The sequence below is a fragment of the Fictibacillus sp. b24 genome (genome assembly GCF_030348825.1).
Lineage (GTDB): Bacteria > Bacillota > Bacilli > Bacillales > Fictibacillaceae > Fictibacillus.
This window is the reverse complement of sequence record NZ_JAUCES010000005.1, coordinates 2,363,777-2,823,541: the sequence shown is the minus strand read 5'-3', so window position 1 is coordinate 2,823,541 and position 459,765 is coordinate 2,363,777. Positions and strand designations below refer to the sequence as shown.

Annotated in this window: 506 protein-coding genes, 2 pseudogenes, 6 riboswitches and 4 other annotated features (2 of these 518 only partly in view); of the genes and pseudogenes, 341 read left to right on the top strand and 167 right to left on the bottom strand. The window is 39.0% G+C overall.

From position 1 onward, the window contains the following. The 13 genes from QUF49_RS14730 to QUF49_RS14670 form a co-directional block, all read left to right on the top strand. Window positions 1-142, top strand: partial view of a DinB family protein gene (locus tag QUF49_RS14730; RefSeq protein ID WP_289496400.1) — the 3' end only. 353 nt of this gene lie to the left of the window's left edge; 142 of the gene's 495 nt are visible here — the last part of the coding sequence; its start codon lies off the left edge, out of view; the stop codon is at window positions 140-142. Window positions 143-472: 330 nt separating this feature from the next. Beyond that, window positions 473-859 (top strand): DUF1259 domain-containing protein, encoded by a 387-nt coding sequence (locus tag QUF49_RS14725; protein ID WP_289496399.1) that lies wholly within the window; start codon window positions 473-475, stop codon window positions 857-859. Between the two features lie 574 nt (window positions 860-1,433). Then, a complete protein-coding gene (locus tag QUF49_RS14720; protein WP_289496398.1) occupies window positions 1,434-1,979 on the top strand; it encodes an SMI1/KNR4 family protein in 546 nt (181 codons plus the stop codon). A 288-nt stretch (window positions 1,980-2,267) separates the two neighbouring features. Further along, window positions 2,268-2,786: a hypothetical protein gene (locus QUF49_RS14715; RefSeq protein ID WP_289496397.1), complete on the top strand. Its 519-nt coding sequence runs from the start codon at window positions 2,268-2,270 to the stop codon at window positions 2,784-2,786. Between the two features lie 70 nt (window positions 2,787-2,856). Further along, a complete protein-coding gene (locus QUF49_RS14710) occupies window positions 2,857-3,249 on the top strand; it encodes a hypothetical protein (RefSeq protein ID WP_289496396.1) in 393 nt (130 codons plus the stop codon). Between the two features lie 198 nt (window positions 3,250-3,447). Beyond that, entirely contained in the window at window positions 3,448-3,912 is a 465-nt protein-coding gene (locus QUF49_RS14705) for a GNAT family N-acetyltransferase (protein WP_289496395.1), read from the top strand. Window positions 3,913-4,035: 123 nt separating this feature from the next. Beyond that, window positions 4,036-4,530, top strand: a complete 495-nt coding sequence (locus QUF49_RS14700; RefSeq protein ID WP_289496394.1) for a hypothetical protein — start codon at window positions 4,036-4,038, stop codon at window positions 4,528-4,530. Between the two features lie 33 nt (window positions 4,531-4,563). Beyond that, a complete protein-coding gene (locus tag QUF49_RS14695; RefSeq protein WP_289496393.1) occupies window positions 4,564-4,731 on the top strand; it encodes a hypothetical protein in 168 nt (55 codons plus the stop codon). Continuing rightward, window positions 4,728-5,246, top strand: coding sequence for a hypothetical protein (locus QUF49_RS14690; RefSeq protein WP_289496392.1), 519 nt, complete (start codon window positions 4,728-4,730; stop codon window positions 5,244-5,246). The genes QUF49_RS14695 and QUF49_RS14690 overlap by 4 nt, the downstream gene beginning before the upstream one ends. 138 nt (window positions 5,247-5,384) lie before the next feature. Next, window positions 5,385-5,600 carry a cyclase gene (locus QUF49_RS14685; RefSeq protein WP_289496391.1) on the top strand — a complete coding sequence of 72 codons (216 nt, stop codon included), beginning with the start codon at window positions 5,385-5,387 and terminating at the stop codon, window positions 5,598-5,600. A gap of 373 nt (window positions 5,601-5,973) precedes the next feature. Continuing rightward, window positions 5,974-6,507, top strand: coding sequence for a peptide ABC transporter substrate-binding protein (locus tag QUF49_RS14680; RefSeq protein WP_289496390.1), 534 nt, complete (start codon window positions 5,974-5,976; stop codon window positions 6,505-6,507). 35 nt (window positions 6,508-6,542) lie between these two features. After that, window positions 6,543-6,794 carry a hypothetical protein gene (locus QUF49_RS14675; RefSeq protein WP_289496388.1) on the top strand — a complete coding sequence of 84 codons (252 nt, stop codon included), beginning with the start codon at window positions 6,543-6,545 and terminating at the stop codon, window positions 6,792-6,794. A gap of 329 nt (window positions 6,795-7,123) precedes the next feature. Continuing rightward, window positions 7,124-7,573, top strand: a complete 450-nt coding sequence (locus QUF49_RS14670; RefSeq protein WP_289496387.1) for a GNAT family N-acetyltransferase — start codon at window positions 7,124-7,126, stop codon at window positions 7,571-7,573. Between the two features lie 108 nt (window positions 7,574-7,681). Here QUF49_RS14670 and QUF49_RS14665 read toward each other — a convergent pair whose 3' ends face one another. Both QUF49_RS14665 and QUF49_RS14660 read right to left on the bottom strand, forming a co-directional pair. Continuing rightward, a complete protein-coding gene (locus tag QUF49_RS14665; protein ID WP_289496386.1) occupies window positions 7,682-8,029 on the bottom strand; it encodes a DUF4260 domain-containing protein in 348 nt (115 codons plus the stop codon). Further along, complete coding sequence (locus tag QUF49_RS14660; RefSeq protein ID WP_289496385.1) at window positions 8,022-8,777, bottom strand: CPBP family intramembrane glutamic endopeptidase; 756 nt, start codon at window positions 8,775-8,777, stop codon at window positions 8,022-8,024. The genes QUF49_RS14665 and QUF49_RS14660 overlap by 8 nt, the downstream gene beginning before the upstream one ends. A 286-nt stretch (window positions 8,778-9,063) precedes the next feature. Between QUF49_RS14660 and QUF49_RS14655 the strand changes: the two genes are divergently transcribed. The 4 genes from QUF49_RS14655 to QUF49_RS14640 all read left to right on the top strand — a co-directional run bounded on the left by QUF49_RS14655 (window position 9,064) and on the right by QUF49_RS14640 (window position 13,799). Next, window positions 9,064-10,521, top strand: a complete 1,458-nt coding sequence (locus QUF49_RS14655; RefSeq protein ID WP_289496384.1) for a protein adenylyltransferase SelO — start codon at window positions 9,064-9,066, stop codon at window positions 10,519-10,521. Window positions 10,522-10,818: 297 nt separating this feature from the next. After that, window positions 10,819-12,729, top strand: a complete 1,911-nt coding sequence (locus QUF49_RS14650; RefSeq protein WP_289497669.1) for an LTA synthase family protein — start codon at window positions 10,819-10,821, stop codon at window positions 12,727-12,729. Between the two features lie 538 nt (window positions 12,730-13,267). Then, window positions 13,268-13,480, top strand: coding sequence for a hypothetical protein (locus QUF49_RS14645; protein WP_289496383.1), 213 nt, complete (start codon window positions 13,268-13,270; stop codon window positions 13,478-13,480). Between the two features lie 28 nt (window positions 13,481-13,508). Beyond that, window positions 13,509-13,799 (top strand): hypothetical protein, encoded by a 291-nt coding sequence (locus QUF49_RS14640; protein WP_289496382.1) that lies wholly within the window; start codon window positions 13,509-13,511, stop codon window positions 13,797-13,799. A 62-nt stretch (window positions 13,800-13,861) separates the two neighbouring features. Here the strand turns inward: QUF49_RS14640 and QUF49_RS14635 are convergent, their stop codons facing one another. Then, entirely contained in the window at window positions 13,862-14,764 is a 903-nt protein-coding gene (locus tag QUF49_RS14635) for a DMT family transporter (protein WP_289496380.1), read from the bottom strand. Between the two features lie 126 nt (window positions 14,765-14,890). Here QUF49_RS14635 and QUF49_RS14630 point away from each other — a divergent pair, with 126 nt between their 5' ends. Beyond that, complete coding sequence (locus QUF49_RS14630; RefSeq protein WP_289496379.1) at window positions 14,891-15,760, top strand: LysR family transcriptional regulator; 870 nt, start codon at window positions 14,891-14,893, stop codon at window positions 15,758-15,760. Window positions 15,761-15,797: 37 nt separating this feature from the next. On the opposite strand, the gene QUF49_RS14625 is transcribed toward QUF49_RS14630, so the two are convergent. Next, window positions 15,798-15,944 carry a hypothetical protein gene (locus QUF49_RS14625; RefSeq protein ID WP_289496378.1) on the bottom strand — a complete coding sequence of 49 codons (147 nt, stop codon included), beginning with the start codon at window positions 15,942-15,944 and terminating at the stop codon, window positions 15,798-15,800. 120 nt (window positions 15,945-16,064) lie between these two features. Here QUF49_RS14625 and QUF49_RS14620 point away from each other — a divergent pair, with 120 nt between their 5' ends. The 13 genes from QUF49_RS14620 (at window position 16,065) to QUF49_RS14560 (ending at window position 25,659) form a co-directional block, all read left to right on the top strand. Next, window positions 16,065-16,493: an Imm63 family immunity protein gene (locus QUF49_RS14620; RefSeq protein WP_289496377.1), complete on the top strand. Its 429-nt coding sequence runs from the start codon at window positions 16,065-16,067 to the stop codon at window positions 16,491-16,493. Continuing rightward, window positions 16,477-16,944 carry a hypothetical protein gene (locus QUF49_RS14615; protein WP_289496376.1) on the top strand — a complete coding sequence of 156 codons (468 nt, stop codon included), beginning with the start codon at window positions 16,477-16,479 and terminating at the stop codon, window positions 16,942-16,944. The genes QUF49_RS14620 and QUF49_RS14615 overlap by 17 nt, the downstream gene beginning before the upstream one ends. Before the next feature lie 50 nt (window positions 16,945-16,994). Next, on the top strand, window positions 16,995-17,456 hold the full coding sequence (locus tag QUF49_RS14610; protein WP_289496375.1) for a GNAT family N-acetyltransferase: 462 nt from the start codon (window positions 16,995-16,997) through the stop codon (window positions 17,454-17,456). Between the two features lie 38 nt (window positions 17,457-17,494). After that, window positions 17,495-17,740: a hypothetical protein gene (locus tag QUF49_RS14605; RefSeq protein ID WP_289496374.1), complete on the top strand. Its 246-nt coding sequence runs from the start codon at window positions 17,495-17,497 to the stop codon at window positions 17,738-17,740. A 241-nt stretch (window positions 17,741-17,981) separates the two neighbouring features. After that, window positions 17,982-19,331 (top strand): S8 family serine peptidase, encoded by a 1,350-nt coding sequence (locus QUF49_RS14600; RefSeq protein ID WP_289496373.1) that lies wholly within the window; start codon window positions 17,982-17,984, stop codon window positions 19,329-19,331. Between the two features lie 213 nt (window positions 19,332-19,544). Beyond that, complete coding sequence (locus QUF49_RS14595; protein ID WP_289496372.1) at window positions 19,545-20,075, top strand: RNA polymerase sigma factor; 531 nt, start codon at window positions 19,545-19,547, stop codon at window positions 20,073-20,075. Beyond that, a complete protein-coding gene (locus QUF49_RS14590) occupies window positions 20,056-21,138 on the top strand; it encodes a hypothetical protein (RefSeq protein ID WP_289496371.1) in 1,083 nt (360 codons plus the stop codon). The genes QUF49_RS14595 and QUF49_RS14590 overlap by 20 nt, the downstream gene beginning before the upstream one ends. 87 nt (window positions 21,139-21,225) lie before the next feature. Then, complete coding sequence (gene pheA / locus QUF49_RS14585; protein WP_289496370.1) at window positions 21,226-22,050, top strand: prephenate dehydratase; 825 nt, start codon at window positions 21,226-21,228, stop codon at window positions 22,048-22,050. A 208-nt stretch (window positions 22,051-22,258) separates the two neighbouring features. Then, window positions 22,259-22,831 carry a histidine phosphatase family protein gene (locus tag QUF49_RS14580; RefSeq protein WP_289496369.1) on the top strand — a complete coding sequence of 191 codons (573 nt, stop codon included), beginning with the start codon at window positions 22,259-22,261 and terminating at the stop codon, window positions 22,829-22,831. A 24-nt stretch (window positions 22,832-22,855) separates the two neighbouring features. Next, window positions 22,856-23,611, top strand: a complete 756-nt coding sequence (locus QUF49_RS14575; protein WP_289496368.1) for a hypothetical protein — start codon at window positions 22,856-22,858, stop codon at window positions 23,609-23,611. 132 nt (window positions 23,612-23,743) lie between these two features. Then, a complete protein-coding gene (locus QUF49_RS14570; protein WP_289496367.1) occupies window positions 23,744-24,226 on the top strand; it encodes an NUDIX hydrolase in 483 nt (160 codons plus the stop codon). Between the two features lie 182 nt (window positions 24,227-24,408). Beyond that, a complete protein-coding gene (locus QUF49_RS14565) occupies window positions 24,409-25,014 on the top strand; it encodes a YdcF family protein (RefSeq protein ID WP_289496366.1) in 606 nt (201 codons plus the stop codon). A 363-nt stretch (window positions 25,015-25,377) separates the two neighbouring features. Beyond that, the gene (locus QUF49_RS14560; protein WP_289496365.1) at window positions 25,378-25,659 is read left to right on the top strand and encodes a hypothetical protein; all 282 of its coding nucleotides are present in this window, start codon (window positions 25,378-25,380) and stop codon (window positions 25,657-25,659) included. Between the two features lie 106 nt (window positions 25,660-25,765). Here the strand turns inward: QUF49_RS14560 and QUF49_RS14555 are convergent, their stop codons facing one another. Then, window positions 25,766-26,128: a hypothetical protein gene (locus QUF49_RS14555; protein ID WP_289496364.1), complete on the bottom strand. Its 363-nt coding sequence runs from the start codon at window positions 26,126-26,128 to the stop codon at window positions 25,766-25,768. A gap of 156 nt (window positions 26,129-26,284) precedes the next feature. Between QUF49_RS14555 and QUF49_RS14550 the strand changes: the two genes are divergently transcribed. Both QUF49_RS14550 and QUF49_RS14545 read left to right on the top strand, forming a co-directional pair. Continuing rightward, a complete protein-coding gene (locus QUF49_RS14550) occupies window positions 26,285-27,175 on the top strand; it encodes a hypothetical protein (protein WP_289496363.1) in 891 nt (296 codons plus the stop codon). 65 nt (window positions 27,176-27,240) lie between these two features. Next, complete coding sequence (locus QUF49_RS14545) at window positions 27,241-27,444, top strand: hypothetical protein (RefSeq protein WP_289496362.1); 204 nt, start codon at window positions 27,241-27,243, stop codon at window positions 27,442-27,444. 330 nt (window positions 27,445-27,774) lie between these two features. Here the strand turns inward: QUF49_RS14545 and QUF49_RS14540 are convergent, their stop codons facing one another. Beyond that, window positions 27,775-28,491: a hypothetical protein gene (locus QUF49_RS14540; RefSeq protein WP_289496361.1), complete on the bottom strand. Its 717-nt coding sequence runs from the start codon at window positions 28,489-28,491 to the stop codon at window positions 27,775-27,777. 166 nt (window positions 28,492-28,657) lie between these two features. On the opposite strand from QUF49_RS14540, the gene QUF49_RS14535 reads away from it, so the two are divergent. Together QUF49_RS14535 and QUF49_RS14530 are read left to right on the top strand one after the other, a co-directional pair. Then, on the top strand, window positions 28,658-29,413 hold the full coding sequence (locus QUF49_RS14535) for an alpha/beta hydrolase (RefSeq protein WP_289496360.1): 756 nt from the start codon (window positions 28,658-28,660) through the stop codon (window positions 29,411-29,413). Between the two features lie 195 nt (window positions 29,414-29,608). Further along, complete coding sequence (locus QUF49_RS14530) at window positions 29,609-30,373, top strand: sporulation protein (protein WP_289496359.1); 765 nt, start codon at window positions 29,609-29,611, stop codon at window positions 30,371-30,373. Window positions 30,374-30,517: 144 nt separating this feature from the next. Here the strand turns inward: QUF49_RS14530 and QUF49_RS14525 are convergent, their stop codons facing one another. Next, window positions 30,518-31,171: a DsbA family oxidoreductase gene (locus QUF49_RS14525; protein ID WP_289497668.1), complete on the bottom strand. Its 654-nt coding sequence runs from the start codon at window positions 31,169-31,171 to the stop codon at window positions 30,518-30,520. A gap of 249 nt (window positions 31,172-31,420) precedes the next feature. On the opposite strand from QUF49_RS14525, the gene QUF49_RS14520 reads away from it, so the two are divergent. The 13 genes from QUF49_RS14520 to QUF49_RS14460 all read left to right on the top strand — a co-directional run bounded on the left by QUF49_RS14520 (window position 31,421) and on the right by QUF49_RS14460 (window position 41,164). Further along, window positions 31,421-31,786: a hypothetical protein gene (locus tag QUF49_RS14520; RefSeq protein WP_289496358.1), complete on the top strand. Its 366-nt coding sequence runs from the start codon at window positions 31,421-31,423 to the stop codon at window positions 31,784-31,786. Between the two features lie 288 nt (window positions 31,787-32,074). Further along, window positions 32,075-32,767: a response regulator transcription factor gene (locus QUF49_RS14515; RefSeq protein ID WP_289496357.1), complete on the top strand. Its 693-nt coding sequence runs from the start codon at window positions 32,075-32,077 to the stop codon at window positions 32,765-32,767. Beyond that, complete coding sequence (locus QUF49_RS14510; protein ID WP_289496356.1) at window positions 32,745-34,949, top strand: sensor histidine kinase; 2,205 nt, start codon at window positions 32,745-32,747, stop codon at window positions 34,947-34,949. Before QUF49_RS14515 ends, QUF49_RS14510 begins: the two co-directional genes overlap by 23 nt. 349 nt (window positions 34,950-35,298) lie before the next feature. Continuing rightward, window positions 35,299-36,117 (top strand): STAS domain-containing protein, encoded by an 819-nt coding sequence (locus QUF49_RS14505; RefSeq protein WP_289496354.1) that lies wholly within the window; start codon window positions 35,299-35,301, stop codon window positions 36,115-36,117. A gap of 135 nt (window positions 36,118-36,252) precedes the next feature. After that, a complete protein-coding gene (locus QUF49_RS14500; RefSeq protein WP_289496353.1) occupies window positions 36,253-36,708 on the top strand; it encodes a hypothetical protein in 456 nt (151 codons plus the stop codon). Between the two features lie 250 nt (window positions 36,709-36,958). After that, window positions 36,959-37,723, top strand: a complete 765-nt coding sequence (locus QUF49_RS14495) for a DUF695 domain-containing protein (protein WP_289496352.1) — start codon at window positions 36,959-36,961, stop codon at window positions 37,721-37,723. Between the two features lie 6 nt (window positions 37,724-37,729). After that, entirely contained in the window at window positions 37,730-38,245 is a 516-nt protein-coding gene (locus QUF49_RS14490) for a DUF2199 domain-containing protein (protein ID WP_289496351.1), read from the top strand. Window positions 38,246-38,374: 129 nt separating this feature from the next. Then, the gene (locus tag QUF49_RS14485; protein ID WP_289496350.1) at window positions 38,375-38,812 is read left to right on the top strand and encodes a VOC family protein; all 438 of its coding nucleotides are present in this window, start codon (window positions 38,375-38,377) and stop codon (window positions 38,810-38,812) included. Window positions 38,813-38,861: 49 nt separating this feature from the next. After that, complete coding sequence (locus QUF49_RS14480; protein WP_289496349.1) at window positions 38,862-39,305, top strand: GNAT family N-acetyltransferase; 444 nt, start codon at window positions 38,862-38,864, stop codon at window positions 39,303-39,305. Window positions 39,306-39,383: 78 nt separating this feature from the next. Beyond that, complete coding sequence (locus QUF49_RS14475) at window positions 39,384-39,815, top strand: hypothetical protein (RefSeq protein ID WP_289496348.1); 432 nt, start codon at window positions 39,384-39,386, stop codon at window positions 39,813-39,815. A gap of 284 nt (window positions 39,816-40,099) precedes the next feature. After that, on the top strand, window positions 40,100-40,465 hold the full coding sequence (locus QUF49_RS14470) for a DUF2089 domain-containing protein (RefSeq protein ID WP_289496347.1): 366 nt from the start codon (window positions 40,100-40,102) through the stop codon (window positions 40,463-40,465). Window positions 40,466-40,477: 12 nt separating this feature from the next. Continuing rightward, window positions 40,478-40,870, top strand: coding sequence for an SHOCT-like domain-containing protein (locus QUF49_RS14465; RefSeq protein ID WP_289496346.1), 393 nt, complete (start codon window positions 40,478-40,480; stop codon window positions 40,868-40,870). Window positions 40,871-40,882: 12 nt separating this feature from the next. After that, entirely contained in the window at window positions 40,883-41,164 is a 282-nt protein-coding gene (locus QUF49_RS14460) for a hypothetical protein (protein ID WP_289496345.1), read from the top strand. Window positions 41,165-41,227: 63 nt separating this feature from the next. Here QUF49_RS14460 and QUF49_RS14455 read toward each other — a convergent pair whose 3' ends face one another. Continuing rightward, window positions 41,228-42,214, bottom strand: a complete 987-nt coding sequence (locus QUF49_RS14455; RefSeq protein ID WP_289496344.1) for a Gfo/Idh/MocA family protein — start codon at window positions 42,212-42,214, stop codon at window positions 41,228-41,230. 177 nt (window positions 42,215-42,391) lie between these two features. On the opposite strand from QUF49_RS14455, the gene QUF49_RS14450 reads away from it, so the two are divergent. After that, a complete protein-coding gene (locus QUF49_RS14450) occupies window positions 42,392-42,535 on the top strand; it encodes a hypothetical protein (protein WP_289496343.1) in 144 nt (47 codons plus the stop codon). Window positions 42,536-42,594: 59 nt separating this feature from the next. Here the strand turns inward: QUF49_RS14450 and QUF49_RS14445 are convergent, their stop codons facing one another. Together QUF49_RS14445 and QUF49_RS14440 are read right to left on the bottom strand one after the other, a co-directional pair. Continuing rightward, window positions 42,595-43,242 (bottom strand): hypothetical protein, encoded by a 648-nt coding sequence (locus tag QUF49_RS14445; RefSeq protein ID WP_289496341.1) that lies wholly within the window; start codon window positions 43,240-43,242, stop codon window positions 42,595-42,597. 49 nt (window positions 43,243-43,291) lie between these two features. Next, complete coding sequence (locus QUF49_RS14440; protein ID WP_289496340.1) at window positions 43,292-43,978, bottom strand: CPBP family intramembrane glutamic endopeptidase; 687 nt, start codon at window positions 43,976-43,978, stop codon at window positions 43,292-43,294. 87 nt (window positions 43,979-44,065) lie between these two features. Here QUF49_RS14440 and QUF49_RS14435 point away from each other — a divergent pair, with 87 nt between their 5' ends. Further along, window positions 44,066-44,827 carry a MerR family transcriptional regulator gene (locus QUF49_RS14435; RefSeq protein ID WP_289496339.1) on the top strand — a complete coding sequence of 254 codons (762 nt, stop codon included), beginning with the start codon at window positions 44,066-44,068 and terminating at the stop codon, window positions 44,825-44,827. Window positions 44,828-44,905: 78 nt separating this feature from the next. Then, window positions 44,906-45,391 (top strand): hypothetical protein, encoded by a 486-nt coding sequence (locus QUF49_RS14430; protein ID WP_289496338.1) that lies wholly within the window; start codon window positions 44,906-44,908, stop codon window positions 45,389-45,391. Between the two features lie 49 nt (window positions 45,392-45,440). Here QUF49_RS14430 and QUF49_RS14425 read toward each other — a convergent pair whose 3' ends face one another. Further along, the gene (locus QUF49_RS14425; RefSeq protein ID WP_289496337.1) at window positions 45,441-45,674 is read right to left on the bottom strand and encodes a hypothetical protein; all 234 of its coding nucleotides are present in this window, start codon (window positions 45,672-45,674) and stop codon (window positions 45,441-45,443) included. Window positions 45,675-45,748: 74 nt separating this feature from the next. Between QUF49_RS14425 and QUF49_RS14420 the strand changes: the two genes are divergently transcribed. Beyond that, a complete protein-coding gene (locus QUF49_RS14420) occupies window positions 45,749-46,588 on the top strand; it encodes an alpha/beta fold hydrolase (protein WP_289496336.1) in 840 nt (279 codons plus the stop codon). 37 nt (window positions 46,589-46,625) lie between these two features. Here QUF49_RS14420 and QUF49_RS14415 read toward each other — a convergent pair whose 3' ends face one another. Then, on the bottom strand, window positions 46,626-47,306 hold the full coding sequence (locus tag QUF49_RS14415) for a GIY-YIG nuclease family protein (RefSeq protein ID WP_289496335.1): 681 nt from the start codon (window positions 47,304-47,306) through the stop codon (window positions 46,626-46,628). Between the two features lie 345 nt (window positions 47,307-47,651). Between QUF49_RS14415 and QUF49_RS14410 the strand changes: the two genes are divergently transcribed. The 5 genes from QUF49_RS14410 (at window position 47,652) to QUF49_RS14390 (ending at window position 58,619) form a co-directional block, all read left to right on the top strand. Beyond that, the gene (locus QUF49_RS14410) at window positions 47,652-51,431 is read left to right on the top strand and encodes an AAA domain-containing protein (RefSeq protein WP_289496333.1); all 3,780 of its coding nucleotides are present in this window, start codon (window positions 47,652-47,654) and stop codon (window positions 51,429-51,431) included. A 272-nt stretch (window positions 51,432-51,703) separates the two neighbouring features. Next, window positions 51,704-52,909, top strand: coding sequence for a YHYH domain-containing protein (locus QUF49_RS14405; protein WP_289496332.1), 1,206 nt, complete (start codon window positions 51,704-51,706; stop codon window positions 52,907-52,909). Window positions 52,910-52,921: 12 nt separating this feature from the next. Further along, window positions 52,922-53,536 carry a PH domain-containing protein gene (locus QUF49_RS14400; RefSeq protein WP_289496331.1) on the top strand — a complete coding sequence of 205 codons (615 nt, stop codon included), beginning with the start codon at window positions 52,922-52,924 and terminating at the stop codon, window positions 53,534-53,536. Between the two features lie 123 nt (window positions 53,537-53,659). Further along, window positions 53,660-56,170, top strand: coding sequence for an McrB family protein (locus QUF49_RS14395; RefSeq protein ID WP_289496330.1), 2,511 nt, complete (start codon window positions 53,660-53,662; stop codon window positions 56,168-56,170). Next, window positions 56,139-58,619, top strand: coding sequence for a restriction endonuclease-like protein (locus QUF49_RS14390; protein ID WP_289496329.1), 2,481 nt, complete (start codon window positions 56,139-56,141; stop codon window positions 58,617-58,619). The genes QUF49_RS14395 and QUF49_RS14390 overlap by 32 nt, the downstream gene beginning before the upstream one ends. Before the next feature lie 40 nt (window positions 58,620-58,659). Here the strand turns inward: QUF49_RS14390 and QUF49_RS14385 are convergent, their stop codons facing one another. Both QUF49_RS14385 and QUF49_RS14380 read right to left on the bottom strand, forming a co-directional pair. After that, window positions 58,660-58,986: an ArsR/SmtB family transcription factor gene (locus QUF49_RS14385; RefSeq protein ID WP_289496327.1), complete on the bottom strand. Its 327-nt coding sequence runs from the start codon at window positions 58,984-58,986 to the stop codon at window positions 58,660-58,662. Then, the gene (locus tag QUF49_RS14380) at window positions 58,987-59,406 is read right to left on the bottom strand and encodes an SRPBCC family protein (RefSeq protein WP_289496325.1); all 420 of its coding nucleotides are present in this window, start codon (window positions 59,404-59,406) and stop codon (window positions 58,987-58,989) included. A 149-nt stretch (window positions 59,407-59,555) separates the two neighbouring features. Between QUF49_RS14380 and QUF49_RS14375 the strand changes: the two genes are divergently transcribed. The 13 genes from QUF49_RS14375 to QUF49_RS14315 all read left to right on the top strand — a co-directional run bounded on the left by QUF49_RS14375 (window position 59,556) and on the right by QUF49_RS14315 (window position 68,643). Beyond that, the gene (locus tag QUF49_RS14375) at window positions 59,556-60,260 is read left to right on the top strand and encodes an LptM family lipoprotein (protein WP_289496324.1); all 705 of its coding nucleotides are present in this window, start codon (window positions 59,556-59,558) and stop codon (window positions 60,258-60,260) included. 16 nt (window positions 60,261-60,276) lie between these two features. Then, entirely contained in the window at window positions 60,277-61,107 is an 831-nt protein-coding gene (locus tag QUF49_RS14370; RefSeq protein WP_289496322.1) for a nucleotidyltransferase domain-containing protein, read from the top strand. A 30-nt stretch (window positions 61,108-61,137) separates the two neighbouring features. Next, entirely contained in the window at window positions 61,138-61,446 is a 309-nt protein-coding gene (locus QUF49_RS14365) for a hypothetical protein (protein WP_289496321.1), read from the top strand. A gap of 88 nt (window positions 61,447-61,534) precedes the next feature. Next, on the top strand, window positions 61,535-62,050 hold the full coding sequence (locus QUF49_RS14360) for a GNAT family N-acetyltransferase (RefSeq protein ID WP_289496319.1): 516 nt from the start codon (window positions 61,535-61,537) through the stop codon (window positions 62,048-62,050). 357 nt (window positions 62,051-62,407) lie between these two features. Continuing rightward, window positions 62,408-63,010 (top strand): GNAT family N-acetyltransferase, encoded by a 603-nt coding sequence (locus QUF49_RS14355; protein WP_289496317.1) that lies wholly within the window; start codon window positions 62,408-62,410, stop codon window positions 63,008-63,010. 21 nt (window positions 63,011-63,031) lie between these two features. Further along, the gene (locus QUF49_RS14350) at window positions 63,032-63,679 is read left to right on the top strand and encodes a uridine kinase family protein (protein WP_289496316.1); all 648 of its coding nucleotides are present in this window, start codon (window positions 63,032-63,034) and stop codon (window positions 63,677-63,679) included. Window positions 63,680-63,919: 240 nt separating this feature from the next. Further along, window positions 63,920-64,639, top strand: a complete 720-nt coding sequence (locus QUF49_RS14345) for a phosphotransferase enzyme family protein (RefSeq protein ID WP_289496315.1) — start codon at window positions 63,920-63,922, stop codon at window positions 64,637-64,639. 91 nt (window positions 64,640-64,730) lie between these two features. Continuing rightward, window positions 64,731-65,120, top strand: a complete 390-nt coding sequence (locus tag QUF49_RS14340) for a hypothetical protein (protein WP_289496314.1) — start codon at window positions 64,731-64,733, stop codon at window positions 65,118-65,120. 148 nt (window positions 65,121-65,268) lie between these two features. Continuing rightward, on the top strand, window positions 65,269-66,057 hold the full coding sequence (locus QUF49_RS14335) for a GNAT family N-acetyltransferase (RefSeq protein ID WP_289496313.1): 789 nt from the start codon (window positions 65,269-65,271) through the stop codon (window positions 66,055-66,057). Window positions 66,058-66,171: 114 nt separating this feature from the next. Continuing rightward, window positions 66,172-67,020, top strand: coding sequence for a fructosamine kinase family protein (locus QUF49_RS14330; protein WP_289496311.1), 849 nt, complete (start codon window positions 66,172-66,174; stop codon window positions 67,018-67,020). 127 nt (window positions 67,021-67,147) lie between these two features. After that, window positions 67,148-67,645 (top strand): DinB family protein, encoded by a 498-nt coding sequence (locus QUF49_RS14325; RefSeq protein ID WP_289496310.1) that lies wholly within the window; start codon window positions 67,148-67,150, stop codon window positions 67,643-67,645. Window positions 67,646-67,904: 259 nt separating this feature from the next. Continuing rightward, entirely contained in the window at window positions 67,905-68,381 is a 477-nt protein-coding gene (locus QUF49_RS14320; protein ID WP_289497667.1) for a DinB family protein, read from the top strand. A gap of 91 nt (window positions 68,382-68,472) precedes the next feature. After that, window positions 68,473-68,643 carry an imidazoleglycerol-phosphate dehydratase gene (locus QUF49_RS14315; RefSeq protein WP_289496309.1) on the top strand — a complete coding sequence of 57 codons (171 nt, stop codon included), beginning with the start codon at window positions 68,473-68,475 and terminating at the stop codon, window positions 68,641-68,643. A 67-nt stretch (window positions 68,644-68,710) separates the two neighbouring features. Here the strand turns inward: QUF49_RS14315 and QUF49_RS14310 are convergent, their stop codons facing one another. Next, the gene (locus QUF49_RS14310) at window positions 68,711-69,154 is read right to left on the bottom strand and encodes a hypothetical protein (protein WP_289496308.1); all 444 of its coding nucleotides are present in this window, start codon (window positions 69,152-69,154) and stop codon (window positions 68,711-68,713) included. Window positions 69,155-69,416: 262 nt separating this feature from the next. Between QUF49_RS14310 and QUF49_RS14305 the strand changes: the two genes are divergently transcribed. Beyond that, window positions 69,417-69,761 (top strand): hypothetical protein, encoded by a 345-nt coding sequence (locus QUF49_RS14305; protein WP_289496307.1) that lies wholly within the window; start codon window positions 69,417-69,419, stop codon window positions 69,759-69,761. 97 nt (window positions 69,762-69,858) lie between these two features. Here QUF49_RS14305 and QUF49_RS14300 read toward each other — a convergent pair whose 3' ends face one another. The 4 genes from QUF49_RS14300 to QUF49_RS14285 form a co-directional block, all read right to left on the bottom strand. Then, window positions 69,859-71,412 carry a SagB family peptide dehydrogenase gene (locus QUF49_RS14300; RefSeq protein ID WP_289496306.1) on the bottom strand — a complete coding sequence of 518 codons (1,554 nt, stop codon included), beginning with the start codon at window positions 71,410-71,412 and terminating at the stop codon, window positions 69,859-69,861. 25 nt (window positions 71,413-71,437) lie between these two features. Next, window positions 71,438-73,384: a TOMM precursor leader peptide-binding protein gene (locus tag QUF49_RS14295; protein WP_289496305.1), complete on the bottom strand. Its 1,947-nt coding sequence runs from the start codon at window positions 73,382-73,384 to the stop codon at window positions 71,438-71,440. Then, the gene (locus QUF49_RS14290; RefSeq protein ID WP_289496304.1) at window positions 73,381-75,267 is read right to left on the bottom strand and encodes a bacteriocin maturation protein; all 1,887 of its coding nucleotides are present in this window, start codon (window positions 75,265-75,267) and stop codon (window positions 73,381-73,383) included. Before QUF49_RS14290 ends, QUF49_RS14295 begins: the two co-directional genes overlap by 4 nt. Window positions 75,268-75,548: 281 nt before the next feature. After that, a complete protein-coding gene (locus QUF49_RS14285; RefSeq protein WP_289496303.1) occupies window positions 75,549-75,848 on the bottom strand; it encodes a hypothetical protein in 300 nt (99 codons plus the stop codon). Window positions 75,849-76,180: 332 nt separating this feature from the next. Between QUF49_RS14285 and QUF49_RS14280 the strand changes: the two genes are divergently transcribed. The 6 genes from QUF49_RS14280 (at window position 76,181) to QUF49_RS14255 (ending at window position 81,580) form a co-directional block, all read left to right on the top strand. Continuing rightward, a complete protein-coding gene (locus tag QUF49_RS14280; protein ID WP_289496302.1) occupies window positions 76,181-76,729 on the top strand; it encodes an SMI1/KNR4 family protein in 549 nt (182 codons plus the stop codon). A gap of 177 nt (window positions 76,730-76,906) precedes the next feature. Next, window positions 76,907-77,422 (top strand): SRPBCC domain-containing protein, encoded by a 516-nt coding sequence (locus QUF49_RS14275; protein WP_289496301.1) that lies wholly within the window; start codon window positions 76,907-76,909, stop codon window positions 77,420-77,422. A 329-nt stretch (window positions 77,423-77,751) separates the two neighbouring features. Next, window positions 77,752-78,840: an ATP-binding protein gene (locus tag QUF49_RS14270; RefSeq protein WP_289496299.1), complete on the top strand. Its 1,089-nt coding sequence runs from the start codon at window positions 77,752-77,754 to the stop codon at window positions 78,838-78,840. 144 nt (window positions 78,841-78,984) lie between these two features. Then, a complete protein-coding gene (locus QUF49_RS14265) occupies window positions 78,985-79,731 on the top strand; it encodes a GNAT family N-acetyltransferase (protein WP_289496298.1) in 747 nt (248 codons plus the stop codon). Window positions 79,732-79,995: 264 nt separating this feature from the next. After that, window positions 79,996-80,871: an aldo/keto reductase gene (locus QUF49_RS14260; protein ID WP_289496297.1), complete on the top strand. Its 876-nt coding sequence runs from the start codon at window positions 79,996-79,998 to the stop codon at window positions 80,869-80,871. A 169-nt stretch (window positions 80,872-81,040) separates the two neighbouring features. Then, a complete protein-coding gene (locus QUF49_RS14255; RefSeq protein ID WP_289496295.1) occupies window positions 81,041-81,580 on the top strand; it encodes an AAA family ATPase in 540 nt (179 codons plus the stop codon). A gap of 367 nt (window positions 81,581-81,947) precedes the next feature. Here the strand turns inward: QUF49_RS14255 and QUF49_RS14250 are convergent, their stop codons facing one another. The 8 genes from QUF49_RS14250 to QUF49_RS14215 form a co-directional block, all read right to left on the bottom strand. Then, window positions 81,948-82,640, bottom strand: coding sequence for a mechanosensitive ion channel family protein (locus QUF49_RS14250; RefSeq protein ID WP_289496293.1), 693 nt, complete (start codon window positions 82,638-82,640; stop codon window positions 81,948-81,950). Further along, on the bottom strand, window positions 82,641-82,790 hold the full coding sequence (locus QUF49_RS14245; RefSeq protein ID WP_289496292.1) for a hypothetical protein: 150 nt from the start codon (window positions 82,788-82,790) through the stop codon (window positions 82,641-82,643). Window positions 82,791-83,363: 573 nt separating this feature from the next. After that, window positions 83,364-84,512 carry a Ger(x)C family spore germination protein gene (locus QUF49_RS14240; RefSeq protein WP_289496291.1) on the bottom strand — a complete coding sequence of 383 codons (1,149 nt, stop codon included), beginning with the start codon at window positions 84,510-84,512 and terminating at the stop codon, window positions 83,364-83,366. Further along, window positions 84,509-85,600: a GerAB/ArcD/ProY family transporter gene (locus QUF49_RS14235; protein ID WP_425590470.1), complete on the bottom strand. Its 1,092-nt coding sequence runs from the start codon at window positions 85,598-85,600 to the stop codon at window positions 84,509-84,511. The genes QUF49_RS14240 and QUF49_RS14235 overlap by 4 nt, the downstream gene beginning before the upstream one ends. A gap of 42 nt (window positions 85,601-85,642) precedes the next feature. Then, window positions 85,643-87,181: a spore germination protein gene (locus QUF49_RS14230; protein ID WP_289496289.1), complete on the bottom strand. Its 1,539-nt coding sequence runs from the start codon at window positions 87,179-87,181 to the stop codon at window positions 85,643-85,645. Window positions 87,182-87,188: 7 nt separating this feature from the next. Then, entirely contained in the window at window positions 87,189-87,314 is a 126-nt protein-coding gene (locus tag QUF49_RS14225) for a hypothetical protein (protein WP_289496288.1), read from the bottom strand. A gap of 272 nt (window positions 87,315-87,586) precedes the next feature. Then, a complete protein-coding gene (locus tag QUF49_RS14220; RefSeq protein WP_289496287.1) occupies window positions 87,587-87,808 on the bottom strand; it encodes a helix-turn-helix domain-containing protein in 222 nt (73 codons plus the stop codon). 10 nt (window positions 87,809-87,818) lie between these two features. After that, window positions 87,819-88,310 carry a DUF2975 domain-containing protein gene (locus QUF49_RS14215; protein ID WP_289496286.1) on the bottom strand — a complete coding sequence of 164 codons (492 nt, stop codon included), beginning with the start codon at window positions 88,308-88,310 and terminating at the stop codon, window positions 87,819-87,821. A gap of 241 nt (window positions 88,311-88,551) precedes the next feature. Between QUF49_RS14215 and QUF49_RS14210 the strand changes: the two genes are divergently transcribed. From QUF49_RS14210 to QUF49_RS14195, 4 genes are all read left to right on the top strand, one after another. Beyond that, window positions 88,552-88,770 (top strand): hypothetical protein, encoded by a 219-nt coding sequence (locus tag QUF49_RS14210; protein ID WP_289496285.1) that lies wholly within the window; start codon window positions 88,552-88,554, stop codon window positions 88,768-88,770. Window positions 88,771-88,810: 40 nt separating this feature from the next. Further along, window positions 88,811-89,629 (top strand): MBL fold metallo-hydrolase, encoded by an 819-nt coding sequence (locus QUF49_RS14205; protein ID WP_289496284.1) that lies wholly within the window; start codon window positions 88,811-88,813, stop codon window positions 89,627-89,629. Between the two features lie 150 nt (window positions 89,630-89,779). Then, a complete protein-coding gene (locus QUF49_RS14200) occupies window positions 89,780-90,154 on the top strand; it encodes a YciI family protein (RefSeq protein WP_289496283.1) in 375 nt (124 codons plus the stop codon). A gap of 16 nt (window positions 90,155-90,170) precedes the next feature. Next, entirely contained in the window at window positions 90,171-90,656 is a 486-nt protein-coding gene (locus tag QUF49_RS14195; RefSeq protein ID WP_353958309.1) for a DinB family protein, read from the top strand. Window positions 90,657-90,740: 84 nt separating this feature from the next. Here QUF49_RS14195 and QUF49_RS14190 read toward each other — a convergent pair whose 3' ends face one another. Then, entirely contained in the window at window positions 90,741-91,601 is an 861-nt protein-coding gene (locus QUF49_RS14190; RefSeq protein ID WP_289496282.1) for a TVP38/TMEM64 family protein, read from the bottom strand. 489 nt (window positions 91,602-92,090) lie between these two features. Here QUF49_RS14190 and QUF49_RS14185 point away from each other — a divergent pair, with 489 nt between their 5' ends. From QUF49_RS14185 to QUF49_RS14165, 5 genes are all read left to right on the top strand, one after another. Further along, the gene (locus QUF49_RS14185) at window positions 92,091-92,456 is read left to right on the top strand and encodes a YunG family protein (protein ID WP_289496281.1); all 366 of its coding nucleotides are present in this window, start codon (window positions 92,091-92,093) and stop codon (window positions 92,454-92,456) included. Between the two features lie 86 nt (window positions 92,457-92,542). Continuing rightward, window positions 92,543-92,857 (top strand): hypothetical protein, encoded by a 315-nt coding sequence (locus QUF49_RS14180; RefSeq protein WP_289496280.1) that lies wholly within the window; start codon window positions 92,543-92,545, stop codon window positions 92,855-92,857. A 249-nt stretch (window positions 92,858-93,106) separates the two neighbouring features. After that, a complete protein-coding gene (locus tag QUF49_RS14175) occupies window positions 93,107-93,637 on the top strand; it encodes a competence protein ComK (protein WP_289496279.1) in 531 nt (176 codons plus the stop codon). 269 nt (window positions 93,638-93,906) lie between these two features. After that, the gene (locus QUF49_RS14170; RefSeq protein ID WP_289496278.1) at window positions 93,907-94,653 is read left to right on the top strand and encodes a class I SAM-dependent methyltransferase; all 747 of its coding nucleotides are present in this window, start codon (window positions 93,907-93,909) and stop codon (window positions 94,651-94,653) included. Window positions 94,654-94,679: 26 nt separating this feature from the next. Continuing rightward, window positions 94,680-95,462 carry a class I SAM-dependent methyltransferase gene (locus QUF49_RS14165; RefSeq protein WP_289497665.1) on the top strand — a complete coding sequence of 261 codons (783 nt, stop codon included), beginning with the start codon at window positions 94,680-94,682 and terminating at the stop codon, window positions 95,460-95,462. A 258-nt stretch (window positions 95,463-95,720) separates the two neighbouring features. Here QUF49_RS14165 and QUF49_RS14160 read toward each other — a convergent pair whose 3' ends face one another. Both QUF49_RS14160 and QUF49_RS14155 read right to left on the bottom strand, forming a co-directional pair. Next, complete coding sequence (locus QUF49_RS14160) at window positions 95,721-95,891, bottom strand: hypothetical protein (protein ID WP_289496277.1); 171 nt, start codon at window positions 95,889-95,891, stop codon at window positions 95,721-95,723. Between the two features lie 4 nt (window positions 95,892-95,895). Further along, window positions 95,896-96,444 carry a GNAT family N-acetyltransferase gene (locus QUF49_RS14155; RefSeq protein ID WP_289496276.1) on the bottom strand — a complete coding sequence of 183 codons (549 nt, stop codon included), beginning with the start codon at window positions 96,442-96,444 and terminating at the stop codon, window positions 95,896-95,898. Window positions 96,445-96,548: 104 nt separating this feature from the next. On the opposite strand from QUF49_RS14155, the gene QUF49_RS14150 reads away from it, so the two are divergent. The 3 genes from QUF49_RS14150 (at window position 96,549) to QUF49_RS14140 (ending at window position 99,144) form a co-directional block, all read left to right on the top strand. Further along, a complete protein-coding gene (locus QUF49_RS14150; RefSeq protein WP_289496275.1) occupies window positions 96,549-97,970 on the top strand; it encodes a bifunctional metallophosphatase/5'-nucleotidase in 1,422 nt (473 codons plus the stop codon). Then, window positions 97,948-98,505, top strand: a complete 558-nt coding sequence (locus tag QUF49_RS14145; RefSeq protein WP_289496274.1) for a class I SAM-dependent methyltransferase — start codon at window positions 97,948-97,950, stop codon at window positions 98,503-98,505. Before QUF49_RS14150 ends, QUF49_RS14145 begins: the two co-directional genes overlap by 23 nt. A gap of 126 nt (window positions 98,506-98,631) precedes the next feature. Beyond that, complete coding sequence (locus QUF49_RS14140; protein ID WP_289496273.1) at window positions 98,632-99,144, top strand: hypothetical protein; 513 nt, start codon at window positions 98,632-98,634, stop codon at window positions 99,142-99,144. 344 nt (window positions 99,145-99,488) lie between these two features. On the opposite strand, the gene QUF49_RS14135 is transcribed toward QUF49_RS14140, so the two are convergent. Genes QUF49_RS14135 through QUF49_RS14125 form a run of 3 tightly spaced genes read right to left on the bottom strand, consistent with a single transcriptional unit; the run spans window position 99,489 to window position 103,179 of the window. Next, a complete protein-coding gene (locus QUF49_RS14135; RefSeq protein ID WP_289496272.1) occupies window positions 99,489-100,568 on the bottom strand; it encodes a Ger(x)C family spore germination protein in 1,080 nt (359 codons plus the stop codon). Further along, window positions 100,561-101,655 carry a GerAB/ArcD/ProY family transporter gene (locus QUF49_RS14130; RefSeq protein ID WP_289496271.1) on the bottom strand — a complete coding sequence of 365 codons (1,095 nt, stop codon included), beginning with the start codon at window positions 101,653-101,655 and terminating at the stop codon, window positions 100,561-100,563. Before QUF49_RS14130 ends, QUF49_RS14135 begins: the two co-directional genes overlap by 8 nt. 15 nt (window positions 101,656-101,670) lie before the next feature. Then, window positions 101,671-103,179, bottom strand: a complete 1,509-nt coding sequence (locus QUF49_RS14125; protein ID WP_425590469.1) for a spore germination protein — start codon at window positions 103,177-103,179, stop codon at window positions 101,671-101,673. A gap of 234 nt (window positions 103,180-103,413) precedes the next feature. Further along, a riboswitch (SAM riboswitch) is annotated at window positions 103,414-103,530 on the top strand. Window positions 103,531-103,657: 127 nt separating this feature from the next. Here QUF49_RS14125 and QUF49_RS14120 point away from each other — a divergent pair. From QUF49_RS14120 to modB, 3 genes are all read left to right on the top strand, one after another. Continuing rightward, window positions 103,658-104,482 carry a MetQ/NlpA family ABC transporter substrate-binding protein gene (locus tag QUF49_RS14120; RefSeq protein WP_289496269.1) on the top strand — a complete coding sequence of 275 codons (825 nt, stop codon included), beginning with the start codon at window positions 103,658-103,660 and terminating at the stop codon, window positions 104,480-104,482. A 161-nt stretch (window positions 104,483-104,643) separates the two neighbouring features. Continuing rightward, entirely contained in the window at window positions 104,644-105,438 is a 795-nt protein-coding gene (gene modA / locus QUF49_RS14115) for a molybdate ABC transporter substrate-binding protein (protein WP_425590499.1), read from the top strand. Further along, entirely contained in the window at window positions 105,439-106,095 is a 657-nt protein-coding gene (modB, locus tag QUF49_RS14110; RefSeq protein WP_289496267.1) for a molybdate ABC transporter permease subunit, read from the top strand. A gap of 4 nt (window positions 106,096-106,099) precedes the next feature. Here the strand turns inward: modB and QUF49_RS14105 are convergent, their stop codons facing one another. Continuing rightward, window positions 106,100-106,675, bottom strand: a complete 576-nt coding sequence (locus tag QUF49_RS14105; RefSeq protein ID WP_289496266.1) for a hypothetical protein — start codon at window positions 106,673-106,675, stop codon at window positions 106,100-106,102. A gap of 127 nt (window positions 106,676-106,802) precedes the next feature. On the opposite strand from QUF49_RS14105, the gene QUF49_RS14100 reads away from it, so the two are divergent. From QUF49_RS14100 to tyrS, 3 genes are all read left to right on the top strand, one after another. Beyond that, the gene (locus QUF49_RS14100) at window positions 106,803-107,912 is read left to right on the top strand and encodes a DUF3626 domain-containing protein (protein WP_289496265.1); all 1,110 of its coding nucleotides are present in this window, start codon (window positions 106,803-106,805) and stop codon (window positions 107,910-107,912) included. 97 nt (window positions 107,913-108,009) lie between these two features. Beyond that, window positions 108,010-108,522 (top strand): MarR family transcriptional regulator, encoded by a 513-nt coding sequence (locus QUF49_RS14095; RefSeq protein WP_289497663.1) that lies wholly within the window; start codon window positions 108,010-108,012, stop codon window positions 108,520-108,522. An 8-nt stretch (window positions 108,523-108,530) separates the two neighbouring features. Beyond that, window positions 108,531-108,763 (top strand) — a binding site (T-box leader). Between the two features lie 464 nt (window positions 108,764-109,227). Beyond that, the gene (gene tyrS, locus QUF49_RS14090; protein WP_289496264.1) at window positions 109,228-110,472 is read left to right on the top strand and encodes a tyrosine--tRNA ligase; all 1,245 of its coding nucleotides are present in this window, start codon (window positions 109,228-109,230) and stop codon (window positions 110,470-110,472) included. A gap of 79 nt (window positions 110,473-110,551) precedes the next feature. Here tyrS and QUF49_RS14085 read toward each other — a convergent pair whose 3' ends face one another. Both QUF49_RS14085 and QUF49_RS14080 read right to left on the bottom strand, forming a co-directional pair. Beyond that, a complete protein-coding gene (locus QUF49_RS14085; RefSeq protein ID WP_289496262.1) occupies window positions 110,552-111,475 on the bottom strand; it encodes a S66 peptidase family protein in 924 nt (307 codons plus the stop codon). A 117-nt stretch (window positions 111,476-111,592) separates the two neighbouring features. Beyond that, complete coding sequence (locus QUF49_RS14080; RefSeq protein WP_289496261.1) at window positions 111,593-112,672, bottom strand: nitric oxide synthase oxygenase; 1,080 nt, start codon at window positions 112,670-112,672, stop codon at window positions 111,593-111,595. A 109-nt stretch (window positions 112,673-112,781) separates the two neighbouring features. Between QUF49_RS14080 and QUF49_RS14075 the strand changes: the two genes are divergently transcribed. The 3 genes from QUF49_RS14075 to QUF49_RS14065 are packed head-to-tail and all read left to right on the top strand — an operon-like array spanning window position 112,782 to window position 114,313. Then, window positions 112,782-113,261 (top strand): NUDIX hydrolase, encoded by a 480-nt coding sequence (locus QUF49_RS14075; RefSeq protein WP_289496260.1) that lies wholly within the window; start codon window positions 112,782-112,784, stop codon window positions 113,259-113,261. 57 nt (window positions 113,262-113,318) lie between these two features. After that, the gene (locus tag QUF49_RS14070; RefSeq protein ID WP_289496259.1) at window positions 113,319-113,771 is read left to right on the top strand and encodes an HIT family protein; all 453 of its coding nucleotides are present in this window, start codon (window positions 113,319-113,321) and stop codon (window positions 113,769-113,771) included. Beyond that, the gene (locus QUF49_RS14065; protein ID WP_289497662.1) at window positions 113,771-114,313 is read left to right on the top strand and encodes a GNAT family N-acetyltransferase; all 543 of its coding nucleotides are present in this window, start codon (window positions 113,771-113,773) and stop codon (window positions 114,311-114,313) included. The genes QUF49_RS14070 and QUF49_RS14065 overlap by 1 nt, the downstream gene beginning before the upstream one ends. A gap of 18 nt (window positions 114,314-114,331) precedes the next feature. Here the strand turns inward: QUF49_RS14065 and QUF49_RS14060 are convergent, their stop codons facing one another. Further along, complete coding sequence (locus QUF49_RS14060) at window positions 114,332-114,592, bottom strand: hypothetical protein (protein ID WP_289496258.1); 261 nt, start codon at window positions 114,590-114,592, stop codon at window positions 114,332-114,334. A gap of 245 nt (window positions 114,593-114,837) precedes the next feature. Continuing rightward, a riboswitch (purine riboswitch) is annotated at window positions 114,838-114,941 on the top strand. Window positions 114,942-115,099: 158 nt separating this feature from the next. Between QUF49_RS14060 and QUF49_RS14055 the strand changes: the two genes are divergently transcribed. Together QUF49_RS14055 and QUF49_RS14050 are read left to right on the top strand one after the other, a co-directional pair. Next, window positions 115,100-115,963, top strand: coding sequence for a 5'-methylthioadenosine/S-adenosylhomocysteine nucleosidase (locus QUF49_RS14055; RefSeq protein ID WP_289496257.1), 864 nt, complete (start codon window positions 115,100-115,102; stop codon window positions 115,961-115,963). Window positions 115,964-116,327: 364 nt separating this feature from the next. Next, on the top strand, window positions 116,328-116,690 hold the full coding sequence (locus tag QUF49_RS14050; RefSeq protein ID WP_289496256.1) for a group I truncated hemoglobin: 363 nt from the start codon (window positions 116,328-116,330) through the stop codon (window positions 116,688-116,690). Window positions 116,691-116,733: 43 nt separating this feature from the next. Here QUF49_RS14050 and cyoE read toward each other — a convergent pair whose 3' ends face one another. Beyond that, window positions 116,734-117,648 carry a heme o synthase gene (gene cyoE, locus QUF49_RS14045; protein WP_289496255.1) on the bottom strand — a complete coding sequence of 305 codons (915 nt, stop codon included), beginning with the start codon at window positions 117,646-117,648 and terminating at the stop codon, window positions 116,734-116,736. Between the two features lie 738 nt (window positions 117,649-118,386). Here cyoE and QUF49_RS14040 point away from each other — a divergent pair. The 5 genes from QUF49_RS14040 to QUF49_RS14020 are packed head-to-tail and all read left to right on the top strand — an operon-like array spanning window position 118,387 to window position 120,673. Next, entirely contained in the window at window positions 118,387-118,905 is a 519-nt protein-coding gene (locus QUF49_RS14040; protein WP_289496254.1) for a GNAT family N-acetyltransferase, read from the top strand. A 12-nt stretch (window positions 118,906-118,917) separates the two neighbouring features. Beyond that, a complete protein-coding gene (locus tag QUF49_RS14035) occupies window positions 118,918-119,121 on the top strand; it encodes a helix-hairpin-helix domain-containing protein (protein ID WP_289496253.1) in 204 nt (67 codons plus the stop codon). A 34-nt stretch (window positions 119,122-119,155) separates the two neighbouring features. Next, window positions 119,156-120,085, top strand: coding sequence for a GNAT family N-acetyltransferase (locus QUF49_RS14030; RefSeq protein ID WP_289496252.1), 930 nt, complete (start codon window positions 119,156-119,158; stop codon window positions 120,083-120,085). A 13-nt stretch (window positions 120,086-120,098) separates the two neighbouring features. Next, window positions 120,099-120,422: a hypothetical protein gene (locus tag QUF49_RS14025; protein ID WP_289496251.1), complete on the top strand. Its 324-nt coding sequence runs from the start codon at window positions 120,099-120,101 to the stop codon at window positions 120,420-120,422. Then, the gene (locus QUF49_RS14020) at window positions 120,419-120,673 is read left to right on the top strand and encodes a hypothetical protein (protein WP_289496249.1); all 255 of its coding nucleotides are present in this window, start codon (window positions 120,419-120,421) and stop codon (window positions 120,671-120,673) included. Before QUF49_RS14025 ends, QUF49_RS14020 begins: the two co-directional genes overlap by 4 nt. 40 nt (window positions 120,674-120,713) lie before the next feature. Here QUF49_RS14020 and QUF49_RS14015 read toward each other — a convergent pair whose 3' ends face one another. Together QUF49_RS14015 and QUF49_RS14010 are read right to left on the bottom strand one after the other, a co-directional pair. Next, the gene (locus QUF49_RS14015) at window positions 120,714-121,025 is read right to left on the bottom strand and encodes a hypothetical protein (protein WP_289496248.1); all 312 of its coding nucleotides are present in this window, start codon (window positions 121,023-121,025) and stop codon (window positions 120,714-120,716) included. Next, complete coding sequence (locus QUF49_RS14010) at window positions 121,022-121,456, bottom strand: NUDIX hydrolase (protein ID WP_289496247.1); 435 nt, start codon at window positions 121,454-121,456, stop codon at window positions 121,022-121,024. Before QUF49_RS14010 ends, QUF49_RS14015 begins: the two co-directional genes overlap by 4 nt. Window positions 121,457-121,542: 86 nt before the next feature. Between QUF49_RS14010 and QUF49_RS14005 the strand changes: the two genes are divergently transcribed. Both QUF49_RS14005 and QUF49_RS14000 read left to right on the top strand, forming a co-directional pair. Beyond that, complete coding sequence (locus QUF49_RS14005; protein WP_289496246.1) at window positions 121,543-122,103, top strand: AAA family ATPase; 561 nt, start codon at window positions 121,543-121,545, stop codon at window positions 122,101-122,103. A gap of 166 nt (window positions 122,104-122,269) precedes the next feature. Further along, complete coding sequence (locus QUF49_RS14000; RefSeq protein WP_289496245.1) at window positions 122,270-123,490, top strand: MFS transporter; 1,221 nt, start codon at window positions 122,270-122,272, stop codon at window positions 123,488-123,490. A gap of 45 nt (window positions 123,491-123,535) precedes the next feature. On the opposite strand, the gene QUF49_RS13995 is transcribed toward QUF49_RS14000, so the two are convergent. Next, on the bottom strand, window positions 123,536-124,471 hold the full coding sequence (locus QUF49_RS13995; protein ID WP_289496244.1) for a sigma-70 family RNA polymerase sigma factor: 936 nt from the start codon (window positions 124,469-124,471) through the stop codon (window positions 123,536-123,538). A gap of 159 nt (window positions 124,472-124,630) precedes the next feature. Between QUF49_RS13995 and QUF49_RS13990 the strand changes: the two genes are divergently transcribed. The 9 genes from QUF49_RS13990 (at window position 124,631) to QUF49_RS13950 (ending at window position 129,975) form a co-directional block, all read left to right on the top strand. Continuing rightward, window positions 124,631-125,404, top strand: coding sequence for a serine hydrolase (locus QUF49_RS13990; protein ID WP_289496243.1), 774 nt, complete (start codon window positions 124,631-124,633; stop codon window positions 125,402-125,404). Between the two features lie 12 nt (window positions 125,405-125,416). After that, window positions 125,417-126,328 (top strand): aminoglycoside phosphotransferase family protein, encoded by a 912-nt coding sequence (locus QUF49_RS13985; protein WP_289496241.1) that lies wholly within the window; start codon window positions 125,417-125,419, stop codon window positions 126,326-126,328. Between the two features lie 103 nt (window positions 126,329-126,431). Continuing rightward, window positions 126,432-126,680: a hypothetical protein gene (locus QUF49_RS13980; RefSeq protein WP_289496240.1), complete on the top strand. Its 249-nt coding sequence runs from the start codon at window positions 126,432-126,434 to the stop codon at window positions 126,678-126,680. Beyond that, complete coding sequence (locus QUF49_RS13975) at window positions 126,673-126,936, top strand: type II toxin-antitoxin system RelE family toxin (protein ID WP_289496239.1); 264 nt, start codon at window positions 126,673-126,675, stop codon at window positions 126,934-126,936. Before QUF49_RS13980 ends, QUF49_RS13975 begins: the two co-directional genes overlap by 8 nt. Before the next feature lie 170 nt (window positions 126,937-127,106). Then, window positions 127,107-127,391 (top strand): hypothetical protein, encoded by a 285-nt coding sequence (locus QUF49_RS13970; protein WP_289496238.1) that lies wholly within the window; start codon window positions 127,107-127,109, stop codon window positions 127,389-127,391. Window positions 127,392-127,687: 296 nt separating this feature from the next. Continuing rightward, on the top strand, window positions 127,688-128,062 hold the full coding sequence (locus QUF49_RS13965) for a DUF5662 family protein (protein WP_289496237.1): 375 nt from the start codon (window positions 127,688-127,690) through the stop codon (window positions 128,060-128,062). Window positions 128,063-128,145: 83 nt separating this feature from the next. Further along, window positions 128,146-128,643, top strand: coding sequence for a sigma-70 family RNA polymerase sigma factor (locus QUF49_RS13960; protein WP_289496236.1), 498 nt, complete (start codon window positions 128,146-128,148; stop codon window positions 128,641-128,643). Further along, on the top strand, window positions 128,636-129,679 hold the full coding sequence (locus QUF49_RS13955) for an anti-sigma factor (RefSeq protein ID WP_289496235.1): 1,044 nt from the start codon (window positions 128,636-128,638) through the stop codon (window positions 129,677-129,679). Before QUF49_RS13960 ends, QUF49_RS13955 begins: the two co-directional genes overlap by 8 nt. Beyond that, the gene (locus QUF49_RS13950; protein WP_289496234.1) at window positions 129,664-129,975 is read left to right on the top strand and encodes a hypothetical protein; all 312 of its coding nucleotides are present in this window, start codon (window positions 129,664-129,666) and stop codon (window positions 129,973-129,975) included. The genes QUF49_RS13955 and QUF49_RS13950 overlap by 16 nt, the downstream gene beginning before the upstream one ends. Before the next feature lie 46 nt (window positions 129,976-130,021). Here QUF49_RS13950 and QUF49_RS13945 read toward each other — a convergent pair whose 3' ends face one another. Beyond that, entirely contained in the window at window positions 130,022-131,677 is a 1,656-nt protein-coding gene (locus tag QUF49_RS13945; RefSeq protein ID WP_289496233.1) for an ABC transporter substrate-binding protein, read from the bottom strand. A 103-nt stretch (window positions 131,678-131,780) separates the two neighbouring features. Between QUF49_RS13945 and QUF49_RS13940 the strand changes: the two genes are divergently transcribed. Continuing rightward, window positions 131,781-133,046 (top strand): MDR family MFS transporter, encoded by a 1,266-nt coding sequence (locus QUF49_RS13940; RefSeq protein ID WP_289496232.1) that lies wholly within the window; start codon window positions 131,781-131,783, stop codon window positions 133,044-133,046. 176 nt (window positions 133,047-133,222) lie between these two features. Here QUF49_RS13940 and QUF49_RS13935 read toward each other — a convergent pair whose 3' ends face one another. Further along, the gene (locus QUF49_RS13935; RefSeq protein ID WP_289496231.1) at window positions 133,223-133,540 is read right to left on the bottom strand and encodes a hypothetical protein; all 318 of its coding nucleotides are present in this window, start codon (window positions 133,538-133,540) and stop codon (window positions 133,223-133,225) included. A 178-nt stretch (window positions 133,541-133,718) separates the two neighbouring features. On the opposite strand from QUF49_RS13935, the gene QUF49_RS13930 reads away from it, so the two are divergent. The 9 genes from QUF49_RS13930 (at window position 133,719) to QUF49_RS13890 (ending at window position 141,360) form a co-directional block, all read left to right on the top strand. Further along, entirely contained in the window at window positions 133,719-134,438 is a 720-nt protein-coding gene (locus QUF49_RS13930) for a hypothetical protein (RefSeq protein WP_289496230.1), read from the top strand. 28 nt (window positions 134,439-134,466) lie between these two features. Beyond that, on the top strand, window positions 134,467-134,757 hold the full coding sequence (locus tag QUF49_RS13925) for a hypothetical protein (protein ID WP_289496229.1): 291 nt from the start codon (window positions 134,467-134,469) through the stop codon (window positions 134,755-134,757). A 16-nt stretch (window positions 134,758-134,773) separates the two neighbouring features. Continuing rightward, the gene (locus tag QUF49_RS13920; RefSeq protein ID WP_289496228.1) at window positions 134,774-135,400 is read left to right on the top strand and encodes a pyridoxamine 5'-phosphate oxidase family protein; all 627 of its coding nucleotides are present in this window, start codon (window positions 134,774-134,776) and stop codon (window positions 135,398-135,400) included. Window positions 135,401-135,911: 511 nt separating this feature from the next. Further along, window positions 135,912-138,089 (top strand): FUSC family protein, encoded by a 2,178-nt coding sequence (locus QUF49_RS13915; protein ID WP_289496226.1) that lies wholly within the window; start codon window positions 135,912-135,914, stop codon window positions 138,087-138,089. Between the two features lie 59 nt (window positions 138,090-138,148). Then, a complete protein-coding gene (locus QUF49_RS13910) occupies window positions 138,149-138,682 on the top strand; it encodes a dihydrofolate reductase family protein (protein WP_289496225.1) in 534 nt (177 codons plus the stop codon). A 118-nt stretch (window positions 138,683-138,800) separates the two neighbouring features. Further along, the gene (locus tag QUF49_RS13905) at window positions 138,801-139,313 is read left to right on the top strand and encodes a GNAT family N-acetyltransferase (protein ID WP_289496224.1); all 513 of its coding nucleotides are present in this window, start codon (window positions 138,801-138,803) and stop codon (window positions 139,311-139,313) included. 1 nt (window position 139,314) lies between these two features. Continuing rightward, window positions 139,315-139,734 carry a flavoprotein gene (locus QUF49_RS13900; protein WP_289496223.1) on the top strand — a complete coding sequence of 140 codons (420 nt, stop codon included), beginning with the start codon at window positions 139,315-139,317 and terminating at the stop codon, window positions 139,732-139,734. A gap of 107 nt (window positions 139,735-139,841) precedes the next feature. Continuing rightward, window positions 139,842-140,068 (top strand) — a binding site (T-box leader). A 40-nt stretch (window positions 140,069-140,108) separates the two neighbouring features. Then, complete coding sequence (locus tag QUF49_RS13895; protein ID WP_289496222.1) at window positions 140,109-140,570, top strand: HIT family protein; 462 nt, start codon at window positions 140,109-140,111, stop codon at window positions 140,568-140,570. Beyond that, window positions 140,557-141,360 (top strand): protein phosphatase 2C domain-containing protein, encoded by an 804-nt coding sequence (locus tag QUF49_RS13890; protein ID WP_353958308.1) that lies wholly within the window; start codon window positions 140,557-140,559, stop codon window positions 141,358-141,360. The genes QUF49_RS13895 and QUF49_RS13890 overlap by 14 nt, the downstream gene beginning before the upstream one ends. Window positions 141,361-141,393: 33 nt before the next feature. On the opposite strand, the gene QUF49_RS13885 is transcribed toward QUF49_RS13890, so the two are convergent. Next, window positions 141,394-141,765 (bottom strand): cyclic-phosphate processing receiver domain-containing protein, encoded by a 372-nt coding sequence (locus QUF49_RS13885; RefSeq protein WP_289496221.1) that lies wholly within the window; start codon window positions 141,763-141,765, stop codon window positions 141,394-141,396. A 292-nt stretch (window positions 141,766-142,057) separates the two neighbouring features. Here QUF49_RS13885 and QUF49_RS13880 point away from each other — a divergent pair, with 292 nt between their 5' ends. The 5 genes from QUF49_RS13880 to QUF49_RS13860 are packed head-to-tail and all read left to right on the top strand — an operon-like array spanning window position 142,058 to window position 144,155. Further along, complete coding sequence (locus tag QUF49_RS13880; protein WP_289496220.1) at window positions 142,058-142,303, top strand: hypothetical protein; 246 nt, start codon at window positions 142,058-142,060, stop codon at window positions 142,301-142,303. An 18-nt stretch (window positions 142,304-142,321) separates the two neighbouring features. Beyond that, on the top strand, window positions 142,322-142,654 hold the full coding sequence (locus QUF49_RS13875) for a DUF1835 domain-containing protein (protein ID WP_289496219.1): 333 nt from the start codon (window positions 142,322-142,324) through the stop codon (window positions 142,652-142,654). Continuing rightward, window positions 142,570-143,160 (top strand): DUF3658 domain-containing protein, encoded by a 591-nt coding sequence (locus QUF49_RS13870; protein WP_353958326.1) that lies wholly within the window; start codon window positions 142,570-142,572, stop codon window positions 143,158-143,160. Before QUF49_RS13875 ends, QUF49_RS13870 begins: the two co-directional genes overlap by 85 nt. 48 nt (window positions 143,161-143,208) lie before the next feature. After that, the gene (locus QUF49_RS13865; RefSeq protein WP_289496217.1) at window positions 143,209-143,775 is read left to right on the top strand and encodes a GNAT family N-acetyltransferase; all 567 of its coding nucleotides are present in this window, start codon (window positions 143,209-143,211) and stop codon (window positions 143,773-143,775) included. Next, a complete protein-coding gene (locus QUF49_RS13860) occupies window positions 143,775-144,155 on the top strand; it encodes a hypothetical protein (protein ID WP_289496216.1) in 381 nt (126 codons plus the stop codon). Before QUF49_RS13865 ends, QUF49_RS13860 begins: the two co-directional genes overlap by 1 nt. On the opposite strand, the gene QUF49_RS13855 is transcribed toward QUF49_RS13860, so the two are convergent. Then, window positions 144,148-145,098 carry a nuclease-related domain-containing protein gene (locus QUF49_RS13855; protein ID WP_289496214.1) on the bottom strand — a complete coding sequence of 317 codons (951 nt, stop codon included), beginning with the start codon at window positions 145,096-145,098 and terminating at the stop codon, window positions 144,148-144,150. The genes QUF49_RS13860 and QUF49_RS13855 overlap by 8 nt on opposite strands. 266 nt (window positions 145,099-145,364) lie before the next feature. Here QUF49_RS13855 and QUF49_RS13850 point away from each other — a divergent pair, with 266 nt between their 5' ends. The 4 genes from QUF49_RS13850 to QUF49_RS13835 all read left to right on the top strand — a co-directional run bounded on the left by QUF49_RS13850 (window position 145,365) and on the right by QUF49_RS13835 (window position 147,670). Beyond that, complete coding sequence (locus tag QUF49_RS13850; RefSeq protein ID WP_289496213.1) at window positions 145,365-145,517, top strand: DUF3934 family protein; 153 nt, start codon at window positions 145,365-145,367, stop codon at window positions 145,515-145,517. Between the two features lie 128 nt (window positions 145,518-145,645). Then, on the top strand, window positions 145,646-146,041 hold the full coding sequence (locus tag QUF49_RS13845) for a hypothetical protein (protein ID WP_289496212.1): 396 nt from the start codon (window positions 145,646-145,648) through the stop codon (window positions 146,039-146,041). Window positions 146,042-146,464: 423 nt separating this feature from the next. Then, the gene (locus tag QUF49_RS13840; protein ID WP_289496211.1) at window positions 146,465-146,917 is read left to right on the top strand and encodes a hypothetical protein; all 453 of its coding nucleotides are present in this window, start codon (window positions 146,465-146,467) and stop codon (window positions 146,915-146,917) included. A gap of 3 nt (window positions 146,918-146,920) precedes the next feature. Next, complete coding sequence (locus QUF49_RS13835) at window positions 146,921-147,670, top strand: hypothetical protein (RefSeq protein WP_289496210.1); 750 nt, start codon at window positions 146,921-146,923, stop codon at window positions 147,668-147,670. 41 nt (window positions 147,671-147,711) lie between these two features. Here the strand turns inward: QUF49_RS13835 and cphA are convergent, their stop codons facing one another. Both cphA and QUF49_RS13825 read right to left on the bottom strand, forming a co-directional pair. After that, a complete protein-coding gene (gene cphA, locus QUF49_RS13830) occupies window positions 147,712-150,339 on the bottom strand; it encodes a cyanophycin synthetase (protein ID WP_289496209.1) in 2,628 nt (875 codons plus the stop codon). A 15-nt stretch (window positions 150,340-150,354) separates the two neighbouring features. After that, window positions 150,355-151,149: a cyanophycinase gene (locus QUF49_RS13825; protein ID WP_289496208.1), complete on the bottom strand. Its 795-nt coding sequence runs from the start codon at window positions 151,147-151,149 to the stop codon at window positions 150,355-150,357. Window positions 151,150-151,422: 273 nt separating this feature from the next. Between QUF49_RS13825 and QUF49_RS13820 the strand changes: the two genes are divergently transcribed. From QUF49_RS13820 to QUF49_RS13805, 4 genes are all read left to right on the top strand, one after another. Next, window positions 151,423-151,917: a competence protein ComK gene (locus QUF49_RS13820; RefSeq protein ID WP_289496207.1), complete on the top strand. Its 495-nt coding sequence runs from the start codon at window positions 151,423-151,425 to the stop codon at window positions 151,915-151,917. Between the two features lie 121 nt (window positions 151,918-152,038). Then, window positions 152,039-152,365, top strand: coding sequence for a hypothetical protein (locus QUF49_RS13815; RefSeq protein ID WP_289496206.1), 327 nt, complete (start codon window positions 152,039-152,041; stop codon window positions 152,363-152,365). Window positions 152,366-152,671: 306 nt separating this feature from the next. Then, window positions 152,672-152,953, top strand: coding sequence for a hypothetical protein (locus QUF49_RS13810; protein WP_289496205.1), 282 nt, complete (start codon window positions 152,672-152,674; stop codon window positions 152,951-152,953). Between the two features lie 58 nt (window positions 152,954-153,011). Next, window positions 153,012-153,485 carry a hypothetical protein gene (locus QUF49_RS13805; protein ID WP_289496204.1) on the top strand — a complete coding sequence of 158 codons (474 nt, stop codon included), beginning with the start codon at window positions 153,012-153,014 and terminating at the stop codon, window positions 153,483-153,485. A 229-nt stretch (window positions 153,486-153,714) separates the two neighbouring features. On the opposite strand, the gene QUF49_RS13800 is transcribed toward QUF49_RS13805, so the two are convergent. The 4 genes from QUF49_RS13800 to QUF49_RS13785 all read right to left on the bottom strand — a co-directional run bounded on the left by QUF49_RS13800 (window position 153,715) and on the right by QUF49_RS13785 (window position 158,658). Next, entirely contained in the window at window positions 153,715-155,154 is a 1,440-nt protein-coding gene (locus tag QUF49_RS13800; RefSeq protein ID WP_289496203.1) for a sodium:solute symporter, read from the bottom strand. Between the two features lie 44 nt (window positions 155,155-155,198). After that, on the bottom strand, window positions 155,199-156,542 hold the full coding sequence (locus QUF49_RS13795) for an aspartate aminotransferase family protein (RefSeq protein ID WP_289496202.1): 1,344 nt from the start codon (window positions 156,540-156,542) through the stop codon (window positions 155,199-155,201). Window positions 156,543-156,627: 85 nt separating this feature from the next. Beyond that, entirely contained in the window at window positions 156,628-158,004 is a 1,377-nt protein-coding gene (locus QUF49_RS13790; protein WP_289496201.1) for a sigma-54 interaction domain-containing protein, read from the bottom strand. A gap of 231 nt (window positions 158,005-158,235) precedes the next feature. After that, the gene (locus tag QUF49_RS13785; protein WP_289496200.1) at window positions 158,236-158,658 is read right to left on the bottom strand and encodes an organic hydroperoxide resistance protein; all 423 of its coding nucleotides are present in this window, start codon (window positions 158,656-158,658) and stop codon (window positions 158,236-158,238) included. 155 nt (window positions 158,659-158,813) lie between these two features. Here QUF49_RS13785 and QUF49_RS13780 point away from each other — a divergent pair, with 155 nt between their 5' ends. The 4 genes from QUF49_RS13780 to QUF49_RS13765 all read left to right on the top strand — a co-directional run bounded on the left by QUF49_RS13780 (window position 158,814) and on the right by QUF49_RS13765 (window position 163,082). Continuing rightward, entirely contained in the window at window positions 158,814-159,260 is a 447-nt protein-coding gene (locus QUF49_RS13780; protein ID WP_289496199.1) for a MarR family winged helix-turn-helix transcriptional regulator, read from the top strand. 106 nt (window positions 159,261-159,366) lie between these two features. Then, complete coding sequence (locus QUF49_RS13775) at window positions 159,367-160,884, top strand: spore germination protein (RefSeq protein WP_289496198.1); 1,518 nt, start codon at window positions 159,367-159,369, stop codon at window positions 160,882-160,884. 15 nt (window positions 160,885-160,899) lie between these two features. Then, window positions 160,900-161,997: a GerAB/ArcD/ProY family transporter gene (locus tag QUF49_RS13770; protein ID WP_289496197.1), complete on the top strand. Its 1,098-nt coding sequence runs from the start codon at window positions 160,900-160,902 to the stop codon at window positions 161,995-161,997. Next, a complete protein-coding gene (locus QUF49_RS13765; RefSeq protein WP_289496196.1) occupies window positions 161,949-163,082 on the top strand; it encodes a Ger(x)C family spore germination protein in 1,134 nt (377 codons plus the stop codon). The genes QUF49_RS13770 and QUF49_RS13765 overlap by 49 nt, the downstream gene beginning before the upstream one ends. Window positions 163,083-163,126: 44 nt before the next feature. Here the strand turns inward: QUF49_RS13765 and QUF49_RS13760 are convergent, their stop codons facing one another. Both QUF49_RS13760 and QUF49_RS13755 read right to left on the bottom strand, forming a co-directional pair. Next, window positions 163,127-164,311 (bottom strand): DHH family phosphoesterase, encoded by a 1,185-nt coding sequence (locus QUF49_RS13760; RefSeq protein ID WP_289496195.1) that lies wholly within the window; start codon window positions 164,309-164,311, stop codon window positions 163,127-163,129. Between the two features lie 76 nt (window positions 164,312-164,387). Further along, window positions 164,388-165,629: a helix-turn-helix domain-containing protein gene (locus QUF49_RS13755; RefSeq protein WP_289496194.1), complete on the bottom strand. Its 1,242-nt coding sequence runs from the start codon at window positions 165,627-165,629 to the stop codon at window positions 164,388-164,390. Between the two features lie 358 nt (window positions 165,630-165,987). Here QUF49_RS13755 and QUF49_RS13750 point away from each other — a divergent pair, with 358 nt between their 5' ends. The 3 genes from QUF49_RS13750 (at window position 165,988) to QUF49_RS13740 (ending at window position 171,257) form a co-directional block, all read left to right on the top strand. Then, window positions 165,988-169,422, top strand: a complete 3,435-nt coding sequence (locus QUF49_RS13750) for a S8 family serine peptidase (protein ID WP_289496193.1) — start codon at window positions 165,988-165,990, stop codon at window positions 169,420-169,422. Between the two features lie 251 nt (window positions 169,423-169,673). Further along, the gene (locus tag QUF49_RS13745; protein ID WP_289496192.1) at window positions 169,674-170,960 is read left to right on the top strand and encodes an MFS transporter; all 1,287 of its coding nucleotides are present in this window, start codon (window positions 169,674-169,676) and stop codon (window positions 170,958-170,960) included. 51 nt (window positions 170,961-171,011) lie between these two features. Further along, window positions 171,012-171,257, top strand: coding sequence for a hypothetical protein (locus QUF49_RS13740; RefSeq protein ID WP_289496191.1), 246 nt, complete (start codon window positions 171,012-171,014; stop codon window positions 171,255-171,257). A 162-nt stretch (window positions 171,258-171,419) separates the two neighbouring features. Here QUF49_RS13740 and QUF49_RS13735 read toward each other — a convergent pair whose 3' ends face one another. The 3 genes from QUF49_RS13735 to QUF49_RS13725 form a co-directional block, all read right to left on the bottom strand. Next, window positions 171,420-172,832 carry a sensor histidine kinase gene (locus tag QUF49_RS13735; protein ID WP_289497660.1) on the bottom strand — a complete coding sequence of 471 codons (1,413 nt, stop codon included), beginning with the start codon at window positions 172,830-172,832 and terminating at the stop codon, window positions 171,420-171,422. Beyond that, the gene (locus QUF49_RS13730; RefSeq protein WP_289496190.1) at window positions 172,822-173,508 is read right to left on the bottom strand and encodes a response regulator transcription factor; all 687 of its coding nucleotides are present in this window, start codon (window positions 173,506-173,508) and stop codon (window positions 172,822-172,824) included. The genes QUF49_RS13735 and QUF49_RS13730 overlap by 11 nt, the downstream gene beginning before the upstream one ends. Before the next feature lie 72 nt (window positions 173,509-173,580). After that, window positions 173,581-174,633: a hypothetical protein gene (locus tag QUF49_RS13725; RefSeq protein ID WP_289496189.1), complete on the bottom strand. Its 1,053-nt coding sequence runs from the start codon at window positions 174,631-174,633 to the stop codon at window positions 173,581-173,583. Window positions 174,634-174,952: 319 nt separating this feature from the next. On the opposite strand from QUF49_RS13725, the gene QUF49_RS13720 reads away from it, so the two are divergent. Next, a complete protein-coding gene (locus QUF49_RS13720) occupies window positions 174,953-176,110 on the top strand; it encodes an acyl-CoA dehydrogenase family protein (RefSeq protein WP_289496188.1) in 1,158 nt (385 codons plus the stop codon). Between the two features lie 141 nt (window positions 176,111-176,251). Here the strand turns inward: QUF49_RS13720 and QUF49_RS13715 are convergent, their stop codons facing one another. Beyond that, entirely contained in the window at window positions 176,252-176,644 is a 393-nt protein-coding gene (locus QUF49_RS13715) for a glyoxalase superfamily protein (RefSeq protein WP_289496187.1), read from the bottom strand. Window positions 176,645-176,786: 142 nt separating this feature from the next. Here QUF49_RS13715 and QUF49_RS13710 point away from each other — a divergent pair, with 142 nt between their 5' ends. Further along, entirely contained in the window at window positions 176,787-177,218 is a 432-nt protein-coding gene (locus QUF49_RS13710) for a VOC family protein (RefSeq protein ID WP_289496186.1), read from the top strand. Continuing rightward, complete coding sequence (locus QUF49_RS13705) at window positions 177,215-177,502, top strand: hypothetical protein (protein WP_289496185.1); 288 nt, start codon at window positions 177,215-177,217, stop codon at window positions 177,500-177,502. The genes QUF49_RS13710 and QUF49_RS13705 overlap by 4 nt, the downstream gene beginning before the upstream one ends. Window positions 177,503-177,595: 93 nt before the next feature. On the opposite strand, the gene QUF49_RS13700 is transcribed toward QUF49_RS13705, so the two are convergent. Continuing rightward, window positions 177,596-177,742, bottom strand: a complete 147-nt coding sequence (locus tag QUF49_RS13700; RefSeq protein ID WP_289496184.1) for a hypothetical protein — start codon at window positions 177,740-177,742, stop codon at window positions 177,596-177,598. A 7-nt stretch (window positions 177,743-177,749) separates the two neighbouring features. On the opposite strand from QUF49_RS13700, the gene QUF49_RS13695 reads away from it, so the two are divergent. After that, complete coding sequence (locus QUF49_RS13695) at window positions 177,750-177,971, top strand: hypothetical protein (protein ID WP_289496183.1); 222 nt, start codon at window positions 177,750-177,752, stop codon at window positions 177,969-177,971. Window positions 177,972-178,013: 42 nt separating this feature from the next. Here the strand turns inward: QUF49_RS13695 and QUF49_RS13690 are convergent, their stop codons facing one another. The 5 genes from QUF49_RS13690 to QUF49_RS13670 all read right to left on the bottom strand — a co-directional run bounded on the left by QUF49_RS13690 (window position 178,014) and on the right by QUF49_RS13670 (window position 181,641). After that, window positions 178,014-178,670: a TetR/AcrR family transcriptional regulator gene (locus tag QUF49_RS13690; protein WP_289496182.1), complete on the bottom strand. Its 657-nt coding sequence runs from the start codon at window positions 178,668-178,670 to the stop codon at window positions 178,014-178,016. Window positions 178,671-178,739: 69 nt separating this feature from the next. After that, a complete protein-coding gene (locus QUF49_RS13685; RefSeq protein ID WP_289496181.1) occupies window positions 178,740-179,777 on the bottom strand; it encodes an ABC transporter permease in 1,038 nt (345 codons plus the stop codon). After that, window positions 179,767-180,495, bottom strand: coding sequence for an ABC transporter ATP-binding protein (locus tag QUF49_RS13680; protein ID WP_289496180.1), 729 nt, complete (start codon window positions 180,493-180,495; stop codon window positions 179,767-179,769). Before QUF49_RS13680 ends, QUF49_RS13685 begins: the two co-directional genes overlap by 11 nt. Window positions 180,496-180,645: 150 nt before the next feature. After that, window positions 180,646-181,158: a DoxX family membrane protein gene (locus tag QUF49_RS13675; protein WP_289496179.1), complete on the bottom strand. Its 513-nt coding sequence runs from the start codon at window positions 181,156-181,158 to the stop codon at window positions 180,646-180,648. 39 nt (window positions 181,159-181,197) lie between these two features. Further along, window positions 181,198-181,641 (bottom strand): universal stress protein, encoded by a 444-nt coding sequence (locus tag QUF49_RS13670; RefSeq protein WP_289496178.1) that lies wholly within the window; start codon window positions 181,639-181,641, stop codon window positions 181,198-181,200. Window positions 181,642-181,902: 261 nt separating this feature from the next. On the opposite strand from QUF49_RS13670, the gene QUF49_RS13665 reads away from it, so the two are divergent. Both QUF49_RS13665 and QUF49_RS13660 read left to right on the top strand, forming a co-directional pair. Beyond that, on the top strand, window positions 181,903-182,667 hold the full coding sequence (locus QUF49_RS13665) for a class I SAM-dependent methyltransferase (protein WP_289496177.1): 765 nt from the start codon (window positions 181,903-181,905) through the stop codon (window positions 182,665-182,667). Between the two features lie 124 nt (window positions 182,668-182,791). Further along, a complete protein-coding gene (locus tag QUF49_RS13660; RefSeq protein ID WP_289496176.1) occupies window positions 182,792-183,661 on the top strand; it encodes an STAS domain-containing protein in 870 nt (289 codons plus the stop codon). Window positions 183,662-183,715: 54 nt separating this feature from the next. Here QUF49_RS13660 and QUF49_RS13655 read toward each other — a convergent pair whose 3' ends face one another. Continuing rightward, the gene (locus QUF49_RS13655) at window positions 183,716-184,147 is read right to left on the bottom strand and encodes a DUF4395 domain-containing protein (protein ID WP_289496175.1); all 432 of its coding nucleotides are present in this window, start codon (window positions 184,145-184,147) and stop codon (window positions 183,716-183,718) included. A gap of 144 nt (window positions 184,148-184,291) precedes the next feature. Between QUF49_RS13655 and QUF49_RS13650 the strand changes: the two genes are divergently transcribed. Beyond that, window positions 184,292-184,741 carry a PaaI family thioesterase gene (locus QUF49_RS13650; RefSeq protein ID WP_289496174.1) on the top strand — a complete coding sequence of 150 codons (450 nt, stop codon included), beginning with the start codon at window positions 184,292-184,294 and terminating at the stop codon, window positions 184,739-184,741. Between the two features lie 107 nt (window positions 184,742-184,848). Here the strand turns inward: QUF49_RS13650 and QUF49_RS13645 are convergent, their stop codons facing one another. Further along, entirely contained in the window at window positions 184,849-185,343 is a 495-nt protein-coding gene (locus QUF49_RS13645) for a peroxiredoxin family protein (RefSeq protein ID WP_289496173.1), read from the bottom strand. A gap of 306 nt (window positions 185,344-185,649) precedes the next feature. Here QUF49_RS13645 and QUF49_RS13640 point away from each other — a divergent pair, with 306 nt between their 5' ends. The 4 genes from QUF49_RS13640 to QUF49_RS13625 all read left to right on the top strand — a co-directional run bounded on the left by QUF49_RS13640 (window position 185,650) and on the right by QUF49_RS13625 (window position 189,690). Beyond that, on the top strand, window positions 185,650-186,810 hold the full coding sequence (locus QUF49_RS13640) for a S8 family peptidase (protein WP_289496172.1): 1,161 nt from the start codon (window positions 185,650-185,652) through the stop codon (window positions 186,808-186,810). A 365-nt stretch (window positions 186,811-187,175) separates the two neighbouring features. Next, window positions 187,176-188,177 (top strand): S8 family peptidase, encoded by a 1,002-nt coding sequence (locus QUF49_RS13635; protein WP_289496171.1) that lies wholly within the window; start codon window positions 187,176-187,178, stop codon window positions 188,175-188,177. Window positions 188,178-188,217: 40 nt separating this feature from the next. Then, complete coding sequence (locus QUF49_RS13630; RefSeq protein WP_289496169.1) at window positions 188,218-188,388, top strand: hypothetical protein; 171 nt, start codon at window positions 188,218-188,220, stop codon at window positions 188,386-188,388. Window positions 188,389-188,577: 189 nt separating this feature from the next. Next, on the top strand, window positions 188,578-189,690 hold the full coding sequence (locus QUF49_RS13625) for an MBL fold metallo-hydrolase (RefSeq protein WP_289496168.1): 1,113 nt from the start codon (window positions 188,578-188,580) through the stop codon (window positions 189,688-189,690). A gap of 43 nt (window positions 189,691-189,733) precedes the next feature. Here QUF49_RS13625 and QUF49_RS13620 read toward each other — a convergent pair whose 3' ends face one another. Beyond that, window positions 189,734-190,246, bottom strand: a complete 513-nt coding sequence (locus QUF49_RS13620; protein ID WP_353958307.1) for a cupin domain-containing protein — start codon at window positions 190,244-190,246, stop codon at window positions 189,734-189,736. Between the two features lie 418 nt (window positions 190,247-190,664). Between QUF49_RS13620 and QUF49_RS13615 the strand changes: the two genes are divergently transcribed. After that, entirely contained in the window at window positions 190,665-191,240 is a 576-nt protein-coding gene (locus tag QUF49_RS13615) for a thioredoxin family protein (RefSeq protein WP_289496167.1), read from the top strand. A gap of 63 nt (window positions 191,241-191,303) precedes the next feature. Beyond that, complete coding sequence (locus QUF49_RS13610; RefSeq protein WP_289496166.1) at window positions 191,304-192,224, top strand: CobW family GTP-binding protein; 921 nt, start codon at window positions 191,304-191,306, stop codon at window positions 192,222-192,224. Window positions 192,225-192,790: 566 nt separating this feature from the next. On the opposite strand, the gene QUF49_RS13605 is transcribed toward QUF49_RS13610, so the two are convergent. After that, complete coding sequence (locus QUF49_RS13605) at window positions 192,791-193,213, bottom strand: hypothetical protein (RefSeq protein ID WP_289496165.1); 423 nt, start codon at window positions 193,211-193,213, stop codon at window positions 192,791-192,793. Window positions 193,214-193,301: 88 nt separating this feature from the next. Between QUF49_RS13605 and QUF49_RS13600 the strand changes: the two genes are divergently transcribed. The 3 genes from QUF49_RS13600 to QUF49_RS13590 are packed head-to-tail and all read left to right on the top strand — an operon-like array spanning window position 193,302 to window position 194,701. Beyond that, the gene (locus QUF49_RS13600; RefSeq protein ID WP_289496164.1) at window positions 193,302-193,913 is read left to right on the top strand and encodes a GyrI-like domain-containing protein; all 612 of its coding nucleotides are present in this window, start codon (window positions 193,302-193,304) and stop codon (window positions 193,911-193,913) included. A gap of 9 nt (window positions 193,914-193,922) precedes the next feature. Further along, on the top strand, window positions 193,923-194,486 hold the full coding sequence (locus QUF49_RS13595) for a hypothetical protein (RefSeq protein WP_289496163.1): 564 nt from the start codon (window positions 193,923-193,925) through the stop codon (window positions 194,484-194,486). Window positions 194,487-194,515: 29 nt separating this feature from the next. Further along, window positions 194,516-194,701 (top strand): hypothetical protein, encoded by a 186-nt coding sequence (locus tag QUF49_RS13590; RefSeq protein WP_289496162.1) that lies wholly within the window; start codon window positions 194,516-194,518, stop codon window positions 194,699-194,701. 9 nt (window positions 194,702-194,710) lie between these two features. On the opposite strand, the gene QUF49_RS13585 is transcribed toward QUF49_RS13590, so the two are convergent. After that, window positions 194,711-195,391 (bottom strand): haloacid dehalogenase type II, encoded by a 681-nt coding sequence (locus QUF49_RS13585; RefSeq protein ID WP_425590468.1) that lies wholly within the window; start codon window positions 195,389-195,391, stop codon window positions 194,711-194,713. Window positions 195,392-195,517: 126 nt separating this feature from the next. Between QUF49_RS13585 and QUF49_RS13580 the strand changes: the two genes are divergently transcribed. The 12 genes from QUF49_RS13580 (at window position 195,518) to QUF49_RS13525 (ending at window position 207,467) form a co-directional block, all read left to right on the top strand. Further along, window positions 195,518-195,856 (top strand): LapA family protein, encoded by a 339-nt coding sequence (locus QUF49_RS13580; RefSeq protein ID WP_289496161.1) that lies wholly within the window; start codon window positions 195,518-195,520, stop codon window positions 195,854-195,856. Between the two features lie 157 nt (window positions 195,857-196,013). Beyond that, entirely contained in the window at window positions 196,014-197,792 is a 1,779-nt protein-coding gene (locus QUF49_RS13575; protein WP_289496158.1) for an HYR domain-containing protein, read from the top strand. Beyond that, complete coding sequence (locus QUF49_RS13570) at window positions 197,785-197,910, top strand: hypothetical protein (protein WP_289496157.1); 126 nt, start codon at window positions 197,785-197,787, stop codon at window positions 197,908-197,910. The genes QUF49_RS13575 and QUF49_RS13570 overlap by 8 nt, the downstream gene beginning before the upstream one ends. Window positions 197,911-198,062: 152 nt before the next feature. Then, window positions 198,063-199,079, top strand: a complete 1,017-nt coding sequence (locus QUF49_RS13565) for a LacI family DNA-binding transcriptional regulator (RefSeq protein WP_289496156.1) — start codon at window positions 198,063-198,065, stop codon at window positions 199,077-199,079. A gap of 83 nt (window positions 199,080-199,162) precedes the next feature. Further along, window positions 199,163-201,253 (top strand): amylo-alpha-1,6-glucosidase, encoded by a 2,091-nt coding sequence (locus QUF49_RS13560; protein WP_289496155.1) that lies wholly within the window; start codon window positions 199,163-199,165, stop codon window positions 201,251-201,253. A gap of 43 nt (window positions 201,254-201,296) precedes the next feature. Continuing rightward, on the top strand, window positions 201,297-202,550 hold the full coding sequence (locus QUF49_RS13555) for an ABC transporter substrate-binding protein (RefSeq protein ID WP_289496154.1): 1,254 nt from the start codon (window positions 201,297-201,299) through the stop codon (window positions 202,548-202,550). Between the two features lie 29 nt (window positions 202,551-202,579). Then, window positions 202,580-203,470 carry a carbohydrate ABC transporter permease gene (locus QUF49_RS13550; protein WP_289497657.1) on the top strand — a complete coding sequence of 297 codons (891 nt, stop codon included), beginning with the start codon at window positions 202,580-202,582 and terminating at the stop codon, window positions 203,468-203,470. A 12-nt stretch (window positions 203,471-203,482) separates the two neighbouring features. After that, the gene (locus QUF49_RS13545; protein ID WP_066236831.1) at window positions 203,483-204,307 is read left to right on the top strand and encodes a carbohydrate ABC transporter permease; all 825 of its coding nucleotides are present in this window, start codon (window positions 203,483-203,485) and stop codon (window positions 204,305-204,307) included. A 319-nt stretch (window positions 204,308-204,626) separates the two neighbouring features. Continuing rightward, complete coding sequence (locus QUF49_RS13540) at window positions 204,627-205,229, top strand: biotin transporter BioY (RefSeq protein WP_289496153.1); 603 nt, start codon at window positions 204,627-204,629, stop codon at window positions 205,227-205,229. 15 nt (window positions 205,230-205,244) lie between these two features. After that, the gene (bioB, locus tag QUF49_RS13535; protein ID WP_289496152.1) at window positions 205,245-206,231 is read left to right on the top strand and encodes a biotin synthase BioB; all 987 of its coding nucleotides are present in this window, start codon (window positions 205,245-205,247) and stop codon (window positions 206,229-206,231) included. Between the two features lie 80 nt (window positions 206,232-206,311). Beyond that, window positions 206,312-207,157, top strand: coding sequence for a mechanosensitive ion channel family protein (locus tag QUF49_RS13530; RefSeq protein ID WP_425590467.1), 846 nt, complete (start codon window positions 206,312-206,314; stop codon window positions 207,155-207,157). A gap of 151 nt (window positions 207,158-207,308) precedes the next feature. Further along, window positions 207,309-207,467 (top strand): hypothetical protein, encoded by a 159-nt coding sequence (locus QUF49_RS13525; protein WP_289496151.1) that lies wholly within the window; start codon window positions 207,309-207,311, stop codon window positions 207,465-207,467. Between the two features lie 33 nt (window positions 207,468-207,500). Here QUF49_RS13525 and QUF49_RS13520 read toward each other — a convergent pair whose 3' ends face one another. Next, window positions 207,501-208,991: a potassium/proton antiporter gene (locus QUF49_RS13520; RefSeq protein WP_289496150.1), complete on the bottom strand. Its 1,491-nt coding sequence runs from the start codon at window positions 208,989-208,991 to the stop codon at window positions 207,501-207,503. A gap of 249 nt (window positions 208,992-209,240) precedes the next feature. Between QUF49_RS13520 and QUF49_RS13515 the strand changes: the two genes are divergently transcribed. Further along, complete coding sequence (locus tag QUF49_RS13515; RefSeq protein ID WP_231868358.1) at window positions 209,241-209,405, top strand: Fur-regulated basic protein FbpA; 165 nt, start codon at window positions 209,241-209,243, stop codon at window positions 209,403-209,405. 500 nt (window positions 209,406-209,905) lie between these two features. On the opposite strand, the gene QUF49_RS13510 is transcribed toward QUF49_RS13515, so the two are convergent. Further along, window positions 209,906-211,312, bottom strand: a complete 1,407-nt coding sequence (locus tag QUF49_RS13510; RefSeq protein ID WP_289496148.1) for an alanine/glycine:cation symporter family protein — start codon at window positions 211,310-211,312, stop codon at window positions 209,906-209,908. Between the two features lie 354 nt (window positions 211,313-211,666). Here QUF49_RS13510 and QUF49_RS13505 point away from each other — a divergent pair, with 354 nt between their 5' ends. Beyond that, a complete protein-coding gene (locus QUF49_RS13505) occupies window positions 211,667-212,167 on the top strand; it encodes a class I SAM-dependent methyltransferase (RefSeq protein WP_289496147.1) in 501 nt (166 codons plus the stop codon). Window positions 212,168-212,213: 46 nt separating this feature from the next. On the opposite strand, the gene QUF49_RS13500 is transcribed toward QUF49_RS13505, so the two are convergent. Both QUF49_RS13500 and QUF49_RS13495 read right to left on the bottom strand, forming a co-directional pair. Then, window positions 212,214-212,567 (bottom strand): DUF2512 family protein, encoded by a 354-nt coding sequence (locus QUF49_RS13500; RefSeq protein ID WP_289496146.1) that lies wholly within the window; start codon window positions 212,565-212,567, stop codon window positions 212,214-212,216. Window positions 212,568-212,580: 13 nt separating this feature from the next. After that, a complete protein-coding gene (locus QUF49_RS13495; protein ID WP_289496145.1) occupies window positions 212,581-212,730 on the bottom strand; it encodes a hypothetical protein in 150 nt (49 codons plus the stop codon). Window positions 212,731-212,885: 155 nt separating this feature from the next. Here QUF49_RS13495 and QUF49_RS13490 point away from each other — a divergent pair, with 155 nt between their 5' ends. From QUF49_RS13490 to QUF49_RS13475, 4 genes are all read left to right on the top strand, one after another. Next, window positions 212,886-213,122, top strand: coding sequence for a hypothetical protein (locus QUF49_RS13490; protein WP_289496144.1), 237 nt, complete (start codon window positions 212,886-212,888; stop codon window positions 213,120-213,122). 101 nt (window positions 213,123-213,223) lie between these two features. Next, the gene (locus QUF49_RS13485; RefSeq protein ID WP_289496143.1) at window positions 213,224-213,985 is read left to right on the top strand and encodes a Nif3-like dinuclear metal center hexameric protein; all 762 of its coding nucleotides are present in this window, start codon (window positions 213,224-213,226) and stop codon (window positions 213,983-213,985) included. A gap of 150 nt (window positions 213,986-214,135) precedes the next feature. Continuing rightward, the gene (locus tag QUF49_RS13480; protein WP_289496142.1) at window positions 214,136-214,696 is read left to right on the top strand and encodes a tyrosine-type recombinase/integrase; all 561 of its coding nucleotides are present in this window, start codon (window positions 214,136-214,138) and stop codon (window positions 214,694-214,696) included. Between the two features lie 27 nt (window positions 214,697-214,723). Further along, window positions 214,724-215,632, top strand: a complete 909-nt coding sequence (locus tag QUF49_RS13475) for a YitT family protein (RefSeq protein ID WP_289496141.1) — start codon at window positions 214,724-214,726, stop codon at window positions 215,630-215,632. A 52-nt stretch (window positions 215,633-215,684) separates the two neighbouring features. On the opposite strand, the gene QUF49_RS13470 is transcribed toward QUF49_RS13475, so the two are convergent. From QUF49_RS13470 to QUF49_RS13460, 3 genes are read right to left on the bottom strand one after another with little or no spacing between them, the layout of a single operon-like run. Then, the gene (locus tag QUF49_RS13470) at window positions 215,685-216,224 is read right to left on the bottom strand and encodes an HAD-IIIA family hydrolase (protein ID WP_289497655.1); all 540 of its coding nucleotides are present in this window, start codon (window positions 216,222-216,224) and stop codon (window positions 215,685-215,687) included. A 12-nt stretch (window positions 216,225-216,236) separates the two neighbouring features. Beyond that, window positions 216,237-216,662: a PH domain-containing protein gene (locus QUF49_RS13465; protein ID WP_289496140.1), complete on the bottom strand. Its 426-nt coding sequence runs from the start codon at window positions 216,660-216,662 to the stop codon at window positions 216,237-216,239. A 5-nt stretch (window positions 216,663-216,667) separates the two neighbouring features. After that, window positions 216,668-216,925, bottom strand: coding sequence for a hypothetical protein (locus QUF49_RS13460; RefSeq protein WP_289496139.1), 258 nt, complete (start codon window positions 216,923-216,925; stop codon window positions 216,668-216,670). Between the two features lie 398 nt (window positions 216,926-217,323). Between QUF49_RS13460 and QUF49_RS13455 the strand changes: the two genes are divergently transcribed. Next, entirely contained in the window at window positions 217,324-219,003 is a 1,680-nt protein-coding gene (locus QUF49_RS13455) for a hypothetical protein (protein ID WP_289496138.1), read from the top strand. 49 nt (window positions 219,004-219,052) lie between these two features. Here QUF49_RS13455 and QUF49_RS13450 read toward each other — a convergent pair whose 3' ends face one another. Then, window positions 219,053-220,072 carry an NlpC/P60 family protein gene (locus tag QUF49_RS13450; protein ID WP_289496136.1) on the bottom strand — a complete coding sequence of 340 codons (1,020 nt, stop codon included), beginning with the start codon at window positions 220,070-220,072 and terminating at the stop codon, window positions 219,053-219,055. Between the two features lie 900 nt (window positions 220,073-220,972). After that, window positions 220,973-221,516: pseudogene (locus QUF49_RS20845) on the bottom strand (site-2 protease family protein); the annotation flags it as partial. 196 nt (window positions 221,517-221,712) lie between these two features. Between QUF49_RS20845 and QUF49_RS13440 the strand changes: the two are divergent. After that, window positions 221,713-222,129 carry a hypothetical protein gene (locus QUF49_RS13440; protein ID WP_289496135.1) on the top strand — a complete coding sequence of 139 codons (417 nt, stop codon included), beginning with the start codon at window positions 221,713-221,715 and terminating at the stop codon, window positions 222,127-222,129. A gap of 37 nt (window positions 222,130-222,166) precedes the next feature. Here the strand turns inward: QUF49_RS13440 and QUF49_RS13435 are convergent, their stop codons facing one another. From QUF49_RS13435 to QUF49_RS13425, 3 genes are all read right to left on the bottom strand, one after another. Further along, on the bottom strand, window positions 222,167-222,529 hold the full coding sequence (locus QUF49_RS13435; RefSeq protein WP_289496134.1) for a hypothetical protein: 363 nt from the start codon (window positions 222,527-222,529) through the stop codon (window positions 222,167-222,169). Between the two features lie 442 nt (window positions 222,530-222,971). Beyond that, the gene (locus QUF49_RS13430; RefSeq protein ID WP_289496132.1) at window positions 222,972-223,532 is read right to left on the bottom strand and encodes a GNAT family N-acetyltransferase; all 561 of its coding nucleotides are present in this window, start codon (window positions 223,530-223,532) and stop codon (window positions 222,972-222,974) included. A 15-nt stretch (window positions 223,533-223,547) separates the two neighbouring features. Beyond that, window positions 223,548-225,044, bottom strand: a complete 1,497-nt coding sequence (locus QUF49_RS13425; protein WP_289496131.1) for an HD domain-containing phosphohydrolase — start codon at window positions 225,042-225,044, stop codon at window positions 223,548-223,550. A gap of 333 nt (window positions 225,045-225,377) precedes the next feature. Here QUF49_RS13425 and QUF49_RS13420 point away from each other — a divergent pair, with 333 nt between their 5' ends. Further along, complete coding sequence (locus QUF49_RS13420; RefSeq protein WP_289496130.1) at window positions 225,378-226,106, top strand: TraR/DksA C4-type zinc finger protein; 729 nt, start codon at window positions 225,378-225,380, stop codon at window positions 226,104-226,106. A gap of 53 nt (window positions 226,107-226,159) precedes the next feature. On the opposite strand, the gene QUF49_RS13415 is transcribed toward QUF49_RS13420, so the two are convergent. Continuing rightward, the gene (locus tag QUF49_RS13415) at window positions 226,160-226,789 is read right to left on the bottom strand and encodes a LysE family transporter (protein WP_289496129.1); all 630 of its coding nucleotides are present in this window, start codon (window positions 226,787-226,789) and stop codon (window positions 226,160-226,162) included. A 144-nt stretch (window positions 226,790-226,933) separates the two neighbouring features. On the opposite strand from QUF49_RS13415, the gene QUF49_RS13410 reads away from it, so the two are divergent. The 3 genes from QUF49_RS13410 to QUF49_RS13400 all read left to right on the top strand — a co-directional run bounded on the left by QUF49_RS13410 (window position 226,934) and on the right by QUF49_RS13400 (window position 228,754). Continuing rightward, a complete protein-coding gene (locus QUF49_RS13410; RefSeq protein ID WP_289496128.1) occupies window positions 226,934-227,509 on the top strand; it encodes an isochorismatase family protein in 576 nt (191 codons plus the stop codon). Between the two features lie 117 nt (window positions 227,510-227,626). Beyond that, window positions 227,627-227,860 (top strand): hypothetical protein, encoded by a 234-nt coding sequence (locus tag QUF49_RS13405; RefSeq protein WP_289496127.1) that lies wholly within the window; start codon window positions 227,627-227,629, stop codon window positions 227,858-227,860. 378 nt (window positions 227,861-228,238) lie between these two features. After that, window positions 228,239-228,754: a GrpB family protein gene (locus QUF49_RS13400; RefSeq protein WP_289496126.1), complete on the top strand. Its 516-nt coding sequence runs from the start codon at window positions 228,239-228,241 to the stop codon at window positions 228,752-228,754. Window positions 228,755-228,957: 203 nt separating this feature from the next. On the opposite strand, the gene QUF49_RS13395 is transcribed toward QUF49_RS13400, so the two are convergent. Continuing rightward, window positions 228,958-229,506, bottom strand: a complete 549-nt coding sequence (locus QUF49_RS13395) for a DUF402 domain-containing protein (protein ID WP_289496125.1) — start codon at window positions 229,504-229,506, stop codon at window positions 228,958-228,960. Between the two features lie 115 nt (window positions 229,507-229,621). Here QUF49_RS13395 and QUF49_RS13390 point away from each other — a divergent pair, with 115 nt between their 5' ends. Further along, window positions 229,622-230,017: a hypothetical protein gene (locus tag QUF49_RS13390; protein ID WP_289496122.1), complete on the top strand. Its 396-nt coding sequence runs from the start codon at window positions 229,622-229,624 to the stop codon at window positions 230,015-230,017. Continuing rightward, window positions 230,018-230,899, top strand: a complete 882-nt coding sequence (locus QUF49_RS13385) for an alpha/beta fold hydrolase (RefSeq protein WP_289496120.1) — start codon at window positions 230,018-230,020, stop codon at window positions 230,897-230,899. It abuts the gene before it with no gap. Between the two features lie 42 nt (window positions 230,900-230,941). Here QUF49_RS13385 and QUF49_RS13380 read toward each other — a convergent pair whose 3' ends face one another. After that, entirely contained in the window at window positions 230,942-232,231 is a 1,290-nt protein-coding gene (locus QUF49_RS13380) for a purine/pyrimidine permease (RefSeq protein WP_289496118.1), read from the bottom strand. A 551-nt stretch (window positions 232,232-232,782) separates the two neighbouring features. On the opposite strand from QUF49_RS13380, the gene QUF49_RS13375 reads away from it, so the two are divergent. Then, window positions 232,783-233,040, top strand: coding sequence for a hypothetical protein (locus QUF49_RS13375; RefSeq protein ID WP_289496116.1), 258 nt, complete (start codon window positions 232,783-232,785; stop codon window positions 233,038-233,040). Further along, a complete protein-coding gene (locus QUF49_RS13370) occupies window positions 233,037-233,294 on the top strand; it encodes a flagellar biosynthesis anti-sigma factor FlgM (protein ID WP_289496114.1) in 258 nt (85 codons plus the stop codon). The genes QUF49_RS13375 and QUF49_RS13370 overlap by 4 nt, the downstream gene beginning before the upstream one ends. 5 nt (window positions 233,295-233,299) lie before the next feature. On the opposite strand, the gene QUF49_RS13365 is transcribed toward QUF49_RS13370, so the two are convergent. Continuing rightward, window positions 233,300-233,710, bottom strand: a complete 411-nt coding sequence (locus QUF49_RS13365) for a phage holin family protein (protein ID WP_289496113.1) — start codon at window positions 233,708-233,710, stop codon at window positions 233,300-233,302. Window positions 233,711-233,916: 206 nt separating this feature from the next. Between QUF49_RS13365 and QUF49_RS13360 the strand changes: the two genes are divergently transcribed. The 7 genes from QUF49_RS13360 (at window position 233,917) to QUF49_RS13330 (ending at window position 240,084) form a co-directional block, all read left to right on the top strand. Further along, window positions 233,917-234,198, top strand: coding sequence for a hypothetical protein (locus QUF49_RS13360; RefSeq protein ID WP_289496112.1), 282 nt, complete (start codon window positions 233,917-233,919; stop codon window positions 234,196-234,198). A 180-nt stretch (window positions 234,199-234,378) separates the two neighbouring features. Continuing rightward, a complete protein-coding gene (locus QUF49_RS13355) occupies window positions 234,379-235,488 on the top strand; it encodes a GGDEF domain-containing protein (protein WP_289496111.1) in 1,110 nt (369 codons plus the stop codon). Between the two features lie 104 nt (window positions 235,489-235,592). Further along, on the top strand, window positions 235,593-236,627 hold the full coding sequence (locus tag QUF49_RS13350) for a YkvI family membrane protein (RefSeq protein WP_289496110.1): 1,035 nt from the start codon (window positions 235,593-235,595) through the stop codon (window positions 236,625-236,627). 66 nt (window positions 236,628-236,693) lie between these two features. Next, a complete protein-coding gene (locus QUF49_RS13345; protein WP_289496109.1) occupies window positions 236,694-237,017 on the top strand; it encodes a nucleoside triphosphate pyrophosphohydrolase in 324 nt (107 codons plus the stop codon). 375 nt (window positions 237,018-237,392) lie between these two features. Continuing rightward, on the top strand, window positions 237,393-238,181 hold the full coding sequence (locus QUF49_RS13340) for a DeoR/GlpR family DNA-binding transcription regulator (RefSeq protein ID WP_289496108.1): 789 nt from the start codon (window positions 237,393-237,395) through the stop codon (window positions 238,179-238,181). Window positions 238,182-238,340: 159 nt separating this feature from the next. Further along, the gene (locus QUF49_RS13335) at window positions 238,341-238,523 is read left to right on the top strand and encodes a hypothetical protein (protein ID WP_289496106.1); all 183 of its coding nucleotides are present in this window, start codon (window positions 238,341-238,343) and stop codon (window positions 238,521-238,523) included. Window positions 238,524-238,761: 238 nt separating this feature from the next. Beyond that, window positions 238,762-240,084, top strand: a complete 1,323-nt coding sequence (locus QUF49_RS13330) for an APC family permease (protein ID WP_289496105.1) — start codon at window positions 238,762-238,764, stop codon at window positions 240,082-240,084. A gap of 70 nt (window positions 240,085-240,154) precedes the next feature. On the opposite strand, the gene QUF49_RS13325 is transcribed toward QUF49_RS13330, so the two are convergent. Further along, window positions 240,155-241,192: an SEC-C domain-containing protein gene (locus QUF49_RS13325; protein WP_289496104.1), complete on the bottom strand. Its 1,038-nt coding sequence runs from the start codon at window positions 241,190-241,192 to the stop codon at window positions 240,155-240,157. 194 nt (window positions 241,193-241,386) lie between these two features. Between QUF49_RS13325 and QUF49_RS13320 the strand changes: the two genes are divergently transcribed. Beyond that, window positions 241,387-242,301, top strand: a complete 915-nt coding sequence (locus tag QUF49_RS13320) for a DUF4349 domain-containing protein (protein ID WP_289496103.1) — start codon at window positions 241,387-241,389, stop codon at window positions 242,299-242,301. A 138-nt stretch (window positions 242,302-242,439) separates the two neighbouring features. Here the strand turns inward: QUF49_RS13320 and QUF49_RS13315 are convergent, their stop codons facing one another. Then, window positions 242,440-242,670: an IDEAL domain-containing protein gene (locus tag QUF49_RS13315; RefSeq protein WP_289496102.1), complete on the bottom strand. Its 231-nt coding sequence runs from the start codon at window positions 242,668-242,670 to the stop codon at window positions 242,440-242,442. Window positions 242,671-243,042: 372 nt separating this feature from the next. After that, window positions 243,043-243,151, top strand: a riboswitch (TPP riboswitch). Window positions 243,152-243,259: 108 nt separating this feature from the next. Here QUF49_RS13315 and thiD point away from each other — a divergent pair. The 9 genes from thiD to QUF49_RS13270 all read left to right on the top strand — a co-directional run bounded on the left by thiD (window position 243,260) and on the right by QUF49_RS13270 (window position 249,553). Further along, window positions 243,260-244,072 carry a bifunctional hydroxymethylpyrimidine kinase/phosphomethylpyrimidine kinase gene (thiD, locus tag QUF49_RS13310; RefSeq protein ID WP_289497654.1) on the top strand — a complete coding sequence of 271 codons (813 nt, stop codon included), beginning with the start codon at window positions 243,260-243,262 and terminating at the stop codon, window positions 244,070-244,072. Further along, window positions 244,059-244,961, top strand: a complete 903-nt coding sequence (gene thiM, locus QUF49_RS13305; RefSeq protein WP_289496101.1) for a hydroxyethylthiazole kinase — start codon at window positions 244,059-244,061, stop codon at window positions 244,959-244,961. Before thiD ends, thiM begins: the two co-directional genes overlap by 14 nt. Continuing rightward, window positions 244,958-245,632, top strand: a complete 675-nt coding sequence (gene thiE / locus QUF49_RS13300) for a thiamine phosphate synthase (RefSeq protein WP_289496100.1) — start codon at window positions 244,958-244,960, stop codon at window positions 245,630-245,632. The genes thiM and thiE overlap by 4 nt, the downstream gene beginning before the upstream one ends. 6 nt (window positions 245,633-245,638) lie before the next feature. Next, window positions 245,639-246,151, top strand: coding sequence for an energy coupling factor transporter S component ThiW (thiW, locus tag QUF49_RS13295; protein ID WP_289497653.1), 513 nt, complete (start codon window positions 245,639-245,641; stop codon window positions 246,149-246,151). Between the two features lie 69 nt (window positions 246,152-246,220). Beyond that, window positions 246,221-246,463, top strand: coding sequence for a hypothetical protein (locus QUF49_RS13290; protein ID WP_289496099.1), 243 nt, complete (start codon window positions 246,221-246,223; stop codon window positions 246,461-246,463). 189 nt (window positions 246,464-246,652) lie between these two features. Continuing rightward, window positions 246,653-247,237: a winged helix-turn-helix domain-containing protein gene (locus tag QUF49_RS13285; RefSeq protein WP_289496098.1), complete on the top strand. Its 585-nt coding sequence runs from the start codon at window positions 246,653-246,655 to the stop codon at window positions 247,235-247,237. Continuing rightward, window positions 247,234-247,446 carry a hypothetical protein gene (locus QUF49_RS13280; RefSeq protein ID WP_289496097.1) on the top strand — a complete coding sequence of 71 codons (213 nt, stop codon included), beginning with the start codon at window positions 247,234-247,236 and terminating at the stop codon, window positions 247,444-247,446. Before QUF49_RS13285 ends, QUF49_RS13280 begins: the two co-directional genes overlap by 4 nt. Window positions 247,447-247,462: 16 nt before the next feature. After that, entirely contained in the window at window positions 247,463-248,044 is a 582-nt protein-coding gene (gene clpP / locus QUF49_RS13275) for an ATP-dependent Clp endopeptidase proteolytic subunit ClpP (protein ID WP_289496096.1), read from the top strand. A 270-nt stretch (window positions 248,045-248,314) separates the two neighbouring features. Next, complete coding sequence (locus QUF49_RS13270) at window positions 248,315-249,553, top strand: MFS transporter (protein ID WP_289496095.1); 1,239 nt, start codon at window positions 248,315-248,317, stop codon at window positions 249,551-249,553. 127 nt (window positions 249,554-249,680) lie between these two features. Here the strand turns inward: QUF49_RS13270 and QUF49_RS13265 are convergent, their stop codons facing one another. Both QUF49_RS13265 and QUF49_RS13260 read right to left on the bottom strand, forming a co-directional pair. After that, complete coding sequence (locus QUF49_RS13265; RefSeq protein WP_289496093.1) at window positions 249,681-250,544, bottom strand: DUF1206 domain-containing protein; 864 nt, start codon at window positions 250,542-250,544, stop codon at window positions 249,681-249,683. Between the two features lie 10 nt (window positions 250,545-250,554). Next, the gene (locus QUF49_RS13260) at window positions 250,555-251,643 is read right to left on the bottom strand and encodes an AI-2E family transporter (RefSeq protein WP_289496092.1); all 1,089 of its coding nucleotides are present in this window, start codon (window positions 251,641-251,643) and stop codon (window positions 250,555-250,557) included. Window positions 251,644-251,796: 153 nt separating this feature from the next. On the opposite strand from QUF49_RS13260, the gene QUF49_RS13255 reads away from it, so the two are divergent. The 5 genes from QUF49_RS13255 (at window position 251,797) to QUF49_RS13235 (ending at window position 257,071) form a co-directional block, all read left to right on the top strand. After that, complete coding sequence (locus tag QUF49_RS13255) at window positions 251,797-252,813, top strand: LacI family DNA-binding transcriptional regulator (protein ID WP_289496091.1); 1,017 nt, start codon at window positions 251,797-251,799, stop codon at window positions 252,811-252,813. A 90-nt stretch (window positions 252,814-252,903) separates the two neighbouring features. Continuing rightward, entirely contained in the window at window positions 252,904-253,626 is a 723-nt protein-coding gene (locus QUF49_RS13250; protein ID WP_289496090.1) for a ThuA domain-containing protein, read from the top strand. A gap of 388 nt (window positions 253,627-254,014) precedes the next feature. Next, complete coding sequence (locus tag QUF49_RS13245) at window positions 254,015-255,049, top strand: Gfo/Idh/MocA family protein (RefSeq protein ID WP_289496089.1); 1,035 nt, start codon at window positions 254,015-254,017, stop codon at window positions 255,047-255,049. Then, on the top strand, window positions 255,046-256,101 hold the full coding sequence (locus tag QUF49_RS13240) for a Gfo/Idh/MocA family protein (protein ID WP_289496088.1): 1,056 nt from the start codon (window positions 255,046-255,048) through the stop codon (window positions 256,099-256,101). Before QUF49_RS13245 ends, QUF49_RS13240 begins: the two co-directional genes overlap by 4 nt. 1 nt (window position 256,102) lies before the next feature. Continuing rightward, complete coding sequence (locus QUF49_RS13235; protein WP_289496087.1) at window positions 256,103-257,071, top strand: sugar phosphate isomerase/epimerase family protein; 969 nt, start codon at window positions 256,103-256,105, stop codon at window positions 257,069-257,071. Between the two features lie 134 nt (window positions 257,072-257,205). On the opposite strand, the gene QUF49_RS13230 is transcribed toward QUF49_RS13235, so the two are convergent. After that, window positions 257,206-258,609: a LysM peptidoglycan-binding domain-containing protein gene (locus QUF49_RS13230; RefSeq protein ID WP_289496086.1), complete on the bottom strand. Its 1,404-nt coding sequence runs from the start codon at window positions 258,607-258,609 to the stop codon at window positions 257,206-257,208. 211 nt (window positions 258,610-258,820) lie between these two features. Further along, window positions 258,821-259,044, top strand: a binding site (T-box leader). 46 nt (window positions 259,045-259,090) lie between these two features. Here QUF49_RS13230 and proS point away from each other — a divergent pair. Together proS and QUF49_RS13220 are read left to right on the top strand one after the other, a co-directional pair. Beyond that, window positions 259,091-260,521 (top strand): proline--tRNA ligase, encoded by a 1,431-nt coding sequence (gene proS, locus QUF49_RS13225; RefSeq protein ID WP_289496085.1) that lies wholly within the window; start codon window positions 259,091-259,093, stop codon window positions 260,519-260,521. Window positions 260,522-260,643: 122 nt separating this feature from the next. Then, complete coding sequence (locus QUF49_RS13220; RefSeq protein WP_289496084.1) at window positions 260,644-261,897, top strand: dicarboxylate/amino acid:cation symporter; 1,254 nt, start codon at window positions 260,644-260,646, stop codon at window positions 261,895-261,897. Between the two features lie 134 nt (window positions 261,898-262,031). On the opposite strand, the gene QUF49_RS13215 is transcribed toward QUF49_RS13220, so the two are convergent. From QUF49_RS13215 to QUF49_RS13200, 4 genes are all read right to left on the bottom strand, one after another. Then, window positions 262,032-263,030: an inorganic phosphate transporter gene (locus tag QUF49_RS13215; RefSeq protein ID WP_289496083.1), complete on the bottom strand. Its 999-nt coding sequence runs from the start codon at window positions 263,028-263,030 to the stop codon at window positions 262,032-262,034. 12 nt (window positions 263,031-263,042) lie between these two features. Further along, on the bottom strand, window positions 263,043-263,660 hold the full coding sequence (locus QUF49_RS13210) for a DUF47 domain-containing protein (RefSeq protein WP_289496082.1): 618 nt from the start codon (window positions 263,658-263,660) through the stop codon (window positions 263,043-263,045). A 311-nt stretch (window positions 263,661-263,971) separates the two neighbouring features. Next, on the bottom strand, window positions 263,972-264,418 hold the full coding sequence (locus QUF49_RS13205) for an NUDIX hydrolase (protein WP_289496081.1): 447 nt from the start codon (window positions 264,416-264,418) through the stop codon (window positions 263,972-263,974). A gap of 44 nt (window positions 264,419-264,462) precedes the next feature. Next, window positions 264,463-265,047 (bottom strand): TetR/AcrR family transcriptional regulator, encoded by a 585-nt coding sequence (locus QUF49_RS13200; protein ID WP_289496080.1) that lies wholly within the window; start codon window positions 265,045-265,047, stop codon window positions 264,463-264,465. A 144-nt stretch (window positions 265,048-265,191) separates the two neighbouring features. Here QUF49_RS13200 and QUF49_RS13195 point away from each other — a divergent pair, with 144 nt between their 5' ends. From QUF49_RS13195 to QUF49_RS13185, 3 genes are all read left to right on the top strand, one after another. Then, window positions 265,192-266,079 (top strand): ABC transporter ATP-binding protein, encoded by an 888-nt coding sequence (locus QUF49_RS13195; RefSeq protein WP_289496079.1) that lies wholly within the window; start codon window positions 265,192-265,194, stop codon window positions 266,077-266,079. Further along, on the top strand, window positions 266,076-266,882 hold the full coding sequence (locus tag QUF49_RS13190; RefSeq protein WP_289496078.1) for an ABC transporter permease: 807 nt from the start codon (window positions 266,076-266,078) through the stop codon (window positions 266,880-266,882). The genes QUF49_RS13195 and QUF49_RS13190 overlap by 4 nt, the downstream gene beginning before the upstream one ends. A 202-nt stretch (window positions 266,883-267,084) precedes the next feature. Then, window positions 267,085-268,956 carry a heavy metal translocating P-type ATPase gene (locus QUF49_RS13185; protein ID WP_289496077.1) on the top strand — a complete coding sequence of 624 codons (1,872 nt, stop codon included), beginning with the start codon at window positions 267,085-267,087 and terminating at the stop codon, window positions 268,954-268,956. A gap of 50 nt (window positions 268,957-269,006) precedes the next feature. Here the strand turns inward: QUF49_RS13185 and QUF49_RS13180 are convergent, their stop codons facing one another. From QUF49_RS13180 to QUF49_RS13170, 3 genes are all read right to left on the bottom strand, one after another. Beyond that, the gene (locus tag QUF49_RS13180) at window positions 269,007-269,594 is read right to left on the bottom strand and encodes a YtxH domain-containing protein (protein WP_289496076.1); all 588 of its coding nucleotides are present in this window, start codon (window positions 269,592-269,594) and stop codon (window positions 269,007-269,009) included. Between the two features lie 148 nt (window positions 269,595-269,742). After that, on the bottom strand, window positions 269,743-269,931 hold the full coding sequence (locus QUF49_RS13175) for a cold-shock protein (RefSeq protein ID WP_066236983.1): 189 nt from the start codon (window positions 269,929-269,931) through the stop codon (window positions 269,743-269,745). Between the two features lie 67 nt (window positions 269,932-269,998). After that, a complete protein-coding gene (locus tag QUF49_RS13170) occupies window positions 269,999-270,952 on the bottom strand; it encodes a helix-turn-helix transcriptional regulator (protein ID WP_289496075.1) in 954 nt (317 codons plus the stop codon). A gap of 348 nt (window positions 270,953-271,300) precedes the next feature. Between QUF49_RS13170 and QUF49_RS13165 the strand changes: the two genes are divergently transcribed. Further along, window positions 271,301-271,465, top strand: coding sequence for a hypothetical protein (locus tag QUF49_RS13165; protein ID WP_289496074.1), 165 nt, complete (start codon window positions 271,301-271,303; stop codon window positions 271,463-271,465). Between the two features lie 96 nt (window positions 271,466-271,561). Here the strand turns inward: QUF49_RS13165 and QUF49_RS13160 are convergent, their stop codons facing one another. After that, window positions 271,562-272,005: a MarR family winged helix-turn-helix transcriptional regulator gene (locus QUF49_RS13160; protein WP_289496073.1), complete on the bottom strand. Its 444-nt coding sequence runs from the start codon at window positions 272,003-272,005 to the stop codon at window positions 271,562-271,564. Window positions 272,006-272,231: 226 nt separating this feature from the next. Here QUF49_RS13160 and QUF49_RS13155 point away from each other — a divergent pair, with 226 nt between their 5' ends. The 6 genes from QUF49_RS13155 to QUF49_RS13130 all read left to right on the top strand — a co-directional run bounded on the left by QUF49_RS13155 (window position 272,232) and on the right by QUF49_RS13130 (window position 279,276). Further along, a complete protein-coding gene (locus QUF49_RS13155; RefSeq protein WP_289496072.1) occupies window positions 272,232-273,074 on the top strand; it encodes a DegV family protein in 843 nt (280 codons plus the stop codon). Window positions 273,075-273,383: 309 nt separating this feature from the next. After that, window positions 273,384-274,280, top strand: coding sequence for a phosphogluconate dehydrogenase (NAD(+)-dependent, decarboxylating) (gene gnd / locus QUF49_RS13150; protein WP_289496071.1), 897 nt, complete (start codon window positions 273,384-273,386; stop codon window positions 274,278-274,280). 111 nt (window positions 274,281-274,391) lie between these two features. Further along, on the top strand, window positions 274,392-274,910 hold the full coding sequence (locus QUF49_RS13145) for an acyl-CoA thioesterase (protein WP_289496069.1): 519 nt from the start codon (window positions 274,392-274,394) through the stop codon (window positions 274,908-274,910). Window positions 274,911-275,258: 348 nt separating this feature from the next. Continuing rightward, window positions 275,259-276,929, top strand: a complete 1,671-nt coding sequence (locus QUF49_RS13140; protein ID WP_289496068.1) for a spore germination protein — start codon at window positions 275,259-275,261, stop codon at window positions 276,927-276,929. Next, window positions 276,926-278,146, top strand: a complete 1,221-nt coding sequence (locus QUF49_RS13135; RefSeq protein ID WP_289496067.1) for a Ger(x)C family spore germination protein — start codon at window positions 276,926-276,928, stop codon at window positions 278,144-278,146. Before QUF49_RS13140 ends, QUF49_RS13135 begins: the two co-directional genes overlap by 4 nt. Next, window positions 278,143-279,276, top strand: a complete 1,134-nt coding sequence (locus tag QUF49_RS13130) for a GerAB/ArcD/ProY family transporter (protein ID WP_289496066.1) — start codon at window positions 278,143-278,145, stop codon at window positions 279,274-279,276. The genes QUF49_RS13135 and QUF49_RS13130 overlap by 4 nt, the downstream gene beginning before the upstream one ends. Here the strand turns inward: QUF49_RS13130 and QUF49_RS13125 are convergent. Continuing rightward, a complete protein-coding gene (locus QUF49_RS13125) occupies window positions 279,236-279,466 on the bottom strand; it encodes a hypothetical protein (protein WP_289496065.1) in 231 nt (76 codons plus the stop codon). The two genes, QUF49_RS13130 and QUF49_RS13125, sit on opposite strands and share 41 nt — an antisense overlap. Window positions 279,467-279,539: 73 nt before the next feature. On the opposite strand from QUF49_RS13125, the gene QUF49_RS13120 reads away from it, so the two are divergent. Together QUF49_RS13120 and QUF49_RS13115 are read left to right on the top strand one after the other, a co-directional pair. After that, complete coding sequence (locus QUF49_RS13120) at window positions 279,540-280,178, top strand: SOS response-associated peptidase (protein ID WP_289496063.1); 639 nt, start codon at window positions 279,540-279,542, stop codon at window positions 280,176-280,178. A 215-nt stretch (window positions 280,179-280,393) separates the two neighbouring features. After that, a complete protein-coding gene (locus QUF49_RS13115; protein ID WP_289496061.1) occupies window positions 280,394-282,820 on the top strand; it encodes a DUF6359 domain-containing protein in 2,427 nt (808 codons plus the stop codon). Between the two features lie 235 nt (window positions 282,821-283,055). Here the strand turns inward: QUF49_RS13115 and QUF49_RS13110 are convergent, their stop codons facing one another. Then, entirely contained in the window at window positions 283,056-283,259 is a 204-nt protein-coding gene (locus tag QUF49_RS13110) for an alpha/beta-type small acid-soluble spore protein (RefSeq protein ID WP_289496060.1), read from the bottom strand. A gap of 337 nt (window positions 283,260-283,596) precedes the next feature. Between QUF49_RS13110 and QUF49_RS13105 the strand changes: the two genes are divergently transcribed. The 5 genes from QUF49_RS13105 to QUF49_RS13085 all read left to right on the top strand — a co-directional run bounded on the left by QUF49_RS13105 (window position 283,597) and on the right by QUF49_RS13085 (window position 288,701). Beyond that, window positions 283,597-284,535: an EamA family transporter gene (locus QUF49_RS13105; RefSeq protein ID WP_289496059.1), complete on the top strand. Its 939-nt coding sequence runs from the start codon at window positions 283,597-283,599 to the stop codon at window positions 284,533-284,535. Between the two features lie 73 nt (window positions 284,536-284,608). Next, window positions 284,609-285,385 (top strand): Cof-type HAD-IIB family hydrolase, encoded by a 777-nt coding sequence (locus QUF49_RS13100; RefSeq protein WP_289496058.1) that lies wholly within the window; start codon window positions 284,609-284,611, stop codon window positions 285,383-285,385. Window positions 285,386-285,673: 288 nt separating this feature from the next. Next, a complete protein-coding gene (locus QUF49_RS13095; RefSeq protein ID WP_289496057.1) occupies window positions 285,674-287,281 on the top strand; it encodes an SH3 domain-containing protein in 1,608 nt (535 codons plus the stop codon). Between the two features lie 263 nt (window positions 287,282-287,544). Then, on the top strand, window positions 287,545-288,402 hold the full coding sequence (locus QUF49_RS13090) for a patatin-like phospholipase family protein (protein WP_289496056.1): 858 nt from the start codon (window positions 287,545-287,547) through the stop codon (window positions 288,400-288,402). A 176-nt stretch (window positions 288,403-288,578) separates the two neighbouring features. Further along, window positions 288,579-288,701, top strand: a complete 123-nt coding sequence (locus QUF49_RS13085; protein WP_289496055.1) for a hypothetical protein — start codon at window positions 288,579-288,581, stop codon at window positions 288,699-288,701. Window positions 288,702-288,786: 85 nt separating this feature from the next. Here QUF49_RS13085 and QUF49_RS13080 read toward each other — a convergent pair whose 3' ends face one another. Genes QUF49_RS13080 through QUF49_RS13070 form a run of 3 tightly spaced genes read right to left on the bottom strand, consistent with a single transcriptional unit; the run spans window position 288,787 to window position 291,303 of the window. Next, window positions 288,787-289,755, bottom strand: coding sequence for an ABC transporter ATP-binding protein (locus tag QUF49_RS13080; protein WP_289496054.1), 969 nt, complete (start codon window positions 289,753-289,755; stop codon window positions 288,787-288,789). Window positions 289,756-289,767: 12 nt separating this feature from the next. Next, on the bottom strand, window positions 289,768-290,553 hold the full coding sequence (locus QUF49_RS13075; RefSeq protein WP_289496053.1) for an ABC transporter permease: 786 nt from the start codon (window positions 290,551-290,553) through the stop codon (window positions 289,768-289,770). A 3-nt stretch (window positions 290,554-290,556) separates the two neighbouring features. Further along, window positions 290,557-291,303: an ABC transporter permease gene (locus tag QUF49_RS13070; RefSeq protein ID WP_289496052.1), complete on the bottom strand. Its 747-nt coding sequence runs from the start codon at window positions 291,301-291,303 to the stop codon at window positions 290,557-290,559. 127 nt (window positions 291,304-291,430) lie between these two features. Here QUF49_RS13070 and QUF49_RS13065 point away from each other — a divergent pair, with 127 nt between their 5' ends. The 3 genes from QUF49_RS13065 (at window position 291,431) to QUF49_RS13055 (ending at window position 294,996) form a co-directional block, all read left to right on the top strand. Beyond that, the gene (locus QUF49_RS13065) at window positions 291,431-292,486 is read left to right on the top strand and encodes an EAL domain-containing protein (protein WP_289496051.1); all 1,056 of its coding nucleotides are present in this window, start codon (window positions 291,431-291,433) and stop codon (window positions 292,484-292,486) included. Window positions 292,487-292,630: 144 nt separating this feature from the next. Then, window positions 292,631-294,721 carry a peptidoglycan D,D-transpeptidase FtsI family protein gene (locus tag QUF49_RS13060; protein ID WP_289496050.1) on the top strand — a complete coding sequence of 697 codons (2,091 nt, stop codon included), beginning with the start codon at window positions 292,631-292,633 and terminating at the stop codon, window positions 294,719-294,721. 101 nt (window positions 294,722-294,822) lie between these two features. After that, entirely contained in the window at window positions 294,823-294,996 is a 174-nt protein-coding gene (locus QUF49_RS13055; RefSeq protein WP_289496049.1) for a hypothetical protein, read from the top strand. A gap of 30 nt (window positions 294,997-295,026) precedes the next feature. On the opposite strand, the gene QUF49_RS13050 is transcribed toward QUF49_RS13055, so the two are convergent. Further along, complete coding sequence (locus tag QUF49_RS13050; protein WP_082820548.1) at window positions 295,027-295,113, bottom strand: YjcZ family sporulation protein; 87 nt, start codon at window positions 295,111-295,113, stop codon at window positions 295,027-295,029. A 221-nt stretch (window positions 295,114-295,334) separates the two neighbouring features. Here QUF49_RS13050 and QUF49_RS13045 point away from each other — a divergent pair, with 221 nt between their 5' ends. From QUF49_RS13045 to QUF49_RS13035, 3 genes are all read left to right on the top strand, one after another. After that, the gene (locus QUF49_RS13045; RefSeq protein ID WP_289496048.1) at window positions 295,335-295,871 is read left to right on the top strand and encodes a copper resistance CopC family protein; all 537 of its coding nucleotides are present in this window, start codon (window positions 295,335-295,337) and stop codon (window positions 295,869-295,871) included. A 185-nt stretch (window positions 295,872-296,056) separates the two neighbouring features. Further along, complete coding sequence (locus QUF49_RS13040) at window positions 296,057-297,820, top strand: ABC transporter ATP-binding protein (protein WP_289497652.1); 1,764 nt, start codon at window positions 296,057-296,059, stop codon at window positions 297,818-297,820. After that, complete coding sequence (locus QUF49_RS13035; RefSeq protein ID WP_289496047.1) at window positions 297,820-299,631, top strand: ABC transporter ATP-binding protein; 1,812 nt, start codon at window positions 297,820-297,822, stop codon at window positions 299,629-299,631. The genes QUF49_RS13040 and QUF49_RS13035 overlap by 1 nt, the downstream gene beginning before the upstream one ends. A gap of 34 nt (window positions 299,632-299,665) precedes the next feature. Here the strand turns inward: QUF49_RS13035 and QUF49_RS13030 are convergent, their stop codons facing one another. Continuing rightward, the gene (locus QUF49_RS13030) at window positions 299,666-300,640 is read right to left on the bottom strand and encodes a metal ABC transporter solute-binding protein, Zn/Mn family (RefSeq protein WP_289496046.1); all 975 of its coding nucleotides are present in this window, start codon (window positions 300,638-300,640) and stop codon (window positions 299,666-299,668) included. A gap of 287 nt (window positions 300,641-300,927) precedes the next feature. Between QUF49_RS13030 and QUF49_RS13025 the strand changes: the two genes are divergently transcribed. The 4 genes from QUF49_RS13025 to QUF49_RS20810 all read left to right on the top strand — a co-directional run bounded on the left by QUF49_RS13025 (window position 300,928) and on the right by QUF49_RS20810 (window position 302,979). Further along, complete coding sequence (locus QUF49_RS13025; protein WP_289496045.1) at window positions 300,928-301,350, top strand: CBS domain-containing protein; 423 nt, start codon at window positions 300,928-300,930, stop codon at window positions 301,348-301,350. A 280-nt stretch (window positions 301,351-301,630) separates the two neighbouring features. Next, the gene (locus QUF49_RS13020) at window positions 301,631-302,215 is read left to right on the top strand and encodes a DedA family protein (protein WP_289496044.1); all 585 of its coding nucleotides are present in this window, start codon (window positions 301,631-301,633) and stop codon (window positions 302,213-302,215) included. A gap of 157 nt (window positions 302,216-302,372) precedes the next feature. After that, window positions 302,373-302,567, top strand: coding sequence for a hypothetical protein (locus QUF49_RS13015; protein WP_289496043.1), 195 nt, complete (start codon window positions 302,373-302,375; stop codon window positions 302,565-302,567). 130 nt (window positions 302,568-302,697) lie between these two features. Continuing rightward, window positions 302,698-302,979 (top strand): HesB-like (seleno)protein, encoded by a 282-nt coding sequence (locus QUF49_RS20810; protein ID WP_353958325.1) that lies wholly within the window; start codon window positions 302,698-302,700, stop codon window positions 302,977-302,979. A 51-nt stretch (window positions 302,980-303,030) separates the two neighbouring features. Here QUF49_RS20810 and QUF49_RS13010 read toward each other — a convergent pair whose 3' ends face one another. Next, entirely contained in the window at window positions 303,031-303,744 is a 714-nt protein-coding gene (locus tag QUF49_RS13010; RefSeq protein WP_289496042.1) for a thermonuclease family protein, read from the bottom strand. 124 nt (window positions 303,745-303,868) lie between these two features. Between QUF49_RS13010 and QUF49_RS13005 the strand changes: the two genes are divergently transcribed. From QUF49_RS13005 to QUF49_RS12995, 3 genes and pseudogenes are all read left to right on the top strand, one after another. Further along, window positions 303,869-304,051: a hypothetical protein gene (locus QUF49_RS13005; protein WP_289496041.1), complete on the top strand. Its 183-nt coding sequence runs from the start codon at window positions 303,869-303,871 to the stop codon at window positions 304,049-304,051. A gap of 15 nt (window positions 304,052-304,066) precedes the next feature. After that, window positions 304,067-304,384: pseudogene (locus QUF49_RS13000) on the top strand (redoxin domain-containing protein); the annotation flags it as partial. A 112-nt stretch (window positions 304,385-304,496) separates the two neighbouring features. Then, on the top strand, window positions 304,497-304,859 hold the full coding sequence (locus tag QUF49_RS12995) for a cupredoxin domain-containing protein (RefSeq protein ID WP_289496040.1): 363 nt from the start codon (window positions 304,497-304,499) through the stop codon (window positions 304,857-304,859). 45 nt (window positions 304,860-304,904) lie between these two features. Here the strand turns inward: QUF49_RS12995 and QUF49_RS12990 are convergent, their stop codons facing one another. The 6 genes from QUF49_RS12990 to QUF49_RS12965 all read right to left on the bottom strand — a co-directional run bounded on the left by QUF49_RS12990 (window position 304,905) and on the right by QUF49_RS12965 (window position 309,630). Beyond that, window positions 304,905-305,630, bottom strand: coding sequence for a hypothetical protein (locus tag QUF49_RS12990; RefSeq protein WP_289496039.1), 726 nt, complete (start codon window positions 305,628-305,630; stop codon window positions 304,905-304,907). A gap of 15 nt (window positions 305,631-305,645) precedes the next feature. After that, a complete protein-coding gene (locus QUF49_RS12985; RefSeq protein WP_289496038.1) occupies window positions 305,646-305,930 on the bottom strand; it encodes a hypothetical protein in 285 nt (94 codons plus the stop codon). Window positions 305,931-306,020: 90 nt separating this feature from the next. Then, the gene (locus QUF49_RS12980) at window positions 306,021-306,779 is read right to left on the bottom strand and encodes an IucA/IucC family C-terminal-domain containing protein (protein WP_289496037.1); all 759 of its coding nucleotides are present in this window, start codon (window positions 306,777-306,779) and stop codon (window positions 306,021-306,023) included. Continuing rightward, window positions 306,754-307,572, bottom strand: a complete 819-nt coding sequence (locus tag QUF49_RS12975) for an ABC transporter ATP-binding protein (RefSeq protein ID WP_289496036.1) — start codon at window positions 307,570-307,572, stop codon at window positions 306,754-306,756. The genes QUF49_RS12980 and QUF49_RS12975 overlap by 26 nt, the downstream gene beginning before the upstream one ends. Window positions 307,573-307,588: 16 nt before the next feature. Further along, window positions 307,589-308,632 (bottom strand): FecCD family ABC transporter permease, encoded by a 1,044-nt coding sequence (locus tag QUF49_RS12970; RefSeq protein WP_289496035.1) that lies wholly within the window; start codon window positions 308,630-308,632, stop codon window positions 307,589-307,591. Beyond that, window positions 308,629-309,630, bottom strand: coding sequence for a FecCD family ABC transporter permease (locus tag QUF49_RS12965; protein WP_425590498.1), 1,002 nt, complete (start codon window positions 309,628-309,630; stop codon window positions 308,629-308,631). Before QUF49_RS12965 ends, QUF49_RS12970 begins: the two co-directional genes overlap by 4 nt. Before the next feature lie 197 nt (window positions 309,631-309,827). On the opposite strand from QUF49_RS12965, the gene QUF49_RS12960 reads away from it, so the two are divergent. Beyond that, on the top strand, window positions 309,828-310,787 hold the full coding sequence (locus QUF49_RS12960) for an ABC transporter substrate-binding protein (protein ID WP_289496033.1): 960 nt from the start codon (window positions 309,828-309,830) through the stop codon (window positions 310,785-310,787). A 63-nt stretch (window positions 310,788-310,850) separates the two neighbouring features. Here the strand turns inward: QUF49_RS12960 and QUF49_RS12955 are convergent, their stop codons facing one another. Next, the gene (locus QUF49_RS12955; protein WP_289496032.1) at window positions 310,851-311,000 is read right to left on the bottom strand and encodes a hypothetical protein; all 150 of its coding nucleotides are present in this window, start codon (window positions 310,998-311,000) and stop codon (window positions 310,851-310,853) included. Between the two features lie 357 nt (window positions 311,001-311,357). On the opposite strand from QUF49_RS12955, the gene QUF49_RS12950 reads away from it, so the two are divergent. The 5 genes from QUF49_RS12950 (at window position 311,358) to QUF49_RS12930 (ending at window position 315,219) form a co-directional block, all read left to right on the top strand. Then, a complete protein-coding gene (locus tag QUF49_RS12950; RefSeq protein ID WP_289496031.1) occupies window positions 311,358-312,581 on the top strand; it encodes an MFS transporter in 1,224 nt (407 codons plus the stop codon). Window positions 312,582-312,687: 106 nt separating this feature from the next. Further along, window positions 312,688-313,110 carry a DUF1992 domain-containing protein gene (locus tag QUF49_RS12945; RefSeq protein ID WP_289496030.1) on the top strand — a complete coding sequence of 141 codons (423 nt, stop codon included), beginning with the start codon at window positions 312,688-312,690 and terminating at the stop codon, window positions 313,108-313,110. 11 nt (window positions 313,111-313,121) lie between these two features. After that, complete coding sequence (locus QUF49_RS12940; protein WP_289496029.1) at window positions 313,122-313,496, top strand: cupin domain-containing protein; 375 nt, start codon at window positions 313,122-313,124, stop codon at window positions 313,494-313,496. A 91-nt stretch (window positions 313,497-313,587) separates the two neighbouring features. Next, a complete protein-coding gene (locus QUF49_RS12935) occupies window positions 313,588-314,523 on the top strand; it encodes a magnesium transporter CorA family protein (protein WP_289496028.1) in 936 nt (311 codons plus the stop codon). A 363-nt stretch (window positions 314,524-314,886) separates the two neighbouring features. After that, on the top strand, window positions 314,887-315,219 hold the full coding sequence (locus QUF49_RS12930; RefSeq protein WP_289496027.1) for a hydrolase: 333 nt from the start codon (window positions 314,887-314,889) through the stop codon (window positions 315,217-315,219). A gap of 17 nt (window positions 315,220-315,236) precedes the next feature. Here QUF49_RS12930 and QUF49_RS12925 read toward each other — a convergent pair whose 3' ends face one another. Together QUF49_RS12925 and QUF49_RS12920 are read right to left on the bottom strand one after the other, a co-directional pair. Then, window positions 315,237-315,452 carry a hypothetical protein gene (locus QUF49_RS12925; protein ID WP_289496026.1) on the bottom strand — a complete coding sequence of 72 codons (216 nt, stop codon included), beginning with the start codon at window positions 315,450-315,452 and terminating at the stop codon, window positions 315,237-315,239. Between the two features lie 44 nt (window positions 315,453-315,496). Continuing rightward, a complete protein-coding gene (locus tag QUF49_RS12920) occupies window positions 315,497-316,156 on the bottom strand; it encodes a deoxynucleoside kinase (RefSeq protein ID WP_289497651.1) in 660 nt (219 codons plus the stop codon). A gap of 167 nt (window positions 316,157-316,323) precedes the next feature. Here QUF49_RS12920 and QUF49_RS12915 point away from each other — a divergent pair, with 167 nt between their 5' ends. The 4 genes from QUF49_RS12915 (at window position 316,324) to QUF49_RS12900 (ending at window position 319,657) form a co-directional block, all read left to right on the top strand. Further along, on the top strand, window positions 316,324-316,812 hold the full coding sequence (locus tag QUF49_RS12915) for an NUDIX hydrolase (protein ID WP_289496025.1): 489 nt from the start codon (window positions 316,324-316,326) through the stop codon (window positions 316,810-316,812). 15 nt (window positions 316,813-316,827) lie between these two features. Then, a complete protein-coding gene (locus QUF49_RS12910) occupies window positions 316,828-317,460 on the top strand; it encodes a DsbA family oxidoreductase (protein WP_289496024.1) in 633 nt (210 codons plus the stop codon). Between the two features lie 580 nt (window positions 317,461-318,040). Beyond that, the gene (locus QUF49_RS12905; RefSeq protein ID WP_289496023.1) at window positions 318,041-319,264 is read left to right on the top strand and encodes an MDR family MFS transporter; all 1,224 of its coding nucleotides are present in this window, start codon (window positions 318,041-318,043) and stop codon (window positions 319,262-319,264) included. An 18-nt stretch (window positions 319,265-319,282) separates the two neighbouring features. Continuing rightward, window positions 319,283-319,657, top strand: coding sequence for a VOC family protein (locus QUF49_RS12900; RefSeq protein WP_289496022.1), 375 nt, complete (start codon window positions 319,283-319,285; stop codon window positions 319,655-319,657). Between the two features lie 105 nt (window positions 319,658-319,762). Here the strand turns inward: QUF49_RS12900 and QUF49_RS12895 are convergent, their stop codons facing one another. Continuing rightward, a complete protein-coding gene (locus tag QUF49_RS12895; protein WP_289496021.1) occupies window positions 319,763-320,098 on the bottom strand; it encodes a toprim domain-containing protein in 336 nt (111 codons plus the stop codon). A gap of 184 nt (window positions 320,099-320,282) precedes the next feature. Between QUF49_RS12895 and QUF49_RS12890 the strand changes: the two genes are divergently transcribed. Both QUF49_RS12890 and QUF49_RS12885 read left to right on the top strand, forming a co-directional pair. Further along, the gene (locus tag QUF49_RS12890) at window positions 320,283-321,311 is read left to right on the top strand and encodes a hypothetical protein (RefSeq protein ID WP_289496020.1); all 1,029 of its coding nucleotides are present in this window, start codon (window positions 320,283-320,285) and stop codon (window positions 321,309-321,311) included. A gap of 326 nt (window positions 321,312-321,637) precedes the next feature. After that, the gene (locus tag QUF49_RS12885; protein ID WP_289496019.1) at window positions 321,638-322,039 is read left to right on the top strand and encodes a hypothetical protein; all 402 of its coding nucleotides are present in this window, start codon (window positions 321,638-321,640) and stop codon (window positions 322,037-322,039) included. 26 nt (window positions 322,040-322,065) lie between these two features. On the opposite strand, the gene QUF49_RS12880 is transcribed toward QUF49_RS12885, so the two are convergent. Beyond that, the gene (locus QUF49_RS12880; protein ID WP_289497650.1) at window positions 322,066-322,542 is read right to left on the bottom strand and encodes an NUDIX domain-containing protein; all 477 of its coding nucleotides are present in this window, start codon (window positions 322,540-322,542) and stop codon (window positions 322,066-322,068) included. A 79-nt stretch (window positions 322,543-322,621) separates the two neighbouring features. Beyond that, window positions 322,622-324,097, bottom strand: coding sequence for a methyl-accepting chemotaxis protein (locus QUF49_RS12875; RefSeq protein ID WP_289496018.1), 1,476 nt, complete (start codon window positions 324,095-324,097; stop codon window positions 322,622-322,624). A 134-nt stretch (window positions 324,098-324,231) separates the two neighbouring features. On the opposite strand from QUF49_RS12875, the gene QUF49_RS12870 reads away from it, so the two are divergent. After that, window positions 324,232-325,107 carry a hypothetical protein gene (locus QUF49_RS12870; protein ID WP_289496017.1) on the top strand — a complete coding sequence of 292 codons (876 nt, stop codon included), beginning with the start codon at window positions 324,232-324,234 and terminating at the stop codon, window positions 325,105-325,107. Here QUF49_RS12870 and QUF49_RS12865 read toward each other — a convergent pair. After that, window positions 325,088-325,267: a hypothetical protein gene (locus QUF49_RS12865; RefSeq protein ID WP_289497723.1), complete on the bottom strand. Its 180-nt coding sequence runs from the start codon at window positions 325,265-325,267 to the stop codon at window positions 325,088-325,090. The two genes, QUF49_RS12870 and QUF49_RS12865, sit on opposite strands and share 20 nt — an antisense overlap. A 131-nt stretch (window positions 325,268-325,398) precedes the next feature. Between QUF49_RS12865 and QUF49_RS12860 the strand changes: the two genes are divergently transcribed. After that, entirely contained in the window at window positions 325,399-325,551 is a 153-nt protein-coding gene (locus QUF49_RS12860; RefSeq protein WP_289496016.1) for a hypothetical protein, read from the top strand. Window positions 325,552-325,646: 95 nt separating this feature from the next. On the opposite strand, the gene cspD is transcribed toward QUF49_RS12860, so the two are convergent. Then, a complete protein-coding gene (gene cspD, locus QUF49_RS12855; protein ID WP_066237152.1) occupies window positions 325,647-325,847 on the bottom strand; it encodes a cold-shock protein CspD in 201 nt (66 codons plus the stop codon). Window positions 325,848-326,043: 196 nt separating this feature from the next. Next, the gene (locus tag QUF49_RS12850) at window positions 326,044-326,334 is read right to left on the bottom strand and encodes a late competence development ComFB family protein (protein WP_066237155.1); all 291 of its coding nucleotides are present in this window, start codon (window positions 326,332-326,334) and stop codon (window positions 326,044-326,046) included. A gap of 211 nt (window positions 326,335-326,545) precedes the next feature. Here QUF49_RS12850 and QUF49_RS12845 point away from each other — a divergent pair, with 211 nt between their 5' ends. Genes QUF49_RS12845 through hpaD form a run of 6 tightly spaced genes read left to right on the top strand, consistent with a single transcriptional unit; the run spans window position 326,546 to window position 332,919 of the window. Beyond that, complete coding sequence (locus tag QUF49_RS12845) at window positions 326,546-327,226, top strand: GntR family transcriptional regulator (protein ID WP_289496015.1); 681 nt, start codon at window positions 326,546-326,548, stop codon at window positions 327,224-327,226. After that, on the top strand, window positions 327,223-328,146 hold the full coding sequence (gene hpaI, locus QUF49_RS12840; RefSeq protein ID WP_289496014.1) for a 2,4-dihydroxyhept-2-ene-1,7-dioic acid aldolase: 924 nt from the start codon (window positions 327,223-327,225) through the stop codon (window positions 328,144-328,146). Before QUF49_RS12845 ends, hpaI begins: the two co-directional genes overlap by 4 nt. Continuing rightward, window positions 328,147-328,938, top strand: a complete 792-nt coding sequence (locus QUF49_RS12835; protein WP_289496013.1) for a fumarylacetoacetate hydrolase family protein — start codon at window positions 328,147-328,149, stop codon at window positions 328,936-328,938. Next, on the top strand, window positions 328,922-330,436 hold the full coding sequence (gene hpaE / locus QUF49_RS12830; protein WP_289496012.1) for a 5-carboxymethyl-2-hydroxymuconate semialdehyde dehydrogenase: 1,515 nt from the start codon (window positions 328,922-328,924) through the stop codon (window positions 330,434-330,436). Before QUF49_RS12835 ends, hpaE begins: the two co-directional genes overlap by 17 nt. Window positions 330,437-330,448: 12 nt before the next feature. Continuing rightward, window positions 330,449-331,924 (top strand): 4-hydroxyphenylacetate 3-monooxygenase, oxygenase component, encoded by a 1,476-nt coding sequence (gene hpaB, locus QUF49_RS12825; RefSeq protein WP_289496011.1) that lies wholly within the window; start codon window positions 330,449-330,451, stop codon window positions 331,922-331,924. 11 nt (window positions 331,925-331,935) lie between these two features. Then, entirely contained in the window at window positions 331,936-332,919 is a 984-nt protein-coding gene (hpaD, locus tag QUF49_RS12820) for a 3,4-dihydroxyphenylacetate 2,3-dioxygenase (RefSeq protein ID WP_289496010.1), read from the top strand. A gap of 168 nt (window positions 332,920-333,087) precedes the next feature. Here the strand turns inward: hpaD and QUF49_RS12815 are convergent, their stop codons facing one another. Then, window positions 333,088-335,154, bottom strand: coding sequence for a sigma 54-interacting transcriptional regulator (locus QUF49_RS12815; RefSeq protein ID WP_289496009.1), 2,067 nt, complete (start codon window positions 335,152-335,154; stop codon window positions 333,088-333,090). Window positions 335,155-335,327: 173 nt separating this feature from the next. On the opposite strand from QUF49_RS12815, the gene yfcC reads away from it, so the two are divergent. From yfcC to QUF49_RS12755, 12 genes are all read left to right on the top strand, one after another. After that, window positions 335,328-336,830: a putative basic amino acid antiporter YfcC gene (gene yfcC / locus QUF49_RS12810; RefSeq protein ID WP_289496008.1), complete on the top strand. Its 1,503-nt coding sequence runs from the start codon at window positions 335,328-335,330 to the stop codon at window positions 336,828-336,830. Between the two features lie 31 nt (window positions 336,831-336,861). Continuing rightward, window positions 336,862-338,034, top strand: coding sequence for a beta-aspartyl-peptidase (gene iadA, locus QUF49_RS12805; RefSeq protein ID WP_289496007.1), 1,173 nt, complete (start codon window positions 336,862-336,864; stop codon window positions 338,032-338,034). Between the two features lie 96 nt (window positions 338,035-338,130). Next, the gene (locus tag QUF49_RS12800; protein ID WP_289496006.1) at window positions 338,131-338,586 is read left to right on the top strand and encodes a pyridoxamine 5'-phosphate oxidase family protein; all 456 of its coding nucleotides are present in this window, start codon (window positions 338,131-338,133) and stop codon (window positions 338,584-338,586) included. A gap of 115 nt (window positions 338,587-338,701) precedes the next feature. Continuing rightward, the gene (locus tag QUF49_RS12795; protein WP_289496005.1) at window positions 338,702-339,088 is read left to right on the top strand and encodes a hypothetical protein; all 387 of its coding nucleotides are present in this window, start codon (window positions 338,702-338,704) and stop codon (window positions 339,086-339,088) included. A 121-nt stretch (window positions 339,089-339,209) separates the two neighbouring features. Beyond that, complete coding sequence (locus QUF49_RS12790; RefSeq protein ID WP_289496004.1) at window positions 339,210-339,815, top strand: TVP38/TMEM64 family protein; 606 nt, start codon at window positions 339,210-339,212, stop codon at window positions 339,813-339,815. A gap of 92 nt (window positions 339,816-339,907) precedes the next feature. After that, window positions 339,908-340,657 (top strand): type I methionyl aminopeptidase, encoded by a 750-nt coding sequence (gene map, locus QUF49_RS12785; protein ID WP_289496003.1) that lies wholly within the window; start codon window positions 339,908-339,910, stop codon window positions 340,655-340,657. Window positions 340,658-340,815: 158 nt separating this feature from the next. Continuing rightward, window positions 340,816-341,217, top strand: coding sequence for a DoxX family protein (locus tag QUF49_RS12780; RefSeq protein WP_289496002.1), 402 nt, complete (start codon window positions 340,816-340,818; stop codon window positions 341,215-341,217). Between the two features lie 174 nt (window positions 341,218-341,391). Continuing rightward, window positions 341,392-342,750, top strand: coding sequence for a magnesium transporter (mgtE, locus tag QUF49_RS12775; protein WP_289496000.1), 1,359 nt, complete (start codon window positions 341,392-341,394; stop codon window positions 342,748-342,750). 252 nt (window positions 342,751-343,002) lie between these two features. Continuing rightward, window positions 343,003-344,823 (top strand): GAF domain-containing sensor histidine kinase, encoded by a 1,821-nt coding sequence (locus QUF49_RS12770; RefSeq protein ID WP_289495999.1) that lies wholly within the window; start codon window positions 343,003-343,005, stop codon window positions 344,821-344,823. A 1-nt stretch (window position 344,824) separates the two neighbouring features. Beyond that, on the top strand, window positions 344,825-345,463 hold the full coding sequence (locus QUF49_RS12765) for a response regulator (protein WP_289495998.1): 639 nt from the start codon (window positions 344,825-344,827) through the stop codon (window positions 345,461-345,463). A gap of 128 nt (window positions 345,464-345,591) precedes the next feature. Continuing rightward, the gene (locus QUF49_RS12760; RefSeq protein ID WP_289495997.1) at window positions 345,592-346,419 is read left to right on the top strand and encodes a GNAT family N-acetyltransferase; all 828 of its coding nucleotides are present in this window, start codon (window positions 345,592-345,594) and stop codon (window positions 346,417-346,419) included. 74 nt (window positions 346,420-346,493) lie between these two features. Further along, entirely contained in the window at window positions 346,494-346,727 is a 234-nt protein-coding gene (locus QUF49_RS12755) for a hypothetical protein (RefSeq protein ID WP_289495996.1), read from the top strand. Window positions 346,728-346,839: 112 nt separating this feature from the next. Here the strand turns inward: QUF49_RS12755 and QUF49_RS12750 are convergent, their stop codons facing one another. Beyond that, entirely contained in the window at window positions 346,840-348,456 is a 1,617-nt protein-coding gene (locus QUF49_RS12750) for an MDR family MFS transporter (RefSeq protein ID WP_289495995.1), read from the bottom strand. Between the two features lie 71 nt (window positions 348,457-348,527). Then, window positions 348,528-348,965: a MarR family winged helix-turn-helix transcriptional regulator gene (locus tag QUF49_RS12745; protein WP_289495993.1), complete on the bottom strand. Its 438-nt coding sequence runs from the start codon at window positions 348,963-348,965 to the stop codon at window positions 348,528-348,530. Window positions 348,966-349,393: 428 nt separating this feature from the next. On the opposite strand from QUF49_RS12745, the gene QUF49_RS12740 reads away from it, so the two are divergent. Further along, a complete protein-coding gene (locus tag QUF49_RS12740; RefSeq protein WP_289495992.1) occupies window positions 349,394-349,522 on the top strand; it encodes a hypothetical protein in 129 nt (42 codons plus the stop codon). A gap of 42 nt (window positions 349,523-349,564) precedes the next feature. After that, window positions 349,565-350,221, top strand: a complete 657-nt coding sequence (locus QUF49_RS12735) for an N-acetylmuramoyl-L-alanine amidase (protein WP_289495991.1) — start codon at window positions 349,565-349,567, stop codon at window positions 350,219-350,221. Here QUF49_RS12735 and QUF49_RS12730 read toward each other — a convergent pair. Then, complete coding sequence (locus QUF49_RS12730) at window positions 350,218-350,580, bottom strand: DUF2243 domain-containing protein (RefSeq protein WP_289495990.1); 363 nt, start codon at window positions 350,578-350,580, stop codon at window positions 350,218-350,220. The genes QUF49_RS12735 and QUF49_RS12730 overlap by 4 nt on opposite strands. Before the next feature lie 133 nt (window positions 350,581-350,713). On the opposite strand from QUF49_RS12730, the gene QUF49_RS12725 reads away from it, so the two are divergent. The 10 genes from QUF49_RS12725 (at window position 350,714) to QUF49_RS12680 (ending at window position 368,338) form a co-directional block, all read left to right on the top strand. Then, entirely contained in the window at window positions 350,714-351,544 is an 831-nt protein-coding gene (locus QUF49_RS12725; RefSeq protein WP_289495989.1) for an STAS domain-containing protein, read from the top strand. Window positions 351,545-351,866: 322 nt separating this feature from the next. After that, window positions 351,867-352,226: a hypothetical protein gene (locus QUF49_RS12720; protein WP_289495988.1), complete on the top strand. Its 360-nt coding sequence runs from the start codon at window positions 351,867-351,869 to the stop codon at window positions 352,224-352,226. 96 nt (window positions 352,227-352,322) lie between these two features. Beyond that, window positions 352,323-352,970, top strand: a complete 648-nt coding sequence (locus tag QUF49_RS12715; protein ID WP_289495987.1) for a serine/threonine protein kinase — start codon at window positions 352,323-352,325, stop codon at window positions 352,968-352,970. 78 nt (window positions 352,971-353,048) lie between these two features. Next, window positions 353,049-353,138: riboswitch (cyclic di-GMP riboswitch) on the top strand. Window positions 353,139-353,457: 319 nt separating this feature from the next. Beyond that, window positions 353,458-354,402 (top strand): GGDEF domain-containing protein, encoded by a 945-nt coding sequence (locus QUF49_RS12710; RefSeq protein WP_289495986.1) that lies wholly within the window; start codon window positions 353,458-353,460, stop codon window positions 354,400-354,402. 90 nt (window positions 354,403-354,492) lie between these two features. Then, a complete protein-coding gene (locus QUF49_RS12705) occupies window positions 354,493-355,566 on the top strand; it encodes a GGDEF domain-containing protein (RefSeq protein WP_289495985.1) in 1,074 nt (357 codons plus the stop codon). Between the two features lie 490 nt (window positions 355,567-356,056). Then, window positions 356,057-356,212, top strand: a complete 156-nt coding sequence (locus tag QUF49_RS12700) for a hypothetical protein (RefSeq protein ID WP_289495984.1) — start codon at window positions 356,057-356,059, stop codon at window positions 356,210-356,212. Window positions 356,213-356,502: 290 nt separating this feature from the next. Further along, window positions 356,503-360,006 carry a helicase-exonuclease AddAB subunit AddB gene (gene addB, locus QUF49_RS12695; protein WP_289495983.1) on the top strand — a complete coding sequence of 1,168 codons (3,504 nt, stop codon included), beginning with the start codon at window positions 356,503-356,505 and terminating at the stop codon, window positions 360,004-360,006. Beyond that, on the top strand, window positions 360,003-363,743 hold the full coding sequence (addA, locus tag QUF49_RS12690; RefSeq protein WP_289495982.1) for a helicase-exonuclease AddAB subunit AddA: 3,741 nt from the start codon (window positions 360,003-360,005) through the stop codon (window positions 363,741-363,743). The genes addB and addA overlap by 4 nt, the downstream gene beginning before the upstream one ends. Before the next feature lie 15 nt (window positions 363,744-363,758). Continuing rightward, window positions 363,759-364,940 carry an exonuclease SbcCD subunit D gene (locus tag QUF49_RS12685; RefSeq protein ID WP_289495981.1) on the top strand — a complete coding sequence of 394 codons (1,182 nt, stop codon included), beginning with the start codon at window positions 363,759-363,761 and terminating at the stop codon, window positions 364,938-364,940. Next, a complete protein-coding gene (locus tag QUF49_RS12680) occupies window positions 364,937-368,338 on the top strand; it encodes an AAA family ATPase (protein WP_289495980.1) in 3,402 nt (1,133 codons plus the stop codon). Before QUF49_RS12685 ends, QUF49_RS12680 begins: the two co-directional genes overlap by 4 nt. Before the next feature lie 408 nt (window positions 368,339-368,746). Here the strand turns inward: QUF49_RS12680 and QUF49_RS12675 are convergent, their stop codons facing one another. From QUF49_RS12675 to QUF49_RS12665, 3 genes are read right to left on the bottom strand one after another with little or no spacing between them, the layout of a single operon-like run. Beyond that, the gene (locus tag QUF49_RS12675) at window positions 368,747-369,877 is read right to left on the bottom strand and encodes a Ger(x)C family spore germination protein (RefSeq protein ID WP_289495979.1); all 1,131 of its coding nucleotides are present in this window, start codon (window positions 369,875-369,877) and stop codon (window positions 368,747-368,749) included. After that, on the bottom strand, window positions 369,874-370,968 hold the full coding sequence (locus QUF49_RS12670) for a GerAB/ArcD/ProY family transporter (protein WP_289495978.1): 1,095 nt from the start codon (window positions 370,966-370,968) through the stop codon (window positions 369,874-369,876). The genes QUF49_RS12675 and QUF49_RS12670 overlap by 4 nt, the downstream gene beginning before the upstream one ends. Next, on the bottom strand, window positions 370,965-372,524 hold the full coding sequence (locus QUF49_RS12665; RefSeq protein ID WP_289495976.1) for a spore germination protein: 1,560 nt from the start codon (window positions 372,522-372,524) through the stop codon (window positions 370,965-370,967). Before QUF49_RS12665 ends, QUF49_RS12670 begins: the two co-directional genes overlap by 4 nt. 163 nt (window positions 372,525-372,687) lie before the next feature. Here QUF49_RS12665 and QUF49_RS12660 point away from each other — a divergent pair, with 163 nt between their 5' ends. Both QUF49_RS12660 and QUF49_RS12655 read left to right on the top strand, forming a co-directional pair. Then, on the top strand, window positions 372,688-373,359 hold the full coding sequence (locus QUF49_RS12660; protein WP_289495975.1) for a hypothetical protein: 672 nt from the start codon (window positions 372,688-372,690) through the stop codon (window positions 373,357-373,359). A 15-nt stretch (window positions 373,360-373,374) separates the two neighbouring features. Next, window positions 373,375-374,451: an efflux RND transporter periplasmic adaptor subunit gene (locus QUF49_RS12655; RefSeq protein ID WP_289495974.1), complete on the top strand. Its 1,077-nt coding sequence runs from the start codon at window positions 373,375-373,377 to the stop codon at window positions 374,449-374,451. Window positions 374,452-374,978: 527 nt separating this feature from the next. Here the strand turns inward: QUF49_RS12655 and QUF49_RS12650 are convergent. Then, window positions 374,979-376,733 carry a B12-binding domain-containing radical SAM protein gene (locus QUF49_RS12650; RefSeq protein WP_289495973.1) on the bottom strand — a complete coding sequence of 585 codons (1,755 nt, stop codon included), beginning with the start codon at window positions 376,731-376,733 and terminating at the stop codon, window positions 374,979-374,981. Window positions 376,734-376,923: 190 nt separating this feature from the next. On the opposite strand from QUF49_RS12650, the gene QUF49_RS12645 reads away from it, so the two are divergent. Genes QUF49_RS12645 through QUF49_RS12635 form a run of 3 tightly spaced genes read left to right on the top strand, consistent with a single transcriptional unit; the run spans window position 376,924 to window position 380,088 of the window. After that, window positions 376,924-377,808 carry a fumarylacetoacetate hydrolase family protein gene (locus QUF49_RS12645; RefSeq protein WP_289495972.1) on the top strand — a complete coding sequence of 295 codons (885 nt, stop codon included), beginning with the start codon at window positions 376,924-376,926 and terminating at the stop codon, window positions 377,806-377,808. 36 nt (window positions 377,809-377,844) lie between these two features. Continuing rightward, a complete protein-coding gene (locus QUF49_RS12640) occupies window positions 377,845-379,269 on the top strand; it encodes an NAD-dependent succinate-semialdehyde dehydrogenase (protein WP_289495971.1) in 1,425 nt (474 codons plus the stop codon). Between the two features lie 30 nt (window positions 379,270-379,299). Then, window positions 379,300-380,088, top strand: coding sequence for an SDR family oxidoreductase (locus QUF49_RS12635; RefSeq protein ID WP_289495970.1), 789 nt, complete (start codon window positions 379,300-379,302; stop codon window positions 380,086-380,088). Between the two features lie 318 nt (window positions 380,089-380,406). Here the strand turns inward: QUF49_RS12635 and QUF49_RS12630 are convergent, their stop codons facing one another. After that, window positions 380,407-381,615: an ornithine--oxo-acid transaminase gene (locus QUF49_RS12630; RefSeq protein WP_289495969.1), complete on the bottom strand. Its 1,209-nt coding sequence runs from the start codon at window positions 381,613-381,615 to the stop codon at window positions 380,407-380,409. 147 nt (window positions 381,616-381,762) lie between these two features. Here QUF49_RS12630 and QUF49_RS12625 point away from each other — a divergent pair, with 147 nt between their 5' ends. From QUF49_RS12625 to QUF49_RS12615, 3 genes are all read left to right on the top strand, one after another. Then, a complete protein-coding gene (locus QUF49_RS12625) occupies window positions 381,763-382,119 on the top strand; it encodes a YisL family protein (RefSeq protein WP_289495968.1) in 357 nt (118 codons plus the stop codon). A 152-nt stretch (window positions 382,120-382,271) separates the two neighbouring features. Then, complete coding sequence (locus tag QUF49_RS12620) at window positions 382,272-385,226, top strand: bifunctional diguanylate cyclase/phosphodiesterase (RefSeq protein WP_289495967.1); 2,955 nt, start codon at window positions 382,272-382,274, stop codon at window positions 385,224-385,226. Window positions 385,227-385,259: 33 nt separating this feature from the next. After that, window positions 385,260-386,617, top strand: a protein-coding gene (locus QUF49_RS12615) for an IS3 family transposase (protein WP_289495501.1) whose coding sequence is annotated in 2 segments (ribosomal slippage) — window positions 385,260-385,728 and window positions 385,728-386,617 — 1,359 coding nt in all. Because the reading frame shifts where the segments join, the coding sequence is not laid out codon by codon here. A gap of 346 nt (window positions 386,618-386,963) precedes the next feature. On the opposite strand, the gene QUF49_RS12610 is transcribed toward QUF49_RS12615, so the two are convergent. The 7 genes from QUF49_RS12610 to QUF49_RS12580 all read right to left on the bottom strand — a co-directional run bounded on the left by QUF49_RS12610 (window position 386,964) and on the right by QUF49_RS12580 (window position 394,262). Next, the gene (locus QUF49_RS12610) at window positions 386,964-388,001 is read right to left on the bottom strand and encodes an ABC transporter permease (protein ID WP_289495966.1); all 1,038 of its coding nucleotides are present in this window, start codon (window positions 387,999-388,001) and stop codon (window positions 386,964-386,966) included. After that, window positions 387,982-389,520 (bottom strand): sugar ABC transporter ATP-binding protein, encoded by a 1,539-nt coding sequence (locus QUF49_RS12605; RefSeq protein WP_289495965.1) that lies wholly within the window; start codon window positions 389,518-389,520, stop codon window positions 387,982-387,984. The genes QUF49_RS12610 and QUF49_RS12605 overlap by 20 nt, the downstream gene beginning before the upstream one ends. Continuing rightward, the gene (locus QUF49_RS12600; RefSeq protein WP_289495964.1) at window positions 389,487-390,620 is read right to left on the bottom strand and encodes a sugar ABC transporter substrate-binding protein; all 1,134 of its coding nucleotides are present in this window, start codon (window positions 390,618-390,620) and stop codon (window positions 389,487-389,489) included. Before QUF49_RS12600 ends, QUF49_RS12605 begins: the two co-directional genes overlap by 34 nt. After that, entirely contained in the window at window positions 390,617-391,672 is a 1,056-nt protein-coding gene (mtnA, locus tag QUF49_RS12595) for an S-methyl-5-thioribose-1-phosphate isomerase (RefSeq protein ID WP_289495963.1), read from the bottom strand. Before mtnA ends, QUF49_RS12600 begins: the two co-directional genes overlap by 4 nt. Window positions 391,673-391,675: 3 nt before the next feature. Beyond that, window positions 391,676-392,893, bottom strand: a complete 1,218-nt coding sequence (mtnK, locus tag QUF49_RS12590) for an S-methyl-5-thioribose kinase (protein WP_289495962.1) — start codon at window positions 392,891-392,893, stop codon at window positions 391,676-391,678. After that, the gene (locus QUF49_RS12585; RefSeq protein WP_289495961.1) at window positions 392,865-393,041 is read right to left on the bottom strand and encodes a hypothetical protein; all 177 of its coding nucleotides are present in this window, start codon (window positions 393,039-393,041) and stop codon (window positions 392,865-392,867) included. Before QUF49_RS12585 ends, mtnK begins: the two co-directional genes overlap by 29 nt. A 168-nt stretch (window positions 393,042-393,209) precedes the next feature. After that, a riboswitch (SAM riboswitch) is annotated at window positions 393,210-393,376 on the bottom strand. 103 nt (window positions 393,377-393,479) lie between these two features. Continuing rightward, a complete protein-coding gene (locus QUF49_RS12580) occupies window positions 393,480-394,262 on the bottom strand; it encodes a carbon-nitrogen family hydrolase (RefSeq protein ID WP_289495960.1) in 783 nt (260 codons plus the stop codon). Window positions 394,263-394,368: 106 nt separating this feature from the next. Here QUF49_RS12580 and QUF49_RS12575 point away from each other — a divergent pair, with 106 nt between their 5' ends. The 6 genes from QUF49_RS12575 (at window position 394,369) to QUF49_RS12550 (ending at window position 399,218) form a co-directional block, all read left to right on the top strand. Beyond that, window positions 394,369-395,535, top strand: a complete 1,167-nt coding sequence (locus QUF49_RS12575) for a pyridoxal phosphate-dependent aminotransferase (protein ID WP_289495957.1) — start codon at window positions 394,369-394,371, stop codon at window positions 395,533-395,535. A 202-nt stretch (window positions 395,536-395,737) separates the two neighbouring features. Continuing rightward, window positions 395,738-395,911: a hypothetical protein gene (locus tag QUF49_RS12570; RefSeq protein WP_289495956.1), complete on the top strand. Its 174-nt coding sequence runs from the start codon at window positions 395,738-395,740 to the stop codon at window positions 395,909-395,911. Window positions 395,912-395,933: 22 nt separating this feature from the next. Continuing rightward, a riboswitch (SAM riboswitch) is annotated at window positions 395,934-396,055 on the top strand. A 77-nt stretch (window positions 396,056-396,132) separates the two neighbouring features. Further along, window positions 396,133-397,374, top strand: coding sequence for a 2,3-diketo-5-methylthiopentyl-1-phosphate enolase (locus QUF49_RS12565; RefSeq protein WP_289495955.1), 1,242 nt, complete (start codon window positions 396,133-396,135; stop codon window positions 397,372-397,374). Further along, entirely contained in the window at window positions 397,371-398,042 is a 672-nt protein-coding gene (locus QUF49_RS12560; RefSeq protein WP_289495954.1) for a 2-hydroxy-3-keto-5-methylthiopentenyl-1-phosphate phosphatase, read from the top strand. Before QUF49_RS12565 ends, QUF49_RS12560 begins: the two co-directional genes overlap by 4 nt. Continuing rightward, window positions 398,039-398,704: a methylthioribulose 1-phosphate dehydratase gene (locus QUF49_RS12555; RefSeq protein WP_289495953.1), complete on the top strand. Its 666-nt coding sequence runs from the start codon at window positions 398,039-398,041 to the stop codon at window positions 398,702-398,704. The genes QUF49_RS12560 and QUF49_RS12555 overlap by 4 nt, the downstream gene beginning before the upstream one ends. Beyond that, entirely contained in the window at window positions 398,682-399,218 is a 537-nt protein-coding gene (locus QUF49_RS12550; protein ID WP_289495952.1) for a 1,2-dihydroxy-3-keto-5-methylthiopentene dioxygenase, read from the top strand. Before QUF49_RS12555 ends, QUF49_RS12550 begins: the two co-directional genes overlap by 23 nt. 338 nt (window positions 399,219-399,556) lie before the next feature. Here the strand turns inward: QUF49_RS12550 and QUF49_RS12545 are convergent, their stop codons facing one another. Then, window positions 399,557-400,645, bottom strand: a complete 1,089-nt coding sequence (locus QUF49_RS12545) for an AI-2E family transporter (RefSeq protein WP_289495951.1) — start codon at window positions 400,643-400,645, stop codon at window positions 399,557-399,559. A gap of 159 nt (window positions 400,646-400,804) precedes the next feature. On the opposite strand from QUF49_RS12545, the gene asnB reads away from it, so the two are divergent. Beyond that, a complete protein-coding gene (gene asnB / locus QUF49_RS12540; RefSeq protein ID WP_289497649.1) occupies window positions 400,805-402,652 on the top strand; it encodes an asparagine synthase (glutamine-hydrolyzing) in 1,848 nt (615 codons plus the stop codon). A 42-nt stretch (window positions 402,653-402,694) separates the two neighbouring features. Here the strand turns inward: asnB and QUF49_RS12535 are convergent, their stop codons facing one another. The 3 genes from QUF49_RS12535 to QUF49_RS12525 all read right to left on the bottom strand — a co-directional run bounded on the left by QUF49_RS12535 (window position 402,695) and on the right by QUF49_RS12525 (window position 406,105). Further along, complete coding sequence (locus QUF49_RS12535) at window positions 402,695-404,050, bottom strand: MATE family efflux transporter (RefSeq protein ID WP_289495950.1); 1,356 nt, start codon at window positions 404,048-404,050, stop codon at window positions 402,695-402,697. A gap of 84 nt (window positions 404,051-404,134) precedes the next feature. Beyond that, complete coding sequence (locus QUF49_RS12530) at window positions 404,135-404,290, bottom strand: hypothetical protein (RefSeq protein WP_289495949.1); 156 nt, start codon at window positions 404,288-404,290, stop codon at window positions 404,135-404,137. A 90-nt stretch (window positions 404,291-404,380) separates the two neighbouring features. Then, window positions 404,381-406,105, bottom strand: a complete 1,725-nt coding sequence (locus QUF49_RS12525) for a glycoside hydrolase family 13 protein (RefSeq protein WP_425590466.1) — start codon at window positions 406,103-406,105, stop codon at window positions 404,381-404,383. A gap of 342 nt (window positions 406,106-406,447) precedes the next feature. Here QUF49_RS12525 and QUF49_RS12520 point away from each other — a divergent pair, with 342 nt between their 5' ends. The 6 genes from QUF49_RS12520 to QUF49_RS12495 all read left to right on the top strand — a co-directional run bounded on the left by QUF49_RS12520 (window position 406,448) and on the right by QUF49_RS12495 (window position 413,139). Then, on the top strand, window positions 406,448-407,713 hold the full coding sequence (locus tag QUF49_RS12520; protein WP_289495948.1) for an extracellular solute-binding protein: 1,266 nt from the start codon (window positions 406,448-406,450) through the stop codon (window positions 407,711-407,713). A 153-nt stretch (window positions 407,714-407,866) separates the two neighbouring features. Continuing rightward, entirely contained in the window at window positions 407,867-409,129 is a 1,263-nt protein-coding gene (locus tag QUF49_RS12515) for a sugar ABC transporter permease (RefSeq protein ID WP_289495947.1), read from the top strand. 1 nt (window position 409,130) lies between these two features. Next, window positions 409,131-409,967, top strand: a complete 837-nt coding sequence (locus QUF49_RS12510; RefSeq protein ID WP_066246030.1) for a sugar ABC transporter permease — start codon at window positions 409,131-409,133, stop codon at window positions 409,965-409,967. Between the two features lie 30 nt (window positions 409,968-409,997). Then, a complete protein-coding gene (locus QUF49_RS12505; RefSeq protein WP_289495946.1) occupies window positions 409,998-411,524 on the top strand; it encodes an alpha-amylase family glycosyl hydrolase in 1,527 nt (508 codons plus the stop codon). Between the two features lie 296 nt (window positions 411,525-411,820). Then, on the top strand, window positions 411,821-412,843 hold the full coding sequence (locus QUF49_RS12500; RefSeq protein ID WP_289495945.1) for a LacI family DNA-binding transcriptional regulator: 1,023 nt from the start codon (window positions 411,821-411,823) through the stop codon (window positions 412,841-412,843). Window positions 412,844-413,004: 161 nt separating this feature from the next. Beyond that, complete coding sequence (locus QUF49_RS12495) at window positions 413,005-413,139, top strand: hypothetical protein (RefSeq protein ID WP_289495944.1); 135 nt, start codon at window positions 413,005-413,007, stop codon at window positions 413,137-413,139. A gap of 63 nt (window positions 413,140-413,202) precedes the next feature. Here QUF49_RS12495 and ligD read toward each other — a convergent pair whose 3' ends face one another. Genes ligD through QUF49_RS12480 form a run of 3 tightly spaced genes read right to left on the bottom strand, consistent with a single transcriptional unit; the run spans window position 413,203 to window position 415,936 of the window. Continuing rightward, complete coding sequence (gene ligD, locus QUF49_RS12490) at window positions 413,203-414,123, bottom strand: non-homologous end-joining DNA ligase (protein ID WP_289495943.1); 921 nt, start codon at window positions 414,121-414,123, stop codon at window positions 413,203-413,205. After that, window positions 414,096-415,058, bottom strand: a complete 963-nt coding sequence (locus QUF49_RS12485; RefSeq protein ID WP_289495942.1) for an RNA ligase family protein — start codon at window positions 415,056-415,058, stop codon at window positions 414,096-414,098. Before QUF49_RS12485 ends, ligD begins: the two co-directional genes overlap by 28 nt. Beyond that, window positions 415,055-415,936, bottom strand: a complete 882-nt coding sequence (locus QUF49_RS12480) for a Ku protein (protein WP_289495941.1) — start codon at window positions 415,934-415,936, stop codon at window positions 415,055-415,057. Before QUF49_RS12480 ends, QUF49_RS12485 begins: the two co-directional genes overlap by 4 nt. Before the next feature lie 153 nt (window positions 415,937-416,089). Here QUF49_RS12480 and QUF49_RS12475 point away from each other — a divergent pair, with 153 nt between their 5' ends. Continuing rightward, window positions 416,090-417,232 (top strand): histidine kinase N-terminal domain-containing protein, encoded by a 1,143-nt coding sequence (locus tag QUF49_RS12475; protein ID WP_289495940.1) that lies wholly within the window; start codon window positions 416,090-416,092, stop codon window positions 417,230-417,232. A 58-nt stretch (window positions 417,233-417,290) separates the two neighbouring features. Here the strand turns inward: QUF49_RS12475 and QUF49_RS12470 are convergent, their stop codons facing one another. Beyond that, complete coding sequence (locus tag QUF49_RS12470) at window positions 417,291-417,428, bottom strand: hypothetical protein (RefSeq protein ID WP_289495938.1); 138 nt, start codon at window positions 417,426-417,428, stop codon at window positions 417,291-417,293. A gap of 56 nt (window positions 417,429-417,484) precedes the next feature. Beyond that, window positions 417,485-418,348 carry a DegV family protein gene (locus QUF49_RS12465; RefSeq protein ID WP_353958305.1) on the bottom strand — a complete coding sequence of 288 codons (864 nt, stop codon included), beginning with the start codon at window positions 418,346-418,348 and terminating at the stop codon, window positions 417,485-417,487. A gap of 157 nt (window positions 418,349-418,505) precedes the next feature. Here QUF49_RS12465 and QUF49_RS12460 point away from each other — a divergent pair, with 157 nt between their 5' ends. Next, a complete protein-coding gene (locus QUF49_RS12460) occupies window positions 418,506-419,372 on the top strand; it encodes a YitT family protein (protein ID WP_289495937.1) in 867 nt (288 codons plus the stop codon). Window positions 419,373-419,513: 141 nt separating this feature from the next. Beyond that, window positions 419,514-420,329, top strand: a complete 816-nt coding sequence (locus tag QUF49_RS12455) for a BsuPI-related putative proteinase inhibitor (RefSeq protein ID WP_289495936.1) — start codon at window positions 419,514-419,516, stop codon at window positions 420,327-420,329. 72 nt (window positions 420,330-420,401) lie between these two features. Here QUF49_RS12455 and QUF49_RS12450 read toward each other — a convergent pair whose 3' ends face one another. Then, window positions 420,402-420,662, bottom strand: a complete 261-nt coding sequence (locus QUF49_RS12450; RefSeq protein ID WP_289495935.1) for a NifU N-terminal domain-containing protein — start codon at window positions 420,660-420,662, stop codon at window positions 420,402-420,404. A gap of 27 nt (window positions 420,663-420,689) precedes the next feature. Further along, entirely contained in the window at window positions 420,690-421,142 is a 453-nt protein-coding gene (locus QUF49_RS12445) for a GNAT family N-acetyltransferase (RefSeq protein ID WP_289495934.1), read from the bottom strand. A 145-nt stretch (window positions 421,143-421,287) separates the two neighbouring features. On the opposite strand from QUF49_RS12445, the gene QUF49_RS12440 reads away from it, so the two are divergent. Next, window positions 421,288-421,875: a GDSL-type esterase/lipase family protein gene (locus QUF49_RS12440; protein WP_289495933.1), complete on the top strand. Its 588-nt coding sequence runs from the start codon at window positions 421,288-421,290 to the stop codon at window positions 421,873-421,875. Between the two features lie 28 nt (window positions 421,876-421,903). Here the strand turns inward: QUF49_RS12440 and QUF49_RS20840 are convergent, their stop codons facing one another. The 3 genes from QUF49_RS20840 to QUF49_RS12425 all read right to left on the bottom strand — a co-directional run bounded on the left by QUF49_RS20840 (window position 421,904) and on the right by QUF49_RS12425 (window position 423,596). Next, window positions 421,904-422,308: a DUF3813 domain-containing protein gene (locus QUF49_RS20840; protein WP_425590465.1), complete on the bottom strand. Its 405-nt coding sequence runs from the start codon at window positions 422,306-422,308 to the stop codon at window positions 421,904-421,906. A 2-nt stretch (window positions 422,309-422,310) separates the two neighbouring features. After that, window positions 422,311-422,454, bottom strand: a complete 144-nt coding sequence (locus tag QUF49_RS12430) for a hypothetical protein (protein WP_289495932.1) — start codon at window positions 422,452-422,454, stop codon at window positions 422,311-422,313. A gap of 329 nt (window positions 422,455-422,783) precedes the next feature. Next, complete coding sequence (locus QUF49_RS12425; RefSeq protein WP_289495931.1) at window positions 422,784-423,596, bottom strand: Cof-type HAD-IIB family hydrolase; 813 nt, start codon at window positions 423,594-423,596, stop codon at window positions 422,784-422,786. 144 nt (window positions 423,597-423,740) lie between these two features. Between QUF49_RS12425 and QUF49_RS12420 the strand changes: the two genes are divergently transcribed. After that, complete coding sequence (locus QUF49_RS12420) at window positions 423,741-424,514, top strand: alpha/beta fold hydrolase (RefSeq protein ID WP_289495930.1); 774 nt, start codon at window positions 423,741-423,743, stop codon at window positions 424,512-424,514. 3 nt (window positions 424,515-424,517) lie between these two features. Here the strand turns inward: QUF49_RS12420 and QUF49_RS12415 are convergent, their stop codons facing one another. Continuing rightward, entirely contained in the window at window positions 424,518-424,709 is a 192-nt protein-coding gene (locus tag QUF49_RS12415; RefSeq protein WP_137789879.1) for a hypothetical protein, read from the bottom strand. Between the two features lie 106 nt (window positions 424,710-424,815). Between QUF49_RS12415 and QUF49_RS12410 the strand changes: the two genes are divergently transcribed. Genes QUF49_RS12410 through moaD form a run of 4 tightly spaced genes read left to right on the top strand, consistent with a single transcriptional unit; the run spans window position 424,816 to window position 427,302 of the window. Beyond that, on the top strand, window positions 424,816-426,135 hold the full coding sequence (locus QUF49_RS12410) for a molybdopterin molybdotransferase MoeA (RefSeq protein ID WP_289495929.1): 1,320 nt from the start codon (window positions 424,816-424,818) through the stop codon (window positions 426,133-426,135). Further along, a complete protein-coding gene (gene mobB / locus QUF49_RS12405; protein ID WP_289495928.1) occupies window positions 426,069-426,605 on the top strand; it encodes a molybdopterin-guanine dinucleotide biosynthesis protein B in 537 nt (178 codons plus the stop codon). Before QUF49_RS12410 ends, mobB begins: the two co-directional genes overlap by 67 nt. Beyond that, complete coding sequence (locus tag QUF49_RS12400; RefSeq protein WP_289495927.1) at window positions 426,602-427,063, top strand: molybdenum cofactor biosynthesis protein MoaE; 462 nt, start codon at window positions 426,602-426,604, stop codon at window positions 427,061-427,063. Before mobB ends, QUF49_RS12400 begins: the two co-directional genes overlap by 4 nt. Continuing rightward, complete coding sequence (gene moaD / locus QUF49_RS12395) at window positions 427,063-427,302, top strand: molybdopterin converting factor subunit 1 (RefSeq protein WP_289495926.1); 240 nt, start codon at window positions 427,063-427,065, stop codon at window positions 427,300-427,302. Before QUF49_RS12400 ends, moaD begins: the two co-directional genes overlap by 1 nt. A gap of 25 nt (window positions 427,303-427,327) precedes the next feature. On the opposite strand, the gene QUF49_RS12390 is transcribed toward moaD, so the two are convergent. After that, a complete protein-coding gene (locus QUF49_RS12390) occupies window positions 427,328-427,459 on the bottom strand; it encodes a hypothetical protein (protein WP_289495925.1) in 132 nt (43 codons plus the stop codon). A gap of 237 nt (window positions 427,460-427,696) precedes the next feature. Further along, on the bottom strand, window positions 427,697-427,990 hold the full coding sequence (locus tag QUF49_RS12385; RefSeq protein ID WP_289495924.1) for an HNH endonuclease: 294 nt from the start codon (window positions 427,988-427,990) through the stop codon (window positions 427,697-427,699). Between the two features lie 89 nt (window positions 427,991-428,079). Here QUF49_RS12385 and QUF49_RS12380 point away from each other — a divergent pair, with 89 nt between their 5' ends. Both QUF49_RS12380 and QUF49_RS12375 read left to right on the top strand, forming a co-directional pair. Further along, window positions 428,080-428,403, top strand: coding sequence for a hypothetical protein (locus tag QUF49_RS12380; protein WP_289495923.1), 324 nt, complete (start codon window positions 428,080-428,082; stop codon window positions 428,401-428,403). An 89-nt stretch (window positions 428,404-428,492) separates the two neighbouring features. Next, window positions 428,493-428,672, top strand: a complete 180-nt coding sequence (locus QUF49_RS12375) for a YjzC family protein (protein ID WP_289495922.1) — start codon at window positions 428,493-428,495, stop codon at window positions 428,670-428,672. 37 nt (window positions 428,673-428,709) lie between these two features. Here QUF49_RS12375 and QUF49_RS12370 read toward each other — a convergent pair whose 3' ends face one another. Further along, complete coding sequence (locus tag QUF49_RS12370; RefSeq protein ID WP_289495921.1) at window positions 428,710-428,889, bottom strand: YjzD family protein; 180 nt, start codon at window positions 428,887-428,889, stop codon at window positions 428,710-428,712. Between the two features lie 417 nt (window positions 428,890-429,306). Between QUF49_RS12370 and QUF49_RS12365 the strand changes: the two genes are divergently transcribed. The 3 genes from QUF49_RS12365 (at window position 429,307) to QUF49_RS12355 (ending at window position 431,619) form a co-directional block, all read left to right on the top strand. Beyond that, window positions 429,307-430,047: an alpha/beta hydrolase gene (locus tag QUF49_RS12365; RefSeq protein ID WP_289495920.1), complete on the top strand. Its 741-nt coding sequence runs from the start codon at window positions 429,307-429,309 to the stop codon at window positions 430,045-430,047. Window positions 430,048-430,161: 114 nt separating this feature from the next. Further along, complete coding sequence (locus QUF49_RS12360; protein ID WP_289495919.1) at window positions 430,162-431,073, top strand: NAD-dependent epimerase/dehydratase family protein; 912 nt, start codon at window positions 430,162-430,164, stop codon at window positions 431,071-431,073. Window positions 431,074-431,439: 366 nt separating this feature from the next. Further along, window positions 431,440-431,619, top strand: coding sequence for a ComZ family protein (locus QUF49_RS12355; protein ID WP_066246004.1), 180 nt, complete (start codon window positions 431,440-431,442; stop codon window positions 431,617-431,619). A gap of 37 nt (window positions 431,620-431,656) precedes the next feature. Here QUF49_RS12355 and QUF49_RS12350 read toward each other — a convergent pair whose 3' ends face one another. Then, complete coding sequence (locus tag QUF49_RS12350) at window positions 431,657-431,959, bottom strand: YppG family protein (RefSeq protein ID WP_289495918.1); 303 nt, start codon at window positions 431,957-431,959, stop codon at window positions 431,657-431,659. A 191-nt stretch (window positions 431,960-432,150) separates the two neighbouring features. Between QUF49_RS12350 and QUF49_RS12345 the strand changes: the two genes are divergently transcribed. The 3 genes from QUF49_RS12345 to QUF49_RS12335 all read left to right on the top strand — a co-directional run bounded on the left by QUF49_RS12345 (window position 432,151) and on the right by QUF49_RS12335 (window position 435,248). Then, window positions 432,151-433,083 (top strand): beta-ketoacyl-ACP synthase III, encoded by a 933-nt coding sequence (locus QUF49_RS12345; protein ID WP_289495917.1) that lies wholly within the window; start codon window positions 432,151-432,153, stop codon window positions 433,081-433,083. A 41-nt stretch (window positions 433,084-433,124) separates the two neighbouring features. Next, window positions 433,125-434,363: a beta-ketoacyl-ACP synthase II gene (fabF, locus tag QUF49_RS12340; RefSeq protein WP_289495916.1), complete on the top strand. Its 1,239-nt coding sequence runs from the start codon at window positions 433,125-433,127 to the stop codon at window positions 434,361-434,363. A gap of 138 nt (window positions 434,364-434,501) precedes the next feature. Then, window positions 434,502-435,248, top strand: a complete 747-nt coding sequence (locus tag QUF49_RS12335; protein WP_289495915.1) for a YjbA family protein — start codon at window positions 434,502-434,504, stop codon at window positions 435,246-435,248. 550 nt (window positions 435,249-435,798) lie between these two features. On the opposite strand, the gene trpS is transcribed toward QUF49_RS12335, so the two are convergent. Further along, window positions 435,799-436,788 carry a tryptophan--tRNA ligase gene (gene trpS / locus QUF49_RS12330; RefSeq protein WP_289495914.1) on the bottom strand — a complete coding sequence of 330 codons (990 nt, stop codon included), beginning with the start codon at window positions 436,786-436,788 and terminating at the stop codon, window positions 435,799-435,801. 58 nt (window positions 436,789-436,846) lie between these two features. Then, window positions 436,847-437,095: a binding site (T-box leader), on the bottom strand. A 27-nt stretch (window positions 437,096-437,122) separates the two neighbouring features. Further along, complete coding sequence (locus QUF49_RS12325; RefSeq protein ID WP_289497647.1) at window positions 437,123-437,494, bottom strand: DUF3899 domain-containing protein; 372 nt, start codon at window positions 437,492-437,494, stop codon at window positions 437,123-437,125. Window positions 437,495-437,924: 430 nt separating this feature from the next. Between QUF49_RS12325 and QUF49_RS12320 the strand changes: the two genes are divergently transcribed. The 6 genes from QUF49_RS12320 (at window position 437,925) to QUF49_RS12295 (ending at window position 444,829) form a co-directional block, all read left to right on the top strand. Next, window positions 437,925-439,616 carry a peptide ABC transporter substrate-binding protein gene (locus tag QUF49_RS12320; protein ID WP_289495913.1) on the top strand — a complete coding sequence of 564 codons (1,692 nt, stop codon included), beginning with the start codon at window positions 437,925-437,927 and terminating at the stop codon, window positions 439,614-439,616. A gap of 233 nt (window positions 439,617-439,849) precedes the next feature. Beyond that, window positions 439,850-440,779 (top strand): oligopeptide ABC transporter permease, encoded by a 930-nt coding sequence (opp3b, locus tag QUF49_RS12315; RefSeq protein WP_289495912.1) that lies wholly within the window; start codon window positions 439,850-439,852, stop codon window positions 440,777-440,779. Continuing rightward, entirely contained in the window at window positions 440,773-441,801 is a 1,029-nt protein-coding gene (gene opp3C, locus QUF49_RS12310) for an oligopeptide ABC transporter permease (RefSeq protein WP_394604804.1), read from the top strand. The genes opp3b and opp3C overlap by 7 nt, the downstream gene beginning before the upstream one ends. A gap of 15 nt (window positions 441,802-441,816) precedes the next feature. Beyond that, window positions 441,817-442,836: an ABC transporter ATP-binding protein gene (locus tag QUF49_RS12305; RefSeq protein WP_289495910.1), complete on the top strand. Its 1,020-nt coding sequence runs from the start codon at window positions 441,817-441,819 to the stop codon at window positions 442,834-442,836. Beyond that, on the top strand, window positions 442,836-443,834 hold the full coding sequence (locus QUF49_RS12300) for an ABC transporter ATP-binding protein (RefSeq protein ID WP_289495909.1): 999 nt from the start codon (window positions 442,836-442,838) through the stop codon (window positions 443,832-443,834). The genes QUF49_RS12305 and QUF49_RS12300 overlap by 1 nt, the downstream gene beginning before the upstream one ends. 143 nt (window positions 443,835-443,977) lie before the next feature. Beyond that, on the top strand, window positions 443,978-444,829 hold the full coding sequence (locus QUF49_RS12295; protein ID WP_289495908.1) for a DegV family protein: 852 nt from the start codon (window positions 443,978-443,980) through the stop codon (window positions 444,827-444,829). Window positions 444,830-444,862: 33 nt separating this feature from the next. On the opposite strand, the gene QUF49_RS12290 is transcribed toward QUF49_RS12295, so the two are convergent. From QUF49_RS12290 to QUF49_RS12280, 3 genes are all read right to left on the bottom strand, one after another. Beyond that, window positions 444,863-445,402, bottom strand: a complete 540-nt coding sequence (locus QUF49_RS12290; protein WP_289495907.1) for an HD domain-containing protein — start codon at window positions 445,400-445,402, stop codon at window positions 444,863-444,865. 124 nt (window positions 445,403-445,526) lie between these two features. Further along, window positions 445,527-447,287: a UbiD family decarboxylase gene (locus QUF49_RS12285; RefSeq protein WP_289495906.1), complete on the bottom strand. Its 1,761-nt coding sequence runs from the start codon at window positions 447,285-447,287 to the stop codon at window positions 445,527-445,529. 95 nt (window positions 447,288-447,382) lie between these two features. Beyond that, a complete protein-coding gene (locus tag QUF49_RS12280; protein ID WP_289495905.1) occupies window positions 447,383-447,562 on the bottom strand; it encodes a hypothetical protein in 180 nt (59 codons plus the stop codon). Window positions 447,563-447,691: 129 nt separating this feature from the next. Between QUF49_RS12280 and QUF49_RS12275 the strand changes: the two genes are divergently transcribed. The 3 genes from QUF49_RS12275 (at window position 447,692) to spxA (ending at window position 449,147) form a co-directional block, all read left to right on the top strand. After that, the gene (locus QUF49_RS12275) at window positions 447,692-448,306 is read left to right on the top strand and encodes a GNAT family N-acetyltransferase (RefSeq protein WP_289495904.1); all 615 of its coding nucleotides are present in this window, start codon (window positions 447,692-447,694) and stop codon (window positions 448,304-448,306) included. A 36-nt stretch (window positions 448,307-448,342) separates the two neighbouring features. Then, window positions 448,343-448,477, top strand: coding sequence for a hypothetical protein (locus tag QUF49_RS12270; protein WP_289495903.1), 135 nt, complete (start codon window positions 448,343-448,345; stop codon window positions 448,475-448,477). Window positions 448,478-448,748: 271 nt separating this feature from the next. Then, window positions 448,749-449,147, top strand: coding sequence for a transcriptional regulator SpxA (spxA, locus tag QUF49_RS12265; RefSeq protein WP_066245987.1), 399 nt, complete (start codon window positions 448,749-448,751; stop codon window positions 449,145-449,147). On the opposite strand, the gene QUF49_RS12260 is transcribed toward spxA, so the two are convergent. Both QUF49_RS12260 and QUF49_RS12255 read right to left on the bottom strand, forming a co-directional pair. Next, window positions 449,111-449,344, bottom strand: a complete 234-nt coding sequence (locus QUF49_RS12260; protein WP_289495902.1) for a hypothetical protein — start codon at window positions 449,342-449,344, stop codon at window positions 449,111-449,113. The genes spxA and QUF49_RS12260 overlap by 37 nt on opposite strands. 105 nt (window positions 449,345-449,449) lie before the next feature. Further along, the gene (locus QUF49_RS12255; RefSeq protein ID WP_289495901.1) at window positions 449,450-450,118 is read right to left on the bottom strand and encodes a TerC family protein; all 669 of its coding nucleotides are present in this window, start codon (window positions 450,116-450,118) and stop codon (window positions 449,450-449,452) included. A 321-nt stretch (window positions 450,119-450,439) separates the two neighbouring features. On the opposite strand from QUF49_RS12255, the gene mecA reads away from it, so the two are divergent. The 3 genes from mecA to pepF all read left to right on the top strand — a co-directional run bounded on the left by mecA (window position 450,440) and on the right by pepF (window position 454,352). Continuing rightward, the gene (gene mecA / locus QUF49_RS12250; protein WP_289495900.1) at window positions 450,440-451,108 is read left to right on the top strand and encodes an adaptor protein MecA; all 669 of its coding nucleotides are present in this window, start codon (window positions 450,440-450,442) and stop codon (window positions 451,106-451,108) included. Between the two features lie 154 nt (window positions 451,109-451,262). Further along, on the top strand, window positions 451,263-452,438 hold the full coding sequence (locus QUF49_RS12245; RefSeq protein ID WP_289495899.1) for a competence protein CoiA: 1,176 nt from the start codon (window positions 451,263-451,265) through the stop codon (window positions 452,436-452,438). A 96-nt stretch (window positions 452,439-452,534) separates the two neighbouring features. Continuing rightward, the gene (gene pepF, locus QUF49_RS12240; RefSeq protein WP_289495898.1) at window positions 452,535-454,352 is read left to right on the top strand and encodes an oligoendopeptidase F; all 1,818 of its coding nucleotides are present in this window, start codon (window positions 452,535-452,537) and stop codon (window positions 454,350-454,352) included. A 50-nt stretch (window positions 454,353-454,402) separates the two neighbouring features. On the opposite strand, the gene QUF49_RS12235 is transcribed toward pepF, so the two are convergent. The 5 genes from QUF49_RS12235 to QUF49_RS12215 all read right to left on the bottom strand — a co-directional run bounded on the left by QUF49_RS12235 (window position 454,403) and on the right by QUF49_RS12215 (window position 457,648). Beyond that, window positions 454,403-454,579 (bottom strand): hypothetical protein, encoded by a 177-nt coding sequence (locus QUF49_RS12235; protein WP_289495897.1) that lies wholly within the window; start codon window positions 454,577-454,579, stop codon window positions 454,403-454,405. Window positions 454,580-454,683: 104 nt separating this feature from the next. Beyond that, entirely contained in the window at window positions 454,684-455,586 is a 903-nt protein-coding gene (locus QUF49_RS12230) for a ClpXP adapter SpxH family protein (RefSeq protein WP_289495896.1), read from the bottom strand. Continuing rightward, window positions 455,570-455,983 carry a globin gene (locus QUF49_RS12225; protein ID WP_289495895.1) on the bottom strand — a complete coding sequence of 138 codons (414 nt, stop codon included), beginning with the start codon at window positions 455,981-455,983 and terminating at the stop codon, window positions 455,570-455,572. The genes QUF49_RS12230 and QUF49_RS12225 overlap by 17 nt, the downstream gene beginning before the upstream one ends. A 130-nt stretch (window positions 455,984-456,113) precedes the next feature. Then, window positions 456,114-456,782, bottom strand: coding sequence for a lytic transglycosylase domain-containing protein (locus QUF49_RS12220; RefSeq protein WP_289495894.1), 669 nt, complete (start codon window positions 456,780-456,782; stop codon window positions 456,114-456,116). Window positions 456,783-457,060: 278 nt separating this feature from the next. Further along, window positions 457,061-457,648, bottom strand: a complete 588-nt coding sequence (locus tag QUF49_RS12215) for a CYTH domain-containing protein (RefSeq protein WP_289495893.1) — start codon at window positions 457,646-457,648, stop codon at window positions 457,061-457,063. A gap of 260 nt (window positions 457,649-457,908) precedes the next feature. Here QUF49_RS12215 and QUF49_RS12210 point away from each other — a divergent pair, with 260 nt between their 5' ends. The 3 genes in view from QUF49_RS12210 to QUF49_RS12200 are tightly spaced (at most 14 nt apart) and all read left to right on the top strand, a layout consistent with a single transcriptional unit that may run on beyond the window. Further along, window positions 457,909-458,517 carry a hypothetical protein gene (locus tag QUF49_RS12210; RefSeq protein ID WP_289495892.1) on the top strand — a complete coding sequence of 203 codons (609 nt, stop codon included), beginning with the start codon at window positions 457,909-457,911 and terminating at the stop codon, window positions 458,515-458,517. Further along, window positions 458,514-459,161 carry a GTP pyrophosphokinase gene (locus tag QUF49_RS12205; RefSeq protein WP_289495891.1) on the top strand — a complete coding sequence of 216 codons (648 nt, stop codon included), beginning with the start codon at window positions 458,514-458,516 and terminating at the stop codon, window positions 459,159-459,161. The genes QUF49_RS12210 and QUF49_RS12205 overlap by 4 nt, the downstream gene beginning before the upstream one ends. Before the next feature lie 14 nt (window positions 459,162-459,175). Next, window positions 459,176-459,765, top strand: the 5' portion of a protein-coding gene (locus tag QUF49_RS12200; RefSeq protein WP_289495890.1) for an NAD kinase. The gene runs 205 nt beyond the window's last position; the window shows 590 of its 795 coding nt (coding positions 1-590); its start codon is at window positions 459,176-459,178; the stop codon falls past the right edge of the window.

Genomic DNA, 459,765 nt, shown 5'->3' with positions numbered 1-459,765 from the left:
AGATTTAGATGAAAAAGGATTTCCACATCCTATATTCGGAGACATCAGCTTGAAGCAATGGATTCCATTCGTAGGATATCACGAACAACGTCATATCCTGCAGATCAAAGAAGTGAAAGAAAAGTTGGGTATTAAACTTTAAAAATTATTAGTAACGAGAGGCTGTCCTGAATTTTGGGGCAGCCCTTCTTTTTTGAGAGACGGATAACAATCAACAGCTGATTTTAACGGTTAGCCCTTATTTTATTCTACAAACGGTCCAGATCGTGGATAATGAGATTGTACATATGGCAAAATACGCTACGATTTTTTTATATTTAAAGTTTTTGATGTGAAAAATCACTTTCAGCACTTGGTTTATATCATTCCGTTCTTAGTTTAACAAAATCTTTTTTGTGAACGATTAGATTAATGTCCATTTCGAATCAATTCACTCTTTCATAACCTAATAGTGATAGGAGTGAATAATTTTATGAAGATGAATGAAGAATCAACTTGTCAACAGTTTGCAAGAATTATCGGTGGACAAGCTGGATTCGCAGGTGGAAAATGTGTGGCAACAATAAGTCGAGAAGATATTAATGCGACTATCATGGGAAAACAATTTAGAGTTACAACTTCTTTCTCATACGAATCTAGAGATCAAAGTGGAAGAGCTTTATGTCTAGGTAGGGTAGCACTCTTGCAAAAAGAAGTAGCGGAATTTGTTAGTGCAATTATTAATCAAGGAATAGAAGTTTCGTCAATACACAACGAGTGGTTGTTTGATGACCCAAATTTGATTTACGTTAATATTGAAGATGTTGATGATCCACTGAATTTTGCAATGAAAGTCAAAAGAGCGTTAAGATTTCTTTAATCGTATAGTTAGAAAATGCGCTTTTACGAGATACAGCTAACAGATTTGCATAGCTCAAAAGGACGAGCAGTTTTCCAATAGTATTTAATAAAATCATAAAGTAAATGGCCAGATATTTTGACTGATGTTATTAAACAAAAAACAGAACACTTAATAGAAGAATTCTCTATCTTCCACAAACGGATACTTTTACGAAAAACGTCCAGACAATCTCTTTTGAGGGAGAAACCGAGAAAAAACAACCCAAATTGCATAGTAATTAGCACTATGAATCGCAGCGTAATTCGTTGCGATTTTTTATTGGTATATAAGTGTTTTGGTTAAAAAACACCACTTTTATCACCTTAATTAGCGCTTCAATTCGCACACGTTTTAGCAAGATGACATTAACTATTGTCACGCTGCGTTTTGGAATGCGAATTCACCTTTCAAATGACCTACCATTTTTAGCAGAAAAGGATTAAAAGACAGCTCAATCGAATAAATAATAAGACAAAAAATATACAAACTCATATTAAACAAACGTGCAGGATTGTGGAAGAATAAAAAACTTGCCAATAAAAAGGAGAAATCAATGTTTGAATTTTTGGGTCAAGTACTAAACAAAATGCATGATGATAAAAAAAAATTAAAAACAAACACTGTCCTGTATGGGCACTTAGAAGAAGGACGTTGGCATACACATTTACAACCTCCATTACATAATGAAGATATTACTAAGTTTGAAGAGGAGTCAAAACGAGAATTCCCTGCTGAATATAAAGAGTTTTTGGCATTTAATAATGGGTGTTATTTGTTTGATATATTGAGAATTGCAGGTAAAGAAGCAGATACTTACAAGGGTTTAAGCATAGAAGAGGAAGGTCATTTAGCTTTTGATTTAAACACTATGGACAATTTATACAGAAGCAAAAGGACTCCTACGACCCACTTCATTTTCGCTGACTCATTGGTAAAAAACGCTTATTATGTAATTGATTCTGAGATGAGAATTTTAGAAATAGAAGTTAGAACAAAAAAAGTTATTAACTCATATGAAGATCTTAAGTCTTTTCTTAATGAAATTCTCATAGAAGGAAAAAGAAATATCAATGATGGAATATACTATGAATTTAAGTAAATAAATTATATGCTATTTATTCAACTATCGGGTGCGATTGCTGAAGAACAATGGCTTATTTTTTTTATTTTTCACCTCTAATGAATTTTAAAATATTATATGTTTTATTCCTTTTATAAAAGCGGTTTAATTCTAATATGTTTTGAACAGTAACAACAGAATTCCGAAAGCTGTGAAAAGAGGTGTTACTGAGAAGTGCCGTATAATAAAATGATTTTCACTAGTTTGTTCGTAATATTCCTTATAGCAGGTTGCCAATTACAAGGAAATAACTCGGTAAATATCAAGATGAAAAGTGAAGCAGAACTAAAAGAAATACTGGATACATATACTTTTAATGATTACAAAAAAGTCTTTCATAACGCCATATCTGAGGCGGAAAAAATGGCAGATGGTGATGAACAGCTTAACAAATGGCTCATTCGAACACTCGTTCAGGAAAAGTTGTATTATGAGACAGAGTTAACTGAGAAACAAGCTGTACACCTAGCAAAAATTGCGATAGATGAGGATAAAGTATGGAAAATGATCGCCAAAGAGAAATATGGAATCACCGCTACAGAGGAAGAAGTGGACCAATTTATTAATGCTGGACCAGATCAAAGTGATTTGCCTCAACACCTAGCTTATGCAGATGTTTTAGGATTATCGCTTGCTCAGCTTAATCATCAACTCGACCGCGACCTATACGAAAAGAACGTGATGTGGTTAAAACTGAAACCAAAGCTAGAAAAGAAGTATGGAGTGTCATCCAATAACGCACTCGTGGAAAAGTATGAGAGTGAAGTGAAGAAGAAAGTAAATTGACGTGGTCATTTCTTTAAGTAGGTGAAGTGCACCGAGTGCCATTGCACAATTAAGAGCTAAAGGAAGCTGAATGCGCATGATATACAATCAAGTTGATTTTACTCCTGAACTAAAAATGGAAATCAGAGAAAGAGAACAGGAACTGAAGAAACTACTTGAAACGGTACTAGGTGAGTTTCATACAAATGTTCGAATGAAAATAGAGGGAAGTTATGACCAAGATGGAGAAGATCCTTTTCAGCCAGACTATTGCAGTTCAATTTCATTAGGACTGAGTGATGAAACAAACGAACTCATAGATTTATATACCATAAAAATTTGGGAATGCGAACGTACTCTTTTGGGAATTGTTGTTTCAAAAAACATCCCAGGAAGCAAAGTGAAGGGTGAGCTTTTGGATGAATCGGGGGAAGAGATTAAAGAAGAAATGAGAGAATTTATAATGGAGCTTATTGAAGATTAATAGGATACTACCACATGGATTTTTATGGTAAAATTACATGTGTTGAAGGAGGATTGAAGATGTCGAAGAACTTTATGTGCGTACCATGGAGACCATGAGTAAACGAAGGTGTTTATTCATGATAATAGATTTTAATAAAATACCTCTGTTTACTCCTTTCTATTGATTGATTCGGAAAAAAGAATGGAGAGAGATAGAATGATAAAATTATGCAAAGTTAACGAAGCAGAGTTTAAAAGATATATGGATTTTATGATTCCTGATTATGCTCAAGACATTACGAAGAACTTTGATTTACCAATGGAGCAAGCGTTAGAAGAATCTGAAATGATGATGAATGACATGTTTAAGGATGGTTTAGCTACGGAAGGGCAATATTTGTACAATATAGTAGACGCCAATTCAAATGAAAAAGTAGGACTTCTTTGGTACAGTATCATTTCTGAAATCAACCAAGCTTACTTATATCACATCTTAATTGATGAGGCCAAAAGAGGCCTAGGGTATGGAAGTAAGACGTTAGAAAAGCTTCAAGAAATTCTCAAGAATTCTGGTGTAAAGTCGATTGGATTAAGTGTGTTCGGAAAGAATGACGGCGCATATCGATTATATAAGAAACTAGGATATTCAAATACGAGAATATCCATGGAGAAAATTCTATAAGTTTATCATTTAGTAAAAAGACGTACTTCATATGAATGCGTCTTTTTTTTGCTGCGATATCAAAATAAAAGGTACAGGAATTAAATTCCAAAATACCGAATATAGAGAAGCAGGGGGAATGACATGAAAAAATTAATGGGTCTTTTATTATTAGTCATGTTAACGGCATGCAGTGAGAACGAAGCTGTTGAACAGTTAAAGAAGGATTATCCAGATGTAAAGGTGATGGTGGAAGAATTACCAGAGAGTGTGCAGGAAAGATTGGCAGCACCAGAATTACTGCCATTTAAACCAAAACTCGTCCAACTTAGGTACGCTGGAGATCCACCTGGAGATCCAAAAGGGGCTATCACACACACCGAGTTTGTGTATGGAAACGGAAAAGGAGCAGTTCTAAACGTTACAACGTTTCATAATAAAAAAACGAACTTTCATAATGAAGGAAAAGTAAAGACAACAAAGCTGGAAGATGGAACAGAAGTTATCATTGAAAGTGATACATCAGATGTAAAATCGATTCGTTGGAAGAAAGACGATGATTACTATGGAATGATGCTAATGGGTTCAGAGTTTAAGATGGATGACCTGTTAAAAGCTGCAAATTCGATGGAGTATTAGAAAAATAAAGAAAGAGTGTGTAGGAATATACAGTTGAAAAAGTATTTTTTGCTGCAAGTCCCGTTAATCATCATAGGAATGATCTTGCTTATTTACCTTCCTTCAGGGCAGAAGCATTATGCCATATTGATGAGTTTTTTATTGTGGAACCTATTAGGTCTGGATTGGGTTAGCGAGCAGAAAATAGAGGTGGATAAATGAAGAAAAAGGTTACTTTGTTGTTCTTTTGTGCAATGCTCCTTTTAGGTCTTTGGTGGACATTTAACTTTATAAGTCAAGACGGGGAATTTACAAAATTGGGTCATTCAACAGTAGGGATAGAAAATTGGAAAGACAGAAAACCCATTTACATTGGATACCCAGTTAAATGGGAGGGGATGGGAAAACCAAGACTTAAAAAAATAGAATTTATAAAAAGAGATGGAATAATTGTAGCAAAAGACGACAAAGAATTTACGATTCAACCCTTTATAGCGAGTACAGAAAGGATTGGTGCACTTGATGAAAAGAGTGTAAAAGAAGATGGATTAGATAAGGATTTCGTTTCAGTTAAAGACTACAAGGTAAATGGTGAATTTTACTTAGTTTTACGAGTTGAATTCCATGCTACAAATCCCATTAATGATATAAACACGTTAAGAATCACCTATGAAAAACTTGGAGTAACTCAAGTTCAAAACATTCATTTCGATGATGGAGTTATTACGGTTGAATGATCTTATTGTGTTTGTTAAAAAGAGCTAAGAAGCTCTTTTTTTATTGAATTTAAGCGCTGTTCCATTAATGAAGGTATTGGTTTCAACTAACTAGAATAGCTATCAAATAACAACTGATAAATAAGAGGTGAATCTGAAATGGATAAAAGAGTTCAATTCGACTTTGAATTAAATTTTACGAACGGTGGGGGATTACAAGGCCAAGAATTCCGTCTTGATATTCATGGAGATGATATTTCTGATGAAGAGTTAGCTAAGTATATAGTAGAGGATATGAGGTTGTTAATGGTTGGAGAAGTTAGAATACTTAACAAGAAAATCATTCATGAAAAACATAAACGGAAAAAAAGCTAACGTCATTTTTCGTCTGTTTATATGTAAAATACAGGTAATTAAATGTATAATAAAGGAATGACAACTTGACGTACATCACTGCATTCTTAACTACAAGAAAGGGTGTATGGAAATGGTATGGCTTATTATCGCAAGTGTGGCATGTTTTATGATTATAAGTTTATTTTTTATTTTTAAGGGACAACAAAACTTTTATTTGGATCAAAAAGAGATATCAAGAGATAATGATTCATTAAAAAGATTTGTAAGATATGGTGGTATTGTACTTCGGGCAAAGGATTGAGAAGTTTTTAAAATAAAAGGCATTCAATATAAAATTCGTACAATTGAGGTGGTGTTTCACCTCTGTATTTTTTTGTTAGGGGTGAGTGGGATGGAGTTTACGAAAAAATCTTATTTTGTACCATTGCTTTTGGCTTTACTACTTACCGCGTGTAATCAGGAACAAAATATAAAAAGAGAATTAGGTACCATTTACAGCAATGCTTTTGATTCCATTATGTTAAAGGACGAAGCTTTAAACAGTGAGATGCAATTCATAACACTAGACCTAACGATTGCCAAAAAGTTAAGTGAGAACGATAAAAAGGAAATTAAACGTTTTTTAAAAGATAAATATGGAGTAGATGTGATCGAAGCTACTTTTAAAGAATTGAAAGATAAAGGGTTGTACAATCCAAAAACGATGGTGTTACACGGAGTTCTGCTTAAACTAGAGAAAGCTGAATTTATATCGAATAACAAAGCTTTTGAATTTGAAGGCTCTAAATATCGAGCGGGCAATGGTGCAGTTGGTGTAAAAGGTAAGCTTCTATTCAAAGATGGCAGCCTTTTGAAGTCCAAGAGATGTGGGTTAGTTAGTCACTTATTATCAATTACCGAAACTTTCCAGCCTCTTAAAACGTAGTATGTACAGACAGTCTAAGAGGGAGTGGAAGCGAGATGATTGAAGTGAGTGTAAAAAAAGTAGAAAACAACTTTGTAATTAGATGGCAGCTGCTGCGGATTGAGATTCCTTCGTCAGATATTCTTGACGTTCGTTTAGACGATACATATGGCGGGGAAGATCAGGATGCAATCCGAATAGGACTACCATACGGAACAACAGATCGGGTATTCATCAATACAGCAAAACAAAACTATCTTGTATTTACGTCTAATCCTTCTGCAATTATAAGTAAGCTATCTGCTTAATTCCTTACTGCAAAAATAGGTTACGCACACCGTATTCTTAACTTATCATCGCAAGTATCGCTTGTTTAATGATTAGAAGTTTACTATTTGTCTTTAAGGGACAACAAGACTTTTATTTGGATCAAAAAGAGGTATCAAGAGAAAATGCTTCATTAAGACGATTTGTAAGGTATGGTGCTATTGCATTTCGAACTAGGGACTAATGTTCTTCGTAAGTCTGGTTGAAGATATTTATAGGGGGATTTTTTTATATTCTGAATCGTAAAAGATATTTCATGGCGATATAGCTACTATCTTAAATAAATGATAATAATTTGGAAGGTGTAAAAATGATTAAACTAGTAGAAATAAATGAAAAGAATTGGGTAGATGTAATTTTCTTGTCAACAAGTGAGAATATGCCAACTATTTGTGAGGAATTTGTAGCATCAAATGCCTTATCTATGGTACAAGCTCAGTATGAAAAAACGTGGACCACAAAAGCAATTGAAAAAGATGGTCAATTAATTGGCTTTACCATGTATGGATACTCACCAGTGATGGATTATTTTGAATTGTGTCGAATCATGGTTGACAAAAAATTTCAAGGAAATGGGTATGGAAAAGAAGCTGTACAACTCGTCATTGAAGAAATGAAAAAAATAGATGATTGCAAAGAAATCTATTTATCAACAGATCCTAAAAATAAATTAGGGAAACGTTTATACGAAAATTTAGGTTTTATCAATACTGGAAAAATCGTTGATAACGAAGAATTATATGTCTTAAAAATCAAATAACAATTCATTACATATGAAAAATGGAAGATAGTTATTAAAATAGAACTAAAGCAACTGATTCTAAATCAGTTGCTTTTTCTATGAGCTTGACTTTATTTACGCGAGAATTCAAATGCGATTTAAATGAGTGTCTTTAAAACCTGTTGAATATTTTAAACCATACCCAATCATTCTATCCATTCCGATATGCGCGGACCATATAATACCGATTGCTAAGAGTGTATCGTTAGTTAATAATAGTCCGGAAAAAATGAACAAAATACTTATTATATAGGTGTGAAATATATTATATAATAATGCACCACTTTTATTGTTCAGAAAGTATCCAATCATCGATATATCTGGTGCAAATATTAAAATGAAAAATAAAACCCAACTAAATTGATAATATTGATAAAAATAAAGGCTTAAAATCAAAACAGCGAATCCTTCTAATTGCAGGAATATTTTATTCACTTAAGAGCCTCCTCGTATTTTTGAAGTACATGTACAAAGCATAAATAGCAAAAAGAATTGTTAGTGCTAAAAATATGGACAGTTTTTCTGTCGAAAACCCTAATTCGTGTACACCGTTTTCACCTGTTGCGAAATATTCTGTAAGATCTAAAATAAAGTGAAAGCCAATAGCAGGCAAGATACTTCCATTACGAAGGACTAAAGCAGTGTATGCGATTCCTGCTGCGGTTGTCCAAAGAGCTTGGAATACACCGAATTTGACATCTCCGCCTACCAAGATATTTCCTAAATGAATAAGACCGAAAAGTATTGATGGAACAAAAAGGGTAACCATCGTGCCAAAACGAAGAAATCCTTTCACAAGTGCCCCTCTAAAGATGACTTCTTCATTGACTGCTACACATAAAGCAGAAACGATTAAAATTATCATTTTTGAAGGGTCACTTACATGAAATCCGAGAGATAAGAAAATGTAAATAGGAAGAATTAAGGGCGGTATCCACAGTAACCATTCTTTCTTCGATACAGGTTTTGCTAATCCGTTTCCTCTTACATCACCTGACCAATACACAAGTGCAACAGAAGTTGATGCAAAAAGGATTTGTATGAGCCAACCTAAATCTTTTATTATGTCAATGTCTGGTTGAAATATCTTAATAATATTTACTACACCTAATCCTACTAAACGTGATGCTAATAATATAAAAACAGCAAATAAAATAGGATGTTCTCTAAAGAATTTTTTCAAAATGATCCCCCTAATTTTTCGATACTTTGCCAGACATATCTTACCATTTACATAAGCTTATTTCTATAATTTTACTTTAATATAAAAAATTTCTATTTATCTAGATTTTATTTTTAATTCGATTACTTAATGTCTTATTAATTCATTTATGGGCCATCTGCGACAGGCTCTTTTTGTATGCATTAGGGAATAATAAATGAGCAGAACCAGACCAATTGAAGTTTGCATTGTGTTACTGTGGAATTAGAAAAACGATAACAAATAGAAAATCATTAAAGGAGATCACATGACAAAAGATACGGGATGGAACTTAGACAATAGCTATGCTCGTCTACCGGAAAAATTCTTTTCTACTATAAATACGAATCCTGTTCGTTCACCGAAGTTGGTTGTGCTTAACGAATCCTTAGCAAAATCGCTAGGCTTAAACGCCGTGGCACTTCAAAACGAAGAAAATGTTGATGTGTTTGCCGGAAATAAGCTGCCTGAAGGAGCATCATCACTTGCACAAGCATACGCTGGCCATCAGTTCGGATATTTTAACATGCTCGGGGATGGGCGTGCCTTGATGATCGGTGAGCAGATGACGCCTAAAGGTGAGCGTTTTGATATCCAGTTAAAAGGTTCTGGGAGAACTCCTTATTCACGTGGAGGAGACGGTCGAGCGGCTCTTGGACCCATGCTGCGTGAATACATCATCAGTGAAGCGATGCATGCTCTTGGGATCCCGACCACTCGCAGCCTTGCCGTTGTAACAACAGGAGAGTCAATCATTCGTGAAACCAACTTGCCTGGTGCGATCATGACCCGAGTGGCATCCAGTCATTTACGTGTCGGTACATTTGAATTCGCAGCAAAATGGGGAACACCTGAGGAACTGAAGGAGCTTGCTGATTATGCGATCGAACGTCACTACCCAGAAATCAATCATGGTGACAATCGTTATTTGAACCTCCTTAAAAAAGTAATTGAGCGCCAAGCTTATCTCATCTCGAAGTGGCAGCTGGCTGGTTTTATTCATGGTGTCATGAACACAGACAACATGACGATCAGCGGAGAAACGATCGATTATGGACCGTGTGCGTTCATGGATATTTATAATCCAGTGACTGTCTTCAGTTCCATTGATCGAGAAGGTCGCTATGCTTATGCCAATCAGCCGAGGATTGCCGGTTGGAACCTTGCGCGTTTTGCAGAAACTCTATTGCCGCTGTTGCATGAAGATCAAGAAAAAGCCGTTGGAATGGCTCAAGAGGTTCTCTATGGGTTTTCTGAATTGTATCACGCAAACTATTTTAGAGGAATGAGATCGAAACTCGGGTTGTTTAATGAAGAGAAAGAAGATACAGCTCTGATTGAAGAACTGCTTAACTTGATGCAGAAACATGAAGCGGACTTTACGAACACCTTCAGTAAATTAACGTTTGGTACGAAAGATTGCACAAAGTTGTTTGGCTCAGAAGAATTCGCTTCATGGCAAGAAAAGTGGCAGGACAGAAGAGCGCGACAGCCTGAATCAAAATCAGAGTCAGATGAGTTGATGCGCAACAGCAATCCAAGTGTCATTCCTCGAAATCACCGAGTGGAAGAGGCACTCGAATCAGCCCAGACTGGAGACTACAGCGTGATGGAGAAACTGGTTGGCGTACTCACAAATCCATATGCCCACACACCAGATCAAGAAGAGTACACGAAACTTCCACCTGACACAGAAGGACCTTATCGTACGTTTTGCGGAACGTGATTACGCTGCAAACTTACTTTTTTGCAAAAAAACAAAATGAAGTTCAGTTAGTCACAATACGTTCATAATTGCACAAAAGTCGCCTGCATGGCGGCTTTTTCAGTTAGTCAGTACTATTTTAAGGTGTTTTGAAAGGTATGTATAATTGACTTTTTAGTTAATAATATGTAGTATTTTTTTATTGTTTTCATATCGTATTTGTATGTGGTTTAAAAGTAAGAGAGATTGCTAGATTGTGTTCTGGAAATAGTAGAGGTGAGAAAATTGATAAACCGAAAAAATATAGTAAATAAACATATGGGGTTTTTCACATTAACGGTTTTGGTTCTTTGGATCAAAACATACGTTGCTTATAAAACTGAATTTAACCTAGGAGTAGAAGGTGGTTTTCAAGAATTTCTATTATTCTTCAATCCACTAGGCTCTGCTCTTCTTTTCTTAGGGTTTGCACTGTTTGCTAAAGGAAGAAAATCGTTCATCTGGATGATTGTCATTGATGGACTTATGACAATGCTGTTGTATGCCAATATGATGTACTACCGCTTTTTCACAGACTTTATCACGCTTCCAACGTTAACGCAGACGGACAATGCCGGTACGATTGGCAATAGTATTGGTGCGTTGTTTAACCCTTACGATGTTCTATTCTTTTTAGACATCATCATTTTGTTAGTATTGGTTTTAATGAAAAAGATTAACCCAGAACCCGTTAAAGTAAAGCGTAAAAGCGTATTGGCTGTAGGATTTGCTGCGGTAATTGCATTATCAGCGAATTTACTATTAGCTGAAATTGATCGTCCTGAGCTATTAACAAGAACATTCGACCGTAATTACATCGTGAAATATTTAGGGATGTATAACTACACCATCTATGATGCCATAGTGAGTTCTAAGTCATCGGCTCAGCGTGCACTTGCGGATACAGATGACGTAACAGAAGTAGAGAACTACGTGAGAGCGAACTATGCTGAACCGAATCCGGAATACTTTGGAAAAGCAAAAGGGATGAACGTAATCTACCTTCACTTGGAATCTCTGCAGAACTTCGCGATCAACTATAAATTGCACGGACAAGAAGTAACGCCGTTTCTGAACTCGTTAACGCGAGATCAGAACACATTGTATTTCAATAACTTTTATCATCAAACGTCTCAAGGGAAAACAGCTGATGCTGAGTTCTTGCTCGAGAATTCCCTATACGGATTACCGCAAGGAACAGCGTTTACGACAAAAGGTGAAAACACGTACCAAGCGGCTCCAGCGATCATGGAACAACAAGGATATTCAACAGCCGTTTTTCATGGTAACTACAAATCGTTCTGGAACCGAGATGTGATCTACAAACGATTTGGTTTTCAAAAGTTTTTTGACGCAGAATATTACGACATGAACGAGCAAGACGTTGCGAACTATGGACTGAAGGATAAGCCGTTCTTTAAAGAATCGATGCCGATGCTGAAGTCATTAAAGCAACCGTTCTATACAAAATTCATCACATTATCGAACCACTTCCCATACCCAATCTCTGAAGAGGAAGCGACGATCGCACCTCACACAACAGGGGATGCAACAGTGGACCGCTACTTCCAAACGGCACGATACATGGATGAAGCAATTCAGCAGTTCTTCTCGGACTTAAAAGCAGCTGGTCTATACGACAATACAATGGTTGTCATGTATGGTGACCACTACGGTATTGCCGAAACGCGTAATAAATCGATGGCAAAAGTAATCGGCAAAGAGATAACACCGTTTGAGAACACACAGCTACAAAAGGTACCATTGTTTATCCATGCACCTGGACTAAAAGGCGGCACCATCGATAAAGTCGGAGGACAAGTCGACCTTCGTCCAACACTAATGCACTTATTGGGCATGGACACAAAAGAATACATTCAGTTCGGAACGGACTTAATGTCTAAGGACCATGATGAAGTGACACCGTTACGTAACGGAGACTTTGTTTCTCCTAAGGTAACCGGAATCGATGGTAAATATTATGATTCAAAAACTGGTGAACTGATTGAAGAGACGGAAGAGATCAAAGCGTTAGAAAAAGACGTACAAACGAAACTCGATCTATCTGATAAAACCGTTTACGGTGACTTACTGCGATTTCACAAAATTAATGGATTCAAGAAAGTTGATCCCTCGAAATACGACTACAATAAGCGGGAAGATGAGCCAGATAGCAGCAAAACAGAATAATTAAGTAAGCAGCCGACCCTAGATAGAGAATTGGGTCGGTTTTTTTGTTGAGGTAAAGAAAGGATTTTCGTTAAGTGTGAAAAAGGATGGTCTTCTGCACAGTTTTTATCCAATGGACAATAAAAATTGTCTGATTCTGTTCCTTAAAGTGTGTGGCAGTCGGCAGGGTCGGTTTTAGCGGATAAAAGAGTATCGTAAAGTGAATCTATAATGCCCATTCCAGCTGAGAAGTACATCTTTTTGATGATCCATTAAATTTAGGCTTTGAATCAACAAGAATAGATATTCAATCAACGAAATTTCACATTTAATCCACGAGATTTTGGGTTCAATCCACAAAAATCGGTGTTCATTCCACAAGTTTTTTCACATGGAAGAAGTTGTCCGCTTGAGAAGGACATACGGTAATAGTAAGAGACGTGGGATTGTCTATTGTTTAAAACGACACCTATTTCAAGACTCCATACTGTATAATGGAATAATAAGGTAAAAGTTTCTTTAGGTCGGTTATATAAAAATTAAGTGAGGAGTGATCAATATGTTATGGATAATTGTTCTAACACCACTTGTCATTGTGTGCGCACTAGCCATTTATTTTGATAATCGCGGGAAGAAGAGGGGTACGGGCGGTGTCAACATCTACCATGATGATCAGCATTTGAGTCAAGGAACGCAGATCAATAATGCTGCTGAAAGAACGAGGGCAGCAGGAAGAAACAACCACCATGGTGGAGGCGGCGGGCCGATCTAACATTATGCTCAAAAAGGAGTTAGATAAAGTGAAGACTTTTCTTGTTTGGAGCAATGTCATCATTTGCGGCTTTCTTACGGTTTTTATCGCTATTTTCTTTGCTGCGGGAACAATCGGAGAGAACTATACGGACGAAACTTATGTCGCGCCAGAGTTCTTTTTAATTCTTCCTGTCTGGGTAATCGGAGCTGTCAACGTATGGTGGTTTTATTATAAAAATGGGATCAACAAAACCAGTTATCCCAAGCTGATCTTCATAAATGGAACACTCTGGGCTTCCATTCCAGCAGGGTTTTGGCTTGCGTCATTGTTTATGTAAAATCTATTCTCTACCTAACCCTAGAGTTAGCTGCCAGTTAAAGCGGCTAACTCTAACTCCCTCTATGCCTTTTCCACAATTCCGTTATTCTCTGCCACTAGCCTTATTTCCTTATGTTTTGTAAAAGTAGAGTTGGCGATAAACACACCACACAAAATAATGACCGCACCGATATACCCTTGAAGCCCCATATTTTCATTCAGGAAGATGAATGCAAACAACGCTGCGAAAATGGGCTCGAGTGAAAACAGAAAACCGGTACTCTCAGGCGTCGTGTACTTTTGTACGATAGGCTGCATCACAAAGCCATAAGCAGAACAGATGAGTGCCAATCCGAGTATGGCTACCCAATGAATTAGAGTCTGCGGCCAAACGGGAGTTTCAAGAATAAACGATCCAACGGCTGCAAAAACGCTCGCGAATCCCAGTTGATAGATTCCGAGTATTAAGGCATCTACTCTCCGCGCAAAATGATTCGTTGCAATAATGTGTATAGCGTACAGAAACGCAGCTGCTAAACAATAAAAAGAGCCAAACGCAAAACTGAAATCCTTACCAATCGTAAGAAGAGCTAAGCCAAAAGAAACGAGGATCACACCTGCTGTCACTTCTTTCGTCGGCCATTTTTTTGTGATGAATGTCTGTAGAATCGGTACGATGATAACGGTTGTGCTCACTAGAAATCCGGCAGATGAAGCCGACGTATGCTGAATCCCATACATAAGCGTGATAAATACTCCCCATAACAAGGCGCCAACAATGGCACTGTATTTCAACGTTTGAACATCTACCGAAAATACTTTTTTGCGAAAGATCAACATCATCACAATAAAAGCAATGCCAAACCGCAGGGCCACTATCGTTAATGAAGGAATGCTGCCAACCGTGAGTTTCATAAACACATACGACAATCCCCAACCCATCGAAACAGATGCTAAAATCCAGTTTGCTTGTTTTTGTGTCATATTCGAACGCCTGACCTCTCCTCATTATCTTTCGCGTGGATATATCGTAACACCTGGCTTTTCATTAATAAAACGAATATTTATAATGGAAGTATTAGATTTCCTAATATAAGGGGGATGAGATGAGTGAATGCTTATTATGCTTTTATTAAAGCTGTTGAAACAGGCAGTTTTACGAAAGCGGCGGAAGAGCTCGGTTATACCCAATCCGCCATTAGCCAAATGGTGCATTCCTTAGAGGAAGAACTTTCAACCATTCTCATTTTACGGTCTCGAACGGGAGTTAAGCTGACGCCAGATGGAGAAGAGTTTCTGCCTTTTATTAAAAAGATTTGCAACTCACATAGAGAATTAAAAGAAAAAATTAAAGAGATGGAAGGGTTAGAGACAGGGCTTATTCGAATCGGTTCCTTTTCAAGTGTTTCCTGTCACTGGCTGCCGGGGCTGATAAAAGAGTTTAAGAAGCAGTATCCAGCGGTTGAATTTGAAATTCATCAAGGGGATTATACAGATATCGCGAATTGGATTAAAGAAGGAAGCGTTGATTTTGGTTTTGTGAATCCGAATGCTGTTTCGAATCTCACGATGATTCCGTTGCAAAAAGATGAAATGTTTGCGGTGCTTCCAGAAAATCATTCTTTAGCTGAAAAAGACGTGGTCTCTTTAGAAGAGTTGATGAACGAACACTATATCCTTCTAGATGAGGGAGAAATCAGTGAGCCCTTAACAATCTTTAAACAAAACAGTGTTGAACCTAATATCCAATACCGTGTACACGATGATTACGCAATTATGTCGATGATTGAACAAGGACTGGGTGTTTCAATTTTACCGAAATTAATTTTAAGCCGATGTCCTTATCAGGTTGTAACAAAACCAATCTCACCATCGTTTGCACGCACGATCAGTCTAGCTTATAAGGATAAAAGAGTGCTGCCAATCGCAAGCCGGTCCTTTATAGACTTCATTTTAGGAAGATATACCTTAGAGAAATAATAAAAGCTTAAAGTTTAATAACCCTAAGCTTAATTAATTATTGAATTTCCTCTAATTTTTCACCAAGAATCTGAATATCATGAACCAATTTTTTGCGTTGTTTTTCACAATTACTAATTCTATACTCCTCGAACAATGTACCTAGCTTCTTAATGATTTGTATCGCGATATTATCATTACACATCTGTCGAACATCCTAATCTAGTTAAATTATCCTATATAAGAAGACTAGCACATGATTATGAAGTAGGAAACAGGTAAAGGTAAATTTTTTGTGAATTCATACTGAGAGGCGGAAATATGCATGGATAAAGAAAGTCTAGAATCAATAAAAAATGTAGTGGATCACTATGCCGAATTAATTAATGTACATACATATCACTTAACATACGGATTCTCCAAAGACTTTGCGATTCCTCATATTGAGGTGAACGAAAGTGGTTATCACTACGTTGTGATTGAAAGAGGGATTGAGTTAAAAAGGTTAACGACTAATGATATAGATGAACTATTATTTGCTATTTTCAATGGAATTACATATGAAGTGGCATTAAATTATGAGGTTGAAAATAGAGTGAAAAATCAAGACTCCAGGATTATTTCATTTAAGAAACAAGAAGAACTGCTTGGTGTGATTAATGAAAAGTGGAAAATGAAACAAGAACTTTACCATAGGGAGATCCTAAAAAGATCTCCTTATAAAAGGAGAACAGGCAATGAGGGTCTATCTTAATCGATGTATCGTTTCTTTAGTAGCGAGTTTATTCTTTATTTTCCTTGTAGACCTGTTTACACAAAAGCCTGGCCGGCTTGGAGGAAATGGAAACCTAGGATTAATTCCACTATTCTTTGCAATCATGATCATAGCCTACTCTGGATATGTACTTCTAACACTGTTAAAAAAGCTGGAGTTGAATAGAAAGAAATGGACAAATATATTAGCAGCTTCTTTTCTTGTCTTCATTGTTTCTATTGTAATGGAGATCTTCTTCTTTAAGCGTTTGATCCATGAACTAGGCGGACCACCAACAACCATGGATTCACAAATTTATAGATTCGGCTGGCTCAATCAAGGAACCAACACACTGTATGTAAATATGTATACGTTTATCGCTTTTGTTTCCTTGATTTTGTCATGCTATGCGGCTCTTTCAATCTTTAAAGAAACGAAATTGAACGAGTGAACTTAAATTTTTCCAAAGAGTAAAAGATGTGAATGATAGGAGAGATACTGTTGAAGATAATTGAAGTACAACAACGTAAAGATTTATTTGATAAGGCAGTAAATGTTTTTTGGAAACAGTGGGGAAGCGAACAAAACTACAAGTTTTATGAAAACTGCATGCTTCATTCTTGCCAAACAAAGGATGAATTACCGAGGTTTTATATTGCATTTATTGAAGAAGAAATTGTAGGAACTTATGCATTGCTTAGGAATGATCTTAACAGCCGCCAAGATCTATACCCATGGTTTGCCTGTTTGTATGTGAATCCAGAATATAGAGGAAAAGAAATCGGTTCACAATTACTTCAGCATGCTATTGAAGAAACTGGCCGAAAAGGATTTGGAAATCTTTATCTTAGTACGGATCTGGAAGGGTATTATGAAAAGTACGGCTGGACGCATGATGGAGAAGTATATGGAGTTGATGGCGGGTCGTTAAAAATCTATACGAAGTCAAGTAATAGGGAGTGACCACCATTTTAAACGCACTAATAGAATTCATAAGCAATTTGTTTACTAATGCAGGATATAAGGACACACTTGATACGCAAAAGATCGATCGTCATATAGAGATTTTAAAAGAGTACGATTGGTTTAAGCGTATTTATGAACAAGAAAAGTATCACCGTTTATTCTTTATAAACCGTCACGTTAGAGGTTATTTAGAAAGTAAGGCTCGGGTTAATAAAATGATTCAAAAGCCAGAAGCTCAACAGAAGTTTATTAACCTTCTTGAAAAGCAGCTTAAAAATTAAAAGTCCTACTAAAGTAAGCAACCTTCTCAGTTGAGAAGGTTGTTTTTATTATGCCAGAAAAGTAATTCTAGAAAAATTATTCATATCTAATAATAGTTTAGTATGTTTACAATAACGAGACTTTGGTTGTGGGTATAATGAATTATTATTAACAGAATATAAATAATGTTCTGAAAATGAATTGTAAATATATGAAAAATAATTATAATAAAATATAGAATACAAGAGAGGAATGATCTTCATGAAAAGTAAATTTATGGCTAGTGCCCTTGCACTAACACTTGGGGCTTCCGTCGCATTAAGTGGCTCCCCATTTTTAGCAAAGGCAGAAGTAGGGCAAGAGAAGAAGTACATAGTTATTTTTAAGGATCAAGCGAAGTTGCCGACAAATTTTGGAGCTGACATTTCTAAAGCTGGAGGCCAGATTGAAGCGAAACTGGACAAGCTTGGTGCGGTAGAGGTCGTTTCTACTAATCCAAACTTCCTATCTCAAATTAAGAAATCGAGCACAGTACTAGATGCAGGAGTACAAAACATCGTTTACCCTGAAACAGCAGCTATTGAAGCTGAGGCAATGGTTACTGAAGCTGCAACAGGTGCAGATTTGTACGAAACATTACAATGGGATATTAAGCAAGTTACAGGAGACGGAGCTTCATGGAAACTTCCTGGCGGCACTGGTAAATCAGTAGATGGAAATGACATCGTTGTAGGTGTTATTGATACAGGAATTGATTACAACCATCCTGATTTGAAAGACAATTATGCATACGGAAAGTCATTTGTACCAGGGTATCCGGACGCGATGGACCAGAACTCACACGGTACACACGTTGCAGGATCGATTGCAGCTAAAGGTCGTACGATGGGTGTAGGACCTGATTTAAAAGTAGCAGCTTACCGCGTTTTTGGTCCTACTGGTGGAGCGGCAACGTCTGATATAGCTGAAGCATTAATGACAGCAGCGGATGACAATGTGGATGTTGTAAACATGTCTCTTGGCGGCTATGACTGGTTCCAAAATCCTGATTATGCAACAAAAGATACAGTTGCAGATGTTCGTTTGTTCAACCGTGCTATTCAATACGCAATTCAAAAAGGTGTCACAGTTGTCGGATCTGCTGGAAACAATGCAGTAGATATCAGCTCTCCAGGAAAACTATCCGGAGATGACAATGGTGCAACTCACCGCAGTCCGAGCAGCCAACAGATGATTCGAGTGTCTGCAGGTGGACAACTTAAGAATCTAGCATTCTACTCCAACTATGGTGTTGGCAAAATCGATGTAATGGCACCAGGTGGAGACCTTGGTCCTAACTATGACCCTGCAACTGGGGCAGGCAGAGATGGCACATATCTATGCTTAGCTACAATTCCTGGCGGTGGATATGGTTATAAAGGTGGAACTTCCATGGCAGCTCCAAAAACAGCTGCACTTGCAGGCGTAATTATCGCGCAGCATGGTAAAGACAAGCTTTCGCCAGCACAAGTAAAACACATTGTCCAAGCTTCTTCAGAAGATGTGTTCAAACGTGGGTATGATGGTGAAGCAGGATTCGGCTTAATTAATGCGGTTAATGCGTTAAAATAAAACAATAGGTGTAGGGGAAAAGGAGCTATCTTGATAGTTCCGTTTTTTCTATTTTTTCTAAAACTAATGGAACTGACCGTTTTTCGGATTAGTTCTTTTTTTTTTTTTAGATATGAACTGGATAATTTATGTAAAATATTTGTAGACAGGTGAAATGAATTGAACTTGCGGACGTCTAATGTTTGAAGGGTCTGGTAAAGAGGGAGAGAAGCCATGAAAAACCATGAAATGATTCAGAAGTGGTTTAATGACTATCACAATGACATTTATAATTTTCTTATTTATTATCTTGGCACAAAAGACGTTGAGGACATCGTCCAAGAAGTTTTTATTAAGGGGTTTAATCATATAGAACAATTTGAAAGGCGTTCTGACCCTAAAACGTGGCTGATTTCAATTGCAAGAAACATAGCGATTGATCAGATACGTAAAAAGAAGCGCCAGCAACTGCTTCTTTCCCATCTATGGAGTCTCTTTACCGAAAAAGACAAACTACCTCAAGAGTGGGTGTTAGAAGATGAACGGAAAACGGAGCTCTACAAAGCTATAAATGAACTGAAGTCCTCATATAGAGACATCGTAATTTTACGAGGAATCTTGGAGTATTCTCCAGAGGAAGCTTCTCAAATTTTGCAATGGAAAACTGCCAAAGTGAATCTTACCTATCACAGGGCCATTCAGTCGCTTAAGAAAAAGCTGGTGCTCGAGAAGTGGAGTGATTACATTGAAACGATTAACGGATGAAAGTGTAATGAGCGAGTTCAAAAAGTTTAAAACGTATCAAATGGATCCTAACAAAAAAAGCATGATAGCAAGAGAGCTTGCTCAAATTGAACATAAAAGAAATAGGTTCCATTTTTTAAGATTTTACAAACCCGTATTAAGTGTTTTTGTGCTTTTGTTCTTTTTTGTCAGTGCAAGCTTATTTGTTTTGAATGATACATCTGAAGCTCCAACACCAACTAAAACCGGTTATCAGACTGGAGCTGAACAGTTTTTGCATGGAGATGAAACATACGGGATCCAGCATAACAAAGATTTTTCGTTAAAAAAGAATAGAGATGGCTCCGTTCTCTTTAAGGCAGATGGAAAGATAGTAGGTGGTATTGAGCCACTAACGGACGATGAAATGTATAAAAATATGAACAAGCAGCATATTTTTACGAGTGAAAAGCTGGATAGTTATAACTACCAAACAACATTTACGTTAGATCACCAAAAAACGATGGAAGTGACGCAAATCCTTCATTATTATTTCACTTCGCCTAACAGCCAATTAAACTATCACGTGTACTTTTATACGCCTTTCTTTACTGAAGAAAAAGCAGATGATCTGGCGAGGTCATTTGAAATTTATAAGGATGGAAAATTGATTGAAGGCACAGAGCATTGGTCACTGTCCACTGAGTTTGCAACAAATACATTTGAAGTATTGATCGGTGAAAAAGACAAACTGGGCATTTCCGGACCTGACTTTATAGCTGGTAAGGTCGATAAGTATATATGGCATTTCTTTGGAAGTTCTAATGAAGTCGAAACCTTATCGAGCGGCAACTTTAAAGTAACGGCTACAAACAAGGAAAGTGGAGAAAAAGAAAAGGTGCTCGTCCAAAGTGCTGGATCCGACAATGAGAAGATGGTTTGGTCGTATGAAATGACAAAAGGTAGTCCGTTGACTGGGGACGCAGATGTCGGATCTATCCATTCTATACCAAGTAATTTGAAGTTCAGTAAACCAGGGATCTGGCGGCTTGATGTTTATTTTGGTGTAAAAAGATTTGGTTACCTTGTTGTTGAAGTGAAATAATAGGGTCCTTTTTGTTAATAACTGTTGGTGTATCGCAGCAATCGTTGTATACTGATATGAAAAACAAAAGGCAGGCGTTCTCACGTAATGAAAGTAGCATATTTAGGCCCACAAGGAAGTTTCTCGGAAGAAGCTGCCTTTCGATATTTTGCTGATCACCAAAACGATTGGTACAAGTGTGATTCCATTGTAGATGTTCTTGAAGCGGTTGAAGAAGGCAAGGCAGATAAAGGGATTGTTCCCATTGAAAACTCGATTGAAGGTACGATCAACATCACAGCAGACGGTCTGCTCCGTCATGATCTTTTTGTGGAAGCGGAAATTATTTTTCCTGTGTCTCTGCATCTTCTTACCTTAAAAGGAGCTATCTTGGATGAGATCGGTGAAGTGTGGTCTATCGTACCAGCTCTCGCGCAGTGCAGGGATTTTATCAGAGAATCCAAAGTGAAGAGCAGACAATTCGACAGTACGTCTGCCGCCGCACAAGCTGTGAAAAATCAAGAACGAAAAGATGTAGCGGCGATTGCCTCAAAATACGCGGCAGAAGTATTTGATTTGCAAATCACAAAAAGCGGCATTCAAGATAACTGCAACAATCACACGCGTTTTGTGGTGATCAGCAAAGATAACACAGAGGTCACTGAGGCTAAGTCGAAAACGATGCTGCTGATCTCTCCAACTGAAGATTATTCAGGTGTATTGTCTTCCATACTGAACGTCTTTACGGCTCTATCCATTAACTTAACGTGGATTGAATCGCGCCCAACGAAGAAACAATTAGGAACGTATCACTTTTTTGTAGAAGCGCAAAATGGTCTGCATGAAGAGAAGATGAACAAAGCCATTACGATTTTGCAGGCTTTCGGTCACGATGTTCGAGTGTTAGGAAGCTATAATACGACAAAGCTGTGAGTGAAGCTATCTATTAAGTTAACAGAAGATCTAAATGTTCATAAAAGCAGTGCGATTCGTAAATGAATTCGCACTGCTTTTTAGATAATTACTTGAAGTGGCTGGGTGGATAGCACAGTACTGTATCTATCTTCCATTAGAGGTATAATTAGTTGGTAAAAACAATCTTGTTCTTCCGGAATTTATAAACTAGTGGAGGAAATAAATGATGAGTACGTATGTTTATATGGTAAGACACGGTGAGTCGCCTAAAGAAGGAAATGATAGAACAAGGGGGTTAACTCCAAAAGGTTATTTAGATTCTAATACAATAACTGACATATTGAAATGTGAAAACATTAATGTAGTTGTTTCAAGCCCCTATAGACGTTCCGTTTTAACAGTCAAAAATTTAGCTGAACATATAGGGCAAGAAGTATTAATATACGAAGATTTAAAAGAAAGGAAATTTTCTTCTGAAGATAATCGGATATCTGACAAGCAACTAGTTCCATTATTGGAGAAGTCGTTTGAGGATTCAAATTTCGCTTTAGATGGCGGAGAATCAAATGATGATTGTCAAAAAAGGGCTATTAAAGTTGTTAACGAGCTATTAGAAAAATTTCGTAATAAGAAAATAGTAATAGGTTCTCATGGCGCTATAATGACTTTGATGATGGGTTATTTCGACAGCACTTATGACTTGAATTTTTTACATAGTACATCAAAACCTGATATCTATAGAATGGAATTTAAAGGAATGGATTTAGTAAATGTTAGAAGGATATGGGAAGTTGATTAATTGAACGAACGGAGGTGAGGAGTTGTGATTCCATCAAAAGAAATTCTTAAAACGTGGCGTAAATTTGATGATTTTCCGATGGAAACCTTGACGAAGGCTTGGTATTTTCATAAAGGAGCATCCATCAAACAAAGAGAAGTATCTCTCATGAAAGAACACAGAAACCAGTACGGGATTACAGGGAATTGCTTTGATCTTGCCATCTGGTTACTGGATGAGTTTAGGCAAGACGGGATTACAGCTTTTCCGATCGGTTCTCAATTTCACACAGAACACGCACATGTGGCCGTTGTTGCGCTGGACGATCAAGGCAATCGTTTTTTATGCGATTTAGGTGACCAATGGCTGAGACCTTTATTGGTTGAAACCCAAAGGGAAGATTACACAAAAGATAGATTGAGAGGTTTTTTTCCAGGAGCTGAGATTCAAGTCCAACCTGAAAATAACGATACGGTGGAAATACTCTATCATCGGCCAAATGGTAAAACTTCTAAACAAGTATTTGATCTTAATCCAATTGAAATGAATGATTTTTTGCGCGGAGCAGAGTATTCACAGAATCTTATTGGCTCAAAACCTCTATTTGAATGCAGGGTTCCTCATAACGGGGAGACCGCTCACTGGGAATTTTACAATTGGGAGAGTTTCTTAAGCACCAACGACGGGTTACATAAAGAGGATCAAACAGAGGCGATCAGTCATTGGGTGGATGTAATCCATCAAAAGGCGAACTATAACAAGGGATTTTTGTTTGATGCTTTAAGTAAATATAAGAAATAGGAGCAGCTATCTTATCTAGGATAGCTGTTTTTCTTATCATGAAACTATCATTTGGTTGTTATGGGAAAATATACTAATTGTAGGTATGATGAAATAGGATGATAGAAATACAATTTATCGGAGGTCATGATTATGGCGATGCCAACACATATTGTAGCAGTAGGCGGACTTGTTGAGGATAATAACGGAAACATTTTATTGGTAAAAACACATCATAACGGCTGGGTGTTTCCAGGCGGGCAGGTTGAAGCGGGAGAAAACTTAATGGATGCTCTCGTTCGAGAAGTGAAAGAAGAGAGCGGAATCGACGTCACCGTTTCACATTTAACTGGCGTATATTCAAACACAGCGCAATACAAATGGCACGATGGCGTAACAGACATTCCGACGAAAGTGATGTTCGACTTTGTTTGTAAGCCAGTGGGAGGAGAACTTAGCAAGTCAGACGAAACAACGGACAGCCGCTGGGTGGCAAAAGATGAAGTGCTCGACATGCTTACAGGTGAAGCGTACCACACACGTTATCTGGATTACTTGAACAAAGATGGACAAGTTCACTATAAGGAATATGTTACGAAGCCGGATTTTGAGATAAAGCTGGAAAGAAGGGTATAGAAGGACAAGGGTAGCAACGAGCTGAATCATCTAATTATTTGGTGTTAGACTTAATCGGCTCTCGTTTAGACTTAATTAAGGCAGATTTAGGCTTAATTGTTGACGATTTAGACTTAATGGATTAACGACAAACCTATGAGTGATAAGTAAAAACAACGCAGTAACGACTAAAGGAGGGCTACATGCTCATTTCATCTCTTGATTCAACAAATCTGACACGAGAACAGATAACAAACTTGTTATTTACCAACTTATCTGATGATGGAGAGTGTGGCGACTGCATACTCGTGTTCGGAGGTAAGAGTATGTACCGAATAAAAAAGGCTGCGGACTTATTTTTAGCAAATCGAGCACCTTTTATCTTGGTATCCGGCTCATCAGCCAGGTGGGATAAAGAAATTACTGAGGCCGAATGGATGAAAGAGCATCTCGTTAGGATGGGAGTGCCAGAGGATAAGATTATCTTAGAACAAGAAGCGACTAACACCACGGAAAACGTGATTGGCTCAGCCTATGTTTTACAAAGAAAGTTTGGTCTGCAGAACATAAACAGAATGCTGGTCGTGAGTTCACCCTATCACATGAAACGATGTTCACTAACGCTCAAAACGTATATGCCCAACTGGATTCAGTACACATACTGTTCAGATGACAGACCGTATGGACAAAGGGATAATTGGTGGAAAGAGTCTACTGAAGAGAGTAGAGTGTTGAATGAAGTATCTTCTCTTATCAAATATGTCCGAGCGGGGATCCTTGAAGATGTGGGTTTCTCATTCGAAATTTAATAGATTATAAATCCGGATTAAAGAATATTAATCTAAAGAATTGATAACTTACGATAATCATGGTCACCAGAAGAATAAAGTATAGTGGGCGTAATGTTTTGGTTCTTCTTACCATAGCCCATATACAACCTACGATGATCAATACGAACGCAATCGCTACAAACCACATGCTTAACGGTCTATCCAAAAACTCCATTATTATCATCACCTTTCAAGGGTATAGTCTTTTACCCGAAATTTGTATATCTTTAACAAGGAAGTATGATCCCTGGAAAGAAGTAGCGAACTTCTCTATTTTTTTAATAAAGACTCTGGTAAAGTTCGTTGTTAATATTTGCTTAAACCGAACATGGAGGAATAGTTATGTGGGTAATATTAGGGGTTATTGCAATAGTAGTAACGTTTATAAATCTTTATATGTATACAGCAGGAAAGGATTATAAGCTTGCTATGGCGATGGGATTATCATTTACAGCATTAACACTTTGTGCAGATTACAGTTATGTATCTCGGTGGGTAAAAGTGGAAGATTGGGCAGCTTTATCGGATGTAGTACCTGGTATGGCAAGGGCATTATGGTTTTTGACAATTGTTTCTATCTTACTAAATATAGCACCTATATTTTTAGAACGAAATAAGAAATAATGACAGACAAAGATAACTTTGCTTGTGAACGTTAATTAAAATAATGCTCAGGGACACTTAATCAGTGATCCTTGAGCATTTTTTGCTTTACCATGAAAAAATAAAATTAGTAAGCGGGCGATCCCATCGTCAACTTTCCGTTTTCTAAATCGATTGAAAACCACCATCCTGAACGAGGTGATTTTTTGGCAGAGTCATCCGCTTCAATACAAGCGATCTGCTTGCCGTTTAAATACCAAAACTGATAATGCTCTGGAGGTGGTGTCTTAAATTTGAGACATCCTTCCAAATCAAATCCATACAAATAGTCAGTTTTTAGTGAATCTCTCGTTAAAACTAATACTCTATTTTCTTTTGAAAAAACATGAACGGTTTCTACTTTTCCCAACAATTCTTCTATGTTACTTTTCACGGTTTGCGAATCTTTATCGTATGCAAAATGAAAGAAATCATCTATTCCAAAGAACATCATTTCATCTCCAATGCCAGAATATATTTACTTTATTATAAACCAAGTTGAAATACATCAGAAAAGTTAGAATGCAATAGGTATCGTTATTTTGCAGGGATTAAGCATCTCTATATAGAAGATGGAGACATAAGTTGTTGCGAGGGAGACAGTTGAATGAAAGAAACATTTACAATGTTTTGGGATAGACTGCTTAGTTACGTGAATCCCGTTTGGGAAAGGATGCAACACAACAAAGATAAGATCTATTATGTCGTTATTATGCTATTTTTTATTGTTGGAGTTATTTATGCTGTAAAAGGATATTACTATCATCAATCATTAGCAGCTGTTAAAGATGGTCATGATCTTATGGGGAGAATTTTCAGCCCTTTTATACTTGCTGTCTTAAGATTTGTCCTAGTCATGTTATTAGGCATTTTTGTAGCTATGAACTTAATAGCAAATCCGCTCAAGCGTATAAAAGTCATGCAGTTTGAAGTGGAATTTGCAGAACTAGCAAAGGTTCAAGAAAAACAGCTAAACCAATTCCATTTTATCTCGAGTGTATTAAGACAAAACGATTACTTTATAAAGAAATTTAAGAACTCTGATGATATTCCCTATGAACCCGTTTTAAGGGAGTTGCTTATGAAATATGAAGAGTTCTTTGACACTGAACTCCAAATAAGCCTCTCAACTCAAGTCTTAGAATACCAGGAACAAAAAGATTCTTTCTTGTCTCCAGAGTATAATCGATTGACCACCTTACTTATGGATGAACTGGATTCAGGAGCCCTCACAAAAATTCACACAAGAAAGAAAATGTTCGGTGAAACTCACTTTATGCTTGCTGCTAGAAGAGAATTAGTTGGCGATTACATAGTGTTAATAGAAAGTAAAGATCACATTTTTACGGATTACGATAAAGAAGTGCTGAATGGTATTTTCGAATATAGCAAAATTATTACAGATAGCATTATGCTATTGTCTGTAAACGAACTTGATTCAGATGAGCTTAATCTATTAAAAGAGACTATAAACGCACCAGAGGATGATAAGTACTAGACATGTCTAACCGTTTGCACCTGCTTGAAAATGGGTATAAAATGTATACAAAGGAGTGTTGAAGAATGAAGGCTTTATCAAAACCTGCTCCGCAAATGATAGGAAAACCTACAAAAAAAACAAAGCTAACTAAAGAACAATATAGAGATCTATTATTACGCAGCTATGCGGAAAATGATAACTTTGAATTTGATATTAATAAAGTAAAGGTGTCTAAAAATGATCCTGTTGTTAGTACGGTTAACAATATTTTGACATCTATGAAATGAAAAAAGCCCTATATTCTAGGGCTTTTTTTTATCGGTATTAGAGAAGGGGCTAGATGTTTGATCGTCTCCATGGGGGAAGAAAAAGTAATCTTTTCTATCTTGAAATCTGAGTGTTCAAAATGACTCAGTCGTTTTAAAAGTTGTTCTTTATATTGATTTTTTGTAAGTTTCATTGCCAACACCTCTATATTTTGATACCTAATCTTATGTAGATAGCATGGTCAGTATTCTATATTTTTAAAACAAGCCTTCTTGCTTAAACTCCCAATTAGTAGAATTGTGTAAGGCTGTTTTAACTTTGGTGCTCTTAAGTGTTTTGTGCGAAGCTTATTAAGAAATCCCATTCTTTTGGATTTTCCACAATAGATCCTCAGGTTTGTCCTTTTCAAGAAATGTCAGTCGATAAACGTTTTTATAATCCTTATCCGCAAACTCAACTTTATGATTTAGTTTCCAAACAAGACTGCCATAAGCACTAAAAAGATCCTGTTCTAACCTGTTTTCAACAGAGAAGAGCTTTTCAGTATTAATGACATCTCCATTTCTTTTCTTTATCTCCAAATAAACATCAATACTCTTTACCTCATGATGACAAAGTATGGTGCACATGTATTTTCGATTAGGGCTGCTCTTCTTCAAAAGGGGATAGATGTTTTCATATTTTGTCTTTTTAATCGTGTTATATATTTCTTCAAAAACAGTCAGATCCCAGCCCAGTTCTTGAGCAGCTAGCTTCATTCCACTATGTACAATATCGAGTGCGTGTTCTTTCTTTTCCAGATCAGAGGGATTCACTAAAATGGCTTCAACATCTGTCTCAACATAAACAGGTAAGTAGTTAAATGTGATAGGATCATATGCATCGATTTGCTCTTTGTGTTCCATACTCTTAATACAAAAAATCTGAATCCCCTTATATTCTTTTCCGTTTAGTTTTTTGGGCAATAGGCGGCTATATAAAAAAGCGATACATCTTGTTTCATGAAAAAACGTCCAGTTTAATTTCCTGTTCTTTGGAACATACAATTCAATATCTTTAATAATCATGTCCAATCTCCCTTTAAAAATGTCCTGCGTTTGTATGAAGAATTCCGTTTATCTCTATCTTATAATCCCTAGTAATATTACTCTATTAAAATGTTTTCTTTAGCAGGTAATGAACTCACTTCATTGAACTTATACATCAAGCAGTAAAACGATTGGAGGTATTAGAATGACAGAAAATTATCCAGTTATTGAAAATGCTCAACCTTTCTATTTCGAAGGGAACAACGTGGGGATATTGATCTCACATGGTTTTACAGGTTCAACACAAAGTATGCGTCCACTTGGTGAAGCCTACGCTAAAGCGGGTTATACGGTTTGCGGGCCGAGGCTTAAAGGACATGGTACTCATTATGAAGATATGGAAAAGACTACTTATAACGATTGGATTGCTTCTGTTGAAGAAGGTTATCATTGGCTCAAAGAGCGTTGCGACACGATTTTTGTTACGGGTCTCTCTATGGGAGGTACACTCGCGTTATACTTAGCAGAAAAATATCCAGATATCCTAGCCATTATCCCAATTAATGCAGCGATTGAAATTCCAGACTTGGAAGCTATGCAACAATCGAATGACAGGTTTTTAGATGCAATTGGATCTGATTTAAAAAATCCCGAAGTAACTGAATTAGCATATGACAAAACCCCGGTGCAATCAGTAGGAGAGATTGTAAAGCTAATGAAAAACGTAAAAAACAATCTCCACTCTATCACTTGTCCTGCGTTAATTTTGGTTTCAACAGAAGATCATGTTGTACCGCCAAATAACTCTAAAGTCATTTATGATTCGATTGCATCTTCTGAAAAAGAGATCTTGCAATTGAAGAACAGCTATCACGTCGCTACCCTCGATTACGATCAGCAACTCATTATTGATAAATCACTGCTATTTATTGAAGAGATTCTTAATAGAGCAAAAGTTTAAGCATGAAAAAAATCTCCTAAAAGCTAGCATCCTCTCATGTTTAAGTGAGAGGATGTATTTACGTTTCACTGATATTTTTATTCTATGGTAATTTAGTCATCTCTTCGTCCTAAAGTAGAGTTTTCGGCGTTTTATTAGCGAAACTAATTACATTTCTTATCGTAAGCAAAAATAAGAGAGTAGGAGGAGAATTCAATGATTAAACAAATACTATCAAGTTTTATGGTTGGGCTGGTAAGGGTTGATACTATCATTGATACTTCAACGTTCATACCCGGTGAATTTGTATATGGGGAAGTCATTCTCTATGGCGGAAATAAGCCTAAAAGGATTGAAAGAATAAAGCATTCTCTTGTAAAGACATATAATTTTGGAAATGAAAACATTCATTATCCGTTCTTTAGTTATGAGATTGTTGTAGGTAAAGAAATAGCAAAGGATGAAGAAAGGCGTATTGCCTTTCATTTTAAGCTGCCTGAAAATCTTCCAATTCCTCTTTATGAAAAAGAACTTTGGCTGAAAACAGATGTAGAGATACCTAAAACATTAGATCCTGAAGACAAAGACTATGTTCAAGTAAAGATGCATCCTTTCATGGAATCTTGTATGAAGACATTTCAGGATGAATTAGAGTTTTCAGCAAATGTCCGAGAAGCCTTGATGGATAAACAGATTATAAAAATTGATAAGAAAGAATTTGCATCGGTCTTGAACGCGAGACAACACATGTTTTTACAATCGGTAAGATTTAAGCCGACGCATATTTATAAAGATAAGTATGAAAGAATTGAGATTTTCTTTGATATCACAACTGAGTCCATAGATCTCTATATGTACGTAATTTTTAAATCAGCCTTTAGTAAAATCAATAGCAACCCTCTAAACTATGTTCTATTAAAACTTCCTAAAGAGATTAGTCATGACCAAAGTGAAGTATCCAAGAGATTAAAGCATTTTTAGAGAATTTAAAGAAAACCGATATTAAAGACTATGTATATTAGCAGGCGTCTGAGGTATCCTATATGGCATCATAAAAAATACTCAGGGATACACAACCCTGAGTATTTTTGCTTTTTTTTGGTTCTTTTGCTTTACACACCCGCACTATTTCTCAGGAATTTCACACCCGTCATCATCACAAATCGCTCCGTTTTGATCGTTCAAAACAGTAATTTGATCCTCCGCAATAACCTTATTCAATGCTTGAACAAATACCTCAGTTGGCTGTGCGCCAGTTAAGGCGTATTTCTTATTCAGAAGGAAGAACGGTACGCCTGTAATGCCAAGCTGCTGTCCGGTTTGTTCATCAGCACGAACAACGTCTGCCATCTCATCACTTGCGAGCATTCTTGCCACTTCATCTCGATTCAGTCCAACTTCTGCTGCAAGTTCTGTTAAGGTTTCATGATCTCCAATATGCTTCGATTCAGTAAAGTACGCGTGCAGAATACGCTCGGTCATCTCTTTCATTTTACCGTGCTTTTTAGCAAACATCGTTACACGGTGTGCATCAAAAGTATTGGTTAAAATCATCGTATCAAACTGAAAATCTAACCCGACTTGTTTTGCCGTTTGAACCATGTTCTGAGTGTTGGCTTTCGCGGTATCTAAACTCATCCCATATTTTTTAGCTAGCTTTTCGTAAATATTTTCTTTTACATCACGTTCCAATGTAGGATCCAATTCAAAGCAGCGATACGTTACCTCGATCGGATGGTCAATCTGTTTGATAGCGTCCTCCAGACGCTTTTTGCCAATATAGCAGAATGGTCAAGCGAAGTCTGTCCACATTTCAATATGCAACATCGTCAATCCCTCCAAAACTTGTTATCTTCTATAGTATAGAAGGTAAGCGGGAAATTTACACGTGGTTTGATTGTGGGACTCCGATCACATGGAAGAAAAAGGATTAAACGAGTGACGAAAAGAATAATTATTAAGTCGAGATCTATTTCCTAAATTCAGCTCGATTGTGAGCTATAGAGATTACATGAAGGAGAAACTTCCATGAAAAAATGGGTGAAATACAATATAACCATATCACTGCTAGTGGTAGGTGTATTTTTATTTGGTAGATTTTATGAGCCATTACCTGTAAAGTTCGTTTCTAAAAAAGAAGTATTGATGTTGGTAAATCAAGCGAATGGAAAAATCGTTAAAATACCTTCGTATTATCAGGGTTATCAATGGTATATCTCAACAAAGGAAAAAGCGGATGAAAACCTTATGCAATTAATGAAAGTTAAAGGATGGTCCTTCGTAAAAAAAGACGAAGCCTCATATTTTTTCGAAGGTGTTCAGGGTAATATCTCTGTTATCAGTCAGGTCTGGAATGAAAAATATATCATTTTTCATTTTCCAGAAGGGATCTGATTTATTGTTATTCAGAAGTGAATCTTACCAATCTTTATTTAGCTTCACATATTGTTAAACTAATATATTTTAAAAAGACAAAGCCTCTTTGCTAAAAATAACTTTTACGGTTAAACAATAGGGTGCCTATCTGTAACAGGGTAAGCGCCATTTTTGCGTCCACCCAGCCATCATGAAACTTAAGAAAGTCTTAAGATTTTTGCTAGGTAATTGTAAAGGAATGCCGTGTAGAATGAAGGTAATTTCAAATATATACCATGCTATAATGCAGAAGGGAGAGTGAGAAACATGAATGAGTTTTCAGTGCTGGTTGTAGATGATGAGAAAGAGATACGAGACGCTATTGAAATCTATTTGAAAAACGAAGGGTTAACCGTCGTGCAGGCAAGAGACGGAATTGAAGCGATTGAGATGCTCGATACGCACCAAATCCATCTGATTGTAATGGACGTTATGATGCCAAGATTAGATGGCATCTCCACCACATTTAAAATACGCGAACAAAAAAATATCCCCATCATCATACTAAGTGCAAAGAGTGAAGATACCGATAAAGTGCTGGGGCTGCAGATTGGGGCCGATGATTATGTGACAAAGCCCTTCAATCCATTGGAGCTGATTGCCCGCGTGAAGTCTCAGCTTCGGAGATACGTCACACTTGGTACATATGAAGGAAAAACGGAGCTGATCAATCTAAACGGACTGACACTCGATAAGGATGCAAAGGAAGTTGCAGTTAATGGTGAATCTGTAAAATTAACGCCGATTGAATATAAGATCGTGGAGCTGTTGATGTGTAATCCAGGAAGAGTTTTTTCCATAACAGACATTTACGAGCGGGTATGGAAAGAACCGAGTTATAATGCGGAAAATACAGTTGCCGTTCATATTCGTAAAATCAGAGAGAAGATTGAGATTGACCCGAAAAATCCGAGGTATTTAAAGGTGGTATGGGGAATTGGATACAAGATGGAAAAGTAGAACAAAAATAACGGTGTGGATTGTGTTGTTGACCATTGGACTTAGCGGCATTCTATCCATCTTAGACAATGTCCATTGGTACGTGAATAAAGATTATTTTCATACAGAAGATTTCGACATGCAGTTGAATGAATACATCGAATACATTTCTGTTGCCGATATCAATCATACTTCTGAACAAGAATTGAAGAGCAACATTAAGGTGACAAAAGAAGATATTGAGGAGCATCGTACGCGCTATGGCACTTTATCCGATCAAGTCTCGAACCTAAGAGATCAGTATCAGGGAAGAATTGATGATGCTAAAGCGGCAGACAATGAAAATGTAGTAAAGCTCTATGAAGAAGAAAGAGATCAGAAGATTAACGATATTATGGAAAACTTTAAGAGCGATGAACATGTTAAAGCGAAGCTAATGAAAGAAAAGGAAAAGCAAATTGACGAATTTCTTAACGAAAGAGAGAATTTCATCGCTAATTACGATACGAACTTGCTGAGTTTTGATTACTATCTGGAAGATGTGAAAACAGGAGAAGTGTTTACAAATGTTAAGAATGCCAATCGTGCGAAAGATCTAGAGAAGTCATCTAATCTGTTTACGAAACACTATTCCTCATCAGAAAATGGTTCACTACAGATAAATGGTCATTATACATTTTTAGATTATCCTGAGAACGAATTAGTAGCTCCAAAACCAAGATTGCTTCAAGGCGTTATTACGATACCCAATTCCGCTTCTACAGGAAACTGGATCACAGAGCAAAAAAATGACTTTGAAAACAGACAAACTTTCTTTTATGCAACGTCTATCATCAGTTTGTTAGCTATTGTACTTTTGTTGTTATGGGCCAAAAAGATGCATCCTTTACAGGTGATTGCGGCTTCTGAAAAACGAAATCTATATAAAGCCATTCCAATCGATATGAAGCTTGGGGTTCTGTTGCTTTCTATTTTCTTCATGATCGTTGCCCTTTTTGCGAATGCACAGAATTATGTTTACTTTTCGTATATGTACAGTAGCGGAATCATCGAATTTCTGTTCGCGGTTCTTATGACAGGGATAACACTTGTACAACTCGTATGGATCTATCGTGAGGTTGGCCAGAAACAATTGTATAAAGAAGCATTTCTGTTAAAAATGTCACGCTGGTTTTACCGATTAGGATCAGAAGCATTTTACAACAGAAGTGTCGGAATTCAGATTCTGCTGCTTCTTATCGTGATCTTTTTATCCGGATTTGGTGCTGGGGTTGTGTTCATGTATCCTATCCATTTCCCGCTCTATGCTATTTTGTTTATAGTTTTCACCATACCGGTTCTGATTTATCTTTTTAAACGAATCGGATACCTTAACCGAATCATTCAGCATTCCAAAGAGCTTGCAGCAGGACAAATGGAACAAGATCTGCCTCACAAGGGGAATTCAGCATTAGCAATGCTCGCTGGAAACCTGAATGCATTGAAACACGGTGTGAAAACCTCAAAACGAGCAGAGGCAAAAAGTGAACGATTAAAAACCGAGCTGATTACAAACGTAAGTCATGATCTGCGTACACCGTTAACTTCAATCATCACATATACAGAGCTCATGAAATCACAAGAATTAACGAAAGAAGACCATGATGCGTATTTGGAAATCATTGACCGGAAATCAAAACGATTGAAGATCTTGATCGATGATTTGTTTGAAGTATCAAAAATGGCAAGCGGCAATCTTGAACTCACAAAACAACGGGTAGATATCGTGCAGCTGCTTCAGCAGGCGATGGCCGAATACAACGAAACGATCAAAGAATCTTCGTTAGTTTTTCGAACTTCAGAACCTGCTAAACCACTTTTCGCGTATGTGGATGGACAGAAGATGTGGCGCGTATTTGATAATCTAATAGGGAACGTTCTAAAATATTCGATGGACAACACAAGAGTCTATGTTTCGGTGGCACCTGTTAACCAGAAAGTGCAAATCTCTTTTAAAAATGTTTCGAAATACGAACTTGGCGGAAACATTGAAGAATTGTTTGAACGGTTCAAACGAGGTGATACGTCGCGCCATACAGACGGATCAGGCTTAGGCCTTGCCATTGCAAAATCCATCGTTGACCTTCACGAAGGAACATTGGATATTGACGTAGATGGCGACTTGTTTAAAGTCACGATTGAACTGGATGCGATGGAATCATGAAAGTGAACAGAAAGCTGTTTATAGGCCTAACCATCGTACTGTATAGCATATTTGGGTTTGCAGAGGATGCGGGAAGTCCTCATGTGAAAGAAAAGAGCCACATTCCACAAATCTCTGAGACTACTAGCAAATAAATAGTTTCCATGATTGGTGCATTTCTTCATAAAGGAGAAGTGCACTTTTTTTATTGAGTTAAAGATGCCTTTACACGCTGCGAATGTTAATATCTGTGAAAAATATTTAATGATTTTAACAGTTTTAATTACAAAGTTTATGTTCGTTTTTGTGTAGAAATGGTACAATAGTAGGTAGAAATTTCTAAATTATATTTTAAATAGGAGTGAACACTATGGCTTTAACCTTGGAAAAGGATTATATTGATTTTTTCACAAATAACAGAGCAGAGTTCCAAGAATCATTATTAAGTGAAGCCCGAAATGTTCGTGGAAAAATTGAAGAAATACTATTGATCGGTAACATTGATTTATTATCCAATGCTCATAAACTTGTAATGTACACCATACAAGGAAAAGACAGTGAATTAGAAGAATTTGCAAAAATAGAAGGTGTTTCGTGGGCATCACATAGCCTCACGCTAGCATTCAAACTTGAATGGGTACAAGCCATCCGAAGAACCATCTGGAAATATCTGCAGGAATTCAATAAAAGAAATCACATTGAAGTAGAAGCTGAAGGTTTCTTTAACACGGAAAAAGAAATTAATGACCGCATTGATAAATTTTTAAACCAATTATTCTTAAGTTATTCCGAGTACAAAGATAAATTGATCGAGTCTCAGAAAGCACTCGTTGAAAATCTTTCTGTTCCCATTATTCCGATCACATCAACAGTTTGTGTTCTTCCTCTAATAGGAAATATTGATACATATCGAACAGACACAATTGAAGAGAAAGTACTTATGGAAATCAGCAGACTTCGCATCGGAACGTTAGTCATCGATTTATCTGGTATTGCTCAAATGGAGACAGAAGTGATTGAACACCTGATGAAAGTAATCGAAGGTGCGAACATGATGGGCTGTGAGTGTGTCATTACAGGTCTGCGTCCAGAGATTGTACGCAAAGTAACAAGCATCGGATTAACCTTTGAAAGTAAAGCGAAGACAAAAGCTACTCTTCAGCAAGCTTTAGAAGATTATATTAGATAGTAAAACCATACTAATTTCTATAATGATAATGATAAACTCGCAACGTAATTCGTTGCGAATTTTTTGGTTCTAAGGGTTTGGTGGATGGGTGCATTATTTAAGAAAAAAATGTTTGCTACATAAGTGAGGTGTGACATGAAAAAATATAAAAAAATGTTAATTGCAATTCATGAAAAAGATTTTAATTGCTTTTCAAACAAAGGAGACTGGCTTTTTATTGCCAATCACAAAGATACAAAAAAAGGGCTTTTTCGATTGCCGAACTATATCCATTTCTTTGTATCAGTCAATGAGCAACGTATGCCCTCTGAGATTGGCGTGGTAAAGAATATAAAAGATGGCATCACAGCAAAAGAACTAGCCGAACTGGACTATAAAAGCAGAAAAAAAGACTTGAAGCTTCTTACTGATAAAGCGATCAAAGAATATGATTGGTTTTTAGAAAAAGTAAATGCTCAGCCTGAACATACGCCAATGGCTGTAACTTGGCTTGAAAAAACATTCCCTAGAAAAGAGAAAGAAATGAGGGTGCATAAAAAGTTCTTTACAGGTTTAACAAAAGAGGAAAAGAAAGAACTGTTTGAAAGCTAATTCTAGTAATTATTAATCGAGTGCGTTGATCCAGGAAGCATTAACGCTCCTTTTTATTGAACAAACGTAGCATGATGGTTTTAAATGAATTCAAAAGAATACCCAAATGATGTTTATAATCAAATGTTCATACCCCGTTTGCATGCAGCTTGCAATAAAGCCAACCGCTGCTAACGTGTAAAAAATAGTAATATATATGCATAGTTTTGATGTCGGCCCATTTTTATACTAAGGATAAGGAGGAGAGATTATGTCTGATAACTGGAACTTTTATATGGATGAGTTGGAAGAACACTTGGCTTCATTTGTTGTAGATCTGGACGTTACGGAAGAAGTAAATATCAAAAAATATAAATGGTTATATTCAGTAAGTATTGTCATCAAAAAACCAACAGAGCTAGGTTTCCCTGAGGAACAAGAAGATGAAATTATTGGTGAGTGGGAATATGATCTGATGGAAAGGTTGAATGATGAAGATATCATTCAAGTCGGACGGCTCACTACGAACGGCACACGTGAATTCTTTTATTATGCTAAAAAAGAGAAACATTCCAAAATTATCGAGCAACATGCACTAGCTATCTTTGAAAAGAATGGATACAAAACGGAAATTTCATATATTGAAGAAGAGGAACCCTGGTCATTTTATTATGAATTCCTATACCCAAACACCTATCAATTTCAACATATGTCAAACCGTGAATTAGTAGAGGTGCTAGAAAACGAGAAAGATCATCTAGAAGAACCTCGGAAGATTGAACATTGGATAGAGTTTGAAAGCTTGAATGCTTTAAAAGCATTTGAACAAGACATCCAAAAAGAAGGCTTCAAGACAGAATACGTAGAACAGGAAAAGAACGAAGATGGTACATACAGCATCACCATTTCGCGTGAAGATGGTGTGGATTATCCCTTAATTGACGATGTGACTGATTTAATTATAGAAATCGCACAAAACCATAATGGTGAATATGACGGATGGGAATCTCCGGTTATTTTAAGTAAGAGGGGATAATAAAGAATGACGGATGTTACAGAAGGATACATATGCAGCTGCTGCGGAAAATATCATGATGAACTACCTTTTAACTATGGCAGCCCTGCACCTATTTATTACGAAGAAGCTACAAAAAGAGAACGTAAAAAGCGTTTTGAAATAAGTGATGATCTATGTGTCATGGATGGGGAACACTTCTTTATACGAGGCTGTATTGAGATACCCGTCAAAGGATCAGATGAACCCTTCGTTTGGGGTGTATGGGTCTCACTCAGCGAGGAGAATTTTGAACTCACTTTAGAGCATTGGGATGATCCTGAAAGTGAAAAGCTAGAGCCTATGTTTGGATGGTTATCCACTGCACTCCCATTGTATCCTGATACGATTAATCTAAAAACTTATGTGCATACCCGTTCTGTTGATTTACGCCCATATATAGAGCTCGAGCCTACAGATCACCCACTTTCTATCGAACAAAGACAAGGGATTACGATTGATCGGGTTAAAGAAATTGCTCAATGGTTTTGTAAGCATAAGTAGATTTAATTTCTAGACTTTTTATTGAATTATTATATTCTCAGCCACCAGTCGTTAATTCAAAAGGATTAACGCATATTTTTATTTACAAGTATTGAAATAAACAAACTAGAAATATAGGAGGTAAGAGATATGAAGATCAACAGAATAGATCATGTGAGTATAAACGTAAACAATCTTTCAGAGGCTAAAGCGTTTTTTCTTGATTTAGGACTTGAAGTGAAAGCGGAATGGGAAATGGAAGGAGAACAGCTGGACAGAATTGTAGGGCTTAAAGGTGTTAAAACGGCATGTGTAGGGTTGGGGATGCCAGATGGTCAAGTCTGGATCGAGCTAGTTAAATTTTATTCTCCATCAGATGAAAGGGAAACTCAGCAACCTTTTGCAAATACGCTGGGGATCCGACATATTTGCTTTGCTGTTGAAGATATTGAAGCGATTGTTGCGAACTTGAAAAGCAAGGGCACGGAAATCTTTAGTGAGATCGAGCAATATGAAGATCGTTATAAGTTATGCTATGTTCGTGGTCCAGAAGGGATTATTTTAGAACTGGCGGAAAAAATCAGATAAATAATGAACGGGACGTAAAATGTTTTAGAACTCCAACTTAAAAAAGAGGGTGAATATCATTATTGTTAGAAAGGCAATGATAAGCGACTCAAAAGAAATCTTAAGATTATCCTTACAACTAGGGTATGAAGTTCTAGAATCTGAAATTTTGAAACGGCTAGATAAATTGTTGGTAAGTGATGATAATGAAGTTTTCGTTATGGAACTTGATACTAATAAAATTGCTGGTTGGGTTCATGTACATGGTAGACATTTAATTGAGGCACACCCATTCGCAGAAATTGGCGGGCTAGTAGTAGATCATAATCATCGCCGAAAAGGTATCGGAGAAAAACTAATGCGAAAATGTGAAGATTGGGCAAGGAAAATGGGTTACCAAGAGATACGTTTAAGATCTGGTGGTCAGAGAAAAGAAGCTCATAAATTTTACAAAAGAATTGGTTATAAAAACATTAAGTGGCAGGAAGTATTTTCTATAGAATTGAATGATTAGTGTATTCAACAAACGGGGTTTATTAAGCAAATACAGCATATCAGGGTTGTCATAACAGAGAATTGGAGGATGTACATAATGACTACAAGCAAACCAGTCGACGAATTATCCATTAAAGACTTAAAAGAACATCCTATATGGGAATGGGTAATAGACGAAGAAGAAAATGAAGAACAAGATGAAACGTGGGTAAGACCTTCTGAAACCAAGAACTTTACAAAAGAGTTAAACGGTTCAATTGTATTAGGGGAATTAACTACTCATAATGGTGATGTATATCCTATGATGTGCAACCTTGATATTGAAGACGACGAAGCATCGATTAGTTCAGTTGTTTTTTATAAAGAAAAGCTAGATGAATACTTTGCATTAGAAGATATGATTAAAGAAATTAACTACCCTTTATCGGTTAACATTCGTCTTACAATCAATGGGCAACCTCAATCTTTGATTTTCACGGCAAACAAAGTAGATATTTATAAGAATACGATAAAAGCAGATTTGAATTAATTAAACGGATGAGTTTATTGATAATTAGCTGCTAAATTAGAATAGAAGTAAGCTAAACACTTTTTCCGCAATGAGGTGCATATAAGGAAGTAGAGGAGGCCTTTCAGGAAGGGTCTTTTTTTATTGCACCTTAAGAAATTCAATAAAAAACAATGAAAATAAACCAGTATTAATCAATAAATAAATAATATTAATATTAAAATTAAAAATATTGATAATTTATATTCACTTTTATAATTATGTTGTATATAATCAAATTAAGTTAAAAAAGAAAGGAATCTGATATGGCACATCCTTTACTTACGAATTGTCCTGTTTGTACTGAAACACTCAAGATTACGAAACTGCATTGCTCTCATTGCCAAACGACGATTGAGAACGAATTTGAGTTATCTAAGTTTGCATCGCTAACGAAAGAGCAGCTTCATTTCGTGGAAGTCTTTCTCGTATGCAGAGGCAATATTAAAGAAGTTGAAAAAGAACTGGGGATCTCATACCCAACTGTTAGAGGCAAGCTGAACGACATTGCATCTTCACTAGGTTACGAACAAAAAAAGAAAAATGAAGTAGACGAGAAGAAGATTGTCATGATGCTTGAACGTGGAGAAATTTCTGCAGATGATGCAATCAAAATGTTAAAAGACGAATAGGAGGAATGTGAAATGAAAACTGAGATTGAAAAAGTGCTAACTATGGTTCAAGAAGGAAAGATCGACACGGAAAAGGGATCTGAATTAATTCAAGTTCTAAAAGAAAAGGAAAACACAACATCTGTTAAACCGGTAAACCTTCCTGCTAGTTACAGCGAGAAAACGTTAAAGATCCGAGTGGTATCGGCTGAAAGTGACAACGTCAATGTAAACTTACCGATTAAACTAGTAAAACTTGTTTTAGCAGCGGGTCACAACATTGCTTCGAAAATTCCACAATCTGAGCAGTATGTAAAAGATATTAATATTGATTTGATTTTAGAAGCCATCGATCATGAACTGGACGGCAAGATTGTTGATGTGAAATCTGCAAACGGTGATACCGTATCTGTCGTTATTGAGTAGGAGACACAGCCTATGTTACATGTGAGTGTGAAAACAAAAGGGGCGAAGTTCTCCATACCTGTTCCATATATTCTTTTAAACATCTGTACGTCAATTATCACTTCCAAAATGCTCATTCGACACGCAAACAAATGGTCAAAGCCTCACCTAGAGCAGAAAAACATATCCTTTACCATTCCCTCAATAGATAAATCAGAACTAAAACGTATTATAAAAGAGCTGAAAAAGCATAGAGGTCTAGAAATCGTAAATGTAAAAGCCCAAGATGGAACCGAAGTGATTGTTAGGTTATAAAAGTTTGGTAGGGTTATTACATGTCATAAGAAAACGACCAGACATGATCTGGTCGTTATCGTCTTATTTCTGATCTGCCGGATACACCAATCCAACTTGTTTGCGCGCTTCATCCATGATCTTCATCACAGCGAGTGAATTACGATGGGAGTTCACCTTTGACTCCAGCTCGCCACGCTCGATCAATTCAATAAATTCTTTCGCTTCGTAATACATCTTCGGCTTGTCTTGCTGTACTGTAATGTCTTCTGTACGTCCATCACGATAACGGATCTCGATCTTCGTCATGTCCTGAATGTGGTCGATTAGAATGCTTCCGTTTTCGCCTTGAATTTCAGACGGTACGTAAGAGTTTGAGATCTTCGAATACATCACAACCGCTTCTTTGTCATTGTAGTTTAAGAGGATGCTGCCTTCACCGTCTACTCCTGATTCCAGCAAGTAGGCATTGGCTTTCACAGATTCAGGCTCTCCAAAAAGAACAACCATCGGGTACAGACAATAGATGCCGATATCCATTAGTGACCCGTTTGAGAATTCTGGTCTGAAAGCGTTCAATATCGTTCCTTCCTTATACTTATCATAACGGGAAGAGTACTGACACGAGTTCGCAAAATAACGGCGGACTGTTCCAATCTTATGTAGGTTTTCCTGAATGCTCTTAAAGTTCGGTGTCACGGTGGAACGCATCGCTTCCATCAATAACACGTTGTTTTCTTTTGCGACAGAGATCATTTTTTCAACTTCAGCAGCGTTCGACGCAATTGGCTTCTCACAGATCACGTGCTTGCCATGCTTCATGAGAATAATCGCTTGGTCGGCATGAAACGAGTTCGGGCTCGCAATGTAGACGGCATCAATAACAGAGCTTGCTGCCATTTCCTCCACATCGGTAAACGTGTGCTCTGCGCCATTTTTCTCAGCAAATTCCTTCGCTTTTTCTTCTGTACGAGAGTAAACAGCACTTAATGTAAAACTTTCCACTTCACGGGCTGCAGAAATAAAGCTTTCTGTAATCCAGTTTGTTCCGATCACTCCAAAATTCAACATTCAACATCCTTTCCCATCTGTAGGCAAAAGCCTGCAGCTTTCATAGTATGTATTCTACTCCTATAGTCATGTTTTAGACAAATAATGAGGACTGTCGCACTATTTTTGTTGAAAAAGGTTTCTTAAGATAATATACGGGGTAAAGATAGAACAAAACCTGGTAAGGAGGGATGAGTTATGCTTACTATGACAAACCATGAACAGCTAACAACAAAGCCTTTAGATTTGCCAGTACCACGATTCGTGCTAAAAGAACAATCACTCGTTGATCAAGAAAAACGTAAACCAGAATTCGAACTTACGTCGTTGAATCCGAAATAATAGACACTATACATGAAGAAAGCGAAGATCTTAGGGGATCTTCGCTTTTTTGTGCTGTATTATTTTTGTATGGATTGTCTACGTGAAGAAGCCTTTCCTCTTTTCCTTGGCTTATCGGCATTGTTCCATGCACCGCTTCTCTTTTTGCCACTGACCTGGGCAAGTGCTAGGAACATGAGCGAGCATGTCAGGCTAATCATGAATGGGGTAGTGTGCATACTTTTGTTTTTTCCTAACCACTCCGCGACGATATCTCCGCTAAAGCGGCCTGTAAGAAGACCGGTTGGAATGAGTAGCACCATTGATATTCCAAATATGATGTATGCGATGAGCCTTTGGTTCTCCTGCTTTCTTAACAATGTAATAAAACGAGGTCCGATGAAAAAGAGAAAGAATGTCAAAAACCACACGCCCCATAAAAACACCCACACCCATACATATTGATTTGCTTTCAGCCCTGGTACTAGACACAACAAAGAAGTTACGACATCCGTGACCGTTATATAAGTCGCTATGAGTTTTTTTGAATAATTCCTTTTTTTGATTCTTTGGGACACGTAGATTGCGTAAAAAAGTAATATGATATTCGTTATGACGTAAAGCGATATGTAGAATAGTGTGACGGGGCCGACCATAACACCAAATAGACCAAAAAACAGAGGGGAAAATAATAGCACATAAGGTTCACTAGGATGGGTCTTCTTCATCGTTGTCCTCCCAATAATAGTAGATACATATACTTTACCACGTAGTTCGCTAGCTCAAAACAGATAAAGAGATTCCGATGCCGTTTACAATTCCATGAATGATGATGCTCGCGATGATAGAACCTGTTTTCTCATACACCCAGCAAAAGACGAGGCCAGATGCGAAGTTAACAGGGAGTGTGTTATAGGTTGGAATGTGCACAATCATGAAAATGAAAGAACTTAGGATCATCGCATTCCAAACACCGTATCTTCTAAACCATGTATACAGAAATCCACGATAGAAGATCTCTTCATAAATCGGTGACACGACGCTTGCTGACAGAAATCCAATCATAAAGGTAAAGGGTGTGAGGTCTGCTTTCAAGCTATCGGTCTTGCTGTTGCTTGATCCGATCGAAAGAAGATCCATTACAACAACAATCATGATACTTATGATGATGAGGAGAATTGTCCAGATCATGATGGTTTTCCACGACTGCCGTGTGAGTGGCTGTATACCTACTGCTTTCCAATCTAAGTTATTTTCTTTTAAGGCAACAAGATAAACACCTGCAGTAAAAACGATCGACATGCAGAAGCCTGTTAACGTTCCAGCGTATAACGAGTTGTCAAACCGCTTTAGCAATTGATCGTACAGCAAATTTTCAAGTAAGATTGGCACCCCGATTAAACACAATCCTAGTAAGAGTAAGAGTTCTTTCCACGTCCATCTATTTTCTGTTGTAACGTTCATATCATTGTTCCTCCAGTTGTTATAATATGTTAATTGTAGAGGGTGACGTAACGTAACCTGCAAGAGAAAAAAGGAGATTGATTCAAAATGACTTTACTTTCAATAGGAAGCGTTGCCAAACAATACAACCTTTCACTTCGGACGATGAGGTACTACGATCAGATCGGCCTGCTAACACCAAGTGTGAAGAGTGAGAGCGGTGCACGATTTTATTCGAGTGAAGACGTACACACCCTTCAAAAAATTACATTGATGAAATCCATCTCACTGCCGCTTAATGAAATAAAAAAGATGATCGATAACATAACAATGAAAGAAATTCTAGCTGCTCAAAGAAAAGAGCTTCAAGAAAAGCTTTCACATGTAAATGAAGCGGTTGAAAAAACAAACACCCTTCTGCATGTGTTGGAACTTCAAGGAGAACTGGATTGGGAAGAGCTTCTGTCTTTCATAAAAGCGAACGAAAATACGAAACGGCAAAACAAAAAGAAAACGTGGGACGAGCTGTTTTCTGGTGAAGAGCAGGAACTTCTTCAAGAAACCATGCCTAAGATGGAAGAGGCGAGTGCTGCAAAATGGATCAACATCATCAAACGAATGGAGATCTGTATCAAAAAAGACACAGAGCCTTCATCAGAAGAAGGGCAGTTAATCGCGTCTGATGTCTTGCTGTTATCACATGAAATGTTTAAAGGAGATGCCGAGTTAGAGGAGAAATTTTGGAATGCGCGGAAATCGGAGGACGCCTCACAATCGTTAGCATTATATCCTGTTGATCAGCAAGTACTGGAATTTTTAGAGAAAGCAATCATAGAATACGAGATTTCAAAATCTGTATATAAATTATAAAATTGTAAAACTTTGGTTTACTCTCATGGTGATAGGGTATCAAGAAATATATACGAAAATTATCCATGAGGTGAAGAGATGAAGAGAATTGCTTTGTTGTTTGCAGCACTGTGCTTGATGCTTTTAGGATGTAATTTGTTGATGGAAGATGACTTTAACGCATATTTAGATGATCGCAATAAGCTGATCAATAAAGAAATCAAAGCTTTTGAAGAAGCGAAAGAGAATTTTGCAGCGATGATGGAAGACCCGAACGCCAAAGCACAGGTAGAGAAAAGCATCGAGAAGTATGAAGCGTTAGTAAAAGAAGCGGAGAGCATGAACTTTGATAAGCTGGAAGACTTGAGTAAGTCTCAGGAAAACTTCATAAAAGCGATTCAGTCGAATGCAGAAGGATTGAAACTGAGTTTGTCTGCTTTTGAAAAGCAAGATACAGCACTCGATGAGGAGTCGTATGCGAAATTCATAGAAGCGCAAGACTTTGGGAAGAAAAGCGAAACAGAACTAGAGAAGTTCGCAGAAGACAATAATTTCACGTTAGAAGAAACGAAAACAAATGAATGATTTTAAGAAAAGAGCTGAAAGAGAATCAGCTCTTTTTTAGTGTCTAAAACTAACCTTTTCTGGCTTGTTGTTTCGCTTCCTGGATGATGGTGAACAGATATAAGCCACCATGACCACCAGCAACACCAATTGGGAGAACAATGTAAGGGGTAAATGCACGGTCGTGATAACCGAACATGTACAGAATGCCATAACAGATGACCATTGTGATAACGCCAAACACTAATTTAATGATAAATGCTTTCAAAACAGTAGCTCCTTCAACCTTAATGAGTGCATTCATTTTAACATACCTTTTCTTGCAGGATATACAGTCTTTTTACCGAACGAAATGAATAGAAAAAGGAGTGGTGAATCTTGCCTTATTGTAAAGTCGAGAAAGCAAACATGTATTATGAAGAAATCGGATCTGGAACACCAATCGTGATAATTCATGGATTCACGCTAGACCACCGTGCGATGAAAGGATGTATGGAGCCCGTCTTCCAAGAAAGGGAAGGATACAGAAGAATTTATATAGACCTTCCTGGAATGGGTCAGACCAAAGATTATGATGAAGTCGCCAATACAGATGATATGCTGCAGACTGTTATTGAATGTATTAATTCGTTATTGCCAAAGCAATCATTTTTGATTGCAGGCTATTCTTATGGTGGATATCTGACAAGGGGCGTCATCGCGAAAATGGGTGAACTTGTTTTAGGCGCAGCGTTTATTTGCCCGGTCATTATAGCTGAAAAGACAAAACGAACCCTTCCGGAGCACGAGGTTATACATAGAGATGAAGCGTTTGTAGCAACTCTTAACACAGAAGAGAATGATTTCTTTGAGAACAATTTCGTGGTGTTAAATGAAAACAATTGGAATAGAGCGATGGATGAACTTGTGGTAGGGATGGAAGCTGCGGATCAAGCATTTCTTGAAAAAATTCAGAATGCTTATGGCTATTCTTATGAAGTAGATGAAGGGACTTTCCATGGACCTAGTTTGTTTTTGGTAGGGAGACAAGACAATGTAGTAGGCTATAAGGATGCGTTTGATGTACTCGATAAATATCCTAGAGCTTCATTCTCATTATTGGATACGGCAGGGCATAATTTGCAGATTGAGCAGGTTGAGCTTTTTAATGTGCATTTTGTTGAGTGGCTTCATCGAACCATTGTGCATTGTAAGACTTTTAATAAATTGAACGCTTAAACGAAGAAAAGCTGCCAAGTTAGGCAGCTTTTAGTATTTATACAGTTGATTTTTCTTTTAGAATACCTTCTTTAACCATATTAACGAGTGTACCTTTATTTTTGAACTTGAAGTACATGATTAAGCGATCAAGGTCTTTTTTAGTAAGTTCAGCATCATTAATTACAAGTTCATATTTATCTAACTTGTTTAACATTGACTTTGCGTACTCGATTTGTTTAGGTGTTAAATATACTTCATCTGATTTCGATTCTCTTTTTATTTCTTTTAAGGGCTTCGAATCAATAGTAGTAAATATATCTTTCGTGTACTTTTGTTCCTTAATCCAACTGATATCATCTTGGTTTAACTGAAACCATTCCCCTTCTAGCCGTTTATGAGAAAAGTGTTTGTGAAAGGCCACTTCGGTTTGATGATGATTACCCGTCTTAATCAGATAAATAAGTTCATTCTTAAATGGTAGTTTAACACCAAAGACATTCATACGTTTTTCTATATGTTTTGTCTTTCCAATTTTAAATGTTCCGTTCATATGCTCTTGGACAAAATAAACATATCCTGGAGCCTTTCCCTCTGGAAAAGGCAAGTCTATTATTCTTTGTAGCTCATGCTGATCTGGTTGGTATAGGTATATTTTCTGAAGAGAAAGTAATACGTTATGTACCGGTGGATCTGTGTGATTCTTTTTGTTTAAGAATGAAAGAAATCCTTTTAGCAATGCTCCTGCCTCCTTTCCAAATACAGTAAAATAATATGTATATTCATAGAATAATGAAATTTGGAAAACATTACAAATGATATATTATATAATAAGAGAAATATAAAGCTTACACATCAGTTATATGGTTGTGAGATAAGGATAAATGTGTAATGAAATGAATATTTAGACTTTAGATAATTTACTAAGAAATATCTTTCTACATCCACAATTAGACTGTTTTCTTAGTGAAACAAGGTATTACTTTTTAAGATATATTTTGTATTTTATTGTAAAAGGAAGAAAGATATAATGAAATAGAAATTTTTTAAATGAATTATTTTTTTAAATAAAAAGGGTGAGATCATGAATGAAGAAGTAATGAAACAAAAACTTGTTAAATATAAAGATAGATTGAATGATTTGAGTAAAAGAAATCGTTCCATTAGAATGTTAAAGCTCTATGATAAATGGGCATTTGATCTGAATAATTTATCAAACTTAAATTTAGATCCAACAAAAGTAATTAATAGAATTGTAGAGCAAAAGGGAAGCATAACACTGCTTAAGCAAGACGTAAATAATGAGGAAACATTATTATACTCTGCAAAATTAAATAACTTATATAGAAACTTAAAGGCAATTGAGGAAGAGACAGGACTATATGATTTATACATGGGATACCCATACATAACAGGGAACATGTTAGATGGTACATATGTTAGGGCACCATTATTTTTATATCCTGTAAAACTTAATAAAGAAAAAGCTGGAGGTATAAAGTGGACTCTTTCAATGGAGGATAGTGAACCACAATTAAACCGAACTCTTTTTCTGGCCTTAAAAAAACTAAGCGGAATAGATTTTACGGAAGATCTTTTTGAGGAAGCTGAAACAATTAGTAAAAAAATTGATTTCTTAAAATGGACGACTTGGTTAAAAGATTGTTCTTTAAATATGCTATGGTCCTCTAATCCGACTGAAATTAAGCAATTTGTAAACTTAACTCAAGATTTAATACCACAATTGAAAAATGGCCAGTTCCAACTTGAGAATTTATCTATTTTAGGTAATTTCCCTCAAGGAAATTCAGCATTACTGAAAGATTATGAAGATCTCATTACTTTGTCTGGTTTAGAAGATAACCATGGTGTATTAGGTGAACTGCTAGGTATTGAAAACCTTGATTCCACGGAAGACGATGAAGAATTAGAAATAGAACAATATAAGGAATCACTTGAGGCAGAAAAGTTTTATGTTTTAGACACAGATGCTTCTCAAGAAGAAATTATTAAAGAAATTGATAGGCAAAAAGGAATGGTCATTCATGGTCCTCCTGGTACAGGTAAATCACAGGTAATAGTTAATCTTATTGCAAATTTTACGGCAAAGAATAAAAAAGTTCTACTTGTATGTCAAAAAAGAGCAGCTCTTGATGTAGTTTACCAAAGACTGGACTCAATAGGTCTTTCAAAACAAGTTGCTTTATTACACGATGAAAAGAATGATAGAAAGAACCTTTATTCTCGTATCCATACTTTATTAGATGACGACTCAGTAATACATGAGTATGAACATGATTTGATACAGCTGTCCAGAAAAATTGAGCAATATGAAAAAGAATTAAATAGTATTGCAAAGGGACTTTATGAAGTTCAATCACATGGATATAAGGCTTATGATTTGTATGGCTTAGGAAAACCAATTACAGAAATAGAAGTCATATTGAATTTAGAAAATATATTACAATCCTTAAATAAAGACAATTTTGAAGACGTGCTATCAAAAATTCTTTCATATGGCAGTTTTTATGGACGATTTGGTGGAAATAATTATCCCCTAAAAGATCGGAAAACGTTTAATAATTTAGAGATAAAAGATCGTCAGAATTTAATAGAAATTTTGAATAAGGTCATTGAAAAAGCAAATAAAAGCGTTGAGTATTTAAATACTTTTGAACAAGAAGAAATTACACCAGAGTACACATGGTTAATAAGCGATAAACTTGAGAAGATCTATGATGATTTAAACCCAGAAGAGAAGAAAAGTTTACAAAAGCTAAGGTTATGGTGGTGGACTTCTTTTTCAGGGAAAACTATTGTCGAAGAATTATTAAATGGTGATAAATTTAAAGGACTAACTTCAAAAGAATGGCCAAGGTTAAGAGAAAGTTTAAAGGTGTTATTTGAACTTTCAAAGGTATCAGAAGGTATGTCTAAAGAACTGACCTCATTAAAGACATATTTTACTGATGATTCGATTAAGAACTTAAATAATAGAGTTTCAAAAGGAGATATCCCAGTTTTAGACCTTCAAAAAATGCAAGAATTTATTATTCAGGATTTTGAAGATTTGAGATTAATGGATAGAGATTATGATGAAAGTTTACCTTTTATCAAAAGCATTATTGATAGACTCAAAGAAAAAACAAATGAGAATATTCATAGCCAACTTGCTTTAGAATGGGTAGATATTGTAAAGCAATCAGCATATATTCATTGGATTGATCAAATTGAAAAAAAGCATCCATCTATAAGTAAAATAGGGTCTGAGGAATTAGATAGAGTCAGAGAATCTTTTAAAAATGTATTGAATGAGAAAAAAGATTTATCAGCTAAAGTTCTATCTTATCGCCTATTGAAATGGTTATATCACTCAAAACAAATGAACAGCAAGCATTTTAAAGAACTTAAACATCAGGTTGGTAAGAAAAGAATGGTTTGGCCAGTTAGAAAATTGGTACGCCAATTTTCTTTAAATGGACTTTTGGATGCTATGCCTGTTTGGTTAACTTCTCCTGAAACTGTCTCTGCAATTTTCCCTTTGGAAAAAGATATGTTTGATGTTGTTATTTTTGACGAGGCTTCACAATGTACAGTTGAAAATGGGTTACCTTCAATATATAGAGGCAGTAAAATAATTGTTGCTGGTGATGAGAAACAGCTTCCCCCTTCAAATTTATTTAAGGGAGAAATACAAGTTGATGAAGATGAAGAAGATGAAAATGATCTGGAGTATTCAGAAAGTCTTTTGAACTTATCAAAACGTATCCTGCCAGAAAAGATGCTTCAATGGCATTATCGATCTAAGTTCGAGGAGTTAATTAATTTTTCTAATCACGCCTTTTATAATGGCAATATTCAAATAGCCCCTAACGTATCGCCTTTGAAAGATCCGGCAGCAATAAAGTGGCTTAAGGTTGAAAATGGAACTTGGATTAATCAATGTAATGAAGTAGAAGCTATTGAAGTAGTGAATTTACTTAAAAGAATAGTAAATGATCATCCTGGAAAATCAATAGGTATTATTACGTTCAATGCTAAACAACAAGATAAAATATTGGATATTATTGATAGAGAAGTTGAAAATGATAAAAAATTTGCTGTGCAGTACCAGCAAATTATGAGTAAAGAATTAGATGAAAGAATTTTTGTGAAAAATATTGAAAATGTCCAAGGTGATGAGAGAGATATTGTCATATTTTCAATCGCATATGCAAGAAACGAACAGGGGAAAGTTTATAGTCGTTTTGGCACTCTTAGTCAACGTGGCGGTGAAAATCGTCTAAATGTAGCTGTTTCTCGTGCAAAGGAACAAATCTATGTTGTCTCAAGTATTGAACCAACTGAATTAAACGTTACTAATGCGAAGAATGATGGTCCGCGATTACTGAAGAATTATTTAGAATACTCTAAAGCTGTTTCCGAAGTAAATAAAGATAAGATTGAAACACTCATTACAAAGATTAATGAAAACCACAATACTAAAAAACAGGAATTAGATCTATGGTTTGATTCACCGTTTGAAGAGCAGGTTTACAAGCAACTTTGTAACCTGGGCTATAAAGTTGATACACAGATTGGCATGTCAGGATACCGAATCGATATGGCCGTTGTACATCCTAATAATCCTCAAAAATATATACTAGGTGTTGAATGTGATGGAGCAATGTTCCATAGTGCTGCATCAGCAAAGGAGAGAGATGTATACCGCCAACGTTTTTTGGAATACAAAGGCTGGAAGATAACTAGAATTTGGAGCAGAAATTGGTGGAAAAATTCTAGTAATGAGATTGAAAAAATTGATCAGTTGATTAAGAAGATTGTTCGTGAAGAACGGATCAAAGAAGAGGTAACAATAGGATAATTAAAATGAGCACTTGTCTAATAGGACAAGTGTTTCTTTCTGTTTCTAATATATTTATTAAAATACAATCTTAATAAACTAATTAAGTTACAACAATTAACATATTTCAAGACTTAACCTTTAATTCAAGCCATTATCTTAACTCGATATTTTTTTGGGGGTCATTGTCGAAAAAGTTGCATTTAATTTGAAAATTTTCTTGAAATAACTTTAATAAGGTATTAGTATTAAATTTGGAAATAAATGAAAATGTATCAAAGGGAGATTGGGACATGGGGAAATATTTAGTTTTAATAATGGCATTGGTGATACTAGTACTGCCTCACCAAGGTTTTGCTCACTCTGGAAGAACTGATGGTAGCGGGGGTCATAACTGTTCAGCAAAGTCTCAAGCAAAAGGATTATGTACGGGGTATCATTATCATAATGGTGGAGGATCTAGTGGAGGGGCAACCCCTGCACCGGCGCCGGCACCAAAACCGGGTCCTGCAACTCGCAGTGATAAAGATTGTTCAGATTTTGCTAACTATGATGAAGTTGTAGCTTATTGGAATGCAAAAGGTTATTCAGCTACAAATGATCCGGAGAGATTAGATGGATTTGGTAATGTTGTAGATGATGGTATTCCATGTGAAGTACCAAGTGGATATGATACCGCAAAAATAAACGGAAGTCCAAAACAAATCGAACAGCAAGATTCTGCAAAAGGTGAAAAAGCCGGCTATCAAAAAGGTATAGCTGATGGTACAAAAGGTGCAGAGGAAAACGATTCTTCTACTGGCTCAGCAGCTTACCAATCTGGCTATAGCACCGGTTATGCTAAAGGATATACTGAAGGAATGCAAAAGTTTGAAGAGCAGAAAAAAGCTGTTGATAAAGAAGGATACGAAGCTGGTAAGAAACAAGATAAGCTAGTCCTGCCTGCAAAGTATCAAGGTAATGCACTTTTAAAACAAGAATATGAGAATGGTTTTAACCGAGCTCTAAAAGAAAAAGAAGAAGCACAGATTGCTAGTTTTCAAGAAAAAGGTCTTGAAGATGGAACGAAAGATATTAAGAATACTCCTGAGAATGTAAGTCAAACTTTAATAAGCGCATATGTTTCTGGATATGAGGAAGGCCAAAAGAAATTAAAAGAAAAGTATTTAAAAATGGGCTATAATGCTGCATTTACAATCATTTCTTATAAAAAGCCTGCTTTAGAAAAAGAAAAGTTTATTAAGTGGTACAAAGAAGGATTTGAATCCAATAAAGAAATCGAAAAAATAGAAGAAGTAGCATACGAGATGGGTCTAAATGAAGAAAAGTATGAAGTCCCTCAAAAATACCTTAAAGCTGAAACGGTATACAAGTATCACTATGGATTAGGAGAACAAGCTGCTGAGGATGCTGATGATACAAGAACAACGATGTTTGGGTTAGGAATAGCTGCTTGGTTAGGAAGACGATTCTATGTGGCACGTAAAATGGTAGCTTAAGGAGAGAGTTAGATGGGAATCTATCAAAAGATATGTTATAAAACTGAAGATTTATTTGTAAAATTTTTAACTAAGAAGCAAGATAATATACTAGTAAAAGAAAAAGTTCAAACTTATCGAAGTAATAAAGAAGCTGTGAGAGAACAAAAGCGTATAAAAAGAAAACAAGTCGCTGAAGAACGCCAACAACAACTTGAAGCACAGAAAGCAAAAGAAAAACAAGAGGTTGTTAATCTATTAAAGTCACTAGTCAATGACTCCTACACGACTTATGAATTTAACGAAGTGAAAAATAATAAAGCATTCTTTCAATCTCTTATACGAAATGTGTTTGAGCCGGATGAAAAAGGATTAACCTTCTTATTCTGTGAGTTTGATAAAAGCAGTAAAAAAGAAATTAAAGGTTACTTAATCGCTACCAACAAACGAGTGTTGTTCTTAAATAAGTCACTAGACTTCCAACAAAAATTCCGATATCAAACCATTAGAGACATTAAATGGTTTAATGACGGCATGCTGGAAAAAGGTCTCTATATGCAATATGGTGTCAAACGACTAGAGTTTGATGAAATATTTGATAAAGAGCAGATGGTACGTGTTGTAAATAAAATATTAAAGCAAATATAAATATTTAAAGCACTTGGCTATTACAGCAAGTGTTTTTATATATTACTTTTTTTGGTACAAGGTTATTGATATCATTAAGCAAAGAAATGATTAAATATTATCCACATGAAGGTAGCTGATTGCATGCTTGAAAAATTAGTTATTAACTATTTAGAGCGCTTTAATGTTGTTCAGACTTTAAGTTCAATGCAGACTAATTCAATTAAAATAAGTGATGAAGGTTTTTATGTAGAAACAGATTCCTCCAAAATAAAGTTTGAAGTAGGTGAAAAGGAAAGTTCTTGGGAGCTGATTTCCTATCTATACTTATATGATGCATGGAATGATTTTTCCAATACTAGACTAGCTAATTCCTCAGACTTTGTTAATGCTAAGGGTCGTACATCTTTTATTATGGCCCTGTTTTCTCAACTACCATTTGTGTCAGTAACACAAAAAAATGGAAAGAAAGCAATAATATTAAATCAATATTTAACCGATCAATTACCAGAGATTAACCTAAATCAAGTTTTAGAATTATTAGAAGAAGTTATTTTCAAGAAGTTAGATCTGAAATTCCTCAAACAACGTTACCCAGAAGACAATGTTTATCGACTAAAGTCGCGTGCCCGTCAAGGTTTGAGATTATTGGGTTTTATTAATAGTGAATATGTGCTGAATGCAGATTTAATAGATGAGTATAGATCTGGATCTGGACAAAATAAATCAGAAATTCTTAAAAAACAAATAAAGAAACACCCATATTTCTCTATTATATTGGATTTACTTTCAAGTTCTTCCGATTTAGAAAAGGTATATAAATTCCAAGCCATCAAAGAACTTGGAATGTTAATTGTTAAGAATTCTACTGGTGATAATTTAATGCGTGATTCTGTCGCAGATGCTCGGACAAGATACATGCTTTCTTGGATGCAAGAAGTTGATTTACTTGATGAGGAGTTGAACCCAATTATGGAAGAAAGCATTCGTCCTTTACTTGTTAGAACAATGCAGGGATATTTAAAAGCTAGAACGGAGCCATTAACTAATCATTTCATGGGAAAATTAGTTCGAACGGAGTTACCTGAAGCAATTAGTAGATTGCCTTTTATAGATAGGGATATGTACTCGGTGAAAGGGTCAGTAGGGCAAGGAAACTGGGCTACGGTTCCTTGGTTAGCCATATTAAATACGAAAATTACTACATCTACACAACGTGGATATTATATTGTTTATTTATTTAGTGAGAATATGAAAGAGTTATATTTAACATTTGCACAAGGGATTACTGAAACATCTAGAAATGAAATGTTACAGCTTAATGAGGAAATAAGAAAGAACGTTGAAATGAATGGTGTAATAAAAAGTAATGATTACTATCTTGGTGAAAGTGCAAAAGCAAGAGGTTATGTTGAAAGTACAGCAGCTTTTATTAGATATTCGTTAGATGACATGCCTTCTGAAAATCAACTTGTTAATGATTTAGAAAAAATGATCTCTTACTATGAAAGTTTTATAGAATATAAAAACGAAAATCGTAATGAAAATGTGATACCTGAAAATCTAGACGAAAAAGAAATAACTGAACATGTACACGAATACATAAAAAGCAAAGGTTTCTACTATAAAAAAGAAGAAGTTATCAATCTTTTTCTTTCATTAAAAACAAAACCATTTGTAATACTCTCTGGAATTTCAGGAACAGGTAAAACGAAAATGGTTCAGTGGTTTGCTGAAAGTATGGGTGCTACCGAAAAAAATGGTCAGTTTACTTTAATTCCAGTTCGACCTGACTGGAGTGATGGATCTGATCTGTTAGGATATGTAGATATTAAAGGTGACTTTAAGAAAGGTCCTTTAACATCGGTGTTAGAAAAGGCAATGGATGATCCGGATAAACCTTACTTTGTTTTACTCGATGAAATGAACTTAGCCCGAGTTGAGTATTACTTCAGCGATCTATTAAGTGTAATGGAAAGTAGACGCTGGGAAAATGGAGGGATTGTTACTACACCAGTACTCCCTTTTAAGGTGGATGGTAGAGACATTATTCTTCCTTCAAATGTTTATATTGTTGGAACGGTTAACATGGATGAGACAACCCATCCTTTTAGCAAAAAGGTGTTGGACCGTGCAAATACAATCGAGTTTAATAGAGTTCAATTGGATCATTTTGCTTTCTTAGAAGATCTTGAAGAACAGGAACCTTTGTCTATCAGAAATCAGTTGATTGCCGGAGACTTTTTACATTTAATAGATGCTTATCAAGAGAATATGGATTTAATTAAAAATGTTACAGATGTACTAGTTAATATTAACAGACAGCTTGAAGGTATTGGAGCACAGGTAGGGTATCGTGTTCGAGATGAGATTTGTTTTTATGTAATTTATAGTGAGAAAGATAACTTACTGACATTTGAAGAAGCGATGGACCAATCGATCTTACAAAAGATACTGCCTCGCATTTCAGGTAGTGATGAGCGCGTATGGGATACTCTTAAAGGACTTTATGAAATTTGCACAAATCAAGTCTACGATGGCGATGTCCTACCCAATTTTGATAACTCAATATATCCAAAGTCAGCACAAAAGATTGTGGATATGATTAGGAGGTATCAGTTAGATGGTTTCACTTCCTTCTGGATTGGTTCGTGAGGATGTTGAACTCGTATTGATCGAAACGAATCAATTTACTCTTTTTATGAAGGGAAAACCGTATCATCAGCGGTTTGAAGGGTTGTCTCAATATAAGAAGAAACTGCAGAATGAAACGATGGAATTTAAGGTTGATGGGGAGTCGATTCAGTCTGTTAAAGTTTTTGATGTAGACAGACAAATACTCTCGGCTGACTCAACTTTTAGACCTATCTTTTTTGAAAATGGAAACTATCAAATTATCGTTACATCAAAAGTTGATTCAGAGATAGAGTTCTACCACGAACATCATCTTTTACGAGACGCTGTAAGCAGTGTGCCAGTAGGTCCCAAACAAGTTTTAATGGGCAGTCTGCAATTTCAAAATGAAGTCGGTTTATCATCCTTTGAAATTCGTATGCAAGGGAAAACATTATTAACGGTGACTTTTGAAATCTTTCCTTCAAAGCTTGATTATAAAGAAGATTATCGAAAGCTACTCGATGAAGTGAATGAAGAAATTTATAATCTAGCATTTCATTTTTTACGAAAAACGTATCTTGGTGCGAGAACTAGGGCAGAGGGTGAAGCAAGTGCTGCTGAATTTTATCGATTAATTCAACATCATTTCAGGTCCTTTCTACAGGCAATCAAAAGAATTGAGCAACAACCGCATCATCAGTTAATAACCACTCATCAGAAAGTGAGAGGGGATCAACTGAAGAAGTTGGACTCTTTTGGTCGAAATCAGCTTAGAAAAAAAGCCTCATTGTTTCAAGAGGTCCCAAATGGTATCAAGTTCAGGGACAAAGAGCTTATGCCTATTGAGGGATGGCAGGTTAAAAAAGAGCACTCATTTGATACAATGGAAAACCGTCTGATTAAGTGGTTGATGATTCGAATAGAGGATAAGCTTAAGAATTTGCTGCAAAAAGTAGAAACACCTATTGGAAGATACAAAACAGAACCAGATCAAGAAGTGGTTAAGTCAATAAATGACATGCAGAAGCTATTACAACAAAGAATAAAAAATCCCTTTTGGAAGACGATTAGTAAATTGGACCGTTCTGTAATGAGTTTAGTAATTCAGATGGCATCCGGTTACAGAGAAGCGTTTCAAATCTATGTCTTACTTTCTCGTGGATTGGAACTACATGGTCAAATTTATAAAATGTCTGTTAAAGATGTTGCACAGCTTTATGAGTATTGGACCTATCTTAAGCTTGGTGCTCTATTGGATAAGAAGTATGTCCTCCTTTCTCAAGATGTAGTGAAGGTGAATCGAGAAGGTCTGTTTGTAAACCTCGACGGAAGTAATTCTGCTAAACGAGTATATCAGCATCCTCATACAGGAGAAAAAATCATCCTTCAATATCAAAAGGAAGAAAAACACCTTCCTACAATTACACAGAAACCAGACACGATGCTGAGTATTGAGAAGAATGGTAAGGATTACAGTTATAACTATATCTTTGATGCCAAATATCGTATTGATTTTGCTGTAGAAGATAGTTATTACGGAAAACGATATAAGACCCCTGGTCCCATGGAGGATGATATAAACACGATGCATCGATACCGTGATGCATTAGTTGTTCAACATAAAGGACCTTATGAAAGAACAGCATTTGGGGCATATGTGTTATTTCCTTGGTTTGAAGAAGAGTTGTATGAACAGCATGCTTTTTATAAGAGTATTGATTCCGTTAATATCGGTGGGTTACCTTTCCTACCGAATGCAACCAGGTTAGTTGAACAATTTGTGGAACGTCTTATTGAAAAAAGTCCAGAAGAGATCCAAGAAGAAGGCATACTTCCAAGAGGTACATTAGATCGTTGGCAGTCTTCAGTAGATGAAACCGTTCTGGTTGGTTTAGTAAGCGATGAAGAAATTCTTACAGATTGTATCCATTATAAAACGTTTAAGATAGCTTTGAAGGACTTAAAAAAAGGATGGCAAGAGGCAAAATATATTGCACTTTACCTATCTAGTAAGGTTTCTAGTAATAATGGGGTAGAGTATTTTGGTAGGATTGATGATATAAGGTTCAGTATGATTTCAAGCAATGAACAAGTGGTTACTTTTACTGTGATAGCTTGGGAATCCTTAAAGAAAGTCATCAGACCAGTTGGTTATGGTATTTCTTCATACATGTTAACCACGTTAAATACTTTAAAAGAAGCTGAAGAATTACCTGAACTTTATATGAAAAGTAAAGATGAATTAGCGGTTTGGAGAACAATGCGTAGGTTAACAAGGAAGCCTAGGATTGATTTAAACCACACTAGCCTTGATCATGCATCAGAAATAGTACAAATACAGTCAGGTGAAGTATCAGTGTCTGTTGGGAAGTATGAAATACAAGTAAAACGGATAGGAAGTATGCAGTTAGAATCTTTAGATAGAGCAGAATTTTTGATTAATCCAAATCGATTGTTTAAGAAGGTTATTGATATATTAAATAGATAATAAGTAAAAAAGGCTTAAGGAATTACTCCTTTAGCCTTTTTTACTTATTATCATCCTCAACAAGATACTTCAACATCGACAACTTATTCTCCCAAAACTTCTCATAATAAGCTAGCCACTGCTTCACTTCTGTTAAAGGCTCAGGATGCAGCTGATAGATCTTTTCCCGGCCTTCTTTACGCCCTGAAATAAGTTCAGCCTCCGTTAAAATTCGCAGATGCTTCGTCACAGCGGTTCGGCTCATATCAAAGTGATCCGCAATCTCTGAGATCGGCCGTTCATTTTCTGAGAGCAGCCTTAATACTTCACGCCTTGTTGGATCAGCAATCGCTTTAAACACATCGTGTTTTTCTGCTGGTGCTGCCACTTAGCCCTCAACGACCTTTTTCAATCTTTCATTCACAATACCAACCCATCCGCCATTCATGCGGTCACGCACATCTTGCGCCTTTTGATTGGCTTTTCCAACAATCGCATCTTCTTCTTTCCATCCGCTATGAATTAGGGTGAACTCTGTCTGATCGCCTTTTTCTTCTAATAAAAACGTAACGACCCAGCCATCGTTGTCCCATGCAAAAGAAAGCTTATGCGGCTCATCAATTACGAGCACCTTACACGGTGAAGGACCAAAAGGAGACTGAATATGAAACTCATGTCCTTCCTCGGCTTTAAAGTCATTTGGCATGAACCAAGAAGACATGCCTTCTGCTGTTGATACAGAATTCCACACTTTTTGAATAGGTGCGTTAAAGAGTGCCGTTTGTTTAATATCCGGTAATGTTGCCATGAACGTTCAACTCCTAGAAAAATATATAACCATTTGGTTGCACGTTTAGAATATAACACCTTTTGGTTGCATGTCAACATAAGAAAGAGGAGCTCATCCCACAAGTGGAGAATATTTACAAGTGTAGAATGTTTACTTTGGAGGAAGACATGAAGAACTCTTTGAAATTACTTTTCGTATTGACTATCGTTTTCCTATTTACATCTTGCGGCCGTGGTCCGCTCGGTTGCCCAGACGGTGAGATCGAGTGGATTCATGCTCTTAAAATTAAGGATGTTAAGTATGAACATGACTTTCCAGATCCACACGATCAGGTTGAACTAAATATTGTACAAGGTGATGAACTTGGTGAAGTGAGCTATAAAATGGCCGATGACGCTTGCAGCTACTATAAGATGAAAAATGGTGACGCGACCTATCTAGAGGAGGGGACTACCATTTATTCGATAAAAGATACGCCAATATCACTTGCTGTATTAGCAAATGATCAAGTCTTTGTTGTGGAGCAGAACACAAAAGCGAAAACGGTCGGAGAGTACTATCCCATCAAAGGTCTTATTAAATCGATACACATTGAAAGCACACTAGACGGAAGAAGACTTCATACGTTTTCTGATGCTTCCACTAAAGTTTTTCTGGAAGAATGGCTGGCTCTCCCTTTACAAAACCAAGAAAAGTTATTGAAGGGAAATACGGATGATCAGAAAAGTATCTTTTTAGAGTTTGAATTAAACAACGGCATTACTTTTCGAGAAGTGTATTGGCGTGATAACAAAACCTTTCATGTAGATGCTGTTGGGACAGAGCGGCTTGCTGAAACCATAGAAAAAGAATATTCCTTAATTCATGAATGAAAGAAGGGGAACAACGATGACTCAACCACAAGCAACGAATAAGGGTAACCAGCTACCAAAAGAAGTGCAGGAAGTAATAGACGTTTACTTGACGAGGATAGAGGAAAGATTGCCAAACGTGCTGGAATCACTTTATCTCTTTGGCTCTGTTTCGTTAGGTGCTTATCAAGAGGGAATGAGTGACATAGACTTCTACGCAGTTGTTAAACGACCATTGACGGAAAACGATGTTGAAGTGTTAAAACAGGTTCATGGAGACATGAAAAAACAGTTTCCAAAGCCGAGTTTAGATGGCATGTATGTGACGCGTGAAGATTTAGAGGGACTTAATGAAGGTGAGTCGTCTTGTCCGTATTTTAATGAAGGCAGATTTCAGATGCATCGGCCTTTTCATCGAAACTGGATTGATGCGTACCAACTAAAGACATACGGCATCTTGATAAAAGGACTTCCGATTGAAACGTATCACTTACCCGTAGATTGGAAGCAAATCAAAACGAACTTGGTAAAAAACATCAATGGTTATTGGTCGAACTGGATCAAAAATTGTGAACGTGTCACATCACTCCAATTTTATGGCTTATTCTTAAGCGGCAGCATGGTCGAGTGGGGAGTTCTTGGGGTAACGCGGCTTTTTTATTCTATTAGAGAAGAAGATATTACATCAAAAGTGGGGGCAGGAATGTATGCGCTGAAAACAGTCCCAGCAGAATATCACCAAATCATCCGAGAAGCGTTGCGCATTCGAAGTGGAAATAAGTTCTCTCTTTACGGATCGATGATGAAGAGAAGAAATGATACTTTGAAGTTTATGAAATATGTAATGAAGGAATGTAAGAATATGTAAGATAAAATGAAAAAGAAGGACGGGGAATGCATGGCGAAGATGGTCTTTGAACGAGAGAGTCAGTTTGCGAACAAGTGGAGAAAATTTGATATCTATATCAACGACAACAAGCGTGAGAACATTAAGGATGGGGAAACCAAACAGATTGATGTCGAGCCTGGCGAGTACATCGTAAAAATGCAGATTGATTGGGTGGAGAGCGCTACTCACAAAGTACAAGTAAAGCAGGATGAAACGATCCATTTTCAGTGCGGAAGCCGATTAAAAGGATGGAAAGTCTTAAAAGCGTCATCGGCCATGAATACGGTGGATGAGTTTGTTTATTTGGAGAAGAAGTAAGTATGTAAAAACGTCCAGTTGGGCGTTTTTGTTTTTGGCTCTTTTCGTAAAGATTGTTGCTTTTAATTAATAGAAAGGTGGGAGATTTTTGATAGAAACAAAACGTCTTATAATTAGAGAAATGGTGCAGTCCGATTATGATGCATTGTGCGGAATATTGTGTGATGAGGAAGTAATGCGTGCTGCTTATGAAAGTGCATTCAACTTAGAACAAGCACAAAGTTGGCTTAACAGACATCTTAAAAGATATGAAGAGTATGGTTTTGGACTTTGGGCTGTTGTATTAAAAGAAACAAACGAAATGATTGGTCAATGTGGCTTGACAATGCAAGGTTGGAGAGAAAAAGAAATTTTGGAAATAGGGTTTTTGTTTCAAAAAGCGTATTGGCACAAAGGTTACTCAACAGAAGCGGCAATTGCTTGCAAGGAATATGCTTTCTCAGTTCTTAATGTAAATAGGGTTTATTCTATTATTAGGGACACAAATGTAGCCGCTCAAAAAGTTGCTGTTCGAAACGGTATGAATATTATTGATAAAGATACTAAGAATTTTAGGAATATAGATATGGAATTTTTTCTGTATTCTGTAGAGCGAACAAAATGAACATAATTTACTACAAAAGGCAAAACATCCTTATAAGAATTGTCAAAATAGCAACAATCTATGCGAAAAGAGCCTTGTTTTTTTATACAAAAAGAAGTTGGAAGTTTATCAAACTCGAAAACGTGTATCCTCCAAGAGCTTTTCCGTTTCTTAAGAAGAAGCTTTAAAATATTTCTAAAAGCCTGAGACGTGTTCGCTGGCTTTTTTTTTGCGATTGCCATTGTGATTTTAATCGTTTTTTACTGAAGTCTCTGTTCTTTAATAAGAAACACAAATGTATTGGAAAAAAGTGTAAAGTTCGCTGAATTCATTATATAATATAGGTTACGGTTAAAAGATATTGAGAAGGTGAACAGGATGATAAACTTTTCAGGAACGCCCATGTTAGAAACGGATCGATTAATCCTTAGAAGATTGGAACTTACTGATGCCCAAACTGTATTTGATCATTGGCTTTCAGACGAACGTGTATCGGACAATAAAATCAATGCTGCACATAAGAGTGTTTCCCAAACGATCGAAAGAGTAGCTAACATCGTAAGTCAGTATGAAAGTAAAGAATTTTGTTACTGGGGGATTGTATTGAAAACGAGTGGTGAACTAATTGGAGAGATCGATTTATATGATTTTGACAAACTCACTGAAAATTGTGAGGTGGGTTACGCGCTTGGATACCATTGGTGGAATCGGGGCTATGGAACGGAAGCTTTGCGAGCAGTTGTAGAATTTGGTTTTAGACAGATGAATATTCATAAAATATCTGCCGCTCATAACACCGATAATCCGGCTTCAGGAAGAATGATGAGTAAAGTGGGAATGGCGCAAGAAGGCGTAATCAGACATATGATCCGCAATGCCAAGGGTCAATACAAGGACTGTGCGGTTTGTGGAATTCTTCAAGAAGATTATCTGAAGTACAACGTCAGCAGCGAATCCTATAAGCTTAAGCTAGAAGGTTGATTTCAAATTGGGGGGAACATTATGGAAAAGATATTACAACAAATTGCAAATTGGATTAACAGTAGTGATGGAAGAATAATCATTGGAATTTCTGGTCATGGTGCTTCTGGAAAGACTACGTTTGCCAATAATCTTGTAAAACTTCTCGAACAAGACGATGTGAATTACATAAATACAGATCCCTATATTGTTGGGTCTAATCTTAGAAAGAACACGGTTATTGATTATGAATATGAAGGTGTAACGCATCAGTACAAAATGACAGCGTGTCACCCGGACGCTCACCAAACATTTGCTTTAGAGCGCGACCTCCATATGATCAGAGATGGTTTAGATGTTTATTCAATCGGTACCAATTATGTGAAAAGCACGTTGATTTCTTCACAAAAGAAAATAAATATCGTTGAAGGAATGAGTGTAGCGTTTGTGGATCCCAATTTGTTTGATTTGAAGCTTTACTTCTATACAGATGGGGACACCGAGTTGAGTAGAAGAGGGATTCGAGATATAAACGAACGAGGTATGGACATGAATTTTCTAATGCATTCTCATAATGAACGTAGAATTCAATATGACCTATTTATGCACAGTTATCATAGGAATTTTGATGTGGTAATTCAAAACTCTAACAAAGAATTCACGGTTGAAAAATATCGTTTATCTGATTAAATCATTTTCAGAATTACGAATAAGACAAAGGATTTAAAGATGAATGTAAGCAGCTTAATTAAAGTCCAGAGCAATGGGGTTTTGAGGTTTTAGATTGGAAAGAATTGTCTCATCGAGTGTATCTAGCAAAAACGGATAAGAACAATTACATCATTAAGAAAAAGGCGAATTTAGAAAGTGCACTAACAGAAAAAGTACTGTTAAAAGAATTAAATGAAGGGCTTATAAAAGTTAGTTCAAATGCCTGTTTTTAATAACTCAGGCGAATTTACTTTTTTACATAATGACGAAATATACGGAATTTATGAATATTTGGTTGGTGATATTATACAAGCGAAAGATGCATTAGAAAATAATTTTATATCATATTCGCTTGGTCAGACTATTGGCTGTCTGCACAAAAGTTTAAAAGAATCAACGATAATGAATAAATATCCTGATAGAAACTTACATCAGATCGTATATGAATGGGCATCCAAGGAAGTCTTGAACGTGCATGAAGATATTCAGTTAAAAAACATTTACATGTCTATAGAAGAAGGTTTAAAAAAGATAGCAAACGAATTGCCAAAGCAACTCATTCATCGAGATCCCCATGTATCTAATTTTATTTTTAAAGGCGGTCAACTAGAGGGCATTCTTGATTTTGAAATAGTAGAAAATAACGTAAGAATTTTTGATATTGGTTATTGCGCGACAAGTGTACTTAGTGAAATCTTCGCCAACGATAAATTAAGAGAGAGATGGCCGGAATTTATTGCTCAATTAGTAAAAAGGTATTCAAGTGTAAACCAGTTGAACACCATTGAAATACATTCTATTTGGCATGTAATGCTGTGTATACAAAGTATATTTATGGCTTTTTTCTGTCATGATTCTAATCTTTTTGAGACAAATAAACAACTGTTTCTATGTATCTATGAGAATCGTTACAAAATAGAAGGGTCACTAATTAGATAATAAATCTGCCCTTTAGTAAAAAACACTTTAGATTTAAATCAATTTTGCGAAAAAATAAGGAGCGATATCATTGAATATATTGGAGTATCGATTGGAAGATAAACGATTAGTAAAAACTTTAGAGGAACTCTCTGGTTTGGAAACTAGTATTAGATTCTTTGTTAATTATTGGGTTAACGAGGGAATAGTATATGAAAACAGGGGTAACTATTTTATAAATGGTAAGTATCAAATTGATTTGTATGAATGCAAAGATGAACAGCCATATGCTGATGTTATTGAGAAGGCACCGAATACGATTGAATACCGTTTGTTTCATTCTGGCCGAAAAATAATTAAAGAATCTACTGAAACGAATTTAGAGGAATTGCTTTTAGCTTTGTCTCTAGATAGCGTTACAATTGAAAACAGTACATATAAACGTTTATCCCTTGAATTTGATGAAGATAGAAAAGTGTACGTGTACTATTTAAACGGGTAAAAATATTTTGTGATTAGCATCGCCAACCATGGTGGTGCTTTTTTTACTTTATACCAAGAAAAAATACAAATATTTGTAAAGTATCAACACTCCTTATTATTCCTAAAATTGATAAAATTGTTAGTATATACAATGTAGGGGGAGTAACATGATAAGAAAACTATCAAATGTTGACAAAGAAGTTCTAGTTAGATTCCTAAGTCACAAACCTTCAGAAAACTTATTTCTTTTATGGGGTATTGAAGCATTTGGCTTTACTAATGAGATTCAAACCTTTTGGGGGGAGTTTAACAAATCGCATGAGCTAAAAGGTGTCCTTTATAAATTTAAGGATAAATACACGCCTTTTGGTATAGAGGGTTTTGATATTGAGGGATTTGCATCAATTATTTCAAAAGATACAAGTGCAAGTCTTTTAGCTGGTATTGAAAGTATTACAAATCAATTCAAACCTTTTTTGTCTAATAGAATCATTCAAAGTAAAAGTCATTATTATGCTGAATTGAAATGTTCGACTAAGATGAATTTTAATTCCAACCCTGAAGTTCATATTGCTACTTCTGATGACGTACATAAAATCATTGAACTGTACAGACTTATCCCAGAGTTTGAAGGAGACAACCTGGATCCTGAAAATATTGTGAGAAATATAGAAAACGGTTGGTCAAGAAACTACTACATGGAGAAAGATGGCCATTATGTATCTGCAGCTTCCACAGTTTGTGAGAATCGTTTTTCTGCTATGGTATCAGGTGTGTGTACATTACATACTTATAAACAAAAAGGATATGCAACGAAATGTATGGAGAAGCTTATCCTTGATTCTCAGTCAGAAGGAAGAAACTTATGTTTGTTTTATGACAATCCCGAGGCAGGGAAAATCTATAAGCGTTTAGGTTTTCAAGATATTGAGAAATGGTCTATATCAATATTATAAAAGTACTTTCATGATAGATTGGAAGCATGTTTCTTCAAGAAGGAGAAGTGCACTTACTTATTGAATGTAAAACTGGATAATTGAATAAGCCGTGCGTTTTATAAGGAGAGTAAGATGGATATTAAAGAGATTATTAAAGAGTTAAATCAAAATGAAATACTAGGTTCAGAAATAATAGAATACAAGCCATTAACTGGTGGTACTGTAAGCGAATTGTTCCTTCTTCATACAAAGGATGAAAATCATTATGTTGTGAAGTCAAACGAGCCGAAAATTACTCAATCAGAGGCGGATTATCTAAAAAGCTACGCTGAGCTGGAACTGTTACCAAATTTTCATTTTGTCGAACCATCAAATTCATATCTAGTCTATTCATTTATTGAGGGCTCTACCAACTATGTAAGAAATAGCAAACAGGAACTGCTCGTTAGACTTGTTCAAGAACTTATTAATCACTATAAAACAGTTCCTGATAAGAATGGCTGGGGCTGGGCGGATGAAACCACAGATTCCTGGTACTCTTTTCTTTTGAACAGAACGATTGATGCCAAAAACGTGCTGAAATCCTATTTAGATGAAGAGGATCATCATCTTGTATCCAACCTGGTTCAGAAAGTAAAAGATCTAGAGGTTCAACCCTATTTATTGCATGGGGATCTTGGTGTTCATAATTTTATATTTCATAACGGGCAATTGATTGGTGTAATAGATCCGACTCCTGTTATTGGAGATCCTCTTTATGATTTGATTTATGCTTTTTGTTCTTCGCCAGATGATCTAACGCAACAAACAATAGAGGCTGCAGCACGTGTTTTAACGGTTGATGGCATTCAGGTGAATTCAAACTTATACGAAAACGTGCTAATTGGGCTGTATCATCGATTAGCAACTTGTGTAAAACATCATCCGGATGATTTAAAGGAATATCTAAACGCTTGGTATGAGTGGAAGAATTTAATTTAACCATATAGTCATTTTCCGTTGAAAGCCTGAGATTCACTCAGGCTTTTTATTATACAAATGTTTCTGAAGGAGAAGTGCTCTTTTTGTTGAAGTATGGGGAAAGCAGTTTATAAGGGAGAGTGAGGAAATGAGTTTATTTAAGACTCAATATGACTGGATTCGCCGCACAAGAGAAACGTTATTTACTTATTGCGAATCGATTTCATCTGAAGACTATGTGAAGGAGCTTGAAAGCTTTGGCGGAGATTCCATTCGCAGTCTTCATGTTCATGTAGCGGAATGTTATCACGGTTGGTTAGGAGCTCGGGCACTGGCCAAGTCGATTCCTCCAATAACACCAGAGTCCATTCAAAATGTACAGGAAATGCGGAAAGTGTTTAGAAAAACGGATGAATTGGTATATGAATTTCTGAATGAGTTTGAAGACAAATGGAATGAAACCATAGAAGTAACGTTTAGAAGTGGGGATAAAGCTGACTTCACTTCATTATGGCTTTTTACACATACTACCACTCACGAATTTCATCACAAAGGGCAAATCGTAAAGATCGGAAGACAACTAGGCTACGTCCCTCCTGAGACAGACCTTGTTGAACCAGAGGTAAAGAAATCAGCGAGAGTTTAGTTAATTATTTTGCACTGTAAGGTGGAGGTGGGGGTATATGGACACTTCAAGTTGTCGGTTCATGTCGACTCGCTGATAATGGTCAATACTCGCCGGATTATCGCTTAAACTCGCTGGAATATAGCCAGAACTCGCTGGAATAATTCCAAAATTTCTTGAATCAGCAACAGTGATACCCACCTAGGTATAAAAGGAGAGCTGATTAATTACTCAAAAGGGCATCTATTCCACTATTTTAAGGAGGAAAATGATTATGGGGATGACGAAGAATCGAATTGACTTGCTTTTAACGGTGTTAGATTCAACCTTTGATAAGGAAAGTTGGTATGCACCGCTCCAACCTGCCATTGATGGAATTACGGCAGAACAAGCCAGTTGGAGACCGCCAGGCGAGGCGACTAAAACAATTTGGGAAAACCTCAATCATCTTATTTATTACAAAGAAAGACTTGTTGCGAACTTGGAAAACCGGGAATGGACAAATCATCTCGATGGTGATGCAACCTTCAATCTCACTGAACATTCAAATGACGATCAGGAATGGAAGAAAGTCGTTGAACGTGCTGAAAATGTCCATAATCGTTTAAAGGAGATACTGAGTAAAACTAATGATGAAGTGCTTGGTCAACATTCACTTGAAGAGAAATTGCTGGATATCTTCCTTCATGACGCATACCATACGGGTCAAATTATGCAAGTTAGAAAGATGCAAGGGTCCTGGCCGTCGCATCGTTAGGCGAGATTATAATAGATAATTGATAAACCATGATTAAAAGCAAATGGATAAGCAATACTAGGAAAGAGTACATTTTAAGGAGGTAGATGTGATGACCAATCGCAATGGCAGTGAAGGAAGCAAAAATCAAGGTTCGCCTAAAGCGCAGCACGATCAAGAGTTCAGCAGTGAGTTAGCGACCGGCGATAATAACAAAGGCAACAAATACCGCTCTAAAATTGGTAGTAAATCACAGAGTAAATCGAAACAAAGTAAAGAATAAAAAATCGTGAGGCACCTCACGATTTTTTTAATGTGAAAAACTTGTAGTGAAAGGGGAAGGGGGTATATTAACGCCCAGGTCCCCATCCACCCCATCCACCAAGATATTGTTGAACCCACCAAGGCCAAACTTGTTGACCGCCTTGTCCCATCTGCCCCATTTGACCAGGTTGACCCATCTGTCCCATCTGCCCCATTTGACCAGGTTGACCCATCTGTCCCATCTGTCCACCTTGCCCCATTTGTCCCATCTGACCCATGCCAGATCCGAAGACAGGAGGGATCGGCCCTTGATATTGAGCAATTCCGTACATATCTGTTTCATGTACTGTTAACGCTCTTACTCCACTAGGTGTAAATACGTTAAGTGTTGCCATCTTACTCGCTTTATCGTATTTAACTACTTGTGCCACAACCTGACCGTATCCAGTGATCGCCGTCGTAATATATTGACCGATAAATTGTTCAATCGTTGAACCTGGTACTAAATATGCTCTTTTACTCTGAAACAAAAAAATCCATCCTTTGTTTATATTTCATTCCGTATATATATATGTTCATGCAAATAATAAGTATGGACGAGAACCTAAAAATGATGATTCATTTAAACAATTAGGAAGATAAACGAACGGATTGAAAGGCTACTTGAAAAAGTAAGGTTTGATTTATATGTTTTCCTGTACATTTGCCTAAACATATTCTAAAACACACCATATACTTAAAAGAAAAGTATTTTACTGAGAAAGGTTTGTTTTAGTGCTTCAACATACTAGATTGAGTGTACAAGAACTATCTAATATATATAAATACGGACCCCATTATGGGATAACCAATATCAAAGGTTTTGGTCAGGTAATCGTTCAGTTTAAAAGCTTTAATTTAGATTTTGCTCAAAACACGGGAACCGTTACTTTTGAAATATTTACTCCATCCGAAGATATTATTGTAACTGTTCCGATACAGGATGCAGTAGGATGGACACCTTATACCGGCCCTATTCCTCCACAATTCGGACATCAAGGCGGTCTTGGTGGCCAAGGTTATGGGCAAGGTCAAGCGTTTCCTTCACAATGGGGAGGTCAAGGTACTTCAAGCGGCTGGGGAACTTGGGGTTATTAATATTAGAAAAAGCTAAAAGAAGCTGTTAAACAGCCTCTTTTTCGTTTTGTGATTGAAGGATGAACATAAGCCACTTTGTCTTGAAACAGAACTTAACTTACATATTCATACTTCCTTGTAGCCTAGGATGTGGCCGGTAGTATCCGATTGGAACTTGAAGCAGACTGGTCTTCCCTCGGTTATTGAGCTGGTGAAGGTCATCATACCAAGGGACATCAAATCCAAGGACGGGGTGCCCGCCCATATTGAGTGCCGAAGCAGCAAGTATTAAGTGGTGACTCAGAAGGCCGGCTTCCATATGCTGAATGCGATGACCTCTGTAGCCAGTAGATTTTTGATAATGATCTCTATTGCCAGCGATGTTAACGGAAAGCGGAATCTGCGCTATGTTCACAAAATCAGATAACAATCCGTCCTGCAGCGAGTTGCGATAATCCCCGGGAGCTATTTGGTGCAATGCATGCTTAGATACGTCATAAGCATACATGCCGTTTGATAACCCTTCTATGTTATACGTACTGAGGGTAAGGGTTACACGCTCAGGAATTTGTTGATAACCTTGATCAAGATCATTGCGGTAAGCACTCCTTGAGACTGTTTCATGTAAAAGAGAAGACAATATGTGAAGCTTAATCGGCTTCAGCACAAAGTCCATCCCTGGTGAATAGCGACTTCGACAGGCAGTGGAGAAATCATAAGATAACGCTTCAACCATAGGCAAATTAATTGCAGCACCGCTAAACACATCTTTTTGTGAATCGACCATTTTGCGTGGTGATGAGAACGTATCCATCATACACGCTTCATTTATCTTAACCAGCATGTGGTAATCTATTATTTTCTTGGATCGAACGTAATGTTGGTGGTGAAGTGCTGGAAGTTCAGCACATAATTTTTTTGCCGTCACCCCATCATGCTTCTTATCACGAAACCAGCTCATTTTGCGGTCAATCGAAAGTGGAATCACCGCATACACACTTTCTTCTTTCTCATCTAATCCGATCAGGTGATTTACGGCGCGATCCAAGAAATGATAGTAGACGCCTGTTTCAAAACCTAGCCGCCTGCCGACTTCGAGCAGCTGCCCAATCGCAAATCCAGCATCTAAGCCTTGCAGCCGATAAGAGAAGTTATGATATTTGAAAAAGTTCTTCCAAAAAAAAGTTGAGATAAACACTGCTCCAAAGGAAGAAGAGATGTCACAGCGGCTGCCGAGTGCTCGGTCTACATAATCATCAAAGTTTCCTTCCCTTAAACAAACCAAGCGATGGTGTGCCACATCATAATGATAGATGCCAGCTGCGGCATCCTCTAGTTTTAAATAAAGATAAAGTTCGTTCGGATAGAGTGCTCCGCCTGAAGGTACAAAGCGCCGGCACGTTGTCCACGTGTCAGCTCCATCACCAAATGCGAACGACTGACTCACTTGGGTGAGGCCGAACGTGTACCACAAAAAGTGACTCACTTCTTTTAACGTTGGTTTAGTGGTTTGCGTCAAAATCTCCGGAATCTCCGAGCTCAGTTCAACTGCAGGCAAACCGCGGTATAGTTTATAGGGAAGCGGGGCGTCATCCCAGTTCACCTCCCAGTCAGGGGGAGTTATCTGATGTGTCTCGTAATGAAGTTTATACAAAAATTCATCAAGGTTCATAACGGTTCCCCCTTGTCACACGGCTCTATGGAAATGGATGAGGATGCGGATTAAGATCGCTAGCTGAAAGAGGCTGCTTCACATATCCGAGCTTTGCTGGAACGGTCAGCACGCGGTCAAGCCCTTCTAGCCGAGTGAGGTGGTGTCCGAATGTCATCGGCAGCATTCCTGGAATCACGACTTTTACACAGTGAAGTCCGTTTCGTTTCAGTTCTGGACCGGTTTGATCCACCACAATGACCTCAAGATTTAGTTTCTGGAAAATATTTAGTACAGCATTTAAATCATCTAACAAATCAGCAGTTTTTCGGACAGGCTGGAATTCTTCTTCAAAACTTTTCACTTGGCGCTTATCAAGCAGGAAATATAAGCGTTTCTCCGCTTCCTTTAATCCATAAACCATCGAATGGTCTTCCATATGGCGAACAAGATCGGAGTCGCGATACATCTCTTCGTATTTCTTACGATTTTTGACAAACGAATCCTCCATGTTTAGGAGCATACCGGATAGTTCCTGCACCGCTCCTTTTACCGCACGAAGGGGATCGAGGTGCGCGCCTGCTGCACATAGGAGGTTCAACCCGTCGTCCTTCGTATTCTTTGCCATTGCCCAAATGCTTGGGATGCCGTTTTCAGTCGTTGCATTAAAAAGATGGATCTCAAATCCGGTAACACTGTGAATGCGCTGAACCATGAGCTGCAGCTCGGAATCATCGATTGACTTTAGATCAAGTCTTGGAATAGGAAGCTCACCGTACCACGTCATCAAAAATGCATCGCGCTCGACGATCTCAAAGATTCCGTACAAAATAGCTTCCTCTAAACTGCCGCCGACCGCACAGCCGTTGGAGGTTTCGTACAGAAAACCTTCTCCGCCGCCTAAGCTGTAATACGCGAACGTCTCTGGTACGAGAAGCGGCCGTTCCTCTGTTAACGAATAAGCCCAAACCCAATGAATGGAACGTTCAAGGTCAAATGGCTTAAACGGAAACCTTTGTTTTTTATATTGTTCCGGAGCATGGGTGCCAAGCGTAAGGGGATTCAGCGCAACATTTTTCACCTTGGAATACGGCTCATACACGACCGTCTTTTTTCCTCTTGGTGCATAACCGCAATATCTCTCGAGTCCTTCTAAAATGCCTGAAAGTTCACTGTGTTGGTATGAATGGGTGCGCCCCGCATTCAATTCGTTTCCTGAAAGCAGCGGCAGGTTCACCACCGTATCAGCAAAAGGGGAGATTAAGTCATATCGTTTGAAATTGAGAAGCCCTGTTCGGCTATCTAAATAATCACGGCTTAACACTTTTTCTAACTCGCTTAACGAGCGGCAGCGATAGCTATCAATGGAGGTCTTCGGACTTTGTTTGAGTGTGATGCATGCGTGGTCATCCGTATCAACTTTGATTTCACCACACACTGCACAATAAGGGTCTGGCAAAAAGAAATGCTGAGACAGTTTGAACGATGTAAGTTGAAGAAAAAGGACGTGCTCGGCCGTAAGCGGTGTTTCTCCTTTCGTAAAGGAATCAACCTCTTCTTTTATTAATAGGGAAGTTTGCGATAATGCTAGAGTGGTTCCCCATGGATCACGCTCTTTGATAGAGTCACGGTTATTCATCACATAGTCTTTTATTTGAAAATGCTCTCGCCGCTCTTGCACTGTCATAAAGTGACGCAGATCGGCACATTGTGAACAGCCTGGTTTGTCAGGGTAAACGAAGGGACCAATGTTTACTTCACCAAAAAATACGAAACTCCGAAGCCAAGGAATAGAGTGCGCCCGGAATATTTCTTCTGCTTTAACATGTTCAGCCGGATCCCATGAATCTTGCAGCAGAAGTGCTAGAGTTTCTTTGTTCGGCACAGCTTCATCTGCCGAACGATAGCGTGTAATCTGATAATCACTGGATAGCTCATTACAAACATAGTCTGCGAGTGTTCCATTTCCAATAACAGCGATGAAGTGCGTCATGACCGTTCCTCCTGTATGAGCGTTATGCCGAATATGCCGTATGTGTTGTCGGTTAACACAGGTTCTGTCAGCAGCGAATAAAACTGTGCTTTAATAGAGTGCTTTTTTAATATGTGAAGTGCGGCAGAGAGCGTTTCTTGAGGACTCTCTTCTTTTATGTCAGAAAGCGAAACGTGACTTCGGGTACTCGTTGGCTTTATGGAAGCGACAGCAACTCCATAAGAGTGAAGTGGTTTTTCTTTATTTTGAGTACTCATGATAGCTGTTTGAAGAGCTCGGCGTATTGCGGCCGTGTCATTTAAGCCGACACTTCCGTACCATTCGTCGTTAACATGTATCCAAACGACTGGAAAACCATGTAGCTTCTTCCCATAATAAAGCTTGATCTCAGGACTTAAAGCGGTAAGTGATTCATTCATAAATTGAATGTGGTTATCACACAACGACTGGATATCCAGCTCAGCTGAAACTTCGAGATCTGTATTCTGTGATTTAAGAAAACCTTCATGAAGTTCGTTTTGCAGTGCCCTGCATAAGCCATCTGCCGCTGTTTGGCCTGTGCCGATGCTCATGGAGTGAGAAAAATCTCCATACAAAGATTTCACATAGTTTTCGATTCCGGTGAGACCTGCATCTAGCCTTGCTTCTTCATGCGTAAGTCCAGAACAGGTTATTACAGGCTGGGGTGGAGCGGGTCCCTCAGACCGAGGATCAGCGACCTGGATCTTGCACTGAGATAACGGGAGCTGCAGCAGTTCCTCTTCTTCCCACGTATAAAAAATGCCGGTTTCTTTTGACGTAATACCATAAAACAACGAATGTAGATCTTTTTGTTGTTCTTTTTCTCTTTTTAAGAATAATTGCGGGTCTTGAATCGGTTCTGCTTGAACATTGCCGTTCACAAGCGGGTGGGGAAGAACGCTGTGCCAGTTTCCTTCAAGTGTTTCCAAGTTCAGTCTGTAAATAGAGTGGTCCTTTTTCTGATCCTGTGCACCGGTTATTTCTTTGAACAGCTCAAAAACTGCCACGTTCGCTAGCAGCGCACAGGCTGTTGATGTACTAGATTCATTTTTTATTGAGGATGACTGATGTACACGGCGGTGAGCGCATTCCCAGCTCAATGTGGATTTTGGCGACACAAGCGGACCAGCAAAAGCCAAATCCTTATTAATCGTAACCGGAAGAAAGTGTTTTCCCTGATCTTTGCAGATTTTCTGAACCGTACGAAGTTGTGCAAGATCGCTGTCTAGTGAACCAAAAATGATGTAGTCATAGTGTTCTAGATTTTCGCTCCATGTTTGCGATTCTGACTTTAACACAGTGATTTTTGAAGTGGAATCTGATTCGCTCGCCGCTGCAACAATTTCTTTCAGCCTTTCGTGATCTTTTTTTTGTGAATGGGTTGGGATGATGGTGAACGCAGAGAGACCAGATTGAATGAGTGATGTAACAAGAGAGAGGAGAAGTGTGCCTGCCCCCATTACAGCCACCTTTGCCTCACGATACCTCTGAAACCGATGCGCACCTGAATCACATATATGATTGATAAATTCGATTTGAGATGCATATTTTGTAAGAATCTGTTCAGGAAGCTGATGCGGAAGATCTTGGCTAAGATCACGAACAAAGCCGTTTTCGTAGAGAACCTGAACGATTTTGAACACTTGGTCTTTAAATGCTTGTGGCAATCCATTTGTTATATGATCAAGGGTGAGCGTGCCATCGAGCATTGGAACAAGTCGTTCAAGCCACTTCTCAATCGTGCTTCCTTCTATTCGGATAGAAGTGACGTTGTTTCGCAGGTACACACCTTGGCTGGATTCAGGATAGATGAATGTATCTCTTTTCACTTTTAAAATCATCGACGGATGAATAGTCTGCATAATAACCCTCCTTACCAAAAGCTCATCATCTATTTTTATGGAGTCTGCTTGTACGTTATGTCTTTGTCTTTGTAGGCTTTTTGGGGTGTATTGCACTAATGTAAAATTAAGGGGATTAATGTGAATATATTGGTTTTCACCCTGAACAAACAAATGATAAATATGTATATTTCATTAATACAGTTTCACTTTAAATTCTTGTGCAGCACAGGGGAAATAGACTTGAATCAAAAGTTATATCTACATTTGATTCAAGCCACATTTTTTTGCCCGCCAGCCTGTTATCGGCCAGGTCCTCCGCAGCGACCGCCGCAACCGCCACAACCACCGCAACGGCCTGCACAGCCACCACATCCGCCGCATCCTCCACAACGGCCAGCGCATCCGCCGCAACCGCCGCATCCACCGCATCCGAAGCACACACCTGCGCAAAAGTTAAAACAAATACCGATTACGCAGCCGGGAATGAAGATACGCGGGTCTTGTGCATGCTGATCGTCAGGATAACGAGGAGTACCGCCACTTACTTGAAAGTCACCCGTATTTAATCCATTAAGATCCCATTGGTGTTTATTATCCAATACAAACACCTCCTCATTTTTTACTTTTCTAGAACGAGTTAAAAAGATTACGCGACATTCGTAAACCTCAAACTCAAATGCCTCATATTAAAATATGGAATCAGTTTGTCCACCGTTACAGGAATGGGTTTAAGAAAGAATTATATGTATTTTTAATATGGATAAGTATATTGGGATTTAGGGGGATAAAGTTTTTGTATAATTAACGGGAGCATATTGAAGTTTGAAAGGAGAAAATGATTCAAAACACCTTCAATACCTATTAACAACTAGAGAGGTTATTTTGAAAAAGAGGAAACTTGGGATTAAGAGTAAAAGGAGATGAGTCCTTAATGATTTACAAAGATATACCCAATCTATTAGATTCTTTTTACCAAAATAATAAAAAGAAATTAAGAACAGGTACGATTCTTTTCGGTCTCATAGAAGAAGAGGAAAGGTGGCATACGCATTTGCAGCCACCATTATCAAGTGAGAAAATCGATCAATTAATGAAGAAGTTTGACAGACCTGCTCTAAATGCATATAGAACATTTTTAACTCATTTCAATGGATGCTATTTGTTTGACCTTGTAAGGATTGCTGGATACGTTGAAAGTTATCGAGGAATGAGTATAGAAGAGGAAGGGTACCAGCCATTCCCTATTGAGTCCATGCAGCAGATGTATGCAAGAAAAAGAAATCCTGAAGACTGGTTCATATTTGCTGATTCCCTTGCGTGGGAATGTTTTTTTGTGATTAATAAAGATGATCAGATTCTTCAAGTGAACAGACGTGGAAAGAAAGAGAAATCTTTTGACAACATGGAAGACTTTTTAAAAGAGTGTATGAACGCAGGGAAGTTTAATCTTGAACATAATATATGGTTTGACTTTAAGTAAAAAGACGGTAAATAGCTTTTCTATCAAACAAAACATTTCAGCATTAATAATATACCTCATTTAGAAAATATACTCATTTTGTTTACAACTGACTTCAAACAGAGAGCAGGAATTATCATTAGTCTAGTGAATAGGGTTAATAAGCTGATATTATACTTTTTTTCTAGGAGGATACCCATGTCCAATAACACAATGATGTCCAAGGTAGAAAATGATCGAGTTCTCGTTCTTGAAAGAGTATTTAACGCACCGCGTGATAAGGTTTTTAAGATGTTTAAAGAACCTGAATACCTCAAACAATGGTGGGGTCCTAGAGGCTGGGAGCTGCCGGTTTGCAACATGGAATTCAAGCCAGGTGGTGTTTATCATTATTGTATGAAGTGTGTGGATCAAAACCAAGGTGAATTTTATGGAATGGAATCTTGGGGGAAAGCCTTTTACAAGGAAATTGTTGAACCAGAAAAAATAGTCTATGTCGATTATTTCTCAGATGAAGATGGCAAAACGAATGACATCATGCCCGCTACAAGTGTAACGGCTGAATTTGTAGAAATGGATGGTAAGACAAAACTAGTAAATCGTTGTGAATATGCTTCTGCTGAAGGGCTCAAAACAGTATTGGATATGGGCGCGATTCAAGGAATTACAGAAACATGGGATCGACTGGAAGAGCTACTTAGAAATAAAAAATAATAAATTTCTAGACTAGTAGTACGCGAATTTATACGCGTACTTTTTTTATTTAACAGACACCCTACCCAGCTTAGAAATAGATAGAATGACCTAGAATTTTGTTGTGCAGACAAGGATATTCTTCAAATTTGTCGAAAATCAAATTAGCGAGGTATATCTAGGAAGTAGGGAACGGTATGTGGGAGTCTATTCAAAGCATGTGCTTGCACGTGGTTTTTATTCTATTTACAATCCTGTTTTATCAAGTGTTCTTTAAGGAGACTGAAGAGAAAAGGAAGAAGATCTCTTCAAAGTTTTTTCTTTTCATGATTATTATATTGATTTTCACAATGAGCCAGCCTGTTCTATATCACGAAATCTATAAGTATGACTTCAAAGCGGTAGCGATCATTCTATCCTTTTTATACGGAGGAAAACGAGTAGGGTTTGCAGCACTGTTGGCATTGCTTATTACTGGTTACTTTACAGACCAGAGGCTGTTGGTCTTAATCGGAAATTATACGATATTCTGTCTTCTGTTACTACCAATAACCAGCTTGTTTCATCGTTATCGAATAAGAGGCAAAGTCATCGTGATCAGCTTGTTTTATTTGATGATTCCGATCACAAGAGGGATCTCTCTTCAGTTAAAAGGAGATGATAGGCAAACAATCTTTGAATTAAGCTCATCTCTTATTGTTTTAGCAACGCTTATTACCATCATCTATTTAATTGAAAACATGAATGAGCAAATAAAAATGAGACAAGAACTGATTCGAACGGAAAAGATGAATGTTGTCAGCCAGCTTGCTGCTTCAGTTGCCCACGAAATCCGAAATCCAATGACATCTGTTCGAGGGTTTATGCAATTAATGCAAAAGGAAAATTTAACAGAAGAACAGCAATTGTACATAAGAATTTCAATTGATGAGTTAGATCGGGCACAGGAAATCATCAATCAATATTTAGCGCTCTCAAAACCGCAAACGGAGCAATATGAAGTGATAGATTTATCGTCTGTCATTCAACAATCCATTGACGTCATGCGTTCATATGCCATTTTAAACAGCATACATATCACCCAGCAAGTTGAGCCATCTCTTGAGATCCAAGGTCTTAAACTGGAGATTCAGCAAGTGTTAATTAACGTGATAAAAAATGCAGTTGAAGCAATTAAAAGCGAAGGGGAGATTTGGATTTCGGCTGCAAAACATGCTGATGGCTTCATATCCATTCAAATTAAAGATAACGGTGTAGGCATGACCGCAAACCAAATCAAAAAATTAGGCAGCCCGTATTATTCAACAAAGGAAAAAGGAACGGGCCTTGGCTTAACCGTTTGCCACCAAATCGTAAAGCAGATAGGCGGACAGATTAAAATTGAGAGCGAACTGAAGAAAGGAACATGTTTTACGATCAATCTGCCATCTGTCAAATAAGGATAAACAGAGAACTCAAGGATATCGGCAGCTCATGAGTAAATGCGCTAGCCCTATTCAACAAACGTAGCAGGATTGTTGAATAAGAGAAAGTCGTCAGCCTTCTTGTAGAAGTTTGATTGGGGATAACGGAGGTGTTATTTAGTGGTTCAAGAAACAACTAGAGATCATGTATATAGAAATTGGGCAGAGCGTCTTGAGTGTGATATTTCAGATATGAAAACTCCAAAATTAATCGTTCGTCAACACTCTGGGAAGTTGGAAGGATATCATGGTATTTACTGCTTTTATAATGGTTCAACATGTGTCATATCAGCACCTCCTAAGTATGTCCCACAGATAAATATAGCGGTAAGTGGATGTCGTCCAGACGAAGCATTTGATGTGAAACTGCTTGCTAGGTCACTTAATTCAGATAATTACCAAGTCATTGGACCAGCATTTCAAGGATATGTTGATTGTGGTTCATTCATTGAACTGAAATCTCCTGAAGTTGTTGAACTTGTGACCGAAAAATCACTTGTTTTACTTCAAGATTTGCGTAAATCTTGCTCTGAGACTGAGTGGGAACATAGCAATATAGAAGATCATAGACAGCCGATTATCGCACGATTCTATGATGAAAAGATCGTCGCAGCAGGTTCCTGGAGTGTAGAAAGGTCAGGCTTTCTAAGCGTCGGTATTATTAGTCACCCCGATTATCGTGGTAATGGACATGCTAAGGCAGTTGTATCTGCTTTAACAAGTAAAGGATTAACAACTGGTGCAATAATGCATTATCAAACACTAAAGTCTAATACATCGTCGGTAGCGATTGCCCATTCTTTAGGATATAAGGAACTAGCTTGTACCTTAGCAATTAAGTTTTCGAATCTCTCTTTACTGAAGTAAGGGGCAGGGTTCCTGTAATGAGTTTATTCCACTATCGGGTGCAGTTCTTCAAGAAGCGAATTGTTTTGATTTATTAAATGTCAAATTTAGATAGGTAGGCTAGACTATTAAGTGAAGTTAATTTAAAAGGGACTAATACATATTACTACTAGTTTAATAATATCTTATTCATCAATCTTCATTAAAAACTGCTAAGCTGTTTATTCCACAAAAATAGTAAAATGCTTAGAAAGCTGCAAGAGGAGATAATTTCAGGGGGGAATTATGTTATATCGTAGACTCGGTAACACAATGGAACGAATTCCTGCTATAGGGCAAGGGACTTGGAAGTTTGGTGAGAGTAAGTTAAACGAAAAACAAGAAATTGAAGCACTTCGTTTCGGTTTAACCAATGGCCTTAAACTAATTGATACTGCTGAAGAATATGGAAATGGGGGAGCGGAGAAAATTGTTGGTCAAGCAATACAGGATGTAAGAAAAGAAGTATTTCTTGTTACAAAAGTATCTGCAAAAAATTGTTCCTTTAATGGTGTTTTAAGAGCTGCAGAAGCAAGTTTAAAACGTTTAAAAACGAACCAAATAGATTTATATTTACAGCACTGGCCAAGCGAACAGTATGAAATTTCCGAGACGATGGGAGCAATGGTGGAGTTAGTTAAATTAGGATTAATAAAGTACGTCGGTGTAAGTAATTTCACACCTGATTTAATGAAAGAAGCCCAACAATGTTTAGGTAGTATCCCACTTGTTTGTAACCAAGTAGCCTATCACTTAAATGATAGGCGGATTGAGAATGATATTTTGCCTTATTGTAAGGAAAATAACATAACTGTTATGGGGTATTCTCCATTTGGTTATGCACCAAAAATATTTGGTATGGATGGATTTCCAGAGGTAGGGACAAAGGAGCGAGATGTACTTAATATAATAGCTAATAAATATAATGCATCAGTGTATCAAGTAGCGTTGCATTGGGTTTTAAAGGAAGAACAACTAGTTACTATTCCAAAGGCTGTAAATAAGGAACATATTGAAGATAATTTGAAGGCTTTAAGCTTGAAGTTAGATAAAGATGACCTTGAGCAGATTGAGCTTATATTCCCACAAAATAAATATCATCTAGTGAATAAAACACAATGAGAGGTGTTCAAAATCAGGTGCGTTGATCCAAGAAAGATTAACGCACTTTTTAATGAATTTATTAAGCAAACGTAGCAGGATTGTTGAATAAACGGTTAATAAAGCCCAAGGAGAACAGATCAATTGATACAGAGAGATAATTAGAACTACCGTATGAGAGGGGATATTTATGAAAATCCATATAATTGGTGGATCAGGAACTGGCAAAAGCACTTTAGCAAAATATATCAGTGAAAAGGAAAATATCAAGTGGATAGATACCGATAATTATCTTTGGAAAGATGAATCTTTTTTAGAAAATAATCCAATTGAGAAACGGATTGAGATGTACCAAAGAGATATGTTTTCTAACGATAGTTATATAGCGTCTGGTTCCGTTTTTATGTGGTGTCCAGAAGGTTTTAGTAACCGTGACCTTTTAGTTTTTCTTTCACTTGATGAAGAAGTCCGTATGAAACGATTAAGGAACAGAGAAATCGAACGAAATAGTCAAATGTGGCTAGATGAAAATGATGAGTATACAAATGACTTTTTAGAATGGTGTAAAACTTATTGGTCAGAAGAAGATAAGATGATGGCAGGTACATATGGAGAACAATCCTATCAAATGACAATATCAAAGAGTCCTGTATTAAAGCTCAACGGCTCGCAACCACTTGATGAACTCTATGCTGAAATAAGAAGGACTGTGAATAAAGAAAATTGCTAGTTGCCTAATTAAGTGGGGTTATATCTTCAGCAATCGGGTGCGATTGCGGAAGAAAACTCAGTCTAATTAAATTTAATATAAAAAGTTAAAAGCACTGCAATTTGCAGTGTTTTTTCTATTGCTTATTAATATGCGACTTACTATGTTAATTCACTTTTGTACTCCAGAAGAAAAAACGTTACGTTTATTGGTAACGGGTTCTCTTTTGGAGGAGAAAATTATAATTCGTAAGTCTTTTAGCAGGTGAAATGGCAATATAATCGGATATGTAAATGACATTAAAAAACGACCAAATTTTTGAACTGCACCCCAATTGTTAGACACCATTAACAATTGGAGGTGCAGTTTTTTCTTTACATATCCAGTATTAACCCTGAGGATCAAAACTCTTCTTGTTCTCCAATTCTCCGCTTTCTGCCATCATCAAGTTGTTCATATACGCTGCCATCGCCAGCTCATATCTTACTTTTTTGCTGGCGTCTACAAAATGTGCTTCCTTCACTAGACCTGAAAGGGAGTATCGGTGCCCTCTGTAATCTACATTTAATTCAGTAATTTGGTTGAATTTAAAACCTTCAACGGGAGCACCGTGAAAATCTTTTAAAAGAAATTCATCGTATTTCTCATTGCATGTTCTTGCTACTTCTTCCATCACCTTAAAAGCTTCGTCCGGATTTTGTCTATAGTTGAGAATTAGGCTTTCGTTCACGCGTCGCATACCTCGGTTCCCGTTCTGAAGTTCTGTTATATTGCCGTACGAGACCGTATAAACATATCCGTCATACTGACGAATCTGCAGGTGACGCATGCTGATCTCCTCAATCTTTCCTTGTCTATTGCCATTAATGATGACATAATCTCCAAGATGAATCTGGCGTTCAAAGAGGTAGGCAAGTCCCATAATATAATCACGGATAATATGTTGAAAAATTATTGCCAAGGCACCGGCCACAACGACTGATCCCGTAACAAGCCTTGTAAGGTCAAAGAAATGGCTAAGGACATAAATTAAGAAAAACACCAGTCCCAGCCCTTTAAGGACTTGGTTCGAAAAATGCATCTAGGTTTCTTCCCGATTTTCATCCAAGAAACTGGTCTTCTCAAAGAAAAGCTGTATGGATTTACGAATAAAATAAGCTGTTAATATAATCAGCACTGCCACTGTTAAAATTTTTACAGGTAACTGCTGAAAAATCTCCAAGTTAAACATGCAATCAACTCCATATTTTACTGCCTTGTTAAGTACTATCGCAAATCATGCTGCTGAAAGGATTTTAAAAGATAAATAGAAAAAGGTCAATGGGTTATTCAATCTAGATTGCTACACTCATTGTTCCCATGTTCTTATATCTTGAAGCTTATGTTTGCGATAAAAAAGCTTAAATCATGCTGTTTTATTTTAATGGAGAAATAAACAAGCAGCTTTACCCAATTGGGAGGCTGCTTGTTTGCTAATTTTGCCAATTTACTAATGGAAGTCAAGCAAACTTTTACTTCATATCTTCAAGCTTGTTCCAAGTCATCGCTACGCTTTCAAGCATCCCCATATCAAGGACCTTCTTTACATCATCAGGTGTTTTTTGTAAAAGAAACTTAGTCATTTGCAGAAAGACTCGATAAATTAAAATGAAGCTTCTGGAAGCATTAAGGCTTGAGATAAGCTGCCAATTGCCATCCACTCTCAGCACAAGCAACCTTATAAAAAAGCTCTTTAAAAAAGGAAAGCCAACCATTAAGGTCAGCTTTCCATCTTTTCTTTGAAGTTTCCTAAATAATATGGAACTTATTTTTTTCTTTTCCCGATCATGCCATAATCGGTAACATGAATACTGACCTTTGACGTAATGGATGCGGTTTTAAACCGTTCATCCCAGTCCTTCTTCATACGGTGCCAGTCTCTCGGGCGCTGTATTCTTAACGCATTGCCGAAACCTGCAACATCAACGCCAAGGTCATCCTTCATTTTAGTCACTGTTTGTTGAACCATCGTTTCGGCTTCTTTTTGAATTTCTTTTTCAACCTTTCTCACATTTGTATCTTCAAACAGATCAATTGATTTTTTCCAGTCCTCTGCGATACGTCCATCAATTGAAACGTTAATGTGAAAGGTGATGTTGTCACCATTTATATGTGGTGTAATCTTTGAGTTTATCTTTTGAAGCTGAAAATAGACTGGTTTTGCCCTGTCAGAGCGAATGGAACCGCTCTTGCTGTCGCCAGTTATAAGGTTTAGGCCTTCAATCTCTTTTTTGTTCATTGTACCAATTAGTTTTTTGTTTGTTCCTTTAAAGACTGCTGCGCCATCGAATGTTATTTCCCCTTTTTCAGTGGTGAGCATTTGCACGGCAAAACTTGAATCTGACTCCATTTTGCTTAACATCTGGATCAAGGAGGTCGGTTTCAACATTCTGGTCGTTGATTGCTGATTAGCGATATCATAGATCCGATATGAAGGAACGACATCGGGTTCGTTAGATTCTAATATTTTTCCTGCGCGTCCGTTTGCAACAAAAACGAGGGTACTTCCTCGAATATCGATATCCCGGTAATACAAATCAATGAGCTGTTCCATGTCTGCCTGACTCGCTAGCTTTTTGCCGATCACGACAATTTTTTCGTGAGCACCAAAGATGATTCCTTCCCTTTTAAGCGTTGTTTCCCAGCCGATGGGTTCCAATGAATCACCTGTTTCTTTTACGTTGATATACTGTTTATGTCCGGATAAACCTGATGTTTGACCACCGCCTTTTTCATGAGGAACAACATACTGAAGCGTGGAGGAAAGATTCCCGCCCTTTTCTGCATCCAATGCAGCTCCTGCTACAAAATTTACATCCTCAATGGGTGTGTAGCTCCAACAGCTGGTCAGTACGATAAGGTTTATACTTAAGATGATCGCGAGGCATATATATTTCTTCCGTAGTTTGTTCATGTTTTTTTCCCTCGCAGAAGTGAGATGAGCAACAAGAGGATGGGAACACTACTGAAAAAGTAAAGCGTAAAATTGCCAATCATCGAGCCGAGTGCAAACATCTCGTTAATGTTTCTTGGCATCATGGATACGATATAGATCATAGGTGCAAGGCCGTATATAAAAAGATCGATTTTCTTATTCAAAAGGTGAGACAAGCCGAGAGCTGCCGCATAATAGCAAACGGAAAACGTGGTAAACAGCTGCATGATCCAAATGACGAGAAGTAGGGAATCAAACCGTTCTACAAATAACCCTTGTAACTCGAAACTTCTGATAAACGTTAATACAGGCCATGTTTGAGTGACTGCACCATCAATGGACAGTGCACCGATCACCATAACAAAGGTGACACAATAGAAAACGAGTGAGATGCTTAATCCGATGATCGTTGCTTTTAAAGCACGTGCAGGTTTTTTCATATACATATAGATGATTAAAATGATTTCAAAACCGACAAATGATAAAGAAGTGGTGGTTAACCCCTTCATAACAGGTATAACGCCCATTCCCATCACAGGACGCAGGTTGTCAATTTCAAATACTTTTAACCCTAAAAACATCACAACGAGAAAGAAAAGGATGGTGACGGGAAAAATGATTTCAAACATTCTCGCAATCGGATTGATGCCGCCGGTGATCAGATAAAGTCCAATCCAAATAAAGGGGAGAATAATCGCCCAGGTGGGTGTCCCTTGTAATAAAAAGAGACGGGTGGTTTCTGACATTGCTCTCAGTTCGAAACTTGCGAGCGTGAGATAATAGACGATGATGCATAGACTGATGATCGAGCCGATTAATTTCCCTGTAATTTCGTTGCTATATTGAAAAATGCTTCTTCCCGGAAAACGTTCAGCCAGTTTGACCATGATGATAGCAACAAGAAGAGCAATAATTCCACCCAATATGATCGTGATCCAGCCGTCAGGAGTTTTGACTTTTTCGGTTACCGTTCTTGGCAGCGTCAATATGCCTATCCCTAAAATAAAATTACTAATGATTACGACCGTTTGTGGAGTAGTAATCTGATCGAATTTTTGTTTCGTCATAGAGATCACTCCTTATTACTCCTTGCTAGATAATCACATTGATTATTTCCTTTTGCTCTCTTGCGTATGCATCAGTTTGGGGCGCCGTTTCATCATAGAGAGTGGCGCACGAATTAAAAGATCCTTTAAATCGCTTAACTGATAGGGAACCGCAGGGCTTAAATAAGGGACGTTAAAGCTCTTGAGTTTAACGAGGTGCGTGCATAATAACAGGACAAACAGCACAATGCCATAAAGACCAAATACGGCAGAGAACAACATGACGACGAATCTGAGAAAACGAATCGTGATGCCTATGCTATAATGCGGCAAGGTAAAAGAAGAGATGGCGGTTACTGCAACCACGATAACCATGATGGGACTGACGATACCAGCCTGCACTGCAGCTTCACCGACAATCAACCCTCCAACGATTCCGAGGGATTGTCCGACAGGCTTTGGAAGACGTAGCCCAGCTTCACGTAAAATTTCGATCGAGACCTCCATGATCATCGCTTCGATCAAGGGAGGAAAAGGAACGCCTTCTCGACTTGCAGCAATGGAAATCGCAAGCTTGGTCGGAATCAATCCTTGATGAAACGAGCTAAACGCAATATAGAGGGAAGGTCCGAACAACGCGATAAAAGCAGCTAAATAACGCAGCATTCGAATGAGCGTTCCGGAAATCCATCGCTCGTAATAATCTTCGGGTGACTGCAGAAGCATATTGAAAGTAACGGGCAGAATAAGCGCAAACGGAGTACCATCCAATAAGATGCCAACCCGGCCTTCAAGAATCGCTCCCATAACACGATCAGGACGTTCGGTATTTTGAATCTGTGGAAACGGACTGAATTGATTATCTTCAATTAACTGCTCCACATACCCAGACTCAGGCAAGTCATCCATTGTAATTGAATCAATTCGCTGTTTAACCTCTTCTAGAAGCTGTGGATCTACGATGTCCCTCATATAGACAACAGCTAAACTCTTTTTGCATTTTGTGCCCACTGTAAATGTATTGATCGTGAGGTCCTCTGTTTTGGACAGGTTTCTTAACAAGGCCGTATTATCTGATAACTGCTCAACAAATCCAACTCTTGGTCCTCGAACTAATGCTTCTGATTGGGGTTCTTCTATATTCCTCGTCTTCGCTTTTGCAACATCAAGAACAAAACCAATTGATGTTCCTTCTACAAGTAACCCAGCAGATCCAGACAGAATTGAAGCGTTGAAGCTTTGTATATGAGAAGTCTCGTTAATTTTTCCTACCAATAGCATATGAGAGCTCAATCTTTCTCTGGCAGAAGCTGCGATATCACGACTTTTATAGTCTTGTTCATCGACAGACATTAAACTGCGGAGAATATTATTGTTGATCAAATCTGTATCTGCTAAGCCATCAATAAAGATGAGAGCAGCCCTAGCATGCAGTGTTTCTATCTTAAACTCTCGGATATGTACGTCACTATTTTGTCCGATCTCACTCTGAATCCGATGAAGATCAACGGCGTAGTCTCCTGTAAAAGTGGAGGTGTTTGAGTGTTCACCATTCTCTCGTTCTCTTTCTTGGTCAGAATACTTAGATGATTTTCTTCTCATGATGCTCTCACACTTTCTCTAGCGAATTAATCCATTTAAAAAACTTTGCAATGCCGATTGGCACGATGAAACAAACCAAGCTTTGTACATATACGATCCAATCAGGAAGAAAATGAAGAAATTTTGTTAGCATAAATGCCTTCCTCCTGTAACATTCAAGGGTGATTACCAACTTATAATCCCCAACCTATAGGAGAAATAACCAGATGAAAGGATTTAAAATCCCTAAAAACTTTTGTCAAACTTTGATTATCAATTAGCATTATATTGAAGTTTGAATAACCAAGAGAAGGAACAAAAATCAGCACTCTTCACGATGGAAAAGTGCTTTTTTGTACTTAAAAAATAACCCGAATAAGAGACTTTTTATAAGTATCCATTATTAGGGTTACAATATGTGTTTCACTAAAGTACGTCTTCTTCGTCAGGTTTATACTCCAAAAGATCTCCTGGTTGACAGTCTAGAGCCTTACAAATGGCGTCTAAAGTGGTAAGTCGAATGGCTTTTGCCTTTCCGTTTTTCAATATAGAAAGGTTAGCCATTGTTATTCCGACCCTTTCTGAGAGTTCTGTTACACTCATTTTTCTTTTAGCCAACATCACATCAATGTTAATAATAATAGCCATATCCGTCACCTCAGACCGTTAGATCATTTTCAGATTTTAGATCAATTGCTTCTTTTAAAAGCCTTTGGAGAACGGCAGCGAATACTGCTATAACAATGGATGCCCCAATAAAGGCCATACCAACTAATACGAGACCTGGTGCATCATCCCACTCTGCAACGATAAAAACCAATGGTAAGGCAACAACATAAAGACCGCTGATTGTGAGCGCACAGTTTTTTATTTTCTTTAAAGCTCTAACGGATAAGTCAGAGAACGCCTTATTCTTGTCAATATACTGTAAAAGCTTAAAAGCCTGATAGAGAGCGAAGTAAAAAGGAATTGTCGACGCATAGACAACAAATAAGATGCCGAAAACTACATATGCCAACTCTGATCCCTTTTGTGCTTCTTCCGTTGCTTTAATAGCTAGTTGGGGTAACAAAAATAAACACAAACCCAGAACGGGAATTCCTAAAAGAAAAACAGATATCTTCAAGAAGAATGTTGAACCATTTTTCATAAAAAGCACCTCGCTATTTTCATTATTTTATTTGATTATAAATAATTATTTATTGAATTACAATAAATTTTTATTTTTTATCGTCAGTCAGATTTGAGGTTTTTTTTATAGGAAGAATAGCATATATTTTTTGGTTTTTTTTATAACGCTCTTTTCTAAAAGATTGTTGCTTTCACATATTGTCTTCTAAGATAGTTGATTGGAGTGTAGGATGTGAGACTCCTGCGGGACAGGCGGGCTGGTGAGACACTTAAGAGTGAAACGTACGAATGTGGCTCACCGCCTGCCCCGCGGAAAGCGAGCATCTGAAACGGAAATCAACCACTTTCAAGAGCAACAAAGTTTACGAAAACAGCCTTTTATAACGAATTCATTCTATATTCCATTTCTCAGAGAAGGAGAAGTGGTTTTTTTATTGAACTTAAGATGCAGTGATTATCAAGAACTGGCCATCTATTAACTATAAGAACTTTGGGTCAGAAGATATGGGGAGGCAAGCGATGTTTGTAAAAAAGAAATCCCATTCGGGTGAAAAGAACGGGGTTGCTTATGTAAATGGAGAGTTAATGTTTCAAGGGGTTGCGTTAAACGTTTATAGTTATTTAGTAGATGGCGTATTAATTGATACAGGAGCTCAATCCTTACATAACTATTTTGAACCCTTTATTGATACAGCGGATTTCGATCAAGTCATGATGACTCACTTTCACGAAGACCATACAGGTTGTGCCGCTTATATAGAAAGAACGAAGAAAGTGCCGCTTTTCTTAGATGAAAAGACAATCGACTATTGCTCACAGCGAGCAGATTATCCGTTGTACAGGAAGTTCTTTTGGGGAAAAAGGAAGCCGTTTCATGCGGAAGCAATGCCTGCAACGTTTCAATCGAGAAATGCAACGTGGGAAGTGATCCCTACCCCAGGGCATGCTCACGATCACAATGCTTTCCTAAATCATCAAACAGGCCAACTGTTCACGGGTGATTTGTTTGTCAGTGAACGAACAAAAGTTGCTTTAGAAGAAGAAAGCATACCTGACATTATTCGGTCATTAGAACGGGTATTAACATACGATTTTCAGGATGTTTTTTGCAGTCATGCGGGTTTATTAAGCGATGGACGAGCAGCTCTAGAACGAAAAAGAGACTATTTAGTAAGTATTCAACATGAAGTGTTAACTTTACAAAAACAAGGGGATACACCAGAAGCGATCCGTCAGAAGCTATTCCCTAAAAAATTTCCCATTATCAAGTTGTCAAGTGGAGAATGGGATTCTTTGCACATTGTTACTTCCATCATGAATGAGGAAAGGCCCTTATGATAACGCTTCACAAAAAGATGTGACTGTTCAAAAGGTAACGAGGTTTTTTAAACAAAAAGAAGGGGAAATCCATTGAAGAAAGGCACGAAAGTTTTGTTAATCGTTGTATGAATAGATCCAAAAAATTTGAGTGATCTAGGAGAGAGGATAATGATATTTTTGTGTATGGGGTATTTCAGCCCTGAAAAAATGGATGCACGCCCAAGGGCAGAGATTGAGGCCGTTATGAGTGAGTGCCAACCCGTCGTTGAAAATTTTTATGAAAGCGGTAAGGTGCTGCTTGATGCAGGTCTGGAGTCAGAGACGAAAAGCTTACGCCGTGCGGACGGTGAGGTTATCGTAACCGATGGTCCTTTTACAGAAGCAGAAGAGAAAATCGGCAGCATATTCATTTTTGAAGCAGAAAACATGGACGAGGCGATCCGGCTAGCTTCTCTTCATCCGACAACACAAATCAGCAGAGGGGAAGAGTTTGGCTGGCGCATCGAAATCCGTCCTGTTCATTACTTTAAGAATGATAAGTAATATGAGTGATCTAAAGTTGATAGACACATACAAAAGCTTTTTACAAAAGTATTCACTCGCGCAACTCAGACATATACCTGAGCAAGGGGTCTGGTCTATCGGACAAATGTACGACCATTTAATTGTCGTAGCTCATGAGTATCTGGATAGCGTTGAAGCTTGTGCAAGAGCTGTTGGAGAACAACAGCAGGGTAAGACGGAGTTTGGAGAATATTTATTTAATATTGGTTGTTTCCCGCCAATTAAAATCAAATTACCGGCGGATCTTGATACCCCACCTGACAATACAAAAGATAAAGATGACATTATGCTCGAGCTCAACCAACTAATGAAAAGAATGGAACTATTAAAATTAAAAGTAGATGATATACACCCTAATTACAAAGATAAGCATGGGGGCTTTGGATGGCTAAATGCACAGGAGTGGTTTGCTCTTGTAGGGATGCATTTTCGTCATCATCTGCGTCAGAAGTATGAACTAGATCGAAAACTGGGATTATAAACAAATAGCACAAAACTTGAATGAAAACGGAGCTGCTTTCATAGTGAACAAATTGTTATTGTTCTTTTGGAGCAGCTTTTCTTATTATTCTTCCTCCTTCTGCCTCACACTCTTCTTCATTAACGTTGTTATGATAAATGCAGCCCCCGCAATAATGGAAGCATACACCATCAGTTCAGTTGTTGATATAGAGAAAATCTTCGCCAGTTCAACAGAGTAAGCAAAGATCGTTGAGGTAAAAAGCTTCGATAGTGCTGCAATTATAAGGAACCGCCGAAACGTAACTCCTCCAAGTCCAGCTCCAATACAGATGATTTCGTCCGGTAAAATCGGAATAATGAACATAATCGCTAAAAAGAGGACTTCATTTTTTTGTACATAACATTGGTATTTAGCGAGATGTTCATCTTTTACAAACCTTGAAATAATTCGCCGCCCGCCAAACCTTGCGATGAAAAACATCGTTATGATTCCAGCAAGTGTACCAAGAAATCCTAAGGAAATCGCTGTGAACGGTCCAAAGACAGCACTGGCCGCCGCAACTGTTACCACTTCAGGCAGAGGCAGGATGATAGGCTGCGCGAAACAAATGGCCAAATAGATGAATCTTGCAGTAGACTCATGAATTCTTAATAAGTTTTCAAATCCGTACATGTCGGTTAACACCAACAGTTTTGTCGCGTAAAAGATCGTAAACACGATCATGCTGACAGCAAAGAAATAGAGTGCGATCAAGCGAGTGATTTTTAAAGAATTCAGATTGCGTTTACATAAAAAGAGCAAGTCAAGAGTTACGATGACGATCGCAAGTCCGATGCCGATTAATTTAAAGGTTGGCTGAATGGTCGGCAGCAACTTAAACAATGTTACAAGAGTTAATGACGTTAGTGTGATGTGAAGTAATAGTTCGAGTGTGAGTTGTTTTCTGCTAAAAGTGTCTGTCATAACGTATATCTCCGTTCATAATGTCTTTATGTGATTAGTTTAAACATTAAATGAAGAGGCAGACAGTTTCTCCAGATGTAATTTGAATAAGACTTGAGGCGTATTGAAGCTTAAAAGAGCATCCATGGATGTTATTAACAAACAATTAAAAAATTACATCTTTAAAGACTTCAATCCTGCATCGCATTATAGTAAAATAAAGATTCCCGATTCGCTGGAGAGAAGAGTTCGCGAATAGCAATGGATCAATCGTAGGCATTGATTGTGAAGATGATTGTGAAGATGAAGTGGTTATCATTGATAAAGATATCACAAGGGAATTTACTCAAAAAATCAGTAAAAGAGATGCTTTAAGGATACCTCTGGAACTGAGACAAAAGTTGAAACATAACGGTTCAATAGGCTTGTTACTTAACCCTTATTGCTCATGGAAGTGTTGATTTTCGCTTCAATCTTTTAGGAAAGAGCATTTTTCGTTTGGAGGAATAAATGTTGCTAGATGAAAGGATTCAAACGATAAAGAATCATTTGCTTAAAGCATGGTCCATCGAGACAAGCTCCAAATGGACGAAAGAGAATCCAGCAAGAGGACAATGCGGGGTAACTGCGCTTGTGGTTCAAGATCTGCTAAAAGGAGATATTGTGAAAACACCACTTAAGGATGGTTGGCATTTCTACAATTTAATTGAGGGAAGTAGATATGACTTTACACACTCACAGTTTGAATCTCCCATTCTTTATGAAAATCTTCCATCCACCAGGGAAGAAGCCTTCTGTGATACGAATACCTTACAATACAATCATCTAAAACAAAACCTAATAGCATTAATGATAAAAGATGGCAGCCCCATTTAAGGGTAGTGCCTCTTTTTTTATGGAATGATTTATCTAAAAGAAAAGTATTGTAAGGATAGGGGTGAAAAGAAGGGTGGTTTGAATCAATGGAGAATCTTAGAAAGCTGGAACTCGCTTATTTTTTAGGCTTTACCACTGGTGCGGTTATCGGATTTATTTTAGCTAAAGTTTATCAAACCTGGGCTCTTCTTTATGAAATGAGGGGTCGTGAACTGGATTCTTTAACGAACTGGCAACATACACCTTTATGGCAAACGGTTAATGAAAATCCAGGCATAACGACTTTAATTGTTACGCTGCTTTTTAGTGCGATCGGCTTATGCTTTGCCCATCTATTTACCAAAATCAATGAACCTTACTATTCAGAAAATAATGCGGAAATGATGCATGTCAGTGAATAATTATTATTCACTGGCTTTTTTTATTTAGTATTCAACATTTAAATAGCGAGCATGGACATTTAACGGAAAGCAAATGAGTAAAATGAATACACACTAAATAAACTAAATATTTTGATAATTTTTGATGAAATATGTAGATACGTGTTTTATTAAATGGTAAAATATTACTATATAGTACAAATCCTAGGGAAATTTGTACTATGGAGGATTAAGGTTATTGGGGAATTAAAAGATTTTAGGAGGTTTTGAATGAAGTACAAAATTGTGCACGATAAGGTTGAGGAGTATTTTATTAAAAGTGACACCATGGCCATCTATCCTTTTATTAATCAGTGGGGAGCCGTTTGTGCAGAAGTTTATGAAAAAGATGCGATCATCCTCGTTGAAAAAAAGCCTTTCCGAATCATTAAAGATACTTGTCCGTATTACGGCAGTACGTATGATGGGAAGAAAGAGGCTGCACGCATCAATATGGGAAGAATGTGTTTTGCTCCAATTATGATTGACACCAAACTTGATATTTTTTTCTTTCCCACGCAATCACCACGAAAAGATTCCTGCATCTGGCTATCACAGCCCCACATCGAGGACATTGAATCCATTGACCACAAAAATGTTAGAGTGATTTTTTCTAACGGTATAGATCTACCCATCGAAAGTACCCGCGCAGCCTTACGAGGCAAACTCCATCGAGCCGCACATTACCGAAGTGTTTTAATGAATCGAACAGCAGAAAAGGAACGAGAACGCCTAAGAAGTCGTGATCTGATCCTTACATAGTGTTAAAAATGTTAAGCGCCTGATGCGAAGTGGATCAGGCGTTTTTGTTATGTGTGATTTAAGAGGTGTGATGAGTGGATTAAGTCTCAATTAAGTAACCGACTCCTATTAAGTCTAAAGTGGTCTCAATTAAGTCTAAAAAGAGAAATATAGGCTTTTCTACAAATCTCGACTCGCGCACTGCCAAGCACCCACGCTCAAAAATTTCTTTGCAGGGAAATCGACAGATGTATGGAAATCAATTTGTAGATATAAATGGGGGTTATACAATGAATCTTGAGACTATATCAATTAACAAAAAAAGCTGGGAAGTGGCAGCAGAGCGATTTTTTGGTAGGACTGCCTTACCAGAGTATGGACCTTTTGCACCGCTTGAAGACGAATTAAACTTGCTGGGAGATCTTCATGGATTAAACGTCTTAGATATTGGGTGCGGGAGCGGTCACTCTCTTAAGTACATGGATGAAATGGGAGCGGCTGAGGTTTGGGGTTTAGATTTAACCCCACAACAAATTAATGCAGCTCAAAATGTACTGAAAGATACCGCTGCTGAAGTAAAATTATTTGAATCACCTATGGAGAACAATCCTGGAATTCCTAAAAATCATTTTGATCTTGTTTATTCCATTTATGCATTAGGATGGACAACTAACTTGGAGCAAACCTTAACCAACATACATACTTATCTTAAACCGGGGGGAACCTTTGTTTTTAGTTGGGAACACCCGATGTACAGCCGTATTAATCGTGTGGATGGGAATCTGCTTTTTGAAAAGTCCTACCATGAAGAAGGGCCTTACGATCATGAAGCTTGGCAGTCGACCGCTATCATGCAGCAGTTTAAAGTTAGTACATATATAAACGCACTGATTAAGATCGGTTTTACAATTGAAAGAGTGGTTGAAGAAGTGGTCTTGCCAGAAAGTGATCGCGAAAAATTTACAAACTCCTGGTATTCCTGCGAAAAAGCGGAAGCCGTACCAACGACATTAATTATTAAGAGCACAAAACGATAAAAGGTTATTAGAGGGGAATTAATATGATGGATGTTATTAAACAAAACAGCCAGGCGTGGGATAAGAAAGTGGAGAACGGAGCTGTTTATACGAAGTGTGTGAGTGAAGAGGTTATTCAACAAAGTAAATCAGGAGATTGGCAGATTTCAGTCACAACCGAAAAGAGTGTTCCTAAAAATTGGTTTCCTAACGAATTAGAAGGTGTGAAAATTCTATGTTTAGCTTCTGGAGGTGGTCAGCAGGCGCCGGTTCTTGCTGCAGCAGGAGCAGATGTGACCGTTATGGATTTATCGATTAAACAGTTAGAGCAAGATGAGTTTGTAGCAAAACGCGATGGATTGAAGTTTACGACTGTCCAGGGCAATATGACAGATTTGTCTTGTTTTGCAGATGAACAGTTTGATATGATTATCCACCCTGTATCCAATTTATTTATTGAAGACGTCAAACCACTGTGGAAAGAGGCGACTCGTGTTTTAAAAGAGGGTGGCGTTCTGATCGCTGGTTTTGTAAATCCACTTCTGTTCATTTTTGACGATGAGCAAGAGATGCAAGGGAATTTGGAAGTGAGGCACTCTGTTCCGTCTTCAAGCATCTCTCATTTAACCGAAGCGGAGATACTAGCATACAGACAGTCCAATGAAACAATTGAGTTCAGCCATACACTTGAAGACCAGATCCAAGGCCAGATAGACGTGGGATTTGTTATTACCGGTTTGTATGAAGATGACTTTGGGGGTCATAGGATGCTAGATTCATATATTAAAACGTTTATTGCGACAAGAGCAGTGAAAATGAGAATAGAATAGCTGAACAACAAAAATAGCTTGGAGATATCGTCCAAGCTATTTTTTACTATTAAACTGTAGTCCGAGGATGGCTAAATATTAGACTTGCGGAATTATAGTGAAAACTCGCGGGATTAAGCCAAGAACTCGCGGAATTAAGTTCGTAATTCGCGGAATTATCTCCTAAATTTCCGGAATTATTACGTGTTATACCAATGACGTATAAGTGAAGAGCCGTTTTACGAACTGATTCTTCAACTATTTTTGTGCTATCTTACGCTAAATGCTATTTTTCTTATTTTCTTCTAAAATGGCAAGCTGCTTTTTAATCTCTGACAACTCTTTCCGTATAATTTTCACCTTTTTTGAATCATCAATCCCCGTTCTTACGGCATAATGGATAATCGCAAATAACAAGAAAAATCCGGAAAGCACTAAAAAAATCTCCATATTTTTACCCCCATGAATCAGTTGATTCCCACTCTTCCCGAAGGATACCCATCCTGATGGAGTCATAGTATTCTCCGTTGTAATACCGGCACTTTCTCATCCTGCCTTCCATCGTCATGCCTAACTTTTCGCCCACTTTAATCATGCGTTCGTTGCCTGACCAAGTGGTATAACCGACACGCACTATTGGCATCGTGTTAAACAAATGGCTGATCCATAAACGGATAGCCCTTGTTCTGTAACCTCCGCTCCAGAAATGCGGGTTGTAAATGCCGATTCCCATCTCTAGCCATTTGGAAGGTTCGTGCTCCCAATAATAACTTACAGTTCCTATGAGTTCGCCGTTTACTTTAATAGCCCATCGTTTGTCTTGGTTCACGTAGTGCTCTTTGTTCCACATGAACTCATCATATGGCACGCGCTTGTGCTCAAAGTAAGGAGCGTCCCACTTTTTCCATTCTGGTGCTTCCTCTTTATAAATGAGTTCCCATAGCTTGGGAAGATCTTTTTCAGTAATGGGCCGAATGGTTAAGTTTTTATCTTGATATGACATTCAGTTCCTCCGCCTATTTTTATGAACAAATCTATATCTTTTATGATACCATTATTTGTAAAGGGAGAACGATCCATTTCACATTTTGGGGGAACAGAAAAACAATGAAACTTAAAATCATACATACGAACGATCTGCACAGTAATTTCGATAACTTTGCAAAAGCCGTAACTCTTATTAAGCAGCATAAAGACGAGCATACCCTTCTGCTTGAAGCTGGGGATTTTGCGGATTTTAAAAGTATTGAATTGCAGGGGACAAGAGGGATTGCAGCTGTTGAATTATTAGAGGCTGTTGGCTATGACGCGATAACCGTGGGCAATAACGAGATGTTTAACGGTGTGGATACACTTCAGCATATGGCTACGAAAAGCTCCGTTCCGTTTATTAGCAACAATCTTTTTAGAAGGGATACGACAAAAATTCAGGGTGTTCATCAAAGTGTTATTTTACATAAAAACGGACTGCGAATCTTGATTACAGGTGCATCGCCTGATCTTGGCGCATTTAACGAAGGACTAGGCGTACATAATGAGAATTATATTATTGCGATAGCAAATGAAATGGAAAAAAACCGCGGGAACTATGATTTGTGCATCCTGCTTAACCATGTTGGAACGGTGGCAGACCTCGATCTCGCTAAAGAAATTGATGGCATTGATGTTATCGTTTCTTCTCATGACCACCAGCTGTTTTCTGAAGCGAAAATTGTGAATGAAACATTCATCGTGAGCGCAGGGAACTATGGCGAGCACATTGGCGTGCTGGAGATTGAAGTGGACGGGGAAAGTAAGAAGCTTCTTCATTCTGCGGTCTTCAGCACGAAGGATATTGAAGCAGACAAAGAGATTACAAAAATTTTAGAAGTAAATAGAGAAAAAGCGATCGAGAAGTTGAGAAAGCCTCTTTATGCTGTGGACCAGCCCCTTTGGCACGATGTGATAGCGGAGAATCCAATCACCAACTTAATCGCAGACGGTTTGAAGGACATGATGAATACGGACTTAGGTCTAATCAACAGTGGAATCGTAAACGCTGGTGTCTTTCAATACGTGTCCGATAAAAAGTTAATTGAAGTGTGTCCTTCGCCACTTAACCCAACTTCATTCGAGATTCAAGGAAAGTACATTTGGATGGCAATTCAACAGTCACTCGACGTACAGCATTGTTTGCTTGATGGCAGGGGTCCTGGTTTTCGCGGGAAATACGTCGGAGGACTTCATGTCTCAGGTGCGACAGTCGTACATGATAGCGGACGAGTTCTTGAGATTAAATTGGGTGACACTCCGCTTGAAGAGGAAAAATGGTATACGGTGGCAACCTCTGATTATTTGCAGCGCGGATCAGGCTATCCATCTCTTGCAAACAATAAAAACGAGTTTTATCGACCAGAAGAAATAAAAGAAGTGATTAAAATCTATGCCAACAAGCAGGAGTTTGTACAACGTGCCTTTGTGACGAGATTAACAGAACATCAGCAATCTGTGGAGGTGGGAAATCTCGATGACAACTTCACAACCTATTAAAATTGTGATTGGTGCTGGCGTTTACAATAACAATCCAGGCTGGCTTCACACACAGGAAGAGGAACTGAATCTGCTTGATGAGAGCAAGTGGGAGGAAAGGTTTGAGAGAAATTCAATCTCTGCCATTCTCGCAGAGCACGTATGGGAGCATCTAACATTCGAAGAGGGAGTACAGGCTGCTAAAATTTGTTATGACTTTTTGAAACCTTCTGGCTACATTCGCTGTGCGGTTCCTGACGGTTTTTTTCGAGATGATGAGTATCAGAGCATGGTACAGATTGGTGGTCCTGGACCCCTTGATCATCCAGCTAGCAGCCATAAGATTGTTCATACTTACCAAACGTTACAGAAGCTCTTTGCGAAAGCGGGGTTTGATGTTCAGTTGTTGGAATACTTTGATGAGCATGGTGATTTTCATGATCATGAATGGGACGGAAAAGACGGTGTAATTTTCCGCTCAAAACACTACGATCCGAGAAATCAGGGCGGAAGTCTCAAGTTTCCTTCACTGATTGTGGATGCTATAAAACGCTAACTTTTACAAAAAAAACGAGCATCCTGTAACGGAAATCAACCACTTCCAAAAGCAACAAATTTTTTTCCAAATCAGCCTAAATAAAATAATGACGTTGTTCATATATGTTAACAAGGGGGGTTACGTATGGAGAAGTGTGTGTATTTCAATGATTCCTTTTTCTCTTCAGGAAGAACAGATATTTATAATGGTTCCCAAGAAAAGCTAGGTGAACTTGATTTGAAAAGTGCATTCTCTTCAAGTGTGAATGTGGAGAATGAAAAAGGAGAGGTCGTTGTTGAAGGTGCCTTTCCGTTTTTTTCGAGCAGATGGATCATCACCCAGGCTGATGGGACGGAATTGGGTGAGGTGAAGTCTTCATTTGCATTTTTTTCAAAGCGTTATCGATACTCAACCAATGACCATACGTACGAAATTGAGTCCCCTGCCTTTTCAAAAGAATACACCATCCTTGATGACAATAAGGCGGAAGTGGCGACCTTCAAAAAAGTAAGCGGCTTCTTTCAATCAGCAGCATATGAATTAATGAATCATTCGGATGTATTGCGAACAGAAGAACTGATCGCCGTTGTTATGGGCGTTAACGCGATTGAAAAACGCAAACAATCTAGTGCAGGCGGCGTGAATGGAGGGGCTTAACCTCCGCTTTATTATAAATTGATGTAAAAAAGAAGCTTTCACTCTGATGATGCGCATTTTAGAGTGATTGCTTCTTTTTTAGTCCATTATTGTACGCTCGAAAAAAACACTTTGAGGAAATGTTCGTTTTAAACGAACACATATATTTACACTTGCTCTCCCTCAACTTATTTCCAAGGTAAATAGAAATAATTCCGGGTATAGAATAAATAATTCCGCGGATAGCCTCAATATATCCGTGTATAAAATAATTTATCCGTTTTTCGACACGAATCAACAATTGCCATCGTCCTAAATAACGAGGACGAAGCGGTATAAATCATCATACAATCTCAGTCAACATTCTACTCCGTAATCCCAGCCTGAACGATTTCCACTTTTACTTTTACGTTGATTGGGATATCGGGATATTGTTTTTCCCACTGCTCAAAATTAAATCCTCTCCTTCGGCTCCGCGCCAGATCGCCTAAGCCGATGGGATCTACGTTCCACTTTTGGAGCTTATCAACCATTTTGTTAATTTTCTCACTCATTTCTTTTTCAGTTGCCCGTTCAAGCTGTTCGACAAGAGGTGGTTTACTGACAGGGATTTTCGGTGCTTCACTTATACGCCCTTTAATTTTAACCACGATGTCGATTGCAGGAGAATTTCTAACATTTTTAAAATGGTACTCTGCTTTTGACGAGATGTTTTGAATAGTGAAGAAACGATCTTTGGTAAATTTCACTTCATAAATCCCTTTTTCAAACGATTCCATCATCAGCTTAAGCATAAAGGAATCTTCAAGGTTAAGTTGACCAACCATCTTATCATCTTTTAAGATCGCGGTTCCTTTCAACCTGATACGATCGCCTTGTTTTTCTAATAACGGCAAGTTAGGATCCATTCCTTTTCCGTAAAAGGTGTACAAGAAACGGTGAAGATTGGAATCTGGGATATTAGAAAGCATATTTTGCTGTAAAAGCTGGAACAGGTATTTGGAAGGTGTTTCACTTAGTGGGTACTTCTGATCCAACAGCGGTTTCGTACTTCCCTGAACGACAGCCAAGTATAGATCACGTCCTAAAGCAGGATCACGTTGAAGGGTATCTACCAAATTATAGATTCCTTTTTCCGCTAAACGATTATCATACAATGCAACTTCTAAACGGCCGACTTGAAAAGGCTTTGGCGATTCGGCTTGTTCGAGAGCTCTCGCCATTTTACTCGTATGTGTTATTGTAGTAAACACTTGAGAAATCGGCGGTACATCTTCTCCACTTTGAGGAATGGCGACCATCGCGTTTAATTTAACTTTGTTTTTAGAGTGATAATCATAGCCGACCGCTGATACGAGCTGGATGTCTTCTAGAATTCGTTTACTCGGAAAACAACCTGTGAGTAAAACTATTGAAAAGATAATGACAAGATATTTTTTAACCATGTTTTGTTTTCCTCGCTTTTGTCAAAATAAGCTGGATCACAAAAAGGAACGGAATGTAGAAGTACAGAATGTAAAAGCCAATATTAGAAACACTGCTGTTCAGAATGTCAACCTGCTGCCGATCGATGACAAGGATACATGAAATAAAGACGACTAAAAGTAATGCTCGTAACGCACTTTTTTGTTTGATTTTATATAATCGCTGTAGTCCGCGGCTGACAGACCACAACCCGATACATATGTTGGGCAAGATAACGAAAAGCCAGAGTGCGATTCCTGCATATTCAAAACGCTGTGCAAAGGGAAGGTCCACGATTTTCCAAAGAGTGAGTGTTGCCCAGATTGTATGCTGCAGCTGCTCTTGGTTGTAATAAACAAACGAAACGAATATGGTGATAAAATAGGTGAACACCGTAAAAAGATTGCCAAAGTGTGCCCATTTTTGAGACTTTTCTGGTTGTTTCAGAAACGGCAGGTACAGTAAGATCATTTCAAATCCTAAGTAATTAAGAGTAACGCCTTTCGTTGCCGCTAAGATCTCAGTGATCGAATGATCAAAAATAGGCAAAAGATTTGTATAATGAGCATCTTTAAGAGCGTAATATTTTAATAAAAATAGAGGCAGTGTTATGAAAAATCCTAACACCGAAAGTCCAGCAACAACTCGTATACCCCCGACTACAAATGAATAGGCAAGCACCAAAAAGAGGATGGAGATTACCTCCGTCCCGAGCTCTGGGAACATCCAGATTTGAATCACTTCGATATAAGTTCTTAGAATGGTTATAACTGTTGAGATGAAATACAGCAGCAATAGAAAACTTAGCAGACCCCCAACCCATCTTCCGAACAAATTACGATGAACCCCAATAATATCAGTATTCTCTTTTAAAAGAATGCGATAAATCATCCAAATGATGATGTTGAATGATAAGCCTCCAAGCACAACTGCGATCCAGGCGTCATGACCTGCAGATTTTGCAATGTAACGCTCGAAGCCAAGGATACCGACACCAACCTGCATCGTAGTGACCAAGTAAAACACCATATAGGGTGATATCTGTTTGTTTTCACTAATCTGAGACATACATACCCCTCTTTTTTAGTCCTCTATATCATGCTTTTCATTTGCGCGCTTCTTATTCATCCTTTTTTTATCGCTAGGTCTTAATGAGTCTGGACGGTTGAATTGTGAACTGAACGGCATACGAATGAGCGCATCTTTCAAATCGTTCGTACGCAGCGGATAAAGTGGCGCTATATAAGGCCTGCCAAGTGAAGTTAATTTCAACAGATGAGCCAAGATAAAAGCAAAGCAAATTGTTACACCAAGTACACCTAAAAATTGAGCAAACAATAAAAAGGGAAAGCGCAGCAGACGGATCGTGTTACTCATCTGATAAACAGGTGTTGTAAAAGATGCGAGGGCGGCTAACGCGACAATGATCAAGAGAACATTACTCGTGAGTCCAGCTTGAACAGCAGCAGTTCCGATAACGATACCGCCTACGATCCCGATCGTCTGACCGACTTTAGTTGGCAGTCTCGCTCCTGCCTCGCGCAGCAGTTCGATTGAAAGTTCTAATACCATTGCCTCAAGGATAGGCGGAAAAGGTATATCATTTCGTGACGCCACAAGTGTCGCCAACAAATTTTCAGGAATCATCTCATAATGAAACGTTAAAACCGCGACATAAAGCGGTGTGGATAATACGGAAAACATGACTGCCATCAAACGGATCAAACGAAAAGCGGAAGCTAATACCCAGTTTAGGAAGTAGTCTTCAAAGGCTGAGAAAAACTCAACGATTGTTGTTGGTCCTGTCAGTGCATGTGGTGAACCGTCCGCCATTATTGCGACTTTTCCTTCCGCCAGTACACTCGCCACACGATCAGGACGTTCTGTGTCAATCAGCTGTGGAAAAGGTGAGTTTCCATTGTCTGAAATCATTTGGTTGATAAAAGAGCTGTCTACTACATGATCATATTCAATATCATTGACTCGTTGGATTGCCGTATTTACATTTTCACGATCAGCGATTCCATCTATGTAGATAATGGCAACTCTTGTTTTCGTGAGTTTACCAACGCGCACCTCTTTAACTATAAACTCTGGAATCGGCAGTCTTTTTCGTATGAGATTCAAGTTCGTATCGAGTGATTCTACGAATGCTTCTTTAGGACCAACTACGCTGAACTCGGTTTCTGGAATCGAAATTTGCCTATTTTCTGTTGAAAGACTGGGTATCAACAGACACTCTGTATCCTCTTTATTCATCTGTAAAAGAATAAAGCCTTCTGTTACCTTGTTTGCGATATCACGAACATCATTCGTTTTTACTATGCCATCTAAAGGCAAGTGTTTCTGTACATCATCTAGATTTTTAAGGGGAAGATCTGTGATATAAGGTAATAAATCTCGGTGAACAAATTCTGGGTTTACGAGAGTTTTATAATATGAGATATAAAATGTGCTCGCAGATGATTGTTTAACGGTTGAAAAGTCGGCAGAAGCACTTAATTTTTGCATCAACTCTTGAAAAGTTAAAGAATCTTGATTATTGGTCTGTTTTTGTTCTGGCTGTTTTTTCTTTTTCTTAAAAAAGTTCACGTGCGGCACCCACTCGTTTTTGAAGTAAGTTATTTTCCTAGCATTTCCTCTGGATTTAATAATATTCTTTGTGTGCGAGGTTGTCGGTTTTATCTCCCTTAAGAGAAAAGGTGAGTGAATTGCCATTGCTGCAACGCCAGAATTAAGAAACACAAGGAGTTCAGAATAATTCGAAAAAAGTGTTTGACATTACATGGATTTCCTGTAATAATACAAAGTAATTTGATATGAACACTCTTATTAAGAGCAGGTGGAGGGAATTAGCCCTATGAAACCCGGCAACCATTCGTACTGAATAGTCAGTATGAAAACGGTGCTAAATCTAACAGCGGTCACGCTGAGAGATGAGAGGAAATCGGATCTTTTTTCGAGAAGCCTTCTGTCTCTTTTATGAGCTCAGAAGGCTTTTTGCATGCTGCCTCTTGAAGAGTTTTTATCAAATAAAAATATAGAGAACTAGAGGATAGGGGATTAGATCATGAAAAGAATCATTCAAGTTTTACTCGCAAGTTTGGCAGTGTTTGTGTTAACAGCTTGTGGATCATCAGCAGCAAATGGCGGGGAGAAAACCGAAAAGCTCGTCGTTGGGGCATCGAACGTACCGCATGCTGAAATCTTAGAAGAAGCAAAACCGCTTTTAAAAGAAAAAGGAATTGACCTAGAAATCGTAAAATTCCAAGATTACATTCTGCCGAACAAATCACTTTATGAAAAAGAAATCGATGCGAACTACTTTCAGCACATTCCATATTTAACACAGCAGGTGAAAGACAATCCAAAGTACAAGTTTGAAAACGCAGGTGCTGTTCACCTCGAGCCGATGGGAGTATATTCGAAAAGACATAAGTCATTGAAGGATCTTCCGAATGGCGCGAAAATTATCTTAAGTAACTCAGTAGCTGAGCACGGTCGAATTCTTTCCATTTTTGAAGCAGAAGGACTAATCAAGCTTAAAGAAGGAAAAGGCTATGAAGCGCAGCTAAGCGATATTGTAGAAAATCCGAAGAACTTAGAATTTGTGGCAGACATTGACCCAGGCCTTTTAACGAAGGCATATGAACACGATGAAGGCGATGCGATTGTGATCAACACAAACTTTGCGATTGATGCTGATCTGAATCCAAAAAAAGATTCTATCGCACTAGAAGGGTCTGAATCACCATTTGCGAACATCATCACGGTTCGTGAAGGAGACAAAGATAAAAAAGCGATCAAAGCTTTGCTTGAAGTGCTTCACTCTAAAGAGATCACAGACTTTATCGACAAAGAGTATAAAGGGTCTGTACTTGCCGTTACAGAATAAGAGAAGAAGAAGCTGTCACGAAGGGGAATCGTCCTTCATGGCGGCTTCTTTTATTTGAAATTTAATTTACGCAAACGAAAGCAAGTACAATAGAAGAGTTTCCGCTAATGCTTTGCTATAATCAAATGTAATCAGACATTGCTGTGGAAGGAAGAAATGAAGTGAGAAGAAGGTATCATATGATGATTTGCCTAACGATGCTCATCGTACTTTTAACGGCATGCGGAGGACAGGGGCAAGATCAATCGAACAAACAAAAAACACAAGACAGAGTTGAACTTACCATATCAGCTGCAGCTAGTTTGCAGTATGTGTTAAATGAAATCGCAGCCGTCTATGAAAAAGAACATCCGAATGTAAAGATTACATATAACTTTGGAGCATCAGGAGCACTGCAGCAGCAGATCGCACAAGGTGCACCTGTTGATCTGTTCTTCTCAGCAGCAGAAGATAAATATGATGAACTTGTAAAAGAGGGATTCATCGAGGGAAACTCAGGAACAGATCTTTTGCGTAACGAATTGGTGCTAATCGTTTCAACCAACTCAAAAATAAATGGGTTTGGGGATTTACCGAAAGCCGACCGAATATCAATCGGAACGCCAGTGTCTGTGCCAGCTGGAACGTATGCGAAAGAAACGCTTGAAAGCTTAAATCTATGGAACGAGATCGAAAAGAAAATGGTCTATGCCAAAGATGTGCGTCAAGTATTAACCTATGTAGAAACGGGAAACGTAGACGCTGGAATTGTTTATAAAACAGATGCCGTGATCTCGGATAAAGTGAAAATTGCAGCAACCGCAAGCGAGCAAACGCATTCACCTATCGTCTACCCCGTAGGCGTAACTAAAGAAAGTTCACATCAGAAAGAAGCCAAGGAGTTTTATGAATTTCTGAAAAAAGAAGAGTCGATCAAAGTCTTTGAAGACAATGGTTTTAAGCGGGTAGAAAATTAGATGGCTATCGACTTTTGGTCACCAGTCAAACTGTCGTTAGGAATTGCACTAGTTGCGGCAATCCTCGTAATCGCTGCAGGCTTATTTTTTGGACGGATGATGGCTCACAAAAAATTTAAAGGGAAATCTATTGTTGAAACGTTCTTTTTACTGCCTTTAGTGCTGCCGCCTACGGTAGTTGGTTTTCTTCTGATTGTTTTATTCGGGAGAAATGGTCCAGGCGGGCAACTCATACAATGGTTATTTCACCAACCAATCATGTTTACATGGTGGGCCGCAGTAATCGCGTCTTCGGTTGTTGCATTTCCTCTCATGTATCAATCGGCAAAATCGGGTTTCGAGTCCATTGACGGAGATATTGAGAATGCGGCACGTGTAGATGGAGCGAATGAATGGCATGTTTTTATGAGGATATCCATTCCTTTAGCACTTAGGGCCATCGTATCCGGTGCCATATTAAGTTTTGCCCGAGCTTTGGGAGAATTCGGTGCAACACTCATGTTTGCGGGGAATATACCCGGAAAAACGCAAACGGTATCTACCGCAATCTACATGGCGATCGACTCTGGCAACATGGATCTCGCCTGGATGTGGGTAGCGAGTGTTGTTGGAATTTCTTTCTTAATGTTAATTGCTGTAAATCGAGTAAGGGCTTGATTCTCTATTGTTGCTCACTTAATACCTCTATCGCTACTGCATACTTGCTTCTAGGCAGGTAGGCTAGCTTTAGAGGTTTATTTTTATACTTCTCTATAAAACTGGATCTTAGAATAGATTGTTGAGCAAAATGAAGAGTTGTTCCCTGTATTGTAATGGTTGCCACATAATCTCTGCCGTTTTTCGAACCATCGTACGTAATATTAGAGGGTATACCTTCAACACTTTGAAATTTCTCATGATCATAAGCTGTTTTATCTCTAAAAAGCTGAACAGCGGTATGGGCAAAAACAATTGAACAAATGAGCGTACCAGCAATCAGTAAAGGAACGAAAATCTTTTCAATCACTTTCTCCATCTTATAATGAACTAGGAAGATGGACATAAAAAGTGAAAAGATCGACCCTCCTAGCCAGTAAAGGCCTTCAGATAATACGAGGTGCTCATGATATATAGAATTCGACAAAAATAAACTAACTATCGCAACAATCATTAGAAAAAGCATCGTTATAAGAGTAATTGTCTTTGGAGTACGAAAGCTTCTTGTTCTTGTCATACTTCGCTTTCTTGCCTTTTCCATGTTTTATCACTCCTTATCTTGAATATATTCGTTCCAGAATTCGCCCTATTCCTTTTAAAAAAAATCAAAGGATATAACAAAAACGTGACGAATAGCTGTATAAATCATTAAAGGGGAACCGTTATTTATGAAACTATCTCGTTCGCAAAATGCAGCTATCCAGTTCTTTGAGGAATATGCTAAAAACCATAAAGATGAAGCATGTGAGTCAATCAAACACATTCTAAAGATGGCGAATATCCCAGTCCAATTATATGAAGACGCTGTTTTGAAAATAAAAAAGAATGCAAGAATCGCTCTCCACTTTCATCCAGATCGGCCAAACTCAAGTTTGAAAATGGTTGCTGAAGCTTTACTGCTCGACGGTGTTTATAAAAGTCAGTTTGAAACGCTGCTTTCGAACGGAAGCGTTTCAGCATACCCTGGCGGATTGCGTGATACGTGGGAAGAAAGAATTTTTGGAGGAGCGTATCAATTGGAAGGGACGACCAATAGCCATCGTCCGAAATACGGCGCTTTGAATCTGATGCTACATCCAGACGGTCCAGCTCCTCGTTTTGGTTCGTGTTATTTTCTGCTTTCTCCTCAAGTCTCCAAACGCTCAACGTTCACGTATTTGGACTCTCATCAAGATCCTGTTGAAAAGGGAACGCTGACTGAGTTTGATATGATTATGTCCGCTTTGTTGGTTGAAATTTTCACAAGGGATTTTGCCATTGGTGAAAGGAATCTAACACCAGGAAAACTAATCAATCATCTTCAATCCAACCTAGATAAGGCAGTACTTGATCCATCAAAGCAACAGGTGATTCGTAATCTTAATCATTATATTGAAGCTCAAGTTCATGGTGACATTTCTTTAAAGGAAGATGTTGAAGTTCTTGTTGCAGATCCATCTTTTAAGGAAACGAGGGTTGGGAAAACATTGGAACAACTTTGTTCTAAATATGCAATCAATCTCTATTGGCATATGGGATTCGAGCTAACGGCAGACGAAGTACCGCCTGATTTTAGAGGTCCGACTATGCCTTCTTTAGCAAAACGGATCGCAAAAAATAATGTGATTGATGCCAGTGTTGTCGGTAGTGCCGTTATGGACTTGAAGCGGAATCCAGACGCTTGGAGCGACCTAGGAACATATAGTGAAGCCCTTCAGGAATTGAAATTGCTTTGGCACGTTTTAGTGAAGTATGGAAAACCACATCATAATGGTGACAAGACAAAATGGGCAACTTAACAACAGAGAATCTAAAAAACTATCTTGCATTTACCATGTAACTTTGTTAATATCGTTTCAACGCTAACGATTATGAAAACTTTAAGGAGTGGTTAGCATCTATTCTTTTGATGAGTTCGGTGAATTATTGCCGGAAGAAAAGGATACCATCAACAAATTAGCGAAGGCGCCCATCGAGTCACTCCACTTGGACGCTATAACTGTCGTAACTAATCTCTACCGAGCGGCACAAGGATTGCGGAATAAGATGGAGCGGGAAGTTTTAGCAAAACACGGTCTATCGTGGACGTCATTTTCCATTTTGTATGACCTTTGGATCTGGGAATCGGTCGAGACGAAAAAGCTCGCAATGTCAGCTGGTGTTTCGAAAGCAACCATAAGCAACATTACGAATACATTAGAAAGAAAACAGCTTTGCTATCGAAAAGTGGATAATCGCGACAGGCGTATCACGTGTGTGGTGCTGACCGATCAAGGCAGAAAAGTGATGGAGGAGCTGTATCCTCAGTTTCATCAAGGTGAGGTTGAAGTGGTATCTTCATTGTCAGTTGAAGAGCAAAAAGTAATATCAGGCTTGCTTAGACGAGTCATCCGAGAAAATAATTTCTAATTTTATATAAAAATGCAATGACAGGAAACGCAGTAGCAATGATCTCCCTGTAATCAGAGAGCCGGTGGATGGTGCGAACCGGCACAAAGATCATGTGAATTACATTTCCAGGAGCTTTCTTTGTTTTTGACTGTTCAGGTCAGATGCAAAGGACGGGAAACCGTTATTTTTTTAAGCGGAAGAATGTTACGTTCTTCAATTAGGGTGGTACCGCGTGTAAAAGTTAGACCACGTCCCTTAGTTTTAGGGATGTGGTCTTTTTGTTTTGCTGTAAAACACTAGACGAATTTAATCTAACCACTAGGAAAAGCTGTGCATGAACGTTGCTTGAGTGAAGTAATACTGGTATGCGGGAGAGTGAGGACTGATTTTTGTTGGGGGTGGGGGTATAGGGTTGGTCGATATTTGTCGAGTTTTATCGACTCGCGGATAAATGAGCAAAACTCGCGGGATTATAGCCAAAACTCGCCGGAATAATTCCAAAATTTCCAGGATTATTTCCAAAATTTCTAGAATTAGTGGATTAGATACCCCGCCTAGTATAAGGGGAGATCCTTTTTTATAGCTTAAACTGCACCTATTTTGGCTTTTTTCTAAAAATTATTTCTCTCATACGCCTCAAAACAACTTAAAAGGTAATCATCCTCTTAAAAGAGCAACAAAATTTTTCAAAAATAGCCTTTAAATTTAAAAGGAGGAAATCAAATGAGTCAGGTTATGGAACTATTAACAGAGAATCAAAGAAATGAAGTGAAGAGGCAGTTGGCGCTCTATAGCCAAGGTGTTCAGGAGATTATTCCTGCTGAAGATTTAGAAACAAAAGTGGCGAAATCGATTCTTGAAAATCGCCCGTTGAAAATAAAGCTCGGTCTAGATCCGTCAGCGCCAGATGTACATCTCGGTCATACGGTTGTACTGAATAAACTCAGACAGTTTCAAGAGAACGGCCATATCATCCAGCTTATCATTGGTGATTTTACCGGAAAGATTGGCGATCCGACAGGGAAGTCTGTTGCGCGTAAACAGCTTACAACCGAAGAAGTGGAGCATAACGCGAAGACATACTTCGAACAGTTCGGTAAAATCGTGGACATGGAAAAAGTTGAACTTCATTACAACTCGAAATGGCTGTCACAGCTTAACTTTGAAGATGTTATTAACCTTGCAGGAAAAATAACGGTGGCACGGCTTTTGGAGCGTGATGATTTCGATAAGCGAATCTCAACAGGTAAGCCGATCTCGCTGCATGAGTTCTTTTACCCACTTATGCAAGGCTACGATTCCGTTATGCTGGAGTGTGATATCGAGCTTGGCGGAACGGATCAGCAGTTTAACATTTTAATGGGAAGACACTACCAAGAAAAGTTCGGCAAAGAAAAACAAGTTGCGATGTTGATGCCTCTCTTAGAAGGATTAGATGGCGTTGAAAAGATGTCGAAGTCTAAAAAGAACTACATTGGTATAGATGAAGCACCGCAAGAAATGTACGGCAAGTCGATGTCGATACCAGATTCACTCATGACAAAGTACTTTGAACTTGTAACGAATTTTACACCTGAAGACCTCCAGCGTTTGAAAGATGATATCGAGAATGAAAAAATACACCCTCGCGATGCAAAAATGCTTTTAGCCAAAACAATTGTGAAGATGTACCATGGGGAGAAAGCAGCAGATGCGGCAGAACAGCAGTTTATTAACGTGTTTCAGCAAGGAACCCTGCCGGATGAGATTCCAGTGATGAAGTGGGAGGGTGCAGAGAAAGTATCGGTTATTGACCTGATTGTTGAACTGAAGATGCTTCCGTCAAAAAGTGAGGCTCGCAGAATGATTGGCAACCGTGGTGTTAAAATTAATGGTGAAAAAGTGGAAGATACGAATCTGCTGATTCAAGTGGAGGAAGGCATGATTGTTCAAGTAGGTAAGCGGAAATTTGTGAAGATTAAAATATAGAGTAAAGCTTGCAGGACTTTAAAAACGACCATAAAATTGTGGTCGTTTTCCTGTAAGTCCTGTATATCACTCATAATAGTTATATACTCACTGCTGGCTCCATCACTGTGAGCGAACGGTTATACGTATTCATGGTCACATTTACACCGAGGGGTACTGCTGCTTTATAAAAGCCATGTGAACTTGTAAGGTTTGTCATCAATGGTTTTCCAAGTGGAACGAGAAATTCATCAATTATGTTTTCGTACGTTTTCCCATAAGCAGGTTGGCATTCTGTACATTCACCCATAATGATTCCGATACAATCATCAAATTTACCTGCGAGCTTCAGGTGATTCAAATATCGAAAAATCGTATTAACCGGTTCATGTGTATCTTCAAGAAATAATATCTTTCCCTTCGTATCAATTTCATAAGGTGTGCCTAAACTGCCTACAAATGATGTAAGGTTCCCGCCAACAATCTGCCCCGTAACATTACCCTGAACTTTACTTACAAGGGGAATTCCTGGAGGATTATTAATGGACCACGGTGTTGTTAATTGAGTAATGCTATTGAAGAATTGGTTATAGTTGTAAGGTGGCGTTCCTTGGCGGAAATCTAAAAGCATTAGGCTTTGAAACGTAACAAGATCTGCAAATTGATAGAGGACATTCAGTAAAATGGTAATATCACTATAACCTGAAACGATCTTTGGATTGTTCTTTATGATGTTGAAGTCCAGGTAGGGGAGAATGCTCGCTACTCCCACACCACCTCTAGTAGGCAGAATTAATTTCACTTGCTGATTTTTAAACATGTTCATTAAATCTGTGGCCTGCTGCTGCGGCGTTCCTGCTAAAAAACCGTTAGCGGCATATACATAATCGCCTATGACGACTTTAAACCCCATGTTTTTTAATGTATTGATTCCTTCATTAATAATGTTCGCTTCTAGCGGGCTTCCTAATGTTACAATTCCGATTGTGTCACCCCGCTGCAATTGACGTGGTTTTATTGCCATTACATACAGCTCCCTCCATCGAACCCAAAACCCTCATAGCAAGTATATTTTGCAGAAGAGGAAGGTATGAAAAAAACGTCCAGATAGAGTTTCTGAACGTTTTCGTGTGAGCTTTTATCAGTAAGGCTTAGGCTGATAAAAATAATTCGGCTTTACGACTTCATTTTTATAAGGCTTATGGAAGATATGGGTAGTGGCCGGGGACATTGGAGGAATAAGCCAGGCCCAGTTTCCCGTAACTTTACGGCCGCTCTCTGATTCTTTTTCCTCAAACTTCTTAAACTGCTGTGCTGCCGTATGATGGTCGACGATACTAACGCCGTCTTCTCTGAACGAATGCAGCACGGCAATATTCAGTTCCACGAGTGCTTTATCTTTCCAAAGAGAAATAGAGCTTTTCGTATCTAGCCCCATGAGTGATGCAATCTGCGGCAGCATGTTGTACCGGTCTTCATCTGCTAAGTTACGAGCGCCAATTTCCGTTCCCATATACCATCCGTTAAAAGGAGCTGCTGTATAGTGAATGCCTCCAATTTCAAGTTTCATATCAGAAATGAAAGGAACACCGTACCATTTCAGCTGCAGATCTTGAAACCATTCATATTCCGGATGGCGAATATCCACTTCTAGAGTAACCGCGTCAAGCAGTTCAAAGAATTTAGGAGTATCGTTGTTTAGTTGGATAACGATTGGGAGAATATCAAATTGTCCGTATTTAGGCTCCCACCCTAATTCGATACATTTTTTCGTAAATTCGATGGATGCTGGATCACCAACTACGCCATCTTCTAACAGATACCCCGCGTAACGAATCATCTGATGGTTCCAGATACGAACTCGCTGATTATCTGTTTGTGGTGAAAAAATCGTGATGGTTGGACGAATGCGCCCATGATTCGTTGCATACTTCATGTGCTCGATAATCGCTTGAAAGATGTCTTCTTCTGTTTCCAGATGTCGTTTATCAAATGTATGCATCTGATCCCAAAAGAGTCTTCCGATACAGCGATTGCTGTTCCGCCAAGCGACTTTCGCTCCATACTCTATTTCGAAAGATGTGTGTTTGTATGTGCCTTGTTCATGGATCTCGCTCGTAATCTCGTTGATTCGATTCTCTATTTCTTCTTGTGTTTTATTTAACTCCTGGTAGCAGCAAGTAATGAATTCCGTTGCTTCTTGTAAAAGATTGGTTTCCAAAGTAAAGCCCCCAACAAAATAAGTGTATTACTATAATAGCCGAGTTTTTGAGGAAATACCGCTTGGAAGTGTTACAAAATAAGTACATGACCTTTTGGAGGAATGAAGATTGAGAGCTCCGTACCAAGTTTTGGTTATACCTTTTCGAATAAGAAAAAACCGTGTTGAATATGCCATTTTAAAAAGAGCCGATCTTAACTATTGGCAAGGAATTGCTGGTGGTGGGGAAGGAGGAGAAACGCCTGTTGAAGCAGCAAGACGTGAAGCATTGGAAGAAGCAGGTTTAAGTTCATCGTGCAACCTCATCCAGCTAGATACAGTGACATCGCTGCCAGTTGAACATGTTGTCGGTCATTATTTATGGGGTGAGGACGTATATGTTATTCCTGAATACTCATTTGGTATGGAAGTGTTGAATGATGAGTTAACGCTCTCGAGGGAGCACTCCACATACAAATGGGTGGGTTATGAGGAAGCATTGATTGAACTTAAATGGGATAGCAACAAAACGGCACTGTGGGAACTAAATGAAAGAATAAACAATCAGAACACAAAAAAGGAAATTAATGCTAATATGAATACAAAATAAAAGAGTGAGGGTTTAGCCATGACGAATCAGAGCTGTTTAATTTGTGAGCGTATTAAAATGATTGAAAATAAAAAAAATCCCTATTTTGTTGCTGAATTAGAAACAGGGTATGTGGTTATTGGAGATCATCAATATTTTAAGGGATACAGCCTTTTTTTATCTAAACAACATAAGACAGAGCTTCATTTTTTAGAGAACCCCGTGAAAAATAAGTTTTTGATAGAAATGAGTCAAGTGGCTGAAGCCGTTTATATAGCCTTTGATGTTGAGAAGTTAAACTATGAATTACTCGGGAATGGAGATTCGCATCTGCACTGGCATCTGTTTCCCCGAAGAAAGAATGATTCACCTGTAAAAGGTCCTGTCTGGTGGGTAAATCGTGAGGAGATGTTTTCAGAGGAAGTAAAGCCTTCTAGCGAAGAACTGGAAGAGATGAAAATGAAATTATACGATGAATTGATAAAAATTACTTCTATTAAAAAAAGTTTCAAAGAAAGGTCTAGCGTTTGATGATAGATTTCCTTTCCATTGAAACCGAACGATTGATTTTAAGAGAAGTAACACTTGAAGATGCAGAAGACATGCTTAGTTATTTGTCTGACCCTGAGGTAGTAAAACATATGGGACTCGAACCTTACGAAACTGTTAAAGACGTTCATAGTGAAATTCAGTGGTATCAAACCATTGTAAAAGAAGGATCAGGTATGAGATGGGGGATTACATTAAGAAATTCAGGTAATGTAATCGGAAGTTGTGGTTTCCTCAATAGAGCACCTAAGCATTTTCGAGCTGAAGTGGGATTTGAACTGAGTAAGCAGTACTGGGGAAAAGGAATAGCCGCGGAAGCGTTAGAAGCTGTCATAAAGTTTGGATTTGAACACTTGCAGCTAGAACGGATCGAAGCGCTCATTGAACCTGCAAATACTTCATCTCAAAAGCTGGTAGAGAAAACTAGCTTCATGAGAGAAGGATTGCTTAGACACTATGAATATACGTGCGGGAAGTTCGATGATCTTTTAATATACTCCATTTTAAAAGGCGATCTTACATAAAACGTATTGCTGGAAAGGTTAAATAATAGAAATGACAAAAGCTATTGTTAGTGCACTAAAAATAGCAAGTGCAATCAACCCATTCTTTTCTCGCGAGTTCATTTCTTCATGCTTTACGTATGTATCAATCACAACGATCGCACAAATTGTTTTTACCACCAGCAACACAGTTATCTGTAAGTAATCCGCAGCTGTTAGTTGGTTGAAACTCACTTGAAAACTTTCTCGCAGTTTTATCCCCATTAATCCAAAAAGAATAAACGGTGTTAAAAAGTACAAGAAGACTATTATTTTGGATTTTATATGCATATTAATATCCTCACTTTTTATAAGAGTTAGTTTTAGTAAGAAGTATATTGTTATTGTACTCTCGATAAAGGCTTTTGTAACTCGCTTTGTGGGAGTTGAGAGTAATTGAAGCCGTTAGTATTTTTGTTTAAAAGCGAACATTCTAATAAATTTTATCATTATAGTTAAGTTTTTGGTTGAAAACTGTTGTTTATATTGTTATATTATCAAAGTAAACTACATAAAAACGAATTACTCGTATATGCTCGGTAATAAGGTTTGAGTGTTTCTACCCAGTTCCCAATGAAAGAACTGGACTACGAGTTGAAGTATATTTGTATGATCGGGTTTTCCGTTTCAGCAACTCTGTGAATTGGCACCTGCTCAATTACTATACTTTGACTCATATGGTCTAGAGGTAGAAAGCATTCTACATACTCTAGACTTTTTTGTTTGAACTTATTCGAGTGAGATACTACAACTGGGGGAGAAAACATTATGAAAAAATATGGTTTGTTTGCGATCGCAGCAGTACTTTTTTTATCAGCACTAGCAGGGTTTAATTTTAACCAAACAGCAGCAGGAAAAGAGAAGGCGAAAAGACCGATCATCATTCAAGGACCTATGCCGATTGAAGCGGAGAATTTTGCAAAACGTTTAAAGAATGTAAAAGAAGAGAAGTCTGGAAATTTTGTATTTTATAAAGGCACGCTTGATAACTATCCGGTAATCGTTGCAAAAACGGGTAAAGGTATGGAAAACACAGCAGCGGCAACAGCCATTGCAATCGAAAAGTACAAGCCAGTTGCCATCATCAACCAAGGTACGTCTGGTGGACATGATCCGAGTCTAAACGTTTTTGATATCGTGCTCGGCAAGAGAACGGTAAATTTAGGTTCATTAAAAACGCCTCATAAAGAATCGAACGAAGGTATCCACCCAACTTCTTGGATCCCGATGGACTTGATGGCATCTGAAGGCAGTGCTGGGGAAGATCCGAATGCTGAAAAAGCTCGTTACTTCGAGGGAGACAAGGCGTTGTTAGCGGCGGCTCATGCGGTAAAGGACAAGTACACGAAAGGGAAAGTCGTTGAAGGTACAATCGGTTCTGCGGACGTTTGGAATAATGAAGTAGATCGCATCAAATGGTTCCACGAGAACTTTGGAACATCAGTAGAAGAGATGGAAGGCGCGTCAGCTGCACAGATTTCTAAAGCGTATGATGTTGCGTTCTTGGGAATCCGCGTACTTTCTAACAACAAAACAAACGGCGGCAAATACGATCCGACAACGGCGGCTGCTAACCAAGACTATGTGTATGAAGTGGTTAAACAATATATTGCTATGAAAAAAGATAAATAATCCGTATTAGAAAATCCCGCTGAACTTGCTTCAGCGGGATTTGGTTCGTTCTGCTCTGTCGAACATGAAATAGATTCGCTTTTAGGGCTTTCTTACAGGTTCTTAGTACTGATTGTATTATGGAAAGGAGCAGTTTTGCTACCAAAAATGGTCTGCTTATTTTCAAAGCTGTTTGCAGCTCGTGTTTGATAGTAAAAGGACACTTTGGAGCCCTTTCAAAGAGAGGAGTCCACGAGTTTAGAGGCAATGAATCGGGTAGTATCACCAAAAGTTTGAAATTAACAACTTTTGAAGGATTCATAATTTGATAAATGAGTTATGATTGAAGAAGAAAACCAAACAATCAGGTAAAGGAGATATAATCATGGAACAAACACTTTACGAAAAAGTTGGCGGCGAGGAAGCCGTCACGAAGGTAGTAGATTATTTTTATGATGAGCTCGTTCTAAAAGATGAATCTGTTAATCATTTCTTTGAAAATACCGATATGGAAAAACAAAAAAACCACCAAGCTAAATTCATCAGTTTTGCTTTAGGCGGTCCTAAGCAATATAGTGGTAAATCTATGGAAAAAGCGCATGAAGGCTTAAATCTGCAACCCGAGCATTTCAACAGCATTGCTACACATTTGCATGACGCACTTGCTCACTTTGGAGTACCAGAAGATGATATCCAAAAAGCTCTAACGAAAGTCGCAACTTTAAAAGATGACATTCTCTATAAATAGGAACTAAAAAAATGCCCAGAGTAATAAAACTCTGGAGCATTTTTTATTTCAATATGAAAATTCCAACAAGCGAATACACGATAACGGTTGAAAACAGGATCGTCATGTGAATCAGAGAATAGATGAAAAGCAGCTTCGCCCACTTCTCTGAATCTTTGTTTTTCTTGTATCCGTAGATGCTTAATACAAGCCATCCAACGTTCATGAGCAGTGCTACTAGCGTTAAGCCTAAGCTTAATGGCAGAAACAGAAAGCTGGTTAAGCTTAGAAGCACTAGGTAAATGTTCGTTTGCGTGTACGTTCTTTTTACACCTTTTACAACAGGCAGCATCGGAATACGAGCAGCTTTATATTCATCGTGACGGCGGATCGCAATCGCATAAAAGTGAGGCATCTGCCAAATCACCTGTATGATGAATAACGCCGCAATCGCAGGGTGTGCAAGAGTTCCGGTCATTGCCGCCCACCCAATCAGGGGAGGCATCGCTCCAGAAATACTGCCGACTTCTGTGTTGTAGATTGTTCTGCGCTTCGTCCACATCGTATAAGGAACCACGTAAAAGAATAGACCAAGAAAACCTAGCACTGCAGCAAGTGGTGTTGTGAATGCGAGCGCTACAATTCCAAGTACAGCCATCACAGCTCCTAAAGTTATGGCAGACTTTATGTTGATCTCGCCCGTAACAGTAGGTCTTCCTTTTGTTCGTTCCATTATTGCATCGATGTCCCGGTCGTAAACGTTGTTAAACGTACCAGCAGCACCAATGACTAAAATCGTACCGATCAAGACAAATAAGACATCTAGAATCTTCGTGCCTGGATCAATATCGTACGTATATAAAGCCAGCGTAAGTCCTGCAAACATGGGAACAAGGTTCGATTTGATGATCCCTGTTTTCACCGTTTGTGACAGGACCTCTGACCGTTTTTGTTTTTCTATACTAACACTTCTCTCCATACTATAAGACACCATCTTCACAATATTTCTCTCTCTATATTATCCATATAGTGTAACCTTAAATCCACCTCTATTAAAGCACTAAATCTTTTCCCAGTACAAATAATAGAACACCTGAGGACACATTACAAAAGGGTTTTGTGAACGTTTTGTGAGGTTTGTGTGATGGAAATGTGATACAAACGCTTACGAGGCTTGAGGTCTAACGGTTTAAAATGGTGAAGTGTTGTTGCAATAAGAATTGTAGAATCGCGCGCTCAATCGATCGGTATAAAAAGAAAATATGAGGCTAAAGTTGTCATTTGGAAAATTTTGAAACATTTCGTTTATCTATGTCGTATTATTAAGTAGATAGTAAATGGGAGGGAAGTACACATGGAATCCATCTTATCTATTCTTGTCCTGGTATCCCTGATCTTCTCCATTATATATGTAGTTCGGCAGCGTAAGGCACAGGGTATTACCGGTTTGAAGACAGCTTTAACATCGATCTGTTTCTTTTTGGTCGCTGTAATGAATCTCCTCGCATACTGGTTTGATTTCCTTGGCATTTGGAGCTGGGGGAGTACAGTAGGGTTGTTGCTGTTAGGGGCGTATTTTACGAAGTATTTGCAGCCCGCGCAGTCGTAATGGATTTGAAATCGTTCATATACCAATAACGTGAAATTATTTTTCGATGTGGTTTTTGTAGATAATTAAAACATGTTCAGAAGCATTTGTTAGTTTGGGGTGGAGAGAATGTACGATAAAATTAAATTACAACTTTTAAATGACGAATCTTTAATAAGTGAAGTTAAGAATGTCTTTGCAATGCATGGGATTATTAGAGATAAAGGTTATTTCGAGAAATGTTATGAAGAAAATATCAGTGGAGAGCGAATTACCATTTTAGCTTATTATGACGGTATTTTAGCAGGATGCTCTCATTTGAAAAAAGTGTCTGATTACCCTTACTTTAAGAAAAATGACATACCAGAGATCAATGACTTGAATGTTTTTTCCGCTTTCAGAAACAAAGGTATTGCAGGACGAATAATAGATGAGCTAGAAGCAGCTATTTCTGAAACACATGATACTGTTGGAATTGGAGTCGGATTGTTTAGTGATTACGGGACTGCGCAGCGTTTGTATTGTAAGAAAGGTTATATCCCTGATGGTCATGGCCTTCAATACAATTATGAGCAAGTCCAGCCTGGTACTCATGTGTTTGTTGATGATGACTTGAATCTATATTATACGAAACAACTAAATGGCTAAAGAGGTGAGGGCATGCCCAATTACCAAAATACAAACCTTCCGAATAAACTGGCAAAACCCGCTCAACGGGCCCTTGCATCTGCAGGCATCTCGACAATTGAACAGCTTACTAGTTGGACTGAAACAGAACTTATGAAACTACATGGAATGGGTCCAAAAGCAATGGGGCAGCTACTAGATGCACTCAAAGAAAAGGGACTGTCGTTTAAAAAATAGTGAATGTTTTATACATAAAAAGGAGAGCGCTTACATGAAGCAAGTCACACTAGAAAAAGCAATACTTAACGATGCTGATGAATTAACAGCGATTATGAAAAAAACGTTTGATCAGGAAGCGGAAAAATGGCTACAGGATCAAAATATCACCGACTACAATATTCAACCACCGGGATACTCTTCCATAGAAATGACAAAGTACATGATTAGAGAATTGGAATACTTCAAAGTTCTGTACGGAGGGTTATTGGTAGGTGGACTGATTGCAACTGTTTCAGGAAAATCATACGGCAGAATTGATCGGATATTTGTCGATCCAGCATTTCAAGGGAAGGGGATTGGGTCAGCGGTTATCACCTTAATTGAAAAAGAGTTTCCTCATATGAGAGCTTGGGATCTGGAAACATCGAGCAGGCAACTGAACAATCATCACTTTTATAAAAAGATGGGCTATGTCACTAGTTTCGAAGGTGAAGATGAGTTTTGTTATGTTAAACAACTGGAAGCTTCTGGTGAACAGGATCGTTTAGTAAAAAACAAAGATCTATCTATCATGAAGTATGAAAATAGCAACTTAAGTCAATCAAAATATTACCAAGTTACCTTAGAAGGCAGTTCTGTGAGTAATAGCAACGCAAGCCACTTCCATATAAGTAACTGCAATCTTAGTCATTCTAAATTTCAAAACATCAATTACCGAAATACGCTCTTTGCTGATTTAAATCTATCTGGTAGTGAAATGATTTACGTCACTTTAGGTGGTGTGCGTTTTACAGATACGAACCTTGGCGACCAAAATACACCTGTAACTTTTGAGCGATGTGATCTGCACGGTTCAAAGCTAACAAACTGTGACCTCAGAAATGTTGAGATTGAGAAAAGTGACATAACAGGTATGAAAATTGATAATATCCCCGTTGAGGAACTTCTCAAATTATATAACGAAAACAGCAAAATTAGATAACGGGGGATACACCATGAATGATTCATTTCCAGAATTTATTTACTTACGTCCGATTTTTATCGCATTTATTATTATTCTTTTCTTGGTATTAGGAGCAGTAAGTATTCAGAGAAAGAATAAGCTTCTTAATCAATTCAGTTTCTACAGCATTACATTTATTTGTTTGCTCATTTCAACGATTACATTGACCGCTTCAGGTTACATCGTAGATGATTATGGCCTAGGTGGTGACGAGGTTTCATTTTATATGTGGATGGCTATTGTAGGGTTATCTGCCTTAAACACGTTTGTTTTTCTTTTAAAAGAAGGGCGTGAAAAGGAGGCCGTTAACCGATGACTTTGCGTTTCCCTATTACCTTTGCTTTAATAATGCTTGTTGGTCCTATTATGAAATTTTTTATTCCAAATACCTGGGAAGTGTGGCAATATGCTTTATTATCAGGTGTTACAGTAGGTATTCTGCTCTGGGGAATATATAAAATAGGTCTTGATAAGAAAACTGTGCCAATCTGGCTGGGTGTTTCAATGATCATAGCAGCATTTTTTGGTTCAATCTATCTAGCCGAATTACTTGAGTCGCAAATATAATAGTGAAAGTTGGTCTCTAAAGGGACCAACTTTTTGCATATTATCCTTCACCCAGAAACTCAGCAAAATAAAGCAACCATACTTTCTTTACCGTATATCTTCTGAGTTCACCTTGTGTGGCTTTTTCAATAGGAGGATCAGTTAAGAGATAAACCTTCTTGTTGACTCGCTCAAATTCTTGCCGATCACTCCCATTTACCAGTTTATCTTCTTGTATTTCAGTAACAATGGCTTTAATTGGGTATCCCATAACAAATACGTGAGTACGTAAAGCAAGTTGAGGGGAAAGGTGTAATACGATAAAAATGATTACGAGCGCTAGCGAAATTTTTAATTCAGTCCTTTTTTTCATGGTTTAACCGATAAACATTTCAGGAATTTCAGGAAACGTGCTTTTTCTAATTCACCTAACATAACAGTAGGAAGCTTTTTTCGAGCGTCTTCTTCCGACGCCCACATATAATCCGAATGTTCTTCAGACAACAAGACATCAGATGAAGGGGACTGACATAAATACGTCATTAAAACTACTTTTCTCGTAGCTTTTGTAAAAAAGGTTGTAGCGTACAATAGACGATCAACCGTTACAGAAAGGCCAGTTTCTTCACTTACTTCACGTATGAGTGCAGCTTCAATCGCTTCTTCAAACTCAATCTTCCCACCTGGGAATTCCCATGTTCCTGCCCCGATTTCGTCTTCAGCTGAGCGTTTTACAATTAACATTTTAGCCTCTGATACGATTACACCTTTCACGACGACATGAATCTCATTTTCTAGGTTCATCTCTAAATCCCCAATTCTTATGGAATATTTTTCTTTTTCATAGTAGCATATTGAGATATAGATTTTTATTATTTTGGGGTGAACCTATGAAGCTAGTATTATTATTCGGACCACAAGCAGTAGGGAAAATGACAGTGGGTCACGAATTAGAGAAGCTGACCGATTTAAAACTCTTTCACAATCATATGACCATTGATCTGGTGACTCCTTTTTTCGATTATGGATCAAAAGAAGGCAGAAGGTTGGTAAACTTATTTCGTTCTGAAATTTTTGAAGCGTTTGCCAAAAGTGACCAATATGGCATGATTTTTACTTATGTTTGGGCATTCAACTACCAAGCTGATTGGGATTTTGTTGAGGGTGTGTGTCAGGTGTTTGAGAAAGAAGGTGCAGAGGTTTACTTTGTAGAACTAGAGGCGGATCTAGAAACTAGACTTGAAAGAAACATCACACCTCATCGACTACAACACAAACCAACGAAACGGAATGTTGTGTGGTCGGAGAATGACCTAAAAACATCTATGGATAAATATCGGTTGAACTCCCATGAAGGGGAGATTCAAAAGAAAAACTACCTGCGGGTTAACAATACACGCTTGAGTCCAGAGCAAGTGGCTGCACAAATTAAAGAAGTGTTTGGTTTATAAATAAAAAAGAATAGTAAAAGTACAAATGGAAAGTGGAAAAACGATGTCCCCCTGTTTTTCATCTCTTTCATTTTTAAAAAGGAGCATTATTTTCATGATCAATAAGCCAATTTAACCAAACCGTTTTTATAAGTAAACAAATAAAGCATAAAAACGGGGGATTAACTTGAATAAAAATCGTAGTTTTCTTTTTCTTTTATTAGGTCAGTCATTAGTAAATATTGGGGATGTTTTGTATATTGTCGCTTTAATCAGTGCCTTATACACATTAACCGAGTCGGCAGCTGTTTCAGCATTCGTACCATTTACGGTTACATTTGCTATGTTTATCTCCAGTATTCTGACACCTTTAATTATTGGAAGAGTTAACTTGAAAGCAATTTTGTTATGGTCACAGATTGGAAAGACTCTTCTCTTATTGAGTTTAGGTTTTTTTATGATAACAAGTCTTAACCTATCCAACTATTACATCACCTTTTTGATAATTGGAGGAATTGCGCTACTTGATGGATGTGCAAATCCAGTTCGGCAAGCATTGATTCCATATTACGTAAAGGAAGAGAATTTAATCCAAGCAAATGGATTAGCGGAAACAATTACGCAGTCCATTCAAATAGGAACGTGGTTCTTTGGGAGTTTACTATTACTTGTAATTAACCCAAACCATTTAATCTGGATTGTAGTTTCTTTATTTGCAATAGCTAGCTGTATTTTAATATTCCTTAAAAAGGTGAAACACCAGACGGAACGACAAGAAAATAATTGGGATTTATTAACGCAAGGGTGGCGAACGATTAGGCATACCCCAGTGTTAAAAACTTTAGTGCAAATGGAATTTTTTGAAACCATCGCAGGTGCCGTTTGGATTGCAGCGGTAATGTACGTCTTTGTCGATAAAGCATTAAGAGCTGGAGAGCAATGGTGGGGATTTCTAAACGGTTCTTTTTTTATCGGATTAGTTATAGGGAGTATAGTATGTGTGAGATTTCCCCAGTACGTAGATAAAAATCGAAATGTCTTCATAGTTGCAGGAGCGAGTATGGCTTGCATTTTAACTGTGATCTTTAGCATGACTAGCAACGCAGTATTTGCATTGATGTTGTCAGCCCTGATCGGCTTTTTTGGACAATTAAAGAACATTCCTCAACAAACAGTTATACAAACTAGCGTCCCAAATGAACATCTAGCCACTGTTTATACATCTATAGGCACTGTTTCAACAGGTGTATTTGGGTTTGCTTCTTTATTCATGGGAGTCCTATCCGATTTCTTGGGTGTAAGAAGCGTATATTTTCTTTCGGGAATATTACTTTTAATCGTTAGTGTTTTGGCGTTTAAAGATAAGAAGTTATTTATGAAAAATGAAAAAATGCAACATAGCGCGTAAAGTTACTTAGTAAAAAGGAGCTTAGAGCTCCTTTTTATTATTCTATTACTCTGTCCAATTCAATGGTGGCTTGTTTAACTGTGGTGCGTACCCTAATTCTTTTGAAGCAGCGACAATGAACTCTTTTCTAAAGAAAAAACTTCTGTGGTAGACGATTTTTCCGTTTTCAACTTCCTGATATTGAATGTCATGAACCTGAGGACACTGATCTAATTCCGCAAGTACCACGATAACTGGTTTCCCCCATAATAGTGACTGGATAGCATGATGACCAGGCAGACCATAAGCAAGAGACCCCTCGCGAATCTCGTCCTTGTTAACTTCTAAAAATCCTAATGATGCTTCGTAATGTGCATGATCACTGATGAGTGATAGCATTCCTTCTATGTCACCATCGTTAAATGCGTTCAGGTAAGCTTGAATAACCTTGGATTTTTGTGGTGCATTTTTAGGCTTGTATTTTATGTCATCATGCTTATTTTCTTTAAGTTTTGTTTTCATTCTTCGAGTTGTAGCATAAACAGCGCCAGGTGTAGTCTTAACAATGCTCGCCACTTCTTCAGCTTTAAAGCGAAAGATCTCCATTAATAAAAATACAGCAGTCTGCCTTGGTGTAAAAAGTTCATATAGCTTTTCAAGTGCTTCTTCTAAGTCCAGGCTGTCCGAAAATTCTTCAATCGGTTCATGTTCTTCACCTAAAACACCGAGCGATCGCTTTTCTTTTCTGCAATAATCAATCCATGCATTCGTGGCAGTACGATAAAGATAGGACTTGAGATTTGTAGGTTGCCATCTTGTATATAAACCTCCGAGGGCTTTAAGCATTGTTTCTTGGAACAAGTCCTCACCATCCCATGGGGAACCGGTGAGATATCGGCAATATTTCCATAAGCCGTCACTGAAATCACGAATCTCTTCATCAAATCTTTGGCGAAGTTCAATAGACAGAGCGTGCAGTGTTTTGGTTGTTGATTGCGACAAGTTGAAAACTCCCTTCATTTTACCGTTCACTATATACGACGAAATCTGTACCGATAATTATACGCTTTTAAAGAAAAATTTTAAAAAAGTAAAAAGGGAATTGTGGTATGGTTAAATTGGATAAATGTTACAGTTGTGAATTATGAAGGAGTGAATTATGTGCAAAAAGTAGTCGATACTTTAAAAACTGTCAAAACAGATCAAGTAGGTATAATCATTTATTCAACTAAAAAACAAAAAATTGTGGCTTCATTAAACCCTGAATTAATTGTTTCTTTAGCTTCAGCGGCTAAATTACTTGTTGGATATTGCGTGGCTAGATGGGTAGAAAACGGTATGTACCATTGGAATGAAATGATTGAGCAGTATCAACTTGATCCAGAAGAAGATAGCGCTGTTCATTATCCGCATTTCCAAGGTAGAGCTTCTATTTCTTTAGGTGATCTTGTTGAAGTTATGATTGCTTGTCACGATAGTAGGGCTGCCGACAGTATTGTTACATATTGCGGTGGATGGGAAAAGATAAATCATGAGATTAGTAGGAATTTTAACAATATACATATTACACCAAATCCAAGGGACTTAGAAAATAAAGGTGAAGTTGGACAAGTGCTAAATATATTGAGTACGATCTACACAGGTTATCAAGCAGACCCCGAAATTTGGAAACCCGTTGTGAATGGGCTTGTACGTCCTATAGATCACCTTGAAGGTATTCCAAACCATTTTTTGAATCATATGAGTGGGGGCTTAGATAATCTGGTAGTGGATATCGGACTGCTAGGGGAGTTTAATCAACATCCTTTTCTCTATGTACTAGGTGCAAGTGGTCTTCCTAATCGTTATACAGACACCTATTCAGATGAAAGAATAGTAGAGTCTATGAAGTTGCTGTACAAAGAATACAACAATCAAAGAAAAGTAATTATCTAAAGGGGAAATGGAATGAACGGAATACTTCCTGAAACATTTATTAAGACGATAACAGGGATTCACGGAGACAAAGCTTCAGAATGGCTGGAGAATTTTGAACAGTTGATTGCTAATTGCGAAAAGCGCTATCATCTTCACATTCAAGAACCTTTTGACCTTTCTTACAATTTTGTCGCTCCTGCTGTCCGAAAAGATGGTAAAGAAGTAGTCGTGAAAATCGTACTTTCCAGTCATGAATTTGAAACTGAACTAAAAGCGCTTCAGCATATGGCAAGCAAAAGCGCAGTTAAAGTGTTGGAATATGAAGCAGAACAAGGCATTATGATTCTAGAGCGATTGAGCCCTGGGCATACGTTAGCTGAAGTGGAGGATGATGAAGAGGCCACACAAATTGCTGCAAACGTCATGAAGGAATTAATCGTTCCAGCACCACTTCACTCAAATCTTCCAACAGTTGTAGATCGAGAAAATAGCTTAAAAAGAATTTACAGAAATCATATTAACGGTTATGGTCCCATCCCTAAAGAGACTATTGAAGAGGCGCTACACATTTTTGCACGTCTAAATGGCTCAATTGAAATGCAGTATTTGCTTCATGGTGATCTTCATCATTACAACATTTTGAAAAATGGCGAGTCATGGGTTGCGATTGATCCGAAGGGGTTGATTGGCGACCCTGAATATGAAGTAGTTCAATATCTTCTCAATAAACTGCCAGAAAATGATGTGGAAGAGATTACAGAAAAACGAATTGATATTTTCGTAGAGAAATTGAACTTAGACAAAGAGAGAGTTTTGTTAAGAGCGTATTCTCATGCTGTATTAGCAACGTGCTGGACAGTGGAAGATGGGAATTACAGCGAGAACTTTTTTAGTACCATTCAACTGTTTAGAAACCTGTGTGATACATACAACTTACGATAGTAGAAAAGATAAGGTAAACAAAACGAACATGTATTGATGCTGATAAGTGACGTAGAAATTATGGATATAATATAATAAAGTAAAGTAATGTGGAGGTGAAGCTATGGCGACAAAAGATCTTCGAAAGCTAGCTCACAAGTTGCTTGATGAATTAAAAGAAGAAGATGTGTCAGAAGTCATTAAAACAATGCGGAATATGAAGAATAATAAAAGTAATGTGGATGATAATGGGTTTCCCATTGAAAAACCTACCTATGAAGAACTAGAGGCTTTAAAGAAGGCAAAGAAAGAAATATCCAATGGAGAATCTTATACTCATGAAGAGGTGTTTGGAGAAGACGATTATGTATGAACTTCATTACTCCAAACAAGCCGTTAAGTATATTAAAAAGCAAGACAAGCCAACTAAAAAAAGAATTGAAAAAGCACTGCTCACCTTAGCCGAGAATCCATATCAGAGAGGTAATCTTGATATTTGTTCACTAGAAGGTGTTGACAGTGCTTTTCGTTTGAGAATTGGAGATTTGAGAATATTATATGAAATAATTGAAAATGAGCTTATAATTTTTATTATTGCAGCAGGTAGTAGAGGTGATATTTACAAATAAAACTTATATCAGAGGTCTTTAAAATGAAGGCCTCTTTTATGTGCGATAAAGGAGGATTAATTCTTCATTATCAAGAATGGTAAGTATACTCTGCATAATACAATGGTATTAAAAGTTGAATTAGAAGCAGAGGTTAGAATTTTAATGCGATTTAGATGGAAGGTAGGACAATGAAATATTTAAAACGCTTTTTCTTTAAACGCGGCAAAAATAACATTGGAGAACTGTTGAGTCTCTTAGTTGTATTTTCAGTCCTTCAATTTGTAGATTTTGCAGTAATAAGAAACAGCCCTTTACTTTTTATACTGCTTATTTTAGGAATCATGGTTATTTTTAGAGTCTGTGATGCGTTATTTGATATGTTACTAGGCGATAAGAACAAAGTGATTGGATCTGGCTCATATTTTATTGTGATTTTCCTCTTTATTATCGTGATAACTTATATTGGGAGCTAGGAGAAAACGATTTGACCATTCTAAATAGCTTTTTTACAGCCGCAGCATTTGTATTTTTTCTTTTTCTTTTTGAAAGAGAAAGATACAGAGGGACTGTATTAAGAAGAGTTTATATTCTTTCCGTGGAACTAATTGTCCTGTCGATCTTAATTTATTTTACAGACAAACTATTTAGCTAGGGGGTGAAAAACCTTGTCGACCTATTGGAAGTACCTTCTATACATAATTGAGCACAAACTTAATGTTTTTATAGAATGCTGGAATGAAGGCTCTACGTACAAGCCTTCACTCATGATTTGTCCAAGTTTCACCCTGTTGAGTTCTTTCCGTATGCCAGAAAGTTTTATTCAAACAAGAAAGTGGATGAGGTGGAATGGCAGATAGCCTGGCTGCATCATCAGCACCATAATAAACATCATTGGAATTATTGGGTTGTTGATCAAGTTAAGAGAGAAGCTGTGCCTATACCGACAAAATACTTGCTTGAAATGATTTGCGACTATCGTTCATTAACGAGACATTGGGGAAGTAAAAGAACAGACACTAACATTTCAGAACGGCTTATTTTGAATTTGATGACTGAAAAAGTGATTCTCCATCCCAAGACAAGGGAAGAGTGTAAAAAATTGATTGAAACGTTTAAACCCATGAATGCTCAGGAAAAAATCTGAGCATTTTTTATTTGAAATTAATTGTAAAATTTTGCAACTTTTCTTATGGTTAAAACGTGGATGATGTGAAAGGGGGAGCGGTAGTGCAGCTTGAGGATGTTTATAAACTTTATATGAATGATTTATACCGCTATTTATATTCTCTTTCAAAGGATCACTATGTTGCGGAAGATTTGATGCAAGAAGCTTTTTACAAGGCATACCTAACATTAGCGGATTACGAGATTAGCAATATTAAAGCATGGTTGTTTAAAGTTGCGTATCACGCTTTTATTGATTATCAAAGGAAAAATAAACGAACAATACTTGCTGACGAAATCAGGCAAAGTATTGAAGCCAACTCGGATACGCCAGAGAAAAAAATCGTAGAAAAGGAATCTTTTAGTCTATTGCTTGAGGACTTAAATCAATTAAAAGAAATAGAAAAGCAAGCTGTTTTGTTATGCGACCTGCATGAACTTTCTTATCAAGAAGCTGCAGATGTTCTTGAATTAAAGGTGAACACATTTAAGAGCCATATTCTTAGAGGACGTAAAAAGTTGATGGAAAGAGTAAAGGAAAGGATGTACAGAGATGACTGATAATAAAAACGATAAAGGAAAAGATGAAGAGCTCTATAAAGCGTATTTAATGAACAGTAAGCAGGACTTTAAGGAATCACATGCCCTTTCAGAAGAGGAGCAGAGAAAAATTATTAATGTTGGCCGAAATACAGCTCGTAATACAACCATAATGGTCAGCTTAGCTATATTGCTTTTGATTATGCCCGTCATGACATTGATGACCTACATGTACTATGGATTCGGAGGTAAAGCGAATAAGTTGATTGATGTTGTTGGTAAAACGCTGTATGTTACCGAACCGAATATTAGTCTGGAAGAAATGGAAATAGAGAGCGATATCGGTTTGTTTTCAATGCACATCTTGTTTGATACCTATAAACGCATTGGTCAAGAGGATTATAAGGCAGAGAATGTAGATGTTTACTTCGGACTGGATACACCTTCACAACCAAAAAGGATTTCTTTTCTAGAAAAATTTCCTCCAAAGGGCTATGGTGATGAATTTTTAAAAGAGTCACAAAAGATGTTTCATCCAGAAGCAGAAGTTCCTTATCATATGAATGATGAATGGAGTATCTTGCAACAGCTTCCGGATGGTACTGTTGCTGAAGCGTATATTTCGCTTTCTGAATTAATGAAATCAGATGATCTAAATAACCTCTTCCCTAAAGAGATCGAGATTCGTTGGCTGGCTGTGGATACGGGACTAGAAGCAAAACAAGTTGACGGTGAAGGTGTGCCGATTACACCGATCGGCTACCCAGCTCAAATTGATACAACCACTTGGTCTCCTTTTAACGGCAGAGACCAAACCAATGAGGAAGTATTTATGGATATTTTATCCTTGCTCGAGAAAAATGAACAGACGGCTGAAATGGTTTCTACAGCAAAATCACTCGAAATAAAAGAACGTCGAAACTATTTAAAAGACAATGGAATCAACATTTATGGAGCGGTTATTACCGGCCCGACTCCAGAATTAAGAAAGTTAGAGCAAGTTAAAGAAATTCGCGCATTAAAGGTAGGTGAGGTGAAACTATGGAATTGGAAATGAATAAGAAAACCGAGAATCGAAGAAAACTACAGACATTAACTGGGTTCATCTCATTTTCGATTGGACTGATGGTACTTGCCGTATTAAATATAGTACTACTTATTGAACCAATGGATTTACCTGAATTTCTACTGTTTTCATTGCCATTTCTAGGAGTAATTCTTGGCGTAATAGGATTATTTACGAAAAATCGATCAAGGTTGTATGCATGGTGGGGAATTGGCTTGAATCTTTTTATATACGTGTTTATAGGATTGATGTTCGTGCTTGCATGGTCCATTAATGCTAAACCTTAAAATTCAAATGACCTGAATTCACATTTCAGGTCATTTTTTTATATTCTCATTCTTCTATCGTCGGCCGAACCCACAGCTTCGAAAAATCCACATAACCAAAATGCTTGATGTTCACGTTCATAAGCTCCGTTGAAAAAGGGATGAATCGTTTTTCATAATACAGTGGAATCATGATGGCTTCTTCGATCAATTTCTTTTCAAGTGCAACGTTTAGCTCTGTCCATTTTTCAAAGGGTGTATGTATATATTGGCTTAGGCGTTCTTGCCACTTCTGATTCTTTCCTAAGATGATTGGCAATGGAGCAAACCCGTTTGTTAAAAAGAAATAAAACGAAAGGTCTTGGTTCAACTCAAAGATTTCACCATGAATAAATAGATCAACGTCTTGACTTTCCTCTCTATTAAAAATCGTTTCTTCAAAAGACATCCTTTTTATTTCGAAGGGAATGTTGTCTTGCTCGAGCGTATCCATTAACCAACGGGTTGTCTTTTCCGTGTGATCCGCGACTCTAACAATGAGTGGTTCTGTGAACACCGGACGCTCAATCTCTGTCATAGAAATTTGTTGGTCCTGTCCAATTAGACAGCTGTTATCATTTGGTGTTGCTCGAGGCTCATATTCTTGAATTCTATGTCGGTACGAGTTAATCAATTGATGAATGTATTGCCGAACTTCTTTTCGAGCAATCTGAGACCCTTCGCGATACGCATTCATGATGAGCACGCCAAAACCAGAATCACTTTCTACTTGAAATGTATCTGAATTCTCTGGTTCAAGTGTTGAGTGATAGACGATCGGAAATTCTTTTGGAACTTGAACAAACTCTACAGCATCTAACAATGGCCGTTCTTGGAAATGTTCTATAAATGCGGTTAACGTTGTCTTTTGATCGGTGTTTTCTTCTAACATGAAGCTCCCCGTTCCATAAAGACGACCTTTATTTTCTTTATAGATGCTCGCGGTCATTGTGCTTAACAACGGAAGAATGTAGCTGCAGCCTCCTGGAAAAAGGATATCAACCACGAGCGTTGACTTTGCATAGACCTCTTCTACGGGAGACCATAGCTCTTTGTTCTGCTCATGAATCCGCAGCTTTTCTAAACAAGTCACCACATCATCAGCTGTTAAGATTGATCCATCATGAAAGTTAACGTCTTTTCTTAAGTAGAGTCGCAGTTTAGTAGGTGTAACATCCCAGCTGTGTGCGAGTTCAGGCAGAATTTCCCCCTGATCGGTAAGGAAAACAAGGCGGTTAAACACGTTTGCAACCATATGAGCACTGTGCGCATCTGCTGCTTCTAACGGGTGAATCGTTCGAAAGGGATAACGCTTAGGTACAACTAACTTGTCTTCAGTCTTTTGAACAAATCCGAAATGAGAATGGAATTTGTTCATCAACCGCATTTTTGTATCAGTAGACCAATCGAACATTAAGTATTTACTGCTTTTCTCCACAGGTTCTGAATCTATTAATCTTAGTACATTCTCTTCAAAAATATCTTCTACATCCTTCAGCCATTCGAGCTTTGAGACGTTTCCTCTTCCGCGGCCTGAAGTGAAATTAAGCCACCCATCATCTGTCCACTTTTTTAAGTAGCGTGTCGTTTGTTTCTGACTGATCTGAAGTACCTCGGCAATCTCTTCAGTTCGAATGCTGCCAGATGAAAAATATCGCCACAGAATAAGCAGTTTATTATCCATTGAAATCTCCTTATCTATAAAAGTAGACACACTTCATTTAAATGTCTATTTTTAGATTGTTAAGTCTAGTTTAATATTACAATACAGAGAAGGAGGGGACAATATGGGATGGAAAGATTACCCCCAAAACATTAAAGTTCGGTTGATCACATCGTTCTTTAACCGCGCCGTTTCATCGGCCGTTATGCCGTTTATGGCCTTATTTTTCGCTCAAGAAAAGAACAAAGTATGGGCAGGAACGTTCTTAATCTTAACAGTTGTTATTGGATTTATTGTAAATCTAATCGGTGGTTACATATCTGACCGCTTTCCACGAAAGAAAGTGTTAATGACGACTTCTTGTTTAAGCGCCGTTATGTTCTTGCTTATGACTCTGAGTGTGTTTCCAGATCAAAAATGGATTATGCTTTTCGCTGCTGCTTATATTGGGTTTATCGTGACAAGCAGCCTTGGCAGACCAGCGATGCACGCAATTATTATGGATTCAACAACGCCTGAAAACAGAAAAGAAGTATACACGCTCGATTACTGGATGGTGAACCTATCCATGGCAATCGGTGCAGCACTTGGCGGTTTGCTATATGTGAGTCATCAGAAAGAGTTATTTATCTTATTAACTGTGACATCTATTAGTATTCCGATCGCATATGGAATCTGGCTGCGTGACGAGTTCAGCGGATTTTTAGAAAAAAAGCACGCGAATGTGTTTATGGATTTATTTCAAAACTACAAAGTGGCTTTACAAGATTCCGCTTTTGTAAAAGTCGTAATCGGTGGAACGTTTATCTTTTCAGCTGAATTCACGCTGAACAGTTATATCGGAATCAGACTGGCAGAAACGTTCGATTCTTTTCATATCGGAAATTTTGAAATTAGCGGAGTACGTATGCTCAGTATGCTGAATATCCAAAACATGCTTATGGTTGTATGTTTCACGTTCCTGATCAACCGAATAACGGACAGGTTAAACAAAAAGAATGCGTTGCTGATTGGACTTCTTTTATATGGAATCGGCTATGTGACGGTTACTTCTGCTAATACGTGGTACATCTTACTTTTGTTTAACATCATCGCGACGATGGGCGAGTTGATCTATTCTCCAATAAAAGAAGCGGAGAAGGCAAACATGATACCAAGTGATAAGCGTGGTTCGTATTCCGCATTTGCTAACGTTTCTTTTAGCGGAGCAGATATGCTGGCACGTTCAACGATTATTCTCGGAGCGTTCTTGGTTCCTGTGATGATGTCTGTGTATATGGGAGTCGTAATCATGATCGGCGCGTTCTTCATGTATACAGGATTGTTCGTGAGAGAGCGGGTTTTGGAAAAAGTAGGGAAGAATGAAGTTGCTACACCAGTAGCGAAGTAAAAGGAAAGGGATGACTCAACTACTTTGAGATCATTCCTTTTTTGAGTTGTAAGGTAATTGATAATAATTCCACGGTAAACAAATATAATTCCGCGGATAAAATTTCTTATCCGTTTTTTATAGACGTAGTACAGAAGAAAAAGCTCGGAATCAACTCCAAGCTTATCCCAGTAAAACTAATTCGGTTCTTTTACAGAAGCAATCTCGATCTTTTCAACAAACATGTTAAAGACGCTTCGTTTTTCTTCCAGCTTCTTCAGCTGTTGTTTCAGTTCGTTGTACTTTTCCTCGAACGGCTGCTGATATGTTTTTTTGATATTCTTAATCATTTCTTCATTAATGGTAGATTGAATGACTTGTTTGGTGATACCGAATTTATAAGAATAGAGTTGGAGTTCTGTTTTTACTTTCTCGTACTCTTCATCAATTTCTTTCTTTTGTTGCTCGATCTCATCTTTCCATTCAAGCAGAGCATCTTTTACATACGGCTCCATGTTTTGCCTCCTTACAGAGTTCGTTCTTCTGTCATTTCTTTTTTATGTACTCTATACACTATTTATAATGAGACGCTCATTTATGGGGGTATTTTCATGCGTTGACTAAATTTTTCCATAGAATTATGATTGGCTTAGAAACGAAAAGTGGGAATCTAAAGGGAAGGATAACGGTTATATGCAAGAAAATTTATTAGAGAGAAAGATATTAGCTACAATTACTTCAACTTTTGCACTTATGTTAATGATGGCTGCATTAATGGATACGGGGGATTCAACATTTCAATCGAATGAAGTGCACTATGGAATGGGATTTGCATTATCTACAATGGCTGTTGGGATCTATGGAGGATTAATCATACTCGTTTACGGAAATATCGTTTCGTTAATCATTGAATTTGTATTAAACAAGTGGTTTACAGTGAATACGTGGGTGTTTATATTTCTTCATGGCATATTTGGATTGGTATTGATTGAATCCCCAATTTTAGCCGTTTATGGCGTAATGACGGCACTTTTTTATGCTGTTATTGATCGGTGGATTCTTTCTAGAACAAGAAACAAAAAACGTTTGCGATTGTTTCTCATAGTCCCATTAAGTGTATATGCTGCTATCTGGGGTGTGTTAACACTTATATCACCTGAACCACCTCCGTTTACAGAAGAAGATGCAATTGAATTCGTTTCAGGTGGTGGTAGTTACGATGATCGTTTTCCTGATCAGCCAGGTAAGGTTACGGAAGGACCTGTTACAAGAGAAACTCATGTCAAAGAAGTAGGTGATGAAGTTTATATTGTCACCTTTAAAGAAACGAGAACAAATATTGAAGATGGTCATTGGTGGGTCTCTTATCGAGTGGATAGAAGTGGTTCTTCGTTAGAAAATTCAAGTCACTAATCTCTAATGCAGAAAGGTGCTGTGTGAGATGCCAACAATAGGATGGCTGTTCGTTGCGATCGTGTTAGGTGGAATCATAATAGGTTCATTGATTCAAAGATATCGTTATCGAAATATGAAGCTTATTTACACGGCATTCGGACAAGAGAACTACTTTAAGGTGATCTCTAAATTGAACAGCGGTGGCGTAAAGTTCAAGGTCAGAATTCCTATGCAAGGGTTGGGAGCTAGAGAAAGACCTATTGTCGACAACACACAATACGATATTTATGTAAAAAAAGAAGTAGCGCACAGAGCGGGAGATGCTTTACGTAAATAAGGGGATGGGGTTTGTAATGAAAACGATGAACCAAGTCAAAAGTCAAGAAGAGCTAAGAGAAATGCTTGGAAGTCCAAGCCTTAGAGGACAAAACAAGGTAATCGCCACAATTGATGGACATTGCAGGGACTATATCTCAAAATCTCCTTTTCTTGTCCTATCCACATCAGATGCTGAAGGAAACTGTGATAGTTCACCAAGAGGAGATGCACCTGGATTTGTTTACATTCTAGATGATCAGCACCTTATCATTCCTGATCGTCCAGGCAATAAGAGGGTCGATTCGATGTTCAACATTCTTTCTAATCCTAAAATCGGCTTGCTGTTTATCATACCTGGCATGGGTGAAACGCTTCGTATTAATGGAGAAGCAGCTATTATTAAAGACGAAGAAATATTAAACAAGATGGCCGTGAATGGAAAATCGCCACAGCTTGGTATCTTGGTAAAAGTGGAACAATGTTATATGCATTGTGCAAAAGCCTTTAAGCGTTCAGGTCTTTGGGAGCCAGAGAGCTGGAGCAGCAAAGAAGATTTACCAAGTGCTGCAAAAATTTTAGCTGCACACGTCAACATGCCCGAGATGACAGAGGGAAGAATTATCGCTGATCTTGAGGAAGGCTATAAGAATAGACTTTATTAACACGAGGGACCTGAGTATATTCAGGTCTTTTTTGTATACGGACTTTTTAAAATGCTCTTCTTTCAAACTTTGTTGCTTTTGGAAGTGGTTGATTTCCGTTTCAGTTGCTCGCTTTCCGCAGGGCAGGCGGTGAGCCACATTCGTACGTTTCACGTATAAGTGTCTCACCTGCCAGCCTGTCCCGCAGGAGTCTCACACCTTTCACTCCAACCAACTGTTCAAAGAAGACAATGCGTCTACTTGTAAATGCTCGAAGTGATTTTCTCGTCGCAAGCCTTCCAAGAAGTTTTTCATGTTATAGGCACGGACCTTACACTTCAATCAAGTGTAAGTTGTAAAAAGACCAGTGAAAGGCGAGAGAGACAGTTAAACAGAAATGAAGAAAAGTATAAGAATTCGGAAATACTGTAGCTTGGAGGTTCTGCCTTTTAAGTAAGCTGTTCGCTTGGTATACGGTATGACACATGCTATTATTGAAAATTATAGTTTTATAAAAATGGGGGGTGAGACAGTGCGACAACTACATAGAAAACACCGTTGGCTAGCGAGGCTGATGGCGTCTGACCCTGGATATGTTCGGTTGCAAAAAGCGGGTAGAGCAACTGCTAGCTTGATACTGTCCATTTTTTCAACACTTCTCATCATGCGCTATACAGGCCATTCAGGCGGCATCACCCCTGCCATTGTCTCAGGAATGCTTGGTTTGATGGGGATCATGGTCGTTATGGATGATACGAAAAAACAAATGAAGGTTACGACAGTACTGCTCGGAATTTCCGCCATGCTCGGAATTACAATCGGTTCCATTGTTGCGGGACATGCGTATTACATTGATGTGGTCCTAATTCTGAGTGTCTTTAGCAGTTTTTATTTCTCAAGATTTGGTACACGCTATTTTTCCCTCTTCATGATTTTCTTTATGACCGTATATTTTTCTTCTGTTTTACAGTTATCAAGTGGACAACTGCCATGGTTTTATATTGGTGTTTGGCTTGGTGTAATCTATGCCTTTATCTTTAATTTCTTTCTGTTTCAAGATACCGCAAAGAACCTTAAAAGCAGCATCAGATCCTTTCATATTCAGAGCAATTTAACACTTAACCTTTTAATTGAAGCGATGGTGGATAAAAAGACTGACCCTATGCGTAAAAAAGAGTTAGAAAAGAATGTCTTGAAACTAAGAGAGTATGCGCTGATCGTATCAGGCTACATTAACGCGGACGACGTTCATAAGCTTTGGCCAGGCTTGCTGCCGAATCAGCTGCGGTTGTATGTTTTTGATACAGGAATGCTGATTGAGACACTGATTGAATCTGTTCGAGGGCTTAAGAGGGCGGATGCCCTGGAAGTGGAAGAAATCAAGCAGTTGTTGATTTCTGTGACAGAGGCGGTACGTGACGCGGAAGTGCTTGCACCAAACGTAAAAGAACAAAATTTACAACCAGCAGAAAAAGCGGTTCAGCAGCTGCGTTTATTAATAATGGAGCTGTTTGAACGTGAAGAGCCGCCAAAAGGATGGATTTATCTCATTCGCCGAATCGAATCCATTGCGAACCATGTCATTGAAGGAGCTGTTAGCATCCAGCAATCTCTTCATTCTCATCAAGCCCTAAACAAGGCTGATGAAGTGTCTGAAGAAAATACGGAGAATGATGAATCAGCATCAGAGCAGGATAAAGCCCTGAAACCGTCCACCAAAAAAGCGTATCAAGCATTGGTCGCAGGTATTATTTCAATCATCGTCGGCTTGATCATATCGCCGACACAGCCGTATTGGGTTCTACTTACGGCATTTGTTGTGCTGCTTGGGACGGAATCAATCGGACGAATCTATACAAAAGGCTACCAGCGTTCTTTAGGTACGATTATCGGTGCAGTAGTGGGATTTGCTCTTGCCAAACTCCTATCTGGTCAGACTGTAATAGAGGTTATCTTTCTTTTTGTGGTCGTTTTTTTAGCTTTTTATTTGTTAACCGTTTCTTATACGTTAATGAGTGTGTTTATCACAATGCTGATTGCTTTTATGTATGATCTTTTATTAGGTGGTATTACACTTACTCTGATTGGGGCGCGTGTGCTTGATACGATTGCAGGTGCTGCCATCGCATTAGGGGTTTCTTACATCATTTTTCCAAAGAAAACAAAGGACAAAGTTGCTGAATCCATCGGTGATTTTTTAGGTGAACTGTCCCCTTTTGTGACAGAGTATGTTAGAGGCTTTAGAGAAGATGTGAATGTGAAGGATCTTTCTGAAAGTGCGTTTCAGCTGGATCAAAAGCTTCAGGTGATAAGAGACGAAGCACAATCATTCCTGCAGCGTCGCGGATCACCAATCTATTCGGATATGGTTAGATGGATGACGATGCTTGCTGCGATCAACTATTATGCAAGGCATCTCGTTGCTTCGGCTTACCGAAAGGGATTTGAGTATCCAGACGAGCTCGTTGAGGTGTTTATACAAATTGAGAAAAAACTGAAAGAAAATATTGATTCGTTATCTGAACTCGTGAAAGGAAATGAAACAGATGGTGTTCTTCATTCATTAGAAGAAGAACGCGAAATGATCGAAAGACTTGCACCGAGCCGAAAACAGTCTAATCGTGATTTAGTCCATCACCTTTATTATGTATGGCGAATTAATCGATCCATTGTGGAGTTAGGTTATGAACTAGGAGGAGGGAATGAGTAGAAGATACTCCCGTCCTTTCGTTTTACCAATATGAAAGAAGATGGAAAGGAGTTGTCAAAATGAATAAAAAGCGTAATGTGATTTTATATATTGCGGCAAGTGTTGATGGATTTATAGCAAAAGAAAATGAGGATATTGACTGGTTATCAATGGTTGAACGTCCGGGTGAAGATTACGGATACGAAACATTTATTGAATCAGTGGACACGATTATTATGGGTCGGAAAACGTATGACAAAGTCTTATCCTTTGGAATTGAATTTCCTCACAAGGATAAGAAATGTTATGTAATTTCCAGAACAAAAACAGGACATGATGATAACGTTGAGTTTTATGGTGGAGATCTGAAAGAACTAATACAGAAACTAAAAAGCAGAGAAGGCAAGAACATTTTTATTGATGGAGGAGCAGAGGTTGTAAGAGAACTGAAATCACTAAATGTAATTGATGAATACGTAATATCCTTCATTCCGATCATGCTTGGAAAAGGTATACGATTGTTTAAAGAAACAGAAGCGGAAAGCAAGTTGGAGTTAGTTGAGAGCAGAGCGTTTGAGTCTGGGTTGGTACAAGTGACTTATAAAACCATTTAAAATGAGCAGCAACTTGTTAAGGGTTGCTGCTTTTGTTATGTATATAGAAATAATAGGAAGGAATGTTTACATCTGAAAAGAAATTAGTTTATTAAGAACTAGAATGAGAGGTGTTACAGTGAGTCAATTGAAGCAATTTGTCGTTCACAAAGCATCTTCTGATGATTATGAAGAAGTGATTAGTTTTTTAAAAGAACTGGCTCAATGGATGAAAGATAACGAAATTAATCAATGGAGTTATCTGCTTGAAGGCGGTGATGACGAAGAAATTAAGCGAGCCATCCAGCAAAAACATACTTATAAAGTTTTAAGTGATGACATGATGATAGCTACATTTACATTATCACCCGAGCAAAGTGAGTGGGATCAGCATATTTTCGGGAAGGAAGAAGCTTCTGATTCCCTGTATTTACATCGATTAGCAGTACGGCCGCAGTATATGAATCAGGGAATAGGCAAAGAAATTTTGCGCTGGATTCATGAAAATCTTGGGGACGGAAAGCAGTTTATTAAATTAGATTGTGTGGCAGATAACGTAAAGCTGAACCAATTTTATCGAGATCATGGTTTTGAATATTTAGGAGAAACCGATAATCATAGCAAATACATAAAGCATTTAAGTAGGAGGTAATATGTTAAGTTCTTTTCAGATATTTTATAAAGAATTTAAAGAAAGCTGGAGAAACTCATCTATTGCTGGAATTAAAGAAGTTCTATCGCTCGATTATCAAGCACGGGAAATTAGAGATCAGGATATTGTTGATTTTGAATATGCTGAATCCATTGAAGGATGGAGTCAAGCCTTTAATCAGTTGCAAGAGCAAAATGCACAGTGGATTCTAAAAGAGGTTGGAGTTATTCCTTTAAGAGAAAATGAAGTATTAGCGATTCTCTGGGCTTCCTTAATTATTGATGACAGACAACTAGAGACCGCAAACTTATTCTTTATAACATTTAGATGGAAAGATGGGAAATGGAAGTTGATCAGAAGCTATATTGAAGCGGGATTACCATCTGAAAAAATGGAATGTTTTGAACTAAACAGAATTTAAAGATTCATTGATTGGGGGAGGGTTTAACCTTTGAGGGTAATTATAAATAAACCCTTGACATAATTTTCTAAAAAACCTATGATAAGTAAAAGTTTTCCATGCATAGGATAAACGCTTTGATTAGGAGCAGTAAGGAAAAGTCTGTTGTTTAGAGAGCTGCTGAAATGGGTGAAAAGCAGTCAACGGAAATCCTGAACTCGCCTAGGAGCGGCCAGGCTGAGAGTTAAGTCTGGACGGTTCACCTCCGTAATAAGGTCTTGAGAAGGTTTGCTTTTTAATGTGCAGCAAACCAAGAAGAGTGGTACCACGTTAGGAACAGCCTATCGTCTCTTTACGAGATGATGGGCTTTTTATTTTTTTGGGGAGAGATGACCATGAGTGAGGATTGTTTTATTTGCAATAAGCATCAAGGAAGCATTGATACGGCTGGAATCAAGATTTATGAAGATGATCTAGTCTATGTAAGTCATATTGATAAAGGTGGAAGACCGTCTTACTTGGGACATATCATGATCGATCTTAAGCGTCACGCATCATCGATTGGGGACATGACACCTGATGAGGCGAGTGCATTCGGCCAGATCATGGCGAGGGTGAGTAAAGCGGTTAAGGAAACACAGGGTGCTGAACACATTTATGCGCTAGTTTCCGGAAATTCAGTTCCTCATCTGCACATGCATATTGTACCGCGTTATCCGAAAACACCTGCGGAATATTGGGGACCGAACGAAGTATACGACTGGCCGGATGCTCCGTTTGGGATGAACGAAGAGATCGTGCAAGTGTGCGAACAAGTTAAGAGGTTCTTGGAGGAGGATTCGTATGATGCATCATGAACTTAAATGGATTGGCAGTGAAAAGACTTTTGTGGATGAATTAGATGTGGTGAAGGTTGGTAGAGTTACACTTGGAAGGTTTGGCGGTAACACTGCTGCAGGTTCGTACAAGAACGAAGACGGATGCTTAGTTTGGACGAATGAAGAGGAGAACTGGGAATTCACCATGGTTCTCGATGGTCACAAGACTGCTCAAAGTGTTGAGTTAGTAGTTGGCCACTTTGAAAAGATGAAGAAAAACATTACGAGTGCTTTGGCCCAATCTGCTGGTCCAGCGCTAAAAAGGATGGACTGTCTCATACTCGACATTTTTCAAGAGCCAGAGTTTATGGAGGCATGCCGCAAAACAACTGGTGAAACCGCTTGTCTGATCGTGGTACGAAAAGAGAAATATTTGTGGTGGTTTTCCGTTGGAGATTGTATAGTCCATTTATTTCATCCAGAACTGATCGCGCTTGGAGAGAGACAGCTTGTACAGAGAAGTTTTTACGAATGGGTTGGTGAAGTGAACACGTTTGAACTTCCGGTTCCCTGTTATAGCACGGGTAAAAAAGAAATGAGACAGGGGTTGAACCACGTATTCATGACAACTGACGGCTTAACAGAATGTCCAGGTGTTCCTTTTGAGGATCCGGAGACTATACAGACAGTACTTTTTGAAAAGGGAATTGAAGTTGGGGTAGGAAAGCTTTTGTCTGAAGTAAAAGATAACGGTGTAAGAGACAGCACAACAATCATTGCGTGGTCTGTCGAAATAGAGGAAACAGCCAGTATGCCAAGTGATGTGTAAAGCTGTTCCCTCCGGTAAATCTCGTGCAGGGACCTATTTAATATTTAAGTAGTGTTGAAGTACTCTTGGCGGAAAATACTTGAGCGGCAGTGGACGTAAGGAAACGATGATTGTGTGAGGCATGATGAGGTCTTTTTGAGCTTGTTTGAGGCAGTTGTACATGTTTTTTCCGCCTACTGAATTGGCAGAGTGAATGGTGATGCGATTGGCAAACAGTTGTTCATCGACCATCATCTGAACGAGCATGAGACCATTTCTGGTATTGCTGAGCAGATCGTGATCAAGCGATAAATGTTCGATGTCCCGAGTTCTTAACAATTCCATACATTCATCTATCGTTTCGACGTAAACGTAACCTTCAGGCGGGCTACGGTAATCATCCATAAATACGCTGATTTTCTCCATTTCTTGCACTCCCTTCCATAAACGGAGGGTGACTAAGAAAAGTCGCGAGCCCTAAGTTATTTTAATATATTAATTATAACATACTATGGCTATTCTTGCTGTTCGCAGTGGAATAGTATCAAAAAAGTCAGTGATAGAGTATTTTAACAATTTTTGTAGAAAATAGTATTTTTCGTATTTAATTATTAAAGGATTAAATTCTTTATATAATCGCTTTTTCCTTCCGAACATACAAGGAAATTTTAAATAAATGTGTAAGTGTTAAGTGTGGATTTTAAAAAGGGGTGGCTTGATGGGAAACACTGATAAACGTAAACGGCTGGATGAAGAAGTTTTTACGTATCGCATAACGAAAAATAACACCGTTTTTATTGAATATCAAGGTAAACAGGTCATGGTTTTAAAAGGAAAAGAAGCGGAGAAAATAATCAATCGAATTGACCAAGCTTCAACCGAGAAAGACGTTCAACTAATTTTGGCCAAAGTAACAGGGAATTTTAAACGAGGGAACGAAAAAGATACCTCACCGAAAAAATGAGGTTGAGGAGCTGGAAAAATGACCGTTCATATTCTATTTGGAGAGTCTGCTGCTGGAGGGTTGAAATGGACGCTTAAGAAGAAGGGCAAAAACGATAAAGTGATTGGTTTTTCCGATCAGTTCGCAGTGGGTCCTGTTTTTCAGTTGGAGACGGAGGCGGGTTTAGTAGCCCGAGTGAACTGGTTTAAGAAACATATGCCAAAAGACGAATTTGATTTTATTACGATAGTAAATATGAAGAGCAGTTCAGAGAAACTCTTCGTGAAATTAACGAAATTCCCAATCATGCTGAAATTACCGTATGGACAGCGGACAATGCATCTGAACAGACTGGTATCAGGTTTGTGCTGAAGCTGCTTGAAAATCGGCCGAACCCTATCCTAGTGGTGAACACGAATGAGAGCTACGACAAATATTGCAAACATCCTGAAATCTATTATGTTTCCCAGCATACCGGCGAGATACCGCCAAAAGAGCTGCAAGTCATTTTAGAAAAAACGAGAAATGACGAACGGATCTCCTTCGTTTATAAGAAACAACTCGTAAAAGAATGGGAGTCTTTGAGCAATTCAAATGAAGTGTTGAGGCTGTGGGAGAACGGGGAAATCAGGAGTGTTAGTGTTAATCATCTAGACCCTTTTATCATCAATACGGCTAGACGTTTCGAATGGAAATATGATGATGAATTTAAGAAATCAGCACGCCTCATCGGGGATGTTATCGGACATCTTGAACAATATGTCGGTGATGAATTTATACAATATCGGTTATTGGAATTGATCAACCAAGGTATATATGAATATGAAGGAAATCTAGTGGGCATGAGGAATTATAGTGTGAGGCTAGCCAAAAAATAAAAGGGTAGAGATGTCGCTTTCTTTACATAGAAATGGAGAGAATTGAGTATGAATCAAAGTATGGAAACGAATGTTAAATTATCTAGCGAGAATATTTATATCAGGCCGCTGACAGTTGAGGACGCTGAGGCAATGGTAAGCCTTCAATTGGAAAACAGGGATTTTTTTAGTCAGTTTGCAATGGAACGCAGTGATGATTTTTATACCTTAAAAAACCAGCAGAAGCGTATACAGATGCTGGTGGAGAATGCAAAACAAGACTTAGATTACTATTTTGGTATTTTTACAACAGATGACGATCTACTCATTGGAACGATTAATCTGTTCGCGGTGATGCGTGGGTCCATCCAGAGTGCGTTTGTAGGTTACTTTTTGGATAAGAAGCATAATGGAAAAGGCTACACGACAGAAGCGGTTCGACTTATTGTGAAGTATGGGTTCGATGAGCTGAAGCTGCACCGAGTTGAGGCAGGTGTTATGCCACACAACATCGGTTCCATTCGCGTTTTGGAGAAAGCTGGTTTCGAAAAAGAGGGACTAGCACGCAAAAACGTGAAGATCAACGGCAAGTGGGAAGATCACCAGCAGATGGCGATCATTAATCCAGCTGACTGATGAAAAAATGGCTGGTCGTGCTCTTTCTTGTGATGAGTTTAGCTGGATGCAACGAGGATGAAAAGCTGGTCCGTGTTGATTATGAAATGGTTGAGATGCGACCAGGTGATGATGGAATAATAACAGATGAGAATCAGGTGAAATCGATTGGTGTGCTATTAGAAACAGTGAAGTGGGAAAACGCAAAAGTGGAGATGTCGCGAAAAGAAGATATGATGTTAACCTTGTTCTATCTGTATGATCCGAATATGCCTGAGAGATTGGAAGAATATAAAATTTGGTTTCATGATGATATGAATGCGGAAATTGTGGATTCTGTTAATCAATACGGAAAGTTGAATGCAGCAGATGGCCAAAAATTGAAAGCTTTGATTAAGTGATGAGAGAGTCAAGGTGGTAGGTTCTTCCTTTATTAGAGCCGTAAAACGGAATTTGAAGTGCTTTTAGCAAATATTGAGATTGTCTTGGACTTATGTTCAGATAAGATTGACATGACTTATTTGTAATTGTTGTAGAAACGAGTAGCGCATAATCTCTTAACGCGTGAATAAGAACTTCATTTGAAATCACACCGCACCTTTCACACCGCCATTTAGATAACTGTTTAATCACATACATCCCATCTTCACATTGAGGACAGATGACTCCGTTAATCAATTCATTTAATCCGATTCCATATCTCACACAAATATTTGGATCATAGGGTTCATGTAATTTATTTAATAATCTACTCATTTTTTTAACCTCTTTTACAGAAAAAAGTTCTTGTTTATATTTTGAGCTAAACTCAACAAATTTTTCTTCTAACTTTGAGCTCTTTATTACTCTTTTCATGGCTTCTTTATAGGTCGGAGAACACTCTATATATGCTTTCGGATGTGTAAACACAACCATTGTCTCAATCGGTATGCTCGGATATTTATGTTTATTTATGATTTTAGAAAGATGAAAAGCTTGTCTTTTAGCTTGAAGAAGGGGATCTTCGAAGATATCTCGTTTGTTGTTGAGCGTGCGAATGAGCTGGCCATGCTTCTCATCAAAGTATAGATGACCTGCATAATTTTTGATCTCAAGAAGTAGTAGAAACTTGTTAGTAAGTAAAAGTGTATCAACCTGAAAATAATAATCCATATGTGAAATTCTAATATGGTGTAAAAACCTAACTTTATCTTGAGGTAAATACCTATAAAAGTATTGTAAGGATCTCTCACCAGTGATACCTGACTTACTTTTGGCCAAATCCTCAGCTATTTTTACTCGATTAGGATGTGTAGGTGATACCCTCCTTAATAAAGCTTCTAATTTTTGTATAAAAATCGGCATATTAAGTTGGTTTTCGATGAAAAACACTCCTCTCAATTTAAAATGTATTATTAAACAAAAATTGAAGGACGTCAAAATAGGAAATGACTTAAAAACTAAGCACAAATAATACTATATCAACAAGATCAATAGGGATATCAACCAAAATGGCAACTATATCAACGTAAAATTGTGGAATATCAACACAAAATACAATTTTATCAACATTAACATTTTTCCCGCTAATGTAGTATAATTCAAATTACTGAATTTCATGGAGTGATAAGATGAGTAAAGCAAAAGGCAAGAAAAGTGGGGTTGGCCAGGGCACGGGGAAAAAGGGCTGGAACCGCTGGAAATCGAGCAGCAAGAAAAAGGGTCCAAAACCTTATGTAAGCAAGGGGAAAAATAAGCCTGAGAGCGAAAATGAAACGAAATAGATATCGCCGCTAATAATTGCGACGACAAACGAGCCGCCTTTCCACATGAAAAGGTGGCTTTTGTCATGGCATAATCCACTCACTCCCGCCATAAGATGAACTATCAATTCATAACAGGGGGACGAGCTGTGACGACTCAAAACTATACCATTTCAGAAGACCTGATCATCAAATACAACACTCTTAACGAAAAGAAGAAAGAGCTGGAAAAGGAACTGGATGAACTAAAAAAAGTGTTTCACATTTATTTTGACAACCTAGTCGGTCCCAATCAAAAAGGAGAAGTCTCTGTTAACAACTATAAGCTGCAAAGGCAGATTCGGAAATCTGAAAAACTTCACGATGAAAAGACGGTGCACCGGCTCACGGAACTGAACATGACCGACCTCATTCATCACGTACCCAAACCGGACGAGGAGAAGGTAAAGTCCGCCATCACGCTGGGCTTATTAAAAGAAGAAGATTTAGAAGGCTGTCTTATCAAAAGTGCGTCACAAGCAATCATTGTTAAAACACTAAAATAATATGATGGATGGAAAGCTCAACTAGCATAACGCCTGTTGAGCTTTTTCATTTTGAGGTATAGTCGAGTATAGAACACTATGTCATAATTGTTATTAAATTGAATTCCATACATAGTTTGGTATATAGATAGTTTGACTGAAAAGGGAGTGTTGAGCATCATCACATTTAGTTTCCTTAATCATTTTCCTGCTGTTCTAATGGACAGCATAGCCTATATCATTATTGGTATCCTAACGTTTCGTTTTTATAAAAAGCTAGAAGTTAAGCCTAAGATATGGAAAGTACTGCTCATTTTGTTCGTTGGCTTATTTTGTTTTTCATTTGATCTCACTCTTTTTTCTACTTTTGTCCAAATTCCAATCCTCCCATTAGGGGTATGTATTTTGTATTTTGTGTTTCGTAATAAAGTGGAGAAATGGGTAATGTATCGTCGGTTCGCATGGCTCGGTTTCTTCGCCAATTTCATTCTTCTCGCAGCTACTTTTGCTGCGATACCATTGGATCAAGCAATATATCCTGATAAGAAGCTGTCAACTTATATAGCAAAAACAGATCAAGCACGTCTTTTTCCACTTCACACCGGGGCAAAAGAAAGCACATTAGATCAAGAAGTGTTTAAACAACAGCTATCCAAAATGATTGCGAAACCAATCGACAGCCAAGGATGGTACAACGAGATCGTAAATATTGATGTGCCGCAACAAGAACGAAAGGAAAAGTTTCCGTATCAGATTGTAGGAACAGAACCGAAGTGGGGAAGCGGCTTACACACAACCCTTTTTGTTGAAAAAGATGGAAAAGGTCTTCTGTTGACTACACAGAAAAAACAGTATTATTTTCGCTCAGATGTTTCGTTTGTAGAAGGGTTGGAATAACGGATGAACAAAAAACTACTTTTCTTGCTGCTGATCACGATTCTGTTAATGGTTGGGGGATTTGTTTATTGGTATTATTATTCAGAGCCAAACACGACTCCGAGTCACGGGGAACTGATGAAGCAAATTGATAGAGCGTATGAAGAAGCAGAGATTGCTAAGGTTCAAGATGCGATTTTAGTAGACGAACGTCATCTGTTTGTTCCGTATATCTCTAAAGATAACGATTATGGTACGAGTTTTTTTGTTTGGAAAAAACGGAAATGGGAGCTAGAGGCTGTGAATTCAGTTGGCCAGCCTATCCTTTGGAAGATTGATAGTGATGATCCTTCATTCTATAAGATAGTTTGGAATTTTCATCCTGATGATCAATTTCAGTCTGCTCAATTCTACTTACTGCGTAATCGAGGATACGAGGTCACGCAGGGAATTGAGTATTATTATCCTAAAGTGCAGTTAATGAAAAAAGTAAAAGATTCACAAACGTCTTATGGAATTGATAAACTTCCAAAGGATTGGGTTTCAATCATCCATTTTGCCAACAGCGTACAAAAAACCGACAGCATGAGTGACATGTTCTTGGAAATGGACCCTAATCAACAATTTACCTTTGCATGGCAGCCTGTGTTTCAAAAAGAAACCGATGAAGACATCTTTTCAAAACGTTCTATTAATGGCGGTGGATTTTCCAGTGGAGGAAACTACGACCCCATTACATTGTTAGAGGAACAAGAACTAGAATCTAAAGAATAAAAAAAGGTGCAGCTCCCGCTAAGGGAAACCGCACCTTTTCTTTATTCTGCCTTCTGCAGGACACCGACTGCTTTGGAGTTTCTGATCTTTTGAAGAATTCCTTGAATGGATGTGTATTCATCATATAAAAAGACGAGTGTGTCGCCCGGCTCTGAACATTCCCATGCTTGAATCATCGCCTCTGCTTCTTTCGGGTACACCGAAACAGAAGTGGTGCCGTTCGCTTCCTTTACACCTGTATAAAGAAGATGAACGGTTTCCCCTGGAATGCGACCTCTCAAATTTACATCCTCTTTGATGATGAAGATATCTGAGTGAGTGCCGAAAATGCGGCCCATCTCTTGTATCGTATGGTCTTGTCTGTCACCAGCTGCCGATCCGACGGTTATCACACGACCACTCTTTAAATGGTCAACGGTTTCAAACAATGCTTTAAGACCAGCAGGATTATGTGCATAATCAATTACAATGGTACGGTCATGAATGTTGACCACATTAAAACGTCCCCGATTTTGATTTTCAGTCGAAAGGAACGTAATCACTTTGCTTCTTAACTCTGACAAAGGTCTTCCCAGAGAATGAGCAGCAGCGAGTGCACCTAGAACGTTTGCGATGTTGTGACGAGCAGCACCATTTATCGTGATCGGAATGTGAGAGACAGGAAGGAATCTTTCAGCTTTTCCATTCTCGCTGAACACGACCCAATCGTCCTCAAGGTACCAAACCTTCCGACCTTTTTTCAATTGATCCTGAATAACAGGATTCATCATTGTTAATGAGAAGAAGATTACTTCACCATTTGTGTGGTTCGCCATATCTACACATCGAGGATCGTCGGCATTCAATACACACGTGCCTTCAGGAAGAACAACTTCAGCTACAGTCTGCTTTAGTCGCTTCAAAGCATCTAGTGTTTCTACGCCATTCAATCCGAGGTGGTCTTCACTGACATTTGTTACAATTCCAACGTTGCAATAACGGAAAGCAAGTCCTTCGCGAAGCATGCCGCCTCGGGCTGTTTCCAACACGGCCACATCAACAGAAGGATGAGACAACACTTTGCGAGCACTTCTTGGTCCGCTGCAATCACCAGCGTCTAGCTGCTGGTCACCTACCCAAACACCATCTGAGCAGGTAAACCCGACTGTCACGTTTTCTTTTTGTAAAAGATGTGAAACGAGACGTGTTGTTGTTGTTTTTCCGTTTGTTCCCGTTACAGCAACAACGGGAATCGCAGCTTCTTCACGCGAAGAAAATAAATAGTCTACAATTGCTCCACCTGCGTCACGGCTTTTTCCTTGAGATGGGTAAAGATGCATACGGATGCCAGGAGCAGCGTTCACTTCAAGAATGGCAGCTTCACCTTCAACAAAAGGAACGGTAACATCTGTAGAAAGGATGTCGATGCCTGCAATATCCAATCCAATAGATGCCGCTGCTTCAATTGCCATCTTACGATAATCAGGATGAACTTCATCTGTTACATCAATGGCTGAGCCGCCTGTAGACAGGTTGGCGTTGCCAAGTACTTCAACGGACTCTCCTTTTTTCAGTACAGATTGAAGAGAGTATCCGCTTTTTTCTAGGTGGACGACTGTACGCTCATCCAGCGGAATCTTGCTCATGGCTTTTTCATGTCCTTCACCGCGAACTGGGTTCAGGTTTTCTTCATCAATCAGTTCACCAATCGTTTTATATCCATCTCCTATAACGAAAGGAGGCAGACGGAGACTAGCCGCAACGAGCTCGTTATTTACAACAAACAAGCGATAATCGTTCCCTGCATAATAACGCTCTAAAATATAGGAAGTGCCTTCACTGTACACACAGCGAAAAGCAGCAATTAAATCTGTGTCATTTTGTATATTTGTAACGATGTTTTGCCCTTGTCTGCCGTTAAGAGGTTTGATCACAAGCGGATAACCGATTTTCTCAGCAGACTGAAGCAGTTCATACTCATTAGACACGACATCTCCTGAAGGTACAGGGAGACCAGCACCTTTTACTAAAGTCTTGGTCATGTCTTTATCGCATGAATTCTCGACAGCGAGATAGGACGTTTGGGAAGAAATCGTTGCTTGAACGGATTTTTGCTTTTTACCCGTTCCAAGCCTTAAATAACTGTTTGTTCCAATGCGTTCTACTGGTATCTTGCGTTTTCGCGCAGCTTCATAGATCGCTTCTGTACTCGGACCAAGTTTATGCATATGGTAAAGGTCAGAAGTGTGCTTGACGTAAGGTTCCGCACTAATTTCATTTCCTTCTAAAATAGCGGTTACAATCTCAAGTGCAGCTTCGAATGCATAATAGCCAGACTTTGGTTCCACATAATCGTATGTTACAAAATAAATCCCTGTTCGTTCACTCGTAATGGTTTTGCCGCGCTTGACATAAATGCCTGCTAGATGCTGAATTTCAAGTGCGATGTGCTCTAAAATATGTCCAATCCACGTACCTTCATGAAGGCGTTCTACAAATCCGCCAGCATAGCCTCTCGAACATGTATGAGTATGGAGGGTAGGGATGACTTGTAATAATTTATCTGTAAAACCAGGTAACAGGTTTGATGGTTTTTCTTCAAATTCTTCTATATCAAGTTCAATCCAAATAGTTGGTTTGAAGCTGTAAAGATTTGGGCCCGTTAAGTAATTAACGCGATTGATTTTCATTAAGACGCTCGCTCCTTAAGTGATGATTAATTCTCGTTTGTGTAAATCGAAAACAGCACCCGCACCAAGTGTATGGAAGCGGATATCGGAAATGGTCATGTTTCCTTTGTTCTCAGCAACGTCTACATATGTTGATGTCTTGCCGTCAAAAATGCTCACGTTGTATTCGCCGATTACTTCAAACTGCTTGCCGTCGTTATGCACCCAGATTGCCGTGTTTTCATCGATACCGATGCCAATGATCTGAGGATTTAACGCAATAGCTCGCATGAGTCTGCTAAAACGGTCACGCTGAGAAAAGTGCTGGTCAATAATAACGTCTTCTAAAAAACCAAAGCCTGAACCCATTTCAAGGACTGAAACATCCTCTTTTTCAAATAGTTTGGAAGAGATGATCATTAATCTGCTCATGACAGCAGCACCGGCACTTGTTCCACCGATGGTCAATCCGCCTTTCCATTCTTGAAAGAGGTGTTTATAAAACGTTGTTCCACCCAAGATGCTAGTCAACCTTAACTGGTCGCCACCTGTCATAAACAGACCTGATAGGGAAGAGAGCTGTTCAGGTAATTCAGGGTCTTCCGCTTTTTCACGGGAATCTAAATGGAAAAGCAGTGGCTTAGTACCATGTAATGCTTGAAACAATTGATAATATTCACTGCCCACTTCTTCCGGATAGCCGGATGCTGTTGTCAAGATTCCAATCGGTCCTTGACGATTTTTACATAAGGCAGAGAATCGGGATAAGATTGTTTTCTTATCGTTTTTGTCCTCATTGCCACCAATGATCAATAGATCACCTTTTGCCATCTTTCATCAGCCTCTTATATTAAGTAGTAGGAAAAATTGGTCGAAATGATCGTCCATTTCGCCCTGTTATATATTCCACAATTCGCCAGCGTTCAAACCTATTTGAGGAATTAATTTATGAATTATTTAAATAGTTAAATTTTTTGTAAAAAAATATAGATAATTGTCGGAATAATTAGTATAATTTACCCATTGGAAGTATTTTACTTTCGGTATTTTGTGAAGAGGGAGGAGCTAGGGAATTATTTATAGATGAAAAGGGAGGATGTATTAATGGAAAAAACATTACTTCTTCGTTCTTACGAAATCAATACGAGTACGATGGCGCTTTTACCTTTTTACAATGAATATGGCGAAGTACAAACCGAAATCTTAGAAACTGAGAAAAACGAAAGAGTTTCGCTCAGTCCAATCAAAATTATTAATGAAAGCTGTTTGTTCTTTGGGTCGAGTTATGAAGGCCGGCGAGAAGCCGTTCGACGCTCGATGGGCTATGTGAGTTTATCCCCAATCATGATCAACCTCGAACTAGGCATTTTCTTTTTTCCTGTAGAATCTCCTAAAAATGAAACGTGTATCTGGTTATCCCAATCACATGTTCAAAGGATTGATTCAATAGATTCAGACACGTGCAGTGTCCATTTTAAAAACACCGCAAATCTGATATTACCCCAATCTAAATATGCATTAGAGGCAAAGCTTTTTCGAACCGCACAGTACCGATACATCCTTAGTGAAAGGGTCAGTGAACGAATTACGAGATATTAAGAGAGCAATAGAATAGCAGAAAAACGCCCGATGCAAATTTTTGCGCTCGGGCGTTTACCTTTTGTCAGTGATTTACATATGATAGATGATATGTAGGCCAGTAATTAAGGGGGGAATAAGAATGAAAAAGAACAGAAACCCGTTTGTTGTGCCGCAAAATTATTCCATGACTTCATCTTCTGATTCTGATCCTTCAAACGGCTTTCAATACCAACCCCCTGATAACACAGGTACAATACTCGGAATAATTGGCGGTATATTAACCGTTGTAGGGGATGGTCTAGCAACAATAGGTGCTGTCATTCAACTGAACCAGGATGTTCAGGATGATTATATTTCTCAAAAAGATGACTATGAAAAAGATCAAGAAACAGAAAAAATGCAGGAGCAGATTGAAGATTTGACGAAAAAAATCGAGCGGCTTGAGAAGTTATTAGATGCAAAGTAAAAAGCCGTTTTTTTAGTTCTCTTCTCTTTATTTATTGTTTTTCTACGAGCCGCAAGTACATAAGAGGAGGGAATGGAAAACATAAACGTTTCTTTAGGGACGCTAGTTTGTTTCAATGGTCCTTTATTGATCTTTCTTAATTTGTAGGTTTGATTTTTGCTTTGTCTCATTAATCTCCATTACTTTTTCAATAGACTTTTAATTTAAAAACGAATATAAAGCATCACAGTTGATTTTTTATATAAAAATGGCAACAATGGTTAATGAACTTCTTTAGAAGAACTTGAACAGGAGTGTGCCAGGGAATTGAAATTACGTTTTGGTCGTTTATCTTTATGGTTTTGTATAGCAGGTATTGTAGTAACAGCTTGGCCTTTTATTGTTCGTGATCAAGTCGCACAGCAGGTAGCGATTTTTCTATTCGGCGGCATAATGCTCTATTTTATTGGGGTAATTCTCAGTATTGTAGCCATTGTAAAAAAGGAAAGTGGAAAAGCTAAATTTTTCGGATTGTTTGTTATTTTATTAATGGCCGTTATCTCCATATTTGGATTATTACTCTTATCTCTAGGTATTGGTGGTAAATAACAGGCAATGGTAACTTTGCTTCCTCATTTATCGACTGTATAAAAAAGGAGGCAATTACATGAAAAGATTTACAGCTTTTTTAAGGTGGGTGATGGTCATAATATTGGCAGGTTGTTCAGATGGCAATACAACTAGTATGACAGGAAAACAACCACCGGCTGCTTTTGTTCACATTGGAGATAAAAAATACGAAACGAAACTTGGATCTTATTGCTGGAAATCAAATTCCTCAGCTGTGTGTGCAGATACAGCTGGTCCTGTTGATCTTGTAAGCGGGGAAGAGCCTATACAGGTAAAACCTGGAGAAGAGATCTCTGTTGAATTGAATTTCAGCCGTAAACCAAACGAGGTTCATATTTCACAGTTTAAAGATAATCAGGAAACTAAAGTAAAAATGAACAATAACCACTTTAAAGCCCCTTTAGAAGAAGGAACTTACATATACGGTTATAGTGTTTGGTGGATGTCTGAAAAAGAAAAAGATGTTTCTGATGGAGATGCACAGTATGCATTTGCTCTTGAAGTAAAATAAAAAGCCTTCCTGAGTGGAAGACTTTTTTATTTTGCGTGAATTGAGCTCCGGTGATACCGACTCGCGGAAATTATAACCAAAACTCGCGGGATTATAGTCCGATCTCGCGGGAATAAATCCAATATTTCCGGAATTAACCCGAAAGTTTCCGGAATTAATGGATATAATACCCTGCATGGTTTAAGTTGGGCCAACTTATGAAACTCAAAACGGCAATGATTTTGCTCTTTTACGCTTGTTTTCTCTCTTCTTCAACGTCTTCGTCTTCTGCATCCTCATCAAATGGTGTATCAAACTCAGAAGGAGAGGCAGTGAATAGAGAGATTCCCACTATACTTATCAGCCCTGCAGACATTCCGTAAAGAATTGGATTTGTAGCTGTTAGTCCTTCGAAAAATAAACCAGCCAAAACAACAATGGTTGAAATTAAGATGGCATAAAACCCAGAACTAGGTGTTGCACGTTTCCAAAAGAACGTCATAACAAGCGGGATAAATATCGCTCCAGAGAGAATCGCGTAAGCCACATCAAGTGCTACGAGAACATCCTGAATCCATATGGAAAAAGTAATCGCAATTAACCCGATCAAGAGTGTCGTGATTCTAGATGCTCTTATCATTTGTTTATCGGAAGGATTCTTTAAAAAATATTGCTTTAAAATGTCGTTCGTAATCAATGTTGAAGATGCAAGCAACGATCCAGAAGCTGTGGACATTAAAGCAGAACATACACTAGCCAATACGAGACCTAAGATTCCTGTTGGCAGAATAGTGAGAGCCATCTCTGCAAACGTGTTTTGCGGATTATCTAATGCTGGCAACACAAGAAACGCACACATTCCAATGATGCTTCCCGCAATCGCATAAGCAAAGCTATACACGCCTGCAAAGATTGAACCATTTCTTGCAATTTTACTAGACTTTGCAGTAAACACACGCTGCCAAATATCTTGCGAAACGACCATCCCAAGTGCAAACAGCAGGAAGTACTGAAAGATCTGCTGATAACCAATTCCAGTGAAATCTAAGTGAGATTGCGGCAGTTCAGATAATAGATTTCCTAAGCCATCTACTTTTGAAAGACTCATAGGAACCATGATGAAGAAGATCCCAATCGTCATTACAACAAATTGAATAATGTCTGTAACGGTAACACTCCACATTCCACCAAGAATGGTATAAAACAGTACGATGCCGCCACCAACAAGCATGGAGGTGGTGATGCCCCAGCCTAAAAGAACGTTAATAATGGTTCCCATCCCAATTACTTGAGTAACCGCGATCATGAGGGTGTAGATGGCTGCAACGATCGCACTTAAAAGGCGTGTTTCCGATTTGTATCGTTTTCCTAATAACTCACTAATTGTCGTAACTTTTAGTGAATCAATCTTTTTAATAAAAATAGTACCAAGAAGTATAATGCCTAAACCAATCATCGATACGAACCAGATTCCGGATATTCCGTACTGATACCCAAGCTTTGTTGTTCCAATCGTTGCTGCACCGCCTAGAATAACGGCAGACAAACAGCCAAGATACATGAACATACCGAGATTTCTTCCTGCAAGTGTAAAGTCCTCAGATGTTTTTGCTTTCGTTGAACCAATAATTCCCGCCCCAATCAATACAGCAAAATATAATAGGATAATAACCGTATCAAGTGTTTGCATGGTATAAAACCTCCTTTTTATTTAAGAAAATAGGCGATGCAGATTTAAGCATTTTGGAACTGTTCGCTCAATTGTGATGAAAGTTCAGCTTGATATTCATAAAGAGATTCTTCAAGGATAGCAAGTCCATGGTCAATTTGTTCTGAACTGACCGTAAGTGGAGGAATCATACGAATGACTTCTCCATGATTTCCGCATAGATAGAAAAGAACGCCTTTTTCTAAACACTTGTCCAAAATCGTCATGAGAGCATTTCCATCAGGCTTGCGAGTATTGGGGTCAACGATTTCGATGCCGATCATAAGACCAACTGCTCGGATGCTTCCGATCACAGGATGATCGTCCTTCAACTTCAGAAGTTTCTCATAAGCATAAGCTCCCATGTTCTTGGCGTTTTCTACAAGGCGTTCCTCTTTTAATACCTCTAACGTTGCGAGTGCGGCTTCACAGGCGATAGGGTTACCGCCAAATGTGGTTCCATGACTGCCAAGCGGCCATTGTTTCATCAATTCTTTAGAAGCAACAGTAGCACTTAAAGGAAGTCCAGACGCAATTCCTTTAGCAATTGCCATAATGTCAGGAGTCACACCAAAGGTTTGGGCTGCAAACCATTCTCCCGTTCGACCAAAACCTGTTTGCACTTCATCAAAAATAAGGAGAATGCCATGTTCGTCACATATTTCTCTAATTTTCTTCAACCAACCACTTGGAGGAACAATATAACCGCCTTCACCTAAAACAGGTTCTACGATCATACAAGCCACTTCTTCAGGCGTTACTTGATGATTAAAAAGTGATTCGAAATCGCGCTCAAGCTTCTCAATCACATAGGTTTCAGGGTCAACACCATCCGGCGCGCTCTTCACATCTGCATAAGGAACTTGATACGCAAGACCATTTGGCTGAAGGAACTTACGGTATTTGCTCTTAGATGTGGTAACGCTCAATGCCCCAAGAGAACGACCGTGAAAACAGCCCGTGAAAGAGATGACATAGGGTCTTTTTGTTACATGCTTTGCTAGTTTAAGAGCTCCTTCAATCGCTTCTGTGCCGCTGTTTGCAAAAAAGAAGCAATCTAAATTACCAGGCAGAACATTTGCTAATTCTTTTGACAGTTTCAGGATCGATTCATACATGATGACTCCTGAAGGACCGTGCATAAGATGGTCAGCTGCATTCTTTATGGCTTGAACCACTTTTGGGTGACGATGGCCAGTATTGGCCGTTGCGATACCAGAAGTAAAATCAAGATATTGCTTACCATCGAGTCCATAATAGTAGCAGCCTTCAGCTTTTACGACAGGCAAGTTTGGGTGATCTTTTGCCATACTTGGTGCTAATAGGTCAGGCATTTCGGTTACTAGGTTGCTCCAGTTGTTTGTTGACACAAGTATTAACCTCCTTGATATTCCATTCTCAGGTTGTATAAAAACTTTCTATACGGAATATCCATGCAAGTACTGTGCCAAAAAACTAAATAATCTGATATTTTTTCATTTTTCTCACAATAGAAGGCTGACTTGTGCCAAGTGCTTCTGCCATGCGTACAGTCGTTTTGTATTTTTTTCGGGCATTTAATAACACTTGTCGCTCCGTTTTCTCCATGATTTCTTTAAGCGTCTGAGCTTCATCTAAAGAGGGAGTGGGAGGAGATATCTCTTCTTTTAAATGATCAGGAAGCTGTTCAACCGTAATAAGAGTAGAAGGAGAGATTACGACTAATCGTTCCATAATATTAATCAATTCTCGTACATTTCCTCGCCATTCGTAATGAAGAAGATGATGGATGACAGCCTCATCCAACTTCTTGCTTCTGTTATATTTCTTCTCAAATTGCTCAAGCAGCATATGTATGAGCGGTACGATGTCCTCCGTTCTTGAGCGAAGAGGAGGAATGGTAACTGGAACAACGTTTAAGCGAAAATAAAGGTCTTCTCGGAACTGTTTATCTTGTATCGCTTTTTTGAGGTCTTTATTGGTAGCTGATATTAAACGAAAATCAACTTTTATCGGCTTCGTTCCACCTACACGATAGAACTGCTTTTCTTGAATGACTTTTAACACCTTTACTTGATGTGAAAGGGGGAGTTCTCCAATCTCGTCTAAAAAAAGTGTGCCTCCGTTTGAAAGTTCAATAAGTCCTACTTTCCCTTTTGTATGAGCTCCCGTAAAAGCACCAGCTTCATATCCGAATAATTCAGCTTCGAATAGTGAATCTGGAATAGCACCGCAGTTTACTTCAATAAACGGACCTTTAGCACGGTGGCTTTTATTATGTATAAATTTAGCTAATAGCGATTTTCCAACGCCAGATTCACCGAGGATTAACGCATTTACATCCACTTCCGATAATTGAAGTGCTGTGGAGACCACTTTTTTCATATCTTCGCTGTTGGCAATGATTCCAGCATCATGCAGCTGCTTGCTTCTTAAAAGACCGAGCTCTGTTTTTACTCGCTGCATTTCTTCTTCCATCGTAATCAAAAAATCTTTGTATTCAGCGAGTTCCGTAATATCGTGTGAGTAGCTGACAATTCTGTATAATTCGCCTTTTTCGTTATAAACGGGAATGCCAGTAACGAGCAGTTTCTTTCCTTTGTTTGTCGTTTGGACAAAGGTGATTTTCTTATTTTCTTTGACCACCATTGGAGTAAGGATAGGGGTAAACAAACCTTGTGCTTCAAGATCATAGACGGATTTTCCGATTAAACTTTCTGAGTCTACACCATAAATTTTACCGGTTACTTCACTAACCTTCAGGATTATTCCATCAACATTCGTTACTAAAATATCATCTTTTAAGGAATGAAGAATCTGTTCATTCTCGTTCCAAGTGTCAGTGGGGTTCATAATGATCAGTCCTTTTCAGTTATCTCTTAAAAATATCCATTTCTGAATAATTATTTATTTCTGAATAATTATATAATGAGATTTGAAAGTTGGATACTGGCTAAAGGAATTATTTTTAAAATAAATGTACTGGTTATAGGGAATGGACGTGACTCATTTGGGGAAATGAGCTGGCAAGGTCAAAGACAGAGGTAAATAAAAAAAGGACCATGTTACTGGTCCTTAGAGAGACTAAAACAATTCTGTTTTCAATTCGACATCAATATTTCCGCTTGTTGCTTTAGAATACGGACAAACACCGTGTGCAGTCTTCACTAGTTCTTCTGCTTCTTCCTGACTTACTCCATTAACCCCAACATTTAATACAACAGCTAGTTTAAATCCGCCATCAGTATCTTTCCCGATTGATACCTCTGCTGCCACTTTTGATTGAATTCGTTTTTTAGCTTGTCGGGCAACTAAGTTAAGGGCTGAATCAAAGCAAGCTGCATATCCTGCTGCAAATAGCTGTTCAGGGTTTGTTGCGTTCTCATTTCCAGATCCTCCAAGTGCTGTTGGCATTGCCAACTCGTGGTTTAACACACCATCGTCACTCTTTACCGTACCAGCTCTTCCACCCTCTGCCGTTGCTTTTGCTGTGTATAATGCTTCCATTTGTAACACTCCTTGTTTGTGTAAAATTTAATTGTGCACAATATAAATATTTCGTGATAATCATAACGCACACATAAATTGATGTCAAATGATTTAATTGCGCAAAATTAAATTGTGTTATAATAAATTAGATGATGTATGAGAAAGGAATTGTTATGAATAACGATCTACTAAAACTAGAGAATCAAATCTGTTTTAAGATTTATACAGCAGAACGAGAAATTACGAAACTGTATCGCGATCTACTTAAAGAATTAGACGTTACGTATCCTCAATATTTAGTATTGCTTCTATTATGGGAAAAACATTCGCTCACCGTAAAAGAATTAGGACAGCGCTTGTTTTTAGATTCTGGCACACTTACTCCGATGCTGAAACGAATGGAATCAAACGGATTAGTGGAAAGAAAGCGGTCAGCTGAAGATGAAAGAAGTGTCATTATCTCATTAACAGAAAAAGGGGAAACTTTAAAAGAAAAAGCGGAGTGTATTCCGAGTCAGCTTGTTGAAAATATCTCGATGAAAAGAGAAGAATTAACGCTTTTAAATAAAACACTCACATCAATGTTGGATCTGCTGCAAAATCAATCAAATTCAGAATAAAGAAAAGCGCTTAGAGAAACAAATCTAAGCGCTTTTCTTGTTCTTACATGAATACATTAAGAGTTACAAATGAACAATAAAGAAAAACTCACACAGAGGGATAAGTATGTTCAAAAAACGGCGAGAGAAAAAAGTTGAGGAAAAGAAGAACATCGAGGAACAACCTAAATCTAACCCTGAGAAGACCAATTGGGTGGAGGAACTTTCCACATCGAACGACTTTGTTAATGATCATACATCCTTTGAAAAAACAGAGCCATTTTGGATATCGTATTTTAGAACACTTGTTATGTCAGAAACGCTTCATAGAGATGTTGTTCCTTATCTATCAGTAAGTGATTCCTTAGAAAAAGTAAAAAATAATATACCCATTCAGCAAACAGTCGTAACATCAGACAAAAAATTAATAAAAGAAAAGTTATTGCAAGGTTTTGCCGCTATTCGGCTATCAGATCAAGATACAGAATGTTTATTGGTTAATGTTGCAAATAATAAGTTTAGAGATATTTCTTTTCCTATGATGGAAAGTACAGCACTCGGTCCTCAAGCTGGCTATGTAGAAGAAATGGATACAAACATTAACTTGATAAGAAAACATTTACCATCTTCAGATTTGCATGTTAAAGAACGGCAGATAGGTAAATTATCTTCAACAAAAGTGGCTGTCATCTATATGAACTCCATTGCGGACAAAGATAACGTTGATACAGTCTTACAACGAATAAATGATGTTCAATATGATCATATCTCAGATAGTTCTTACTTGGCATCTATGATTGAAGATAACACGAATTCTCTATTTCCGCAGATTATTCCAACAGAACGAACGGATAGAACCATTGCAGCACTCACAGAAGGCAAGATCGTAATCGTTGTTGATGGATCTCCAGATGTTTTAATCGCACCGATCACATTAGCAGAATCCGTTGTGGCTATGGAAGATTATTATGTACCTTGGTTAATTGCGAACTATTTGCGATTGGTTAGATTATTTGGTCTTTGTGTATCGATTGTGATTTCACCTCTTTACATAGCCGTTTTAACCTATCATTATGAGTTGATTCCGGCAAAGTTACTTGACTCATTAGTAGCTTCCAGAGCTGCAGTGCCGTTTCCACCAATAATAGAAGTTCTCATATTAGAAATAAGTGTTGAATTTATAAAAGAATCAAGTCTTCGTCTACCAACTAAAATTGGCACCACTCTAGGGATTGTAGGTGGGATTGTAATTGGACAGGCAATCGTAGAAGCCAAACTAACAAGCAGTATCTTAATCATTTTAATAGGCTTAAGCACGTTAGCTTCCTATACTTCAGCGATTTATAAGTTCAATAATTCTGTAAGGCTCGTAAAATATCCAATTATCGTAATGGCTCAATTCCTTGGATTAATCGGAATTGTCATCGGACTGAACTTCCTGCTTGCGCATTTATTACGGTTAACATCATTAGGACGGCCTTATATTGGATTTTATCCGTTTCGTAAAAACATGTTTAAGGATTTGTGGATACGCTTGCCGTTTTCTATGCAAAAAGAAAACCCCGATAATCTAAGACCACAAGTAAAACAAAGAGCTGTGTTCGATAGGAGGAGTCCAGGGCCGCCTTCTGATTTTGATGAATAACAGAAAGGAGGTTGAATGATCTTGCAAGTAAATATTAGGCACCAAGTATCACCCTATTTTTTGTTCTTTATCATAATAGGTGCACAAACAGGGGTAGGGATATTAGGGTTTCATCGAATTATTGCAAAAGATGCAGGCTATGACGCGTGGATCAGTGTTCTGATTGCTGGGGCAATCATTCAACTTATCATGGCCGTGATGATTCATCTTTTGTCTTCTGCAAATGGAGATATTGTGGATGTACATAACCATTTATACGGTAAATTATTTGGGTCGATTATGAGCGGAATCATTATGGTCTATTTCTGGTTGGCCGCTGTTAGTGTTCTCAGGGAGTATATTGAGATAATCCAAGTATGGATGTTCCCTACATTACCAACATGGGTACTCGCATTGCTGATTCTTTTATTATGCTATTACATTATATCTGGGGGTTTCCGTGTAGTGGCAGGCATATGTTTTGTAGCTGTCATATATACAATCCTTCTTTTCTTTAACCATTTTTACCTGCCTAGAAATTATATTCATATTGATAATCTGCTTCCTATATTGGATCATTCCTTAGTTGATCTATTACGATCTGCTAAAGAAACAAGTTATTCTATGGCAGGGTTTGAGATCATTTTAATGGTCTTTCCCTTTATAAAAAATGCTAGATCATCCCAAAAATTTGCTCATCTAGGCATCGCGTTTACGACTTTATTTTATACGGTAGGAGCTTTTACTACTTTTTTATTCATAAGTGAGAAACAAATACAGACTACCATTTGGGCAAGAATTAATATTAATACGTTAACAACCTTTTCGTTTATCCAAAGGATTGAGTATATTCTCACTTCGTTGTATCTAATTAAAATCGTGACGATCATAACGCTGATGCTATGGGCATCGAGCAGAGGCTTTAAAAAGATTTTTAAGAAAAAACAAAAAGCCCCTTTACTTGTCTTAATGGCTTTAAGTTTGGTGTTATGCCAGCTGCTGGATGACAGGTATATTCTTCATTCGTTCTTGGATATGATCTCAAGCATTTCACTAGCGTTATTTTATCTTTATATTCCTTTATTATGGCTTGTTTATATAGTGGTAAAAAAGAAAAAGAGGATATCGGGATGAAGTGCTTTTTCCTTTGCAATTCTATCGTATTAATCTTTGTGTTATCGGGCTGTCAAATCGTTCCCACACAAAATACAAATGAAATTAGTATTATTCAAGGTGTAGGATTCGATCTAACTTCTGATGAAAAATTATTGGGAACCATTGTGTACCCAGAATATAAGGTGGATGAAACTTCAACAATAGAAATATTAAAAGCTGAAGGGGAAACCGTTCAAGAAACCATCGATCGTTCTCAGAATGAAGTTCAATATCCCTTAGTCAGCGGCCAGCTTCGTATTGCATTGTTTGGTCAAAGCCTTGCAGAAAAAGGCTTGTTTCCATTTCTTGATACCATAAACCGCACACCCGAAATTGCAAGCACCATACAGCTCGCTATTATTGAAGGGGAAGCTTCGGAATTACTCTCGATAAAAAAATATGGAAAAGAAAACATTGCTTTGTATCTTTCGGATATGATTATCCAAAACGCCAAAATAGGAGAATTGCCTACTTCTGACCTTTCTATATTTTCTTACAACTACCATAATGACGGAAATGATCCATACTTGCCCCTCCTAAAAAAAGAAAAAGACAAAATTAAAATAAATGGGGTTGGCCTGTTTAAGGATGATCAATTAAAAACGACCTTGCCTATAAAGGATGTATTCACGCTAAAAATGTTGGTAGAACGTTTTAAAATGGGAACACATCAATACAAGATTGACGAAAATGAGTATGTTGTAATCAGCAATATCAAATCAACACCCCACTATAAGGTTAAAGTAATCAAAGGTATTCCTGAATTTAATATCAACATAAAAATGGATGCAAGAGTTCAAGAGTACAGAAGTATTGTTCGAAAGGCTACAGATAAAAAGAAAGTAAAAGAACTTCAAGTTCAAATAAAAAATAAGATTGAACAAGACGCTACAAGAATCATCAAGTTACTTCAAGAAAATGAGATTGATCCAATCGGTCTAGGTTCTAAATATGAAGCGCATTATCGTGATTTTGATTTAAAAAAGTGGAAAGAGCAATATCCAGATGTAAAAGTGAAAGTGAGTGCAGACTTAGAAATGATACACTCCGGTGTTGTTGAATAAAGGAAAAGGACTGCCCTGTAAAGGGCAGTCCTTCTTTCATTTGGTCAATTACTGTTATTCGCTTCATCGTCACGCATCAGCCAGCCTTCAAAGTGGCGCTTGACGTAATTTTCAGCATCTTGATAGCTATCGAACGATTCATCAACTGGATGTGTTTTATGTGTAATCAGCCATGTTTGATTATCTTCCGAATAGATCTTAGAAACTTCACGATGGTTGTTCACATACAAGCTGCCATCAGGATTTTCCTTCACGTTGTGTTCGTTCTTCGGTGCATCGATTCTTCTAGGCTGTTCATGGAATGCAGCAACAACAAACTTTTCAAACGCTTCAGAAGTCATGTTTCCACCTGAAGCTTTTGGATGTCCGCCGCCTCCGTACTGTTTCGCGTAGATCGAACAATCCACTTCATCATGTATCGTGCGTAATCCAATGCGCTTGTTCGCGATGTTTAAGATCACAATCAAGTCTAGATGAGGATTTTCACGATTGATCTCATTTCCAAGTTCTGAGTGATAGCGTTCTGCGTGAAGAATGCCAACCTTGTACGTTTTTTCTTCTGATCCTTCACCTAAAGACCAAGTATCCCAAATCTCAACCATCTGACGCTGTTTCTTTTTAATATAATCAGCGATGTTTTCTTCTTCTAAATCAAGAATAGTCGTTTCTGTTTCTGAGAACTGAAAAGAATCACCTTTCAAACGGTCCATGATCTGTTCCTCAAATTTATCAGGAGGCAGGATGAAGAATAAGTCGTTCAAACGTTTAGCTTCAACTTTCTGATCAAACCACTCCCATGTATCATATAAACGAACAAGCTCTACATACTCATCAAGAGCTCCTGTAGGTTTAAGTTTGCCGTTCTCAATCAAATATTCGTAGAAAAGGGAAGTGGCGCACGTTAAGCGTTCGTCATCGTAACGTACTTGAACATGTCCCCAGTCGAACCCATTGAAATGAAGAGCTGTAGCATGGTGGTCAATGAGCTTCACTTTTCCGCCAGCATTTGAGCGCTCATCAAGGCGCATCATCAAATCTTCGTTTACCGCGATATCTGTAATGATAATTTCTGTTTTTCTTTCTTTCGGATTATCAAGCAGCATCTCTACTCGGTCGTTGATCGTTCCATGAGAACAATACGAAATTTTGCAGTTGTCTCCAAAAGCCAGTTGTGCCAAGTAGCCGCACGATTTTCCGTCTAAATCATTGTGTGAAAATAAATGAATCATGTCAGTATCCTCTCTATTATGCTCTCTGTCTAGAGTATCGTCATAAAGCATAAAGTTCAACCTTAAAAAAATTTTCCTATAGAGATGCACTCATATATTTATCAGCAAGTTCGGCTGCTTTTTCATATTGAGAAGACTTCCTATAATAATGAAAGATTTCTTTTTCATAGATCATCAATAAAGATTCCTGTCCTGTTTCTTGCAAATGAGGAAGGAAAGTCGTTTCTAAATAGTGATAATAGGCCTCTGATTGAGAGTGGATAAGCATAATTTCGAGCAGGTGAAAAACAAGTAAGTATGTCTCGTTGTTTAATCTTTTTGCTAGTTTACGGCCTAACTGAATATGATTTCTCAGCACCGTTTTTTCAGTATCACCAAGGTGGATGGAACAATGCACAATGCCTCGTCTAGCACCTAGTTCAATGTGGGGAAGAGAATGCATAAGGCAGCCCTCTAATGCTTTTTCATATGCTACTCTGGCTTCTTCGTAAAGATGCTTTGCAGCAAAATCCACACCTAAGTTATGCCAGAGATTAACGACTTTCACATCTTCTTGGTACGTTTTGCAGCTTTTGATCAAAGCATGATAACGTTCTACTGTATCCTCAAAATGATAGACGTCATTGTATCCCATCTGAATCAACATGAGAGTCTCGGTATCAAGCATGCGTTTGAAATTATTTGTCGTTCTGAAATAGGAAAGTGCCAAGTTGCCATAATGATACGCTTTTACTTTAGCTTGAATCATATGGTAGGCAGAGGCGAGGTGATAATAAAATTCATGATTGTTATATTCAATCGGATTAATGTTAGTCAGATGCCGAATCGCTTCTTTTATTTTGCCGATATTTATGTAAAAGATGCCCAACGTATGCTCGAGTAAATGTTTTTCATAACGATCAAGCAGTCCTAACTGCTGCTGACAGCTATCTAATATTTCTTTTCCTTTCTGCATGTTGCCTTTTGTAAGAAGATAACGAGCAAGAAGAATACGATACGAGTTCTGAACCTCTGAAAGATGAATATAGGCATTGTTTTCAATCTCTTCTTTTAGTGTTTCTAATTCACCTAGCTGCTGCTTTACCATGACCTCTAACCACTCATGCAGTTTTTTTTCCAATAGCTCATATTGTTCCATTTCTTGATTTAAATCAATGTTTAACCTTCCGCAGATCAATGAAATTATCTCAGAGGAATATTGAGTAATACCTCTTTCAATCTTGCTAATATGAGTGACAGAGCAAATGCCTTCTCCAAGCTGTGTTTGTGTTAAACCAGCCCTTTCGCGATACAATTTGATGATTAAACCTTCCTTCATGTATCATCACTCCGTTTGTAGGTTGTTTTTCCTATAGTAGCACGATTTTTTATTCTAAAATAGGGGATTACGAGTGGTAGGATGTCCTTTCTCTTTCCTATTAAAACTTGATAAAAGCTAGAGGGAAAGTGTGATTTGGGTTAATGGAATTTTTAATTTTTTACATATTATCATTTTTGTTCCTTATTTTAAGTTTAAAAGTACTACGATTATGGAGTTGACTAAGAAAAGGTAGTAAAAAAGAATGTCGTTTTCTTCGTCATTCCCTTATCAATTACCCCAATTTACTTCTTGAATGTGACTCTCTAAGATAAAAAGTATGAATCTTTCGAATTTAATAGAATTAGAGGGTGAGTAGATGAGGGTTATGAAAAAAAAGGTATTACCAACATTTTTTGCAGGTGTTATTGCAGTTAGTACGTTTGGTTCATCGGTCAGTGCAGATTTTCAGTTTTCAAAACAAGATCCAAGACAGCTCCCGATGTCTGAAACACTAGAAAAACTTAAAAATTTTGAAATAACTAGAGAGCAAAACAATGATCCGCTTTATGGCACACAAAAGACCTCTTTCAACCCGAACGAAAAAGTAAGAATCATTGTAGAAGTTGAAGTGGACAAGCAGGCGAAAGCACTTCCTCAAGCCCAAGTGGATAAAGTGAAGAAGGCCATTACAGAAAAAAGAAGTTTTACAACAAAGGTAAGACACACTTATTCTAAAGGATTTTATGGATTTAGCGTAGAAACTACGCTTGGAGAAGCGCAAAAAGTGGCCAAACTTCATGGAGTAAAAGATGTTCGAGTAGCTAAGCAATATGAACATACTGTTGTAAACAGCAAAGAGCTAGTTGAAGCGATGAATACGTGGACAAAATATAACACACACGGAGAAGGTATGGTTGTTGCGATCGTTGATTCAGGCGTCGATCATCAGCATGAAGCGATGCAGCTTTCTGAAAAAGGAAAAGAGGCTGCCAAACTAACTCAACAAAACCTTCAAGATGCGTTTAATCAAACAGAAATCGAAGAAGTGTGGTTTACCGATAAAGTGCCAACTGGATACGATTGGGCAGACAACGATACGAACGTTATCCCAACAAAAAATTCACACGGGACACATGTTGCGGGTATCGTAGGTGCCTATGAAGAGACACACAAAAAAGCTGTTGGTGTAGCTCCTGATGTTCAGCTTTTAGCAGAAAAGGTATTTTCGGATAAAGGCGGTGGTGCCTACGATGATGATATCGCAGCAGGCATCTACCATGCTGTAGAAATGGGAGCTGACGTAATCAACCTAAGCTTAGGGTCAGAGGCAGGGAATGTAGATCCAAATGACCCGGTTCAGCGTGCAATTCAATATGCAACGGAACAAGGTGTTTTGGTTGTAGCAGCAGCAGGAAACGCAGCATATAGCACAAAGAATAATTTGCTTGCGAAATCTCAGCTGCCGTTAGCGAAAAATCCTGATATTGGTCTAGTAGGAGATCCAGGTGTAACTCCTCATGCTCTTCAAGTGGCTTCTTCAGAAAACGATATGATGACAGTAGATGGATTACGCTTGTCTGATGGCAGCTTATTCGGCTACCAAATCCAGCCAGGCATTAAGAAATTAATAGGTACGTTAGATCCAGCTAAAGAGTATGAGTTAGTATTTGTAGGTGAAGGAAGCTCAGCAGATTTTAAGAACCTTGATCTTCAAGGGAAAATCGCAGTCGCCCAGCCGTTGCAAAACTATTCAACGTTCACTCATATTCAAACTGGAGCAGGTGGAAAAGGAGCAGTAGCGGTTATGGTCGTGCCGCCACCACAAGTTCCAGCATACTCAAGTTTATTTTTCAGCCCTTACTTCATTCCAGCACTAACTTCGGATCAAGTAAACGGAAATCAGTTAGTAGAACGATTAAAGTCAGGGGAGAAAGTGACGGTTCAGCTGACGGATGAGGTATTGAAAGTTCAAAATACAGCAACAGAGCCAATGTCATCATTTTCATCATTCGGTTCGCCGACAGATCTTAGCTTTAAACCCGAAATTACAGCACCAGGAGGGAAAATCTTCTCTACTGTCATAAATAATCAGTACGAAACGATGAGCGGCACATCCATGGCAAGTCCGCATGTTGCAGGTGGTGGAGCATTACTTCTACAGCATTACTATCAAGAACTTGGACTTCCAAAAGAAATGGAAACGGTGTTAAAGGCGAAGAATGCTTTGATGAATACAACTGAATCGTTGACGAACCCAAAGCATAACAACGCACTATATTCTCCAAGAAGACAAGGCTCTGGAATGATGAAGATTGAACGAGCCCTGAAAACACCATATTTACTTGAACGTTCTGGTGTTCCTTTAGAACAGGCAGCTTCTGTTGCTCTCAAAGAAGTGGGACGAAACTTTGATTTCACATTAAATGTTAAAGCTTTAAAGCAAAACTTAGTAAAGCCTCAGCATCAGTATGAGATTCAGGTCGATCTCATTACGGATGAAACAACAAAAAAGACACATGCAGAAGTGGAAAGAGAATATTTAACGCTCCATTCTGTTCCAGTAACAGGTGCTGTCATTAAAATTAATGGGAAGACGTATGGTCCAACAGAACCATACACGTATAAACCGCAACGAGATGAAAAAGTGAAGATCTCTGTTACACTCCCTGAAGAGTTAAGTGAAGGACGTTTTATAGAAGGGTTTGTTCGCTTTGTGCCTAAAGGAAGTTCCGTTAAAGAATTAACAACTTTATCTGTACCACTTATGGGCTATTACGGTGACTGGGATAAGATTGCTAACGTGGATGAAAGTCCTGTAACAGGGGATGCGTTCTTAGGTTATACAGTGCTTTTTAACGATATTGATTCATTGCCACTCGGTTATAATGGGATGACTGGGACGTTTGATCAAGAAAAGATTGGCGTTTCGCCACGTTCAAGCAGCTCAGGAGCTTATCCTGGCTTTACGGCTCTTCGTAATTTAAAAGAGTTATCTTTAAGCATCCAAGATGAAAAGGGCAACATCATTAAAGATCTTGGTAATTTCAATGAGTTTACAGAAGATGGTAGCCCGTATAAGTTTAGAAAGAACATTATGAGTTATAGAGATTACTATTACAATTTGGAAGGATTCTTCTGGAATTCCACAGACAATGAGGGTAATACGGTTGAAGATGGGCAATATTATTATGTGTATACGAGCACATTAAACTATGAAGGCGCTAAACCACAAGTTACAAAGATTCCTGTAAAAGTAGATTCCGTTGCACCTAAAGTTGAAAACATACAAGTGTCAGAGTTAGAAGATGGGAAGTACCTTATCAATTGGGATGTAAAGGAAACAAGCACAGATCACCTAGGGAACATGCTATGGGTAAACGGCGTGTATCAAAGACTGCAGGGAGCATCGAATGAGTACATTTCTAAAGTTAAACCAGAGTTAGTTACTATTTCTGCAATTGATCATGCAAGAAATGTTGGAGTCTCCTATCAAGGTGACGAGAAATACCTAAACGCAGATCCGCTTATTAACTATATGGGGATTAATAACGCGACGAATGTAAATGAATCAAAACCTCTTCGAATGACCCTTTTTGGATATAAACGTCTAGATTGGCATCTGGAGATCACAGATGGAAAAGGAAACACGCTTGAAGAGGCGGACATTTACAATGAACACTCTATCTATAACTTACCGTGGGTACCTGACAGTGATTACCCAGACGGAGATTATTATGTGAAAATTAAGGTTAAAGATGAGACTGGTTTGACTTTAACTACCGTTCCAAGAAAGTTTACGGTAAAACGTTAATCAATAGTTTTTTAGAGCTTTATGGATTGTTTACATCCATAAAGTTCTTTTTTATTTTATATTATTTCTATTTGCAAACTTTGCTGTAATGGTAAGTGGATTTCCCATTCAGGTGCTCGTTTGCTTTACATTTTAACTTATAGATGCAAAAACTTGATAAGACAATTCACCTAAAAAAACATTTACAAAAGATGGAATTAGGTAGAAAATGGTAGTAGAACATTGTTACATTCAAAATTGGGGGTTATAAAATGAAGGATTTTCTGAAAATATTTCAGAACCGAAACTTCAGCAAGCTATTTTTAGCTGGGTTCACTTCAATGATGGGGAGCATCATCGGCGTTACAGCTTTTATGTTTTATTTGTTAGATAAGTTTGGTGAACAGCCATTTTATGCGACACTTGCTGAGTTGATGTATTCATTACCAACATTAGCAGTCTTTTTTATTGTAGGTGTGTTAGCAGATAGGATGGATCGTCAGAAGATCGCTTTATATTGTGACTGGATCTGTGCTGTTCTATGTTTGGCATTGATGGGTGCAATCTGGCTGGATTGGATGCCGTTAATCTTTGCGATTCTATTCTTGCGAAGTGCCGTCGGCAAGTTCTTCTTCCCAGCGGACCAAGCGATGGTGCAAGGGATTTTATCCAAAGATGAATACGCGATTGCTGCAGGATTGAATCAGATGGTTGGAAGCATGTTTATGCTTTTTGGAAACATGCTGGCGATTTTTATTTACTGGAGTGTCGGTATTCAAGGAGCTATCGTATTTGACCTTGTTACATATGTGGTTTCCGCATTATTGATCATGAGTATGAAAGTGAATGAAGAAGTGCGTTTGCCGAATGGAAAACATAAGTTTAAAGATATTAATATCGGAATGGTATGGAAAGACTTTGGTGCAGGCTTTGCCTATATAAAGAACTCTAAATTGCTGATGTCTTTAATTTTTGGTTTTTTCTTATTCGGTGTAGTCAATGGCGGGTTATCGGTCATGCCTGCATTTATCATGAAATACAAACTCGCTCCTGAAAATTATGAGCAAATGATGATGTGGATGGGTGTTGTGTTTGGTGTTTCAGTTCTGGCTGGTAGTGTGATTTGTTCGATGCTTGCTAAAAAGATAAAGCTATCAACGGCTATTATCATTGGTCTATTTGCAAGTGGAGTAGCAATTGGTTGTTGTGCTTTGGCTGAGAACATCTGGGTTTTCTTTATTTTCACTGCTCTAATGGGGCTTAGTATCCCGCTTGTAAACATTGGTTTAGGCGGATGGCTGCCAAAAATCGTGGATCCAAAAATGATGGGGCGAGTTCAAGGTGCAATCACACCGATTACTATGCTGTCACACACAGTCACACTTGCGTTGATCGCTGCGTTTTTTCCGAAGTTCATATCGGTTGAAGCGCTATTCTGGGTGGTAGGCGGAGCACTGTTCATTGTTGGTCTGTTCTATATGTTAACTTTGCCTAAATATGATGTTGAAGAAACAAGAGAAACAACTGATATGAACCTGAAAGAAAAAGTACCAGTGTAAAGCTGGTGAAAGTAACGAACCCCTTATATAATGAAAGGCGGAGGGGAAGTTATGGCATTATTTCAAAGTATTCTATTCTGGTTTTTTATAATATTGCCTATCGTTCTTTTTATCGTGGCCATCGCCAGAACATCGTGGGTGTTAATGCTCGTTAATTTGTTATTAACATTGCCGTTAGTTTGGTTCGTAGGCTGGATTACGGAAAGATATGGTGCAGTGTTTGTTGTAATCGCTATTCATCTCATCACAGGTGTTTGGCTGTGGGTGAAAAGGCAGCGGCTGGAATTTAGATATTAATATTAAGAAGGTTTCTGCAGAGTTCGTTATGCAGAGCCTTTTTTATTTTAAAAAAATGGACCGGCTGGGATGGCCGGTCTCACTGGTGGGGAGGTTAGTCGTTGGAATATCTAACCTATTTTCAGAATAACACGAACAAGTGTTCTTGTAAACTTTTTTAGTCTATTTTTTCCAAACGATTGAAAAAGTCGTTCCTCGTGGTGAACTTGACTTCAAGATGAGGTCTGCACCCAAAGCTTTTGCGAGCATTCGGCTAAAAGGCAACCCTAATCCAAGCCCTCTTATTTTTAACTTTTTCTTTTCGCCTCGAAAGAAACGTTCAAAAATATATGGCTGTTCTTCTTCAGGAATGCCTGATCCTGTATCAAAAACTTCGATTGCCTTTTTTGACAGAGATACCGAAATTGAGCCATCCTTTCCAAGTGCATGATAAGCATTATTTAAAAGGTTGATCAAAATCTGCTGTAATCGAAGGGGGTCTGTTTCTCTGGATACAATTTCTTCTGGTACGTCTACGTTGATATCAAAATCTTCATTCTGTGTGACTTTCCAGTGGTGCACAATTTCTCTCAGAAGTTCATTCATATTGGATTCTTCTAATCTAATTGAAAACGCTCCTGCTGAAAGGGAGTTGTAATCGAGGAGATCCTCAATCATTCTTTGTAATCGGTGAATTTCTTTCATTGTAATCTCTAAAAACTCATCCCGCTCATTACCAGAAACAATTCCATCTTTTACAGCCTGAACGAGGCCGCTAATTGAAGTAACTGGAGTTTTTAAGTCATGAGTAACACCTGCTAACAGTTCTGCTCGAAGAGTTTCGAGCTGAGTCAGCCGGTTCGTCATCTCTTCAAAAGATGCTAATAATTCATGAATTTCCTTTTCTTTAGCATCTTCCCTGTTTAAATGGATATCGTAGTTGCCATCTCTGATTTGAGAAGCAGCAAATGCCACATTCTGAATCGGTTTTAAAATTTTCTTAGTCAGTAAATAAATAACGATCCATCCGAGTAATCCCAACCCGATCAGTAAGATGATTGGCAAACGGTATTCTTGCTCAACATCTGTTAATTCTGAAGCGTTTTGCATAACGAAGACCCAGCCGGCTTGATTATTATCATAAACAATCGGTTTTTTTACTGCATATACACGTATTTCGTTTATTTGTAATTTTTGTACCGTTTTCTTATTTTCTAAAACATCAGAAGGAATCTTCTGGAGATTATGAAACTGATGGTCTTTTGGCAGCAGTCCTTTATGAAGAGGTTTTGAATTTAGGACATTGCCATCCATATCTGTTATAAAAAACTCGGGCGGTCTGTCCATTTGAAGGACCTTCGCTCTGTCATCGAGTTTTTTATTAAAAAGGTTGTAGTCTTTATTTCTGTCTGTAGATGCGATTCGGTCTGCGGTCTCAGCTGCGACATATTCCATGAGAGTTAACCGGTTCTCTAGTGTAGTATGTCTGATCCACCACAATGTAAAAACGCCAAGGATTAAAAGCCCGATGAAAAGGGTAAACAAATATCTCGTTGTCCAATATCTTAACAATGTAGTTCGTTTTTTATTTGCCATAAACACAGAATTGATACCCCAATCCTCTAAGTGTACGAATTTCTCCTTGTGAATCAGGCCAATTTACTAAGGCTTGTCTGATTCGTTTTATTGCTAAATCCACTGCTCGTTCACTGCCGTCGTAATCCAGTCCCCAAACTTGTTCAATTAAATTGTCTCTCGTAAATGTCCGATTCGGTCTAGCTGCTAAAAAGAAAAGAAGGGAAAGATCTTTCGGTGTGAGAACAACAGGTTCACCATATATTTTGACAACATGAGAATCAAAATTAAGGCCAAGGCTTCCATATTGTTTGGTGTTATCCGTTTCTAAAACATTTGCTGCACGGCGCAATACTGCGTTAACTCTTGCGATGACTTCTTCACCAATGAATGGTTTGGTTATGTAATCGTCAGCGCCTTGATTCAATCCTTTTAAACGGTAATCAATGTCTCCAAGAGCAGTCAGCATAATAACAGGGCATGAGCTGTTCTGCCTGATTTTCTGTAAAATACTCCAGCCATCGCGATCAGGGAGCATGACATCCAATAAAACGAGATTAGGAGATTGTTCAACAAAATAGGTTACTGCTTGTTGTCCATCAAATGCCTGAAGCACCTCATAGCCTTCGTGTTTTAAATAAACGGTCAGAACTCTTGAGATGGTTTCTTCATCTTCTACTAATAAAATCGTTTTCATGGCAGCCCCTCCAGTTACCTTTACTATACTTGAAAAATCCCCAGTTTTATAGACTGGGGACCGTGTGAAACTTTAAATGTCATTTCCGATTTCAGCTGGCATTTCTTCGTTCAATTGCGGCTGAACTTCACCGCCAGAAGGAGCGTCTGGACCAAATCGATTTCCGCCTTCATGGTGCTTTCCTTTACCATGATGCCCGCCAGGACCAAATCCGCCTTTACCGATTGGAAAGAAGTCATCACCGCGCAAAGCTTCAAGCTTATCCGCATCTTTTTCTTGGATGGCTTCAATTAATTCACGCATTGATTTGTCTTTTGTGGAGATGCCAAGCTCTTTAGCCAGGTTCTGTACTTTTTTCTTATGAACCTCCATCGCAATTTCAGGAATTGCTTTTCCATCGATCGTAATGTTCAGCTTTTTGGCTTCAGCTTTAACTTTTGCGGTCATTACTTCATGAGCTAGTTCTCTTATTTCCTTGCCGTCTGTCGAAATCCCTAATTCTTTTGCTTCTTTTTTGATTGATGCCGTCATCACTTCCTGTTGAAGAGTTTGAAGGTCTTTTCCGTCTGTTGAGATGCCGAGTTCCTTCGCTTTTTTGTTAAGAGAAGCTTGTCTGATATCCTGTCTTAATGATTCAGCATCCTTTCCATCAGTCGAAACACCAAGGTCTTTGGCTTCTTTTTTCAATTGTGCTAAGTGAATCGCTTCGTGCAGTTCTGCAGCGGTTTTATCACTTGTAGAGATTCCTAGATTCTTCGCCTTCTTCTGCAGCTTTGCCAACCGGACTTCTTCAGCCAATGTCTCGATGTCTTTTCCAGATGTCTTTATTCCTAATTCTTTCGCTTTCTTCTTGATTTGCTCTGTGCGGATTTCTTTCATCAACGTTTCTGCATCTTTACCGCTCGTGCTGATCCCAAGCTCTTTTGCTTTTTCAAGTAAATTCTCTGAGTTTCCTTTAAAGAATCCTCCTCCAAAATGGGCGTGTCCTTTCATTCTCATCTCCCATTTTTTCGGGGCAGATTCTGTTGAACTCGTTTGATCGTTGTCTGCTGCAAGGGAAGTAGTTGCATAGCTTCCAGCTAATAGTGCACCTGCGATCGTAAAACCGATTACTGATTTTTTCATTGATTGATTTCCTCCTAGATGGTGTGGGTAGTTTTTCAAAGGTTCGAAGCTTGTACAATTAATGTAACCAGTGAAGATGTCAGCACAATGTCAGGAGATAGAAAATTAAAAATATATTTGAACATTTATAAAAGGTAAAAATGAGGCATGAAATTTCTTTTAAATAAGGACTATTTCTTTAAAAGTATAAAGAAGAAATGTGTCAGGAAGATGTCAAAGGGGAATTATGGGTCATATACCTTGCCGATTTTTAAATAAAAGGCATACACTATAATTTAAAACGTAGTATTCTTATTTGTTAGGAAGGGATTGTCGTTTTGTGAGCTATTTATACGATGCATATATCAAAAATAAAACGCAGCAAAATTGGTTTAAGAACATAGATGCTTTGGCGGAAAAGTTTGCAGAGCGAGCTGATAAACATGATCGCGAAGGCAGTTTTCCCTTTGAGAACGTTAAGGAGCTTAAAGAAGCTGGTTATCTTTCGCTGACGATTCCGAAAGAGTATGGCGGAGAAGGGTTGAGTCTGTATGAGTTTGTTCTTCTGCAGGAAAGAATTGCTGCAGGAGATGCAGCAACTGCTTTGTGCCTCGGATGGCATATTGGCTGTTTTCTTGAACTAGCCGAAGAGCGGACGTGGAACGAAGAGGTGTTCCGTTCATTTTGTGAAAAAGTGGTGGGAGATCAAGCTCTTGTGAATCGTGCTGCATCTGAACCTGCAACTGGAAGTCCGACACGAGGGGGGATGCCGCAAACAAAAGCGGTGAAGCAAGGTGAACACTGGGTAATCAATGGCACGAAGACTTTCACATCTATGGCGCCAGCTTTGGATTATGCCATCGTTTCTGCCCAAATCGGGGATACAGGAAAAAAAGGAAACTTCTTAATTGATATGAAGCAAGATGGAGTTTCAATAGATGAGACGTGGGACACAGTCGCCATGAGGGGAACCCGAAGCGATGACCTTGTAATGAAGGATGTAAAAGTAAGCATTGAGGCTCTTGTTGAAGAAGAACGCGGAAAACTGGACCTTCCAAAAGCATGGCTACTTCATATTCCTGCCTGTTATCTTGGGGTAGCAGTGGCGGCGAGGAACGAAGCCGTTAATTTTGCTAAAAGTTATAAGCCGAATAGTTTGCCTGGAGCGATAGCTGAAGTTCCAGAAGTTCAACGCAAGATTGGTCAAATGGAACTGGAATTATTTAAAGCCCGAGAGCTTTTATATACAACCGCTGCAAAATGGGTGAATGAGCCAGAATCCAGAATAGAAATGGGACCTTCACTAATGGCAGTTAAGCATGTAGCAACGAACTCAGCTGCAAAAGTTGTTGATCTCGCAATGCGGATTGTGGGAGCAAGAAGCTTGGCCATGTCGAGTCCGTTGCAGCGTCATTACCGTGATGTCAGAGCAGGGCTTCATAATCCGCCGATGGATGACATCGTCATTAGTACGTTAGCGAAAAGAGCTTTGGAATAGAAGATTGAGACACCACATAATGATTTTGGTGTCTCTTTTTTAATTGGACAAAATGTATAGGAGATTGGACAGATTGATTGGTAGATTGGACAGATTATTTGGGAGATTCGACAAATTACTTTTGGAAATGGTCAGATTAAGTCAATTAGTCGACAGATTTTCGGATTCAATCAGTTCAACAAAACAAAGCCGGTTTCCGAATGGATCGCCAACTCTCACTTCTTTAAAACCATGAGCCTCTTCCAGTCCAGGTCTTGCAAATTTATACTTTTTTTCTGATAAAAAATGATGGTATGCTTCTATTCTTTCTATATGTATCCTCAATTGTACGCCAGGACTCGAATCGCCGTGATGTTCTGAAAGGTGCAAACAGCATTCACCGAGTGAAACCTGCATATATAAGGGATAATCCTCTTCATATCGATGCTCCCAATCTAATGAGAACCCTAAAAAGTGAAGATAAAACTCCTTTGCCTTTTCTACATCAAATATGCGAAGGATGGGGACCGTGCTTTTGACATGATATTGATTCATTTGCTCTCACTCTCCAGACGTCTATGTTCTACTAGTGTTTCTATTTTAAAGTAGCAGTTCCTTTGTTTTGCTGGAGGATTTTTTCTTCCCGAAAACGAATGTTTATATAAAATAAGTCAATGACTAGAGGAGGAGATAACCTTTGAACGAAAAACTAGTTCGTGTAGGTACAACTTATATACCTGTTCAGCATGTTGATGCCTCTGCCAAGTGGTACACTGAAAAGCTAGGTGCAACCCTTAACTATCAAGATGAGGATAAAGTGATCCTGAATCTTGCCAACCAAAGTTTTTTCCTTGTGAGATCACGAGAAAGTGAGAATGCCAATTTCACGGATTATACAGGAAAAAAACGGTTCTCTTTAACATTTGAAGTGGACGGACTTGGCAATCTTTATAAGCTGCATCAAGAGTTTAGAGAGCTTGGCATTCAGACAGGGGATATCGAAGATCGTGGTCACACAGGTGAGAATTTTGTGTTCTCTGACCCCGATGGTAATCAGTTTGACGTGTGGAGTGAATTAAGTCCCAATTACAAAAAAATGATGGCGCCTGTTGCTGAGGTAAAGAAATGAGATGGGTAACGGGCATCCTCTTTTCAGTGTTAGGTGTCCTTTTGTTAACACAAGGTCTTCATTTACGTTCAATGAGTTTAGAAGAAGTTGATGGTAATGGTATTGGCGTTTATTTCTTAGGAATGGAGATAAACGAGAAAGTAGCGACTGCCGATATCCAGTCCTATGCAAACGGCTTTTTAGGAACTGGAACCATTTTTCTGCTGCTCGCAGTGTGTTTATTTGTCATTTTACTAAAAGAAAAAAGCACATTAAAACCGATTCACAGAAAAAATCCTGCTTGAGCTTTAGTAAGAGGGGGAAATTTATAGCATAACGAGATAAGGCCATTGAGATTTTCTCTTTGGTTTTTCTTTATCGAAAGGTGTTTTCGCATTTCATTGTTGTTCTTGGAAGTGGTTGATTTCCGTTTCAAGCGCTCGCTTTCCGTGGGGCAGGCGGTAGCCACATTCGTACGTATTACGTATAAGTGTCTCACCTGCCAGCCTGTCCCGCAGGAGTCTCGCACCTTTTACTCCAATCAACTTTTCAATGAAGAACTTCAAAATCGCTATTTGGCAACAACTTGTTAGAAAAAAGCCTTATCACAAAAGTCCGATCGGAGGTGAGTGTATGAAAAAAGGGCTCGTACTGGTGATCATTTGCGGCTATTTAATGCTTGGGCCTTCCTCAATCGCACTGTCACCCACAACGTCTGATACCCTAGTTAATCTATCTCACTATACTCCAGTCAGTCCCCAACTTAGTGAATAAACATGAAACCCGCCTCATTGTGAAGGCGGGTTTGTTTTTATCTTATTTTCTGCCGCTAAGTCCGTACATCACAAACTCCACGATCTGGTCGATTTCCTTCTTATCATCCCATTCCATATCCGAAAAAAGAAGGAAGCGAGGAAGGATATAGCCAATGATGCTCGATGCAGTCATTCGCATGATGGTTTGGGGAGGCAACGCAATGATTTCCCCTTTTTCTTGAAAATGCTCAATTATTTTTTTGAACTTCTCATACACATGATCGGCAAAAAGCTGTTGAAAGGGTTCGCGTAGCTCATCGTGAAAGGCGATCTCCTGAATAAAAATCTTTAAGACAGGAAATTGTTTTCGGACGAATTCCAGCCGGTTTTTTGCGACCACTCTTAAAAAATCTTCATATCGTTCATACTCATTTTCAAATACTTCTTTTGCAAAGGTTTTTATAAAGAAGGGAGCTACAAACTTTGCCACCGTTGGCGTGACAATGGCGAGCAATAGTTCTTTTTTCGTTTTATAGTGGCGGAAGATCGTACCTTCAGCAACGCCTGCTTTTTTTGCGATCTCGCTTGTAGATGAGCCAGAATACCCTTTTTCAGAAAAGGTATCTATGGCAGCTTCTAGGATTTTACGCTGTTTGTCGCTCATGGTTGCGTGATCTGTATCGTTTATTAATTCGGTAATCCATTCTGAATCAGACATGAGTGTTTCTCCTTTAAATAACGTGCATTTACTTTATTATAGACACAATTTATATGACGGACAAACACCTTACAGTTTTCGGTGCTTTTTTAAAGCAAGCACATTTAAGGTCATAAATAATAGTGAGAAACCTGCCAGAACTAGGACTTCATCATAAATGTATCCCCAGCCGCCGCCTTGTATCATCACATCGCGAATCGCTTCACCGCCGTAAGTCAATGGCATGATATAGCTTAATGGCTTCAGCCAGTCAGCCATTGTTTCAATGTTGAATAGACCAGAGAAAAAAACTTGCGGAACAACGACAATTGGAATGAACTGAATCATCTGCAATTCGTTTTTAGCAAAAGCGGAAAGCAATGTTCCAAGTGAAAGGGCGGTAACTGCAAGCATCAGAGTAATGAGTATCACAAACCAAATGGAGCCAGCCATCATGATGTCTAGAACGTATATTGCGAACGCAACGATTATCGCTGATTGAATGACGGTAAATATCCCGAAACCTAGTACATAACCAACTACCATTTCCCATCGGCGCAAAGGGGTTGCCAGCAATCTTTCTAGCGTTCCAGTCGTTCGTTCTCGTAAGAATGAAACGCCAGCAATTAAGAATACGAAAAAGAAGATAAAGAAACCGATTAAAAATGGACCGATGTAATCAAAGGTTTCCATGTCAGGTGAACCGTGCAGATAGTTGATTTTTGGTTTTATAGAGGACTGTTCGCTAATATGCGTATTTAATGCCTTTAATGCTTTTTCAATGGTCATCATTGAAGCTTTGTTTGCTGTTGGGTTACTGCCTTCAAGTGTGATCTTGGTTGTTGGTGAATTAATTTCAATGTAAGCATCTAATTTTTCCTCTTTAAGATCATCAATAGCTGTTTTACTGCTGTTGTATCCAGTGAATGCCTTGTCAGTCGTCTCTAATTTTTTGATAATCATCGTCTGATCACTGACGACTGCTATTTTCGGTTCATAATCGTTGTTAGAAAAAACGAGATTCACGAGCGTAAGAATAAGAAGTGGAGCAATAAACATCATGGCAAGTGTTCGCTTGTCACGAATGAATTGCCTGATAATTCGTTTTACAAGAGCTCTAATTCTCATGACGAATACCTCCATAATAAAGAAAGGCATCTTCAATCGTTTCGCTGGATGTGCGTTCTTTAAGCTGTCTTGGAGAGCCAGAAGCTATTAATCTTCCATCCCGAAGCATCCCGAGCTGGCCGCATTTTTCTGCTTCATCCATAACGTGTGTGGTGACAAGGATTGTTGTTCCGTTTTCGCTTAACTTGTAAAGCTCACTCCAGATGGATTGGCGAAGAACAGGATCGATGCCGACAGTAGGTTCATCCAGAATAAGAATTTGTGGTTCGTGCAGAATAGCAGCTGCTAACGACAGACGTCTTTTCATACCACCAGAGTATTGATGAACGGGTTTTTTTAAGTATTCAGTCAGATTGACAAGCGAAGCGGCGTGCTCGATGCGCTCTTTTTGTTTCTGTCCTTTTAATCCGTAAATCGAAGCAAAGAATTCAAGATTTTCTTTGCCGCTTAATTCTCCATAAAGAGCATCAGATTGAGCCATGAAACCGATATGAGTCATGTTATGAAGGTTGGGCATGAGAGTATCTAGGACCTTAATGGTGCCATTTGTAGGTGTTTCAATTCCCGCAATCATTTTAATGAGAGTTGTTTTTCCGGTACCCGATGGACCGAGTAATCCATATATCTCATTCTTTTCAACCTGTAATGAAATGTCTTCTAAAACAAGGTGAGATCCAAAGTTCTTAGAAACATTTGAAACCTGTATAACCGTATTCATAGAGAACCTCCTTGATAATAAGACTTAAAGTGAGTACTCACTCACTTGTATGTTTATAGCATATGACGGATAACGAAAATGTGTCAAGTGAGTACTCACTCATTTTTTAATTTAAAAAATGATCCCCAGAAAGATGGGGACCTGTAAAGATTAATTGAAGGGGTATTCGTTATTGTTAGTCGTACTTTTGTGGTTGAGTTTAAATAATTTAGGTAAAATCCAGCGGTCAAGTCCGATCCACCGAGATGCGTTTCGCCCTGCAACGAGTATGAAGATCGTAAGTAAAAGCATTTGTGGGTTAGTGCTAACTGTACCTGAAAAGAGAAAAGCAAAATTCATAATTGCACCCATCAGAGCAGAAAAGGTAGTGAAGACTCCTAATAAAAGGGCAAGACCTACTAAAAGTTCTCCCCAGGAAACGATGAAGTTGAAGAAGTCTGCATTAGGTATCGCTACATGTGTAAGAAAATCTGCCCACCATGATTGGACCGCTGGGTGTTCACCCGTCGCTTTACTTACAGATCCATGTAAAAAACCAGTAGCATCAAATGATCCTGTTACTTTTTCAAAGCCTGCAATAGTCCAGGTATAGCCTAAATATAGACGGAAAATGGTAAGGATAATTGATGCAGACTTTTTCTCTCTAAGGAATTTAACAAACATCTTACACACCACCTTCTAATTTAGGCTGTAAATCAATCATTACTTAATGACAAGCACGGGGCATTCAGCTTTTTGAACAACGTAATGGCTGACACTTCCTAAGAACAGTTCTTTTACTCCGCTTAATCCACGGCTGCCGATAACGATTAAATCGATTCCGTTTAAGGATGCATAGTGAGTAAGTACGTTGCCTGGATGTCCTTCAATAGCCTTTGCAACGATCGGATGATCTGTTTTTAAACTGATTTCTGTTTTAACATTTTGAATGATCGCTTCGTTTTTTTCTTTTAATTCGTAGGACGCTTGTTCAACGGGATAATTTCCATACGTGTACGCCATCGTATAGACAGGCTGGTAAACAGTGACAAGGTGCAGTGCAACGTCTTTTCTTTCGTTTGCAAAATCCACTGAAAAATCTAATGCTTTTTGGCTTTCTTGTGATCCATCATAAGCAACAAGGATGGTTTGAATGTTAGTATTCATCATAAATCCTCCCTACACTTTTTATATTATGGAACTGATTTAAGCATAGGGTGTTTAAAGGGGGATGTATGTGATGTTTATCACAAGATGTTGAAATAATATTGACGAATATTTCAGAAAAAATCATAATTATTTTAATTGATAGAAATGAGGGATTAAAGATGTCAAAAAACAATAAACTGCAAGTTCAAATAATAATGGTGCGGAAGGGTTAAATATTTAAACCCTCCGTGTATACAAAACTAATGGGGGAATAACTGAATGTCTTTTAAAAATTATGGACCACTTTGCACGGAAGTTTATGATCTTACAAAAAAGGTTGGACAGTCATTTGGCGGTGATATCGAATATTACAAAGGCAGGCTGAAGGAGAACGGCGGACGTACTTTGGAAGCTATGGTCGGATCTGGCCGTGTGATTATTCCGCTTTTGGAAGCTGGTTTAGACGTAGATGGGATGGACTATTCAGGTGAGATGCTGGCTTCTTGTCAAGAAAGGCTGGATGAAAAAGGCTTAGTTGCAAATCTTTTTCAAAGTGATCTGCAAAATCTGGACCTGCCACAAAAATATAAAAATATTATCATACCAGGCGGTTCTTTTTTATTGATTGAAAAAAGAGAAGAGTCCAAGCAGGCGCTAAAGCAAATTTTTAACCATTTAGAAGAAGGCGGAAAGCTGATTTTAGATATCTTTTTACCAACAGATAACTTTGAAGCAGGCAAGGTGCTCCGAACGTTAACGGTAAATTGTCCAGATGGAGACATCATCACGATGGAAGATAAGCTAGTAGAGGTGAACTTCTTAGAACAATACAAAGTGTCGTATCTGAAATATGAAAAATGGCGCGAAGGAGATTTGATTCAAACAGAACTTCAACGCTTCGCCATTCGCTGGTATGGCATTGAAGAATTAAAGCTCATTATGGAAAGTGTGGGTTTTAAAGAAGTAACTGTGAGCGCTGACTTTGAATTCGGAAAGAAGCCTGCTCACGCAAGACAAAGCTTTGTGTTTGAAGCTAAAAAGTAGTTAAAGATAAGGTCATTTGTATTTATGCAAATGGTCTTGTTTTATATTGTGTAAATACGGTATGTCCAGTATAGTTGAAATATGTTCATACGCACATATCATTCTAAAAAATAGGGGAGAAGAAATGGCTAATTTAACGCAAGATCGAAGCATAGCTCTTTATGAATTTATTATCCAGCATTCTACTAATTTGACAGATTCCTGGCTTGCTTCTAGAGATGTAGGCGGCCATGGAATTTATTCAAAAAGAATGGGTGCTGAGGTTGAAAAAAGACTTCGTGAACAAAACCAGTTCTTTATTAAAATGATTGCATCCATATTTAATGAAAAAAATGAACTTCTAGAAGATATTGATGCATGGGCAAAAAGAGTGGCTGAGGATCGAGCGGGATCAAATACTCCCATTCATGAGACGATACAGCAGTTTAAGAGATTCAGAAACATTTTCTGGAATAAAATTAGAGAATTTATCGAGAATCCCTTAACCGAAGTAAGTCAAACGGAAATTTTAACATGGAGCAGTTTGCTGCATTCCACCTTTGATACCGTTATTGAGAGATTTGCTGAAGAATACAATTTTTTTACTTCAAGGCGTATTGAGGCTCAACAAGATATGATCTATCAGCTGAGTTCACCTGTTATTCCTTTATCTGACTTTGTCGGAATCTTGCCACTCGTTGGAGAAATTGATACACATCGAGCAAAGTGGATTATGGAATCGACGCTTCAGCAATGTACGGACACCAATATAACGCAGCTCTTTATTGATTTATCAGGCGTCGTTATGATTGATACGATGGTCGCTAACGAAATTTTCCAACTGGTAAACACACTGAAGTTAATCGGTGTGCAGTCCATCATCAGCGGGATTCGTCCTGAAGTTGCTCAGACGAGTGTACAGCTAGGGATAGATTTTAGCCAAATTCCAACGCAAAGCACTCTCAAACAAGCGTTGAAAAGCAATAGAATTATTATCGAAAAGATATCATTATAGATTAAAAGTGAAAGAACCATTCGCAAATTGTACGCAAATGGTTCTTTTTTGTGGTTAATTTTGATTGTGTGCTTTATGGTAACGGTATTGCTGCCATCTGAAGCGGATGAAACAGCCAACACAAAAGCCTAATATGGCGACGAAAGAAGCAGTTGCAACCATTATTGTAGCTGTTAAAGCAAGCGCGTTCCAATTTAACGTGTACCCAACAAACCCGAGAGCAAGCAGTGTGATAGCTATCAGTTGGTTAAAGTTCTGCTGTTCTTTATCTTCAGGTATATAAGCTGAAGGATTCTTTTGTAAGAATCGTTTCGCAAACTTCATAACAGGGTTGTAATCAAAAAACATACCCAGAAGTCCAGCAATAAGAGGGAGTAATAAAATCCAAGCTTGACCAGAGATCCATGTGGCTGCGATTGATAAAAAGATGAACCATTGATTTGTACGAACTAAAGGTCTAGGAATTGAAGATACGTTTTGTGACATTTTAAATCCGACCTTTCTTATAGGTTTAGTTATTATATTGTAATTGTATTCTCATGAAAAGTGAAGTGTTAAGCATTGTAAATTTATGAGAGGGGAAGGGATTAATCTGCTAAAAAAGAATGTTTTATAGCGAGGTGATTAAACATGAAGACAAAACGAGAAGATACAGATGTTCACTTTCAATATGCAGAGGAGATTCAGGAAAAGCTGAAGAGTGACACATTTGCTCAGTGGCTTGGTATTGAATTAACGGAGATTGGACCTGGAACAGCGGTCGCCGAAATGACCATTACGGAGAACATGCTGAATGCACACGGGACAGCACATGGAGCAGCGTTATTCGCTATTGCTGACTTCGTTTTTGCAGTAGCATGCAATTCATATGGAAAAACCTCTGTCGGGCTTTCTGTGAATGTTGGATATTTAGCTGCTTGTCAAAAAGGAGAAAAAATTACGGCGATCGCTTCGGAAATTAAGCGTAACCACCGTACTTCCTGGTATGAGGTGAGAGTGGAGAACGAAAAAGAGTTGGTTGCTCATGTAAGTGCCTTATCGTATCGTAAAAATGACTATTTTGTAGGCGGTGATGAATAGCAGCGGAGATATTCACATAAAAATTAGATCACATCACATAAAAAATGGGGATAATCATATAAAAAAACGGAGCACGGCTAATTTCAGCCGTTGCTCCGTTCTTCGTTTTATCTCAGCGTTTTCTTAATGTACTTAATCGTTTTTCTTAAATCTTCTGCAGTGGGTCTGCCAAATGGTCCAGTTTGAATATCGAAATAGACCACTCGTTTCTGATCATCCACTAAAAATAGTGCGGGTTCACCGTGCTCCCCATGATCATCATACAGCTTCCCGTTGTGATATTGAACACCATATGGTTCCCCAGCTGTGCGCTCTGGATCACTAAACACTGGGAATGAAAGTGAATGTTTCTCCTTCATTTTGGTAAGATTTTGTTCTTCATCTGTAGAGATGGCCAGTATATGAGTGTTTAATTCGTTAAAGGTGTCAATGTTTTGTTCAAACTCTTTTAACTGATCATTACAGACAGGACACCATTCGCCTCTAAAAAAGACAAGCAAGTGAAAGCGATCATCGTTATCTAAGTGATTGTGGAAAGAGAAAGACTCGCCAGTTTCTGATTTAAGTGTGAAGTCTGGTGCTGTGTCGCCTGTTTTTAACATTTGAACATCCCTCCAATAATAGGTTTCTTCATTAGGTATACCTCTTGTTGTGAATTTTAAACACGTTCCCTTTTTGACTGCTAAAAAATCACTGTTCGTAATAGGACAGGTCTGGGTCCAGATGAAGAAAGATTCAATAAAAATGAAAGTCCATTCATGACTTTTTCCCTATTTTAAGTTAAAACTTTTAAAAATTAGTAGTATCTATTTGTTTTTGCTAGAATAGTAAAATTTTTCTTTATTTTCTGTTAATTCCTCTCTATATTAGAAATTGTAGTTCGACACTAAATTAGAGGAGTGAAGCAAATGATTAAGAAGATTGCCACTATGGCAGCGGTTTTACCATTAGTAGTCTCTCTTGCATCACCAGCTGCAGCAGCAAAAAGTACAGAGGTAAAGGCGAACGTAGCACCCCAAGAAATTATCGTAAAATTTAAAGATAACGTTTCAGAATCAAAAGCAAAGTCATTCGCAGTGAAATCGAATGACGAAGTGAAAGAAAAAACTCCTAAGTTTCATGTTATCAAAGTAAAAGATGGAGATGTGGATGCTGCAATCGCTGAATATGAAGCTAACGGAGATGTAGAGTATGCAGAACCGAACTATACATACCATGCTTCTTGGACGCCAAACGATTATTATTTCAATAACGGCGTACAATACGCTCCGCAAAAAGTAAGCGCACAGTCGGCTTGGGATATCACACGCGGATCATCTTCTACAAAAATTGCTATTTTAGATACGGGGGTTGATTATAACCATCCAGACTTAGCAGGAAAAGTAATTAAAGGATATGACTACGTGGACCGTGATTGGGATCCGATGGACCGTCATGACCATGGAACACACGCAGCAGGTATCGCTGCAGCACAAACGAACAACTCATCAGGTATTGCAGGTATGGCACCAAACGTATCGATTTACGCTGTTCGAGTTCTTGACCAAAACGGAAGTGGATCTTTGAGCAACATTGCAAATGGAATCTACCATGCTGTAGATAACGGTGCAAAAGTAGTTTCACTTAGCCTTGGGGGACCAAGCGGATCTACGGCACTGCAAAACGCTGTAAACTATGCCGTATCTAATGGTGCAGTAGTAGTAGTAGCTGCAGGTAACGAAAATACATCTGCACCAAGCTACCCTGCATACTACTCGAACGCTATCGCTGTAGCTGCGACTGACCGTAATGATAACAGAGCTTCCTTCTCGAACTATGGATCATGGGTGGATGTTGCCGCTCCTGGTGTAGACATTGCTTCAACTGTACGTAACGGCGGATATGCTTACATGTCTGGAACATCTATGGCTTGTCCTCTCGTAGCAGGAATTGCAGGATTACTAGCTTCACAAGGCCGAAGCGGAGCAAACATCCGTGCTGCAATTGAAAACACAGCTGATTATGTGCCTGGAACAGGTTCCTACTACTCTAAAGGCCGCGTAAATGCAGCAGACGCTGTACGTTATTAATCTATAAATTCCAAACAAAACAACTCTCAAGGATGGGCATATGTCCAGTCTTGGGAGTTTCTTTATTAACTAGTGTTAAAAGACTAGAAAAAAGCGTCGAATTATGACGAAAGGTAAGAATAAGGACATATGTTCGTACTGCGTAAAATGTCGATGTAGACATAAAAGCTCATATTTAAAGTCAGGACTTGTGGCAACTTTTAACAGTTTGGTAGAATAGTATTATAACCCCCATCTAGAATCTTTATTTCTTATGAAACTCAAGCGATAAGAAAGGAGGTTCATTTTTCATATAGCCACACGAAAATCCACACTAAGCTCAAAATGATGAACCCTATTCTTTTAACTAAAAGGAGGTAAGAATCATGAGTGAAATTTGTTTAATTCCCTTTGTACTGGAAGAAGTAATTGAAGAATCAAAAGAGGAAATTCCATACGGAGTCGAGATGATTAACGCACCAGCTTTTTGGCGTGAAGGAGAAAAAGGCCAAAGTGTAGTTGTCGCTGTACTCGATACGGGATGTGACACAAGCCACCCTGAGTTAGCGAACCGCATTGCTGGAGGCCGCAATTTTGTAGACGGAGATGAAGATGATTATCGTGATGCGCATTATCACGGAACGCATGTTGCAGGTACGATCGCTGCCACTCTAAATAATGCTGGAGTAGCAGGCGTTGCGCCAGATGTGAAGCTCTTGATCTGCCGGGTTCTTGGTAAGGATGGAGGAGGAACGTATCAAGGTATCATTGATGCTATTGATTATTCCGTAAATTGGCGGGGAGAGAACGGTGAACGAGTGCGTGTCATCTCCATGTCGCTAGGTGGCCCAACTGATGTACCTGAACTTCACGAGGCGGTTCAACAAGCGGTACTAAATGATGTACTTGTCGTCTGTGCGGCTGGAAATGAGGGTGACGACAAAGAAGATACGAACGAGCATGCTTATCCTGGAGCGTATAAAGAAGTGGTACAAGTTGGTGCGGTTGATTCAAAAATGAAACTTGCTCCATTTTCAAACACAAATGATGAAATTGATCTCGTGGCCCCAGGAGTTGATGTGGTTTCAACATACCCTGGAAATAAGTACGCCAAGCTGTCTGGAACATCAATGGCAACTCCGCACGTTTCAGGTGCAGCGGCATTGCTTATTGAACGCGAGGAGAAATTGTTTGGCCGTGAGCTTTGTGAAGCAGAGGTGTACGCACAATTAGTGAAAAATACGTTAAGCATCGGATTGACGAAAAAAGCAGAAGGTAACGGATTGCTAGTTCTGAATGCACAAGAAAAAGCAGTGTGTGATAAGGAGACATTACGAGTAATGAGAACTCCTATTGAAACGGCTGCAGCTGAAGAGCCTGAATCATAAATTTAGCCCCGTTTCTTAGGAAGAAAGGGCGTGTTGGGGGATGGCGTATAAAATTATTGCCCTTCTGATCAGCTTCGCTACCCTGTGTGTCAGGATTTATGAAGAGATGAGAAGGCGTGCGAAAAACCAAGCAAAAAAAGCAGAGCTAGAAAAGAAAAAGAAGCGAAAGCGTAAGAAAACAGCAAAGAAAAAGGTAAAGGAAAGTGCTTAAATGAATAAGAAGAATGAAAGCTGATCTGTTTGGACGAGAGATTGTCTGAACAGATCAGTTTTTTTACTGTCGGTTTAACAGGCGCAATCCAAAGTCACAATTAAAGAGATCTCAACCTAAAAAGTTGCGAACAAGCAAACAGAAGGAGTAGTATATTTACACCATGTTACATAAGAGAGGAACATAAATGTGCTCGTTCTAAGTATCTTAATTGCTGTAATACTAGCAGTCATTTTATTTATCAGTTTACATCCCGCGTTTGGACAAAAGCCGTCAAAGAAAAAAATACAACATTACAATACATTCGATCATTATCATAACGGCTCATTCATTAATCAAATTCCAACTGAAATGGCGACAGATTTCCGTTCTATGCTGCCAGTGCTAAAAGAATTTCTAAAAGGAAATCCAAATAGACAGCCCAAACAAGCCATTCCAGTCAAACCGTTTCAATATCCTGCAAAGAACAATACCAAAGCCACTAATGTTACGTGGTTCGGTCATTCTGCTTTTTTAATAGAAATCGATGGAAAGCGTGTTCTTTTAGATCCGATGTTTGGCAAGGCACCATCACCCGTACCGTGGTTTGGAAACAAACGCTACAGCAAAGAATTGCCTTTTCGCGTTGAGGATTTGCCAGAAATCGATCTTGTTGTGTTTTCGCATGATCATTATGATCATCTAGATTACGGATCGATAAAAAAACTAAAACACAAAGTGAAACAGTTTGTAGTACCTCTTGGGGTTGCCGGACATCTAAAAAGATGGGGTGTTGAAAGAGAACAAATCAAAGAGTGCAACTGGTGGGATGAGGTAGAAATGGCGGGAATCGGTCTCGTTTGTACGCCTGCCAGACACTTTTCAGGAAGAAGCCTAACAGACCGAAATTCTACACTTTGGTGTTCGTGGGTTTTAAAAGGAAAAGATTCAAAAATCTACTTTAGCGGTGACAGCGGATATGGCCCACACTTTAGAGAGATCGGAGAAAAATACGGTCCATTTGATCTGACGTTAATGGAATGCGGTCAATATCATGAAAAGTGGGCTGCGATCCACATGATGCCTGAAGAAACTGTGCAGGCACACATTGATGTGAGAGGTAAGACAATGCTTCCGATTCATTGGGGTGCTTTTTCCTTATCACTGCATGATTGGGTCGATCCAGTTGAACGAGCTTTAAAAGCCGCAGATAAACAAGGTGTAGAGGTATTTACACCAATGATCGGAGAGACAGTAGCCGTCCATTCTGAAAATTTTCCAAAACAGAAGTGGTGGAGAGAACAAAATTATAAGAACATGTAAAAAAAGAGTGACCTTACGTAGGTCGCTCTTCGCTGTTTCTCCATTAACTTTTCCATAAATCCAACAAAGGACCGTCACTTCCGAAAAGAGGATCTGTATCAGGGAGGGGAACGAGCATGATATCATCTAACACTTTCGGTCGATCATCAGGCTCACCTTTTTTTAAGTCATGATTCATTCCGTCAGGATAAGCGCCTGCTACTTTAAAATCAGTGCTTGAACCGATTAATTTGTGTCCCGTTCCGGCAGGGAGAACGATAACATCACCCTTAGAAACTGTGACCGAAACCCCATCTTCACCGCCAAGCTGCAGCACAGCCTCACCGCTCATCACGCCAAGAACTTCATGTGTATTGCTATGATAATGGTGATAATCATACACACCATTTTTCCAGCCGTTGGTCCAGCCGTTCTTTTCAAATACATGCAAAGCATCCTGTGGTTCTTTTAGTTGACCGACATACAACAAAACAGGCCATGAAGGATGATTCGGGATCTTGCCATTGTCTGTAAAAAATAGTGTTTTCACATCTTCGCTAAGCATTTTCATATCCATAAGACTCCTCCCCCGTTTTTCGTAACATTTCCCTTATTTATATGAAAAGAAACCTGTCAATTTCCTGAATAATTAACAAAGAGAAAAGAAAATAAAAGCAAAACTGCGAAATAGCTCAATAAATGACGAAAACTTATGTGTTCAAAAAAGTTTTCTTTTGTGTGAAAAGAGGTAATAAGAGAATACATAGTTAAAATGTTAGCGAAAGGTGGAAATCAGTATGAAGTACAAAGCGAAGGACTGGCTCCGGTTAACGCCGAATGAGAGATACCTGCTTTTATTCGCTGTTTCCCAACTCCAGAAAAAACTTAGAGCAGGTTAAAAGAACCAAAAAAATAAATTTAAGACGTTTTCATTGCCACAACTCCCCCTTGTTTGGTTAAAATAAGAATACATGATAAACAGGGAGGAACACAGGATGACAGACCTCAATACATGGTTCGATAAAGGCATGACTCGCTATGCATATATAAACTCTATGAAAACACACAAGGAAAACCTGCTTACAATCTACAACTCATTCGTACTCCCAGATCCCATGAAAGATGCGTTGCAAGGTATGCAAAAAAGCCGGCTGCGAGCCATTGTGATTACCGAAGACTGGTGTGGTGATGCGATGCTGAATCTCCCTGTTTTTATGCGCATGGCTGATGAAGCCCTTATTGATGTTCGTTTTATCTTGCGCGACCAGCATCCTGAACTAATGGATCGGTACTTAACAGGCAAAGCGAAATCAATTCCAATCATCATATTTATCGATGAAAATGGAAAAGAGATTGTGAAATGGGGACCGCGTGCACCAAAACTCCAACAGATTGTTGAAGAACGAAAGAGAAAAATACCATCCAAAGATGATCCGCGATACGAAAAAGCATTTAAGCATTTTGCAGAGAAAATCTCCAGCTTATTTACCACTGACCATGCTCTTTGGGAAGAGGTAAGTTTGGATATTATAAAGAAACTTTTAGTTAAGTTAAACGTAAACAGCCTGTAATGGGCTGTTTTTTGCTTTGTGATAAAATAAAACAGATAATTCCTATTGAGCTTGAGGTGTACGATGAAAAAGAAAACAAATGTAATTATACTAGCCGGTTTCCTAGGCAGTGGAAAAACAACGTTGCTAAAGCAGCTGCTGGAATATGAAAAAGAGCACAATCATAGAACCGCTGTATTGATGAATGAACTTGGTACGGTGTCGATTGATTCCGATGCGGTTCCGGGCGATGTGCCTTTAAAAGAATTGTTAAATGGATGCATCTGTTGTTCTTTATCGGATCAGCTGGAAAAACAGCTTTGGTCACTATGTAAAGAAAACGAGCTAGATACATTGATCATTGAAGCAACTGGTGCGGCTCATCCGATTGATGTTCTTGATGCTTGTTTGTCACCGTATTTGTTAGATGACTTACATGTATCATGTATTATTTCTATAATGGATGCACCGAGATGGTTAGATCGAGACAAGATGAATGTTCAAGCGAAAATGCTAATGCTAGAACAAATAAAACATGCGGATTTTATTATTTGGAACAAAACAGTTAGTTTGTCAGAGACACAAAAGAGGCAGCTGGAAAGCGATGCAAAACGATTGAACGAAGGTACGCCATACATGTTAACAGACTATGCCAAAGTGGAATTGTCACAACTTTTTTCACTAACGGTAAAAAAACGGTCAGAGCATCACCCCGTAACAGCTGAAAAATTAAAGGTTAAAACGTGGATTTATTCGTTTCAAGGGTTTGTTAAGAAAGGTGTTTTTGAAAACTGGCTGCGCGAGGCACCGTCTTCCATTTATCGTATAAAAGGCTATATCAAAAACGAGGACCAGCAAATCTATCTCTTTCAATATTCCTACGGATTGCCATCATACGAAAAAGAACTAATGAAGATGCCGCTTAGACTCGTTTTTATCGGTGAAGATTTAGACGTGGAGAAATTAACAGAAGGATTGCAGGAAGTTGAGAGAATGAGTAAGTAAGATTATAAGAATTTCTGGAGATTATGAGCGGTTCCAGAGATTATGAGCGGTTCCAGAGATTTACGAGCGATTTCAGAGGTTTATGAGCGATTCCAGAGATTTACGAGCGATTTCAGAGGTTTATGAGGGATTTCAGAGTTTTATGAGCGGTTCCAGAGATTTACGAGCGATTTCAGAGGTTTATGAGCGATTCTAAAGATTTATGAGCGATTCCAGAGATTCACGAGCGATTCCAGAGATTTACGAGCGATTTCAGAGGTTTATGAGCGATTCTAGAGTTTTACGAGCGATTCCAGAGATTTACGAGCGATTTCAGAGGTTTATGAGCGATTCTAGAGTTTTACGAGCGATTCCAGAGATTTACGAGCGATTTCTGGACTGTTAAGACACTTGAGAATAGTTTTTATCAAGTGTCTTTTTATATTTTGTTTTTATTTTTCTAAGAGATGGAATTTGTTAAGAAGATCATCGCCGCCAAGTTGCTTGGAATGGAAGCTTTGTGCCTAATTTCTAAGAAGGTTCTCAAAAGGTACATCGGTAGCAACACCTTGTTGACACAGAATTCTTTAATATAAACAAACCTCATCCATATACAAGTCTTTATCCACCATTTCAGTTATTCCTGGTTTGCTTTCAGACACATCTATATAACTTTCAAACATTTTCCCTTCAGCAGATAGAATAACAGCTTCTATATACTCATTATTACAACTTTCCTTTAACCGGTATCGGTATTGTGTAATTTTCTTATCTTTATAACCATTAAAGTGTACGCTGGCAAGACTGTAGGTTTGAAGGGCCTCTGTATATTCAGGTACTGTGAATTTTTCTTTTTTCGGTATATAAAAAGCGGTATTCCAGCCTTTTTTTTGAATCCATTCTTCATGTTCATTCGGAGTGGTGATCTTCACATAGGAATGAAGCATTAAAAATATCGCAAGAAAGGAAAGGACAAACAAACCGCATCCATAAAACAGCTTTTTCTTCAAAAAAATCCCTCCTAGTGACCCAAGTTAAATAATTTATGTTAACCTAATATTATCATAATTTTCCAATTTTAGAAGAAGAGGTGTTTATGTGAAAACAAAAATAATAACTCATGATCACCGTAAAATTCATTCTGATATTTATAGAATGAAACCTGGTCCTGTTTCTGTTCGTAAAATACCAGCAATGAGTTATATTACACAAGAGATGAATACAGCTTATCGTATGGATTGGGCAGGTCGGCCTGAGCCTATTGATGAAGCTTGGTTGGTTTGGAAAGTTGTGAACCAGCTAAAAAACATAACAAAAAACACTTTGGATTATAAATTTACGCTAATGCCACATGAAATTCTTTGGCACGAAAAAAATGATGAGAGATCACTTGCAGTACAAATGATGCAAGTACCGGATTGTATTACAGAAGAGATGTTTGAGGAAGCAAAACTTCATGTAGCGAAAAACTTGAAAAGTGAACTGCCTCGAATGGAACTTATAAAATCGGAGTCGGTACTATGTGTGCAAAAGCTGCATATTGGCCATTATCGTGACACTAACGAAACGTTAAAAGAAATTTTTGGTTTTGCAGAACAAGAGGGTTATAAACTAGATAAAAGTTACAGAGAAATCTATTTAACACCTGCAATGATGTGCCATAAACCAGCAACGTGGAAAACGGTTGTGAGTGTAGGAATTCATAATTAGGAGCTTATCATGAGCAAAGACAAAGTGAAGTTTAAACTTGAAGTAAAAGAGGAAAATAGGGTTTTTTCATTTTTATTAATCGCCATTTTTGTAGGATTTATAATAAGTTCACTTTTTTTACTATTTGTGGGATCTGATTCAAATATAGAAGCCCAAATAACGGCTAGTGAATGGGGAGAGGCAGAATTACAAAATAATGAACCTATGAAATATCGTTTGTTATCAGACTCAGAAAAGGTTAAATACGTTGATGTAGTATCTGAGACGAATAAGAACGAACAGCCTGTCTACTCTTTTGAAAATATGGAGATGTTTCAATGGAAGATAAGCCGCAACGACTATGTCTATAAATTACACTATACGGGCTTAAAAACGTGTGCAGAGTGCCAAAAAGATGTTTGGGTAAGGGTGAAAAAAGAAGATATCGGATGGGTAGTCCCTCACATTCAGTTTTCTGAAACAATTGCAGAACCTTTGATACAAGGAATTGAAGCGGAGCAGGTTCCAACCTCAGAAGAACAAGAAAGAGAGTTGGAAGAGAAGAAGTCATTTATTACGAAACTCTTTAATTAGTAAGTAAAAACATTCTGGGAGTGTTAATCGTGCGAAATCGTTACCTGGGCATTACATTAGTTATACTTGGAGCACTAATTATGATTGGGTCATTAACCATAGAAACAGATTATGAAAGGTATATCCGAATTTTTGGAGGTAGTTTGTTCTTTATAGGCACGCTAATCATACCAGATTATTTCATTACCTCTAATAATAAAACAGAGAATAAATAAGAGCGGTCTTCATCTAGAAGGCCGCTTTGTTTCATGCTTTAAAAGTTCGGATAGATTGCTAAATTCAAAGTCAGGTTTTATACAAAGTAAATCCATCGGCAGTTTTGCGCGATTAATCCAAGCCGTTTTAAAACCATATGATGCTGCACCTGTTATGTCCCAAAAGTTAGAGCTCATAAATAGAATTTCATCACGGTTTACACCAAGCATTTCGTGAGCATAACTGTATGCAGCAGGAGCGGGTTTGTAATGTTTAACATCATCAACAGACAATACATCTAAAAATCTATCTAGTTTACGGTTCTTTACCAATGGTTTAAGCATGTCGTTCGTTCCGTTTGAGAATACGATTTGCTTAACTTCTCTCTGATAAAGTTTTTCCAGTGTTTCATGAACTTCATCGTATGTTTTAAGTTCTAAATAAGCCCCCATTAACTGATTCAGGGCATCTTCTTTGCAAGTAAGTGATAATTTTTTTAAAGTATATAAAAGAGCGTTGCGCGTTATTTCGGAAAAGGGGATATAACGCTGAGTGAGTTGGTGCAGCATAAAATACTCCACCTGTTTTTTACGCCATTCTTCACTGATCTCTTTTCCGTAACTTTTGAAAAGAGATTCTGCTTTTTCAGTAACGGAATGCACATCAAAAAGTGTTCCATACGCATCGTAAACATACGCTTTAATCGTCAAATGAAGCACCACCTTATAAAGAAGGATACCCGAAATCGCGATCGCTCAAATCGTTCAATAAAAAAATTCTTTCATTCAAGTGAATTTCCTGTAATTACGGGAATAGATAACAATGAGGTGATAATAATGAAAATGCAATTGTATCTGTTATTTGGTTTTATTTTTGCACTGATTATTGCAACATTTGCGGTTATTAATGTTGGTGATGTTGAGATCAACTATCTGTTTGGAACGGCTAACTGGCCTCTAGTGCTTGTCATTCTTGGTTCAGCCGTAATTGGTGGTCTCTCTGTAGGACTTTTCGGTTTAATAAAGGTCATACAGCTGCAGAGACAAGTGAAAAAGCTTCATCAGATTCATAATGAAAAAGAAACTTGGAATGCTGATCAAAAAAGAGAGATTGTAGAAGAAGAAAAAGGAGAACCCGCACAAGAAATTCCTCATGAACGAGCAGAAGACAGGTAAATATGAGTAAAGAAGCGCTCCTAAAAAGGGAGCGTTTTTTATTGAAAAAGATAAGCAAATAACCTGCTCCAAAGGCACAGGCAGCTAGTCCAAACATTTCATATTATGAAACAGGGTCTAATAATCCCTTAAGCTCTAAAACAAAGGAGGTGTAACAATGCCTATTATTAACCCTAGCTTTGAAACAGGGAACTTCACAGGCTGGACTGTTAATGTGCCTACAGGAGGGTCAGCAACTGTTGTTAATTCATTTACTACCCCATTCGCTCCGGTTGTTACTTTCTCTCCAGTTCAAGGTAATTTCTTTGCCGTACTTAAAACTGACGGCTCTGGTAATTTCACAAGTGTTTCGCAAACATTTTTTGCATGTGCGGGTGATCAAATTTCAGGATGGGCTTTTTTTCAGTCGCCTGAAGTGCCGCCGACTCAGTTTAATGATTTTGCAGAAGTACGAATCTTATCAGGAGCTACTTTAGTGGCTACCCCTTACTTTGCTTCTGTTAACTCAACAGGGGATACGGGCTGGAACAACTGGACTTATACATTTGTAACTTCAGGAACGTATACTTTAGAAGCTCGTGTAACGAATGTTGGACGAGCTGCTTTTGACTCTTATATGGGTCTTGATGCAATCAATCTGGAGACCGCTGAGCAACCTATTATCTGTCCACCAGATATCACAGTATCCAATGCTCCTGGTCAATGTGGTGCTGTAGTTGAATATCCAGATCCAACAGTCGGCTGTCCAGATTTAACGGCAACCTGCAGTCCTCCATCTGGAACATTCTTTTCTGTGGGAACGTCAACTGTAACTTGTACAGCGACCGATGCCACTGGTATTTTTGTTGGACAATGTAGTTTTACAGTAACAGTGATAGATACCGAACCACCAACAATTACGTGTCCTGATGACATAACTGTAATGAATGATCCAGGTGATTGCGGTGCTGTTGTTAACTATATTGGTCCAGCAGTTTTTGATAACTGTCCAGGTGTGATGAGTTCTTGTACACCTTCATCTGGATCATTCTTCCCAGTGGGTACAACCCTGGTAACCTGTACAGCGACCGATGCCTCTGGAAATATCGCTCAGTGCACATTTAATATAACAGTCATTGATACCGAGCCGCCGACAATCATCTGTCCTGCAGATTTCACGGTACCCAATACTATTGGGGAATGTGGTGCCATCGTAAATTATCCAGATCCAACCGTTTCCGATAATTGCCCTGGTGTCACAAGTTCATGTATACCTGTATCTGGATCTTTTTTTCCTGTTGGAACAACTCCAGTTACTTGTACAGCGACCGATGCTTCTGGAAATAAAGCCACCTGCACGTTTACTGTAACAGTGAATGATACCGAGCCGCCGACAATCAACTGTCCTGCAGATTTCACGGTACCCAATACTATTGGGGAATGTGGTGCCATCGTGAATTATCCAGATCCAACCGTTTCCGATAATTGCCCTGGTGTCACAAGTTCATGTAAACCTGTATCTGGATCTTTTTTCCCTGTTGGAACAACTCCGGTTACTTGTACAGCGACCGATGCTTCTGGAAATACAGCCACCTGCACGTTTACAGTAACAGTTAATGATACTGAACCGCCGATTATTGTCTGTTCACCTGACATCACAGTAATTGGTGACCCAGATATTGGTGGAGCAATTGTAAATTATCCTAATCCTCTCGTTTCCGATAATTGTCCAGGGACTGCAGCAGTTTGTTCTCCACCTCCAGGCTCCTTATTCCCATTCGGAACAACAACCGTAACTTGTACAGCAACTGACGCTGCAGGAAATTCAGCTACTTGTTCGTTTACAGTAACGGTAGTAGAACAAAGGTTCATACTATCGTCCAAAATGATTTTAGATCTAAGGCTGAAATTACTTCAAAACCAACAGATTCGGATAAAAACTGAAGAGAATGACTAACAAACCATTACTGCGGGACAGGCTGGCAGGTGAGACACTTAAGAGTGAAACGTACGGATGTGCTCACCGCCTGCTCTCGGAAAGTTTAGTGTTGGAGGTAAAATTAAAAATACCCTGAAGAAACCATTGACTGGTGTTCATCAGGTTTTTTTCTTTTATTGACTAATTGTGAAAACCTTTTTCTGAAATAGTTAAATTGTACTTGAAAGCGTGTTCAAAACACGTTAAGATAACAACTAATCATATCCGAAACGTTTTGGAGGATTTTATATGGCAACGATTAGAGATGTCGCAAAAAAAGCAGGTGTATCGGTTACAACGGTTTCTAGAGCGTTGAACGGCTACTCGGATGTAAATGAAAAAACTAGAGAACGGATTAAGCAGATTGCACAAGAGCTGAGCTACAGTCCAAATCTATTGGCGCGAAGCCTTGTGATGAAAAAGACAAAAACCATTGGACTTCTTGTGTCAGGGCTTCGTATTGAAGGTAGCAAAGATAACTTTACCTTTGAAGTGCTGTGCGGTGTTAATGATTGTGCGGGAGATCTTGGATATGAGCTCGTTTTAATCAGTACCGATTCAAAAAAACAGCAGGAAAAAACATACAACCAGCTTTGCAAAGAAAGAAAAGTGGAAGGTGTTATCCTGCAAGGAATCAAAACAGATGATCCGTACTTAGACGAAGTATTAAAAAGTGATATCCCATGTATCTTAATTGATATTCCGATGGAAAGTGAATCGGTAGGGTACGTGACAACTGATAATAAAATGGGGGCTCAAACCGCAGTAGAGCATCTGACAAAACTCGGACACCGCAACATAGGGATGGTCAACGGACATAGCCAGGCTTTTGTCAGTCAGGAACGATTAGAGGGATACCAAAAGGCGCTAGAAAAAAACGGCTTGGTCTTCAACGGAAATTATGTAGTGGACGGTGCTTTCTTAGAAGAAACAGCAGAACAAGTAACGGCAGATCTTCTCCAAGAACATCCTGAAATCACAGCGCTATTTTGTGCAAGTGATTTAATGGCGATGGGAGCTATACGTGCAGCGAAAAAGATGGGGAAAACCCTTCCCGATGATCTATCCATCGTTGGGTTTGATAACATCATCCTATCTGCTTACTGTACACCCTCACTATCAACAGTCGCACAAGATCGTTATCAGTTAGGTGTTGAAGCAACTATCCTTTTAACAAATATGCTGGAAGGAAACCTAGCGGAAAAAAATAAAGTGCTTCATACGGATTTTATAAAAAGAGAATCAACTACAGAAAACCACAGTTAGTGGTTTTTCATTAAGTCTTTACCGAAAACGTTTTGGAAAATCATTATACTTGAAAAAATGGAGAGAGCAGGGGGAAACAAACGATGAATTACCGCGTGATTAAAGAGAACGATTTATTTTTCTTAACAGACGATAAAGGCAATATCCCAAAAGAAAATGACTATGGATTGGGTTTATATACGAAAGACACTCGTTTTTTAAGCAAGTTCGATGTCAAGATCAATGGTCAGGACCCTATTCTTTTATCTTCTTCTGCAGATGAAAACTATATGGCAAAGATTTTGCTTACGAATCCTCATATGGAAGAAGACGGTGAACTGGTTTTATGGAGGGAATCAGTCGAAATTGAAAGAAAGCGCTTAATTTATGACGGCGTTTTGTATGAAACCCTTCAGGTGAAAAACTATTACCCAAAACCAGTTGATTTTGAAATAAGTGTTCATGTTGACGCTGACTTTACAGATATGTTTATCGTACGAGGCTTCCAATCAGGTGAAGTTGGAAATCGAACTGGGGAAGAAGTAACCAACAAATCTTTAGATTATTTTTATAAAGGTTCAGATGATGTTAAACGTGCAACAAAGATTCAATGGGATCGTGAAGCTGAATCGGTAAAGAAAGAAGGAGACATTGCTTTTCAGTTCCATTTGGATCATGGGGAAGCACAGTCTGTAACATTCTCTGTTTCTCCTGAAATCAACGGAGAATCTGGCGTCGTAATCAATCCAGAAAAAGCGCTTCAAAACTTGCATGCTTCATACGAAAAGTGGGAAGCAGAAACTACAAGAGTGGAGACGGATTACAAGCCGCTTCAACGCTTGATCGACCGTGGAATCATGGATCTTCGTGTTCTTTTAACAGATATCGGTCATGGCTCATTCCCTGTTGCAGGTCTGCCTTGGTTTGGCGTTCCGTTTGGCAGAGACAGCTTGATTGCAGCGCTTCAAATGCTTGCTTTTAATCCTGAGATTGCAAAAGGGACATTGTTAACGATGGCATCACAGCAAGGTACAAAAGTAGATCCTTGGCGTGATGAACAGCCAGGGAAAATCATGCATGAAATTCGTTACGGTGAACTCGCGGCGACCAACCAGATTCCGTTTACTCCTTATTACGGAACCATTGATGCAACACCGCTATTCTTGGTTCTTTTATCTGAATACACAAAGTGGACAGGTGACTTAACACTTGCAGAACAGCTGTTGCCAAATATAGAAGCTGCACTGAACTGGATCGACGAGTATGGAGACCGTGATGGTGATGGATTTGTGGAGTATCACCAAGAATCGAGAAAAGGAATCGCCAACCAAGGCTGGAAGGACTCAGGTGATTCGATCGTACACCGAAACGGTGATTATGCTGAAACACCAATCGCACTTTCAGAAGTTCAAGGCTACGTCTATCAGGCAAAGCTTGGTGTAGCGGCGATTTTTGAAGCAGAAGGAAAAAGAGAGGAAGCTAACAAACTTCGTGAACAAGCTGAGATATTGAAGAAATTGTATGACGAGCAATTTTGGATGGAGGATCAACAGTTCCATGCCATTGCGTTAGATAAAGATAAAAAGCAAGTCGGTACGTTAACGACTAATCCTGGCCATGTCCTGTTTGCTGAGATGCTTGAAGAAGATAGAGCGGAAAAAGTTATAGAAAAGCTTGTGGGTCCAGCCTTCTTCTCAGGATATGGAATTCGTACGATGGCAGAAGGAGAAGCAGGATACAATCCGATGAGTTATCACGATGGAAGCATCTGGCCGCATGATAACAGTATGATTCTGCTTGGGATGAGTAAGCTTGATCACCAGCATGAAGCCAACACAGTAATCAAGGGGTTGATTGAAGCGGCAAGTCATTTCGAATATGACAGACTGCCAGAGCTTTTCTGTGGATACGATTCTACGATCGGACGAGCTGTAAAATATCCCGTAGCGTGTTCGCCACAAGCTTGGGCTGCAGGAACTCCGCTCGTATTTGTTCAAACGATTCTCGGATTGTTTCCTGATAGTTTAAACAAAGTGATTCAACTCTCTCCTCAGCTGCTAGATAACATGAATGTCCTTAAAGTAGAGCGAATCAAGATCGGTGAAGGTTATCTTTCAGTGGAAGTTAAGAGAGATGGGTTGAAAACACTGGTAACCATTTTGGAAAATACAACGGGATATGAAGTTGTTCAATAATGGAGAGCCTCATTCACATTCGTTGAAGAAGGGAGCTAAAAAAATGAGATGTAAAAAGTGGCTGTCTGCAATTGGAATATCTTCACTGCTTTTAACAACGATTCTTACCGGTTGTGGAAATGAAGAGAAAAGTAATTCAGGTAAAACCGAAATCGTTTTAAGTGGATGGGGAGGAAATCCGACAGAGCAAAAGCTATTGAATGAAGTGCTAGCTGATTTTGAAAAAGAGCATCCCCATATCGACGTGAAGTTAAATACGATCAGTGATCAATACATGGATGTTTTGAAGACTCGGTTGATTGGAGGCACGGCAGCGGATGTATTTTATCTGGATGCATTTGAAGCTCCTGCCTTAATCGAAACGGGAGCTGTTGAACCACTTAATAAATATGTGAAAGAAGATTTTGATCTTGAAGATTTTGAAAAACCGATGCTTGATGCGTTTAAAGATGGCGAAGAGCTTTATGGTTTGCCAAAGGATTATTCAACTTTAGCCCTTTTTTATAATAAAAAAATGTTTAAGGAAGCAGGAATCACAGAACCTCCAAAAACGTGGGAAGAGATGGAGGACGTCGCAAAAAAGCTGACTGACCATGAAAAACAAGTGTACGGACTTGGCATGCTTCCGCAGATCGAGCGAATGTATTATATGGCTGAGTCTCTTGGTGGCGAAGTGATCACAGATGGACGTGCAACGTTTGCTGACGATAAAGTGGTCGACGCTATTCAGCCCGTTGTGGATATGCAAGTGAAGGACAAGACGGCAGCTTCACCTTCAGAAGTTGGTGCTGGACAATCCGCTGGTGAGATGTTCGGCCGAGGAAATGCTGCAATGGTCATGGAAGGGAACTGGAACATTCCTTTCCTAGAAGACACGTTTCCTGATTTAGACTATGGAACGGCTGAGCTGCCGACTGTAAATGGAGAAAAAAGGACGATGTCCTTTACGGTAGGCTACGCGATGAATGCAGAATCTGAGCACAAAAAAGAGTCTTGGGAACTGATACAATATCTGACTGGAAAAGAAGGCATGAAAAAATGGACAAGTAAGGGTTTTGCTCTTCCAACGAGAAAATCAGTTGCAGCAGAGTTAGGGTATGATCAGGACGAACTTCGCGGACCACTCGTCAGCGGCGCAGAATATGCAACCGTTTGGCAGGATGGACCGACGCTTCCGATCGTCATGAACAACTTTAACAATCAGTTTCTAAGTGCATACTTGGGTGACCGCCCCTTAAAGGAAGCGTTAAAAGATGCTGAAAAACAAGCGAACAGAGAAATAAAAGTTACGGAATAAAGCAAAGGAAAGAGGTGAACAACGTGAAGATGTTTTCCAAAAAAGAGAGAAGAGAAGCGGGGCAAGGCTATCTATTCCTGCTTCCTGCACTCCTCGTGTTAGGTGTCTTCGTCATAGCCCCAATCCTTTATGCAGTCTTCCTTTCGTTTCATAAAGTGGAGCTGATCGGCGGGGCGAGCTATGAATTTCGAGGGTTAGATAACTTTATGAAAGTAACATTCGATGACAGGGCAATTATTGCACTGAAGAATACAGCTATTTATGTGGCAATCGTTGTGCCAACACAGACATTCCTGGCGCTAGTTCTGGCATCATCCCTGAACGCTGGGCTAAAGGGTCAAAAGTTTTTCCGTATCGTTTACTTTTTGCCGACACTAACATCATCAGCTGTACTTACGCTGATCTTTATGTGGATGTACAATCAGAACGGTCTGATCAACTATGTGTTAAAGTTCTTGAACTTGCCGACCTATAACTGGATCGGTGACCCGGATGTCGCTCTGATTGCCATAATGATCATGAACATCTGGGCAACTGCGCCGTTTTTCATGGTTATTTATCTGGCAGCTCTTCAAGACATTCCAGACAGTCATTACGAAGCAGCAGAACTGGATGGAGCAGGTCCGATTCAAAAGTTTCTGCATATAACTGTACCAAACTTACGGCCCGTAACATCATTCGTTGTCATCATGGGACTGATAGGAACATTCCAGCTATTCGACCAATCGTATATATTCTCAGGCGGATCGGGTGGACCAAACAATTCGACCCTGACGGTTGTTCTCTTAATCTATCAGTATGCGTTCAAGACACTTGGTACGATGGGCTATGCAACAGCGATCGCATTCATGCTAGCCATTATTATCCTTGTCGCTACACTTTTACAGCGCAAATTTTCAAAAGAAGAATCACTTTATTAAGGAGGGGATACCATGAAAAAACGATCGGCTGGAAGAAAAGCTTTATATGTCATATTGATTGTATACGCGATCATCACCGTTATTCCGTTTTTATGGGCTCTGTCCTCTTCTTTTAAAACACTAGGTGAAATCGTAAGCGGATCGATCAATTTTATACCGAAAGACTTTACGCTTGATAACTATAAACAGATCTTTACGAGAGAACCTTTATTCGGAAGATGGCTGTTTAATAGTTTGTTCATTGCAACGATTGGAACACTGCTGAATTTACTTTTTAACTCCATGGCGGGGTACGCGCTCGCAAGACTAAGCTTTCCGGGAAAAAAGAGTATTTTCTTAATGATTTTGGCAGTATTGATGATTCCTTTTCAAGTAACGCTCATTCCGAACTTTTTAATTTTAAAAGAGCTAGGATGGTTGAACTCATATCAAGGAATGATTATACCAGGCGCGGTGAACGCGACATTCATCTTTATGATGAGACAGTTCTTTATCAATTTCCCGAAAGAAGTGGAAGAAGCCGCTGCAATCGATGGGCTAGGCCGATTCGGAACTTTTTTTCGAATCGTATTGCCGCTCGCAAAGCCTGCGCTTGCTGCTCAAACCATCTTTGTGTTCATGGCGTTCTGGAACGACTTTATGAGGCCGCTTATCATTTTGTCAGATCAAGACATGTTCACATTGCCGCTGGGCTTGAACTCGTTCAAAGGACAATTCATCTCGTTCTGGAATTACATCATGGCAGCATCCATGGTCTTTACACTCCCGATTCTCGTCCTTTACGCTTTCTTTAATCGTTATTTTGTGAAAGGAATCAAGTTCACAGGAGATAAGTAAATATAATGTGAAAAACTGGCTTTTGAGAGGGGGTTACACACTCCTAAAGCCAGTTTTTTTGCGCCTGAAATGAATAATTCCACGGTAATCCAATTTATATCCGCGGTAATCAGCATTTTATCCACGGTAAATCGAAATAATTCCGCGTATAAATGTATTTAAATGTTTTTCGCTAAAAATCGACAGTTTATACATCCGTAGATGCCTTAAATTTTGATCAAATTTTTATGTTAACTAAAAAATATATTAAGTTGACTCATTTGCGAACGTCCGTTATTCTAAAAACGAGTACAGTTCATACATATGGAGGTTCATAACAATGACATCACGAAGAAATGGGTTAAAGACGATTGACATTACACTGATTGGAATGTTTGTTGCCTTAATGGCAATTGGTGCAAACATCACGACCATCTTTCCGTTCATGGTCGTTGGAGGAGTACCGATAACTTTGCAAACTTTCTTCTGTATCCTTGCTGGTGCACTTTTAGGAAGCAGACTAGGTGCGATCGCGATGAGTGTCTACGTAGTGGTTGGTTTGGTCGGAGCACCGGTATTCGCTCAATTTAAAGGTGGGTTTGCGACAATAGTAAGTCCGACATTCGGATTTTTATTATCTTTTATTCTAGTAGCCTATGTAACTGGATTAATCATTGAAAAGAATGGCGGCAAGGTGTCTTATGTAGTCGCTACTCTTGTAGGAACTGCCATTAACTATGTAGTGGGAACAAACTTAATGTTCATGGCGTATAAAATGTGGGCAGATGCACCAGAGGGTTTCACATATTCTATGGCTTGGGCGTGGATGATGGTTCCGCTGCCAAAGGATATCATTCTTGGAGTTTGTGCTGGACTGCTTGCTCCACGTATTAACATTGCGCGTAAGAAGTCGATGTCACATCACACAAAACACGCTTCATAATAAGGAGGACACGCGATGATTTGGAATGTACTTGCTGAAAAAGTATTGAATGGGGAAGAACTCTCAAACGAAGAGGCTCTTTCAATTTTAGAATGTCCAGATGAAGATTTGCTCTTGCTGCTCCATGGCGCCTATCAAATTCGAAAACATTATTACGGAAATCTAGTAAAGCTCAATATGATTATCAATACAAAATCAGGTGCATGTCCAGAAAACTGTGGATATTGCTCGCAATCTATCGTTTCAACCGCTCCTATCGAGACGTATAAAATGATGGATAAAGACGAGATGGTTAAAGGCGCTGAAACAGCATACAACCTAAACGTCGGGACCTATTGTATCGTAGCAAGCGGGCGCGGACCAACAAACCGCGATGTCGATAAAGTAGTAGAGGCTGTCAAAGAAATCAAAGATACATATGGTTTAAAAGTTTGTGCATGCCTTGGCATCTTGAAGCCAGAGCAGGCAGCACGTTTAAAAGAAGCAGGTGTTGATCGCTACAATCATAATCTAAACACTTCTGCCCGAAATCACGAAAATATTACGACATCACATACATACGACGATCGAGTGAACACGGTTAACGTTGTAAAAGAAAGCGGTATCTCTCCATGTTCAGGTGTAATCGTCGGCATGAAAGAGACTAAGCAAGATGTCATTGATATGGCAAGAAGTCTTAAGGTGCTAGACGCGGATTCGATTCCAGTGAACTTTTTGCACGCGATCGATGGAACGCCTCTTGAGGGTACAGACGAGCTGGATCCTCGCTACTGCCTAAAGGTTCTGGCATTATTCCGTTATATTAATCCTTCTAAAGAGATTCGTATTTCAGGAGGACGAGAAGTGAACTTGAGAAGTCTGCAGCCGTTTGGACTTTATGCCGCAAACTCCATATTTGTAGGAGATTATCTTACGACTGCTGGTCAAGAATCAACACAAGATCATAAGATGCTGGAAGATATGGGCTTTAAAATCGACCGCACGCCTGTTATCGCGCCATAATTTTTCGTTAAAGATTGAAAAGACGCTCCAAGCTTTGTACAATAGATACTATTCTATTGTACATAGTGGGAGTGGTTTTTTTGGATAAATGGGGAAAATGGTTAGAAAAAATAAATTGGGCTGAGCTGATGCTATCAGTAGGGCTATGGGCAGCGAAGTTCTTATTAATTATCGTCATGTTCTTAGTTATTCGATCCATCGGCAGACGTGTAATCAACCGCATGTTTGATAAAGCGGCAGCACACCGGAAAATGTCTACGGGCCGTATTATTACGCTGCAAAAGCTTGTCGTAAACCTATTCTCTTACGTTCTGATCTTTGTCTTTGCAGGTATCCTGTTTAAGCAGTTCGGTTTAGAAATTGGAACATTGATCGCAGGTGCGGGGGTAGTTGGCCTAGCGATTGGCTTTGGAGCACAAGGACTAGTGAGTGATGTCGTAACAGGATTCTTTATTCTTCTTGAAAAACAGATGGAAGTTGGAGATTATGTAACCATTGGCGGTGTGGATGGAATCGTAGAGGAAGTGGGTTTAAGAACGACTCACATTCGTGCGTTTGACGGTACATTGAATTACATGCCAAACCGGGAGATCAGTACGATCGCGAATCATACAAGAGGTAACATGCGTGCACTCGTGGATATTGGGATTGCGTATGAGGAAAACATTGATAAAGCACTTGTCGTACTTCAGGACGCTTGTGATAAGGTAAAAGAAAAGAACCCAAGCATTATGGAAGGACCAAATGTTCTTGGTGTTCATATGCTCGGTTCATCAGACGTTGTGATCCGCGTTATTTCAAAAACAATAAACGGTGAACAGTGGGCAGTTGAGCGTGAATTGCGTAAAGCGCTAAAAGAAGCGCTCGATGCAAACGGTATAGAGATTCCATATCCGCACCAAGTACAAGTCGAAAAAGGTGCATAATGAAGAAAGAGCCGGGGATTGTTGTCCCCGGCTTTTTATGTAAACTTATTTGATTAAGTAATAAGTTAAGGTATCTTCTGAACTACAATCAATCGTTTTGCATCCCTGTCATTTCTTCATCTTCTTCATTGACTGTTGATTGGAGTGGAAGGTGCGAGACTCCTCGAAAATTAAACTTCGAATTTTCTTCGTGCGATGCGTCGCTGCTGTAGCCTTCCTTGTCCTGCGGGACAGGCTGGCAGGTGAGACACTTAAGAGTGAAACGCTCGAATGTGGCTCACCGCCTGCCCCGCGGAAAGCGAGCACCTGAAACGGAAATCAATTTCTTTCAAGCACATAACTATCACATCGAGCTTTTTTCAACGTTTTGTTCTGATAGGTAATCAGTTAGCTTCTTCAGCTTGTTTTTGTTTGCCATGATATACAGGATGTCGTGAGCATGGATCATTGTTTTACCAGTTGGTGTAATAAGTTCATCCCCTCTAATCATCGCACTAATAATAGATTCTTTTGGAAATGTAATCTCTTCAAGCGTCTGTCCAATAATCTTCGCGTTTTCTGGAACGAAGAATTCTACGATCTCCGCGTTTGCTTTCCCTATAGAAACAAGCTCCAAGACATGCGGTGAAGTTGGTTTTTCTTTTTCTGTTAATTTTAACTTTTGAGCTACCCATGGGATGGTAGAGCCTTGGATCAGGGCAGAAGTAAGAACCACGAAAAACACAAGATTAAACAATAATTGACTGTTCTCAACACCGGCGATTAAAGGGAACGTTGCAAGTACGATCGGAACCGCTCCACGCAGTCCTGACCAAGAGATAAAGAGCTTTTCTTTTGTTGTAAAAGAAGAAAAATACATACTTAAAAACACACTAAACGGTCGCGCGATAACAATTAGAACGATGGATATGATCAAGCCTTTTACCATAATGCCGACATGGAACAATTCACTAGGGAAAACAAGAAGACCTAGGATGGCAAACATCAGAATCTGCATCATCCACGCGAAGCCTTCGTTAAATCGTACGATAGAGTTCCGATACGTTAAATGGTTGTTTCCCATTAGAACTGCAGCTACATAGACTGCCAGCAATCCACTTGCACCTGCAAGCATTGTCACACCGTATGCAAGGATGGCAAAAGATAAGGCGAATACCGGGTAAAGTCCGCTTGATTCAAGCTGGATCCGATTGATTGCATATACAGCAAGTTTGCCAAAAAGATAACCAAAAACAATTCCCATCCCCATCTGCCAAAAGAAAGAGAAGATAAGTCCTGCGACTGAAGTTGTATCTTTTGTCAGTAGTTCAATGAACGTAATCGTTAAAAATACGGCCATCGGGTCATTGGAGCCAGATTCAGCTTCAAGAGTTGTGGCGAGTTTTTCTTTAACATTCTTTCCGGTTAAAACAGAGAATACGGCTGCTGCGTCTGTTGAACCTACGATAGATCCGAAAAGAAACGCTTCTAGCCAGTTCACATTTAGCAGAAATTTAACTGCTACCGCTACAACAGCTGTAGTCAGAAATACACCGAACGTGGCAAGAGAAAGGGAAGGGTACAAAATGGGTTTAACATTGCTCCATTTCGTCTGTAAACCACCTTCAAACAAAATAATAATAAGTGCAATAACACCGACCAGCTGGGTAAGGTGCGGGTCATCAAAATAAATAAAATTAAGACCATCACTTCCGACAAGCATTCCGATACCAATGAATAAAACAAGCGCGGGCAGGCCAAACCGAGAAGAGAACTTCGTGGTAATGACACCTAAAATCAGAAGGATCGCGAGTAATAAAATGAAATAATCTACGTTAAGACCACCTTCGAACATATCAGCTCTCCTTTACTTTGTAATGAATCCTGTCATCTTTCACCGTCGATTTTCACTACAGTATCGACGACAAATTATGTCTTGAAACAATTGACATTTTAACCAAAAGCGGGTAATGTTGACGTGAGATAAAAGTTAGTTATTTACATCACCTTACACACTTTAGAACATAAACTATTATTGAAAAGTTTTTTCTCCATCATTTACGGGTAAGTAGAATGTTGAAGAGATTTACAGGAGGGATTGAACGTGTCAGCGGACCATCAAAAAAGAGAAAATTTAATAGCTGATCTATTGCTACATAACATATATAAGACAGCAGATGGACGTCATCTATACGAGCTTTCTTTGCAGGATCTTGAACAACAATTCAAGGATTTACTTTCCCCGCCTGCACAAGAAGAAGCAACTTAATTTATGTATGTGATCCAACACAAACCGGCTGAAAAAGCCGGTTTTTTTGTTTAGTATTTTAATGAATATCGATGTTATTCAGATGTTCACATCATTTTGTGCCGAAATTTCGGACTAAAACTTAAAATCTATGAATTTATAACAGGTATTCCCCTACTGACATGTGTAGAAGCACTTTTTAATCCCGAGTAAAGCCTTTATTGTTTAGTGGTGCGTGAAAATCGACAGGATGTGTGACCGAATCATTCGTTTATGCGCGGAACTAAAGCTCAACTGCGCGTAAACTTCATTTGACTGCGCGCGTAAATGAAAGGGTGCTGCGCAAACGTGTAACAAATAAAAAGAACACGTACCATAACCACACAAACTGCACTAAAAACAGCGACTATGTAAACAGGAAGAGCTTGTGCGTTAAATGTATCCCTAGTAAATCTATACGGCAAATATTAAAAAAAGTTTCAAAAAAAGAAGACTCCAGAGTTGAGTCTTCTTTTTCATGCTTATTTGTTTTCGTCTGTATTTTCTCCCCATACTTCCGTATTAGTTAGTCCGATGCTGGACGGGCGGAAGATAGGATCTTTTCCTTCTTTCTTTTGCTTCAGGTAATCACCAAGTGCGTCAAAAGCAATTTTTCCGAGTAGTGAAATAGCAATTAAGTTAATGATGGCCATCAGACCCATAAACAAATCGGCTAAACTCCAAACGAAGTCCAGAGAGGCGATGGCACCATAACCAACCATTAAAACAACTGCTACGCGATAAAGTTGTAACCATACCTTATTCGTGCTGATAAACTCAATGTTGGACTCACCATAATAATAGTTCCCAACTACAGAACTAAAGGCAAACAGCAATACGATAATGGCAAGGAACGGACCAGCCCATGATCCTAACACCGTGTTTAAAGCTTCTTGAGTTAGAATGATTCCGTCTGCTTCTTTAGAATCATACATACCTGATAATAGGATGATAAAAGCTGTAGAAGAACAGATCAAAAGTGTATCAACAAAAACACCTAGTGATTGAATCAGTCCTTGCTTAACAGGGTGGCTGACATCTGCTGTTGCTGCAGCGTTTGGCGCACTACCCATACCGGCTTCATTCGAGAAAAGTCCGCGTTTAATTCCATTCATCATAGCAGCACCTAAAGCACCACCTGCTACTTCTTCTACTCCGAATGCACTTTTGAAAATCATGCTGATTACAGCTGGCAGTTCAGTAATATTTGTGATCACAACAAACAATGCGATTAAAATATAAAGTCCAGCCATGATCGGTACGATAACTTCAGAAACTTTAGCGATTCGCTTGATGCCGCCGAAAATAATGATTGCTGTTACAATCGCTAAGAAAAGACTCACGTATAAAGGCTTAATACCAAATGATTGTCCAAATGCACTGGCAATCGTGTTGGATTGAACAGAGTTAAAAGCAAGTCCGAAAGTTATCGAGATTAAGACTGCGAAAATAACACCCATCCAGCGTGCGTTTAATGCTTTTTCCATGTAGTACGCAGGACCGCCTCGGAAGGCAACTCCATCTCGCACTTTGTAAATTTGAGCTAGCGTACTTTCTACAAACGCTGATGCAGAACCAATTAAAGCAATCAGCCACATCCAGAACACAGCTCCAGGCCCTCCTGCAGTGATAGCTAGAGCCACACCTGCTAAGTTTCCTGTCCCAACACGAGAAGCAGTACTGATACAAAAAGCCTGGAACGAAGAAACACCCTTTTTATCCGCTTTTGCACCTTCTCCCAACAGGCGTATCATTTCGCCAAACATACGGAACTGAACGAAATTTGTTCGAACCGTAAAATAAAGTCCTAATCCTATTAGCATAACAATCAGAATATACGACCATAAGTAATTATTAACATTTCCTATAAGATTGCTAATCCAATCCATTTCATACACCTCATTTAATCTAATGTCTATCTCAGCTGTACACCGTTTTTTAATGTAACAAAACCTTACATGCTTTTCAATGAAAATTTTTTACCAAAAAAATGTACTGTGCAGGTGGTAAACTCCAAGGTCTCATATATTACTTTTAATTCCAATTATGAATATTCCCATTTAAAGTGCCATATAAACGAAATTTTTACCATAAATAGGCGGTCTTTTCGCCCAAAACCAACTCACCACTAATTATTTTTTGAATATTATAGATAAAGTCGATTGAAATAATCGGAATTAAAGTAGGTGTTGAGAATGGAAGGCGGAACCTCCCTTTTTATACAAAAATTCATACAGTCTCCCATGCAGATCGGAAGCCTTTTTCCAAGCTCTGTTGCCTTAGCAAAAAAAATGACTGACTCTTTAAGCTGGGAAAATATAAATGAAGCGGCTGAACTCGGTGCAGGTACAGGAGTGATAACCAAGGAAATCATTCGATCTATGCAGCCGGGAACAAAACTTCACGTATTCGAAAAAGACGAAGAGATGAGAAGAAAGCTCTACAGCCAATTTCCTGAAATCTCGGTATACGAAGATGCTCGTGACATTCTAAGAAGTATCAATAAGAGCGAAGGAACACTTGACGCAGTTTTCTCAGGTCTGCCTTTCGCCAATTTTACTAGCAATATGCGCCTAGAGATTGTTGAGGAAGTGTATCGGTCTCTCAGACCAGGGGGAGTGTTAATAGCATTTCAGTATACGACTCAAATGAAAAAGACTTTTCAGCACTATTTTAAAACGGTAGACATTTCATTTGTGCCAAAAAATTTCCCGCCAGCTTTTGTGTATATTTGCGAAAAATAAGATAAGAAAAACGTGATTACCTCGAGATTCGAGATAATCACGTTTTTTAGCGGTAAGAATGGTCAAGGTGGTCCGAGATTAAATGTTTATGAACCATCGCTTCCATTAGAGTGATTATAATAGCAACCAGCAATGCGCCCCATAAAGAAATACTGACTCCAGGCAAGATTAGACCTAAGAGGTATACAAGAACAAAAGTTGACGCAAAATCAACGGCTAGTTGTTTGTTATAAGAAATTCGCGGGACCATGATATATTCCAGCAACACACCTATAGGTGCCAATATGGCCGTTATCCAAATAAAGGGCTGAACGAATTGAAAATCAACGCTTTTAAAAAGGAAATTAGCTAGAATAAGAGCTAAAGGTATACCTAATATTTTGATCATTAAACTTTGCATGGTTACTCACTCCTTATAGATTATTGTTCTGCTGGCTGATTTCGCCTTCGTTTAAGTAAAGATTTGCGTTTTCAAGTGTTTGATGTTTATCCACTGATTCTCCGCGCACCTTGTTCTCTAGAGCAGATGCAGTTTTCTTTTCACGTTGTTTATCTTTACTCATCCAAAATCACTCCTTAAGAAATTCATTCATTTATCAGAATGAACGTAGGACAAGCGTTTTATACCTTTTATAAAAAGTTCTCGCTCGAAGTGTCATAAAAAGGAAGAGAAGAGGGTATTACTTCTGTAAGAAAGTATTTTAAGGAGGCGGGCGAGGTGGAATATTCGCTGTATAAGAAAGACGGAAAGTTTCCATGTGACGTTACTGTCGATTATGACAACATGGTCTTTACAGTCAGGGATAGCGACACAACAGGTGAAGTGTTTAACAGTGCGAGTGAAGTAGCTCAGTGGATAAAAGAGCATTGGTCGGTTGATCAGTTTCAAAGACCCGATGATTATTATGACTTAATGAAGCACCTTGAAAATTCATTGCAGAATGAAGTGAAATAGACTTTTAGTGATGGTCTGGTGATAAACACCGGACCTTTTCTTATGGTCAGTTATGGAAAAATGTGTAATAATGGTTGAAATACAGAGATAGGAGAAACAGTATGAAGACGAGTGATTTTGAGAAACTGATGCCGGAACTATTTGGGGAATGGCAAAAGGAATTTGAAGATGATGGGGAATATGGTTTTACATATATAGCAGAAAAAGAAATTGAGAAGGTTGCATATGCGACCAATCTAACGCCTGAAACCGTTGAAAAAGCTGCTAAAAGTGGTGCGGATCTATTAATTACGCATCATGATGCCTGGGATTTTGTGTTTGGTATGAGAGAAGTGTGCGTGGCGAAATTAAAGCAACATCAGATCTCACACTATTTCACCCACTCACCCCTTGATTTTGTAGAGTTTGGTACGAGTACGGCATTATTTGAAAAGCTAAAAATTGATGAGATTACAAATCTTTCAACATTTAAGAATGATAAAGAATACCCGGGTATCGGTATCTTTCACTCAGGTCTTTCATTTACTGAACTGCATAAGCGACTTGAAGTTATTCTGGATGAACCTGTTAAAGCATGGGAAAATCACGGCCAACCTGTAAAAAAAGTAGCAATTCTGACTGGAGCGGGCAACAACTCCGCGCTGATTCGATACGCTAAGGAACAAGGCTGTGACGCGTTTATTACAGGGGAACGAACACTTTACTCTGTTCAATATGCAAAATTTGCAGGCATTCATTTATACGTAGGAAGTCATACATATACTGAAATATTTGGTGTAGAAAACTTGGCAAAGAAGGTACAAGAAGCATATCCAGAAATAGATTTAATTATGATCCATGAAGATCATATGGAATCATTTTAAATTTAGTGAACCTCCTGATACAGGAGGTTTTTTTATTTTTCAAAATGTGTACATATTAATAAAGGTCTATTTACGAGCATATTCTTTTTAATGTTACATAATCGTCTGATACAATAGTATTAAGTAACATCATATAAGGTGGACTTTCAGATGGAATATGTTGAAGCTTTAAGAGATATTAAAGAGATTAACGCGATTAAGCGATACTTAAAGAAAAACTCTGAACGTGATTACGTTCTTTTTGTATTAGGTATTAACACAGGGTTGAAAGTGACAGAATTGCTTTCTATAAAAGTAGGCGATCTTATATCTGATCGTGCAGTGGTAAACGATTATTATTCACTGCCCGCAAAAGAAGGATTTAAGGAAGTTTTTTTGAATGATTCCGTAAAGAAGGTTTTGTTTCAATATATACACTGCACGAATCTTCAGAGTACGGATTACTTGTTTTTATCCAAAAAAACCAAGCTGCCAATCACGCGTCAGCAGGCTTATCGAGTTATTCATCAAGCTGCTGAGACTGTTGGTATAACCGGAAAGATCGGTACAAATTCCATGCGCAAAACGTTTGGATTTCATGCATACAAACGTGGAGTTGCCATATCTCTTTTACAAAGACACTTCAACCACTCAAGTCCTTCTGAAACACTAAAATATCTTGGGATTTCTAAAGATGACCCCATTAGAACACAGATTGATGTAAGACTATAAGGAAGCAGTAGTATGGGAGGACATTTTATGACAGAAGAAGCATTGACGGACACTCAAATCGCTGAGCAATTAAAAAAGCAGCATCGTAAACTTACAAAAGGAAAGCTCGCTGCCCGCGCGATCCTTATTACTTTCGGTGCCATCTTGATGGCCGTTGGACTGGAGATCTTCTTAGTACCGAATAACGTTATTGATGGTGGAATAGCGGGGATATCGATCATGCTATCCCACATTACAGGCTTTAAGCTTGGGCTCTTTCTATTCGCATTAAACTTACCTTTTATTTTTATTGGGTATAAGCAGATCGGAAAGACGTTTGCCTTGTCCACTTTATACGGAATTATTATTCTTTCTATCGCAACCACATTATTACATCCCGTACCACCATTTACAGATGATCTACTTTTAGCTACAGTATTTGGCGGAATCTTTATCGGTGTCGGAATCGGTATGGTGATAAGAAGCGGTGGGTCTCTTGATGGTACAGAGATATTAGCCATTCTTTCAAACAGTAAATTGCCGTTCTCTGTTGGCGAAATTATTATGTTTTTTAACATTTTTATTCTTGGAGCGGCAGGCTTTGTATTCACATGGGACAGAGCGATGTACTCGTTAATCGCCTATTTTATTGCGTACAAAACAATCGATCTTACTATAACTGGACTTGAAGAATCCAAATCAGCTTGGATTATTAGTGAGAATCATAAAGATATCGGGGAAGCCATTCTTCATAGACTCGGCCGCGGTGTTACTTATTTAAAAGGAGAAGGCGCATATACGGGTGACGAAAAAGGCGTTGTATTCTGTGTCATTACGAGACTAGAAGAAGCAAAACTTAAAGATATTGTAGATGAATTTGATTCAAGCGCATTTCTCGCGATTGCCGATATCGCTGAAGTTAAAGGCGGAAGGTTTAAAAAGAAGGGTATTCACTAATACTATGCAATCATTACTCATAAGGAAAAAGCCTCTGATGACAGGGGCTTTTTTATGTTTTTATCGAACTGTATTCTAATAACCAGGTTATCCCTTCTTTTAAAGTATCAGCTACAAAATCTGGCTGAATAACTAAACTTAAATGGTTATCTTCCCAGGCGGCTTTACCTGAACCAGTTCGTACAAGGATAGCCGTACAACTAGCTGCTTTGGCAGCAAGGATATCCGTCCACCGGTCACCAAATACAGCACATTTTGATAAATCCAGATTATGATCTCTTGAAGCTTTTTCTAACATGCCTGTTGCAGGTTTTCTGCAATGGCAGCCATGTGTATGATGATGTGGACAAAGGTAAACATCATCAAAACCAAAATTACTTAATTCGACTATAAAGTCGTTTTCCTCTGCTTCACCTCTGCTGATTCCTGGCTGATTTGTAAACGAAAAAACAAAAATATTATTTGATTTACACGTTTTAATTACTTCTTTTGTATATTGAAAAAGCTTGAACTCTCCAGGATATTCAATTTTATCCGAACCACCGATTGTTCCATCACGATCAAGAAAAACAGCTTGAATCCCATTATTCATCATGAACAGCTCCTAGTCATATTTTATATTTGCATTCGGACAACGCTCACTAAGCTCTCTTAAAAACGGATCTCTATTTTTGGGTGAGATAAGAGCCATGCCGAACTGATATGTAATGTTGATTCGCTTTAAGGATAACGCTGGACTTGATAACGGATTCCACGTCTTATGAGCAGAGGATATTTCACGGTAAGGGATTCTTTTGTTGATTGGCCCGCAACGAATGACTAACTCCTTTTCATCCAGTATGTAATAAGTCGTAAACCAAACCCAGCCGATGAAAAGAATTAAGAGTAGATTGATAAGCACCGTAATAATGATTCCGCTTACACTTGCATTCTCCGCAAATAGTGCCATAGTGCTAATGTATAGCCCATAACCGATTGAACCCCAAAGGATTAAGCCGAGCCATACATCTTTTTTTGATGGATATTTCATGTGAATTAACTCCCTATTATTAGATTAATCGTCACTACGAATAGTTGAAGAAGTAAAAATAGGCACATCGTTACGATTGCAGCATTTTTTCTTTTATAAGCATATTTAAAAAGATAGATCACGATTGATAGTGTAAGGATGTTTAAGCTAAAGAGGATTACGAAATGAGTTTGTTCTGGGAGGTAGCTGCGAACAAGTGCAGGAAGTAAAAAAGGAAAGAGTACAATAACGAGCAATGTGTAGCCGGTCCATCTATGAATCAATCAATTCACGTCCTTTTCAGCTTGAATTTATTCCAGTATATAACAAAATAGCGGTGTTGGGACTGATTTCATGAAAAAATCAGTTGTTTGTCCGTGGAAGAAATACATAAAACAGAAGATGTGTGTGTTAAATGGATGTGTGAAAAAGCTTATCACTTTTATTCACGTTACTTCTAATAATTTCACGTTAATTTCAACAATTTCACGTTAGTAAGGATATATTCACGTTAATCTCAATAATTTCACGATAGCCAAATTTTAACAGTTATTCGGCGTGTTATCGTACCCCGCATTCCAAACCAGCAAAATGCTCGCACAAAAAGCCTAGGAACTTTTTACATATTCAATCGTATTGCTTAATAGGGTAGAGAAGTAAACGATAAAAAAGGGGATAGCTTATGAACATCTTGTTGTTTTCCATCATAGTTGGGCTTGCGGCTGCTCTGGTGATCCTTCCGATTTCAAATACCGCGAAGCCATCTAAAAAAGAAAAGAAAAACAATATGACTGCGGCGATGATTGGGATCATCATCTGTACGGTTCCCGCTGTATTTGTTTTCTATTATATTACGAATCTAGACCGAAATTTTTCTTCGATTTGGATTTTGGCAATTATCATCACTGCGCTGGGTGCTTTCATTGCCAAGGGTAAAGAGCAGTTGATTAAAGCGGCGCTCTTTGTATTAAGTTTAATGATTGGTATTTATTTTTTATCAGCTGGTTTGTTTAATGCTGAAGAAAAATATCAGTCGTCAACAATGGCACAAAAGACAGAGATTGAATCTTTTGATGAAAAAGAGACGCCTGCAAGTGTTCCGCCTAAGTTTGCACGAAACAAAATGAGGAAGTCGTTTGGCCAAGTACCAAATACAAGCTTTTATGAACTAGGTAACCTTCAAATTCAGAAAGTGAACGGGGAATATGTGTATATTGCACCAGTTGAGTTCTCAGGACTTTTTAAATGGTGGAACGGTGATGTGACGCCTGGCTATTTCACTTTAAGTGCCACCGATTCAACAGCAAATCCGAAGTTCATAAAATCAGAAATGGCCTATACACCATCTTCGTACTTCAATAAAAACATTGAACGTCACATGCGCTCAAGCTTCCCGAAATACATTTTCTATGGAGATCCACAGCTTGAGATCGATGATGAGGGAAAACCTTTTTACATCCGTTCATACGGAGAATTTATTTCTGCTCGTAACGGGTTTAAAGTTGAAGGAATCGTTGTAACAGACCCGCAAAACGGAAAGACACAAGACTATCGTTTAAAAGACATTCCTGCATTTATTGATGGAGCCGTATCACCTGAAACCGTAAGTCTGCAGAACAGTTACTTTGGTAATTACGTACACGGGTTTCTGAACAGCATTTTTGGCAAAAAAGATGTGAAACTGCCTTCTGATGAAGGAACAGAAGCGAATGTAAGTCCAATTTTTGATGAAAATGGTGATATGTATTACTTTACTGATTTTACAAGCCCGAAAGAGGGAGTAGATTCTATGCTTGGTTACTCATTGACCAATGCAAGAAGCGGGAAAGCGACATATTACACTGGTAATCTTGAAGAATCATACATGGATTCAGAAGGTGCGCTAGAAATCATTGAGAAAAAGTTTATTGAAAAGAAATGGAACGGTGAAATGCCGATTCTCTACAACTTTTATGGTGAAGCAAGCTGGTTAACTCCAGTGCTAGATTCAAACGGATTTCTACAAAACTATTTTATTGTGTCAGCTGCGAATCCTGAAATATCAGTCTACGGCAATACACCTAATGCTGCTTTAAAACAGTACAAAACTGCATTGCAAAGAGGCGGCGGTTCAGTGGATGGAACTTCTGAGGCTGAAGAAAAGAAAGTTACTGGCACAGTGCTACGTGTGTATAAAGAAAAGTTTGGGGATTACACAACAGTATCGTTTCTATTGGATAATCGCCAAAGCTATATCGTTTCTTCTGAAAGCAATCCGCTTGCGATCTATTTAAAAGAAGAGGATAAAGTGAGCGTAACCTACCAAAATACAGGTGAAGCGTTTCTTCCAGTAACAGAAATAACAATTGAAGGATTGCAATAAACAAAAAAGCAGATCACGCTTCCATGTGTGATCTGCTTTTTGTATTCAACTATTGCTGTGGCAAGTAACGTCTTGCGCCTGAGAACTCAACTGCATAAGCAGGTGTAGAAATAGGGTCCAAACGTACGGTTGAGGCAGTGTTTGGCGAGTGAATCATCATCCCGTTTCCAGCGTACATGGCAACATGATGGACACGCCCTTTCCCTTCATCATAAGCAAAGAACATTAAATCCCCTGGCTGAAGCTTATCTTTATCCACAATCAATCCATCTCTCGACTGTGGACCTGAGTCTCTAGGAATTGTGATGCCGTTTGCTTTATGGACCGTGTGTGTAAATCCTGAGCAATCGAAACCAAATCCAGCTGCACCTGCCCAAAGATAAGGAAGGCCGATAAACTTTTTCGCTTCTTCCACAAGTGCTTCACCAGTTGGAACAGGAATATCACTTTCACTTGTATACACTTTTGCGTCTTTCGCATCAAGCCAGCGAACTTTTCCTTGAGGTGTTAAAACAGCTATCGTGTTTGAAAGTTCCTTTAAAACAGGAAGTCTCGTATTATAACTTAACTCAAGGTCATTCTTATGTCCGAAAGGTGCTTTTGAGAGCCAGGCTGTAGGACTTGTGATTAGGGCAAAAGGCTTTCCTTCTGCATGTTTAAATCGATCAGATGATGTCAATTGTGCAAGGGGCATCCAACCTGGATAACCTAGTGTGTTTCGCGGTGTTGGCTGGCCATAGACCGCTACTTTTACCCAATCGCCTTGCTGTTCTAAAACACGTACTTTTTGTCCGTAAAGTGCTTGTGTTTCAAGCTCACCGACTAACCATAGTTTTTCCTCATAAGACATTCCCGTCGTCCAGCTTCTTAGATCTACAGGGTTTGATAGGGATGGCTCATCTAAAGGTCTTGCAGCATTTGGTCCTACCCAGAGTGTTGCAGCAGCAACATCCACGTACAAATCTTGTCCAACAACATTAGCGTTCGTTCCTTCTTCAGCAGAAGCGGTGTTTGTGAACATTCCAAGTAACATCGCAAGTGAAAAGAGGATTTTTAGTACATTTCCCATTTCTTTAGTCGCTCCTTATTTTCTATTTTTCTTCACAATTCGTGCATTTTTTACAGTTTCCTGTTAAACGTCTTAAAGATAAGCCAAATATCACTCATGAAAAAAGCGGTTCTCTATCCAATGAACTAAAAAAGAAGAGAGCACAGGTCAAAAGGAGGGCATAAGAAAAACACCTCAAGTACGAGGTGTTAAGGCGTTAGCTTATTAAAAATCTGTTGGCATCCATAAGGTGGTTTCCGTATACAACAAATGCGGATAACACACCAGCTAATAATAAATACATGATCAGCACGACGATCTTCGTTTTTGTAGTAGAAACATAATAATTTTTTCTTTGGTCAAAGAGCTTTTCTGTTTTTGCTTTTTCCTCTAGCAAGCTTTTTTCATAAGCTTCAAAATAAGCAGTGTGGCTGAACATTGGAAGTTCAGGAATGCTGGCAACACCTTCAGGGTCTGCTTCACGATATGTTTCTAGCACATGATCTCTCTGGCGGCGATTGGTTTCATATTCCTCCTGCAATGTTTGTATGAAACGCTCACGATTGTTCAACATTTCAATCTCTACTAATGTACTATGCTTTTTAATCTTTTTCTTATCTTGTAAAACAGGGAACGCATATCCGGATGGGATATTTCGTTTTAGTCTGTCTTTTGCCACGCGTACATCTTCCAGGTAAGTACCGATAATATACCCGAAGTTCGGCATTTCACGATATTCATCCATCTCTTTTTGAATGTCCGCAAGCTTTCTTTGTTCAGCTTCAAATAATACGAGCGTCTCTTTTGTCTTGTTTTGCTCAAAGTCTTCACGAACCCGTTTCCACCATGTCAGAATGCCGAACAAGAAAATTAAGAAAATAATCGGATCAGGTGAGATGAATAAGTACGGTATAACGATTAGAAGACCAATAAACCAAATCTTCGTTGATAACACACCGACAATTCGGCCTCCATCTAGAGGTGAAACAGGGAATAAGTTAAATAAATTGATTAACGCCCCTAAAAAGATAACAAGTCCCCAGAACGGCTGTCCTGTAGTTTCATAAAGAAATACCGCTGGCAAGAACGATAGAAGTCCGAATAATGGTCCGGCATAAGCGATATAGGCTTCATCTTTAGCATTTTTAGGCATTTCTTTCATGCCGATAGCCGCACCCATAAATGGTATAAATATCGCAGGTGATGTTTTTATCCCTTTTTGCTTAGCGGCGACTAAATGGCCCATCTCATGAACAAAAATTAAATAAACGATGGCAACTGCAAATTTCCAGCCATAAAAAGCCGCATAGGCACCAAGTGATATAAACATCGAAATGAGTGTTGCAAACTTGCCTAATTTTAATAGACCGAACACCCATTTTAATTTACTCATTAAAAACAACCCAACACCCGCTAAGATGGTCCATATTCGGGATTGATTTTGTTTTTCTGCTTTTTGAGCCATGTGTGAATCCCCCAAGTAAAGTTTCTTATTTATATATTAAATTAAATACGTTTAAAGGGGAAAGAAGTTTCTCTTTTGCAGAATATTCCTTGCAGAGCGGTTTTTTGTATAAAAAATACGGGTAAACGACATTTAGTACCCCTCTATCGGTATTGAATAGATTCGAAAGTTGTATAGATGAAAAGGAGTGATGATTTTGGCTTTACAAAACCATCCATTTATAAGTGCAGAGGCATTTGTTATGAATAAATCAGAAGTGATATCGGCAGTGAAAGCTTATTTAAAACGTGAAGGATATGAAACAGGAAGAATGGGTGACATACCAGGCGTAGATTTAGCGGCAGCAAATGAATATCATACACTGTTAATTGCAGCTCAAGGCAACTTATCAGAGTTAGAAGAAGTTTCGAAAAGTGAAAATAGAGATGATTTTTGTTCGCAGTTTATAAACCTGCTGAGCAGTCACGAGAAAAATCCCGCCAAAACATTGGTGCTCGCAAACCCAGATACGCCGTTATACCGTGAAAAAGCGGAAAAAATTAAGCACGCGTTAGACGATTTAGGTATTGTACGTTTTTGGGTGAAAGTGGATGGATCGATAGAGTGGGAATAAGTTAAGATAGGAAAAGCACCGGAGAAGAAATCCGGTGCTATTTTACTTTTTCAATTGTTGAGTGACTTGCTTCATATAATTCAGGCAAAACATTCATCTCTTCAACATCTCGCTTTGTTTTTTCTGTACCTAACAAGTAGATGTATCTAAATAATTCATATACCAGTTTGCTGTCTTTTCCACGATGGTATTCAGCATGGGACTCGGAAAAATGCCGTTTTGGTGAGAAGATATCCAAGCCTTCCTGTTTATTGTTTGCATGCATCTGTGTGAACAGGTGCTCCAGCTGCTGCTTTTCGTCATAGGTTGCTTGTATTTCAAAATAGTGAACGTGATCATCAGTAGGCAGGGGCTGAATGTCGCCTTTTGCTGTTACAAAGAACGTTTCTTTTTGTTCCATGTGAAATACCTCCTTTTTCCTTTTCATACCTCTAGAATAGTATTTTGAAACATGAAGAGAGGAATAAAAAGAGAAGGGATTATCTTTGTAGGTGGAAGTGGTTGATCTCCGTTACAGGATGCTCGCTTTCCGGGGGGCGTGCGGTGAGCCACCTAGCGCTCTGCGCTGTTAGGTGTCTCACCTGTCCCGCTAATCCCCCAGGAGTCTCGCACCTTGCACTCCTATCAACTAACATGGAAGACTTTTTAAAGGGAATCACTCTAGCAAGTCAGCATTTAAAAATATGTATATGGAAGTGGTTGATCTCCGTTACAGGATGATCGCTTTCCTGGGGGGAGTGCGGTGAGCCACTTCATGGAAACCGTTCTATTGCTAAAACTAAAAATGTTTCTACATACATACGAAAACTGAATCTTAATAAATCCAGTTCTTGTATTAACGATCAGTTAGATAGTTGAGCGTTCTTCTTTAACAATGAATAGATGTACATATCATAAAATTGATCGCCCGCTCTTTGGTGCTCTTTTAAAAGCGCTTCTTCATGGAATCCGAGCTTTTTTACAAGTGCGCGGGAAGATGAATTTTCTGGTCTGATAACAGCTGCAATTCTGTTAAATTCCATCCCATTAAAGCCGTAATGCAGAATGGCCTTTAACGCTTCATTCATAAAGCCATTGTGCCAATACTTGCGGCCAAGTTCATATCCTAGTTCTGTTCGGCGGTCAGACTTGCTCCAATTATGAAAACCGCATGTGCCAATCAGTTTGTCTTCTTCTTTCCTTACAATACCCCAACGAATCGCGCTGCCCGTTGTAAATCCCTTTTCAAATGCTGCAATCAGCTCAAGTGCTTCATCTTCAGTCTTTAATGGTTCCATACCATAGTATTGAAGGGCATCCCCATCGGAGAACGTTTCAAAGATTTCCTTCGCATCAGACTCAAGAACAGGTCTGAGCCGAAGTCGTTCTGTTTCAATGAGGGGGAAATGATCGTATGAATTCAAGTTAAAACCTCCTGGCTAAGAAATCGATTTTAGCTTCATGTCTTCTACAAAGAGATGTGTTAAATAAGGATCCCACTGCGTTCCTTTTCCATCTTCCAAAATGGCTAACGCTTTTTCATGAGTCATTCCTTTGCGGTAAGGTCTGTCAGAAGTCATTGCATCATAAGCATCTGCAACCGCAATAATCCGTCCGAAGATTGGAATGTCTTCTCCGCTTAATTGTTCAGGATAGCCTTTGCCATCATAGCGTTCATGATGGTACCGCACCCCTGGTAATAATGGTTGCATCGCCTCATATGGCTGAACTTGAGCAAGAATATCTGCGCCTATTACAGGGTGTTTTTTAATGCGTTCGAATTCTTCTGGTGTTAATGTTTCCTCTTTTAACAATACTACGTCTGGGATGCCAATCTTTCCGATATCGTGAAGCAGTGCTGCTTTTCGCAGCTGTATTAACTGCTGAAATGGCAGTCCAGCCATCTGGCCGATTTTCATCGCATAATCAGCAACACGAAGGCTATGACCTGCTGTATAAGGATCGCGGGCGTCGAGGGTTGCTGCCATTGTAGCAAAAAAGCTTTCTAATAGCTGTTTATTTTCGTATTCACGTGATTGAATCGCTTGTGCCATATGGTTGAATCCTTTGATAAGCCTTGAAAATTCATCCGAATACAGGTCGGCAACTTTGGCATTTGAATTTCCTGTTCGGACCTCATACATTCCAGCTTGAAGTTCGTTCATAGGCTGCTGAATATCTTTAAATAAGAGATAAGCCCCATAGATCGCAAAGGAAATACCAATTAATAAAACAAAGAAAGCCCAAGTCCAATACGATTCATTTATAGGAGCAGTTTGATTATACAAACGAACCTGATTGGCAAGTGCAAACAATAGAAGCGGGAATGTTCCAATAAACAGCGTACTCCATTGAATCTTACGCTGAATAGATATGTGTCTGGAAGTTGCTAAAGAAAGGATCTTTCCATGATCTTTCAGTGTTCGTTCTTGAATGTTCCGCAAAACAGGCTGAACAGCTTTTGTTGTTAAAAAGAATTCAATAATTGCGTGCATGCCTGCTATTAAAATGGCTCCGAGTGAAGCGAGATATATGTAATAGTAGGGAAGCGATAAGTAATCAAAATAAATGGCTAAAGCTGTTAGGCAGATAGCAGGAACAGATAATCCGAATAAGTGCGGTCCAAGTATGCGTTTAACCGTTCTTATAGGAAAATGATGAGCATGAAAATATGCTTTCTCAGCAAGTTGCAACCCCGGATGTTTTTTAGAAAAATAATTTCGGAAAACGGAAATGTGTCTTCGGAAAAATACATATTCCAACGAGAACATTACGATGCTTGAAGAAACAAGTATTCCGCATAAGATAAAAAATTCATACGTTGAAAAACGGAGAGTAGTAAATAGAAAGACGCCTCCAACACCTAGAACGGCAGCGGTTGATCCGACTATATAGTTCTTTAATAAACGTCTTTCAAAATGATCACAAATTTTCATGTTCACCCGCCTTTCTTACTATTACTTTTAAAAACATACTAATAGCATACCTTACAAAAACTTGGAAAAAAAGCAATTTTTCAACACTTTTTTACATTTTTTGCTGAAAACTAGGTAGAAAGGATCAAGAGGTGGCTTTTTAAAAGTTATTCCATATCATTTTAGAAAAGAAAAAGACTTTATGAGGTTTATGAATGAGGGTTTTAAACGGGAGAGTTTATGTCTGTTTCTAAGTATAGCATGAGTAGGAATGGTGCAAAATACACGGGATGGATAATTATTAAGAAAAACGGGTATGAAATGGTATACGGATGTAGGAAGGGAGCTTAAAACATGTCATTAACTACACAAGAAATGGACCATTTTAAACAAATTTTATTATCACGAAAAGATGAAATAAAAGAAATGCGAGAAAGAAACGACTCTTTTGGAAACGATACAGAATTTCCGAAAGAATCAACAGGTGAACTGTCTAATTACGATAACCACCCAGGAGATTTAGGAACTGAGTTATTTGAAAAAGAAAAAGATATCGCTTTAAATGATCTGCATGAAAAAGAATTGGAAGACATCGATGCGGCGTTAAAGAGCATCGATGAAGGGGATTACGGAGTTTGTAAAACTTGTGGACAAGACATTATTAAAGAACGTTTAGAAGCCGTTCCTTCCACACTTTATTGTAAAGAGCACAGTCCTGGTCAAAAATCATCAGATGATCGACCTGTAGAAGAAGCTGTTTCTGGACCTGATTATAAAAGAAGAAGCAATGACGGTAAAGACGCTACTTTCTTTGATGCAGAAGATACATGGCAAGCTGTTGCAAAGTATGGAACAAGTGAAACACCATCAGATTTTACAGATCCTGATAAAAGGGATTACAACGAAATGTATGAAGACTCAGATGATGATGACGGTTATGTAGAAGAGTATGAAAGCTTTGTGGCTACAGACATTACTGGAAATGAAAGAAGTGTTATCCACAACCGAAATCACGAAGAATATGAAGAAGAGTTGGACCTTGAAGAAGAAAGACAGTTAGACAAAGACAAATACGATAAATAAGACGATTTCTTTAAAAGGCGCTGACTCTAGGATGTTAGCGCCTTTTGTTATGTCTAAGAAAGTAATTTATATATGAGGAAACCTGAAAACCCGATTAAGCCTGCGCCAGCAACACATGTAACCCATTTTATTGTGTTTTCATTGACAAGGGAACGGAAGAAGTGCACGGTAAAAGCGACGTTTAGGTTCCATAGGATAATGCCTGCTAATATACAAAAGCTTAGTCCTATCTTTACCAATTTTCCTGATGAAGAAGGGATGCTTTGAAGTGCGCCACCATACACACCAAACCAAAACATAAAATTATAAGGATTCATAAGAGCGATTATGAACCCTGTCCAAAAAGGATTTTTGTTACTAATATTGTTATTGATATGAGGCAAGACTTTTGCTGAAAAAGCGTTTTTCATGGTAGTGGTGCCGAGATAACTAAGCATCACAATGCCTATAGAAAGCATAGTCAGCTGAACCGGTTTATATTGCAGAAATGGAGAAAGGCCCAAAAAGACTACTAACATGAATATAAAATCAGCACTAACTGCTCCTAACCCAACAAGCCATGACGGCCAGAAACCTCCATTAAATCCCCGTCTGATCATCTCGAGTTTTATGGGTCCGATAGGCACTGCCAGACTGATGCCAAGTACGATGAAATGAATAATTGACAACATAAAATCACTCAAAAGGTCCCCTCCATTCGGATGGCTCGTCTATACTACTTCCAAAATATGAAAATCAATTCCTCAATATTACGGAAGGAAAATTAAAAACTTGATCGAAAAAGTAATTTAGTAAGAGAGCCTATATTGATTAAAGGAGTCTGTACCGTGAAAAAAGCGTGCTTGCTTATCATTGATGTTCAAAAGGGATTTGATGATGCTGATTTTTGGGGAGAGCGCAATAATCTAACTGCAGAAGGAAATATGCTTATTTTACTAGATGCATTCAGGAAGGCAAAACTACCTGTCATTCATGTGCAGCACCGATCGGAAAACGAGACGTCTCCACTTCATCCAACAAAATTAGGTTATCAGCTGAAAACAGGTTTTGAGACTAAAGAGAACGAACCACTTTTTATAAAAAGTGTGAACAGCGCTTTTATTGGAACAGATTTAAAAGAAGAATTAAAGAAGAAAGAAATTGAACAAGTGATTATTGTAGGTTTGACAACCAATCATTGTGTTTCTACTACGGCAAGAATGGCAGCGAACTATGGATTTGGTGTTTCTTTTATACATGATGCAACAGCTGCTTTTGCGACCGTTTCTTATAACGGGCGTAAATTTTCGGCTCAAGACGTTCATGAATCTGCCATTTCCCATCTTCATAATGAATTTGCAGAAATATTGAGTACAGAAGACGTTTTGACAAAATGGGTCAGTACCTCTCAATACATGCAATAACAGACATAGACAATATTCCCCAGGAAATGTCGGAAACTGCAAATGGTTTATAGGTTTTATTTTAGGGTAAAAATGAATATACAAAATTAAACAGCGTAAGCTAGAGGTGTCTTACAGATGAATAATGATCAGATAGACAAATTGATGAATAATCCTGAACAAGAATTAGAGTTTTGGAGAGAAGAAGATCAGCAGCGTGAAATGGTTAGAATGAGATATGTACCACAAGGTGAAAGTGGATATTTCCAGGTTACTTATTTAGATGAGGAAGAAGGAATTATAGGGTCGCAAGTTCTAGACGAAGTTGAAGATGCACTGCGTTTCTTAGAAAAGAATCAATCTGTTAAGTAAATAATAAAACTAGAGGGAGTATCTAACGAATTCTCTTTGGAGTACAAAACAGAAAAAAGTAATGTAAATAGCAAGCTAATTCGCATATGAATTAGCTTGCTTATTTTTGTTCTTTCATCAAGTTTATTGGATTTTCAGTTCCGTTGTAGCACCCCAATTCGCATAGGTTTTGCAAGATGACAATAGTTATTGTCACGCTGCAAAATGGTAAGTGAATTCCTTTAGACTTACCAATTTTGACGAAAAAGGATTAAAGGACGGTTAAACGAATTAATAATAAGGTGTAAAAATGTGCCTTATTCAACAAACGTAGCAAGATTGTGGAATAAATTACTTGTTTTAATGAGATGAACATACTTGCGGGAGGAGTAAGTGCTGATGAGAAAGACAGAAATACTTCCATGGACAGAAAAATGGGAAAAAATGTATTTAGAAGAAGAAAATAAACTCAAAGCAGTTTTTAAAGATGAGCTGATTGAGATTTATCATATAGGTAGTACATCAATACCTTCAGTAGGCTATGCAAAACCAATTATAGATATCTTAATCGTTGTGAAAGATATTGAAAAAGTAAATTTGTTCAATGATGAAATGTTGTGTTTAGGATATGAACCAAGGAATGAACACGGAATAACAGGAAGAAGATATTTTACAAAAGGTAAACTTAAAAGGTCTCATCACATTCATATCTTTCAACTTGGAAATAAAAACATTGACGCACATCTATCATTTAAAGATTATTTAAACAATAATCCAGAGGATGCAAAAAAATACGGAGATCTAAAAAAAGTATTGGCAAAGCAGTTTCCTGATGATACGCATAAATATCAAGAAATTAAAGAGAAGTTTGTAGATGAATTAATTAAGAATGCAGTCGATTGGAATGCAAACTAACATTTTTTATGGGCACAAAGCGGCAAAGGGCTCACCACTGCCCCGCGTAAAGCGAGCATCCTGGAGCGAAAATCAACCACTTTCAAGAGCAACAAATGTTACCAAAATATAAAAAACTAGAGGATACTGAGTCTCACCTGACGGCCTGTCCCGCAGGAGTCTCGCATCCTTCCGCTCCAATCAACTTCTAACAACCCTACATACTAAACAAACCTCTTCTCGCGATACCATTCCTCAGCGTGCTCTATGCATGTTTCGAGGTGTTCGAACTCTCCATTTTTATACTTTGAGATGATTTTTTGTGCTGTTTCATGCGCTAGTTTCATGTCCTTGTCATTGATATCGCCTTTGTCGAAAGCTTCCATCAATTCATTGTCATCAAGTAAAAAGAGCTCTTTGTCAGGAAGGATCACAATATCCAGGTAAAGATCATCAAACCACGGTATTCCATCTTCATTCACTCCATGATCCATGCACATGTCAATGTAAAATTGCACGACTTTACCGTAGGAATCCAGGACGGTTGTGATTGTATATTTTTCACCTTCAGGAAAATGTTGAAGCCAAGTGTATCCATTATCGGCAATACAAACATCATGATCTTTGTAATGAACAACAAGCGGTTCAGAAACTTGTTTAAGATGAATGACTGTTACTTTTCCTTTGAAACAAGAATTCTTTTTATGTGTAACTTCGAAATGACGATCTTTGACTCTTTTCCAGTTCGGTCGGTCAGCTGTTTTGTGTTCCATACGCACCTCCAGATTTTGTGAAAAGTATAGCAGTTTCTTATGCAAATAGAAAGGATATCAGAAAATAGAGTAGAATTTTGTAGAAGTGATGCTGTAAAACGGAGGAAACAAATTTATGATAAACATCCAAAAAGAGTTAGAGAAGTTTCAATTGAGAAAGGGCTGGGAGATCAGTCAGGAATGTGCAGACAAAAGCACAGAATCTCTTTTGCTGAATCATATGCTCTTAACGACCGAAATCGCTGAAATTGCTGAAGAACTTAGAAAAATGTTGAACACCGTTTATTCTTTGGTAGAGGACGGCGTGGAGAAAGAAGAAGCATTTGTAAGAGCTAAACATGAGATCGCAGAAGATATTGGAAAAGAGATTGCAGATAGCATTGCTTATTTGAGTAAATTCGCTACTTTTTTTGAACGAGACATGGAGAAAGATATAAGAAACAAATTGGTGGAAATCGACAAACGTGATAAACCAAATTTGCAGAGGCGCATGAAAGAGGAGATAAGGTAGGTGTTTAAGGCTGAAAAACACGTGTTAACCTCACAAGACGGAACAAAAATTACAGCTTATGATCACGGTGGAAGTGGTGAAACAATCGTATTTGTTCATTATTTAGGAGGTATCGCACAGGCGTGGGAACCTGTTATCAAGTACTTTACAGATAAATATAGGGTGCTGACGTATGATTTGAGGGGGCATGGGCAATCTGGACAACCAGATAATGGCTACACATTTGAAGACACAGCAAACGATTTAGAAAGTGTTATCAATCATTTTAGATTGGATAAAGTTCATCTTGTTGGAAGTTCGTATGGCTGTATGGTTGGTTTGTATTATGCAGCTATGCGCAGAGTACGAGTGCTATCACTGGTAAATATAGATGGCGCCATGATTAATGATACAGGTGAAGGTGGACTTTATGAAGAGTCACTGGAAGAACATCTTGCTAAATTTGAAGGTCAGTTTGATCCTGATTATGAATCGGTAGATGCTTTTAAGCAATATTACCGTAACAACTGGGAGCCTTGGAATGAGGCAAGAGCTAATTATGTAAACCATTTTGAACCGCGTGTAAAAGAAAACGGCACAGTTGGTGGGATTACAACAGAGAAAACAATCAAGAATATCATCTCTGAAATTTACTATGTTGATTTCTTAACTTGGTACGAAAAAACAGAATGCCCAGTCTTATTTTTGCCGGCTGAAAAAGAAAATCATCTAGAAAAGTCGATGCGCTTTATTGAGAAAGCGTCTAAAGGATTGCCGTACAGCAAAACAGTTCTGATTCCTAATACAACTCATTTAATGATGTATGATCATGGAAAAGAATTAGCAGAAGCCGTCCAAAAATTTTACGCTGAACTTCCCATTTCACAGAAAAGCAGCAGGTAATAGATAAGGGCCCTTTAACTAGATAAGGGGCCCTTATTTCTTTTATTGATTTGGACGTAATTTTTTTCTTTTGAAAAATTGTTCGAGTGCCATACATGTAAGCATACCCATTATCAGACCATTGCTCAAAAGGGTTACGATTATATTTGGCCATTCTTTTAAGGCGGCAGCTGGAATGAAGAGACTTCCGATTCCAACCATCAGTGAAGTACTGATAATAAATAAATTTGTTTCTGACTTTAATGCGTTCTTATATTCTTTAAACGCTAACCCGATCATGCTGGAAAAGGGGAGAAATATCGTTGCGTATCCCACTGGAGCCGGAATACCAGCAAAGAAAAAAGTGAGCGGGGGGAAAAAGCTGATTAAAATAATAAGTGCATTTCCCATAATAAACGCCAACCGGCTGAACATTTTAGTCGTTAATATAAATCCGGATGCACCTGAGATTGGTACACTTGCAACAGCTGAAAACAAGCCTGCTATCCATGTGTTAAGACCCATCATGATAGATGAACGGTTGTAATTGATGTGTTTGTAATCTTGATTTTCTGATTCATACGCCTTCTCAACAACATTAATGCTTGCCACCATGTTCGTAAGTAAGAGCATTCCGACGAAAAGTGAAGTCAGAACCGTTCCTGCTGATAACTGAGGTATACCCCATGCTAATAATTCTGGTAATGCAAAAATTTCGTTAGAATGCACGGTTTCCTTCGTTAAGTTTAATAGTTTGAAAAGTCCCCATCCAAGTATTAATGAAATAAGAATAGAATAACTTCTAAGCCATTTCACACGTGATTTTCCTAGAACGATAGACAATACTAAGATAAATAAAGAGGCAATGGCCACTTTGGCATCCGCGTTTTCCTGAAGATAGCCGATCCCTAGCATCCCTTTAATAAAAGAACCACTTAGCTGAGAGACAAGCAATATTAAGTAAGTTCCAGTAACTAAAGGAGTGAAAAGAGCTCTAATTGAGTTAATGATGCGAAACGCACCGAGTAAAAAGAACAGAACGCCGCTGATCAGCATGCCGGCAGTTAACTGCTGTAAACCGTCTGAAGCAGTTAATGCACCAGATGCCACAATACCTGCATAAACAGTAAATACTCCCCACCATAACCCTGCTGGTCCTTCGTTAATTGGTAATTTGTGGCCAAACAAGACTTGTAGAATAGCAGACACACCAATAATTAAAAAAGAGCGCTGCAGCAAATCCGCAGTTTCTGCCTGTGTCATTCCAAAAGCATCTCCAATGGCAATCGGGGCAACTAAACTGCCTGCAAGGATAAAAACCATCCACTGAAGCGAGGAAAACGTTATTTTCATGAAAACACCTACTGTTATGTATTTCTTCTATTCTATTATAGACCTTATACAAGATTCTAAGGAAGGAAAGATGTTTGAAAGGGAGAGTTGATAGGGAAGATTTCTATATCGGCTTCTTTATTACTTATAAAAAACACTTTTTGGTGAGTGGATTGAAGTGCAACTCCAGTGAGCCACTAGTGAAACAACACCTGTATTTTGAAAGTTCTTTTTCTCTTTTTACATGTATTGTTTTATATAATTTTTTATTATCCCCTTCACTGACAAGTTGATTGGAGTGTAGGATGCGAGACTCCTGCGGGACAGGCGGGCAGGTGAGACACTTAAGAGTGAAACGTACGAATGTGGCTCACCGCCTGCCCCGCGGAAAGGGAGCATCTGAAACGTAAATCAACCCTTTCAAGAGCTACAAAGATTGACTATTAAGAAAAAACATCAAGAGGTAAGAATTTTCTGTGAAATATTTTTCGGCTATACCCATAAAGAATAGGGCAGGTCCGAAATGTATAAGCACAGGTAAAGACGACCACAAACAAAGGACGATTCTATTGATGCAGAAACTTACAAATGATGATGTCATTCAATGGTTAGAGAAACATCTATTAGACTTTGAACAGTTTACGCCTTACTTGTTTACTTCACAGTGGATTCATTCTTTTTGTAAGGATAAAGAAAACGGAAATGAGTTCGAAGTAAAATGGGATACATCTGGCCAGGAGTTGTTTTGCAGATTGTTGGACAACCTGGATTATGATGATCAATGGAAATGGCTCGGTACGATTAATTTTGCAGAAGAGGTGAAATCATGAGAATTGATGGACAGCAACCCGTTCAACGAAAATATGATGTGAATAAGCCTTATCAGCAGCCTTCTGTTAAGCCACCATCATTTGCTAAAGACGAACTATACATATCTAATGAAGCTAAAGTGCTGCATGAAAATGCTCAGTTAAACATAAGAGAAAAGAAACTTTTAGATATAAAAAAGCGCATTGACGCTGGGGAGTACCAGATCAATGCACAAGAGATTGCTAAAAAGATCTCACAGTTTTATTCCAATTAATTTAATCATTTTTTGTTATTAGTGCCGCTTTTCTGTTTTAACAGAGAAACGGCATTTTTTATGAACGGCGGTATTGGAACATTCAACCTGCCTGCATTTTCAATCATAGACAACAATTCATTGGATAAATAAAAAAAGATGGTTGCGGACTGAATAAAGTAACCGCCTAGTAATTGGTCGAGCGAATGGGCGATTGCGACAATCGCGAAGATCATAATTTTTTTAAGAATACCTTTAAAGCCAACTTTGCTATTCAGCTTTCCTTCATATGCAGATGCAGCTATACCTGTTAAATAGTCTAATACGACAAAAAGAACAAGTGTTTTAAACAGCATATTCGGCGTTCCGAATAAATAACTGGAAATTGCTCCAATTGAAATGGCGCTCGAATGATAAAACATAGTCCATTTTACCACTGAAAAATCCCCCCTTACTCTTCATTAATGTAGTATATGCTCGTATAATAAAGCCCGAAATGGCAAATGCCCTAGCTTGTCCTCCTAATTATTTGAAGGTTTATTTCAAATGTGTTAAATAGTCAAAAAATTTAAAAAATAAGCAGTCAGACACGCACTATATCTGTTACAATGAAACAAATCCGGAAAGGGAGGAAAGAAATGCAATGAACAAAATTACGTTAGGCTTGCCTCCACATTGCCACAAAGTATCTTGTGACGGAAGAATGATCAAAATCAAAGACTCTGGTAACAACAAATGGGCGTTCCCGCTCTCTGGAACGGAGAATGCGGTAGTCGACCATGTTAACGAAGAAACAGGACTACTCACCATCCACGGAAAGGATAAGATACTGGCAACCCTTGAAATGCCAATTCGTTTTTGTGAAGTAGGCAGAGGCTGGCTCTTGGATAAGTTACCAAAGAAAAAACGCGTAAAAATAAAATAATAAAAATTGATAATAATCGCACAGCTGGTTCATTCCTGCTGTGCGTTTTCAATGTATATATCGATAATTTGGAGGAGAAAGAGCCATTGTTTTTAAATATAAGTCAAAGTAATAAAAACTCTTGGGTCAGGAAAATAATGTTATAATAAAAGTTGTAAACGTGTAGATGGGGTGAATGAATTGGGTAAACCACACCTGCCTGCACACTTAAATCACATCGCGTGGAACCGGAAAATATTAAATGTATTTTGGGTTGTTATCTTTGTGTCTGTGTGTGTAGAGGTTATCAATAGTTTTTTAACATTAAGGCCGATTAAGGAATTTTTAATATCCTATATTGTTCTGCCGACCGTGCTTTTAATACTTACAACTTTAATTGCGGAATGGAGTTTCAGAAAACAGACTAAATATGTAGATTACATCATCATCGGTGCAGCAAGTATGTTTTCTGCCATATTAATCAGTGTTCATTCGGAAATGTATGTGATGTACACGAGTTTGTTCTTTCCGATGCTGATTTCAACGATTTATTTTGAAAAGAAAAAAGTATGGCTGTCTTTCGTGTTCAGCTCGATGATCTATCTAGTTATTTCAACATATCACCCTGTTTCAAAGGAATTGAATGATCTTATGGATCAGCTTTCTATGATATGCATTTTGATTACGTCTACTGCGATTTGCATCGGTATTATGAGCAGTGGCTACGAAATTGCAAAATATTTAAACAAAGCACAAGCCGATCATCAAGATCTTATGGTGAAATCAACCATTATGGAAAAGCAAGTAAAAACGGATGCGCTGACTGGTCTCTACAATCACATGGCATTTTATGAATACATGGATGTCTTGTTGCTTCAGGCTGAAACCTACCATTATCCTGTGCACTTAGCCGTGATGGACATAGATAATTTTAAAAAGATCAATGATACGTATGGACACGGCATTGGTGATATCGTACTAAAGCGGATTGCCGCGGCAATTAAAGATAATGTTACAACCGACGATTTTACCGCACGATACGGCGGTGAAGAGTTTGTTGTCATATTAAATGATATCAATGAAGAGGACGCGTTCGCGTTGTTAGAAAAAGTAAGGCAAGTTGTACAGAATCTTGTGCATCCTGAAATCGAAGAAAAACATGTGACGATCAGTGTAGGACTGCAAACTTACAGAGCGGGTATGCACAAACAGGCGTTCTTTGAAGGAGCAGATAACAGTCTGTACGTAGCGAAAAGACAAGGGAAGAATCGGGTTATCATACAGGAATGCAACGGAGCGATGCAAATTTAATAAAAATGTAGAGCAGCAGGGGAAGATCCTTGCTGTTTTTTCTTTTCTTCTAAAATCCTTGTCCATGCATATGTTTGTAAAGATATGGCCATGGAGGTGAGGGTATGAGTGGACGGATGAAACAAATATTACAGATTGCCGCCACTTACATCGGCACGGTAGTAGGTGCTGGATTTGCTACGGGCAGAGAGATCGTAGAATTTTTTACGATACATGGCTCAGCAGGGTTTGCAGGTATTCTAATAAGCGGTTTCCTATTTATTTTCATCGGTACAAAGTTAATGATCATGGCGAAACGTCTCGGCGCATCGTCTTTTGATGAGATGAATCTGTATTTATTCGGACCAACTGTATCTAAAGTCGTAAACGTATTGATGCTCATTATGCTTTTTGGTGTAACAGGTGTCATGTTATCAGGTGCTGGAGCGCTGTTTTGGGAACAGCTGCACTTGCCGTTTCAAGCAGGAATTATTATGACTTTATGTATAACGTATTTGGTGATGAAGCGGGGAATAGAGGGTATTCTTTGGACAAATTCATTGATTGTGCCCGTAATGATCTTGTTTTCCGTAGGTCTATCTATTTCAATGATTGATTTTTCAGGTGGGAGACAGCTTTTCGTTGCAAGTGATTTTGTTGATCATTGGAAGTGGGTTGTTAGTCCCTTTGCTTATGCTGCCTTTAATTTAACGTTGGCCCAAGCTGTTCTTGTCCCGTTATCCCGAGAGGCCAAAGACGAATCGGTAATCAAGTGGGGAGGCTTCTTAGGCGGTTTAGGCTTAACGTTCATTCTATTAAACAGCCAATACGTGCTGTATTCCGTTCCCCGTGTTTTAAGTTATGAAATACCGATTGCCGAAATCGTTGGCGGTCTTGGAATAGCAGTACATTACATTTTTGTTTTTGTGATCTATGGTGAGATTTTCTCCACTTTAATAGGAAACATATTCGGACTGGCTGGAACTCTGCGTAAAAATGTAAGGTTATCCAATCAAGTCATCATCCTTGTTTTAATGGCTGGCAGCTATCTTTTGAGTCAAGTAGGCTATTCAGAGCTTCTTCATTATTTATATCCTGTGTTTGGAATGATCGCTCTTTTATTTTTAGTAGTAATTTCGGCTAAAAAACTAAAGGACTGAATATAGTTTTCTATAGGATGTATGTTCTACCGTTTGCTGTGAAATTGTTGGAAGGGAAAAGAGCCAATGGTGTATTACAATAAATTAGTTCGTGATAAAATACCTGAACTGCTCGAACAGGCGGGGAAGAAAGGCACCTTTCGAATTCTGGGAAATCAGGAGTTTGAGAGTGAATTGAAGAAAAAGCTTGCAGAAGGCGTGAAGGAGTATCGTGAGGCTGGTAATGAAGTGGATGCAGCTGAAGAGCTGGCAGAGCTGTTTGAGATCTTAATTGCGCTAACGAAAGTGCACGACCTCACATTACGCGAACTAGATGAGATTCGGCAGGAAAAAGCAAGAAAGCAAGGCCGCTTCCACGAGCGTTTGTTTCTGATTAAGGTGGAGGACTAATGCGGGGGTCTGACCCCAGACAAATACAAATTTATGAATTTGTATTTGTCAGAAAGACATAATGCAGTATTTTGAAAAATTATGTGATGGTAAGTTGTTTTTATGTGATTGCTTCGATTTTTTATGTGATTATGTTCATTTTTTATGTGATTATGTTCATTTTTTATGTGATTATTGTTGAAAATTATGTGATTGTTCATTTCAGCCGTTATGAATCTTTTAAACAAGCAAAAACCAGCGTGATCAACATGCTTGTTTTTGCTTGTTTAAATACAAAACAGGAAAAAACATGCAAAAAATATTTGACAAACAAGCATAATACCGCATATGATGAATGTACCACGTGGAAATAAGAGGTAATGGAGGAAATATATTATGTTTTCTGAAGAAAGAAGAGAAAAGATCTTAGAATTACTTAAAAATGAAGGCCGTGTGCTTGCAAAAGAGTTATCAGATGCCCTCCAAGTCTCAATCGATTCCATCCGCCGTGACCTGTCATCATTGGAAGACAATGGACTTTTAAAAAGAACGCATGGCGGCGCAATTCCTGTAACTGAAGTGAAAAAGGGTCCTGCATCCAACGAGGTACGCTTTGGTGAAGGATCAATGTATGAGAGAGCAATAGCAAGAGAAGCGGTAAAATACATTCATGAAAATGACACGATTTTTCTCAGCGGTGGCGGGATGCACCATGAGATTTTAAAACAATTGCCAGACTGCCGACTAACCATTGTGACAAACTCACTCGTAACAGCCGATGTACTCCGGGAAAAAGAGAATATTGAACTTTACGTAGTTGGAGGAAAAGTGAAGAAATCAGGGAACATGACTGACGCTTTAGTTACCAGTCTTATCAGTCAATATTCATTTGATTTGTCGTTCGCTACAGGCGGAGGTATTTCGGATCGCGGAATCAGCACGGCAAATCCAGAAGTTGCTGCTTTTATGAGCGCAGTGGGGAAAGTGTCACGCAAGCGAATCGGTGTTTTTCCGCATTACAAGATTGGTGTTAATGCGTTTGCGAATGTTGGACCTGCGTCTAATCTCGATTTGATTATTACGGATGATGAAGCACCAAGAGATCACCTTTCTGCTATCGAACAGCAAGGGGTTAAGATCATTATTGCCAGTTCAGATCAAGAAACACAATCAGAAGCAGAATAAAAATTTTATACTCCTCTAAACGAAGACCTCAACCCAAGAGGTCTTTTTCTTGTCCTCATCAAAAAGAGTGTCAGATTTACTTACAAACATCATGCTGAACCCGTTTGTTTTCATTATTCTTTATAAAAAGGCGTTTTCGCAAGTGAATAAGGAAATGAGGTGATTATAATACTTCATTCTTCTCATTTTACATCAGAAGAAAAACTTATGATTCGTGAACTGAAAAACAAAATCAGAAATGAATCAGACTCGCTAGCTAGAAAAGATCTCGAACGGCAGCTCAACAGCATGATTGAAAAAGCTTTTATAAAAAAGCAGCTGCTGAGGCGGAAAGAGCTTTAAACCTTTAAGCTCCTTAAAGAAAACCTTTGCAAAAAACTGAATTGGCTGTCTATTTTGGTAGGTAGTGACATTTTCAGCTTGTTTATGTTAAAGTGACAATAGTCTTTTTCAGATGGACAAACGTTTCTTATCGCATCTGAAAGTTAACTATAATTTTCATCGCATCAGCAAGTTTAGAGCCATGAAGGCTACGCTACACTAAGCGTCAGCCAGGTTTTCTTTAAGGAGTGGACACAGCATGAATCAAGAAGCAGCATTGAAAAAAGACATTGGGCTTTCAGTAGCCATGTCCATCGTTATAGGAACGGTAATTGGTTCGGGTATTTTCATGAAGCCAGGAAGTGTTCTTGAGTACACAGGTAACTCAAACCTTGCTCTTTTAGCTTGGGCACTAGGGGGATTGATCACATTAGCAGGCGGATTAACGATTGCTGAAGTGGCCACACAAATCCCTAAGACAGGTGGACTTTATGTGTATATGGAAGAAGTTTACGGCAAGCTATGGGGTTATCTTAGCGGCTGGGTGCAGACGGTTATTTATGGACCTGCAGTCATTGGTGCTCTTGGATTATACTTCGGTTCATTGATGGTAAATTTATTTTCATGGGAAAAGTCGTTTGGACCGTGGATCGGTATTGGAACGGTTCTTTTTCTTACGATTGTAAATAACTTTGGTACAAAGTACGGAGGTTTCGTCCAAAATCTGTTTACGTTAGGCAAACTTGTCCCGATTGCTTTAATAATTGTCTTCGGTATTTGGCAAGGGAATGAACAAATTTTAGATGCGTCAAGCGGAGCAGTAGTAGAAATCTCTATGGGTGCTGCCATTTTAGCTACTCTTTTTGCATATGATGGGTGGCTGATGGTAGGTTTTGTTGCAGGAGAGATGAAGGATCCTGGTAAAACGTTGCCGAAAGCAATCATCGGCGGCATATTAATCGTAATGGCAGCATACTTGCTCGTTAACATTGCATTGCTTCACATTTTGCCAGCTTCAGAGATCGTGAGGCTTGGCGAGAACTCAGCAGCATCAGCAGCAACCATTCTTTTCGGTCCATTAGGTGGAAAATTAATCGCTGTTGGTATTGCCGTATCCATCTTCGGATGCTTAAACGGAAAAATTTTAACGATTCCGCGAGTGCCGTTTGCGATGGCTGAGCGTAATCAGCTTCCACTGTCGCATGTTTTCAGCAAAGTAAGCGATAAGTACGGTACTCCGATTGTTGCTACTTATTTACAAGTGGTCATTGCAATCATTATGATGCTGCTCACAGATCCTGATTATCTTTCAGAGATGGCGATCTTCGCTGTTTATATCTTTTACATCTTCGCGTTTTATGCGGTGTTCAAATTGCGTAAACGACATAAAGACCAAAAAAGAGTATACAGTGTGCCGTTATTCCCTATTGTCCCAATTTTTGCGATTTTAGGCTCTGTATACATTGTTGGAGCAACGATATTGAACGATCCGTTCGACAGCTTAACAGCGATCTTCATTACAGTTGCAGGTTTACCCATTTACTATTGGCTGCAGCGCAATCAAAAACAAGACTCCTTATAAGAGGGGTCTTGTTTTTTTACATATAAAAACCCGCCAGGAATTCCTGACGGGTAATAAAAAGTATGATGGCTTATACGCTTAATAGTTCTTTCATTTCGCGATAACGTGATGAAAGGCTGGCAGGTGAAACGCCGTACTTTTTAGCTGTTTCAGCTTGAGTAGAAGCGATTCCCCTAATATCTTTTGATACGAGATAATCTAGCGCTGCTGCATAGATCTCTTCTTTTCGTATCGCTGGCTTGGACTCTGTGATATATTCACTCCAAAGTTTTTCAGCTTCTTCAATTACTTCTGTTTCAGCATTTGCTTTGACAAGGTCCGTTACAGCTGTGTATTTTTCTTCCTGTTGATCGGAAACTTCCACTGTTTTTTCATTCTCGTTAACAGCGGATTTTTTCTCTTCATCAGCAGGCTTATCCTCTTTAGGTTGAGGAACACCTTCAGAAATATCAATTAAAGAGAGCTGAAGAACAGCTGGGAACTCTTTTTGGAAAATTTCTTTAGCATCAGCTAGAGGGTGAAGTTTTTCCACGGCTGCTTTTAAAGGCGGCAGTTCGGACATTGGCATTTCTACATAACCAACATAAAATTCGTGGTTGATGCCGTTTGAAACGAGTGTTCCGAGTAGTGCACTCTCTTGTTTTGGTTTTTCAGCAGCATTGATGGTTACATCGAATACTTTCTCTGACCAAATATCCTGAACCGTAAAGATGAACCCTGTTTTTTGCTCCAAAACTTTATAAAGAGAAGGTGCTGCTGTTATCCAACCAGCCAGAATTTCTGCAACTTCCGGTTTAACCGTGCTCTTTACTTGTTCGACATAAAGTTCAACAGGCGTCTTTCCATCCTGAATTTTTGAGCAGAATATTTCCCAGCATACCGCGATATTTGCGTATGTTTGTTCTTGGTCTTTGGCAACAGGATACTTTTTAACATATTGTGATGTGCGTGCTGCTAAGTCCTGTTGAAAGTTCTCAAGCGCGAATTTAATGAGTCCTTCTTGGTGGAAGGATACTTCGCGTGTTTGCTCTTCTTTATGTAAGCAACATTTTTTATATTTTTTTCCGCTGCCACAATAGCACGGATCGTTTCTTCCTATCATTGACATGCTATTCCTCCAGTAAACCACTTACTTATCCTGTACATACTAGCATAAATCGGCTTTTTTTCATACTTCCATATCATCAGACAACATTTTATCATAAAACGAGATGAGAAAAAAACATTAAATAGGTAGGTTTTATGGGGGTTGAAACCTTTTTTTCTTTTAAAGCGTCTAAGGTGAAAAGGGGGAAATACGATATGTGGAAAAAATGGAAAGTGTGGGTATTTATCGCCGTGCTCCTCTTGAGCGCGTGCAGCAGCAATGATAAGTCTGAAAGCAAGATGGCTAGCGATCAAGATTTTGCCGGTGGCAGTTCAGATGCAAAGATGGAAAATGCTTCAGAAGAAGGAAAGTCGAAAGCTGATTCGGATACTAGTGGAGATAAAATGCAACAGATTAAAGATCAAAGAAAAGTCATCTATAACGCAGACATGCAGATTTCAGTTGATAAATTGCAGAATACGATGGAAATGGTTCGCAATATGGTTGAGAATAAGGGCGGCTATATCGTGGAATCGAATACAAGTGCAGGTGAGAAGGGGTATGAATCTGGCACGATGGTTGTCCGGGTTCCAATGGATGGTTTTCGAACGTTTTTAGGTGAGGTTCGAAAATTAAGTAAAGGAACACCACACGAAAATGTAAGGGGAGAAGATGTTACAGAAGAGTATGTAGATCTTTCTTCCCGCTTAAAAGCAAAACAGCAAGTAAGAGACCGATTGGAATCATTCATGAAGGATGCACAGAGAACAGAAGACTTATTAAAAATATCAGCTGACCTTGCTTCCGTTCAGGAAGAGATCGAACAGATTGAAGGACGATTAAACTTCTTGAAAAATCAAAGTGATTACTCTACAGTAACGATACAGTTTGAAGTGAAAAATTTAAAAGCAGAAAAGTTTCAGACAGAAGAATTGAATACGTGGGCAAAAACGAAGATGCTGTTTATGGAAACTGTGAATTTTTTGGTTTCAGCGGTCTCCTTTGTAGTCGTTGCGTTGGTTGGTCTAGCTCCTTTATGGCTAATTGTAATCGCGGTCCTATATTGGGTATGGTGGAAAAGGAAAAAAGCACAAAAGAAAAAGCCGGAATCCCCGACAACGTTGAATTGATTGATTGAGTTTTTAATAAGTGTCAGTTAACGGGCACGTCAGAAACACCCTCTGCAGCGCGGATATCGATCCGTTAGCTGAAAGGGTGTTTTGGCTTTCACGGCACCTTTTGATAAAAGGTGTACCGTTTAAGAAGCCTTAACCGAGAAACGCTTTGTATTCTGAGGTTAGTTTCATAAAGCGTTCTTTATCTTTTGTATCTAAGGCATTGTCGATTTCTCTTTCATAATACTCTTTGTAATAATTGTGAAGGGCCTCATCCAATACCATTTGAGCAATAAGGCTGAAGGCAAATGGGTCTCTTTTTTGTTGCTTGTACTGCACCATCTCATTTTGGTTTTTGTTAAAAGAAGTGTTTTTGTCTTTCATCCTGTTTCCCTCCTTATATTATCTCCCTATCCAATTAACCTTTTATGTTTCTAGGTTTCTACTAGTATACTGAGCAAGGTGCTCGATGACAACCATTTTATTTGAAAATTCTGAAAAAATTTTAAGAATCATTCCAATGTACCGCTTTTTCACCACCTTTTGGTAAATTTGTTAATGATTTGTCATGTTTATTTCTGTTAATTCTCCATTTTGTTACAAATGTTTTTGTTCTGTGTTTTTTATGTTGTTATTGTGTGTTAATTACTATTTCCCCGTAATTGAAGGTGCTTAAACACACTTGAAACACTTAAGTGAAAAAAACGTTGACATTTAGAACACTGTGTGGGTAGGATGGAATTAATTCAATATAGTCATTTCCGCTAGGGGTGCTTTTATAAAAAAGCTGAGAGAAGGTTGTAGCCTTCGACCCTTTGAACCTGATCCAGATCATACTGGCGTAGGGAAGCGGTGTGGATGATTACAAGCTTCTCTTTCATGCAAATGCTAATGAATCTGTAATGGCCACCCGCTAATAATCTTGCGGGTGGCTTTTTGTATGTAATAAGGAGGCGATATTGTGGCACAGCTGATAAAAGTAAGTAAAGCACTGACCATTGCAGGATCAGACAGCGGTGGAGGAGCAGGTATTCAAGCAGATCTGAAAACGTTCCAAGAGTTTGGAGTTTATGGAATGTCTGTTATTACAGCAGTAACGGCTCAGAACACGGTTGGCGTTCAAGGGGTGTTTCCTGTTTCGTTAGAGGGACTAGAGGCTCAGCTGCGTTCGATTGGAAGTGATTTGAAACCTCATGCTGTAAAGACAGGCATGTTGTTTTCCGGAGAGTACATCGAAAGAACTGCTTATTATATTGAAAAATTTGGATGGAACAACGTGGTTATCGATCCGGTCATGATCGCAAAAGGCGGTGCCACTCTCTTAGGAGAGGAAGCAATTCATGCGATGAAAACGTATATGCTGCCGATTGCAAAAGTCATCACCCCTAACATTCCTGAAGCAGAAGCTTTAACAGGGATCAAGATAGATTGTGAGGAAGCAAGAGCAGAAGCGGCAAAAGTGCTGTTTAATGGTGGTGCTGATTATGTCGTAATAAAAGGCGGTCACTTCGACAGCGGGGAGTATGTTTCTGATCTTCTGTATAACGGTGTTGAGAGGGTTGAACTTGTGGAAAAGCGTATTAACACGAAAAATACACACGGAACAGGATGTACCTTCTCTGCAGCCATTACAGCAGAGCTGGCTTACGGGAAGAAAGCTGAGAGTGCAATTGAGCATGCGAAGAAGTTTATTCAAAACGCAATAGCACATGGGATAGAAGTCGGTTCAGGTCATGGACCAGTTAATCATTTTGCTTATAGGAGGATTGCACATGAACAATACTAGAGTTCAAGAATGGAAGGCGTTTGTAGCTGACGTTAGAAAAGAAAAGCCGCTAGTACATCACATTACCAATAACGTTACAATGAATTTCCTTGCAAATGGTGTACTAGCAGCTGGAGGAAGCCCAATGATGGTTCATGACGCACGTGAAGTGGAAGAAGCTGTAGGGGTTGCAGATGCACTTGTCCTGAACATCGGGACGCTCGATGAACCAACTGCCAAGTCTATGATTCTAGCTTGTAGAAAAGCAATGCAGAGCGGAGTACCAGTAGTACTCGATCCAGTAGGAATAGGACTGTCCGCTTTCCGCCAAGAAGTGGTTAATGAGATATTATCAGAATATTCACAATTGAAGGGGGTCTGGCCCCGAACAATTCTGACAATTTGCGGAAACGCTGCAGAGATACAATTTCTTGCTAAAGGAGACTGGACAGGCAAGGGCGTTGATGGCGAAATTGGTGGACTCGGAAGCTCTGAAGAAGACTTGATCAAACTTGCTTCGGCGGCTGCGAAACAAACGGGGTGTCTCATCGCGATGACAGGAGAGAAAGATGTCATTTCTGATGGTGAGAAATCAATAATACTTTCTCATGGTGATCCCATGCTAGCTTTTGTTACTGGTACTGGCTGCTTTGCAACCTCCATGGTGGCTTTATATCAGGCGAATCGAAAAGAGGCACGCACCCAGACACTTTCCATTCTGAATCGGACTGCTTTAGCGATTCTCATGCTCACAAAAGCAGCTGAGGAAGCAGTAAAGACAGCAAAGGGACCGGGGAGCTTTCAGCAGAACCTTATTGATCAGCTGTTTGTATTAGAGAGCACGCCCGAAATCTGGCAAGGTTCAATCAACTGGAGAGATCACACTTTAACGGAGGAAGCAAGAATATGAGGACTTCTTTAAATGTAGAGATAAAACAGCAGCTTTCCCTTTATTTTGTGGCTGGAACGATGAACTGTAATTCGCCGGCAGCTTTTGAACGCATTCTTTTACAAGCGATTCGAGGTGGTATTACTGCATTTCAGTTTAGGGAAAAAGGAGCGAACTGTTTAAGTGGTGAAAAGCGTCTTGAAATAGCTATTCGTGCAAAAAAGGTTTGCAGAGAACACGGAGTGCTTTTTATCGTAAATGACGATTTGGAGTTAATGAAAACAGTCGATGCTGATGGACTTCATGTGGGACAGAAAGACGGAGACTTAAATACAATACGGCATGAAACAAAAGGTAAAATTCTTGGTGTTTCTGCTCATACACTGGCAGAAGCGGAAGATGCCGTTTCACATGGTGCAGATTATCTTGGGGTTGGTCCAATCTATCAAACTGCTTCAAAAGAGGATGCTGAAGAACCTGTAGGTGTAGAACTAATCAAGGAACTTCTCATGAATAATATCAACCTGCCTCTTGTTGGAATTGGTGGCATCACGATTGACAATGCAAATGAGGTGATTCAGGCTGGTGCTGATGGTGCCGCAGTTATTTCGGCAATAAGCGGTATGGATAACCCTGAAGAAGCATCAAGGAAAATGATTGATGTTATTCAGTCAGCGAAGAGAGGTGAGTAAGTGAAGATATCTGTTCAGAAACTTACTCTTATGGCGATGCTGGTAGCGATCGGTACATTGTCTTCTCATGTTTTTTGGATTCCTGCTGGTGTTGCAAAAGCTTTTCCAGTTCAGCATGCGATTAATGTTATTGCTGGTGTAACACTAGGACCGTTTCCAGCTATGGTGGTCGCGTTTAGCATAGGTTTACTGCGCAATTTGTTTGGTGTCGGTTCATTGCTTGCCTTTCCAGGGGGCATGATTGGAGCGTTAGCAGCGGGGTATTTTTATATGAAGGGAAGAAGATATTTTTTTGCTGCAATCGGAGAATGGATAGGGACGGGCATAATTGGAGCTCTAGTGGCAGTGCCTGTTGCTACATACTTATTAGGTTCCAAAACAGGAGCGTTCTTTTTTGTAGCACCTTTCCTTTTGAGTTCTGTAATTGGCGGACTGCTAGGATGGATCATACTGCGTGTCCTTCATAAAAATACACCATCAGGGAACTGGGTAAAGGAAAAACAAGGAAAACCTGTATAAAGATAAGCACCGAATAGGCCTCTGCACCGTACACTGTGTATTATCAACCGGTGAAAGGGGGCCTTTTGTTTGATGAAAAAACGACCAAAACACTGGGTGTATACGGAGATGGTGCTCATGTTCCTTGGACTGCTGCTCGCCATCTATAACGGAAAAACGTGGGAGAGCCCCACCGTATTGTTTTCGATCTTAACGGTTATCTTTTTATTTCGTGCGGTAGAACGAAAGATATTTAATCAAAAAACTGAATTTTGGTTAAATGCAGGAATGGCGGTAATCTTCTTGATACTAGGTGTAATACCGCTTTTATAGCGAAGAAAAGCAGGCTGGAAGTTACAGGACAGTCTGTTTTTTTATGTCCTTAATAGGCAAACGTATATTTTGCTAAATTCTTTGACATAATGAAGGGTGACGTAATAAAATGATTTTACGTAAAGAATAATTTTTATGTAAGAATAATATGGTTAAAGTGAGGTGATGAAAGTGAAGAGGAATCGAAGCATGCCTGAAACTTTTATCGTCACAGAGCCCGAACAAGCGGCTGCCCTTCTGCATCCAATCCGATCAGAAATCATAAGCTTGTTGAAGAATCCGCAATCTGCGACAGAGCTATCAAAGAAAATGAACGATTCCGCTCAAAAAGTGAACTACCATCTTAAGGCTTTGGAAAAAGTAGGGCTTGTTGTTCGTGCGGGAACAAGGAATGTAAGAAATCTTGTAGAAGTTCTATATGTAAGTGCCGGAAGGTCGTTTTTATTATCAGATTCATTAGGACTTTCTTCAGAAACGATCAAGAAACTTCAAGACCAAACCGCTCTCGCTCACGTATTATCACTCACAGAAAAAATAAAAAGGGATGCAGTTTCTCTTATGGAGCAGGTGGACGAAGAAGAAATCCCAAGTGCTGTAATGGAGATGGAGCTCTCACTTTCAGGTGTTAAAAATCGGAATGCTTTTCTGCAAGACTATACAGACATGCTGACTGCTCTGATTCAAAAGCATCACAGACCCAGTCAAGAAAATGCTAAAACGTATCATGTTTCAATGGCCATGTATCCAAAACCTGAAGGAGGCGGCACAACGTGAAGAAGGACAACAAAAAGACGGTTACACCAATTAAACAAGATGCAGCAGCTGGTGATGAGTCGAATGTATTGCCTATGAAAACGGAAGTACAGGTAGAAGGGGCGGAAAATCAGCAAGAGCCGGCTAAAATCATCTTTATCACATCAGGATTTGGAAAAATACATGTACCACATACATCAAACACAAGCCCGATGGCAGTCGCGGCATAACAAGGAGGAAATAATAATGAACTTAATACCTATGGTTGTTGAATCGACTAACCGCGGAGAGCGGTCTTACGATATATATTCAAGACTTTTGAAAGATCGCATCATCATGCTGGGAAGTGCAATTGATGATAACGTGGCAAATTCTATCGTTGCGCAGCTTTTATTCTTAGCAGCAGAAGATCCTGATAAAGATATTTCCATCTACATCAACTCTCCCGGTGGATCCGTTACTGCAGGTCTAGCAATCTATGACACGATGCAGTTTATAAAGCCCGATGTGTCAACGATCTGTATCGGTATGGCAGCTTCAATGGGAGCAGTCTTAATGGTAGCTGGCGCTAAGGGGAAACGTTATGCACTTCCGAACGCAGAAGTAATGATCCACCAGCCATTAGGAGGAACGCAAGGCCAGGCGTCCGATATGGCGATCCACGCGAAGCGTATCTTGCAGACGCGCGAGTTGTTAAATAAAATTATCTCCGATCGCTCAGGCCAGCCGATCGAAAAAGTAGAAAAAGACACGGACCGCGATTATTTCATGTCAGCAGAAGAAGCAACAAAATATGGAATCATTGACAAGGTGATCGAGAAGGTTTAAACCGAGGGATAAATGTATAAATGCAAGGATAGAAGCCAGCCCATTATTTTCAGGGCTGGCTTCTTGTTTAGGTCTGGGGGGTCTGGGGGTCAGTCCCCAAACAATTTATTTCCCACGCGATTTTAAGGATTTGTGCTAGGGTGTTTGCTCCATTATACGTGTCGAAATCCTGTATTTTAGTATTGGGTGCGTTGATTATGGTAATCTATTGTAAGTTACATAGATTTGTAGTTACTTAACGAGTAAGCTTATAGAAAGAAGGAATGCAGCATGGCAGCGCCAACAGAAGAAAAGACGCCAAGCTTAGCGGCTTCTCAGCAGAAAACCATTTATTCAATCCTCTTTGCCATCAGTTTTGTCCATCTGTTAAATGATTCAATGCAGGCAGTAATTCCAGCCATTTTTCCTATTTTAGAGAAATCCATGAACTTAACGTTCACTCAGCTAGGCTGGATTGCATTTACGCTAAACATCACCTCGTCTATCATGCAGCCTGTTATCGGCTGGTATACGGATCGTACGACATCACCTTATTTGCTGCCAATTGGAATGATGGCTAGCTTGATAGGTATGCTTGGCATTGCATTTGCGGATTCGTTTTACCTTATTATTATCTCCGTAATCGGTATTGGACTAGGAAGTGCTGTTTTCCATCCAGAAGGGTCGCGTGTGGCATATATGGCAGCAGGCAACCGCCGAGGATTAGCACAATCGATTTATCAAGTAGGCGGAAATACAGGGAGTTCACTCGCACCTGTTATGACTGCACTTGTTTTCGTTCCGCTCGGTCAGTTTGGGGCTGTGTGGTTTACCTCATTAGCGGCGATCGCCATTTTCGTGCTGTTTTATGTTTCAGGCTGGTACGCAAAGCAGCTTGTTCATTTTCCCCGTGTAAAGAAGCAGACGGGGGAGAAAAAGGCGATTGATCAGAAAAGAAAGAATCAAGTGATCGGAGCGATGGCACTCCTCGTCTTTTTAGTGTTTGCAAGGTCGTGGTATTTTTCGGGAATCGGCAACTATTATCAGTTTTACTTGATTCAGGATTACGGTTTATCAATCCGGCAAGCTCAAGTTTATTTATTCGTTTTTATGGCGTCAGGCGTACTTGGAACATTCTTTGGTGGACCGATTGCAGACCGATTAGGAAAACGAAACATGATCTTCTGGTCGATGGTGGGAACAGCGCCACTGGCACTTCTTTTGCCGCACGTAGGGCTATGGGCTGTAATACCGTTGTTCTTCGTCATCGGCTTTATCTTAAATACGAGCTTTTCGGTTACCGTTGTCTATGCTCAAGAACTCGTACCGGGAAGGATCGGGATGGTGTCAGGGCTAATTGTAGGACTAGCTTTTGGTATGGGTGCGCTCGGTTCTGTAGTACTCGGTAAAATTGCGGACATTACTAGTATCTCTAACACGATGTTCTTAATCAGCTTCTTGCCGTTATTAGGGCTGTTAACGGTCATGCTGCCAACAGATAAGACGCTTGAAAAGTGGTCGAAAGAATAAAGCAAAAAGGGGGTCTGACCCCAAACAAATACAAATTCATTAAATTTGTATTTGTCAGAAACACAAAAAATCCTTGTCTCTATTCAGAGACAAGGATTTTTCTACTTAACCGATACATAACCACTGTTTAACCGCTATTTAATCGCCTATACCTCGCGCTTGCAAACATAAATACTCCGTATGACACAAAGCCGAGAGAAACTATTGCGAGCAGTACAGGACCAAATGGCTGGGCTGAAAGTTCAAGCAGCGCTCCATCCAACCCTCGTGTCTCTTGAGGATCTGCCAGTACAGCAGTTCGCACAAGAAAGAACGCAATAATCATAAATACAATCCCCCGAGCCGCCATTCCAAACGTCCCTATATACCCGCTCCATTTCCATTCTTTTTTGTTCATCTCATTTTTCTTCAAATCACGCTTGAAACGGTGTGAAAAGGCACGGTGCAAAAATACAACTCCAATAATCCCAAACACGAGCCCTCCAATAGCAATTAACAACTGTCCAAATGGCTGCGAAAGCATCTCTGCAGAAAGAGTTTGATAGGTTTTATCTGAAGATTCAGCTCTGGCGCGAAATAAAATTCTTAATGAACTGATGCACATCGCGATATATACACCAGCAATGATTAAATAACTTAAGCGGCTAAACCATCTCTTCCAGCTATGATTGACACACTCTGGATCAAAAACAGCTTTAACGAGCTGCCAAAACGCATAGGCACTTAAGCCGATGGAGAGGACAATTAATAATACGGGTCCGAAAGGCTGCTGAGCGATCGTATAAAGAGCTCCATTTGAACTTGCTTCATTCGGGTGTTTTCCAGTGGACATGATCAAAGCAAGAATTCCGATTATGACATAAACAATTCCTTTGGAAAGGTAACCGACACGGGCAAAACGGTGCACCCATGGCCGGCATGATTCAAAACGATTCCATATTTTATCTTTTAGCGTAATATCCTTAACAAATGGCTGTTTCACGGTAGACACGTTTCTCCTTTCAGAGCAGATTGCTTCTCGACTCTGGTGGATTGTATAACAGATAGATGCGGTATAGATTGCTGATAATTGTTTTTGTAACGGCATAAGCCGGAATTGCTAAAAGTAAACCGATAAAACCGAACGCTGCACCAGCCATGAGCACGACTAAGATGATCGTAAGGGGATGGATGCGAAGCTGTTTTCCCATAATCTGCGGTGATAAGATGTTACCCTCCACTTGTTGAACAACAAGGGTAACGAGCGCTACTTTTATGGCCATGAAAGGGTCTTGAATCAACCCGACCAGAAGTGCAGGAAATACACCGATAAATGGACCTAAAAACGGTATAACATTCGTTAGTACGGCAAACAGAGCAAGAACCAGCGCGAACTTAAGTCCAATCAATAAGTAACCAGCATACATGAAAATACCTACGAAAAAAGCCACTAGTACTTGTCCCTTAATGTATGATGACAGCGTAGAGTCGATATCCTTTAATATCGCTGCAACATCATGTTCCATATGATGCGGCACAAGTCTCAAGAAGTAGTTAAAGAACTTTTTATCATCAAGCAATAAGTAAAATAGAATAAAAGGCACTACTAACAGCACGAGGGCAATATTTGTCAGCGTCGTGACGAGGGCTATAACATCTTTTGAAACAGAGCTCGTAAACTTTTCAAGGCGCTGTGTTGCTAACTTTGCGACTTGCGTACTGTCGATAAAAGATTTCTTTGACCCTGTGATCATCGTTCCTGTTTTTTCTGTAGCTTCTCCGATTTTTTTAGGGAAATCGTCCGTTATGTTTGTCAGCTGATCGGCAACAATAGGAACAGCAAGGGTTGCAATTCCTGAGATGGAAAAAATTAACCCGAGAAGTACACCCAAGATAGCAACAAACTTTGGTACCTTTTTCTTGATTAAATAACGAATTAGGGGTCGTAACAAATAATAAAGCAAACTCGCTATAAATACGGGAAAGAAGACACTTGAAATGACGAGATAAAGGAAGTCAAGCAGGTAATCGATTTTTCCTAGCAAAAAAAGAATAGTAAGTAATAGTACGGCTCCTGCGGCGTACTTGAAGAATGAGTGCTGATACCACATAAAAAAGTGACCTCCATTTCTTAATAGTATTCTTTTCCCTTTTTAAAAAACTGTAATCTTTTTTATGAATAAATAATTGACTTTTTTGCGAAGCGCTGATAGATTGTAAGTGTAAATGTAAACGTTTACGTAACAAGAAAGCAGGTAGATGTTTTGAATCCGACAATTAAAGATGTGGCAAAACATGCCAACGTTTCAATCGCTACTGTTTCTCGGATTGTAAACGGGCTGCCAGGCTATTCGGAGGAAACGAAGAAGAAAGTGCAGCAATCTATTGAGGCACTCGGCTATCAGCCTAACGCGATAGCACGCGGACTTATAAACAAGCGCACACAAACGATCGGCGTGTTGTTTCCCGAGGTGTCTGGAATGCTTTCCTCAGAAGTTCTTGAAGGTGTCGAGAACGCCGCACATGACGGAGGATTCAGCGTCATCGTGTGCAATACGACTTCGAGCGGAAAGCGAACCGTGAAATACCTCAGGCTTCTTCAGGAAAAAAGGGTAGATGGCATCATCTTCGCTTCAGAAGATGTGAAGGAAGAGTATTATAAAATCTTTCAAGAGATGCAGGTGCCAGTTGTACTTGTGTCAACGGCCTCAACTCATTATAAGCTGCCTTTTGTTCGGGTAAACGATTATGAAGGCGCTTATGAAGCCACTGAGTATTTAATTCAAAAAGGGCATACGGAGATTGGAATGATCGGCGGTAGTCATCACGACCCGATCGCGGGAGTTCCGAGAATGCAAGGATTTAAAGAAGCCCTTCAAAAGCATGGTCTTCCTTTTTCAGATAATCATGTGACAACGAATGAAGGATATCGTTTTCAGAACGGAAAAGAATCATTGCCGCTGCTGCTTAAAAAACTTCCCCAAATGACCGCGTTGTTTGCAGCGAGTGATGAGATGGCGATTGGCGCTATGTCAGCTGCTCATGAGCTGGGAATTAAGGTACCTCAAGAATTATCGATCATCGGATACGATAATTTGAAGATCGCTGAGATGTGTTATCCTGCATTAACAACGGTATCTCAGCCGCTAAAAGACATGGGGCAGACAGCAGGAGAAATATTAGTCAATTTGATTAAAGGTGAACAAAAAGAAGCAGAAAGCCGTTATATGCCTTTTTCGATAATCGAAAGGCAATCCGTCAGTGATTTAAATGACAAGTAAAAAACGGGTTATACAAAAGCTTCATTTTTATTTGAGAAATACGTAAACGTTTACGTAAAACGCTTACACATATATAGGAGGAATTCATAAATGGTTAAAGTTACAGTTTGGAATGAGAATCGTCACGAGCAAAAAAATCCGGTAGTTAAAGAAATTTATCCAAAGGGAATTCATGGTGCGATCCAAGAGTTATTGGAAAATGCAGGCCATGATGTAAATACAGCTACTCTTGATGAGGCAGAACACGGCTTAACAGAAGAAGTATTAAACAACACGGATGTTCTTGTTTGGTGGGGCCACTTAGCACACGACGAAGTGGAAGATGAAATCGTTAATAAAGTGTATCAGCGTGTACTTGACGGAATGGGATTGCTTGTATTGCACTCTGGCCACTTCTCTAAAATCTTTAAAAAGCTGATGGGTACTTCATGTGACTTGAAATGGCGTGAAGCTGATGAAAAAGAACGCATTTGGATTGTAAATCCGAGCCATCCAGTAGCAAACGGACTTGGTGAATACATCGAACTTGAAAAAGAAGAAATGTATGGCGAGCACTTTGATATCCCAGCTCCAGATGATCTTGTGTTTGTGAGCTGGTTTGAAGGCGGGGAAGTGTTCCGATCTGGAGCAGCTTACAACCGTGGAAAAGGGAAGGTATTCTATTTCCGTCCAGGACACGAAACGTATCCAACGTATTACAACGAAGACGTGCAAAAAGTGATCACGAATGCTGTTGCATTCTTAGCGCCGTCTGGCAGCGAAGCGCCAAAGTATGGGAACGCAAAGCCTCTTGAAGCGATTGGGGCTAAATAATATTAACTGAACCATGATGTCCTTGAGAGAGGTTGATTTACGCTCCAGGTGCTCGCTTTCCGCGGGGCAGGCGGTGAGCCCCTTGCCGCTTTGCGCCCTTAAGGGTCTCACCTGACCGCTTGTCCCGCAGGAGTCTCGCACCTTACACTCCAATCAACAAGCAATGGGCAGTTTAAGAAATGATTTAGTAGCAACAATCGTTTAGAAAAGTACCTTGTTTATTGTGTAACCTGTAAGTTGAATACTTAAGTAAGCATCCATGGTCCTGCAGTAGTCACACTTACGCGCCAATCTACATGAAATTGAAAGCAATTAAAAATGTCTGTAGAACAACAATCATTATGATGAGTTGCAAATAAAAACCATATAACACAAGGAGGAACTAAACATGACAGTTAAAGTTGGAATTATTGGATGCGGTAGTATTGCACAGCACCGCCACTTGCCAGAATATGCATCAAATCAGGATGTTGAAATTGTAGCCGTTTGTGACGTTGTTCAAGAACGTGCTGAGGCTGCACAAGCGGTGTATGGAGGAAAGATTTTTACGGATTACAATGAACTGCTTGCACTTGAAGAAGTAGAAGCTGTGAGTGTATGTACGCCAAACTACCTGCACGCACCGATTTCAATCGCTGCTCTAAATGCAGGGAAACACGTTTTATGTGAAAAACCGATGGCTACATCTCTTCAAGAAGCAGAAGAGATGATTGCAGCAGCTGAGAAAAGCGGCAAAACACTAATGATTGGTCATAACCAACGTTTCGTTCCAGCTCACCAAAAAGCGCGTGAGATCATTGCTGCGGGTGAGCTAGGCAAAATATACAGCTTCCGTACAGCATTTGGACATCCAGGACCTGAAGGCTGGAGTGTTGACGGTGCGAGCAGCTGGTTCTTCAAAAAAGATGAAGCGTTTATCGGTGCGATGGGTGATCTTGGCGTTCATAAAACAGACTTGATCCGCTACATTTTGGGTGAAGAGATTGCAGAAGTTGGTGCTTTTGTAGAAACGAGCGCAAAGGAGTTTGCATCTGTTGATGATACAGCGGTTTGTGTGCTGAAAACAGAGAGCGGCATCATTGGAACATTAGCGGCAAGCTGGTCTTATACCGCAAAAGAAGACAACTCTACAATCATTTATGGTGAAAAAGGAATTCTTCGTTTAGAAGATGATCCACAATATTCACTTGTTGCTCAATATACGAACGGATCGATCGTACGCTACGAACTTGGCGCGATTCAAACGAACGAGAATCAGTCCAATTCACATGTGGTTGACCACTTTATTGAAGCAGTTGAATCTGGTAAAGCACCGCTTATTACAGGAGAAGAAGGCAAGCGCTCATTAGCTGTCATTCTAGCTGCACTAGAGTCTAACGATAAGAAAACGATCGAAAAAGTTAAAACAGGAGTTCACGCATGAAACTAAGAGTTGGGATCATCGGGGCTGGCGGTATTGCACAAGGCCGTCATATCCCCGCTTTTCAAAAATTAAGTGATACAGCAGAAGTAACAGCCATTAGCGATGTTAACGTAGATGTCGCAAAAATGGCTGCGGAAAAATTTCACGTACCGAACTATTTTGCAAGCTATACAGAGATGTGGCCGCATGTTGATGCAGTTGTCATTTGTACCCCAAACAAGTTTCATAAAGAGATAACAGTTGCTGCACTAGATGCAGGCAAGCACGTTCTTTGTGAAAAACCGATGGCAATGACGGTTGAAGAATGCGCTGAGATGGTAGAAGCCCAAAAGCGTTCTGGTAAAGTGCTCTCGATTGCTTATCATTACCGCTACATGAAGGAAGCTCAAGCGGCAAAGCGTGTGATGGAAGCGGACGAAGTGGGTAATCCGCTTGTCGTTCGTGTACAAGCTTTGAGAAGACGCAAAGTGCCTGGCTGGGGAGTGTTCACAAACAAAGAGCTGCAAGGCGGCGGGAGTTTAATAGACTATGGCTGTCATTTGCTAGATTTGACACTTTGGCTGTTGGATAACCCTGCTGTAAGTGAAGTAACAGGTCAAACGTATAACACGGTTAGCCGTGAAGCAGAACAAGTGAACCAATGGGGTTCATTTGATGCCGAAACGTTTGAGGTTGATGATCATGTGACGGCTTACATTCGCTTAGCAAACGGCGGAACCATTCTGTTTGAAACATCTTGGGCTGCAAACATTCCTGATGATGCAGAATTGCTTCGTATCTCAGGCGACAAAGGGGGCCTTGATGTTTTCCCGTTTGCGGTGAATAAAGCAGTTAACGGAATGATGACAACAACAAAAGCTGACTGGATTCAAGGGGAAGATGACCCAGGTCTGCCACAAGCTCAGAATTTTGTGGATAGTTGTTTAGGAAAAGCAGAGCCTCTTGTGAAGGCTGAAGAAGCGATGAACACATCTCGTGTAATTGAAGCGATCTATGCAAGCAGCTTAATGGGTAAAGGTGTTCAGCTTCAGAATGAAAAAGGAGTGAAGTAGCATGAAACTAGGAGTATTTACCGTTCTCTTTTCACAAAAATCATTTACAGAAATGCTCGACTATGTAAAAGAAGCTGGTGTTCAAGCAGTCGAGATCGGCACAGGAAACTATCCTGGAAACGCGCACTGTCCACTTGACGAACTGCTTGAGAGTGAAGAAAAGCGTGCAGCGTATCTTCATGAAGTGGAGAAGCGCGGATTAACGATTTCAGCGTTCAGCTGTCATGGGAATCCATTATCTCCTGATGAAGCTTTTGCTAAAGAATCACATGAAACGTTTGTAAAGACAGTAGAACTTGCTGGATTGATGAACGTCCCTGTTGTGAACTGTTTCTCAGGTGTTCCGGGTGATTCAGAAAGCGCTAAATATCCGAACTGGCCGGTTTCCCCTTGGCCGAACGAGTACAGCGATGTGCTGAAGTGGCAATGGGAAGAAAAGCTCATTCCATATTGGCGCACGTGGGGTCAATTTGCTAAAGAGCATGGCGTGAAGATCGGATTAGAACTACACGGCGGTTTCTTAGTACACACTCCGTATACTTTGTTGAAACTTCGTGAGGAAACGTGTGACGCAATTGGTGCAAATCTTGATCCATCTCACCTTTGGTGGCAAGGAATTGATCCAGTAGCGGCAATCAAGATTCTAGGAAAAGCTGGAGCGATCCACCACTTCCACGCAAAAGACACGTATTTAGATCAAGATAACATCAACATGCACGGCTTAACAGACATGCAGCCATACGGCGCTGTTCAAAACCGTGCATGGAGCTTCCGTTCTGTTGGATGCGGACACTCCGTTCAAGACTGGTCTGACATGATGAGCGCCCTTCGTACGTATGGCTACGACTACGTTGTTAGTATCGAGCACGAAGATCCGATCATGTCGATCGAAGAAGGTTTCGCGCGTGCGGTGAAGAACCTGCAGTCAATCCTGATTGCGGAACAGCCTGCCGAAATGTGGTGGGTGTAGTACAAAAGTAGGGGTCTGACCCCAAACAAATACAATTCACCTTGATTTGTATTTGTGGGGTGCACACCCCTTTGATTAAAGAAAAGCCAGAAATCTGATTAGCAGATTTCTGGCTTTTTTGTTACAAGCGAAAGCTAAATCTTTCTTACCCGCATGCTATCTCGTATTACTGGCCAGTTTTGAGGGAAGGGAATACCGAGCACCCAAAAGCTTACTCCACGCAGGTTATAATCAATCGCTGTTTGATACTTCGCCTGCATACTTCTTGCATCTTCAAACCATACTTCATGTTCTTTGCCTTGATCGTCACGGTATTTAAACCAAGGGGAAGCATCACCTTCATCGAACTCAATGGAGGCATTCATTTTCGCTGCTAAATTAACAGCTGCAACAGGACTTAACGTTTTGGCTTGTGTTCCTTGAACAAAAGGAAGTGTCCAGTCACGCCCGTACGTTGGTACGCCCATCATGATTTTTTCGCGAGGGATTACCGTAACCGTATAATCCAATACTTTCTTCACTTCATCAAGTGGTGCGATGGCCATCGCACGGCCGCCTGACCATCCCCACTCATACGTCATGACAACAACAAAATCAACAATCTCACCATGTGCTTTATAGTCATGAGCTTCATACAATAACCCAGGTTGATCTTCTTTGTATTTGGGTGCCAAAGCAGAAGACACCGAATAGCCTAGTGGTTTGTATTTTGCTACCGCACGACGTAAAAAGTTATTATAGTCTTCTTTATTTTCAGGATAAACATATTCGAAATCAAAGTTAACTCCTCGATAACCTTTTGCTCGCATCGTATTCAATATGTTGTTAAGTACGGTTTCCTGAAGTGAATCACTATCTAAAATAGTTTTAATTAAATCGGAGTTAAACATATCTCCTTCTATATTAGAAACCCCCATAAGAGGGGCAACACGGTTGACTCTGGCTGCAGAGATAATACCTTCATCCTGCAGAGCTGTTAATCCGCCAGTACGTGTAACAGAATAGCTGAATGGTGTAATGTAGGTTAAATAGGAACCTACATTTCTAACTTCTGTCTGATTTGCCTCTCCCATGTTCGTCACATAGGAATTTACTTCTTTTACAGGTCGAATGTACGGTATGGAAAGTCTTGTACCCACGTAGACGAGGTTTGGGTTTGCAATGCGATTTTCTTTTTGCAGATCAGCAACAGATGTTCCGTATCGATTAGCAATCATATATAGTGACTCGCCTTGTTTGACAACATGGATCGGAATATCTATCAGTTGACCTACATAAATAACAGAAGCAAGAGGGATGTTGTTCCACCCTATTAAACTTTCAACAGATGTTCCGTAGCGACTAGCTATATCAAAGAGAGTGTCACCTGATTGAATTCTATAAGTAGGAAATTCGTTAGGAATTACAAGTGCCTGGCCAATGACAAGCACATTTTGATTTTCAATAGCATTTGTTCTTACTATTGATGTTATTGAAACGCCATAGCGCTGAGAAATCTTCCAAAGAGAATCACCTCGTTGAACTACATGAATATCCATAAAATTCGCCTCCTTATGCTCTGTAACTAATGTATTTAATCTTAAAGTGAAATATGAAAAGTAGAAGGGGGGTCAGACCCGGGTCTGACCCCCCTTCTACTTCAACGTTATACAGTAGGAAAGCACCAACGATCCCCCATATTAATAACCTAAAAATAATATTTGACAGTTCATGCCAATATCACATATAATTTCAAAAAAACATATCAACAGTGAAACATGGAAGAGGATTAGTACATTGATTTTGTCTTTTAAAGAGAGGGAACTGAATGGTGAAAAGTTCCTACTGACATCCAATCGAACCTGCCTCAGAGTTCTGGATCTTAAACGCTCTTAAACGCGATTAAGATAACAGCGGTTTAAAACCGTTATCATGAAAGAGTGTAAAGCTATGCTTTGAATTAGGGTGGTACCGCCAAATCTTTGGTCCCTAACGATAAGCATGGCTTTTTTGTTTCCTAAATAGGAAGGAGCATAAACAATGACTAAGGATTTTGTAAAAGACGTAACCAGCATGAAAGACGATTTTGCACAGTGGTATACCGATGTTGTAACAAAAGCGGAACTGATCGATTATTCTAGCGTGCGGGGGTCCATGATTCTCAGACCTTACGGCTATGCGATCTGGGAAAACATCCAAAAGGAGCTCGACAGTCAAATCAAACAAACAGGCCATGAGAATGTATACATGCCGCTTTTTATTCCGGAAAGCCTGCTTCAAAAGGAAAAAGATCATATAGAAGGGTTTGCACCTGAAGTTGCTTGGGTAACGCATGGCGGAGAAGAAAAGCTGACAGAACGCTTATGTGTCCGCCCAACATCAGAAGTCCTTTTTGCCGAGCATTTTAAAAACATTATCCATTCGTATCGTGATCTTCCAAAGCTATACAACCAGTGGTCAAACGTTGTGAGGTGGGAAAAGACAACAAGACCTTTCCTTCGAACACTCGAATTTCTCTGGCAAGAAGGTCATACGTGCCACGAAACAGATGAAGAGGCGCATGAAGAAACGGTACGCATGCTTAACGTATACGCTGAACTATGTGAAGAATATCTCGCCATTCCGGTCATCAAAGGTCAGAAGACAGAAAAAGAAAAGTTTGCTGGAGCAAAATATACGTACACGATCGAAAGTCTCATGCATGACGGAAAAGCGTTGCAGTCTGGAACTTCACATCATTTGGGAGACGGCTTTGCCAAGGCGTTTGGCATTGAATTCACGAACAGAGAAGGTAAGCTCCAAACCGTTCAGCAGACATCATGGGGCTTTACGACTCGAATTATCGGAGCAATAATCATGGTCCATGGAGACGATAGAGGGCTGGTCGTTCCTCCAAAAATTGCTCCAACTCAACTTATGATTGTACCAATTGCTCAGCATAAAGAAGGCGTCCTCGATTTTGCATACGACCTAAAAGATAAGCTTTCAAAAAACATCCGAACAGGAATCGATGTCAGTGATAAGAAACCAGGGTGGAAATTTAATGAGTACGAGATGAAAGGTATTCCGCTTCGTTTAGAAGTTGGACCACGGGACATTGAACAGCAGCAGGTTATTTTAGTTCGCCGTGATACGGGAGAAAAACAGACCGTATCTTTGCAAGATCTAGAAACTCAAGTTCAGCAGATTCTTAACGATATTCAAAACAGTTTGTTTGAAAAAGCAAAAACACATAGAGAAAATCAAACAACTTCAGTGACGTCATTTGATGATTTTAAAGATAGTCTTGCCCAAAAAGGTGGATTCATTAAAGCCATGTGGTGCGGAGATGAAGCTTGTGAAAACTATATTAAAGATGAAACAGGCGCAACATCGAGATGTATGCCATTTGAACAAGAGAAGGTCTCAGAAAAGTGTGTATGCTGTGAGCAAGAAGGCAAGCACCTCGTTTACTGGGCAAAAGCTTATTAAATTGTTTGGGGACAGACCCGGGGTCTGTCCCCAATCTTTTTTTGATTAAACTCTATGAAAAATATTTTTTCCGTATAAAATAGATAAAGTGGCTATGAATCTATTTAAGGAGAGAATGTAATATGAAAAATACGTGGAAAGCATACCGCTCGCCTATTATTTTGCTTTTGGCTATTATTGTCGGAAGCATTGTTGGTTCAACAATGGGCAAGGATGCAGCGGTTCTTAAGCCGTTTGGGGATTTATTTCTAAACGTAATGTTCATGATAGTTGTTCCACTCGTTTTCTTTTCTATCTCATCGAGTGTGGCAAACATGGCTGGAGCAAAACGATTTGGTAAAATCATTAGCTCTATGCTGATCGTCTTTTTGTTTACAGGTACGGTTGCAGCAATCATCAGTATGGCTGGAATTAAGATTTTTCCGCCTTCAGAAGGAGTTAACATCGACCTTGTAAAACCTGATGCATCAAGCGAACAAGTATCAATCGGTGATCAACTTGTAAGTACGGTAACGGTACCAGACTTCGTCGACCTTTTAAGTCGTGCAAATATGTTAGCACTTATTCTTTTTTCCGTTTTACTAGGACTTGCAACGTCAAAAGTCGGAGAGAAAGCAAAACCACTCGCAAACTTTTTATCTGCGGGAAGCGAAGTTACTCTGCAGATGGTGAAGTACGTCATGTACTATGCACCAATAGGGTTAGGTGCTTATTTCGCAGCACTAGTTGGAGAGTTTGGTCCAACATTGCTTGGTTCTTATTTTAAAGCGGTATTGTTCTACTATCCGTTCTCTATTCTGTATTTCTTTGGTTTCTTTACGCTTTATGCGTTTATGGCTCATGGAAAGCTTGGGATTCGTACATTCTGGAAAAACATGCTTTCGCCATCTGTTACAAGTCTTGCAACATGCAGTTCAGCTGCAAGCATCCCTGTTAACTTAGAAGCAACAAAGAAAATGGGAGTGCCAGATGATATCAGCGAAACGACGATCCCGCTTGGTGCAACACTTCACAAAGATGGTTCGGTTATCGGTGGAGTTCTAAAAATCACGTTCCTTTTTGGAATTTTCGGTATGGATTTCTCAGGTCTCAACACGTATCTGCTTGTTGGTGGTGTTGCTCTTTTAGTCGGGATGGTTATGGGAGCAATTCCTCAAGGTGGTTTAATCGCAGAAATGCTGATTTTGTCCCTGTTTGGTTTTCCTCCAGAAGCTCTTCCAATCATTGCCGCGATCTCAGCTATCATTGACCCGCCGGCCACATTGCTGAACGCAACAGGTGATAATGTAGCAAGTATGATGACAGCACGTTTAGTTGAAGGGAAGAACTGGCTCCTAAAAAAGACAGCTCCATTAACTCAGCAAAAAGGTGCATAAGTTCAAAACTCTCTAACTCCAGCCAGAGTTAGGGAGTTTTTTATTTAATCAACATTTCTTGAAACGTATTCTGATTCTTAACGTATAACATAAAGACATAAAGAAAGCCTGGGATGAGCCCCAGGCTTTGCTGATTATAGGAATAAATTTAAAACAAAATAAGATAAAGCGGCTAATAGAGCAGAGATCGGCAATGTAATACACCACGTGATCAACATTGTCTTTGCTGTACCCCATTTAACACCCTTTAGACGGTGAGATGCACCTACACCTAAAATAGAAGATGTAATTACGTGTGTTGTACTAACTGGGATTCCTAAAACAGACGCTCCAAGTATGACAGAAGCACCGGTTAAATCCGCAGAAACACCGTTAACAGGACGAATCTTCATTATCTTCCCGCCAACTGTTTTAATAATCTTCCATCCACCTACGGATGTTCCAAGCCCCATTGCAAGCGCACAGGAAACTTGTACCCATAATTGAATGTCCGTACTGTCTGTGTAGCCGTTTGCGATTAACGCCATAGTGATGATACCCATCGCTTTTTGCGCATCGTTCGTTCCATGTGAATAGGCTTGGAATGCGGCTGTAACAACTTGAACTTTACGGAAACCATTGTTTGTTTTTGTTAAGTTACTATTTTTGAACAACATCTTAATAATATTATAAAAGATAAATCCAACTGCAAATGCTAAAATCGGTGAAAGTAGTAAACCGTAAATAATTTTAAGAAATCCAGAATAATGCAAAGCCCCAAATCCTGCAGCTGCGATCGCAGCACCTGCGATAGAACCAATAATGGCATGTGATGAGGAACTTGGAATACCGTAGTACCACGTAATTAAGTTCCAGGCAATTGCTGCAATAAGAGCTGCTAGTATAACCACTGACCCGTTTTGAAGTGTAAAGGGATCCACGATATCTTTTGTGATTGTTTTGGCAACACCAGTAAACGTCATGGCTCCGACAAAGTTCATGACAGCAGCCAAAATGATGGCTTTTCTAGGTGTTAATGCTTTTGTTGAAACGGATGTAGCAATCGCATTCGCTGTATCATGAAATCCATTGATAAAATCAAATGCAAGTGCACCAATAACAACAAGAATGGTAATGAGTAATACTGTATCCATACCAGCCACCCGTTACGCGTTTTTCATGATGATAGATTCGATAGTATTCGCAACGTTCTGGCAGCTGTCGGCAATGCCTTCAAGCACTTCGTACATTTCTTTATACTTAATTACTTTAATTGGATCTGTTTGTGTAGCGAACAATTCACGTTGTGCTTCACGGTATAAATCGTCACACTTTGATTCGTAATCTTTAATTTTAATAGCATGTTCACGCATATCAAGAAGTTTTTTCTCAGATAAAAGGTTAACAGTCAGTAGTATTTCATCAGCGCTTAGCTTGATATACTCAACAAACTTAACCATGTATTGATCAGGATTTGTGATCGCATAAATGTCAAACAAAGCAGATGATTGCTCAATGCCATCTAAAATATCATCCATGCTCATTGCAAGTGACAAGATATCTTCTCTCTCTATAGGTGTAATAAATACTTTGTTCAGTTCCATAATTACCGTATGAACGTAAGTGTCACCTTTTGATTCGAGTTGTTTCAGATGATCTGCAAACTCACGCAAGTCATCACTGTTCTTGATTTTGAAATCGTGGAAGTAACCAGCAGATTCTTTTAAGTTGCTGGCAATATCCGTTAGCATGACCATGAACTTATCCTTTTTCTTTGTAAACATAGTACCCTCCAAAAGAAATGTCTTTAATCCTTTTTCTTTGTTTCTTTTTTATAATGGCAGCTTTTCTCTATGTAAGCTTTTTACCCATCCAAAACATTATATATAAAGTCGAAAAAAATTGATAGTTTTTGTCGAATTTGTAGGTTTTGTAATGAAAAATTTACAAACAATTTACAAAAGGGGTATTGCTAATTTTGCTGGAATATTCCTATTGAAAAGGTGGCTTTAAACTGCTTCCTCATTCGTTCAACAATGCAGAATCTAGCTAGCCAGAAAAAAAGAACGGAAATTAATGATCCGTTCTTAAATCTTTAATATGAAGTTGTAATAGTTAAGCGGTCTTTAACCATTTGTGCTCGTTTAATGCTTTCTCTTACGATAGGGCCGATAGAGGGGTGAGTAAAAATTTCTTCAGTTGTCAGCCAAAGTACATTCTCGACTTCATCTTTGCTTTTTGGATAAGCTTCCCCTGATTCGTATTTAGCCAGCATGACGATATCTACAACTTTTTTACCTGAGTTGGAGATAAATGAAGTGCTGTGGACGTACTGAAGATGATTAGATATCGTGACGCCCACTTCTTCATATACTTCTCGAATGGCTGTTCTCTCCAGAATGTCAGAAGAGTTTCCTTCATCTTCGACTTGACCGCCTACTAGAGAAAGTGCACCAGCGGCATGTTCTTCTTTTAAACTGCGTTGAATGATTAACCATTTATCCTCTTTGTAAACTGCGGCTTCTACATTAACAATAAACATGATTCATCTCCTTAACATGCCTGTTTATATGGTTGTTTCTTTAATCATTTTGGCATAGACAATCCATAGAAAAACATTTGAAAAATATCAGTGGCCAGCTTTTTACCGTTTTCGCCCGTAATCATTGAGATCAGCATATCGTTATTGAAAAGCTGAATATAAAGCATAATCGACTGCTCAGACAATTTCGGATTGATCTCTCCGTTCTGCTGCGCTTCTTTTATTAACCCTATAATTAACGGAATGGCATATTTGGCTTGAAATTCAGACAGGTAAGTTCTTAACTCTTCATCGTTTAACATCATCTCTTGAATGACTTCAGGATGGATGTTCAGCACCTCGTTTGTTTTATGAAGAATGCTAGCCTTCATTTTTTCTTGAAAGGAAAGGTCTTTATTAAATAGATTCTTATGGAACTCATATTGCTGTTCAGTAAAGTCTTTAACTACTTCCCGAAACAACGTTTCCTTGCTTCCGAAGTGATTATAGATGGTCACCTGTGATACACCGGCTTGCTTAGCGATGTCTTCGATTTTTATATCTTTAAAGCCTTGTTGCTGGAAGAGGGAAAAAGCAGCTTGTTTGATATCTGCTTTCTTTTGTTCCTTGCGACGTTCATATCCGTTCAATTTCCTTCACCTCTTTATTAGAATAAAACATATTTTGAAAAATAACAAATAAGATATTTCAAAAAGTATTGCTATAAAAAGAGAAAAGAGATATGATGATTTTGAAATATAAACGTATAAATATTTCAAAAAGAGGGTGGTACAATGATTAAAGTAGAGGGACTTACTAAGGCATTCACACCAGAAAAAGGATTGTTTGATCTCAATTTTGAAGTAAAAAAAGGTGAAGTTTTTGGATATATTGGGCCAAACGGTGCTGGGAAATCAACAACAATACGTCACTTGATGGGGTTTATGAAGCCAGATAGCGGTCATTCTTCAATTCATGGGATGGACTGCTGGAAGGATTCTGCCCGTATACAGGAACAAACAGGCTACCTTCCCGGAGAGATTGTGTTCTTAGAAGGAATGACAGGTTTGGGCTTTCTGACTCTTATCCAACAAATGAGAAAGCAGAAAGAAACAAAAAGAAGAGACGAACTGATTGAACGGTTTCAGTTGGATGTGAAAACCCCTATCCGTAAGATGTCTAAAGGGATGAAGCAAAAGGTAGGAATTATCGCTGCATTCTTGCATGAGCCTGAAGTGCTCATACTTGATGAACCTACTTCAGGGCTTGACCCCCTAATGCAACGTGTATTTATTGATTTGATTTTGGAAGAAAAAAATAAAAACAAAACGATTCTCATGTCATCACATAGTTTTCAGGAAATTGAACGTACATGTGATTCGGCAGGAATTATTAAGGATGGCAAATTAGTTGCGTTAGAAGACATGCATTCGCTAAGAACCGTTCAACGGAGAGTGTTTGAAGTGAAAGTTAAAACCGATGAGGATATAGAAAAAATGGTTCAATCCTCACTTTTAACGGAAGTAAGAGGGAACAGAACCGTTCACATCACCGTTCAAGGAAATGACCAGGAATTTATCCAATTGTTAAGTCGATGTGAAGTGCAGCATCTGGATACAAGGCCACAGGATTTGGAAGATATCTTTATGCATTATTATGACAGAAGGGAAGTGGCACAATGAGCTGGCCTCTATACCTTTCAATGATGAAGAGCCATTTGAAGATGCTTGGTGGTTTTATATATGGTGCCGTAGCATATATCGTACTTATTATATGGATCTATCCATCCATCGCAGATATGAAAGGATTTAACGATATGATTGCCGCATTGCCAGAGGGAATGCGAAAGCTGATCGGAATGGAGAATGGTATTAACTCTTTGTCTGACTATATAGCGGGTGAATTTTACGGCATGTTGTTCTTAATTATTTTGATGGTATATGTGATTTTAACTTCCACCCGATTAATGGCGCGCCTTGTAGATCAAGGATCTATGGCGTATTTACTCGCAACCCCAAATTCAAGGCTTAAGATTGCTGTAACACAAGCGGCTGTCATGATTACGGGTCTTGGCTTAATCGTGGCTTTTACTACTTTAAGCGGCATTGCAGCTAGCGAGTGGCTGATCAGCGGTTATGAACTGGACGTTGCGTCATTCATTAAACTAAATGTGTTAACCTTCCTCATTTTTTCCTGCATTGCAGCTTATTGCTTCCTTATTTCATCTGTATGTAACGATGAAAAGAGAGCACTCGGAATATCAGCAGGTATCACACTTGTTTTCTACATGTTTAACATGGCGGGCAAGTTAAGTGAGAAAACAGAATGGCTGTTAAACTTTTCAATCTTTAAGTTGTATGATCCCATTAAAATGATTAACAATGAAACAGATGCTTTACTGACGGGTTCCATCCTTACTGTAACTACGCTTCTTTTGTTTGCAATAAGCATCATTTTATTCAAGCGAAGAAATCTGCCGTTGTAAGTGATTCTAAATTCGTGAGGTTCCGTGTATAATAAAGTAATTAAATCGTGTCACATTCAAAAAAGTTAAACATACACTGTTAGAGCTAGGAACCGAATATTGGATAGTTTTCAGGCTGCTGTCGTAAAAGACGGCAGCATTTCTGCTTTTTAAGGGTACTTGAGGATGATAGTTATTATCAAATACACGGGAGGGATGTTCAGTGGAACTCTCTGCACGGACTCAACTTATTATGGCAACAACAGCTGGGGTATTCATACTTTCGGCCTGGATGATGGAAAAGTATACAGACTCCCCTTTTTATGTTCTTTTTTATCTGTTAGCTTTTGTCGTTGGCGGGTATGCAAAAGCGGTGGAGGGAATACAGGCAAGTCTCAAGGAAAAGCAGTTGAATGTAGAGCTTTTGATGATGTTTGCTGCAATCGGCTCGGCTGCAATTGGTTATTGGGGTGAAGGAGCTGTCCTTATTCTTATTTTTGCTTATTCTGGAGCGTTAGAGATGTACACTTTGCAAAAAAGTGACAGAGAGATTAGAGCACTTATTTCCCTACAGCCTGAAGAAGCTTGGCTCATATCTGGTGATAAAGAATTTAGGGTGAATGCTTCATCCTTAGAACCAGGCAATATCATAAAGGTTAAGCCTGGTGAACGCATAGCTGCAGATGGCATTGTTTTAAAAGGCAGCTCATTTGTTAATGAGTCAGCTCTGACAGGAGAACCGATTGCAAAAGAGGTTGGAATATCATCAGCAGTTCTTGCGGGAACTCTTAATCAATCGGGTCTTCTGGAGGTCCAGGTCACAAAACACATGAAAGATTCTATCTTTCAAAGAATGATAGACCTTGTGAATAAGGCGCAAAGTGAAGCGCCTCCCGTTCAAAGAAAAATAGAAGAATTTGAAACGAAATATGTTCTTTTTGTACTGTTAGCTGCGGCGTTAACCGTTTTAGTGCCTGGATCAACGGGGATATGGAGTTATTCGGAATCGTTATACCGAGCGTGTGTCCTTTTAGTTGTTGCGTCTCCTTGTGCACTAGTCGCGTCCACCATGCCTGCTCTTCTTGCCTCTTTATCAAATGCGGCTAAGCACGGAATTCTTTTTAAAAGTGGCGTTTTTCTAGAAAAGTTAAGCCTTGTTAACGTGGTCGCCTTTGACAAGACCGGGACATTAACAAAAGGCTGTCCTTCTGTAAAACTAGCTAAATATGTGCACGATGCATATAAAAGAGAAGACTTGATTTCTATCATATATGCCATCGAGAAAAATAGTACGCATCCGCTTGCAAAGGCAATTATGGAAAATCTTCAATCAGAGACAAAAGGGTCTCCACAGGAATTGGCTCTTTTCGAAGATTTTCCCGGGAATGGTGTAAGAGCTGTAGTTGAGAGAGTCACTTGGAGAATTGGCAGTCGAAGCTGGACCGGGATCTCTGAAAAACAAGAATGCAAGCTTTTGTCTGAAGTTGAAGAGGAAGAAGGGGAAGCGGGTCATACGGTTGTATATGTTACTGCAGACGATGAGCTTGCAGCCTATTTTTTAATTGGAGACACAATAAGGGAAGAAACAGTGGAAGCCATACAAGCTCTTCAGGAGAAACAGATTTTAACCCTTATGCTCACAGGAGATTCAAAACGGGGGGCAGAAGCAATTGGCAGGCTGGCAAAGGTAGATCAAGTCGGTTATTCTTGTATGCCTGAAGATAAAGTTAATACCGTGAAAAATTGGAAAGAGCGCCAAAATGTTGTAGCGATGATCGGTGATGGGGTAAATGATGCTCCAGCACTTGCTGTCGCTGATGTTGGTGTAGCGATGGGCATGGGGAGTGATGCAGCGATTGAAACGGCAGATGTGGTGTTAATGAAAAACGATCTAAGCAAACTGCTTTATGCAATGAAGCTATCAGAACGACTATCTAAAATTATTAAGCAAAATATTGCATTTTCGATTGGTGTCATTTTCGTACTGCTTTGTGCCAACTATCTAGAATTTCTTACCCTGCCGTTTGGAGTGATCGGACATGAAGGAAGTACAATTTTAGTCATTTTAAATGGTTTGAGGTTATTAAAGGGATAAGAAAAAAGCCGGACATCAAGTCGCGGCTTTTTTCTTGCTTGTTAAACGATTTAATATGAGTTTCTGTTAACATCACTTTGTTTCTTTTCGTAAGTCGAATCCGTTCCTGTTTTTTGCTGAGTATCGGTTGAATTCATCGTGCTTGGAGTTACGACAGCTTTTGTTTGTGTTTGTGAATTAGTTTGGAAGCTGTCTTTTTCCGCTTCTCTTTTTGCCTCATCAATTGCAGATTTTGTTTCACTTTTCGCTTCGTTTACCGTACTCTTCGCTTCTTGCAATTTTTGACGTGCAGAAAAAGAGAGGTTTCCGGATTTTTCTTTAATGGATGCAACCGTGTCTTTTGCGTCCATCTTTCCAAGTTGTGCTTTAAGCTTTGTTTCATCTCTTAATTGCTGAGTTCGTTCCTTTAGCTTAATAGATGAATCACGCAAGTCGTTTCTAAATTCATTTCCTTTTTTAGGAGCATATAAAAGTGCTGCAGCCGCTCCAACTAGACTCCCAACTACAAGTCCTGTAGTAAATCCAGAAGAATTCCCTTTCTTGCTAACGTTTGTATCGTAATTGTCACGTGTTTGGAAATCCGAGTGTGTAAAAACGGGCTCCGCAGTAGTCGTTGTTGTCGTTGTATCGTTACGCATAGTATCAAATCCTCCTTTTAGTCTGTATACAATTCGTACCCGGATGGAAGAAGAACTAAACCCTTTATTGTTAGCAGGTATAGCATTTCCAAGTATAAACATAGAAAAAGCCGGGCAAATTACACCCGGCTGATTTCTATTTATTTCATTAGCTTTTGAGTTCAGGAAGCATACGAATTTCCTCATTCATTGCTGATTGACAAATGGGGCATTGCGGTTCTTTTTGCAAAGAATAGTCAGCGCGCATCCAGCATGAGCAACCGTCACTCGTACATGCCCATACCTTTGTTTCTACGTCTGGAATCGGCTCTGCAGGTTGTTTTGAAAAAAAAGCCATAGATATCCCCCTTTTCTGTTCTACTTATAGTATACGCCTAAAAGAGGAAAAATATGTATCATTTTGATTACATATTTAAAATAGCTTTATTTTGAGCATGAATTTCTTTCGCCCACTGTGCATGAAGTTCTTTAATTTCCTTAGGGGAGTGAATGATGATATTCGTTTTTAAAGGCCACAAATATTCAGCTATTTTTTCTATGTATGTGACTAAAATATTCCCGGTAAGACCTTCAGTGTTTTCATTAATCTTATTTAAAAATTGATTCAAAATAGTGTGAGACTTGCAGTAAGGCAATCCGCCTGGAGCAATTTCAGCTTCTAGTTTTAAATAGCTTCTTGGTGAAATTGCGGAAGCCCAGTTGTGAATCGTCACATTTGAGAAGTCTTTTACTTCCATAGGCTCATAGTTAATTACCGCGTTTTGAATGTCTATAAGTTTGAAAATATGAAAATCCATTAGTGAGTAACAATAAGCAGGACAATACCATTCACCATTTTCGCTATAAATACCAATCAGCTGAATGTTGCAATACATCTTTTGGTCGTTCATCTTATAGAGTATCGTAACGATTTTTTGTTTAACAGCAGCTTCTAATAAAATGGGTGCAAGTGAATTTTGAGGAGGCAATGGAAGTTGAATGGAAAGTCGCTTATGGATCTGCTCCCAATTTTCCTTTGCATCGTCTGGCAGATAGTGATTTAATTTATTTTCAATGGATTTACTTTGCAGCTGAAACGGGAATGTTGTCTGTTTGTATGCTTGTAAGCTGTAGAGGATGGCTGATGCCTCCAATTCAGTAAATCCAATTGGTGGAAGGATCCGATCGTTTTCGATCCGATAACCGCCATGCGGACCGAACTCTGAAACAATAGGCAATCCCATTTCAATAAGGTTTAATAGATCACGCTGTATGGTTCTCGTGGATACTTGGAACTCTTCAGCTAATTCTTTTAATGTGAAATGCTTCTTTGAGTTTATGGAAAGTAAAAGTCTTTCCAACCTTTTTATCTTTGACATGTTTGACCCCTATTTTTTGTATTCGAACTTTAGTACTAGTCTTGTCTGTTATATCGTACATTTTTACTGAAATGTTAAGGTTTATCCAAATAAAGTCAAAAATAAATTGTATTGTTTTTTAAAGTATTCTTTTTGTTTCATTGATTTTGTTTTGGAGTGCAATTTACTGCCTGAACTCAGAAGTATTTTGGAGTTTCTAAATTTGTTTAGTTGCGAACCACAACAATTATGCTTCCTTGAATGTCTTTCTATTTAAGTTTTGAAAACAACAATCTTTATGAAATCCTCTTTTCTAAAAGATTGTTGCTTTCAAATGTTATCTTCTAAGATTGTTGATTGAAGTGTAAGATGCGAGACTCCTGCGGGACAGGCGGGCAGGTGAGACACTTAAAAGTGAAACGAACGAATGTGGCTCACCGCCTGCCCCGCGGAAAGCGAGCATCTGGAACGGAAATCAACCACTACCAAAAACAACAAAGCTTGCGAAAACAGCCTTTAGAAAAGAGCAATTAAAAAAACACGTTATTCTAAATAGAATACGTGTTAATTCTTAAGTATGAAAGGTAGTAAAACTAAGCTGCGTATATTGTTTTAGAGGGATTTTTTAAATTAGTTCTTAACGATTGAAGAAAGGTGTTCAATACAATGAACCATATCATCAAGCTGCTTTTGAGTCAGCTGTGACATGTACTTCAATAGTACTCCGTTTCTTTTTTCCTGAATCGCAGTAAATGCTACTAAACCGGTTTCATTTAGCTGCACATATACAATTCTTCGATCTAGATCTGAGCGATAACGATCGACTAATCCCCGTTTTACCAGACGGTCAATGATAACGGTAGTAGCACTTGCGCGTACTTTCATAGCATCAGCAATCTCAGAAACTGTCCATTTCTCGCGGGCGGAAAGTGTCTTTAGTATTTGGAATTGAGTGGAGGTAATCTCTTCTTCTTCCCAAATCTCAGGTTTTAACACATCCATGATTTCCACAAATGCTTTCTCTATGCGCTCTACATCCATTAATACATTTCTACTATCTGCTACCACTTTCACAGTACTGCCTCCTTAGCTTACATTACTCCTATTTTAATATAAATTTCCGATAAGTTCCATTAAATGTAGTATAAAGTATCTAGTTTTTAATGTGTACCCCTGTGCTAGTATTTAAACTATTGAAATATAGATTTAATTTAGAAATAAAAATATTTTTTTTAAGAGAAAAGAGGAATTTCTTTTCTTTCTATCTAATAAAAAATAGAGAGATAAAGGGGGATGCAAGATGGCACGTATTGCATGGGTTACGGATAGTACAAGCTGTATTACCCAAGAAGAAGCTAAGAAGTTAGGTATTCATATTATCCCGGTTTCAATTATTATGGAGAACAAAATTTACAAAGATGGTGTAGACATCACACCGGATGAGTTTTATTCAAAATTAGAAACCGTCACAGAATTGCCTAAAACAAGCCAGCCTACGGTGGGAGAGTTCTCCGATTTTTACGAAGTTCTTAAACAAGATTATGACTGCGCAATAGCCATACACGTTTCCGAGAAATTTAGCGGAACAATCAACGGCTCTAGACTTGGTGCGGAAATGGCCGATTTTCCAGTACACATTGTGGACTCTAAAATAATATCCGAATCAATGAAACAGCTTCTATTAAAAGGGATGAAGCTTGAGGAAGAAGGTTTAGAAGCAGAAGAAATAGCTTCAGTGCTTCGCGAAACAGCCAATCACGTTAAAGGCTATGTATGTATTGGAAGTCTTGAACAGTTAAGAAAGGGAGGAAGGTTATCAGGAGCAAGTTTCCTAGTAGGAAATCTTCTTCAGATCAAACCAATTCTTACATTTGATGACGGTTCACTCGTTCCTTTTGAAAAGATAAGAACACTTAAAAAGGCAGAGTCGCGTGTTCTGGCTCTGTTTGAAGAAGCTGCTGAACAAAACGGCGCTTATGGGGCAAGTGTGGTATACAGCGGATCTTCTGAGAAAGCAGAAGATTGGCTTCATCTATTAAATGAAAAATATCCAAACATCACATTTAATTTAGGGCAGCTGAGCCCGGCAGTCGGTGTGCATGTAGGAGCAGGAACGCTAGGCATTCTTTGGTTTGAAGAATAGGGGTCTGACCCCACACAAATACAAAAGCAGCAAAAATGTCCATTTCAAATGGACATTTTTGCTGCTTTCAAGCTCTTCTGCTTCCATACACTTTTGCCTCATCGTGCATTTCCCACCCATCCACTCATCAGATGTTACCGGTTTAAGAATTTTTATGTGCTATTAAGTTAAAAACTGAACTGAAATAATTGTTTTTTTGTTCATTTTTAGATAAGGTAATAGACAGTGTAACAAGTAGAGGTTAAGAGCCTTTATTTTGTGGAATAATACAAAACAGATATAAATACATAAAATGGAGTGATATGAGCAATGGAAATCGGTTTAATAGGCCTTGGTAAAATGGGCTTTAATATGGCGCTAAACATGAATGACAAAGGATATACAGTTTTTGCTACAGATGTTAACACAGACACAGTTAAAGAGATTTCTGAACAAGGTGTTAAAGGCGTACAATCAGTAGAAGAGCTAGCAAATTCATTCTCAGGAAGAAAAGCAGTAATTCTATTAGTACCAGCTGGTGAAATTGTTGATGGAGTTATCAATGAACTGAAACCGCATCTAACAGAAGGCGATATTATCGTAGATGCTGGTAACTCTATGTACAAGCATACACTTCGCCGCTACGAAGAGCTTAAAGCTTCAGGCATCCACTTTGTAGATGTAGGTACGAGCGGCGGAACAGACGGTGCTCGCTACGGTCTTTGTGCGATGATGGGCGGAGATGATGATGCAGTAAACTACCTTGCTCCTCTATACGAAAAGATTTGTGTGGAAAAAGGATTCCTAATCACAGGCCGTGCTGGATCTGGTCACTTCTTGAAGATGGTTCATAACGGAATTGAGTACGGTATGATGCAAGCGATCGGTGAAGGATTCGAGATTCTTGATAAAAGCGATTTTGATTATGACTATGAGGCTGTTTCAAGAGTATGGAACAACGGATCCGTTATCCGCAGCTGGCTGATTGAACTTATGGAAAATGCATTCAGCAAACAGCCAAAACTTGAAGATATCCGCGGTGTAATGAACTCTTCAGGAGAAGGAATCTGGACCGTTGAAGCAGCACTTGATTACCAAGCATCAGCACCAGTTATCGCTCTATCCCAATTCATGCGTTTCCGTTCTTTAGAAGACGATACGTTCCACGGAAAAGTAGTTGCGGCACTTCGTAACGAATTTGGCGGACACGCAGTAGTGAAAAAATAATAGCTGGCTCATTAAGACCTCTTTGCTTGCATTCCTAAGCGGAGGTCTTTCATTATTTTATTGTGTTCCAACATATACTAGAAAAAAGAGATACAGATAGGAGCTTTCATTATGGAACAAAAGTACGTTCGAGAATCTCGAACCGTAAAATCGTCTGTCGTGCTTCCACCGGATACAAATAATCATGGAACGCTGTTTGGCGGGAAACTGATGGCTTACATTGATGATGTCGCAGCGATATCAGCTATTCGTCATGCTCGGAAAAATGTTGTAACCGCCTCGACTGACTCTGTTGACTTTTTACAGCCGATTAAAGAGGGGCATTCCGTTTGTTTGGAGTCGTTTGTGACGTGGACAAAAACCACCTCAATGGAAGTATTCGTTAAGGTGATCGCAGAAAATTTATTGTCTGGAGAACGCAAAGTCTGTGCGGTTTCCTTCTTAACTTTTGTTGCATTAGATGAGGAAGGAAAGCCATCACCTGTGCCAAAAGCAATCCCGGAAACACCAGAAGAAAAATGGCTTAATGAACATGCTCCTGAACGTGCAGTTGCAAGAAAAAAACGGCGTGAAGAAAGCAAAAAACTAGCAAAAGAGTTTGGTGTCAAAAAGCCTTGGGACCCGATGTGAGTATAAAGATTTATTTTTAAAAAATTACAGATGTTAAGATTCGCATTTTGAAAATAAGATGCTATAATAAAACTAACCTTTTTCCAGCCAGGGATACAGAACCCTGGCAATTAAACTGTTATTTGTTAGAGCTCCAAATCGTTTTGATCGATGAAAACGATTTTGGAGCTTTTTTGCATTTTCCAGAGAGAAATTTACGACGTGGATACAAATTCAGAAAAAGTTTAACGCAGTGAAGACTGATACGAAAAACTAACTAGACCGCATTCAAGTTTTCCTTATGTTTATTACATAACCAATGAAAGTTCCGCAAATGCTATGAAAAGAATGGTAAAAAGGCGGTTGGTTATGAGGAACAGAAGAAAACGCCCTGTAATTAGAACATATAAGAAATTATCAGATATGGTTGCCGAAAAAAACCTTGGCGAAGCATCTTCTCTCCAAACAAAAACCCGTTCTGAAGGAACTCAGGTCCAAGAACAAAAAGCAGCAGAAAAAGAAGGAGAGCTCAGTCCCGTTTCACAAGTAACCGTTGACAGCGTAAAAAAGAGTCTCGGCAACCCGGTGGATTTAATCGTAAGAGAGTTTGAGTTTGAACTCGAAGATAAAGTTACAGCTACGCTTCTTTTCTTAGAAGAGATGAACGACTCGCAGCTTTTAAACGAATTTATACTAGCTCCATTAATGTCGTTAACTTCTGACAAACAATCATCGCCAGTGCCTGTTAATCATGCTCTGCATTATATCAAGCAAAATGCGGTTGCCTTAGGAAGAGTTTTGGATGTAGAGACAGAAGAGGAACTGTTAGAAGCCCTTCTTTCTGGCTTCAGTGTTTTACTAGTTGAAGGGAATACTAAAGGACTGAAGATGGGGACAAACGGCGGCAAGGTGAGAGGGATTGAAGAGCCTACATCAGAGGTCGTAATTCGGGGTCCCAAAGATTCTTTTACAGAGTCTTTGAAAACGAACATTTCTTTAATCAGAAGAAGAGTACGCTCTCCCGATTTAAGAATTGAAAAATTTAAAGTTGGAGATGTAACACATACGGATGTAGTTGTTGTTTACTTAGAGAATATCGTGAATCCTCTCTTAATAAAAGAAATAAAAGAGAGGATTAAAGAGGTGGAAACTGACGGGCTGCTAGAGTCTGGACAGCTCGAGGAATTCATACAAGATGAGACTGTTACCGTTTTTCCTCAGTTCATGAATACGGAAAGACCTGACGTCGTGATCGGCAACCTACTTGAAGGACGTGTAGGAATCATGGTTAACGGAACCCCGTTTTCGTTAATAGCACCTACACAATTCATTCAATTTTTTCAGTCATCTGAAGATTATTATATGAGATATGACATCAGTACCTTTCTGCGATTGTTAAGATTTTCGGTATTTATTATTTCTCTGATCGCACCATCTATCTATATTGCTCTTACAACATTCCATCAAGCCATGATTCCGACGACACTTCTTTTTGGTATCGCTGCTCAGCGCGAAGGTGTTCCATTTCCAGCAATAGCTGAGGCAATGGTCATGGAAATCACGTTTGAAATATTGCGTGAGGCTGGAATCAGGATGCCGCGTGCTGTTGGTGTTGCTGTTTCCATTGTGGGTGCACTTGTATTGGGACAAGCGGCCGTACAGGCAGGACTCGTTTCTCCTGCCATGGTCATTGTAGTAGGAATTACAGCAGTAGCCAGCTTTGCCATTCCATCTTTTGCAGTTGCCACTTCAGCCAGGTTATTGCGATTTCCGTTAATGATCATTTCTTCTGTATTTGGTTTTTATGGATTAACACTTGCCTTAATCGTTATTATCGCTCATTTAACAAGTTTAAGATCTTTTGGCTATCCATATTTGAGTCCATTTGCCCCTATACAAACACAAGATCTGAAAGACAGTCTCTTTCGGTTTCCTATTACAAAGCTTTTTAAACGGCCAGAAAAGCTGGCAAGGAAAAATCAAACCCGTACCCAGCCTTATCAAGTAAAGAAAAAAAGAGAGGGGGAGACAACAAGGTGAAACTTCTAAAGAGTTCTCTTCCTCTTATAATCTGCATTCTTTTTTTAACAGGATGTTGGGACCAGAATGAGCTTGATGAACTATCAATTGTTATGGGTATTGGAATTAATATTGATAAAAAAGGTGATCTTATCGTTACTTATCAAGTGGTGAATCCTACAGAAGTGGCTCCTGGTATTTCAGGGGGCGGTGGGGGGAAGCAGCCTGTTTTTACGGTATATGAGACGAAAGGACGTAACTTGATGGAAGCAACAAGAAAAGCAAGCAAGCAAACCTCAAGACGCTTGTTTTTTGCCCATGCAAGGATGCTCGTTTTCAGTGAAAAACTCGCAAAAGACAATATTTATCAAGCGCTGGACATGATCTCTCGAGATCCTGAAGTGCGTTCTACCATTCAAGTTCTGATTGCGAGGGGCACAACCCCGTCCAAAATTTTGCGTACGTTTACCGCGATCGATAAAGTGACTTCTGATGAGGTAGCAACCATCTTAAAGATCTCTGAAAAAAATTGGGGAGAAAACATGCAGCAAGACATTAATGAAGTTCTTCAATCCATTATTAATGAAGGCGGCGAGCCTCTTATAAATGGTATACGGTTAACGGGTGATAAAAAATTGGCGGTAACTGCTCAAAACTACGAGGTGGGAGATCCGGCTAGAATTCAATTATCAGGAATGGGAGTATTTAAAGACGGGAAGCTGAAAGGTTGGATTGATGGTCCAGAAGCAAGAGGCGTTCTATGGATTAAAGGTAAACTTGTCAGTTCTGCGATAACAGTACCTTGTAATGACGACAAAAAAGGATATTCAATCGAGGTTGTACGCTCAAACACTGAACTATCGGCAAACACAAAGAGCAATAATCCTACCATAACCATAACTGTGTTTCCAGAAGCAAATATCGCAGAGGCGAACTGTCCTGTTAATTTGGAAAAGCCTTCTGAAATTACTAAGATTGAGAGAAACCTCAATGCAGTTATCGAAAAAGAAATAAACAAAACAATTACAGCTGCTCAAAGCTTTGAAAGCGATGTATTAGGGTTTGGAGAATTATTATATCGAGAAGATTCGAAGAAATGGCGTCAAATTTATAAAAAAGAGTTTGCTGAAATTTTCCCTAAGCTAAAAGTGAGCGTACATGTAGATTCACGTATACGAAGGTCAGGAATGCGGACATCACCGTTTTTATTTGAAGAAAAGAAAGAGGCTCCAAAATGAAAACGTATAAGATAGATATTCAGCAATATTTTATTATCATCGTTTTGTTTGAACTAGGCAGTGCCATCCTTGTAGGTCTCGGAATGGATGCAGGACGAGATGCCTGGTTTGCCATCCTGCTCGGCATGCTATGCGGGATGGTCCTCTTCTTAGGTTATTTCTTTTTGTACAATCAATTTCCAGAGATGTCATTAACGCAATATCTTCAAGTCTTGTTCGGAAAGTATGTAGGAAAAATATTAGGCTTCTGTTATTTAATGTATTTTATGTACTTGGCTTCAAGGGTACTGCGTGACTTTGGGAGTCTGCTATTATCTGCCGTGTTTGTTCAGACACCGATCATAGTTGTAAATACATTAATGATAGCAACAATTGTATATGTCTTGAAACTAGGCTTTGAAGTACTTGTAAGAACAGGGGAAATTATTTTTTCTCTGGTGATCCTTTTAGGAGTGACATTGGCCATCCTCGTATTATCAGCAGATTTAATGGAATACAATTACTTGCTTCCGATCCTAGGAAAAGGCTTTATGCCAGTCTTAAAGGCCGCTTTTCCTGTAACACCTACGTTTCCTTTTGGAGAAATGGTTGTTTTTACGATGCTGTTTCCATATCTGAAAACAACAAAAAAAAGCAAGGCATTAACCGTAGGATTAGTGGCTATGGCGATTAGCGGAATAATATTAAGTGCGACAGTTGCGATGGATATTGCGATCCTCGGCGGACATGTTGCAACTCATGTCTATTTCCCGTTACTTGCAGCAGTAGCGAAAATAAATCTAGGAGAGTTTATTCAGAGGTTAGATGCATTGGTCGTGTTCACCTTAATTATTGGAGGTTTTTTTAAGATCTCAGTCTTTTTCTACGTAGCAGTCAAGGCGGCTCAAGATGTTTTTGGTGTGAAGGATGAAAAAAAGCTGATCGGGCCGATGGGGATTATTCTAATTCTTTCTTCCATCATTATTGCAGCAAACTATGTGGAGCATATTACTGAAGGGTTAAGAGTAGTGCCGCATTATATTCATGTACCTTTTCAAGTTGTCTTACCAGCCCTTTTCATACTTGTTTTCTTGATGAGAAGGAAGAAGCTTAAGCACTTTGCTTCTTCTCCATCCACTTCGACAAAATAAAGGTTAAGATTGGCAGAATAATCAATATCACAACAAGGGTATATTCCACTTTATCTACATAGCGAAAGAATGAGAAAATAGAAGTTCTGAGCACGTTGATCGGTGTCATGCCCATATACCAGTCGATGCTTAACATTAATGAGATCATGCTGAAAAGCAGTATAATGTAAATAATTACAGGATTTTTCAAAAAAAATCGCCTCCTGTTATTAGTTTTCACTGTATTGCATTCCTTATCCAATCATGAAATGAGGTGCTGGATTATGTGTGGTAGATATATGCTTTATTACGACAAAGATGTGATTATTGATGCTTTTAACTTAATGAATGAATTTGATTATGAAGAACGCTTTAACATTGCCCCAAGCCAAAATATTCTTGCGATCGTAAAAGCCAGTAACGGCAACCGGGCAGGGTACATGAAATGGGGCCTCGTTCCTAAATGGGCAGATGATCCGAAAATCGGTAATAAATTGATCAATGCTAGAAGTGAAACGGTTGATGAGAAACCAAGCTTTAAAGAATCTTTTTACAAAAGAAGATGCTTGATACCAGCAAGCGGGTTTTACGAATGGGTAAAAGAAGGAAATAAAAAACAGCCTTATCAGTTTTCTTTGGTACATAATAAGCCGTTCGCTTTTGCTGGTATATGGTCAAGGTGGGCTGGTGTGGTAGATGGAAAAGAAGAGGAAAGGATTACGTGTTCTATCCTTACGAAAACGTCCAATTCTTCTATGGAGAAATACCATAATCGTATGCCCGTTATTCTTGAGGCTGGTGAAGGAGATGTCTGGCTAGATCGCTGCGCGGAAAAAGATAACTTGCTATCCATTCTGCATAACAATAATCCTGAGCTATTTGTCGAACAAGTTTCATCAGAATTAAATCTGAATACAAGATAAGCCGACTCTTTTCAGTGGTTGACAATCCGCGAGAGGATGTTGGCTATTTTCTTATAATGTAAGTGGTAAATCAGAACTAGTTTGTAAATTTATTGTAAGTCTTTCTAACTGTTTTAACATAAAACTAACATTAACCTCGACAAAATTGTGTTATATTTTTCATGAATTGACGAAGTTTTACATACTAAAAGTTAGGTAGGTGGACCGATGTGTTCATGAAAATGACGAAAAAATTCACAAATATAGGTATCATGTTAGCGATGGTACTTAGCATGATTTTACCACTGCAGCAAACCGCTTCGGCAGCTGACGTGCTTACGGTTAGTGAGGCGATAGCTAACCAGAATCAAACTGGTCAGACTGTTGAAGGTTATATTGTTGGTACTGTAAAGGGTGGAAATGGCGCATCTATTTCTTACCAACTTACAAGTCCTTTTACGCAAGATACGAATTTAGCTATTGCAGATTCTCCTAACGAAACAGATAAAACTAAGATTTTGCCTGTTCAATTGCCCACAGCTGTAAGAGCAGCGTTGAATCTTAAAAGCAATCCCGATAACCTTGGGAAAAAAGTTCAAATAACAGGTGACTTATTAGAATACTACTCTGTACCTGGACATAAGAACGCTAAATCTTTTACATTTGTAGACGGAACTCCTCCTGAACCAAAAGTTGAAGATGTTACAACATCATTAAAAGGTGGAATTGTTTCAAAAGGAAGTAGTGTTTCTCTTTCAACTACAACACCAGATGCAGCAATCTATTACACAGTAGATGGATCAAACCCAACTACAGACAGCACACTATACACTGCTCCTATTACGATTAATGAAGATATAACGATAAAGGCGATTGCTGTAAAAGAAGGTCTTAAGAACAGCAGCATTGCTGAGTTTAAATATCAAGTAGCACTATCAGGACTTCGCATTCATGATATCCAAGGTGCTGGTCACAATTCACCTGTTGCAGATAAAGCAGTTGAAGGTATAGAGGGCATTGTAACAAAAGTGGTAGATGCCAGGAACTTCTACATGCAAGATTTGGAACCAGATAACGATTCTAATACATCTGAAGGAATCCTTGTATATAAGCCAAATCATGGACAAACGGAAGGCAATGTCGTTTCTGTAAATGGTCAAGTTAAGGAATGGGTCTTAGAAGGATACTCTGACAAACTAAATACAGATCTTGCAATGACTGAAATTAATGCTGATAAAAGTTTGGTAACAACAGTCGAAGAAGGACAAGAACTTCCTGAAACAACAGTTATCGGAATGTTCGGCCTACAACAGCCTACAAACGTAATTGATAACGATAAATTCACAGAATTCGATCCTAATGAAGATGGAATCGACTTTTATGAAAGCTTAGAAGGTATGCTTGTAGAAATCAATAACCCGGCTGTGATTGCACCTCAAAAATATGGTGAACTCGTTGTTCTTCCAGATCACGGAGAATACAGCAGACTTAATTCTGCTGGGGGATTAAACATTACTGAATTTGATTACAACCCTGAACGTATTTTCGTAGATATGGGTGATGAAGATTTCGTTGCTAAATCAGGTGACTATTTTGAAGGTGCTATTACTGGTGTTGTAAGCTATGGCTTTAGCAACTATAAAGTATTAACAGATGTGGAAGACCTTCCAGCGTTCGTTGAGGGTAATACAAAACCGGAAGTAACACGCATTCATGAAAAACATAAAGAGCTGACAATTGCGAGCTTTAACGTTGAGAATTTTACAGCAAATGAAAAGGGAACTTCAGATGAGAAAGTTAGCAGAATTGCAGACTCGATTGTTCACAACCTAAAGTCTCCTGATATCGTAGGTCTTGTAGAAATGCAAGATGGTAATGGTTCTATAAATGATGGGACTACTGACGCAAAAGAAAGCGCTGACCGCTTAATAGCTGAAATTACAGCTCAAGGCGGACCAGAATATGTTTATACAGATATTGCTCCAGAAAACAACCAAGACGGTGGACAGCCAGGTGGTAACATTCGTGTAGGATTCATCTACAACCCTGAGCGTGTATCGCTTGCTGAAGGTACAAAAGGGACTTCAACAGAAGCTGTAGATTACAAAGACGGCAAACTAACTCTTAACCCAGGGCGCATTGATCCAATGAATCCTGCTTTTGAAGACAGCCGTAAGCCTGTAGCAGCACAATTCGAGTTTAATGGAGAGAGTGTAATTGTTGTTGCAAACCACTTTAACTCAAAAGGCGGAGATCAGCCTCTATTCGGTAAGAACCAGCCTCCTTTCTTAGGAAGTGAAGTTCAGCGTAAAGAAATCGCAGAAATCGTAAACGGTTTTGTTAAAGATGTAAAAGAAGAGGACAAGAATGCAAAAGTAGTTCTTCTTGGAGACTTCAATGATTTTGAATTCACAGATTCACTTGAAATATTAAAAGGCAATGAGCTAACTAATATGATTGAGAAAGTACCGTTTAATGAGCGTTTCACATACTCTTATCAAGGTAACGCGCAAGTACTTGATCATATTTTAGTAACGAACAACATGGCTAAGAAAACTAAGGTAGATATCGTTCATATCAACTCACAGTTCATGGAAGAGCACGGACGTGCGAGCGACCATGATCCTGTTTTGATTCAAGTGAAGCTAGATAAAGTAAGATAAATATACAAGAAAGCTGGCTTGTAGGTTATGTGATTAGCGCATAACTAAGCCAGCTTTCTCTATATTAAGGCTTATCGTTACAATTAAGCTGTTTTTAATTGAAAGCAGCTTGTTTATCGGTGTAAATTGCAGGCTAACTGGTGAACGTGTAAAAAGTTCACGTACCGTAAATATCCTAAAATATGAAAAGGGCTGACTCCTAAGAGTTCAGCCCACATATAAAGAATTCCTGTTATTAGCGACGGTATCCGCCACCTAGTTGCTGTTCTGCCATTTGGACAAGACGTTTAGTGATTTCACCACCAACAGATCCATTCGCACGGGATGTTGTGTCAGGTCCTAGTTGTACACCAAACTCAGAAGCGATTTCATACTTCATTTGATCCAAAGCTGCTTGTGCTCCAGCTACTGATAATTCATTAGAATTGTTACGTGCCATATGTATCACCTCCTTGTATTACTAGTTTGGATATCTTTTACAAAATTATGCGAGTGCAGAAAAATATTTTTATAGATGAAGGATTTAGTAGGTATTCGCATATTTTTTGATAAACCGACACAAAAACACAGCCATGCCGTATGATAAATCATCCCCCTATTTTTATTTTCAAGAAAAGCATTGAGCTGGATTCCAGTTCAGTGCTTTTCTTATGTAAAGGCTTTTAAACTAGCGGATACATAAAAGATATAGGAATTGCTGAATTTCGTTTTATAATGAAGAAGGACTTTTATAGAAAAAAGAGAATATGCATGCACATAAGAGAGCGGGTGGTGTAATGGGAAATCAAGACAATAAAGATTTTTCCCGATGGAAAGGAATAGGACTGACATTAGCCGGTGCTTCGCTTTGGGGTTTCTCCGGTAACGCAGCAGAATGGATCTTCTCCCATTCAGCCGTAACAGCGACATGGCTAGTGTCTGTTCGAATGATGATGGCAGGTGCACTGCTTTTAATCCTTGTTTCACTTCATCATAATATTTTTGAAGTTTGGAGAAACAAAAGAGACAGAATCGATTTGATTATTTTTTCATTAACAGGAATGTTAGGCGCTCAGCTTACGTTCTTTTTAAGTATCGAGGCAGGTAACGCACCGACAGCAACTCTTCTTCAATTTCTAGGGCCAGTGTTCATCACAATCTATTTTGCTTTAAAATTTTTAAAATGGCCAAAACGAAAAGAATGGATTGCCGTACTCATGGCTCTTTCAGGAACCTTTTTGCTGTTAACAAACGGAAGTTTAGACGAGATCACGGTTTCAAAAGAAGCGATCTTCTGGGGTGTGTTGTCAGGGGTTTCTGTCGCTGTTTATACCGTTTATCCTGTTCGGCTGTTAAAGAGATACGCGTCTGCAACCATCGTAGGGTGGGCAATGCTATTGGGAGGATTGTCTGTTTCGATTTTTACGCAGCCGTGGCAGGCAGGTTTTATTGATTGGTCGTTGTCTTTATTCTGGATGCTTTCATTTGTTGTGGTATTCGGGACCCTGTTGCCGTTTTATCTATACTTAGACAGCTTAAAATACATTACATCAACAGAGACGAGTTTGCTTGGAAGTGCTGAACCATTAGTGGCAACCATCGTTTCGGTTGTTTGGTTGGGAACGGCTTTTGGGAACTTTCAAACAGCAGGAGGCATGCTCATCATTTTAACCGTCTTTTTACTCTCCATGCCTGAAAAAGGGATATTGAAAATTGGCGGAACTGTTAATAAGTAAACGCATGATTTGACATTTATACGGAATCGTACCACTATTGTAGGGTAGAACTTACAACAGGAGACGATGCGAAATGAATGACAAAATAGTGTTTTTTGATATAGATGGAACGCTTGTTAACGATGAGAAGAAAATTCCTGACAGCACGAAAGAGAGTATCAGACAGCTAAAGAAGAATGGAGTGCATGTTGCCATTGCGACAGGCCGCGGACCATTTATGTTTGAACCGATTCGTGAAGAATTAGAAGTAGATTCATTTGTAAGTTTTAACGGTTCTTACGTAGTATTTAAAGATGAAGTGATTCATAAAACGCCTTTATCAAGAGAATCGATACTAAAGATTGAAGCAGAAGCAGAACAAGCGGGTCATCCTCTTGTTTATTTGGATCATGAAAGAGCAACGAGTAATGCGGATAATCATGAGATCATTAAGAACTGCACGTTTAATCTAATGCCGAGCTATCCTGTTTATCATCCTGGTTTTTACAAAGAAAATGAAGTCTATCAAGTATTATTATTCTGCCAGGAACAACACGAACATGTATACCGTGATGGATACAAAGGAACGTTTGATTTTATCCGCTGGCACGAAAATGCATTAGATATCCTTCCAACAGGCGGTTCAAAAGCTAAAGGAATTGAAGCGTTCATGAAGCAAATGAACATGAAACCTGAGAATGTATACGCGTTTGGTGATGCGTTGAACGATATTGAGATGTTAACGGCAGCAGGAACCGGAATCGCGATGGGTAACGGTATGAAAGAAGCAAAAGAAGCAGCGAATTATGTAACAAAGTCAGTTGATGAGAACGGGATCTATCACGGATTGAAGCATTTTGGATTAATTTAAAACGATCTAGTATTTCTTGCTGTTTTTGAAAGAGTTGATCTCCGTTATAGATACTCGCTTTCCCCGGGGCATTTTGTAGCAAGCATAATATAAAGTTAAATTACCCTAGCCATTGGCTTAGGGTTTTTTGTTTGTCTAATTTTTAGGGAAAATGTTGAAAAAGTAATAAAAATAGGGAAATAAGGAAGGGTTTTGCTTTGTTATAGCGAAAAAGGTTTATGAAAGTTAGAGGATTGACGATATAAGATTTACAGGAAGTAAAGAACGTTCTAACAGGAGTTGAAACGGGTGAAAGTAAATCAGAAATTTTTTCAGATTTTCCTTATTGCGATCCTCATGATGGCTACGTATCACGTTAGTCCTGCATATGCAGAAACGAAAAGCGCTACAGTGAATGCAACAAGCTTAAATGTTCGCTCAGAACCTTCTACATCTGCCAAACAAATCGGCTCATTAAAAAAAGGTGCTGCTGTTAAGGTATTTAAGACTGAAAAAGGGTGGGCAAACATTGCGTTCAATGGTGGAAGAGCTTGGGTAAGTGCTGAGTTTTTGAACATAAGTAATGTTCCATCACGAAATGCTCAATCTCAAAACGGAACAAGTTTATCAAAGAATGCAAAAGTAACTGCGACTTCCTTATATGTTCGAAGTGGGGCTGGTACACAATATAAAGCGCTAGGTTCGCTTAAAAACGGAACCATTGTCACCGTTGTAAAAGAAGAGGGCAAGTGGTCGAACATTACATATGGTTCTTTAAAAGGGTGGGTTAGTAACGCTTACCTGTTGATTCAATCAGGACAAGCACCAGCTGTTCAAAATCCAAAACCTGCAGATCCAAAACCAGTGAATACAGGAAAATCAGGAACGGTTACCGCTACATATTTAAATTTCCGTACCTCAGGAAATTTGAACGCTCCTATTATTGGTTCTTTAAAGAATGGCACAACTGTTCGAATCATATCCGAATCTGGCAGCTGGATGTCCATTCAAACATCTGACGGAAAAAAAGGATGGGTATCGAGTCAATATATATCAATTATTAGCGGAAGCTCACCGGTAGTATCGAGTCCAAAACCTGAATCAAAACCACCAGCAGCACCTCCAGCATCTGTTTTGAAAAAGGTGGTTGTTATGGCGGATGGTGTGAATATCAGGCAAGGACCTTCAACGTCATATTTAATTGTTGGTCAAGTTAATCAAGGGGACGAATTTGCTTATATTCAATCTAAGAATGATTGGATACAGTTAAAGCTGCCAAACGGTAATAGTGCCTGGGTTGCTGGATGGTTAGTAGCTGTTCAGCAAACATCCTCTTCTCCTAATCAAAATCCCGTACCTAAACCTTCTTTTGGGGGATTAAAAGGAAAAAGGATTGTTATTGATCCCGGTCATGGCGGGTATGATCCCGGAGCTGTCGGAAAATCATCTAAAACATTAGAAGCTGATCTTACACTGATGAGTGCGAGATTGTTAGCAACAGAGCTAAGCAAGGCAGGTGCCGTCGTAATACTGACACGCAGTGACAGCAGCTATATCTCATTAAACAAACGTGTAGAGATTAGCCATTATCATTTTGCAGATGCATTTGTAAGTTTGCATTATAATTCGGCTGCAGATAAATCAGCAACAGGCCTTTTAACCTTTTATTACGGCCAAAAAGATATTAAATTAGCAGATTCTGTTCACACAGGGTTGCTTCAAGCGAACACAGGACTTAAAGGCGGAAATGTACGATTTGGAAATTTTCACGTTCTTCGTGAGAACAAACAGCCTGCCGTTTTGGTTGAATTAGGTTTTTTATCTAATCCATCCGACGAAATGACGATCAAGACCAATTCCTTTCAATCAAAAGCAGCTGCAGGAATAACGAGCGGACTGGCTAAATATTTTCAATAATGAAGCAGTGGCGGTATTTCAAAAGCGATGAACTTTTGAAATACCGCCTTTTTGCGGAAACGATATACTGCTGTTATTAGTCGTATTATTAGAGAGTAAAAAAGTAGAATCTGTCCTTATGATGCGGACTGCTAATAATAATTTCACGTTAGCTGTATTAGCGGTCTCTGCAATAAAAACACTTCACTGGATTTCCCACCCGCTTTTTACATATAATTAAAATCATAAATAGTAAAGTTAGTTAACAATAGGTGGTGCCAAATTTGGAGAACTCTGGACTTATTCTTGAAGGTGGAGGAATGCGTGGGGTATATACCGCGGGTGTACTTGATGTTTTCATGGAGAACAATCTTTACTTTCCATATGTAATAGGAGCTTCTGCAGGAGCCTGTAATGCTGTCTCTTATCTTTCCAGACAACATGGGAGAAATCGAACGGTTAACCTGGAATTCAGCTCACACCCAGAATACATTTCATATAAAAATTGGCTGTTTAAGAAAAAGGGATTGTTCGGTATGGATTTTATTTTTGATGAGCTTCCTAACCGGTTAGTACCTTTTGATTATCAAGCGTTTAAGCAGTCAGAAGAGCGTTTTGTTGTGGTTGTTACAGATGTTAGAACAGGAAAACCTGTATATTTAAGCAGGGAAGATTATGAAGAGATGGATATCTCTAAAGTTTTGCGTGCCTCGTCATCGATCCCATTTATTGCTCCTGTGGTTGAGCTTGCGGGTGGGCACATGATGGACGGTGGCATTGCAGATCCCATCCCTGTTCATAAAGCTTTAGATGACGGGGTGAAAAAAGGAGTAGTCGTACTCACGCAAAACCATGGATATCGCAAGAAGAAGCCGAAAATGACGTGGGTGACCAAGCGTTTTTACCCTGAGTATACTGGACTTGATGAAAGCTTACGAGGCCGTTATTTAAAATATAACGAAACTTTGGATTTTATAGAGGAAGAAGAGGAAAAGGGGAATCTATTCGTTCTGCGTCCGCTAGAGAAGATGAAAGTAAAACGAGTGGAGCGGGACCCAAAACGACTCGGAGTCCTTTATGAACAAGGCAGACTAGATGCACTAAACCAGCTTGAACAACTAAAAAATTGGCTAGCAAACTAAAGTTTTAATGAACGGACTAGATTGGACAGATTATCTTTTCAATCGGACAGATTAATGAATCAATCCGACAGATTATCTATTGAAACGGACAGATTATCTGCAGAATAATTTTCAAAAAGGGTGTTGCTTTCAACTTCATTATTATTTTCTACTGTGACCGTTGATTGGAGTGCAAGGTGGGAGACTCCTGCGGGACAGGCGGGCAGGTGAGACACTTATACGTGAAACGTACAAATGTGGCTCACCGTCTGCCCCGCGGAAAGCGAGCACCTGGAACGGAAATCAACCACTTTCAATAAATCAAAGTTTACAAAAACTGCCATATTAAAAACTTGCCGTAACGGACTCGTACAAATGGGTCAGTTGCAGCAAGCTTTTTTAAAGCTAGTAAATCTTTTGAATCACTTCCTCAATATCTGGCTCTTTCATCTGGATATCGACTGGTTCTCCCCATTTTGTTACGTTTTGAAGCAAAAGAGGGGAGGGGATGATCGAGCGGTCATAATCAATCACTAGCTTTTCTTCTTCCCACTTCATTTTTTCAATGCCGTTTAACGATATTTCCTTAATATTTGGCTTAACCCGATATTGGATCTCCATTACACTTGGCAATCCAATATTTTTTCGCAGGTCTTCTAATGTTCCATCAAGAACAAGTTGTCCGTGGTTAATCACGATCACCCTGCTGCAAAGCTGTTCAATATCATCCATATCATGTGTCGTTAACAGGATTGTTTTTTTCTCATTTTGGTTCAGTTCTTTCAAGAAAGCTCGAATACTTGTTTTGGCGTTTACATCGAGACCGATCGTAGGCTCATCTAAAAAAAGTACATCTGGGTCATGTATCATCGCCGCTGCAAGATCGCCGCGCATCCGCTGACCTAAAGACAGCTTGCGAACTGGAGTATCCATAAACTTTCCGATCTGAAGCATATCATCGTATAATTTTAAAAACTGCTCATACTTTCCGTCAGGTACTTTGTACATTTCTTTTAAAATATCAAAAGAGTCCCTTAAAGGAAGGTCCCACCAAAGCTGTGTACGCTGACCGAAGACGATCCCTATTTTCTTGGCAACTTCTTTTCTTCTTTTTTGCGGGCTCAGACCACCGACTTTAATTTCTCCGCTAGTAGGGTGAAGGATGCCAGACAGCATCTTAATCGTGGTAGATTTACCCGCACCGTTAGGCCCGATATAGCCCACAAATTCTCCTTCTTCAATTGAAAAAGAAATATCGTTTACTGCTTTTACAATGTGATGTTTAGTGGAAAGAAGAGAAGCAAATGATCCGATAAATCCCTTTTTTGTTTCATAGATTTTAAAATGCTTGTTGAGCTTGTGAGCTTCAATCATAAGTAGACCTCCTTAACTGCCTGTACTGTGGTAGTGCCGAATTCCAAAATGCCAGAATCGTAATGATAGAAATAGAAAAACGATAGCAACCGCCGGAGGCAATGCTAAGTTCCAAAGACTTCCGCCCTTATTCAACAGAAAAAGAATAGGGGTGTAATTCATAAATCCGACTGGAATAACTGTGAAAAAGATAATCTTCAGCCAGCCCGGATAGATGTTCATGGGATAGTTGGCTGCATTAAATGGTGCGTACAGCGTAAACGTTTGAAAATCTTTGATTCTCTGCGTCCAAAAGGCAATTGTTGCGGTCAAAAGACCAAGTGAAAAACAAATAATGACCCCTGCTAAAATTGATATAGGTAAATAAATCAATAGTAAAAATAATTCAACGTTCTCTAAATTCAGACCGATAATAGAAATAATAAGGATAAGTATGCCTTGTATAGTTCCGCCGATACGTGACAGATCTAAATTTTTCGTTAAGAGCAGCGATAAAGGAGAAACGGGTCTGATCAGAAGACTGTCAAATTCACCTTCGACCATGTATCGTTCAAAATTATGTACCTCAACACAAAATACTCGGTAGAGAGTAATTGCAACGGATGAGATTCCGTACAACAAGCCCACTTCAAAAAGATTCCAACCTTTTACATCATCAAAACGCTGCAGTATGGCAGCCAGTAAGACAAAATCAACAGCCATAATCAGTCCGTATGATAAGGAGGATACAAGAAAGTTCATTTTATATTGCATGCGAGATCGCAGGCTTCCCGAAATCAATTTTATATAAAGATTCATACCTTATCCTCCTTGTATTTCTAATTTGTGGCGTGCTTTTTCGGTGAGCCACAAATTCATGAGCGTTAATAAAACAGCCCAAAAAAGCTGTATGAATAAAACCTCGCTCGAAACTTTTTCAAGGAAAATCATTACCGGATAATAGATTGCTCCAGCAAAAGGTAAATAAGGTGTGATAAAAGACAGTGGGGCAGGAAGTAAATCGATGGGTACGAGCTGTCCGCCAAGACCTATTAGTAAGGTGAAGTTAACAAAATGTGCCCAGTCAATCTCAGTTGTCCAGCAAGCACTGATCCCAACCAAGTAGTGTAGATTGATAGATATGATTATAGCTAAAAAGATTGAAATACATAAAAATAGATAACTTGGTACGTGTTGAGGTACATAGAAACCAACTGTTAGTGCAAAAACAAGCCCAATCGGAATGGAACGAAAGAAAAAGTTATACAATAACCGGCCAGCTTCTTGTGAGGTAACATACAGAAAAAAATTGGTAGGTCTTACGAGTTCTAATGAAATGGCGCCATTTCTTACGCCGTTTTGAATGTTCAGTCCCGCTGTAAGAAATCCTGAGAGCCAAAGGATGCATTGAACCGCAGCAATGTAATACGTCATGTCAAGTGCACTGTAGGGACTTTCATTCTCTTTACCTTGTAATACACCGACCCATATCGCGATAAATACGAAGCCGAAGATGGCACTGGCCGCATTATTGATCAAATGGGCAACTTTATACTGCATATTTCGCATAAAGCTCTTTTGTAGAAGAATCCAATAAACCATAAGTCCCCCTTTATGTAGTAGTCATTTTTAAAGCGCAGAATTATAAAATAGCAAATTTTACAAAAGTTTGCAATTCTTTTTTGGAGGTTTTGTTATGTCATGTTCTCAGTGTCGACCATCAGGTGATTTCCCTATAGAAGGTTTCATTCATATCCGTACAGACCATCCTGTTCTTTTACAAAGTTTGGAGCAGCTTTTTACTGAGGTAGGCTTAGAGGTAATGGCATCATCGAATGCGGTATCTGCAAAATACAACAATCTTCCCTTACTCCAATCACTATGTGAAGGTCTTTCAAGCACATTTAATAACCAAGCTATACAATCGTTCTATTGTGCGCTTACTCTAACTTTCGAGGAAGCAAATGGCTTTATTACATGGATCCCGTTTCCTCACTTTAGGGAAAGAATAAAAAACAGAGATCTTTATGAAGTTATACAACAGCAATTGTTCACTACATACTCACAACCTATTATTTCATTGCAGACAGAAGAAATTTATGGTTACGAATTTTTACTTCGCCCATTGTCGGATCGTATTGAATTTAAACCTTACGAACTTTTTCAGTATGCTGAAAAATCAGGATTACAAGCCCTCTTGGATGGAAATGCACGAATCACCTCCATACAGAATAGTTCTGGAGCAGTGCCTAGAGGAGTGAAGCGTTTCATTAACTTCCTTCCGTCATCCATTTATGATCCAAAGCATTGTTTGGCTACAACATTTAGAGCAGCAGCCGAGGCAGGAGTTGATCCGAATGACTTGGTGTTTGAAGTTGTGGAAACAGAAGAAATTGCAGACATAGAACACTTGAAGAGCATCTTAAAGGCTTACCAAGATCAAGGAATGAAAGTAGCACTTGATGACTTAGGTGCCGGTCATTCAACTCTTGCAGTATTAAAAGAACTGAAACCTAACTATGTAAAAATTGACCGCAAAATTATTTCTTTCTGTGATGAAGACGAATCTAAAAAAGAAATGATTCTGCAGATTGTAAAAGTAGCAAGGGAAATAAATGCGGTCGTATTGGCAGAGGGCATAGAAAGAAAAGAGGAAGCAGAGGTCGTTTTAAACTGTGGTGTTGAGCTCGCGCAAGGCTACTATTACGGAAGACCTGTACCTACAAAAAGCCTTACTGCAGCAGCCCTCTAAACGCCGTAAAACCTTATCAAAAAAAGATAAGGTTTTTTTTGATGAATATCTTGGAATTGTGGACAACTTCTAGTAATCTATAGATAGAAGCTTTTGTAATATAATTGTAAAATTAACGGGAAAATTTCCAAAAGGAGCGGAATGATGGTAACGAAAGCGGATCCGGAAAGAAAGAGGAAGAAAACACAAGTACCCTTTCGTTTAAATGTCTTGTTTTTGGTCGTCTTTTTTCTATTCTCTGTCCTAATTTTAAGGTTAGGAGTTCTCCAGATCGTAAATGGAGAGGAAAAACGTATAGAGTCAGAAGCAGTTGAAGAAGTGATCGCAAGGAAAGAAGCACCGCGTGGAAAGCTGCTGGACAGCAACTTCCGCGAAGTGGTTGGAAACAAACCTTTCTTTTCTTTAACATATACAAAAACAGTAGATACAAAAGCAGAAGACACGATGCGGATTGCAAAATGGCTGGCTGAACGCCTTGGCGTGACAGAAGATCAAGAAAAGAAGATTACAGTACGCGATAAGAAAGACTATTTCATTGCAAAACATGATGTAACTGAACTAATAGAAGAACGACTCAGCAAGAAAGAAAAGAAGCTGAGCGACAAGGATCAATATAAAGCGCTTGTTGATAAGATTACCGAGGAAGAGATCAAAAGCCTAACAGATGAAGACATTAAGATTCTTGCATACAAACGTGCGATGGAAACAGGGTATGCGTATTCAGCACAGCGCATTAAAACGAATTTAGACAATCAAGAAGTTTCCATTATCTCTGAAAATCTTGGCGACCTGCCAGGGATTGATATAATGGCGGATTCAAAACGTATATACCCATTTGGTGAATCCTCAATTTTTGGGCAGGTAAAACAAATTCCTAAATCAAGAACCGACTATTTTATGAGTATGGGTTATGACCGAAGTGACCAAGTAGGTGTAAGTGGTCTTGAAGATCAATATGAACAAGTGCTTAGAGGAACGAAAGAAAAATCTGTATATCTAACGAATCCTAAAACCGGGGCAACAATCGGTGAGCCGAAAACCATCCCCGGGCAGCGTGGAAAAGATATCGTACTAACATTAGATATGGAGCTTCAATTCCACCTGGAAAAGATTCTAGAAGAAGAGATCTTAAAAGCAAAACCGCTTGGCGGAAATGACCTGCTTAAATCAGCATACATCGTAATGATGAATCCTAAAACAGGTGAGATTAAAGGGATTGCAGGAAAAACATACAAAGATGGAGAGTTCCACAACGATTCATATGGTGCACTATACAACTCTTATGAAATGGGTTCAACGGTAAAAGGAGCAACGGTACTTACAGGTCTTCAAAAAGGGCTAGTAGGTATGGGAGAAGTCATATATGATGCACCTTTTACTAAGAACGGCATGGATAAATCCTCATGGAAGAACATGGGATATATTAATGATCTAGATGCCCTTCGTATGTCATCTAACGTATACATGTTTAATATTATGGACCGCATGATCGGTCCTGAGCATTGGACAGAGACATATGCAGAAGCACGTTATTCATACAGTCAGTTTGGTCTAGGAGTTAAAACAGGTATTGATTTTCCAAATGAAGCAACTGGATACGAAGGAAAGCCACCTGAAGGAGAGTCTGCTACTCTGTATGACTTAGGTATAGGGCAATTTGATACGTATACTACGATGCAGCTGGTTCAGTATGTATCAACAATTGCGAATGATGGATATCGAGTTAAACCTCAATTGGTACGTGAAATTCGTGAACCTGCTCCGAATGAAGAGGCACAAGGGAAATTGTTGAAGCGCTTTGAACCAGAGATTTTAAACAAAATTGACATTGATCAAAAATACATTGAACGCGTGCAACAAGGATTTTGGCAAGTTATGCATTCACCTGGTGGCACAGCAAAAAGTTATTTTGATGACCCTGAAAAGTATCACAATCCAGCAGGGAAAACAGGAACTGCCCAGCGTATTATTAGGCATCCAAGTACAGGGAACTTGGTTGAAAAGCATAACTTGACACTTGTCGGATATGCACCATTTGAAAACCCTGAAATTGCATTCGCAGTTGTGGTTCCAGAAGGTACACCGCAAAACGGAAATCAAAAAATCAATAAATACATCGGACAGCGTGCACTTGAAGCGTATTGGAACTTAAAAGAAAAGTACGGTGAAAACGCAGAGACGGTTAATGGTAATTTAGAAAAAGATAAAGAAGCGGCAGAGAACTCAGCACAATGATGCTGAGTTCTTTTCTTTATGCATTGCTTTTTTCCAAAAGATTATTTTTTTAATCAGTTTTTTTCGTAAAGGCTTCATTGACAAGTTGTTTGTAGCGCAAGGTGCGAGACTCCTGCGGGACAGGCGGGCAGGTGAGACACTTAAGAGTGGAACGTTCGAATGTGGCTCACCGCCTGCTCCGCGGAAAGCGAGCACCTGGAGCGGAAATCAACCATTTTCAAGAGCAACAAAGTATACGAAAACAGCCTTATGTAAAAAAGAAAAAACCGGCCTAAGCCGGTTTTCTCCTTTCACGCTATTCATTATTAGCAGAAGCAAGCTGCCCCAACAATAATCAATAGAATAAATAACACTACTACCAATGCAAAAGAATTGCCATAAGAATAACCCATCGATTTTTCCTCCTTTAATTCTTGCAATTGTTAATTCCATATATCCTATGCCTGTTTTCGTTTTCGAAGTGGGCAGGAGCCTAGATTCCAGTAAAATAGGCGTAAAATGTATGTTTGACCACAAAAGTGTCAAGTATTTGTAAAGACTGAATACTTGTGAGGAATGCCTTTTCTTTGTTTTAATGAAGGGAGAAAGAAAATATGGTACAGGGAGTCAAGTTATGAAAAAAATGCTCTTATCCTTACTTTTATTGATGATGATGGTTATACAATTGCCTTTATCCGCGTTTGCTCATTCCAAACTTGAATCATCAACACCTGCTGAAGGAGAAAAGGTTACAACAGATCTTGAAGCAGTCGTCTTAACTTTTTCAACAAAGATTGAATCGCTAAGTACGATGACTTTAAAAAACGGTGATAAAGAAATTCCTCTCCAGATCAGTATTGAAGATGACCAAATGACTGGTGCGATCAACACCCCCTTGGAGAATGGCAATTATACTGTATCCTACAAAATTATTGGTGCTGACAGTCATGTGATTGAAGGAAACTATACATTTTCGGTAGATCGTCCTGAACAAGAACAAGCACAAGAAGAAAATCCAGAAGACAAGAAAGACGACAATGCTGAGCAAGCATTGCCAGATACAGAGAAAAAAGATCAGCCGAAAAATCCAAGCTATTTTGCACCGCTTACGATTGGACTCGTGATAGTAATTGCCATCGTATCGTTCTTTGCATTCAGAAGAAAACGTTAATGTAAGAAGTCTCGAATATATCGAGGCTTTTTTTAGTACGATAGGAGAGGGGGTGACTTGTTTAACAAAGTTGATATTTTATTTTGTGTTTTATAAATAAAATAAGCAAAATTATAGTTTTTTCTAACTATTCTGTTATATGATGTATATTGTCTTTTATTTTTTAATAGGGGAGGGTGATCGATCTGGATACATTCAGAAGATTAAAAGACTTTTATTGGCCTTATAAAAAGTACTTTTATTTGTCGATTCTTACGTTGTTTCTTGTTTCAGGAATTACCGTTGTTTATCCAATGGTCCTGCAATTTACCATTGATGAGATCATTATTAAAGGGGAATATTCATTCGTCCCTTACGTAGCAATCGGTTTTATCATACTCATGGCCATTAAAGGGGCTGCTACATATAGTCACCAGTTTTATGGAGACCTGTTTGGCATTAGTTCCGTCTACCAGCTTCGGGAATCATTGTATGAAAAACTGCAGTTTCTTCCATTTGATTATTACGATAACGCGAAAACGGGTGATCTCATGTCCCGACTCACGGCAGATGTGGAAGGGTTCCGCTTCTTTCTGTCGTTTGGATTTTCTCAGCTTATTAACTTTGTTCTAATCGTTGGCTTCAGTCTTTCTGTTATGTTCTTCTATTCCATTCCTTTGGCCATCATTACACTATGCATGATGCCTTTCCTCGCAATCGTCGTTTACAAGTTTGATAAAGAAGTTCATCCCGCTTTTAGAGGAATTCGAAAATCCATGGCTAACCTCAACACGAAGGTTCAGGAAAATATTAGCGGTATCAATACAGTAAAGTCACTATCCCGTGAAGATTTTGAGATAAATAAATTTGATAAATCGAATGAGGACTATAAATCACAATTTCTAACAACCTCCCAAATATGGGCAAGATACTTTCCAATCATGGAATTGATCGGAAACCTTTCTGTCGTCCTGCTGCTTGCTTATGGGGGTTATCTTGTTATTCAAGGGAATCTGACAGCAGGGGAGCTCGTTGCTTTCTTTAGTCTCGTTTGGTACATTATGGGGCCGATTATGAATCTAGGGTTTATCATGAATACTTTTTCTCAATCCAAAGCTTCAGGAGAACGATTGTTAGAGATCTTAGACGAACCTCTTGAGATGGATGGGGAAGACAGGGAACTTGAAAGGGTTCGCTTTGATGGAGAAGTAATCTTTGAAGACATAACGCATCGCTATAAAAATGAGAAAAAAGATGCTCTTAAAAATGTAACGTTTACAGCTAAACCTGGACAGACGATTGGACTGATCGGGGCAACAGGCTCAGGCAAAACATCCATTACACAGCTTCTGTCAAGATTCTATCAGCCAGAGAAAGGTTCCATTCTTATCGATGGGAAGCCACTTGAAAGGTATTCGCTTAGAACGATTCGAAAGAACATAGGTACCGTGCTGCAAGAGTCTTTTTTGTTTTCGTCAACGATCAAAGACAACATTTCATACGGTAACCCTGATGCGGATATGGATGATATTGTGGATGCCGCCAAACGGGCACAAGCACATGACTTTATTATGGAGCTCCCTGACGGATACGACACAGTTTTAGGAGAGAGGGGACTCGGACTTTCTGGTGGGCAAAAGCAGAGAATCTCGATTGCAAGAGCCATACTGATTGACCCGACCATCTTAATTCTTGACGACGCCACAAGTGCGGTAGATATGGAAACTGAATTTAGAATACAAAAAGCTTTAAAAGAAGTGATGAACGACCGGACGACATTTATTATCGCTCACCGAATTTCTTCACTAAAACATGCTGATGAGATTCTTGTTCTTCATGAGGGAGAAGTGATTGAACGCGGAACACATGAAGAGCTCATTAGCGAAGAATCAGGAGCTTACCGCAGAATTTATGACATTCAATACCAAGACAAAGATAAAGTGTTTCAAATGACAGGGCGGGGGGTGTAATGGTGAAAGAAACAAATAAGAGAACACGGTTTCGATATTCATCTGAACAAGTCATCGACAAGCCGTTCAACTGGGGACAGATCATTCGCTTGTTTCAATACATGAAACCTTACAGCAAGAACTTATTGCCAAAAGCGATTTTAGCTATGATTGTTTCAACCGCTGTTAGACTTGTCGTACCTGTGTTCATTGGGGTTCTGACATTCGACCATGCGATCAAGAACAAAGATACAAACCTGCTAATAAAATTAATTATTGCGATTGCAGGGCTTTACTTGCTTTCCTGGGGAGCCAATACACTTCGCATAAAATGGATGAACTATCTTGGCCAGTATGTGATTTATGACATACGGAAGCATCTGTTTAAACATATTCAGCGTCTGTCACATCGATTTTTCGATCAGCGTTCTGCTGGGTCCATACTAGTTCGAATCATCAACGACGTGAACTCATTGCAGGATTTGTTCACGAATGGGGTTATCAATGTCCTCATGGATATCATCTTGCTGTTAGGGATTATCGTGATCATGTTTGTTTATAGCCCGGAGCTCACTTTGGCGATTATGGTCATTCTTCCACTGATGTTCTTTATTTCAACCAGTCTTAGAAAAAAAATCAGACGTTCTTGGCAGGTTGTTCGAATCAAACAAGCCAAGTTGAACTCACATCTAAACGAGAGCATTCAAGGAATTCGGGTTACGAAATCATATACTCAAGAAAAAGAGAACATGAACTTTTTTAACGGAGTGAACAACGAAACGTATGACAGCTGGAGAACGGCTACACAGCAAAATGCGTTGTTCCGCCCATTCGTTGAAATGTCAAACGCGATCGGTACAGCCATTCTGCTTTGGTTTGGTTCCTACTTGATTCAAGGTGAAGCGTTGGAAATCGGGGTTTTTGTTACATTTGCCTTTTACCTCGGCATGTTTTGGGAGCCGATCTCAAGGCTAGGCCAAGTGTATAATCAGCTTTTAGTAGGAATGGCATCTTCAGAAAGAATTTTTGAGTTTCTAGATGAAAAGCCGAATGTGCATGAAAAAGAAAATGCGTATTCCTTCTCACAGATCAAAGGAAACATTGAGTTTAAAGAGGTTGAGTTTTCGTATAACGCTGACCGAAAAGCGTTAAAAGGAATCGACCTTTCTATACAAGGTGGTCAGACAGTAGCTCTAGTGGGTCATACGGGTTCAGGTAAGACTACAATCGCAAACTTAGTGAGCAGATTTTATGATCCAACCGCAGGTGAAGTCTTGATCGACGGTAAGAATTTAAAAGACGTGAACTTGGCAAGCTTACGTGAAAAAGTGAGTGTGGTTCTTCAAGACACGTTTATCTTTTCTGGTACGATTAAGGATAACATTCGTTTCGGAAGACCAGATGCATCTGATGAAGAAGTAAGAAGTGCTGCTAAAGCTGTTGGTGCTCATGCGTTTATTGAGAGGCTATCAAATGGATATGAAACAGAAGTAGAAGAACGAGGAAACGTTTTATCCGTCGGTGAGAGGCAGCTTCTTTCTTTTGCTAGAGCCCTTCTCGCTGATCCAGATATTTTGATTCTGGATGAAGCGACAGCAAGCATTGATACAGAGTCTGAACAAAAGATACAAAAAGCATTAAAGACCTTGTTAAAGGACAGAACGGCTATTATCATTGCTCATAGACTTTCTACCATAAGGGAAGCTGACAATATTGTTGTTCTTGACCATGGAGAAATTATGGAACAAGGTAACCATGCAGAGCTTATGAACGCTGAAGGAATTTATTATCACCTAGTAGTTTCTCAATTTAAAATGCTTGATGCCATATAAAAAACGCCGGGGAATTTTCCCCTGGCGTTTTTGCTTATTGTAAGGCTTTAGAAAGAGTAGAAATGTTATCTTTCATAATCGTTAGGTAGTCACGGTCATTTTGGATATCTTTTTTCGTTCTTGTTTCTAAGTTGTGAAGAGTCATCGTCTCTGCGCCGACTTCTTTTTTAATCATCGCAGCTACCTTATTGTTCACGTTTTCTTCAAATAAGATATAATTCGTTTTTTCTTTTTTTGCGTTTTCAATAATGGTTTGAATCTGCTGCTGACTTGGCTCATGTGATGGAGAAAGTCCGCTGATTGCAATTTGTTCTAAGCCGTATCGCTCAGCCCAATATCCGTAAGCTGCATGAGACACAATGAAAGAATCCTTAGGAGCGTTTTCAACACTTGATTTAAAAGATGAATCTAGCTCTTTTAAATCTGAAATCAAAGCTTCATGATTTTTTTGGAACGTCTCTTTCGCTTCTGGTTTTAATTTAACAAGTCCGTTATATATATTATCTGCCATTTGTTGAGCTAAAACTGGATCAAGCCAGATATGCGGGTCAAGAGAACCATGTTCGTGATGAGATTCTTCTTCATGCCCTTTTTCCTCACCTTCATGGCTATCATGTTCATCGGTATGTTCATCTGCATGTTCATCTGATTCATGATACGTAATATCTTTCGCGCCATCGATAATCGGCATATCTTCTTCTTTTAAAGTATCTGCCACAGAAGAGGAGAATTCGTCTGATTCTAGTTTGTTATAAACAAATGCATCTCCTTCAGTGATTTCCACCATCTTTTTTGTAGAAGGTTCATATGTGTGTGCGTCAGCACCAGGAGGTATAATAGAAGATACTTCCACATGCTTGCCGCCAATTCTTTCTGTGAAATATTCTAATGGATACATAGTTGTGTAGATCTTCAATGTACCTTCTTTTTTATCAGATGCGTTGTTATTTCCGCATGCTGCTGATATGAATAATAGTATTATTGCGCTAAGTAAACCAAGTTTTCGCATGTATTGATGTCTCCTTTCAAACAATCCTTACTCATTATAAACGGAATGATTACGATTTGTAAAATATTATTTATTATGAAGGTCCATTTTTTTATTTTGTTTGTTTAATGTAACTACAAAAATTGCGTAATGAGTCTAAAAAAGGTTGTTAAATGATCTTAAAGGGAAATAGTATGTGTAGTATTTTATAAAGCAGACATATGTTCTTTTTGTTATAATAAAGAAGGTGTTTATAAAAGCGTTTAAATAAGCGTGAATCATGCTTAAAAAGGAGAGCGCGTACTAACATGAATATTGCTTTTTATTTGTTGCCTAAAGATGAAGTGAAGTACTTGAACCCTGAAGCAACGATGAGACAGGCACTTGAAAAGTTATCTTATCACAAGTATACTTCTGTGCCTCTCGTATCTGAAGAAGGCCGGTACATAGGAACGTTAACGGAGGGCGACCTGTTATGGAAGCTTAGGGAAGCCTTTGACAAAGGGTATGATGAAGTATTGAAAACAAAGCTGGTAGATGTTCCGCAGCGAATCAATAATATTTCTGTTTCCATAAATTCAAATATGGAAGACCTTATTACTTTGTCTACGGATCAAAACTTTATACCCGTTACAGACGATGACGGTCATTTTATTGGAATTATAAGAAGGCGGGACATTATCAAGTATTGTGCAAATTTAATTTGGAACAAGGAAGTTACAAAAGATTAAGGCTGTTGTCTTAATCTTTTTGTAATACAGCAAGGATGAATTTTGATTTCCTTTGGGAACATTATATGTAAAAGTTAGTGAAAGCAGCGGGTTTGTGTGGTTTGCACACGTAACCCAAAACAAGTTCCTTTAAGTAAAAGAAATACGGAAAAACGGTCTATTTTTTATCTTTTTTACATACACATTAGGACGGATTGTAATTTGGACAGGTTTTATTTTCTCTGTAAATCTATAAAGTTGTTGTGAAAACAATTAAATCTAAAAACGTTAAGGAGATATAATGAAAGAATTAGTGATTTCCCTTTTAGAGTGGATTATGAGTTTAGGTCATTTAGGCATTGCGCTGGGATTGATGGTTGAAGTCATTCCGAGCGAACTCGTTCTGTCTTATGGTGGTTATATGGTATCTCAAGGGCATTTGAACTTCACGCTAAGTGTTATTGCAGGCACGATTGGAGGAACGCTTGCTCAGCTCTTTTTATATTGGATGGGGTACTACGGAGGCCGTCCATTTCTTGAAAAGTACGGGAAATATATTCTGATCTCCAAAAAACAAATTGACCTGTCGGAGAAATGGTTTAATAAATATGGAACAGGAGTAATCTTTTTTGCACGTTTCATTCCTGTTGTCAGACATGCGATCAGTATTCCAGCTGGTATTGCGAAAATGTCTTTTGCTAAGTTTACACTGTTCACCACACTAGCTGTTATTCCATGGTCAATTTTCTTTATTGAATTAGGAAGCAGACTTGGAGCTAACTGGGAAGACATCAAAACAATTGCAGCTCCGTATACAAGGGGCATCATGATTGCAGCAGTGGTGATTATTTTCTTATTTATTTTGTACAAAGTAAAAAAGAAATAAGTTGATAGTTCGATTCTAATTCTATAATTATGAAAGCCTGGTGTACTCGTCAGGCTTTTTATTATTGTCTTGAAGTGGCGGGACAAATTCTAAAAAAGAATGTCCAAAACATATATATGGCTACTGCAAAAAAATGAAAAAATGGGAGGGATGGTGAATGGAAGCATTCATTAAAAACTATCATGAAACGTACAACGCAGCGAAAGTAAATGAGTTGTTGCTGCGCATCAAAGCTCATAACGAAAAGGAAAGCATGGCAGCGAAAGTGTCGGAAGCAATGGAAATATGCGGCTTCAGCCCTGGTGACATCGAGCAGGTTCTTAAGCAGCTGAGAGGGGGGGACAGACCCTAGACAATTACACTTTCACCGTTTTTGTGCATCTATGGAGGACAAAAACGGTATTCTTTTCATCACACAAACAGCCATTTCTTAGACTAGACCGCTACATTTACGTTATACTACTTAGTAAGAGGTGATGGTTTTGGAAATTACGCTAAGTGCAAAAAAATATATTGAAGAAGTGCTTGAGATGAACAACGCCGACGGAATTCGAGTATATTTTGCAGGCATGGGCTGAGGCGGTCCTAAGCTAGGCCTGGCTCTGGATGAGCCGGAAAACACAGATGTAATTGAAGAGATTAATGGAATTAGAGTGGCATTTGACACAAGAATTAAAGACCAGACAGCAACCCTTAAGCTAGACTTTGAAGATTCAAAGCATGGCGCAGGTCTTGTGATGCTCGGTCAAGATGAATGCTGTTAAGAAGTTAAAAAACCGCTAATGACTTGGCTAACTCAAGTCATTAGCGGTTTTTTATTGTTGAGACTTTCTGAATCCAGCCTCAATCGCTTCGTTTTCAGAGCAAAACCATTTTTCTGGCTTCGTTATTTTATAATATCTGCCGCTTTCCACATGATAGATCTTATCTCCGGAGGAATTAATATTTCCCTTGATCTTGCATTCATCACTGGTATCACTGCCGCTTTCATCATCAGGAGCTCCTGGTTCACTAGAAACATAGCCCTCTTCTTGTACATAGTTCTCTAAACTCCAAATACCAACACCATCTTTTTGAGCCTGCTTTTGAATGCTTTCGTACTCATCAACATACTTGGTGTTAGGCTCAAATACATAAGCGACCCGAGCTAAGCCTTTTTCCAGTAAACTTTCCTGCACGCTTTGTCCGTCTGCATAAACATAAGCTAAAAGGCGTCCATACTTATCTCTTTCTCCAATGCCGAGTTCTAGCTCAACTTTTGCACTGTTTATTAGTTCTTGTGTGTAGTTGCTTGCTTCTTTACTAAAAGGCTGTACAGGCTTTGAAGGATGAACGCTCTCAGGTGTATCAACAAGCAAAAAACGAACCGTTTCCGTTTTTCCGCCAACCTGAACTTTTATCGTGTCTCCATCAACAACATCAACTACTTTTACAGCTATGCGGTCTCCATCATTAGAATTAAAATAACTGCATCCTGCTATAAAAATTATGGTGCTTAAAAGAACCATTCTTATAACTCTTAATTTCATATATATCCTCTCTCAATCAAAATATTGTATAGGGCACGCTTCTTTCAATTATAATAAATGATAGATAAAATAGCTTATATATTATCATACATGAGGAGTTTGTATGTATAGAAAGGAGGATATTGTGAAAAAGATACATAAAATATTTGCCGTTTGTTTAGCTGTTCTTCTTACGCTTGTTGCAGCAGGTTGTGGAAATGACTCAAAAGTAAAAGAAGCAAAATTAGAGAATCAGAATGGCGAGCCTGTTGCTGTCTTTCCGTCCGACAAGCCATCCTTAATTTTTCTATTCACAACTGCTGGCTGAGGACTCTGTCAAACTCAGCTGGTTCAGCTGAAAGAGAATGTAGAAAAGTTTGACGATATGGATGTAAACATTTATGCAGTAAGTTCAGATACGGTTGAACATTTGTCCGTTTTACATCAAGAGATGAAACCTCCGTATCCGTTTTTATCAGATCCCGAATTTAAGCTGATCGATCACCTTGATATGAAGGGTGAAGGTGTAGCTAAACGGGGATACGCTTTAATTGATAGAAAGGGAAAGGTAATTTTTACAGAAGTAAATGACCATTGGGGAGAACAGATTGACCAAACTTCAAAACAAATACACAACGAATACAAGAAACTAGAAAAATAGTCCGGATATCCCGGACTGTTTTTTGTATGTGACAACTGTCACAGATTCTCCATACTAGTTGGTTTAAAATGGGGTTATAATGAAATCAGAAAGACTGAAGGAGGCAAATCATATGTTAAAAAAATCATTTTGGCTTGCAGCAATCGCAGTTCTTGCCATTGGAATCTTGGCTGCTTGTGGTGGCGGTAAAGATAAAGAAGAAAGCACAAAAAATGCAGAAGAAACAATCACGATTGAAGCGAGTAATTTTAAGTTTGATAAAGAAGAATACAAAATTCCTGCCAACAAAGACGTTGCCCTTAAATTGGAAAATGTTGATGGGAATCACGGATTAATGATTGAAGGCGAAAAAGTAAACATTGCTGGCGGTTCATCAGATGTTGTAAACCTTAAGCCAGGTGAATACACGCTTCGATGCAGCGTTCCTTGTGGTAACGGGCATGCAGATATGGTTTCAAAATTAGTAGTTGAATAAGAAGTAAGCCCCCGAGCATTCTAGCCGGGGGCTTATTTTATGTGGTTAGCATAATTTCTGAATTTGCAGCAGTTCCTTGTTGTAAGGAATATCTTTCATGGTCGATGCCCAGAGATTTCCGAGCAAGCGAGGCATCATCTGATCAGACGGAATTGTACCGTTATGCTGGAGAAAGTACTGAAAATACAATAAATATAGCCACGAAGAAACGGGGAATAAAATTTCATCTGCAAATTCTCGACTCTCTGTTATCGTTGTAAAAGAATGCGATTCCCACCCCGAAATAAAACGAGAACGTTTACCAGCAAGTTTCGATTCTATGTAGTGAAGAGAATGAGCAACTTGCGGATCATCATCACCATCAGCATGGGCTAACCGCGATTGTAATTCCAAGGGTATTGAATCGAGATTTTCAACCTCAGCTATGACATGACATAACCCTTTATCATAATGGGAATTTAGCGGTTTCAATTCGTAACTCTCCAGCATCTCAACAAAGGATAACTGCTCTGAAGGAATTTCTGCATAAGGCGGGGCATATGTTTGCCTGCCATATTTTATTTCGTAAAGTGTCTTTTTTTCAAAGGAAGAGCAGACATACCACGTATCGTTTTCATCTTTAAACAAACGTTCGCCCGTTTCAAGGGAATAACCGACAAATAACCCTCTCTTCGAAAACTCGTAGTGAGGTAGGTCTTGCTCTATTAACTTACTCATTGTTTGTTCATTTGGCGTTTCAACCGCTGTCATTACAAAGATTGTAATCCGCAAGATCGTCACATTCCTCTAGTTTTTGATTTTTTGAAAGGTATCTTTTAACCCTGTAAATCCCTCTTTAACTGCTGTAAAACTATTTTTCTTTTGATAAATGTCATAACGCAGATAATCTTTTTTTTCTTGAAGAAGCTGCTGCTGTGTTTTCACATCGTTCATTCGTGCTGTGATGCTGTCACCGGTACTCTTCATTTTTTGAACCGTTCCCATTGATTCTTTTACAGCTTTAATGCCAGGAATGAGAATAAATAGTGCCGCAGCAGCACATAAAGCTAAGAAAATCCATAACCAAATCATTACCATCGCCTCCAATCAGTCTATCTATACTAAAATACCCGGAAATGTAGTAGAAAAAACTAAAAAAATCGAGGAAAGTAATCCTCGATTTTATCGTTTTGGACAAGTTGAACAACAAGTCCCGTTTTCAGTTTTGTAATAAAGGCAGCATGTTTTTCGAGTCTTTGTTGGTCCACATCCAATGGGAGCTTTGAAACGTTGAAACGGGTTTTTGGTTACTCCAAAATGGAATGGTGCTGCATCCATAAAGAATGCATAATCATCTTGAATGCGCTGTTTTACTTCAGGTGGATGATCTTCACTTAACCAAGTTTCATAAACCCAGCGTATGTATATCCACGCATTTTCCCAAAGTGTAGCTTTTGAGATGCGCGCAGAGCTTGCCACATGGTTTAGCGTAATAGAGATATTCTCTTTAAAAAGGGTTTCAATAACACTTGAACGCCAATCTTCTCTTGATTCAGTAGATATACGAGCTGATGCATCTTTTAAGGTAAAGGATGGCAGCCACATGCTCTCAGAGTTATGGTCGATGAGATATACGTTTTTAATGTTCATATCAAACGATTTATTGAGCATAGTCATGCCATACAAACATGACGTTAAGCTGCAATAAGCATATCTTTTAAAGAATAATGATGCTGTTACGGCACGTTTATTAGATCCGATACGAGGCCCTGTTTGATCTAAAAAATGGAGCAAGTTTTCTTGATTCAGCAATTGTTCAGCAGAAACCACCACTTCATTCTCATATGGAGCCTGGAAAGAGAAGCGATAGTTTGAACTGATATGATTTTTTTCATCAGCGGTCCAACCGTATGATTTAGGCGTACTGAGGAGTATTGACATGTCGCACGACTCGCCCCTTTCCAAATGGAATACACATTGGTGTGCCGAAAACTGGATCTGGAATCACAGTGCTCGACATTTGAAAAACATCTTCTACTAATTGTTCATTCATGATTTCTTCAGGAGCACCTTGAGCGTAAACCGTTTTATCCTGAATGGCAACGATATGATGTGCATAGCGGCAAGCCAGGTTTAAATCATGAAGTACCATAACTATTGTTCGCTTTTCTTTTTCATTTAACTCAAACAAAAGATCGAGTATTTCAACCTGGTGTGTCATGTCTAAGTAAGTAGTTGGTTCATCAAGTAAAATCGTATCTGTTCCTTGGGCGAGTGTCATCGCAATCCATGCACGCTGGCGCTGCCCGCCTGAAAGGGAGTCGACTGGTGTTTCCATAAATGAAATCAGGTTCGTTGCACGCAAAGCATTCATGACAGCTTTTTCGTCTTCACGTGACCATTGCTGAAGCCAAGATTGATAGGGAAAGCGTCCTTGCTTCACTAGCTGCAGCACAGTCAAGCCTTCAGGAGCTATAGGACCTTGTGGCAGAATGGCTAACTCTTTAGCTACTTGTTTTGTAGAGCGCTTCGCAATATCTTTTCCATTTAATAAAACATGACCGTTTTTAGGAGATAACAGCCGTGCCATTGAACGTAACAGAGTGGATTTGCCGCATCCGTTGCTTCCGATCAAGACGGTGATTTTACCTTTAGGAATCTGTAAATCCAGCTCGTCAATGATCGGTTCTTTTCCATAAGCTAACGTTAGGTTTGAGGTTGTTAAAACAGCCATCTGTCATCCACTCCTGTTATTGGTTTTTAAATAAAAGATAGATAAAGTACGGTGCGCCGATTGCTGCTGTAAAAACCCCAGCTGGCACTTCTAAAGGTGAGAAAAGTGTTCGTCCTGCTAGATCAGCCAGAACGACCATGATGCCGCCGATCAAAGCTGATGCAGGAAACAAACCGCCAAATGATGACCCCGTAATTCTTCTTGCAATATGAGGTCCGATCAGACCAACAAACCCCATTGCTCCTGCAAAAGCGACCGCTGAACCTGCTAGAGCCGTACATACCATTAAAAGCATGAATCGTTCACGGTGAACAGAAATTCCTGCTCCTTTTGTCAGGTCATCACCAAATCCTTGAATGTTCAATCGTCTAACAAGAAGGACCAGTATGGGCATCAACCCTAGAAACCATGGCAATAGTGCTTTTACTTCGTTCCATGAAGTGCCATACACCGTTCCTGTCAGCCAAATCGTCGCTTGACTCGCTCTATAAATCGGTCCGATCAACATCATTAGAGTTGTTAATGCTTGTAATAAAGCCATAAGTCCAATGCCGATTAAGATCAGCCTTATGGGGGTTACACCGTCTTTCCATGCAAGACCGTAGATTAAAAAAGCAACGATCGTCGCACCTGCAAATGCAAACAGCGGCAAATAATTAATGCTTAACAAAAGGTTGTTGGCATCATCACTGAACATTGTTAGGAAAGCTACTGCAGCAAAGCCAGCGCCGCCTGTAATCCCGATCATATCGGGTGATGCGAGCGGATTGCGTATGATTCCTTGCAATATAGCACCTGAAAGAGCTAGAGATGCACCTGCAATGAAGGCTACTAGAACTCTTGGAAGCCGAAATTCCGTGATAATCAGCTGGTTTATATCAAGTCCTGTACCGATCAATGCATGAAAGACATCCCATGGTGCGATGTACATGTCGCCAACACCGATGCTTATAAGCATTGCAAGAAGTGCAGCAATCGATAAGACAAGAATGCCAATTGCCGTTTTTTTATCAACTAAAAAAGAAAATGATTTACGCTGTATAATCCAGTACTTTCTCATTTTTGAAAAATTCCTTTTCGAACAATGTAGATGAAGAAAGGTGTCCCAATCAGTGCCGTAACGACTCCCACAGGTGCTTCTTCTGGCATGATAATGTAACGTGCACCAATATCTGCTGCAACAAGCATGATTCCGCCGATCACAGCAGAATACGGGACAATCCAGCGATGATCACTTCCTACTAGGTATCTTGCAAAATGCGGCACAACAATTCCTATGAAACTAATGGGTCCAGCAATTGCAACCGATCCTCCAGCTAGCAAGACTACCATTAAAGCGGCAGCTAATTTAAAGACGACTGTTTTTTGTCCTAAACTAACCGCGACATCTTCACCAAGTGCGAATGCATTTAACTGGCGTGATAAGAGGAGTGAGATGATCCAAGCCACTGCAAGAGCAGGCAAAACTGCAGCAAGCATGGAAAGTTTTCTTCCTTCTACTGAACCAGCCAGCCAAAATAAAACTTCATCAAGTGCTTTTTCATTTGTGACGAGCATTCCTTGTGTAAGAGAAGCGAAAAGAGCAGCCATTACAGCACCTGCTAACGTTAACTTAACAGGTGTAAGTCCGCCTTTACCGGCAGATCCAAGTGCGTAAGCCATCCCTGCTGCCACCGCAGCTCCTAGAAAGCCAATCCACATAAACTGTTGAATGGATGAGATTCCTAGAAAAGTAACACCAAACACTATAAAAAATCCCGCCCCAGCATTTACTCCAAAAATATCTGGTGATGCGATTGGATTACGAGTTAGCGCTTGCATGAGAACGCCGGCAATTCCTAATGAGATGCCGACTGCCATACCTACAAGAGAGCGAGGCACTCTAGATAGTTGAATGATTAAATGCTCGTTCGAGCCGTTAAAGGCGGTATAAGCTTCAATGGCTTGTTTTAATGAGGTGTTTGTGTAACCAAGCACAACACTCAGCACCATTACAATGAGCGCTAAAATCACACCCAGAATCAAGCCAGCAGCTTTTCTTTTATTTCCATATAATATTCCGTTCATGTGATCCTCTTTTTTATAATGAAAAATATTCTCAATTACCAGTTTAAGAGCAAAGCAGGAATCTGTCAATGACTTTGAAAATCATTATCATTTAGTTATTGACAACGGATTCAGAACATATTATGATACGAGTTGTAATTGATTATCATTATCATTTGCGTAAACATAAAAAGGGGAGAGAAAATAGAATGAAAAAGAATACATACAAATGGCTTGCGTTTGCAGCTGTCCTAACGCTTATGCTTGCTTTAGCAGCTTGCGGCGGAAAAGATAAAGCGAAAGAAGAAGAGAAATCAGAAGGAGCTTCAGCTTCTTATAAAGTAGAGCACGCGATGGGTACTACAGAAGTAAAAGAAAACAAACGCGTTGTCGTTTTAACAAACGAAGGAACTGAAGCAGTACTTGCTCTAGGTGTAAAACCAGTTGGTGCGGTTAAATCTTGGTTAGGTGATCCTTGGTATGACCACATTAAAGGTGACATGAAAGACGTAGAAGTTGTAGGTGACGAGAGTGCGGTTAACGTTGAGAAAATCGCAGCACTAAAGCCAGACCTAATCATCGGTAACAAACAGCGTCAAGAGAAGCAATATGATGAACTAAGCAAGATTGCACCGACTGTATTCTCAGAAGAGCTGCGCGGTGATTGGAAAATCAATTTCGAATTATATGCAAAAGCGTTAAATAAAGAAGAAAAAGGGAAAGAAGTTTTAGCGGCATTTGACCAACGTATTGAAGACATGAAGAAAGAAGTGGCTGACCAGCTGAAAACAGAAGTATCAGTAGTACGATTCCTGCCTGGAACATCTCGTATTTACCACAAAGATTCATTCTCTGGTGTAATCCTTGATCAACTTGGTTTTGCTCGTCCTGGCGACCAAAACAAATCTGACTTTGCTGAAGAAGTAACACAAGAGCGTATCCCTGATATGAACGGTGACATCCTGTTCTACTTCACATATGAAGCTGGAGACGGGAAAGCGACTGAAACAGAAAAAGAATGGACGAACAATCCGCTTTGGAAAAACCTTGAAGTTGTGAAAGCTGGAAATGCTCACAAAGTAGACGATGCGATCTGGAATACAGCTGGCGGTGTTAAAGCGGCGAACATGATGCTTGATGACTTAGAGAAGTATTTCTTAGAAAAATAATAGTTGTTTATGAAGGAGGGAAGCGAGCAGTCGCTTCCTTTCTTTTTATAATGACCTACTTGCTTATGCATTGGTGTGATAGAAAGTGGTTGATCTCCGTTCCAGGTTGCTCGCTTTCCGCGGGGCAGGCGGTGAGCCACATTCGTACGTTTCACTCTTAAGTGTCTCCCCTGCCCGCCTGTCCCGCAGGAGTCTCGCTACCTTACACTCCAATCAACTTTTCAATGAAGAGAAGGAACATTTGAAAGCGGTAAGGTGCTATATAAAAACAAACCTTTCTATTAGCTGTTTATTACACATCCGCGCAGTGATAAGCTTTATGCGCGCAATATACTCCGATTCTCAAGCGCGTTTTTCTTCATCGCGCGCACGTTTGTTTAATTCACGCGCATCTAAAGCATTTTTAAGAGCACCACATCCTTCGTCAAGGGGTTTCTTAATGTCAGCTTTTACCGAATATACATAACGGACCTGTAATCTCTCTAAAATCCTTCAATTAGTGATCGTTTTTGCCATTAAACTTCCTTATAATGAATGTAAAAAGATAAAAATTATAGGGATGAAAACATTATGAAGTTATCTGGGGAGATTTTTCGCAATAAAAGCTTTCTTTACTTTTGGTTAAGCTCGATATTAACGGCAATGGGCGACAGTATTTTTATGATTACCCTGATGTGGCTGCTCGTTCAGTTATCTGGGTCACCTGTTATTGTAGGGACATACATATTACTTGTGACATTAACAAAGTTTTCTTTTATTCTTTTTGGTGGAGCAGTTGTTGATCGGTTTTCAGTAAGAAAACTTCTAATCGGTTCTGCTATAGGGAGAGGTGCTATCTTACTTCTTCTTTTTCTTGTCACCGCAAACGCACAGCCGCCGATCTACTTTTTTTACATAACAGGTGTCCTATTTGGACTTATTGATGCGATAAGTGAACCAGCGGGCATCACCTTTAGAACACGTCTCGTGCCTGAAAAGCATTACACACAATCGATGAGCCTTCTTATGATGGCAGGACAGGCATCTGGAGTAACTGGGCCGATTTTAGGAGCTATGCTTTACGCCCTTTATGGTGCTAAAATGGCTTTTCTAATTAATGGAGTAGCCTTCTTCGTCGCTGCGGGTTTGTTTCTTTTTATACAAGTTAAAGAGGAAGACGACAAGGAAGGGCATACATCTTTCTTTTCGGGGATTAAAGAAGGATTCACGTTTTTCATAAATGCTCCTGTACTTGCGACTATGGCAGTATTTGCGTTCTTTGCAAATGCGGCGGTTGGAGCTGTAATGGTCAGCTTGCCTTTCCTTATGAAAGATTTAGACTTTGGCATTAAAGGGTATGGTTGGGCGCAAACGTCACTTGCAGTCGGAAGTGTGATAGCTGCTATCGTATTTTCTTTATTCGTCATCCAGAAACCAAAACCGTATATGACGCTATTAACATGTTTTCTGCAAGGTGCCAGCATTGTATTAATAGGATTCTTTTCTAGGGAACTAGCTGTTTTGTTATTGCTTCTTTCGTTTGTAGGCTTTTTTGAAGCAGCTGTTAATGTTATTGCTCCGAGTGTAAACCATGCGCTTATCCCACCAAAACTCTTTGGGCGCGTAATCGGAATTATGGTAATCATTATGGGGATTTCCGAACCGATTGCAGCAGGAACGGCAGGGCTTCTTATTGAAAAAATAGGAGCCGCAGATGTTTTTGTTTGGGGTGGATCAATGGAGATGATAGTGGCTTTAATCGTGTTTTCACTTCCATTCATACGCAACTTTAAACCAGAAGATAAGCGTTCTTAATATGTACACATTTTGTCTACAGAACTGCCATATTTTTTCCAAGGGGATAAAGGAAATAAACATAATGTATAAGTAAGAAATAAATTTATTCCTGGAGGTTTTTACAATGAATAAAAAACCGTCATTTGAAAAGGAAATACAAAAACGAGAAATCTTAATGAAGGACGAGCAAACGAATGCCTGGTTTTACGAAGATCATATAACAGCAATCGTGAACCGAGCGAAAAAAGAGGGAGCTTTTGATCATCTCGAAGGGTTTGGTAAACCTCTCAATATTGATGAAGATCTTGTGTACAATCCGGAAAAGCGTCTTCATAAGATTATGAAAGATAATCATATACTACCCAGTTGGGTGAAACTTGGCCAAGAGATAGACGTATTAAAAGAAGAACTCAAAACGTATACGGTTGAATATAACATCAAAAAAACAGTAGAAACCATTAACCAAAAAGTGTTTCAGCATAACTTAACATGTCCGCCAACTGCACAGCGGATGAAAGTAAATCTGGAGGACATTTTGAAGAAATAATCGGAGGGTGTATGTCGAAAATAAGTACGTTAAATGCAGAACATTACCAATGGGGAGATGCATGTGATGGCTGGCACCTTCTTAAGCAAGATGATTTAAGCATCATTCATGAAAAAATGCCTCCTCAATCAGCTGAAGTAAGGCATTATCATGTGTTTTCGCACCAGTTTTTCTTTTTATTAAACGGTGAACTTCTTATTGAAAAAGATGGAGAGGAAATAATACTTGGTGCTCATCAAGGAATAGAGATACCCGCAGGAACTACTCATCAAGTCCGTAACGAATCAGCTCATCCTGCTGAGTTTCTTGTTACATCTCAGCCACCTGCTCATGGAGACAGAGTGGTTGTGAAAAAAGTAAAAAGCATCAGCACGGTGACCCTTTAATAGCAAAAGGGTCTTTTTTCTATCTGAAATCTTTAGACATGACTGTTCAGTATCTGGGAAAGATAGTAAAAAAAGTAATTGGAGCAAAAAGATGCTTAAATACTCAAAAGCCACAAATAAAACAGAGAGAATTGAACATTTTGAAATGCCTAAAGAGAGTAATACCCTTTGGATGTTCTATCAGTCTCCTCAAGAATTGCAGAGCGACAGCGTTTTGCAGCAATTACAGCTTCATCCATTAGCCGAAGCTGCTTTCACAAGCTTTTCAGAACATCCACAAATAAATGTTTATGCTAACCATGCTGTTGTTTCCACTTTTTATTTAGAGACAAAGAAATTAGAGCCCATTCGGATTAACCTATTAATTGGTGAGCAGTATTTGATTGTATTGGCCGAACGGGAGATTCCTTTCAGGGAACAGCTCGTAAAAGATTTCACGGACAATCCGGAGCATATGAAACATGTGAGCTACATGCTGTATTATTTCATGAAAGATATTGTTAGCTCATATTTAGAGGTCATTGATCAGCTGTCAGATGAGTTCCTAGAGCTTGAAAAAAGTGTGTTCATTGATCCGCAAAAGCGGGAGATCGGGCGAGACGTATACCGATGGAAAAGCCGACTGCATAAGCTTAGACAATATGTTGAAGCAGAAGAGAGCATCATTCAAAAGATGGGGCACGATGACTTTGAGTACGCGAATGAAGAGTCTGGTTTTTACTTTAAAGATCTGCTTTCCTCTTTCTCCAGAGTAACAGCAGCCTTTGACAGTTTTAAGGAAAATTTGCAAGGTATTTTAGATCTGCAGATGTCTTTAAAATCTGATCATATGAACACCATTATGAAAACACTGACGCTCGTTAGCGCGGTCTTTATTCCACTCACCTTTTTAGCAGGATTATACGGAATGAACTTTGAGTATATGCCTGAACTGAAATGGCATTACGGGTATTTTTCGATGTTATCACTATGCGTAGTAATGTCTATACTCATCATCGGCTATTTTAAGAAAAAAAGATGGTGGTAGTGTTACATATGACTCTGTTCTTATAGGGCTGTTGCTTTCAAAGCTTATTTTTATCCTCTTCTGTGGACAGTTGATTGGAGTGCATGGTGCTTGCCTATCCCCTGAGAAATTTCTATCAAAGCAAGCAACGAGGAATTCTACATCGGTAGGGTTTACTTATAGACGCACGAGCAAGGATACTTCCTTAAAGCAGGCAGGTGAGACACTTTAGAGTGGAACGTACTAATGTGGCTCCCGGTCTGCCCCGCGGAAAGCGAGTACCTTGAACGTAAATCAACCACTCCCAATAAAAACAAATTTTACGAAAACAGCCCACATAAAAAACAGTAAGAGGCGGAAAATAAGGAAAAGGAGGCGGCACGCTTGGAAAAACGGCCTTACTATATAAACGTGGAATCCGGTGAAATTCTGCCAATTAAAACGGCTTCGACTTTTCAGTTTGAAATATCAGCATCAGATGAAGACGTAAGAAAGCTTGCAAAAATGTTTGATGAAATGGAGAGTACGGCAAATGATACATTCGTTCGTACACATCTTCCTTATGTACCCTATTCCAATGATCGCGATAACGACCGGTATGATGTGAAGTTAAGAGAAGTTTATCAGCTAATACATGATTTAGGGCAGGAAGAAACGCGGAATTTCATAGAGACCATGAGTAATTGGGATCAAGTAAAAAGGCCAGAGACTGAGTAATCTCTTGGCCTTTACTTTTAATAAACGAAAAATGCGATGTAGATGATGATAATTACGACTGCTGTAAAGCCGATATACGTCAAAAATATAGGGTTAAGAACTGCTGTATGTCTCGTAACTGCAGCATTTACTTTATCTTGTGTATACGTTTTTTGCTTTCTTCCAAGTTGAATCGTCCACCAAAGTCCACCAGCCAAAATTAGAACAGACAATATTAGGATTAGTGTAAACAAACGTTTTCACTCCTTACATCTTGTTTATTCTAGCTTTTGTGAAATCAGCGGGTTTCATGCATCAAGACGGAAGGTTCATTTAATGAATCAAGGCGGTGAAGTTCTTTTTTCACGAGCGTTAAAATTCGTTCTTGATCTGTTTCATCAAAAATATTGTATTGATCACTTTCGATTCTCAATACCGCTGTTTTGTCGTAAGCGGAAATCCAATCTTTATATTTAGCGTGAAGGGTTTTGTAATACGCCAGTAATTCAGGATTCTCATCCACTTGTTCATAAGAACGGCCTCTTTGTCGGATGCGGTTCAATACCGTGTCAAAATCACTGTCCAAATAGATGAGTAAATCAGGACGTGATTTTGGGGTTTTGTCGATCTCGTTCATCATCGTTTCCAGTAGATCCTTGTAAGTGTCAAATTCAAGCTGAGTCATATTGCCAGAATCAAAGTTAAGTTCGGCAAAGATCAAGTCTTCATAAAGACTTCGATCCAGAACATTATCTGGACTCGTTCTCGCTTGGCGAATGGTTTTGAATCGTGTATTTAGGAAATAAATTTGAAGCGGAAAAGCCCATCGCTTCGGGTTTTTGTAATAATCGGGTAAAATAGGGTTGTCAACAACGCTCTCGTAAAAAATCTCGCTGCCAAGCTGATCACTAAGAAACTCAGCATATGTGGACTTACCCGTACCGATCATACCTGCCATTAAAATCACGGTATATCCTCCGTTTCAATTCGTTACTTATGTAAGAAATAAAAATGAATAATCTATATGTGGTATGTAGGGCTTTAGAGCCTTTCTAAATATATCATGTAATAGAAAAGGTGAACAGAGGTTGTTTGCTGATCACAAAAATATATGGGGGAATTTTCATGCAAGAGTACACAGTATGTTTTATACAACGTAACCAGCAACTTCTGCTTTTGAACCGTATAAGAGCTCCTCTCATGGGTTTGTGGAACGGTGTAGGAGGAAAGATTGAAAACCAAGAAACGATAGAGGAAAGTGTGTTGCGTGAAGTTGCAGAAGAAACAGGGATAGAAGCTAAACAAGCAGATTATAAAGGAGAGGTGATCTGTGAGGGAACTTGGGGGAAGCTGCATCTCCATTTTTTCTGGATCAATCTACCTGATAAATTTATATACCAAACTCCAGTCGGAACGGATGAAGGGCTTTTAGACTGGAAAGACATTCAATGGATTCTGCATCCTGATAACTTAGGCATCGTAAATAACCTCCCTGTTTTGATTCCTGATATGATGAAATCGGACAATCCGCAAACATATCACTTGAATTATGACGATATGGGAAAGATAATTAGCGTCTCAATCAATTCAGCTATTCATAAAATAGAGGCGTAAGTAAGGGGAATAAAAATGACGATTAAAATAAAAGTTTACTCGGATTTTGTTTGTCCGTATTGCTATTTAGCAGAAACACCACTACTTGAAGCAACGAAAGATAAAGATGTTGATATCGAATGGATGCCGTACGAACTGCGTCCATATCCGCAAGAAACATTGAAACCAGAAGGCGACTATTTACAAAGATCGTGGCAGGAATCCGTTCAGCCTCTTTCAAAAAAAATGGGTGTTCAAATGATCCTGCCAGATGTCTCGCCTCAGCCGCATACACATTTTGCTCATGAAGGTCTTCTTTTTGCAAAAAGGCATGGTAAGGAAAAGGAATATTCTCATCAAGTTTTCAAGTCTTTCTATCAAGAAGGAAAAAATATTGGAGAGGTTAGGGTGCTTCGAGAAATTGCCGAAGAGGTTGGTCTTGATGGTGAAATATTTCAACAAGCATTAGAGTCCCGTGAATTTAAAATGGAAAGAGAAATGTATTTGCAGCAAGCGAATGAAGAACTGCAAATTAAAGCTGTTCCTACCATCTTTATCGGTGACCGGGTATTAAAAGGACTCCATCCTCAGGCAAATATTGAACGAGCCTTAAGAGGTGCCATCCGAGATGCGAAATTCGAGTTTTGTGAAGGTGACGAATGTGAATAGAATGTTGTTCTTAAAAGTGGTTGATTTCCGCTTTAGGTGCTTCGCTTTCCGCGGGGTGTGCGGTGAGCGTCCTAGCGCTTTGCACTTTTAGGAGGCTCACCTGACCCACTGTTGGAGTCTTGCACCTTGCTCTTCAATCAACTTATAAGAGAAGAGATTCGAACATAATACCTCTTAAGCATCAATAATTTAAAGAGAAAAGAGCCTTTTAAAAGGGATTAAAAAAGAGCGCTTCGAAGGATTTCCTTCTTAGCGCTCTTTTTCGTTCTTAACAATGAAAAAAGGGGGTTGTTGATAGGGATGTCTATAATATAGCAAGACAAAAAAGAAAATGGACGAATATGTGATTTTTTTGATAAACGTTATCACTTTGTGACAAAGTCGCGCTGACGGACTAAAGAATGCCAAACACAAAAGAAAAAAGCCCATTAGGGGAGGGCTTTTTTCGGGAAAGGGGGGTACACCATTATAAGACGTATGAGATGGTAGAAAGTTTCAAAGAATGCGAATTTTCTTTTCTATTTTTTTGAAAAAAGTGATAAAGTAGAAAAACAGAACGGAAGAGAGAAGGAATAGATAGATGAGGGGTTTTCTAACGAAGTGGCATCCTGCTGTTCTAGTGATTGTAGCAGGCACCCTTTTTACAAGAGCGGCATTTTTTATGACAATGCCCTTTCTAGCGATTTATTTGTATAGTGTAAAAGGAATTGAGCCTGCTACAGTAGGTTTGATTATTGGCATCAGTGCCCTTACTGGAACATTTGGCGGTTTTTTTGGAGGCTATCTTTCTGATCGTATCGGGCGGCTGCCTGTAATGACAGTCGCTATTTTTACATGGAGTGCTGTGTTTGTTGGGTTTGCTATCGCAGATCAAGTGTGGCATTTCTTTTTGTTAAATATGTTGAACGGACTATGCCGATCTTGGTTTGAACCAATATCCAGGGCTTTGCTTGCAGATGTCACAACAAAGGAAAACCGTCTGCGCGTATTTAACGCTCGATATTTTGCTATCAATGTCGGTGCAGCAATCGGTCCTGTTGTTGGAACACAGCTAGGAACAACTTCCTCGACAAAAGCCTTCTATATCACGGCAATCGCTTATCTTTTATATGCTTTGGTCATCGTGATCACATTAAAAGGACATTCGTCCGAATTACAAGCTGGAGAAGAAAGAAAGTTCTCCATGAAGTCAGCTATCCTTGTACTATCAAAAGACAAAGTGCTTGCATTTTTTCTGATTGGGAACACAATTGTAATGATGGCACAGTCACAAATGGATACTACACTAGCGCAATATATAGGTAATGCGCCGCAATTTGAAAACGGCGTTAAGCTTTTTGCTTATCTGGTCGTAACAAATGCTGTAACTGTCTTGCTTCTGCAGTTTCCTGTCACAAACTATGTCAAACGATTTCAACCGATGAACGCACTTAGGTTTGGAAGTTTTGCATTCAGCCTTGCGCTACTGGGTTTCGGTTTGTCGACGAGCTGGATTTTTCTTGTTATCTCTATGGTTTTTTTAACGGTTGGAGAAATTATAGTCTTTGTGATGAGTGATGTGCTTCTCGACGACTTAGCGCCGGAGCATATGAGGGGTACATATTTTGGAGCGATGTCATTTCGTTCTATAGGGTTTAGTGCAGGGCCTTGGATTGGCGGATTGCTACTAAGCACGTTTGGATTTGAACATGGATTTTACGTGTTTGGCTGCTTAACTCTTATTTCACTTCTGTCTTTACCGTTTTTTCAGTATGGAGAAGGTATTCGTAAATCACTTGCAGAGCAACAATCTGTTTCAACTTAAGAGAGGGGAATTTTAATAATGATTACAGGAATTGAACACACAGGTATTATGGTATCTAACATGGATGAATCAATCGAATTTTACACCAAGATACTTGGTCTCAAACTTTTAGATCGCTTTGACCACACGAGTGTTCCAGTAGAGTTAGCCTTTTTGGGAGTAAATGAAAAAGTACTCGTGGAATTGATCGCTGGTTATACTGGTGAAGTTACGAACGAAGGGAAAGTCCATCACATCGCGTTTTCTGTAACGAACATCGAAGAGAAGTATGAACAATTAATAGAAAAAGGTGTTGCGATGAAAGATAAAGAAATTACAGAACTTCCAAATGGAAAATACTTTTTCTTTTATGGTCCTGACGAAGAGTCGCTTGAGTTTTTTGAAAGTAAATAGAAAGAAAGACTGCAGAGATTTTCTTTGCAGTCTTTTTTGCGTTTTGTAAAGTTTGTTTAAAAGAAAAGGGTTATGAAATCGCCATAAAGAAATCCATGAACATACCTAGATTCCAGGGAGCGTTTCTTTTAAATACTGATTAGAGCAATATTCAACACCATATTTATAGCGATGTTCTCTTACATTGCGTGCTTTATTTGGATCAATATGAATTCGCTTGATCTCTGGATAGGTTTCCATGATTTTTAATGCGATTTTATCACCGGGCTCATCAGGGTCTGTTAATACATAAACTTCATCACAAAGGATTAATGCTTCTTCAATTGCTCTTCTCTCTTTAATACGAAACGATATCCCGTTTAAAATGACAAAATGGGCATGGGGATGAACACTTTGCACTTTCAGTTGATCACTTTTGCCTTCAACGATGTATCCGGTCATAGCGCCTCCTGTAAAACTAAGATTCATTATAATTTTATGGAGAGCATATCGATAATAGTACAACTTCTACGGATTTATTTGGACAAAGAAAAGGAAGTGTATGTATTTGAAGAAGCTGATATTCATCTTAATAATAATGATTTATAGCTTCTTTTGGCCCCTGCTTATATATGGCTTGTTTTTGATGCTAAATGATATAAAAGGTTTATTAATAGGTGTTCTCATATTAATCCTTTGTTTCATCGTATTTTGTTTAGGGTTTATCGATTTGATGAAAGGAAACTCATCAACTGAAGTCAAACTTAAAAGGCGTGCCTCATTCTTTATTATTATTCTAATCGCGATATCAACCGTCTTCTTTTCTGTAACGAATTATGTGTTAGATACCTCATTATCTCAATCACTATCAGCTAGAGTGAAAAATCAATATTATCTGGAAGCGCTGCTTGTTGAAAAAGATAGGATCTTTGAAAAGATTTCGTTTTTAAAGACATTGGAAAATAAATCAGATCCTGCGTCATTTGTCTTTTATGAAAAACCTGATGACAACTTTGCGCTGGCAGCGCTTGTGCATATTCGAAAAGTGCAAGCTTACCTTAATAAAGTGATTGACATTCACCAACCTGTTCCAGTCACGATTATTTTATATCGAAATCCTTTAATTTTTCAAAAGTACTTACCTTTCCATTCCTATGAAAATTTGCAAGCACTGTATGTTCCGTCTGAAGAAACGATCCACCTGCTCGTTACAAAACAAATGGACGGCGACCGAGAACGATTTCTAGAATTAATTGGTCATGAGTATACGCACCATTGGATTGTAAGTTATCTATCTGAAAATGGAATGGATAATCGGCACTTGCCAAGGTGGTTTGAAGAAGGAATTGCTGAATATGCGGGTAAACAAAGTGTTAGAAAAGTGCCGAACTTTTCACCGCTTAACTTAATACCATTTTCTCGCTTAGATTCTGTAGAAGAATGGGCATATGAAAACCGCCGTAATTCACCCCATCTACCGTATCGTCAAAGTTATTATGCGATTGATCAGCTAGTTCGTGACGGTAAAGAAGCAAAAATAAAAAATCTTTTGCTCAGCAATCAAGAAAACTTTTATAAATTGTTTCAAAAAGAAACAGGGATGTCCGTCATCGAGTTTGAGGTTCGTTTTCTTCGTGATGAAATGCGTCTATACAGAGAAATTAGAGGGGATTGAAAAAATAAATATTGAACCCAGCTAATAAAAAAAATTGACCCCGTTAAAAGGGTCAATTTCTTTATCTGCTTTTTAATTTACGTTTTATGATAGGCAGCAGCCTCTTTTTTCCTTGTTTTAATAAATAGGCGAAAGCCATGCCTTTAATTCCTTTGCTTATTCGTCCCATCTTTTCATCCTCCTTTTTAAAAACATAGGTGTTTCAAGTAATATACCCGAATTCTACCTGCTGCAATCCTTTTATTTCATTACGGGATACTTGTCTATACGTTTCAAAGATTAATGAATAAAGTAGAGGGAATACAATTTTTCAGGAGTTGAATTGATTGAATAATAGAAGTTTTCCTTTCTTTCCTGGCCAAGGCGGACCAGGAGGCGGGCAAGGATTTGGCCCTCCAGGTGGCCCGCCAGGCGGACCTCCGGGTGGACCACCAGGAGGCGGAATGGCTCCAACATCAGCACCACCTTCATTCACACCATCCCAAACACAAGGATATAGCTTGCAAGGTGGCGGTGGAGGCCAAGTAGGAGTTTATGCAGTTGATCCAGGTGCCATCCGGCCTTGTTTGTACCAATACGTTTATATTTGGCCGACATGGGGACCTGGTTTCTGGGCTTGGCTTACGTTTGCTGGACGCCGATCTGTTGCGGGATTCCGCTGGATTGGTTACCGCTGGGTTTACTTCGGCATGGATACACGCCGAATCAGCTCATTTTATTGCTATTAAAAATAACCGCCAAAGGGCGGTTGTTTTTATGATTTTGGATATAGTGTTTGTCCCAGCACATCCCAAGAATAATACGTCTTCCTTTTAGTGGGTAAACTTTTTGATGATACATATTGAACGGCTTCCCATACGAGAGGGGAACACCAATCTTCTATTAATTCCTGAGGTTCAATCCACTGAATGCCGATTGAATCTTGAAGAGGTATGTCTGCAATAGGTAATTTGTAATCTGCATCAATTGTACATACATAATAAACAGCAGTATGTCGTGACAGATTCCACTGCTTGTATTTCCACGGAAGTTCGTAGCAGCGTTCTCCCAGTTTCACGCCACTCAATACGTGATATCCTGTTTCTTCTAAAACTTCACGGACGACAGTCTCGTATTCTGATTCGTTTTCTTCAGGTGTACCGCCAGGAAGGTCAAATCGATTTTTATAAGGACCGCCATTTTTTTCGATCACAAGCAGGTGTCCCGTTTCATTTAAACATATACAATAAATGCCCCTATGTGTATGGATACGTTACCCCTCCTTCATCAAAAACACCTTTTCACTTTCACATGAAAAGGCATTTAACAGGTTATTCTTTTACAAGATTATTCAGTTCTGAGGTTAGGGCCTCGAACTGATTGAAGCTTTCAACTACTTCTTCCACACATCGATGTTGTTCTTCAACAGATGCTAGAACTTCTTCAACAGATCCACTTGATGTTTCTGCTATTCCTGAAACAGATTGGATTTCTCCAACAATATAACCGGTAGACTCGTACAATTGATTGATCAATTCTTGGACTTGTGAAGATTGTACGGCAACTTGATCGGTATTCAAAAGAATTTGGCTAAAGTTATCAGCGGTTTTCTGTGTTGCTTCAAGACTTGAAGTAACAACGCCTTGTGAACCGTTCACAAATTGAGCAGCCTGTTGAGCTTTACTGCGAATTTCTCCAAGGATACTAGCAATCTGTTTCGTAGAATTTTGTGAATCCTCAGCTAGACGGCGAACTTCATCGGCAACAACTGCAAACCCTCTGCCTTGGTCGCCAGCACGTGCTGCTTCAATAGCTGCATTTAAAGCGAGCAGGTTTGTTTGTGAGGAGATTTCTTCTATCGTCGTTAAAATGCCTTCGATCGATTCACTCTGTGCATTCAATTCGTGCATCAACGTATTCGTTTGATTCATAAGTTCGTTTGCTTTCTTCATTTTTGAAGTGAGCTCGGATACTTGGTTTTCTCCAGCTTTTGTAATAGCTGCCGTTTGTTCAGATAGTTGTTTCATATCGTTAGAGTGCTGAAACAGTCCCTTTGCTACATCGTTTGTACTAGTTACCGATTGACTCATTCCGCCGACACTAACTGCCTGTGATTCTACGCCTTTTGCAACTTCGGTAAAAGCGTATGTGATGTTGCTTGAGATCTCTCCAGTTCTTGAAACGTTCTCTTTTACCGATTGGCTAAATCTATGCAGATTCTCTGATGCATCTTGGATTTTTGCTAATAAATGCTGAAGCTTCTTTTTGTCGTTTTCTGCTTGTTTTTCAGCGCTTAAAATATTCTCTTGCATTCGCTGACCCATTTTTGCTTGAGCGACAAGCGCCGCAGTAATAACGATTAGAAACACGTTTAATGATATGATTATTTTAGGGTCTTGTCCCGCAAACATTGTGTCTTTGTATTGAAAAAAGAAAAAATTCGTTAACAATAAACCGCAAATACCCGATAGTAAGATAGAAATGTAATTGTGATATAACGTGATAACAGCTAAGCAAACATAAGTCATGAGGTAAGTGGAGATCTTTGGATTAGAGTCTGCCATAATAATAGTCAGCAAAGTAAGACCAATAACAACATAATATTGAACAGCGTGGGGAGCCCATTTTCGATACGTCCATAGGGTAAGTGAGAGAAGGATAACCAATCCGGCTATACCGTAGAACATAACACTATCGATGGTCTTCGTACTAGCATAAGTACTTCCTAGTCCTAGAAAATACATTCCCCATAACATTTTTGTAACAAGCTTGTTGGTTTGTAAATTTGAGGCAAATGAAGGATTCAAATTTAGTCATCTCCGTTTTAGAATGTATAAGTGCTGTTCATAATATCGACAATTTAGTAACAGAATTAAAGCCGATTTTTTCAAGAACGTAACAATTTTTTTCTATTTTCGTCTAATTTTATGAGGTGATTGTAATGACAAAAAAGACATGGACAATGATTTTGATAGCATTGATAGTAGTTATGCTCTCAGCATGTAACAGTGAATCGAATAAAACTGAAACGAAAGAACCCGTTTCTAAGACAGCTGAGCCAACACAAAAAGAAAGTAAGGAAGAAACAAAAGATGAACCAGCTTCAGAACCCGTATCTTCTATTGATGAAGAGGGTACGTACATTGGTCAGATCGATAATAATTCAATTGAAGTGGAAGCTGCAGGTGAGATTCTCGTTCTTCGTTTATCGGAAGAGGTAAGGGATTCGGTAGCGAATTTAAAAGAAGGATCAAAAGTACTCATTACGTATAAGAAGAATGAGAATGATCAGTGGTTGCTTGAGAAAATAACACCATCGGAAACAAGTTCAGATGAAGAGGAAGAAACAAAAATGCTAACTTACTCTGTAAACGGTACTTCCGTGGAAGAGGAAGCAGCACTTACAAAGAGTGAGCAGCTGGACTATCATTTTTATAAACTAGGAGACTTTGAGTTTACAGCGGAAGAACCGCGAAAAGATTTACTTTTTGCAACGGCTTTTGCTGAGACTTTCGTACGAATCGAGCCTCTCTCAGAAGATGCATCTATTGATGATCTGAAAGAATGGGCAAACGATGAACTGAAAGCGGTTGGTGAGGTAAAAGAAGTGAACGGGAGTGAGATAGCAGGGCCAGCGTTTGAATCTACTTTACTATTTATTACAGCTTCAAAAGATTCATTCAAGAAATACATTGTGATCCAGACCCTAAGTAATGGGGATAAGGTGAAATACACGGTGAATTTACCACATCATAAGAATAAAGAAAAATGGGAGCAAGCGATCTGGGCGATGCTTTCTACGCTTCAAACGAAATAAAGTGTTTCACCAACTTGGTTGCTCTTGGAAGTAGTTGATTTCCGTTCCGGGTTCTTCGCTTTCCGCGGGGCGATCGGTGAGCCCCCTGCCGCTTTGCGCCTTTAGTGGTCTCACCTGCCCGCTCGTCCCGCAGGAGTCTCGAACCTTCCACTCCAATCAACTAGCCAATGAAAGAATAAAGGACCATGCAAATGAATCACCATTATGTTAAAAGACAAATAAGAATCATAACTGTAGCATGTGGCATATAATATTTACAAAGGTTAAAAAAGTTTCCTTTAGGAAAGATAGGTGATCGCCATGTGGTACAAAGAGAGTTCATTATTTAAACTTCAGCAGTACACATTGATTCTTCACAAATTAGGAATATTCTCGCAGGAAGATAAGACAGACATACTAGGTAAAATAGATAACTATAAAATGAAAATTGGAATAAAAGATTAGGGCTTCCTTTAAGGGAGCCTCTTCATTTACAGATAAAGCATTACATAGAAAAAAACCCGGCAATCGCTGCCGGGTTTTTTATATATGGTTTAGGCTTATTTTTTAGTTACGTTAGCTGCTTGAGGTCCGCGAGCTCCGTCAACGATTTCGAATTCTACTTCTTGACCTTCGTCAAGTGATTTGAATCCTTCAGATTGAATAGCAGAAAAGTGTACGAATACGTCGTCTCCACCTTCAACCTCGATGAATCCAAAACCTTTTTCTGCGTTAAACCATTTTACTTTACCTGTTTGCATGTGAATGCCTCCTAGAACGTTTGCACATTTGTGCCGGAATTACCATACTACTTTCAAACTCTTAAATAAGACGAAATCCAGTACTGAATGGTTGTCACAAATATATCACAATTGGTAATGCTATCGCAAGGAACTTTTCTGAAAAATAGGAATAAAGAGACAGGAGTTAATCGGCCAAACAAAAACCATCTTCCTTCTACTCAGTAGCAGGAGATGGTTTTAATTCGTGTGAAGGACGTGTTGCTACGATGCCAGTTGCTTTTACGATCTGATTTAGAATATTAACCCTTGATTGGTCATCGAAGTTTTGTGCTTTTACAAAAGCATAGCCATCTTCATTTGACACATAGCGGGGAGGCAAATTATTGAGAGTAATGGCAAATACATCTGCTTTACAAATCTCACATTTGCATGGAAGTTGAAGTTGTCCCCAATAATTTTTTAGTGCTTCGTCTACTAGGATTTCCATTGCATTTTTTACATTCATGGGCTTTTTACCCCTTTTACACAATCTATATGAATAGAATAGCTTATTCTTACTACATATGTAAACTTATACTACATTCAACAAGACTATTTGACTATAATTATTTTCGTTTTTATTATAAACCGCTACCATCTTACTAAATTAACTATAATATATGATTTTTCTGAAAATATACTTGAAATCATATATGATTTGAGATTAACATAGAAATATGAAGACTCGAAATAAACCAAACAAACAGCAATATGCTTACCAAGTCATCCGTTCTCGTATTTTAGATGGCAGGTATCCGCCTGGTCACAAACTTGTAATCGACCAACTAGCAAGGGAACTTCAAACGAGTGCCATACCTGTTCGTGAAGCGATCAGATTGCTTGAAGCGGATTCCTTAATTTCATTTAAACCTTATTCGGGAGCGATTGTAACCCCGTTCGATGAACAAGCATATTTAGAAACACTATCCGTTTTAGCCGTATTGGAAGGTTTTGCGACTGCAGAATCATCTATCTACTTTCCTCATGAAAAGCTTAAAGATTTAAGAGCGTATACAAGACTTATGGAAGATGCCCTTGATGATCTTGATTTTTCTCTCTTCTCCAACTACAACAAAGAATTTCACAAACTTACTTACCGTTATTGCACCAATCAATTTTTAATGGAACAGATTCATTCAACATGGGAAAGATTAGGGACAGTCCGAAAACAAGGAACAACGATGAAACCATCAAGAATGAAGCGTTCCATTGCTGAACATTATCAACTGATTGAGATGCTCGAAAATAGAGAAGACCCAAAGAAGATTGAGACTTTTACAAGGAATCATAAATTGAATACGCTAAAAGCATTTCTCGAGGATGAATCTCAAAATAATCTTAAGGAGATGAAAAAATGAACGTAGAAGAAGCAAAAAAATCATTGAGAGGATCCATTGCACCCATCATCACCCCTTTTCATGATGATGAGTCATTGGATCTCGATACACTCAAAAGTTTGATAGACTGGCACATTCAGTCTGGCAGCCACGGAATCTCTGTAACTGGTACAACTGGTGAGCCATCATCATTAACATTAAAAGAACGTGAGCTTGTTATGGAAACAGCGATAAAGGCCGTAAACAAACGTGTGCCAATCGTACCTGGAACAGGATCAACCAACCACCAAGAATCTCTTCACTTAACAAAACTCGCACAAGAAATGGGTGCAGATGCCGCTATGGTAATCGTCCCATACTACAACAAGCCTTCTCAGCATGCTCTATACAAACACTTTAAACTGATCGCTGACTCAGTAGACATTCCACTAATCATCTATAACATCCCAGGAAGAACAGCAGTTAATTTAGAAGTAAAAACACTGGCACGCCTTAACGAAGACTGTCCGAACATTATAGGTGTAAAAGAATCCAATAAAGACTTTGAACACATTAACCGTGTGTTATTAAACTGCGGTCGTGACTTTTTGCTGTATTCAGGCATTGAACTTCTTTGCTACCCGATGCTTGCGATTGGCGGAGCAGGGTACATATCAGCAACAGCAAATGTATTGCCTTCTAAAGTAGCAGAAGTGTATAACGCATGGGATTCTGGAAATGTAGAAGAAGCATTGAAGCTTCATTATGACTTAATGCCATTAAACGATGTTCTCTTTAAAGATACGAATCCAGCGCCGTTAAAAGCAGCACTGGGAATGATGGGCAGAATCAATCCGAAATTAAGACTGCCAATGGACCTGCCAACGGAGTCTCTGCAAAAAGAGATCAGAAGCGTACTTGCTGATTACGGATTAGTAGAAAAAATAGGGAGTGAAGTATAAATGAAACATGCACGCGTGATATTTGAAGGAAGAGAACAAAAAGGAACAATTGTTGATGATGTGATTACGTTCTCATCTGGTAAAACGGCAAAAGTAAGTGAGATCGACACATGGCTGCCTCCTTTTCAGCCGAACAAAATGATCGGCCTCGCACTAAATTATGCAGATCATGCTGATGAACTAGGACTTGAAAAGCCGGCAGAACCTGTTCTGTTTATCAAACCAAACTCGTCACTTGTAGGACACAAAGGAAAAGTGTTCTATCCAGATGGTGCAACTTACATGCACTATGAAAATGAACTTGCCGTTGTTATTGGTAAAGAGGGAAGAAACATTAAAGCTGAAAATGCGATGGAATTTGTAAGCGGTTACACCATTGCAAACGACGTAACTGTGCGTGACTTTGTAAATAACTGGTACCGTCCGCCTGTCCGTGCAAAAGGGCACGACACGTTTGGTCCGATGGGTCCTTTTTATGTAGATGCTGCTGATATTCCGGATGTTACAAACCTTGAACTGCGCACGTATGTAAACGGGGAACTTAGACAGCAAGGGAACACAAAAGACTTGATGTATTCAATCCCTGAAATCATTGAATTTGTGTCATCATTCATGACGCTTGAACCAAATGATGTGATCTGGACGGGTACACCAAAAGGAATTTCTCACGTTCACCCTGGTGATGTTGTAAGACTTGAGATTGATTATCTTGGGTCACTTGAAAACACGATTGTTGATGGACGCACAGAAAAGGTGCCAACTGGAGGGAAGGATCATGAAGCCGGAAATTAAAGAGATGATTCAGCACTATATTGACGGGCAGTTTGTTTCAGGGCATAAAGGAGACTTTTTCGTTAATGTCAATCCATATACGAACGAAAAGATCAACACGGTAAGTGAAGGTACGAAAGAAGACATTAATCTAGCAGCTAAAGCGGCAAAAGAAGCCTTTAAGCAAGGACCTTGGGGCAAGATGAAGCAGGAAAAGCGTCTTCAATATATTTATAAGATTGCCGAGCTGATCGACCGTGACATTGAAGAGATTGCTTTGCTGGAATCATACGATACAGGACTTCCGATTGCTCAAACGAGAAAAATGGTAGGTCGTGCAGCAGATAACTTTAGATTTTATGCTGAAATGGTAAAAAACCGTATGTCGGGTGAAGCGTATCACGTAGATGACGAGTTCATGAACTATACGATCCAAAAGCCTGTAGGCGTAGCAGGGCTAATCACACCGTGGAATGCACCTTTCATGCTAGAAACATGGAAGATTGCCCCGGCTCTTGCGACAGGAAACACCGTCATCTTAAAACCTGCAGAATGGTCACCATTGACGGCTAACAAACTAGCAGAACTTGTTGATGAAGCAGGGCTGCCTCATGGGGTATTTAACGTCGTGCATGGTTTTGGTGAAACAGCTGGTGCGTCCCTTGTTGCTCACGAAGATGTGCAGCTGATCTCGTTTACAGGAGAGACAAAGACGGGTTCAGAGATTATGAGAAACGGAGCCGCCTCGCTTAAGCGCTTTTCTATGGAGCTTGGAGGAAAGTCACCGATTATCGTATTTGATGATTGTGATTTTGAACGCGCGCTTGACGCTTGTGTATGGGGAATCTTTTCTTTTAATGGGGAAAGATGTACAGCGAATTCCCGATTATTTGTTCATGAATCGATTAAGAATGAGTTTGTTGCCCGCTTAAAGGAGAGGGTGGATAACATTATCGTTGGTGATCCATCTGATCCAGAAACAGAAGTCGGACCTCTCATCCATACAGAACACTATGAAAATGTGAAGCGTTACCTGCAGATCGCTGCAAATGAGGGGGCTGAAGTATACAGCCAGACTCTCTCTGAATCTCACAAAAAAGGAAACTTTGTCGCGCCAACTCTTCTGTTGAACGTGAAAAACGATATGACAGTCGCACAAGAAGAAATCTTTGGACCTGTTTTGTCTGTTATGACGTTTAAAGACGAAGCAGAAGTGATTGATTACGCAAATGATATCAAGTATGGCCTCGCTGGTTATGTGTGGACGAACGATATGAAAAAAGGTCTTCGCGTTGCTAACGCTGTTGAAGCCGGCATGCTGTGGGTGAATTCGCAAAACGTTCGTGACCTTCGTATTCCGTTCGGTGGATCCAAGAATTCTGGAATCGGTCGTGAAGGCGGCCATTACGCGTTTGAGTTTTACACAGAGATGAAAGTGGTGCATGTTGCACTCGCAGATCATCACATTCAGCAATTTGGAAAGAAAAAACAAACGCTTCAGACGGAAGCGAAACATTAAGGAGGGATTTCTTTGCCTGCACGCACGGGGGAACAATATATTCAAGGAATTTCAAAGGCTAAGAATAATGTTTGGATTCATGGTGAGAAAGTAGAAGATGTACCTTCTCATCCCGCATTTCGAAACATCGTAAGATCCATTGCCAACTTGTATGACCTCCAGCACGAAAAAGCAGACAAGATGCTATACACCTCTGAACAAACGGGTGATAAAGTTGGACTTTCCTTTATTGCCCCTAAAACGGTAGACGATCTGATCCGCCGCCGTGAAATGATTTCTGAGTGGGCGGGCTACACGGGTGGCATGATGGGGCGTACACCTGATTATTTGAATACGAGCGTCATGGCATTTGGTACGTCTGGTAACTTCTTTGCACAAAATGATCCGATGTTTGCGGAGAACGCCAGAAAGTATTACGACTATTGCCGAGAAAATGACATCAGCTTAACGCATACACTCATTCATCCTCAGACAAATCGTTCGAAAAAGCAGTCTGAGCAAAAAGATCCATATTTATCAGCTCGCATCGTTGAAAAAAATAAAGATGGAATTGTAGTGAAAGGTGCTAGATTGTTAGCAACACTCGGTGGGGTAACGGATGAGATCGTCGTTTTCCCATCTACATTGAATAAAGCATCTTCTGAAGACGATCCTTATGCAATGGCTTTTGCGATTCCGAACAACACGGAAGGATTGAAGTTCCTTTGCCGAGAATCGTTCGATACGGGCCGAAGCCAATGGGATCATCCACTAAGCTCGCGATTTGAGGAAAGTGATGCAATCGTTGTTTTTGATAATGTGCTAGTACCGTGGGAGCGCGTTTTTGTAAGCGGAAGCTCGGATATTTGTAACCGTACGTACGTGGAAACAAACGCAATCGTTCATATGGCGCATCAAGTTATTGCTAAAAATACGGTAAAAACGGAATTTGTGTTAGGCGTCATCTTAAATATGATGGAATCCATCGGCATCGATGTATTTCCGCATGTTAAAGAGAAAGCATCTGAAGTCATGCTGATTCTCGAAACGATGCGTTCTCACCTTTACCGTGCAGAACACAACGCTTCTATTGATAAATACGGGAACATGACGCCAGACTTTGCACCGCTGAATGCAGCGCGTAACTGGTACCCGAAAATGTATCAGCGCATCGTTGAAATCGTGAAAATCCTCGGAGCTTCAGGTTTGATGGGGATTCCGACAGAAGCAGACTTTAACGCAGACGATATCGGTGAACTCGTGCATCGCTATACACAAGGCGCAAACATTGATGGTTACGAGCGCACGCAATTGTTCCGCTTGGCATGGGACATCTCCATCAGTACGTTCGGTGGCCGTCAAGCGCTGTATGAGTACTACTTCTTTGGAGATCCGGCGCGTATGTCGAACATTTATTATGATCAATTTAACAAAGAGCCTTACAAAGCGATGGTGAAGGATTTTCTCCAGCGTGTGAATTCCAAAAGCCATAACTACACGAGAGTATAGGAGGTAACGTCATGGATTTTAACATTATACGAATTGCGCGTGTTGTCATGAACGTAACTGACCTCCATGCTTCCCGTGATTTTTATGTGAATGCTCTGGGATTTATCGAAACGGCCGCTACCTCAGAGTGGATGGCATTACGAGGATTGGAAGAACACTCGCATCACAGTCTTCTGTTAAAAAAAGCGGATAAGCCTGGTGTTCATGTAGTGAGCTACAAAGTATGGGAAGACAGCCACTTGAATGAGCTAGAATCCTTTTTTAAAGGAAAAGGCGCCAAAGTGCTGTGGAAAGATGCAGACTCTAAAGTTGGAATCGGTAAAACCTTATGCGTAGAAGACCCTTCTGGCATACCGCTAGAATTTTTTGTTGAGATGGAGAGTGTTGAACGGTGCATCCAAAAGTATGATCTGTACCGAGGTGCACGTGTTCAGCGTATCGATCACATCAACTGTATGGTTCCGGATGTGGAAGCGGCTGTTCAATTCTATACAGATGAACTCGGATTTAGAGTCTCGGAATATACGGCAACAGAAGACGATCGAACATGGGCAGCGTGGCTTCACCGCAAGCCGACTGTTCATGACGTTGCCTTTATGAACGGAGAAGGGCCTCGTCTTCATCACGTAGGCTTTTGGCTTTCTGATCCAATGAGTCTGATTCATTGCTGTGATGTGATGGCGAGCATGGGATATGCAGACAATATCGAGCGCGGGCCTGGACGTCATGGTTTATCGAACGCATTTTTCTTATACGTTCGCGATCCTGATGGAAATCGAATCGAGCTATATAACGGGGATTATCTGACGAGTGATCCTGACTTTAAACCGATCAAGTGGGACATTAACGACCCGAGACGTCAAACGTTCTGGGGCCACAAAGCTCCTGACAGCTGGTTTAACGAGGCGACTTCTTTCTTGAATCTTGAAAAAGGAGAGCCTGTAGAGCTGAAAAGTCCTACTTTGGCGCAGCGTAAACCAGATTTTGTGACTTGATCTATTATGTATAGAAGATAAAAGCTGACTTACTTAGTGAAGTCAGCTTTTTGTGCGTCCAGCGGCAGATTATGCAAGCTGGACGAGCGATTCTAGAGATTTACGAGCGATTCTAAAGTTTTATAATTGCACCCTGAAAATAACATCCTACTACCATAAAAAAACCTCTCACGCCAATTCATTCTTAATATAAACAAGCCCGCTCTCGGTCAGCCTTGTTCCTTTTCGCCCTTTTGCTTTCACGATAAACCCTTTCCGCTCCAAGAGGTCTAAGCGCAATCTGACTTGAGCTTCCGATAGTTTTACGCCTTTTAATTCTAAATCCATCAATAAGCTTTTCCGGCTGGATGGTTTACCAGAACAGTGGTTTTGATAGATGCAGTTCAAAATCGCAGCTTCTTCATTTGGCGCTATAAGCGGCAATTCATCAGAGGTCACAGCAGTCTCTTTCATAACTTCTGCCTCTAGAGTCCTCTCCAAACTTCTTATTCTCATCACTTCTTGAGGCAGATCCTGAACAGTAATCTTTTCTCCTTCACACACTGCAAGCATATAATCAATGGCATTCTTTAACTCTCTAATATTACCCGACCAAGTTCGATTCATAAGGTGGCGTACCACTTCGCTTTCCACGGTCATCTTTTTGGTAGAACGCATCGCTAAAAAATGATTCAGTAAAAGCGGAATGTCTCCTTTGCGTTCTCGGAGCGCTGGAATCTTTAAATAGAGAACATTCAGCCGATGATACAGATCTTCACGAAATAGTCCGTTCTTTATATCAGTCGCCAAATCCTTGTTGGTAGCAGAAATGACCCTTACATCTATAGGGAGGACGCGTGTTCCTCCGACTCTGCGCAACTCTTTTTCCTGCAGAACGCGTAGGAGGCGTGTTTGGAGTTTAACGCTAATGTCGCCAATTTCGTCCAGAAAAATAGTTCCGCCTTCTGCTTGTTCGAAGAGACCCTGTTTTCCGCCTTTTTTTGCTCCTGTAAATGCTCCTTCTTCATAACCGAAAAGTTCACTTTCTAATAAATCTTCTGAAAGCGCAGAACAATTTACTGCTAAGAATGGTCCGTTTCTTCTGCTTGATTCATTATGAATGGAGCTCGCAAAGAGTTCTTTGCCTGTTCCGCTTTCGCCTTGAATAAGAAGAGAAAGGTCTGTTGCCGCCAGCTTCTTTGCAATATTTTTTGTTAAGACGATCTGATCGGAGCCGCCAATTATATCATTGAAAAAATACTTTCCGATATATCCTTTTCGCTTTAGTTCGTGTCTTGCGGCTTTCTCCATCGAGATTGTCGTGCTCGTGTTCTTAAATGTCGCGATCATCGTATTTTCAGCTGGTAATGTAAAGCGGTGAACCATGACATTTGTATCGTTGATTGTGAAAAACTGGTCAGATTGTTCGTTTTCAGTATCTGATAAAAAGTCTAGCAGTTCTTTGTCTTTAATAATTTGTTTAATATGCTTTCCGACAGCTTGTTTGGAAGCAGTTGAAAATATGTTCTCCAGTTCTTCGTTAAATACGGTAATTTTTCCTGAATGATCAAATGACAAAATACCATCATTTACACCATTTAATACTTTGTCTAGGTGTTCGTTAAGTTGAAGAGCTTTTTGATTAGCAAGTGCAAGTTTCTTGGACAGCTGAATAATTTTTTTGGTAAACCGTTCAGAAATACCTGTCGCCCTGTCATCCAATACACCGAGTTCGCTCAAAATCTCTGTTATAGTAGTTATGTCGATTAAGCGTACGCCGATATTAATAATTCTCTTAACCTCTCTTGGCACTAGATGCATCTCCCCAGGTGTCACAGCGATCTCTGAGTATTGATAGTGAGGAATGCCAGGATAATAGGGAAGGTAATTTAAGTGATCGATGCCGAGATGTACGAGAGTTTGTACGGACTGTTCGACTGTTTGAGGGAAGTCGTTAACGTACATAACATCTGTACCTTCAGGCAGCTGAAGAAGCTGATCCATATATTCATAATTTACGGTGCGTCTTGCCGTGATGACTTTACAAGATTCACTTAAACAGTGAGCTACCTCACGTCTTATAAGATAAGAGGATAAAATAACAATTTCGTTCTGAAGCTGTGAAGGCAGCATCTCTTCGGAAGAATAGCTTCTAATATGAAAAAAATCGCCTAAAATTGATTGAAGCTGATGAGACAGTGCAATACGTGTTTCTTTTGTACCTGCTAATAGAACAATCTGTTTTTGGGGCTCCATCCTATACACCTTCTTTAAATGGTCTTTTTTAGGTTGTTAATTGGTTATGAAACTATTATCTAATAAACACCCAATTAAGGAAACAAAAACTTAAGAAACCTTTACAAAGGGAGGCGGAATGTTGGCACAATTCTTGCAATTAGATAAGGTGATTAAGAAAAGGGGGAATAAACGTGGATAAGAAAAAAGGAATTACAATGCCGGATACGTTTGTTATCGTGTTTTTTGTTGTTGCACTAATGGCATTATTAACGTATATCATTCCGGCAGGTCAATTTGAGACAAAAGAAACAACCTTTATGCAGGGCGGTGAAGAGCAGACAAAAACAGTGCTTGTACCTGATAGTTTTTCATATGTAAAAGGGAAAGACGGTGAGCCTGCTACTCAAGGTGTAAGCCTTTTTGAAGAAGGCGGCGGCGCTGGGTTTTTGAACTATATCTTTGAAGGACTTGTTTCTGGAGATAAATGGGGATCAGCTGTTGGTGTTGTTGCCTTTATCCTAATTATTGGTGGCGCGTTCGGTATCATTATGAAAACACGTGCGATTGAAGACAGTATTTTAAAAATGATCGACCATACGAAAGGCAGAGAAGCACTTATTATTCCGCTTATGTTCTTATTGTTTTCTCTAGGCGGCGCTGTTTTTGGAATGGGCGAGGAAGCGATTGCCTTTGCCATGATCCTTGTCCCCGTTGTTGTAGCTCTTGGCTATGATGCTATAACAGCGATTATGATTACGTACGTTGCAACGCAGATTGGTTTTGCAACATCTTGGATGAACCCGTTCGGTGTAGCAATTGCACAAGGAGTCGCTGGAATTCCAGTGCTTTCCGGGGCGCCATTCCGAATCGGTATGTGGGCTTTCTTTACATTAGTAGGTATTGTTTATACATGGATTTACGCGTCAAGAATTAGAAAAGATCCGAAGCGTTCCTTATCTTATGATTCAGATGCATACTTCCGTGACGATTTTAAACATACAGATATTAAGTCAAACTTTGGAACAGGACATATCCTCATTCTTCTTACGATTTTAGCAGGAGTTGCTTGGATCGTTTGGGGAGTTGTGGAAAGAGCATATTATATTCCAGAAATCGCTACTCAATTTTTTACGATTGGTTTGGTTGCGGGTATAATTGGTATTATCTTCAAGATGAACAACATGACGGTGAACGGAATCGCTGATGGCTTTAAAGAAGGTGCAAAAGATCTTCTCCCAGCAGCACTTATCGTTGGTATGGCGAAAGGAATCGTTATTATACTTGGTGGAGACAACCCTGCTGAAGCATCAGTTTTGAACACGATTCTTCATGCAGCTGGTGGCATTGTTGAAGATGTTCCTGCTGCACTTTCTGCATGGATCATGTATGTGTTTCAATCTGTATTTAACTTTTTTGTTGTATCTGGTTCAGGTCAAGCGGCACTTACAATGCCTTTAATGTCACCGCTTGCTGATCTTGCAGGTGTAACAAGGCAAGTAGCGGTTCTTGCTTTCCAGCTGGGTGACGGTTTTACAAACATGATCGTACCAACTTCTGCGGCTCTTATGGGAACACTAGGAGTTGCACGACTGGATTGGGGAAAATGGTTTAAGTTCCAAATTAAGTTCCAGGCCGTACTGTTTACATTTGCCTCAATCATAATTGTTATAGCTGTATTAATAGGTTTTAAATAATTTATCTTCAAAAAATAAAGGACTGATTTACATGTTTACACTTATAAAAGGCGGTGAGGTATACGCGCCTCATTATCTCGGTAAAAAGGATATTCTTTTAGCTGCCGGGAAGATTGCCAGCATCTCAGAAAATATTGATTGGCCGGCACCAGCACTTGATATCCATGTTATTGATGCAACAGAAAAAATGGTGGTACCAGGCTTTATCGATGCACATGTTCATATTACTGGCGGCGGAGGAGAAGGCGGATATAAAACGAGGACTCCTGAGATCTATTTGTCTGATGTTACTAAAGCAGGTGTGACAACGATTGTTGGTGTGATTGGTACAGACGGAACAGCCCGAACGATGACCAACCTAATCGCAAAAGCAAAAGCCTTAAAAGAAGAAGGAATCTCATGTTTTGTGCACACTGGAAGCTATCAAGTTCCTGTTAAAACGTTGACGGGGAATATTGAAACAGACATTATGATGATTGATGAAATCATTGGTGTAGGTGAGATCGCTATCGCTGACCATCGTTCCAGCCAGCCGAATGCTCACGAACTGGCAAGACTCGCTTCACAAGCAAGAGTTGGGGGCATGCTTTCAGGAAAAGCAGGTGTTGTGAACATCCACCTTGGCGACAGCAAACGCATGTTATCTTTAATTGAAGAAGTTGTGGAGACGACAGATCTGCCTATTTCTCAATTTTACCCGACTCATATTAACCGAAATTCCTATTTGTTTGAAGCGGGAATTCAATATGCGAAAAAAGGCGGTATCGTAGATTTTACAACAAGTACAACGAAGCAATTTTTAGAAGAAGGCGAAGTCAAATGCAGCATCGGACTAAAAAGAATGCTCGATGCAGGAGTATTGATTGAGCAAATAACGTTCACATCAGACGCACAGGGAAGTTTGCCTGCATTTAATGAATTTGGTGAATTTACAGGACTTCGTATTGGCAAGGTAAACTCGTTATATGGTGAAGTGCGGGATGCCATCCTGACTGAAGGTGTTCCACTTCAAACAGCATTGCAGACAATTACTTCTAATCCTGCCCGAGTTTTAAAGCTCAAAGAAAAAGGAAGACTGCAGGAAGGTCTGGATGCTGATCTAGTTCTGCTTAACCAAGACCTAAACATTGATTCTGTTATTGCTTTAGGGCAAGTAATGGTACGAGATGGAGAAGCCGTGATCAAGGGAACATTTGAAGAGTAAAGGAAGCTGATTTTCAGCTTCCTTTTCACTTTTAAGTTAAGAAATATATGGTAAAATAAGAAGCATACATATAAATCATTCGAAGGTGGCGATCATATGGCGAAACAGGAAACACCAACAACGTTAAGTCCTGAATTGTTTGAACACCTGCAAGGCGAGCAACTCGTATTACTAGGAACAGTTGACGCAGAAACGAAAGCTCCATCCGTAAACGCGATTTCCTGGGTGAAAAGTTTGTCAGAAGGTAAGATTAGATTTACCGTTACAAACAACTCCCGCATCGTAACGAACATCCAGGATAATCCGAATGTCGTTCTTACGGTTGTTGGACTTGAGACTGTGTATTCGATTAACGGAAAAGCAAATATACTCCAACTTGCAATGGAAGGCGTGCCTTTAAAGCTTGCAAAGATTGAAGTGGATATCGAGCATGTATTTGAGAGCATGTTCTGGGGCGCAAAGATCGTTCAAGAACCCGTATACGAAAAAACGTATAATGAAAAGAAAGCAAAAGAGCTGGACGAGCAAGTCTATGCTGCTCTGATGAATTAGAACCAGCTTCTAACAACGAAGAAAACCGCAGAATACTAGCTTAAACCGTCAAAACATCCTGTTATGACGGTTTTTATTTATCGCTTAATTCGAAAAAAGTATAGGAGGATCTGCAATGTCATTAACATGGCGCTTATTGCTTTTTTCTGGCCTTATTTCCTTATTCATTGGCATTTTGAATATAACCAGTTTACTAGAGGAAAAATCTAAAGGGCTGAATGTTTGGGGTTACCTTCTGCTTTTCTGGGGAATTGCTGCACTCATGATTGGACTTAACCGATTCAAATACACTTGGATAATTAAATTCTTAGCAGCTTTAGGGATATTGCTTCACGGTTCACAGGGAATCTACTCGCTTCTTTTCCCTGGAAATCCGGATGCAAATGGGATGAACGTCGGTAGTGCATATTATGGAATAGCCTCATTCGCAGCAGCTTCTTGCTGCATTATCATTATCGGGAAAAGGCTCGAAAATCCCCCTTCAAAATCAGTCAGTAAATAGTACCCTTTTCTTTCTTTATGATAAAATTAGAGAACTAACTCCTTGTTTTTCCTAAAGTCGGTTTTAAACAAGTTTTCTGTGGCAACGATGAGGGTATGAGGAAGAAAAGGGTGAACGATAGATGGACTGGAGAAACTGGGAACGCTATTTTACTGAAAAAAATATTCTGCAGCTGCTTGATCAATACAAAGATCTTGGTTTCTTGCCAGGGGTTTTGCTGCCTATGCTAGAATCTTTCCTGCCAATCCTGCCTCTATTTATTTTTGTTGCAGGAAATGCAGCAGCATATGGATTTTGGTTAGGATTTCTTTATTCGTGGATTGGGGTATGTGCGGGGTCAATCATCGTTTTTATGCTTGTCAGAAAATATGGGCAAAAAAAATTCCTGGATTTTTTGAACAGACACACAAACACAACTCGGATGCTAAATTGGGTGGAACGGCACGGTTTTGGCATGCTGTTTCTTATTTATTGTTTTCCATTTACTCCATCTGCATTAGTAAACGTTGTTGGCGGCCTTTCGAGAATTAATACGAAAACATTTTTGCTGGCTCTAGCTCTCGGTAAATTAGTGATGATTGCGATTGTTTCTTTTATCGGCTATGACTTTATTGACGTATTAAAAAGCCCCCTTAAATTAGGGTTGATTGCATTTGGCATATTCGTGCTATGGTTAGGCGGCAAAGTGGTAGAATCTAGACTTAAGCAATCAGAGCATCGGGCGTAGGTACAATCGCTCGATGCTTTTTTCATTTAACCCGCTTCACGAACCTCTTTAGACTGGAATATAGTTAAAAAAGAGGAAGGGGAGAGTTCGGGTTGATTAAGCTTAAATCACAAAAGCAGATTGAGAAAATGAGAGAAGCAGGCAAGCTTCTAGCTTCCTGTCATCAAGCATTGAGAAAGTTGGTAAAACCAGGAATCACCACTTTAGAACTGGATCAGTTTGTAGAGAGCTTTCTGTTGGAGCGCGGCGCAAAACCTGCTCAAAAAGGCTACATGGGCTATCCATTTGCAACTTGTGCCTCTGTTAATCATGAGGTATGTCATGGACTTCCTAATAAAAACGTGTTGAAAAATGGAGATATCATCACCATAGACTTTGTTGTGAATCTAAATGGCTGGCTCGCAGATTCAGCTTGGTCATATGGAGTTGGAACCATTTCGCAAGAATCTCAACGTTTGATGGATGCGACAAAAAAAGCCTTGTATAAAGGAATTGAACAAGCGCAAGTCGGCAATAGATTGGGGGATATAGGCTATGCTATCCAGTCTTATGCTGAGAAAAAGGGATACTCTATCGTAAAAGAATTTATTGGACACGGTATTGGACGTAACATTCATGAAGATCCTCAAGTCCATCATGTTGGAGAACGAAATACTGGAACAACGCTCAAAGAAGGTATGGTTATTACGATAGAGCCAATATTCAACAAAGGTATGCCTTATATAACTATGAAATCAGATGGATGGACCGCGGTTACGTTTGACCGAAGTTTATCCGCTCAATATGAACATACAATTGCGATCACAAAAGAGGGACCAATAATTTTAACTGAACAGTTTTAAAAGTTTTGTTACCGCATATTCTCTAATAAGAAGGCGGTAAATTTTTTTGCTTATAAAATTATTTTTTTAAAGTAACTTGACATATACAAGTTACTAATTGTAATATACTAACATAAAGTGAGTAAAACAAAATTTAATTGAAGAGAGGGAATTATTAAATGTTATCATTAGGATTGCTTATTATCCGATTAGTGGTTGGTCTTGCACTGGCAGCACATGGTGCTCAAAAGTTATTTGGCTGGTTTGGTGGTTATGGCTTAAAAGGAACGGGTGGATGGATGGAGTCGATAGGCATTAAGCCTGGCTACACGATGGCATTATTAGCAGGTCTTGCTGAATTTGCGGGAGGATTGTTATTTGCCGCAGGACTGTTTACTGAAATTGGAGCTATTTTGATTGCTGGAACGATGCTCGTTGCGATATTAAAAGTGCACTTGCAAAATGGATTTTGGGTAACAGCAAACGGCTATGAGTTCAACTTGATTTTAATCGCCGTAGTTGTCGGTGTAGCCTTAACTGGTGCAGGGGAATATTCATTGGATTACCTCTGGCTGAAGTAGGGAATAGAATAGAGATCTTACGTGAAGAAACCACTTTTGATAAGTGGTTTTTTATTTGTGAAATACCATATCCTAAGAACAGAGCGAACACAGCATAGTTCAGCCGCGAAACAATAGTCACATATAAATAAATAATTTATAATAGTGAAGTACTTTATAAGGAGGTGACGTTCCTTGTTTAAAGAGATGTCAGAAAATCAGATTTTATTATACGTAATTAAAAATTTAAAAGAGCTGCGCAAGAAAGAATTTCAGCTTTTAATTGATGAACTGCACCCTTATGATATAGCTAACGTGTATAAGAACCTGCCGGAAAAACACAGGCATAAGTTCGTCACCTTTTTAACAACTAGACAGATTGCTTCATTAATTCAAGAACTTGAAAGCGATCTGCAAATGGAGATTCTGCATAAACTGGGCATAGAACGATCATCTCATATCATGAACTTAATGGAAAACGATGACCTTGCCGATCTTCTTGGCAACTTGGACGTTAATGAGATTCAGGATTTCTTATCATCGATGAAAGCAGATGAATCCAAAACAGTTCAAAGCCTGATGCAATATGATTCAGATACTGCTGGTGGAATTATGACGAACCGTTTTGTTTGGATTCCGCAAGTGTACACCGTTCGCGATGCGGTTGAAAAACTTAAAACGTTCGCAGGATTTGCTGAGAACATCTATTACCTATATGTGATCGACGATGATAAAAAACTCGTTGGTGTAGTTTCTTATCGTGACCTCCTATTAGCTGAGATGCACGAAAAGATAGAAGATATTATGTACAACAGGGTCATCTCCGTGCCTGCAGAAACCGATCAGGAAGAAGTAGCCCGAACGATAGAGCGTTACGACTTTATCGCAGTTCCTGTAACAGATGAACAAGATCGATTAATAGGAATTGTCACGGTCGATGATGTGCTAGACGTATTAATTGAAGAAGCAAATGAAGATATTGAGAAATTATCAGCGACTGGTAAATCAATTGATTTCCAGACGAGTGCACTTATCGCTTCATATCGAAGACTTCCTTGGCTGATTTTACTCCTCTTTATCGGAATTCTGTCAGGAAGCATTATCAGTACATTTGAAGGAACGATTGAAAAAGCAGTAGCTCTCACATACTTTATGCCAATGATTGCGGGTATGACTGGAAATACCGGAACACAGTCTCTTGCCGTTGTAGTGCGCGGACTCGTGTCACACGACATTGACCGCCAGACAATTATTAAATTAATCATGCGTGAATTTGGTGTTGGTTTTATTATAGGTGTTACATGTGGTATCTTAATTTCGATCGTGGCTTATCTATGGAAAGGTAATCTGATTTTAGGTTTAGTAGTTGGAAGCTCTTTATTTTTCACTTTAATTATTGGAACCTTAGCAGGTACACTGATTCCATTGCTGCTTTACAGACTTAAGATTGACCCGGCTGTAGCGTCAGGGCCGCTCATTACAACATTGAATGATATTTTTTCGCTTTTAGTTTATTTTGGTACAGCTACAATGTTCTTATCTCATTTATTATAGTTTATCAGGTTAGATATTTCGTACTATGAAATCTACATCTTTTGCTCAATAGAACACACTCTTTTAACATGCGATAATGAAATAAAACATTAGTTTTTTCCGAAATTGGTCAGCGGCATATGCCATTCGACTAATTTCGGTTTTTTTACGGCTGAATAAAGCGGTTGAAACCCTATGATATAATAGAATAAATTGACAGATTATTTAGACAGGTTTTTTATAAGAGGCATTTAAATAAAGCAGGTGAGAAAAATGGGGATAAACCGGGATAAAGCAGCTAGTTCATTTGTTTCGCTTATTATTGCAGCAGGTATGGTCATTTTGATTCTAAGTCTGTTTTCGATTTCCAAAACACCAGATCTTCTCGTATTCTTAACGCTATTGATCTTTCTCTTTATAACAGAGTATTATCCGATTCCAATCTGGAAAGGTATAAGTGCACTGAGCTTTCCTTTGCTGTACACGATTGAGCTTCTTTACGGATGGGGGATAGCGGTTTTTGTTTTTGGGTGCATGGTTTGTTTAGTTAACGCTTTGAATCAGCGCCCATTGCGTATCGTACTATTCAATCCTTCTCAGCTAATGATCAGCTTTTTTGGTGCTGTTCATCTGACAGACTTTTTATTATCAACTTTTACGGCACAATGGAGTCTGTTTTGGTCCGCTGAAATACGGATGATTGGAATAGCGATTCTTTATTATCTTTTCAATAATTTAATAGTCGATATCGTGCTTTTTTTACGGCCGCAAGTTTATCATTTTCAATTTTGGAAAACAAAAACGATCTCAGAAACACTTGTAACGCTCTTTTCTGTTCTCTACATTACGTTAATGTTTTTATTGGGCAGCCAAAACCGTGGTGTGGTAGATGCTTTTTCCTATATCTTTTTCTTCTCTCCCTTGGTCGCAATTGCACTTATATGTTCCTTTATAGCAAGGCTGCGTCAGGAGCAAAACAGGTTAAAAGCACTTTATGATATCAGTACTACGTTTAATGCTCAATTACCTTCAAAGAATTGGTTAAAGCAAGTTGAACTTCCTTTTTTAGAGTTTCTTGGCACGGATGCTGTGCTTCTTTATCTCTTTGATGGAACGACATGGAAACTAGCGTACGAAAATGGCGGTCTTTCCACAAGCAAAGATCTTTCAGAGAATTTGCTCCAGCATATTGAGGCTAACTCTAAAATGGTTTTGTTTAATAAAAAGAGTGAAGATAACGAATGGGTGTTTCATTATTTTCAAAGCAGTATAAAGTCGATCATGATCGCACCACTTACCATTGAGGATGAAGTTACAGGTGTACTTCTTACAGGAAGAACCAGAACACATTCATTTTCCTCTGTCGATGAGCAGTCAATGGCAACGCTTGTTAATCAGCTGGCGGTTGCTTGGAAATCCAAACTGCTGATCTCCGAACGTGAAAAACGGGTGCTGTTAGAAGAAAGGAACAGAATTGCCCGTGAAATTCACGATGGCATTGCACAAACATTAGCCGGATCTGTTATGCAGCTTGAAACTGCTCAGCGCGTATTTGAACAAAAGCCTGAAAGAACAAAACAGCTTGTAGCGGTAAGTACTGAAAAATTAAGAGGAAGTTTAAAGGACTTGCGAGAATCTATCTACGCTTTGCGCCCATATCCAACCGAACGAATAGGACTTCATCAAGCCATTCAATCCAAAGTGAAGGCTGTAAAAGATGAAGGTCATAACATACAATTTCGCTTCCAAGAGCGCGGCACTAGATATCCGCTTAGTACAATGGTAGAGAAAGTCATTTTTGATATTTTTCAAGAAAGTCTTCATAACACGCTAAAGCATGCGGATGCAAGCAAAGTCGAAATTCTTTTAAGCTACTCTAAAGAACAAGTCATTTTTAAGATAAAAGATGATGGCAAAGGATTTTCGCTATTTGAATCGATGATCAAAGCTAGGCAAGAGCCTCATTATGGCATACTGAACATGAACGAATTATCCGAGAGTCTAGGTGCATCCCTTCATATTGATTCTGCAAAAGGAAAGGGAACCGAAATTAAATTACACATTCCTCAAATAGAATCCAAGGAGGCTTTTTAATATGATTTCTATATTACTTGTAGATGACCATGCTATTTTACGAGATGGATTAAAGAACATCTTATCATTTGAAGACGATATAAAAGTTGTCGGTGAATCAATATCAGGTGAAGAAGCGTTAACGGCCGCTCAAGAATTGATGCCAGATGTTATTATTATGGATATTAACTTGCCAGGAATGAACGGTGTGGAAACGACATCGGTTATAAAAGCAAAACATCCGAACATCCGTATCCTCGTTCTGACTATGTACACGCATGACGAATATTTACTATCTGCATTAAAAGCCGGTGCAGATGGCTACTTGTTAAAAGATGCACCATCCGAACATGTGGTAGATGCCATACATGCGGTTTATAGAGGGGAATCAATGATTACCCCAAGAATGACAAAGAAACTAGTAAACATCCACCTTCAGCAGACGCAAATAAAACAAGATGAAACGAACCTGACTGAACGTGAGCAGGAAGTGTTGATCGGGTTAGTTGAAGGTTTGAGCAATAAAGAAATTGCAGATAAACTCTTTATCAGTGATAAGACAGTAAAAATTCATGTAAGTAAAATATTTAAGAAGCTTGAAGTGAAAAGCCGCTCACAAGCTGTCATCTATGCCGTACAAAACCAGCTCGTACCGATGTAAACCAGTCTATATGGCTGGTTTTTTTGTTGTGCCAAAATGAAATAATTAATACTCATTAAACTGAAAAAATGTTGCATTTTTCCATTTTACAGCTAAAATATATACAACATAAGGGAGGAGAAGTGCAGATGATTATTAAGACTGATCAAACTTGGCATGAAAAAGTAATGGACTATTTAAGTGCAGAACCTGCTTTGAATTTATTTATTATTGCAGACATTGAAAACTTTGGATATGAAACAGAATTTCAGGAAATCTGGGCTGATGTGGGTGAAGACGGCGCAATAACAGGTATTCTTCTCCGTTACATGGGTAACTATCTGCCTTATGCAAAAGGAACGATAAATGCCGAAGCATTCTCAGAGATTATCAATAAAGATCACAATTATGAAATGCTTTCCGGCAAAAAGGAAATAACCGAACAGTTTCGACCATATGTAGCTTTTGAGCGAACGAAAGAAACCTATTTTGCTGAACTAAGAGATGCTCAATTCTTAAACAAAAGCAGTTCTCGAGAAAATATTAGGCAAGCTGAACTATCAGATGTTGATAGCATTATGGACTTAAGGCACCTGATAAAAGAGTTTGATATTCGGCCTACAGCTAAACAAAGCTTGGAACAAGCATTAACTACTAAAACAGGCCGTACGTATTTTATCAAGGATATTGATAAGATGGTTTCTTGTGCATCTTCAACCGCTGAAAATTCTTTATCAGCTATGATTGTAGGTGTTTGTTCACATCCAGATAAAAGAAATCAAGGTCTTGCATCTCTATGCATGGAAGCACTGTGTCAGGACATCCTGGCTGAGGGGAAAGCGGTTTGTCTTTTTTACGATAATCCGAAAGCAGGATCCATCTATAAGCGGTTAGGATTTAAAGATATCGGCTTTTGGAGCATGAACTATCCTGTGCGCCATGTATCTGCAGAACAGCAAACAACGCTTGTGAAATAAAAAGTCTGTGTTTTCTAAGAGGTGGTTGAACTGCGAGGGTTAATATGCTCGCCAGGGAAGATTTATGCTCGTTCATGAAAATTTGTGCTCGTTCAGCGGCATTTATGCTCGCTGAACGAGCGATTCCCAAGATTTACGAGCGATTCCCAAGATTTACGAGCGATTCCCAAGATTTACGAGCGATTCCCAAGATTTACGAGCGATTCCCAAGATTTACGAGCGATTCCCAAGATTTACGAGCGATTCCCAAGATTTACGAGCGATTCCCAAGATTTACGAGCGATTCCCAAGATTTACGAGCGACCTGAAACGCAACCAACCACGCCCAAAACCAATAAAAATTACAAAATGGCTAACAAAAAAGACGGCTGGGAAACGAATCAATCATTCGCCCCTGCCGTCTTTTGCTTTATGCTTTAACTACCCCAGCTTTCGCTCAGCTGCTTGTTCATTCGATTCGGTTTTCTCTTCATTAGACGTTCGTAGCGGAATTTCTTTTAAGAAAAAGAAGGTGAGCAAGAACGCTGATCCAATCACGATAGCGCCAGTTAAGAAAACGCCGTTTAATGCATAGCTTAGTGACTCACGCAATATTCCTAAGACTTGTTTAATAAGGCCGAGTGACTCAGGTGGCAACGCGCTAAACTTTTCTAGTACCGCACCTTGATTTAACAGAACCTGTGGATTTGCCAGCTCTTTTATCTGCTCACCCATCTGAGGTGTAATGTTAGGTGTAGATACCATTAGTTTTTGAGATTCTTTGTTAAAATGGTCAGCTAGTGAATTGTTCATAACACTTCCCATGATCGAAACACCAATTGTACCGCCTAATTGTCTGAATAGCTGTACGGATGAAGTTGCAACACCTAAGTATTTATGTTCGATCGCATTTTGTACAGTCAGTGTAAAGATAGGGAAAGCGATACCTAGTCCTGAACCAACTAAGATCATGTTAAGGATGGCTGTTGTATTTGTCGTCTCGGTATCCATAAAATGCATGCTCGTCATACCGCTTACCATAATGAACAGCCCAAGCATCGCAAGTTTTTTGTACTTTCCAGTCTTCGTTACAATCTGTCCGCTTATCGTACTTCCAGCAACCATGGCAAGCGTAAGAGGCATCATCACAAATCCGGATTTTGTTGCAGATGTACCCATTACGCCTTGAATGAAGAAAGGCATATACATAATCGATCCAAACATACCTGCTCCTAAAAAGAAGCCGATAATGTTAGAAACTGTAAACACTTTATTCTTAAACATATCAAGAGGAAGAACAGGGCTAGAGACTCGTTTTTCTGTACGGATAAACAAGAAGAAAGCCACAATGGTTACTGAAAATAATCCGATGATCTCAGGGGATATCCAGTCGTATTGATTGCCTGCCCAAGTAAAAGAAAGCAGAAGGGGGACCATCGTAAGTGTTAATAGAAGAGACCCTGTGTAATCAATGGACTCTTTTTCTTTTCTTTGTACAGACGGAAATAAAAAATAGATAGCTGCAAAAGCAACTAGACCGAACGGAAGGAAAATCCAGAACACCCAATGCCAATGAAAGTGATCAACAATATATCCTCCTAATGTGGGCCCGAACACACTCGCTAATCCGAACACGCTGCTCATGATTCCTTGCCATTTGCCTCGTTCGCGAGGAGGGAACAGGTCACCAACAGCTGTAAAAGCGGTTGACATGATCATTCCGCCGCCAAGCCCTTGTATACCTCGATATGCAATAAGCTCAAGAATGCTTCTAGATACTCCACATAACAGCGATCCAATTGTAAAAACACCAATTCCTAAAAGGATAAAAGGCTTTCTGCCATATATGTCAGACAGTTTTCCGACGAGGATGGCCGTAATGCTGGAAGTGAGCATGAAAATTGTAAATACCCAGCTGTAGTATTCAATTCCGCCAAGATCAGCAATGATTTTAGGCAAGGACGTTCCAACAATTGTTTGGTTTAAAGCAGCAAACAGCATAGCCGCCATGATGGAAAGCATAATAATGACTTTCCGTCGCATTTCTAGATGTTCCATTTATATTCCTCCTATTCATGTGATAAATAGTTAATAAAGTGAAGTAATTTCAAAAAGCAAAACTGCTTTAATTAATCCAGCAGTTTTGTTGAAGAAGCTATCATGCGTTTCATGTCTTCATCAGTCAGGTTAGCAAACTTTTTTTCTAAATACTTATTTTTAATTTCATCCATTTTTTTAGCGATTTCTTTACCGTCTTCTGTAATTTCCAGATATACGATTCTGCGGTCTGAATCTGAACGAACACGCTGAATATAGTTTTTTACAACAAGGCGGTCTGTAACTGCGGTAATATGGCTTGACGATACCTTTAATTCATTGGCAATTTCAGATGCCATTAAAGGACTCTGGTTATATAGAGTCTGCAGTACAGCAAATTCGTTGCTTGGAATATAATCCGAATACACTTCGTTCAGACCTTTTCGTAACGTACGGAAAAGTCTTCGTAAACTCATTTCAAGTTCGCGTTCTAATTCATTTCTTCCTTGGGATTGCCCTCTATTCTCCATTTTAACACCCTTGCTTTTTGTTTCTTCTATTAGTATATGATAATTTATATTTAATAAGAAAGAAAGTAAAAGGTTTGAGGGGAAGTTTATGATGAAGAATTCAACGTTGTTTTTTGTGCTTTTAGGATTTGGTTTCTTAATCGGAGCTGCATATTGGGTTTGGGCGATCACAACGCAATCACCACCTGGAGGAATGTAAAAAGTTGTTTTATCTTACGCTGTGCTTTTGAAAGTGGTGGGTTTCCGCTCTAGGTGACTTCTCTTCATGGGGCGGGTGAGCCTCGTACGGTAGGACTTTCGCCACCTTGCGCATTTTACAACTTTTCAATGGTGAAAGCTACAGATGTAAAAGTCTTTTGGAAACGCTCTTTTCTAAAAGATTGTTGCTTTCAAATGTTATCTTCTATGATTGTTGATTGAAGTGTAAGATGCGAGACTCCTGCGGGACAGGCGGGCAGGTGAGACACTTAAAAGTGAAACGAACGAATGTGGCTCACCGCCCAGTGGAAAATAACCAAAAAATAACGAGCCGCTTATGGCTCTTTTTTTGTGTTTAAAAACATTTATAAAGTAGGTGTAAAATTTCTGGAGGTGTAAAGATGAAAGAAAAATACAAAATTACTAATCAATTTATTAAAAATGAATGGAAGCAGCGTCCAGGCGGGAATCGCATTCCTAAATATGCTGTAGCTCATGATACAGGTAACGCTGGTTCAACAGCTCGGCAAAACTATAACTATTTCAATAGCAAGCACTTAGAAGCATCTGCCCATGTTTTCATTGATGATAAACAAATTCTTGTAATCATTCCGTTGAATGAAAAAGCATGGCACGTACGTTCTGATGTCTCTGATGCAAACGAATGGGGAATAGGGGTCGAACTTTGCTACGGTGGTGCTATTCAATTTCAAGAAGCATACAAACGGTATGTTTGGTTTTTTGCTTATTTATGCGAAATGTATCAATGGGACCCAGATCGTCATATTAAAGGCCACTTTCAACTGGACCCAAAACGGCGAACAGATCCGTTGAATTGTTTTCATCAATATAGTAAGACGTTTCCTTTCTTTATTGAGGATATAAAATATGAACAAAAGAAACGAACCGTCAATACAGAAGCATTTAATGAGACCATAACATCATCTGGAAAGCTTTTTAAAGTGCAGATCGGGGCATTCTCTTCTCGGGAAAACGCAGAAAAGCTTGCATTGAAAGCGAAAGCAGCGGGGTTTGCTGTTCATATTGATTACATTTAAACCACTATTTTCTCTTTTTTCCACGTATAGTACACAAGTGCGATTCCGATCAAAACAAACAGAGGTTCAAGAAGATTTGCTTCAGGACCGCTGGTAATACGATGTAATTGAAACACCCAGTGAAACAAGATGTTATCTACCGTTAAAAACAAGCCGATCGCAGCTAAAAATCCATGAAAAAATGATGTGCTGTAGCGTTTGAAGATATACAACAGAATCAGAAATAAAATGAAAACTCCTAAAAATACTGCTCCAATTCGTTCGCCTGCTGTCACAGCTTTAAGCTCCCAGGCAAAAGCTCTAATTGACCAGTGAGACATAACAAATAGACCGAATAAAAAGCCGAACCAAATCTTCATAGTAGCTCCTTCCTAAACTATCAACAATTTACGACATGTTTTTTGTGAAAATAGGTTTTATATCCATTTAATAATGGTATATAAGTAGGAGGTATGCAATAATTTTTTGTTTATATAGGGGGATATAGATAAAATGGAGCGCCAATTGAAAGAATTGGGGAAAAAGATCATTGAAAGTAAATATGATCTGGCGAAGAAGATTGATGAGGTTCGAGTACAGCATGGTGAAAATCCGCCCGTTCTAACAGATTTTGTGAAAGAACTTCGTGGAGAATTATTCACATATTTTGGAGAAGCACTATATGAAGATTTTAAAACCAGCGAAGAACGGTTTATCAAGTGGGGAAGGAAGAATGGCGAACTTGCGGTTGAGTATGAAGTGCCTTTAGATACCGCACTAAACAGTACGAGATTTTATCGGATCGTGCTGTGGGACTTTATCCGAAACGAGATTAACAATGAAAAGTTTTCAGCCGATACTGTTTTAAAAGCAGCGTCAATCATTGATCCGTTTTTAGATGAAACCGTTCATGCTTTTAGTGTAGCTTATGTAGAAAACAATAACAGAGTACTCGGATTGGCCCGAGAAGCCATTGAAGAACTCTCTGTTCCAGTAGTTAGACTGACGAGATCCGTCGCTGTTCTTCCTCTTGTTGGAACGATTGATACTCACCGATCTAAGTTAATTATGGAAACATCACTTCAGAAATGTATGGAACTAGAAGTTGAGCATCTGTTTATCGATCTGTCTGGAGTACCAGTCATCGATACGATGGTAGCTCATAACTTATTTAAAGTGATTAATTCACTTAAGCTCCTCGGTGTAAAAGTTACGTTAAGCGGTATGCGGCCTGAATTAGCGCAGACGGTAGTATCATTGGGGATCAGTTTCGAAGGGTTTTCCATTGCGGGTAACTTGTATCAAGAGCTAGAGGCAATGGGAATCGGTCTTCAAACCAAATAAAAATCTAAAATACCTATCTTTTATTAGATAGGTATTTTTTTCTTGTATAAAAAGAACGTTTGTTCGCATATAATAAATAAAAAAGGAGGTTGCTTCATGACTAGCATGTTTTTAAGATGCATCCAGGAAAGGACTGCGGTGGAGATGATTTACCTTTCGCGAAAAGGGAATATTTCTCACCGAATGATCATTCCATACTCACTTCACGGAGACATAATTAAGGGCTACTGTTCAGTTAGAAAAGAAATCCGAACTTTTCACATAAGAAATATATTATCTGTACAATTTCGTTTTTCGCCTTCTTAAGATTGGAGGAATTGTCGTGCAATACGGAAGCGAAGAAGAGCGTTCGCTCATTGAGAAATTTGTGATGTATCCGATTTTACTCACAGTGTTTAATCGGGACCTGCAAATTATTAACGGCTCTCCATTAAAGTTGAGGCAGCCATATGTCGCATTAATCGAACAGATTATGAATCAAATTAGTAAAGATCTATATGATGTTAGAGTTGAACTCCGAAAAAGAAGAATAAAGGTGATGGATGGCAGGCGTGAAGCAGATATTACTGAATACGAGATCTTCATTAGAGGGTACCGTGAAATTATGCGATTCCCGAACGTTCATTTGAAGAACAAAGCCGAAACGCTTATGCTCTCCTACCTTCATGTAACAGCGGAATAAGCCAGAACACATTCAGGTTTCCTTTTTCATGCCAACTGTATACAATGAATGCAGAAACATATGATGATAGTAGACCATTAGAAATTGAGGATCCGAATGGAACATTTTATTCAGCTTGCCAGACAATTGAACAGTGAAATCATGATTGAGAGCCAAAGTCCGTTTGATCCGGTATGTCCGGTAAATACACCACATCCTTGGCAGATGCTAGGCTGCGGTAATTACGCGGCTGTTTTTTTACATCCAGAATATCCCGATTATGTCGTGAAAATTTATGGCAGGGACGAACACGGTCTGCTGGATGAGAAGAAAGTATACGAACGTTTAGGCGATCATCCCGGGTTTTCTGTTTGTTATTACACGGAAAGTAGGTTCTTGATTTTAAAACGAATCCAAGGTATTACGCTTTATGACTGTGTGCATAAAGGAATTAAAATACCTGAACATGTGATTTTTGATATTGATCAAGCCTTAAGTTATGCAACGGAAAAGGGATTGCAGCCTAGCGATGTACATGGGAAGAATGTGATGATTTCGGGTAATAGAGGAATTATTGTGGATGTATCTGATTTTTATAAAAAGGAAGATTGCCGCAAATGGAAAGACTTGCGTAAAGCGTATTTTAAGTTTTACAAAAAGACACTTTACCATTTCCCTGTAAAAATTCCTTATTTTGTTTTAAATGTTGTACGGGTAGGGTATAGGTACTATAGGATGTTAAAAATTTCTAAAGACTACAAATAATAGGATGAAATACCCATATAAAACACTGGCTAAAATTACCTATATAGTATATAATATCTATAAATCAATAGAAACCTTTGTTATTAAGGGCAAACCAGTTGAAAAGCTGGGACGCAAAGCTATGGGCCTAAAGTATGGTGAGACATGCAATGGCAGCCGGTTGCCAAAGGGAAGCGGACTAATGTTTCGATAGCTGTTGGATCTGGGAGGTATATTCTTAAGAGATGTGTATTTATTGTAAATACATGACCACTTAGGAACAAAACTGACAAAGAGATTCAATGTCTATCAACATTGTATTAATGCTTGAGAGGCAAGAAGGTCGAGGAAGTGAAGTTCAGAGGAGCGGAATGTATACGAATACATGAGCACCGGATGAACAAAACTGACAAAGAGATTCGATGCCTATCAACTTTAATTAAAGCCATTCCCTTTTTGGGTAATGGCTTTTTGTATGTAATTTTTCAGGATTTGAGGGGTTGCAGAAATGGAAAACTTCCAACTAGACTTGCGCACACTCAAAAGAAACTTGTTTTCAAAATTTATGGAGTCTATTCCAACCATGATACATACTCACAAAGAGCATCTCGGACAATATGATGACTTTCATACGTTTCTGAACGGTTTTGTTGAGCAATACGAAAAAATATTAGTGAAGTTTTTACGGGGTATCGTTCATGCGGTTTTTTTGCCGGAAAAACGTTTTGAATTATTTTTAAAACAAGCTGAACAAAAGGCTTTTCGGTCTGGTATTCATTTTTTAAGACATCAGCGTATTCCGCATCAGACACTTGCTTGCTTTACTAATAGCGTCAGTGAATCTGTTCTGCAGCAAGTAAAAAAAGAAGCAAAAAATGAATCGCATGTTGTTCAACTTTTCATGTTGGACAGATGGAACCGTATATCACATCGGTCAGTTACTGGATTCTTAAGCGGTTTTTCAGCAGAGCAATTTAAAGATTTGAAAGAAATAAGTATTCGTGACCCGTTGACCAACCTTTATAACCGTCGCTACTTCTATGACTGTTTGGAAAAAGAGCTAAAGAAAGCGCACAAACTTAAACTGCCGTTAACACTCGTTATGTTTGATATTAATAACTTTAAACTGATAAACGATGAGTATGGGCATCTTGCTGGAGATGAGATCCTTCAACAGATCGCTGAGCTTTCAAAACGCTTAAAATTGTTTTCCGGATTTAGATTTGGAGGAGATGAATTTGTATTTCTTCTACCGGGAATTTCAGAAGCGGAAGCGTATATCCTTGTTGAAAAGATAGAGAGTCAATTGATGAGTTGGAACAATTCTATTTCACTCGCTTACGGTGCAATAGAACTTCTTGCAGATGCATGTGAAAACATTGATTATTATCTTCAACTGGCTGACGAACGAATGTATACGAACAAACGAGAAGTGAAAACGTGCGAAACGTAAGAAAAATATGATGAAAATTGATTTATGTAAAATACAGGAACCGTGTGCTATAATTTCCTAATATAGCATAGCGTGAAGGAAGATGACTACATGAGAGAATGGTTTGTAATAACGGAACACCGGTCTGAAAACATATCTTCTTTATTGCGGTGGTTCTTTTTAGTTCTTTGCATCCCTATATTTTACTATCCTCCTATTTCAAATGTATTGAACTATGAAACAGATACGTTTCCATTGCTATTGGCGATCGGAATACTATATATGACCTCAACGCAAATCGTATTACATAAATGCCATGAAAAATCCGTGTACTACCGATTTTTTACAAGGGGTGGCATTGTTTTTGACTATATAGCTTATGCTTGGCTCATGCAGCTGTCTGGAGGAGCAGAAAGTCCGTTTGTTTCAGTCGGTTATTTAATTGTCATTCATGCAGCTCTTTATTGGAGATTGAAGGGAGCTTTCCTTTTAGGAGCAGCAATTTTTAGTACCCTGATGTTCTTTTTTATAACAGACAGTGGCTATCAGGACACTATGGCTTCCTTTGAATTTTTTATGAAGAGTTGTTTCTTGTGGCTGATTGCATTATATGGCGGTATCATCGCATCTAAAGAAAGACAGCACTATCTTGAGAAAAACATGTATCAGCTTCAATCCGAACAAGACTATTTAACAGGGTTGCTTAACCACAGAAAGTTTCAAGAAGATGTATTAGAAAAAACAAAACAAAATAAGCCTTTCACTCTTGTCCTTTGTGACATTGACCGATTCAAAAATTTTAACGATCAGCATGGCCACTTGATTGGAGATGAAGTGCTAAAGCTCGTGGGAGCAACCTTTAAACGGTATATCTCTATTAAAGACGGTGAAGCTTATCGGTATGGCGGTGAAGAATTTGCGTGGATTTTGCATACAGCTAGCCAACATGAAGTGAAAAAGATGATTGAATCCATCAATAGTCACTTAAAGCGATTTCCTTATACCATCGGAAACGAACCGTTACCAGTAACATTGAGTTATGGTATAGCTATTTATAAAACGGGTGAAAAGCCTGCCGAAATGATCCAAAGAGCCGATATGCTTTTATATGAAGCAAAGTCATCAGGAAGAAACACGTTAAAACTGGATACCATCAAAATGGAGGAAAATCAGCTAATGATGTAGCGGTTTTCCTTTTTTATTTTGGCTCATTTTAAAGGGTTAGTACTATGAAATAAAGCCAAGAAGCAGTTGATTTCCGTTTCAGGTGCTCGCTTTCCGCGGGGCAGGCGGTGAGCCACATTCGTATGTTTCACATTAAGTGTCTCACCTGCCTACCTGTCCCGCAGGAGTCTCGCACCTTCCACTACAATCAACTTTTCAACGAAGCAACAATCGTTTAGAAAAGGCTAGAAAGTAATTATTCGCATGTACCTCAGAGTGTTCATATTAAAGAATTCATTGTTACTTTTGAAAGTTGATCTCCGTTTCAGGTGCTCGCTTTCCGCGAAGCAGAGGGTGAGCCACATTCGTATGTTTTCACTCTCGAGTGTCTGACCTGTCTAGTTGCAGTGGCTTACCCCTCCAGGTCAAAAGTTAAATGGTCCGTCATGAGCAAAGTGCGCTTTGCTAGCCCATCCACCTTTTGCTCATCATCACTTAAAACTTTATATGTATGATTTTGCTGGATGGCCCGCTTGTCGGCGCTGAACTTTTTGAACTGTCTGTTTGTCCCGTAGAAGTCGGCAATATTAAGCTACAACCAACTTATGAACTTCCAACTAGCAACAATCCTAAAATATTGTTGCTTAAGACATCACTGACAAGTTGATTGTAGTGTAAGACGCGAGACTCCTGGGGGATCAGTGTGACAGGTGAGACACCTAAGGGCGCATAGCGCCGAGGTGGCTCACCGCGCACCTCCCGGAAAGCGAGCGTCTGAAACGGAGATCAACCACTTCCAGAGCAACTATGTAGTCACACAAAAACATTTCTTTTAAGAAAGCTATCCTTTAAATACCAGCTGTAAGTACTCGTTTTTGAGGATAGGAGCCTTTGCCGTCCTACTAGATTATGAGATAATAGAAACAGAATATATGTACGGAACAGGGGATGAACAAAATGAGTTTGCAATATATCTTGGGACGATCCGGCAGCGGAAAGTCCCACTCTGTCTTTATGGAGATTCAAAGAAAACTTAAAGAGAATCCATCCGGAAATCCAATCATCTATCTAGTTCCAGATCAGATGACCTTTCAATCAGAATACAAGCTTGCATCCACCCATGGATTATCTGGTATGATGCGTGCGCAAGTGTTTAGTTTTTCGAGACTTGCTTGGCGTGTTCTTGGTGAGACCGGGGGCATGACAAGAATGCATATCACCTCAACAGGCATAAGAATGATGCTTCGGAAAATTATTGAACACAAAAGAGAAGAACTGAAAATATTTAAAAAAGCATCAGAACAAAGCGGATTTTACGAACTGCTTGAGCTCATGACAACAGAGCTGAAACGTTATTGTGTGAGTTCAGAAGACCTTACGTGGAACGCGGAAACGCTCACTGCCTTAGGTCAAAAAGAGAATAACAAGAAGGTGCTTCAAGACAAACTTTCAGATCTCAGCATCATCTCAGGTGCACTTGAACAAGCACTCGCTGGCAAATATCTTGATTCTGAAGATTATTTAAGACTGCTTCAAGAGAAGCTGCCTTATGCTGAGAGTATTAAGAATAGCGAGATTTACATAGATGGATTCCATTCTTTTACACCTCAAGAGCTCGAAGTTGTGGCAGGTTTAATGGCACATGCAAAAAAAGTCACGATTGCACTTACAACAGATGAAACCATTCAACTAGATACAGATCCGCATGAACTAGACACATTTCACATGACAAAAAAGACGATTGGAGTTCTCACTGAGCAAGCGAAAGAACTAAATGTGGAATTGGAAGAACCGATCTTCCTTCGCGAAAATCCTAAATTCTCTTCTCGGGCGATTGCTCACATTGAAGAGCAATATGACAGGAGACCTGCTGTTCAATCATCGGACTTTGATGGGATTCATGTTGCAGCTGCTGTAAATGTAAGATCAGAAGTGGAGGGTGCAGCAAGAAAGATTGTGGAGCTTGTAAGGGATCATGGATATAGATACCGTGATGTAGCCGTTACAGTCCGAAACGCTGGAAGCTATCAGACACTTATTGAGACTGTTTTTTCAGACTATGGAATTCCTGTTTTCCTGGATCAAAAAAAGTCCATGCTTCATCATCCGCTCATTGAACTCATTCGTTCCTCTTTAGATGTTGTTTTAAAGAATTGGCGGTATGAAGCCGTTTTTCGTGCGGTTAAAACAGATATGCTCTATCCGCTTGATGAGATCAGAAAAACAACCTCTGAGATGAGAAGGTGTATGGACGAACTCGAAAACTATGTATTAGCGCTCGGCATTCAAGGCAAGAGATGGACAGATCCTAAGCCTTGGAAATATAAAAGATTTAGAGGGTTTGAGTCAGAAGACTTCGGTAAAACAAGCCGCGACGACGAAAAAGAACAACTGATCAATGATTTGAGGGACATGATTGTGTCTCCTCTAAGTCGTCTATCAAAAGGCCTTTCAAACAGCAGAAGTGTTATAGATTATTGTAAAACCCTTTATCAGTATTTAGAAGATCTTCATGTCCCGATGAAACTTGAGCGCTTAAGACTGCAAGCGGAGTCTTCAGGGAAACTGAGGGCAGCATCTGAACATGGCCAGGTTTGGAACGCAGTGTTAGGTCTGCTTGATGAAATGGTAGAACTTACGGGTGAAGAAGAACTGTCAAAAGATACATGGATGCAGATGCTTGAAACGGGGCTTGAAAGCATGAAGTTTGCCCTTGTTCCGCCATCATTAGATCAAGTTTTAGTTGGAACGATGGAGAGATCAAGATTTACCGACGTAAAAGTTAATTTCGTGCTTGGTGTAAACGATGGTGTGATTCCTCTTAAGCCAAAGGATGATGGTTTGTTATCAGAAGACGAACGAGAAGCGCTTGAACGAAATGGAGTTGTTCTTGCGCCGACATCACGAAGGAAACTGCTCGATGAACAATTTATGATTTATCTTGCGTTAACAAATGCTAGTGATCATGTGTTTGTTTCGTATGCACTAGCAGATGAGGAAGGCAAGACACTTCAGCCATCAATGGTTATTCAGCGGCTGCGTGATCTTTTTCCGAAGTTAAAGGAAGAGCTTTATCAAAATGAACCAGTTCTTGACGAGGATATTGATTTTGTGCAGCATCCTGTAAAGAGCATCTCCTTTTTAAGCACACAGCTGAGAGAATGGAAAAAAGGGTATCCGATCTCAACCGTTTGGTGGGATGTTTACAACTGGGTTATTACAAATGACCAATACGGCCATTATGCGAAAAGGGCTTTATCAAGTCTGTTTTATTTTAACCGTGAAGCACCATTAAGCTCTTCAGTATCACAGGATCTGTATGGTGAAAAGATCTTGACGAGTATATCTAGGATGGAGCTTTTCCAGTCTTGTCCGTTTTCACAGTTTATGTCGTATGGATTAAAACTGAGAGAACGTCAAATGTACAAACTCGAAGCACCAGATATTGGGCAACTGTTTCATGCTGCGTTAAAACAGATGAATGATGCCCTTCAGCAAAGAAGAGTTTCTTGGGGAGATCTTTCAAAAGGTGATTGTTACAGGCTGGCAGGAGATATTGTAGAACTGCTCGCACCGCAGCTTCAGCATGAGATTCTTTTAAGTTCGAACCGTCATCTTTATATAAAAAAGAAGTTGAAAGAAGTAGTTGGAAAGGCTTCACACATTTTAAGCCAGCATGCAAAAGCGAGTGGATTTACTCCTGCTGGTCTTGAACTGGCATTCGGAGCTGGCGGAACATTGCCGCCGCTGATCTATAAGTTACCGAACGGAACAACGATGGAAGTGATTGGACGCATTGACCGTGTCGACACAGCAAAAAGCTCTAAAGGACTTCTTATGCGTGTTATTGATTACAAATCGAGTTCAACAGGACTGAACTTAGCTGAGTTGTATCATGGAATCGCACTGCAGATGTTAACATATCTCGATGTAGCTGTAACACATTCGCAAAATTGGCTTGGCGAAGAATCCGTGCCGGCAGGTGTTTTGTACTTCCATGTTCATAATCCGATCCTAAATGAAAAGAAGCTTCTTAGTGTGGAAGAGATTGAAAAAGAAGTGCTGAAGAAATTTAAGATGAAAGGTCTTGTACTTGCAGAGCAAGAAGCCGTTCACCTTATGGACAGTACGATGGAGGACCGATCTTCCATCATCCCTGTAGCTTTAACACAAAAAGGATTTCACAAATCGCATTCTTCCGTTGCTACAGCCGACCATTTTCATACGATGAGAAAGCATGCCAGGAAAATGGCAGTGAATAGCGGCGCAGGCATCACAAGCGGTGTTATTGATATCTCGCCATATGAAATGAAGAAAAAAACACCTTGTAAATTTTGTTCGTATAAACCTGTCTGTCAGTTTGATCAGACGCTTGAAGAAAATCAATATAGAGAGCTTCGACCTGAAAAAGATGAAGTTATCTTAGAAAAAATGCAAGAGGAAGGAGGAAACCTCAATTGAAAACATTAATTCCTAAACCTGAAGGTGCCACGTGGACGGATGAACAGTGGCAAGCGATTCAAGCAAGAGGCGAAAATGTACTTGTTGCTGCAGCGGCAGGGTCTGGTAAAACAGCAGTTCTCGTAGAACGCATCATTACGATGATCCGCGAAAAGACCGCAGATGTTGACAGACTGCTTATTGTTACGTTTACTAACGCGGCAGCAGCTGAAATGAGAAAACGGATAGGGGAAGCGATCGATAAAGAATTGTCGCAAAACCCTTCTTCTCTTCATTTAAGAAGACAGCTGAATCTGATAAACAAAGCTTCTATTTCTACACTTCACTCATTTTGTATTGAGGTGCTACGCAAGCATTATTATGAAACCGATCTTGACCCGGGTTTTCGTGTTGCAGAAGAAACGGAAGCAGAACTTATTCGTCAAGAAGTGATTGAAGATCTTTTTGAAGAAGAGTACAGCAAGGGAGAAGAACATATTTTTTATGAAGTGGTTGATGCGTACAGTTCTGACAGAAATGATATGGAACTTCAAAAGCTTGTGCTGTCTCTTTATGATTTTGCAAGAAGTCATCCTGATCCTGACGGATGGCTCGATCAGATGGCCGAAACGTACCAAGTGCAAGCATCTTCTATTGATGAACTTCCTTGGACGCAAGAATTACTGGCTGATATTTCGATCCAGGTAGAAGGGCTGCGTGCGTTGGCGCAAAGAGCACTTGAATTCGCTCAAGCCCCAGGAGGTCCTCTTGCTTATGCAGAAACGCTGCAAGAAGATCTAGCTTTTATTAACAGAATATATGGGGCAAAGAATAGTTGGAATCAGCTTTACGAAGAATTTCAAACCTATGCTTCGCCTAAGTTAAAAGCTGTTCGCGGAAAAGATGTAGATGAAGAATTAAAGAATAAAGTTAAATCGATGAGAGACACCATTAAGAAACGAACTAGCGCTCTAAAAGAAGATTACTTCGACAGACACCCTGATTCTTATATTGTTCACATTGAAGAGATGGCGCCGATCGTCAAGGAGCTCTCTTCTTTAGTAAAAACGTTTGGACAAAGATATCGCGAAGCAAAGCGGGAAAAGTCGCTTGTAGACTTTGGTGATCTGGAGCATTATTGCCTTCACGTGTTAAAAGGTGAAGGATCAACGATGAATGATCCTGTTCCTTCAGATGCAGCATTAGAGTACCGTAATCGATTCGTAGAAGTATTAGTTGATGAATATCAAGATACAAACTTTGTGCAAGAATCCATTGTTCGTTTAGTGTCTAAAGATGGACACACAGGAAACATGTTCATGGTTGGAGATGTGAAACAGTCGATTTATCGGTTTCGCCTTGCTGAACCTCTTCTGTTTTTATCTAAGTACAAGCAGTTTTCAAAAGAAGGCGGAAGTGGCTTGCGAATTGATCTAGCCAAAAACTTTAGAAGCCGAAATGGCATTCTGCAAGCTACCAACTATTTGTTCAGACAAATCATGAACGAAACGGTTGGAGAGATCGAATATAGTGAGGATGCTGAACTGAAGCTTGGTGCGAGCTATTATCCAGAACAAGATGGCAATGAGCCTGAGCTGATCCTTATTAATAAAAGCCAGCATGTTGTTGATGAAGAAGGCCTAGAGAGCGGTGAAGTGGAAAAATCAGAGCTTGAAACCGTTCAGCTTGAGGCAAGAGTGATCGCAGAAAAAATTAAACAGATTGTGGGGACAACAGGAAACTCTCCTCATCTTGTTTTTGATAAAAATACGAAATCAATGCGTCCAGCTAAATATAAAGACATTGTCATGCTGTTCCGGGCAACGTCTGTGTGGGCGCCTGTCATTTTAGAAGAATTTAAACAGCAAGGCATACCAGCTTATGCTGAACTTTCGACTGGCTATTTTGACGCTACCGAGATTCATGTCATGATGTCACTGTTGAAAGTAATTGATAACCCTTTACAAGACATACCGCTGGCAGCTGTTCTTCGTTCACCGCTAGTTGGCATGACCGGTGAAGAGCTTGCTGTCGTAAGGTTGAAGCAGAAGCAAGACAATTACCTTGGTGCCGTCGAACTATATGCGGCAGAAGGAGAAAATCCTGAAATTCGCGGGAAAGTTTCACGGTTTTTGCAGCAGCTGGAATTGTGGCGTCATCAAGCACGTCAAGGATCTCTAGCTGATCTTATATGGGACATCTACCGCGAAACAGGTTATTTTGATTATGTTGGGGGACTGACTGGAGGAAAACAGCGTCAAGCCAACTTGAGAGCACTATACGATCGTGCAAAAATGTATGAAAGTACATCTTTTCGGGGTCTGTTCCGCTTTCTTCGCTTTATTGAGAGAATGCAGGAACGCGGGAAGGACCTTGGAGCAGCAAGAGCTCTTGGTGAGCAAGAAGATGTAGTTAGGGTGATGACCATTCATAAAAGTAAGGGTCTCGAGTTCCCTATCGTTTTCGTAGGAGGAATTAACAAACAGTTCAATACGAGAGATCTGAACGAGAAAGTTCTTCTTCATAAAGAGCTTGGTCTTGGAACTCAATATATCAATCCCGAATATCGCGTTGCCTATCCAACACTTCCGAAGCTGGCAATTGCGGGCAGAAAGAAAATGGAGCTGATCGCAGAAGAAATGCGTGTGCTGTACGTAGCACTTACACGTGCTAAGGAAAAATTATACTTAGTCGGCACAGTTAATGACATTGAAAAATCTGCTAATGCCTGGAGTGATTCTCTTTACGAAGAAAATTGGATGCTGCCTGACTTTGAACGTGCCGGAGTAAAAAGTTATCTAGACTGGATTGGAAGAGCGGTCATACGCCATAAAAATGCTGATCCTCTTCTTTCTGTTCTTGGAACAGGGGAAAGAGGCAGAGGCGAAGTTTATATGGATGATACCGATTGGAAGATTACGATTCTTCCAGCTAGTGAATACGAAGAGTTAGAGATGGAAGAAAAGCAGAAACAAGAAGAGTTATTAGCAAACCTTGAAAACAACGAACCAGTAGATTCTGTTAGTGAACATTTTACTGAAATCAAGCGACGATTAGAATGGGAATATACACATAAACTCTCAACGTTTACACGTTCGAAGCAATCTGTAACTGAAATCAAAAAACAATATCAAGCAGATGAGTACAGCTCGACGGATTTAGTTAAAGCCGCTCAGCAAGTGATTCATGAACGCCCGAGATTCATGCAAGAAACTCAGTTAAATGCTGCTGAAGTAGGTACGGCCATGCATATGGTCATGCAGCACGTTGATTTTACAAAAGCTTCCTCAATAGAAGAGCTTCAGGAACAGCTTGCTGAAATGGAAGCGAAAGAACTTCTTACAGCAGAACAAGCTGAATACATTCAGCTTTCTCAAATTCAACAGTTCATTGAAGGGCCGCTTGGAAAAAGAATCATAGAGAACGGTGATTTTAAGAGAGAGATCCCGTTCAGCATGGCGCTTCCATTGTCTGAGATTCAAAGAAACTGGGATGGAGAAGAAGAGCATGTGCTTGTTCAAGGGGTGATTGACGGCCTGCTTGAAGAGGAAGATGGTTTCATATTAATAGATTATAAAACGGATAAGATCACAAACCGTTTTACAGATGGCTTTTCTGGAGCAAAAGAAACGCTTTTAAATCGTTACGAAATGCAGCTTACGCTTTATTCAAAAGCGATAGAAAGAATTTTAAAGAAGCCTGTCAAAGAACGCTACCTATACTTTTTTGACGGTGGACACATTCTACAAGTGAAATAATAAGGGGGGATTACAATGCGATTGCTTCATACCGCAGACTGGCATCTCGGGCGTTCATTGGAAGGCAGAAGCAGGCTGGCTGAACAGCAAGCTTTTTTGGACGAACTGGTAGAAATCGTGAAAAGCGAAAAGATTGATGCCGTACTAATGGCTGGAGATGTGTTCGATACGGTGAACCCTCCTGCTGCTGCAGAGCAAATGTTTTTTGATGCAATAGCAAGAATCAGCAGAAAGGGAGAGTGTCCCTTTATTGCGATAGCAGGAAACCACGATCATCCAGACAGATTGGCTGCCTCGTTTCCGCTTTCAAGGGAACTTGGAATTACGCTGGTTGGACTGCCAACATTAGAATTGCAGCGGATTCCGATTCAAAAATCAGGACAGATGCTTGAGATCGCAGCACTTCCCTACCCTTCTGAATCACGCCTGAAAATGCTGTTAAGTGAATCGTCAGAAGAGCTGGATGTTCGAACGCAATATGATGATTGGGTCGATTCATATTTTAAAAAAATCACATCTAACTTTCAGCCAGGAAACGTGCATGTCGCGATGAGTCATCTTTATGTAGCAGGAAGCAAAGAAACGGATTCAGAGCGTCCTGTTCATATTGGAGGTGCGTATACAGTAGCGGCTGAAAGTCTTCCGAAATCCGCTCAATACGTAGCGCTCGGACACCTTCACCGACCACAAATCATTAAACGTGCAAAAACAGAAGCACGTTATTCAGGTTCACCCCTTTCTTACAGCTTTTCTGAAAGTGGTCAAGCCAAATCGGTCTCCATAGTTGATGTTGAACCGAACGGTAAAGCAAAAGTGGAAGAGATTTATCTAGCTTCTGGTAAGCCGCTTGTCACTTGGGAAGCGAAAAATGGGGTTTCAGAAGTATTCAAGGGAATTGAAGAGGGAATGCATCACAATTGCTGGATTGATTTATCTATTCATGTAGAAGATGCACTCTCGATGGAGGAAATCCAGAGACTTCGTAAAGCACATGAAGGAATTGTTCATATTAAACCTGTTTTTAAAGAAGGACTTGGTGAACAGGTATCTGTTTCTGCACAAAAATTGCCTGTAGATGAACTGTTTACAACGTTTTATAAAAGGCAGACAGGCGGAGCTGTTCCCGATGAACAATTAGTATCCCTTTTCTTAGATCTTGTTGGTGAAGAGGACACAGAAGGAGAGGAAGCTGGATGAGACCGATATCTTTGACTGTTTCAGGATTGCAGAGTTTTCGGGAAGCACAATCTGTTCCGTTTCATGAGCTATGTTCTGGTGGTGTCTTCGGTATTTTCGGACCGACTGGAAGCGGGAAATCCACGATTCTTGATGCAGTTACATTAGCACTGTATGGAAAAGTAGAACGTGCAGCGGGCGGTACACATGGCATTATGAATCAGGCTGAAGACAAGCTTTCTGTTTCTTTTTCGTTTCAATTAGGAGAGGGTGTTCAGCAAAAGGAATATACAGTAGAACGTTCTTTTAAAAGAAGTGGAGAACATACGATTCGAACGAGTACATGCAGACTGATCGAAACAGTGAGTGAGGAATCTGTCGTTCATGCAGATAAAGAAAGAGATGTTACTCGTCTTGTCCAAGAGCTGATCGGACTTACGATTGATGATTTTACTCGTGCAGTCGTATTGCCTCAAGGTAAATTTGCTGAATTTTTATCATTAAAAGGTGCCGATCGAAGACAGATGCTGCAGCGGCTGTTTCAGCTTGAAAAATATGGTGATGTATTAAATCACAAATTAAAGAAAAGATCAGATGAACAAAGAAACCGAAGTAATGAGATTACAGCTGAGCAGGCTGGTTTAGGTGACGCTTCTTCTGAATCATTAGAGAGCGCTGCTATTGCTTTAAAAGAAAAAGCTGAAAAACTGAAGAAGATCTCAGAGCGGATGCAACAAGAAGATGAGAACGTGAAATCATTGGAATTGTTCTGGGAAGCTCAAGTTCAGCATGAAAAACTGATGAAAGAACAGAGCGAATTAAAAAGTCAGCAAACGGACATGGAGCTTCTGCAGGTTCAATTAAAACGTGCTGTTCATGCGGATAAAATCTATCCTTATGCCAATGAGTGGAACGCTTCGGTTTCTACAGAAAGAAAGATCTCTGATGAACATGAAGAGCTTAAAAAACGTACAGAGAGCCTAAAGGTATTATTTTCAGAGTCAGAAGAAAAGTACGAAGCTGCTAAGAAGAAAAGAAATCATCAAGAACCGATTCTTATTGAAAAACGGAGCAGTTTAAAAGAAGCGTTTGACTGGGAAAAAGAGCTTGATGATAAGAGCCGGGCATTAAAAAGAGAAGCAGAAAAACATGATGCATTCGTTAAAGCATATAAAGAAAGTGAAAAAGCAGAGACCGATGCGTCTGATGTTCTAAAACGAGGAAAAGACAAACAGACAGCCTTAAAAACGGAGTTATCCAAAATTGAGGTTACACAAAAAGATCGAAGCATTTATCAGCAAGCCATCCTCTTATCACAACGTTTAAAAGATGTTGAGGCAGAACACCAAAAGCTTTTAGGTGAATTGACCGCAACAGAAAGCGAACTGAAAGAAGTTGAACAAACGAAAGAAAGTATTCAAAAAGCTCTTTCAGAAACCTTCGATAAAGGGAAAAAATTAACCAACAGCATTCAGCGGTTATATGATGAAATTTGGAACAGTGTGCGCAGAAATGAGCAGTTGACCACTTCTCTTCAAAATGAACTTAAAGAGCGAAAAAGCAAGCAGGAGCAAATACGTATCCATCATTTGGCCGCACAGCTTTCCGCTGAACTAAAAGAGAACGAACCTTGTTCTGTCTGCGGTTCGACGGTGCATCCTTCGCCTATACAATATATGAAGGATACAGAAAATCATGAAGAAGAAATCCAAGAGTTAGAAACTGCCTATGAAGTGTTGAAGAGGCTCGATTATGATCTGAAGCATAATAGTGAAGTGCTTGAAAAATCATCTCAAAAAGTGTGGAACAGACTCGATTTCGCAGCAGCAGAAACAGCAGCTTCAAATCAGAGTATGACGATTGATGAAATAGAAAAGTCAGTTGCGTTTTCGTTTCTTGAATTTGAAAACCACACTGCAAAAGTGAAAGGTATCCAACAAGACAGAATCCAGATAGAAGAACAAGTAGATTCTTGGTTAAACCAACTAGATGATGAGCAAAAAAAATCGGAGCGTCTTTCTTCAACGATTGATAACAGCTTAAATCAAAAAGAAAAATTAGGAAACCAAATTTCATCCTTAACTGAAAAGAATGAAGAGCTTCTGTCAGAATGGAAACAATCGGACATTCCTTTTGAACCAGACATGCTTACAGATGAACAGAATCAATTTCAAATCAGGGAAAACCGGCAAGCTGATATATTAAAAAGTTTAACTGTAGCTGAAGAATTTTTGGAACAGCAAGCAAAAAAACTGGAGTCGGCGAAAGAAGAAAAATCGAGATTGCATAGCGAGATGAACGTCTCTTCCAGTCAACAAGAGATGCTAAAACAAGATGTTCAGGCTATAAAGGATAAGATATATAAAAGAGTCGGCGAACAGACCGTTCAAGTCGCATTTGAAGAAATAGAAAAACAACTGAACGATCTGAAAAGTAAATATTCGCTTGCAGAACAAGGTTATGAAAAGGCAAACCATCAGTATGTAGAATGTGATAAAGCTTATCATTCTGTTGTTCAGCAGCTAAAAGATGCTCAAATAAGAAAAGAAAAAGCTGAGCAAGAATGGAACAAGCATTTGAGCTCATCAGATTTCCGTTCCTATGAAGAATTTGAAAGCTGTTTAAAAAACGAAGAGGTTCAAATCAAATGGGAGCATCAAATTACTCAATATCAAGATCAATGTAAAACAAATGCTTCTGCACTTGATGAAATCAAAGGAAAACTGCCATCTGAGCTGCTTTCCATTGAGCAGGTACAGTCTGCAAAAGAACAGCTACTTACGTTAATTCAAGAAACAAATGATACACGTGAAGCAGTAGGAGAAGCTAGACAAATCTTCATAACGATTGAGAATAACCATAAACGATACAATGAACTTCAAGAGGAGAAGGATAAAGTATCTCATCTATTGGAGCAATTGGGCAAACTTCAAAGTGTGTTTCGTGGTAATGCCTTTGTGGAGTTTATGGCAGAAGAGCAGCTTCATCTAGTAACACGTGATGCATCCAGCAGATTGTCGAAGCTTACGAGAGGACGATACGCCATTGAAGTTGATTCCAGTGGTGGTTTCGTTATTCGAGATGATGCAAATGGAGGGATCAAGCGACCTGTTACTTCCTTGTCTGGCGGTGAAACGTTCTTGACATCACTTTCACTTGCACTTTCGCTGTCAGCCCAAATTCAGTTAAGAGGGAAGTTTCCGCTGCAATTTTTCTTCTTAGATGAAGGGTTTGGTACTCTTGATCAAGAGTTGCTCGATACGGTAGTAACAGCACTCGAAAAAGTACAGATGGAAAACTTCTCTATTGGAGTCATTTCGCACATACCCGAATTAAAAGCACGATTAACAAAACGATTAATCGTAGAACCAGCCGAGCACTCAGGCAGAGGAACAAGGGTCCGTCTTGATCAAGTTTAAAAAAACAACAACGATAATGATAAAAAGGCTTAAGGAGAAATCCCTAAGCCTTTTTATTCTAGGCTTTTTTCTAAAAGAATGTTGCTTGAAAACCTCATTTGTATTTTCTTCTCTGACAGTTAATTGTAGTGCAAGGTGCGAGACTCCTGCGGGACAGGCGGGCAGTCCGAAAAGTGGAAGTGGCTCGTTCAGCCCCGACCAGCAAAAGGTGAATGGGCTAGAAAGGCGCACTTTGCTTATTGGACCATTTAGCTTTTGACCTCGAGGGGCTAGCCACTGCAACTAGACAGGTGAGACACTTAAGAGTGAAACGTTAAGAATGTGGCTCACCGCCTGCCCCGCGGAAAGCGAGCATCTAGAACGGAAATTAACCACTTCCAAGAGCAACAAAGCTTACGCAAAACAGCCTTATTCTATAATCCCGCTTCCAACTACATCTACCTCAATGGAAGCTTTAAATTTGATCTTAGGATACTCTTCTTCCCAATTCAATTTTTCCCATGTCGGATAGTGAAACCCTATTAATTTTCTTCCAACTCCATATGGATCACTGTTCATTTTCTGCAGTCTTTTGATGACTTCTTGAGCATCCTTTGAGAGTTTTTTTGATAACAATTTTTCTATTTCTTTTATTTCAGGAGGTTTTGATAAGTTATCTTGTGGATATTCTGAAATCACTACTTTTGTCTTTAATTTGATTTCAGCAGATATTTCTCCTGTTGGAGAGACCAAGACATTAAAATGCCGTTTATTTTTTTTAACTTTAATGGTGGCGAAGTTTAACGTATCCTCATCTTTTTTATGCCATATTTTTTTTGTAGTAGACATTTGGATAGTAGCGGCTTCACCTGTTAACATCGTATAAACGACAGATAATGGTTCAGGAATACTTCCTACCATCTTGTGACCTCGAAAAAGTGCTACTCCCTTTACATTAACTGCTTTTCCCTTTCCTCCGACAGGTTCTAAATAAGGAAGGGCAAAATCTTGACCTGGATCAAACATAACAGGACAGACCGTCTGTATGTTTTCCTTTGGAATGGTTGCACCTTCTTCAGCACTTCGGATTAAATCCCTTAAATATTCTCCAACACCCGTCGATTGTTTAGTCTCTTCAAAATCAGTACTAATTATCTCTGAAGCTTTTCCTGAAGAAACCGCTAATTTTGCATTCAATGCCGATTTTGGGTCTCGATAAAAAACATCCAATAAGTGATAGATATCTTTTTTTGCAGCATCTTCACCAAATACAATAATTTGATTCTTAGATGCTTCCAGTCTTTCTGAAACCTTGCGATCTAATCGAAGTCTGCTTTGACGCGCGGTAAAACCTGATGCAGAAAAAATTTGGTTCATAATATTTCCTTGTCCAGCTTCAGTTGCTACAGCTTGTGGCACAGCTGCCGTTGTGACTACTTTTCCGTTCTTTGTATAATCAAATCCTCCTGCTGTTATAAGCTTTGTTTGATTGAGCATGCTTTGATCCCAGCAACCCGTTAAAAGACTAAGAATAGGAACAAGATACAAGACTTTTTTCATGATGACGCCGTTCCTTTCTCTCTTTTTTTTCTAATAACAGCAATCAGCAACAGAAAGATCGGTGCTATCCCTGAAAAAAGGAGAGAGGTTATACTGATGTATTTATTCCATGTTAAAATCTCTAGTTTTTCGTTCGGAATGATCGCGATCAAAAAACAAAATAACGCTATAAATGGTGCTGCAGATTCGTGTTTTTTCAGTTTGAAGAGAGTTTGAACACCCTTTGACGCAACGAATAAATAGCTGATAAAGGATGTTGCAACTGAAATGATCCATACAGATAAAAATACTAAATCTGTTCTTTCAATAACTGTGAATGAAAATGCTTTTAGCATGTACAACACAGGTTCTGGAACAATTACAATTTCCAAGGGGTTAAAAAATATAAATGTCGTTACTACTATGAAAAAGTAAATCAATGTTACGCACAGGGATGCAAATGAAATGACTTTTAATTTTTTGTTTGGCACTCCAGATGTATAAGCTAAAAATACGAGGGCGACATCAAATCCCAACAATGAGACCATCGCATCGGATGAACTATTAATGATGCTAGATAAACCCACTTCACCTACAGGGAAGATGTACAACAAATGAACATCCGTATATGCATATAAAATCAGTCCTAATAAAATCAACAGCAATGGAGTTACAATCGTAAAAAATCTAGCCATTTCCCTTGGGGTGCTCGTAATGAAATAAGCACCTGTAAAAGCCATGATAAAAATAATGACCCAGTGGGGTGTATCAAATAAAATCCATTTGCCGACTACATTGTTATATAAAGCTAAAATCAATATCGAGATAAAAGCAAAGTGCATTGTGTATATAAAGTTAAACACAAAGCCAAGGTGTTTCCCCATAATTTTTGGAAGAATATCAAAAATTGTGCTTCGCGGAAATCTGTCACATAATTTCCAGATGGCTAATATGGAGCACTGTATGAATATTCCTGCCAGCAAAAGTGCGATCCATCCATCAGTTTTTGCTTTAGAAAACAGTGAATAAGGTAAAGATAGGACGCCAACCCCTATTTGCGACTGAATGATCAAAAAGAACAGTTGTCTATGTGTAATGCTATGACTGCTCATGATTTATCCCACTTTCGAGTTTGGTTGTCGAGGCTGCTTTGTTTCGTGTGCAAATCTTGTGGTCGCCGGTTCATCATCCAAAACGGGACTCGAATGATGGCATCTTTAAAGTCTTTCCATCGAAATGGTGCAATTGGTGCGAAATAAGGTGCACCAAACGTATATAATCGGCAAAGGTGAAACAGCAAGATCATAACACCGAATATAATACCCAAAAATCCCATTGTTGCAGCAGCGATCATAAATGGAAAGCGCAGAATTCGGACAGCGGCACTCATTTCATTAGATGGAACGATATAAGCAGCAATCGCAGTTATAGCAACAACAATAATCATAAGATTTGAAACAAGCCCTGCTTTAACAACGGCATCCCCGATTACGAGACCGCCGACAATGGCAATCGTAGAACCAATCCGAGTAGGAAGCCGAATAGATGCTTCCCGGATTAATTCAATTGTGAGTTCCATCAACAGTGCCTCAAAAAGAGGCGGATAAGGAATATCTTCTAATGAGCTCTTGATTAAAAGAATTAATCCAAAAGGAATAACTTCAAAGTGAAACGAAACGATGGCGATATAAACTGCAGGCAGCCCCATCGCTATAAAAAAGCTAAAAAGCCGAATCGATCGGAAAAACGAGCCGATAACCCATCGCTTATTATAGTCATCTACAGATTGATAGAACGTAAAAAAGTTAACGGGCATGACATGTGCTGTAGGAGATGTATCGTAAACAAGAGCAACTCGGCCTTCCATTAAATTGGCTGCAACACGGTCAGGGCGCTCTGTGCTCAACAACTGTGGAAAAAAACTAAACGGTTTGTCTTCGATACTTTCTTCGATATTACCTGGTGTATAAACGGCATCTGCTTCAATGGATTTAATTCTTCTCTCTACTTCTTTTACATAATCAGGATTTGCAACGTTATCCACATATAGAAGTGCGATCGTAGTATGCGTTTCATTTCCGACTCTAAGGTATTTTATCGTTAATTTAGGCGTTTTTAAACGCTTGCGAATCAGCGCGAGATTGATGGATAAGCTTTCTATGAAACCATCGTGTGCGCCTCGTATGATTGTTTCATTGTCAGGTTCGGTAATATCCCTTTCTGTTTTTACGGGAGTAGCTAATGAATAAAAGCAAGTAGTGTCTTCTGTAAAAACAAGGGTATTTGACTGTAAGAGCAAGGATTGTGCTTTTGTAAAATCTGTCTGCTTTTTTAAGGCGAGATGCGCCATTTTATTAAATGATTCATAAAGGTTGTCTTCAGAAATCTCAAATAGCGGGTTGATTATTTGATTTTGAACAAGTTTTTTATCAATAATCGATTCAATATAAAGAAATGCAATTTGTGATTGATCAGCAGGAAGCTCAATCATCTGCGTGACTAAGTCTTCAGTAGAACCGAACGGTTTTTTAACCTGTGATAAAACATCATCGATTGTTTTCTTTACTTCTGTTTTGTTTTCCTCAGCTTTATTTTTTTCATCTTTTCCTTCAATGGGCGCAGACGGTGCTTCTTGTTTTAACTTTTTTGGCTTTTTAAAAAAAGTCATGATGAATATCATCCCGATTCGCAATAATTTGGATTAGTTTTTGCTACCTAAATGTATTTATGCGAATATGCTAATATTTTTTATTAAATGAGTCAGAATTTGTCATTATGAGTAAAAAATTGTGATAACATAGACTGATAAAGAGAGAGAAGGGGGAGGCCTCATGACAGGAAGAGCACAGTTAATTCCTGCTTTAACAAAGCCTAATACATATTTTGCGTTTTATAACGAGTGGAAAGATAAAGAGGGATTTTGGATAAGGTTTTTTGCGATCTTAGCCGTGAGTGGATTGCTTCATGCATTATCTTTTTTTGCAGCGTTTCCTTCGTTTAAAACCATATCCTTCGTGGAAGCAGCAAAACTTTCTGGAGCGGAAGAAGAGCTTCTTAGATATTTACTAGCATTAGCAGGGGGAGCATGGGGAGTAATCGTCCCGTTGCTTGTAATACAATCAGGGACGTTATTTTTATACTTTTTCTTCCGTGACATTGGCTACAAAGCACTTTTTTACGTAATGAGCGTTGTTTATATTCTTTTTTTAGCCGGATTGCTTTTTGAACTACCATTGCAGTTTGTAACCGGAGCTGAGGAAGTTGTTCAGCCGCTAGGTTTCGGCTTAGTTGGAGTTCTGTTCTTTAAACATGGTTTTTGGCAAGAACTTCTGAACTTAATCAATGTGTTTACAATATGGGGTTCGGTAGTTGTCTATATTGCTCTTAGACAACTATCCTTTAAAGAGAAAAAGTACTGTTTAGCTGTAACCATTGGATTTTCAGTATTTTTTATTCTGATGTTTTCGCTATATGCTGCGTTAGTCAGCGGACAGCTGATATAAGGGGGAGAACAGCTAATGAACAAAATGAAATGGATTGCCGCAGCTTTAATGGTTCTTCTCCTGATCGTAATGAACGTGATGATTTTTGATAAACAAGAATCTGCAGCTGTTGAAGCACCAAGGCTAGAGACGGGCCTTTCAAAGCAAAAAGACTTTACGAAAAAGCATGAAGTAACAGGTGTTGCTCTGTCAAAAAACACGTTTGACATCTATGAAAATTCTTCTCTCGGTACGATAAAAGAAATCTCAGCGGTAAAAGGGGAGGCCGTTACTTCAGGTCAAACGCTGATTACATATGAGAATGCAGAGATCGAAAAGGAAATTCGTAGCTTAAAAAGAGATAAAGAAGCTGCTGATGTTCGAAGCGATCATTATTCAAGTGAAGTAAGCAGATGGGGAAATGAACTTTCAAATTTTGATGAAGAAAAAGACAGTGCAGATGCTAAAGTCATTCTGCAAAAAGAATTAGCTGAAGCCGAATTGCAAGGCGATCTTGCTGAAAACGAAAGTTCAGTGCTTTCAGATGAAATTTCAGATTTAGAACAACAGCTTGATGAACTTTCAGTAAAAAGTCCTGCAGATGGTGTAGTTTCAGAAGTGAATGGAATTGGCAGTGATGGACCGCTTCTAACCATCGTTGGACAAGGAAACTTTGAACTAGTAGCAGAAATTGATCAAGATATGGCAGCTATTGTGAAAACAGGCGATTCAGTACAAATCATGTCTACAGATAACAAAAAGTTGAACGGTACCATTCAAACTTTATTACCTGTTGATCAAAGTAAAAGCTTTAAAATGACAGTTCTAGTAGAAGAGGAAGCTGCATGGGTAGAAGGCCAGACAGCTAAAATGATCATAACTGAAAAATTAGCTGAAAACGCAGTTAGTGTTCCAAAAAAAGCCATCTTGAAAGACGATGGAAAAACATATGTGTTGACCATCGTGAAGGATAAGCTGTACAAATTAAAGATTTCAACTGGTCTCGAACAAAAAGGTGTTGTGCAGATTACAAAAGGACTTAAAAAAGGCAAAGTAATCGTTTTGAATCCCTCACCAGTTTACGTTTCAGGGCAGCCTGTATTTAAAAAATAGGATGTACCTTGTGCCTTTTGGAAGCGGTTGACTTCCGTTTCAGGTGCTTCGCTTTCCGCGGGGCAGGCGGTGAGCCACATTCGTACGTTCAACTCTTAAGTGTCTCACCTGCCGGCCTGTCCTAGCCGAGAGTCTCGCACCTTCCACTCCAGTCAACTTGTCCAAGAAGAGAATTAGAAAAACTCATGACCTAAAACAAAAAATGTTGGGGTAAATCTTTCTAAAAGATTTGTTGTAGCAGCTGGACACGTGAAATTCCTTAGTCTTTACTAGTTTACTCAGAAAAAGGATCAAATCACCTCGTAACTGGAGTTGATTTGATCCTTTCTTTTTGGTTTATAATGCAAACATGTAGTGATTGGAGCGGAAGGGTACTGACTACGGCTAGGACGAGTGGAACAGGTGAGACCACTAAGGCGCGTAGTGGCAGGGGGCTCACCGCCCGCCCCGCGGAAAGCATGTACCCTGGAGCGGAAATCACCGCACCAAACCTATTGTTTAGGGACTTTTTCAGTGAACCTCGTGATTTACGCGTCCCTTTTTACTTGCAGTGATTCTTTTGAAGTGCTAAATATTCTAGTGCTTTGCTGCTTAGGATCAAACAAAGCGATAAGCAAAAAGTTTTCATCTTTCGCCTGCAGCTCTTGTGACAACGGATCAACTGTTGTTTCTGTAACAAAAGCGTGCTTATGCAAATCTTTTTCAGAAAGGGCAGGAAATCCTTTGATTAGTTCTGGACTTTGAGCCAGCACAGATAAAATCTTAGATGTGTCTTCCTTGTTTTGTGTGTTTTCCCACCAAGGCTTACGCGGCTTAAACTGCTGACGCTCTAAGTAATCGAGCTTCATCAAACTTTCGGCAACAGGCAACGCATATGGTGCAGCTTCCTTTAGAAAAGCGATTAAACGATTAAACAGGTCTTCCAGCTGATGACCGATTCTCGACCAGCCCCGTGTTTCCCAATACGTTCCGAACTCTTGGAAGAAGTCAAACGGTGACTCAAACACGTTATGAATCAAGTATTTTACCGTATGATCCATTCTGTGATCGTTCCAATATTTCTCCAGCACATCCTCAACTTGTTTGATGCGGATGATCTCATCGAACGTTAACACGTTATTTCCTAATATCTCATATGGAGAATGATCCATATACACATAATCATGCTTTTTAGCTGTAAGTCGAAGCCCTGTTCCTCGTAACATTTTTAAGAAGCCTAACTGCACTTCTTCAATTCCAAACGCAAACACATCGTTAAATGTTTTACGAAACGAGTTATAATCTTCTTCAGGCAATCCAGCGATTAAGTCCAAATGCTGAACAATTTTTCCGCCGTCGCGCACAGTTGTTACCGTACGAGTAAGCTTCTCAAAGTTTTGCCGGCGCTGAACGAGTTCGTTTACTGCATCATTCGTAGATTGAACGCCGATCTCAAAACGGAACAATCCTTTTGGAGCATGTTCATTCAAGTACTCAATCACTTCAGGTCTCATGATATCGGCTGTAATCTCAAACTGAAAAACGACGCCTGGCCTTCTGTTTTCAATTAAGAAAGAAAACATATCAAGTGCATAGTCTCTGCGAATGTTGAAGGTTCTGTCAACGAACTTAATAATCTTCGCACCGTTATCCATCAAAAAGATCAAATCGTCTTTCACAAGTTTTGGATCAAAATAACGTACGCCTACTTCGATCGATGATAAACAAAAAGCACAAGAGTAAGGACAGCCTCGGCTCGTTTCAAAATAAGTAATACGTTTTGAGAGAGACTGAATATCTTCTTCAAAGCGGAAAGGAGATGGAACAGTCTTTAAGTCGAGTTTTTCTCTCGGTCCATTGATCTTAGGTTTCCCGTCTTTTCGGTAAGCAAGACCAGCAACGGTTTCAAAGCCAGCATCGTTTTGAATTTGAGTTAACAGATGCTTGAATGTTTCCTCACCTTCATTTACAACGATAAAATCTACTTCAGGGATGCTTTCGAGCCAATGCGCGACATCATAAGAAACTTCAGGTCCACCTAAGACGATTTTCGTTTCAGGCTTAATCTTCTTAAACATCTGGATGACTTTTATCGTCTCTTCAATATTCCAGATGTAGCAGCTAAATCCGAGAACATCAGGATCTTGACTGTAAAGATCGGTGACGATGTTAAGAGAAGGGTCTTTAATTGTAAATTCACGAATCGTTACAGGAAATTCAGGCTCGCTATATGATTTTAAATAGCGAAGCGCAAGACACGTGTGTATATATTTAGCATTTAGCGTACTTAGTACAGTTTTCATATTAATAACCTCATTATTGTAACCCAAGATAAGGGCGTTTTAGATGACATACTATTTTATCATATTTTATAACGAATCAAAAACCTGATTTGGCCCGTTTCATACAGCAAATTTCTTTACGGTTCAGAGGCTGGCACTATATAGTAGAACTAATTACGGTGTAAGCGTTTTAGAGGAGGAAATATTGACCATGAAATTTGTGACAGCAATACGTAATGAGCAGCACTTTATCGGTTTAGCTAAAGAGGATCAGGTTATCGATCTATCAAGTCTTGCAAGCATCAAGAATGTGGACCTTCCGGCAACTTTACGTGAAGCGATCTCTCTAGGTGATGGTTTTTTAGAAAAAGCAGAGAAATTGGACAGCATGGAGGAAGCGGTAAAACATACATACTTATTGAGCGATATAAAACTACTAGCTCCTATTCCGCGTCCTAGTAAAAATGTTTTTTGCATCGGGAAAAATTACCGAGATCACGCAATTGAAATGGGAAGCGAAGCAGATATTCCCGAAGATATCATGGTTTTTTCTAAAGCTCCAACCTCTGTAATTGGTCACGATGAAGGAATACCGAGTCATTCTTCCATTACAGATCAACTTGATTATGAAGGAGAACTTGCGATAATTATTGGGAAAACGGGTACAGGTATTACGAAGAATGACGCGATGAACCATGTGTTTGGCTATACGATTATTAACGATATAACAGCACGTGATCTTCAGCAAAGACATAAGCAATTTTTACTTGGAAAAAGTTTAAACGGGACATGTCCGATGGGGCCATGGATTGTACATCACTCTGCAGTCCCAAGTCCTGAGAATCTTAGTATTGTTACAAAAGTAAATGGGGAAGTAAGACAGAACGGGAACACGTCTGATTTTATTTTCGATATTCCAACCATGATTGAGGAACTTTCAAAAGGGATGACGCTCGAAGCAGGAGATATTATCGCCACAGGTACACCTGCAGGAGTTGGAAAGGGAATAAAGCCGCCCGTATTTTTGAAAGTGGGAGATTCAATAGAAATTACAATAGAAGGAATCGGGACGCTTCGTAATGAAATAGTAGAATGAAGTCGAATTAACTAGTTACATAGAGGAGGAATTCACATGGAAAAGCTGCTTTATATTAACGGTTCATGGACAGGAAACTCACTTGAAAAAATAGAGGTATATAACCCTGCAAACGGTGAAGTGGTGGGAACAGTACCATCTGGTGGAAAAGAAGAAACAGATGCAGCGATTGATGCGGCACACGATGCATTTCCTCGCTGGTCCAAATTAACTGCGTATGAACGAGCTGAATACCTCATGAAACTGCATGATTTGATGATTGAACAAAAGGAAGAACTAGCAGAACTGATGACGCTTGAAATGGGTAAACCCTTAAAAGAATCTGTTGGTGAAGTGATGTATGCCGCTTCCTTTATCAAATGGTACGCAGAAGAAGGAAAGCGTGTGTACGGCCGAACGATTCCTTCAAGTGCTGAAAATAAACGAATGCAAGTGTTAAGGCAGCCTGTTGGAGTTGTTGCAGCGATCACACCATGGAACTTCCCGGCTGCGATGATCACAAGAAAGTTAGGCCCTGCACTCGCTGCAGGCTGCACATTTATCGTGAAGCCGCCAAAAGAAACGCCGCTAACAGCTATCAAGCTAGTAGAACTTGCCGATCAAGCTGGCTTTCCAAAAGGCGTTATCAATCTTGTAACTGGATCATCGTCTGTGATCGGAAAAGCGATTATGGATTCTGAAAAAGTTAGAAAAGTAACGTTCACTGGTTCAACTGAGATTGGAAAAAAATTAATCGAACAGAGTGCAGCAACGGTTAAGAACGTATCAATGGAATTAGGCGGTCATGCACCTGCAGTTGTGCTGGAAGATGCAGATCTCAAAAAAGCAGTCGCAGGAATTGTAGCTTCCAAGTTTCGTAACGCTGGTCAAACCTGTATTTGTATTAACCGCGTATATGTTCAAGAAAACGTATACGATGAGTTTGTAGAACTTGTTGCGGCTGAAGCTAAGAAACTAAAAGTGGGTAACGGTCTTGAAGAAGGTACGGACATCGGACCAATCATCAATAAAGATGGCTTTGAAAAAATTTCTGAACATGTGGAAAACGCTGTTTCAAATGGTGCAGAGTGTGTTACAGGCGGTAAAGGCAGAGCAGAAAAAGGTGCGTATTATTATGAACCAACTGTTCTTAAAAACGTTACACAAGATATGCTCATTATGAATGAAGAGACGTTTGGACCAGTTATTCCAATCCATAAGATCAGTTCTGTCGAAGAAGGCATCAAGCTCGCAAACACAAGTCCTTTTGGATTAGCCGCATACGTATATACAGAAAGCATGTCCAAAGGAACACAAGTCGTTGAAGGACTTGATTATGGAATCATTGGCTGGAATGATGGTGTTCCATCTGCTGCACAAGCACCGTTCGGCGGTATGAAAGAGAGCGGTCTTGGCCGAGAAGGCGGAGTAGAAGGTATGGAAGCGTACTTGGAGACAAAATACGTAAGCTACGTATTATAAAAACTATTTAAGAAATTGGGTGATGACCAAATGGATTTGGGGTTAAAAGGAAAAAATGTATTAGTTCTTGCTTCTAGTAAAGGGCTTGGAAAAGCGTGTGCATTGCAGTTTGCAAAAGAAGGCGCAAACGTGATGTTGACAAGCCGTGATGCAGAGCAGCTTTCTAAGACTGCAGAAGAGATCAAAAGTGAAACAGGTTCTGTCGTTCATTTTAAAGTTTGCGATATCACGCAGCGTAATGAGATTGATGAATTAGTGGCAGAGACGGTAGATAAGCTAGGCAGTATCGATGTGCTGTTAAACAATGCCGGAGGACCTCCAGCAGGCACGTTTAATGATTTTGAAGATGAGCATTGGCAGGGTGCATTCGAATTAACGCTGTTGAGTCTAATTAGATCTGTTCGTGCGGTAACGCCGAACATGAGAAAAAATGGTGGTGGACGCATTGTGAACATCGCGTCTTCTTCCTTTAAGCAACCGATCGATGGACTTATCTTATCAAACACATTCCGTACAGCGATTAACGGACTATCAAAAAGTCTCTCTCAAGAGCTGGGCAAAGACGGCATTCTAATCAACACGATCGGTCCAGGACGAATTGGAACAGATCGCGTCGGTGAATTAGATCAGATGGTTGCCGAGAAAAAAGGCGTTTCCGCAGAAGAGGTGAAAGCTGCCTTGGAAAGCAGCATTCCGCTTGGGCGTTATGGTGAGCCAGAAGAATTTGCGAAGATGGTCGTGTTTTTATGCTCTGGAGCGAACACGTACATCACCGGTCAGTCACTGTTGATTGACGGCGGAATGGTGAAAGCTCTATAGGTGAATTTAAAAAAGAAGCAGCTGCGGCTGCTTCTTTTTGTATATAGAGGGGTATTTGGCAGTGCACGTTTTGTCGAGGATTGTAGACTCGTGGATAAACCACAAAAACTTTTTGATTGGAGGCCAAAACTCGTGGATTGACATCCAAAACTCGTGGATTGGATCCTGTTTTTTGTGGAGTCAACATCTCTGATACTGCATAATACCCCATGTGGTATCGGCTGGAAACAGTTTCGCCGTCCGAAACTGAACTTTAATTATGTATTTTAAGCTAAAAAAGAAAGGCTGACTCCAACAAAGAGTCAGCCCCCTATAAAATTACACAGAAAGTACGTTTTTAATGCGCTCGATCGCCCAATCAAGATCTTCTTCAGAAATAATGAGAGGAGGAGCAAAACGAATTACGTTTTCGTGTGTTTCTTTACATAACAATCCTTGCTCTTTTAAACGTTCGCAATATGAGCGAGCAGGTTCGTTCAATTCAACTCCGATGAACAAGCCTTTTCCGCGTACTTCTTTAATGACTGGGTTGTCGATTTTCTTCAACTCGCCTAAGAAGTACTCCCCAAGCTTAAAGGAACGCTCAACTAAGTTCTCTTCTACAAGCACGTCTACTGAAGCGACAGATACCGCACAAGATAATGGGTTTCCACCGAACGTAGATCCGTGAGAACCAGGGTTGAATACGCCAAGTACTTCGCGGTTAGCGGCTACACAAGAGATCGGCATAACGCCTCCGCCAAGTGCTTTTCCTAGGATGTACATGTCAGGCTCGATTTCTTCCCAGTCACAAGCAAACATTTTACCAGAACGGCCTAATCCAGATTGAATTTCATCTGCTACAAAAAGAACGTTCTCGGCTTTACATACGTCAAGCGCTTCTTTTAGGAATCCTTCGCGTGGAATAACGATTCCAGCTTCACCTTGGATCGGCTCTAGAATGAATGCAGCTGTGTTTGGTGTGATCGCTGCTTTTAATGCATCAAGATCACCATAAGGGATAAGCTTGATACCAGGAAGCATTGGACCAAATCCACGCTGATAGTCAGGATCAGATGACATAGAAACCGCAGTCATCGTACGTCCGTGGAAGTTACCTTCACAAACGATGATTTCTGCTTGGTTGTCAGCAACACCTTTTACATCATAAGCCCAGCGGCGAACAGCTTTAATTGCTGTTTCTACAGCTTCAGCACCTGTGTTCATCGGAAGAACCATGTCTTTTTTCGTTAAGTTTGATACTTTTTCATAAAAATCACCAAGTTGGTCATTGTGGAAAGCTCGTGAAGTAAGCGTTACTTTGTCCGCTTGGTCTTTTAATGCTTGAATGATTTTAGGGTGACGGTGACCTTGGTTAACCGCAGAGTACGCACTAAGCATGTCCATGTAACGGTTACCTTCAGGATCTGTTACCCATACACCTTCAGCTTTCGAAATTACGATTGGAAGCGGATGATAGTTTTGTGCACCATATTGTTCCGTCTTAGAAATTACAGTTTCCGTATTTTTCGTTTCTGTCTGTTTCAAAGGAAACACCTCTATTCTGCAAGATTTCTCACATTGCTATTATAGCAATGAAAGTGCTTACTTTACAGGGGTAACTCTTTATATTGCCTAGTTCTATGGAGTTCGTGTTATAGTTATATGGAGAATTATACATAGGAGGATATATTTATGATTCATGTTCATGTTACATCATGGTTTCTGGCGTTAATTTTGTTCTTTGTAACGTATATGCTATACAAAAAAAATGCCGAAAAAAAATCAAAAATTTTTCACATGATTCTGCGAGTTTTGTACTTAGCCGTCCTTGCAACAGGTGGACACATACTCGCCAGCTACTTAACGGACCCAGGAATTGTTAATAAAGGGCCGCTAATTATTAAAGGTACCCTTGGACTTGTACTGATTGGTTTAATGGAAATCATCCTTGTACAAAGAAAACGCGGTGAAGGCCGTATGTTGAACTGGGTGTTCTTCTGGGTGTCTTTAATATTAGTATTATTCTATGGTTACGCTGTTATTGGATAGGAAATCAAATCGCCTGCATTAGTGGGCGATTTTTTTATTGGATAAATTAACCAGCATGTATTTTTGTTAACAAAGCGGAATGTACACCGATATTAAAGGGGATTAGTATAACTTTTCATAAAATGCGTTTTCCTGACAGATGAGGTGTAAGCATGCAAACCCATAATTATTTATTTAAAAGTGAAATGGATCTACAAAAGTGGATCGTTAAAAATAAACTTAAAAAACATGAAAACATCTTAATTCAAGTTTTTACAGGCAGGGTTGATAAGCAGTGGATCAATGATCTGCGTAAGCAACTGTTGTTTAGTTTACCTCAGGCTAAGATAATCGGTGTTACAACAGATGGTGAGATATTAAGCGGCCGTGTCACAACAGGGGAAACGGTTATTTCTGTTTCTGTTTTTAATAAGTCTGTTCCGAGAACGTTCTATATTCCACTAGAGCAAAACAAGAACAGCAGAGACTTAGGGATAAGTTTAGCTAAAGAAGTCATTCAGAATTCAACAAAACTTGTATTTGCTTTCGGTGATGGTATGCACATGGAAAGCTCTTCGTTTCTGCAAGCATTTCATGAGACAGCTCCAAATGTCTATATCGCTGGTGGAAACGGGGGAGATAACGGACAATATGAAAATGTTGTTCTATTTACAGAGACAGGTGTTTTTGATAAAGGGGTAGTCGCAGCTGCTATTGATAGTGAAGACCTCTATCTTCATACACATTCTTACACAGAATGGAAACCAGCGGGTAAAGTATTCACGGTAACAGATGTATCTCTTGATGGAGAATTGGAGATTGAAGGAAGATCGATCTATGATCTTTATAAACAATATATGGGTAAGGAAATTGCAGATAAATTGCCTGCTTCCGCCTTAGAATATCCATTAATTATAAAAAAAGGTAAAACCTATCATCCGTTATCCATAAAATCATCGAATCCTGGAGAACCTATTCAGTTTCATCAGAAAATAAATTTAGGCACTAAGATTCAAATCGGCTATAGAGATGCAGCACTCTCTTTAAAAAGTATTGATTTTGTAACGAAAGAGATTCAGGATAAGCCGGCTGAAGCTATATTCCTTTATTCATGCATGGCGAGAAGACGATTTTTAAACAGTACATTAGAAGAAGAATTTCTAGTGATTGATCAGTTTGTCCCAACTGTTGGGTTCTTTACGTACGGAGAATACTTTCATGATGGCACCACCTTACAGATGCTGTCACACGCATTAACGATACTTGCTGTGAGTGAATCGAATGATGCGACACTGCAAAAAAAGTTTGATTCGACCATTCCTGAACAGTCAAAAGAAATAGATGACTTGCTCGCACTCTCTCATTTGATCCAATCGAGCACAAAAGAGATGGAAGAGCTGAATGATAACCTGCTAGAATCTGAACAGCGCTACAAATCATTGTTTGATCATAATCCAGATATGATCTATTCCATGGATTTGACTGGTTTCATTACGAGTGTAAATCACGCACTCGTTCAGTCTTTAGGATTCTCACAAGAAGAGATGCTTCAATCTCACGCCCTTAATTTCGTAAGTGAAGAAGATCATAAGCGTGTTGTGGAACATTTCAGGCTCGCTGTGCATGATAAGCCACAAACGTTTGTTGCGAGCATCAAGAAAAAAGACGGCAGTCATATTTTAAGCAGCATTACAAACATTCCAATTGTAGTCAATCAGCAGGTAGTAGGGGTGTATGGTATCGGAAAAAATATTACATGGCAGAAAAAAGCAGAGGAAGAGATTGAACAGTTAGCATTTCATGATTCTCTTACGGGACTGCCAAACCGCGGGTTGTTTGAAAAAAGACTTCGCGAGCTTGTTTCAGAGAGTGATTATTCGCGCGACAAACTTGCAGTAATGTTTATTGATATTGATCATTTTAAAATCATTAATGAAAGCTTGGGGCATCATATCGGAGACGTTGTGTTAAAACATGTAAGTAAACAGCTAAGGCAAGTCATCAATAGCCAAGATCTTTTATGCCGATTTGCAGGTGATTTATTTACGCTCGTTTTAACATCAATGAATAAACCAGCTGACATCATTGATACGGCAAACCGCATTGTGGAAGCACTTAAGGTGCCTATCTATTTAGATGGACAAGAGTATACAGTGAGTACATCAATCGGTATCAGCGTCTATCCAAATGATAGTACAAGTGCTGATGTGCTTATAAAAAATGCAGATACTGCGCTTCATAAAGCAAAAGAAAAAGGGCGCGGGAAGAGAGAGTTTTTTACAGATGAGATGAATGCTTTTACACTTGAACGGCTAAAGCTGGAAGGCTTTTTGCGAAAAGCGGTGCAAAAAGGAGAACTTGAACCGTATTTTCAGCCGCAATATTGCTTGAAGACTGACAAGGTCATAGGATTTGAAGCTCTTGTAAGATGGAACCATCCGGAACTTGGTCTAATATCTCCTATGCAATTTATACCGTTAGCAGAAGAGATAGGGCTCATTGATGAAATTGGCCGTTTTGTTCTGATGGAATCTTGTAAACAGTTAAAACGATGGCATGATGGTGGAGCGCATCATTTATCAATCTCTGTAAACGTATCAGGCAGGCAGTTTCAAAGATTATCTTTTGTTTATGAAGTTAAAGAAGCGCTTGAAACTGCAGGGGTTTCTGCAGAATATCTTCATTTAGAGTTAACAGAGAGTACAATGATTCAAAATGTACAATACAGCATTAGCATTATGGAAGAATTAAGAGAACTGGGTGTTCGGTTATCTATTGATGATTTTGGTACAGGTTATAGCTCTCTTAGCTATTTAAAGGATTTTCCGGTTGATTACTTAAAGATCGATCAAAGTTTTATCAGACATTTAAGCGATGATTACTTCAACACAAGTGACGCTGCCATCATTAAGGCTATTATTATGATGTGTGAAGGGCTCTCGCTTTCAACGGTAGCAGAAGGTGTTGAAACATACGAGCAAATGAAGCTGCTCCGTGAATACGGGTGTCATACAGCACAAGGATATATCATCAGTAAGCCGATGCGAGCATGTGAAGCCGAACAATTTTTAGAAGAATATATGACATCAAAAAACAGCACATCCTATGAACTGCCCCCCAATTGTTAGACACCACTAACAATTGGAGGTGCAGTTTTTTTCATGTCTAAGTATTCATTTGAGTTGAAATTACAGTCTGTCCTTGCTTACCTTGAAGGAAAGGCTTCATTGAGGGAGATCGCCTCTCAGTTCAATACAAGTCTCTTCTCTCTCCGTAACTGGGTAAACCAATATAGGGCAAACGGAGAACAAGGACTTCTAACCAACTATACAAATTACGATATTCAATTTAAAATGGACGTACTTCAATACATGAACGACAATGGAGCGTCCCTTATGCAAACGGCAGCTGTTTTTAAGATTCCTTCGCCACAAAACATCCTCTCATGGAAAAGGAAGGTGGAGGAGGAAGGGCCGGACGCTCTCAAACCAAAGAAAAAGGGGCGTCCGACTATGAAAAAGAAACCACAAGAACCAAAGAATTCAGCACCACCTGAGGGGTCTGAACAGGCATTGAAGGCTGAGAATGAGCGTCTGCGTGCGGAAAATGCCTACTTAAAAAAGTTACAAGCCTTAATTCAAGAAAGAGAAAAATCACCGAACAGGACAAAGCGCAAATAATCCATGAGTTAAGGCAAGAGCATAAGGTGAGGGATCTAATAAGAGCAGCTGGGATGCCACGCAGCACGTATTACTACTGGGTCAAACAAATGGACCGGCCGGATAAATACAAGGAGATCAAAGAGGTCATCGCGGAAATCTACCACGAGCACAAAGGGCGTTACGGGTATCGCCGCATCACCCTCGAGCTGCGCAACAGGGGGATCGGCATTAATCACAAAACGGTCCGCCGCATCATGGGGCAGCTCGGATTAAAAAGCCTCGTACGGCTGAAGAAATACCGTTCCTACCGTGGGCAGGCAGGCCGTATTGCATCTGATAAGATTAAGCGCAATTTCTTCGCCTCAAGTCCTAATGAGAAATGGGCAACGGATGTGACGGAGATCCACTTACACGGTGAAAAGCTTTACTTTTCACCGGTACTTGATTTATACAACGGCGAAATTATCGCCTACAATATGGAACACCGCCCTGTATATTCCCTGGTTTCAAAAATGCTCGATAAAGCCTTTGAACGATTGAACGAAGAAGAATCCCCCATCCTTCATTCCGACCAGGGGTGGCATTACCAGATGAAGGAATACCAGCAGGCACTGAAAGAGCACGGGATTACCCCAAGTATGTCCCGCAAGGGGAACTGCCTGGATAACGCAGCCATGGAGAGCTTCTTTGGCTTATTGAAATCTGAATTGCTTTATCTAAACGAGTTTGAGAGTATGGAACATTTTAAGATTGAACTGGAGAATTACATTCAATACTATAACCACAAACGGATTAAGGCAAAATTAAAAGGCATGAGCCCGGTTCAATACCGAACTCATACCTCAGAGGCTGCCTAAAATCCTAGTGTCTAACTTTTTGGGTTCAGATCACTAATGGGTGTGCTGTTTTTAAAGCAAGGCTATTGGGTGTTAATTTCCGTTACAGGTGCTCGCTTTCCGGGGGGCGTGCGGTGAGCCACCTCGGCGCTTCGCTCTTAGGTGTCTCACCTGTCCCGCTGATCCCCCAGGAGTCTCGCACCTTACACTCCAATCAACTGTTCAGGAGGTTTTCTTTTGAAAGTCAGCGATGGAACAGCCTTAAGAATACAGCTTCTAAAAGCAATTGAATTACGATGCATGCTTTCATTGTGAACCGTTTTATTCTTCGTGCTTTTGATGAATAAACAAAGTTTTCAAGTAAGCCTTATTTTTTCTTCTCGTAATACATAAACGCTAAAGCGCCGATAAGAATAGATCCTTTCACGATATCTTGTGCATAATATGGCACGTTCAGCATGGTTAGACCATTTAGTAGAATTCCTATAAGAACAGCTCCGATAAAAGTACCAATCACGTTTGGTTTTCCTGCTCCAAATACCGAGAAACCAATAAAGGCAGCAGCAACACCATCCATTAACAGAGGAGCTCCTGCAGACACCTGACCCGTACCGATTCGGGATGCCAATAAGATACCTGCTAGCGTGGCAAAGAACGCAGATAAAAGATAGGCATACATTTTATAGCGTTGAACAGGAACACCGGATAATCGTGCAGCTTCTTCATTTCCACCTGTAATGTATAATAATCTGCCAAAACGGGTCTGCTGAAGAATCACGTGAACAACAATAACGGCGATCAGCATGATAATAACAGGTACTGGAACTGATAAAATCTCCCCCTGTCCAATGAAAAGGAACGAAGGAAGAAAGACACCAGGAGCTGTTCCACCCTCTGTTAGGGGCATGTTGTTATAGATAGAAAAACCTTTTGTGAACGTCAAATGCAAGCCGTTGATGATATACATCACGGCAAGTGTTGCCAGAAGATCTGGAAGCCTTACCTTAACAACGAAGAACGAGTTTAATAGACCTACTAAAAGTCCGATAACAATTGGGATTAGAATGGCGATAATCGTTTCCTGGCGATACAGTACAAGAGCAGCGGCACTCGTAACGGTCGCAAGGCTAGCAGTTGAACCTACTGAAAGGTCGAAGCCTCCGACAATAAGAGAAATCGTTACACCGATCGCTAGCAATGTAATGATAGAAACGGAACGCAGAATATCAGTAAAGTTTTGATAGCTTAAGAACTTGTCATTCGCAAGACTAAAGCCAATTACTGTTAATAAAATAACAAGAAGTGTTCCGTATCGATAGAGAAAGGGAAATATCTTCTCTTGAAATGTGTATTTCGTTCTGTTTATGTCATTCTCTACATGTTCTTTATGAACGTACTGTGCCATAATGACCTCCTGTTGCATAGTGCATTATTTTTTCGGTTGTAGCCTCTTTCTTGCTCAGTTCTCCAGCAATTTTTCCATCGTACATAACGAGGATCCGGTCACAAAAAGCGAGCAGCTCCTGAATTTCACTCGTGAAGTAGAGGATGCCTTTTTTGTTTTGCGCTAAATTCTTAATGCATTGAAACACATCTTGCTTTGCTCCTACATCAATTCCTTTTGTTGGCTCATCAAAAATGAAAACCTCTCCGTCATTTAATAGCCACTTTCCAATAGCAGCTTTCTGCTGATTACCTCCGCTTAAGTGATTAAGAAGCAGAGATGACTTTTGTGTCTTAATGCCAAGCTGTTTGATCCATTTTTCAGCTTCAGCTTTTTCTTGTTTTTTTTGAATAAAACCAAACTTCGTAAACTGTTTTAATACAGGCAGAGTTAAATTCTCAACAACGTTAAAATCAACGAGTATGCCCTCTTTACGGCGTTCTTCTGGAACAAATCCAATGCCTGAAGAGATGGCTTTTAGAGGGTTCGTAATTCTTATCTTTTTACCTTTAATAGATAGATAGTCACCTGACGGATCAGCGCCGAATAGAGCTCTTGCTGTTTCTGTTTTTCCTGCACCAACAAGGCCAGCTACGCCAACGATCTCTCCTTCTCGTACTGACAATGAAATACGTTCACTTGTAGCAGGGACGTTAAAATTCTTAACTTCTAACAGGTTATCTCCCAAAACGCGGTCTTCATCGTCATTTAAAAGTTCAACCAGTTCGTTTCCTAACATTGCCCGCACGATTTCTTCCGATGTACATTTAGAAGTTTCATTTTTAAGCGTGACGTAGCCATCTTTTAAGACCGTAACTTGAGTTGAAAGCTCCATTACTTCGGGTAATCGGTGGGAAATATAGATAATTCCGACGCCTTGATTTTGAAGTTCGCGAAGTACGCTAAAAAGGTGTTTAGCTTCTTTCGTGCTAAGGGCAGCTGTAGGTTCATCGAGAATAATAAATGATATTTCACGAGATAGAGCTTTTGCAATAAGAACTAACTGTTTTTCAGCTAATGAACAATGAGAAAGGGGAAGGGAAGGGTCAAGGTCCAAACCAACTCTTCTTAAAAGTTCCTTAGCCCGTTTATGCCGTTTTCTCCACGAAAAGAATGCCGGTCCCGTGATGAAAGCATTCATCGTAACGTTTTCTGCAATGCTTAAGGAAGGAACAAGAGCTGTATCAACCTCTTGCACAACCATTTCAATGCCAGCTTCCTTAGCATCGGCAGGAGTTTTAAAGTGCTGTTTCTTTTCATCTATCGTGATGATGCCCCCGTCTCGTTCATAATCACCGGATAAAATTTTCATTAATGTACTTTTTCCTGCACCATTTGCTCCTAAAAGAGCATGGACCTCACCGCTAGCTACGGTAAAGTCCACTCCTTTTAGTACAGTTTGATCACCAAACGACTTTTGTATAGAAGTTAATGAGAGTATAGTCATTATTGATTCGCCTTCTTTAAGTTTTCCATCCAAGGTGAAGTGCCAGCTTCTGATTTACCCCAGCCTTCCACGTACTTACTGATCTCATCCATGGATACTTTAGAATTTGGAAGATCTTCTTTTTCAACAAGATGCGGCTGAACGCTATAGATTTGAGGAGTTTCTTCTCCAGCTACCTTCTGGTACAGGAAGCGAACCTGCAGCTTCCCGACATCCGCAGGGTCAGTTGCTGCTGTAGACACCCATGGGCTGTTTTCTTCTTGCATCAATTGAAGATCTTCATCACTTAAATCGATTCCGTACACTTTAATCTCATCGCGGCCCGCTTGCTGAATCGCACGAGTCACACCTTTAGCAAATTCATCCCATGGAGCAAATACGGCATCAATATCACCTTTGTTCGGATATTTTTGAAGAAGGGCTTCCATTTGAGATTGTGTATCAAGAGCTGTGTTCTGCGTCGCCGTACCAAAACGTGCGATCTCTTTTATAGATGGATAACGTTTCTTAAATGCCTCATACATCACGTTTCTTCTTTCCATCGGTGTAAAACCGCCAACCCACACATAGACGATCTCACCTTTACCATTTAGATCTTGAGCCATCGATCTAAGAGCGTTCCAAGAGAGGCTATAGTCATCCTGGTCGATTACGGTAACACCTGGAATGTTGATGTCACTATCAAACGCGACAACTGGAATGCCGGCTTTAACCGCTTTCTTAACACTCGGAGCAATCGCATCAGCCCGGCCATGGTCGATTAAGATGCCATCCACTTGCTGGTTAACGGCGGTTTCTACGTAAGCAGCCATTTTTGAAAGGTCGTTATCGGCGTTGTAGATTTGAACCTCACCACCAAATTCTTCAACCTGTTTCTTCACACCGCTAATATATTGGGAAGAGAATGTGCCGATCGAAAATTGATTGATGGATGCGATCTTTAATGGTTTTTGAAGCTGTTTTGGAACTTCACTCGATGCTGCTGCAGACTTCGTTTCTTTAGATTTTGATTCAGTTGCTGATGCTGGTTTTGTTTCCGTTTTATTGTTAAGTGCATCTTGTTCACTTGTGCAGCCTGTTAAAAGCAGAGAAGCTGTTAAGAATGCTGTTGCTAATACTTTATATGGTTTCACTTTTGTTCCTCCTTAAGTGTTGACAGTGCCTCACTGTAATTACCTCTGATGATGCCTTTTTCCGTAATGATTGCTGAAATGTATTCCGCTGGCGTTACGTCAAAAGCGGGGTTGAATACTTTTATCCCTTCAGGAGCGATACGGACACCGTTTAAATGTGTAACTTCTTCTTCCGGACGCTCTTCGATTGGAATGTCGTCACCGCTTGCTGTTCCTAGATCTAAGGTAGAGAGGGGACAGGCAACATAAAAGGGAATGTTAAGAGCTTTCGCTTGAAGAGCAAGCCCGAACGTACCAATTTTATTTGCCGTATCTCCATTTGCCGCCACACGATCACAGCCTACAATTACAGCTTTAATGTTTTTTGTTTTCAAAGTATGTGCCGCCATGTTATCGGTAATTAGCGTCACATCAATATCATTTGCTTGAAGTTCCCAAGCCGTTAAACGAGCTCCCTGCAGAACAGGTCGCGTTTCGTTAGCGTAGACAGATAAATCCCATCCTTTTTCCTTAGCAAGATGAAACGGAGCTAAAGCTGTACCGTATTTACTTGTAGCGATAGCGCCAGCATTACAAATCGTCATTACTGCATCTCCGTTTTGCAGAAGGGACAAGGCGTATTCACCGATTTTGCGGCACGTATTTTCATCTTCCTCTTGAATAGAGAGGGCTTCTGTTTCAATTCTCTTCTTCGCCTCTGTAACTGTGGATGCCTCTTGAGCTGAAGCGACGACACGATTGATCGCCCAAAATAAATTAACAGCAGTTGGACGGGAAGAGGCAAGATAGTCTCTTTGTGATAGCAGTTTCGGTAAAAACTGCTGAAGGTCATTTTCTTTTTCTGTATTGCTCCATAGCGCAAGACCGAAAGCGGCAGCTATACCTATCGCGGGAGCTCCGCGAACTTTTAGCTTTGAAATTGCATCCCATACATGTTCGATCGTCGTTACATTCAAGTAAACGGTGTGGTGGGGAAGTTGTTGTTGATCCAATATAAGCAGATGATCGCCTCTGTAACGAACAGAAGGAACCCATTTTTCAGCTACAGTCATTTCTTAAGCACCTCTAATCCAGTCAGTCAATTCTGTGATGTTTGTAATTTTACTTTGGTTTTTAATAAGAGCACTTCCAAGCTCTAATGCTTTTTTCTTATAAAACAGCTCCACTTCTTTTTGCGGAATGGTGTCAAGGTCAGCAACATGGGCAAGACCGATTGTTCTACGTATGATTTCACAGCCTGCATAACCGATTGCTTCTTGGAACGTTTTTTGTAAGAAGTTCTCTAAAACGCCTTCTGTCTTAGCAAAAGGATCCGTCGCTTTCTCGTTCCACAGCTGTGTAAATGTTTCGCTGTACGTATTCCACGTCTTTTCGATGGTTTGTAAAAGGTAAGACTGTAAAGATTCACGATTGAACGGCTCTTTCGCATGTGCGTTCTGTGACAGGTGGTTAAGAGCAAGGTTCGCTATAAAGTGAGCGATGTCAAAACCAGCAGGTCCGTAGAAAGCAAACTCAGGATCGATCACTTTAGTAGAATTATTTTTAACGAAGATACTGCCTGAATGAAGATCACCGTGAAGCAGGATCTCAGCTTTTGTTAAAAACGAAAATCGCAGTTGAGCTACTTCTTTAAGCAGTTCTTTGTCATTCCAAATTTTTTCGACTTCATTTTGAAGTTCATCAGGGAAATCGTTCGTATCATGATTAAAGAACGGATCTGTAAAAACTAAGTCTTCGGTAATCTTGCAAAGTTCAGGGTTTGAAAAACGTCCGACTTGTTCTTTTTTCTCAAATGGATGCAGATAAAAGTCACTGGAATAAAAAGCTGTTTTAGCAGCAAATGTTCCAATATCCTCAGCCAAAGTTGGGTATGTTTGACCTTCGATGAGTCCTTTACGAAGGATTACATGATCTGACAGATCTTCCATGACGGTAACAGCTAATGTTGAATCTGAATAATAAACTTTGGGAACGAGGTGTGGAACCGATTCAGCTTCTTTTAAGAGAGCTTCACTTTCAATTCTTGCTCGGTCAAGAGTAAGAGGCCAGCTTTCACCAACCACTTTTGCATAGGGAAGTGCTTGTTTAACGATTAATGCTTTTTTTGAATCTGGGTTTTCGATATGAAAGACTAAATTGAGGTTGCCATCACCGATTTCTTTAACAGACAAGCTGTTTTGTTCAGCTTCATCAAAGAAATCTAGAGGTTTCACGACTTCAAGGACTGTTAGTTCGTTTAACGGTTCATATGTAGGTTTTACTTGTACGCTCATTTTTTGTTCCCCCCGGAATGTTTTGGAATAAAAGCTGTTTTTGTGTACATTGTTGCTCTGAAAGTAGTTGATTTCCGCTCCAGCTTGCTCGCTTTCCACGGGGCGTACGGTGAGCCTCCTGCCGCTTTGCGCCATTAGGAGTCTCCACATGACCGCTCGTCCCGTAGGAGTCGGCAACCTTGCGCTACAACCAACTTGCAATGAAGAGAGAAAACAATTCAAAAGCAGCAATCCATTATAATTTAGAAAAGATTGTAAATAAAAAGAGCCTCTTTTCGTATAAGAAAAGAGGCTCGGAATGTTAGTTCTCCCGCGCCTCTTATCTTAGCAAAACATGTTGTTTTGCCGGAATTAGCACCGTGCCATACGCTGAAATCATATCAGCGGCTCCCCGTATAATGCGGGCGCCCCATCTCACAATGGTATTACGGTCGGTTGCTGGGTTTCATCGGGCCATATCCCTCCACCTGCTCTTGATAAGAGACCAAAATATTCGTTTTTTAATGCGTGTTAATATTCGCACAATTCATAATCGTTATACTACAACGTGATAGTAAGTTCTGTCAACAACAAATTTTAAAAAAAATTAATAAAGATCGGTTCGTCGATCGTTAAATACTGGAACCTTCAAACGGACCTCGTCTACTAAACTCGGAGAAATATCTGCTGTCAGAATCTCCTCACTATGGGTAGAAGCTTCAGCAATGATATCTCCCCAAGGATCAATAATCATGGATTGACCAGCAAACGTGTTGTTTGGATCTTTCCCGACACGATTACACGCGACAACATAGCATTGATTCTCAATAGCACGCGCGATAAGAAGTGCCCTCCAGTGTGTCTGTCTTTGGATCGGCCACTGTGCCGGAACGAACAAAATTTTTGCTCCATTAACAAACGGTGCACGAATCCATTCTGGAAAACGAATGTCATAACAGATTGCAGCAGAAGAAAGATTGCCGTCAATTGTAAACAGACTGCTGTTTTTTCCAGGTGAGATGTATTTCTCTTCTTCCATTAGCGTAATCAGGTGAGCCTTTGAATAAGTGCCGATATGCTCTCCGTTTCGGTTAAAAGTAAGGGATGTATTGTATACAGAGTTGCCGTCCCGAAACGCGACAGATCCACCGACAATATTAATATTAAGCTCTTTTGATAGTTTGCTTAGCCAGTTTTTAGCACGCTCTCCATAGTGATCACTAATCTGATCTAAGCGAGTTAAGTCATATCCTGTATCCCAAAGTTCTGGCAGAATAATCGTATCAGGATGATGCGCATTTACCGTCTCACGTATTTTAGTGTCAATGTGTTCATAGTTTTTATCAGGATTGCCATACTGGACATCTACTTGTATACAGGCAATTTTCATAATTGGACCCCCATCGTGTAAAAAAGTCTTTACAGAATTTCCTTAAGCGTATAACATAACTGATTAGAATTTCAAGAACATTCAAATTAGACTGGAAGTGATCGATGTGAAACGTTTTGAACAGGCCGAAGTAATGGGGAAGCTGCCAGAGCAATTTTTCGCCAAGCTTGTAAAAAAAGTATCTCACTATGTAGAACAAGGCTATGACGTTATTAATCTTGGACAAGGAAATCCAGATCAGCCAACGCCTCAGCATATTGTTGAAGCTCTAAAAGAGGGGGCTGACAGACCTGATTATCATAAATACTCACCGTTTCGCGGACATGGATTTTTGAAGCAGGCAGCTGCAGATTTTTATAAACGAGAATATGGTGTGTCACTCGATCCAGAGAAAGAAGTTGCCGTACTCTTTGGTGGAAAAGTGGGTTTAGTAGAGTTATCACAGTGCTATTTAAATCCAGGGGATGTTGCGCTCGTTCCGGACCCAGGATATCCGGACTATTGGTCAGGTGTAGCGATGGCAGGAGCGAAAATGGAGACGATGCCGCTTCGGCAAGAAAACGATTTTTTGCCGCGTTATGATGAACTTTCACATTCGGTGCTTGATGCAGCAAAACTTATGTTTTTAAACTATCCGAATAACCCGACAGCTGGAGTAGCCAGTGAAGCATTTTTTGAAGAGACCATCGAGCTTGCTAAAAAGCATGATATTTTAGTTTGTCATGACTTCGCGTATGGTGCGATCGGATTTGATGGGGAAAAACCTATTAGCTTTTTACAAGCTGAAGGAGCAAAGGACGTAGGAATTGAAATTTATACGCTTTCTAAAACGTACAACATGGCAGGATGGCGCGTTGGGTTTGCTGTCGGCAACGCATCTGTTATCGAATCTATTAATCTGCTGCAAGATCATTTTTATGTGAGCTTGTTTGGAGCGGTGCAGTATGCAGCAGCAGAAGCACTGAACGGTTCACAGGAATGTGTGGATGAATTGGTCGAGACTTATGAAAGACGACGTGATGCGTTCATCGGGCGTTTGAATGAAAACGGATGGAACGTGGAAGCTCCAAAAGGATCCTTCTTCTGCTGGCTTCCTGTACCAGAAGGATACACATCTGAAACATTCGCAGACTATTTGCTGGAGAAAGCCCACGTTGTAGTTGCACCAGGAATTGGGTTCGGAAGTGAAGGCGACAACTATGTCCGCGCTGGCCTTTTGACATCTGAAGAACGATTGATTGAAGCTGCTGACAGAATTACTAGGCTGTTTTAGAAGGCTATTTTAAAAGTTCCTTCATGGACAGTTGATTGAAGTGGAAGATGCGAGACTCCTGCGGGACGAGCGGGCAGTACGAAAAGTGGAAGTGGCTCGTTCAGCCCCGACAAGCAAAAGGTGAATGGGCTAGGAAGGCGCTCTTTGCCTTCTGGACCATTTAGCTTTTGACCTCGAGGGGCTAGCCACTGCAACTAGACAAGTGAGACACTTAAAAGTGAAACGTAACGAATGTGGCTCACCGCCTGCCCCGCGGAAAGGGAGCACCTGGAACGGAAATCAACCACTCTCAAGAGCAACAAAGTATATCTTAAAAGCAACTTCTAGAAAAAAATTGGTTGACAGATTCTTCATGCCCTGTCATAATCACAATTAAAATTATATTCTAACAATTTGCACTCTTATTAAGAGCAGGTGGAGGGACTAGCCCGATGAAACCCGGCAACCATTCAGCTTTTTTATTTAGCTGAAAACGGTGCTAATTCTTGCAGCCTTACGAAATCAGGCTGAGAGATAAGAGGAAGCGGAACTGTCACTATTATGACGCCCCTTCCTCGTGAAGGGGCTTTTTGCGCGTTTGAAAGGAGTTAAACCAACATGAGTAAAATTACAGCGACGTACTTAGTACATGACAAAAAAGAAAACTTAGAGAAAAAAGCAGAAGGAATTGCACTCGGTCTGACCGTCGGTTCCTGGACAGATCTTCCTCAGCTCGAGCAGGATCAACTTTTAAAACATAAAGGAATCGTTGAAGAAGTGATTGAACTTCCTGGAGATGTAGCTGCTGATCAGTATCTAGGCAGCAAAAGAACTAGAGGTTTGCTAAAGATTTCATATCCTTCAGCCAACTTTTCTAACGATCTCCCGGCCATCCTTACTACAGTTTTCGGAAAGCTTTCTTTAGATGGAGAGATCAAGCTGATAGATTTAGAATTTGATAAACAGTTAGAACAAAGTTTTCCAGGTCCAAAATACGGTATTTCCGGAATACGAGATATTCTTGGTGTTCAAGATCGCCCTCTTGTAATGAGCATCTTTAAAGGAGTTCTTGGTAAAGACCTTTCATTCTTTAAACAGCAGCTTTATGAACAGGCATTAGGCGGCGTGGACCTTGTAAAAGATGACGAAATTTTGTTTGACAATCCGCTTACTCCTTTTGAAGAACGAATTAAGACGGCAAAAGAAGTGTTGGATTCCGTTCAGAATCGTACAGGTGAAAAGACACTTTATGCGGTGAACCTGACAGGCAGAACAAGTGAGCTTCGTGATAAAGCAAGACGCGCAGCAGAATTAGGTGCGAATGCATTATTGTTCAACGTTCTGTCCTATGGGCCAGATGTGCTGCAAGAATTGGCAGAGGACAAAGAGATTCCGCTGCCAATCATGGCGCATCCGGCATTATCGGGAGCGATTGGCTCATCTTCCCTTTACGGAATCGGGTATTCAGTTTTGCTAGGAAAACTGCTTCGCTATGCTGGAGCTGACCTTGTGTTGTTCCCGTCTCCATATGGAAGTGTGGCGCTCGATCGCAATGAAACATTAAGCATAGCTGATTCATTAACGACAGACGTTATTTCACTGAAAAAGTCATTCCCGGTACCGTCAGCAGGTATCCACCCAGGTTTAACTCCCGTTTTATATAACGATTTTGGCGTAGATAGCGTCATTAATGCAGGTGGCGGAATTCATGGGCATCCTGATGGAGCAGCAGGCGGTGCAAGAGCGTTCCGTCAGGCTGTAGATGCGGTTGTGAAAGGTGAAGACTTTGAACAATACGCAGAGAAACACGCTGAACTTCAAAAAGCCCTTGAGCTATGGGGAGGGGTGCCGGTTAAATGACGAGAAATGGATCTGTAATCTTTTGCGATTTTGACGGCACAGTTACCGAAAAGGATAACATTGTCGCGATCATGGAGGAGTTTTCGCCTGATGGCTGGCAACCAATCGTGAAAGATATATTGAATGAAACCATCTCCATCCGTGAAGGGGTTGGAAGGATGTTTTCAAGAATATCTTCAGATAAAAAGCAAGAAATTATCGAATTCGTATTAACCCGTTCTAAGATTAGAGACGGCTTTCAGGAGTTTATTGATTTTACCAAAGCTGAAAAAATACCGCTTTATATCGTAAGCGGGGGAATTGATTTTTTTGTCAATCCTGTCCTGGAAAACAAAATTATGCCTGAGCACATTATCTGCAATGCTAGTGACTTTTCAGGTGACACGATAAAAATTCTATGGCCGAACGCATGTGATGATTTGTGTACGAACGATTGCGGCTGCTGCAAGCCCTCTGTCATTCGTCGATTGGATCATCAGTACAGAGATGCAGAAAAAATTGTAATCGGCGATTCAATCACCGATTTGCAAGCTTCCAAATTAGCTGACTTCGTTTTTGCAAGAGACTACCTGATTGAAAAATGTGAGGAAAACCAAATTTCTTACACACCTTTTGAAACGTTTCATGACATTATTCATGCATTAGAGAAAAGAGGTGTACGAAGTTGAGTAAACAACAGCGCTGGAATGAGCTTGCTGATGTAAAAGATGAACTCGCTGCACGAGATTGGTTTCCAGGCACAAGCGGGAATGTTTCTATAAAAGTCAGTGAATCACCGCTTGCCTTTTATGTATCAGCAAGCGGAAAGGATAAAACGAAACGTACTTCTGAAGACTTTCTTCTAGTTGATGAGTATGGCAGACCAGTTGAAGAAACTCAACTTAAAGCTTCAGCAGAAACAGGCATTCATTGTGAAGTCTATCGCTTAACAGATGCTGGCTGCTGTTTGCACGTTCATACGGTTGAGAACAACTTGATCTCAGAGTTGTATGGAGATCAAGGGGAAATTACTTTCCAAGGTCAGGAGCTGATTAAAGCATTCGGAATTTGGGAAGAAGACGGCAGAATAACTGTTCCTATCGTGGAAAATTATGCAGATTTAATAAAGCTTTCTGAAGCCGTTGGTGCAGTAATAAAGCCTGACACGAAAGCAGTACTTATTCGAAATCACGGTATCACTGTATGGGGCAGAAACGCATTTGAAGCGAAGAAGCACCTAGAAGCTTTTGAGTTTTTATTTTCTTACCACTTAAAATTGCAAACTCTATCTTTTTTTAATAAAAATAACTCATTTGGAGGCGTTAAAAATGGCACAACTACGATTTCATGATAACAACGAAAGAATTGAAAACCAAAGTGAAGTAGAAGCTTATTTAAACTCACAGGAAGTTATTTACGAAAAATGGGACATTGAAAAGCTTCCGGCACATCTTCGCGAGAACTACGCGTTAAGTGATGAAGATAAAGCAGAAGTGATTCAAACTTTCCGCAGCGAGATCGACGATATTTCTGAGCGCAGAGGATATGTTACTGAAGATGTAATTTCTCTCTCTGACGCAACACCGAACTTAGATGAACTTCTGAAAAATTTTTTAGCAGAACACCACCACACAGATGACGAAGTTCGCTTTATCGTTTCAGGACACGGGATTTTTGCCATTGAAGGGCCAAACGGAAGGTTTTTTGATGTAGAACTAGAGCCAGGAGACTTGATCTCGGTTCCAGAAAACTTCCGTCATTACTTCACACTGCAAGCAGACCGCAAAGTAGTAGCGGTACGAATTTTCAAATCAAAAGAAGGCTGGGTTCCGATCTACGATAAAGAGCCACAAGAAGCTAAATAATGTTAAGGAAGCATACCTTTTTTTTTTGAAAGGTGTGCTTTTTTATAGAATGAACCCTATTTCTATAAATCTAGATGACGTCGGAAGCTCGTTCAGCGGCATTTATGCTCGCTGAACGAGCGCAAAATGAGATTTACGAGCGCAAAATGAGATTTACGAGCGCAAAATGAGATTTACGAGCGCAAAATGAGATTTACGAGCGCAAAATGAGATTTACGAGCGCAAAATGAGATTTACGAGCGCAAAATGAGATTTACGAGCGCAAAAATTTTACAATCCCAATCCACACAAAAAAGCACCGGTACTACAGCCGGTGCTTTCTCCTATTCTTACTTATCCTATAATTCTTTCGTTCTTCGTAAATTAATTAATCTGTAAGTATGCAACGCAATAACCTTCAATACAGCATATACAGGAACAGCTAGGATCAAACCGAGTAATCCGCCAAGACTTCCAGCTACAAGCAAGATTGAAATAATTGTCAGGGGGTGGATGTCGAGCTTTTTACCCATCACTTGAGGTGAGATGACATTCCCTTCAATTTGCTGAGCTATAACCATCACGACAAGTACTTTGATGACCATAGCTGGAGAATCTACGATTGCTACGATAAGTGCTGGCACAACTCCGATAATGGGACCGAGGAACGGAATTACATTCGTGAACATGGCGATGATAGCGAGGATTAGAGAGTACTCAATCCCGATCACCAGGTATCCAATGTACAGCATTGTTCCAACGCAAACACTGACTAAGATTTGACCTTGAATATATGAGCTAAGCGCGATATCCATGTCTTTTAAAATTTTTGTTCCATTATTACGCTGTCTTTCAGGCAACGTTTGCAGCACCATTTGTGGTGCTTTTTCGCCTTCTTTTAACATGTAATAAAGAATGAACGGAACCGTGACAAAAATCATAACAATGTTGGTAATGATTCCGATAAAGTTTGCGATGTTCGTTCCAATGGTTTGAGCACTGTTGGAAAGATAAGCTGACACTTTATCCGAAATCTCTTTTACATCAAACTGTTCACTTTCCTGGAAACGATTTACCCATTCGTTTTGCTGCAGATCATTCAGTTTTGAACGAATAGCGTCAATCAAAGCTGGGGTATTTTCTACTAAATTACTTACCTGTCTCTGCAGTACTGGACCAATGGAATAGAACAATAGTACAAAAAGTCCGATTGCAAGCAGATAAATGAGCAGGATGGATAATACCTTAGGAACGTTTCGTTTATGTAAAAACTGAACAACGGGACGGAACAAATAGTATAGAACACCGCCTAGCAAAAACGGGAAGAATAACGTTTGTACAAGAACGACGATGGGTCTGAAAATAAAATCAATCTTTGTTCCGACTAAAATAATAAGAAAAATGAGGAGCAAACCGTAACCAATACGAAAAAACTTCGACTGTGGCATCCAATAATCACCTTTATCTTCTGAAATATGTATTCATTATATACAAATTGGTAGATTATGCACAAATATTTTCCGAAACACCCATACAGGGGTAAAAGCATATGCTGAGTAATGGGCATACGTACTAGAAATGGAGTTTGTATAGAAAGGATGAAACCAATGTGCGGAATAACGGGTTGGGCAGATTGGAATCGTAACCTCATTAAAGAAAAAAATATTTTAATTAAAATGGCGACACCTTTATCTAAAAGAGGGCCAGATGCACTTAATGTCTGGAGCACCACACATGCAGGCTTTGGTCACGCTAGATTAGCCGTTGTTGATATTGAAGGCGGCGTTCAGCCAATGACAAGGTCAAAGAACAAAACAAACTATACCCTTTGCTACAACGGTGAATTGTACAATACAGAAGATCTCCGGAAAGAGCTTTTACAACTAGGCTATCGTTTCGAGGGGCACTCTGACACCGAAGTTCTGCTATTTTCCTATATAGAATGGGGAGAAAGCTGTATTGAAAAATTTAACGGAATCTTTGCGTTTGGCATCTGGGACGAAGAGAAGCAAAGCTTATTTGTTGCCCGAGACCGTTTAGGAGTAAAACCTTTTTTTTACACAGAACAAGGCGGCATGTTCCTATTTGGTTCAGAAATAAAATCAATATTAGCTCATCCTGACATTAAGGCTGAAGTTGACCGGGAAGGTTTGCAGGAAGTATTTGGCCTTGGACCATCTCGAACACCAGGTAACGGGGTTTATAAAGGCATAAAAGAACTGCGTCCTGCACATGCAGCCACGTATACGAAAAATGGGTTAAAGATTTGGCGCTATTGGAACGTTGAGAGCAAACCTCACCAAGATTCGCTCCATGATACGATTGAAAATGTACGATATCTTGTAAATGATGCAGTTACTCGGCAATTAGTAGCAGATGTACCTGTTTGTACTTTTCTTTCAGGGGGACTGGATTCCAGTGCAATAACCGCAATCGCGGCAAATTATTTTAAAGAAGAAAATAAAGGTGAACTTCACACGTTCAGCATCGACTATGTAGACAATGATAAATATTTTAAAGCAAGCGACTACCAGCCGAATTCAGATGCGTACTGGATCAATCAAATGGTGGAAGCGACAGGTTCTGTTCATCATAGCTGTGTAATCGACAATGAGCTATTAATCAATCATTTGAGAGAAGCAGTAACAGTTCGTGATCTCCCAGGAATGGCTGATGTAGATTCTTCATTATTATGGTTCTGCCGGCAAATTAAACCCCAGTCTACTGTTGCATTGTCAGGTGAATGTGCAGACGAGATCTTTGGCGGATATCCATGGTTTCATAAAGAAGAGCTTTTAAACCGTCCGATGTTTCCTTGGATGCGTTCAACAGAAGCCCGTCAAAATTTGCTGCAAGATTCTTGGTCTAAAAAACTGAATCTAGCATCTTATGTTCAGCAAAGATACGGAGAAACGGTGAATGAGACACCAGCACTGGATGGAGAGACAAAGTTAGAAGCTAGACGCCGCGAAATTTTTTATCTCAATATGATTTGGTTTATGACAACTCTCTTAGATAGAAAAGACCGTATGAGTATGGGAGCTTCATTAGAGGTAAGGGTACCGTTTGCCGATCATAGAATTGTAGAATACGCATGGAACATTCCCTGGGACATGAAGATGTTAGACGGAAGAGAGAAGGGGATCCTGAGAAAAGCATTAACAGGAGTTCTTCCGAAAGATGTATTGTACCGCAAGAAGAGCCCATATCCTAAAACGTTCCATCCGGATTATACGAATGGAGTTAAAGACTGGCTGCAATCTATCGTTTCGAAAAAGGATTCACCACTTTTTGAAGTGCTAAACCGCAAAAAAGTGCAAGAGATCATTGATACGAACGGGGAAACTTTTAAAGAGCCATGGTTTGGCCAACTGATGACAGGACCACAGCTAATGGCGCATCTTGCGCAAATAGATAGCTGGTTAACTGATTATAATATTAATATAGTTGATTAATTAAAAAACCGGAAAACGTCATGTTTTCCGGTTTTTACCTATCTAAGCAGTAGCTTCTCTTTGTATGATATGCTGCTTTTGCCATTTTCTCTTTCGCCACCTCGAAAGCATGAACAACCCTCGAAGCCATTCGTCTGCTGTAAACGCAAGCCAAATCCCAACTAAGCCTAAATCAAACGTAATGCCTAAAAGGTAGGCTAGAGGTACACTTACACCCCACATGGAAATGACGCCCATTACAACTGGAAACTTAACATCACCAGCCGCACGTAAACTTGAAATAATAACAAGGTTAAAAGAACGACCTGGTTCAAGTAACAATGTTAAGTACAACAACAAGGTACCTTCTCTAATAATCTCAGGGTTATCTGTAAATATGGAAAGAAGCGGTTTTGCAAACAGAGAAGCAATCCCAGCCATCAAAAAGCTAATGATCATGGCGTACGTCTGGCTTTTCAAACACATTTTATACGCAGAATCATACGATTTAGCACCAATTAAATGACCGATTAAAATCTGTGTACCTTGCCCAATCGCAACCGCAAACAGGAAGATAAACATCATGATATTAAATGTATAAACCTTCGTTGTCAGCGCAGTTGTTCCGATCAGCGTAATAAAAAACGTAATCAGCATTTGAGATCCGCTGTACGAAAGATGCTCGCCAGCAGAAGGCAATCCGATTTTTAAGACGCTCTTAATGTGCAGAGGGAACAATTTAATAGAGCTTGAAAAGGGAAGAGGAATAGAAGATCGCTTAAATAATAGATAAAGGATCACCACTAAACCTAGAAAACGGCTGACAGAAGTCGATATTGCTACACCTTCAACTCCTAAAACAGGGAAACCGAACGCTCCAAAAATAAATAAATAGTTACCAAAAACGTTTAAGATGTTCATGCCGATCGTGACATACATTGCATCTTTCGTAAATCCATAACTTCTGATAGCAGCTCCTATCGTCATAATGACAGATTGAATAAATGAGAATCCTCCAACAATCAAAAGGTAGCTGGATGCTTCAGCCATTAACTCAGGTGGTGTGTTCATCCATCTTAAAAACACATCTCCCCAGATTACTAATATGGCACTTAATATCAATCCAAAAAGCAAGTTTCCCATTATCGCAACAACTGCAACTTCAGCTGCGGTTCTCTGCAGTTTAGCTCCAATCGCTTGTGCGATGACGACACTTGCACCTGTAGCCACAAAACCAAACATGACGATTACGATCGATAACAGCTGGTTGGTAAGGCCAACTGCAGCTACTGAATGGTCCGAATATTGACTAAGCATAAGTGTATCCGCGTTACCCATTAACATATGAAGCATAATTTCTATAAAAATCGGCCACGTAATGGCAAAAAGGGAAAGCTTTGCGGCTTTGTTTCCTTTCATGTACATCCCTCTCCATCGTGTTGATTGAATATTTTCCTATTGTAGCAGGAAAGTTAAGTAACTGAAATAAAATCCCCTTACTTTTTACGGTAAGGGGAGGTTGTATGGGCTGTGTAGTATTTGAATGCGGTTGCTTTCCGTTTCAGATGCTCGCTTTCTGCAGGGGGTCCGGTGAGCCTCCTGCCGCTTTGCGCCTTTAGGAGTCTCCGCCTGACCACTCGTCCTGCAGGAGTCTCGCATCTTTCACTCCAAGCAACTTTTTCAACGAGGCAAGTCTTAAAAATTAAAAACAAAAGTCTTTTATTAAGAACAATTACTATGCAAAAGTTACTATATTTTTCTGTATATACTTAAGCCATATGCAGGCAACGATTTTGTAAAGGCAGAGCCAAAAAGGTGGACGTAACCTTTAGGAATTTCAAATGAGAGCTCATTATCTTTATCACTAGCATTCAAAAGAATCAGCACACTTTCTTCATCAGTGGATCGCTCGTATACAAGAGTTTTGCCTTTTGCAGATATGAACTTTATTTCACCATCGTTAGCTAAAACTTTATGTTCTTTACGAAGCGACAGCAGAGATTGGATATGGCCGAAAAGATCTAAGTCTTGTTTCGTTTCGTCCCATTCCATGCATTTTCTGCAGCCAGGATCATTACCGCCAGTCATGCCGATCTCATCACCGTAATAGATGCAAGGCGTTCCTTTAGACGTTAGCATTAAAAGGAAAAGCAGCTTCATCTTATCTTTATTTTCTTCACAGAATGTTAGAACACGCTTCGTATCATGAGAGCCTAACAGGTTGAAAGCAGCTTCATTTATGTTCTCAGGATACATATGCAGCACAGAAGTCATTTTCTCAGCAAAGACTTTTGCATCGATTGTTTCTTTCGCTACAAAATCAAGTGCTGCATTTGTAAATGGATAGTTCATAACGGCATCGAACTGATCGCCTTGCAGCCAGCTCATCGAATCATGCCAGATTTCTCCTAAGATATAAGCTTCAGGTTTTATTGATTTAACAGCTGTTCTGAATTCTCTCCAGAAGGAGTGGTCCACTTCATTGGCTACATCAAGTCTCCATCCATCAATGTCAAACTCCTCAATCCAATATCGGGCAACCTTTAGCAAATAATCTCGGACCTCAGGATGTTCTGTATTTAATTTTGGCATAGATTTTTCAAAAGCAAAAGTATCGTAATTTGGACGTGGTTCTGTTTGAATAGGAAACTCTCTTAAATGAAACCAGTTCTTATAATTAGAATTCTCTTGATTTCTTAATACATCTTGAAACGGTTCAAAATAGTATCCGCTATGATTGAACACAGCATCTAGCATTACTTTTATACCGTTCTCGTGGCAAATCTTTACCAATTGCTTAAACGTTTCTTTATCACCAAACTGAGGATCGATTTCTAAGTAATCAATCGTATCATATTTGTGGTTAGATTTTGCCTTGAAGATAGGAGTGAAGTAGATTCCTGTCACGCCAAGTTTGACGAGGTGGTCAATATGATCGATCACACCTTGAAAATCTCCACCGAAGAAGTTGTTAAACTTCGGTTCTTCACTTGCCCATGGAAGAGAACCTTCAGGATCGTTGCTCTTGTCACCATTTGCAAAACGTTCAGGGAAAATCTGGTACCAAACGGTGTCTTTTACCCATGAAGGAGCACGAAACACATCAATACCATTTAAGAATGGAAAGCAGAAATAATAAGCCGTGTCATCAAATGGCGCTTCCTTATAAAAGCCTTTTTCTGTATAGATCAGGGTTTCGTCACCGCTTTTTAGTTCAAATCCATAACGCAAGCGGCGGTAAGGGGGCTCTATCGCAATAAAGTAATAATCAAAATACTCATCTGTACCGCTTAATGTCATGGGAGCCTGTGATGTTTGCCAGCCTTCCTTTGTCCAGTCATATGGATCACCATGGATTAAAGAAACTGAATCAGCGTCTCCTTTTTTGGTGCGCAGACGGATGTGAAGTGTCTTCTCATCATAAGCATACGCGTAGTTGTTTCCTGCTCTGTGATAGATTGCTTCTTTTAACATATTTAAATCTCCCTTCATTATCCTAGAAAATAAAAATAGGGCACAACCTATAGACTTCCTAGGTTGTACCCGCATAAGGATCGTACATTGCCTTCAACTTGTAATGATGATAGTATAAACCGCTTACATAAAATAAATCAAGAAAAATGAAAGCGAAAACAAAAATAATTAAAAAAGTATTGTAAAAATTCAAAGCATAGGTATAATGAAATTGAGCACGTAATGCAATCGTTTTCATAAACAGCGAAAAACTTCAAAAAAGACAGAAAATCATTTTTTTTTGCTAATCTGTGCAAACGTTTGTATGCTTCGAATTTCCAATTACAATAGGGGGTACAATTGATGAAAAAGTTATTAGCATTACCATTAACTTTTGCTCTAGCTGCAAGTGCTCTAGCTGCTTGCGGACCGCAAGATGACAGCTCATCTACTGGCGGTAAGAAAGAAAAGGCGGCAGACAAGCCTGAAAAATTAGTGATCTGGGAAGACCAAGAAAAAGGTTCTGGTACTCAAGACGCTATCAAAAAGTTTGAAGAGAAATACGGTATCAAAGTTGAGATGAAAGAAATCCCAATGCTTGACCAGCAAGAAAAGCTTCGTCTTGATGGACCAGCTAAAAAAGGACCAGACGTTATCACAACTCCTCATGACCGTATTGGACCTTTAGCAATTGAAGGACTAATCGCACCAATCGAAGTTTCTGATGATGTTACAAAGCTTTACACTGAATCTTCAATTAACGCATTAACATATGATGGAAACCTTTATGGTCTTCCAAAGTCAACTGAAACACCAGTTTTCATCTATAACAAAAAGCAAATGCCAGAAGCACCAGAATCTTTAGACGATGTACTTGCTTTCTCTAAGGGTGACAAAGGTGGAGCACAATACGGATTCCTTGCAAACTGGACTGACTTCTACTTTGCAAACGGTGTTCTTTCTGGATACGGAAGCTATGTATTTAAAGACGACAACGGTACTCTAGATCCACAAGACCTTGGCCTTGCTAATGAAGGTGCTGTTGAAGGATTAAGTTACATCACTAGCTGGTACAAGGATGGATTATTCCCTAAAGGTATCATTGGTGAAAAAGCTGGACAAACAATTGACGGACTTTTCCAAGAAGGTAAAGTTGCTTCTGTAATGAACGGTCCTTGGTCATTCCAAGGCTACAAAGATGCTGGCATCGATATCGGTGTTGCGCCAATGCCTAAGCTTCCAAACGGTGAGTATGTAAAAACGTTCATCGGAGTTAAAGGTTACAATGTAAGCCAATTCTCTGAAAACAAAGAGTGGGCTTCAAAGCTTGTTGAGTTTATCACGAACGAAGAGAGTGCTAAAACTCGTTTCGAGAAAACAGCAGAAATCCCTCCAGTTGTATCTCTAATGGAGGACCCAATCATTGCAGACAACGAAGCAGCTAAAGCTGTAGCTGTTCAATCAGAACGTGGAGTTCCAATGCCTAACATTCCTGAAATGGCAGAAGTTTGGGCTCCAGCTGCAAACGCACTTCAATTATCTGCAACTGGTAAGTCTGAGCCAAAAGCTGCTCTAGACAGTGCAGTAAAGACAATTGGACAAAACATTAAAGCAAACCACAGCAAGTAATAAATAATTAGAGGAAAGCGGTACCCAAAAGTCGCGGGTACTGCTTTCTCTAACTATTGTGTTTGTTGGAAAGATTTTGCTTGTGAATGGGTCCTAAGATCTTTCGAACAAAACACAAAAAAGTTAGTGGGCAAAAGAAAGGGGAACCCTGTAATGACACATCGTAAGACGGCAGCTCTGCTGTCCATCATTCCAGGAATGGGGCAATTTTATAACAAACAATTTGTTAAAGGTTTCGCATTCTTAATTTTAGCAGCATGTTATTTTATTGCGTTTCTGGATTTTCTAAATATCGGACTTTGGGGAATTGTTACACTTGGTACTGAAGTGCCTCGAGATCACTCCATATTCTTGTTAGTAAACGGGGTTATATCGATACTTGTAGTAGGGATCGGATTAGGTTTTTACTCTTTTAACATTTATGATGCTTTCCAGAATGGGAAAAAGCGTGATAATGGCTTGAAATTAAGCTCGCTAAAAGAGCAATACCACAATGTAGTCGATAAAGGATTCCCATACTTAATGGTTGGTCCTGGATTCCTATTATTAATCTTTGTAGTCATTTTTCCGATTATTTTCATGTTGCTTCTTGCTTTTACGAACTATAACTTATATAACTCTCCACCAGCAAAACTAGTGGATTGGGTAGGATTTAAAAACTTTATTGAAATATTCTCATTAGATATTTGGCGTGAAACATTCATCTCTGTATTTGCTTGGACGATCATCTGGACTTTCACTGCAACAACGCTTCAAGTTTCAGTTGGTATTTTCTTAGCGGTGGTTTTAAACCAAAAGGAAATCAAATTTAAAGGTCTTATTCGAACACTTTTGATCTTGCCATGGGCAGTACCAGCATTTGTATCCATTTTAATTTTCTCAGGATTGTTTAATGACACATTTGGGGCGATTAACCAATCAATTTTAGCACCACTTGGAATCGATTCCATACCTTGGATGACAGATCCTTTTTACACGAAGATTGCTTTAATCTTTATTCAATCATGGCTCGGTTTCCCGTTCATCATGGCGATGACGACTGGTGTACTTCAATCAATTCCTGGTGAATTGTATGAAGCAGCGACAGTAGATGGAGCATCAAACTTGGATAAGTTCCGTAAAATTACACTTCCAATGATTCTATTTACAACAGCACCAATCTTGATTACACAATACACGTTTAACTTTAATAACTTTAACGTTATCTATCTCTTTAACAACGGTGGTCCTGCAGTAGCTGATCAAAATGCAGGAGGAACAGATATCCTCATCTCATGGATCTATAACTTAACGATGACTTCAGCTCAATATAGCAAGGCTGCAGCTGTAACCGTATTACTATCGTTAATTATCGTTTCTCTTGCCCTGTGGCAGTTTAGAAAAACGAAATCATTTAAGGACGAAGGAATGATTTAATATGAGTATAAAAACAGCAAGAAGAATTCGTTTAACTCTGTCCTATCTAGTTTTATTGTCGGCTATTGCTATTGTTATCTATCCGATTCTCTGGGTTATTGGATCTTCCTTCAACCCAGGTAACACTTTATCGAGCTCAACGATTATACCTGAGAATGCAACATTGACTCATTATAAAAAGCTTTTCGCTGAAACAGATTACTTGATTTGGTACTGGAACACGCTGAAAATTTGCTTTATTACAATGGTGCTTTCTGTTATCTTTATCGGCCTTACAGCTTATGCATTTTCAAGATACAAGTTTGTTGGACGTAAGAACGGATTGCTTCTTTTCTTAATCTTGCAGATGATTCCGCAATTCGTAGCAATCTTGGCAATCTATATCCTTGCATACCAAGTAGGTTTGCTTGATACACACTTTGCGTTAATTCTTGTTTACGTGGGTGGATTAATTCCGATGAACACGTACTTAGCGAAGAACTATTATGATACGATTCCAAAAGAACTAGATGAATCTGCACGTATTGATGGTGCTGGACACTTCCGTATTTTTTGGCAGATCATTCTTCCGCTATCAAAGCCAATTCTTGCGGTAATCGCACTATTTAGTTTCATTTCACCGTTCGCTGATTTTATCTTAGCTTCTATTCTAATCAGCTCAGATGAAAAGATGACACTTGCGGTTGGTTTGTTTAACATGATTAAGAATGAATTTGGAAACAGCTTTACACTTTTTGCAGCAGGTTCTGTTTTAGTAGCAATTCCGATTGGTCTGCTTTTCTTATCACTGCAGCGTTACTTCATCTCCGGACTAACTGCCGGTGGTACAAAAGGTTAAAAACAGCAACGCACTTTAGGAGGAACGGCGATGGGCAAAAGAATGATGTTCTTGGCTATGTCGTTTCTTCTTTTTTTATCTGTTCAAAATAAAGCGCTTGCAGAAAAAAAGGAAGAGCGATCATGGAGAGACGAAACCATCTACTTTATTATGGTAGACAGGTTTCATAATGGTGATAAAAGCAATGACTTTGAAGTAGACCTGAATGATCCTGCCGCTTATCACGGCGGAGATTTTAAAGGAATTACAGAAAAGCTTGATTATTTAAATGACCTTGGTGTAACAGCAATTTGGCTGACACCTGTCGTTAAAAACGAGACAAAAGGGTACCACGGTTATTGGACTGAGGACTTTTACGAAACTGAAGAGCATTTTGGCTCTAAGGAAGATTTAAAGAAGCTTGTGAAAAAAGCTCATGATCGTGACATCAAAGTTATTTTAGATTTAGTGGTGAACCACACAGGCTATCAGCACCCTTGGTTAAATGACGCAGAAAAAAATAACTGGTTTCATCCACAGATGGAGATCGGAAACTGGGATAACCAACAAGAAGTAGAAAACGGATGGCTAGCAGGGTTGCCTGATCTCAATACTGAAAATCCAGAAACACGAAATTATCTTTTGGATATGGCGGAGTATTGGATAAAAGAAACGGATATTGACGGATATCGTTTAGATACGGTAAAACACGTTCCGAAAGATTTTTGGAAGGAATTCTCTGAAAGGGTTAAGCAAACGAAGCCTGGCTTTTATTTGATTGGAGAAGTGTGGCACAACGATCCAAGGTACATCGCAGATTACAACAAAGCAGGAATTGAATCTTTTGTTGATTATCCTTTGTTTAATGATATGGTTCGTATATTTAGACAAAGCGGACAATCACTTTCAGAATTGAATTCAGTATGGGAAAGAAACAAGTTTTATTATGAAGACCCTTTTACACTAGGTAACTTTATTGATAATCACGACAACATTCGTTTCGTGCGTGAAGTGTTGTTGAAGCAAGAAAATCCAGAGAAAAGACTGAAGATGGCATTAACCTATCTATACACGGCTCCTGGAATTCCAATCCTCTACCAAGGAACAGAACACATGATGGATGGTGCCAAGGATCCTGACAATCGCCGTATGATGGATTTTTCGCAAAATAAGAATATGGAGGCTTTCTCAGCCAAGTTAGGAAAGCTTAGACAAAACCATCCTGCTCTTCGCCGAGGAGATTATTCCATGATGGTAGATAAAGGCGGAACTGCTGTCTTTAAGCGTTCTTATAAAGATGAAACCCTCTATATCGTTTACAACAACGATAAAAAACAACATACTATTTCATTTTCAGATGAAGATCTACAAGATAAAAAGCTAGTAAGTCTGTTATCAGATGAAGAGATTAAGGTGAAGAAGAATGCAGTGGACCTGACTTTAGACGGAGAAAAAGCGCAGATTTATGCTGTGCAAAAGGCCGACTCTCAATGGATGACTTATCTCATTGTTGCCGCTGCACTTATAGCTTCAGTAGGGATTATCCTATATCTAGTAAAAAGAAATAAACGTTCTTAAAATGGTCTTTTTGCTTTAGGATTGTTAATTTTGAATTCTTTCATCCTTGCCAAGTTGATTGGAGTGAAAGGTGCGAGACTCCTGGGGGACTAGTGTGACAGGTGAGACACTTTAGTGCGAAGCACAAAGTGGCTCACCGCACGCCCCCCCGGAAAGCGAGCACCTGTAACGGAGATCAACCACTTACAAGAACAATGCATAAATAATATTTCTTTTTTACTACAAATTTTATACAATTATGTAGGATTAAGAAAGCGTATACACTAAGCCAAATAGTCTGAAAGGAGGACTATAACATGTCAGTTACAATAAAAGATGTAGCAAAATTAGCAGATGTTGCTCCATCTACCGTATCGAGGGTAATCGCGAACAACCCTCGCATATCAGAAAAAACAAAACGAAAAGTAAAAGAAGCAATGGACTATCTTGGCTATCATCCAAACTTCAATGCTAGAAGTTTAGCAAACCGAAGCACACAGGCTATAGGACTCGTTATGCCAAGCTCAGCCGATAAAGCATTCCAAAACCCCTTTTTTCCTGAAGTAATCAGAGGGATCAGTACAATTGCTCACGAACAAGAATATGCTCTATATATGTCAACGGGAAATACGGAAGATGAAATATTTGAAGGGGTAGTCCGTATGGTGCAAGGACGCCGTGTTGATGGGATCGTGATGTTATATTCCCGTGTGGATGACCGAATCATGTGCTATTTGCAAGAACAGAAATTTCCGTTTACCGTAATCGGTAAGCCGTTTAAGAACGCGGAAAACATTACTCATATAGACAATGATAACTTTAAGGCAGCACAAGAAATGACGGAATATCTGATTTCACTCGGACATGAACGAATTGGTTTTGTAGGTGGAAATCTTAATTTAGTAGTAACCATTGACCGGTTATTGGGTTACGAAAAAGCCATTAGAAACGCAGGGCTTCCTTACAAAGACGAATATATTGTGCATGAGGAGTTCCTAAAAGAAGGAGGGCAGGAAGCGGTTAAAGAGCTTCTCGCTTTAAAAGAGCCTCCATCCGCACTCTTGGTAATTGATGATGTTATGTCATTTGGCGTACTAAGTACACTAAATGAACTAGGAGTAAGTGTTCCTGGAGATATATCATTATTGAGCTTCAATAATGTTATGTTGTCCGAACTCTCATCACCTTCATTAACTTCTGTAGATATTAATATATTTAAACTCGGTTATGAAGCTGCTAAAGGATTGCTAGAATGCATTAACTCACCTGATAAACCAGCAAAGCGAGTTGTCGTACCATTTGAATTAGTGAAACGACAGACTTGCAGCAGTGTTAAATAAAGGCTGTTTTCTAAAATGTGGCTCACCGCCTGCCCCACGGAAAGCGAGCATCCTGTTCGGAGAATCGATCACTTCTAAAGCAACAAAGTTTGCAAAAACAGAAATAAAAAGCTGTGTTCAGAAGGATAGTTGCTTTCGTTTTTTTCTTCTGTGACAGTTGATTGGAGTGCAAGGGGCGAGACTCCTGCGGGACAGGCGGGCAGGTGAGACACTTATACGTGAAACGTACGAATGTGGCTCGCCGCCTGCCCCGCGGAAAGCGAGCACCTGGAACGGAAATCAACCACTTCCACTAACAACTTTACGAAAACAGGCAAATAAAAAAACAAAGCCTCAAGAAGATAGATTCTCTTATCTTCTTAGAGGCTTTTTTCTTTGAGTGCTTTTATGACAGGCAGGATCGGCTGATTACTTTTGGCATTAAAGAAGTCTTTAAATGGATCGCCAACTTCTTTCAATCGATCATGTATTACGTTTAAAGGGAACATTTCGGGTTTTAAAGTCTGATTCACTTCATGCCAGTATAATGGTGTTGCAATAAGTGCGCCCTCATTACCTCTTACAGAATAAGGAGCAATAATGGTTTTACCTTCCGCATGCTGAATATAGTCTACATAACATCTGTTTCCTCGGTTTTTTTTCAATCGTTCAATCGTAAACCATTTAGGCTCTTGCTGAATCAGATAATAAGCAAGGAACTCTGTAAATAGGCGGGATTCGTCAAAAGTCACCCGATCCTCTGGTAGCGGTATGTATATTTGCATACCTTTATTTCCGCTAGTTTTAATGAACGAAGTAAGGTTTAACTTGTCGCAAATTTCTTTAATCATAATAGCTGCTTCAACAGATAGATGAAACTCATTTCTGGAAGGAGGGTCTAGATCCATAACGATTTCTGACGGATAACTCGTACTTGCTGTTCGATAAGGTATGTGAAACTCAAAGGCTAGCTGATTTCCGAGCCACAATAAAGTCGGCAAGTTGTTGCACACGATATAATTGATGTCATCTTCCTTCACGGTGTTCACAAAGATTGGAGCATAATCCGGGCAATTTTTTTGATAAAATCGCTCATCACCAACGCCATGAGGATACCTAATAACGGTTAAAGCTCGGTCTCTTAAAAAAGGGAGCATATAGGGAGCGATTTGAGTCAAATAATTAATATATTCTACCTTCACAATACCGAGTTCTGGCCAAAGTGGCTTATCAGGGCTAGTCAAAGTAACAACTTCACCGTTAACGTTTAGGTTTAATTGTTCTTTTGCAGGCTTTCCCATGTGCATTCCTCCCAATTTACATCAAATCGGAAAGATACAAACCTAGGCTGTCTTAGTTGGTTCTTATACAGCTCCAAATAGGAAATGTCTACGCATATTGAAGGTTCTATCAAAATGAGAGAACCCGATTTTCCGTTTTGATTTTTTTTCACAATCTGAATCAATGCTTCTTTCTCTTCAGGAGACATTCCATGAGAAAACAATCCTGTAGAGAAAATGGAATGATCTTTTATAACACCTACATGGAAAAAGCCGTTCTCCGTATCATAGCCAAGGACGAAAAATGTATTTATTATAAGGTTTTTCACTTTAATCCATTTATTAGCCCTTACTCCGGGTGACCATTTGTTACTAATATCCTTTGCCACAATCCCTTCACTTTTGTATGTTTGAACCGTCTTTTTCAGCATTATTATGTCAGAAGTAAAAGGAACATAATTCATACGGCTTGTAAGTGAAACTTCATTTACTGAAACATCAAGCATTTGAAGGAGATGCTGCAGCTTTTCTTTTCTTTCTAAAAAGGGCTGCTGATATATATACTTGCCTTCCATCGCAAGTAGGTCAAACCCACAAAATGATGAAGGGAAGAGTTCAGATGCCTGTTTAATTTTATCACTTTGTTTGAGTCTTCCTCTTTTTTGAATCTGTTCAAAGCTCGCTTTAAAAGGATTTTCAAGTATGCAAAGCTCTCCATCGATTAAAAGGGGAAAAAGGTGTTTAATGTCTCCCTCAAAATGCTTTAAGCGATTAGGGATCTCTGGGAAAATAGTGTGAAGGTTGTGACCGTTTCTAGAAGTCATGATGATGGAGGATTCGTCCCAATATAAAAGACATCTGAACCCGTCATATTTCACTTCATATACCCAATTCTCACCTTTAGGTAAATCGTTTGAGAGAGAAGGGAGCATGGGTTTTAAAAACGTACTGATCATGAACTAGCTTTCTTTTTTGCGGATGATTTTTTCTTTTTTGGTTTTGTTTCATCAGAACTTTTCTTAGAAGACGCTTCTTTCGTTTTCTTTCCTTTATCTTCTGAATCTTTCCCTTTACTTTCATTGATGGATGCTTGAAGTGCTTCCATAAGATCCACAACATTAGTTTTTGGTTTTTCTTTAGCTACTTTTACTTCATCACCAGAAATCTTGCTGTTGATTAATTCTAGAACGGCTTCACGGTATTCATCTTCATATTTTTCTGGTTCAAACGGAGACGTTAATTGTTCAATCAGCTGTTTTGCCATTTCAACTTCTTTATCATTTAGTGAAACATCGTCTGTTAAACCAGGTACATGGTCAACATTTCTAACTTCGTCTGGATAAAAAATCGTCTCCAAAACAAGACCATTCTTAAAAACACGAACTGCAGCAAGATGTTCCTTTGACCTTAAAGTGAATTTAGCTAGACCAATTTTCCCCGTGTCTTCCATTGCTTTTTTAAGAAGAGCAAATGATTTTGTACCATTTTCTCCAGGGCCGATGAAATAGGAACGATTATAAAAAATGGGATCGATCTCTTCTAACTGGATAAAATCAATGATTTCAATGGATTTATCAGATACACCTGCAAGCTCGTCTAATTCTTCCTTTTCTACTACGACAAATTTCCCTGGTTCGTATTCATACCCTTTAACAATTTCCTTTGAATCTACAGTTTCTTCACAAACAGGACAGATCTTTTCATATTGAACAGGGCTATGGCACTTTTCGTGAAGATACCTCATTTTTATATCTTTATTTTCAGTAGCAGCAAACAGCTTAATCGGAATGTTTACTAGACCGAAGCTGATTGCACCTTTCCACATCGTATGCATGGAAACCATCCTTTCAAACTCATTTATGAGATAGTTTCTCCATACTGTAGTACATCATGTATATTTTTCCATAGATTATACAGATTTCGACAATGCATTGTAGAAATATGCAATATCATTCATAATGGGGAGAGAATTCGTTTTACTTAAAGGGTGATTATATTGGATAGCAGTACAAACACAAAAACAAATACAGAACTCGCTCATTTTTTAAGCGAACAAAAATCAAGCATTGTAGAAAAATGGCTGGAAAGAGTACTGTTGCCTCAAAATGACCCTTTCTATGAAGAAGTAAAAAAGAACGGACATCAAACCATTGTAGAACTGATCAACTTTTTGGAAACAGGGTCACTTGAAAGATTGCATGCATTAACAAGCAAAATTGCAAAAGAGCGGATTGAAGCTAAAGCGAACGTAGGGGACTTTGTCCACAACATCAATGTGGGACGGAGCATCGTATATGAGCTATTAATGTGTTCATTGTTAAATGACCAGGCAAAAGGCGATGGTGTCTTAAAGATGCAGCGCTATTTTGATCAGCTTGTATTTTTAAGCGTGAAAGAATACACAGCTCTCAAGGATTCCATTATCGACCGAAAAAATCAGTTCATTCAAGAGATGCATCATGATCGATTGACCATGCTTGGTCAGATTGCAGCTAGCTTTGCACATGAATTCCGTAATCCGCTAACATCTGTAAAGGGTTTCATTTACCTGTTGCAAAAAGAGCTGGAAAAAACAGATCAATCACAGTATTACTTCGATATCATTCAAAATGAGATGAAAAGTCTTGAAGAAAAAATCACTCAGTTTCTTTATTTATCAAAAATGAGAGGCTTAGAAGATAAGCTTGAAAAAATTCCGCTAACATCGCTGCTGAAGGAAATGATGGAGTTCATGTATCCTCGGTTTACGGAAGCGAATATTGTTACGAGCTTAGAAATAGGTGATAAAGCTCTGATTGAAGGGGATAGCGCACAAATCAAGCAAGTGTTATTAAATATCCTTGTTAACGCTGTCGAAGAGCTTAGCGGCTGGAATGGTGAAAGAAAGATCAAAGTTTCATTAAAAAGAAGCGAAAATCAAACAGTTGAACTGGCGATCTGCAACAACGGTAATCCCATTCCTGAATATTTGCTTGATAACGTGTTTGAACCGTTTGTTACAACGAAGTCTCTTGGGACGGGTCTTGGTCTCTCTGTTTGTAAACAGATCGTTGAAAAACACAACGGGTCAATTGATGTAAGTTCAGGAGAAGACTTCACGTGTTTTACTATTCATTTTCCTTTGATATAAATGAAGTGTTTTCAAAAGAAAAAAGCTCCCTGATAAGGGGGCTTTTTTCTTTTGCTTTTTATAGACGATCAGGCTCTTTAGAAAAGGGCTGTTTGCCTTTTTGCTTTATTTCAAGTTCTGCTTCATTTTTCAATTGATTCATCGCCTGATTATCTTCAGGGCGTTTATTGTTGTCTTTTGTGTTACGATGTGTCATGAATATCCCTCCTGTCACTAACATCTGTCAGAAGGTAGTCGTTTATTCATAATGTTTTAAGAAACTTTTTTAGGTGTATTTAAAAAGAATAACGCGATTGTACCCGGACCGGCATGTGCGCCGATTGCGCAGCCAATCATCGTAATTAAGATGTTTTTGTTTCCGGTCTCTTCAATAATAAGTTCTTTTAATGCTTGAGCCGTTTCGGTATCATCCGCATGACTGATTCCAATTGTAATGTCATTAAGTGATGTAGCGCGTTCTTTCATAATTTCTACCATGCGACCAAGAACTTTTTTCTTTCCGCGCAGTTTTTCTAAAGGAAACAGCTTGCCATCTTCCATATGTAAAACGGGTTTAATTTTCAACAGTGTACCCATTACTGCTTCGGTTTTGCTGACTCGTCCGCCTCGCAATAAATATTCAAGGTCATCAACGGTAAAAATATGTTCAAGATGATCACGGTAATGTTGAAGCGTATGTATGATTTCATCGAAAGACTTTCCGTCTTTAGCTTCTTTGGCTGCTTCATAAACCATTAAGCCATACCCCAATGATGCCGATTGACTATCAAAGACCTCAATTTGAGCGTCTGGATATTCTTCAAGCACTTCGTTTTTCATAAGTACAGCAGTCTGATAGGTGCCGCTAATGCCGGAAGACAGTGTTACATAGATGGCAGGTTGTCTATTTCGAGCAAATGAGGCTAAAGTTTCTTTAATTATAGATGGAGGAACTTGTGCTGTTTTTGGAACTGAGCCATCCTTCATGTATGTATATAGCTGCTTTGGTTCAATATTCGATCGATCGAGAAACTCTTCATTATTTACCTGTACAACTAAAGGGAGCATCGTAATTTCGTACTCATCTAAAATCTGTTTAGGTAAATCTGAACCTGTATCGGTAATTATCGTAGTCATTATTATTTCACCTGCTTGGCTTTTTTCTATAGTTTAACTTGTGATGGAATGAAAAGGCAATGTTCATGTATAAAAAATAGCTCATTTGGCTATTGACGGGGTATATCCTTTTCTGTTAAAAATGAATCTTGGATTAAGAAAGGAGGGACCCTCACACATGACAGAACGTTTTCGCTTAAGCGATCTTGGTACAACAGAATTAAAGAAAATCTTTTTTATTATTGTTGGCTCTCTATTGAATGCCGTTTCACTGAACATGTTTTTAATTCCAGCTAAAGTTTATGCGAGCGGATTTACAGGGGTTTCACAATTGATATCATCTTTGCTCGTCAATACTGCTTTTCCAATTAGTACTGGTATTCTGTACTTATTATTTAATATTCCGGTTACGATCTTAGGTTGGATGAAAGTAGGAAAGTCATTTACGATATACAGCTTCTTAAGTGTTATCATGATTACGGCATTCCTTGAAATCATTCCAATAACCGTTGTCTCAACGGATATTTTGCTGAATGCTGTGTTTGGAGGAGTAATTGCAGCATTAGGTGTAGGGATTACATTAAAGTATGGGGCATCTACTGGAGGATTAGATATCATAGCGATGATTCTCTCTAGAATGAAAAACAAACCAATCGGCGGTTACTTTTTCGTCCTTAATGGATTAATCATTCTTGCTGCTGGATTTCTTTTCGGATGGGAAAAGGCGCTGTACACACTTGTTGCGCTTTACGTATCTTCCCGTGTAATCGACGCTGTACATACGCGTCACGAAAAGCTGACCGCTATGATTGTTACGAAAAAAGGAAAAGAGATACAAGAAGCAATCCACGGTAAAATGGTTCGTGGAATCACAATCGTTCCTGCTAGAGGTGCATTTTCTAAGCAAGATAAAGAAATGCTTATCATCGTCATTACTCGTTATGAATTATATGACCTGGAACAAGTGCTAAAAGAAGTAGACCCGAATGCCTTTACGAACATCGTTCACACCACAGGCATCTACGGCTTCTTCAGAAATGACTAAGGGGGTCTGACCCCACACAAATACAAAATCTTCAAAAATGTACACACGGTATGGATAAGGTCCATACCGTGTTTTTATTTATGAATCTTTTCAATAAATTCACCATATAAAGGTAAAAATGTAATTGAGGTGATCATCACTATGAAGCAATTGACAAAGTCCTTATTCGCCATCTTCTTATCAATTGTTGTTACAACATCCATTCTTTCTGCCTGCACCAAAGAAGAAAAGAAACCTGAAAGTAAAACGGGTAATGTAAGCTCTCAGCTAAAGCCTGTCATTTCCATTCAGCAAAGAAATGATGGAATAGACTTTTTGGCTGTGATTGAAAACCAAAGCAATCACACGGTAACACTGAGTTTCAAAAGTTCTAAAATGTTCGATGTAACCGTTTCAGATTCATCGAACAAAGAAGTGTTTAGACATTCAAAGGGTAAAACATATGAGCAGAAACAAGAGAACGTTCAGATCAAAGCGGGTGAGAGTCATATTTGGAAAACGAAGTGGAGGGTTCCAGCAGAAGAAAGAAAAGCAGGAATCTATAAAGTGAAAGCGGCTTTCACCCCAAGCAAGATCTCACCTGGAGCTCTTAAGACAGAAAATTTAACAGTGGAAGAAACGCTAACCTTACAAGCCGGCTTAGGTGACGTAAAGAACAATTCATTTCGGAACATCCATTTTTCCGGTAAAGATGGTGTTTACAAGGTTTCTGGAGAGGCTAGAGTGTTTGAGGCATCTTTTGCTTATACGGTATCAGATGGACATACCGTTTTCCTAGAGAAGCATGAGCAAACGAGTGAAGCTGCACCAGCATGGGCACCATTTTCTTTTGCGATCAAAATTCCAGAGGAAGACCTTCCGATTAACGGTACGCTCATGCTAGAACTTTTCTATTTCAGTCCAAAAGATGGTGAGAGGACTGATATACTTGCTGTGCCATTACAAAGATTTAAGTAATCCCAATATCGCCTCAATTTAAAAAACCAGCCTGAATTAAAAAAAGGCTGGTTTCCAACGATAAATTAAATTTTAAGCATTCTCTTCTAACGCTTTTTGAATTTCTGGCATTAATTCGTTCCAGTCACTGTCGTTCGTCTTATTAACCGTAATAAAGTTCTCAAAACCAAAAATTGATTCTACACCGTCAATGGATAATAACGCTTTAGCAAGAGCTGAATCTGATTCATCCCCAACTCGTGCAGAAAGTCTGCCTTCTAAAAATTTCTCTGAACCATCAAATTTAATTGCGTTTGGGTTTGGTGTAGGTTGGATCGAAAATTCGATTGCCATGTTTGAACACTCCTTCATATTTTAGAATTAAAAGTGAAATGCATATCTTTTAGAGATGATATCATGAAAATCCAGTGAGTTATACAAATGCTTCGTTACAGAATTGTTTATTCCTGTTTCGAGTTCAATGGATTTGATACCATCACGTTCAGCCCAATAGATTAAATGAAGCAAAAGTTTCCGTGCGATTCCTTTGTTTCGGTGTTCTTCGTGTACATAAAGCTCGTTTAACCATAAATAAGGTCCACCGATGCGAAGACTTACTCCCAAATTGAAAAAGGCGATACCAATCACAGAATTTTCTTCTTCAGCAATAATGATCCCGCTTTTATCAGGATTATCAAGTGCCATCTTAATACCCGCAAGCGTTCTGGATTGTTCTTCAGGCTCACCATCCATCGTTCGCTGCTGCAGAAATAAGTGTGCAATTTCTTCGATGATATGTGATTCAGCTTCATTCGTTACACGATATATTTTCATACAATGCCCCCAAAATTACTCTAAAACGTTCGATGTCTCTTTCACATAACACATTATAACAAATTTATTGAGTGTTTGACGTTTGATAAATGGAAATTTCTTTCGAATAGTTTAATAATAGGTATCGAAAGGGAGATGAGTAAGAATGAAGACTCTTGTTTGTTTTGGAGACAGCATCACTTCAAAAGAAAAGAGTAAAGATGGCTCGCTAAGATTAACTTCCCGTTTGAGGCAAGAGCTAACAGAGTGGGTGGTCATGAATGCTGGTATCCCTGCAGAAACGACAAGGGCTGCTCTAGTCAGACTGCAAGACGATGTATTACGTCATCAGCCTGATTTTGTGACGATTCTTTTTGGAGCGAACGATTCAAGTGATCATAGGCTCATTCCTTTAAAAGAATACGAAAAAAACCTCACATACATGGTGAATAAGATTGGTGCAGAAAAAGTGATCTTAATAAGTCCAGCACCAGTTTACGAAGAACAGCAAAAAGCTCGGACAAATGAAAGAATGAAAAAATACGCTCAGATCGTAAAAAAGGTCGCAAAACACGAGGGAACCTCATATGTCCCTTTGTTCGAAACCCTCGTTGAAAGAAACATTCAAAAATATGTAATTGACGATGGGCTCCATTTTAATAAGTTTGGCTATGAGGAGTTAGCTGAGCTGGTACTAAGAAAAATCAACATGTTAACAGCGATAACTTTTCCAAAAAAACAGCTTTCTCCATAAAAGAGAAAGCTGTTTATTATTTATTTTTTTACTTTAAAGAATCTGGATTTTCTTCCAATAGGCTCTGTGCGTCTTCTAAACTTAAGCCAGTCGCTTGAGAGAAAGATTGAGGCTGCCCAGACTCTGAGTGGCCGGGTTCAGCATGTCCAGAAGTAACATGTTCAGAAAGTGTATTTTGGGATGCTCCAGAATGAGAATGTGCATCAAGTTCCTTTTGAAATTCAGCAAGTTGCGCACGCTCTGCATCTGATGAATTAGCCATCGCAGAAGAAAGAGCATTTTGTGCAACTTCCATATCATGACCAGAAAGTTCAGCATGAGCGGAATGTTGACTGTTTGAAATATTGTTATTCAGCTCATGTGTTGAATTTTGCACCTTGCCAACAGCCTGCTGAACGGCATTTTTAGCGATTTGAAATAATTTGTTTGCCATCGTTATATGCCTCCTAATGAATTTCTCTCTTCTTTTTCGCGTTTACGATCTTCTTGTTCATCTTTACTGAAAGCCATTGTTGTTTCTTGGCTAACCATATCTGCACCTTGCTTGATGGTGCGTTTTGATCGGCTCTTTTTGCTCATTGGAATACCTCCTTTTCTCCCGTAGGTTTAGTTTTTACCGTAGTTAGTACAATATGTAGTCATAAAAACATTCCATAATAAAAACAAATGGAAAAACAAAAATCTCCAGCTTATTTTCAGCTGAAGATCTTAAATAAACAGGTAATTGCTTTAAATTCTTTGTCTTCATTGACAAATTGATTGGAGTGAAAGGCGCGAGACTTCTGGGGGATTAGTGTGACAGGTGAGACACAGCAGGTGCAAAGCGTCAAGGTGGCTCACCGCACACCCCCCGGAAAGCGAGCGGCTGTAACGGAAATCAATACTTCCAAAGGTTTACTTAAAAAAAATCAAACCAATTTCAAAACATTTTTTAAATAATGAGCAATTCCTTCTTCTTGGTTTGTTAATGTTACATAATTTGCACGTTCTTTCAATTCATCAATAGCATTTCCCATTGCCACACCATGGCCTGCATATTCAATCATCTCAAAATCATTGTCTTCATCGCCAAAAGCAATAATGCGTTCTTGCGGAATATTATAATATTCGGCGATTTTTTTAAGCCCTGTTGCTTTGCTGATTCCAGAGCGGATAACCTCAATAATATTCCAAGGCGCTGCCCAGACTCTTTGATCAACCACTTCAGCATGTTCTTTTTCAAGCATCGCTCTTAATTCTGCAATATGATGATCTTCTGGATGAACTAAAATCGCCGTGGGATCTTCTTTAAGCGTTTTATGCAGATCACCAATTTGAAGAGGATTCTCATTCATGATGAAGGTGTTAACAATTACTTCATCGGGTCTTTTTAAATAGACGTCGTCCAAAACTTCTACCATAATATTTTTTACTTTAAACGTTTCACAGGCTGTAATAATCCTCTTGGCTACATCCAGTTCAAGTGGTGAATGGTGAATACCAAATTCAGCGTCATGCGGATGGTGTACGAATGCTCCATTAAAATTAACGATGGGAGTTTTCAACTCAAGTTCTTCGTAATACATGTTAGATGAACGGTACGGTCTGCCAGTAGAAATGCAAACATGATGTCCTAGATCGATCAGCTTAAAAAGTATTTCTTTAGTTTTACGGGGAATCTTTTTTTCATCTGTCAATAACGTTCCGTCAAGATCCAGTGCAATTAAGTATGGTTGTGTCACGAAAGTACCTGCCTTTTTTAGAATGCTTTACGTAAAGTGTATTATTTTACTTAGAAAAAGTCTATTCAGACAGGTCTTCATTCATGAAAAAGAAACATGTCTCATGATAAGATGGAAAAAAAGAGAAAGAGGGAGATACACTTTATGGTTTCAATACAAAAAGGAACGGTTAACGATATTCCTTTCTTAATGGCTGAAAAGAAAGAAAATACCGGTAAAGCCTTGCCGCTGTTTATTTTTATACATGGTTACACAAGTGCCAAAGAACATAACTTACACTTTGCCTATTCCCTCGCCGAAAAAGGATTTCGAGTGATCTTACCCGATGCTCTTCATCATGGGGAACGCATTGTATCAAACCCTCCAAAAAGTATGGATTATGATTTTTGGAATATTGTTCATCAAGGCATCCAGGATGTAAACACAATAATCGACTGGGCTACTGATAACGAACTCGTTGCAGAAGGCCAAATCGCTGTTGGTGGAACTTCAATGGGGGCAATTATTACGTACGGATCACTTGTAAATAACCATGAAATTAATGCTGGATGTGCGCTTATGGGTACACCAGCTCACGAAAAATTTGCAAGGTGGCAAATTGAAAGAATACAGAAAGCTGGTTATGAGATCCCGCTTACTATGAATGAACTTGAGAAATCCATTGCCTTTATCAAGGATTATGATCTTACGATGAATATCGAAAAATTAAACAACAGACCGTTATTTATTTGGCATAGTGAAGTCGATGCTGTTATCCCTTATGAGTTTGCAAAACCATATGTTGAGACCTTAACTAAAAATCGTCAATCCGTTTATATGAACGACAAAACATCAGGTCATAAAGTTTCACGTGCTGCCTATTTAAACGCAGTAGAATGGATCACACAACAATTGAAAGTAAAAAAAGAAACGGTGTAATCATTACCCCGTTTCTTCCAGTTTAAGTCTATATGTTCTTTTTGGCTGATACATATGATCAATTTCGTCGATTTGTTTTTGCAGGGAATGCATGATGCGGAGTGAGAAAACTCCTTGTTCGTTAAATTCTTCTGGGATGTCGGTAATGGTTACTTTATAGCCAGAACGGTGGTAATATTCATAAGAAACCTTCATATGTTCAACATCCTTTCTATAATTTAAAAAAATAATAACAAACTTGTCTTCAAAAGTAAACTGAAAAGTGTTTATTTTCTGAAAATTAATTAAAGGAGGGAATTCTTTGCCTGTTACAAAAAGAACACCACTTCCCGTAGCTGACGCTGTACATAAAATAATGGCTCATTCAAGATTATGGGGTACAGAGAAAGTACCTCTTATTGAGAGTGATGATCGAATAGTAGCGGAGAACTTAATAGCAACACATGACGTTCCTCCTTTTAACCGTTCCCCTTATGATGGATTTGCTATCTTTTCTGCAGATACGAAGGTTGCATCCCAAACCAACCCAGTAACGTTAAAAGTAGTTGAGACTATAGGAGCGGGGCATGTCGCAGCAAATAGCGTCAGAAGCGGTACTGCTATTCGCATCATGACAGGTGCAAAGATTCCAGAGGGTGCAGACGCTGTAATCATGCTCGAACTTGTAAAAGAAATGACAAATCAAGAAACATCTTATATAGAAATAAAAAGATCTGTAAAAAAAGATGGAAATATCTCTTTCCAAGGTGAAGATACAAAGCAAGGAAAGCTATTAGTGAAAGCAGGTACAAAAATCACACCCGGTATTGTTGCGATTCTTGCGACATTTGGCTATCACCTAGTACCTGTATATAAAAGGCCTGTCGTCGGAATTCTTTCAACAGGAACTGAACTTCTCGATGTACATGAAGAACTTCAGCCTGGAAAGATTAGAAACAGCAATGCTTACATGACCGCAGCACAAGTAAGAGCAATGGGGGCAGAGGTGAAGTTATATCAACACAGAGAAGATGATTTTGATTCTCTGTATCAAAGTATAAAAGAATGTCTGAAAGAGACAGATATTTTGATAACAACGGGTGGTGTATCTGTTGGTGACTATGACTACCTTCCTGCGATCTATGAAAAGTTAGGAGCAGAAGTGCTGTTTAATAAAATCGCTATGCGGCCTGGCAGCGTGACAACTGTAGCTGTGCACGAAGGTAATTGGCTGTTTGGTCTTTCTGGAAACCCATCAGCTTGCTTTGTAGGTGCTGAACTGTTTGTAAGGCCAGTGATTTTATCAGGCATGAAGATGCATAAACCGCATTGCGCTGTCACAAAAGCCACACTAGCAAGTGATTTTCCTAAACCTAATCCTTTCACTCGATTTGTAAGAGCTACTTTAACAGAAGAATATGATAGGAAAATCGTGACTCCTGCTGGTCTGGATAAATCGAGCTCCGTCTCATCACTCATCGAAGCAAATTGTTTGATCATCCTGCCAGGTGGTACAAGAGGGTGGGAAAAAGGAAGTGAGGTTGCTGTTCTTACATGGCGTGGAGAAGGGAGTGCATGGCCTTGGAACCACCCGTTATTCTCCAAGTCGTCGGTTACCAAAACAGCGGAAAAACAACTTTAATCACAAAATTGATCAAAAGATTAGAAAAGCACCGTTTACAAACGGGGGTTATAAAACATCACGGACACGGTGACACCCTGGAACTTAACGATTTTGGCAAAGACACTGAACGGCATCGCAATGCAGGGGCGTATATAACTAGTGTTACCTCAGCAAAAAATTCAATTTTGTCTTTAAATTCAGAGTTATCAATTGATCAAGTAATCGCCATTTACACGGTATTAAAAATGGATTGCATTTTAATCGAGGGATACAAAAAATTTCAATACCCAAGAGTAGTGCTATTTCGTGACAATAAAGGTGAAGAAGACCTTTTAAGTCAGTCAGAACATGTTATAGCACGAATACATGGTAATCAAATTGAACAAAGCACAGATAACACTCATTTTTATTGGGCAGAGGAAGAAAAGTGGTTGGATTATCTATCGAGTTATATCCTGAAGTGCCATAAGGAGAGAAAAGGATCATGAAACGGTTTAACATTTCTAAAGAGCCTATTAATAATCAAGACGTTATTGATCAAGTGGTCCATCATAATGCAGGAGCAATTTCTGTATTTATTGGAACGGTTAGAGAGATGACAGGGGATAAACAAACTAAATTTCTTCATTATGAAGCGTATGTACCAATGGCTGAAAAACAGCTCCAAAAAATTGGAGACGAGATTCAAGAGAAATGGCCGAATGCTATAATTGCTATTACTCATCGAATCGGAACACTTCAAATTTCTGATGTTGCTGTCACAATCGCTGTATCAACTCCTCACCGTCAAGATGCTTTTGAGGCAAGCCGTTACGCGATTGAGCGTATTAAAGAAATTGTTCCGATCTGGAAAAAAGAACATTATACAGATGGAGAAGAGTGGGTTGGCAATCAAAAGGGAACAGAAAGCTATCCTGCTGGTCATCCAGAAGGAGTGGAGAAATAATGGTACACATTTTATTGTTTGCAAGTTTAGCACAGCAAGCGGAAACAGAAAAAGTATCAATTGATGTGGACTCAACCCGATCAGTAGAGGAAATCAGAAGTCTGCTGCAAAATAAGGTGGGACAGCTTAACGGGATTGAACATGCACTCGTTGCAGTGAATGAAGAATATGTAGAGCTTACTGATCAAGTTAAAGATGGTGATACAGTCGCTTTCATTCCGCCTGTTAGTGGTGGTTGATTCATTTAAAAGGCTGTTTTTGTATTCATTGCAGCTTTTGAAAGTAGTTGCTTTTCGTTCCAGGTGCTCGCTTTCCGCGGGGCAGGCGGTGAGCCACATTCGTACGTTTCACTCTTAAGTGTCTCACCTGCCCGCCTGTCCCGCAGGAGGCACGCACCTTGCACTCCAATCAACTTGTCAATGAAGAGAATGAAAAAATGATCTAAAAAGCAGCCTAGCAGATAAGTACTAAAAGGAATTTGACCCTACTCACTCGTCAGATTCCTTTTTGTTTTGCTCAAAACAGGTATAGCATATATTTGATCCATCTATTACGTAACCTTGAAAAAAGCCGTCTGTGCAATATAGGTCTTTACCGCATTTTCCACACGTGCCCACTAATTCGTTCATATCATCATCTCCTTCTCTTTAGTCGATTTGATTTTTTCATACGTGGTAAAGCAGAGGCAGGCTGCTTTCTTAACCATTTAAGAAATTTTTTAAAATCAGGAGCATTTCTTAGAGATTCAATAGTAGCGTAAAGTAATGCAAGTTCAGCATTTGTATATAGAAAGTGAATCTGTTTATGACAAGGAATACAAAGATTAGCGGTTTCCGAAAATCGACCGCCTTCTTCTTTTGGAATCAAATGATGAACCGTTAATTCGACGGGTTCTCTTCTGCAAAGCTCACATGTACCTTTCTCCACTTATTTTTCAATCCCTTCACAATTGTAATTAGGGCACAAGTACCATCTTCTTTTTCTTTGAATAGGATGTGGTAAAAGGAGGGGGTAATATGTATCCACAACCATATCCGTTTGGAGGATCACAAAACTTCGGAGGGCAGTCAGCAGGAATGGGACGTTCACCGTTTAAAAAAATATATAAAACATGTATGAAAAACAGAAACCAGTATGTTCAATTAATGTTGATGGATGGTGTAACATATACGGGATTTATTGAGTATGTTGATCAGCAGAACGTTTATTTTGCGATTCCGTATGTTGAAAAGCAGCAAGAAAACCGTAATCAAGACGCTCAGTATGATGTTAGAGGCTATCAGATCTATCGTTGTGTGTTTCCGCTGCATGCCGTAGCGGGAGTTAATGGAGCATATTAGGCAAATTTTTGTTGTTATTACTTCTTTTTTTTAGCAAGTGTTATCGAGCGAACCGCGGGTAACCTATAAAAGAAAGGAGGGTACATCAAATGGGGCAGAACAAACATTTTAAACATGGTCAAAAAGCACCGAATAATGGGATGTATGTTGAGATCGGTGAGACAGGAAGCATGGTAAATGATCCACAGCAGATTCATTTATCAGCAGGTGACCGTTTTCCTGAAACAACAAACCATAATCGCGTGTGGTCATATAAAAGAAAGCCATAACAAAAATAAAAACCCGGAAACAGTCCGGGTTTTTATCTTATATCTCTTCGCTTTTTGCTGGCAGCAATTCACCTAAAACAGAAATAACGACTGTAAATACTACTCCGAAAATACAAGCTTTTACAAAATCGAATGTTCCGCCTTGCATTGAAACAAGCACATAAAAAATCATATTACTTAATAATAAAGACCAAATTAACGTCCAAATATAACGCATGCTACATTCACCTCTTTATGTAAACGAATTCTTTACCCTTCTGTATAGTAACAAAAGTTGAGATAAAGGGAAAGATTCTTTCTGTATTTTATCTAACATTATGTCATAAATGTTAATAATTTTCATAAATTGTTCATGCTTAACAGGATTAAGTGCATGAACAAAGAAGAAGGTACATAAACCAACATGCTGATAACACTTTCATGTGCAAAATAAAGGAGGTAAAAAAATGGAGCAAAAGTGGGAGGAATTAAAGGCGTTGGAAGAACAAGATGAAAAGAACTTGACTCAACAAGGAAAAGAAGCGTTAGAACAGCTTAAAAAAGAGCTCGATTCTTAAAACTTAGGCAGATAACTTTAGCTAAAAATTTTCCCCTGCATACATTAGATAAGAAAAGCAAATGCGAGGGGAGAATAGTGAGTATCGATAAACGCACTTTCCAAATTGATAATCAATGGAATATCATACATCTACCAGAGCAGCCGAATGGTTTTGCAGTTATGATCATCGGCGATTGCAGCCATTATGTTGATGAATATACAAGTCTTTGGAAACAAAACACTGAACGCGCTAACCTCATACAATCCCTCAAAAATCAAGGATACACCATATTTTATTCTAACTTATATGGAAGACATTGGGGCAGTCCAGCATCAGTAATACTTGCAAAGAGACTATACCATTATGTAATGAAACATGAAATCTTAAATCCCAATATACATTTGATCGCGGAGGGCATGGGTTCGCTCGTTGCACTGCGACTTATGGAGGACATGGAAAATCAAATTCGTTCCGCCCTTTTTATTAATCCTTGTATAGATTTAAAGCATCATTTTAACCATGAAAGACAAAATCGTTTATTCTTTAAAAGGCTGATAAGAGAAATTAGTTCCGCTTATCAAACACAAGTAGATGATGTAGAGCTTCTTATTGAAAGTCTTCCTTCCATAAAAGATCTTAATGCAAAAACTCCTGTTCAGATATGGCATGCCGCAAGAGGTGTAGTTTTTAATTTCAAAGATCACAGCAGGTCATACGAAAAGAGAAGACTGGATATTCATGCCCCGATTACCCTTTCCATTCATGTACCTGAAACGACATTCAATCCAGCCAGGGCATTTCAAGCTTTTTTTAAAAATCATGAAAAAGTGTTATGAACCTCATTGTAAAGAAGTAATCAATGAGGTTTTTGTGTGGAAAAAAAGTATCGTATTCTTAGGAGCTTCCCCATAGGATAGTAAGAGGAGAAAAATGGAACTGGAGGCTCTTACATGAAAAAGGCATTTGTAACAGGAGCGGCAGGTTTTATCGGTTATCATTTGTGCAGCCGTTTATTGGATGAAGAAGTTGATGTAGTCGGTATAGATATGGCAGCTTCTCCAGACCGGATAGACTATATTGCACGTCACGCTGGATTTCAATACCTTCCTATGGATATTAATGAAGCCGACCTTCAGCCTCACACTATCGGATGTGATGTAATCTTTCACCTGGCTTGTTCTGTCAAACCTACTGCACCGTGGGCAAATATAGAGGATGAAGTACAAAGGCATGTTTCTGTATTGAAAAAAGTGGCTTCATTTGCGAATAGTCAAACAAAACTTGTATACGTTTCCTCGTATGATGTATATGGCAAAAGACAAGGCGATGTTCTTGAAACTTCCCCCAAAAATCCAGAAACCTTGTTTGGACTTATCAAACTAACAGAAGAAAATATGGTGAAACAGTTAGCCGAACAGTACGATTTTCCGTTTGTAATAATGCGGTTACCAACAGTATATGGACCAGGGCAGCCAGAGCATCATACGTACCAGCAAGTGATATCGATAGAAGATGAGGATCAGGAAAGAAGTGAGTCCATTTCAAAAGATTCAATTACAGAAGACGTGTTATTCGTTGACGATGCAGCTGAAGCGCTTTATTTAGCCGGAAAGTCCCCAGCAAAAAACGAAATCTATAATATTTCAAGCGGAAACCCAAACCAGTGGTTGGAAGGCTTGACCGAATTAAAAGCAGATAAATTATCATTTAAAGAAAAAAGAAAGATGAGGATAAAAGGAGAAAAAGCTGAAGCGGAACTTGGATTTCGAGCAAAGACGAAAATAAAAGAAGGCATCATGAAGCAGATCATGCATTTTAGAAACAAAAACAAAAAATCAAAGCCAAATTCAAAAGAAATTTAGTTGTAAAGGTGCTCCTGAAGATTTCGGGAGCACCTTTTTTGATTTTGTGGGGCTATAATGTGTAAATTGTTGAGGGTATATAGTTGGTGAATTGTTGTCGAGGTATGTCGACTCGCCTATAAATGAGCAAAACTCGCCGGAATATTGCAATAACTCGCCGTAATTCTTCAGAAATTTCTAGGATTATTCCGGAAATTTCTTGAATAAATTATCCGAATACCCTAGTCGGTATTAGTGAAGGGATAACAAAAAGGTCAGCATTTATATTGATATTTAATCACAAAACATTTGTCCATCACTCACTTTTCTTTATAATAGAAAGCGGGTTAATAAACCGTGTACATATACAAAGGGAGGATCTTAAAAATGGATACAGAACGCAACATGAAATTTATGCAGATCGCTATGAGTCATCTGCCTGAAGCACAAGCTTTTCTTGAGAAAAAAGGAATTGAGCTAGGTATGGAAGATGTTCAGCCGATGCTTCAGCTTTTGATGAATGTGATGAACGACGCTTACGAACTTGGTAAAGAAGAGAATAAGTAAACATAAGAAAAAGCCAGCCCGTGTCGGGTTGGCTTTTTTACTTCTTTTTAAACGCAGAGAAGATAGGTGAGATCTGTTGTGCGACTTTAACGGATTGATCGATAACGGCGAAAATTTTATTATAATCCAGTGAGCCTTCCTGCGTTCTGAAAGAATGTAAAAATGGGCGAGGCATTGGTTGGTGAAAAGGTACAGGCATGCCTCTGAATCCAGGGCCACCAAAATGTTGTGGAGGTGGGAAACCTTGTTGCATATGCTGATGCTGATTATGGCCCATAGGGAAACGTCCAGGAAACTGCGGAGGATACATTGGCTGCTGTCTAGCTTGAGGATTATGCATGTTGAACCACTCCTAGTATCAATTTCACTAAACTTACATTTTTCTTCCATACAGGATATGCCCTAAGCACTGTATTGGTGAAAGAAAAGAACTTTAACTAGACAAATTCATATAGATAACATAAAATTAGTACCAGGTCATAATAATTGATATAAACTATTTAAAAATTTTTAAGCCAAAGGGGTAATGTTATGAATGCAGGAATCATTGGGATGGGCAGCTATATCCCGGAAAAAATTCTAGCGAACTCCGACCTGGAAAAAATGGTAGATACAAACGACGAGTGGATTCGGACTCGAACAGGAATCGTAGAACGTAGAATTGCAGAAGAATCAATGACAACATCTCATATGGCTCGATTTGCAGCAGAAGATGCACTGAAAGATGCAGGTATTGCAGCAGAAGAGATCGATCTTATCGTAGTAGCTACAGTTACACCAGATAATCCTTTTCCTTCAGTTGCTTGCCAGCTCCAAGATTATTTAGGTGCCAAAAACGCTGTAGGAATGGATGTCAGCGCAGCTTGTGCTGGGTTTATTTACGGTTTGGTCGTAGCAAAGCAATTTATTGAAACGGGCACATACAAAAATGTTCTAGTCGTAGGATCTGAAAAGCTATCAAAGATTACAGATTGGAAAGATCGAAATACAGCTGTACTTTTTGGAGATGGAGCAGGTGCTGCGGTCCTATCTAAGGTGAGTGAAGGAAGAGGTATTCTTTCATTTGAGCTTGGATCTGACGGAACAGGTGCAAAACATCTTTATCAAAATGAATTTATCCATATGAACGGACGCGAAGTTTTTAAATTTGCAGTGCGGCAAATGGGTGAGTCATCACTGAATGTAGTTCATAAAGCAGGACTTTCTAAAGAAGACGTTGACTTTTTAATACCACATCAAGCTAATATTAGAATTATGGAAGCATCAAGAGAAAGATTAGAACTACCGAAAGAAAAAATGGTCATGACGATCGATCGCTTTGGCAATACGTCATCAGCATCCATTCCGATGGCATTAAAAGAAGCACTAAAAGATGGTAGAATAAAAGAAGATCATACAATCGTACTTGTTGGATTCGGTGGCGGACTAACTTGGGGAGCCGTTGCGCTTCGCTGGGGAAGATAAGCTCTATCTAACAATGATGTACAAAGGAGAGTTGTTTTACAATGAAAAAAAGAGTAGTCGTAACAGGCATGGGAGCCGTAACTCCTCTTGGAAACAGTGTAGAAGAAACATGGAAAAAGATTGTTGAAGGTCAAAGCGGGGTAGGTCCGCTTACAAGAAGAGACTCTGAAAAGTTTCCTGTAAAAGTTGCCGCAGAAGCAACAGAATTTAACCCGGAAGATTTTATGGATAAAAGAGACGCACGCCGAATGGACCGCTTCACACAATTTGCTGTTGCTGCGTCTATCATGGCTGTTAAAGATGCAAATTTAGATATCACTGAAGAAATCGCTCCGCGCGTAGGTGTGTGGATTGGTTCTGGTATTGGTGGAATGGATACACATGAAGAGCAGTTTCGTATTTTTGAAGCAAAAGGGGTTAGACGTGTAAGTCCATTCTTCGTACCGATGATGATTCCAGACATGGCTTCAGGCCAAGTTTCAATTACAATTGGTGCAAAAGGAATGAACTCATGTACGGTAACAGCTTGTGCTTCTGGAGCAAACTCGATTGGTGATGCATTCAAAGTTATTCAGCGTGGTGATGCTGATGTTATGGTGACTGGTGGAACAGAAGCGCCTATAACAGATATGGCTTTAGCTGGTTTCTGCCAAGCAGGTGCATTATCTACTAATCCAGATCCTAATACAGCAAGCCGTCCTTTTGATAAAAACAGAAGCGGTTTTATCATTGGGGAAGGTGCTGGAATTCTTGTTCTTGAAGAATATGAATTTGCTAAAAAACGCGGAGCTAAAATCTACGCGGAAATCGTAGGTTATGGTGCGACAGGTGATGCTCACCATATTACACAGCCGGCTCCTGGTGGAGAAGGCGGTGCTCGTGCGATGAGACAGGCAGTTGAAGACAGCGGCCTGACACCTGAAGACATTTCTTATATTAACGCACACGGTACAAGCACTGATTTTAACGATAAATTCGAAACAGCAGCAATTAAAGCTGTGTTTAATGAGCATGCTTACAATATTCCTGTTAGTTCGACAAAGTCAATGACAGGACATTTACTAGGTGCAGCTGGTGGAATTGAAGCCATTTTCTCTGTTAAAGCCATTCAAGAGAATATTCTGCCGCCAACGATTAACTATGAAACACCTGATGAAGAGTGTGATCTCGACTATGTTCCTAATACAGCTAGAACTGCCGACGTGAAAGCCGTACTGAGCAATTCGCTTGGATTTGGCGGGCACAATGCGTCTCTTGTATTTAAGAAAATAGAAGAATAATTTGATGAAAAACCCCGTTTTCTTCTGAAAGCGGGGATTTTGCATACTTCGAGTAAATTACCTTATTTTAGAATAAAAAGGACAACCTCTGACTATACTGATTTTAAATACAAATCGGTAAAAAAGTGAGGGGTACAGATGTTATACTTACGTGATGTTTGGGTCAACTGGTTTGAAGGAGAAGAGAATGGCTATAACGTTTGTGAGTTCCATGAATGGCGAAAAGACGACTACATCGAGTTGTTGGACCAAGTACCCATTATTAAAATAGAATCCACACTCTTTCATTACATTGAGAATGACTTAAATGACCTTCCAGATGCACTGCTTGAAGAAGTACATCAGAAAGCTTATGTCAGAAAGAACAACCAGCGCGTACAGCTAGAACACTGCTTTATTATTACGGATGAAAAGAAATCTCTCATCGTTGATACAATGGGTTATAGAATACCAATCCGTAAGAGCAGACTCATCCCGCGGCAAGAACAACTCGTATTCGAAATGGCAGAACAGACAGAAACTACAGTATATACTTTTAGTGAAAAGCAGATGAGCAAGGAATATCACATTCTATCTCCAAATCCAGACAGTATGAGAGGGTTAACTCGTAAAGAAAGACAGTTAAAGCAACTCCTCTTCATGACGCTAGATCAACTGCATTCGACAAAGAATGTAGCTGAGATGAGATATTGGTGCACAGAGTGGATGCCAGAGCAATACGGAAGAATTCAGAGAATGGATTTTGATGAAGCATGGGACGCACTTTATTGTGAATTGAAAAGCGGTTGGTCCAAGAAGCATATGGATATGTGTGAACGGTTAGTAAAAGGACAACCTTATTTCGAAAAGATATGGGAACTTGAAAACGGAACTCAAGTGAATTAGATCTCATTAAAAACTGGCTCAGCGTGTGTGGAGCCAGCTTTTAATGTTTTTTTGGTGAGAAAGTATCTACAGGTGGCGAGTATGACATATTCTCTTCACCGATATGTTTCTCATTTATGAAGTTTTGTGCTCGTTCAGCGGCATTTATGCTCGCTGGACGAGCGATTCCCGAAGTTTATGAGCGATTCCCGAAGTTTATGAGCGATTCCCGAAGTTTATGAGCGATTCCCGAAGTTTATGAGCGATTCCCGAAGTTTATGAGCGATTCCCGAAGTTTATGAGCGATTCCCGAAGTTTATGAGCGATTCCCGAAGTTTATGAGCGATTCCCGAAGTTTATGAGCGATTCCCGAAGTTTATGAGCGATTCCCGAAGTTTATGAGCGATTCCCGAAGTTTATGAGCGATTCCCGAAGTTTATGAGCGATTCCTAAAGTGTAGGAGTGATTCCCGAGGTTTTGAGCACTATCAAACGTAACCAGTCAAAAAAATAAAACCAGTGGAGATTTGTAATAATCTGCTCCACTGGTTTTTTGGAAATTTGAAAAGCTATTACAGGCGTTTACGAGCTAATCCCATCGCTCGTTCCGCTTTATTTAACGTTTTATTCGCTACAAAATTTGCTTTTTCAGCACCTTTGTCAAGAATGTCATCTAACTCAGAAGACTCAACGTATTCTTTATAGCGATCTTGAATTGGTTTAAGTGTATTGATAATTGCCTCTGCTACACCTTGTTTAAAGTCTCCATAACCTTTACCTTCGTATTTTTCAACAAGAGAAGAGATGCTTTCTCCAGTCAGTTGAGAGTAAATCGTCAGTAAGTTAGAGATTCCTGGTTTTTTCTCTTTATCATAAGCCACTACACCATCTGAATCCGTTGTAGCACGCTTAATTTTCTTTAGAATGACAGACTCATCATCGAGCATTGAGATAAATGAATTTTGGTTAGGATCTGATTTACTCATCTTTTTCTCTGGATCTACAAGGGACATGATTCTAGCCCCTTCAGAAGCGATTTTCGGTTCTGGAATTACAAAAATTTCGCGATACTTTTTATTAAAGCGTTCTGCAATATCACGTGTAAGTTCAAGATGCTGCTTCTGATCATCTCCAACAGGCACGATTCCTGTGTTATACAGAAGAATATCTGCTGCCATCAGTGGGGGATATGTTAACAAACCTGCTGAAACAGCTTCTTTACCTGTAGATTTATCCTTAAATTGTGTCATACGCTCTAATTCTCCGATGTACGTTACACACTGTAGCATCCATCCCATCTTCGTGTGCGCTGGAACATCTGATTGGATGAAGATTGTAGACTTATCAGGATCAATTCCAGCTGCTAAGTAAAGTGCAGCTAAATTCCTGCTGTTCTTTTTTAATGCAGCTGGGTCTTGTGCTACTGTAATCGCGTGCTGATTTACTACGCAGAAGTAGCATTCGTGTTCATGTTGAAGCTCAACAAAGTGTCGCATAGCCCCAATGTAGTTGCCAATCGTTAAATTTCCACTCGGCTGTATGCCTGAGAAAATTACAGACATGATTCATCTCTCCTTTATTTTTCAAATCAATATAAAAAGGCCCACTCGTCGCCTTATAGCAAGGGACGAATGGACCGCGGTGCCACCCTTATAATTCTCAAAACAATGAAAATCACTCTAAACGTACAGGGAAAACCGATACGCTGTCCATTTATATCGTGCGGACATCTACACGTCTGAGCCTACTTATAAAGGTTCGGTCAGAATGCTCAAAAGCCCATTCCATCATGATCCACTGCCTGTTTGCACCAACCACAGACTCTCTGAAAGTTTCACACCATGTACTCTTCTTTATCATCGCATGTGTCATTTATTTTTAAGTAGTATACACAAATTATAAGAGATATGCAACGGAAATTGAAATAAAAGTCAACATAAGACCACTGTATAAGAAGGCCTGCATATATGATACATTTACACGTTCTGACAATTGAAAATTAGTTTTAAATGAAATCTGTTCATCAATTTCCGGGGCTCTAGAAAGAACTTTAGAAACTCTTTTAAAGCTATAGGTAAAGAAATCAAAAAAACCACCTTTCACTACATATAATGCTATTCCAATAAGTGCGATCGTAAGCGAAAAATAAAAAAGCGTATTTATGTATTTTTCAAGGGTAAAAGGTCCGGGGGAGATTAATGCCACCCCAATTGCTATAAAGACAGGGAATGCTGATATCATCAGAATCCTTTTAAAAAGTAAGTTCATCACGTATGCCTCCATCTAGTAAAAATTACACCATAAACATCTAAAAATGTACCATATTTTTTGCAATATACCGTCAGACTTTACTCCCATTGTAACAAATGAAATATAAAATTGACGAATTATCTTCCCATATAAAGCAAGTCATAGTCTCATAAAAAATCGAGAATGTAATATTCATGCTAGTTTACACATAATTTTGGTAAAATTTGTAGAATAATCAGAAAAAACACACATGTTACAAGTAGGTCTTTATACCTATTTTTTGTTAAGGAAAAGTAAATATAATGGGCTTTTTGTAAAACTCTTAAAAAAAATAAATGCACAATTGTTTGAAAACTTGTATAATCGAACTTGTAGATGAAAATGTCTGATAATTCTTGATGCTTTTATCTGCTAACAAATTAACAGGATAAAAAGGGGAGGTCGACTCATGAAGAAGTCAAAATGGTCATTGCTTCTTACGCTAGTTCTTGTCTTGAGTATGTTCCTAGCTGCTTGTAGTGGCGGAGACAAAGATGACAAGAAAGCTGGGGAAGGTGATGGCAAAGATCCAGCAAAAACAGAAAAACCAAGTGAGCCTCAAGTACTTAACTTGCTTGATGGGGAAGAGATTCCATCAATGGATTCTTCACAAGCTACAGATGCAGTATCTTTTGAAGTACTTAACAACGTAATGGAAGGTTTATACCGTCTTGATGAAAAGAACCAGCCAACTGAAGGTGTTGCTGAAAGCCACAAAATTAGTGAAGATGGTACGGTATACACATTTAAATTAAATCCAAACGCTAAATGGAGTGACGGATCTAAAGTAACTGCTAACGACTTCGTTTACTCTTGGAGAAAAGCTTTACACCCAGATACTCTTTCTGAGTATGCTTACATCATGGCACCAGTAAAGAACGCAAATGCGATCCAAACTGAAGGTGACCCTCTTCACAATAAAGTTGAAGAATTAGGTGTTAAAGCAGTTGACGAGTCAACTCTTGAAGTAACTCTTGAAGCTCCAGCTCCTTATTTCCTAGGACTAACTGGATTCGCAACTTTCTACCCGCAAAAAGAAGAATTTGTTAAGTCTCAAGGCGACAAGTACGCTTTAGAAGCTAACACAGTATTATATAATGGTCCTTTCGTACTTTCTGAATGGAAACACAACGAAGGATGGCAGTTTAAGAAAAACGATCAATATTGGGATAAAGAAAACGTAAAACTTGACGAAATTAACGTGAAAATTGTTAAAGACGTTGCAACTGGAGTTAACCTTTATGAAACAGGTCAAGTTGATTCTGTAGGCCTAAGTGCAGAATTTGTTGATCAGTTCAAAGGACACGAAGATCTAATCACTCGTGGTGATGCAGCAGTATTCTTCCTTCGTATTAACCAAGCGAAGAAAGAAGAGCTTAAAAACGTAAACATCCGTAAAGCAATCGACATGGCTTACGACAAGAAATCAATGTCAGATGTAATCCTTAACAACGGATCTACAGCTGCATACTACTTAGTACCAAGTGATTTAACGTTCCACCCTGAATCAAACGAAGATTTCCGTAAGCAAAATGGAACTTTCGGTGAATTCAACCCTGAAGAAGCTAAAAAGCTTTGGGAAACTGGTTTGAAAGAAATCGGAAAAGACAAAGTTACATTAGAACTTCTTAACTACGATTCTGAGTCTTCTAAGAAGGTCGGCGAGTATATCAAGAACCAATTAGAAAAGAACCTTCCTGGTTTAACTGTAACAATTAAAGCACAGCCTTTCGCTCAAAAGCTTGATCTTGAGTCTAAGGGTGACTATGACTTCTCATTCGCTGGATGGGGTCCTGACTATCAAGATGCTATGACATTCCTTGATATGTTCGTTACTGACGGTGCTCATAACCAAATGGGTTACTCAAATCCTAAGTACGATGAGCTGATTGCAGCTGCTAAGAAAGAAACTGATGTTAACAAGCGTTGGGATACTATGCTTGAAGCAGAAAAAGTACTTTTCGAAGATCAAGCGATCTCTCCAATGTACCAACGTGGAGTTGTTGGACTACGTAAGCCTTACGTTAAAGGTCTAGTAAACCACTTATTCGGTGCTGACACTTCTTACAAGTGGATGTATATCGAAGGTAAGCAACAATAATTCTATTGAAAAATAGTAAATAGTTTCTCTCAGGAGAGTACATGTATTCCTGACATGTACTCTCTTTTTGCCTTGAAAACAAAAAATGGAATATATATCTAAATTCAAAAATAATCAGAAAATGTCGAAAAAAAAATATTTTCTATTGATATAAAATATTGTGTCCCTTAAGATAGATATTACAGAAAGATTTCAAAACATTAAGTTTGATACATTTTGGGGAGGTGTTTGTAATGTTGCGTTATATTTCACAGCGTGTTTTTTATATGTTATTAACATTGCTGATCATAGCAACTATTACATTCTTTTTAATGAAGCTTTTACCGGGTTCTCCGTTTCAAAATCAAGAGAAATTAACGGAAGCTCAAAAGTATGCACTAAACGAAAAATACGGGTTGAATGACCCGGTGCCTGTTCAATACATTAATTATCTGGGTAAATTGGCACAGGGTGATTTAGGAATTACATTCCAGTATGATGGCCGTACTGTAAACAGTATGATTGTAAATGGGATGGGACCTTCGGCAACAATAGGTATTGAAGCACTAATTTTTGGGACGCTTGTTGGTTTGATACTCGGCATTGCAGCAGCACTCAAACATAATACATTTATAGATTATGGGGCAATGATCCTAGCTGTAATTGGTATCGCGATACCTTCATTCGTTTTTGCAGGACTTTTGCAATACTTCGTTGGTGTTAAGCTTCAATGGCTTCCTGTAGCCTTTTGGAACGGTCCGGAATATCACGTTTTGCCAGCTTTCTCACTATCCGTATTCGTTATTGCTACAATAGCCCGATTTATGAGAACAGAAATGCTAGAGATTTTAGGAACTGATTATATATTAATGGCAAGAGCAAAAGGGGTAAACAAGACCTCAGTTATTATTAAACACTGTGTAAGAAACAGCTTAATACCGATAATTACTATACTAGGTCCATTGTCTATCGGACTAATTACAGGTTCTCTTGTAATTGAAAACATATTTGCTATCCCTGGCATTGGGGAACAATTCGTTAAGTCGATTATGGTTAACGACTACCCGACGATTATGGGAACAACTTTATTCTTTAGTTTCCTGATTGTAATCATTATTTTAGTGGTGGACATCCTTTATGGTGTAATTGATCCTAGAATCCGTGTAGCAGGAGGTAAATCATAATGAGTATGACAGAAAAAAAATTAACAGCTGATTTATTCCGCCCTGCACAAATTGAAACTGGGCAAAGCGAACAGATAGGAAAACCTTCTTTAAGCTTTTGGCAAGATGCAATGAGACGATTAAGAAAGAATACAGCAGCAATGATTGGTTTGTTTGCTATTGTGTTTATCATTCTCTTTTCATTAATTGCCCCAACACTAAGTCAATATGGTTTTGACGATCAGGAATTAATGCGTGCGAGCTTGCCGCCGAAAATTCCGGGTCTTGAAAAAGTTGGATTCTTAGGTGTTGACGGTGTAGATATTCGTGGTGTTGACCAATATGAAATGAAAAGTATTCCAAAGGATCAGTACTATTGGTTTGGAACTGATGGACTTGGACGTGACCAGTGGACACGTGTTTGGAAAGGTACGCAGGTATCATTGTATATTGCTTTCTTAGCTGCAACAATCGACTTGATCGTCGGTGTAGCGTATGGCGGTATCTCTGCATTTTATGGCGGAAGAACGGACGATATTATGCAGCGTATCGTAGAGGTTTTGGTTGGTATTCCGAATCTCGTTGTAATCATCTTGTTTATCATTATATTGGATCCTGGTATTCTATCGATTACTTTGGCTCTTGTTGTTACAGGATGGATAGGTATGTCACGTATTGTACGTGCTCAGATACTTAAGTTAAAGCACCAGGAGTTTGTATTAGCTTCAAAGACATTAGGTTCAACAAATGGCAGATTGATCTCAAAACATCTATTGCCAAATACTCTTGGAGCAATCATTATTACCAGCACATTTACAATTCCAGGCGCTATTTTTTCTGAAGCATTTTTAAGCTTTATTGGTTTGGGGATTCAGCCTCCAACAGCATCATTAGGAGCATTAATCAACGATGGATTTAGATCACTAAGAATTTATCCTCACTTGGCAATCTATCCTGCAGCAGTTATGTGTATCTTGATGATCAGCTTTAACCTTGTTGGGGATGGATTACGTGATGCACTTGATCCGAAAATGAGAAAATAGGGAGGAGATTTCAATATGGAAAAATTACTACAATTAGAAAACCTACATGTCTCCTTCCAAACGTATGGGGGAGAAGTTAAAGCCGTTCGCGGTGTTAGCTTTACATTAGAAAAAGGAGAATCACTTGCAATTGTAGGTGAATCCGGTTCGGGTAAATCCGTTACATCTAAAGCCATTATGAGACTATTACCAAATAAAATCGGTTCCATTAAAGAAGGCAGCATCCTTTTTAATGGAAAAGATCTTGCGAAAGCAACAGAACGTGAAATGGAAAAAATTCGCGGCGCTGAAATTTCTATGATCTTCCAGGATCCGATGACATCATTGAATCCAACAATGACAATCGGGAAGCAGATCATGGAAGGTCTGCGCAAGCACCAGAACATGAACAAGAGTGAAGCAAAAGAGCGTTCTATTAACCTGTTAAAGCTAGTAGGAATTCCAAATCCTGAACTTCGTGTCGATGAATATCCTCACCAATTCTCAGGCGGAATGCGTCAGCGTGTTGTTATTGCTATTGCATTAGCATGCAATCCAAAAGTACTAATCGCAGATGAGCCAACAACAGCTTTGGATGTTACAATTCAGGCGCAGATTCTTGATCTGATGCGTGATCTTCAGGATAAAACGGGTACTGCTATCATTTTGATCACACATGATCTAGGGGTAGTTGCAAACTTGGCGCAGCGGGTAGCTGTAATGTACGGTGGTATGATCGTTGAAACGGGAACTTCGGATGAAATCTTTTATAATCCAAAGCATCCTTATACATGGGGACTTCTTGCATCCATGCCTAAGTTGAATGCTGAATCAAAAGAGTTATTAGCAATACCAGGAACACCGCCTGACTTAATGAATCCTCCGAAAGGATGTCCATTTGCAGCGCGTTGTCCATATGCGATGGAAGTATGTGTGGAGCATATGCCTGATGTAACAAGCGTTTCTTCATCACATAAGGCTGCTTGCTGGCTGTTAGATGAGCGAGCACCTAAAGTTGAACCGCCTGAAGCGGCAGTAGTTGGGGGTGCTCGATAATGGCAGTCGTAGAAAGAGAAAAGTTACTTGAAGTTAAAAATCTAAAGAAGTATTTCCCAGCTGGAAAAAAGGGTGTACTGCAAGCTGTAGATGATGTTTCTTTTGATATTTATAAAGGTGAAACACTTGGACTTGTAGGAGAGTCTGGTTGTGGTAAATCTACAACTGGACGTACGATTATCAGACTTTATGATGCAACAGATGGAGAGGTATTTTATGAAGGTGAAGACGTTCATGGAAGAAAATCTCGTTCTGAACTAAAAAAATTCAACCGCAAGATGCAGATGATATTCCAAGATCCTTACGCATCATTAAATCCGCGTATGACGGTTAAAGATATTATTGCGGAAGGCATTGATATTCATGGCTTGGCGAAAACAAAGAAAGATCGTGATAACCGAGTTTATGAACTACTTGAAACAGTAGGTTTAAACAGAGAACATGCTAACCGTTATCCCCATGAGTTCTCAGGTGGACAACGTCAGCGTATTGGAATTGCACGTGCGTTAGCAGTAGATCCTGATTTTATTATTGCGGATGAGCCAATCTCAGCACTGGATGTATCCATTCAAGCACAGGTTGTAAACTTGATGATGGAGCTTCAAAAAGACCGCGGACTTACTTATTTATTTATTGCCCATGATCTTTCTATGGTAAAACATATTTCTGATCGTGTTGGTGTTATGTATTTAGGTAATATCGTTGAGCTTACAGGAAGTGATGAGCTATACGAAGAGCCGCTTCATCCATATACTCAAGCTCTTTTATCAGCGATTCCAGTTCCAGATCCTGAATTAGAAAGAAGCCGTGAGCGTATTATCCTTGAAGGTGATGTTCCGAGTCCGATTAATCCTCCTAGCGGTTGCAGATTCCGAACTCGTTGCCCTCATGCAATGGATGTATGTGCTGCTGTAAAGCCAAAATGGCAAGAAGCAAGAGAAGGACATTGGGTGGCTTGTCATCTTTATGATGAAGAGGCTGTTAAACAAAATAATTAACACATTTAAAACGGTCTCCTTCCTTACAGGAGGCTGTTTTTTATGTTAAACTAAAACAAGTGTGTAAAGCGTATACAAAGTCCTATGAAATTCTTTGCACATCCCTAATAATTGAACGAGAAGCAGAAATGGGGTAGAACAATATGAACCTTAGTTTTATAGTTGACAGCGCAAGTGACCTTAAAATAAATCGTGAGAAACTGGAATATCCATTAACAGTTGTTCCTTTAAATGTTCAGTTTGGTGAAGACCATTATTTAGATGGTGTTAACATATCTGAAGATGAATTTTATAGACGGATGTCTATTGAACCGGAATTACCTAAGACAAGCCAGCCATCTCCACAATCCTTTTATGAAGCATTCCAAAAAGAGGTAGATAAGGGGAATGATGTACTTTATATTGGAATCTCATCGAATTTAAGCGGGACAGTTCAAAGTGCTACTATCGGCAAAAGCATGCTTAAAGATGATGAACAAGAAAAAGTCACAATCCTTGATTCAGGTATTGCTTCTGGAGGGGTTCAGATTTTATTAAATGAAGCAATTGAAATGTATCAAGCAGGAAAATCTTTAAGTGAAATAATGAATCAGCTTAATCAAACAAAATCAGGGATTAAAGCATACGTTCTTCTTGAAACATTAGAAAACCTTAAAAAAGGCGGAAGAATCTCTGCTGTTCAAGGTGCAATTGCTGGTATGCTGAATATAAAGCCAATGATTTCTATCGTCGATGGAGTTGTTGAAACAATCGGTAAGTTCAGAGGCAGTAAAAAAGGACTTTCTAAAATGAAAGAAATCATATCGGAATGGAAAGAAGCAAATCCAGATAAAGCTCTTTACTTAATTCACAGTTTTTCATCTACTGAAGAAGTGAAAAAAGAATTTGAAGAATTGTTTTCTTTATCAAGTTTTCCAAAGGTAATTTACACTCGTTTTGGAAGTACAATTGGTACGTATTCGAGCGAAAAGGCTATAGGTTTTGTAGCTTATTAATATGTAAGAATGTTAAAAACACTCTTTTCCTTCTTAGGAAACAGAGTGTTTTACTTTTTCTTCTTCATGATATTCATCTACCATTTCATCTAATTTTTTGATCATGGTTATAGCTTTCATATCACTAATCGTTCGATAGTGGTGGCTTCCGCCTGGTTCTTCATCTGCTTCATCGGCCAAAGCAACAACTTGTTGCAAAGGATTTAAGTTCAATGATCCTGCTGGCAGATAGGAATCGGTGTGAAGTAAAATCGCGAGTGCAATTTCTTTAGCATTTTTCCGATCTTCACCTAAAGACACTAAAATTCGATGTGCTCGTTCTGCTCCTTTAATCGCGTGAATGTCATTTTCTTTATACATGTCATAATCCCAGTGTCCGTTCTTATACCATGTGTAATGACCTATATCATGTAGAAAAGCAGCTTTGGTTGCTAAATCTGTGTCAACACCAGTTTTTAGCGCTAAACGGTAGGCATGGTAAGCCGTAGAAATGGCATGAACCATCCCAGAACGCTTTACATATTTCTGTACATGAGGGTGTTTATATAAATCAAGTAAAGTAATATTTCGCATAAGATTTCTCCTTTCTGAAAAAATGTATATTGTTATATACATTAACACCCTTTGGACAATTTATCAACTTTAATCTACAAAAAAGAAGCAATTAAACGCTTCTTTTTTGTAGTTTTATTTTGGATTATTTTTTAAAGTACTCATCCCAACGATTCGTAACTAATTTATCGATATCTTCTCTCGTTTCCACCACATCTGGATAGAACGGTTTCATCCTCGCATCGATAATAATAGTACCTTCATATTTTATTCGATTGCGATCGATCGTACTTTTCGCATATACATCATAAGCTGGGTCAAACCGGGTAAACGTTGTCCATAAAAATTCAGCTTGTGTAGCTGCAATGGAAGCATCATCTACAAGAAAGACTAAAGGCCATTCCTTTAAGGAATCATGGCTGTTTGCGAGTAAATGTTCTGCAAAATCAGGTGTTTCGTCAAATGATGGACCGCTAACCGTTAAGCAGCCTCCACAAAATACGCCTACATTTTCAATGCCGGAAATCGTTCCACCTTCATATGTTCGTTTTAGCTCACGAACTGGTTCGCCGAGTCCTGTCATGATCGCTTTAGAACCAGTATTAAATTTCCGTCCTGTATAATCAAGCGTATCCATAGAGGTATCATGAATGATCAGCAAGTCACGTTCAGGGAGGAACCTCTCTAGGACACCTTCAGCTAGTTCTGCAAAGTTTTGGAGATTTACAGGCTTATTCGTTACCATTAAAAATTTTGTTAACGTAAGCTGACCTTCACCCATAATACGGAAAGCATGTGCTAAGCCTTCTTTATAATACGATTCGCGTACTACAGCTCCAGCAAGTGCGTGAAATCCCGTTTCAGCATAAGTCCACAAATCACGGACACCGTTCATTACCACAGGAAACAACGGGCTCATTAACCGCTGCAAATATTCCCCTATAAAATAGTCTTCTTGTTTTGGTTTTCCTACTACCGTAGCAGGATAGATTGCATCTTTTCGTTTCCACATTTTATCTACGTTAAATACAGGAAAATCATGTGCCCAGGAGTAATAGCCATAGTGATCGCCAAATGGACCTTCAGGCTCTCTTACATGTGGAGGCACAACTCCACCAAACGCAAATTCTGCTTCAGCGATTAATGGATGCGGATGCCCATCAACATGAGCAAGACTTAGTTTTTCCCCCATAAGCATAGATGAAAACATAAGTTCAGGTACTGCTTCTGGAAGAGGAGCTATCGCGCTGATCATTAATGACGGTGGTCCTCCTAAGAATAGTGTTACAGGAAGCGCTTCGTTCTTTTGTTCGGCTGCATAATGGTGGAAACCTCCACCCTTATGAATCTGCCAATGGATACCCGTTTTGTTTTCTTCCTTAATTTCAATTCTGTACATTCCTAGATTGTGCTCATGCTTATCAGGATGCTCTGTATACACAAGTGGAAGAGTAACAAATGGATTGCTATCTAAATGCCAGCCTGTTAATGCAGGCAGGTCTTTCATATTTACATTTGTAGTGAACGTTTCTAATAATGGAGCTTTATTTTTTCCTACTGTTTTTGTACCAAGAGATAACACATCCTTAATCATCCCTTTTTTCTTCCATAATACTGAAGGGGAAGGAGGCATTAATTCATCGATCGACCCAACTAACTCTTTGACTAATTGCTCCGGCTTTGGACCAAAGGCCATATCTACACGATTAATCGTACCAAATAGATTTGTTACTACTGGGATATTTTTTCCTTTTACGTTTGTAAAAAGAAGTGCAGGACCTTCTTCCGAGATAACGCGTCTATGGATCTCTGGAATTTCTAAATATGGATCAACTTCTGCATGAATTTCTACGATTTCTTTTTCTGATCTTAATTGATTAATAAATGTTCTAAGGTTTCTATGCATTTGTACACCTCTATTATGTATGCTACCCTTGTATTATAAAGCAGTTCGTACTTAAAATGTAAAAAACAACCCAAAATTCACGGGTTGTTCGCATTTTATCTTCTTTTTACAGGACTCCAGTTTTCTTGAAAAGACTTCGATTTATCCACAAAATGAGAAACTTTTTTACCGCCGAACAATTTTACCGCGATGACTTGGGAAATGGTTCCCATCAGTGCTGTAATACCAACTACACATAAAGCTATTAACGTTAAATCGGCAAAGAATGAAATCAAATGAGGACTCCTCCTTATAACAACGAGTTCACCACGTACTTCTTTCTTTATTGTATCTCATGATAACAAAGGAAGAAAGAGGGAAAACTATAATTAATCACCACAATTAAAGGAGCTGATGGGGAAACAATGAATTGGTATGAGAAGTTAAATCAATATTTTCCGGTTGAAGAAATGAAATCAAAAGAACACATGGAACTTTTACTGCAAGAAAAAAGCGACATTTACCATAAGGATGAAGGAAAACATCACGTTCTCATGTACGTAGAGCTTTCTGACTTTGTTTTTATTGATTATTTATTTGTTTCAAAGGACGCTCGTGGCCAAGGTCTAGGGCATAAACTTATTGAAAAGCTTAAAGAAAAAGGAAAGCCGATAATTTTAGAAGTTGAGCCTGTTGACTATGAAGATACTGATACTGAAAAACGCCTTCGTTTTTATACGCGAGAAGGATTTGAGCATGCTTCAAGTATTGGATATAGAAGACGTTCATTGGCTACTAATGAAATAAATGAAATGGAAATATTATATTGGTCACCATCAGAAGAATCTGAAGAAACTATTTATGAAAACATGAAAAAGACGTATAATGAAATACACACGTACAAAGATAGCGAGTTGTACGGAAAGTCTTATCAGCCAGCAAGTGAAGTGCTGACACTCGATCAAAACAATGCAATTCCTAAGCCAGAACAGATTGAGGATAAGTCTTCAGATTCATCAGAAAAACCTGCTTCAGAGTAGGATGACTATTTTCCTTTTTAAAGGAGGATGAGCGGTATGAAACAAAAAGACAAAAAGAAAAAAACCAAACGTGAGCTTTTAAAAGAAATGCTCAAGAAGAACCTTAAGAATTTAAAGCCAAACATCGCAAGAAAAGGCCCTGCATCTCAAGTTAAAAAAACGATCGCATAAAAAAAGAGTGGTTTTTTGCCGCTCTTTTATTTTTTTATGTTTTATGAAACTTAATCTTGGGTAATACGTCTATATATATGTAGATACGGTCATGTTATGTGAGACAAGTTGTATATGCATTTGATGTATTACATTTGTATGACAAATTCGTAAAAATGTACAAAAGTCTGTATAACCTCTACCGAAAATGTAAAATGTGTAGTATACTATGAATGATTTAATAACTTTTTTAAAGTACCTAAATCAGAGAGAGGGGAAGGAGAGATCCACTATGGTCACACTATTTACTTCGCCGAGCTGTACATCATGCCGTAAAGCAAAAGCATGGTTAAAAGAGAATGACATTCCTTATCAAGAAAGAAATATTTTTTCAGAACCTTTATCAATAGAAGAAGTTAAGCAAATCTTGAGAATGACAGAGGACGGTACAGACGAGATCATCTCTACTCGTTCTAAGACGTTCCAGGAACTCAACATTAATCTTGAATCCATGCCTTTGCAAGACTTATACCAATTGATTGCAGATCATCCTGGCTTATTACGCAGACCAATTATTCTTGATGAAAAACGTTTGCAAGTAGGATATAACGAAGATGAAATTCGTCGTTTTTTACCAAGACGAGTACGTACGTTTCAGCTTATGGAAGCACAGCGTCTTGTAAATGAATAAAAAAGAAAACTTCCGCCTGTTGCAGGTGGAAGTTTTTTTGTTACTGAAAAAAAGCTAGGTGGTTCTTGAAAGCAGTTGATTTCCGTTTCAGGTGCTTCGCTTTCCGCGGGGCGATCGGTGAGCCACTTGCGGCTCTGAACCATTAAGGGTCTCACCTGACCGCTCGTCCCGCAGGAGTGTCGTTCCTTACACTCCAACCAACTTATCCATGAAGAAAATGTACAAAACAACTTAGAAAGCAATATCTATTAGAAAATACCCGGAAATAAAGAAGAAGTCTCGCATTAATGCGAGACTTCTTCTTATTTAGTACGCTTTTTCTTAAAAGTATTAGTCAGGACTCCTGCCATAATGACACCTACGACTAAGAACACATATAAACCGTATTTTAGCAAATCGTTACCTTCAAAAACAGAATGAATCATTCGTTCTTCTACGATCATTCCAGCTGATGTAAATGCGAGAACACCAGCTCCGATATAAATTAATATTGGGAATCGTTCCATAAAGTGCAATATTATTTTGCTTCCCCATATAATAATGGGTACAGATACTAATAGTCCAATTACAACTAAAACAATATTTCCATGAGCAGCACCAGCAACGGCTAGCACGTTATCAAGTCCCATGGCGATATCAGCAAATACGATCGTTTTTACCGCATCAGATAAGTTTTTACCTGCTTTTACATCAAGCTCTTCATCTTCTTCTAGAATAAGCTTGTAGGCAATAATTAATAGCAAAATTCCACCTGCAAGATATAAGTAAGGAATATTTAACAAGTAAACAGCTACAATGGTTAGTACTACACGAACTAAAATAGCAAGTCCTGTTCCTAAGAAGATCGCTTTATTTCTTTGAGCCTCTGGTAAGTTTCTGCTGGCAAGGGCAATTACAATAGCGTTGTCTCCGCCGAGAAGGATATCGATTGCAATGATTTGCAGCAATGATATCAAAAATTCTGTTTCCAAACGTAAACCCCCCGTATGTAATGAAATTTTATATGAATTATGGTACAATATGTTAACCTTAAAGACCTTTGAATTATAGTCTAGCTTGGTCATCTGCGTCAAGTTGGGAGCTTGAAATTCTTGACCATTTTAGGGGTAAAAAAGGGCAGATTATACAGGCCTTTTTTATTTCCATATTTTCCGTTTTGTCATAGAATAAGGTACAAGAGGTTTAATTGTGATTGATTTTTTTCGACGGAGAATAAAAGGAAATAAGATTTGCTTTTTTCTAGGGGTATTTATCCCTTCACGAACAAACCGGAGAGAAGGGAGAGAAGCAGAATGGAAATTGAAAGAGTGAATGAGTTCACCATTAAATTTTTCATTACGTACAGAGATATTGAAGATCGCGGTTTCGACCGTGAAGAAATATGGTCTGATCGCGAAAGAGGAGAAGAACTCTTTTGGGAAATGATGGACGAAGCACATCAGCAAGAGCAGTTTCCATTAGAAGGTCCTCTGTGGATTCAAGTACAGGCTCTGGATAAAGGTCTTGAAATTATTGTAACTCGTGCTCAAATGTCTAAAGACGGTAAAAAAATTGAGCTGCCAATCGGCGATGATAAATTGGATTTGCCTGTTGATCAAAATATTGAACAACTATTAGATCAGCAATTTCAAGTAGAAGAGGAATTTGATGAATTAGAAGAAACTGAGGAAGATTACCTGTCATTCTTGATTTCTTTTGGAGACTTTGAAGATGTTATCTCTTTAAGTCATACCATTGATTCGTCGTCATTTGAAAACGCTCTGTTTCACTTCGAGGGTAAATATTATTTGTATGTGACATTCAATGTGGAAACTTCAGATCGAGAGCAAGATGATTTATTAGCTCAGCTCTTAGAATACGGTAACGATTCCGATTTATCCGTATACCGCGTACAAGAGTATGGCAAAACAATCGTTTCTGATGGTGCACTAGAACACGTACAAAAATATTTTAAATTATAAGATATAGCCGATTTCAGATTCATTGAAATCGGTTTTTGTTTTTTTCATTAAGTGTTTTTACAAATATAAGCACGTTTTAAGCGTAATAATGAGCAAAGCGGAATATGACATTTATACTTGCTTCTTTCATCATTAAAAATAAAGTGATAAAGAGGTGAGTGGATTGCTTGTTGCTCTATATAAGAATCAATTTGTTGACATGGTAGGTGATTCAACAAAAGAGGAGTGGGTTGCAAAAAATAAAGAAGGAAAACTGCTATGTCCTGTTTGCCAATGTATAGTTATTCCGAAATGCGGTACCAAAAAGACGTGGCATTTTGCACATCGGTCATATGAGGAATGTGCAGGGTTTCATGAGGCTGAGACAAACTATCATATGCTTGGGAAAAAAGGGCTTTACAAATGGCTGATTGAATCATCAGAAGAACCAATTGTTGAATTTTTTTTACGTGATATTGCTCAGCGTCCTGATTTGTTTCTTCCTAAGCATAATCATGCGATTGAGTTTCAATGCGCAACGATGAGCCAAGATCAATTACACAGACGGATTCAAGGTTATCAGTCTCTTAACATTCAATCAGATTGGATTTTTGGGCTGAAACGGTTAACACATAAAGGAAACTTTCTTCATTTAATACAAAGTACAGATCTTTCAGCTGCAAAGAAAGACAATGATGGCCACCTTTATCTTAATTATTATTGTCCTCTTCAGAATCAATTTTTGCTCCTCAGAAACATATTACCTCTATCGCAAAGAAAATCAGCTGCTGTTTCGTACAGGTTTTCATCAAAGACTTTCAAATATTTTCATTGGTTATCAAATAATTTTAACGAAGATGAACACTTCCCTTATAAAGATTTATGGCTTAAGCAAAAAACAACATGGAGGATGACTGCATTTAAAAATACTTCTCCATCTGTTATGTATATGAAAAAAGTTTTATATTTTAACAACCGCTCCTTAACATTATTTCCATCTGTTGCTGGTGTACCATCTAGTGGTTACTATCACCTCGAAACTTCTCCCTTTTTGTGGCAAACCTATCTTTTATTAATGATTGAAAAATTATCAGTTTCACTGTTCTCGATTAACTTCATTGAACAGGAGTTTGAAAGGTTACTTCAAAAAAGAATTATACAAACAAGAGAATTCCCTTACATCAATGAAACTTGGAAGGATGCACTTAGAGGTTATCTTCACTTTTTAGAGAAACATAAAATTCTTGAGCAGATTACTGAACAATCTTATAAAATTATAAGCAAAATTCATTATCCTAAAACAGTGGAAGAGGCATTTAAACTAGACAAAATTTTCAGTGAAAAGGCGTAATTTTTGACTTTGTATAAGCATTTTCTGGTAATATGTAGATATACATAAGGAGAATGTGATATCACTATTCTCTTTAATTTACTTGGAGGTGTAAGTATGTCTCAAACAAAAACGAAATCATTGCCAAAGCGTAATGAAGTTCCTGTAGAAGATACATGGGATTTAGAAGCAATATATGCGTCTGATGACGTATGGGAAAAAGAATTTAATGAAACAAAAGAACTGTTGCCAGAATTGAAAGCTTTCCAAGGGAAGCTTGGAGAATCAGCCGAAACCCTTTATTCTTATTTGCAAAAACAAGACGAAGTAACCAAGAAACTTGGTAAGCTTTATACATACGCTCATATGAGATACGACCAGGATACAACGAACTCTCTTTACCAAGGGTTGAATGACCGTGCTTCAAACCTTGCTACACAGGTAAGCAGCACCGTATCATTCGCTGTTCCTGAAATCTTGTCACTATCAGAAGAGGCTTTGATTCAATTTTTACAAAGCCATGAGCCATTAAAGCTATATAAACACGCTTTAGATGAGATTAACCGTCAGCGTCCGCATGTGCTTTCTAAAGAAGAAGAAGCTCTTCTGGCAGACGTAAGAGAAGTAGCCAATACTTCAAGCAATACATTTGGTATGCTCAATAACGCTGATCTTAAATTCCCTGTTATTAAGGATGAAAACGGGGAAGAGATTGAGGTAACGCATGGCCGTTATATTCGTTTCCTGGAAAGCTCTGACCGCAGAGTAAGAGAAGATGCTTTCAAAGCTGTTTATGGGACATATGATTCTTACAAAAATACGTTTGCGAGCACGCTTGCCGGAACGGTTAAGCGAGACAATTTCTTCGCTAAAACAAGAAAGTTCAGCTCAGCTCGTGAAGCAGCTCTAAACAATAACAATATTCCAGAAGCTGTTTATGATAACTTAGTAAAAACGGTGAATGATAATTTAGGACTATTGCATCGCTATGTTCGTCTTCGTAAAAAAGCGCTTGGTCTTGATGAGCTTCACATGTATGATCTCTACACGCCGCTTGTGAAAGATGCAAAGATGGAAGTAAGCTTTAAAGAAGCTCAACAGCTTGTATTAGACAGCTTGGATCCAATGGGAGAAGAGTACAAAACAATCGTAAAAGAAGGCTATGAGAAGCGCTGGATTGATGTGCATGAGAATGCAGGGAAAAGAAGCGGGGCGTATTCTTCGGGTGCTTATGGTACAATGCCTTACATCTTAATGAACTGGCAAGATAACGTAAACAACTTATTTACATTAACACATGAGATCGGCCACTCGGTTCACAGTTACTATACACGAGAAAGTCAGCCTTATCCGTATGCGGATTATTCGATTTTCGTTGCAGAAGTAGCATCTACTTGCAACGAAGCTTTGTTGAATCATTACATGCTGGAAAAGACATCTGACAAGAAAGAAAAATTATATTTGCTGAACCATCACTTAGAAGGCTTCAGAGGAACAGTATTCCGTCAAACGATGTTTGCTGAGTTCGAACAAGAAATCCATGTTCGTGCAGCAAACGGAGAGCCTTTAACTCCTGAATTATTAACGAAGATCTATTACGACCTGAATGTTAAATATTTCGGGGAAGATTTAGTGATTGATAAGGAGATTGGATTAGAGTGGGCAAGAATTCCTCACTTCTACTACAATTTCTATGTGTATCAATATGCTACAGGGTTCAGTGCTGCGGCTTCCTTATCAAAACAAATCTTAGAAGAAGGAAAACCTGCAGTGGATCGTTATCTCGATTTCTTAAAAGCGGGAAGTTCTGATTATCCAATTGAAGTGCTGAAAAAAGCTGGGGTAGATATGACAACTCCTGAGCCAATTGAGAATGCTCTTAAAGTATTTGAATCCATTCTTGATGAGATGGAAGAACTGCTTTTTGAAAAGTAAACACAAAAAATCCTGTCCGAAAAACCGGGCAGGATTTTATTTATGTTGTTTTATCCGATACGTCTAAGTTTTGAGCGATAGTTAAACAATAGTGTTGTAAAGAGTACCGCGATAAAAAGGCTCGGTACAGCAAGAAGTTTTGGTGCCATATTTAATAGAGAGAGCACAAAAAAATAAAAACTCCCAGCTAATGAAATAAGGCTTACGATAATCATAATTAAATACATGTGATTTCTCCCTCCTTTGTACATGTTTATTCATGGTGAGGGAGGATATGCAAGCAAGTCCTTAATGAGTTTTTTAATCCATAAAAAGAACCCGCTTTAGTGATTCAGCGGGTTGGAACGTATCTCCAAAATGTACCGTATTTTACTGGGACTCGTTCGACTTTTTGCTGCAATACAAGTCGCTTTAATCTCTTTTCTGCTTCTTCACAACTAATTTGATAAACTACAGAAACTTCTTTAGTTGCAACAAATGAGTACGTGGAAAGAAATTCTTCAAGTTCAGGAAGTGGAGAAGGCTCCAATGGTTCACTTGACATTTCTTTAAGTATTTCTACATACACGTCATACGAATAGCAGCCCGAGATTTTAATTCCATCGTCATCTGTTTTGTCATTAAATACAATAAGAGTTGGGATTTGTGTAATGTCCATCTCCTGAGAAAACTTTAAATCACAGCGCAATGCTTTTATAGTAGCTTCAGATGACAGATCACTTAAGAATTCTTCTTCATCCAAATGAACAGAACGAGCGATCTCTAACAAAACCTCATCGTTCCCAATGTTTTGTTTGTTTAAAAATAAATTTTCTCTTAGTTTTCTTAAAAACTTCATTCCTTGCTGCTTCCCTTGCAGCTCTGCAGCTTTTATCGCTAATGTTGCTTTGTGTGGGGAAGAGATCGGATTTTCAAGCCACACATCTCCATCACAGCTCATTCCGGAGAGAGAAGCTGTTTTTTCCCATTTTTCAGCAATCTGTTCAGCAGTGTTGATGCCTTTTTTTCGTGGAACGTACGTATTTAGTGATTCAAGACTGCCAGTAACAAAGTGCCGTAATGTAAAATATTTACCGTATTGAACTTGTAATTTTTTTAGAACAGGCTCTAATGACCAGCATTCTGGGCATAGTGGATCGATGACAGAATAGATTTCCAATGGCTTTTGACAGGCATGGTTTTTATTGTTCTCTAGATCGTCGTAAAAGGAATTGGAATTATACAGTGTCAGCATTCTCGCCCCTTTCTGAATCCTCAGTATTCACCATATGGTAAGCAGTCATTTTTAATCGGCTTAACAAAAAGTTTTGTAATTCAGGCTCTAACTTATGAATGGCCATCGCTCGTTCCATGCACTCAAGCCAAGCTTTTGCATGCGAATTTGTAATAGGAAAAGGCATATGACGCATCTTTAGCATAGGATGTCCATGTTCCTCTGTATATAGTGGAGGTCCGCCAAAAAACTGACTTAAAAATTGAGTTTGTTTGTAGGCAGTCTCCGTTAAGTCATCAGGAAAAAGTGGGGACAGCAAAGGATCTTGTCCGACCAAGCTATAAAAAGTGGTCACAAGCTTTTCGATGCCGGCTCTTTTCCCTAAAAGATCGTATGGTGTTTTTGTCTCATCAAACATGGTGCAAAAGCTCCTTGCGTCAATTTGTAATTTTATTGTAGCAAGGTTCATGAAGTGTAGGCAAACAATATGAATATCTAAGGATATAAGAAAGTGGAAAGTGTACAAAAAAACCCTCAAAGAATGAGGGCTAAACTAACGTTTGATACGTATTCAATATTTTCTTTACATAGGCAATGGTCTCTTTAAACGGTGGAATGCCATTGTATTTATCAACGTTGCCAGGACCGGCATTATAGGCAGCAAGAGCAAGTTGTTTATTGCCATCATACTTATCGAGCATCATCTTTAGGTACTTTGTCCCTGCTTCAACGTTTTGTATCGGGTCAAAAGGGTTTGTAACCCCAAGGGATTTTGCGGTTGCCGGCATTAATTGCATAAGCCCTTGTGCACCAGCATGACTTTGTGCAGTAGCCTTGAAATTGGATTCATGCTTAATTACTGACCTGATTAAATTAGGGTCGACTCCAAACTTACTTGCAGTGTTTTGGATCAGCTCATCTAACTTTTTTGATGGGATATTCAATTCCTCAGATGAAATGCTTGATCCTATAAAAGAAGATGATTCTGGCAACGAATATTGAACATTAGTTGCTAAAGGGATAATTGAGTTTGTATTAGTACTCAAGTTAAGCATCTCGTTTGAGTTATTATTTACCCCTGCCTTCGAGTAGGCTTCCTGCAATAAAGCTGCAAAAGGACTTTCATTGGATTGGGATTCTGAAGCAGGAGCAGTGGTTACGTTCAACTGCTGCAGTGCCTGTATTTCTAATAGTGCTTTATATGATTGAATATTCAAGAGAATCCTCCTTAATAGAAATGCTGAAATGCCCGTTAAGTTCCGACAAGCACATAATCACCTGACCAAGATACGTTTTTTGTATCTAGGGAAGGAGAGAATGTGACCTCGAGGAACTGGTCATTGAAGCAAGACAAAGAAATGCTGAAATGCCCGTTAAGTTCCGACAAGCACATAATCACCTGACCAAGATACGTTTTTTGTATCTAGGGAAGGAGAGAATGTGACCTCGAGGAACTGGTCATTGAAGCAAGACAAAGAAATGCTGAAATGCCCGCTTATCTTTTAGTGTTCCTGTTACTTTCAGAAAAAAAGCGAGCTATCTTGCTTTCTGTAACTCGGTCAGGTATCTGCTTATCGGCTAACAATTCTTCAAAATTTTTCAGTCCAATCTTATAATCGGCAGATTCATATTCAATTTCATAGTCGATTTTACCTAAATAGTGATTTTCATCTAAAACAAGCAGTCCGTCTTTGTAGGGAAATTCGGCACGGAATGTTGTAAGTTCTCCTAGATAGGTAATTTGGGATACTTTGATATCCAAATTCTTAATAACATCGGATACAGCACCATCAGGCAGAACTTTTCCTTCTAATAGACAGGCAAAAATTTCTTTTGAAAGGGCCTGATGTGTTTCTAAAATATGTTCTTCAAACTGCTGTTTTAAGGTGAGTGTGTATGCATCGTTCTTCATTCGGACACGTAAGGCGCTTTTATGCTCTTTAAGCTGGAAATTCTCAGTGTCAAAATAATAATTGGTTTGTTTCTTAAAATCATCCTTGTTGATTGCAAACTCATGAATAAGCCTTAAAAACTCATCATGTGTTAGCAGGTTTTTAAATTCAATTTCTATTTCTTGAGACATTATTTATCCCCCTACATTACTTTAATATTGGCTCTAATTTTAATGATGTTTGGTTATGAGTTATTTTGTTATTTACTTCATTGCCAAGTTGATTGAAGTGTAAGGTGCGAGACTCAGGCTAGGACAAGCGGGCAGTCTGAAAAGTGGAAGTGGATCGTTCAGACCGGACAAGAAAAAGGTAAATGGGCTAGGAAGGCGCACTTTGCCTTCTGGACCATTTAACTTTTGACCTAGAGGGGCTAGCCACTGCAACTGGAAAGGTGAGACACGTAAGAGTGAAACGTACGAATGTGGCTCACCGCCTGCCCCCGCGGAAAGCGAGCACCTGGAACGGAAATCAACTTCATTCAAGAACTACAAAACTTTACGAAAATCAAACTCATTATCTCATAGCGATACTTGCTTCTCAATTTCTTAATAAATTCCTATTTTGTGTTACACTAAAAGGGAAGAAACAGGAGGTTTTTAACATGATGCCACTACGAATGAATGTGCAGTCAACTGCATGGAACGAAAATAAACTGATTCTGCTTGTACAAAGTGAAATCAGCAAAGAATTATCACAATGGAAAGACAGCGAAAGAATGCTAGTTGATTCAGAGGGATTAGCCTTCATTTATGTACTAGAGAGAGAAGAAGGGTTTATTTATATCTCGATTGATAACGATCACTGGAATGAACTGAAAAACGGATTGCAAAAGAATGCTGACTTCGTTATTCAAAATGAAAAAGGAGAAGAGCTCGAACTAACTGCTTTCTCTAGAGAAATGGAATTTTTAACTGAAAACATTCAAGGTAACGCTAACTATGGTCAACAAATGGAGAACGAAGTAATTAAGGTTTTTGGAACTGAGGAAGAAGCGCAATGAGCATGGACTGGGAAGCACTATTAACTCCGTACAAGCAAGCTGTAGATGAATTGAAGATAAAGTTTCGCGGAATCCGCGAACAATTCGAAAAGTCTAATCAGCATTGTCCGATTGAGTTTGTTACAGGAAGAGTGAAACCCATCAAATCGATCGTGAACAAAGCTTATCAAAAGAATATTCCGGATAACCAACTAGAAAAGGAAATTCAAGATTTAGCAGGTCTTCGAATCATGTGTCAGTTTACAGATGATATTAAAACAGTTATTAATCTTCTTCGTCAGCGAAATGATTTTACGATTGTTGAGGAAAGAGATTATATCACCCACAAAAAGCCGAGCGGCTATCGATCGTATCACATCGTAATCGAGTATCCCGTTCAAGTTTTAGATGGAGAAAAGAAGATTCTTGTTGAAGTTCAGGTTCGTACGCTTGCTATGAATTTTTGGGCAACTATCGAACACTCTATGAACTATAAGTATCAAGGGCAGATTCCTGAAGACATTCGCCAGCGTCTGCAAAGAGCTGCTGAAGCGGCAAATCGCCTGGACGAAGAGATGTCTCAAATCAAAGGGGAAATTCAAGAGGCACAGCTTGTGTTTTTAGAACGAAATGATAGTTCCAATGAAACCAAACTAGGATCATAAAGGATGGAGAGAGAATGAAATTTGCCATCATATCAAAAGGCGATAGCAAATCCAATATTCTAACGGGAAAGATCCGTTCATATTTGGAAGAATTCGAGCTAGTCTATGAAGAAAAAGAACCTGAAATCGTCATAACAGTAGGCGGTGATGGAACATTACTTCATGCTTTTCATCATTATGTGCATAGAATCGATAAAACGGCATTTGTTGGGGTTCATACAGGCCATTTAGGTTTTTTTGCTGATTGGCTGCCTGAAGAGGTGGAGAAGCTCGTTATACATATCGCCAAGACACCTTTTCAAATTGTAGAATATCCGCTTTTAGAAGTAACAGTTCGATACATTGATGGAATTGATGAAAAAAGGTATCTAGCCGTTAATGAATGTACCGTGAAAAGTGTTGAAGGATCTCTTGTCATGGACGTTGAAATCAAAGGGGAGAGGTTTGAAACATTCCGAGGTGACGGGTTGTGTATTTCAACACCATCAGGAAGTACCGCTTACAATAAAGCACTAGGGGGGGCTATCATTCATCCTTCCTTGGCGTCCATTCAACTATCAGAGATGGCATCTATAAATAACCGTGTATTCAGAACGATTGGATC

Coding starts and splice junctions, on each gene's coding strand:
- QUF49_RS14725 (WP_289496399.1), top strand. CDS start 473: ATGAAGATGAATGAAGAATCAACTTGTCAACAGTTTGCAAGAATTATC.
- QUF49_RS14720 (WP_289496398.1), top strand. CDS start 1,434: ATGTTTGAATTTTTGGGTCAAGTACTAAACAAAATGCATGATGATAAA.
- QUF49_RS14715 (WP_289496397.1), top strand. CDS start 2,268: ATGAAAAGTGAAGCAGAACTAAAAGAAATACTGGATACATATACTTTT.
- QUF49_RS14710 (WP_289496396.1), top strand. CDS start 2,857: ATGCGCATGATATACAATCAAGTTGATTTTACTCCTGAACTAAAAATG.
- QUF49_RS14705 (WP_289496395.1), top strand. CDS start 3,448: ATGATAAAATTATGCAAAGTTAACGAAGCAGAGTTTAAAAGATATATG.
- QUF49_RS14700 (WP_289496394.1), top strand. CDS start 4,036: ATGAAAAAATTAATGGGTCTTTTATTATTAGTCATGTTAACGGCATGC.
- QUF49_RS14690 (WP_289496392.1), top strand. CDS start 4,728: ATGAAGAAAAAGGTTACTTTGTTGTTCTTTTGTGCAATGCTCCTTTTA.
- QUF49_RS14685 (WP_289496391.1), top strand. CDS start 5,385: ATGGATAAAAGAGTTCAATTCGACTTTGAATTAAATTTTACGAACGGT.
- QUF49_RS14680 (WP_289496390.1), top strand. CDS start 5,974: ATGGAGTTTACGAAAAAATCTTATTTTGTACCATTGCTTTTGGCTTTA.
- QUF49_RS14675 (WP_289496388.1), top strand. CDS start 6,543: ATGATTGAAGTGAGTGTAAAAAAAGTAGAAAACAACTTTGTAATTAGA.
- QUF49_RS14670 (WP_289496387.1), top strand. CDS start 7,124: ATGATTAAACTAGTAGAAATAAATGAAAAGAATTGGGTAGATGTAATT.
- QUF49_RS14655 (WP_289496384.1), top strand. CDS start 9,064: ATGACAAAAGATACGGGATGGAACTTAGACAATAGCTATGCTCGTCTA.
- QUF49_RS14650 (WP_289497669.1), top strand. CDS start 10,819: ATGGGGTTTTTCACATTAACGGTTTTGGTTCTTTGGATCAAAACATAC.
- QUF49_RS14645 (WP_289496383.1), top strand. CDS start 13,268: ATGTTATGGATAATTGTTCTAACACCACTTGTCATTGTGTGCGCACTA.
- QUF49_RS14635 (WP_289496380.1), bottom strand. CDS start 14,764: ATGACACAAAAACAAGCAAACTGGATTTTAGCATCTGTTTCGATGGGT.
- QUF49_RS14625 (WP_289496378.1), bottom strand. CDS start 15,944: ATGTGTAATGATAATATCGCGATACAAATCATTAAGAAGCTAGGTACA.
- QUF49_RS14620 (WP_289496377.1), top strand. CDS start 16,065: ATGGATAAAGAAAGTCTAGAATCAATAAAAAATGTAGTGGATCACTAT.
- QUF49_RS14615 (WP_289496376.1), top strand. CDS start 16,477: ATGAGGGTCTATCTTAATCGATGTATCGTTTCTTTAGTAGCGAGTTTA.
- QUF49_RS14600 (WP_289496373.1), top strand. CDS start 17,982: ATGAAAAGTAAATTTATGGCTAGTGCCCTTGCACTAACACTTGGGGCT.
- QUF49_RS14595 (WP_289496372.1), top strand. CDS start 19,545: ATGAAAAACCATGAAATGATTCAGAAGTGGTTTAATGACTATCACAAT.
- pheA (WP_289496370.1), top strand. CDS start 21,226: ATGAAAGTAGCATATTTAGGCCCACAAGGAAGTTTCTCGGAAGAAGCT.
- QUF49_RS14580 (WP_289496369.1), top strand. CDS start 22,259: ATGAGTACGTATGTTTATATGGTAAGACACGGTGAGTCGCCTAAAGAA.
- QUF49_RS14570 (WP_289496367.1), top strand. CDS start 23,744: ATGGCGATGCCAACACATATTGTAGCAGTAGGCGGACTTGTTGAGGAT.
- QUF49_RS14565 (WP_289496366.1), top strand. CDS start 24,409: ATGCTCATTTCATCTCTTGATTCAACAAATCTGACACGAGAACAGATA.
- QUF49_RS14560 (WP_289496365.1), top strand. CDS start 25,378: ATGTGGGTAATATTAGGGGTTATTGCAATAGTAGTAACGTTTATAAAT.
- QUF49_RS14555 (WP_289496364.1), bottom strand. CDS start 26,128: ATGTTCTTTGGAATAGATGATTTCTTTCATTTTGCATACGATAAAGAT.
- QUF49_RS14550 (WP_289496363.1), top strand. CDS start 26,285: ATGAAAGAAACATTTACAATGTTTTGGGATAGACTGCTTAGTTACGTG.
- QUF49_RS14545 (WP_289496362.1), top strand. CDS start 27,241: ATGAAGGCTTTATCAAAACCTGCTCCGCAAATGATAGGAAAACCTACA.
- QUF49_RS14540 (WP_289496361.1), bottom strand. CDS start 28,491: ATGATTATTAAAGATATTGAATTGTATGTTCCAAAGAACAGGAAATTA.
- QUF49_RS14535 (WP_289496360.1), top strand. CDS start 28,658: ATGACAGAAAATTATCCAGTTATTGAAAATGCTCAACCTTTCTATTTC.
- QUF49_RS14530 (WP_289496359.1), top strand. CDS start 29,609: ATGATTAAACAAATACTATCAAGTTTTATGGTTGGGCTGGTAAGGGTT.
- QUF49_RS14520 (WP_289496358.1), top strand. CDS start 31,421: ATGAAAAAATGGGTGAAATACAATATAACCATATCACTGCTAGTGGTA.
- QUF49_RS14515 (WP_289496357.1), top strand. CDS start 32,075: ATGAATGAGTTTTCAGTGCTGGTTGTAGATGATGAGAAAGAGATACGA.
- QUF49_RS14505 (WP_289496354.1), top strand. CDS start 35,299: ATGGCTTTAACCTTGGAAAAGGATTATATTGATTTTTTCACAAATAAC.
- QUF49_RS14500 (WP_289496353.1), top strand. CDS start 36,253: ATGAAAAAATATAAAAAAATGTTAATTGCAATTCATGAAAAAGATTTT.
- QUF49_RS14495 (WP_289496352.1), top strand. CDS start 36,959: ATGTCTGATAACTGGAACTTTTATATGGATGAGTTGGAAGAACACTTG.
- QUF49_RS14490 (WP_289496351.1), top strand. CDS start 37,730: ATGACGGATGTTACAGAAGGATACATATGCAGCTGCTGCGGAAAATAT.
- QUF49_RS14485 (WP_289496350.1), top strand. CDS start 38,375: ATGAAGATCAACAGAATAGATCATGTGAGTATAAACGTAAACAATCTT.
- QUF49_RS14475 (WP_289496348.1), top strand. CDS start 39,384: ATGACTACAAGCAAACCAGTCGACGAATTATCCATTAAAGACTTAAAA.
- QUF49_RS14470 (WP_289496347.1), top strand. CDS start 40,100: ATGGCACATCCTTTACTTACGAATTGTCCTGTTTGTACTGAAACACTC.
- QUF49_RS14465 (WP_289496346.1), top strand. CDS start 40,478: ATGAAAACTGAGATTGAAAAAGTGCTAACTATGGTTCAAGAAGGAAAG.
- QUF49_RS14460 (WP_289496345.1), top strand. CDS start 40,883: ATGTTACATGTGAGTGTGAAAACAAAAGGGGCGAAGTTCTCCATACCT.
- QUF49_RS14455 (WP_289496344.1), bottom strand. CDS start 42,214: ATGTTGAATTTTGGAGTGATCGGAACAAACTGGATTACAGAAAGCTTT.
- QUF49_RS14450 (WP_289496343.1), top strand. CDS start 42,392: ATGCTTACTATGACAAACCATGAACAGCTAACAACAAAGCCTTTAGAT.
- QUF49_RS14445 (WP_289496341.1), bottom strand. CDS start 43,242: ATGAAGAAGACCCATCCTAGTGAACCTTATGTGCTATTATTTTCCCCT.
- QUF49_RS14440 (WP_289496340.1), bottom strand. CDS start 43,978: ATGAACGTTACAACAGAAAATAGATGGACGTGGAAAGAACTCTTACTC.
- QUF49_RS14435 (WP_289496339.1), top strand. CDS start 44,066: ATGACTTTACTTTCAATAGGAAGCGTTGCCAAACAATACAACCTTTCA.
- QUF49_RS14430 (WP_289496338.1), top strand. CDS start 44,906: ATGAAGAGAATTGCTTTGTTGTTTGCAGCACTGTGCTTGATGCTTTTA.
- QUF49_RS14425 (WP_289496337.1), bottom strand. CDS start 45,674: ATGAATGCACTCATTAAGGTTGAAGGAGCTACTGTTTTGAAAGCATTT.
- QUF49_RS14410 (WP_289496333.1), top strand. CDS start 47,652: ATGAATGAAGAAGTAATGAAACAAAAACTTGTTAAATATAAAGATAGA.
- QUF49_RS14405 (WP_289496332.1), top strand. CDS start 51,704: ATGGGGAAATATTTAGTTTTAATAATGGCATTGGTGATACTAGTACTG.
- QUF49_RS14400 (WP_289496331.1), top strand. CDS start 52,922: ATGGGAATCTATCAAAAGATATGTTATAAAACTGAAGATTTATTTGTA.
- QUF49_RS14395 (WP_289496330.1), top strand. CDS start 53,660: ATGCTTGAAAAATTAGTTATTAACTATTTAGAGCGCTTTAATGTTGTT.
- QUF49_RS14390 (WP_289496329.1), top strand. CDS start 56,139: ATGGTTTCACTTCCTTCTGGATTGGTTCGTGAGGATGTTGAACTCGTA.
- QUF49_RS14380 (WP_289496325.1), bottom strand. CDS start 59,406: ATGGCAACATTACCGGATATTAAACAAACGGCACTCTTTAACGCACCT.
- QUF49_RS14375 (WP_289496324.1), top strand. CDS start 59,556: ATGAAGAACTCTTTGAAATTACTTTTCGTATTGACTATCGTTTTCCTA.
- QUF49_RS14370 (WP_289496322.1), top strand. CDS start 60,277: ATGACTCAACCACAAGCAACGAATAAGGGTAACCAGCTACCAAAAGAA.
- QUF49_RS14365 (WP_289496321.1), top strand. CDS start 61,138: ATGGCGAAGATGGTCTTTGAACGAGAGAGTCAGTTTGCGAACAAGTGG.
- QUF49_RS14355 (WP_289496317.1), top strand. CDS start 62,408: ATGATAAACTTTTCAGGAACGCCCATGTTAGAAACGGATCGATTAATC.
- QUF49_RS14350 (WP_289496316.1), top strand. CDS start 63,032: ATGGAAAAGATATTACAACAAATTGCAAATTGGATTAACAGTAGTGAT.
- QUF49_RS14345 (WP_289496315.1), top strand. CDS start 63,920: ATGCCTGTTTTTAATAACTCAGGCGAATTTACTTTTTTACATAATGAC.
- QUF49_RS14335 (WP_289496313.1), top strand. CDS start 65,269: ATGATAAGAAAACTATCAAATGTTGACAAAGAAGTTCTAGTTAGATTC.
- QUF49_RS14330 (WP_289496311.1), top strand. CDS start 66,172: ATGGATATTAAAGAGATTATTAAAGAGTTAAATCAAAATGAAATACTA.
- QUF49_RS14325 (WP_289496310.1), top strand. CDS start 67,148: ATGAGTTTATTTAAGACTCAATATGACTGGATTCGCCGCACAAGAGAA.
- QUF49_RS14320 (WP_289497667.1), top strand. CDS start 67,905: ATGACGAAGAATCGAATTGACTTGCTTTTAACGGTGTTAGATTCAACC.
- QUF49_RS14315 (WP_289496309.1), top strand. CDS start 68,473: ATGACCAATCGCAATGGCAGTGAAGGAAGCAAAAATCAAGGTTCGCCT.
- QUF49_RS14300 (WP_289496306.1), bottom strand. CDS start 71,412: ATGAACCTTGATGAATTTTTGTATAAACTTCATTACGAGACACATCAG.
- QUF49_RS14295 (WP_289496305.1), bottom strand. CDS start 73,384: ATGACGCACTTCATCGCTGTTATTGGAAATGGAACACTCGCAGACTAT.
- QUF49_RS14290 (WP_289496304.1), bottom strand. CDS start 75,267: ATGCAGACTATTCATCCGTCGATGATTTTAAAAGTGAAAAGAGATACA.
- QUF49_RS14280 (WP_289496302.1), top strand. CDS start 76,181: ATGATTTACAAAGATATACCCAATCTATTAGATTCTTTTTACCAAAAT.
- QUF49_RS14275 (WP_289496301.1), top strand. CDS start 76,907: ATGTCCAATAACACAATGATGTCCAAGGTAGAAAATGATCGAGTTCTC.
- QUF49_RS14270 (WP_289496299.1), top strand. CDS start 77,752: ATGAGCCAGCCTGTTCTATATCACGAAATCTATAAGTATGACTTCAAA.
- QUF49_RS14260 (WP_289496297.1), top strand. CDS start 79,996: ATGTTATATCGTAGACTCGGTAACACAATGGAACGAATTCCTGCTATA.
- QUF49_RS14255 (WP_289496295.1), top strand. CDS start 81,041: ATGAAAATCCATATAATTGGTGGATCAGGAACTGGCAAAAGCACTTTA.
- QUF49_RS14250 (WP_289496293.1), bottom strand. CDS start 82,640: ATGCATTTTTCGAACCAAGTCCTTAAAGGGCTGGGACTGGTGTTTTTC.
- QUF49_RS14245 (WP_289496292.1), bottom strand. CDS start 82,790: ATGTTTAACTTGGAGATTTTTCAGCAGTTACCTGTAAAAATTTTAACA.
- QUF49_RS14240 (WP_289496291.1), bottom strand. CDS start 84,512: ATGAACAAACTACGGAAGAAATATATATGCCTCGCGATCATCTTAAGT.
- QUF49_RS14235 (WP_425590470.1), bottom strand. CDS start 85,600: ATGACGAAACAAAAATTCGATCAGATTACTACTCCACAAACGGTCGTA.
- QUF49_RS14230 (WP_289496289.1), bottom strand. CDS start 87,181: ATGAGAAGAAAATCATCTAAGTATTCTGACCAAGAAAGAGAACGAGAG.
- QUF49_RS14225 (WP_289496288.1), bottom strand. CDS start 87,314: ATGCTAACAAAATTTCTTCATTTTCTTCCTGATTGGATCGTATATGTA.
- QUF49_RS14220 (WP_289496287.1), bottom strand. CDS start 87,808: ATGGCTATTATTATTAACATTGATGTGATGTTGGCTAAAAGAAAAATG.
- QUF49_RS14215 (WP_289496286.1), bottom strand. CDS start 88,310: ATGAAAAATGGTTCAACATTCTTCTTGAAGATATCTGTTTTTCTTTTA.
- QUF49_RS14205 (WP_289496284.1), top strand. CDS start 88,811: ATGTTTGTAAAAAAGAAATCCCATTCGGGTGAAAAGAACGGGGTTGCT.
- QUF49_RS14200 (WP_289496283.1), top strand. CDS start 89,780: ATGATATTTTTGTGTATGGGGTATTTCAGCCCTGAAAAAATGGATGCA.
- QUF49_RS14190 (WP_289496282.1), bottom strand. CDS start 91,601: ATGACAGACACTTTTAGCAGAAAACAACTCACACTCGAACTATTACTT.
- QUF49_RS14185 (WP_289496281.1), top strand. CDS start 92,091: ATGTTGCTAGATGAAAGGATTCAAACGATAAAGAATCATTTGCTTAAA.
- QUF49_RS14180 (WP_289496280.1), top strand. CDS start 92,543: ATGGAGAATCTTAGAAAGCTGGAACTCGCTTATTTTTTAGGCTTTACC.
- QUF49_RS14175 (WP_289496279.1), top strand. CDS start 93,107: ATGAAGTACAAAATTGTGCACGATAAGGTTGAGGAGTATTTTATTAAA.
- QUF49_RS14170 (WP_289496278.1), top strand. CDS start 93,907: ATGAATCTTGAGACTATATCAATTAACAAAAAAAGCTGGGAAGTGGCA.
- QUF49_RS14165 (WP_289497665.1), top strand. CDS start 94,680: ATGGATGTTATTAAACAAAACAGCCAGGCGTGGGATAAGAAAGTGGAG.
- QUF49_RS14160 (WP_289496277.1), bottom strand. CDS start 95,891: ATGGAGATTTTTTTAGTGCTTTCCGGATTTTTCTTGTTATTTGCGATT.
- QUF49_RS14155 (WP_289496276.1), bottom strand. CDS start 96,444: ATGTCATATCAAGATAAAAACTTAACCATTCGGCCCATTACTGAAAAA.
- QUF49_RS14150 (WP_289496275.1), top strand. CDS start 96,549: ATGAAACTTAAAATCATACATACGAACGATCTGCACAGTAATTTCGAT.
- QUF49_RS14145 (WP_289496274.1), top strand. CDS start 97,948: ATGACAACTTCACAACCTATTAAAATTGTGATTGGTGCTGGCGTTTAC.
- QUF49_RS14140 (WP_289496273.1), top strand. CDS start 98,632: ATGGAGAAGTGTGTGTATTTCAATGATTCCTTTTTCTCTTCAGGAAGA.
- QUF49_RS14135 (WP_289496272.1), bottom strand. CDS start 100,568: ATGGTTAAAAAATATCTTGTCATTATCTTTTCAATAGTTTTACTCACA.
- QUF49_RS14130 (WP_289496271.1), bottom strand. CDS start 101,655: ATGTCTCAGATTAGTGAAAACAAACAGATATCACCCTATATGGTGTTT.
- QUF49_RS14120 (WP_289496269.1), top strand. CDS start 103,658: ATGAAAAGAATCATTCAAGTTTTACTCGCAAGTTTGGCAGTGTTTGTG.
- modB (WP_289496267.1), top strand. CDS start 105,439: ATGGCTATCGACTTTTGGTCACCAGTCAAACTGTCGTTAGGAATTGCA.
- QUF49_RS14105 (WP_289496266.1), bottom strand. CDS start 106,675: ATGGAAAAGGCAAGAAAGCGAAGTATGACAAGAACAAGAAGCTTTCGT.
- QUF49_RS14100 (WP_289496265.1), top strand. CDS start 106,803: ATGAAACTATCTCGTTCGCAAAATGCAGCTATCCAGTTCTTTGAGGAA.
- tyrS (WP_289496264.1), top strand. CDS start 109,228: ATGAGTCAGGTTATGGAACTATTAACAGAGAATCAAAGAAATGAAGTG.
- QUF49_RS14085 (WP_289496262.1), bottom strand. CDS start 111,475: ATGGCAATAAAACCACGTCAATTGCAGCGGGGTGACACAATCGGAATT.
- QUF49_RS14070 (WP_289496259.1), top strand. CDS start 113,319: ATGATTGAAAATAAAAAAAATCCCTATTTTGTTGCTGAATTAGAAACA.
- QUF49_RS14065 (WP_289497662.1), top strand. CDS start 113,771: ATGATAGATTTCCTTTCCATTGAAACCGAACGATTGATTTTAAGAGAA.
- QUF49_RS14055 (WP_289496257.1), top strand. CDS start 115,100: ATGAAAAAATATGGTTTGTTTGCGATCGCAGCAGTACTTTTTTTATCA.
- QUF49_RS14050 (WP_289496256.1), top strand. CDS start 116,328: ATGGAACAAACACTTTACGAAAAAGTTGGCGGCGAGGAAGCCGTCACG.
- cyoE (WP_289496255.1), bottom strand. CDS start 117,648: ATGGAGAGAAGTGTTAGTATAGAAAAACAAAAACGGTCAGAGGTCCTG.
- QUF49_RS14040 (WP_289496254.1), top strand. CDS start 118,387: ATGTACGATAAAATTAAATTACAACTTTTAAATGACGAATCTTTAATA.
- QUF49_RS14035 (WP_289496253.1), top strand. CDS start 118,918: ATGCCCAATTACCAAAATACAAACCTTCCGAATAAACTGGCAAAACCC.
- QUF49_RS14030 (WP_289496252.1), top strand. CDS start 119,156: ATGAAGCAAGTCACACTAGAAAAAGCAATACTTAACGATGCTGATGAA.
- QUF49_RS14025 (WP_289496251.1), top strand. CDS start 120,099: ATGAATGATTCATTTCCAGAATTTATTTACTTACGTCCGATTTTTATC.
- QUF49_RS14020 (WP_289496249.1), top strand. CDS start 120,419: ATGACTTTGCGTTTCCCTATTACCTTTGCTTTAATAATGCTTGTTGGT.
- QUF49_RS14015 (WP_289496248.1), bottom strand. CDS start 121,025: ATGAAAAAAAGGACTGAATTAAAAATTTCGCTAGCGCTCGTAATCATT.
- QUF49_RS14010 (WP_289496247.1), bottom strand. CDS start 121,456: ATGAACCTAGAAAATGAGATTCATGTCGTCGTGAAAGGTGTAATCGTA.
- QUF49_RS14005 (WP_289496246.1), top strand. CDS start 121,543: ATGAAGCTAGTATTATTATTCGGACCACAAGCAGTAGGGAAAATGACA.
- QUF49_RS13985 (WP_289496241.1), top strand. CDS start 125,417: ATGAACGGAATACTTCCTGAAACATTTATTAAGACGATAACAGGGATT.
- QUF49_RS13980 (WP_289496240.1), top strand. CDS start 126,432: ATGGCGACAAAAGATCTTCGAAAGCTAGCTCACAAGTTGCTTGATGAA.
- QUF49_RS13975 (WP_289496239.1), top strand. CDS start 126,673: ATGTATGAACTTCATTACTCCAAACAAGCCGTTAAGTATATTAAAAAG.
- QUF49_RS13970 (WP_289496238.1), top strand. CDS start 127,107: ATGAAATATTTAAAACGCTTTTTCTTTAAACGCGGCAAAAATAACATT.
- QUF49_RS13955 (WP_289496235.1), top strand. CDS start 128,636: ATGACTGATAATAAAAACGATAAAGGAAAAGATGAAGAGCTCTATAAA.
- QUF49_RS13950 (WP_289496234.1), top strand. CDS start 129,664: ATGGAATTGGAAATGAATAAGAAAACCGAGAATCGAAGAAAACTACAG.
- QUF49_RS13945 (WP_289496233.1), bottom strand. CDS start 131,677: ATGGATAATAAACTGCTTATTCTGTGGCGATATTTTTCATCTGGCAGC.
- QUF49_RS13940 (WP_289496232.1), top strand. CDS start 131,781: ATGGGATGGAAAGATTACCCCCAAAACATTAAAGTTCGGTTGATCACA.
- QUF49_RS13935 (WP_289496231.1), bottom strand. CDS start 133,540: ATGGAGCCGTATGTAAAAGATGCTCTGCTTGAATGGAAAGATGAGATC.
- QUF49_RS13930 (WP_289496230.1), top strand. CDS start 133,719: ATGCAAGAAAATTTATTAGAGAGAAAGATATTAGCTACAATTACTTCA.
- QUF49_RS13925 (WP_289496229.1), top strand. CDS start 134,467: ATGCCAACAATAGGATGGCTGTTCGTTGCGATCGTGTTAGGTGGAATC.
- QUF49_RS13920 (WP_289496228.1), top strand. CDS start 134,774: ATGAAAACGATGAACCAAGTCAAAAGTCAAGAAGAGCTAAGAGAAATG.
- QUF49_RS13910 (WP_289496225.1), top strand. CDS start 138,149: ATGAATAAAAAGCGTAATGTGATTTTATATATTGCGGCAAGTGTTGAT.
- QUF49_RS13900 (WP_289496223.1), top strand. CDS start 139,315: ATGTTAAGTTCTTTTCAGATATTTTATAAAGAATTTAAAGAAAGCTGG.
- QUF49_RS13895 (WP_289496222.1), top strand. CDS start 140,109: ATGAGTGAGGATTGTTTTATTTGCAATAAGCATCAAGGAAGCATTGAT.
- QUF49_RS13890 (WP_353958308.1), top strand. CDS start 140,557: ATGATGCATCATGAACTTAAATGGATTGGCAGTGAAAAGACTTTTGTG.
- QUF49_RS13885 (WP_289496221.1), bottom strand. CDS start 141,765: ATGGAGAAAATCAGCGTATTTATGGATGATTACCGTAGCCCGCCTGAA.
- QUF49_RS13880 (WP_289496220.1), top strand. CDS start 142,058: ATGGGAAACACTGATAAACGTAAACGGCTGGATGAAGAAGTTTTTACG.
- QUF49_RS13875 (WP_289496219.1), top strand. CDS start 142,322: ATGACCGTTCATATTCTATTTGGAGAGTCTGCTGCTGGAGGGTTGAAA.
- QUF49_RS13865 (WP_289496217.1), top strand. CDS start 143,209: ATGAATCAAAGTATGGAAACGAATGTTAAATTATCTAGCGAGAATATT.
- QUF49_RS13860 (WP_289496216.1), top strand. CDS start 143,775: ATGAAAAAATGGCTGGTCGTGCTCTTTCTTGTGATGAGTTTAGCTGGA.
- QUF49_RS13855 (WP_289496214.1), bottom strand. CDS start 145,098: ATGCCGATTTTTATACAAAAATTAGAAGCTTTATTAAGGAGGGTATCA.
- QUF49_RS13850 (WP_289496213.1), top strand. CDS start 145,365: ATGAGTAAAGCAAAAGGCAAGAAAAGTGGGGTTGGCCAGGGCACGGGG.
- QUF49_RS13840 (WP_289496211.1), top strand. CDS start 146,465: ATGTATCGTCGGTTCGCATGGCTCGGTTTCTTCGCCAATTTCATTCTT.
- QUF49_RS13835 (WP_289496210.1), top strand. CDS start 146,921: ATGAACAAAAAACTACTTTTCTTGCTGCTGATCACGATTCTGTTAATG.
- cphA (WP_289496209.1), bottom strand. CDS start 150,339: ATGAAAATCAATCGCGTTAATTACTTAACGGGCCCAAATCTTTACAGC.
- QUF49_RS13825 (WP_289496208.1), bottom strand. CDS start 151,149: ATGGCAAAAGGTGATCTATTGATCATTGGTGGCAATGAGGACAAAAAC.
- QUF49_RS13820 (WP_289496207.1), top strand. CDS start 151,423: ATGGAAAAAACATTACTTCTTCGTTCTTACGAAATCAATACGAGTACG.
- QUF49_RS13815 (WP_289496206.1), top strand. CDS start 152,039: ATGAAAAAGAACAGAAACCCGTTTGTTGTGCCGCAAAATTATTCCATG.
- QUF49_RS13805 (WP_289496204.1), top strand. CDS start 153,012: ATGAAAAGATTTACAGCTTTTTTAAGGTGGGTGATGGTCATAATATTG.
- QUF49_RS13800 (WP_289496203.1), bottom strand. CDS start 155,154: ATGCAAACACTTGATACGGTTATTATCCTATTATATTTTGCTGTATTG.
- QUF49_RS13790 (WP_289496201.1), bottom strand. CDS start 158,004: ATGAACCCCACTGACACTTGGAACGAGAATGAACAGATTCTTCATTCC.
- QUF49_RS13785 (WP_289496200.1), bottom strand. CDS start 158,658: ATGGAAGCATTATACACAGCAAAAGCAACGGCAGAGGGTGGAAGAGCT.
- QUF49_RS13780 (WP_289496199.1), top strand. CDS start 158,814: ATGAATAACGATCTACTAAAACTAGAGAATCAAATCTGTTTTAAGATT.
- QUF49_RS13775 (WP_289496198.1), top strand. CDS start 159,367: ATGTTCAAAAAACGGCGAGAGAAAAAAGTTGAGGAAAAGAAGAACATC.
- QUF49_RS13770 (WP_289496197.1), top strand. CDS start 160,900: ATGATCTTGCAAGTAAATATTAGGCACCAAGTATCACCCTATTTTTTG.
- QUF49_RS13765 (WP_289496196.1), top strand. CDS start 161,949: ATGGCTTGTTTATATAGTGGTAAAAAAGAAAAAGAGGATATCGGGATG.
- QUF49_RS13760 (WP_289496195.1), bottom strand. CDS start 164,311: ATGATTCATTTATTTTCACACAATGATTTAGACGGAAAATCGTGCGGC.
- QUF49_RS13755 (WP_289496194.1), bottom strand. CDS start 165,629: ATGAAGGAAGGTTTAATCATCAAATTGTATCGCGAAAGGGCTGGTTTA.
- QUF49_RS13750 (WP_289496193.1), top strand. CDS start 165,988: ATGAGGGTTATGAAAAAAAAGGTATTACCAACATTTTTTGCAGGTGTT.
- QUF49_RS13745 (WP_289496192.1), top strand. CDS start 169,674: ATGAAGGATTTTCTGAAAATATTTCAGAACCGAAACTTCAGCAAGCTA.
- QUF49_RS13740 (WP_289496191.1), top strand. CDS start 171,012: ATGGCATTATTTCAAAGTATTCTATTCTGGTTTTTTATAATATTGCCT.
- QUF49_RS13735 (WP_289497660.1), bottom strand. CDS start 172,832: ATGGCAAATAAAAAACGAACTACATTGTTAAGATATTGGACAACGAGA.
- QUF49_RS13730 (WP_289496190.1), bottom strand. CDS start 173,508: ATGAAAACGATTTTATTAGTAGAAGATGAAGAAACCATCTCAAGAGTT.
- QUF49_RS13725 (WP_289496189.1), bottom strand. CDS start 174,633: ATGAAAAAATCAGTAATCGGTTTTACGATCGCAGGTGCACTATTAGCT.
- QUF49_RS13715 (WP_289496187.1), bottom strand. CDS start 176,644: ATGAATCAATATCATGTCAAAAGCACGGTCCCCATCCTTCGCATATTT.
- QUF49_RS13705 (WP_289496185.1), top strand. CDS start 177,215: ATGAGATGGGTAACGGGCATCCTCTTTTCAGTGTTAGGTGTCCTTTTG.
- QUF49_RS13695 (WP_289496183.1), top strand. CDS start 177,750: ATGAAGAACTTCAAAATCGCTATTTGGCAACAACTTGTTAGAAAAAAG.
- QUF49_RS13690 (WP_289496182.1), bottom strand. CDS start 178,670: ATGTCTGATTCAGAATGGATTACCGAATTAATAAACGATACAGATCAC.
- QUF49_RS13685 (WP_289496181.1), bottom strand. CDS start 179,777: ATGAGAATTAGAGCTCTTGTAAAACGAATTATCAGGCAATTCATTCGT.
- QUF49_RS13680 (WP_289496180.1), bottom strand. CDS start 180,495: ATGAATACGGTTATACAGGTTTCAAATGTTTCTAAGAACTTTGGATCT.
- QUF49_RS13675 (WP_289496179.1), bottom strand. CDS start 181,158: ATGTTTGTTAAATTCCTTAGAGAGAAAAAGTCTGCATCAATTATCCTT.
- QUF49_RS13670 (WP_289496178.1), bottom strand. CDS start 181,641: ATGAATACTAACATTCAAACCATCCTTGTTGCTTATGATGGATCACAA.
- QUF49_RS13665 (WP_289496177.1), top strand. CDS start 181,903: ATGTCTTTTAAAAATTATGGACCACTTTGCACGGAAGTTTATGATCTT.
- QUF49_RS13660 (WP_289496176.1), top strand. CDS start 182,792: ATGGCTAATTTAACGCAAGATCGAAGCATAGCTCTTTATGAATTTATT.
- QUF49_RS13655 (WP_289496175.1), bottom strand. CDS start 184,147: ATGTCACAAAACGTATCTTCAATTCCTAGACCTTTAGTTCGTACAAAT.
- QUF49_RS13650 (WP_289496174.1), top strand. CDS start 184,292: ATGAAGACAAAACGAGAAGATACAGATGTTCACTTTCAATATGCAGAG.
- QUF49_RS13645 (WP_289496173.1), bottom strand. CDS start 185,343: ATGTTAAAAACAGGCGACACAGCACCAGACTTCACACTTAAATCAGAA.
- QUF49_RS13640 (WP_289496172.1), top strand. CDS start 185,650: ATGATTAAGAAGATTGCCACTATGGCAGCGGTTTTACCATTAGTAGTC.
- QUF49_RS13635 (WP_289496171.1), top strand. CDS start 187,176: ATGAGTGAAATTTGTTTAATTCCCTTTGTACTGGAAGAAGTAATTGAA.
- QUF49_RS13630 (WP_289496169.1), top strand. CDS start 188,218: ATGGCGTATAAAATTATTGCCCTTCTGATCAGCTTCGCTACCCTGTGT.
- QUF49_RS13620 (WP_353958307.1), bottom strand. CDS start 190,246: ATGGATATGAAAATGCTTAGCGAAGATGTGAAAACACTATTTTTTACA.
- QUF49_RS13615 (WP_289496167.1), top strand. CDS start 190,665: ATGACAGACCTCAATACATGGTTCGATAAAGGCATGACTCGCTATGCA.
- QUF49_RS13610 (WP_289496166.1), top strand. CDS start 191,304: ATGAAAAAGAAAACAAATGTAATTATACTAGCCGGTTTCCTAGGCAGT.
- QUF49_RS13595 (WP_289496163.1), top strand. CDS start 193,923: ATGAGCAAAGACAAAGTGAAGTTTAAACTTGAAGTAAAAGAGGAAAAT.
- QUF49_RS13580 (WP_289496161.1), top strand. CDS start 195,518: ATGAAAATGCAATTGTATCTGTTATTTGGTTTTATTTTTGCACTGATT.
- QUF49_RS13575 (WP_289496158.1), top strand. CDS start 196,014: ATGCCTATTATTAACCCTAGCTTTGAAACAGGGAACTTCACAGGCTGG.
- QUF49_RS13570 (WP_289496157.1), top strand. CDS start 197,785: ATGACTAACAAACCATTACTGCGGGACAGGCTGGCAGGTGAGACACTT.
- QUF49_RS13565 (WP_289496156.1), top strand. CDS start 198,063: ATGGCAACGATTAGAGATGTCGCAAAAAAAGCAGGTGTATCGGTTACA.
- QUF49_RS13560 (WP_289496155.1), top strand. CDS start 199,163: ATGAATTACCGCGTGATTAAAGAGAACGATTTATTTTTCTTAACAGAC.
- QUF49_RS13555 (WP_289496154.1), top strand. CDS start 201,297: ATGAGATGTAAAAAGTGGCTGTCTGCAATTGGAATATCTTCACTGCTT.
- QUF49_RS13550 (WP_289497657.1), top strand. CDS start 202,580: ATGTTTTCCAAAAAAGAGAGAAGAGAAGCGGGGCAAGGCTATCTATTC.
- QUF49_RS13545 (WP_066236831.1), top strand. CDS start 203,483: ATGAAAAAACGATCGGCTGGAAGAAAAGCTTTATATGTCATATTGATT.
- QUF49_RS13540 (WP_289496153.1), top strand. CDS start 204,627: ATGACATCACGAAGAAATGGGTTAAAGACGATTGACATTACACTGATT.
- bioB (WP_289496152.1), top strand. CDS start 205,245: ATGATTTGGAATGTACTTGCTGAAAAAGTATTGAATGGGGAAGAACTC.
- QUF49_RS13520 (WP_289496150.1), bottom strand. CDS start 208,991: ATGTTCGAAGGTGGTCTTAACGTAGATTATTTCATTTTATTACTCGCG.
- QUF49_RS13510 (WP_289496148.1), bottom strand. CDS start 211,312: ATGGATTGGATTAGCAATCTTATAGGAAATGTTAATAATTACTTATGG.
- QUF49_RS13505 (WP_289496147.1), top strand. CDS start 211,667: ATGCAGATCGGAAGCCTTTTTCCAAGCTCTGTTGCCTTAGCAAAAAAA.
- QUF49_RS13500 (WP_289496146.1), bottom strand. CDS start 212,567: ATGCAAAGTTTAATGATCAAAATATTAGGTATACCTTTAGCTCTTATT.
- QUF49_RS13495 (WP_289496145.1), bottom strand. CDS start 212,730: ATGAGTAAAGATAAACAACGTGAAAAGAAAACTGCATCTGCTCTAGAG.
- QUF49_RS13485 (WP_289496143.1), top strand. CDS start 213,224: ATGAAGACGAGTGATTTTGAGAAACTGATGCCGGAACTATTTGGGGAA.
- QUF49_RS13480 (WP_289496142.1), top strand. CDS start 214,136: ATGGAATATGTTGAAGCTTTAAGAGATATTAAAGAGATTAACGCGATT.
- QUF49_RS13475 (WP_289496141.1), top strand. CDS start 214,724: ATGACAGAAGAAGCATTGACGGACACTCAAATCGCTGAGCAATTAAAA.
- QUF49_RS13470 (WP_289497655.1), bottom strand. CDS start 216,224: ATGAATAATGGGATTCAAGCTGTTTTTCTTGATCGTGATGGAACAATC.
- QUF49_RS13465 (WP_289496140.1), bottom strand. CDS start 216,662: ATGAAATATCCATCAAAAAAAGATGTATGGCTCGGCTTAATCCTTTGG.
- QUF49_RS13455 (WP_289496138.1), top strand. CDS start 217,324: ATGAACATCTTGTTGTTTTCCATCATAGTTGGGCTTGCGGCTGCTCTG.
- QUF49_RS13450 (WP_289496136.1), bottom strand. CDS start 220,072: ATGGGAAATGTACTAAAAATCCTCTTTTCACTTGCGATGTTACTTGGA.
- QUF49_RS13435 (WP_289496134.1), bottom strand. CDS start 222,529: ATGGAACAAAAAGAAACGTTCTTTGTAACAGCAAAAGGCGACATTCAG.
- QUF49_RS13425 (WP_289496131.1), bottom strand. CDS start 225,044: ATGAAAATTTGTGATCATTTTGAAAGACGTTTATTAAAGAACTATATA.
- QUF49_RS13420 (WP_289496130.1), top strand. CDS start 225,378: ATGTCATTAACTACACAAGAAATGGACCATTTTAAACAAATTTTATTA.
- QUF49_RS13405 (WP_289496127.1), top strand. CDS start 227,627: ATGAATAATGATCAGATAGACAAATTGATGAATAATCCTGAACAAGAA.
- QUF49_RS13400 (WP_289496126.1), top strand. CDS start 228,239: ATGAGAAAGACAGAAATACTTCCATGGACAGAAAAATGGGAAAAAATG.
- QUF49_RS13395 (WP_289496125.1), bottom strand. CDS start 229,506: ATGGAACACAAAACAGCTGACCGACCGAACTGGAAAAGAGTCAAAGAT.
- QUF49_RS13390 (WP_289496122.1), top strand. CDS start 229,622: ATGATAAACATCCAAAAAGAGTTAGAGAAGTTTCAATTGAGAAAGGGC.
- QUF49_RS13380 (WP_289496118.1), bottom strand. CDS start 232,231: ATGAAAATAACGTTTTCCTCGCTTCAGTGGATGGTTTTTATCCTTGCA.
- QUF49_RS13375 (WP_289496116.1), top strand. CDS start 232,783: ATGCAGAAACTTACAAATGATGATGTCATTCAATGGTTAGAGAAACAT.
- QUF49_RS13370 (WP_289496114.1), top strand. CDS start 233,037: ATGAGAATTGATGGACAGCAACCCGTTCAACGAAAATATGATGTGAAT.
- QUF49_RS13360 (WP_289496112.1), top strand. CDS start 233,917: ATGAACAAAATTACGTTAGGCTTGCCTCCACATTGCCACAAAGTATCT.
- QUF49_RS13350 (WP_289496110.1), top strand. CDS start 235,593: ATGAGTGGACGGATGAAACAAATATTACAGATTGCCGCCACTTACATC.
- QUF49_RS13345 (WP_289496109.1), top strand. CDS start 236,694: ATGGTGTATTACAATAAATTAGTTCGTGATAAAATACCTGAACTGCTC.
- QUF49_RS13340 (WP_289496108.1), top strand. CDS start 237,393: ATGTTTTCTGAAGAAAGAAGAGAAAAGATCTTAGAATTACTTAAAAAT.
- QUF49_RS13330 (WP_289496105.1), top strand. CDS start 238,762: ATGAATCAAGAAGCAGCATTGAAAAAAGACATTGGGCTTTCAGTAGCC.
- QUF49_RS13325 (WP_289496104.1), bottom strand. CDS start 241,192: ATGTCAATGATAGGAAGAAACGATCCGTGCTATTGTGGCAGCGGAAAA.
- QUF49_RS13320 (WP_289496103.1), top strand. CDS start 241,387: ATGTGGAAAAAATGGAAAGTGTGGGTATTTATCGCCGTGCTCCTCTTG.
- QUF49_RS13315 (WP_289496102.1), bottom strand. CDS start 242,670: ATGAAAGACAAAAACACTTCTTTTAACAAAAACCAAAATGAGATGGTG.
- thiM (WP_289496101.1), top strand. CDS start 244,059: ATGAACAATACTAGAGTTCAAGAATGGAAGGCGTTTGTAGCTGACGTT.
- thiE (WP_289496100.1), top strand. CDS start 244,958: ATGAGGACTTCTTTAAATGTAGAGATAAAACAGCAGCTTTCCCTTTAT.
- QUF49_RS13285 (WP_289496098.1), top strand. CDS start 246,653: ATGCCTGAAACTTTTATCGTCACAGAGCCCGAACAAGCGGCTGCCCTT.
- clpP (WP_289496096.1), top strand. CDS start 247,463: ATGAACTTAATACCTATGGTTGTTGAATCGACTAACCGCGGAGAGCGG.
- QUF49_RS13270 (WP_289496095.1), top strand. CDS start 248,315: ATGGCAGCGCCAACAGAAGAAAAGACGCCAAGCTTAGCGGCTTCTCAG.
- QUF49_RS13260 (WP_289496092.1), bottom strand. CDS start 251,643: ATGTGGTATCAGCACTCATTCTTCAAGTACGCCGCAGGAGCCGTACTA.
- QUF49_RS13250 (WP_289496090.1), top strand. CDS start 252,904: ATGGTTAAAGTTACAGTTTGGAATGAGAATCGTCACGAGCAAAAAAAT.
- QUF49_RS13245 (WP_289496089.1), top strand. CDS start 254,015: ATGACAGTTAAAGTTGGAATTATTGGATGCGGTAGTATTGCACAGCAC.
- QUF49_RS13240 (WP_289496088.1), top strand. CDS start 255,046: ATGAAACTAAGAGTTGGGATCATCGGGGCTGGCGGTATTGCACAAGGC.
- QUF49_RS13235 (WP_289496087.1), top strand. CDS start 256,103: ATGAAACTAGGAGTATTTACCGTTCTCTTTTCACAAAAATCATTTACA.
- QUF49_RS13230 (WP_289496086.1), bottom strand. CDS start 258,609: ATGGATATTCATGTAGTTCAACGAGGTGATTCTCTTTGGAAGATTTCT.
- proS (WP_289496085.1), top strand. CDS start 259,091: ATGACTAAGGATTTTGTAAAAGACGTAACCAGCATGAAAGACGATTTT.
- QUF49_RS13220 (WP_289496084.1), top strand. CDS start 260,644: ATGAAAAATACGTGGAAAGCATACCGCTCGCCTATTATTTTGCTTTTG.
- QUF49_RS13215 (WP_289496083.1), bottom strand. CDS start 263,030: ATGGATACAGTATTACTCATTACCATTCTTGTTGTTATTGGTGCACTT.
- QUF49_RS13210 (WP_289496082.1), bottom strand. CDS start 263,660: ATGTTTACAAAGAAAAAGGATAAGTTCATGGTCATGCTAACGGATATT.
- QUF49_RS13205 (WP_289496081.1), bottom strand. CDS start 264,418: ATGTTTATTGTTAATGTAGAAGCCGCAGTTTACAAAGAGGATAAATGG.
- QUF49_RS13195 (WP_289496079.1), top strand. CDS start 265,192: ATGATTAAAGTAGAGGGACTTACTAAGGCATTCACACCAGAAAAAGGA.
- QUF49_RS13190 (WP_289496078.1), top strand. CDS start 266,076: ATGAGCTGGCCTCTATACCTTTCAATGATGAAGAGCCATTTGAAGATG.
- QUF49_RS13180 (WP_289496076.1), bottom strand. CDS start 269,594: ATGCGTAACGATACAACGACAACAACGACTACTGCGGAGCCCGTTTTT.
- QUF49_RS13175 (WP_066236983.1), bottom strand. CDS start 269,931: ATGGCTTTTTTTTCAAAACAACCTGCAGAGCCGATTCCAGACGTAGAA.
- QUF49_RS13170 (WP_289496075.1), bottom strand. CDS start 270,952: ATGTCAAAGATAAAAAGGTTGGAAAGACTTTTACTTTCCATAAACTCA.
- QUF49_RS13165 (WP_289496074.1), top strand. CDS start 271,301: ATGCGAGACTCCTGCGGGACAGGCGGGCAGGTGAGACACTTAAAAGTG.
- QUF49_RS13155 (WP_289496072.1), top strand. CDS start 272,232: ATGGCACGTATTGCATGGGTTACGGATAGTACAAGCTGTATTACCCAA.
- gnd (WP_289496071.1), top strand. CDS start 273,384: ATGGAAATCGGTTTAATAGGCCTTGGTAAAATGGGCTTTAATATGGCG.
- QUF49_RS13145 (WP_289496069.1), top strand. CDS start 274,392: ATGGAACAAAAGTACGTTCGAGAATCTCGAACCGTAAAATCGTCTGTC.
- QUF49_RS13140 (WP_289496068.1), top strand. CDS start 275,259: ATGAGGAACAGAAGAAAACGCCCTGTAATTAGAACATATAAGAAATTA.
- QUF49_RS13130 (WP_289496066.1), top strand. CDS start 278,143: ATGAAAACGTATAAGATAGATATTCAGCAATATTTTATTATCATCGTT.
- QUF49_RS13120 (WP_289496063.1), top strand. CDS start 279,540: ATGTGTGGTAGATATATGCTTTATTACGACAAAGATGTGATTATTGAT.
- QUF49_RS13115 (WP_289496061.1), top strand. CDS start 280,394: ATGAAAATGACGAAAAAATTCACAAATATAGGTATCATGTTAGCGATG.
- QUF49_RS13110 (WP_289496060.1), bottom strand. CDS start 283,259: ATGGCACGTAACAATTCTAATGAATTATCAGTAGCTGGAGCACAAGCA.
- QUF49_RS13105 (WP_289496059.1), top strand. CDS start 283,597: ATGGGAAATCAAGACAATAAAGATTTTTCCCGATGGAAAGGAATAGGA.
- QUF49_RS13100 (WP_289496058.1), top strand. CDS start 284,609: ATGAATGACAAAATAGTGTTTTTTGATATAGATGGAACGCTTGTTAAC.
- QUF49_RS13080 (WP_289496054.1), bottom strand. CDS start 289,755: ATGATTGAAGCTCACAAGCTCAACAAGCATTTTAAAATCTATGAAACA.
- QUF49_RS13075 (WP_289496053.1), bottom strand. CDS start 290,553: ATGAATCTTTATATAAAATTGATTTCGGGAAGCCTGCGATCTCGCATG.
- QUF49_RS13070 (WP_289496052.1), bottom strand. CDS start 291,303: ATGCGAAATATGCAGTATAAAGTTGCCCATTTGATCAATAATGCGGCC.
- QUF49_RS13065 (WP_289496051.1), top strand. CDS start 291,431: ATGTCATGTTCTCAGTGTCGACCATCAGGTGATTTCCCTATAGAAGGT.
- QUF49_RS13060 (WP_289496050.1), top strand. CDS start 292,631: ATGGTAACGAAAGCGGATCCGGAAAGAAAGAGGAAGAAAACACAAGTA.
- QUF49_RS13050 (WP_082820548.1), bottom strand. CDS start 295,113: ATGGGTTATTCTTATGGCAATTCTTTTGCATTGGTAGTAGTGTTATTT.
- QUF49_RS13045 (WP_289496048.1), top strand. CDS start 295,335: ATGAAAAAAATGCTCTTATCCTTACTTTTATTGATGATGATGGTTATA.
- QUF49_RS13035 (WP_289496047.1), top strand. CDS start 297,820: ATGGTGAAAGAAACAAATAAGAGAACACGGTTTCGATATTCATCTGAA.
- QUF49_RS13030 (WP_289496046.1), bottom strand. CDS start 300,640: ATGCGAAAACTTGGTTTACTTAGCGCAATAATACTATTATTCATATCA.
- QUF49_RS13025 (WP_289496045.1), top strand. CDS start 300,928: ATGAATATTGCTTTTTATTTGTTGCCTAAAGATGAAGTGAAGTACTTG.
- QUF49_RS13020 (WP_289496044.1), top strand. CDS start 301,631: ATGAAAGAATTAGTGATTTCCCTTTTAGAGTGGATTATGAGTTTAGGT.
- QUF49_RS13015 (WP_289496043.1), top strand. CDS start 302,373: ATGGAAGCATTCATTAAAAACTATCATGAAACGTACAACGCAGCGAAA.
- QUF49_RS13010 (WP_289496042.1), bottom strand. CDS start 303,744: ATGAAATTAAGAGTTATAAGAATGGTTCTTTTAAGCACCATAATTTTT.
- QUF49_RS12995 (WP_289496040.1), top strand. CDS start 304,497: ATGTTAAAAAAATCATTTTGGCTTGCAGCAATCGCAGTTCTTGCCATT.
- QUF49_RS12985 (WP_289496038.1), bottom strand. CDS start 305,930: ATGATTTGGTTATGGATTTTCTTAGCTTTATGTGCTGCTGCGGCACTA.
- QUF49_RS12980 (WP_289496037.1), bottom strand. CDS start 306,779: ATGTCAATACTCCTCAGTACGCCTAAATCATACGGTTGGACCGCTGAT.
- QUF49_RS12975 (WP_289496036.1), bottom strand. CDS start 307,572: ATGGCTGTTTTAACAACCTCAAACCTAACGTTAGCTTATGGAAAAGAA.
- QUF49_RS12970 (WP_289496035.1), bottom strand. CDS start 308,632: ATGAGAAAGTACTGGATTATACAGCGTAAATCATTTTCTTTTTTAGTT.
- QUF49_RS12960 (WP_289496033.1), top strand. CDS start 309,828: ATGAAAAAGAATACATACAAATGGCTTGCGTTTGCAGCTGTCCTAACG.
- QUF49_RS12950 (WP_289496031.1), top strand. CDS start 311,358: ATGAAGTTATCTGGGGAGATTTTTCGCAATAAAAGCTTTCTTTACTTT.
- QUF49_RS12945 (WP_289496030.1), top strand. CDS start 312,688: ATGAATAAAAAACCGTCATTTGAAAAGGAAATACAAAAACGAGAAATC.
- QUF49_RS12940 (WP_289496029.1), top strand. CDS start 313,122: ATGTCGAAAATAAGTACGTTAAATGCAGAACATTACCAATGGGGAGAT.
- QUF49_RS12935 (WP_289496028.1), top strand. CDS start 313,588: ATGCTTAAATACTCAAAAGCCACAAATAAAACAGAGAGAATTGAACAT.
- QUF49_RS12920 (WP_289497651.1), bottom strand. CDS start 316,156: ATGGCAGGTATGATCGGTACGGGTAAGTCCACATATGCTGAGTTTCTT.
- QUF49_RS12915 (WP_289496025.1), top strand. CDS start 316,324: ATGCAAGAGTACACAGTATGTTTTATACAACGTAACCAGCAACTTCTG.
- QUF49_RS12910 (WP_289496024.1), top strand. CDS start 316,828: ATGACGATTAAAATAAAAGTTTACTCGGATTTTGTTTGTCCGTATTGC.
- QUF49_RS12905 (WP_289496023.1), top strand. CDS start 318,041: ATGAGGGGTTTTCTAACGAAGTGGCATCCTGCTGTTCTAGTGATTGTA.
- QUF49_RS12900 (WP_289496022.1), top strand. CDS start 319,283: ATGATTACAGGAATTGAACACACAGGTATTATGGTATCTAACATGGAT.
- QUF49_RS12895 (WP_289496021.1), bottom strand. CDS start 320,098: ATGACCGGATACATCGTTGAAGGCAAAAGTGATCAACTGAAAGTGCAA.
- QUF49_RS12890 (WP_289496020.1), top strand. CDS start 320,283: ATGCTAAATGATATAAAAGGTTTATTAATAGGTGTTCTCATATTAATC.
- QUF49_RS12870 (WP_289496017.1), top strand. CDS start 324,232: ATGACAAAAAAGACATGGACAATGATTTTGATAGCATTGATAGTAGTT.
- cspD (WP_066237152.1), bottom strand. CDS start 325,847: ATGCAAACAGGTAAAGTAAAATGGTTTAACGCAGAAAAAGGTTTTGGA.
- QUF49_RS12850 (WP_066237155.1), bottom strand. CDS start 326,334: ATGAATGTAAAAAATGCAATGGAAATCCTAGTAGACGAAGCACTAAAA.
- QUF49_RS12845 (WP_289496015.1), top strand. CDS start 326,546: ATGAAGACTCGAAATAAACCAAACAAACAGCAATATGCTTACCAAGTC.
- hpaI (WP_289496014.1), top strand. CDS start 327,223: ATGAACGTAGAAGAAGCAAAAAAATCATTGAGAGGATCCATTGCACCC.
- QUF49_RS12835 (WP_289496013.1), top strand. CDS start 328,147: ATGAAACATGCACGCGTGATATTTGAAGGAAGAGAACAAAAAGGAACA.
- hpaE (WP_289496012.1), top strand. CDS start 328,922: ATGAAGCCGGAAATTAAAGAGATGATTCAGCACTATATTGACGGGCAG.
- hpaD (WP_289496010.1), top strand. CDS start 331,936: ATGGATTTTAACATTATACGAATTGCGCGTGTTGTCATGAACGTAACT.
- QUF49_RS12815 (WP_289496009.1), bottom strand. CDS start 335,154: ATGGAGCCCCAAAAACAGATTGTTCTATTAGCAGGTACAAAAGAAACA.
- iadA (WP_289496007.1), top strand. CDS start 336,862: ATGTTTACACTTATAAAAGGCGGTGAGGTATACGCGCCTCATTATCTC.
- QUF49_RS12800 (WP_289496006.1), top strand. CDS start 338,131: ATGGCGAAACAGGAAACACCAACAACGTTAAGTCCTGAATTGTTTGAA.
- QUF49_RS12795 (WP_289496005.1), top strand. CDS start 338,702: ATGTCATTAACATGGCGCTTATTGCTTTTTTCTGGCCTTATTTCCTTA.
- QUF49_RS12790 (WP_289496004.1), top strand. CDS start 339,210: ATGGACTGGAGAAACTGGGAACGCTATTTTACTGAAAAAAATATTCTG.
- QUF49_RS12780 (WP_289496002.1), top strand. CDS start 340,816: ATGTTATCATTAGGATTGCTTATTATCCGATTAGTGGTTGGTCTTGCA.
- QUF49_RS12770 (WP_289495999.1), top strand. CDS start 343,003: ATGGGGATAAACCGGGATAAAGCAGCTAGTTCATTTGTTTCGCTTATT.
- QUF49_RS12765 (WP_289495998.1), top strand. CDS start 344,825: ATGATTTCTATATTACTTGTAGATGACCATGCTATTTTACGAGATGGA.
- QUF49_RS12760 (WP_289495997.1), top strand. CDS start 345,592: ATGATTATTAAGACTGATCAAACTTGGCATGAAAAAGTAATGGACTAT.
- QUF49_RS12755 (WP_289495996.1), top strand. CDS start 346,494: ATGAAAATTTGTGCTCGTTCAGCGGCATTTATGCTCGCTGAACGAGCG.
- QUF49_RS12750 (WP_289495995.1), bottom strand. CDS start 348,456: ATGGAACATCTAGAAATGCGACGGAAAGTCATTATTATGCTTTCCATC.
- QUF49_RS12745 (WP_289495993.1), bottom strand. CDS start 348,965: ATGGAGAATAGAGGGCAATCCCAAGGAAGAAATGAATTAGAACGCGAA.
- QUF49_RS12740 (WP_289495992.1), top strand. CDS start 349,394: ATGCGAGACTCCTGCGGGACAGGCGGGCAGGTGAGACACTTAAAAGTG.
- QUF49_RS12735 (WP_289495991.1), top strand. CDS start 349,565: ATGAAAGAAAAATACAAAATTACTAATCAATTTATTAAAAATGAATGG.
- QUF49_RS12730 (WP_289495990.1), bottom strand. CDS start 350,580: ATGAAGATTTGGTTCGGCTTTTTATTCGGTCTATTTGTTATGTCTCAC.
- QUF49_RS12725 (WP_289495989.1), top strand. CDS start 350,714: ATGGAGCGCCAATTGAAAGAATTGGGGAAAAAGATCATTGAAAGTAAA.
- QUF49_RS12715 (WP_289495987.1), top strand. CDS start 352,323: ATGGAACATTTTATTCAGCTTGCCAGACAATTGAACAGTGAAATCATG.
- QUF49_RS12710 (WP_289495986.1), top strand. CDS start 353,458: ATGGAAAACTTCCAACTAGACTTGCGCACACTCAAAAGAAACTTGTTT.
- QUF49_RS12705 (WP_289495985.1), top strand. CDS start 354,493: ATGAGAGAATGGTTTGTAATAACGGAACACCGGTCTGAAAACATATCT.
- QUF49_RS12700 (WP_289495984.1), top strand. CDS start 356,057: ATGATTTTGCTGGATGGCCCGCTTGTCGGCGCTGAACTTTTTGAACTG.
- addB (WP_289495983.1), top strand. CDS start 356,503: ATGAGTTTGCAATATATCTTGGGACGATCCGGCAGCGGAAAGTCCCAC.
- QUF49_RS12685 (WP_289495981.1), top strand. CDS start 363,759: ATGCGATTGCTTCATACCGCAGACTGGCATCTCGGGCGTTCATTGGAA.
- QUF49_RS12680 (WP_289495980.1), top strand. CDS start 364,937: ATGAGACCGATATCTTTGACTGTTTCAGGATTGCAGAGTTTTCGGGAA.
- QUF49_RS12675 (WP_289495979.1), bottom strand. CDS start 369,877: ATGAAAAAAGTCTTGTATCTTGTTCCTATTCTTAGTCTTTTAACGGGT.
- QUF49_RS12670 (WP_289495978.1), bottom strand. CDS start 370,968: ATGAGCAGTCATAGCATTACACATAGACAACTGTTCTTTTTGATCATT.
- QUF49_RS12665 (WP_289495976.1), bottom strand. CDS start 372,524: ATGACTTTTTTTAAAAAGCCAAAAAAGTTAAAACAAGAAGCACCGTCT.
- QUF49_RS12660 (WP_289495975.1), top strand. CDS start 372,688: ATGACAGGAAGAGCACAGTTAATTCCTGCTTTAACAAAGCCTAATACA.
- QUF49_RS12655 (WP_289495974.1), top strand. CDS start 373,375: ATGAACAAAATGAAATGGATTGCCGCAGCTTTAATGGTTCTTCTCCTG.
- QUF49_RS12650 (WP_289495973.1), bottom strand. CDS start 376,733: ATGAAAACTGTACTAAGTACGCTAAATGCTAAATATATACACACGTGT.
- QUF49_RS12645 (WP_289495972.1), top strand. CDS start 376,924: ATGAAATTTGTGACAGCAATACGTAATGAGCAGCACTTTATCGGTTTA.
- QUF49_RS12640 (WP_289495971.1), top strand. CDS start 377,845: ATGGAAAAGCTGCTTTATATTAACGGTTCATGGACAGGAAACTCACTT.
- QUF49_RS12635 (WP_289495970.1), top strand. CDS start 379,300: ATGGATTTGGGGTTAAAAGGAAAAAATGTATTAGTTCTTGCTTCTAGT.
- QUF49_RS12625 (WP_289495968.1), top strand. CDS start 381,763: ATGATTCATGTTCATGTTACATCATGGTTTCTGGCGTTAATTTTGTTC.
- QUF49_RS12620 (WP_289495967.1), top strand. CDS start 382,272: ATGCAAACCCATAATTATTTATTTAAAAGTGAAATGGATCTACAAAAG.
- QUF49_RS12610 (WP_289495966.1), bottom strand. CDS start 388,001: ATGGCACAGTACGTTCATAAAGAACATGTAGAGAATGACATAAACAGA.
- mtnA (WP_289495963.1), bottom strand. CDS start 391,672: ATGACTGTAGCTGAAAAATGGGTTCCTTCTGTTCGTTACAGAGGCGAT.
- mtnK (WP_289495962.1), bottom strand. CDS start 392,893: ATGAGCGTACAAGTAAAACCTACATATGAACCGTTAAACGAACTAACA.
- QUF49_RS12580 (WP_289495960.1), bottom strand. CDS start 394,262: ATGAAAATTGCCTGTATACAAGTAGATGTCCAGTATGGCAATCCTGAT.
- QUF49_RS12565 (WP_289495955.1), top strand. CDS start 396,133: ATGAGTAAAATTACAGCGACGTACTTAGTACATGACAAAAAAGAAAAC.
- QUF49_RS12560 (WP_289495954.1), top strand. CDS start 397,371: ATGACGAGAAATGGATCTGTAATCTTTTGCGATTTTGACGGCACAGTT.
- QUF49_RS12550 (WP_289495952.1), top strand. CDS start 398,682: ATGGCACAACTACGATTTCATGATAACAACGAAAGAATTGAAAACCAA.
- QUF49_RS12545 (WP_289495951.1), bottom strand. CDS start 400,645: ATGCCACAGTCGAAGTTTTTTCGTATTGGTTACGGTTTGCTCCTCATT.
- asnB (WP_289497649.1), top strand. CDS start 400,805: ATGTGCGGAATAACGGGTTGGGCAGATTGGAATCGTAACCTCATTAAA.
- QUF49_RS12535 (WP_289495950.1), bottom strand. CDS start 404,050: ATGAAAGGAAACAAAGCCGCAAAGCTTTCCCTTTTTGCCATTACGTGG.
- QUF49_RS12530 (WP_289495949.1), bottom strand. CDS start 404,290: ATGCGAGACTCCTGCAGGACGAGTGGTCAGGCGGAGACTCCTAAAGGC.
- QUF49_RS12525 (WP_425590466.1), bottom strand. CDS start 406,105: ATGTTAAAAGAAGCAATCTATCACAGAGCAGGAAACAACTACGCGTAT.
- QUF49_RS12520 (WP_289495948.1), top strand. CDS start 406,448: ATGAAAAAGTTATTAGCATTACCATTAACTTTTGCTCTAGCTGCAAGT.
- QUF49_RS12515 (WP_289495947.1), top strand. CDS start 407,867: ATGACACATCGTAAGACGGCAGCTCTGCTGTCCATCATTCCAGGAATG.
- QUF49_RS12510 (WP_066246030.1), top strand. CDS start 409,131: ATGAGTATAAAAACAGCAAGAAGAATTCGTTTAACTCTGTCCTATCTA.
- QUF49_RS12505 (WP_289495946.1), top strand. CDS start 409,998: ATGGGCAAAAGAATGATGTTCTTGGCTATGTCGTTTCTTCTTTTTTTA.
- QUF49_RS12500 (WP_289495945.1), top strand. CDS start 411,821: ATGTCAGTTACAATAAAAGATGTAGCAAAATTAGCAGATGTTGCTCCA.
- ligD (WP_289495943.1), bottom strand. CDS start 414,123: ATGGGAAAGCCTGCAAAAGAACAATTAAACCTAAACGTTAACGGTGAA.
- QUF49_RS12485 (WP_289495942.1), bottom strand. CDS start 415,058: ATGATCAGTACGTTTTTAAAACCCATGCTCCCTTCTCTCTCAAACGAT.
- QUF49_RS12480 (WP_289495941.1), bottom strand. CDS start 415,936: ATGCATACGATGTGGAAAGGTGCAATCAGCTTCGGTCTAGTAAACATT.
- QUF49_RS12470 (WP_289495938.1), bottom strand. CDS start 417,428: ATGACACATCGTAACACAAAAGACAACAATAAACGCCCTGAAGATAAT.
- QUF49_RS12465 (WP_353958305.1), bottom strand. CDS start 418,348: ATGACTACGATAATTACCGATACAGGTTCAGATTTACCTAAACAGATT.
- QUF49_RS12460 (WP_289495937.1), top strand. CDS start 418,506: ATGACAGAACGTTTTCGCTTAAGCGATCTTGGTACAACAGAATTAAAG.
- QUF49_RS12455 (WP_289495936.1), top strand. CDS start 419,514: ATGAAGCAATTGACAAAGTCCTTATTCGCCATCTTCTTATCAATTGTT.
- QUF49_RS12450 (WP_289495935.1), bottom strand. CDS start 420,662: ATGGCAATCGAATTTTCGATCCAACCTACACCAAACCCAAACGCAATT.
- QUF49_RS12445 (WP_289495934.1), bottom strand. CDS start 421,142: ATGAAAATATATCGTGTAACGAATGAAGCTGAATCACATATCATCGAA.
- QUF49_RS12440 (WP_289495933.1), top strand. CDS start 421,288: ATGAAGACTCTTGTTTGTTTTGGAGACAGCATCACTTCAAAAGAAAAG.
- QUF49_RS20840 (WP_425590465.1), bottom strand. CDS start 422,308: ATGGCAAACAAATTATTTCAAATCGCTAAAAATGCCGTTCAGCAGGCT.
- QUF49_RS12430 (WP_289495932.1), bottom strand. CDS start 422,454: ATGAGCAAAAAGAGCCGATCAAAACGCACCATCAAGCAAGGTGCAGAT.
- QUF49_RS12420 (WP_289495930.1), top strand. CDS start 423,741: ATGGTTTCAATACAAAAAGGAACGGTTAACGATATTCCTTTCTTAATG.
- QUF49_RS12415 (WP_137789879.1), bottom strand. CDS start 424,709: ATGAAGGTTTCTTATGAATATTACCACCGTTCTGGCTATAAAGTAACC.
- mobB (WP_289495928.1), top strand. CDS start 426,069: ATGGCCTTGGAACCACCCGTTATTCTCCAAGTCGTCGGTTACCAAAAC.
- QUF49_RS12400 (WP_289495927.1), top strand. CDS start 426,602: ATGAAACGGTTTAACATTTCTAAAGAGCCTATTAATAATCAAGACGTT.
- moaD (WP_289495926.1), top strand. CDS start 427,063: ATGGTACACATTTTATTGTTTGCAAGTTTAGCACAGCAAGCGGAAACA.
- QUF49_RS12380 (WP_289495923.1), top strand. CDS start 428,080: ATGTATCCACAACCATATCCGTTTGGAGGATCACAAAACTTCGGAGGG.
- QUF49_RS12375 (WP_289495922.1), top strand. CDS start 428,493: ATGGGGCAGAACAAACATTTTAAACATGGTCAAAAAGCACCGAATAAT.
- QUF49_RS12370 (WP_289495921.1), bottom strand. CDS start 428,889: ATGCGTTATATTTGGACGTTAATTTGGTCTTTATTATTAAGTAATATG.
- QUF49_RS12360 (WP_289495919.1), top strand. CDS start 430,162: ATGAAAAAGGCATTTGTAACAGGAGCGGCAGGTTTTATCGGTTATCAT.
- QUF49_RS12355 (WP_066246004.1), top strand. CDS start 431,440: ATGGATACAGAACGCAACATGAAATTTATGCAGATCGCTATGAGTCAT.
- QUF49_RS12350 (WP_289495918.1), bottom strand. CDS start 431,959: ATGCATAATCCTCAAGCTAGACAGCAGCCAATGTATCCTCCGCAGTTT.
- QUF49_RS12345 (WP_289495917.1), top strand. CDS start 432,151: ATGAATGCAGGAATCATTGGGATGGGCAGCTATATCCCGGAAAAAATT.
- fabF (WP_289495916.1), top strand. CDS start 433,125: ATGAAAAAAAGAGTAGTCGTAACAGGCATGGGAGCCGTAACTCCTCTT.
- QUF49_RS12335 (WP_289495915.1), top strand. CDS start 434,502: ATGTTATACTTACGTGATGTTTGGGTCAACTGGTTTGAAGGAGAAGAG.
- trpS (WP_289495914.1), bottom strand. CDS start 436,788: ATGTCTGTAATTTTCTCAGGCATACAGCCGAGTGGAAATTTAACGATT.
- QUF49_RS12325 (WP_289497647.1), bottom strand. CDS start 437,494: ATGAACTTACTTTTTAAAAGGATTCTGATGATATCAGCATTCCCTGTC.
- QUF49_RS12320 (WP_289495913.1), top strand. CDS start 437,925: ATGAAGAAGTCAAAATGGTCATTGCTTCTTACGCTAGTTCTTGTCTTG.
- opp3b (WP_289495912.1), top strand. CDS start 439,850: ATGTTGCGTTATATTTCACAGCGTGTTTTTTATATGTTATTAACATTG.
- QUF49_RS12305 (WP_289495910.1), top strand. CDS start 441,817: ATGGAAAAATTACTACAATTAGAAAACCTACATGTCTCCTTCCAAACG.
- QUF49_RS12300 (WP_289495909.1), top strand. CDS start 442,836: ATGGCAGTCGTAGAAAGAGAAAAGTTACTTGAAGTTAAAAATCTAAAG.
- QUF49_RS12295 (WP_289495908.1), top strand. CDS start 443,978: ATGAACCTTAGTTTTATAGTTGACAGCGCAAGTGACCTTAAAATAAAT.
- QUF49_RS12290 (WP_289495907.1), bottom strand. CDS start 445,402: ATGCGAAATATTACTTTACTTGATTTATATAAACACCCTCATGTACAG.
- QUF49_RS12285 (WP_289495906.1), bottom strand. CDS start 447,287: ATGCATAGAAACCTTAGAACATTTATTAATCAATTAAGATCAGAAAAA.
- QUF49_RS12275 (WP_289495904.1), top strand. CDS start 447,692: ATGAATTGGTATGAGAAGTTAAATCAATATTTTCCGGTTGAAGAAATG.
- QUF49_RS12270 (WP_289495903.1), top strand. CDS start 448,343: ATGAAACAAAAAGACAAAAAGAAAAAAACCAAACGTGAGCTTTTAAAA.
- spxA (WP_066245987.1), top strand. CDS start 448,749: ATGGTCACACTATTTACTTCGCCGAGCTGTACATCATGCCGTAAAGCA.
- mecA (WP_289495900.1), top strand. CDS start 450,440: ATGGAAATTGAAAGAGTGAATGAGTTCACCATTAAATTTTTCATTACG.
- pepF (WP_289495898.1), top strand. CDS start 452,535: ATGTCTCAAACAAAAACGAAATCATTGCCAAAGCGTAATGAAGTTCCT.
- QUF49_RS12235 (WP_289495897.1), bottom strand. CDS start 454,579: ATGTATTTAATTATGATTATCGTAAGCCTTATTTCATTAGCTGGGAGT.
- QUF49_RS12230 (WP_289495896.1), bottom strand. CDS start 455,586: ATGCTGACACTGTATAATTCCAATTCCTTTTACGACGATCTAGAGAAC.
- QUF49_RS12225 (WP_289495895.1), bottom strand. CDS start 455,983: ATGTTTGATGAGACAAAAACACCATACGATCTTTTAGGGAAAAGAGCC.
- QUF49_RS12215 (WP_289495893.1), bottom strand. CDS start 457,648: ATGTCTCAAGAAATAGAAATTGAATTTAAAAACCTGCTAACACATGAT.
- QUF49_RS12205 (WP_289495891.1), top strand. CDS start 458,514: ATGAGCATGGACTGGGAAGCACTATTAACTCCGTACAAGCAAGCTGTA.